Origin of the sequence: Mycobacterium sp. 5-140-3-2, from assembly GCF_035666375.1 — a bacterium.
GTDB classification, from domain to species: Bacteria; Actinomycetota; Actinomycetes; order Mycobacteriales; family Mycobacteriaceae; genus Mycobacterium; species Mycobacterium intracellulare.
This window is the reverse complement of record NZ_CP142025.1, coordinates 3,148,663-3,610,035: the sequence shown is the minus strand read 5'-3', so window position 1 is coordinate 3,610,035 and position 461,373 is coordinate 3,148,663. Positions and strand designations below refer to the sequence as shown.

350 protein-coding genes, 1 tRNA gene, 14 pseudogenes and 1 riboswitch (2 of these 366 cut by a window edge) are annotated in these 461,373 nt (G+C 68.3%); of the genes and pseudogenes, 218 read left to right on the top strand and 147 right to left on the bottom strand.

The genetic code is table 11. The features are described from left to right. Together P6281_RS16435 and P6281_RS16430 are read right to left on the bottom strand one after the other, a co-directional pair. Positions 1-1,319, bottom strand: partial view of a flavin-containing monooxygenase gene (locus tag P6281_RS16435; protein WP_324738975.1) — the 5' portion only. The gene continues 169 nt to the left of window position 1, outside the view; the window shows 1,319 of its 1,488 coding nt (coding positions 1-1,319); the start codon lies at positions 1,317-1,319; the stop codon falls past the left edge of the window. A gap of 46 nt (positions 1,320-1,365) precedes the next feature. Continuing rightward, on the bottom strand, positions 1,366-2,331 hold the full coding sequence (locus P6281_RS16430) for an alpha/beta hydrolase (RefSeq protein WP_008258189.1): 966 nt from the start codon (positions 2,329-2,331) through the stop codon (positions 1,366-1,368). Between P6281_RS16430 and P6281_RS16425 the strand changes: the two genes are divergently transcribed. From P6281_RS16425 to P6281_RS16415, 3 genes are all read left to right on the top strand, one after another. Next, complete coding sequence (locus P6281_RS16425; RefSeq protein ID WP_036429014.1) at positions 2,330-3,100, top strand: lysoplasmalogenase; 771 nt, start codon at positions 2,330-2,332, stop codon at positions 3,098-3,100. The two genes, P6281_RS16430 and P6281_RS16425, sit on opposite strands and share 2 nt — an antisense overlap. A gap of 80 nt (positions 3,101-3,180) precedes the next feature. Next, the gene (locus tag P6281_RS16420) at positions 3,181-5,193 is read left to right on the top strand and encodes a primosomal protein N' (RefSeq protein ID WP_196233672.1); all 2,013 of its coding nucleotides are present in this window, start codon (positions 3,181-3,183) and stop codon (positions 5,191-5,193) included. A 128-nt stretch (positions 5,194-5,321) separates the two neighbouring features. Further along, on the top strand, positions 5,322-5,807 hold the full coding sequence (locus P6281_RS16415) for a MarR family winged helix-turn-helix transcriptional regulator (RefSeq protein ID WP_008258186.1): 486 nt from the start codon (positions 5,322-5,324) through the stop codon (positions 5,805-5,807). A gap of 18 nt (positions 5,808-5,825) precedes the next feature. Here P6281_RS16415 and P6281_RS16410 read toward each other — a convergent pair whose 3' ends face one another. Further along, positions 5,826-6,653 (bottom strand): class I SAM-dependent methyltransferase, encoded by an 828-nt coding sequence (locus P6281_RS16410; RefSeq protein WP_008258185.1) that lies wholly within the window; start codon positions 6,651-6,653, stop codon positions 5,826-5,828. 176 nt (positions 6,654-6,829) lie between these two features. Here P6281_RS16410 and fmt point away from each other — a divergent pair, with 176 nt between their 5' ends. The 4 genes from fmt to ribD all read left to right on the top strand — a co-directional run bounded on the left by fmt (position 6,830) and on the right by ribD (position 11,032). After that, positions 6,830-7,768 carry a methionyl-tRNA formyltransferase gene (gene fmt, locus P6281_RS16405; RefSeq protein WP_014385268.1) on the top strand — a complete coding sequence of 313 codons (939 nt, stop codon included), beginning with the start codon at positions 6,830-6,832 and terminating at the stop codon, positions 7,766-7,768. Continuing rightward, on the top strand, positions 7,765-9,207 hold the full coding sequence (locus P6281_RS16400) for a 16S rRNA m5C967 methyltransferase (RefSeq protein ID WP_008258183.1): 1,443 nt from the start codon (positions 7,765-7,767) through the stop codon (positions 9,205-9,207). The genes fmt and P6281_RS16400 overlap by 4 nt, the downstream gene beginning before the upstream one ends. A 95-nt stretch (positions 9,208-9,302) precedes the next feature. Beyond that, positions 9,303-10,010, top strand: a complete 708-nt coding sequence (rpe, locus tag P6281_RS16395; RefSeq protein ID WP_085976506.1) for a ribulose-phosphate 3-epimerase — start codon at positions 9,303-9,305, stop codon at positions 10,008-10,010. Next, complete coding sequence (ribD, locus tag P6281_RS16390) at positions 10,007-11,032, top strand: bifunctional diaminohydroxyphosphoribosylaminopyrimidine deaminase/5-amino-6-(5-phosphoribosylamino)uracil reductase RibD (RefSeq protein WP_008258181.1); 1,026 nt, start codon at positions 10,007-10,009, stop codon at positions 11,030-11,032. The genes rpe and ribD overlap by 4 nt, the downstream gene beginning before the upstream one ends. On the opposite strand, the gene P6281_RS16385 is transcribed toward ribD, so the two are convergent. Both P6281_RS16385 and P6281_RS16380 read right to left on the bottom strand, forming a co-directional pair. Continuing rightward, a complete protein-coding gene (locus P6281_RS16385; RefSeq protein ID WP_008258179.1) occupies positions 11,029-12,585 on the bottom strand; it encodes an MFS transporter in 1,557 nt (518 codons plus the stop codon). The genes ribD and P6281_RS16385 overlap by 4 nt on opposite strands. Then, positions 12,582-13,289 (bottom strand): LppX_LprAFG lipoprotein, encoded by a 708-nt coding sequence (locus P6281_RS16380; protein WP_008258177.1) that lies wholly within the window; start codon positions 13,287-13,289, stop codon positions 12,582-12,584. Before P6281_RS16380 ends, P6281_RS16385 begins: the two co-directional genes overlap by 4 nt. A gap of 118 nt (positions 13,290-13,407) precedes the next feature. Between P6281_RS16380 and P6281_RS16375 the strand changes: the two genes are divergently transcribed. The 12 genes from P6281_RS16375 (at position 13,408) to P6281_RS16320 (ending at position 20,724) form a co-directional block, all read left to right on the top strand. Continuing rightward, positions 13,408-14,025, top strand: a complete 618-nt coding sequence (locus P6281_RS16375; RefSeq protein ID WP_202284415.1) for a riboflavin synthase — start codon at positions 13,408-13,410, stop codon at positions 14,023-14,025. A 59-nt stretch (positions 14,026-14,084) separates the two neighbouring features. Beyond that, complete coding sequence (locus tag P6281_RS16370) at positions 14,085-14,987, top strand: tyrosine-type recombinase/integrase (protein WP_201408364.1); 903 nt, start codon at positions 14,085-14,087, stop codon at positions 14,985-14,987. Then, complete coding sequence (locus P6281_RS16365; protein WP_201408363.1) at positions 14,984-15,493, top strand: hypothetical protein; 510 nt, start codon at positions 14,984-14,986, stop codon at positions 15,491-15,493. Before P6281_RS16370 ends, P6281_RS16365 begins: the two co-directional genes overlap by 4 nt. 108 nt (positions 15,494-15,601) lie before the next feature. Next, a complete protein-coding gene (locus P6281_RS16360) occupies positions 15,602-15,880 on the top strand; it encodes a hypothetical protein (RefSeq protein WP_236591204.1) in 279 nt (92 codons plus the stop codon). Beyond that, positions 15,877-16,194 carry a hypothetical protein gene (locus P6281_RS16355; RefSeq protein ID WP_202284414.1) on the top strand — a complete coding sequence of 106 codons (318 nt, stop codon included), beginning with the start codon at positions 15,877-15,879 and terminating at the stop codon, positions 16,192-16,194. Before P6281_RS16360 ends, P6281_RS16355 begins: the two co-directional genes overlap by 4 nt. Continuing rightward, complete coding sequence (locus P6281_RS16350; protein WP_201408361.1) at positions 16,194-16,937, top strand: hypothetical protein; 744 nt, start codon at positions 16,194-16,196, stop codon at positions 16,935-16,937. The genes P6281_RS16355 and P6281_RS16350 overlap by 1 nt, the downstream gene beginning before the upstream one ends. A gap of 402 nt (positions 16,938-17,339) precedes the next feature. Then, entirely contained in the window at positions 17,340-17,627 is a 288-nt protein-coding gene (locus P6281_RS16345; protein WP_236591203.1) for a hypothetical protein, read from the top strand. Next, positions 17,620-17,922 (top strand): hypothetical protein, encoded by a 303-nt coding sequence (locus P6281_RS16340; RefSeq protein ID WP_201408360.1) that lies wholly within the window; start codon positions 17,620-17,622, stop codon positions 17,920-17,922. Before P6281_RS16345 ends, P6281_RS16340 begins: the two co-directional genes overlap by 8 nt. A 7-nt stretch (positions 17,923-17,929) precedes the next feature. Next, positions 17,930-18,268, top strand: coding sequence for an amino acid aminotransferase (locus P6281_RS16335; protein WP_201408359.1), 339 nt, complete (start codon positions 17,930-17,932; stop codon positions 18,266-18,268). 291 nt (positions 18,269-18,559) lie between these two features. Next, positions 18,560-19,720 carry a phage major capsid protein gene (locus tag P6281_RS16330; protein ID WP_201408358.1) on the top strand — a complete coding sequence of 387 codons (1,161 nt, stop codon included), beginning with the start codon at positions 18,560-18,562 and terminating at the stop codon, positions 19,718-19,720. Next, a complete protein-coding gene (locus P6281_RS16325; protein WP_201408357.1) occupies positions 19,720-19,911 on the top strand; it encodes a hypothetical protein in 192 nt (63 codons plus the stop codon). The genes P6281_RS16330 and P6281_RS16325 overlap by 1 nt, the downstream gene beginning before the upstream one ends. A gap of 423 nt (positions 19,912-20,334) precedes the next feature. Further along, positions 20,335-20,724, top strand: coding sequence for a hypothetical protein (locus P6281_RS16320; protein WP_201408356.1), 390 nt, complete (start codon positions 20,335-20,337; stop codon positions 20,722-20,724). A gap of 115 nt (positions 20,725-20,839) precedes the next feature. Here the strand turns inward: P6281_RS16320 and P6281_RS16315 are convergent, their stop codons facing one another. From P6281_RS16315 to P6281_RS16300, 4 genes are all read right to left on the bottom strand, one after another. Continuing rightward, a complete protein-coding gene (locus tag P6281_RS16315; protein WP_201408355.1) occupies positions 20,840-21,019 on the bottom strand; it encodes a hypothetical protein in 180 nt (59 codons plus the stop codon). A 34-nt stretch (positions 21,020-21,053) separates the two neighbouring features. Next, positions 21,054-22,112 carry a hypothetical protein gene (locus tag P6281_RS16310; RefSeq protein WP_201408354.1) on the bottom strand — a complete coding sequence of 353 codons (1,059 nt, stop codon included), beginning with the start codon at positions 22,110-22,112 and terminating at the stop codon, positions 21,054-21,056. After that, positions 22,113-22,406: a hypothetical protein gene (locus P6281_RS16305; RefSeq protein WP_201408353.1), complete on the bottom strand. Its 294-nt coding sequence runs from the start codon at positions 22,404-22,406 to the stop codon at positions 22,113-22,115. Positions 22,407-22,503: 97 nt separating this feature from the next. Beyond that, positions 22,504-22,851 carry an amino acid aminotransferase gene (locus P6281_RS16300; protein WP_201408352.1) on the bottom strand — a complete coding sequence of 116 codons (348 nt, stop codon included), beginning with the start codon at positions 22,849-22,851 and terminating at the stop codon, positions 22,504-22,506. A 417-nt stretch (positions 22,852-23,268) separates the two neighbouring features. Here P6281_RS16300 and P6281_RS16295 point away from each other — a divergent pair, with 417 nt between their 5' ends. From P6281_RS16295 to P6281_RS16285, 3 genes are read left to right on the top strand one after another with little or no spacing between them, the layout of a single operon-like run. After that, complete coding sequence (locus tag P6281_RS16295) at positions 23,269-24,546, top strand: bifunctional 3,4-dihydroxy-2-butanone-4-phosphate synthase/GTP cyclohydrolase II (protein WP_008258174.1); 1,278 nt, start codon at positions 23,269-23,271, stop codon at positions 24,544-24,546. Positions 24,547-24,595: 49 nt separating this feature from the next. Next, on the top strand, positions 24,596-25,078 hold the full coding sequence (ribH, locus tag P6281_RS16290) for a 6,7-dimethyl-8-ribityllumazine synthase (protein WP_008258173.1): 483 nt from the start codon (positions 24,596-24,598) through the stop codon (positions 25,076-25,078). Continuing rightward, the gene (locus P6281_RS16285) at positions 25,075-25,545 is read left to right on the top strand and encodes a PH domain-containing protein (RefSeq protein WP_014385263.1); all 471 of its coding nucleotides are present in this window, start codon (positions 25,075-25,077) and stop codon (positions 25,543-25,545) included. The genes ribH and P6281_RS16285 overlap by 4 nt, the downstream gene beginning before the upstream one ends. A 92-nt stretch (positions 25,546-25,637) precedes the next feature. Here P6281_RS16285 and P6281_RS16280 read toward each other — a convergent pair whose 3' ends face one another. The 3 genes from P6281_RS16280 to P6281_RS16270 form a co-directional block, all read right to left on the bottom strand. After that, positions 25,638-25,976 (bottom strand): hemophore-related protein, encoded by a 339-nt coding sequence (locus tag P6281_RS16280; protein WP_008258171.1) that lies wholly within the window; start codon positions 25,974-25,976, stop codon positions 25,638-25,640. A gap of 103 nt (positions 25,977-26,079) precedes the next feature. Then, positions 26,080-27,552 carry a PPE family protein gene (locus tag P6281_RS16275; protein WP_014385262.1) on the bottom strand — a complete coding sequence of 491 codons (1,473 nt, stop codon included), beginning with the start codon at positions 27,550-27,552 and terminating at the stop codon, positions 26,080-26,082. Positions 27,553-27,736: 184 nt separating this feature from the next. Further along, positions 27,737-28,912, bottom strand: coding sequence for a cupin domain-containing protein (locus P6281_RS16270; RefSeq protein ID WP_014942463.1), 1,176 nt, complete (start codon positions 28,910-28,912; stop codon positions 27,737-27,739). 104 nt (positions 28,913-29,016) lie between these two features. On the opposite strand from P6281_RS16270, the gene uvrC reads away from it, so the two are divergent. The 5 genes from uvrC to P6281_RS16245 are packed head-to-tail and all read left to right on the top strand — an operon-like array spanning position 29,017 to position 35,380. After that, the gene (gene uvrC, locus P6281_RS16265; protein WP_036459229.1) at positions 29,017-30,972 is read left to right on the top strand and encodes an excinuclease ABC subunit UvrC; all 1,956 of its coding nucleotides are present in this window, start codon (positions 29,017-29,019) and stop codon (positions 30,970-30,972) included. A 14-nt stretch (positions 30,973-30,986) separates the two neighbouring features. Next, complete coding sequence (rapZ, locus tag P6281_RS16260) at positions 30,987-31,880, top strand: RNase adapter RapZ (protein ID WP_026071327.1); 894 nt, start codon at positions 30,987-30,989, stop codon at positions 31,878-31,880. Next, positions 31,877-32,953, top strand: coding sequence for a YvcK family protein (locus tag P6281_RS16255; RefSeq protein WP_009956168.1), 1,077 nt, complete (start codon positions 31,877-31,879; stop codon positions 32,951-32,953). Before rapZ ends, P6281_RS16255 begins: the two co-directional genes overlap by 4 nt. Then, positions 32,950-33,927 (top strand): DNA-binding protein WhiA, encoded by a 978-nt coding sequence (gene whiA / locus P6281_RS16250; protein WP_026071328.1) that lies wholly within the window; start codon positions 32,950-32,952, stop codon positions 33,925-33,927. Before P6281_RS16255 ends, whiA begins: the two co-directional genes overlap by 4 nt. A 52-nt stretch (positions 33,928-33,979) precedes the next feature. After that, positions 33,980-35,380, top strand: coding sequence for a WS/DGAT/MGAT family O-acyltransferase (locus tag P6281_RS16245; protein ID WP_324738431.1), 1,401 nt, complete (start codon positions 33,980-33,982; stop codon positions 35,378-35,380). 66 nt (positions 35,381-35,446) lie between these two features. On the opposite strand, the gene P6281_RS16240 is transcribed toward P6281_RS16245, so the two are convergent. The 4 genes from P6281_RS16240 to P6281_RS16225 form a co-directional block, all read right to left on the bottom strand. Further along, a complete protein-coding gene (locus tag P6281_RS16240) occupies positions 35,447-36,841 on the bottom strand; it encodes an HNH endonuclease signature motif containing protein (RefSeq protein ID WP_324738430.1) in 1,395 nt (464 codons plus the stop codon). Positions 36,842-37,073: 232 nt separating this feature from the next. Next, positions 37,074-38,345, bottom strand: a complete 1,272-nt coding sequence (locus tag P6281_RS16235) for an alpha/beta hydrolase (RefSeq protein ID WP_014385255.1) — start codon at positions 38,343-38,345, stop codon at positions 37,074-37,076. Beyond that, a complete protein-coding gene (fadD12, locus tag P6281_RS16230) occupies positions 38,345-39,964 on the bottom strand; it encodes an acyl-CoA ligase FadD12 (RefSeq protein WP_041785089.1) in 1,620 nt (539 codons plus the stop codon). Before fadD12 ends, P6281_RS16235 begins: the two co-directional genes overlap by 1 nt. Positions 39,965-39,967: 3 nt before the next feature. Then, positions 39,968-40,777, bottom strand: a complete 810-nt coding sequence (locus P6281_RS16225) for a lysophospholipid acyltransferase family protein (protein ID WP_014380467.1) — start codon at positions 40,775-40,777, stop codon at positions 39,968-39,970. A 179-nt stretch (positions 40,778-40,956) separates the two neighbouring features. On the opposite strand from P6281_RS16225, the pseudogene P6281_RS16220 reads away from it, so the two are divergent. Together P6281_RS16220 and P6281_RS16215 are read left to right on the top strand one after the other, a co-directional pair. Further along, positions 40,957-42,703: pseudogene (locus P6281_RS16220) on the top strand (DUF3556 domain-containing protein). Then, positions 42,696-44,124 (top strand): annotated as a pseudogene (locus P6281_RS16215) (phytoene desaturase family protein). The pseudogenes P6281_RS16220 and P6281_RS16215 overlap by 8 nt, the downstream one beginning before the upstream one ends. Positions 44,125-44,504: 380 nt before the next feature. Here the strand turns inward: P6281_RS16215 and P6281_RS16210 are convergent. The 4 genes from P6281_RS16210 to P6281_RS16195 form a co-directional block, all read right to left on the bottom strand. Beyond that, positions 44,505-44,885 (bottom strand): HPF/RaiA family ribosome-associated protein, encoded by a 381-nt coding sequence (locus tag P6281_RS16210; RefSeq protein ID WP_225332077.1) that lies wholly within the window; start codon positions 44,883-44,885, stop codon positions 44,505-44,507. 258 nt (positions 44,886-45,143) lie between these two features. Next, positions 45,144-46,724 carry a wax ester/triacylglycerol synthase family O-acyltransferase gene (locus P6281_RS16205; protein ID WP_237394370.1) on the bottom strand — a complete coding sequence of 527 codons (1,581 nt, stop codon included), beginning with the start codon at positions 46,722-46,724 and terminating at the stop codon, positions 45,144-45,146. A 322-nt stretch (positions 46,725-47,046) separates the two neighbouring features. Further along, complete coding sequence (locus P6281_RS16200) at positions 47,047-47,229, bottom strand: DUF6307 family protein (protein WP_009951901.1); 183 nt, start codon at positions 47,227-47,229, stop codon at positions 47,047-47,049. A gap of 164 nt (positions 47,230-47,393) precedes the next feature. Further along, positions 47,394-48,185 carry a TetR/AcrR family transcriptional regulator gene (locus tag P6281_RS16195; protein ID WP_014380463.1) on the bottom strand — a complete coding sequence of 264 codons (792 nt, stop codon included), beginning with the start codon at positions 48,183-48,185 and terminating at the stop codon, positions 47,394-47,396. 320 nt (positions 48,186-48,505) lie between these two features. Between P6281_RS16195 and gap the strand changes: the two genes are divergently transcribed. The 6 genes from gap (at position 48,506) to P6281_RS16165 (ending at position 55,785) form a co-directional block, all read left to right on the top strand. Then, a complete protein-coding gene (gene gap / locus P6281_RS16190; RefSeq protein WP_009951905.1) occupies positions 48,506-49,525 on the top strand; it encodes a type I glyceraldehyde-3-phosphate dehydrogenase in 1,020 nt (339 codons plus the stop codon). A gap of 3 nt (positions 49,526-49,528) precedes the next feature. Beyond that, complete coding sequence (locus P6281_RS16185; RefSeq protein ID WP_324738429.1) at positions 49,529-50,764, top strand: phosphoglycerate kinase; 1,236 nt, start codon at positions 49,529-49,531, stop codon at positions 50,762-50,764. Beyond that, positions 50,761-51,546: a triose-phosphate isomerase gene (gene tpiA, locus P6281_RS16180; protein WP_009951908.1), complete on the top strand. Its 786-nt coding sequence runs from the start codon at positions 50,761-50,763 to the stop codon at positions 51,544-51,546. The genes P6281_RS16185 and tpiA overlap by 4 nt, the downstream gene beginning before the upstream one ends. 30 nt (positions 51,547-51,576) lie before the next feature. After that, the gene (secG, locus tag P6281_RS16175; RefSeq protein WP_008258126.1) at positions 51,577-51,810 is read left to right on the top strand and encodes a preprotein translocase subunit SecG; all 234 of its coding nucleotides are present in this window, start codon (positions 51,577-51,579) and stop codon (positions 51,808-51,810) included. Positions 51,811-51,848: 38 nt separating this feature from the next. Then, positions 51,849-54,665, top strand: coding sequence for a phosphoenolpyruvate carboxylase (ppc, locus tag P6281_RS16170; RefSeq protein WP_014385247.1), 2,817 nt, complete (start codon positions 51,849-51,851; stop codon positions 54,663-54,665). 130 nt (positions 54,666-54,795) lie between these two features. Further along, complete coding sequence (locus P6281_RS16165) at positions 54,796-55,785, top strand: aldo/keto reductase (RefSeq protein WP_009951912.1); 990 nt, start codon at positions 54,796-54,798, stop codon at positions 55,783-55,785. A gap of 14 nt (positions 55,786-55,799) precedes the next feature. On the opposite strand, the gene P6281_RS16160 is transcribed toward P6281_RS16165, so the two are convergent. Genes P6281_RS16160 through tkt form a run of 7 tightly spaced genes read right to left on the bottom strand, consistent with a single transcriptional unit; the run spans position 55,800 to position 63,628 of the window. Next, a complete protein-coding gene (locus P6281_RS16160; RefSeq protein WP_014385246.1) occupies positions 55,800-56,729 on the bottom strand; it encodes a histone deacetylase family protein in 930 nt (309 codons plus the stop codon). 13 nt (positions 56,730-56,742) lie between these two features. Then, positions 56,743-57,141: a hypothetical protein gene (locus tag P6281_RS16155; protein WP_009955772.1), complete on the bottom strand. Its 399-nt coding sequence runs from the start codon at positions 57,139-57,141 to the stop codon at positions 56,743-56,745. Positions 57,142-57,186: 45 nt separating this feature from the next. Further along, positions 57,187-57,942, bottom strand: a complete 756-nt coding sequence (gene pgl / locus P6281_RS16150; protein WP_014385245.1) for a 6-phosphogluconolactonase — start codon at positions 57,940-57,942, stop codon at positions 57,187-57,189. After that, entirely contained in the window at positions 57,939-58,850 is a 912-nt protein-coding gene (gene opcA, locus P6281_RS16145; RefSeq protein WP_008258116.1) for a glucose-6-phosphate dehydrogenase assembly protein OpcA, read from the bottom strand. Before opcA ends, pgl begins: the two co-directional genes overlap by 4 nt. Further along, positions 58,850-60,394 carry a glucose-6-phosphate dehydrogenase gene (gene zwf / locus P6281_RS16140; RefSeq protein ID WP_009955768.1) on the bottom strand — a complete coding sequence of 515 codons (1,545 nt, stop codon included), beginning with the start codon at positions 60,392-60,394 and terminating at the stop codon, positions 58,850-58,852. Before zwf ends, opcA begins: the two co-directional genes overlap by 1 nt. Beyond that, positions 60,391-61,512 carry a transaldolase gene (gene tal, locus P6281_RS16135; RefSeq protein WP_014942453.1) on the bottom strand — a complete coding sequence of 374 codons (1,122 nt, stop codon included), beginning with the start codon at positions 61,510-61,512 and terminating at the stop codon, positions 60,391-60,393. Before tal (P6281_RS16135) ends, zwf begins: the two co-directional genes overlap by 4 nt. A gap of 16 nt (positions 61,513-61,528) precedes the next feature. Further along, a complete protein-coding gene (gene tkt, locus P6281_RS16130; protein ID WP_008258107.1) occupies positions 61,529-63,628 on the bottom strand; it encodes a transketolase in 2,100 nt (699 codons plus the stop codon). Positions 63,629-63,883: 255 nt separating this feature from the next. Between tkt and P6281_RS16125 the strand changes: the two genes are divergently transcribed. Then, positions 63,884-64,810 carry a heme o synthase gene (locus P6281_RS16125; protein ID WP_008258105.1) on the top strand — a complete coding sequence of 309 codons (927 nt, stop codon included), beginning with the start codon at positions 63,884-63,886 and terminating at the stop codon, positions 64,808-64,810. Between the two features lie 277 nt (positions 64,811-65,087). On the opposite strand, the gene P6281_RS16120 is transcribed toward P6281_RS16125, so the two are convergent. Beyond that, positions 65,088-66,062: a quinone oxidoreductase family protein gene (locus P6281_RS16120; protein WP_008258103.1), complete on the bottom strand. Its 975-nt coding sequence runs from the start codon at positions 66,060-66,062 to the stop codon at positions 65,088-65,090. Positions 66,063-66,081: 19 nt separating this feature from the next. Between P6281_RS16120 and P6281_RS16115 the strand changes: the two genes are divergently transcribed. Further along, on the top strand, positions 66,082-66,732 hold the full coding sequence (locus tag P6281_RS16115; RefSeq protein ID WP_041785086.1) for a hypothetical protein: 651 nt from the start codon (positions 66,082-66,084) through the stop codon (positions 66,730-66,732). On the opposite strand, the gene P6281_RS16110 is transcribed toward P6281_RS16115, so the two are convergent. The 4 genes from P6281_RS16110 to mptB form a co-directional block, all read right to left on the bottom strand. Next, positions 66,682-67,635: a COX15/CtaA family protein gene (locus tag P6281_RS16110; protein WP_014385242.1), complete on the bottom strand. Its 954-nt coding sequence runs from the start codon at positions 67,633-67,635 to the stop codon at positions 66,682-66,684. The two genes, P6281_RS16115 and P6281_RS16110, sit on opposite strands and share 51 nt — an antisense overlap. A gap of 62 nt (positions 67,636-67,697) precedes the next feature. Beyond that, positions 67,698-68,474 carry an ABC transporter permease gene (locus P6281_RS16105; RefSeq protein WP_014385241.1) on the bottom strand — a complete coding sequence of 259 codons (777 nt, stop codon included), beginning with the start codon at positions 68,472-68,474 and terminating at the stop codon, positions 67,698-67,700. Further along, positions 68,471-69,406, bottom strand: a complete 936-nt coding sequence (locus P6281_RS16100; RefSeq protein ID WP_202284408.1) for an ABC transporter ATP-binding protein — start codon at positions 69,404-69,406, stop codon at positions 68,471-68,473. The genes P6281_RS16105 and P6281_RS16100 overlap by 4 nt, the downstream gene beginning before the upstream one ends. A gap of 61 nt (positions 69,407-69,467) precedes the next feature. Then, on the bottom strand, positions 69,468-71,171 hold the full coding sequence (gene mptB, locus P6281_RS16095) for a polyprenol phosphomannose-dependent alpha 1,6 mannosyltransferase MptB (protein ID WP_014385239.1): 1,704 nt from the start codon (positions 71,169-71,171) through the stop codon (positions 69,468-69,470). A gap of 96 nt (positions 71,172-71,267) precedes the next feature. On the opposite strand from mptB, the gene P6281_RS16090 reads away from it, so the two are divergent. From P6281_RS16090 to P6281_RS16060, 7 genes are read left to right on the top strand one after another with little or no spacing between them, the layout of a single operon-like run. Then, entirely contained in the window at positions 71,268-72,041 is a 774-nt protein-coding gene (locus P6281_RS16090; protein WP_442757107.1) for a helix-turn-helix transcriptional regulator, read from the top strand. Then, on the top strand, positions 72,038-73,486 hold the full coding sequence (gene sufB, locus P6281_RS16085; protein ID WP_009955754.1) for a Fe-S cluster assembly protein SufB: 1,449 nt from the start codon (positions 72,038-72,040) through the stop codon (positions 73,484-73,486). Before P6281_RS16090 ends, sufB begins: the two co-directional genes overlap by 4 nt. After that, positions 73,486-74,670 carry a Fe-S cluster assembly protein SufD gene (sufD, locus tag P6281_RS16080; protein WP_201408909.1) on the top strand — a complete coding sequence of 395 codons (1,185 nt, stop codon included), beginning with the start codon at positions 73,486-73,488 and terminating at the stop codon, positions 74,668-74,670. Before sufB ends, sufD begins: the two co-directional genes overlap by 1 nt. Continuing rightward, positions 74,670-75,443 (top strand): Fe-S cluster assembly ATPase SufC, encoded by a 774-nt coding sequence (sufC, locus tag P6281_RS16075; protein WP_009955752.1) that lies wholly within the window; start codon positions 74,670-74,672, stop codon positions 75,441-75,443. The genes sufD and sufC overlap by 1 nt, the downstream gene beginning before the upstream one ends. A gap of 1 nt (position 75,444) precedes the next feature. Continuing rightward, the gene (locus P6281_RS16070; RefSeq protein WP_014385238.1) at positions 75,445-76,761 is read left to right on the top strand and encodes a cysteine desulfurase; all 1,317 of its coding nucleotides are present in this window, start codon (positions 75,445-75,447) and stop codon (positions 76,759-76,761) included. Then, positions 76,758-77,258, top strand: coding sequence for a Fe-S cluster assembly sulfur transfer protein SufU (sufU, locus tag P6281_RS16065; protein WP_014385237.1), 501 nt, complete (start codon positions 76,758-76,760; stop codon positions 77,256-77,258). Before P6281_RS16070 ends, sufU begins: the two co-directional genes overlap by 4 nt. Next, positions 77,233-77,580 carry a metal-sulfur cluster assembly factor gene (locus P6281_RS16060; RefSeq protein WP_008258091.1) on the top strand — a complete coding sequence of 116 codons (348 nt, stop codon included), beginning with the start codon at positions 77,233-77,235 and terminating at the stop codon, positions 77,578-77,580. The genes sufU and P6281_RS16060 overlap by 26 nt, the downstream gene beginning before the upstream one ends. Here the strand turns inward: P6281_RS16060 and P6281_RS16055 are convergent. Then, entirely contained in the window at positions 77,570-78,103 is a 534-nt protein-coding gene (locus P6281_RS16055) for a DUF421 domain-containing protein (protein WP_014385236.1), read from the bottom strand. The two genes, P6281_RS16060 and P6281_RS16055, sit on opposite strands and share 11 nt — an antisense overlap. Positions 78,104-78,236: 133 nt before the next feature. Here P6281_RS16055 and P6281_RS16050 point away from each other — a divergent pair, with 133 nt between their 5' ends. Further along, positions 78,237-78,662: a hypothetical protein gene (locus P6281_RS16050; protein WP_233425282.1), complete on the top strand. Its 426-nt coding sequence runs from the start codon at positions 78,237-78,239 to the stop codon at positions 78,660-78,662. 15 nt (positions 78,663-78,677) lie between these two features. Here the strand turns inward: P6281_RS16050 and P6281_RS16045 are convergent, their stop codons facing one another. The 19 genes and pseudogenes from P6281_RS16045 to P6281_RS15955 form a co-directional block, all read right to left on the bottom strand. Then, positions 78,678-79,628 (bottom strand): NAD(P)/FAD-dependent oxidoreductase, encoded by a 951-nt coding sequence (locus P6281_RS16045; RefSeq protein WP_014942449.1) that lies wholly within the window; start codon positions 79,626-79,628, stop codon positions 78,678-78,680. Positions 79,629-79,690: 62 nt separating this feature from the next. After that, the gene (ctaD, locus tag P6281_RS16040; protein ID WP_324738427.1) at positions 79,691-81,397 is read right to left on the bottom strand and encodes an aa3-type cytochrome oxidase subunit I; all 1,707 of its coding nucleotides are present in this window, start codon (positions 81,395-81,397) and stop codon (positions 79,691-79,693) included. A 70-nt stretch (positions 81,398-81,467) separates the two neighbouring features. Next, positions 81,468-82,016 (bottom strand): peptide-methionine (S)-S-oxide reductase MsrA, encoded by a 549-nt coding sequence (msrA, locus tag P6281_RS16035; RefSeq protein WP_201359321.1) that lies wholly within the window; start codon positions 82,014-82,016, stop codon positions 81,468-81,470. Next, positions 82,013-82,507 (bottom strand): peptide-methionine (R)-S-oxide reductase MsrB, encoded by a 495-nt coding sequence (msrB, locus tag P6281_RS16030; protein WP_014385232.1) that lies wholly within the window; start codon positions 82,505-82,507, stop codon positions 82,013-82,015. Before msrB ends, msrA begins: the two co-directional genes overlap by 4 nt. Positions 82,508-82,541: 34 nt before the next feature. Further along, entirely contained in the window at positions 82,542-83,312 is a 771-nt protein-coding gene (locus P6281_RS16025; protein WP_014385231.1) for an SDR family NAD(P)-dependent oxidoreductase, read from the bottom strand. A 171-nt stretch (positions 83,313-83,483) separates the two neighbouring features. Then, entirely contained in the window at positions 83,484-83,999 is a 516-nt protein-coding gene (locus P6281_RS16020; RefSeq protein ID WP_014942447.1) for a YkgB family protein, read from the bottom strand. Positions 84,000-84,132: 133 nt separating this feature from the next. Then, a complete protein-coding gene (locus P6281_RS16015; protein WP_014385229.1) occupies positions 84,133-84,723 on the bottom strand; it encodes a GNAT family N-acetyltransferase in 591 nt (196 codons plus the stop codon). 58 nt (positions 84,724-84,781) lie between these two features. Further along, positions 84,782-85,432, bottom strand: a complete 651-nt coding sequence (locus tag P6281_RS16010) for an RraA family protein (protein WP_014942446.1) — start codon at positions 85,430-85,432, stop codon at positions 84,782-84,784. Then, positions 85,432-85,707 carry a DUF6510 family protein gene (locus P6281_RS16005; protein WP_014942445.1) on the bottom strand — a complete coding sequence of 92 codons (276 nt, stop codon included), beginning with the start codon at positions 85,705-85,707 and terminating at the stop codon, positions 85,432-85,434. The genes P6281_RS16010 and P6281_RS16005 overlap by 1 nt, the downstream gene beginning before the upstream one ends. A 14-nt stretch (positions 85,708-85,721) precedes the next feature. After that, on the bottom strand, positions 85,722-86,462 hold the full coding sequence (locus P6281_RS16000; protein ID WP_014942444.1) for a ferredoxin reductase: 741 nt from the start codon (positions 86,460-86,462) through the stop codon (positions 85,722-85,724). Positions 86,463-86,470: 8 nt separating this feature from the next. Continuing rightward, positions 86,471-87,070: a sulfite oxidase-like oxidoreductase gene (locus P6281_RS15995; RefSeq protein WP_008258058.1), complete on the bottom strand. Its 600-nt coding sequence runs from the start codon at positions 87,068-87,070 to the stop codon at positions 86,471-86,473. Then, positions 87,067-88,194 carry a transaldolase gene (gene tal, locus P6281_RS15990; RefSeq protein ID WP_324738426.1) on the bottom strand — a complete coding sequence of 376 codons (1,128 nt, stop codon included), beginning with the start codon at positions 88,192-88,194 and terminating at the stop codon, positions 87,067-87,069. The genes P6281_RS15995 and tal (P6281_RS15990) overlap by 4 nt, the downstream gene beginning before the upstream one ends. Before the next feature lie 780 nt (positions 88,195-88,974). Further along, complete coding sequence (locus P6281_RS15985; RefSeq protein WP_008258053.1) at positions 88,975-90,387, bottom strand: NAD(P)H-quinone dehydrogenase; 1,413 nt, start codon at positions 90,385-90,387, stop codon at positions 88,975-88,977. Positions 90,388-90,423: 36 nt separating this feature from the next. Further along, complete coding sequence (locus P6281_RS15980; protein ID WP_008258051.1) at positions 90,424-90,891, bottom strand: DUF5709 domain-containing protein; 468 nt, start codon at positions 90,889-90,891, stop codon at positions 90,424-90,426. A gap of 58 nt (positions 90,892-90,949) precedes the next feature. Beyond that, positions 90,950-91,338: pseudogene (locus P6281_RS15975) on the bottom strand (four-helix bundle copper-binding protein). A 239-nt stretch (positions 91,339-91,577) separates the two neighbouring features. Further along, positions 91,578-91,892, bottom strand: coding sequence for a hypothetical protein (locus P6281_RS15970; RefSeq protein ID WP_008258049.1), 315 nt, complete (start codon positions 91,890-91,892; stop codon positions 91,578-91,580). Positions 91,893-92,078: 186 nt separating this feature from the next. Next, complete coding sequence (locus tag P6281_RS15965) at positions 92,079-94,349, bottom strand: LuxR C-terminal-related transcriptional regulator (RefSeq protein ID WP_202377478.1); 2,271 nt, start codon at positions 94,347-94,349, stop codon at positions 92,079-92,081. 690 nt (positions 94,350-95,039) lie between these two features. After that, positions 95,040-97,847: a helix-turn-helix transcriptional regulator gene (locus P6281_RS15960; protein ID WP_201359318.1), complete on the bottom strand. Its 2,808-nt coding sequence runs from the start codon at positions 97,845-97,847 to the stop codon at positions 95,040-95,042. A gap of 92 nt (positions 97,848-97,939) precedes the next feature. Beyond that, positions 97,940-100,732, bottom strand: a complete 2,793-nt coding sequence (locus tag P6281_RS15955) for an AAA family ATPase (protein WP_202377477.1) — start codon at positions 100,730-100,732, stop codon at positions 97,940-97,942. Positions 100,733-101,303: 571 nt separating this feature from the next. On the opposite strand from P6281_RS15955, the gene P6281_RS15950 reads away from it, so the two are divergent. The 16 genes from P6281_RS15950 to P6281_RS15875 all read left to right on the top strand — a co-directional run bounded on the left by P6281_RS15950 (position 101,304) and on the right by P6281_RS15875 (position 118,644). Further along, the gene (locus tag P6281_RS15950) at positions 101,304-103,088 is read left to right on the top strand and encodes a sigma-54-dependent Fis family transcriptional regulator (RefSeq protein WP_324738424.1); all 1,785 of its coding nucleotides are present in this window, start codon (positions 101,304-101,306) and stop codon (positions 103,086-103,088) included. Between the two features lie 502 nt (positions 103,089-103,590). After that, positions 103,591-104,079, top strand: coding sequence for a hypothetical protein (locus tag P6281_RS15945; protein ID WP_014942439.1), 489 nt, complete (start codon positions 103,591-103,593; stop codon positions 104,077-104,079). A 447-nt stretch (positions 104,080-104,526) separates the two neighbouring features. Then, a complete protein-coding gene (locus tag P6281_RS15940; protein ID WP_036428998.1) occupies positions 104,527-105,579 on the top strand; it encodes an alpha/beta hydrolase fold domain-containing protein in 1,053 nt (350 codons plus the stop codon). A 25-nt stretch (positions 105,580-105,604) separates the two neighbouring features. Next, on the top strand, positions 105,605-106,840 hold the full coding sequence (locus P6281_RS15935; RefSeq protein WP_008258036.1) for a PPE family protein: 1,236 nt from the start codon (positions 105,605-105,607) through the stop codon (positions 106,838-106,840). A gap of 98 nt (positions 106,841-106,938) precedes the next feature. Then, positions 106,939-107,184: a hypothetical protein gene (locus tag P6281_RS15930; RefSeq protein WP_014942437.1), complete on the top strand. Its 246-nt coding sequence runs from the start codon at positions 106,939-106,941 to the stop codon at positions 107,182-107,184. Continuing rightward, a complete protein-coding gene (locus P6281_RS15925) occupies positions 107,184-108,104 on the top strand; it encodes an NADP-dependent oxidoreductase (protein WP_014942436.1) in 921 nt (306 codons plus the stop codon). Before P6281_RS15930 ends, P6281_RS15925 begins: the two co-directional genes overlap by 1 nt. Before the next feature lie 18 nt (positions 108,105-108,122). Further along, the gene (locus tag P6281_RS15920; RefSeq protein ID WP_014942435.1) at positions 108,123-108,563 is read left to right on the top strand and encodes a cupin domain-containing protein; all 441 of its coding nucleotides are present in this window, start codon (positions 108,123-108,125) and stop codon (positions 108,561-108,563) included. Next, entirely contained in the window at positions 108,550-109,032 is a 483-nt protein-coding gene (locus tag P6281_RS15915) for a hypothetical protein (RefSeq protein WP_043955074.1), read from the top strand. Before P6281_RS15920 ends, P6281_RS15915 begins: the two co-directional genes overlap by 14 nt. Before the next feature lie 5 nt (positions 109,033-109,037). Next, positions 109,038-110,516, top strand: coding sequence for a dihydrolipoyl dehydrogenase family protein (locus P6281_RS15910; protein WP_201359314.1), 1,479 nt, complete (start codon positions 109,038-109,040; stop codon positions 110,514-110,516). A gap of 52 nt (positions 110,517-110,568) precedes the next feature. Next, positions 110,569-111,543 carry an NADP-dependent oxidoreductase gene (locus P6281_RS15905; protein WP_232065665.1) on the top strand — a complete coding sequence of 325 codons (975 nt, stop codon included), beginning with the start codon at positions 110,569-110,571 and terminating at the stop codon, positions 111,541-111,543. Next, complete coding sequence (locus P6281_RS15900; RefSeq protein ID WP_238963815.1) at positions 111,540-111,929, top strand: RidA family protein; 390 nt, start codon at positions 111,540-111,542, stop codon at positions 111,927-111,929. Before P6281_RS15905 ends, P6281_RS15900 begins: the two co-directional genes overlap by 4 nt. Continuing rightward, positions 111,926-112,591, top strand: coding sequence for a nitroreductase family protein (locus P6281_RS15895; RefSeq protein ID WP_201359312.1), 666 nt, complete (start codon positions 111,926-111,928; stop codon positions 112,589-112,591). Before P6281_RS15900 ends, P6281_RS15895 begins: the two co-directional genes overlap by 4 nt. A 71-nt stretch (positions 112,592-112,662) precedes the next feature. After that, complete coding sequence (locus tag P6281_RS15890) at positions 112,663-114,123, top strand: MFS transporter (protein WP_324738423.1); 1,461 nt, start codon at positions 112,663-112,665, stop codon at positions 114,121-114,123. Then, entirely contained in the window at positions 114,120-115,148 is a 1,029-nt protein-coding gene (locus P6281_RS15885; RefSeq protein WP_041297908.1) for a methyltransferase, read from the top strand. Before P6281_RS15890 ends, P6281_RS15885 begins: the two co-directional genes overlap by 4 nt. Before the next feature lie 128 nt (positions 115,149-115,276). After that, positions 115,277-115,702: an MmpS family transport accessory protein gene (locus P6281_RS15880; protein ID WP_008258012.1), complete on the top strand. Its 426-nt coding sequence runs from the start codon at positions 115,277-115,279 to the stop codon at positions 115,700-115,702. Then, positions 115,699-118,644 (top strand): MMPL/RND family transporter, encoded by a 2,946-nt coding sequence (locus tag P6281_RS15875; RefSeq protein ID WP_014385207.1) that lies wholly within the window; start codon positions 115,699-115,701, stop codon positions 118,642-118,644. The genes P6281_RS15880 and P6281_RS15875 overlap by 4 nt, the downstream gene beginning before the upstream one ends. 20 nt (positions 118,645-118,664) lie before the next feature. On the opposite strand, the gene P6281_RS15870 is transcribed toward P6281_RS15875, so the two are convergent. Beyond that, complete coding sequence (locus tag P6281_RS15870; RefSeq protein WP_009955746.1) at positions 118,665-118,883, bottom strand: hypothetical protein; 219 nt, start codon at positions 118,881-118,883, stop codon at positions 118,665-118,667. A gap of 303 nt (positions 118,884-119,186) precedes the next feature. Here P6281_RS15870 and P6281_RS15865 point away from each other — a divergent pair, with 303 nt between their 5' ends. From P6281_RS15865 to P6281_RS15835, 7 genes are all read left to right on the top strand, one after another. Then, a complete protein-coding gene (locus tag P6281_RS15865) occupies positions 119,187-119,957 on the top strand; it encodes an SDR family NAD(P)-dependent oxidoreductase (protein ID WP_014711985.1) in 771 nt (256 codons plus the stop codon). 270 nt (positions 119,958-120,227) lie between these two features. Further along, on the top strand, positions 120,228-121,466 hold the full coding sequence (locus P6281_RS15860; RefSeq protein WP_014711984.1) for a thiolase family protein: 1,239 nt from the start codon (positions 120,228-120,230) through the stop codon (positions 121,464-121,466). A gap of 159 nt (positions 121,467-121,625) precedes the next feature. After that, positions 121,626-122,012, top strand: a complete 387-nt coding sequence (locus P6281_RS15855) for a GNAT family N-acetyltransferase (protein WP_014711983.1) — start codon at positions 121,626-121,628, stop codon at positions 122,010-122,012. Positions 122,013-122,477: 465 nt separating this feature from the next. Then, positions 122,478-123,008 (top strand): cupin domain-containing protein, encoded by a 531-nt coding sequence (locus P6281_RS15850; RefSeq protein WP_232518819.1) that lies wholly within the window; start codon positions 122,478-122,480, stop codon positions 123,006-123,008. A 16-nt stretch (positions 123,009-123,024) separates the two neighbouring features. After that, complete coding sequence (locus P6281_RS15845) at positions 123,025-123,453, top strand: Rid family hydrolase (protein ID WP_202284400.1); 429 nt, start codon at positions 123,025-123,027, stop codon at positions 123,451-123,453. 36 nt (positions 123,454-123,489) lie between these two features. After that, a complete protein-coding gene (locus P6281_RS15840; RefSeq protein WP_202377474.1) occupies positions 123,490-124,242 on the top strand; it encodes an SDR family oxidoreductase in 753 nt (250 codons plus the stop codon). A gap of 19 nt (positions 124,243-124,261) precedes the next feature. After that, positions 124,262-124,672: a cupin domain-containing protein gene (locus tag P6281_RS15835; protein ID WP_324738422.1), complete on the top strand. Its 411-nt coding sequence runs from the start codon at positions 124,262-124,264 to the stop codon at positions 124,670-124,672. Positions 124,673-124,714: 42 nt separating this feature from the next. Here the strand turns inward: P6281_RS15835 and P6281_RS15830 are convergent, their stop codons facing one another. Both P6281_RS15830 and P6281_RS15825 read right to left on the bottom strand, forming a co-directional pair. Continuing rightward, on the bottom strand, positions 124,715-125,452 hold the full coding sequence (locus tag P6281_RS15830) for a DUF5666 domain-containing protein (RefSeq protein WP_324738974.1): 738 nt from the start codon (positions 125,450-125,452) through the stop codon (positions 124,715-124,717). A 125-nt stretch (positions 125,453-125,577) separates the two neighbouring features. Then, positions 125,578-126,156 (bottom strand): DUF5666 domain-containing protein, encoded by a 579-nt coding sequence (locus tag P6281_RS15825; protein ID WP_236595465.1) that lies wholly within the window; start codon positions 126,154-126,156, stop codon positions 125,578-125,580. Between P6281_RS15825 and P6281_RS15820 the strand changes: the two genes are divergently transcribed. Beyond that, positions 126,140-126,418 carry a hypothetical protein gene (locus P6281_RS15820; RefSeq protein WP_014380448.1) on the top strand — a complete coding sequence of 93 codons (279 nt, stop codon included), beginning with the start codon at positions 126,140-126,142 and terminating at the stop codon, positions 126,416-126,418. The two genes, P6281_RS15825 and P6281_RS15820, sit on opposite strands and share 17 nt — an antisense overlap. 21 nt (positions 126,419-126,439) lie before the next feature. Here P6281_RS15820 and P6281_RS15815 read toward each other — a convergent pair whose 3' ends face one another. After that, positions 126,440-128,269 carry an acyl-CoA dehydrogenase gene (locus P6281_RS15815; protein WP_324738421.1) on the bottom strand — a complete coding sequence of 610 codons (1,830 nt, stop codon included), beginning with the start codon at positions 128,267-128,269 and terminating at the stop codon, positions 126,440-126,442. A 145-nt stretch (positions 128,270-128,414) separates the two neighbouring features. Here P6281_RS15815 and trxA point away from each other — a divergent pair, with 145 nt between their 5' ends. The 4 genes from trxA to P6281_RS15795 all read left to right on the top strand — a co-directional run bounded on the left by trxA (position 128,415) and on the right by P6281_RS15795 (position 131,665). Next, the gene (gene trxA / locus P6281_RS15810) at positions 128,415-128,768 is read left to right on the top strand and encodes a thioredoxin (protein ID WP_014382817.1); all 354 of its coding nucleotides are present in this window, start codon (positions 128,415-128,417) and stop codon (positions 128,766-128,768) included. Positions 128,769-128,811: 43 nt separating this feature from the next. Continuing rightward, on the top strand, positions 128,812-129,621 hold the full coding sequence (locus P6281_RS15805) for an enoyl-CoA hydratase (RefSeq protein WP_324738420.1): 810 nt from the start codon (positions 128,812-128,814) through the stop codon (positions 129,619-129,621). Positions 129,622-129,648: 27 nt separating this feature from the next. After that, entirely contained in the window at positions 129,649-131,286 is a 1,638-nt protein-coding gene (locus tag P6281_RS15800; protein ID WP_014385196.1) for an ABC-F family ATP-binding cassette domain-containing protein, read from the top strand. A gap of 181 nt (positions 131,287-131,467) precedes the next feature. After that, positions 131,468-131,665, top strand: a complete 198-nt coding sequence (locus P6281_RS15795; RefSeq protein ID WP_008257988.1) for a helix-turn-helix domain-containing protein — start codon at positions 131,468-131,470, stop codon at positions 131,663-131,665. On the opposite strand, the gene P6281_RS15790 is transcribed toward P6281_RS15795, so the two are convergent. Further along, entirely contained in the window at positions 131,662-132,237 is a 576-nt protein-coding gene (locus P6281_RS15790; protein WP_008257987.1) for a TetR/AcrR family transcriptional regulator, read from the bottom strand. The two genes, P6281_RS15795 and P6281_RS15790, sit on opposite strands and share 4 nt — an antisense overlap. A gap of 22 nt (positions 132,238-132,259) precedes the next feature. After that, positions 132,260-135,082 carry an aconitate hydratase gene (locus P6281_RS15785; RefSeq protein ID WP_324738419.1) on the bottom strand — a complete coding sequence of 941 codons (2,823 nt, stop codon included), beginning with the start codon at positions 135,080-135,082 and terminating at the stop codon, positions 132,260-132,262. 259 nt (positions 135,083-135,341) lie between these two features. Between P6281_RS15785 and P6281_RS15780 the strand changes: the two genes are divergently transcribed. From P6281_RS15780 to P6281_RS15755, 6 genes and pseudogenes are all read left to right on the top strand, one after another. Further along, positions 135,342-135,914 (top strand): Rv1476 family membrane protein, encoded by a 573-nt coding sequence (locus P6281_RS15780; RefSeq protein ID WP_324738418.1) that lies wholly within the window; start codon positions 135,342-135,344, stop codon positions 135,912-135,914. A gap of 202 nt (positions 135,915-136,116) precedes the next feature. Next, positions 136,117-137,554, top strand: a pseudogene (gene ripA / locus P6281_RS15775) (NlpC/P60 family peptidoglycan endopeptidase RipA). A 25-nt stretch (positions 137,555-137,579) separates the two neighbouring features. Beyond that, on the top strand, positions 137,580-138,314 hold the full coding sequence (gene ripB, locus P6281_RS15770) for an NlpC/P60 family peptidoglycan endopeptidase RipB (RefSeq protein WP_008257972.1): 735 nt from the start codon (positions 137,580-137,582) through the stop codon (positions 138,312-138,314). Between the two features lie 122 nt (positions 138,315-138,436). Then, positions 138,437-139,570, top strand: a complete 1,134-nt coding sequence (gene moxR1 / locus P6281_RS15765) for a chaperone MoxR1 (RefSeq protein ID WP_008257970.1) — start codon at positions 138,437-138,439, stop codon at positions 139,568-139,570. 38 nt (positions 139,571-139,608) lie between these two features. Next, complete coding sequence (locus P6281_RS15760) at positions 139,609-140,520, top strand: DUF58 domain-containing protein (protein WP_014380439.1); 912 nt, start codon at positions 139,609-139,611, stop codon at positions 140,518-140,520. A gap of 7 nt (positions 140,521-140,527) precedes the next feature. Next, complete coding sequence (locus P6281_RS15755; protein ID WP_008257965.1) at positions 140,528-141,535, top strand: VWA domain-containing protein; 1,008 nt, start codon at positions 140,528-140,530, stop codon at positions 141,533-141,535. Positions 141,536-141,604: 69 nt separating this feature from the next. On the opposite strand, the gene P6281_RS15750 is transcribed toward P6281_RS15755, so the two are convergent. Next, a complete protein-coding gene (locus P6281_RS15750) occupies positions 141,605-142,444 on the bottom strand; it encodes a hypothetical protein (protein WP_014942430.1) in 840 nt (279 codons plus the stop codon). A gap of 148 nt (positions 142,445-142,592) precedes the next feature. On the opposite strand from P6281_RS15750, the gene fabG1 reads away from it, so the two are divergent. The 3 genes and pseudogenes from fabG1 to P6281_RS15735 form a co-directional block, all read left to right on the top strand. Then, entirely contained in the window at positions 142,593-143,360 is a 768-nt protein-coding gene (fabG1, locus tag P6281_RS15745; protein WP_009953266.1) for a 3-oxoacyl-ACP reductase FabG1, read from the top strand. Positions 143,361-143,394: 34 nt separating this feature from the next. After that, the gene (gene inhA / locus P6281_RS15740) at positions 143,395-144,204 is read left to right on the top strand and encodes an NADH-dependent enoyl-ACP reductase InhA (RefSeq protein ID WP_009953267.1); all 810 of its coding nucleotides are present in this window, start codon (positions 143,395-143,397) and stop codon (positions 144,202-144,204) included. A 6-nt stretch (positions 144,205-144,210) separates the two neighbouring features. Beyond that, positions 144,211-145,258 (top strand): annotated as a pseudogene (locus P6281_RS15735) (ferrochelatase); the annotation flags it as partial. Here P6281_RS15735 and P6281_RS15730 read toward each other — a convergent pair. Beyond that, positions 145,230-146,174, bottom strand: coding sequence for a hypothetical protein (locus P6281_RS15730; protein ID WP_008257954.1), 945 nt, complete (start codon positions 146,172-146,174; stop codon positions 145,230-145,232). The pseudogene P6281_RS15735 and the gene P6281_RS15730 sit on opposite strands and share 29 nt — an antisense overlap. Positions 146,175-146,230: 56 nt before the next feature. Between P6281_RS15730 and P6281_RS15725 the strand changes: the two genes are divergently transcribed. From P6281_RS15725 to P6281_RS15715, 3 genes are read left to right on the top strand one after another with little or no spacing between them, the layout of a single operon-like run. After that, complete coding sequence (locus P6281_RS15725; protein WP_008257952.1) at positions 146,231-146,665, top strand: NfeD family protein; 435 nt, start codon at positions 146,231-146,233, stop codon at positions 146,663-146,665. Between the two features lie 35 nt (positions 146,666-146,700). Then, entirely contained in the window at positions 146,701-147,831 is a 1,131-nt protein-coding gene (locus tag P6281_RS15720) for an SPFH domain-containing protein (protein ID WP_008257951.1), read from the top strand. A 9-nt stretch (positions 147,832-147,840) separates the two neighbouring features. After that, a complete protein-coding gene (locus P6281_RS15715; protein ID WP_201408521.1) occupies positions 147,841-148,197 on the top strand; it encodes a DoxX family protein in 357 nt (118 codons plus the stop codon). Here the strand turns inward: P6281_RS15715 and P6281_RS15710 are convergent. Next, positions 148,194-148,688: a nitroreductase family deazaflavin-dependent oxidoreductase gene (locus P6281_RS15710; RefSeq protein ID WP_038536657.1), complete on the bottom strand. Its 495-nt coding sequence runs from the start codon at positions 148,686-148,688 to the stop codon at positions 148,194-148,196. The genes P6281_RS15715 and P6281_RS15710 overlap by 4 nt on opposite strands. A 7-nt stretch (positions 148,689-148,695) precedes the next feature. Next, positions 148,696-149,112: a hypothetical protein gene (locus P6281_RS15705; RefSeq protein WP_324738417.1), complete on the bottom strand. Its 417-nt coding sequence runs from the start codon at positions 149,110-149,112 to the stop codon at positions 148,696-148,698. 255 nt (positions 149,113-149,367) lie between these two features. Between P6281_RS15705 and P6281_RS15700 the strand changes: the two are divergent. Both P6281_RS15700 and P6281_RS15695 read left to right on the top strand, forming a co-directional pair. Continuing rightward, positions 149,368-150,098, top strand: a pseudogene (locus P6281_RS15700) (response regulator transcription factor). After that, positions 150,095-151,576 carry a HAMP domain-containing sensor histidine kinase gene (locus tag P6281_RS15695; RefSeq protein WP_324738416.1) on the top strand — a complete coding sequence of 494 codons (1,482 nt, stop codon included), beginning with the start codon at positions 150,095-150,097 and terminating at the stop codon, positions 151,574-151,576. Before P6281_RS15700 ends, P6281_RS15695 begins: the two are co-directional and overlap by 4 nt. Before the next feature lie 105 nt (positions 151,577-151,681). On the opposite strand, the gene P6281_RS15690 is transcribed toward P6281_RS15695, so the two are convergent. Together P6281_RS15690 and P6281_RS15685 are read right to left on the bottom strand one after the other, a co-directional pair. Further along, positions 151,682-161,962, bottom strand: coding sequence for a non-ribosomal peptide synthetase (locus P6281_RS15690; protein ID WP_324738973.1), 10,281 nt, complete (start codon positions 161,960-161,962; stop codon positions 151,682-151,684). 33 nt (positions 161,963-161,995) lie between these two features. Continuing rightward, a complete protein-coding gene (locus P6281_RS15685; protein ID WP_009953281.1) occupies positions 161,996-162,193 on the bottom strand; it encodes an MbtH family NRPS accessory protein in 198 nt (65 codons plus the stop codon). Between the two features lie 244 nt (positions 162,194-162,437). Here P6281_RS15685 and P6281_RS15680 point away from each other — a divergent pair, with 244 nt between their 5' ends. Further along, positions 162,438-163,178: a 1-aminocyclopropane-1-carboxylate synthase gene (locus tag P6281_RS15680; RefSeq protein ID WP_202378311.1), complete on the top strand. Its 741-nt coding sequence runs from the start codon at positions 162,438-162,440 to the stop codon at positions 163,176-163,178. 580 nt (positions 163,179-163,758) lie between these two features. Next, a complete protein-coding gene (locus P6281_RS15675; RefSeq protein WP_233425281.1) occupies positions 163,759-164,814 on the top strand; it encodes a fatty acid desaturase in 1,056 nt (351 codons plus the stop codon). A 46-nt stretch (positions 164,815-164,860) separates the two neighbouring features. Here the strand turns inward: P6281_RS15675 and P6281_RS15670 are convergent, their stop codons facing one another. Next, a complete protein-coding gene (locus P6281_RS15670; protein ID WP_043955057.1) occupies positions 164,861-165,844 on the bottom strand; it encodes an endopeptidase in 984 nt (327 codons plus the stop codon). Between the two features lie 49 nt (positions 165,845-165,893). Continuing rightward, complete coding sequence (locus P6281_RS15665) at positions 165,894-166,661, bottom strand: TVP38/TMEM64 family protein (protein WP_008257927.1); 768 nt, start codon at positions 166,659-166,661, stop codon at positions 165,894-165,896. Between the two features lie 180 nt (positions 166,662-166,841). Between P6281_RS15665 and mutA the strand changes: the two genes are divergently transcribed. From mutA to P6281_RS15595, 14 genes and pseudogenes are all read left to right on the top strand, one after another. Further along, positions 166,842-168,719: a methylmalonyl-CoA mutase small subunit gene (gene mutA / locus P6281_RS15660; protein WP_014942418.1), complete on the top strand. Its 1,878-nt coding sequence runs from the start codon at positions 166,842-166,844 to the stop codon at positions 168,717-168,719. 6 nt (positions 168,720-168,725) lie between these two features. After that, positions 168,726-170,975, top strand: coding sequence for a methylmalonyl-CoA mutase (gene scpA, locus P6281_RS15655; RefSeq protein WP_009953287.1), 2,250 nt, complete (start codon positions 168,726-168,728; stop codon positions 170,973-170,975). Between the two features lie 76 nt (positions 170,976-171,051). Beyond that, positions 171,052-172,034, top strand: a pseudogene (meaB, locus tag P6281_RS15650) (methylmalonyl Co-A mutase-associated GTPase MeaB). A gap of 54 nt (positions 172,035-172,088) precedes the next feature. Then, positions 172,089-173,375 (top strand): serine hydrolase domain-containing protein, encoded by a 1,287-nt coding sequence (locus tag P6281_RS15645; protein ID WP_043955051.1) that lies wholly within the window; start codon positions 172,089-172,091, stop codon positions 173,373-173,375. Between the two features lie 366 nt (positions 173,376-173,741). Further along, positions 173,742-174,824 (top strand): acyltransferase family protein, encoded by a 1,083-nt coding sequence (locus tag P6281_RS15640; RefSeq protein WP_201409412.1) that lies wholly within the window; start codon positions 173,742-173,744, stop codon positions 174,822-174,824. Positions 174,825-175,147: 323 nt separating this feature from the next. Beyond that, on the top strand, positions 175,148-176,062 hold the full coding sequence (locus tag P6281_RS15635; protein ID WP_201409416.1) for a sulfotransferase family protein: 915 nt from the start codon (positions 175,148-175,150) through the stop codon (positions 176,060-176,062). 360 nt (positions 176,063-176,422) lie between these two features. Beyond that, positions 176,423-177,415 (top strand): sulfotransferase family protein, encoded by a 993-nt coding sequence (locus P6281_RS15630; protein WP_201409413.1) that lies wholly within the window; start codon positions 176,423-176,425, stop codon positions 177,413-177,415. A gap of 181 nt (positions 177,416-177,596) precedes the next feature. Next, positions 177,597-178,706, top strand: coding sequence for an NAD-dependent epimerase/dehydratase family protein (locus P6281_RS15625; RefSeq protein WP_238964143.1), 1,110 nt, complete (start codon positions 177,597-177,599; stop codon positions 178,704-178,706). Positions 178,707-178,859: 153 nt separating this feature from the next. Continuing rightward, entirely contained in the window at positions 178,860-179,666 is an 807-nt protein-coding gene (locus P6281_RS15620; protein ID WP_026071337.1) for a TylF/MycF/NovP-related O-methyltransferase, read from the top strand. Positions 179,667-179,758: 92 nt separating this feature from the next. Continuing rightward, complete coding sequence (locus P6281_RS15615; protein WP_202377463.1) at positions 179,759-181,027, top strand: glycosyltransferase; 1,269 nt, start codon at positions 179,759-179,761, stop codon at positions 181,025-181,027. A 413-nt stretch (positions 181,028-181,440) separates the two neighbouring features. Then, positions 181,441-182,727, top strand: coding sequence for a glycosyltransferase (locus P6281_RS15610; RefSeq protein WP_324738415.1), 1,287 nt, complete (start codon positions 181,441-181,443; stop codon positions 182,725-182,727). Positions 182,728-182,822: 95 nt separating this feature from the next. Continuing rightward, positions 182,823-183,629, top strand: a complete 807-nt coding sequence (locus P6281_RS15605) for a TylF/MycF/NovP-related O-methyltransferase (RefSeq protein ID WP_009953300.1) — start codon at positions 182,823-182,825, stop codon at positions 183,627-183,629. Positions 183,630-183,744: 115 nt separating this feature from the next. Next, a complete protein-coding gene (locus P6281_RS15600; RefSeq protein ID WP_009953302.1) occupies positions 183,745-184,548 on the top strand; it encodes a class I SAM-dependent methyltransferase in 804 nt (267 codons plus the stop codon). A gap of 96 nt (positions 184,549-184,644) precedes the next feature. After that, a complete protein-coding gene (locus P6281_RS15595; protein WP_014380417.1) occupies positions 184,645-185,424 on the top strand; it encodes an SDR family NAD(P)-dependent oxidoreductase in 780 nt (259 codons plus the stop codon). Positions 185,425-185,431: 7 nt separating this feature from the next. Here P6281_RS15595 and P6281_RS15590 read toward each other — a convergent pair whose 3' ends face one another. From P6281_RS15590 to P6281_RS15580, 3 genes are all read right to left on the bottom strand, one after another. Continuing rightward, positions 185,432-186,688 (bottom strand): glycosyltransferase, encoded by a 1,257-nt coding sequence (locus P6281_RS15590; protein WP_202378308.1) that lies wholly within the window; start codon positions 186,686-186,688, stop codon positions 185,432-185,434. Between the two features lie 258 nt (positions 186,689-186,946). Further along, positions 186,947-188,032, bottom strand: coding sequence for a glycosyltransferase family 4 protein (locus P6281_RS15585; protein ID WP_014382797.1), 1,086 nt, complete (start codon positions 188,030-188,032; stop codon positions 186,947-186,949). Then, positions 188,029-189,081 carry a GDP-mannose 4,6-dehydratase gene (locus P6281_RS15580; protein WP_237394579.1) on the bottom strand — a complete coding sequence of 351 codons (1,053 nt, stop codon included), beginning with the start codon at positions 189,079-189,081 and terminating at the stop codon, positions 188,029-188,031. The genes P6281_RS15585 and P6281_RS15580 overlap by 4 nt, the downstream gene beginning before the upstream one ends. Positions 189,082-189,962: 881 nt before the next feature. Between P6281_RS15580 and P6281_RS15575 the strand changes: the two genes are divergently transcribed. Beyond that, positions 189,963-190,832 carry a glycosyltransferase family 2 protein gene (locus P6281_RS15575; RefSeq protein WP_237394578.1) on the top strand — a complete coding sequence of 290 codons (870 nt, stop codon included), beginning with the start codon at positions 189,963-189,965 and terminating at the stop codon, positions 190,830-190,832. A 125-nt stretch (positions 190,833-190,957) separates the two neighbouring features. Here P6281_RS15575 and P6281_RS15570 read toward each other — a convergent pair whose 3' ends face one another. The 7 genes from P6281_RS15570 to rfbF all read right to left on the bottom strand — a co-directional run bounded on the left by P6281_RS15570 (position 190,958) and on the right by rfbF (position 197,272). After that, on the bottom strand, positions 190,958-191,749 hold the full coding sequence (locus tag P6281_RS15570; RefSeq protein WP_036455997.1) for a cephalosporin hydroxylase family protein: 792 nt from the start codon (positions 191,747-191,749) through the stop codon (positions 190,958-190,960). Between the two features lie 788 nt (positions 191,750-192,537). Next, complete coding sequence (locus P6281_RS15565) at positions 192,538-193,338, bottom strand: NAD-dependent epimerase/dehydratase family protein (RefSeq protein ID WP_036455996.1); 801 nt, start codon at positions 193,336-193,338, stop codon at positions 192,538-192,540. Next, positions 193,335-193,658, bottom strand: coding sequence for a DegT/DnrJ/EryC1/StrS family aminotransferase (locus P6281_RS15560; protein WP_237394577.1), 324 nt, complete (start codon positions 193,656-193,658; stop codon positions 193,335-193,337). Before P6281_RS15560 ends, P6281_RS15565 begins: the two co-directional genes overlap by 4 nt. Further along, positions 193,655-194,878 (bottom strand): class I SAM-dependent methyltransferase, encoded by a 1,224-nt coding sequence (locus tag P6281_RS15555; RefSeq protein WP_269153946.1) that lies wholly within the window; start codon positions 194,876-194,878, stop codon positions 193,655-193,657. Before P6281_RS15555 ends, P6281_RS15560 begins: the two co-directional genes overlap by 4 nt. After that, positions 194,875-195,438: a dTDP-4-dehydrorhamnose 3,5-epimerase family protein gene (locus tag P6281_RS15550; protein ID WP_231119624.1), complete on the bottom strand. Its 564-nt coding sequence runs from the start codon at positions 195,436-195,438 to the stop codon at positions 194,875-194,877. Before P6281_RS15550 ends, P6281_RS15555 begins: the two co-directional genes overlap by 4 nt. Beyond that, positions 195,423-196,511, bottom strand: coding sequence for a CDP-glucose 4,6-dehydratase (gene rfbG / locus P6281_RS15545; RefSeq protein WP_237394617.1), 1,089 nt, complete (start codon positions 196,509-196,511; stop codon positions 195,423-195,425). The genes P6281_RS15550 and rfbG overlap by 16 nt, the downstream gene beginning before the upstream one ends. Beyond that, the gene (gene rfbF / locus P6281_RS15540; protein ID WP_026071340.1) at positions 196,499-197,272 is read right to left on the bottom strand and encodes a glucose-1-phosphate cytidylyltransferase; all 774 of its coding nucleotides are present in this window, start codon (positions 197,270-197,272) and stop codon (positions 196,499-196,501) included. Before rfbF ends, rfbG begins: the two co-directional genes overlap by 13 nt. A gap of 211 nt (positions 197,273-197,483) precedes the next feature. Here rfbF and P6281_RS15535 point away from each other — a divergent pair, with 211 nt between their 5' ends. From P6281_RS15535 to P6281_RS15515, 5 genes and pseudogenes are all read left to right on the top strand, one after another. Beyond that, positions 197,484-198,374 (top strand): hypothetical protein, encoded by an 891-nt coding sequence (locus tag P6281_RS15535; protein ID WP_014380403.1) that lies wholly within the window; start codon positions 197,484-197,486, stop codon positions 198,372-198,374. A gap of 258 nt (positions 198,375-198,632) precedes the next feature. Beyond that, on the top strand, positions 198,633-199,655 hold the full coding sequence (gmd, locus tag P6281_RS15530) for a GDP-mannose 4,6-dehydratase (RefSeq protein WP_014380402.1): 1,023 nt from the start codon (positions 198,633-198,635) through the stop codon (positions 199,653-199,655). A gap of 7 nt (positions 199,656-199,662) precedes the next feature. After that, positions 199,663-200,625, top strand: a complete 963-nt coding sequence (locus tag P6281_RS15525; protein WP_041785054.1) for a GDP-L-fucose synthase family protein — start codon at positions 199,663-199,665, stop codon at positions 200,623-200,625. An 86-nt stretch (positions 200,626-200,711) separates the two neighbouring features. Beyond that, positions 200,712-201,443, top strand: a complete 732-nt coding sequence (locus tag P6281_RS15520) for an FkbM family methyltransferase (protein ID WP_041785052.1) — start codon at positions 200,712-200,714, stop codon at positions 201,441-201,443. Positions 201,444-201,550: 107 nt separating this feature from the next. Next, a pseudogene (locus P6281_RS15515) lies at positions 201,551-202,117 on the top strand (glycosyltransferase family 2 protein); the annotation flags it as partial. 45 nt (positions 202,118-202,162) lie between these two features. Here the strand turns inward: P6281_RS15515 and istB are convergent. Together istB and P6281_RS15505 are read right to left on the bottom strand one after the other, a co-directional pair. Next, a complete protein-coding gene (gene istB / locus P6281_RS15510) occupies positions 202,163-203,014 on the bottom strand; it encodes an IS21-like element helper ATPase IstB (RefSeq protein ID WP_008257435.1) in 852 nt (283 codons plus the stop codon). After that, a complete protein-coding gene (locus P6281_RS15505) occupies positions 203,011-204,372 on the bottom strand; it encodes a Mu transposase domain-containing protein (RefSeq protein ID WP_008257509.1) in 1,362 nt (453 codons plus the stop codon). The genes istB and P6281_RS15505 overlap by 4 nt, the downstream gene beginning before the upstream one ends. Before the next feature lie 134 nt (positions 204,373-204,506). Here P6281_RS15505 and P6281_RS15500 point away from each other — a divergent pair. Beyond that, a pseudogene (locus P6281_RS15500) lies at positions 204,507-204,749 on the top strand (glycosyltransferase); the annotation flags it as partial. A gap of 54 nt (positions 204,750-204,803) precedes the next feature. On the opposite strand, the gene P6281_RS15495 reads toward P6281_RS15500, so the two are convergent. The 6 genes from P6281_RS15495 to P6281_RS15470 all read right to left on the bottom strand — a co-directional run bounded on the left by P6281_RS15495 (position 204,804) and on the right by P6281_RS15470 (position 213,768). Then, positions 204,804-205,595: an ABC transporter permease gene (locus tag P6281_RS15495; protein ID WP_080588026.1), complete on the bottom strand. Its 792-nt coding sequence runs from the start codon at positions 205,593-205,595 to the stop codon at positions 204,804-204,806. After that, entirely contained in the window at positions 205,595-206,335 is a 741-nt protein-coding gene (locus P6281_RS15490; protein ID WP_014385158.1) for an ABC transporter permease, read from the bottom strand. The genes P6281_RS15495 and P6281_RS15490 overlap by 1 nt, the downstream gene beginning before the upstream one ends. Next, on the bottom strand, positions 206,332-207,279 hold the full coding sequence (locus tag P6281_RS15485; RefSeq protein WP_026071342.1) for a daunorubicin resistance protein DrrA family ABC transporter ATP-binding protein: 948 nt from the start codon (positions 207,277-207,279) through the stop codon (positions 206,332-206,334). The genes P6281_RS15490 and P6281_RS15485 overlap by 4 nt, the downstream gene beginning before the upstream one ends. A 173-nt stretch (positions 207,280-207,452) precedes the next feature. Further along, positions 207,453-210,368 (bottom strand): MMPL/RND family transporter, encoded by a 2,916-nt coding sequence (locus P6281_RS15480; RefSeq protein ID WP_009953331.1) that lies wholly within the window; start codon positions 210,366-210,368, stop codon positions 207,453-207,455. Positions 210,369-210,457: 89 nt separating this feature from the next. Beyond that, on the bottom strand, positions 210,458-213,352 hold the full coding sequence (locus P6281_RS15475; protein WP_009953332.1) for an MMPL/RND family transporter: 2,895 nt from the start codon (positions 213,350-213,352) through the stop codon (positions 210,458-210,460). Further along, positions 213,349-213,768 carry an MmpS family protein gene (locus P6281_RS15470; RefSeq protein WP_036390192.1) on the bottom strand — a complete coding sequence of 140 codons (420 nt, stop codon included), beginning with the start codon at positions 213,766-213,768 and terminating at the stop codon, positions 213,349-213,351. Before P6281_RS15470 ends, P6281_RS15475 begins: the two co-directional genes overlap by 4 nt. An 867-nt stretch (positions 213,769-214,635) precedes the next feature. On the opposite strand from P6281_RS15470, the gene P6281_RS15465 reads away from it, so the two are divergent. From P6281_RS15465 to P6281_RS15425, 9 genes are all read left to right on the top strand, one after another. Continuing rightward, entirely contained in the window at positions 214,636-214,866 is a 231-nt protein-coding gene (locus tag P6281_RS15465) for an MbtH family protein (protein ID WP_003877688.1), read from the top strand. A 44-nt stretch (positions 214,867-214,910) separates the two neighbouring features. Beyond that, on the top strand, positions 214,911-225,185 hold the full coding sequence (locus P6281_RS15460) for a non-ribosomal peptide synthetase (RefSeq protein WP_324738414.1): 10,275 nt from the start codon (positions 214,911-214,913) through the stop codon (positions 225,183-225,185). Next, positions 225,182-232,840, top strand: coding sequence for a non-ribosomal peptide synthetase (locus P6281_RS15455; protein WP_324738413.1), 7,659 nt, complete (start codon positions 225,182-225,184; stop codon positions 232,838-232,840). Before P6281_RS15460 ends, P6281_RS15455 begins: the two co-directional genes overlap by 4 nt. 529 nt (positions 232,841-233,369) lie before the next feature. Continuing rightward, complete coding sequence (locus P6281_RS15450; RefSeq protein WP_324738412.1) at positions 233,370-258,143, top strand: non-ribosomal peptide synthase/polyketide synthase; 24,774 nt, start codon at positions 233,370-233,372, stop codon at positions 258,141-258,143. A 120-nt stretch (positions 258,144-258,263) separates the two neighbouring features. Further along, entirely contained in the window at positions 258,264-258,839 is a 576-nt protein-coding gene (locus tag P6281_RS15445; protein ID WP_009957085.1) for a carboxymuconolactone decarboxylase family protein, read from the top strand. A gap of 69 nt (positions 258,840-258,908) precedes the next feature. Then, a complete protein-coding gene (locus tag P6281_RS15440) occupies positions 258,909-260,033 on the top strand; it encodes an NAD(P)H-dependent flavin oxidoreductase (protein ID WP_008257872.1) in 1,125 nt (374 codons plus the stop codon). Positions 260,034-260,115: 82 nt separating this feature from the next. Beyond that, a riboswitch (M-box (ykoK) riboswitch) is annotated at positions 260,116-260,297 on the top strand. Positions 260,298-260,583: 286 nt separating this feature from the next. Next, entirely contained in the window at positions 260,584-260,829 is a 246-nt protein-coding gene (locus P6281_RS15435; RefSeq protein ID WP_008257871.1) for an Rv1535 family protein, read from the top strand. A gap of 206 nt (positions 260,830-261,035) precedes the next feature. After that, the gene (ileS, locus tag P6281_RS15430; protein ID WP_324738411.1) at positions 261,036-264,149 is read left to right on the top strand and encodes an isoleucine--tRNA ligase; all 3,114 of its coding nucleotides are present in this window, start codon (positions 261,036-261,038) and stop codon (positions 264,147-264,149) included. A 193-nt stretch (positions 264,150-264,342) separates the two neighbouring features. Beyond that, complete coding sequence (locus tag P6281_RS15425; RefSeq protein WP_442757106.1) at positions 264,343-265,743, top strand: DNA polymerase IV; 1,401 nt, start codon at positions 264,343-264,345, stop codon at positions 265,741-265,743. Here P6281_RS15425 and P6281_RS15420 read toward each other — a convergent pair. Next, positions 265,708-266,634, bottom strand: coding sequence for an asparaginase (locus tag P6281_RS15420; protein WP_202348870.1), 927 nt, complete (start codon positions 266,632-266,634; stop codon positions 265,708-265,710). The two genes, P6281_RS15425 and P6281_RS15420, sit on opposite strands and share 36 nt — an antisense overlap. A 70-nt stretch (positions 266,635-266,704) precedes the next feature. On the opposite strand from P6281_RS15420, the gene lspA reads away from it, so the two are divergent. Both lspA and P6281_RS15410 read left to right on the top strand, forming a co-directional pair. After that, positions 266,705-267,307: a signal peptidase II gene (lspA, locus tag P6281_RS15415; RefSeq protein WP_080749728.1), complete on the top strand. Its 603-nt coding sequence runs from the start codon at positions 266,705-266,707 to the stop codon at positions 267,305-267,307. After that, positions 267,300-268,226 (top strand): RluA family pseudouridine synthase, encoded by a 927-nt coding sequence (locus P6281_RS15410; protein WP_008257866.1) that lies wholly within the window; start codon positions 267,300-267,302, stop codon positions 268,224-268,226. Before lspA ends, P6281_RS15410 begins: the two co-directional genes overlap by 8 nt. A gap of 44 nt (positions 268,227-268,270) precedes the next feature. Here the strand turns inward: P6281_RS15410 and P6281_RS15405 are convergent, their stop codons facing one another. Together P6281_RS15405 and P6281_RS15400 are read right to left on the bottom strand one after the other, a co-directional pair. Next, positions 268,271-269,029: a class I SAM-dependent methyltransferase gene (locus P6281_RS15405; RefSeq protein ID WP_008257865.1), complete on the bottom strand. Its 759-nt coding sequence runs from the start codon at positions 269,027-269,029 to the stop codon at positions 268,271-268,273. A gap of 42 nt (positions 269,030-269,071) precedes the next feature. Next, positions 269,072-269,479 (bottom strand): group I truncated hemoglobin, encoded by a 408-nt coding sequence (locus P6281_RS15400; RefSeq protein ID WP_009955507.1) that lies wholly within the window; start codon positions 269,477-269,479, stop codon positions 269,072-269,074. A 221-nt stretch (positions 269,480-269,700) separates the two neighbouring features. On the opposite strand from P6281_RS15400, the gene P6281_RS15395 reads away from it, so the two are divergent. The 4 genes from P6281_RS15395 to dnaE all read left to right on the top strand — a co-directional run bounded on the left by P6281_RS15395 (position 269,701) and on the right by dnaE (position 276,033). After that, the gene (locus P6281_RS15395) at positions 269,701-270,741 is read left to right on the top strand and encodes an SDR family NAD(P)-dependent oxidoreductase (RefSeq protein WP_324738410.1); all 1,041 of its coding nucleotides are present in this window, start codon (positions 269,701-269,703) and stop codon (positions 270,739-270,741) included. 3 nt (positions 270,742-270,744) lie between these two features. Further along, complete coding sequence (locus tag P6281_RS15390) at positions 270,745-271,548, top strand: SDR family NAD(P)-dependent oxidoreductase (RefSeq protein ID WP_014711941.1); 804 nt, start codon at positions 270,745-270,747, stop codon at positions 271,546-271,548. Between the two features lie 398 nt (positions 271,549-271,946). Next, on the top strand, positions 271,947-272,378 hold the full coding sequence (locus P6281_RS15385) for a type II toxin-antitoxin system Rv0910 family toxin (protein ID WP_008257858.1): 432 nt from the start codon (positions 271,947-271,949) through the stop codon (positions 272,376-272,378). A gap of 121 nt (positions 272,379-272,499) precedes the next feature. Beyond that, positions 272,500-276,033 carry a DNA polymerase III subunit alpha gene (gene dnaE / locus P6281_RS15380; RefSeq protein ID WP_008257857.1) on the top strand — a complete coding sequence of 1,178 codons (3,534 nt, stop codon included), beginning with the start codon at positions 272,500-272,502 and terminating at the stop codon, positions 276,031-276,033. A 69-nt stretch (positions 276,034-276,102) separates the two neighbouring features. On the opposite strand, the gene P6281_RS15375 is transcribed toward dnaE, so the two are convergent. Next, positions 276,103-276,564, bottom strand: a complete 462-nt coding sequence (locus P6281_RS15375) for a PPOX class F420-dependent oxidoreductase (RefSeq protein WP_008257855.1) — start codon at positions 276,562-276,564, stop codon at positions 276,103-276,105. Between the two features lie 60 nt (positions 276,565-276,624). Here P6281_RS15375 and P6281_RS15370 point away from each other — a divergent pair, with 60 nt between their 5' ends. Further along, on the top strand, positions 276,625-277,014 hold the full coding sequence (locus P6281_RS15370) for a helix-turn-helix domain-containing protein (RefSeq protein WP_020822850.1): 390 nt from the start codon (positions 276,625-276,627) through the stop codon (positions 277,012-277,014). Here the strand turns inward: P6281_RS15370 and P6281_RS15365 are convergent. Then, a pseudogene (locus P6281_RS15365) lies at positions 276,993-277,864 on the bottom strand (class I SAM-dependent methyltransferase). The gene P6281_RS15370 and the pseudogene P6281_RS15365 overlap by 22 nt on opposite strands. Positions 277,865-277,964: 100 nt before the next feature. Here P6281_RS15365 and fadD11 point away from each other — a divergent pair. The 6 genes from fadD11 (at position 277,965) to P6281_RS15335 (ending at position 285,861) form a co-directional block, all read left to right on the top strand. Next, a complete protein-coding gene (gene fadD11, locus P6281_RS15360; RefSeq protein ID WP_324738409.1) occupies positions 277,965-279,791 on the top strand; it encodes a fatty acid--CoA ligase FadD11 in 1,827 nt (608 codons plus the stop codon). Further along, a complete protein-coding gene (locus tag P6281_RS15355; protein WP_324738408.1) occupies positions 279,788-281,692 on the top strand; it encodes a lysophospholipid acyltransferase in 1,905 nt (634 codons plus the stop codon). The genes fadD11 and P6281_RS15355 overlap by 4 nt, the downstream gene beginning before the upstream one ends. Before the next feature lie 87 nt (positions 281,693-281,779). Beyond that, the gene (locus tag P6281_RS15350; RefSeq protein WP_324738407.1) at positions 281,780-282,565 is read left to right on the top strand and encodes a DUF6065 family protein; all 786 of its coding nucleotides are present in this window, start codon (positions 281,780-281,782) and stop codon (positions 282,563-282,565) included. A 613-nt stretch (positions 282,566-283,178) separates the two neighbouring features. Then, the gene (locus P6281_RS15345; protein WP_201358388.1) at positions 283,179-283,616 is read left to right on the top strand and encodes a nitroreductase family deazaflavin-dependent oxidoreductase; all 438 of its coding nucleotides are present in this window, start codon (positions 283,179-283,181) and stop codon (positions 283,614-283,616) included. A 38-nt stretch (positions 283,617-283,654) separates the two neighbouring features. Beyond that, positions 283,655-284,938 (top strand): threonine ammonia-lyase, encoded by a 1,284-nt coding sequence (gene ilvA, locus P6281_RS15340; protein WP_008257839.1) that lies wholly within the window; start codon positions 283,655-283,657, stop codon positions 284,936-284,938. 17 nt (positions 284,939-284,955) lie between these two features. Beyond that, positions 284,956-285,861, top strand: a complete 906-nt coding sequence (locus P6281_RS15335; protein WP_043955017.1) for a phosphatase PAP2 family protein — start codon at positions 284,956-284,958, stop codon at positions 285,859-285,861. Positions 285,862-285,863: 2 nt separating this feature from the next. Here the strand turns inward: P6281_RS15335 and P6281_RS15330 are convergent, their stop codons facing one another. After that, the gene (locus P6281_RS15330; protein ID WP_008257835.1) at positions 285,864-286,547 is read right to left on the bottom strand and encodes a pyridoxamine 5'-phosphate oxidase family protein; all 684 of its coding nucleotides are present in this window, start codon (positions 286,545-286,547) and stop codon (positions 285,864-285,866) included. Positions 286,548-286,575: 28 nt separating this feature from the next. Between P6281_RS15330 and P6281_RS15325 the strand changes: the two genes are divergently transcribed. After that, complete coding sequence (locus P6281_RS15325; protein WP_324738406.1) at positions 286,576-287,904, top strand: aminotransferase class I/II-fold pyridoxal phosphate-dependent enzyme; 1,329 nt, start codon at positions 286,576-286,578, stop codon at positions 287,902-287,904. Between the two features lie 7 nt (positions 287,905-287,911). On the opposite strand, the gene P6281_RS15320 is transcribed toward P6281_RS15325, so the two are convergent. The 7 genes and pseudogenes from P6281_RS15320 to P6281_RS15290 all read right to left on the bottom strand — a co-directional run bounded on the left by P6281_RS15320 (position 287,912) and on the right by P6281_RS15290 (position 298,356). Further along, the gene (locus P6281_RS15320; protein WP_009954057.1) at positions 287,912-288,076 is read right to left on the bottom strand and encodes a hypothetical protein; all 165 of its coding nucleotides are present in this window, start codon (positions 288,074-288,076) and stop codon (positions 287,912-287,914) included. Positions 288,077-288,113: 37 nt separating this feature from the next. Further along, on the bottom strand, positions 288,114-289,856 hold the full coding sequence (gene treZ, locus P6281_RS15315; RefSeq protein ID WP_324738405.1) for a malto-oligosyltrehalose trehalohydrolase: 1,743 nt from the start codon (positions 289,854-289,856) through the stop codon (positions 288,114-288,116). Further along, on the bottom strand, positions 289,849-292,158 hold the full coding sequence (gene treY, locus P6281_RS15310; protein ID WP_324738404.1) for a malto-oligosyltrehalose synthase: 2,310 nt from the start codon (positions 292,156-292,158) through the stop codon (positions 289,849-289,851). Before treY ends, treZ begins: the two co-directional genes overlap by 8 nt. A 3-nt stretch (positions 292,159-292,161) precedes the next feature. Further along, positions 292,162-294,372: a glycogen debranching protein GlgX gene (glgX, locus tag P6281_RS15305; protein WP_324738403.1), complete on the bottom strand. Its 2,211-nt coding sequence runs from the start codon at positions 294,370-294,372 to the stop codon at positions 292,162-292,164. Between the two features lie 59 nt (positions 294,373-294,431). Then, complete coding sequence (locus tag P6281_RS15300; RefSeq protein WP_014385137.1) at positions 294,432-296,618, bottom strand: acyltransferase family protein; 2,187 nt, start codon at positions 296,616-296,618, stop codon at positions 294,432-294,434. Positions 296,619-296,917: 299 nt separating this feature from the next. Further along, positions 296,918-297,586: pseudogene (gene ripD / locus P6281_RS15295) on the bottom strand (NlpC/P60 family peptidoglycan-binding protein RipD); the annotation flags it as partial. A gap of 332 nt (positions 297,587-297,918) precedes the next feature. Beyond that, positions 297,919-298,356, bottom strand: coding sequence for a hypothetical protein (locus tag P6281_RS15290; protein WP_008257820.1), 438 nt, complete (start codon positions 298,354-298,356; stop codon positions 297,919-297,921). A gap of 62 nt (positions 298,357-298,418) precedes the next feature. Here P6281_RS15290 and P6281_RS15285 point away from each other — a divergent pair, with 62 nt between their 5' ends. The 5 genes from P6281_RS15285 (at position 298,419) to P6281_RS15265 (ending at position 303,005) form a co-directional block, all read left to right on the top strand. Further along, positions 298,419-299,723, top strand: a complete 1,305-nt coding sequence (locus tag P6281_RS15285) for an adenosylmethionine--8-amino-7-oxononanoate transaminase (RefSeq protein WP_014385135.1) — start codon at positions 298,419-298,421, stop codon at positions 299,721-299,723. 144 nt (positions 299,724-299,867) lie between these two features. Then, positions 299,868-301,025, top strand: coding sequence for an 8-amino-7-oxononanoate synthase (locus P6281_RS15280; RefSeq protein WP_014385134.1), 1,158 nt, complete (start codon positions 299,868-299,870; stop codon positions 301,023-301,025). 9 nt (positions 301,026-301,034) lie between these two features. Beyond that, the gene (gene bioD, locus P6281_RS15275; protein ID WP_014385133.1) at positions 301,035-301,715 is read left to right on the top strand and encodes a dethiobiotin synthase; all 681 of its coding nucleotides are present in this window, start codon (positions 301,035-301,037) and stop codon (positions 301,713-301,715) included. Continuing rightward, positions 301,715-302,224 carry a 2'-5' RNA ligase family protein gene (locus P6281_RS15270; protein WP_009954660.1) on the top strand — a complete coding sequence of 170 codons (510 nt, stop codon included), beginning with the start codon at positions 301,715-301,717 and terminating at the stop codon, positions 302,222-302,224. Before bioD ends, P6281_RS15270 begins: the two co-directional genes overlap by 1 nt. A 271-nt stretch (positions 302,225-302,495) precedes the next feature. Further along, positions 302,496-303,005 carry a methyltransferase family protein gene (locus tag P6281_RS15265; RefSeq protein WP_009954662.1) on the top strand — a complete coding sequence of 170 codons (510 nt, stop codon included), beginning with the start codon at positions 302,496-302,498 and terminating at the stop codon, positions 303,003-303,005. A gap of 66 nt (positions 303,006-303,071) precedes the next feature. On the opposite strand, the gene P6281_RS15260 is transcribed toward P6281_RS15265, so the two are convergent. From P6281_RS15260 to P6281_RS15235, 6 genes are all read right to left on the bottom strand, one after another. Beyond that, positions 303,072-304,487 carry a mechanosensitive ion channel domain-containing protein gene (locus tag P6281_RS15260; RefSeq protein ID WP_038536589.1) on the bottom strand — a complete coding sequence of 472 codons (1,416 nt, stop codon included), beginning with the start codon at positions 304,485-304,487 and terminating at the stop codon, positions 303,072-303,074. Between the two features lie 11 nt (positions 304,488-304,498). Beyond that, the gene (locus tag P6281_RS15255) at positions 304,499-306,682 is read right to left on the bottom strand and encodes an adenylate/guanylate cyclase domain-containing protein (RefSeq protein ID WP_014385131.1); all 2,184 of its coding nucleotides are present in this window, start codon (positions 306,680-306,682) and stop codon (positions 304,499-304,501) included. A 51-nt stretch (positions 306,683-306,733) separates the two neighbouring features. Continuing rightward, entirely contained in the window at positions 306,734-308,098 is a 1,365-nt protein-coding gene (locus P6281_RS15250; RefSeq protein ID WP_324738402.1) for a hypothetical protein, read from the bottom strand. Further along, entirely contained in the window at positions 308,095-308,457 is a 363-nt protein-coding gene (locus tag P6281_RS15245) for a hypothetical protein (protein ID WP_014385129.1), read from the bottom strand. The genes P6281_RS15250 and P6281_RS15245 overlap by 4 nt, the downstream gene beginning before the upstream one ends. 4 nt (positions 308,458-308,461) lie before the next feature. Next, the gene (locus tag P6281_RS15240) at positions 308,462-310,294 is read right to left on the bottom strand and encodes a hypothetical protein (RefSeq protein ID WP_041785706.1); all 1,833 of its coding nucleotides are present in this window, start codon (positions 310,292-310,294) and stop codon (positions 308,462-308,464) included. A gap of 113 nt (positions 310,295-310,407) precedes the next feature. After that, a complete protein-coding gene (locus P6281_RS15235; protein WP_009954668.1) occupies positions 310,408-310,608 on the bottom strand; it encodes a hypothetical protein in 201 nt (66 codons plus the stop codon). Between the two features lie 134 nt (positions 310,609-310,742). Between P6281_RS15235 and bioB the strand changes: the two genes are divergently transcribed. The 3 genes from bioB to P6281_RS15220 are packed head-to-tail and all read left to right on the top strand — an operon-like array spanning position 310,743 to position 312,700. Further along, a complete protein-coding gene (gene bioB / locus P6281_RS15230) occupies positions 310,743-311,780 on the top strand; it encodes a biotin synthase BioB (RefSeq protein WP_008257795.1) in 1,038 nt (345 codons plus the stop codon). Between the two features lie 30 nt (positions 311,781-311,810). Next, complete coding sequence (gene bsaP / locus P6281_RS15225; RefSeq protein ID WP_008257787.1) at positions 311,811-312,038, top strand: biotin synthase auxiliary protein BsaP; 228 nt, start codon at positions 311,811-311,813, stop codon at positions 312,036-312,038. Next, positions 312,035-312,700 carry a DUF2567 domain-containing protein gene (locus tag P6281_RS15220; RefSeq protein WP_008257786.1) on the top strand — a complete coding sequence of 222 codons (666 nt, stop codon included), beginning with the start codon at positions 312,035-312,037 and terminating at the stop codon, positions 312,698-312,700. Before bsaP ends, P6281_RS15220 begins: the two co-directional genes overlap by 4 nt. On the opposite strand, the gene P6281_RS15215 is transcribed toward P6281_RS15220, so the two are convergent. Both P6281_RS15215 and P6281_RS15210 read right to left on the bottom strand, forming a co-directional pair. Further along, positions 312,695-314,026, bottom strand: a complete 1,332-nt coding sequence (locus tag P6281_RS15215; RefSeq protein ID WP_014380365.1) for a lipase family protein — start codon at positions 314,024-314,026, stop codon at positions 312,695-312,697. The two genes, P6281_RS15220 and P6281_RS15215, sit on opposite strands and share 6 nt — an antisense overlap. A gap of 163 nt (positions 314,027-314,189) precedes the next feature. Then, entirely contained in the window at positions 314,190-314,915 is a 726-nt protein-coding gene (locus P6281_RS15210) for an NUDIX hydrolase (RefSeq protein WP_014942362.1), read from the bottom strand. Between the two features lie 45 nt (positions 314,916-314,960). Here P6281_RS15210 and nadA point away from each other — a divergent pair, with 45 nt between their 5' ends. The 3 genes from nadA to nadC are packed head-to-tail and all read left to right on the top strand — an operon-like array spanning position 314,961 to position 318,444. Continuing rightward, the gene (gene nadA / locus P6281_RS15205) at positions 314,961-316,010 is read left to right on the top strand and encodes a quinolinate synthase NadA (RefSeq protein ID WP_008257783.1); all 1,050 of its coding nucleotides are present in this window, start codon (positions 314,961-314,963) and stop codon (positions 316,008-316,010) included. Beyond that, positions 316,007-317,587 (top strand): L-aspartate oxidase, encoded by a 1,581-nt coding sequence (locus P6281_RS15200; RefSeq protein ID WP_014380363.1) that lies wholly within the window; start codon positions 316,007-316,009, stop codon positions 317,585-317,587. Before nadA ends, P6281_RS15200 begins: the two co-directional genes overlap by 4 nt. After that, positions 317,584-318,444 carry a carboxylating nicotinate-nucleotide diphosphorylase gene (nadC, locus tag P6281_RS15195; RefSeq protein WP_014711917.1) on the top strand — a complete coding sequence of 287 codons (861 nt, stop codon included), beginning with the start codon at positions 317,584-317,586 and terminating at the stop codon, positions 318,442-318,444. Before P6281_RS15200 ends, nadC begins: the two co-directional genes overlap by 4 nt. A gap of 127 nt (positions 318,445-318,571) precedes the next feature. Here the strand turns inward: nadC and P6281_RS15190 are convergent, their stop codons facing one another. After that, positions 318,572-318,985, bottom strand: a complete 414-nt coding sequence (locus P6281_RS15190; protein WP_009954931.1) for a nitroreductase family deazaflavin-dependent oxidoreductase — start codon at positions 318,983-318,985, stop codon at positions 318,572-318,574. Between the two features lie 108 nt (positions 318,986-319,093). Here P6281_RS15190 and hisD point away from each other — a divergent pair, with 108 nt between their 5' ends. The 9 genes from hisD (at position 319,094) to P6281_RS15145 (ending at position 326,809) form a co-directional block, all read left to right on the top strand. Further along, on the top strand, positions 319,094-320,497 hold the full coding sequence (gene hisD, locus P6281_RS15185; RefSeq protein ID WP_008257770.1) for a histidinol dehydrogenase: 1,404 nt from the start codon (positions 319,094-319,096) through the stop codon (positions 320,495-320,497). Then, complete coding sequence (locus P6281_RS15180) at positions 320,494-321,627, top strand: histidinol-phosphate transaminase (protein WP_008257769.1); 1,134 nt, start codon at positions 320,494-320,496, stop codon at positions 321,625-321,627. Before hisD ends, P6281_RS15180 begins: the two co-directional genes overlap by 4 nt. Then, the gene (hisB, locus tag P6281_RS15175; RefSeq protein ID WP_008257768.1) at positions 321,624-322,256 is read left to right on the top strand and encodes an imidazoleglycerol-phosphate dehydratase HisB; all 633 of its coding nucleotides are present in this window, start codon (positions 321,624-321,626) and stop codon (positions 322,254-322,256) included. The genes P6281_RS15180 and hisB overlap by 4 nt, the downstream gene beginning before the upstream one ends. Next, complete coding sequence (gene hisH, locus P6281_RS15170) at positions 322,253-322,873, top strand: imidazole glycerol phosphate synthase subunit HisH (protein WP_008257767.1); 621 nt, start codon at positions 322,253-322,255, stop codon at positions 322,871-322,873. The genes hisB and hisH overlap by 4 nt, the downstream gene beginning before the upstream one ends. A gap of 82 nt (positions 322,874-322,955) precedes the next feature. After that, positions 322,956-323,699 (top strand): bifunctional 1-(5-phosphoribosyl)-5-((5-phosphoribosylamino)methylideneamino)imidazole-4-carboxamide isomerase/phosphoribosylanthranilate isomerase PriA, encoded by a 744-nt coding sequence (gene priA, locus P6281_RS15165; RefSeq protein ID WP_008257766.1) that lies wholly within the window; start codon positions 322,956-322,958, stop codon positions 323,697-323,699. Between the two features lie 7 nt (positions 323,700-323,706). Then, a complete protein-coding gene (locus tag P6281_RS15160) occupies positions 323,707-324,507 on the top strand; it encodes an inositol monophosphatase family protein (protein ID WP_008257765.1) in 801 nt (266 codons plus the stop codon). Position 324,508: 1 nt separating this feature from the next. Further along, complete coding sequence (gene hisF / locus P6281_RS15155; RefSeq protein ID WP_008257764.1) at positions 324,509-325,297, top strand: imidazole glycerol phosphate synthase subunit HisF; 789 nt, start codon at positions 324,509-324,511, stop codon at positions 325,295-325,297. Further along, complete coding sequence (gene hisI / locus P6281_RS15150) at positions 325,294-325,641, top strand: phosphoribosyl-AMP cyclohydrolase (RefSeq protein ID WP_008257763.1); 348 nt, start codon at positions 325,294-325,296, stop codon at positions 325,639-325,641. Before hisF ends, hisI begins: the two co-directional genes overlap by 4 nt. Positions 325,642-325,702: 61 nt before the next feature. Beyond that, the gene (locus tag P6281_RS15145) at positions 325,703-326,809 is read left to right on the top strand and encodes a calcium:proton antiporter (RefSeq protein ID WP_202349225.1); all 1,107 of its coding nucleotides are present in this window, start codon (positions 325,703-325,705) and stop codon (positions 326,807-326,809) included. Positions 326,810-326,818: 9 nt separating this feature from the next. On the opposite strand, the gene P6281_RS15140 is transcribed toward P6281_RS15145, so the two are convergent. Continuing rightward, positions 326,819-327,277, bottom strand: a complete 459-nt coding sequence (locus P6281_RS15140) for a peroxiredoxin (RefSeq protein ID WP_008257761.1) — start codon at positions 327,275-327,277, stop codon at positions 326,819-326,821. A gap of 53 nt (positions 327,278-327,330) precedes the next feature. Here P6281_RS15140 and P6281_RS15135 point away from each other — a divergent pair, with 53 nt between their 5' ends. The 11 genes and pseudogenes from P6281_RS15135 to usfY all read left to right on the top strand — a co-directional run bounded on the left by P6281_RS15135 (position 327,331) and on the right by usfY (position 339,135). Next, entirely contained in the window at positions 327,331-328,869 is a 1,539-nt protein-coding gene (locus tag P6281_RS15135) for an anthranilate synthase component I (RefSeq protein WP_008257760.1), read from the top strand. Continuing rightward, complete coding sequence (locus P6281_RS15130) at positions 328,862-329,542, top strand: TIGR02234 family membrane protein (RefSeq protein WP_008257759.1); 681 nt, start codon at positions 328,862-328,864, stop codon at positions 329,540-329,542. The genes P6281_RS15135 and P6281_RS15130 overlap by 8 nt, the downstream gene beginning before the upstream one ends. 113 nt (positions 329,543-329,655) lie before the next feature. Next, positions 329,656-330,474, top strand: coding sequence for an indole-3-glycerol phosphate synthase TrpC (gene trpC, locus P6281_RS15125; protein ID WP_008257758.1), 819 nt, complete (start codon positions 329,656-329,658; stop codon positions 330,472-330,474). A gap of 70 nt (positions 330,475-330,544) precedes the next feature. Continuing rightward, positions 330,545-331,807, top strand: coding sequence for a tryptophan synthase subunit beta (gene trpB / locus P6281_RS15120; protein ID WP_014380359.1), 1,263 nt, complete (start codon positions 330,545-330,547; stop codon positions 331,805-331,807). Continuing rightward, entirely contained in the window at positions 331,804-332,619 is an 816-nt protein-coding gene (gene trpA, locus P6281_RS15115; RefSeq protein WP_008257755.1) for a tryptophan synthase subunit alpha, read from the top strand. The genes trpB and trpA overlap by 4 nt, the downstream gene beginning before the upstream one ends. Continuing rightward, positions 332,616-334,256 carry a prolipoprotein diacylglyceryl transferase gene (locus tag P6281_RS15110; protein WP_201406971.1) on the top strand — a complete coding sequence of 547 codons (1,641 nt, stop codon included), beginning with the start codon at positions 332,616-332,618 and terminating at the stop codon, positions 334,254-334,256. The genes trpA and P6281_RS15110 overlap by 4 nt, the downstream gene beginning before the upstream one ends. Before the next feature lie 51 nt (positions 334,257-334,307). Next, on the top strand, positions 334,308-334,751 hold the full coding sequence (locus P6281_RS15105) for a DUF2752 domain-containing protein (RefSeq protein WP_014380356.1): 444 nt from the start codon (positions 334,308-334,310) through the stop codon (positions 334,749-334,751). A gap of 66 nt (positions 334,752-334,817) precedes the next feature. Then, positions 334,818-336,236 carry a pyruvate kinase gene (gene pyk / locus P6281_RS15100; RefSeq protein ID WP_008257742.1) on the top strand — a complete coding sequence of 473 codons (1,419 nt, stop codon included), beginning with the start codon at positions 334,818-334,820 and terminating at the stop codon, positions 336,234-336,236. Between the two features lie 26 nt (positions 336,237-336,262). Beyond that, complete coding sequence (locus tag P6281_RS15095; RefSeq protein ID WP_080587934.1) at positions 336,263-337,138, top strand: acyl-CoA thioesterase II; 876 nt, start codon at positions 336,263-336,265, stop codon at positions 337,136-337,138. 143 nt (positions 337,139-337,281) lie between these two features. Then, a complete protein-coding gene (locus tag P6281_RS15090; RefSeq protein WP_014385115.1) occupies positions 337,282-338,679 on the top strand; it encodes a bifunctional lysylphosphatidylglycerol flippase/synthetase MprF in 1,398 nt (465 codons plus the stop codon). A 144-nt stretch (positions 338,680-338,823) separates the two neighbouring features. After that, positions 338,824-339,135: pseudogene (gene usfY, locus P6281_RS26185) on the top strand (protein UsfY). Positions 339,136-339,161: 26 nt separating this feature from the next. Here usfY and cydC read toward each other — a convergent pair. The 6 genes from cydC to P6281_RS15055 all read right to left on the bottom strand — a co-directional run bounded on the left by cydC (position 339,162) and on the right by P6281_RS15055 (position 347,115). Further along, complete coding sequence (cydC, locus tag P6281_RS15080; protein ID WP_044059216.1) at positions 339,162-340,835, bottom strand: thiol reductant ABC exporter subunit CydC; 1,674 nt, start codon at positions 340,833-340,835, stop codon at positions 339,162-339,164. After that, a complete protein-coding gene (gene cydD / locus P6281_RS15075; protein ID WP_044059241.1) occupies positions 340,822-342,435 on the bottom strand; it encodes a thiol reductant ABC exporter subunit CydD in 1,614 nt (537 codons plus the stop codon). The genes cydC and cydD overlap by 14 nt, the downstream gene beginning before the upstream one ends. 62 nt (positions 342,436-342,497) lie before the next feature. Next, positions 342,498-343,538, bottom strand: coding sequence for a cytochrome d ubiquinol oxidase subunit II (cydB, locus tag P6281_RS15070; RefSeq protein WP_008257723.1), 1,041 nt, complete (start codon positions 343,536-343,538; stop codon positions 342,498-342,500). Positions 343,539-343,580: 42 nt separating this feature from the next. Next, positions 343,581-345,053 carry a cytochrome ubiquinol oxidase subunit I gene (locus tag P6281_RS15065; protein WP_008257715.1) on the bottom strand — a complete coding sequence of 491 codons (1,473 nt, stop codon included), beginning with the start codon at positions 345,051-345,053 and terminating at the stop codon, positions 343,581-343,583. Between the two features lie 86 nt (positions 345,054-345,139). Continuing rightward, a complete protein-coding gene (locus P6281_RS15060; RefSeq protein ID WP_026071350.1) occupies positions 345,140-345,745 on the bottom strand; it encodes an HdeD family acid-resistance protein in 606 nt (201 codons plus the stop codon). Between the two features lie 38 nt (positions 345,746-345,783). After that, positions 345,784-347,115, bottom strand: a complete 1,332-nt coding sequence (locus P6281_RS15055; RefSeq protein WP_008257712.1) for an adenylate/guanylate cyclase domain-containing protein — start codon at positions 347,113-347,115, stop codon at positions 345,784-345,786. Positions 347,116-347,312: 197 nt separating this feature from the next. Between P6281_RS15055 and P6281_RS15050 the strand changes: the two genes are divergently transcribed. Further along, on the top strand, positions 347,313-347,507 hold the full coding sequence (locus tag P6281_RS15050) for a hypothetical protein (RefSeq protein ID WP_131810781.1): 195 nt from the start codon (positions 347,313-347,315) through the stop codon (positions 347,505-347,507). A gap of 341 nt (positions 347,508-347,848) precedes the next feature. Here the strand turns inward: P6281_RS15050 and P6281_RS15045 are convergent. Further along, a tRNA-Leu gene (locus P6281_RS15045) sits at positions 347,849-347,925 on the bottom strand. Positions 347,926-348,038: 113 nt separating this feature from the next. Here P6281_RS15045 and P6281_RS15040 point away from each other — a divergent pair. Further along, positions 348,039-348,653, top strand: coding sequence for an ANTAR domain-containing response regulator (locus P6281_RS15040; protein ID WP_008257686.1), 615 nt, complete (start codon positions 348,039-348,041; stop codon positions 348,651-348,653). 171 nt (positions 348,654-348,824) lie between these two features. Here P6281_RS15040 and P6281_RS15035 read toward each other — a convergent pair whose 3' ends face one another. Together P6281_RS15035 and P6281_RS15030 are read right to left on the bottom strand one after the other, a co-directional pair. Continuing rightward, positions 348,825-350,027: a lipid-transfer protein gene (locus tag P6281_RS15035; RefSeq protein ID WP_008257683.1), complete on the bottom strand. Its 1,203-nt coding sequence runs from the start codon at positions 350,025-350,027 to the stop codon at positions 348,825-348,827. A gap of 5 nt (positions 350,028-350,032) precedes the next feature. Continuing rightward, positions 350,033-350,515: a Zn-ribbon domain-containing OB-fold protein gene (locus tag P6281_RS15030; RefSeq protein ID WP_009954952.1), complete on the bottom strand. Its 483-nt coding sequence runs from the start codon at positions 350,513-350,515 to the stop codon at positions 350,033-350,035. Between the two features lie 164 nt (positions 350,516-350,679). Between P6281_RS15030 and polA the strand changes: the two genes are divergently transcribed. The 5 genes and pseudogenes from polA to coaE all read left to right on the top strand — a co-directional run bounded on the left by polA (position 350,680) and on the right by coaE (position 358,315). After that, the gene (gene polA, locus P6281_RS15025) at positions 350,680-353,340 is read left to right on the top strand and encodes a DNA polymerase I (RefSeq protein WP_008257678.1); all 2,661 of its coding nucleotides are present in this window, start codon (positions 350,680-350,682) and stop codon (positions 353,338-353,340) included. Between the two features lie 13 nt (positions 353,341-353,353). Further along, positions 353,354-353,983, top strand: coding sequence for a TetR family transcriptional regulator (locus tag P6281_RS15020; RefSeq protein WP_029384787.1), 630 nt, complete (start codon positions 353,354-353,356; stop codon positions 353,981-353,983). A 17-nt stretch (positions 353,984-354,000) separates the two neighbouring features. After that, positions 354,001-355,536, top strand: a pseudogene (locus tag P6281_RS15015) (carotenoid oxygenase family protein). A gap of 103 nt (positions 355,537-355,639) precedes the next feature. Next, positions 355,640-357,082 (top strand): 30S ribosomal protein S1, encoded by a 1,443-nt coding sequence (gene rpsA, locus P6281_RS15010; RefSeq protein WP_008257673.1) that lies wholly within the window; start codon positions 355,640-355,642, stop codon positions 357,080-357,082. Positions 357,083-357,100: 18 nt separating this feature from the next. Further along, complete coding sequence (gene coaE / locus P6281_RS15005) at positions 357,101-358,315, top strand: dephospho-CoA kinase (protein ID WP_008257672.1); 1,215 nt, start codon at positions 357,101-357,103, stop codon at positions 358,313-358,315. Positions 358,316-358,327: 12 nt separating this feature from the next. Here the strand turns inward: coaE and P6281_RS15000 are convergent, their stop codons facing one another. Genes P6281_RS15000 through P6281_RS14980 form a run of 5 tightly spaced genes read right to left on the bottom strand, consistent with a single transcriptional unit; the run spans position 358,328 to position 362,102 of the window. Further along, positions 358,328-358,741 (bottom strand): hypothetical protein, encoded by a 414-nt coding sequence (locus P6281_RS15000; protein WP_008257671.1) that lies wholly within the window; start codon positions 358,739-358,741, stop codon positions 358,328-358,330. 47 nt (positions 358,742-358,788) lie between these two features. After that, positions 358,789-359,574, bottom strand: a complete 786-nt coding sequence (locus P6281_RS14995) for an Fpg/Nei family DNA glycosylase (RefSeq protein WP_008257669.1) — start codon at positions 359,572-359,574, stop codon at positions 358,789-358,791. Further along, positions 359,567-360,457: a non-homologous end-joining DNA ligase gene (gene ligD / locus P6281_RS14990; protein WP_008257668.1), complete on the bottom strand. Its 891-nt coding sequence runs from the start codon at positions 360,455-360,457 to the stop codon at positions 359,567-359,569. The genes P6281_RS14995 and ligD (P6281_RS14990) overlap by 8 nt, the downstream gene beginning before the upstream one ends. Next, the gene (gene ligD, locus P6281_RS14985) at positions 360,457-361,455 is read right to left on the bottom strand and encodes a non-homologous end-joining DNA ligase (protein WP_324738400.1); all 999 of its coding nucleotides are present in this window, start codon (positions 361,453-361,455) and stop codon (positions 360,457-360,459) included. Before ligD (P6281_RS14985) ends, ligD (P6281_RS14990) begins: the two co-directional genes overlap by 1 nt. Before the next feature lie 5 nt (positions 361,456-361,460). Next, positions 361,461-362,102, bottom strand: coding sequence for a chemotaxis protein CheB (locus P6281_RS14980; protein WP_008257666.1), 642 nt, complete (start codon positions 362,100-362,102; stop codon positions 361,461-361,463). Between the two features lie 86 nt (positions 362,103-362,188). Between P6281_RS14980 and P6281_RS14975 the strand changes: the two genes are divergently transcribed. Further along, positions 362,189-362,350: a hypothetical protein gene (locus tag P6281_RS14975; protein WP_014385108.1), complete on the top strand. Its 162-nt coding sequence runs from the start codon at positions 362,189-362,191 to the stop codon at positions 362,348-362,350. 11 nt (positions 362,351-362,361) lie between these two features. Here P6281_RS14975 and P6281_RS14970 read toward each other — a convergent pair whose 3' ends face one another. Both P6281_RS14970 and P6281_RS14965 read right to left on the bottom strand, forming a co-directional pair. Beyond that, a complete protein-coding gene (locus tag P6281_RS14970) occupies positions 362,362-362,802 on the bottom strand; it encodes a DUF402 domain-containing protein (RefSeq protein ID WP_014711906.1) in 441 nt (146 codons plus the stop codon). A gap of 94 nt (positions 362,803-362,896) precedes the next feature. Beyond that, a complete protein-coding gene (locus P6281_RS14965; protein WP_324738399.1) occupies positions 362,897-365,491 on the bottom strand; it encodes an FHA domain-containing protein in 2,595 nt (864 codons plus the stop codon). 157 nt (positions 365,492-365,648) lie between these two features. Between P6281_RS14965 and P6281_RS14960 the strand changes: the two genes are divergently transcribed. The 3 genes from P6281_RS14960 to P6281_RS14950 all read left to right on the top strand — a co-directional run bounded on the left by P6281_RS14960 (position 365,649) and on the right by P6281_RS14950 (position 371,685). After that, a complete protein-coding gene (locus P6281_RS14960; RefSeq protein ID WP_014380346.1) occupies positions 365,649-367,688 on the top strand; it encodes a serine/threonine-protein kinase in 2,040 nt (679 codons plus the stop codon). Between the two features lie 343 nt (positions 367,689-368,031). Continuing rightward, entirely contained in the window at positions 368,032-370,209 is a 2,178-nt protein-coding gene (gene uvrB / locus P6281_RS14955; RefSeq protein WP_009954231.1) for an excinuclease ABC subunit UvrB, read from the top strand. 57 nt (positions 370,210-370,266) lie between these two features. Then, positions 370,267-371,685: an MFS transporter gene (locus tag P6281_RS14950; protein WP_009954230.1), complete on the top strand. Its 1,419-nt coding sequence runs from the start codon at positions 370,267-370,269 to the stop codon at positions 371,683-371,685. Positions 371,686-371,696: 11 nt separating this feature from the next. On the opposite strand, the gene P6281_RS14945 is transcribed toward P6281_RS14950, so the two are convergent. Then, the gene (locus tag P6281_RS14945) at positions 371,697-373,280 is read right to left on the bottom strand and encodes a glycosyltransferase family 39 protein (RefSeq protein ID WP_009954229.1); all 1,584 of its coding nucleotides are present in this window, start codon (positions 373,278-373,280) and stop codon (positions 371,697-371,699) included. A gap of 284 nt (positions 373,281-373,564) precedes the next feature. On the opposite strand from P6281_RS14945, the gene P6281_RS14940 reads away from it, so the two are divergent. Beyond that, on the top strand, positions 373,565-374,008 hold the full coding sequence (locus P6281_RS14940; RefSeq protein WP_009954226.1) for a universal stress protein: 444 nt from the start codon (positions 373,565-373,567) through the stop codon (positions 374,006-374,008). Between the two features lie 18 nt (positions 374,009-374,026). Here the strand turns inward: P6281_RS14940 and P6281_RS14935 are convergent, their stop codons facing one another. Further along, positions 374,027-374,725 carry an MBL fold metallo-hydrolase gene (locus P6281_RS14935; RefSeq protein WP_041785038.1) on the bottom strand — a complete coding sequence of 233 codons (699 nt, stop codon included), beginning with the start codon at positions 374,723-374,725 and terminating at the stop codon, positions 374,027-374,029. 133 nt (positions 374,726-374,858) lie between these two features. Between P6281_RS14935 and uvrA the strand changes: the two genes are divergently transcribed. Beyond that, entirely contained in the window at positions 374,859-377,777 is a 2,919-nt protein-coding gene (gene uvrA / locus P6281_RS14930; protein ID WP_014382759.1) for an excinuclease ABC subunit UvrA, read from the top strand. 82 nt (positions 377,778-377,859) lie between these two features. Here uvrA and P6281_RS14925 read toward each other — a convergent pair whose 3' ends face one another. After that, entirely contained in the window at positions 377,860-378,105 is a 246-nt protein-coding gene (locus P6281_RS14925; RefSeq protein ID WP_014385102.1) for a hypothetical protein, read from the bottom strand. A 337-nt stretch (positions 378,106-378,442) separates the two neighbouring features. Between P6281_RS14925 and P6281_RS14920 the strand changes: the two genes are divergently transcribed. Next, positions 378,443-379,177 carry a hypothetical protein gene (locus tag P6281_RS14920; protein WP_014385101.1) on the top strand — a complete coding sequence of 245 codons (735 nt, stop codon included), beginning with the start codon at positions 378,443-378,445 and terminating at the stop codon, positions 379,175-379,177. 83 nt (positions 379,178-379,260) lie between these two features. Then, the gene (locus tag P6281_RS14915) at positions 379,261-379,863 is read left to right on the top strand and encodes a class I SAM-dependent methyltransferase (RefSeq protein WP_009954197.1); all 603 of its coding nucleotides are present in this window, start codon (positions 379,261-379,263) and stop codon (positions 379,861-379,863) included. 38 nt (positions 379,864-379,901) lie between these two features. On the opposite strand, the gene P6281_RS14910 is transcribed toward P6281_RS14915, so the two are convergent. Together P6281_RS14910 and P6281_RS14905 are read right to left on the bottom strand one after the other, a co-directional pair. Further along, positions 379,902-381,767, bottom strand: a complete 1,866-nt coding sequence (locus P6281_RS14910) for a putative bifunctional diguanylate cyclase/phosphodiesterase (protein ID WP_009954196.1) — start codon at positions 381,765-381,767, stop codon at positions 379,902-379,904. Between the two features lie 139 nt (positions 381,768-381,906). Beyond that, positions 381,907-383,277, bottom strand: a complete 1,371-nt coding sequence (locus P6281_RS14905) for a cytochrome P450 (protein ID WP_009954195.1) — start codon at positions 383,275-383,277, stop codon at positions 381,907-381,909. A 273-nt stretch (positions 383,278-383,550) separates the two neighbouring features. On the opposite strand from P6281_RS14905, the gene P6281_RS14900 reads away from it, so the two are divergent. Further along, positions 383,551-384,393, top strand: coding sequence for a class I SAM-dependent methyltransferase (locus P6281_RS14900; RefSeq protein WP_225324252.1), 843 nt, complete (start codon positions 383,551-383,553; stop codon positions 384,391-384,393). A gap of 40 nt (positions 384,394-384,433) precedes the next feature. On the opposite strand, the gene P6281_RS14895 is transcribed toward P6281_RS14900, so the two are convergent. From P6281_RS14895 to lysX, 5 genes are all read right to left on the bottom strand, one after another. Next, positions 384,434-386,566, bottom strand: a complete 2,133-nt coding sequence (locus P6281_RS14895; RefSeq protein ID WP_014380337.1) for an Rv1355c family protein — start codon at positions 386,564-386,566, stop codon at positions 384,434-384,436. A gap of 60 nt (positions 386,567-386,626) precedes the next feature. After that, positions 386,627-387,292: a TetR/AcrR family transcriptional regulator gene (locus tag P6281_RS14890; RefSeq protein WP_014380336.1), complete on the bottom strand. Its 666-nt coding sequence runs from the start codon at positions 387,290-387,292 to the stop codon at positions 386,627-386,629. A gap of 135 nt (positions 387,293-387,427) precedes the next feature. Beyond that, positions 387,428-387,847 carry a DUF6653 family protein gene (locus P6281_RS14885; RefSeq protein ID WP_026071355.1) on the bottom strand — a complete coding sequence of 140 codons (420 nt, stop codon included), beginning with the start codon at positions 387,845-387,847 and terminating at the stop codon, positions 387,428-387,430. Positions 387,848-387,851: 4 nt separating this feature from the next. After that, the gene (locus P6281_RS14880; protein ID WP_026071356.1) at positions 387,852-389,330 is read right to left on the bottom strand and encodes an alpha/beta hydrolase; all 1,479 of its coding nucleotides are present in this window, start codon (positions 389,328-389,330) and stop codon (positions 387,852-387,854) included. Positions 389,331-389,407: 77 nt separating this feature from the next. After that, positions 389,408-392,761, bottom strand: a complete 3,354-nt coding sequence (gene lysX / locus P6281_RS14875) for a bifunctional lysylphosphatidylglycerol synthetase/lysine--tRNA ligase LysX (protein WP_372457224.1) — start codon at positions 392,759-392,761, stop codon at positions 389,408-389,410. Between the two features lie 460 nt (positions 392,762-393,221). Here lysX and infC point away from each other — a divergent pair, with 460 nt between their 5' ends. From infC to P6281_RS14855, 4 genes are all read left to right on the top strand, one after another. Next, positions 393,222-393,827, top strand: coding sequence for a translation initiation factor IF-3 (infC, locus tag P6281_RS14870; protein ID WP_026071357.1), 606 nt, complete (start codon positions 393,222-393,224; stop codon positions 393,825-393,827). Between the two features lie 50 nt (positions 393,828-393,877). Then, positions 393,878-394,072 (top strand): 50S ribosomal protein L35, encoded by a 195-nt coding sequence (rpmI, locus tag P6281_RS14865; protein WP_008257635.1) that lies wholly within the window; start codon positions 393,878-393,880, stop codon positions 394,070-394,072. Between the two features lie 88 nt (positions 394,073-394,160). Continuing rightward, a complete protein-coding gene (gene rplT, locus P6281_RS14860; protein ID WP_008257634.1) occupies positions 394,161-394,556 on the top strand; it encodes a 50S ribosomal protein L20 in 396 nt (131 codons plus the stop codon). Between the two features lie 30 nt (positions 394,557-394,586). Further along, positions 394,587-395,378 carry a TrmH family RNA methyltransferase gene (locus tag P6281_RS14855; RefSeq protein ID WP_085978378.1) on the top strand — a complete coding sequence of 264 codons (792 nt, stop codon included), beginning with the start codon at positions 394,587-394,589 and terminating at the stop codon, positions 395,376-395,378. On the opposite strand, the gene P6281_RS14850 is transcribed toward P6281_RS14855, so the two are convergent. After that, positions 395,365-396,432, bottom strand: a complete 1,068-nt coding sequence (locus tag P6281_RS14850) for an oxygenase MpaB family protein (protein WP_008257632.1) — start codon at positions 396,430-396,432, stop codon at positions 395,365-395,367. The genes P6281_RS14855 and P6281_RS14850 overlap by 14 nt on opposite strands. Positions 396,433-396,633: 201 nt before the next feature. Between P6281_RS14850 and P6281_RS14845 the strand changes: the two genes are divergently transcribed. The 18 genes and pseudogenes from P6281_RS14845 to P6281_RS14760 all read left to right on the top strand — a co-directional run bounded on the left by P6281_RS14845 (position 396,634) and on the right by P6281_RS14760 (position 430,245). Beyond that, complete coding sequence (locus P6281_RS14845; RefSeq protein WP_014380329.1) at positions 396,634-397,554, top strand: adenylate/guanylate cyclase domain-containing protein; 921 nt, start codon at positions 396,634-396,636, stop codon at positions 397,552-397,554. A gap of 9 nt (positions 397,555-397,563) precedes the next feature. Beyond that, positions 397,564-398,382, top strand: coding sequence for a rhomboid-like protein (locus tag P6281_RS14840; protein WP_020188598.1), 819 nt, complete (start codon positions 397,564-397,566; stop codon positions 398,380-398,382). A gap of 139 nt (positions 398,383-398,521) precedes the next feature. Beyond that, entirely contained in the window at positions 398,522-399,565 is a 1,044-nt protein-coding gene (pheS, locus tag P6281_RS14835; RefSeq protein ID WP_014380327.1) for a phenylalanine--tRNA ligase subunit alpha, read from the top strand. Further along, positions 399,565-402,051 carry a phenylalanine--tRNA ligase subunit beta gene (pheT, locus tag P6281_RS14830; protein ID WP_014380326.1) on the top strand — a complete coding sequence of 829 codons (2,487 nt, stop codon included), beginning with the start codon at positions 399,565-399,567 and terminating at the stop codon, positions 402,049-402,051. Before pheS ends, pheT begins: the two co-directional genes overlap by 1 nt. A 30-nt stretch (positions 402,052-402,081) precedes the next feature. Then, positions 402,082-403,141 (top strand): annotated as a pseudogene (gene argC, locus P6281_RS14825) (N-acetyl-gamma-glutamyl-phosphate reductase). After that, positions 403,138-404,349, top strand: a complete 1,212-nt coding sequence (gene argJ, locus P6281_RS14820; RefSeq protein ID WP_009954341.1) for a bifunctional glutamate N-acetyltransferase/amino-acid acetyltransferase ArgJ — start codon at positions 403,138-403,140, stop codon at positions 404,347-404,349. The pseudogene argC and the gene argJ overlap by 4 nt, the downstream one beginning before the upstream one ends. Continuing rightward, complete coding sequence (gene argB, locus P6281_RS14815; RefSeq protein ID WP_014385096.1) at positions 404,346-405,230, top strand: acetylglutamate kinase; 885 nt, start codon at positions 404,346-404,348, stop codon at positions 405,228-405,230. The genes argJ and argB overlap by 4 nt, the downstream gene beginning before the upstream one ends. Next, complete coding sequence (locus P6281_RS14810) at positions 405,227-406,420, top strand: acetylornithine transaminase (RefSeq protein WP_014385095.1); 1,194 nt, start codon at positions 405,227-405,229, stop codon at positions 406,418-406,420. Before argB ends, P6281_RS14810 begins: the two co-directional genes overlap by 4 nt. Further along, positions 406,413-407,339: an ornithine carbamoyltransferase gene (gene argF, locus P6281_RS14805; RefSeq protein ID WP_014385094.1), complete on the top strand. Its 927-nt coding sequence runs from the start codon at positions 406,413-406,415 to the stop codon at positions 407,337-407,339. Before P6281_RS14810 ends, argF begins: the two co-directional genes overlap by 8 nt. Further along, entirely contained in the window at positions 407,336-407,830 is a 495-nt protein-coding gene (locus P6281_RS14800) for an arginine repressor (RefSeq protein ID WP_009954337.1), read from the top strand. The genes argF and P6281_RS14800 overlap by 4 nt, the downstream gene beginning before the upstream one ends. 27 nt (positions 407,831-407,857) lie before the next feature. Next, positions 407,858-409,075: an argininosuccinate synthase gene (locus tag P6281_RS14795; protein ID WP_014385093.1), complete on the top strand. Its 1,218-nt coding sequence runs from the start codon at positions 407,858-407,860 to the stop codon at positions 409,073-409,075. Beyond that, entirely contained in the window at positions 409,072-410,502 is a 1,431-nt protein-coding gene (argH, locus tag P6281_RS14790) for an argininosuccinate lyase (RefSeq protein WP_095763347.1), read from the top strand. Before P6281_RS14795 ends, argH begins: the two co-directional genes overlap by 4 nt. Before the next feature lie 111 nt (positions 410,503-410,613). After that, positions 410,614-411,675, top strand: a complete 1,062-nt coding sequence (locus tag P6281_RS14785; RefSeq protein WP_201358413.1) for a type III polyketide synthase — start codon at positions 410,614-410,616, stop codon at positions 411,673-411,675. Between the two features lie 129 nt (positions 411,676-411,804). Further along, the gene (locus P6281_RS14780) at positions 411,805-418,194 is read left to right on the top strand and encodes a type I polyketide synthase (protein WP_202376496.1); all 6,390 of its coding nucleotides are present in this window, start codon (positions 411,805-411,807) and stop codon (positions 418,192-418,194) included. Beyond that, positions 418,175-424,570: a type I polyketide synthase gene (locus P6281_RS14775; protein WP_324738971.1), complete on the top strand. Its 6,396-nt coding sequence runs from the start codon at positions 418,175-418,177 to the stop codon at positions 424,568-424,570. Before P6281_RS14780 ends, P6281_RS14775 begins: the two co-directional genes overlap by 20 nt. A 2-nt stretch (positions 424,571-424,572) precedes the next feature. After that, positions 424,573-427,674 carry a type I polyketide synthase gene (locus P6281_RS14770; RefSeq protein WP_014385090.1) on the top strand — a complete coding sequence of 1,034 codons (3,102 nt, stop codon included), beginning with the start codon at positions 424,573-424,575 and terminating at the stop codon, positions 427,672-427,674. A gap of 160 nt (positions 427,675-427,834) precedes the next feature. Then, on the top strand, positions 427,835-428,896 hold the full coding sequence (locus P6281_RS14765; protein WP_008257608.1) for a type III polyketide synthase: 1,062 nt from the start codon (positions 427,835-427,837) through the stop codon (positions 428,894-428,896). A 56-nt stretch (positions 428,897-428,952) separates the two neighbouring features. Next, on the top strand, positions 428,953-430,245 hold the full coding sequence (locus P6281_RS14760) for an HNH endonuclease signature motif containing protein (protein ID WP_014385089.1): 1,293 nt from the start codon (positions 428,953-428,955) through the stop codon (positions 430,243-430,245). A gap of 104 nt (positions 430,246-430,349) precedes the next feature. Here P6281_RS14760 and P6281_RS14755 read toward each other — a convergent pair whose 3' ends face one another. From P6281_RS14755 to P6281_RS14720, 8 genes are all read right to left on the bottom strand, one after another. Then, positions 430,350-432,167, bottom strand: coding sequence for an ABC-F family ATP-binding cassette domain-containing protein (locus P6281_RS14755; protein ID WP_014385088.1), 1,818 nt, complete (start codon positions 432,165-432,167; stop codon positions 430,350-430,352). Positions 432,168-432,190: 23 nt separating this feature from the next. Further along, positions 432,191-432,877: a PAS and ANTAR domain-containing protein gene (locus tag P6281_RS14750; protein ID WP_179960077.1), complete on the bottom strand. Its 687-nt coding sequence runs from the start codon at positions 432,875-432,877 to the stop codon at positions 432,191-432,193. Positions 432,878-432,967: 90 nt separating this feature from the next. Next, positions 432,968-434,086 (bottom strand): enolase C-terminal domain-like protein, encoded by a 1,119-nt coding sequence (locus P6281_RS14745; protein ID WP_051019787.1) that lies wholly within the window; start codon positions 434,084-434,086, stop codon positions 432,968-432,970. Then, positions 434,083-435,099 (bottom strand): SDR family oxidoreductase, encoded by a 1,017-nt coding sequence (locus P6281_RS14740; RefSeq protein ID WP_014380313.1) that lies wholly within the window; start codon positions 435,097-435,099, stop codon positions 434,083-434,085. The genes P6281_RS14745 and P6281_RS14740 overlap by 4 nt, the downstream gene beginning before the upstream one ends. Before the next feature lie 33 nt (positions 435,100-435,132). Continuing rightward, on the bottom strand, positions 435,133-436,923 hold the full coding sequence (locus P6281_RS14735) for a glycoside hydrolase family 15 protein (protein WP_008257603.1): 1,791 nt from the start codon (positions 436,921-436,923) through the stop codon (positions 435,133-435,135). Then, positions 436,916-438,613, bottom strand: coding sequence for a GMC family oxidoreductase (locus P6281_RS14730; RefSeq protein ID WP_008257601.1), 1,698 nt, complete (start codon positions 438,611-438,613; stop codon positions 436,916-436,918). Before P6281_RS14730 ends, P6281_RS14735 begins: the two co-directional genes overlap by 8 nt. Then, entirely contained in the window at positions 438,613-439,356 is a 744-nt protein-coding gene (locus tag P6281_RS14725) for a gluconate 2-dehydrogenase subunit 3 family protein (protein WP_008257600.1), read from the bottom strand. Before P6281_RS14725 ends, P6281_RS14730 begins: the two co-directional genes overlap by 1 nt. Before the next feature lie 17 nt (positions 439,357-439,373). Next, a complete protein-coding gene (locus P6281_RS14720; protein WP_008257599.1) occupies positions 439,374-439,880 on the bottom strand; it encodes a hypothetical protein in 507 nt (168 codons plus the stop codon). A 467-nt stretch (positions 439,881-440,347) separates the two neighbouring features. On the opposite strand from P6281_RS14720, the gene P6281_RS14715 reads away from it, so the two are divergent. Next, positions 440,348-443,395: an acyl-CoA synthetase gene (locus tag P6281_RS14715; protein ID WP_085977609.1), complete on the top strand. Its 3,048-nt coding sequence runs from the start codon at positions 440,348-440,350 to the stop codon at positions 443,393-443,395. Next, the gene (locus tag P6281_RS14710) at positions 443,392-443,619 is read left to right on the top strand and encodes a Trm112 family protein (RefSeq protein WP_014382737.1); all 228 of its coding nucleotides are present in this window, start codon (positions 443,392-443,394) and stop codon (positions 443,617-443,619) included. The genes P6281_RS14715 and P6281_RS14710 overlap by 4 nt, the downstream gene beginning before the upstream one ends. Here P6281_RS14710 and P6281_RS14705 read toward each other — a convergent pair. The 4 genes from P6281_RS14705 to P6281_RS14690 form a co-directional block, all read right to left on the bottom strand. Next, positions 443,585-444,208, bottom strand: a complete 624-nt coding sequence (locus P6281_RS14705; protein WP_026071361.1) for a TetR/AcrR family transcriptional regulator — start codon at positions 444,206-444,208, stop codon at positions 443,585-443,587. The genes P6281_RS14710 and P6281_RS14705 overlap by 35 nt on opposite strands. A 175-nt stretch (positions 444,209-444,383) precedes the next feature. Then, positions 444,384-445,202: an ABC transporter permease gene (locus P6281_RS14700; RefSeq protein WP_072501338.1), complete on the bottom strand. Its 819-nt coding sequence runs from the start codon at positions 445,200-445,202 to the stop codon at positions 444,384-444,386. Further along, a complete protein-coding gene (locus tag P6281_RS14695; protein WP_014382735.1) occupies positions 445,136-445,900 on the bottom strand; it encodes an ABC transporter ATP-binding protein in 765 nt (254 codons plus the stop codon). Before P6281_RS14695 ends, P6281_RS14700 begins: the two co-directional genes overlap by 67 nt. 75 nt (positions 445,901-445,975) lie before the next feature. Next, positions 445,976-447,256: an ammonium transporter gene (locus tag P6281_RS14690; protein ID WP_020188604.1), complete on the bottom strand. Its 1,281-nt coding sequence runs from the start codon at positions 447,254-447,256 to the stop codon at positions 445,976-445,978. 96 nt (positions 447,257-447,352) lie between these two features. Between P6281_RS14690 and P6281_RS14685 the strand changes: the two genes are divergently transcribed. The 14 genes from P6281_RS14685 to xerD all read left to right on the top strand — a co-directional run bounded on the left by P6281_RS14685 (position 447,353) and on the right by xerD (position 461,203). Next, the gene (locus P6281_RS14685) at positions 447,353-447,997 is read left to right on the top strand and encodes a DNA-3-methyladenine glycosylase (protein ID WP_014380308.1); all 645 of its coding nucleotides are present in this window, start codon (positions 447,353-447,355) and stop codon (positions 447,995-447,997) included. Between the two features lie 92 nt (positions 447,998-448,089). After that, a complete protein-coding gene (gene tyrS, locus P6281_RS14680) occupies positions 448,090-449,352 on the top strand; it encodes a tyrosine--tRNA ligase (protein ID WP_009955608.1) in 1,263 nt (420 codons plus the stop codon). Positions 449,353-449,451: 99 nt separating this feature from the next. Beyond that, positions 449,452-449,826, top strand: coding sequence for a DUF732 domain-containing protein (locus P6281_RS14675; protein WP_009955607.1), 375 nt, complete (start codon positions 449,452-449,454; stop codon positions 449,824-449,826). A 28-nt stretch (positions 449,827-449,854) separates the two neighbouring features. Then, a complete protein-coding gene (locus P6281_RS14670) occupies positions 449,855-450,655 on the top strand; it encodes a tetratricopeptide repeat protein (protein ID WP_225331121.1) in 801 nt (266 codons plus the stop codon). An 18-nt stretch (positions 450,656-450,673) separates the two neighbouring features. After that, complete coding sequence (locus P6281_RS14665) at positions 450,674-451,681, top strand: HAD-IIA family hydrolase (protein ID WP_324738398.1); 1,008 nt, start codon at positions 450,674-450,676, stop codon at positions 451,679-451,681. Between the two features lie 12 nt (positions 451,682-451,693). Further along, on the top strand, positions 451,694-451,879 hold the full coding sequence (locus P6281_RS14660) for a hypothetical protein (protein WP_009955065.1): 186 nt from the start codon (positions 451,694-451,696) through the stop codon (positions 451,877-451,879). Between the two features lie 8 nt (positions 451,880-451,887). After that, positions 451,888-452,697, top strand: coding sequence for a TlyA family RNA methyltransferase (locus P6281_RS14655; RefSeq protein WP_009955066.1), 810 nt, complete (start codon positions 451,888-451,890; stop codon positions 452,695-452,697). Next, entirely contained in the window at positions 452,694-453,620 is a 927-nt protein-coding gene (locus P6281_RS14650) for an NAD kinase (RefSeq protein WP_014385082.1), read from the top strand. Before P6281_RS14655 ends, P6281_RS14650 begins: the two co-directional genes overlap by 4 nt. Positions 453,621-453,645: 25 nt before the next feature. Next, positions 453,646-455,412, top strand: a complete 1,767-nt coding sequence (gene recN / locus P6281_RS14645) for a DNA repair protein RecN (protein ID WP_014385081.1) — start codon at positions 453,646-453,648, stop codon at positions 455,410-455,412. Between the two features lie 234 nt (positions 455,413-455,646). Beyond that, a complete protein-coding gene (gene steA, locus P6281_RS14640; RefSeq protein ID WP_009955069.1) occupies positions 455,647-456,828 on the top strand; it encodes a putative cytokinetic ring protein SteA in 1,182 nt (393 codons plus the stop codon). Next, positions 456,829-457,773 carry a copper transporter gene (locus P6281_RS14635; RefSeq protein ID WP_201408858.1) on the top strand — a complete coding sequence of 315 codons (945 nt, stop codon included), beginning with the start codon at positions 456,829-456,831 and terminating at the stop codon, positions 457,771-457,773. It begins immediately after the preceding gene. Positions 457,774-457,897: 124 nt separating this feature from the next. Next, positions 457,898-459,649 carry a CTP synthase gene (locus P6281_RS14630; protein ID WP_014382727.1) on the top strand — a complete coding sequence of 584 codons (1,752 nt, stop codon included), beginning with the start codon at positions 457,898-457,900 and terminating at the stop codon, positions 459,647-459,649. Next, a complete protein-coding gene (locus P6281_RS14625) occupies positions 459,642-460,265 on the top strand; it encodes an NUDIX domain-containing protein (RefSeq protein ID WP_014382726.1) in 624 nt (207 codons plus the stop codon). The genes P6281_RS14630 and P6281_RS14625 overlap by 8 nt, the downstream gene beginning before the upstream one ends. Continuing rightward, on the top strand, positions 460,262-461,203 hold the full coding sequence (gene xerD / locus P6281_RS14620; RefSeq protein WP_008257558.1) for a site-specific tyrosine recombinase XerD: 942 nt from the start codon (positions 460,262-460,264) through the stop codon (positions 461,201-461,203). Before P6281_RS14625 ends, xerD begins: the two co-directional genes overlap by 4 nt. A 101-nt stretch (positions 461,204-461,304) precedes the next feature. Here the strand turns inward: xerD and P6281_RS14615 are convergent, their stop codons facing one another. After that, positions 461,305-461,373 carry the 3' portion of an O-methyltransferase gene (locus P6281_RS14615; RefSeq protein WP_201359482.1) on the bottom strand. Its footprint extends 681 nt past the window's final position, so only the last 69 of its 750 coding nucleotides appear in the window; its start codon lies off the right edge, out of view — the gene reads right to left on this strand; the stop codon is at positions 461,305-461,307.

Here is a 461,373-nt window from a genome sequence, read left to right as displayed (position 1 = left end):
TCGGCGAAGTAGCGGTCGTTGGCTTCCTCGCTCACCTCGACGCGGGTCGCGCCCAGGCGCTCCGCCCGCTTGAGGCACCGCACGATGTGATGGGTCTGCGCCTCGATGAGCGCGAAATACGAAGAGCCGACGTAACCGTACGGGCCGAACACCGTGAACAGGTTGGGGAAGCCCGGAACGGTGACGCCCTCGTAGGCCTGCAAGCGGTGCTCGTCCCAGAACCGGCTCAACGAGCGACCGCCGCTGCCCGTGACCGCGAACGTGGGGACGCTGTCGGGGTCCATCACCTTGAAGCCGGTCGCCAAGATGAGCACGTCGATCTCGTGGGTTTCGCCGTCGGTGGTCGCCACCGCGTCGGGCGTGATCTTGTCGATCGGTTCGGTGATCAGGCGCACGTTGTCGCGGTTGAACGTGGCCAGGTAGCCGTTGTGGAAGCCGGGGCGCTTGCAGCCGACGGCGTAGCGCGGGGTGAGTTGCTCGCGCACCACCGGGTCGCGGACCTGCCGCCGCAGATAGGCGCGTCCCAGCGTGGCCATCCTCTTGGCCAGCGGGATCACCGTGAAGTAGTGCGCCGAGATCGGGAAGGTCAGTTCCACGTACGCCTGGCTGAGCAGCCGCTGCAGCGCCTTGCCGCCCGGGATGCGCATCGCCCAGCGCGCCGGCGCGGGCAGCGGGACGTCCAGCTTCGGGAAACACCAGATCGGGGTGCGCTCAAACACGGTGAGCGACGAGACAATTGGCGCGATCTCGGGGATCACCTGCACGGCCGACGCGCCGGTGCCGATCACCGCGACGCGCTTGCCGCGCAAATCCTGGCCGTGATCCCACCGCGCGGTGTGCATCGTGACGCCGGCGAACGAGTCCACGCCGTCGATGTCGGGCAGGTTCGGCACCGTCAGCACGCCGCAGGCGCTGATCAAAAACCTCGCCGTGACTTCGCCGCCGGGGTCGGTCTGCACCCGCCACAGCCCGCGCTCGTCGTCGAAGTCGGCCGCCTGCACCTTGGTGTTGAACCGGATCCGCGAGCGGACGCCGTACTTGTCGGCGCAGTGTTCGGCGTAGGCCTTGAGCTCGCGGCCCGGCGCGTAGGTGCGCGACCAGTGCCGGCTCTGCTCGAAGGAGAACTGGTAGGAGAACGACGGAATGTCCACCGCGATACCGGGATAGGTGTTCCAGTGCCAGGTGCCGCCGACCCCGTCGCCGGCCTCGAGCACCAGGTAATCGGGCAGCCCCGCCTTGTCGAGGTTGATGGCGGCGCCGATGCCGGAGAATCCGGCACCGATGATCAGCGTGTGGTAATCGGGGGTTTCCCCGTCCATCCGGGCGAAGGTGCGCTCCGTCATGAACTCACCGTACGCCCCGGGCTCAGCCCCGCAGGGCGGTTCGCAGCGCCGCCAGGCCGCGCTCGAGCGCCGCGGTGGCCGCGGGCACCACACCGGCGTAGCCCAGGTAGCCGTGCACCAGCGTCTCGGCGTTGTGCACCTCGGCGGCGACCCCGGCAGCCGCCAGCAGTTCGCCGTACCGGATGCCGTCGTCGCGCAGCGGGTCATAGCCGGCGACGCCGATGTAGGCCGGCGCCAGGTTGCTCAGGTCCTTCGCGCGCCCCGGCGCCATGTCCGACGGCGGGTCGGACAGGTCGACTTCGCCCGCGTACCAACGGGAGAACTCGGCGACGGCCCTGACGTCGAGGATCGGCGCGGTGGCGTTCTCGGCGAAGGACGGCAGCGTGGCGTCCCACATGGTCGACGGGTACCACAACAACTGGAATTTCAGGGCCGGTCCGCCGTGATCGCGTGCCCGCTGCGCGACCGCGGCGGCGATCGTGCCGCCGGCCGAATCCCCGGCGACGGCCATCCGGCCCGGGTCGCCGTGCAGGTCGGCGGCGTGCCCGGCGACCCAAAGCGTTGCCGCCCACGCGTCTTCGACCGCGCCGGGGTAGGGGTGCTCGGGCGCGAGCCGGTAGTCGACCGACACCACGATCGCGTCGGCGCCGACGGCATGCTGGCGCGCCGTGCCGTCGTGGGTGTCGAGGTCGCCGATCACGAAGCCGCCGCCATGGAAGAACAACACGACGGGCGCCCCGGTTTGACCGTCGGAATGGCTTGGCGGCCAATAGATCCGGATCGCGACCGGCCCGGCGGGGCCGGCAATCGTGCGGTCCTCGACCCGCAGCTCGGGATGCAGCGGCCTGCGCGGCAGGTCGCGGAACCGCTGGCGCGCCGCGGCGATGCCGTCCTCGGTGGATAGCCGGAAGGGAACCGCGTCCAGTACCTTCTGCAGGATGGGGTCGATCGCGGGTTTCTCGTCGGCTGTGTTATCCAAGCTGGGCATGGACGTACCGTACGCACCTCGTCTGGTGGCCGGCGCCTGGGTGGTGGCCGGCTGGGTGGCCCTCGGCTACGGCATCTACCTGACCGTGCTGGCGCTGCGCTCGCCGCCCGGAATGGAGCTGACCGGGCACTGGGTGCTGCAGCCGGCGTTCAAGGCCTCGATGGCGATCCTGCTGATGCTCGCCGCCGCCGGGCACGGATGCGTACGGGAGCGGCGGTGGCTGATGCCGGCCCTGCTGTTGTCGGCCCTGGGCGACTGGGTGCTCGCGATCCCGTGGTGGACGCTGTCCTTCGAGATCGGCCTGGCGGCATTCCTGTTGGCGCACATGTGTTTCATCGGTGCCCTGCTGCCGCTGGTTCCCCCGCTGTCGTGGTCGTCGCAAGCCGAGCGGCCCGCGGCGCTCCGGATCGCCGCGGTGGTCCTGATGTGCCTGGTGTCGATCGCGCTGCTGGTGTGGTTTTGGCCGCACCTGGGCCCGGACAAGCTGACGTTGCCGGTGACGGTCTACATCGTGGTGCTGACCGCGATGGTGTGCACGGCGCTGCTGGCGAAAATGCCGACGATCTGGACGGCGGTGGGGGCGGTGTGTTTCGCGGCCTCGGATTCGATGATCGCGATCAGCCGCTTCATCCTGGGCAACGAGGCGCTCGCCGTGCCGATCTGGTGGTCGTACGCGGCGGCCCAGATCCTGATCACGGCGGGATTCTTCTTCGGCCGCGAGCTTCCCGGCCAGGACGGCGGGGACGCCGCGGCGCCCGCCGAAGGCTGATCTGTCGGTGGTCGCCGGTACGCTGCGGGCCGGACGGTAAAGGCATTGGATAGCACCATGATTCGCGGCCCGAGGGCGCCGTGAGCCCCAGCGCGCGCACGCCGGTCGAAGTGGAACCCATCGCCCGCGTGCTGCCGATGCTGTCCGTGCCGCACCTGGACCGCGAGTTCGACTATCTGGTGTCGGCCGAGCAGTCCGACGATGCCCAGCCCGGGGTGCGGGTCCGGGTGCGTTTCCATGGCCGGCTGGTCGACGGGTTCGTGCTGGAGCGCCGCGCCGACACCGACCACCCGGGCAAGCTGGGCTGGCTGGACCGCGTCGTGTCGGCCGAACCGGTGCTCACCCCCGAGATCCGCCGGCTGGTCGACGCGGTGGCCGCGCGCTACGCGGGCACCCGTCCCGACGTCTTGCGGCTGGCCGTGCCGGCCCGCCACGCCAGGGTGGAGCGGGAGCCCGTCGTGAGCCGGGACCCGCCGGGCCCGGCGATCCCGGACCCCGTCGACCCCGCGGGCTGGGACGGCTACGGGCGGGGCGCTCAATTCCTGGCCGCCCTGGCCGAGTCGCGGGCCGCCCGGGCCGTCTGGCAGGCGCTGCCGGGCGAGCCGTGGACCGACCGATTCGCCGAGGCCGCCGCCCAAACGGTGCGGGCCGGCCGGTCCGCGCTGGCGATCGTTCCCGACCAGCGCGACCTGGACGCCCTGTGGCGGGCGGCGACGACACGGATCGACGAGGGCAGCGTGGTCGCCCTGTCGGCGGGTCTGGGCCCCGCGGCCCGGTATCGCCGCTGGCTGGCGGCGCTGCGGGGCACCGCGCGGCTGGTGATCGGCACCCGCAGCGCGGTGTTCGCGCCGCTGAGCGACCTGGGCCTGGTCATGGTGTGGGCCGACGCCGACGACAGCCTGGCCGAGCCGCGGGCCCCGTATCCGCACGCCCGCGAGGTGGCGATGCTGCGCGCGCACCAGGCCCGGTGCGCGGCCCTGATCGGCGGCTACGCGCGCACCGCGGAGGCCCACGCGCTGGTGCGCAGCGGATGGGCGCACGACATCGTCGCGGCGCGGCCCGTGGTGCGCGCCCGCACCCCGCGGGTGAGCGCGCTCGACGACACCGGCTACGCCGACGAGCGCGACCCGGCGGCCCGCACGGCGCGCATTCCCTCGATCGCGCTGCGCGCGGCCCGCTCGGCGTTGCAGGCCGGGACTCCGGTACTGGTGCAGGTGCCGCGGCGCGGATACGTCCCGTCGCTGGCGTGTGCGCGCTGCCGCACCATCGCCCGGTGCCGGCACTGCACCGGGCCGCTGTCGCTGCAGGAAGGGGGCGCCGCGCTGCTCTGCCGCTGGTGCGGGCGGATCGACCCGACCCGCCGGTGCGCGCGCTGCGGTTCGGACGCGGTGCGCGCCGTGGTCGTCGGGGCCCGCCGCACCGCCGAAGAGCTCGGCCGCGCGTTTCCGGGCACGGCGGTGATCACCTCGTCGGGCGATGGCGTCGTGCCCGAGGTCGCGCCCGGACCGGCCCTGGTGGTCGCCACCCCGGGGGCCGAACCGCGCGCGTCCGGTGGTTACGGGGCGGCGCTGCTGTTGGACACGTGGGCGCTGCTGGGCCGGCAGGATCTGCGCGCCGCCGAGGACGCGTTGTGGCGCTGGATGAGCGCCGCCGCGCTGGTGCGTGCTCGCGGCGACGGCGGCGTGGTGCTGGTGATCGCCGAATCATCGCTTCCCACAGTGCAATCGCTGATCCGCTGGGATCCGGTGGGGCACGCGGAAGCGGAACTGACCGCCCGCGCCGAGGTGGGCCTGCCGCCGAGCGTGCACATGGCGGCCATCGACGGAACGCCCGACGCGGTGACCGCGCTGCTCGGCGAGGTCCGGCTCGCCGAACTGGAAGCCGACCTGCTCGGGCCGGTGGACCTGCCGGCCGGCGTGCGCCGCCCGGCCGGGACCCCGGCGGGCGTGGCGGTGACGAGAATGCTGGTGCGCGTGCCCCGCCGGCAGGGCCTGGCGCTGGCGGCCGCGCTGCGCCGCGGCGTCGGTGTGCTCAGCGCCCGGCAAACCCATGAGCCCGCCCGGGTCCAGATCGATCCGCTGCACATCGGCTAGCGGTCACAAACCGTTACCCTGGGCGACAGTATGTGCATGCAATATTTCCTGTTTACGACATTCGAAGGTTGCTACACTTTCTATTCCTTAGCCGCCGAGAGGCCGGAAACAATCCGGGGAGGGGCGATATGACAGCGGACAACGCGACCGTTGACGAGTCGTTGGATGTCATCACCGACGCTTTGCTGACGGCCTCCCGTTTGCTGATGGCGATCTCGGCCCGTTCGGTCGGGCAGGTCGACGAGACCATCACCATCGCGCAGTTCCGGACGCTGGTGATCCTGTCCAACCGCGGCCCGGTCAATCTGGCCACCCTGGCGGGTCTGTTGGGCGTGCAGCCGTCGGCCACCGGCCGGATGGTGGACCGGCTGGTCGCCGCCGGACTGATCGACCGCCTGCCGCACCCGACCTCGCGCCGTGAGCTGCTCGCCGCGCTGACCACGCGCGGACGCGACGTCGTCCACCAGGTCACCGCGCACCGGCGCACCGAGATCGCGGCCATCGTCGCGAAGATGCCGCCGCCCGAGCGCCACGGGCTGGTGCGGGCGCTGACCGCGTTCACCGCGGCCGGTGGCGAGCCCGACGTGCACCTGGACGCCGATATCGGCCTGTAGCCGCCGGGTCTACCCCGCCTAGTCGGTCCGCTTGGTGGCGGTGAGCAGCAGGTACTCCCACCCCATAGTGCCGTCGGCGAGGTATTGCTGCGCGAGCTCGACGAGTTGGGCGTCGAGCTCGGCGGCCAGCACCCGGTTGTGGCCGATGTTCGCGTAGGCCTCGATCGTCGGGCCGTAGTGCCGCTTGAAGTAGGCGTGGACGTCTTCCGCGCTGGCGAACCGGTCCACCGCCAACATCCCACGCGCCGTGGTGATTTCGCCGACGCGGTCGCCCAGCAGCGCGGTGACGTAGCCGGGCCGTCCCCACAGCGCCGCCGGCGGCACGGGGTGCGACAGGCTCGGGCGATAGGGCCGGATGGTGGCCAGCATCCGCCCGAAGAAGCCCTCCGGGGTCCAGCTGATCACGCCGATCGTGCCGCCGGGCCGGCAGACCCGGACGAGCTCGCCGGCGGCGCGTTGCTGGTCGGGCGCGAACTGCACGCCGATCGCCGACATGACGACGTCGAATTCGCCGTCGCCGAACGGCAGCGCGTGCGCGTTGGCCTCCCGGTAGTCGATCGTCAGGCCCTGCGCCGCGGCCCGGTCCCGCGAGCGCAGGAGCAGCTCGGGGGTGAGGTCGGTGGAGACGACGGCCGCGCCGGCGGCGGCGGCCGGCAGCGAGATGTTGCCCGAGCCGGCGGCGACGTCGAGGACTCGGACGCCGGGCCCGATGCCGGTGGCCTCGACGAGGGCGGGGCCCAGCGGGGCCATCACTTCCTCGGCCATCAGGGCGTAGTCGCCCAGCGCCCAAACCGTGCGGTGTGTGGCGGCGACTCGGGCGTCGCTGATGGTGGAGTCGACGGTCATCAGACCTCCTTGGGGGAACGGAAAGGTTGTCTTCGACGTCGATGTCGACACGCGCGGTTTCACGCCGCTCAGATCATGACTACTAGAAATAGTAGTCATAAGCAATAGTATACGCGCGCAATTCCGGTCTCCTCGGGTGGGTCCGGCCGGCCTCCGGCGCTTTCTAGACTGGGCCGGTGCGCCTTGTCTTCGCCGGTACTCCCGAGCCCGCGCTGCCCGCACTGCGCCGCCTCATCGACTCGCCACGCCACGACGTGATCGCGGTGCTGACCCGGCCCGACGCCGCCGCCGGGCGACGCGGCAAGCCGGAGCCGTCGCCGGTGGCCCGTGAGGCGCTCGACCGGGGCATTCCGGTGCTGCGGCCGTCGCGGCCCAACTCGGCGGAATTCGTCGCGGAGCTGTCGCGGCTGGCGCCGGACTGCTGCGCGGTCGTGGCCTACGGCGCGCTGCTGCGCGACGACCTGCTGGCGGTGCCCCCGCGGGGCTGGATCAACCTGCACTTCTCGCTGCTGCCCGCCTGGCGCGGCGCCGCGCCGGTCCAGGCGGCCATCGCGGCGGGGGACACCATCACGGGGGCCTCGACGTTCCAGATCGAGCCGACCCTGGACTCGGGCCCGATCTACGGGGTGGTGACCGAGACGATCCGCCCGACCGATACCGCCGGGGAATTGCTTGAGCGACTGGCCATTTCGGGCGCGGCGCTGTTGTCGACCACGTTGGACGGCATCGCCGACTCGACGTTGACGCCGCGGCCGCAGCCGGCCGAGGGGGTCAGCGTCGCCCCCAAGATCACCGTGGAGCAGGCCCGGGTGCGCTGGGATCTGCCGGCGCTCGTGGTGGAACGCCGCATTCGCGCCGTCACGCCCAACCCCGGCGCGTGGACCGTGATCGGCGACCTGCGCGTCAAACTCGGGCCGGTCGACGCCGCCGTCGCGCCCGGTTCGCCAGAACCGTTGCCGCCCGGCGCGATTCACGTCGATCGCAAAGGCGTCTGGGTCGGCACCGGTTCGGATCCGGTTCGCCTGGGTCAAATCCAGCCGCCCGGAAAGAAATTCATGAACGCGGTCGACTGGGCGCGCGGCGCCCGGCTCGACCCCGCGGTGCGGGCGACATGAGCGCCGGCCGTGACGGGCGCCAGCGCAACCGGCCGGACCGCCAGCCGGCCCGGCCGCAGCGCCGGCCTGCGCAGCGGGATCGGCGGCCCGCCCGCCGGCCGCTGGACCCGGCCCGGGCAGCGGCGTTCGAGGTGCTACGGGCGGTCAGCGAGCGCGATGCGTACGCGAACCTGGCGCTGCCCGCGCTGCTGCGCGAGCGCGGAATCACCGGCCGCGACGCCGCATTCGCCACCGAGCTGACGTACGGCGCGTGCCGCAGCCGTGGCCTGCTCGACGCGGTCATCGGCGCGGCCGCCGGGCGCGCCCCGCAAGCCATCGACCCCGTCCTGCTCGACCTGCTGCGCCTGGGCGCGTATCAGTTGCTGCGCACCCGGGTCGATGCGCACGCCGCGGTGTCCACCACCGTCGAACAGGCAGGCATCGAATTCGACTCGGCGCGAGCGGGTTTCGTCAACGGGGTGCTGCGCACCATCTCCGGGCGCGACGAACAATCCTGGGTCGCGGAGCTGGCGCCGGACCCGGCGCGGGACCCGATCGGGCACGCCGCGTTCGTGCACGCCCATCCCCGGTGGATCGCCCAGGCCTTCGCCGACGCGCTGGGCGCGGCCGCGGGCGAACTCGACGCGGTGCTCGCCAGCGACGACGAACGGCCCCAGGTGCATCTGGCCGCTCGCGCTGGCACGCTGACCGCCGTCGAGCTGGCGGACGCGGTGGGCGGCACCGTCGGGCGGTATTCGCCGTACGCGGTGTACCTGCCGGGCGGCGATCCCGGGCGGCTGGCGCCGGTGCGCGACGGTGCGGCGCTGGTCCAGGACGAGGGCAGCCAGCTGGTGGCGCGCGCGCTGACCCTGGCGCCGGTCGAGCGCGACGGCGGCCGCTGGCTCGACCTGTGCGCCGGGCCGGGCGGCAAGACGGCGCTGCTGGCGTCGCTGGGCGCGGGATCCGGGGCCCACGTCACCGCGGTGGAGCCGGCCCCGCGCCGCGCCGACCTAGTGACCGAGAACACCCGCGGCCTGCCGGTCGACGTGCTGCGGGTCGACGGCCGGCACACCGACCTCGAGCCGGCGTTCGACCGGGTGCTCGTCGACGTGCCCTGCACCGGGCTGGGGGCCTTGCGCCGCCGGCCCGAGGCCCGGTGGCGCCGTCAACCGTCCGACGTGCCGGCACTGGCCAAGCTGCAGCGCGAGTTGCTGGGCGCCGCGATCGCGCTGACCCGTCCCGGGGGTGTGGTGCTCTACGCCACCTGTTCGCCGCACCTGGCCGAAACCGTCGGGGTGGTCGCCGACGCGCTGCGCCGCCATCCGGTGAGCGCGCTGGACACCCGGCCGTTGTTCGAGCCCGTCGACCACCTGGGCGACGGGCCTTACGTTCAGCTGTGGCCGCACCGGCACGGCACCGACGCGATGTTCGCGGCCGCGCTGCGCCGCGAAGCGGGGTAGCGGGGGCGCGACACGAAGAACCCCGCCGCGGCCGCGCTGCGCCGCGAAGCGGGGTAGCGCCGCCAGATGTGAACCGGCCCGCGCGGCTCAGTAGTCTGGCGCTCATGGCTGGCAACACGGAATCATCGAAGGGGCCCCTGATCGCACCGTCGATCCTTTCCGCTGACTTCTCCCGGCTCGCCGACGAGGCCGCCGCCGTGACCGGCGCCGACTGGCTGCACGTCGACGTGATGGACAACCACTTCGTGCCGAACCTGACCCTCGGGCTGCCGGTGGTGGAGAGCCTGCTGGCGGCCACCACCATCCCGATGGACTGCCATCTGATGATCGAGGACCCCGACCGCTGGGCACCGCCCTACGCCGAGGCGGGGGCCTACAACGTCACCTTCCACGCCGAGGCCACCCAGAATCCGATCGCCGTCGCGCGCGACATCCGCGCCGCCGGCGCCAAAGCGGGGATCAGCGTGAAGCCGGGCACGCCGCTCGAGCCGTACCTGGAGATCCTGCCGCAGTTCGACACCCTGCTCATCATGTCGGTGGAGCCCGGCTTCGGCGGCCAGAGCTTCATTCCCGAGGTCCTGAGCAAGGTGCGCACGGCCCGCAAGCTGATCGACGCGGGGGAGTTGACGATCCTGGTCGAAATCGACGGCGGGATCAACGGGGACACCATTGAGCAGGCCGCCGAGGCGGGCGTCGACTGCTTCGTCGCCGGGTCGGCCGTCTACGGCGCCGCCGACCCGGAGACGGCGATCGACGCGTTGCGCCGTCAGGCCGCCGCCGCGTCCCCGCATTGGCGTCGATGACCGTTTCCCCGGGCGACGGCCTTGACGCCGCGATGCGCTTGGCGATCGAGCAGTCCACTCTCGTCAAGGGAACGACGTATCCGAATCCCCCGGTCGGCGCGGTCATCCTGGACGCCGGCGGGGAGGTGGTCGGCGTGGGCGGCACCGAGCCGGCCGGTGGCGATCATGCCGAGATCCTGGCGCTGCGCCGCGCCGGCGACCTGGCCGCGGGCGGGACCGTCGTGGTCACGCTCGAGCCGTGCAACCACTACGGCAAGACCCCGCCGTGCGTGAACGCGCTGCTGGACGCGAACGTCGCCACCGTGGTCTACGCGGTCGCCGACCCGAACCCGCAGGCCGCCGGGGGCGCGGCGCGGCTCGAGGAGGCGGGCGTCGCGGTGCGCTCCGGAGTGCTGGCCGACGAGGTCGCCCGCGGGCCGCTGCGCGAGTGGCTGCACAAGCAGCGGACCGGGCTGCCGCATCTGACGTGGAAGTACGCCAGCAGCGTCGATGGCCGCAGCGCGGCCGCCGACGGCTCCAGCCAGTGGATTTCCAGCGAGGCCTCACGGCTGGACCTGCACCGCCGCCGCGGGGCATGCGACGCGATCGTGGTGGGCACGGGCACCGTGCTGGCCGACGACCCGGCGCTGACGGCCCGCTTGCCCGACGGCTCGCTGGCCGCGCGACAGCCGCTGCGGGTCGTCGTGGGGATGCGCGAAATACCTTCGGAGGCAAAGGTTCTCAACGACGATTCGCGAACCATGCTGATCCGGACACACGACCCCGCCGAGGTGCTCAAGGCCGTGTCGGACCGCACCGACGTGCTGTTGGAGGGCGGCCCGACCCTGGCGGGCGCCTTCCTGCGGGCCGGGGCGGTGGACCGAATCCTCGCCTACGTCGCGCCGACCCTGTTGGGGGGACCGGTCACCGCGGTCGACGACGTCGGTGTGTCGACGATCGCGCGGGCGTTGCGCTGGCAGTTCGACGGAATCGATCGGGTGGGACCCGACGTGGTACTCAGCCTGGTGCCGCGCAGCGCCTAGCGCTCGCTCAGCGAAACTTCTTGCGGCTCAGGGATTTCCGGTTCCTCGGCGTGTTCATTGCGGCCGCCGATCAGTAGACCCAGCAGCGCGCCCGCGATGCAGATCACGACGGTGGCCGCGAAGATGTCGCCGTACATCATGGCGAACGCCTTGAGGTACATCGTTCCCTGCGCGGCGATCCGCTCCAACAGGGTGGCGTCGGGCGGGATCGCGGCCGTCAGGCCCGCCACGATCTGGTTGAACCGGTACAGGCCCCACGCGCTGAGCGCGGCCACCCCGATCAGCATGCCCGTCATCCGGGCCACCACCACGGCCGCCGAGGCGATGCCGTGCTGGGCCGACGGGACGACGCGCAGCGCGGCCGACGTCAGCGGCCCGATCACCAGTCCGAGGCCGAAGCCCGCCACCAGCAGGTCGGCGTGCAGCACCGGGACGTTGAGCAGCCCCAGGATGTTGTGTTTCTGGCTCATCACGTCCTGGCGCCAGTAATGGATCAGCCAGTACCCGTACGCCGCGATGAGCAGCCCGACGAAGGTCACCGCCCGGTCGCCGACGCGGGTGGCGATCCACCCGCCCAGCACCGCCCCGATCGGCAGCGCGATCAAAAACCACAGCAACAGCCCGGCGGCCTGCGTCTGGGTCTGCCCCAGCACTCCCTGGCCGAACAGCTCGACGTCGACCAGGGTCACCATCAGCGCCGCGCCCGCGAACAACGAGGCGCCCAGCGCGGCCAGGAACGGCCGGAAGCGCACGCCGGCCGGTTCGATCAGCCGGGTCCGGGAGAACCGCTCCCACAGCAGGAACAGCACCCCGACCACGGCCGCGCCGATCACCAGCGGCAACCCGTAGCTGGGCAGGATCTGCTTGCCGTCGGGCTGTGGGTTGTACAGGCCGATCACGGCGAGCCCCAGCGCGACCGCGAGCAGCACGCCACCGACCAGGTCGACCTTCTCGGGCGTTTCGGTGCGTTCGTGCGACGGCAGGCTGAACTGGATCATCACCATCGCGATGAGGGTCAGCGGGACGTTGATCCAGAACACGTAGCGCCAGTCGTGGAACAGGAAGACGATGAAGATCCCGTACAGCGGGCCCAGCACGCTGCCGAGTTCCTGGGCGGCGCCGATGCCGCCGAGCACGCCGGCGCGGTTGCGCTGGGCCCACAGGTCGGCGCCCAGGGCGAGGGTGACCGGCAGCAGCGCGCCGCTGGCCACACCCTGGATCGTGCGGCCGCCGACCAGCAGGTGGAAATCGCCCCAATGACCGGCCAGCGCGGTGACCACCGAGCCGACCATGAACAGCGCCAGGCTGACCTGCAGCACCAGCTTGCGGCCGAACCGGTCGGACGCCCGGCCCAGCAGCGGCATGGCGGCGATGTAGCCCAGCAGGTACATCGTGATGATCCACGTGATGCGCTGCAGCTGATTGATGGGGATGTGAACGTCGCTCATGATGTCGCGCATGATCGTCACGACGACATAGGCGTCCAGGGCGCCCAGCAGAACCGCCAGGCTGCCGGCGCTGATCGCGACGCGGCGCCCGGTTTGTGTGGTCACGAGCTCACCGGGGGCTTGGTGACCTGAACCTGCTCGCCCCACTTCGACAGGGTGACCTCGGCGGAATTGCCCGAACTCTTCTCCAGGTTGGCGCGCACCAGCTGGTGGTCACCGGACTCCTGGATCCACACCGTGCTCGGGACCCGCTGGGTCGCGTTGAACTGCGGCACGATCTTGTTCACCGCGTCGGCCGAGACGTTGCCGCTGACCTTGATGGTGCTCTGCCCGTCGATGGTCTCGCGGCCCTCGGCCTTGGCGTCGCTGAAGTTCGCCAGCGCGTTGCCCAGCCCGCTGTCCGGGTTCAGCAGCACCGACACGTCGTAGATGTCGGACGCCTTGCCAAAATCGCTCCACTTGTTGGGGGTCAGCGTGGCGTACAGGGTCCCGTCGACGACCACGAAGTTGGCGTCGATGTCGGAGCCGCCCAAGGTGATGGTGGCGTTGCCCGACGCGGCGGTGGCCGGTGCCGTGGTGAGGTCACCGTTGAGCGTCTTGATGGGGAGCCCGGGGATCTTGCCCTGGATGCTCAGCGCGATGTGCGCGCTCTGCACCTTCTTGGTGGCGTCGGCCGACTGCTTGACCAAGGTCGTGCCGTCGGGCAGTGGTGCGCCGCTCTGCTTTGAGCCCGACGAGCAGCCGGCGATCAAGGCGGTGGCGAGGGTCAGGGATGCGAGGACGGCCGATAGACGGCGGCGGGTCTGCATACTTCGCATCGTAGAGGGTGCCGGTGACTGCCCTGGTGAACGCGGGGCCCCGGTGTCGCCCGTGCGGTGGTGTTTGCCCTGCTCATCCGCGTACGGGCGGGCCAATTAGCCTTAGGGGATGTTTACCGGAATTGTCGAGGAACTCGGGGAGGTGACGGGTCGCGACGTCCTTTCCGACGCGGCGCGGCTGACGATCCGCGGAGCCGTCGTGACCGCCGACGCGGGCCATGGCGACTCGATCGCCGTCAACGGCGTGTGCCTGACCGTCGCCGAGCTGCTGCCCGGCGGGCTGTTCACCGCCGACGTGATGGGCGAAACGCTGAACCGGTCGAACCTCGGCGCATTGCAGGTCGGCAGCCGGGTGAACCTGGAGCGCGCCGCGGCCGTCAACAGCCGGCTGGGCGGGCACATCGTGCAGGGCCACGTCGACGGGACGGGGCAGATCGTGGCCCGCTCGCCGTCCGAGCACTGGGAGGTCGTGCGCATCGAGATCCCCGCGGAGGTGGCCCGCTACGTCGTGGAGAAGGGGTCGATCACCGTCGACGGGATCTCGTTGACGGTGTCCGGGCTCGGCAGTGACCCGCGCGACTGGTTCGAGGTCTCGTTGATTCCCACCACCCGCGAACTGACCACCCTGGGCCAGGCTCCGATCGGGACGCAGGTGAACCTCGAAGTCGACGTGATCGCGAAATACGTCGAGCGGTTGATGACGCGTAAAAGCGGATCTACCAGCTAAATCGCGGGTATCGAGTCGTTTCTGGCCGCCGCATACCGTATCGGGTTAACATAACGGCTATGACCTCCGTAACGGAGCCAGACCTCGCCGGGCTACTGCCGTCCTGGACGCTGAGCCTGCAGGCCGACCGCAAGTCCCCGCAGACGTTGGACAGCTATACGACGGGCGTCCGCCTGTTCGTGCGCTGGTGCGGCGGCCACGGCCACACCCCGGCATTCGACCGCAACCTGGTGCGCGCCTGGGTCGCCGACCTGCTTGCTGACGGAGCCTCCCCGGCGACAGCGCGGGCGCGGCAGATGGCGCTCAAACGGTTCGCCGCCTGGGCCGTCGAGGAAGGCGAGACCGACCGCGATGAGCTGGCGGCGCTGCGGCCACCCAAGCTCGACGTCAAGGTTGTCGACCGGCTCTCGGACGATCAGTGCGGGGCTCTGGTCAAGGCCTGCGCCGGAAAGGGCTTCGTCGACCGCCGTGACGAAGCGGTGGTCCGCATGATGCTCGAGACCGGCCTCCGCGCCGGGGAGGTCCTTGGTCTCAACGTCGATGACGTGGATGTGGCGCAGGGCCTGGCGCGGGTGCGCCGCGGCAAGGGCGGCAAGGGTCGGATGGTGCCGTTCGGCCCGCAGACCGCGCGGGCGGTCGACCGCTACGTCCGCGCGCGACGAACACACCGGCTCGCGGACGGCCCGGCGCTGTGGCTTGGCGGCGGCGGTCAGCAATTCGGGTACCACGCGCTCGACAAAGCGCTCAAAGTCCGCGCCGCAGCAGCCGGGATTAGCGGCTTCCACCTACACCTGTTGCGCCACACCGCGGCGTCGCGGTGGCTGGCGGCCGGCGGCAGCGAAGGCGGCCTGATGGCCGTGGCCGGGTGGAGCAGCCGCGACATGCTCGACCGCTACACCAAGAGCACCGCGGCCGAGCGGGCCGCCGCCGAGGCCCGCAGCCTCGGGCTGGGGGACTGGTGAACAGGGCCACCGTCACCGTCTACTGTGACGCCGCCTCACACCCGAACAGGATGTGGGAGCGCGACTACTCCCGCGAAGACGACGCCGACCACTGGCGTCCCAGCCCTTTCGATTGGATCGGCGGATTCGGCACACCCAACGCACGCGTCCGCAAGACCAAGCGCAGCGGCGGTTTGGAGCACATCGACGCCGCCGGGCGGCCGGTGCCGATCTGGGATGCCGGCGGTTCGCGGAAGCCGAACGACGACCACAAGGTCCGGCTTCGCCGCTTGACGTATGCGGCCCAGCGGGCCGCCGACTGGAATGCACGGGCACGCGCCGCCGCCAACGTCGGCGAGGAGGACGAACTGCCCCTGGGTCGCCGCTACACGCTGCGGTGTCCCGAGTGCGGCGACGCGCTCGACCGCAATACCGACAGGCTCACCCGTCAGCTCAATTGGGCTGTGGAACAGGGGTTTACGCGCGTAACGCTGGACCTGTTGCGGCGTCTCGACACGCTGTTGTAGCGGGCTTCGCACACCGTAGGCGTACAGTGTGCAACTAGCGCGCCGGATAACCCTCCGGCCGAACCCTCCGCAGAAGGGCTTGCGAAGCATGCCCTTCCGGAGGTTTTCATGTCGAACCAGTTTGGCTCGACGCCTGCAGAACGATCCCTGCAGGCCCGTATCGCGTCCAACATCAGCTGGTCAAGCACGCCCAACCGCAGCGCCCGCACCGCACCGGCGCGCCGGGCGTTCAACGAGCGCTTCGAGCGCCAGGTAGACCCCGACGGGATTCTGCTGCCTGCCGAACGTGCCCGCCGGGCGGAAAACGCACGTAAGGCTCATTTCCAGCTACTCGCACTGAAGTCAGCCCGCGCCCGCCGGGCGCGCAAGGCCGGTGGTACCGCGTGACCGCTACCGGCCCACAGGCGATGCGGCGAAAACTGCTGCGGCGCCGCGGCTGGCGCGCGCCCACCGGTCCGGCTCTAATCGCCGAGGGCGACGCGATGGCCAGAGAGATCGCCACGGCTTTCGCCAAGGGGCACACTCCGACTGCTGACGAGCTTGTGCGCTTGGCTGCCGATGTTCGTATCCGCGCCGATTCGCTGGCCGACCTCATGGAGACCGTGGCGCTGGTGCGTCGCCGAGCTGAGCGCCGAGCTGAGGCTGCGCACAAGCTCCCCCGCACCGACTACGGCGACGGCCGCTGGGAGGTGGAGGTCTGATGGCCCGCGGCGGGGCGCTGTTCCCCAGCGAGCTTTTCCACGACGAGGACTTCCGCGCCGTCCCGGCCCGGGCACAGCGCCTACTGATGTGGCTATGGGTCCACCCGGACCTGACGGGCGCGGGCATCATCGCGATCCAACCCGGCGAGTGGGCCTCTGCCGCTAGTGATCTGACCGAGCACGATGTGCGGGGAGACGCGGCCGACCTGCGTCGGGCCGGATGGGTTGACTACGACGCCGGCCAGCTCTGGGTGCGGCCGTTCATGCGGCTAGACGGCGCGCTGAAGAGCCCGACCTCGTACATCGCAGCGGCCCGGTCGATCAAGACCGTGAAGTCACGGCGATTGCGTGAGGCAGCGTACCGGGTGTTCGCCGCCGAGCCGATGCCGATCAAGCCGGTGGACGGCCTCGACGGCGACAGGGCTTCCCGGCGGGCGGCGCTGAACGCAGCTATCGAGCGGGCGGCCGAGGAGTTGGCGCAACGAGTCACGGCCCCTTCGGTTTTGTCAGCGCTGACCCCATCCGAGGGCCTATCGGATGGGGGATCGGATGGGGGATCGAAGGACCATCGGATGGGGCGAGTTGATGTTGATGATGCTGTTGATGATGGTGATGAGCACCCCGCCCCGTGCTCGCGGTGCAGCAGCGCGCCCGCCACTGGCGGCTCGGTGGCATGGCGGCCCGACCTTTGCCGTCCGTGCGCCGAAGCGGCAAAGCACCCCTCGATGCGCGGTGTGTCGTGAGCAGGGCCGGCCGGCCGATCGAGGCGGCCTACCGGGGTGCGATCGATCAAGGCTGCCCGATGTGTTCGGCTCCGGTCGGGCAGCACTGTAAGGACGAATTCGGCAGGAGCCGCAGGGTTCCTTGCGTGCGGCGGCCCCGAATTGCGGCCCCGTCGGCCGCCGTGGACGCGATCGACCCCCCAGTGGTGTCACGGAGCCGGAGAGCGGATTCCGAACTCGCACAGGCCAAATCAGAGGGCTTTCGCGATAGCGCTTGCGCGCCAATCGACTTCAGTGAGCCGCGCTATAGCACGGAGGAGGACTAGATGGCGGTGCCCCCTGACGCGCGCCGAGCGGAACCGCAGGTACGAAGAACGCAGACGCCGCGGCCTCGTGCAACCACGGGAGCGTGCGCCGCAATCGGTGAAGCCGTCGCCTGCCGTCGAGCAGATCAACCAGCTGATCGCCGCGGTGCGGGCGCCGAAGCTGCCGGGCGCGCTGTGCCGCAACCGCGCCGCGCTGTTCGACGAGGCAGAGCACGGCGAGGACCCGGCCGCCGTCGCCGAGCGGCACGAGCGGGCCGCCGCGGTGTGCCAGCTCTGCCCGGCGCTTGGCCCGTGCTCGCAGTGGGCGGCGTCGCTCCCGCCGCGTCAACGTCCGCCCGGCGTCCTCGCCGGGCAGATCCCCAACCGAGGAGGAAACCATGAATGACCCCGATGACCGCCAGGAGGACGCGGCTTTCGCTGGCGGCCTGGCCGACTGGCTGCAGTTGGTCTCGGCGATTCACCGCCGAGACCAGGGCGCGCTCGATTCCGTCTGCGCCGAGTTACGCGCCGCGCCCACCCACAGCCTGGTCTGGCTGCTGGAGTGCGCCGCCCGGACCTACCTGGCGGCGCTGGCGGCGATGATGCCGGCCCCGGCGATGGTGCAGAAGTTCCTCGACGAGCAGGCGTTCTCGGCGCTGGACCGAGCCAACGGCGACGCCGACAACGACGGTCAGCGGTGAGGATCGAATGAGCACGGTGCCCGCCAATCCCGTCGACGTAGAGCACGCCGCTTTGGACCTGCTCGTCAACGTGCCCGAGCTTGCTGCCGAGACCGACCACTTCCGCACCGCCCTGCAGGACTTTGCCGGATTGCTGCAGTTGGAAAGCGCATTCGTCGGACTTGGGTGGGCGGACGCTCGGCGGGCGGCGGTGATGGTCTGTCGCCTCGCCCTCTTTGAGGACGATCCTGTCGCGGCGTTGCGGGTCGCGGCTGTGCTTGCCGGGTGTGAAGAGCCGGCCTGGCACGACCGGGCCGCGGCCGCGCGCGCCTTCAGCGTCGCTGCCACCGTTTTGGAAACGGTGTGAGCGCGGGTCGCTTCTAGCCTTATGCAGCTCACCGCCACAAATGTGTATAGCGCACTATACCAACGGTTTTCGTGCGTTGCCGTCTGTCGCAACCGGGGTCTATCGTGGGCGGCAGGCAGCAGCGCCCGGTTGTAGCGGCCCTCTGGCCGCCGGCTGGATTACCACCGCCTGGCACTGGACCACCCGGCGGCTGCCGAGCGGACGGCCCTGGCACTGGGCGCGCGAACCGAATTCCTAATTGCGCTGTGCGCGTCAGCGTTTCGCGCACCCCATTTGCCAGGAGGCAAAACCATGACACTCGAAGAACTCCGGCGTCGCCGGGACGGGCTGCTGAGTCAGCGGCAAGCACTTCTGGACGAGGTGCTCGCGGATGACCGCGAAGACCTCACGCCCGAGGAGGACACCGCGTTCAGGTCGGCGTCCGCGGCCATCGAGCAGCTCGGCGAACGCATCGAGCAAGCCCTACGCCGCGGCGAGGGCAATCCGGCCGCGGAGGCGGTAGCGCGGGCACAGGCTCGCGGCGGTGCCGGCAGCCGTGGCGGCGGCTGGGCAGCCCGGGCCGCAACGGCGGTACGCGCGATGGGCGGCGAGTCCCGCGCCGTCGTATCCGGCAGCGTGGACGTGCCGTCCCTGATCCCTGGCGCTGTGACCGCGCTGCCGCACCCGACGCGGATCATCGACCTGCTGGCGAACCGGCAGACCATCACCAGCAATAGCTACGAGGCGTTCGTGCAGTCGGCCCGGGACAACAACGCGGCCCCGGTCGCCGACGGCGGAACCAAGCCCACGAGCACGCTGACCGTCAAGGCGGTATCCGACCGTGCCCGGGTCCACGCGCACCTGTCGGAACCGGCACCGATCCGGCTCTGGCAGGACACCCCGACCATCACGGCCTGGCTGCAGGATGAGATGGTCGCCGGCGTGTTGGACTCGATCGAGAACACCGCAGTCAACGGTGACGGCACAGGCGAGCAGCAGACCGGCATCCTGCACACCACCGGCGTCACTGCCGTCGCCTTCGACACCGACGTGGTCACCTCATTGCGCTCCGCCGTGACCAAGCTGCAAAAGCTCGGCGAGAAGCCGACCGCCTGGGTGCTCTCGCCCGAGGATGCCGCGACCATCGACCTGCTTCGCTTTCAGTGGGGCGGCGCGTCGGCCGCCGACGCCGGGTTCCTGCTCGACGGCTACCAGGCCGGTGTCGCGGGCTCGGGCAATATCTTTGGCCCGGCCACGCGTGTCGTCAGTCCGACGATGCCCGAGGGTACGGCGGTGCTGGCCGACTGGTCGCAGCTCAAGTTATTTGTGCGCGAGGACACGCGGATCGACATCGACGTGGCCGGCGACCTGTTCAGCACGAACCAGTTCGTGATGCGCGCCGAGGCCCGCGTCGGCGTCACCGTGCTACGGCCGCAGGCGTTCGCCGTCATCGCCTTGACTGACGCCGGCTGATGACGGCGCCGGCCCGCTACGACCCGGACCTGCACGGCGACTACCTCGACCTCGACGACTGCGCCCGGCGAATGGGCTTGACGGTTGACCGGGTGCTCGAGCTGTGCCGTCACCGGGTCTTGCGGTCGCTCAACTTGGGCATGGGTGTCGTGCTGGTCGAACCAGCAATCGTGTCTGGCGCGGTCAACTGAGCAGTGAAGGTGTGCGCGCGGGTCGGTTGGGTTTCCCGACCCTCGACGCGCCAGGCGCGACCCGCGGCAGTGCCAAGATCAGCGGCTTGGCGAGCTTTACCCGCTGATCTTGCCGCGACGCGCATGAACGGGCAGGCCCTGGCGGCCCCCACCGAAAAGCCGGCCGGGGGCCTGCCCGTTCACCCAGGCGCCGCACGCAGTTGACCAGGCAATATAGGGGGCCTATGTAAAACTCGACACGCCCGAGCGCGTGGCCGACCGGACCGGCAAGGGTCTCCTCCCCCCGAAAAATGCGGGATTTTTTCACCGGCCAGGCCCCCTACCAGCGGGTTTGCAAAGAGGCTGGTCAAAGGGCCTTTTTGGTGGAGATTCGCGCCGGTTGGGTGTCAAGTTTGACGGTACCTTTCGGCAAACTGTCAAGTCATGACGATCAGCGTTGAGTCACGGCGTGAACGGGACGCTCAGGTGGCGCGGCTGCGCGGGCTGGGCTGGTCGCTCAGGCGCATCGGCCGTGACCCCCGTGTGCGGCTGTCCGCGCAGGCTGTGGCCGACGTGCTGGCCCGGCAGGACAGGGCTGCTCCGCGGTCCGGCGACGACCTGGTGCTGCGCTGGTACCAGCGGGGCGTCGTCGACGACGACCCGACCGCCAAACTGTGGTGGGAGACGTACAGGGCGCGGATGAATCAGCTGATGACGGCCGAAGCGGAGCGGCTCGGCGTAGCCCTCGACGACCTCGACGTCACGGCCCGGGAAGCGCTGCGCCGGGAGGCCGGCAGCCGGGCTGAGGCTGAGCTGGCCAGACTGCGCGAGTAGCCTCATCGTCTAGCTGCAGCCGAGCGTGCCGGTGAGCGCGGGACGTACCTTGAGGTCGCGCCGTTGGCGTCCCGCCGCTGCAGCGCCTTAGGGCGCGCGACGTTGCGTTGTAGGCCTATTGCTGGTTTATGCGGCGCTTGCCGGACCAGGCCCGGTAGCCCATCAACACGGCGAGGCCTCCGGTACTGATCAAGCCCAGCCACGTGCCGTGGATGACGTTTACCACGAACAAGGCCAGGAATAGCGCAGCCATCACTGCGAAGAACACCGGGCTGTATAGGGGGTTCCTCTTCACGCGCGCGTCCTCCAAGTCTGTGCTGTTGGCGGCATCAAGGTAGGCATCTATCGGCGGCGTCGAGGCCGTCAGCGACCGCCGCGGTACCGAGAGCGAGTTGACCGAGCGCGGCGGGAATCCCCGCGAGGGTCAGACCCTCAGGGACTGCGGTCAAGATCCCAATAGTGCCGCCTGCGGGCTCTAGTAGGGCTTTCGTCATGTCGTATGTGCTGCATGGGGCCTTCGCGGGCGCAGCGGCGGCCGGACCGACGGCCGCGGGGTTCGGCAGTGGCGTTACAGAGGGGCTCGGCAGCGGCGATGCCGGCGGACCGGCCTTAGGCGCCGGGGGCGCGGTGATGCTCTGTTCGTACTTAGGAATGAACCCAGGCTGCGGTGCCGGCGGCGGTGCCCCATCTGGGTTATCCCACGGCGCAAAAGGCGGCGGGTTGGGGCCGGACGCGTTGTCTTGGGTGAAGTCAACCAATCGGACGCCGTCGTGGTTGGCGGTCGGAGGTTGCGGCTGCCCCCCGTTGTGGCCGGGCTGTGACTGTCCCCCGCTACCGCTGCCGTTTTGCGCTTGTCCGCCGGGGTTGGTGGTCGAGTTCTGCGCAAACCCACCGCCACCGAGACCGGCTGTAGCGGCGGTGAGTTGGCCTGAGACCTTGGTGTCCGCTCCGTCGAGTTGCTCGGCGCGCAACCGCAGGTCAGCGGCGAACGCTTCGGCCTGAGCTTGGCGCGTCGCGAGTTCGGCCGGGCTGGTGCTGCGGGTATCGGTGACCGACAAGTCTTCCCCGACTGTGAATCCCGCATTCTGCGCGTCCTCGACGCCATACAGGACTCGCCGCTGCGCGGCGCTGATGTCGCTGGCGCCGTTGCGGGCTATTCCGGCCGCCTGGCGTAGCTGGTCGGCTTTGCCGCTAACGACGGATACGTCGGCTCCGGTGCGTTGCCGCAGCGCGTCGCCGCCGGCGCCGTGCCAGGTAATGGCTTGCGCCTGGTTGCGCATCGTCAGAAATGCGTCTTCCCAGCGGTCGGCGGTTTGCGTCCAGTAGGCGGCCGCGTCAATGAGGTGCTCGGTGCTCCACGCCAGGATTTGCGAGAGGGTTGCTGGCATCTAGACCACCGTCACACCTGTGATGGCGGCTATGTCGGCCGCCGATGTGGCCTCTTGGGCGGTGTATCCACCGGCGGCTGTGGTCACCCCACCGACCGTTTCCTGGGTCCGTGCTGCGAAGGATGCGGCGGTGACACCGATCGCCGCGTTGACGGCGTTCACTGCTGCCGTGGTGGTCTGGAATGGTTGCCCCGGCGATGGCGGCGCGCCCACCAGCTGGGAGGTAAGTGCCTCCCACTGGCCGGCAGTAGCTGCTAGCTCGGCGGGGACGACCTGCAGTGCATCTTGCCCCATAATCACATGAGTTTATGCGGCTCACCCGCAGATGGCTATTCATAGGATGGCATGGCATCAGGCCGCTGGCAGCGGCTTCGGTGTTGGGCGCGGCGTATCACAGCCCGGACACCAGGGCGGCGGCCGTGTTGAGTGCTCGTGCCACCGACGCCTGCTCGACAGTAGCGGGCCACTCGTCCAGGATGCGGTTGGTGCGGGTCCGCAGCGACCGGGCGGGCGTGGGCGACATGACGACGTCGAAGGCAATGGCGGCGGCAGCTAGCTTGGCGTCGCGCCAGGTCAGCCCGGCCAGGGCGCCCTCGACCTGCAGGAGGCCGGCAAGCTCCTGCAGGACGGCTCGGAACGCGGCGCTGCCCGTGGCGGCCTCGGCGGCCTCGACGATCAGTTCCAGCGCGGCGGCTTCGGGGTCGGCGGGGTCAGCGGGTGGTGTGTACGTGGTGGTCATGGCCAACAGTTAACTCGCGGTGACACGGAATACCAAGGGGCACACCGGATTTCGAACTTATGCACACTTTCGCCGCGTATGCGCCAGAGTGTGCGTACGCACAGTCCCGCCCGCCGCGACCTGTGACTCAAATCACAACGCGGTTTCCTGGAGAACGGGCTGGTGCCCGCTCTTAGGCAGGTCAAACATATTCGGGCGTTCACCGTTCCGGGCTATGCTGCAAATCCCCATGACCAGGACAGCGCTACCTCGCGGCTACTCGCGAAATATGTCGAGCGGTTGATGTCCCGCTGATCAAGCCGTCGCAATAACGGCGCCGCCGGCGTGGTTCATACTGAATGCAACACGTGGGCTTCTCGTGTGGGCCGTTTTGACAGTGTTCCCCCTCGGAAAAGCGGGGACGGCGAGGTAGCAGGGATGACGAGGTTGGACTCCGTCGAGAGGGCGGTTGCCGACATTGCGGCCGGCAAGGCCGTCATCGTCATTGACGACGAGGACCGCGAGAACGAGGGCGATCTGATCTTCGCCGCCGAGAAGGCGACGCCGGAGATGGTGGCGTTCATGGTGCGCTATACCTCGGGATATCTGTGTGTGCCGCTGGACGGGGCGATCTGCGACCGCCTGGGGCTGCTGCCGATGTACGCCGTGAACCAGGACAAGCACGGCACCGCCTACACCGTCACGGTGGACGCGAAAGATGGTGTGGGAACCGGCATTTCGGCATCCGACCGCGCCACGACGATGCGGCTGCTCGCCAATCCCATCAGCGTCGCCGACGATTTCACCCGCCCCGGTCACGTGGTTCCGTTGCGCGCCAAGGACGGTGGCGTGCTGCGCCGGCCCGGTCACACCGAGGCCGCGGTCGACCTGGCCCGGATGGCCGGCCTGCAGCCCGCGGGCGCCATCTGCGAGATCGTCAGCCAGAAGGACGAAGGTTCGATGGCGCAGACCGACGAGCTGCGGGTGTTCGCCGACGAACACGACCTCGCCATGATCACCATCGCCGACCTGATCGAGTGGCGGCGCAAGCACGAGAAGCACATCGCCCGCATCGCCGAGGCCCGGATCCCGACTCGGCACGGCGAGTTTCGTGCCATCGGCTACGCCAGCATCTACGAGGAAGTCGAACACGTCGCGCTGGTGCGCGGCGAGATCGCCGGGCCGGACTCCGACGGCGACGACGTGCTGGTGCGCGTGCACTCCGAGTGCCTGACCGGTGACGTCTTCGGTTCCCGCCGCTGCGACTGCGGGCCGCAGCTGGACGCCGCCATGGCGATGGTCGCCCGCGAGGGACGCGGCATCGTGCTCTACATGCGCGGCCACGAGGGCCGCGGCATCGGCCTGATGCACAAACTGCAGGCCTATCAGCTGCAGGACGCCGGCGAGGACACCGTCGACGCCAACCTCAAGCTCGGATTGCCCGCCGACGCAAGGGATTACGGGATCGGCGCGCAGATCCTGGTAGACCTCGGCGTGCGCTCGATGCGGCTGTTGACCAACAACCCGGCCAAGCGCGTCGGGCTGGACGGGTACGGTCTGCACATCATCGAGCGGGTGCCGCTTCCCGTGCGCGCCAACGCGGAGAACATCCGTTACCTGATGACCAAGCGGGACAAGATGGGCCACGACCTGGCCGGGCTGGACGACTTTCACGAATCCGTCCACCTGCCAGGTGAATTCGGTGGTGCTTTGTGAGCCACCCCGCCGACGATGCAGAACGAAGTGATGCGCAGGAGCGGCGCCCATGAGCCCCGCCGAGGGGGTGCCGGAGGTTCCCCCGCTCGATGCGTCCGGCCTGCGACTGGCCCTCGTTGCGAGTACCTGGCACAGCGAGATCTGCGACGCACTGCTGGCGGGTGCCAGCAAGGTGGCCTCGGAATCGGGTGTCGACGACCCGACGGTGGTCCGGGTGATCGGCGCGATCGAGATTCCGGTGGTGGCCCAGGAACTTGCCCGCAACCACGACGCCGTCGTCGCGCTGGGCGTCGTGATCCGTGGGCAGACACCGCATTTCGAATACGTCTGCGATGCGGTGACCCAGGGCCTGACCCGGGTGTCGCTGGACACTTCCACACCGGTGGCCAACGGGGTGCTGACCACCGACACCGAGCAGCAGGCACTGGACCGCGCCGGCCTTCCGGAATCGGCCGAGGACAAAGGGGCCCAAGCCACGCTGGCCGCCCTGACCACCGCGCTGACCCTGCGTGAGTTGCGCGCTCGGTCGTGACTGAGCCTCCCGACCGCGAGACCTGGGATGCGGTGTTGCGTCCCCACCGCACGCCGCTATTCGCCTATGGGGCTGCGGTGCTCATCGCCGGCGCGCACATCGTGGTGGGGCTGTTGCTCAAGGCGAGATCGACCGGCGTGGTTTTTCAGACTGCCGACCAGGTGGCGATCGCGGTGCTGGGGCTGGTCATCGCCGGCATCGTGCTGTTGTTCGCCCGCCCCCGGCTGCGGGTCGGGCCGTCGGGCGTATCGGTGCGAAACCTGCTGGGAGACAAGCTGATCGAGTGGCCCGATGTTGTCGACGTCTCGTTTCCGGTGGGCCACCGCTGGGCGCGCATCGATTTGCCGGACGACGAGTACATCCCGGTGATGGCCATCCAGGCCGTCGACAAGGGCCGCGCGGTGGAGGCCATGGACACGGTGCGCGCGTTGCTGACGCGCTATCGGCCGGACCTGCCGGCCTCCTGAGCGCCGTACAGGCCGGCGGGCTCGCTGCGTACCCGCAGCGGCCCGCCGCCTGACTACCTAACGCTTGAGTCGGAGACCCGTATCGGAGGCACTCAGTATCGGGTGCAGTCCGTCATCATCTGCTGGAAAATCGGCAGGGCCTGCTGGGCCCCCTGGTTGTGCTCGATCGCGTGCAGCAGGTTCACGCGCTGATCGGGCGACGACGCCAGGTACTGCTGCAAAAACTGCTGGTTCGGCGGCGACTGGTCGAGGTACTGGGCGGCCATCGGGTTCTCCGCGTGCACGGCCCGCATCGCCTGGTCGTAGCTACAGGTCGTGTTGATCATCGGACCGTAATCGGGGCTGGCCGATGCGACCCCGGCCCCAGCGGTCGACGCCAAAGCCAAGCCGCCGACGGTGACGGCCAGTTTGGCCCACGAGCGCTTCATCATTTACGGACTCCCTCCATTGCTGTGCCCCCACTCTAACGTTGAGTTAGAGGCTTGGTAGCCAGAACCGGCGCCGCCCAAACCGCCGGCAACGCTTACGGGCCGCTCAGGGGGCGTCCGTCTGCCCCGGTTCCGCCCCCTCGCTTTCGGGGCCCCAGCTGCTCGGTAGCAGCGGCATCCGGGGTCCGTCGTCCAAGGAATCGGCGCCGATTGTGGTCAACCCCACTGGGGCCGCATCGGGCCCGCGGGCGGTGCCGGCGAACCCCAGGGGCCCCGCCCCCCGGTCCGACGCCGTCGCCGTGGTTTTGCCGGCGGCATCGGGCTCCGGGTCGGCGTCGAGGTATTCGTGGCGGCGGCCGGGGTCGATCAGGCCGGGCCGCTGGCGGCGCCGGCGGCGGGCCTGTTCCCGCCGGGCCGGGGCGATCGCCGCGGCCGCGGTGCCGGGTTCGGCCGATCTCTGCTGGGACCGCGCGCCGGCCGGGAGGTTCGCACCGGCGCCGATACCCGGCGGGCCGACGACGTAGGGGTAATCGAAGCCGGCGACGGCGGTCGCGGGTGGCGCCGCGGGCGCCGCGGCGGATGCCGGGGTCGCCGCCGGTGCGGGCGCGGGCGCCGCGGCCGGTGTTGCGGCCGGGGCGGGGGCGCTCAGGCCGGGCGCCATCGCGACGGGCGCTCCGGTGTGGGACGGCGCCGGCGCGGCCGCCGCCCCGGGCAGGGTGGGCGCGGGCGGCGCGACGCCGGCCAGCCCGGCCAGCCCCGCCAGGCCGGCCGCCCCGGCGACGGGGAGGAAGGGGACGATCAGCCCGACCGAGAGCTGAGTCAACTGCGGCACTTGGGGAATGAAGGTGTAAAGCGACTCGCCCGCCCAGTGCGGAACCTTGAGGAGTAGCGGGTCAGTCAGCAGGCTGTGGATGGCCGTGGACGGGTTGGACCCAGGCTGGTTCAGGTCCGTGGTGAGTTCTTGGGCGACCATCTGCACGCGATCTACCCACCAGCTCAGCTGATTTGCCCCCCCGCCCGCATCTTGGTTGGGGGGGTTGGCCAGCTGGATCGGCGGGGGTGGCGCGGTGGGCGGGACCCACGTCATCGCGGTCTGGGACACCGCTTCATACATCGCCATCGCGGTGGCTGCCCGCAGCCACATCTGCAAATACTCGAACTCGTTTTGCGCGATCGGAATCGTATTGACACCAAGGAAATTCGTCGCTATCAGGGAGGCGTTCAGGGCTTTGTTGGCTGCTATCTCTGCCAGTGTCGGCATGGCCGCCACCGCGGCGTTGTACGCCGCGATCACGGTGTCGTGCTCGAGGGCCGCCGCCGTGGCGTTGGCGCTGTTCTGTAAAAGCCAGGCCAGGTACGGCACGTGCGCGGCCACGAACTTCTCCGCGGTGGGACCCTGCCACGTCCCGGCCTGCACCTCGGCCAACAACTCGCTGAGTTCGGTAGCCGCCGTGTCGTATTCGGCGCTCAAGTTCAGCCACGCCGTCTCCGAGTTCAACAACGAGGCGGGCCCCGGGCCGGTGGTGAGCGCCGCCGAATTCACTTCCGGTGGAAAGGCCGCCCAGATCGGCATCGTCATCGTTGGCCACCCTCGTCGTTGCGACACTGCGATTCGTTCGAAGGCTGCGGTCGCCGATGTCGCGTGGCAGTGACGAGGGCGGCCGCGGTGCGGACAGCGGTCCGCATGTCATGAAGCTTATCGCCAGAGTGTCCGCAAATACGGATACGATTCCCGACTTTCACCGGAAATGCGAAGGTATTTTTCAGTCAGTGGACAGCCGGGCAAGGAACCCGTTCAACAGGAGCGTCTGAACCAACCCCGTCTGCTGCGGGGCGCTCAGGCCGGGCAGCTCGCCGACCCGGAACGGCTCGGTGCTCGACGCGAGGAACCGCATCGCGGCCTCGTGGTCGAGGCCGGCGGCCACGGACAGCTGAGCGAAGTGCAGGACAACGCGATCGGCGGCGCGGGTCACCCGCGCGTAGAGCGGCTGGTGCTTGCGCACCAGCGTCCGGGCGTCGATTCCGGCCGTGTCGCTCACCCGCCCGACCGGCGGGCATCGGCCGCGCCGGACCAGGACATCCTCCAATGCGCCGAGGCCGTCGGCGACGATGTCGGGGCCCTCGACGGTGCGCAGGGTGTCGTGCACCAGGTCTTCCAGGCCGGCGCGGGCGCCCGCGTCGTCCAGGTGCCGCGGCGACAGGCGGGTGTGCAGCCGGGGGTCGCGCAAGCTCAGCGCGTAGAGCGCGTGCGTGACGAGCGTGAGCACGGTGGGTGCGTGCAGCCCGATCGTCAGATGGACGGATGGCTCCGAGCGCGTTTCGGCCGAATGCACTTGGCCGCGTGGCAGATACAGCACGTCGCCGGCGCGCAGGCACACGTCGGTCGCCGCCGCCGCCGGCCCGTCCGTCCCGACCCCTTTGCGGCTTTCGATCTCGTGCGGCGGCACGGGGGCGCCGGTGGACACATGCCACGTCTTGGATCCCCGGATCTGCAGGACCAGCACGTCGTGCGGGTCGTAGTGCGGGGCAAAGCCGGTGGCGTCGGGCGGCGTGACATAGGCGTTGACCCGCGTCGGGAAGTTCAGCTCGACCTCGAGGGAATGCGACAGCGTGGCGACCGTGCGCAGGTACCGCTCGAGGCCGTTCAGCACGATGGTGTACCCGTCGGCCAGGCCCTCGCGGGCGCGGTCCGGGTCGAGGCTGCCGTCGCCGCGGCGATAGCTCGCCGGATCCCTGTCCTGGCCGCCCTTCACCAGCCGCACGGCCGACGGCTCCGCTCGCATCTGCTCGAGGAGTTCGTCGGCCGCGGGCAGCAGGCCGTCGAAGTAGCCCGGCTCGCCACGCTGGATGTGGTGGTGCCTGATCGCCCAGATCTCGTCGAGGAACGCCTCGACCGAGACCGGCCGCAGCAACCAGGCGAGCGAGGACTCGGCGGCCACTGTTCCTCCCAACCCTTCCCGGCCTCCCCAACGTTCGTGGGCACCACAGTAGACCGGCGCCCCGCCTTTCTCGGCACGTCGTTCCCGGCTACTAGCCTGGATCTGTGCCAGATCCCGCCACGTACCGCCCGGCGCCCGGGTCCATCCCGGTGGAGCCGGGCGTCTACCGATTCCGGGATCCGCACGGCCGGGTCATCTACGTCGGCAAGGCCAAAAGCCTGCGCAGCCGGCTCACGTCCTATTTCGCCGACATCTCCGGCCTGCATCCGCGCACGCGGCAGATGGTCACCACCGCGGCCAAGGTCGAGTGGACGGTGGTCAACACCGAAGTCGAGGCGCTGCAGCTCGAATACAACTGGATCAAGGAATTCGACCCGCGGTTCAACGTCCGCTACCGCGACGACAAGTCGTATCCGGTGCTGGCCGTCACCCTCAACGAGGAATTCCCGCGGTTGATGGTCTATCGCGGCCCGCGCCGCAAAGGCGTCCGGTACTTCGGCCCCTATTCGCACGCGTGGGCCATCCGGGAAACGCTGGACCTGCTCACCCGGGTGTTCCCGGCGCGCACCTGTTCGGCGGGAGTGTTCAAGCGGCACAGGCAGATCGACCGTCCGTGTCTGCTGGGCTACATCGACAAATGCTCGGCGCCGTGCATCGGCAGGGTCAGTGCCGAACAGCATCGTCAAATCGTGGACGATTTCTGCGACTTCCTGTCGGGCAAGACCGACCGGTTCGCCCGCGAGCTCGAACAGCAGATGAACGCGGCGGCCGAGCGTCTCGATTTCGAGCGGGCCGCGCGGCTGCGTGACGACCTCGGCGCGCTGAAGCGGGCGATGGAAAAGCAGGCCGTGGTGCTCGGTGACGGGACCGACGCCGACGTGGTGGCCTTCGCCGACGACGACCTCGAGGCCGCGGTGCAGGTGTTCCACGTGCGCGGCGGCCGGGTCCGCGGTCAGCGCGGCTGGATCGTCGAAAAGTCCGCCGACCCGGGCGATTCCGGCGAGGAGCAGTTGGTCGAGCAGTTTTTGACGCAGTTCTACGGCGAGCAGGCCGAATTGGGCGGCGCCGCAGACGAATCGGTGAACCCGGTGCCTCGGGAGGTGCTGGTGCCCTGCCTGCCGTCCAACGCCGACGAGCTGACGAGCTGGTTGTCCGGCCTGCGCGGGTCCCGGGTCGTCTTGAGGGTGCCGCGGCGCGGTGACAAACGCGCGCTGGCCGAAACCGTGCAGCGCAACGCGAAAGAAGCCCTGCAGCAACACAAGCTGAAGCGGGCCGGTGATTTCAACGCCAGATCCGCTGCGCTGCAGAACATTCAGGAAGCCCTCGGGCTGTCCGAGGCGCCGCTGCGCATCGAATGTGTGGACATCAGCCACGTGCAGGGCACCGACGTGGTGGGCTCGCTGGTGGTGTTCGAGGACGGTCTGCCACGCAAATCGGACTACCGGCACTTCAGCATCCGGGAGGCCGCCGGACAGGGGCGCTCCGACGATGTCGCCTCCATCGCCGAGGTGACCCGGCGCCGCTTCGCGCGCCACCTGAGCGAGCAGAACGACCCGAATATGCTTTCGCCGGAAGGGAAGTCCCGCCGCTTCGCCTACCCGCCGAACCTGTACGTGGTGGACGGCGGCGCGCCGCAGGTCAACGCGGCCAGCGCGGTGCTCGAAGGGCTCGGCATCACCGACGTCGCGGTGATCGGGCTGGCCAAGCGGCTCGAAGAGGTGTGGGTGCCCTCGGAACCCGACCCCGTCATCATGCCGCGCAACAGCGAGGGTCTTTACCTGCTGCAGCGTATCCGCGACGAGGCGCACCGGTTCGCGATCGCCTACCATCGCAGCAAGCGATCCAAGCGAATGACGGCATCGGTGCTGGATTCGGTGCCAGGATTGGGAGAACATCGCCGTAAGGCACTGGTAAGCCATTTCGGATCGATAGCCCGCCTCAAGGAGGCCACCGTCGACCAGATCACCGCCGTTCCCGGCATCGGCGTCGCCACCGCCACCGCCGTCCTGGAGGCGCTGCGACCCGAGCAGGCCCCCGACGAGTCCAGGGCCGCGCAGTGACGGGTCCGGGCGAGTTGGCGGGGAATCACTCGGTGGACGCCCCGGCCGGTATCGACGTCGTTCTCGTGACGGGGTTGTCCGGGGCCGGGCGGGGTACGGCGGCCAAGGTGCTCGAGGATCTCGGCTGGTATGTGGCCGACAACCTGCCCCCGCAGCTGATCACCCGGATGGTCGACCTCGGCATGGACGCGGGGTCGCGCATCACCCAGCTGGCGGTGGTGATGGACGTGCGGTCGCGGGGCTTCACCGGAGATCTGGATTCGGTGCGCACCGAGCTGGCGACCCGAAACATCGCCCCGCGGGTGGTGTTCATGGAAGCATCCGACGACATGTTGGTGCGCCGCTACGAGCAGAATCGGCGCAGCCACCCGCTGCAGGGCGATCAGACGCTGGCCGAGGGCATCGCGGCCGAGCGCCGGATGCTGGCATCGGTGCGCGCCACCGCCGACCTGATCATCGACACGTCGACGCTGTCGGTGCGGGGCCTGCGCGAGACCATCGAGCGGGCGTTCGGCAATGACGCCGGCGCGACCACCAGCGTCACGGTCGAGTCGTTCGGTTTCAAGTACGGCCTGCCGATGGACGCCGACATGGTGATGGACGTGCGATTCCTGCCGAACCCGCACTGGGTCGACGAATTGCGCCCCCGCACCGGGCAGGATCCCGCGGTGCGGGATTACGTGTTGAGCCAGCCCGGCGCGGCCGAGTTTCTCGACGCCTACCATCGACTGCTATCTCTGGTCGTGGACGGCTACCGCAGGGAGGGCAAGCGCTATATGACGGTCGCCATCGGCTGCACGGGGGGGAAGCATCGCAGTGTCGCGATCGCCGAGCAATTGATGCAGTTGCTGAACGCCGATCACCAGCTGTCGGTGCGCGTGCTGCACCGGGATCTGGGCCGCGAATGAGCGAGCCGTTCAACCGGGGCATCGTCGCGCTGGGCGGCGGACACGGCTTGTACGCGACCTTGTCGGCGGCCCGCCGCCTTACCCCCTACGTCACCGCCGTGGTGACCGTCGCCGACGACGGCGGATCCTCGGGCCGGCTGCGCGGCGAACTCGGCGTGGTGCCGCCCGGCGACCTGCGAATGGCGTTGGCGGCCTTGGCTTCTGACAGCCCGCATGGGCGTCTGTGGGCGACCATCCTGCAGCACCGGTTCGGTGGCAGCGGCGCTCTGGCGGGGCATCCGATCGGCAACCTGATGCTGGCCGGCCTGTCGGAGGTGCTGGCCGATCCGGTGGCCGCCCTCGACGAGCTCGGGCGCATCCTGGGCGTCAAGGGCAGGGTGCTGCCGATGTGCCCGATCGCCCTGCAGATCGAGGCCGACGTGTCCGGCCTGGAAGGCGACCCGCGGATGTTCCGGGTGATCCGCGGCCAGGTGGCGATCGCGACCACCCCGGGCAAGGTGCGCCGGGTGCGGCTGCTGCCGGATCACCCCCCGGCCACCCGGCAGGCCGTCGACGCCATCATGGCCGCCGACCTGGTGGTGCTGGGCCCCGGCTCGTGGTTCACCAGCGTGATCCCGCACGTGTTGGTGCCCGAGCTGGCGGCGGCGCTGCGGGCGACGTCCGCGCGGCGCGCCCTGGTGCTCAACCTGGTGGCCGAGCCGGGGGAGACCGCCGGGTTCTCCGTCGAGCGTCATCTGCACGTGCTGGCCCAGCACGCTCCGGGATTCACAGTGCACGACATCATCATCGACGCCGACCGGGTGCCGAGTGAGCGGGAACGCGAGCAACTGCGCCGCACCGCCACCCTGCTGCATGCCGAGGTCCACTTCGCCGACGTGTCCCGACCTGGTACACCTTTACATGATCCAGGCAAGCTCGCGGCGGCCCTGGACGGGGTCCGGGCGGCCCGCAAGGGTCCGGAAGCGGCTCCGGCCACGGCCACCGCGGATATTCGGGTCGACGGTGCAAAACCACCACCAGGTGGGGATGGGCCCGCCGGCAGCGGACCAAGGGGTGACGACTCGTGGCGATGACGACCGAAGTCAAGGACGAACTGAGCCGCCTGGTCGTGAAATCGGTCAGCGCGCGCCGGGCGGAGGTCACGTCCCTGCTGCGGTTCGCCGGAGGGCTGCACATCGTGGGCGGCCGCGTCGTGGTCGAGGCCGAGGTCGATCTCGGCAATGTCGCCCGGCGGCTGCGCAAAGACATTTTCGAACTTTACGGCTACACCGCCGTCGTGCATGTGTTGTCCGCCAGTGGAATTCGCAAAAGCACCCGGTACGTGTTGCGGGTGGCCAACGACGGTGAGGCGCTGGCCCGCCAGACCGGGCTGCTCGACAACCGCGGCCGCCCGGTGCGCGGGCTGCCGGCCCAGGTGGTGGGCGGCAGCGTCGGCGACGCCGAGGCCGCGTGGCGGGGGGCCTTCCTGGCGCACGGGTCGCTGACCGAGCCGGGTCGGTCCTCGGCGCTGGAGGTCAGCTGCCCCGGCCCGGAGGCGGCGCTGGCGTTGGTGGGCGCGGCGCGGCGGCTGGGGGTCAGCGCGAAGGCCCGCGAGGTGCGTGGCGCCGACCGGGTGGTGGTGCGCGACGGCGAGGCGATCGGCGCGTTGCTGACCCGGATGGGCGCCCAGGACACCCGGCTGGTGTGGGAGGAGCGCCGGATGCGCCGCGAGGTGCGGGCCACGGCCAACCGGCTCGCCAACTTCGACGACGCCAACCTGCGCCGCTCGGCGCGCGCGGCGGTCGCGGCGGCCGCCCGGGTGGAGCGGGCGCTGGAGATCCTCGGCGACACCGTCCCCGACCATTTGGCCTCGGCCGGCAAGCTGCGCGTCGAGCACCGACAGGCGTCGCTGGAGGAGCTCGGCCGGCTCGCCGACCCGCCGATGACGAAAGACGCTGTGGCCGGCCGCATTCGGCGGTTGCTGTCGATGGCCGACCGCAAGGCGAAGATCGAGGGCATTCCCGACACCGAGTCGGCGGTGACGCCGGATTTGCTGGAAGACGCCTAACTGGTCGCGCGAATCGCTGTTCGCAAGGGGTGGCGGGGGCTACGGTCGGGGAATGAAACGGCTTTCGAGCGTTGATGCGGCGTTTTGGTCGGCCGAAACCGCGGGCTGGCACATGCACGTGGGGGCGCTGGCGATCTGCGACCCGAAGGAATGCTCCGAGTACAGCTTTGCGCGACTGCGCGAGCTGATCATCGAGCGGCTGCCGGAATTGCCGCAGTTGCGGTGGCGGGTCACCGGGGCGCCATTCGGCCTGGACCGGCCGTGGTTCGTCGAGGACGAGGACCTGGACCCCGACTTCCACATCCGGCGCATCGCGGTTCCGGCGCCCGGCGGTCGGCGCGAACTCGAGGAACTGGTGGGGCGGTTGATGTCCTACAAGCTGGACCGCGCCCGGCCGCTGTGGGAGATGTGGGTGATCGAGGGCGTCGAGGGCGGCCGGATCGCGTCGCTGACCAAGATGCACCACGCCATCGTCGACGGCGTCTCCGGCGCCGGCCTGGGTGAGATCCTGCTGGACGTCACGCCGGAACCGCGACCGCCGCAACAGGAGACGGTCGGATCGCTGGTGGGGTTGAATATTCCGGGCATCGAGCGGCGGGCGGTGGGCGCGCTCATCAACGTCGGCGTCAAGACGCCGTTCCGCGTCGCGCGGCTGGTGGAGCAGACCGTGCGCCAGCAGATCGCCACGCTGGGGGTGCGCAGCAGGCCGCCGCGCTACTTCGAAGCGCCCAAAACCCGCTTCAACGCGCTGGTTTCGCCACACCGGCGCATCACCGGCTGCCGCGTCGAACTAGCCCGCGCCAAGGTCATCAAGGACGCCTATGGTGTGAAGCTCAACGACGTGGTGCTGGCGTTGGTGGCCGGCGCCGCCCGCGACTACCTACTCAAACGCGGTGAGCTGCCTGCCAAACCGCTCATTGCGCAGATCCCCGTGTCGACGCGCACCGACGAGAACAAGGATGACGTCGGCAACAAGGTGAGCTCGATGACCGTCTCGTTGGCCACCCACATCGAAGACCCCGGGGAGCGGCTGCGGTCCATCCACGAAAGCACCCAGAACGCCAAGCTGATGGCCAAGGCGTTGTCTGCGCATCAGATCATGGGGCTGACCGAGACGACGCCGCCGGGGTTGTTGGGGCTGGCCGCGCGGGCCTACACCGCCAGCGGTCTGTCGCGAAACCTGGCCCCTATCAACCTGGTTGTCTCGAATGTGCCCGGCCCGTCGTTCCCGCTGTACATGGCCGGCGCCAAGCTCGATTCGCTGGTGCCGCTGGGGCCGCCGGTGATGGACGTCGCGCTGAACATCACCTGCTTCTCCTACACGGATTACCTCGACTTCGGCTTCGTGACGACGCCCGAGGTGGCCAACGACATCGACGACATGGCCGATCGTATCGAGCCGGCGCTCACCGACCTCGAAAAGGCCGCCGCGCGGGAGAACAGCCCCAACTAGGCCTGCTGCCAGGCGATCTCACGACTATGAGGCGCCGCGATCTGAGCTAGCGGCGATCGTGAAGTGTTATGCGGCGCCGGGATTGTCGGCTTCGTCGTCGTCGTGTTCGTGGTGGAGGAGTTTTTCGGGGTGGTGGTAGGTGTTGGTGCGGGGTTGGCCGCGCTCGAGGTGGGGTGGTGGTTTCCATTCGGTGTCGCCGCGGGTGTTTTTGCGGGTGCTCCAGCCGCCGGGGTTGAGCATGCGGTGATGCGGGCCGCAGGCGAAGGTGAGCTGGTTGATGTCGGTGCTGTGACACTTGCTGTAGTCGGTGGTGTGGTGGACTTCGCAGTAGTAGCCCGAGACGGTGCAGCCCGGGGCGGTGCAGCCGCGGTCCTTGGCGTACAACACGATTCGCTGCCCCGGGGAAGCCAGCCGCTTGGTGTGATAGAGCGCCAGGGCCTTGCCCTTATCGAAGATCGCCAAGTAATGGTGGGCGTGGCGGGCCAGGCGGATCACCTCACTCATCGGCAGGATGGTGCCCCCGCCGGTCAGGGCTCGCCCGGCGGCGGCCTCCAACTCGGCCAGGGTGGTGGTGACGATGATGGAGGCCGGTAACCCGTTGTGCTGACCCAACTCCCCAGAGGCCAACAGCCCGCGCAGCGCCGCCAGCAGCGCGTCGTGGCCGCGCTGAGCAGCCGAGCGGGTATCACCGTCGATGGCCTCTTGGCTGGGCGTCCCCTCCACGCACGGGGTGTCGTCGAGCGGGTTGCACATGCCCGGGGCGCCGAGTTTGGCTTCCACGGCCTCCAGCGTGGCGCGTAGTTCGGGGGTGATCAGGCCCCGCAACTCCGACATGCCGTCGGCTTGTTGGCGGCCCAGGGTCACCCCGCGGCTACGGGCCCGGTCCTCATCGGTGAACAGACCGTCGGGATTGAGGCAATCTTCCAGGACGTGGGCCAGGCCGTCGAGTTCGTCGGGCCGGTGATACGCGGCGTGACCGGCCAGCTCGGCCTCGACCCGCTCGCGGGTGGCCGGGTCGATCCAGCCCGGCAGGCGACGAAAGAACCGGCGGATCACCGCCACATGGGCGGCGCCGAGTTCACCGCGGGCCTGGGCGGCGGCGGTGGCCGCCAACACCGGGGGCAAGGGTTCACCGGTCAGGCCGTGGCGCGGGCCCAGATCGGCGGCGTCTTTGACCCGCCGGGCGGCCTCGGTGTGGCTGATCCGCAGCCGGTCGGCGATCGCCTGATCCAGCGGGCCGCCGAGTTCGTGGATGCTGGCCTGGCGGGCCAGGTGATTGATCAACGCATGCTCAGCCACCGGCAGCCGGCGGCGCGCCCTTTCGCAGCGCTCCAACAGCGCCAGGCACTCCCGAGGAGCCAGCGCATCAAAACTCAGCCCCGCCACGCCCTCGATCGCGGCATCAAGCGCGTCGAAGGCCGCGCTGATCGCGTCCCGATCGATGATGCCGCCCGAACTCACACCGTCAACCTATCGAGGCCCACCGACACAAAACCCCGCATTGTGACCACAGAAACCACAGTGACACAAGGGAATTCAATATCCGTTTCCGATATCCGAAATCGTGTCGGCGGGAGCGCGGGCGGCTCGTGTCGCCGGGAGCGCGGGCGGCTCGGGGCGCGGGAGCGCGCACGGCCCGGGGCGCGGGAGCGCGCACGGCTCGGGGCACCGCCTCGGGCGGCCGAGAGCCGTCCTAGTCGCGCTGGGGCGGACGCGTCGCGTACACCCACGACAAGAACCGCGCCACGGCCTCCGCGGAACGGTGGGCCCGCGGGGAACTGAAGATGTCGAAAGCGTGTTGAGCGTGCGGCAATTCGGCGTAGGCGACCGGTGACTTGGACACCGCGCGCAGCTCCTCGACGAACTCCTGCGCCTCGCCCACCGGGATCAGCGAATCGTCGTGCCCGTGCAGGACGAAGAAGGGTGGCGCGTCGGCGCGCATCCGACGGATCGGTGAGGCGTCGACGTAGATGTCGCGGTGGGTGCTGAATTTCCGCTTGACGACGAACTTTTGGAGCAACTCCACGAATTCGCGCCGGCCCTCGCCCTCGGTGGAAAACCAGTCGTAGCGCCCGTACACCGGGACCGCGGCGACCACCGACGTGTCGGCCTCCTCGAAGCCCGGCTGGAACGCCGGGTCGTTGGGTGTCAGCGCCGCCAGCGAACACAGGTGGCCACCGGCCGAACCGCCCGTGATCGCCACGAAATTCGGATCCCCGCCGTAGCGGGAGATGTTCTCCTTCACCCAGGCCAGCGCGCGCTTGACGTCGACGATGTGGTCGGGCCAGGTGTGCCGCGGCGACACCCGGTAGCCGATGGACACGCACACCCAACCGCGCGCGGCCAGGTGGCTCATCAGCGGATAGGCCTGGGGCCGGCGCATTCCGATCACCCACGCGCCGCCGGGCACCTGCACCAGCACCGGCGCCTTGCCGTCGCGCGGTAGATCGTGGCGGCGCCAGATGTCGGCCAGATTGGCGCGGCCGTGCGGCCCGTAGGACACCACGTTCGTCTTCTCGACGTAGCGGCGCCGCGCCACCGTATTCCCCAGTGGCAGGGTGCGACGCCCGCTGCGGGTGGGCTTGGTCTGCGGCAGCTTGTCGAGCGCCTCTTCGTAGTCGTCGCCGAGTTGCTCGCGCAGCCCCGCCTCCAGCACCGGCCCGGGGGTCGTCACGCCGCGGTACTTGATCACCGCCAGGATGGCCCAGGAGGCCGCCGTCAGCGCCAGCGCCACCTTCCCGCGACGTCCCGCGAAGTCGCCGCGGCGCCCGCGCCGCAGCACGTCCAAAAGCGAAGCGGAGAAGTACACGCCCGGCACCTCGGACGCCGGCCACCCGAACCAGAACACCAGCACCGTGCTGTAGCCCTTGCGGGCCAGCGGCCGTAAACCGTTGGCGGCGTTGGCCAATTCCAGCGTGGCGCGCATCAGTGGCCTGGGCCTTCTGATCATCCGGGTGAACCGCATCAGCCGCCGACCCGTGCTCGCAGCTCCGCGCGCACGATCTTGCCCGTGCTGCTGCGGGGGAGTTCATCCAGGACCGCGATCTCGCGCGGCACCTTGTAGTTGGCGAGGTTGTCCCGCACGTGTTGCTTGAGGGCGTCGGGGGTGGCGCCGGCGCCCGGCTCCAGCACCACGAACGCCGCCAGCCGCTGGCCGTATTGTTCGTCGTCCACGCCGATTACCGCCGCCTCGGCCACGTCGGGATGTGCTGCGAGTGCCTTCTCCACCTCGATCGGGTAGACGTTCTCGCCGCCGGACACGATCATCTCGTCGTCGCGGCCGACGACGAACAGCCGGCCCGCGGAATCCAGATACCCGACGTCGCCCGACGACATGAATCCGGCGTGAAAGTCTTTCGTGCTGCCCGAGGTGTAGCCGTCGAACTGGGTGTTGTTGCGCACGTAGATGCTGCCGACCTCGCCGGCGGGCAGCTCGTTGAATTCCGGGTCCAGGATGCGGATTTCGGTTCCACCGGCGGGCCGGCCCGCGGTGTCGGGCGCCGCGCGCAGGTCGGCCGGCGTGGCGGTGGCGATCATGCCCGCCTCGGTGGCGTTGTAGTTGTTGTAGATCACGTCGCCGAACTCGTCCATGAACGCGGTGACGACGTCGGGGCGCATCCGCGAACCGGATGCCGCGGCGAACCGCAGGGACCGGCCGCTGTAGCGGCGCCGCACCTCGGCCGGCAGATCCATGATCCGGTCGAACATCACCGGCACCACCACCAGGCCGGTCGCCTTGTGCCGGTCGATAAGGTCCAGGGTGGCCTCCGGGTCGAATTTGCGCCGGGTGATCACCGGGCAGGCGAACGACGCCGCGAGCAGCAGCTGGGAAAAGCCCCAGGCGTGGAACATCGGCGCCACGATCACGATGGGCTCCTCCGCCCGCCACGGCGTGCGGTCCAGGATCGCCTTCAGCGTTCCGATTCCCGCGTTGCCGCCAGATTGCTTGGCGCCCTTGGGCGTTCCGGTGGTGCCGGAGGTGAGCAGGATCATCTTGCCCTTGCGCCCGGTGCGCTTGGGTTGAGCGCCTGCCCGGGCCGCGATCAGCCCCTCGACCGTGCGCTCATGCTCGGCATCGGTCCACGCCACGATGCGGGTCGCGTCAGGCGTGCCGGTCAGCGCGCGGTCCACCGTCTCGGTGAACTCCTCGTCGTAGATGACGGCGTCGACGCCCTCGCGGGTCACCACGTCGGCCAGCGCCGGCCCGGCGAACGACGTGTTGAGCAGCAGGATGTCCGAGCCGATCCGGTCGGCGGCCACCAACGCCTCGACGAAACCGCGGTGATTGCGGCACATGATCCCGATGACGCGGGGCTGGCCCGACGGCAACCCCTGCAGCGCCGCGGCGAGCGCGTTGCACCGCTCATCGAGTTCGCGCCAGGTCAGGCTGCCCCGCTCGTCGATCAGCCCGGGCCGATCCGGGCAGCGTTGGGCGGCGCTGGCGAACCCGGACGTCATGCCCATGCCTTCGCGGCGCATGGCCGCGGCGATCCGCACGTAGCGATCCGGGCGCATGGGCGCGATCAGTCCGGCGCGGCGCATGGTGCCGATCAGACCAAGGGTCTCGCTCAAAGGGTTTGGCATGACTCAGCCGAGGATCGGGAACCGGCGCTTGGCGGCGAGCTCGGTCAGCGCCTCCTGCATCACCGAGCGCACGTACTCGTCGACCTCGTCGATGTCGGGGTCCTCGCCGAACTTTCCGGCGATGTCGATCGGCTCCAGCACCCGGGTCACGATCTTGGTCGGCAGCGGCAGGTTGGGCGGGATGACCGCACTCAGGCCGAAGGGGAAACCGAACGAGACCGGCAGAATCGCGCTGCGCAGCAACCGTTTGATGCCCAGCCGCTCGGCCAGCCAGGTGCCGCGCGTCAGGTAGAGCTGCGTCTCCTGCCCGCCGATCGACACCGCGGGCACGATCGGGACGCCGGCGTCGATCGCGGTGCGGACGTAGCCCTTGCGTCCGTTGAAGTCGATGACGTTCTCCGACAGCGTGGGCCGGTAGGCGTCGTAGTCGCCGCCGGGGAACACGATCACGACCCCGCCGGACCGCAGCGCGACGGCCGCGTTCTCCCGATTGGCCCGGATGTATCCGGTACGCCGGAAGAAGTCCGCGGTGGGGCCCGTCATGAGGATGTCGTGGCTCAGCGTGTAGACCGGCCGGTCGTAGCCGAGCTTGTCGTAGAAGTGGGCGCTGAAGATCGGGACGTCCATCGGGAACATGCCGCCCGAGTGGTTACCGACCACCAGCGCGCCGCCGGGCGGGAACGAGTCCAGGCCGTGTACCTCCGACCGGAAGTACGTCTTCAAGACCGGGCGCATCACCGCCATCAGGCGCTGGGTCAAGACGGGGTCGAATTTGCCGATGTCCCCGCCATCGGCGTTGTCGCTGTCGGTCACGTTCCTCCCTTGACGCTCGCGCCGGGCCAGGTGCCGAGTCGAGTCCCTCGATGGTAGCGACCAAGGAAGCGCCGCCGTCATGGTGTTTCGGCATTTTCGCCCGCGTAAGCCGTTGAGTCGGCTGCGGTGCCGATACATTCGATGGGCCAGCTGGTTTTCCGACAGGAACGAGGCCGCCCATGGGATTCATGTCACCGGAGCTTCCGGACGTCGACCGCAGCACCTGGCCCACGTTGCCCCGGGCCACCCGGCTGCAAGTCGTGACCCGGCACTGGGCGGAACACGGCTTCGGCACGCCATACGCGGTGTATTTGCTCTACCTGCTCAAGATCGCCCTCTACGTCGCCGCCCCCGCCGCGATCATCTCGCTAACCCCCGGCCTGGGCGGTCTGGGCCGCATCGGCGACTGGTGGACGCAACCCATCGTCTACCAGAAGGTCGTCATCTTCACGCTGCTGTTCGAGGTCACCGGTCTCGGCTGCGGATCCGGGCCGCTGACCGGGCGGTTCATGCCACCAATCGGCGGCATCCTTTACTGGTTGCGACCCAACACAATTCGGCTCCCGGCCTGGCCCGGCAAGGTTCCGTTCACCCGCGGCGACACGCGCACCGCCTTCGACGTCGCGCTGTATGCCATCGTTCTGATCGGCGGGGTGTGGGCGCTGCTGTCGCCCGGTCACGGCGGGCCGGTCACCACCGCGGGCGATGTCGGCCTGATCGACCCCGTGCGGGTCATCCCGACGATCGTGGCGCTGGCCCTGTTGGGTCTACGCGACAAGACGGTCTTCCTGGCCGCCCGCGGCGAACACTATTGGCTGAAGCTGTTCGTGTTCTTCTTCCCGTTCACCGATCAGATCGCGGCCTGCAAGCTCATCATGCTCTGCTTGTGGTGGGGCGCAGCGGTTTCCAAGCTCAACCACCATTTCCCTTACGTGGTGGCGGTGATGACGAGCAACAACGCGCTGCTGCGAAGCCGGGTGTTCACCCCGCTGAAGCACCTGCTCTACCTCGACCACGTCAACGACCTGCGACCGTCGCTGCTGCCCAAGCTGATGGCCCACGTCGGCGGCACCACAGCGGAATTCGTGGTTCCGACGGTGCTGGTCTTCTTCGCCGCCGATCACCCGTGGCGATGGTTTCTGATCGGGTTCATGGTGCTGTTCCATCTCAACATCATTTCCAACCTCCCAATGGGAGTGCCCTTGGAATGGAACGTGTTCTTCATCTTCTCGCTGTTCTATCTGTTCGGGCATTACGGCGCGGTCCGGGCCACCGATCTTCGCTCGCCCGTGCTGCTCGCCCTCGTGATCCTCGCGGTGGTGGTGGTCATCGTGGGAAACATGTTCCCCGAAAAGATTTCGTTCCTTCCGGCAATGCGGTACTACGCCGGCAACTGGGCCACCAGCGTGTGGTGCTTTCGTGCGGGCGCCGAGGAGAAGATCGACGCCGACATCGTGAAGAGCTCCGCGCTCGTCGTCAATCAGCTGGCGAGGCTCTACGACCCGGAAACCGCCGAAATCTTGGCGGACAAGATCGCCGCCTTCCGCGCGATGCACGTGCATGGCCGGGCGCTCAACGGGCTGCTGCCGCGCGCGATCGACGACGAAGCCGACTACAAGATCCGTGAGGGCGAAATCGTTGCCGGGCCGCTCGTCGGGTGGAACTTCGGCGAGGGCCACCTGCACAACGAGCAACTTGTGGAGGCGGTGCAACGCCGCTGCCGCTTCGAGGACGGCGACCTGCGGGTCATCGTCCTGGAGGGTCAGCCCATCCACGTCCAACGGCAGTCGTATCCGCATCCTCGACGCCAAGACCGGCCTGATCGAGGCGGGCTACGTCGACGTCAAGGACATGCTGACCCGCCAGCCGTGGCCCGAGCCCGGCGATGACTGCCCCGTCCACGTCATTGATGACGCCCATGGCTAGGTCAGTCGTCGTCGGCGCCGGGCCCAACGGGCTGGCCGCCGCGATCCACCTCGCCCGCCACGGTGTCGACGTGCAGGTGCTGGAGGCCGGCGAGACGGTCGGCGGGGGAGCGCGCTCGGCCGAGCTGACGGTGCCCGGGGTGATCCACGACGTCTGCTCGGCTGCGCATCCGATGGCAGTGGGTTCACCGTTCTGGGAGGAGATCGACCTGCCGAGCTACGGGCTGACCTGGAAGTGGCCGGAGGTCGACTGCGCGCATCCGCTCGACGACGGCACCGCCGGGTTGCTGTACCGGTCGATCGACCGAACCGTGGCCGAAATGGGCGCCGACGGACGGCGGTGGCGGCTCGCGGTGGGCGATCTCGCCGCCGGCTTCGACGAGCTGTGCCAAGACCTGATGCGCCCGGTCCTGCATGTTCCGCACCACCCCATCCGGCTTGCTGCCTTCGGGCCGCGCGCGCTGTTGCCGGCGACCGTGCTGGCCCGCTGGTTTCGCACCGAGCGGGTGCGCGCGCTATACGGTGGCCAGGCCGCGCACGCTTACACCCGGCTCGACCGGCCGCTGACGGCCGCAATGGCGCTGATGTTCATGGCCAGCGGGCACCACTACGGCTGGCCGGTGGCTGCGGGCGGATCGGGTTCGATCATCGCGGCGCTAGCAGCCGTCCTGGCCGAACACGGCGCTGCGATCACCACCGGCGTCACAGTGACCAGCCGCAAAGACATTCCCGACGCCGACATCGTCATGCTCGACCTCACCCCGGCCGCGACGCTGCGGCTCTACGGCGACGCCATGCCCGGCCGCATCAAGCGCTCCTACCGGCGCTACCGCCAGGGGTCCTCGGCCTTCAAGGTCGACTACGCCATCGAGGGCCACATTCCCTGGACCAATCCCGACTGCGGTCACGCCGGCACCGTGCACCTGGGCGGGACATTCGCCGAGATCGCACACAGCGAACGCGAGCGGTCGCAAGGTCGGATGTACCGGCGGCCGTTCATCATCCTTGGGCAGCAGTACCTGGCCGACCCGTCGCGCTCGGCGGGCAATATCAACCCGATCTACGCCTTACGCCCACGTGCCGTTCGGCTACACCGGCGATGCCACCGAGATCATCACTGACCAGATCGAGCGCTTCGCGCCCGGATTCCGCGACCGCGTCGTCGCCACCGTCAGCAGGGGCACCGCCGATCTGCAGGCCTACAACCCCAACTTCATCGGCGGCGACATCATCGGCGGCGCCAACGACGGGCTCCAAGTGATCCTGCGGCCCCGCGTCTCCGTCAACCCGTACGCGACCGGTGTGCCGGGGGTATACCTGTGCTCGCAGTCCACCCCGCCCGGGGCCGGCATCCACGGACTGTGCGGCTACCACGCCGCCGAGGCGGCGCTGGGCTGGCTGCGCAAACGCCGCGGCGATTGACGGCGGAGCCCTCTCGACGAGATCGGCGTTCATACCGTGCCGCCGCCGTGTTATCGCGTTGTGCCGCCCAGCGGCACGTCGGCTCTCCACGGCTTGCCTACGCCGCCGTCTGAATCCCAGATCGATTGCCGGGCCATTCCCTTGCGTCTGGCCCTGCGGCGCATGCCCGCGCGGAGTACGTCCTGGACCGTCAACGGGCCATTATGGATCAACGAGATACCAGATCCTGTTGCGGGCGTTACGCGCTCCTCGGCAGAGCTGACGACCGAATGCGTCTCAGTGGCGTGCGTCATGTTCGTGCACCTTCCTGCTCGTGAAAGACAGTTGCTGTTTGGTTGGGGTCCTGCATTGCGTGCCGGGCCACCTCGAACGGTGTGCGGCTAGTCCGGATGGCGGATGGTCGCGCGCTTGAGCCGGCGATTGTTCATCGGATCGTGTGTCGACTTCTGGTGTTCAAGCTGCCGGCTCAATTCGCGCTTTGCATCGCACAGGGCACGGGTGATGTCCGGGTTTTCTGCGACTGCTACGAGCAGTGGATGGCCGGGAAGGGTTGTGCGCAACGTGATGCGCTGTTCCTTGCCGCCGCGGTCCTGCAGGGTGACTTCGATGTCCACATCTTTCGGATGCCATCTGCCTAGCTGCGCCTCAAGCGTGGACAACGTCTGTGTGACGTGTGGACGCTCCTTGGCGAGAAAGCCCGCGCCTACGTGAATCACATTCTCGCGGAAAGTGTTTCGCTTTGCGTGGTCAGAGTTCCTCATGGTGGCCCCATTTCGGGTATTAGGTATCGAGGGTGTTGATTTGAGCTGGTCGACGCGTGGCTGGACGAATGTCATGTTGGCCGGCGACCGAAACAGCCAAGCCCAGGGCGGTCACAATGCCGATCGTGAGAACCAAAGTGCGGTGTGCTGCGGCGAACGCATGAACGCCGATGACCAGTTTCCGGACTAGACCTCCAGTAAACGCCCTGTCAGACGGGTTGTCAACGCTGTTGGCCTACGGCGTGGGCCCTGAGGCCCTCATTCGAGGAAGTGAGCTATGCCGGCATTTCGTGGCGCGAGGCCCCGATCGGGCCAGCCCGCTTCGCCCCCTGCGAATTGCGTTGTGGCAGTGCCATTCATGGTGGGCTCCGGCTCGCTGGGGCGGGATAAACCTGCGCTCTGGCCGGCCTTTTCGTCGGCGGCGATTTTCAGTTCACCGACCACGTCTTCGATGCAGGTCGCGACCGATGCGACGTCATCGACGTTATCGGGGCACGCGACGATGCCAACAGCCAGAGTGGAGCTGTAGGACACGGCGGTGATGTTGAGATTCGAGCCCTCAAACAGCGGGGCCAGAGCGTGAATTCCGAGGACATGCGCCCCGGCGCAATAGATTTCGTCGCTGGGGCCCGGAACGTTGGAGGCGATGACATGAGCGACTGGCGAGTGGAACCGCGACAGTTGCAGACCGGTGTACACACCCATCACCCAGCCGATGACGACCGGTGGAACGAGGTCTATGACGTCGGCGAGATTGACGGGCCGCACTGCCCGTCGCCCGTCCTTGATCCTGGATGTCGCATCGTGAATGCTGGCCAACTGCTGTGCCGGGTCGGCCAGATCCACCGGCAATTTGACGACAACAGGCGACCAACTATTGGACGCGTCGCCGTCGACGCCGCGTGTCGAGATCGGCATCATGGTGCGCAGCGGATGACTGGGCACCGTGTCGTGGCTTGCCAACCATCTGCGCAGCGCCGATGTCGTTGCGGTCAAAAAAACATCGTTCACAGTGACATCGAACGCGGCGGCGATGGCGCGCACATCATCCATGGCCACCCCGGCGAACGCAACGGTCCGTCGCGCGGTGAGGGGGGCGTTCAGCAGCGTTCGCGGCGAACTGTCGTCCTCCTCGGAATCCGAACCGTCGGACCGTTGCGGTCCTGCACCCGGGAGGAGTTGGCGTACCGATCTCAACGCGGTTCCTATCGTCGACTTCACCGCGACGGGGCCCAGCCTGACGGCGATCCGAATGCCCACAGCGGTGTTGGCGGCGATCTCGTCGATCACGTCCCACACCCTGGTGGCCGCACCGGGCATCGTGGCCTCGGCCCGCTCTGGCGCCACCGCGAATTCAGCGTCGGCATCGACAGTCATCAGTTCGGGCAACATCGACGTCACTGCGCCCACACCGTCGGTGATGGCGTGGGAGAACTTGATCAACACCACTAGTCTGCCGTCGGCGAGACCCTGCACGACCCAGGCGTCCCACAGCGGGCGGTCGCGGTTCAACGGCTGCCCATGCAACTCGCCGATAAGGGTGGTCAGCTCTCGCATGGTGCCGGGTTCGGCCAGCCGCACACAATGCAGATGGCTTTGGACATCGAATGCGGGGTCCTCGATCCATGACGGCTGGCCCAACCCGAAGGGTTTGGTGAGCAGACGCTGCCGGAAACCCGGGATTGTCGCAGTGCGCTGAGCCAGCAGCTTGCAAATCGCGTCGGCGGTCACTGCGCCGTGCGCCTCGGGGTCGCAAAACAACACGGCCATGACGTGGGTGGGCATCACTGATGTTTCGCCGTGCAGCGTGACACCGTCAAGGCCGGTCAATCGTTTCATCATGCTGTTCCATCCGTATATCCGAGCTGTCAGCTCAAAGCTTGGCTCGCGGCTTTTGCGCCGCGCTCAGCAGCGACGGCCGAAACGCCTCGCCGCAGGGCAATTCGTGATACCCGGCACCGTCTGCCAATTCGTGCCGGCGGCACTTCGGTCAGCCCGCACTGTGCCCATCACCGTACGTCCACACCATCGACACGCGCTGGCGCACAATATCCCTCGCAACATGCCGCCAAGCCATACCGGGATCAGCAGGACGAAATGGATGCGCACCAACGGGAAGGCGTGCGGTCGCTGCGGTGCTGACGCCCAGCCGGACCGTTACTCAGCGCACCTTTTCGGGGATTGAGTTCAACGCAGCCAGGACATGCACGGCGAGTTTGACCGCCGCATCATTGCCCACCTTGGAGTGCGCGCTTATGGTGTCCGTGACGAGTTGGAGACGAATCTCGTAGGGAGTGCGAAACGTTGTGAGCGCTGCCATCGAATTTCCTTTGTAGTCGAGCATGTTCGCTCGCAACCGAGCTGCTCGATATCGATGAGCGTACGCCGATTCGCGGTCGCCGCGTGCGCGACGAGCACGCGGATCTTGGGTACGCCCGATTTGAAAGAACAAGATCTTCCGTTCCAGCACAGCGGCAGGTGGGGACGAAACGCCTAGCTGATCTCGTGCTACTTCCTCGCGCGTTTGCGGGCCGAGCGCCTTGGCGCTGGCACGGTGGCGGCCAGACCGATGAACAACACATCCAGAGCGCGGTCGAGTTCGGCTGCACCGTCGTAGTCGCCGAGCGCTGGGGCCAGCGCGCGCACCTGAGGGAACTCGGTGATCGCCAGTCGGTGCAACCCGAGGCGCAGCACATCATCGGACTCCTCGGGCCGCTCGACGACCTCCTGCAGCTCGGTGAGGATGTGGCCATATAGATAGCCGAAGAGCACCCGGTAAATATGTAGCGCGTCGACTCCGCTGAAGCCCACCGAAGTGAGCAGCGCGACGACGTCCTCCAGTGGCCGTAGCATGCCCGGGGGTCGCTGCCCCAGCGGCGTGGCTAGTGGCCGAGTCACCAATAGCGGCACCACATTCGGGTGCTCGAGGGCCAGTCGGCGAAAGTCATGCGCCACCGCGCGCAGCTGCTCGGCCCAGTCCGGGTCTGCCGTGTCCACCCGCAATTTGCCCAGCACAATCTCGGCGATGCCGTCGAGCAGCGCCGCCTTGTTCGGCACATGCCGATAAATCACCGTCGGGTCGCGACCCACCGCCTCACTCAGACGCCGCATCGACAATCCATCCACACCGTCACGGTCGACCAATCGCAAGGCGCACTGCAATACCACCGACCGGCTGACCATGCCGTGTTCTGGGCGGTTGGCGGCGGACGCGTCAAGTCCATCGCCGGCAGCTGTGGTTCGCTTCGGCACCGTGGACGTCCCTTCCTCCATGTGTTCTACGCGATTGCGGCGGCCCATCCTAACGCCGCTGGCCAACGTTGTTGACACCCGGCGTGGGGAGCGAGCGGGTGCAGGAGTCCGCGAGGGCTTCCAGCCGGAATTGCAGGCTCGACAGGGCGCGCCGGGCAGGCCGAAGCCGGTCTGGACCCGCAACCGCTCGGGTGATGTTGCGCACACGTTGTGGCGTCTACCGACGACCATCCTGCAAAGGCGATGGTCCACACTCTTACCGGCGCGCCAACCGAGCGTGTCGCTGATCTAGGCTGACCAGAGGCAGTGTCCGCGGACATGGAAAAGACATTGATGAAGACGGCTCAGGAAACACAGAGGAGAGACAAGTGACGGTCCGAGTAGGTATCAACGGCTTCGGTCGAATCGGGCGGAACTTCTACCGGGCCTTGCTGGCTCAACAGGAGCAAGGCACCGCTGACATCGAGGTGGTCGCGGTCAACGACCTCACCGATAACGCCAGCCTGGCGCACCTGCTGAAATTCGACTCCATCCTGGGCCGCCTGCCGCACGACGTCAGCCTCGAGGGTGACGACACCATCGTCGTCGGCAACGCCAAGATCAAGGCGCTGGAGGTCAAGGAGGGCCCGGCGGCGCTGCCCTGGGGCGACCTGGGCGTCGACGTCGTCGTCGAGTCCACCGGCATCTTCACCAACGCCGCCAAGGCCAAGGGCCACCTGGACGCCGGCGCCAAGAAGGTGATCATCTCCGCGCCGGCCACCGACGAGGACATCACCATCGTGCTCGGCGTCAACGACGACAAGTACGACGGCAGCCAGAACATCATCTCCAACGCCTCGTGCACCACGAACTGCCTGGGGCCGCTGGCCAAGGTGCTCAACGACGAGTTCGGCATCGTCAAGGGCCTGATGACCACCATCCACGCCTACACCCAGGACCAGAACCTGCAGGACGGCCCGCACAAGGACCTGCGCCGCGCCCGCGCCGCCGCCCTGAACATCGTGCCGACCTCCACCGGCGCGGCCAAGGCCATCGGCCTGGTGCTGCCCGAGCTGAAGGGCAAGCTCGACGGCTACGCGCTGCGCGTGCCGATCCCCACCGGCTCGGTCACCGACCTGACCGCCGAGCTGAAGAAGTCCGCCACCGCCGAGGAGATCAACGCGGCGATGAAGGCGGCCGCCGAGGGGCCGATGAAGGGCATCCTCAAGTACTACGACGCGCCGATCGTCTCGAGCGACATCGTCACCGACCCGCACAGCTCGATCTTCGATTCCGGGTTGACCAAGGTGATCGACGACCAGGCCAAGGTGGTGTCCTGGTACGACAACGAATGGGGCTACTCCAACCGCCTGGTGGACCTGGTCGCCCTGGTCGGCAAGTCGCTGTAACCCGTGGCCGTCCACACGCTCAAAGACCTTCTCGGCGAGGGGGTTTCGGGCCGAGGCGTGCTGGTGCGCTCGGACCTGAACGTGCCGCTCGATGACGGCAAGATCACCGACCCCGGGCGCATCACCGCCTCGGTGCCGACGCTGAAGGCGCTCGTCGAGGCGGGCGCCAAGGTGGTGGTCACCGCGCACCTCGGGCGTCCCAAGGACGGGCCGGACCCGAAGCTGTCGCTGGCGCCGGTCGCCGCGGCGCTCTCCGAGCAGCTGGGCCGCCACGTGCAGTTGGCCGGGGATGTCGTCGGCACCGACGCGCTGGCCCGCGCCGAGGGGCTGACCGACGGCGACGTCCTGCTACTGGAGAACATCCGCTTCGATGCCCGCGAGACCAGCAAGGACGACGCCGAGCGGCTCGCCCTCGCCCGCCAGCTCGCCGAATTGGTCGGGCCCACAGGCGCTTTCGTCTCCGACGGCTTCGGCGTGGTGCACCGCAAGCAGGCCTCCGTGTACGACATCGCGACCCTGCTGCCGCACTACGCCGGCACGCTGGTGGCCGAGGAGATCCAGGTGCTCCAGCAGCTGACCAGCTCCACCAAACGCCCCTACGCCGTGGTGCTCGGCGGGTCGAAGGTGTCCGACAAGCTCGGGGTCATCGAGTCGTTGGCCACCAAGGCCGACAGCATCGTCATCGGCGGCGGCATGTGCTTCACTTTCCTCGCCGCGCAAGGCTTTTCCGTCGGCAAGTCACTGCTGGAGACCGAGATGGTGGACACCTGCCGGCGGCTGCTGGACACCTACGTCGACGTGCTGCGGCTCCCGGTGGACATCGTGGTGGCCGACAAGTTCGCCGCCGACGCGACACCGCAGACCGTCGCCGCCGACGCCATCCCGGACGACCTGATGGGTCTGGACATCGGGCCCGGATCGGTCAAACGGTTCGCCACCTTGCTGTCCAACGCCGAGACCGTCTTCTGGAACGGGCCGATGGGCGTGTTCGAGTTCCCGGCGTTCGCCGCCGCCACCAAGGGCGTCGCCGAAGCGATCGCCACCGCGACCGGCAAGGGCGCCTTCAGCGTGGTCGGCGGCGGGGACTCGGCGGCGGCCGTGCGCGCGCTGGGCATCCCGGAAGGCGACTTCTCGCACATCTCCACCGGTGGGGGAGCGTCGCTGGAATACCTTGAGGGCAAGACGCTTCCGGGTGTCGAGGTACTGGACCGTCCGCAACCGACTGGAGACGCAGCGTGAGCCGCAAGCCACTGATCGCCGGCAACTGGAAGATGAACCTCAACCACTTCGAGGCGATCGCGCTGGTGCAAAAGATCGCGTTCGCGCTGCCGGACAAGTACTACGACAAGGTCGACGTCACGGTGCTGCCGCCGTTCACCGACCTGCGCAGCGTGCAGACCCTGGTCGACGGCGACAAGCTGCGGCTGACCTACGGCGGGCAGGACCTGTCCCAGCACGACGCCGGCGCCTACACCGGCGAGGTCAGCGGCGCCTTCCTGGCCAAGCTGGGCTGCACGTTCGTCGTCGTCGGGCACTCCGAGCGCAGGACGTACCACCACGAGGACGACACCGTCGTCGCCGCCAAGACCGCCGCGGCGCTCAAGCACGAACTGACCCCGATCGTCTGCATCGGCGAGCACCTCGAGGTGCGCGAGGCCGGAAACCACGTCATCCACTGCGAAGAGCAGCTGCGGGGGTCGCTGGCCGGGCTGTCCACCGAACAGATCGGCAAGGTCGTCATCGCCTACGAGCCGGTGTGGGCGATCGGCACCGGGCGGGTGGCCAGCGCCGCCGACGCCCAGGAGGTGTGCGCGGCGATCCGCAAGGAGTTGGCGTCGCTCGCCTCGCCCCAGGTCGCCGACTCGGTGCGGGTGCTCTACGGCGGCTCGGTCAACGCCAAGAACGTCGGCGAGCTCGTCGCCCAGGACGACATCGACGGCGGCCTGGTCGGCGGCGCGTCGCTGGACGGCGAGCAATTCGCCACGCTGGCGGCCATCGCCGCCGGTGGGCCTCTTCCGTGATGCGGCCAAGGCACCGGTAGGCTGGCCGTCATGCAGTTGGCTTTGCAGATCACCCTGGTCGTCACCAGCATCCTGGTGGTGCTGCTGGTGCTGCTGCACCGCGCCAAGGGTGGCGGCCTGTCCACGCTGTTCGGCGGTGGCGTCCAATCGAGCCTGTCCGGATCCACCGTGGTGGAAAAGAACCTGGACCGCCTGACGCTGTTCATCACCGGCATCTGGCTGGTGTGCATCATCGGCATGGCGCTGCTGATCAAGTACCACTGACGACCTGACCGCCCCGCGGCACGCCGATAGTGGGACGCATGGCTGACGCCTCCGAAGCCCCCGAGGACACCCTGGAACCGATCGGCGCCGTCCAGCGCACCCCGGTGGGGCGCGCGGCGACCGAGCCGATGCGGGCCGACATCCGGCTGCTGGGCGCCATCCTGGGCGACACGGTGCGCGAGCAGAACGGGCGCGAGGTGTTCGAGCTCGTCGAACGCGCCCGAGTGGAATCGTTCCGGGTGCGCCGCTCCGAGATCGACCGGGCGGAGCTGGCCCGGATGTTCTATCGCATCGACATCCACCAGGCCATCCCGGTCATCCGCGCCTTCAGTCACTTCGCGCTGCTGGCCAACGTCGCCGAAGACATCCACCGCGAGCGCCGCCGCGCTGTCCACGTCGCCGCCGGCGAACCACCGCCGGACAGCACCCTGGCCGCGACCTACGCCAAACTCGATGAGGCACAACTCGATTCGGACACGGTTGCCGACGCGTTGAAGGGCGCCGTGGTCGCTCCGGTGATCACCGCCCACCCCACCGAGACCCGCCGGCGCACCGTCTTCGTCACCCAGCACCGGATCAACGAGCTGATGCGGCTGCACGCCGAGGGGCACGCCGAGACCGACGACGGGCGCAACATCGAACTCGAGTTGCGCCGCCAGGTCCTCACGCTGTGGCAGACCGCGCTGATCCGGCTGTCCCGCCTGCAGATCACCGACGAGATCGAGGTGGGTCTGCGCTACTACGCCGCCGCGTTCTTCAAGGTGATCCCGCAGGTCAACGCCGAGGTCCGCGACACCCTGCGCGCCCGCTGGCCCGACGCCGACCTGTTCGACGAGCCGATGCTGCAGCCCGGCTCCTGGATCGGCGGGGACCGCGACGGCAATCCGAACGTGACGGCCGACGTGGTGCGCCAGGCCACCGGCAGCGCCGCGTTCACCGCGCTGGCGCACTACCTGGCCGAACTGACCGCGCTGGAGCAGGAGCTGTCGATGTCGGCGCGCCTGGTCTCGGTCACCCCCGCGCTGACTGAACTCGCCGGGGGCTGCGCGGAGAAGGCCCGCGCCGACGAACCGTACCGGCGGGCGGTGCGGGTGATCCGCGCCCGCCTCAGCGCGACGAGCGCGGCGATCCTGGACCGGACACCGCAGCAGGTGCTGGATCTGGGGCTGCCGCCGTACGAAACCCCGGCCGAACTGGGGGCCGATCTCGACACCATGGACGAGTCGCTGCGCGGCCACGGCAGCGCGCTGCTGGCCGACGACCGCCTGGCGCTGCTGCGAGAAGGCGTGCGGGTCTTCGGGTTCCACCTGTGCGGCCTGGACATGCGGCAGAACTCCGACGCGCACGAAGAGGTGATCTGCGAGCTGCTGGCGTGGGCCGGCGTGCACCCGGACTACCGTTCGCTGCCCGAAGACGAGCGCGTCGAGCTGTTGGCGGCCGAGCTGGGCACCCGCCGCCCGCTGGTGGCCGACGACGCGCAGCTGTCCGACCTGGCCCGCGGCGAGCTGGATGTGGTGCGCGCCGCCGCGCACGCCATCAAGCGCTACGGACCGTCCGCCGTCCCCAACTACGTGATCTCGATGTGCCGTTCGGTCTCCGACGTCCTCGAGGCCGCGATCCTGCTGAAAGAGGCGGGGCTGATCGACGCGTCCGGTCCCGAACCCTACTGCCCCGTGGGCATTTCCCCGCTGTTCGAAACCATCGACGATCTGCACAACGGCGCGACGATCCTGCACGCGATGCTGGAACTTCCGATCTACCGGGCGCTGGTGGCCGCGCGCGGCGAGACCCAGGAAGTGATGCTGGGTTACTCGGACTCCAACAAGGACGGCGGGTATTTGGCGTCCAGCTGGGCGGTGTACCGGGCCGAGCTGGCGCTGGTGGAAGTGGCGCGCAAAACCGGAATCCGGTTGCGGCTCTTCCACGGTCGCGGCGGCACCGTCGGGCGTGGCGGCGGGCCGAGCTACGAGGCGATCCTGGCGCAGCCGCCCGGCGCGGTGAACGGCTCGCTGCGGCTCACCGAGCAGGGCGAGGTGATCGCCGCCAAATACGCCGAACCGCGAGTGGCGCAACGCAATCTGGAAAGCCTGCTGGCCGCCACGCTGGAGTCCACGCTGCTGGACGTCGAGGGCCTGGGCGACGCCGCGGAACCGGCGTACGCGGTGCTCGACGAGGTGGCCGTGCTGGCCCAGCGGGCCTACGCCGAATTGGTGCACGACACACCGGGTTTCGTCGACTACTTCATGGCCTCCACCCCGGTCAGCGAGATCGGGTCGCTGAACATCGGCAGCCGGCCGACGTCCCGCAAACCCACCGAGTCGATCTCGGACCTGCGCGCCATCCCGTGGGTGCTGGCGTGGAGCCAGTCGCGGGTCATGCTGCCCGGCTGGTACGGCACCGGGTCGGCATTCGAGCAGTGGATCGCGGCGGGCCCGCAGAGCGAGGCCGAGCGGGTGAGCATCCTGCACGACTTGTACCAGCGCTGGCCGTTTTTCCGCAGCGTGCTGTCGAATCTGGCTCAGGTGCTGGCCAAAAGCGACCTCGGCCTGGCGGCCCGCTACGCCGAATTGGTCGACGACGAGGAATTACGGCGCCGGGTCTTCGGCAAGATCGTCGACGAGCACGGCCGAACCATCGCCATGCACAAGCTCATCACCGGGCAGGACAACCTGCTCGCGGACAACCCCGCGCTGGCGCGGTCGGTGTTCAATCGCTTCCCGTACCTCGAGCCGCTGAACCACCTCCAGGTGGAGTTGCTGCGCCGGTACCGCTCCGGCGACGACGACGAATTGGTGCAGCGCGGGATATTGCTGACGATGAACGGGCTGGCGAGCGCGTTGCGCAACAGCGGCTGACGACGCGCGTACTTCCCGCGCTGACCACCGGTGTTGCGGCACGCGGTGTCGGCGTCGTTATGGTTGAGTCGTGGCTTGCCTGCGCGGGCCGCGCACGCAGGGACGAACATCCAACGGGGGAGGTTGGCATTTGAAATCCATCACATTCGGTAAGACGGGGCTTGAGGTTTCCCGGTTGGCCTTCGGCACCTGGGCGTTCAGCAGCGACTGGGGCCAAGCCGATGAGGACGCCGCGATCACCATGATCCAACGCGCTCGTGACCTGGGGATCAACTTTTTCGATACCGCCCAGCAATACGGGTTCGGGGAATCCGAGCGCATTCTCGGCAAGGCCCTTCGCGACGATTTCGCGCGGGCCCGCGACGAGTTGGTGATCGCCACCAAAGGCGGGTTGCGCAAAACCGACACGGGACTGGTCCGCGACGCCAGCCGCGAGTACCTGCGCAGCGGTGTCGAGTCCAGCCTCCGCGCGCTGGGCGTGGATTACATCGACCTCTACCTGGTCCACTGGCCGGATCCCACGACTCCGGCGGCCGAGACGGGTGAAGCGCTCGCAGAACTGGTGTCGGAGGGCAAGATTCGGCACGTCGGTGTCTCGAACTACGACACGACCCAGATAGAGGAACTTTCGGCCACGCTTCCGGTGGAAGCGGTGCAGCCGCCGTACCACCTGTTTCGCCGTGACATCGAATCCGACCTGCTGCCCTATTGCCACGCCCACGACATCGGGGTGATGGTGTACGGACCGTTGGCGCACGGCCTGCTCACGGGAACCATGAAGCCAGACACCAGCTTTGCCGACGGCGACTGGCGCGGCAAGAGTCCGATCTTCACCGGCGAGGATTATCTGCGTAACCTCAAAGTCGTTGATGACCTGAGCCATTTGGCCATCGATCTCGGCGTCACGACGAGCCAGCTGGCCATCGCCTGGACGCTCGCGCAACCCGGCGTGCACACCGCCATCATGGGCGCGCAGCACGTCACCTACCTGCAGGACAGCGCCGGTGCGGCCGACGTCACGCTGACCGACGCGGACCTGGCCGCGATCGAGGACATCATGAAGTCGGCGACGCCGGTCGGCGGCCCGGCCCCCGAGATGCACGAGAAAAAGGCGAGCTGACCAGGGGAGGGCGCCTAGCCCTTCACCAGCTCGCCGACGTGCGCGGTCACCGAATCGGCCAGGGCTTGCAGGTCATAACCGCCTTCGAGCACCGCCACCAGCCGGCCGTCGCACAGCATCTCCGCCGATTTCATCAATTCCCTGGTGACCCAGGCGAAGTCGTCGGTCGTCATGGTCAGCGAGCCCAACGGATCGCGCTCGTGCGCGTCGAATCCGGCGGACACGATGATCAGTTCGGGTGAAAAGGCGTGCAGCGCGGGCAGTATCCGGTCGGCGAAGGCGGCGCGCAGTTCGGCGCCGCCGTCGCCGGGCGCCAGCGGCGCGTTGAAGATGTTGCCGACCCCGGTTTCCCGCGCCGCGCCGGTGCCGGGAAACAGCGGCATCTGGTGCGTGGACGCGTAGAGCACGTTCGGGTCGGAGTAGAAGATCTGCTGCGTGCCGTTGCCGTGATGGACGTCGAAATCGACGATGGCGACGCGCATCAGCCCGTGTTTGCGCTGCGCGTGCCGCGCGCCGATGCTGATGTTGTTGAACAGGCAGAAGCCCATCGCGCGCTCGGACTCGGCGTGATGCCCCGGCGGCCGACACGCGACGAACGCGTTCTGCACGTCGCCGGCCAGCACCCGGTCCACCGCCCGCAGCGTGGCGCCCACCCCGCGCAAGGCCGTCTCCCACGTCGAGGGCTCCATCATGGTGTCGCCGCCGTCGAGATAGACGTAGCCGTGCTCGGGGCGCGCCGCCTCGAGCGCGTCCACGTAGCGGTTGGAATGCACGTAGCGCGCGGCGGCAAGCTCGGCCGGCTCAGCCGTCTCGCGCACCAGCGCGTCGAACCGGGGCTGGCGCAGCGCCGCCTCCACCGCGCGATAGCGGTCCGGCCGCTCCGGGTGCCCGGGGGCCGTACGATGCGCGGCGAAGGCGGAGTGGTGCAGCAGCAGCGTGGCCATCAGGGGTCGGGGCCTACTCCGCGGTCCGGTTGCGCAGCCTGTCCAACAGACCGCGCACCGCGTGCTCGGTGATCGCCAGGGGCGACATCATGGTCTCGCCCACCTTCACCATCTCGTCTATCCGCGCGACGATGGCCTCCACGGGTTCGACCAGTACGATTAGCCGCTTGGCCAGATCGTCCAGGCTGGCCATGGTGCCGTCCAGGTGATCGAGGCCGGCTTCCAGGCGTTCCACCGTGGCGTTCAGCGCCGACAAGGAGCTGCTGAGCTCTTTCATGGTGTTGCTCAAACCGTCGAGGACGTCTTCGACCTGCTCCACCGTCTTGTCGGCGTTCAAGGCGGCCTGGGTGAGCGTCTTGATCCGGCTTCGCTCTTGCCCCCCGCGCACGGTTCTGTCTGCCATGACCGCCATTATGACCCGGACGGGCCGGCCGGGGACCCCATGGTGGGAATCGCGTCAGGCCACGCCGGACGGGTCCGACGGCAGCTTCGACGCGGCGTCCTCGTCGAGCAGCCAGAGCGTGATCTCTTGACCGATCGCCCCGGCGGCCGGCACCGACACCGGCGCGGCGCCACCGATGGCCGCGGCCGCCGCGTCGGCCTTCCCGGCGCCCGACACCATCAACCAGACTTCGCGGGAACGCGCAATCGCGGGCAGCGTCAAGGTGATTCGTTGCGGCGGCGGCTTGGGGGAGTCGTCGACCGACACCACCATGCGGGTGGTTTCGAGCACGGCCGGGGTGTCCGGGAACAGCGAGTTGATGTGGCCCTCGGGGCCCATGCCCAGCAGGTGCACGTCGAAGCTCGGCACCGGCTGGCCGGGCGCGGCGTTGGCCGCCAGCAGTTGCTCGTAGGCCAGCGCCGCCGCGGCCAGATCGCCGCCGAATTCGCCGTCGCTGGCCGGCATCGGGTGCACCTGGCTGGACGGGATGTCGACATGATCGAGCAACGCGGCCCGCGCCTGCTTGTCATTGCGCTCGTCATCGTCTTCGGGGACGTAGCGTTCGTCGCCCCAGAACAGGTGCACCTTGGACCACTCGATCGGCCGGTCCACCAGCGACCGCAACAGCCCGATGCCGTTGCCGCCGCCGGTCAGCACGACGAGCGCGCGGCCGCGGGCCGCGACCGCCTTCCCGATGGTGTCGGTCAGTCGCGTCGCGGCGGCGTCGACCAGGGCCTGGCTGTCCGGGAAGATTTCGATGCTGGTGCTCACACGTATTGCACTTTCTCAATGCCTTCCAGCGCGGTTTGGTAAATCTCGTCGGGATCCAGGCGACGCAGGTCTTCGGCGAGGCACTCGCCGGTTTCCCTGCGCGCCAACGGAAGCAGCGCGTCGGGACGCGACGTCCGGCTCAGCGTGGCCGTCCTGCCTTCTTGCGGGCGGCTCAACACGATGGTCTCGCTGCTGCGCGTCAATTCGATCTTGAGCTCGCCGACCGCCCTGCGCACCGGGCCGTCGATCCGGCTGGCCAGCCACCCCGCCAGGACGTCGAGCGCCGGCTCGGTGGCCAGGCCGGACACCAGCGCCGACTCGATGGGCTCGTGCGGCGTCAAGTCGACGGCCGAGGTCAGCAGCGCCCGCCAGTAGGTGATGCGCGCCCAGGCGAGGTCGGTGTCACCGGCGGTGTATCCCGGCAGCCGGCTCTTGATCGCCGCCAGCGGATCGACCCCGTTGGTCGCGTCGGTGATGCGGCGAATCGCCAACCGGCCCAACGGATCCTGCGCGGGCACCGCCGGCGCGACGTCGGGCCACCAGGCCACCACCGGGATGTCGGGGAGCAGGAACGGGGTGACGACGCTGGCCGCGTGGCCCGACAGCGCGCCCGACAGCCGCAGCACCACGACCTCGCTGGCGCCAGTGTCGCCACCGGCGCGCAGCTGCGCGTCCAACCGGGGCTTGTCCGCGTACGGATTTCCCCTCATCGTGACGATGATCCGGCTGGGGTGTTCGTGGCTCGCGTCGTTGGCCGCCTGCAGCGACTCCTCGAGGATCTCCTCGCTGTCGGGCGCGATGATCAGCGTCAGGACCCGGCCCATCGCGACGGCGCCGACCCTCTCGCGGAGTTCGTCGAGTTTCTTGTTGACCGCGGTGGTGGTGGCGTCCGGCATATCGATAATCATCAGGGCCGCCGCCATTCCCGGCCGGTGCGGTGCAGCATCTCGAACGCGGAGTCCGGGCCCCAGGTGCCCGCCTCGTACGGCTCGGGCTTGCCGCCGGCCGCCCAGTTATCCAGCACGGGATCGAGTATCTGCCAAGCCAATTCGACCTCTTCATTGACCGGAAACAGCGACGGCTCACCCAGCAACACGTCGAGGATCAACTGTTCGTAGGCCTCCGGGGATTCCTCGGCGAACGCCGAACCGTAGGAGAAGTCCATGTTGACGTCGCGGACCTCCATCGCGGTGCCGGGCACCTTGGACCCGAACCGCAGCGTGACACCCTCGTCGGGCTGCACGCGGATCACCATGGCGTTGGTGCCCAGCTCGTCGGTCATGGTCGCGTCGAACGGCAGGTGCGGTGCGCGCTTGAAGATCAGGGCGATCTCGGTCACCCTGCGGCCCAACCGTTTTCCGGTTCGCAGGTAGAACGGCACGCCCGCCCAGCGGCGGGTGTCCACCTCGAGGGTGATGGCCGCGAACGTCTCGGTGGTCGAGTCCTTGGCGAACCCTTCTTCGTCGAGCAGCCCGAGGACCTTCTCGCCGCCCTGCCACCCCGCGGCGTACTGGCCGCGGCTGGTGGTCTCGTCGAGCGGCTCGGCGAGCTGCGTCGCCGAGAGCACCTTGATCTTCTCGGCCTGCAACGCCCTGGGGCTGAAGCTGACCGGCTCCTCCATGGCGGTGAGCGCCAGCAGTTGCATCAGATGGTTCTGGATGACGTCGCGGGCGGCGCCGATGCCGTCGTAATAGCCGGCCCGACCGCCCAGGCCGATGTCCTCGGCCATGGTGATCTGCACGTGGTCGACGTAGTGCGCGTTCCAGATCGGGTCGAACAGCTGATTGGCGAACCGCAACGCCAGGATGTTGCGGACCGTCTCCTTGCCCAGGTAGTGGTCGATCCGGAAGACCGACTCCTCGGGGAAGACGGCGTTGACGGACTGGTTCAGCGCTTGCGCGCTCTCCAGGTCGTGGCCGAACGGCTTCTCGATGACCACCCGGCTCCACCGCTCGCCCTGCGGGCGGGCCAGGCCGGACTTGTGCAGCTGATCGCACACGACCGGGAAGGACTTGGGCGGGATGGCCAGGTAGAAGGCGTGGTTGCCACCGGTTCCCCGCTCGGCGTCCAGCTTGTCCAGTGTCTCGGCCAGCCGGGCGAACGCCTCGTCGTCGTCGAAAGCGCCTGGCACGAAACGGAATCCCTCGGCCAGCCGCTCCCAGTTCTCCTCCCGGAAGGGGGTGCGGCAATGTTCCTTGACCGCCTCGTACACCACCTTGCCGAAATCCTGGGTGCTCCAATCCCGGCGGGCGAAGCCCACCAGCGAAAAGCTCGGCGGAAGAAGCCCGCGATTGGCCAGGTCATAGATCGCCGGCATGACCTTTTTGCGCGCCAGGTCGCCGGTGACACCGAAGATGACCATCCCGCACGGCCCGGCGATGCGCGGCAGGCGCTTGTCGCGCTTGTCCCGTAACGGGTTATGCCATTGTTGCGCGGTGCGGGCTGGGCTCATTTGGAGGCGGAACCCAGCTGCTTCTGCGTTTCCTCCAGCAGCTCGGTCCACGAATCCACGAACTTCTCCACCCCCTCGTCTTCGAGCACCACGAAGACGTCGCTCAGATCGATGCCGATCTGGTCCAGCTTGTCGAACACCTGCTGGGCGTCCGCGGCGGTGCCGGTGACGGTGTCGCCCTTGATCACACCGTGATCGGCGACCGCGTCAATTGTCTTCTCCGGCATGGTGTTCACCGTGTTGGGCGCCACCAGTTCGGTGACATAGAGGGTGTCGGAGTAGTCGGGGTTCTTGACCCCGGTCGACGCCCAGAGCGGACGCTGCACCCGGGCCCCGTGGGCCTTGAGCGCCTGGTAACGCTCGCCGCCTTCGAACACCTCCTGGTAGGCCGCGTAGGCCAGCCGGGCGTTGGCCACACCGGCCTGGCCCAGCAGCGCCTTGGCGTCCTCGGACCCGATCTTCTCCAGCCGCTTGTCGACCTCGGTGTCCACCCGGGAGACGAAGAACGAAGCCACCGAATGGATCTTGGACAGGTCGTGTCCGCCTTCGCGGGCCTTCTCCATGCCGGCCAGGTAGGCGTCCATCACGGCCCGGTACCGCTCGACGGAGAAGATCAGCGTGACATTGACCGAAATCCCTTCCGCCAGAACGGCGGTGATGGCCGGAATCCCGGCCTCGGTCGCCGGGATCTTGATGAACAGGTTCGGCCGGTCGACGATCTTCCACAGCTCGACGGCCTGAGCGATGGTCTTGTCGGTGTCGCCCGCCAGCCGGGGGTCGACCTCGATGGACACCCGGCCGTCGACGCCGTCGGAGTTCTCCCACTCGCGCGTCAACACGTCGCACGCGTTGCGCACGTCGTCGGTGGTGACGGTGCGGATGGTGGCGTCGACGTCGGCGCCGCGCTCGGCGAGCTCGGCGATCTGGCTGTCGTAGGCATCGCCCTCGGCGAACGCCTTCTGGAAGATCGACGGGTTGGTGGTCACGCCGACGACGCTCTTGGTGTCGATGAGCTCCTGCAGGTTCCCCGACCGAAGCCGCTCCCGCGACAGGTCGTCGAGCCACACGGAAACGCCCGCGGCGCTCAGCGCCGCGAGGTTAGGGTTCTGAGCGGTCATGTGAATTACCCTTTCCTCAGTTATCCACGACTTGTTCCGCGGCGGCAGCGACGGCTTCGGCAGTGAAGCCGAATTCACGGAATAAGGTCTTGTAGTCGGCGGATTCGCCGTAGTGCTCGATCGAAACGATCTTCCCGGTGTCACCGACCAACTTGTGCCAGCTCTGCGCGACGCCGGCCTCGACGGCCACCCGTGCCGACACCGACGGCGGCAGCACGCTGTCGCGGTAGTCGTCGGGCTGGGACTCGAACCATTCGACGCACGGCATGGAGACCACCCGCGCCACAATGTCCTTGTCCGCCAACAACTTCTGCGCCTTAACGGCGAGCTGAACCTCCGAGCCGGTGGCGATCAGCACCACGTCGGGGTCCTGGCCGGCCTCCTCGCCGTCCGAACCCAGGATGTACCCGCCGCGGGCGACCCCCTCGGCGCTGGTGCCCTCGAGCACCGGCACGCCCTGGCGGGTCAGGATCAGCCCCACCGGGCCGCTGCCGTTGCCACGGGCCAGGATCGTGCGCCAGGCGTGCGCGGTCTCGTTGGCGTCCGCCGGGCGCACCACCGACAGCTTGGGAATGGCGCGCAACGCCGCGAGGTGCTCGATCGGCTGGTGGGTGGGGCCGTCCTCGCCCAGCCCGATGGAGTCGTGCGTCCACACGTAGATGGTGTCGATGTCCATCAGCGAGGCCAGCCGCACCGCGGGCCGCATGTAGTCCGAGAACTGCAGGAACGTGCCGCCGTACGCGCGGGTGGGGCCGTGCAGCACGATGCCGGACAGGATCGCACCCATCGCGTGCTCGCGAACGCCGAAATGCAGCGTGCGACCGTACCAGTCGGCGGTGTAGTCCTTCGTCGAAATGGACGGCGGGCCAAAGGATTTCACGCCATCCATGGTGGTGTTGTTGCTGCCCGCGAGGTCGGCCGAGCCGCCCCACAGCTCGGGCAGTTTCGGTCCCACCGCGGACAGCACCTTGCCCGAGGCCGCCCGGGTGGCCAGCTCCTTGGAACCCGGCTCCCAGTGCGGGATGTCGGCGTCCCAGCCGTCGGGCAGTTCCTCGGCGGTCAACCGGTCCAGCAGCGCCTTGCGGTCGGGCTCGCGCTGCACCCACGCGTCGAAATCCGCCTGCCACTTCTCGTGCGCTTCCTTGCCGCGGTCGACCAGCTTGCGGGTGTGGGCGATCACCTCGTCGCGCACCTCGAAGTTCTTGTCCGGGTCGAAGCCGAGGATCTGCTTGACGGCGGCGACCTCCTCGTCGCCCAGCGCCGCGCCGTGCGCCTTACCGGTGTTCATCAACTTCGGCGCGGGATAGCCGATGATGGTGCGCAGCTCGATGAACGACGGCCGGTCGGTGACGGCCTGGGCGGCCGCGATGGCCTCCTCGATGCCCACGACGTTCTCGCCGCCCTCGACCCTCTGCACGTGCCAGCCGTAGGCCTCGTAGCGCGCGGCGGTGTCCTCACACAGCGCGATGTTGGTGTCGTCCTCGATCGAAATCTGGTTGTGGTCATAGAAAACGATGAGGTTGCCCAGTTGCTGGACGGCCGCCAGCGACGAGGCCTCCGAGGTGACGCCCTCTTCGATGTCCCCGTCGGAGGCGATCACGTAGATGAAGTGATCGAACGGGCTGGTGCCCGGGGCGGCGTCGGGGTCGAACAGGCCGCGCTCGTAGCGGGCGGCCATCGCCATGCCGACGGCGGACGCCAGGCCCTGCCCGAGCGGACCGGTGGTGATCTCAACGCCCTTGGTGTGGCGGAACTCCGGGTGCCCGGGCGTCTTGGATCCCCAGGTGCGCAGCGACTCGATGTCGGAGAGCTCCAGGCCGAAACCGCCCAGGTACAGCTGCAGGTACAGGGTCAGGCTGCTGTGTCCGCACGACAGGACGAACCGGTCGCGGCCCAGCCAGTAGGTGTCGCTGGGGTCGTGGCGCATCGTCCGCTGGAACAGCGTGTACGCCAGCGGGGCCAGGCTCATCGCCGTCCCGGGGTGGCCGTTGCCGACCTTTTGCACCGCGTCGGCCGCCAGCACCCGAATGGTGTCGACGGCGGCCGAGTCGAGCTCGGACCAGTCGTCCGGGAGGTGCGGTTGGGTCAGCGTGGAGATCTCTTCGAGTGTCGTCACAGACTCAGTCCTTGGGTCATCGAGCTGATCAATCCCACCCTAGTGCGGGAGGGCCGGCTCTTGCAGAGCAGGATTTCGGGTACCCGCGGCCGGCAGGTGAGAAAATTACGCGCCCGTCGAAAGCCCTTAACATTCAGTTCGGAAAACTGGGAAAAGTCTGCGGGAACCGACCCACGGGCGGGGCATCGCCGCCACTCGGTCTACCATCGTCTGTAGTAGATGCTGCGCGCCGCTGCGACCCCGAGGAGTTATTGCGTGAGCGTTCGCGGGCGCGCCGCGCCGAGCCGATTGCCAAGCCGGGTGCGAGGCACGGTGCTGGCGTACCTGGCGCTGACCAAGCCGCGGGTCATCGAGCTGCTGCTCGTGACCGCGATCCCGGCGATGCTGCTCGCGCAGCGCGGCACGGTCAACCCGCTGCTGATCGTCAACACCCTGATCGGCGGCATGCTGGCCGCCGGGGGCGCCAACACGCTGAACTGCGTGGCCGACGCGGACATCGACAAGGTGATGAAGCGCACGGCGCGCCGGCCGCTGGCGAGGGCCGCGGTGCCCACCCGCAACGCCCTGGTGCTCGGGCTGGTGCTGACGGTCGGGTCGTTCTTCTGGCTGTGGTGGACGACCAACCTGCTGTCGGGGCTGCTGGCCCTGGCGACGATCGCGTTCTATGTGTTCGTTTACACACTGCTGCTCAAGCGCCGCACCTCGCAGAACGTCGTGTGGGGCGGTGCGGCCGGCTGCATGCCGGTGATGATCGGTTGGTCCGCCGTGACGAACACGATCGGCTGGCCCGCCTTGGTGATGTTCGCCATCATTTTCTTCTGGACGCCGCCGCACACCTGGGCGCTGGCGATGCGCTACAAGGACGACTACAAAGCGGCGGGCGTCCCGATGCTGCCGGCTGTCGCGACCGAGCGCCAGGTGACCAAGCAGATCCTGATCTACACCTGGCTGACGGTGCTGTCCACCCTGGCGCTGGCGCTGGCGACGGGCTGGCTGTACGCGGCGGTCGCCGTGGTGGCCGGGGTGTGGTTCCTGGCGATGGCGCACCAGCTGTACGCGGGGGTGCGCGTCGGTGAGCCGGTCAAGCCGCTGCGGTTGTTCCTGCAGTCGAACAACTACCTGGCGGTGGTGTTCTGCGCGTTGGCGATCGACTCGGCCATCGGGCTGCCGCACCTGTTCTGACGATCTGGGGCCGCCACTCGGGCGCCGCCAGTCACTTGGGCCACTCCAGTCTCTCCGAGAGAGTGGACCGCGAATGCCCACCTCCCCGCGACAATCGTCCGGCCCGAGTTGTCGCAACCCCACCACGGCGGGTAGCGGCAACCCACCACGGCGCGTAAGGGCAACCCCACCGCGCCTAGTAACGGCAACCCCACCGCGATGCGTTGTCGCTCGGAGGTGGGCAAAACGCCCATGCCTTCCGCGGCGAACCAATGTGGCCGCTGTGACTCGACAGCCCTCAGGGCACCAGCACGATCGAGCCCGTGGTCTTGCGGCCCTGCAGGTCCTCGTGGGCGCGGGCGGCATCGGCCAGAGGGTAACGCCCGCCGACCTCGACGGTGATGTCGCCACGGGCGATCGCGGCGAACAATTCCTCTGCGCGCCAGCTGAATTCCTGCCCGGTGCGGACGAAGTGCGCCAGCGACGGCCGGGTCAAAAACACGGAGCCGGCGGCATTGAGCCGCTGCGGATCGAACGGCGGAACGGGCCCGCTGGCCGCGCCGAACAGCGCGAGCGTGCCCCGCACGGCCAGGCTGGCCAGGCTGGCGTCGAAGGTGGTCGCGCCCACGCCGTCGTACACCGCGGCCACCCCGGCACCGTCGGTCAACGCCCGGATCCGCTCGCCGAACTCGTCGGCGTCGTCGGGGTAGGAGAGCACCTCGTCGGCGCCGGCCTTCGCCGACATCCGCGCCTTCTCCGGGGTCGAGACCGTCGTGATCACCCGCGCGCCGAGCAGGTGCGCCCACTGCGTCAGGATCAGTCCGACACCGCCCGCGCCGGCGTGCACCAGCACCGTGTCGCCGGCCTGCACCGGATACACCGACTTCAACAGGTAATGCGCGGTCAGCCCCTTCAGCAGCGCCGAGGCCGCCACGTCGGCGGGAACGCCGTCGGGCACCGACGCGGTGAAAGACGCTGGGGCGGTGGCATATTCGGCATAACCGCCGGAAGCCGTGGCGGTGACCACCCGGTCGCCGGCGGTGAACCCCTCGACGCCCTCGCCGGTGTCCACCACCGTGCCGCTCGTCTCCTGGCCGAGGATGAACGGCAGCTGGCGCGGGTACTGGCCCGAGCGGAAATACGTGTCGATGTAGTTGACGCCGATGGCCTCGGCCTCGATCAGCACCTCGCCCGGGCCGGGGGAGGGTTGCGGCGTATCGACGTAGCGCAGCACCTCGGGGCCGCCGGTTTCGCTGACTTCGATTGCGTGCATGTGCTTATCATGCCCGGGCATGAAGCTCGCTCGTCCGGACGTCTTCCATCCCCGCATCGTGCTGGCGGGGCCCGGCGACGACCCCGACGACGCGGGGCTGGTGCCCGCGCTGCGCCGGCGTGGCCTGCACGCGCGGTGGCTGTCCTGGGACGACCCGGGGGCCGCCCAGGCCGACCTGGTGATCCTGCGGGCCGCCCCGGTCGGGCCGGGCCGGCGCGACGAATTCCTGGCCTGGACCCGCCGGGTGCGCCACCTGCTCAACCCGCCCGACGCCATCGCCTGGAATTTCACTGAGCGCTATCTGCGCGATCTCGCGGACGACGGGATCCCGACGGACCCTGGCGCGACGGCCCGCTCGACGTTGATCTTTCTCGGCGGGGAGCGATCCCACGCCTGGCCGGGCGAGCCGGAGTTCGAGTCCTGGGACCTCGCCTATGCCGCGCTGGCGGCGGCCGCCGAACGCGCCGGGGTCGGCGCGCGGGAGCTCCTCTACGCGCGCGCCGACGTGGCGGGGGACCGGTTGGTGAAGCTGGATCTCGTTGCGCCGCAGCTGGGTTGGCGGCACGTGGACGCCGCCACTCGCGAGCTCGCGCAGCGCCGGTTCGCCGTGGCGGTCGAGTCAGGCTGCGAGCGGCTCGGGCTCGGCCCGTTCTCGCATCGACGCCCATAGCGCCGCGGTGGCGGCGGTGGCCGCGGCGGCCCCCGCCACGTGCAGGGCGACGAGCGCCGCCGGGACGCCGGTGTAGTACTGGGCGGTGCCGACGGCGGCCTGCGCACACAGCAGGACGAGCAGCACCCCGAGCCGCCGCAGCACCGCGCGGGTCGCACGCACCGCCAGCAGCCCGAAGCCCAGGCCCACGACCAGCGCGAGGTAGGCGACCAGCAGCGAGGAGTGCACGTGCACCAAAGTGGCGACTTCGACCTTGAGTCGCGGCACCGTCCGGGTGGCGCTGCGGTCACCCGCGTGGGGGCCGGCGGCCGTCACCAGCGTGCCGGTGATCAGCACCGCGGCCAGGTTCACGCCCGAGAGCGCGGTCAGCGCGCGCAGGGGCGCGGGGATCAGCACGCGCACGGCTCCGTCGTCGGGCTCGCCGATCTTGACGTAGAGCAGCACCGCGAGCCACACCATCGTCATCGACGTCAGCAGGTGGATGGCCACCGTCCACCACAGCAGCCCGGTGCGCACGGTGATGCCGCCGATGACCGCCTGGACGACGGTCGACACCGGCATCAGCCACGCATACACCAGGACCTCGCGCCGTCGGCGGGCCCGCGTCACCGCGAGCACGGCCAACGCCGCGGTGATCACCACGGCGAAGGTGACCATCCGGTTGCCGAACTCGACGGCCTGGTGGATGCGCGGCACCTCGGCGTGGGCCACCGGGACGAAGCTGCCCGGAAAGCATTGCGGCCAGGTGGGGCAGCCCAGCCCCGAGGCGGTGACGCGCACGATCGCGCCGGTGATGGCGATGCCGCCCTGGGTCAGGATGACGGCCGCGGCGATCAGCCGCTGGACGCCCAGACTGGGATTGGGGAGCAGGTCCACCAGTCGCAACAGCGTTCGTCCGAGCACGGCCCGATCCTAAGGCACCGAAAACTACATGCTGTAGTACGCCCTGGGTCGCCGAGCGGTCGTCAGGTGAACCGGAACCAGCGCAGCGCGCTCAGCGCGGCCAGCGTGCCCCAGGCCGCCAGGACGATCACCCCGAACCAGTCCACCGACATGGTCATCGCCTGCGACAGCGCCTCGGTCAGCGCGCCCGACGGGGTCAGCCGGGCCGCCCATTTCACACCCGTCGGGATGATGTCGGTTTCCACGGTCAGCGCGCCCAGGCCGGCGAAGACGAACCACATCAGGTTGGCGACCGCGAGCACGATCTCGGCCCGCAGCGTCCCGCCGAGCAGCAGGCCGAGGGCCGCGAACACCACGGTGCCCAGCGCGATGACCCCCGCGCCCAACGCCAACGCGAGCAACGCGGGTCGCCAACCCAGCGCAAAACCGATGGCGCCCAACAGGATTGCCTGCAAGAACACCACCGTGACGACGGCCAGGGACTTGCCCGCGATGATGCCCCACACCGGCAGCGGGGTGGCCCCGAGCCGCTTGAGCGCGCCGTAGCGGCGATCGAAGGCGACCGCGATCGCCTGCCCGGTGAACGCGGTCGAGATCACCGCCAGCGCCATGATGACCGGGGTGAACGTGGCGGCGCGGTGCTGGCCGAACGAGCCGAGCGGAAGCAGCGTGAGCCCGACCAGCAGCGTGATCGGGATGAACATGGTCAGCAGCAGTTGTTCGCCGTTGCGCAGCAGCAGCTTGAGCTCCAGACCGAACTGCGCGGCCAGCATCTTGGGCACCGCGCTGGGGCGCGGGTCGGGGGCGAAAGTGCCTGCGGGGAAAGGTGATTCGCTCATGGCCGCAACTTCCTGCCGGTGAGGTCGAGGAACACGTCCTCAAGGCTGCGTTGCTCGACGCGCATGTCGGTGGCCAGCACGTCGATCCGGGCACACCACGCCGTGACCGTCGCCAGCACCTGCGGGTCGACCGGGCCCTCGACGAGGTATTCGCCCGGCGTCACCTCGGTGGCCTTGTAGTCCTCGGGCAGCGCCGCGGTCAACAGGGACAGGTCGAGCCGGGGCGGCGCGCTGAACCGCAACTGGTCCTTGGCGCCGCTGCGCATGAGCTCGGTGGGCGTGCCCGAGGCCACCGTCGCCCCGCGGTCGATGATGACGATCCGGTCGGCGAGCTCCTCGGCTTCTTTGAGCTGGTGGGTCGTCAGCACCACCGTCACGCCGTCGCGGCGCAGCGCGTCGATCAGCTCCCACACCAGCAGCCGCGCGTGGGCGTCCATGCCCGCCGTGGGCTCGTCGAGGAACACCAATTCGGGCCGGCCGACCAGCGCGCACGCCAGCGCGAGCCGTTGCTGCTGGCCGCCGGAGAGCCGCCGGTAGGTGGTGCGCGCGGCGTCGGTGAGGCCCAGGATGTCCAGCAGCCAGGCCGGGTCCAGCGGATCGGCCGCGTAGGCGGCCACCAGGTCGAGCATCTCGCCGGCGCGGGCCGCCGGGTAGCCGCCGCCGCCCTGCAGCATCACGCCGATGCGCGCCCGCAGCCGCGCGTCGTCGGCGATCGGGTCCAGGCCGAGCACCTCGATGGTGCCGGCGTCCGGGCGCACGAAGCCCTCGCACATCTCGACCGTCGTGGTCTTACCGGCGCCGTTGGGCCCGAGCAGGGCCAGCACCTCGGCGGCGTGCACTTCCAGGTCGAGGTCGGAGACCGCTGTGGTGGATCCGTAGTGCTTGTTCACGCCGCGCAGTCGCACGACCGTGTCAGGAACGTCGGGACTCACGAGCGCCGCTCCTCCTCATAGGCGCCGCTCATGCGGCGCACGGCTGGGTCGTCGGCGCGGCTCACGTGGAATCAGCGTAGGCGTCATGGGTCGGCGTCGGCCGCGGGGTCGGGGCAGGTTGCGCGGGCGATGACGGGTCGGCGGCCGGTCGACGGTCGGTTTCCCGGGCCTGCACCGGCAGGGGCCGCCAGGGCAACCGGGTGTAGGTCAGCGCGATGAGCAGCACCACGATGACGGTGCTGGCCAGCGTGGCGTCCACGATCTGGAACAGTGCGAACCGGTCGCCGTTGGCGGTCGGGCCGAAGATGCCGACGACGAGGCTGATGACGATCGCCGCCACCCGGAAGCCGGTGCGGGTGGCCCAGCAGGCCAGCGGGATGATCGCCCACAGCAGATACCAGGGCTGCACGACCGGGAACAGCAGCACGCAGATGCCCAGCGCGACGCCGAGGCCGCCGATCGGGTGCAACCGGCCGCGGAAGACGGCCAGCAGCAGCCACGCCACCATGACCGTGATGATCAGCACACCGATCGCACGGGTCAGTCCCAACACCGCGGTGGTGTGATCGCCCAGGCCCAGCAGGATGCCCACCTGCCCGGTGCCGAGCGCCAGCAGCGTCGGGGGCGACATCCAGCTGCGCACCACGTTCGCGGTGCCCAGCGTGTAGATCCAGCCGAAGCCCAGGCCGCTGGCCCAGCCCACGACGGCCATCACCGCCAGCGACAGGGCCGCCATGCCGCCTCCGGTCAACAGCAGGGCGCGCAGGTTTCCTCCCCGCCGGTAGGCCAGGGCCATCGTGACGAAGCCCAGCGCCAGCAGCGACGGCAGCTTCACCTGCGACGACAGCGTGATCAGGACGGCGCCGGCCACCAGCATGCCCAGCGGTTCCCAGTCGGGACCCGGCTTGAGGGAGCGCGGCAGCAGGCGCGGGGTGTCGACACCGCGCAGCGCGAATTCGGCACCCGCCAGCATCAGGCCCAGCATCAACGCCTCGTTGTGCACGCCGGCCACCAGATGCATGATCAGCAGCGGATTGGCCGCGCCCAGCCACAGCGCGCTGACCTCGGCGACGCCGCAGCGCCGGGCCAGCCGGGGCGTCGCCCACACGATCAGTGCGACGCCGAGCAGCTCGACGAGCCGGTGGCACAGCACGGCCGCGACGATGTTCTCCCCGGTGATCGCCGAAATGCCGCGCCCCATCCACAGAAACAGCGGGCCGTAGGGCGCGGGCGTCTCGCGCCACAGCGTCGGCACGGACAGGGTGAAGATGTGGGACAGGCCCAGCCCGGAGGCCGGGCCGACCCGGTACGGGTCGAGTCCCTCCAGGGAGATCTGGCTCTGCGCCAGATAGGAGTAGACGTCCTTGCTGTACATCGGTGGGGCGATCAGCAGCGGCAGCACCCACAGCAGCAGGGTGCGGTCCAGGTCACCGCGCGACATCCGCCGGTTGCCCAGCGCGAACCGGCCGAGCATCAGCCAGGCCAGCGCCATCATGACCGCGCCCGTGGTCGTCATCGTCAACGACACGGTCTGAATGCGCGACGGCAGGTTGAGCAGCCGCACCCCGAACGTCGGGTCCTGCACGACGGGCCGCGCCCCGGCGCCCAGCGCGCCGATCGCCATCAGCATCGTGCCGCTGGCGCCGAACAGGCGGATGCGGCGGAGCGAGGTCAGCTCGGTATCGTTCAGCGGCGTACCCACCGCCTGCTCGTCGCCGTGCAGACTCGCGATCGACGAGCTCAGCGTGTGGTGGCGGGCTGACATCTTCAGCAGCGTAGCCGTCCGGCGGTGTGACCAGCGCAACGCCAGGACAGGGGACCCTTGCTAGACCGATCGTCGGAATTGCGTCACACTGGTGTTGTGAAAATCCGAACCAGCCCCGATGGCGTCGCCGCGCCCGACGTCGGCGCTGCGAGCTCGGATCGTCACACCCGCCGCGCCATCGTGCGCCTGCTGCTGGAATCCGGAACGATCACCGCGGGCGAGATCGGTGACCGGCTGGGCCTGGCGGCCGCCGGTGTGCGCCGGCACCTCGACGCCCTGATCGAGGCCGGCGATGCCGAGGCCACGGCCCCCGCGGCATGGCAGCAGGCGGGGCGCGGGCGTCCCGCGAAGCGCTACCGGTTGACCGCCGGCGGTCGGGCCAAGCTCGACCACGCCTACGACGACCTGGCGGCGGCGGCCATGCGGCAGCTTCGCGAGATCGGCGGCGAAGAGGCGGTTCAGGCGTTCGCCCGGCAACGGATCGACGCCATCTTGACCGAGGTCACCGCGGCTGACAGCGCGGCGGACGACGACGTCGAGGCGGCCGCCGAACGGATCGCCACCGCGCTGACCAAGGCCGGGTATGTCGCCAGCACCACCCAGGTCGGCGGGCCGATTCACGGCGTGCAGATCTGCCAGCACCACTGCCCGGTCTCGCATGTCGCCGAGGAATTCCCCGAGCTGTGCGAGGCCGAACAGCAGGCGATGGCCGAGGTGCTGGGCACTTATGTCCAGCGGTTGGCGACCATCGTCAACGGCGACTGCGCCTGCACCACGCACGTCCCGCTGACGCAGAGCAAGGCTTCAAGTACGGCGCCCAGCCCGCGCCACATGACCGACACCACGAGCATCAAAGGAGCGTCTCGATGACACTCACACCCGAGGCCAGCAAGACGGCTACCGCGCCGCTGACCCAGGAAGAGGCGATCGCCTCCCTGGGGCGGTACGGCTACGGCTGGGCCGACTCCGACGTCGCGGGCGCCAGCGCCCAGCGCGGGCTGTCCGAGGCGGTGGTCCGCGACATCTCCGAGAAGAAGAGCGAGCCCGAGTGGATGCTGCAGGCCCGGCTCAAGGCGCTGCGCATCTTCGAGCGCAAGCCGATGCCGACGTGGGGCTCGAACCTGGAGGGCATCGACTTCGAGAACATCAAGTACTTCGTGCGCTCCACCGAAAAGCAGGCGGCGACCTGGGATGACCTGCCCGAGGACATCCGCAACACCTACGACCGGCTGGGCATCCCCGAGGCGGAGAAGCAGCGCCTGGTCGGTGGCGTGGCGGCGCAGTACGAGTCCGAGGTGGTCTACCACCAGATCCGCGAGGACCTCGAGGCCCAGGGCGTCATCTTCGTCGACACCGACACCGGCCTGCGCGAGCACCCCGAGATCTTCCAGGAGTACTTCGGCACCGTGATCCCGGCGGGGGACAACAAGTTCTCCGCGCTCAACACCGCGGTGTGGAGCGGCGGCTCGTTCATCTACGTCCCACCGGGCGTGCACGTCGACATCCCGCTGCAGGCCTACTTCCGGATCAACACCGAGAACATGGGCCAGTTCGAGCGGACGCTGATCATCGCCGACGAGGGTTCGTACGTGCACTACGTCGAGGGCTGCACCGCGCCGATCTACAAATCGGACTCGCTGCACTCGGCCGTCGTCGAGATCATCGTGAAACCCAATGCGCGCGTTCGCTATACGACGATTCAGAACTGGTCGAACAACGTCTACAACCTGGTCACCAAGCGCGCCCGCGCCGAGGCCGGCGCGACGATGGAGTGGGTCGACGGCAATATCGGATCCAAGGTCACCATGAAGTACCCGGCGGTCTGGATGACCGGCGAGTACGCCAAGGGCGAGGTGCTCTCGGTGGCCTTCGCCGGCGAAGACCAGCACCAGGACACCGGCGCCAAGATGCTGCACCTGGCGCCCAACACGTCGAGCAACATCGTGTCCAAGTCGGTGGCGCGCGGCGGGGGCCGCGCCTCGTATCGCGGCCTGGTGCAGGTGAACAAGGGCGCCCACGGATCACGCTCCAGCGTGAAATGCGATGCGCTGCTGGTCGATACGATCAGCCGCAGCGACACCTATCCGTATGTCGACATCCGCGAGGACGACGTCACGATGGGGCACGAGGCCACCGTGTCCAAGGTCAGCGAGGACCAGCTCTTCTACCTGATGAGCCGCGGCCTGACCGAGGACGAGGCGATGGCGATGGTGGTGCGCGGCTTCGTCGAGCCGATCGCCAAAGAGCTGCCGATGGAGTACGCGCTAGAGCTCAACCGCCTGATCGAGCTCCAGATGGAAGGCGCGGTCGGCTAGTGACGAATCTGACCGAAGCGGTCGAGGGGTCGTCGCTTACCGCGCTGAACAAGGGGGAGCTGTTCTCCTCCTTCGACGTGGACGCGTTCGAGGTCCCGCACGGCCGCGACGAAATCTGGCGCTTCACCCCGTTGCGCCGGCTGCGCGGCCTGCACGACGGTTCGGCGCATGCCACCGGCAAGGCGCAGATCACCGTCACCGAACAGCCGGGTGTGCGCACCGAAGTCGTCCGCCGGGGCGACGAGCGGCTGGGCCAGGGCGGCGTTCCCGCCGATCGCGTTGCGGCTCAGGCTTTCTCGTCGTTCAACTCCGCGACGGTGGTGACCGTGGCGCGTGACAGCGAGGTCGCCAAGCCCATCGAGATCGTGGTGGACGGGCCGGGCGAGGGCGCGGTCGCCTACGGGCATCTGCAGATCCGCGTCGAGGAACTCGCGCGGGCCATCGTGGTCGTCGACCTGCGCGGCAGCGGAACGTACGCCGACAACGTCGAGATCATTGTTTCAGACTCGGCGGCGCTCGGGGTGATCTGGATCGCCGACTGGGCGGACGACATGGTCAACGTCAGCGCGCATCACGCACGGCTGGGCAAGGATTCGGTGCTCGGCCACGTCAACGTGACGCTCGGGGGAGACCTGGTGCGCACCTCGACGACGGTGCGGTTCACCGCCGCCGGCGGCGACGCTCAACTGCTCGGCACCTACTTCGCCGATGACGGCCAGCACATCGAATCCCGGCTGCTCGTCGACCACGCTCACCCCAATTGCCGCTCGGACGTGCTGTACAAGGGTGCGCTGCAAGCGGATCCGGAATCCGACCGTCCGGACGCACACGCCGTCTGGGTCGGCGACGTGCTGATCCGCGCCGAGGCGACCGGCACCGACACCTTCGAAACCAACCGCAATCTGATCCTCACCGACGGTGCCCGCGCCGATTCGGTGCCCAACCTCGAGATCGAGACCGGTGAGATCGTCGGCGCCGGACACGCGAGTGCCACAGGGCGATTCGACGACGAGCAGGTGTTCTACCTACGGGCCCGCGGCATCCCCGAAGACCAGGCCCGCCGATTGATCGTGCGCGGCTTCTTCGCCGAGATCATCCAGAAGATCGCCGTGCCCGCCGTGCGCGAGCGTCTGACCGAGGCCATCGAACACGAGCTTGAGCTGACCGAAGGAAACAAGAACTGATGACCACGCTCGAAATCAAGGACTTACACGTCAGCGTCGCGCGCACCAACGAGGCCGACGCCATCGGAATCCTCAAGGGCGTCGACCTCACGGTGTCCTCGGGGGAGACGCACGCGCTGATGGGTCCCAACGGATCCGGCAAGTCCACCCTGTCCTACGCCATCGCCGGGCACCCGAAGTACGAGGTGACGTCCGGATCGATCACGCTGGACGGCCAGGACGTGCTGGCGATGAGCGTCGACGAACGCGCCCGGGCCGGCCTGTTCCTCGCGATGCAGTACCCGATCGAGGTCACCGGGGTGTCCATGTCGAACTTCCTGCGCTCGGCCGCCACCGCCGTGCGCGGTGAGGCGCCGAAGCTGCGGCACTGGGTCAAGGAAGTCAAGGCCGCGATGGACGACCTGGGGATCGACCCGGCGTTCTCCGAACGCAGTGTGAACGAAGGCTTTTCCGGCGGCGAGAAGAAGCGCCACGAGATTCTTCAGCTGTCGCTGCTCAAGCCCAAGATCGCCATCCTGGACGAGACCGACTCCGGCCTGGACGTCGACGCGCTGCGGGTGGTCAGTGAGGGTGTGAATCGCTACGCCGAAGCCGAGCATGGCGGCGTTCTGCTGATCACGCACTACACCCGCATCCTGCGCTACATCCAGCCGCAGTTCGTCCACGTGTTCGTCGGCGGGCGCATCGTCGAAGCCGGCGGCCCGGAATTGGCCGACCAGCTCGAGGAGCACGGCTACGAGCGCTTCGTGCAGGCGGCGTCTGCGAAGGCCTGACATGACTCGGCGTGATGCGGCGGCTTCCGCTCTCGATCTCGCGGCGATCCGCGCCGACTTCCCGATCCTCAAGCGCGTCATGCGCGGCGGAAACCAGTTGGCGTATCTGGACTCCGGGGCGACGGCCCAGCGTCCGCTGCAGGTGCTCGACGCCGAGCGCGAGTTTCTGCTGACGTCCAACGGGGGCGTGCATCGTGGTGCGCACCAGCTGATGGAGGAGGCCACCGACGCCTACGAGCAGGGCCGCGCCGACATCGCGGCGTTCGTCGGCGCCGACGCGCAGGAGCTGATCTTCACCAAGAACGCCACCGAGGCGCTCAACCTGGTCTCCTATGTGCTGGGCGACAACCGGTTCGAGCGTGCCGTCGGCCCCGGCGACGTCATCGTCACCACCGAGCTCGAGCACCACGCCAACCTGGTCCCCTGGCAGGAGCTGGCCCGCCGCACCGGTGCCACGCTGCGCTGGTACGGCATCTCCGACGAGGGCCGCATCGACCTGGACTCGCTGGAGCTCGACGAGCGGGTCAAAGTCGTTGCCTTCAGCCACCATTCCAATGTCACCGGCGCGCTCGCGCCGGTGGGCGAACTGGTCTCCCGCGCCAAAGCCGTCGGCGCGCTCACCGTGCTGGACTCCTGCCAGTCGGTGCCGCACCGCCCGGTCGACTTCCACGCGCTCGACGTCGACTTCGCCGCCTTTTCCGGCCATAAAATGCTGGGTCCCAACGGGATCGGCGTGCTGTACGGACGCGGGGAGTTGTTGTCGGCGATGCCGCCATTCCTCACGGGCGGCTCCATGATCGAGAACGTCGCCATGGACGCCTCCACCTACGCCGCGCCCCCGCAGCGTTTCGAGGCCGGCACCCCGATGACGTCCCAGGTGGTCGGGCTGGCCGCGGCCGCGCGCTATCTCGACGGCATCGGCATGGACGCCGTCGAGGCGCACGAACGCGGGCTGGTCGCCGCCGCCCTCGAGGGCCTGTCCGGGATCGAGGGCGTGCGGATCATAGGGCCCACCGCACTGGAAAACCGCGGCTCTCCGGTGTCATTCGTCGTCGAAGGCGTGCACGCGCACGACGTCGGGCAGGTCCTCGACGACGACGGCGTCGCGGTGCGCGTGGGGCACCACTGCGCGCTGCCGCTGCATCGCCGGTTCGGGCTGGCGGCCACGGCCCGGGCGTCCTTCGCGGTGTACAACACCGCCGAAGAGGTCGAGCGGTTGGTCGCGGGCGTGCGCCGCGCGCTGGATTTCTTCGTCGGCGATCGCAAGCGCGGCGAAGCCGGGCGCAGCGGGTCGTCGCCATGGGTTGGGAGACAATGACCTTGCGCCTCGAACAGATGTATCAGGACGTGATCCTTGATCACTACAAGCACCCGCAGCACCGCGGGCTGCGGGAGCCGTTCGGCGCCGAGGTGTTCCACGTCAACCCGGTCTGCGGTGACGAGGTCACCCTGCGCGTCGCGCTGTCCGACGACGGCGAAACCGTCGCCGACGTGTCGTACGACGGGCAGGGCTGCTCGATCAGCCAGGCGGCCACCTCGGTCCTCACCCAGCAGGTGATCGGTCAAAGTGTCGGCGATGCCCTCAAGACCATCACCGCGTTCACCGAGATGGTGTCCTCCCGCGGTACCATCGATGGCGACGAGGACGTGCTCGGCGACGGAGTCGCGTTCGCCGGGGTGGCCAAATACCCCGCCAGGGTGAAATGCGCGCTGCTGGGGTGGATGGCGTGCAAAGACGCGCTGGCACAGGCTTACTCACGACAAGAACCAGCCCTCGAGGAGGTTACAGATGAGCGAGACCACCACACCACATGACGAGTTGCTCGCCGACGTCGAGGAAGCGATGCATGACGTCGTCGACCCCGAACTCGGCATCAACGTCATGGATTTGGGCCTGGTGTACGGCTTGGAGGTCGAGCACGGCGAGATGGGCCCGGTGGCATTGATCGACATGACGCTCACCTCGGCGGCCTGCCCGTTGCAGGACGTCATCGAGGACCAGTCGCGCAGCGCGCTCGTCGGCGCCGGCTTGGTCGACGAGCTGAAGATCAACTGGGTGTGGAACCCGCCATGGGGCCCGGACAAGATCACCGACGACGGGCGCGAGCAACTGCGCGCCCTTGGCTTCACGGTCTAGAACTTCGGTATCGACTCGAATCTCGCGCCGCTCTGCAGTCATCGTCTTTGCGCAGAACGGAAATGGCGCCTTTGGCCTCGAAGATCGCAAGATTGATGCAGTCGGCGTTGGGGTGGCCGTGCAGGCGTAACACGGCCTCCAGGTCGGCTGCGGTCAACCCGCATTGGCGCAGATTGCGTCGGTCTATCTTCCCGTCGCGGATCAGCACTTTCAGCGGTGGATCGATGAACCGTCGAACCCCCGGAATGAAGCGCAATCGTGCCAACACCGCGTGGGTGACCAGGAGGCAGATCAGCGCCGTGGTTGCGCTGAGCCACGACGCGTCACTGGCGGTGGCGGCCCTGCCGACGATGGCGCCCGCGGCGACCGCGGCGATCCAGTCGAAGGGCGCGAATTCGGCGAGGGTGCGCCGCTCCGTGAAGCGAAACAGGACCGCGGCGGTGAGGAACAGCGTCGAGGATTTGATGGCGGCACCGGTTACACCGGCCGAGTCGCCGATCAGGGCATGAAATATTCGGTCCACGCGTGCCTCCGTTCCCGGTAGTGAGCCTGGCCCCAACCGTTGTGAACTGTCATCACCCTTCACCGCCAATCACCCGGGTGAATGAACGGCAGGGGTGATGACGGTTAACCCCGCCGCGCGTCACGCTCACTGTATGAGCAGACCTGCGGAGGCCCAGGATGTCGCGCCGAGATCCACCGCCGCTATCACAAACTCCCCGGTTCGGACGCACAGCCCGATCGCCACTCCCTGCGGCATCGAACATCTCGATTTCTCGCCACAGTGTCAGCTGGCGTTCCTCGACAACGGTTTTCGGTGTGCGCGCCCGGCGGCGGCGTATGTGGAGTTTCACATGGTCGGTTACTGCAAACGCGACGATTGTGACGAGGATGGCAATGCCTGCGGTTTCGTGTGCGCGGACCATCTCGATGCGTTGGAGTACACGGCCGAGTGCACCGCACGGGAGCTACACCCCGCGAGTCTCGCGCGGCGGCTGTCCCGGCGCGTCGCTCGATGCCCGTCCTGCGATAGACCGATCCGATCTGCCGCCGATATTCTGCAGGTCGTGGTGATGCTCTAGCCAGGCCGACGGTGGTCATCGGCCCTGTCTCAGAGCAGATTTCGCTAACCAGCGTTCGGCGTCGAGGGAGCATGCGCAACCGCTGGCGGCCGCGGTGATGGCCTGCCGGTAGCGGCGGTCAACCAGGTCGCCGGCGGCGAATACGCCGTCGACCGAGGTGTGGCTGGTCCCTTCTCGCGTGAGGACATACCCGTGGGGATCGAGATCGACGATGCCCGCGAGCAGCTCCGAGCGGGGGCCGTGCCCGACGGCCACGATCACCGCGGAAACCGGCAGATCGCGCTCGGCGCCGCCTACGTGCTGTCGCAGCCGCAGGCCGGTCACCCACCGCCGCCCTCGGACGGCGAGGACCGAGGTGTTGGTGAGAACGGTGACCTTGTCGTGTGCGCGCACCCGGGCGGTGGTGAGCGGCGATGCGCGGAAGGTATCGCGGTGATGAACGATGGTGATGCTGCGCGCGATCCCCGTCAGGAAGAGCGCCTCCTCCATGGCGGCGTCCCCTCCGCCGACGACGGCGACATCCTTGTCGCGCAACATCAACCCCGCACCCTTGGCGGTGGTACTGACGCCTCGGCCCCGTAGCCTCTTCTCGCCGGGGATGCCAAGCGCCCGCGGGACCGAACCCATGGCGAGGATGACGGCGCGGGAACGCCAGACCCTTCCGGCTGCCGCCACGGTCTTGACGTCACCGTCTAGCCGGAAATCATCGACGTCGTCGGGGTGCAGCTGGGCGCCGAACCGTTTGGCCTGGGCACACATGTCCCCTACGAGAAGTGGCCCGCTGGTGCCCTCGCGGAAGCCGGGATAGTTCTCGACGACCGTGGTGGTCATCAGCGCCCCGCCACGCGAAGTCCCTTCGATCAGCACCGTGTCGAGCTGCGCTCGCGCCGCATAGATGCCTGCGGTGTACCCCGCCGGGCCCGATCCGACGATGACGACGTCATGGATGCGGGCCGGCGCCGGCACTGCGGGAGCGGACGGGACAAACGTGCTAAACGGTTTGAGCGACAACGACTCCGGCGTCGCGCTCACCGCGCATCCGCACTCCCGTATCGCACGTGGGATTCAGCGCGCAATCGGTCGACCATGTGCGGGTAGTGAAGTTCGAAGGCGGGCCGCTCGGAGCGGATCCGGGGGAGTTCGGTGAAGTTGTGTCGTGGCGGCGGGCTCGAGGTGGCCCATTCCAGCGAGTTGCCGTGTCCCCATGGATCGTCGACGGTGACCGGTTCGCCGTACCGCCAGCTCTTGAACACATTCCACACGAACGGCAGCATCGAGAAGCCGAGGATGAACGCCCCGATCGTCGAGACGATGTTGAGCGGCTGGAAGCCGTCGGTGGGCAGATAGTCGGAGTACCGGCGCGGCATGCCCATGCTGCCCAGCCAGTGCTGCACCAGGAACGTCGTATGAAAGCCGATCAGCGTCAGCCAGAAATGAAGCTTGCCGAACCGCTCGTCGAGCAGCCGTCCGGTCATCTTCGGGAACCAGAAGTACACCCCGGCATAGGTGGCGAACACGATCGTGCCGAACAACACGTAGTGGAAGTGGGCGACCACGAAATACGTGTCGGTGACGTGGAAGTCGATCGGAGGGCTGGCCAGCAGCACCCCGGACAACCCGCCCAGCAGGAACGTGACCAGGAAGCCCATCGCGAACAGCATCGGGGTCTCGAAGGTCAGCTGGCCCCTCCACATGGTGCCGATCCAGTTGACGAACTTGATCCCGGTGGGGACCGCGATCAAGAACGTCGTGAACGAGAAGAACGGCAGCAGCACCGCACCGGTGGCGTAGAGATGATGCGCCCACACCGCGATCGACAGCGCCCCGATGCTGATGGTGGCGTACACCATCGTGGAGTAGCCGAACAGGGGCTTGCGGGAAAACACCGGCACGACCTCGGTGATGATGCCGAAGAACGGCAGCGCGATGATGTAGACCTCGGGGTGGCCGAAGAACCAGAACAGGTGCTGCCACAGCAGGACTCCGCCGTTGGACGCGTCGAAGATGCGCGCGCCGAGGTGGCGGTCGGCGGCGGCGCCGAACAGCGCGGCCGTCAGCAACGGGAAAGCGACTATCACCATGATGCTCGTGACAAGGATGTTCCAGGTGAATACCGGCAAGCGGAACATCGTCATACCCGGTGCGCGCAGGCAGACCACCGTGGTGATCATGTTCACCCCGCCCAGGATGGTGCCCAGGCCGCCGACAATCAGCCCCAGGATCCACAGGTCGCCTCCGGCGCCCGGGGAATGGACCTCGTTGGAAAGCGGCGTGTAAGCCGTCCAGCCGAAATCCGCTGCGCCGCCCGGGGTGATGAATCCCGCCAGCGCGATGAGAGCACCAAACATGAAGAGCCAGAACGACAATGCGTTGAGCCGTGGGAAGGCGACATCGGGGGCGCCGATCTGCAAGGGCAGCACGAGGTTGGCGAACCCGAACACGATCGGAGTGGCATAAAACAGCAGCATCACCGTGCCGTGCATGGTGAACAGCTGGTTGTACTGCTCGTTCGACAAGAACTGCAGCCCCGGTGCGGCCAGCTCGGTACGGATGAACAGCGCCATCAGCCCGCCGACGAAGAAGAAGGCGAAGCAGGCGACGATGTACATGATCCCGATCAGCTTGTGATCGGTCGTGGTGATCAGGCGGTAGATCAGGTTGCCCTTGGGCCCGACGCGCGCCGGAAAGGCCCGGTGGGCGCGCAGCTCACCCACCGGGGGTGCGTAGGCGGACATCAGATTGGTCTCCTAATGCTGGATCCGTCTCCCGCCGGCGGTCAACGGCGTCGGCGCCGGACGACCGCGATCACCCGTCGCGGTTCGCGTGCGCCGACGGCGACTTGGCATCGCGAAAGCCGCTGCGGTGGGGCAGCTTCCATCCTGGCCGGACGTAGTGGCACGTATAGCCCGACGGATACCGCTCGAGGTAGTCCTGGTGCTCGGGCTCCGCCTCCCAGAACTCGCCGGCCGGAGCCACTTCCGTGACCACCGTGCCGGGCCACAGTCCCGACTCGTCGACGTCGGCGATGGTGTCGAGCGCGATCCGCTTCTGTTCGTCGTCCAGATAGAAGATCGCTGAGCGGTAGCTGGTCCCGACGTCGTTGCCCTGGCGGTTCTTGGTGGTCGGGTCGTGGATCTGGAAGAAGAACTCCAGCAGCGTCCGATAATCGGTCCGGTCGGGGTCGTAGGTGATCTCGATCGCTTCGGCGTGCCCGGGATGGTTGCGATAGGTGGGGTGCGCGTTCTGGCCGCCGGTGTAGCCGACCCGCGTGGACACCACACCGGGCTGCTTGCGGATCAGATCCTGCATGCCCCAAAAGCATCCACCCGCCAGGACGGCAACCTTGTGTGTCATGACCGCTGCTCGCTCACGGGTGCGCCGCCGCGTCGCTCCGCAGCCGCGTCGGAGAACAGGCTCAGGTATCGCCCGTAACCTTCGGCCTCGAGGTTGTCGCGGTGAATGAAACGCAGCGACGCCGAGTTGATGCAGTAGCGCAGGCCGCCTTTATCCCGGGGGCCGTCGCTGAAGACGTGCCCGAGGTGGCTGTCGCCGTGCGCCGAACGAACCTCGGTGCGTTCCATGAAGTGGCTGCGGTCGCTCTTCTCGACGACGTTGTCCGCGTCGATCGGCTGGGTGAAGCTGGGCCAGCCGGTGCCGCTCTCAAATTTGTCGACCGATGCGAACAGCGGCTCACCGGAGACGATGTCGACGTAGATACCGGGTTCCTTGTTGGCCCAGTATTCGCCGGAGAATGGACGCTCGGTCCCGCTCTCCTGGGTAACGTGGTACTGCTCGGGACTCAGCGCGTCGACCGCCGCCGGGTTCTTGGTGTATTCGTGTGACACGGATGCTCCTTGGTGAGTGTGCTCGGTTGTCCGATTAGTTGCGGCCGGCCATGATGCCGCCGTCGACGTTGAGGATCGCGCCGGTGACCCAGCTGGCCTGTTCGGAAAGCAGATAGGTGACGGCGTTGGCGACGTCGACGGGGGTGCCGACTCGTCCCAGCGGGTGAAGCGGCGCGAAAGTGTCTAGCGTGGCGTCGATTTCGTCCTTCGGGATAAAGCCTTCATACAGCGGGGTCTTGACAACCGCCGGCGCCACCGCGTTGACGCGAATCTTGTGCTCCGCAAGCTCGATGGCCAGATTGTGGGTAAGGGCGTGCAGGCCGGCCTTTTGCATCGAATACGCAGACGATGGTGTCAAACCGATGGCCTGATGTGCCCACATGCTGCCGATGTTGACGATGGAACCGCCCTCGCCATTGGCGATCATGCCCGCAACGACGGTCTGTGTCAGGAAGAACAGCGCGTAGTTGAGCTCCATGTAGGAGTCGTAGAACTGCTGGTCGTACTCGAGAAACGGCCTGGGGATGAAGAATCCCGCCGCGTTGACCAGCAAGGTCGCGTCGTCGTGCTGCTCGGACAGCGCACGCTGTACATCCGCGACGGCAGCGCGATCAGTCAGTTCGGCGGCGATGCCCCAGGCGTGGCGACGCCGGTTCGTCAGCTCAGCGACGGTGTCATCGACACGGTCCTTCGAACGTCCGATGATCACCGCGCTGCCGCCATGGTCGACGACATCGAGAGCGACCTGCCGACCCATGCCGGCACTGCCGCCGACAACGATGACCTTCTTGCCGTCAAAATGCATGTTCGGTCCCCTTCGTGGTTGTCTTTGACGGCTCCCCGCTGGGCCGCCGTCTAACGAGACTGCAACGTCGCGGACTGAGCCGGCATCACCCCAGCCGTCTGTTCACCCGGGTGATTTGATGCGGAGTTGGGCGCGAGTCCTCGTCCCGGGCAACTTCGTCGGCGGGGAGAGTCACTGCGATTTGGCGACGACCGGCTGTTCGCGGGTTGCGTCGATAGCGTCCACCAACAGCCAGAGCGCTAAGCCGATGAGCGCGATGTCCTTCATCAAGAATTCGCCGTCGGCGGACAGAATGGGAAACCCACCCGCAGACGCCTCGCCGACCCCGGGCGTCGTGATCATGAAACTCAGCGTGGTGACGAAGAACAGAGAGGCGACTATCCCGCCCACCACGGCAGCTTTCGGAGACCAGGGCTTGAGGGCCAAGAGCGCCGCCGTGACCAATTCTACCGTTCCGTTCAATCGGCCAAAGGCGTCGATGGACATGATTTCGTAGACCCAACTCAAGAAGGGGCTGTTGGCCACCCAATGCGAAATGCCGTGGGACTCATAGTAAGTGAATTTCATGGCGCCGAACCAGGCCAGGACTACAGCCAAACCGTAACGTGCGACGAGGGGCGCGATGACGTTTATTCGAGACTTTCCTGGCCCAGCAGTCATCATGGCGGTGGCCTCACTCTGCGACATGCGGTCTCCGTTCTGTGTGTCGGTCGCGGCTCAGATCAGCGACCACTATCTACGCGCATGGGGTGAGTTGTCCTCATCCCTGGGTGCAATTCACCCGGGTGAGACGACGGTAAGCCGTTGCGGGGCATGCCGTTCAGTGCGCACAAGCCGGCTCCGGCAGGTCGAGATCGGCCTTCGTCAAACGGTAGACCTGTAGCGTGAGGTTGTAGTACTTGTCGGTCTCGCCGACCCACTCCATCCCCACTCGCCGGGCGGTAGCCACACCACGGCGATTCTCCGGTCGCACGACTGCGAAGACCTCACTGATACCGGGGTTTTCGAATGCCTGATGGGCAACCGCGTGACCGGCTTCCGCGCCGTAACCGTAGCCCCAAGCGTTCGGAGACAGCTGCCACCCGATTTCCAGATCCGTGCCGCCCGGCGGCAGCGGAAGCAGGGCAACGCCCCCGATTACGTCTCCCGCGGTGTTGTCGGTGATCGCCCACCGGCCCAGCGGCAGCCCGGTCGGGTCGCTTTCGGCGATCCATGCCGCCAGGACGTGTCGCATCACCATCGCGTCGGGGATGGGGGGCAAGGCCGGGCACAGCCAACGCGCCACTTCGGGCGCACCGTAGATCGCATATGCGGCGAGAGCGTCATCGAGTTCCCACGGCCGCAACACCAGCCGGGGTGTCTCGATGCGCCGCGTGTCCGCGTCCCAGTCGACGTGATGATGCTCAACCATTCCCGCCCCTAGCGTTGTCGTGTGTAGTGCCCAAACGTTGTGGGCGCGGTCCGATCCGTCAGTTCTCGTTGGTTCCCAGTGTGTTTGGCGTCTCGGCCCTGATGGCCACGATGGTCTCCGCGTCCTCCAGTGCGACCTTTTTGGCGGCGCGCATCACCGCGCGCACGTCGCCGGCGGGTATGACCGCGGCGCCCGAGGCGTCGGCGAAGACGTAGTCGCCGGGACGGACCGCCACCCCCGCGATCACCACCGGACGGTTCGCCTCGTACGGGGTGACGATGTCGCCGCCCGACCGCGTTGTCTCGCCGCGGCAATAGACGGCGAGGTCGTAGTGCGCCAGCTCGGCGAAGTCGCGCAGCTTCCCGTCCGCGAGAATGCCGGCGAGCCGATGGTTATGGACACGCGACAGCTTTGTCCCGCCGCCCAGCGACGCGTCGCTGCAGCCATTGCTGGCCAGGACGAGCACGCGCCCGTCGGCGCCGCTTTCGATGGCGTCGTAGAACAACCTCTTGAAGTTGTAGCGCTCGGGAGGGAGGGCGACCCGGCACGTCGGGAAGTAGGAGATGGTCACGGCGGGACCGAAGAGACGGCGGCCGGGTGTCGGGCTCACCAGGTCGAGGAGGTGACAACGGTGTCGGTGCCGGCGCCCCATGGCGTCCACGATGTCGGCGGTGCGCACGCGACCGGCGAGTACGTCGAGGGATTGCATCAGCGGTCCGGGGTCGCGATACGCCAGGACTGGGCGCCACGGAAGTCGAGCCAGGTGTCCGTGCTCGTTTGCACGAGTCGGGCCAGGACGTCGTCGCAGCCCGGGCAGCGCACCACGATGCCGGGGCCGCGGTGGTAGACGTGGCTCTCGGCGAAGGCGGTGTTACGACAACATTTCCCGCAGGTCAGCGTTGCGGTGGTGACGTCGAATCCCAGCACTTCCGCGAAGGCGCCCGCGGCCGCGTTGCCGTCGACGTGTGTCGGTTCGGTCATCATTCCTCGCTTCTGGATTAGTTGCTCGGCCCAAACCGCTCGGTCCGGATGGCTGACGGCTGATGTCCCTGCTCGATCAGCATTGCGGTCACCGATTCCACGAATCCCGTTGGGCCGCACACATAGATGCGCAACTCGTTGCGGGGTGCCCAGCGGGTCGGCGCGAAGTCAGCGGCACGCACCCGGCCGGACGGCCGCGTGGTGTGTGGCGCGGCCGAGCGGGTGTAGACCCGTGTGACCTCAAGCCAATCACATTCACGCTCGAGCCGCGCCAACTCTTGGGCGTAGTACACATCGGTAGGACTGCGCACCGAATAGATCAGCCGAAAGTGGGCGCTGCCCACCACTAGCCGCTGTCGCAGCATCGCCATCAACGGCACGATTCCCGATCCGCCGCCGACGAGTAGAACCTGACCCTCCTCGTCGGGGCGCCAGACGAACCAGCCACCGATGGGGCCGCGCAATTCGATCTCGTCGCCGGCAGCGAGTCCGAGGAGATACGGCGAGACCTCTCCGTCGGAGATCCGCTGCACGGTGAGTTCGATGTGCTCACCGTCGGCCGGTCTGCTCAGTGAGTAGCTGCGTTGCGCGCTGTACCCGTCCTCGGCGGTCAATTTGAGATCGATGTGCTGGCCGGCCAGGTGGCCGCCCCAGCCGGGCACGGTCAGCCGGATCGTGCGCGCCGAATCGGTCTCGGGGTGAGAATTCACGACACGCGCGACCCGCCACCGTAGCGCCGGTTTCACGTCGACATCCACAGTCGCCGTCAATCCCCGGCGTAGCGTTGTTCTCGCCACGGGTCCCCGTAGTTGTGGTAGCCCAACCCTTCCCAGAAGCCCGGTATGTCGCTGTCGCGCAACTCAATGGATCTCACCCACTTCGCGGACTTCCAGAAATACAGGTGCGGCACCAGCAGCCGTGCCGGGCCGCCGTGCACCGGGCTGAGCGGTGCGCCGTCGTAGGCGTAGACGATCCACGCCCTGCCGCCGAGAAGGTCGCGCAGCGGGAGGTTGGTGGTATAACCGCCGTAGCAACCGACCAGTGCGAATTCGGCGGCCGTGTCGATCCCTTCGAAAAGAGTGTCTACAGCTACGCCCTCCCACATGGTGTTCAGCTTGGACCACGTGGTGACGCAGTGGATGTCGACGGTGGGCCGCTCGCTGGGCAATTGCCTCAACTGGGCCCAGGTCCACACGCGTTCGGTGCCATGCTCGTCGCGGATTGTGAACCGCCAGCGATCGAGGTCGATGCGCGGAGTCGGTCCCGCCTGCAGCACGGGGAAGTCCGCGGTCAGATGCTGACCGGGCGGCAACTCGACGACCGACTCGGCGCGACGCCCGCGAAAGCCCTTGTTGACGACAGTCATTGGTGTCCTTTCGGCAGCAGATTTGGGGGAGCGGGATAGGACCCGAGCAGTTGCCGCCAGGATGCTACGAATTTGGCGACGCCGTCATCTTCGAGCGTCCTCACAACGTCCTTGAGTTCCACGCCGGCTGCGCTGATGTTGTCGAGCACGGCTCGGGCGTCGGCGGCCGTCCCGGTGATGGAGTCGCCGCTGATCACGCCGTGATCGGCGAGTGCCTCCAGGGTTTTTTCCGGGATGGTGCTGACAGTGTGTGGCGCGACCAGCTCGGTGATGTACATGGTGTCGGGATAGGCGGGGTTCTTCACCCCGGTGGAGGCCCACAGCGGGCGCTGCACATGGGCGCCGTCGTAGCCGAGCGCGGCGTAGCGGTGTCCGGCTTGGAACACCTCCTGGTATGCGGCATAAGCGAGCCGGGCGGTGGCGATTCCGGCACGTCCGCGCAGTTCCATGGCTGCCTCGGTGCCGATCGTCTCCAGCCGCTGGTCGATCTCGGTGTCGATGCGGGAGACGAACAGGGATGCCACGGAATGGATTTGGGTGAGGTCTTTGCCGGCGCGCTGCGCCGCCTCCAGCCCGGCCAGGTAGGCGTTCATCACCGCACGATGGCGCTCGACCGAGAAGATGAGGGTCACGTTGACTGAAATGCCCTCGGCCACAGTGGCGGTGATCGCGGACATACCGGCCGACGTCGCGGGGATCTTGATGAACAGATTCGGCCGATCGACGATCTTCCACAACTCGACGGCTTGACTGACCGTCTTGTCGGCGTCGTGGGCTGCCCTCGGGTCCACCTCGATGGATACCCGTCCGTCGACGCCACCGGAGGCTTCCCACTGCGGGCGCAGGACGTCGCACGCTTGCCGGACGTCGTCGGTGATGACGGTGCGGATCGCCGATTCGGCGTCGGCGCCGCCTTCGGCCAGTTCGGTGATCTGCCGATCGTAGGCATGGCCATGTGAGATCGCCCGCTGGAGATTCGAGGGATTGGTGGTGACGCCGACTACGCTTCTGGTGTCGATCAGCCTCTGCAGGTTGCCGGATACCAGACGGTCGCGCGACAGGTCGTCCAACCAAACCGAGACCCCCGCCGCCGAAAGCGCGGTCAGGGTTGGGTCTTGCGTCATGTGTCTGCGGCCTCCTGCCGATGTCGGCGGCTACGCGCTGTTCGTGCGGTGAGGAGCGCGGCGGCGAACGCGACGACCGGCCAGTACGCGCCGGCCAGCATCCGCCGGTCCCGCGTCGTCAAGCTAATGCGGCGCGCTGTTTGCGTCACAGATCCTCCGTTACCAGGCCTTCATAGAGCGTTGTTGCACGACTGCGCGTGCAAGCCCGTTGCTGCGGAACTCATTCCCGCCCGGTCGATGGCCAGGTTGTGTATGGGCACCTGCCGGGTGGTGTTCTGAGCGTGGCCCGGACCCGGCCAAGCCGTCATCACCCTCCAGCACCATTCACCCGGGTGATAATGCTCAAGCTGGACGGACGGTTAGACCCCTCAAGGGTGTGTCCAGTGATTGCGGCACGAATCGCAGCTCCGCGGCGCCAAAGGACACACCGAAGCGGGCGCACCACAGAATGACGCTGCCGACTCCGGCGGTGTCGACATGGCTACTCGTGTGTCACTCAGCCAGACGCGCAGCTGCGGACCCAACGTGGCATGGAGATTGTCCAGCCGCAGTATCCGTGACCCGTCGGGCAAGGTCGCCAGCCGCGCAGCACCGCTGGTTGGGTGGATGTGGCTGGTGAATTCTCCTAACTGGGTGGTCTGAGCTCCTGGCGGCGGCATCTCATCGATTGTGGTCTTGATCAACAACTTCCACGGTGCCAGCCACCACACGGCGGCAGGCAGTGCGCCCAGGACAAGGGTCGCCCGGGCCACGGGCCGCGGCGCCAACCACTGTGCGGCGTCAGTCCAGATCATCGTGCGCTATCAGCCGCCTGGCCGCCTCGGTGATCGAGCCGGACAGCGACGGGTAGATCGCGAGCGTCTGCGCCAGCCCGTCGACCGTGATGCGATTCTGCACGGCCACGGCGATCGGCAGGATCAGCTCCGAGGCGATCGGGGAGACCACCACACCGCCGATCACGACGCCGGTGGCCTGTTGGCAGAAGAGTTTGACGAAGCCATGACGCAGCTCCGACATCTTGGCGCGCGCATTGGTTTCGAGTGGCAGCATGATGGTCCGGGCCGGCACCGAGCCGTCGTCGATCGCCGTCTGCGGCACGCCGACCGCGGCGATCTCGGGACGCGTGAATACCGTGGCCGCGACGGTGCGCAGCCGGATCGGACTAACCGCCTCGCCCAGCGCGTGATACATCGCGATCCGGCCCTGCATCGCGGCGACCGAGGCCAACGGCAACAGGCCGGTGCAATCCCCGGCGGCATAGATCCCGGGAACCGACGTCCGTGACACCCGGTCTACGGTCAGGTGGTTGCCGCGCCCCAGCTCGATGCCCACCCGCTCCAGGCCCAGGCCGTCGGTGTTGGGGGTCGATCCGATCGTCATCAGGGCGTGGCTGCCCTCAACGGTGCGGCCGTCGGTCATCGTCACCACGACTCCGCCCTCGGTGCGGACAACCGATTGCGCGCGTGCGTTTTTGACGAGTTTGACGCCGCGTTCGGCAAACGATTCCTCCAGTACCCATGCGGCGTCGGCATCCTCGTAGGGCAGCACCCGGTCCCGGCTGGCCACGACGGTCACCGCGGCACCGAGTTCGGCGTACGCGTTGGCGAACTCGGCGCCGGTGACGCCCGAGCCGACGACGATGAGGTGCTCGGGGAGCGCGGTCAGGTCGTAAAGCTGGCGCCAGGTCACGATGCGCTCGTCGTCGGGCTGCGCCGAGGGCAGGATTCGCGGGCTGGCGCCGGTCGCAACCAATACGACGTCGGCATCTCGCACCATCGCGGTGCCGTCGGGCTTGGTCACCTTGACGCAGTGGCGCGCCAGCCCGGGAGTCGCGTCGATCAGCTCACCGCGACCGGCGATCAGCTCGACGCCCATGCTGAGCAGGTCGGCGGTGATGTCGGCGGACTGGGCGGCCGCCAATGTCTTGACCCGCTGGTGGATTTCGGGCAACGAGATCTCCGCGTCGGCGATACCGATGTCCAAGCTCAGAGGCGCCCGGCGCAGTTCGGTGCGCAGCCCGGTGGAGGCGATGAACGTCTTTGACGGCACGCAGTCGCACAGCACGGCCGCACCGCCGATACCGTCGGCGTCCACGATGCTCACCCGTGCCACCTCAGGCCCTCGGGCGGCGGCGACCAGTGCCGCCTCGTAACCGGCCGGGCCCCCGCCGAGGATCACAATGCGGGTCGGCACAGCTCGAACCTCACCATCCGGCCGGACGACAGGTCATCAAAAACGCCATCCACCACCGGCGTTCGTGTCTTCATCGCCGATGATATGGATGGCGGCTTCCTCAGCCGACGCGGCGCCACCGTCAATGCCGACGTCGTAGGCAAGGTAATCCGTAGCCGGATCCGTAGGGTCTACGTCGAAGGCGACGAGCCGGCCCGCGCGCATGCCGCCGACCTGATCGTCGATCGGCTCGCCATCGCTGTCAGCGCTATCACCGATTCCGTCGCCGTCCCACTGGTCGGTCACGTCCGGCAGCTCACGGGCCAGCCGGCGCGCCAGACTTTCGTGGGTGCGCGCTTCCCTCGCGGTGAGACCCCACGCCCGCAATTCCCGCGGGCTTTCCGGGGGTGAGTAGCCCTCGTCCAGGTCGATGCCCGTCTGTTCAGAGTCCACGCTTTCTTCCGGCTCGAGCAGGTGGGCCCCGACGTCGTCGAATTCAGAAATCCCCATCAGCGCCGTCTCCATTCCTTATCTGCAAGGTCGCACTCGCGAAGCGAAGCCGTGCGCCCGCCCGGTGGTTGCCTCAACCGAGCGCCTCGACAAGATCGCGGCAGGCTCGTTCACAGCGACGGCATACCTCGGCGCACACGCGGCAATGCTCGTGTTTCGCCGCGTGCTTGTCGCACTCGTCCCCGCTTGTCTTACAGGCGACGGCGCACGTTTGGAGCACCGTCCTGGTCAAGTTGGCGTCATAGCCCGTGTGCCGGGACAGCACGCGCCCGGTTGTCGCGCAGACATCCGCGCAGTCAAGGCAGGTACGGATGCATTTGGTCAAGTGGTTGACGTCGTCTTCACTGAGGCAGGCGTCTGCACACGCTGTGCACGCCTGGTCGCATTCAAAACACGCGTCGATACATGCGACCAGCTGTCTCGATCGATCCGGCCTAGATCGCGGGGATAGGTCTCCAGCATTCTCCTGGCGGCGTTCACTACGTCCTCCTTGTCAGGTTCCTCCTTGTTGGAGGCTGTCTCACACAACAGAACACGGCTGCGTAGCTGTAGACATCAAAAGCATGGCGTGCAAACGGGTGAACTGTCCTCGCCCACCTGAGTGCCTCACCCGGGTGATAAAACGACGTGACGAATCCGCCGAACCCACTACCCAAGATCACCACTGACGGGGCGCGACCGGTCTGGCGGGTCAGGCGCTCCTAAACCGCCTCGGGCTGCCGCGGGCGAATGATGGCCAGCATCCTGCGCAGCTGCGGCTCCTCTGGGCTGCCGGCGTAGCCATTCAGCCATCCGGTCAACTTCGAGTGTATCGCCACCGGCAACGCCGTACGGGTTGCCAGGAGGGAGGTGAGGATGCGTTTGATCACGAGATACCCTTCGCCGCAGCCTAATTCGACGAAGACAACCGTGCGCTCATAGCCGGTCAGACACGAATTCACCGCGTCGACCAGTAACCACGCCATGTCCTCGTCGGAGATGCTCGACGGCTCAACCGTGGGGCGCGGTTGCGCCACCGAACCACGACTCGGGAACCTCCGTGTCTTCGACGACACCAATCGGGCCTGGGGCCTGATAGCGGCAGTAAGCATGTCCTGGTCCCTTTCCGGTTTCCTGGCGGCGGCTGGGCGTGGTTCATTAACGGCTTTGTCAGACAAGGTGATTCGTGACCGGGCACATCTGGTGCGGTGCCCGCGGATGGGCTAAAACAGTCCGAGTTCTCGCGCCCGGCTGACCGCCGCGCCGCGGTGCTCAACGCCGAGCTTGCGGTAAATGGCGCGCTGGTGGGTCTTCACGGTATTGAGCGAGACGTAGAGCCGCTCACCGATCTCGCGTCGCGATAGCCGGGTGGCGAGCAGGCGAAGAACCTCAACCTCTTTGGGGGTCAGTTCCTCGGCGACCACGCTCCGTTCGTTGCGCGGACTCACCGCGACTCCCGCGTTGCGCTCGGCCGAGGCGAGCAGCGTCGGGGCGATGCCGGCATCGGCGCAACCACGCACCAGGGTGCCGGCCTCTTCGAGGCTCGCCTTGGCGGTCTGGTGGTCGCCGAGCCGCTCGGAGATCTCCGCCCTCACCAACTGCGCCTTGGCCACCTCGAGGATCGCACCACTTTGGCGGGCCGACATGACGGCCATGTCCGCGGCGGCCACCGCCGCAAGCGCGTCACCGCTTTTGGCGAGGAGTTCGGCCGTGGCCAGCGACACCATCACGTCCACCAGATGTTCCGCATCGGCCAGGTCTCGGGGGCTGCCCGAAGCCTCCCGGATCTGATGCTCGGCATCCGCGAGCTCACCCCGTTCGGCCGAGATCAGCGCCAGATAGCCCAACGAGGAACTGCGGGCGCGACGATCGCCCACCTTCTCGGCAAGCTGCACGGCCCGCCGGAAGGCGGCTTGCGCCTCGGGGACATCGCCCGAAAAGTACAGCGCGGCACCATAAATGCAATAGGCGCTCGGTCGGCCCAGCGGTGCTTCGCCGAAATCGAGGGTGGTCGCCCGGCGAGCCCCCTCGAGCGCGGCAGCAACGTCAGCCGTCTTGAATGAGTGAACCGCGCGCAACACGGCGGCTTGCGCGCTGATGGCGCGACCATCCGCGGTATCGTCCGCGGATCGCGCCTCGACCGCCTCGATCCACTCGGCGGCGTCATCGAGTTGACCGACGCTGAGGGCGATCCACGCGCGGGCGACGCTCAGGCGCGGATCCTCTAAGACGGTTTCCTCGGGAAGTAGATCCAGGTAGCCGGAGATGGTCGACAGGCCGCCGCCGTTGAATTCGTCGACCCAGTCCGCGGCGATCAGGTCAGCGCTGCGCGCGGTGTCGCCGGCGGCGAGCAGGTGGCGCACCGCCTCATCGATGAGTCCCTCGGCCTCGAACCACGTCGCGGCTCGCCGGTGCAGATCGGCGACGAGATCAGGCTCGGTGCGGCGCAGCTCGGTGCGCAGCAGCTCACCGAACAGCTGGTGATAGCGATACCAGTGACGCGACGTGTCCAGTGGCACCACGAACAGGTTTTCGCGCTCGATCTTTTGCAGGACCGCGGCCGAGCCAGACGTTTGCAGCACCGCGTCGCACAGCGCACCGCTGAGTCGTCCCAGGACCGACGTGCGGAGCAAAAAACTACGCAGGTTCGGTGGCTGCCCGTCGAGCACCTCGGCCATCAAGTAGTCGACGATATGACGGTTGTCGCCTGCGAACGTCTTGATGAACGTTGCGGTGTCAGCACGCCCGGCAAGCGAGAGGGCGGCAAGATAGAGGCCGGCAGCCCATCCTTCGGTGCGGCGGTGCAACAGTTGAATATCCGTGGGCGCCAAGCCCAGCCCGAGGACATCGTTCAGCAGGTGGTCCGCCTCGGTCGGCCCGAAACGTAAGTCGTCCGTTCGCACCTCGGCGAGCTCGCCGCTGGCCCTCAGCCGAGCCAGCGGCAACATCGGATCGGCTCGGGTGGCCAACACCAGGTGAAGATTCGCCGGCATCCGGCTGATGAAGAAGGCAAGCTGCTCATGCATCGCTCGGCCTACCACCAGATGGTAGTCATCGAGAATGAGCACGACGGGGCTAGCGATCGTGTCCAGATCGTTGAGCAGGGTAGGCAGCACGATTTGCACTGGATCGGCACCCATCGCCAGGAGTTCGACCGCGCGAATCCCCAGCCCGGGACTGACTTTCTGCAGCGCGGCGACCACGTACATCCAAAACCACACCGGGTCGTTGTCGGAGGAATCGAGCGACAGCCAGGCGAACCGCCCATCCCCACCCATCGCCCACTGCGCCAGCAATGTCGTCTTGCCCCAACCCGCCGGCGCACTCAACAGGGTCAGCTTGCGGGTACGCCCCGCCGACAATGCGTCCAGCAGGGCCGCCCGGTGAACCAGCTGCGCCCCCATGGCCGGGACGTGCAGCTTGGTGGCGAGCAGGACTGCGCGCGCACCGGCTTGTCCGACGCCGTTGTCGCTGCGCCCTGCTGAGCCGCTCATGTCCGCACTCCGCGAATCCGTCGAATCCTGCAGCCGGGCGGGGAAACTCGGCGGTGACGCGTCCTGGGTGGCCGCCCTGTCGGCATCCCAGTTTGTCCTTGCGGGGCCGCCCGGGCTCGTTCTGCTCGGTAATCGCGGCGACTCTATTGAATCAGATGCGCCGTCCGGAAATGCCGCGGGCGCACGCCGGCGGTGCCCGTTTGGGCCGGCGGACCCGCGTCCCGCCAAGGGCTCAATGGTTGTCTCATGAGCCGCGCTCATGCTGTGCCCGCTCACCGCACTTCTCCTGATTTCACCGAAGCCTCTACTCCTGCAACCCACTGCACCGCCGCGCCCGGATGCTGAACCTCTCAAGGGAGGTGACTGAGCGTCTCAACGCGAGACTTCGGGGCACGCGGGCCGGCGGCCCGCCATCGTCTGCGCCGTGCTCATGGACGTCGGGACACCAACACGTAGCCACCCACGCCGAAGACCACCGGCATCATCATCAACATTCCCAACAGTGTGCTCATCATCGTCTTCTCGACCCTCTGCGCGTTTGCCCTCCGGCGCCGGGCCCTGGTTGGGTCGCGGCGATCCAAAGCGCAATGACTACGTTGGCACCGCGGGAACCGCGCCACCATCGCCCGGCGGGTGATGTTTAGGGCCGGGTCGGTGTATGCCTAGTGGCCTTGGGCTTTGACGGATTGGTCAATCCGGGCGGCGCATGAGTTGCGTCAGTTGAGCGCGGGACGTGATCCCGAGTTTGGCGAAGGCATTGTGAAGATGCGTTTTCACCGTGTGAGGGGAGAGGTGCAGTTGCTGCGCGACCGCGCGGTTGGTCGCGCCGTCGGCGATCAGATGGACGACGGTGAGTTCGGAGTCGGTGAGGCTGTCCAAGCCCGTTTTCGCCCGCGGGTGTGTGACGATGCGCCGTTCCACGCCCAACCCGCGCAGCGCGCGACCGACCCGGCGGGCATCGGCGGTCGCCCCGCACTCGATGTAGGTGTCGAACGCGGCGTTCAGTTGTTCGAGCGCCTCGGCATTGCGCTGCGCGCGAGCCAGTTCGCCGCCGGCATCCTCGGCGGCGCTGGCGTACAGAAGCGGCCGCGGCGACGCGTGCAGCAACTCTGCGGCAGCCACCAATGCCTGGGCATCGTGTTCGAGGATCCCGCGGGCGTACCCGGCCACCGCCGCGAACAGCGGCACCGCGGGCCGGTCACGCTCGAGCACCTCGGTGGCCTGCAGGACCCGCGCGCGTAAACCGGCATCACCGGCGGCCGAGGCCACCCGCGCACCCAAGATCAGGCGAGCCAACGCGTGGGGGAAAAACGGTGTCGCCAGCAGGATGACGTCGCCGAGCCAGCGCATCGCGTCATGAATGTCGTCGCGCTGCCACGCCGCCCGCGCGAGCACATACGCCGATCCGCGACGAATGCCGGCGGAGCCAGTGGAATGGGCGTCGCGCGCGTCATTGACCATCTGTTGCAACAAGTTCCGGTCATCGGTGTGGGCCGCCACCTCGGCGAGAATCACCGTGCGGAGTACGTCGTGCTCGGTCGCCCCCGTCCGCTGCGGTGGCGGAAGGCATTCCGTCGCATCGCGAGCGGCCGACAGCCGGCCCGCAGCGAGGTGGACGAGCCCACTGAAGACGGCCCACAAGGCGAGCGCCATCGCGTTGCCTTCCCGACCGGCTTGCCCGATGCCCTGCGCAACCTGGGCCGTCGCGTCGTCCAACCGGCCGACCACTGCCAGCAGGTTTGCGTTGTACATTCCGGCATAGGCATGCGCCAACGCCGTTTCATTCGTGTGGGCGAGCGGGCAAAGCTCTTCGAAACGGCGCAGTGCGCGGGCCGTATACCCCTCACCGGCATCGAGCAAAGCGTGGGTGACGCCGGCCATGATCGTGGCCTCGAGATCACCGGTGGCGGCCGCGGCCGCGGCCGCCTCGTCGGCGGCCTCGCGCCGTTGCCCACCTTCGTCGAACACCAGGTTGTACGCCAGCCACGCTAGATGCCGCGCCCGGGTGATCTCGCTGAGTCCGCTCAACTCGAGCGCCCGCCGATTCTCCTCCACACGCCGCTGGTCAGTGTGCTTGGTGTGCACGGGAAGTCGCAGCCGGATCTCGGCCTCTACTTCGGGCGACGCCGCGCCCGAGAGCGCCGCGACGGCCAATTCTTCGGCCTCGCCGTGGCGGCCGGCCCGGTTGAGCCACCCCACCGTTTCCGCGACCAGGGATCCATGCTCGGCGTCGTCGGCGGGCAACAGCCCCAGTGCGCGCTTGCTCAGGTCCGCGGCCGCGCTCGCGTCGCCGCGGCCAACCGATTGGGCGGCGTGGCGCAGAGCGTCGATCGCCTCCCGGTCTCCCGGCTCGGCGCTGCGCGCCAGCTGGGTGGCTACCTCGGCCGGCGCCGCGCCCATCCCCAGCATGACCGACGCCGACTGGCGCTCCATCGCCCGGCGCAGCGACTGCGGCAAGGACTGTCGGGTGGCCTCGCGCAGCAAGTCGTGCCGAAACCTCAGCTGCTCACCGTCTTCGATGAAAAGATCCGCGCGCACCGCCTCCTCGAGCGCCGAGAGCAACGACGTCGGCGAACGTTCCAGCATCGCGGCCAGCAAGCCGGCCGAGAACCGGTCCGGCAGCACCGCGGCCACCCGGACCACTTCTGATGCACCTTCGGAGAGCAGGTCCAGCCGTTGCTGCATACTGGCGCCCAGCCGTCGCGGCAGCTCATGTCCGGTGGCCACCGCGTGCCCGCCGGTAACGCTCAGTCGGTCCTCCTCGCCGAGCCCCCTGACGAGCTCGCTGACCAAAAACGGATTTCCGTGCGCCTTGGCGGCCAGATTCAACAGTGACACATCGGCTTTCGCCCGCACGGCGTCACAAACCATGTCGGCGACCGCATCCGGCGCGATGGCCCCCAGTCGCAGGAATGTGGCATGCGCGCGGTGCAGCACCGACAACGTCTCTTGCACCGCTGGCCCGCCGGCCCCGGTGCGGGCGGTCAATATCCACAACACCGCCGCATCCGGCCGCGCGGTGGCCAGCGAACGCAGCGCCAGCAGCGTGCCGTTATCGGCCCAGTGAATGTCCTCCAACACAATCACCAGCGGGGTCTGTGCGGCCGCGGCGTGAATCGCGTCGGCCAAATCGTGCACCACCCAGTAGCGCAGGTCGGCCGATCCGCCCAGGCGGCGCAACGCCTCGGCGTCTCCCACCGGGGGATCGGCGTTGAGCGTGGCCATGAACAGCGAGAAAAACGGCACCGTCTGCTGGTACTCGAACGCCTCACCGAACAAGGTGCGCACCCCGCTGTGGTCGGCCAGCGCCAACACTTCGGTGAGCAACCGACTCTTCCCGATGCCGGGCGGGCCCTCGATGACCAGCACGCCCCCGCGGCCCCGCGGCAGCGCGGTAACCAGTGCGCCGATCATTTTCAGCTCGTCTGCCCGCCCTCGAAGCGGCGGAGTGACCAGCCTTGGGCCGCCGACATCGAATAGGCCGGTGGAAGGCCCCATCGGGTGTGTGTCCTATCTACCGTTTACCGGACTGCCATTGGAGTGCACGTCATTGTAGGCCCGCGCACGCCATCTATCCGATTTGCTGCCGGTCAATCAGCGCCGCGCATGAGCTGCGCCAATTGGGCGCGGGAACTGACGCCGAGCTTGGCAAATGCGTTGTGGACGTGGGTCTTCACCGTGTGGGGGGAGAGGTGCAGCTCGGTAGCGACGTCGCGGTTGGTCGCGCCCTGTGCGATGAGGTTGACGACAGTGAGTTCGGAGTCGGTGAGGCTGCCCCAGCCCGATTTTGCTCGCGGGCTGACGATCCGCCGCTCCACGCCCAATCCACGCAGCGCGCGGCCGACCCGGCGGGCATCGGCAATCGCTTCACACGCGATGTAGGTGTCGAATGCCGCGTTCAGCTCGTCGAGCGCCTCGGTGTTGCGCTGTGCGCGACTCAGCTCGCCGCCGGCGTCCTCGGCGGCGCCAGCGTAGAGAAGCGGCCGCGACGACGAGTGGAGCGCACTCGCCACCGCCACCAACGCATCGGCATCGCGCTCGAGGATCCCGCGGATGTGCTGCGCGACTATGCAGAACAACCCAACGCCGGGCCGCTCGCGTTCGAGCACGTCAACGGCGGCCAGGAGGCGCGCTCGCAGGCCGGCATCACCGGCGGCTGACGCTACCCGCGCGGTCAAGGTCAGCTGATCCAAGACGGTTGGCAAGACGGGTGTCACGAGCAGCGGGATATCGCCGCCGAGCCACCGCACAGCTTCATGGACGTCGTCGCGCTGCCACGCCGCCAGCCCCAGCGCGGCCGCGGCCCCGCGACGTACGGCAGGTGTACCGCTGGAGTAGGCATCGCGTGCCTCACTCATCGTCTCTAGCAACAACATTCGGTCGTCGGTGCGGGCCGCCACCTCCGCCAGGGTGAACATGCGCATCGCGGTTACGAAGGTCGACCCCGTTCGCTCCGGCGTGGGCAGCCACTCGATGGCGGCGCGGGCAGCCGACAATCTGCCCGCGGCCGCCTGTACGACTCCCGCCGTCAGGGCCCAGATGTGAAGCGCCATGCCGTCGCGTTCTTGCTTGGATTTCTCTGTGCACTTGTCGACGAGCGCCGCAGCATCGTTCAACCGTCCGACCACCGCGAGCAGGTTTGCTAGGTGGCATGCGGCGAGATTGTGAGCGGTCATGTCGCCCGCGGGGGTCAGGGCTTGCAGTTGCTCAACCCGGTAAAGGGCGCGGCCGGCGTACCCGTCCGCGCAGTCGAGGCAGGCAAGTGCTACTCCGGATAGGATGCTCGACTCGAGATCGCCGGTGGATGCGGCGGCGGCCGCCGCCTCGTTGGCTGCCGCGCTGTCCTGTCCCTGTTGGCCGTACATCGCCATGTTGTACGCCAGCCACGCCTGATGTCGTGCCCGGGTCACGTCGCTGAGGTGAGGCAGTTGAAGAGCGCGGCGGTTGTCTTCGATGTGTCGCGTTGTCGTATCGGTGATCGGTGTCCGGAGCCGGAGAAGAATCTTGGCCTCTTCTTCGGGCGCCAGCGCGGCAGACAGGGTGGTGTCGGCCAATCTTTCCGCCTCTTCGTAGCGGGTGGCCCGATTGAGCAGCACGATCGTCTCTGTGACGAGTGACGCGCGTCCTGAGTCTTGGGCGGGTTGGAGTTCCAACGCGCGCTTGCTCAAGTCCGACGCGGCGCCCGGATCGCTATAGGCCAGAGACTGTGCGGCTTCGCGGAGTGCGGCGATCGCCGCCTGATCGCCCACCTCCGCGCTGCGGGCGAGCTGGGTGGCGACCTCCTGCGGCGCCGCGCCCATGTCCAGCATGACGCTCGCCGATTGCCGCTCCATCGCTCGGCGCAGCGACCGGGGCAACGATTGGCGCGTCGCTTCGCGCAGCAGATCATGACGGAACCTCATCTGATCACCGTCTTCGATGAGCAGGTCGGCGCGGACCGCCTCTTCGACCGCCGACACCAGGGCGGCCGGGCGGCGTTCCAGCATGGCGGCGAGCAGCCGGGCCGAGAATCGGTCAGGCAGTACTGCCGCGACCCGCACGACTTGGCTGGCGGCGGGGGAGAGTTGATCGAGTCGTTGCTGCATGGTGTGGCTGAGCCGTCGCGGCAACGAATCTCCCGTGGCGAGCGCGCGGCCATCGCTGACGTCGAGCCGGCCCTCCTCGTCCAGTCCGCGCAGCAGCTCCGTCAGCAGGAAGGGGTTGCCGTGCGCCTTATCGGCCAGATTCAGCAGCGACGCATCCGCGTTGGCTCGCACGGCGTCTTGCACGATGTCTGCGACCGCGCTCGGTGTCATGGCAGTCAACCGCAGAAAGGTGGCATCCTCGCGTTCCAGCGCGGTCAGCGTCTCGCGAACGGCCGGACCGCCGGCCCCGGTTCGCGTGGCAAGGATCCACAGCACCGGGGCGTCGGGTCGCGTTGCGGCCAGCGACCGCAGCGCCAGCAGGGTGGCGTTGTCGGCCCAATGGATGTCCTCGAGGAGGATCGCCAGGGGCGTTCGGGACGCGGTGGCATGGATGGCCGCTTGCAGATCGCGCACCACCCAGTAGCTGAGATCGGCCGATGTGCCCAAGCGGCGCAACGCCTCCGCATCCCCGACGGGGGGATCCGCGCGCAGTGTCGCCATGAACAGCGGGAAAAACGGCACCGTCTGCTGGTACTCGAACGCCTCGCCGAAGAGTGCACGGACGGTTGCCTTCTCGGCGCGCGCCAAGACCTCGGTCAACAAGCGGCTCTTGCCGATGCCCGGTGGTCCCTCGATGACCAGTACGCCCCCACGCCCCTGAGCGAGCGCCGCGATCAGCGCATCGATCGCCCTCAGCTCGCTCGCCCGCCCGCGGATCGGCGGCGTGCGCAGCTGCCCCGACGCATTCGCGGCACTCACGCGAACCGCCACCCGCCGACGTGTTGTGGGCGGGCGGGAGACGTCCAAGTTGTGTAATCCACTGTTCTCGCCACCGTTAGCGCTGGCAGTCAGTGTAGGCATGTTCTTCGGCCCCACCTGCTGTGTTTCGCGTTCGATTGAATCAACGCACTCAGCAATCACACCCGGTGCACGTCCCCTTTTGCTGGCGGGCGCTAGCCCCAAGGACCTCATCATTTTCTCGTGATCCGCGCTCATGCTGTGCCCGCTCACCGTATTTCTCCTCTCGGGATCGATGTATCGGCTCCTGCCAACTCATGACATCGCTGCGCGCGGATGGTGAGCGTCTCAACATGAGGTGAATGGGTGTCTCAAATTGAGACGACGGCGGACGGTCCGTCATGGTCTTTCCGCTTGGCTTCGGACGGGTGTATCGGTTCATCCGAGCAACGCACCCGTCGCGCGCGTAGGGTAATCGCCGAAGTCGATAAAAGTTTGCTGTCTGCAGCGAAGGGACACCCAGTCTCCGGCCGCGGTCGGCGGGTGTCAGCCGCCGCTCCGCGACGGTGACCCGGAGTCGAGGTAGTTGGGGATGGGTTCACAGGCGCGCCGCACGGCCGAACTCGAGCAGGCCAAGGAAACGTTCCTGCCCGTGGAGTCCCTTGACGTGATTCGCTCAGTCGATGAGGACATTCTGCGCCCCGGTGTCCTCGATTCGTGGCGTCGGTCCCGGGCCCTGCAAGTCCACCCCGACCGGGTCGAGCTGCCCTTTGTGCGCGAACCCAACAGGGGTTCGCGCCTGGTGCGCGCGGCTGCGCCGGTGCTGGAGCGGGTCACCTTTGACCTGGCCGCGCAGGATGTCAGCGTCGTCCTGACGTCGGCTGACGGTGTGGTCGTCGATCGGACCGCTGCGGCAGTCCCCATCCTCGACGCGTTGGACACGGTGAGCCTCGCACCGGGCTATAGCTTGGCCGAAGAGGTGGCGGGCACCAACGGGATCGGCACGGCTCTGGAAACCGGACAGCCCACATTCATCGGTGGCAGCGAGCACTACGTGGCTATGTTCACCGGTTTTGCGTGCGCGGGGTCACCGATCCGTGATCCCGTAACGGGCAGAGTCATCGGAGCCGTCAATCTGAGCTGTCTCGCAGACCGATCCGATCCACTGCTGCTCGCGCTGGCTACCAGCGCCAGTCGCCACATCGAGGATCGCTTGCGCGTGGTGGCTCATGAGAGCGAGACGGCACTTCTGGAAGCCTATCTGCAGCAGGCACGGCGATGTTCGGCCGGCGTGTTGGCGATCGGTGGCGATGTCGTGTTGATGAACCCCTACCTGCGTCGCACGCTCGACGGGGACGAGCAGACCGCGCTGCTTGAACACGCCTCGGATCTGCTCACGTCCACCCTGTCGGGCACGGCGCTGGTTGTGCTGCCGCGGGGACACATCGCCAAAATCACCGCCGCCGACCGGTCGACGACACGCGCCGGCCGCCTCAACGTCGTTTTCCGCGTTGATCTTTCCGGCGAGACCGGCTCGCAATCGCGTCGAACGGGCCGCCTTGCGCCCACGTACATCCCCGGCTTGGTCGGTCGCAATAGCGCCTGGCTGCATTGCTGCCAGCAGGTCCGGCAGTGCTGCCGCGACCGAGAATGGGTGATGATCGAGGGTGAGAAGGGATCCGGCCGGGCAAAGCTGGCGCAGGCGGTGGGGCAGCATGTGAAGCCGGACCGAACGATTCGCGTGATGCGCAGCGAAAGCTTCGGGAGCGCGGCATCTTTCGTCGCCGAGCTGGCGACACTGGCCGCCGATGACGACTTCGCGGTGGTGATCGCCGACGTGGATGACATCGACGAGGACATACTCGAAGCGATCGTGCCGATGCTGGCCGCGCGCGCAGGTCGGGGGTGGATCGCGGCCACCACAAGTTCCGCGGCTCCTGCTGCACCGATCAAACAGTTACTGCCGCTGTTCACCCATACCGTCACCGTGCCCGCGTTGCGACACAGGATTGACGACCTCGAGGAACTCGTGCCCCTGCTGCTGCGCGAGATCACCCGGGGCGCCGATGTGACGCTGGCGCCCGAGGCCATGCGGCAGCTGAGCAGGTTGCCGTGGCCGGGCAACGTCTCGCAGCTGCGCCGGGTCCTGACCGACACCGTTGCCCGCCAACGATCCGGCATTATCGGCGTCGACAAGTTGCCGCCGGAGTGCCGGTCCGTCACACGACGCAAGCTGACTCGGATGGAGGCTCTGGAGCGCGATGCGATTGTCCGCAGCCTTCAGGACAGCGGCGGCAACAAACAAGAGGCCGCACGCGCCCTGGGAATGTCACGTGCGACCATCTACCGCAAGATCAACGATTACGGCATCGCGTAACGGCCTTGCGCTTGTCGGCCGAAAAGCATTGGCCCGCAGTCATCATCAGGAAGCGCCGCGTCCCTCGGCCGTTGCTGGCCAAGTTCCGGGTCGCCAAAGCGCCGGGCGCGTCGCGGGCGCCCCGCCCGGCTGCGGCAACGCGATGAGCCGCTGACCGCCTCTTCGATTCGCACCGCGCATCCTCTCGGCAAATGGGTGGCTCACCCACGTGCGGGGGATGACGTCGCGAATACACCACCTTGAGCGACGTTCGCTGACAGCTCGTGACGCTCCCAATGCCAGGCAAATCACCCGGGTGAATCAGTTCGCCGGGCGATGACCACTCATCCCACGTCGGTTAATGCTGACTTAACAACTGGCGAGCGGACGGTACGTGGAGTCCACCACGTTTCGGGGATCGGCATTCAGGCCGCATGAGCGAGCAACGGGTCGGGGTGAAGGTGGACAACCTCGCTGTGTCGATCACCGCGGAACCGCCACCGCCACGAAGTGGAGAAAACACATGAAGCCCCGCCAATTTCAACGACCGCCAACCGAATACGGCTCCGGCGCCACGCGAACACCATGGCTGCTGCATCGATTACGGGGCGCCGCCGCATCTGCCCGGCATTGGGCGCGCCGCAATGGAGAGGCCGGGACGGGCGCCATCCCGGCGATCGAGGACCAACTTCACGCGCTGCAGCCCATCTGCAGTGCCCAGGGGCTGGCGACCGGCACCACATGCGGTGCGCCGGCGGTGGCGGTCGCCGAGATACACGCCATCGACGGATGCGACCAAATGGGGCTCAGCCCGGACGGTGACCTCGTCGAAACGCTCTGCCAACACTGCCTGGCCACTGTGCGATGGGCGATGGCGACCTACGTAGGTGACAAACGCGAGATGGCGTCGCGCTGCGGCACCCGCCCGGTGTGTGCGACCTGCGGGCGTTCCACCGGATACCTGCGCAGCGTCTTCGCTGTGCGCCCGATCGGGTCCGAGGGAGTGTCATGATGACCCGGGTACGCGTTGCCTCCGTGTTGGTGGCTGTGGTGGCCGGTGATTATGCGCTTCTCACATTGGTCAATGGTCGACTCACCGATTTCGGCGTCACCGCCGGCATCTGGGTGGGGTGCTCGACCGCGGCGGGGCTGATCGCCTACGCCAGCAAGCGACGCCGCCAAGCGATGGCCCGGGGACGTGCGGCTGTTTGGCAGCGCCGTGATCGGCAGGCGGCGACCGCTGGCGGACAACAGTGCCCGTCATGCGGAGACGCGCGCCAACTCCCAAGCGAATCACCCAGATTCGCTGACCGGCAGCGTACGCGCTTGTGCGGGGTATGCGCGCCTGGTTCTCACCCCAGAGTCGACACGACGAGCCCAGGCCGCTCGCGGCGCAATCACCACGTGAAATCCGTTGGGGGCGTGGGGCAACCGATTTCCCGAGCGCGGAAGCGTTGACATGACCGCGCCCGCCGCCGTACCCGGTTCACCGCGCCCCGGTCTAGGAGCGCCCAGGGCGCGTAAAGCCCGACGGTCCCCGTTCCGCGCGGACGTCGTCGTCGATGTGATCCAGGACGGTCCGAGCATGGCTGGGCGCATTGCCTCGCTGAGTGCCCGACTGATGATCCGGCCCGCACTGAGCGTGGGCAGCCACCTGCCCTCGGCGCCCTGGCCATGGGGCGCCGTTGAGATCGCCGCTCGCGCCATCGCCCCGCCACCGGGCACGGTACGCACGGGTGTCGGGCTGGCGCACTGCAGTGCGCAGCTAGTCCGCGCCGCCGGAGTGCTACCGGCCGACGGCTCCCACCGGGCCGTCCTGTACCTGCACGGCGGAGCCTTCCTCACCTGCGGCGCCCACTCGCACGGTCGGCTGGTCAGCATGCTGTCCGGCTTCGCCGACAGCCCCGTACTGGTGCCCAACTACCGCAAGATCCCCAAACATGCGATCGGCGAGGCGATCGAGGACTGCTACGACGGGTACCGCTGGTTGCGACGACAGGGTTACCAGCCCGACCAGATCGTGTTGGCCGGCGATTCCGCCGGCGGCTATCTGGCACTAGCGCTGGCCCAACGCCTGCTCGAGTGCGGTGAGCAGCCGGCAGCGATGGCGGCCATGTCACCGCTGCTGCAACTGGCCACGCAACCCAAAACGACTCATCCCAACGTCGGCTCGGACGCGATGTTTCCGCCCAGAGCGTTCGACGCCTTCCACGCCTTGATCACTCGCGCCGCAGGGCGCACCGCCGCCTACGGGCATTCCGACGCGCTCTACGAGCCGCTCGACCACATCCGACCCGGCCTGCCGCCCATGCTGATCCATGTGTCCGGTTGCGAGGTGTTGCTTCACGACGCGCAGCTGGCGGCTCAACGACTGGCCGCCGCCGGGGTGCCGGTCGAAGTGCAGGTATGGCCGGGCCAAATCCACGTGTTCCAGCTCGCCGCGCCGATGATCCCCGAAGCCATCCGCTCGTTGCGTCAGATCGGCCGCTACATCCGCGAGGCGACCGGATAGCCGGAGGAACCTGGGGATTTCGAAGATGGATTTCGGGGCGCTGCCGCCTGAGATCAACTCCGGCCGAATGTATTCCGGTCCCGGCTGCGGGTCGATGCTGGCCGCCTCGGCGGCCTGGGACGGGCTGGCCGCCGACCTGTATTGCGCCGCCGGCTCCTATGGGTCGGTGATCTCGGACCTCACCAGCGCAGCATGGCTGGGTCCCGGGTCGGTGGCGATGGCGGCCGCCGCCGCACCCTACGTCTCCTGGCTGACGACGACGGCGGCCCTGTGCGAGCAGGCCGCTGCCGAGGCCAGGGTCGCCGCGGCCGCCTACGAGGCCGCTTTCGCGATGACGGTGCCTCCACCGGTGGTCGCGGCCAACCGTGCGCAGCTGATGTTGCTGATCGCGACGAACTTCTTCGGCCAAAACACCCCGGCGATCGCGGCCACCGAAGCCGAGTACGGCGAAATGTGGGCCCAAGACGCCGGGGCGATGTACGGGTATGCGGGCGCATCCGCTGCGGCTTCGGCGTTACCGCCGTTTACCTCGCCCCTTCCCACCACCGATCCAGCAGGGGTCGCCGAACAGGGCGCCGCGGCTGCCCACGCCGGCACCACGACAGCCGGCACGGCCACCCAGGCCATCCTGTCGGCGGGCTCGCAGCTGCTCTCCGCGGTACCCAATGCGCTTCAGGGACTTGCGCTTCCTCTACCGGCCGCGGCAGGACTTCCCTCGTTCTTGGAATTGCTGAGCTTACTGAGCCCGGTGAACCTGGCCGTCTCATCGGCGGCGACAGCCATCACGTCCACGGGGACGGCCGGGTCGTATGCGGGCTTGGGCTACGCGGCGCACTACGACCCGGACGGTGCCAGCAAGATGGACGCCGTATTGGAACGTTTGGGGGCGCTTTCGGGAGGTCCGGGAGCGAGCGCAGCAGCGTCATTGGGTTCGGCGGAGAGGGCGGGCAGCGGTGCGGCGCCCGTGCTGTCGGCGGGGGTGGGCCGAGCCTCCTCAATCGGCGCGCTGTCGGTGCCGCCGGGCTGGGCCGCGGCCACGCCGACCATCAGGGCCGTCGCGGTGACATGGCCGAACTCCCTCCCCGGCCCCATCCCCCCGACCGTCCTGGCGACGAATCCGGAAAACATGCTCAACGAAATGGCTTTGGCGAGTATGGCGATGCGCGGCATCCGCGGTGCTCCGCCCCAAAGCCGGTCCACGATCACCATCACCGTGACGCCACGCCCGCCGGATGACGGCGGGGCGCGCATCACGATGTGAACCGGTTCGCGCTCACCCGGGTGATTTGGCTCGCCGGGTGATGACGACTCACCCCGCACCGGTGAATGCTGACTCGACAGCCGGCGAGCGGAGGGCAAGTGCAGTCGACGATGTACCAGATCTGCATTCGAGGCCGCGTGACCGAGCGGCTCGGGTCCGCATTAGAAGGGATGCGCCTCGAGGCCGGTGCGACCGAAACCGTGTTCACCGGTGAAATCCGCGACCAGTCACAGCTTTACGGACTTCTCGACCGGGTCCGTGATCTCGGCCTCGAGCTCGTCAGCGTACAACCGCAGCCCGCGGCTGACCCGACGACAACCACCCATATCAGGAGGGACCTGTAATGCGAGCCATCACTGTTTCAGATCGTGACGCCGGTGTCGCCGGCCTGTCGCTGACGGACCTGCCCTACCCCCAGGCGGCCGACAACGACGTCGTCGTGCGGGTACACGCCGCCGGTTTCACACCCGGCGAGCTTGACTGGCCGCACACGTGGATCGACCGCTCGGGTCACGACCGGACGCCGAGCGTGCCCGGCCACGAGCTGTCGGGCGTCGTGGTTGAGTTGGGTTACGGCACCACACTTTTGACTGTCGGCCAGCGAGTGTTCGGAATCGCCGACTGGGCCCGCAACGGCTCGCTGGCGGAGTACGCCGCGGTGGAAGCCCGCAATCTCGCACCGCTGCCGATGGATATCGACCACACCGTGGCCGCGGCGCTGCCGATCTCTGGATTGGCCGCCTGCCAGGGCCTGTTCGACCACGGCCGCCTCGCCGCCGGGCAAACGGTTCTGATCCACGGTGCCGCGGGTGGGGTCGGGTCGATCGCGGTGCAGCTCGCCCGCGAGGTCGGTGCGCGCGTCATCGGCACCGGCCGGACCGCAGACCGCGACCGGGCGGAGGAGCTCGGCGTGCACGCCTTCCTCGACTTGGAGACCGAAAAGCTCGAGGACGCAGGCGAAGTCGATGTGGTGTTTGACGTGATCGGCGGGGAGGTCCTCGCCCGATCGGCCGCACTGGTGCGGGCGGGCGGGACGCTCGTCACCATCGCGGAGCCGCCGAAGACCCAGCCGCACGACGGACGGGCAGTTTTCTTCCTTGTCGAAGCCGACCGCGCCCAGCTCGCAGACCTCGCCGCGCGCGTGCGGGACGGACGCCTCAAGCCGGTCGTGGGCGCGGTCCTGCCGCTCGCCGACGCCGCCACCGCGTTCGCTCCCGGCAAGCGCATCCCCGGCAAGACAATCCTGCGGGTCGTCGAGGACTGAAAAGGGAAGGCGGCCAAAATGGCCCTAAAACCGCTCGCCGCGCTGACCGTGGCGGTGATGCTCGCGCCTGCCGCGCACGCCGAGCCGGCGCCAGAGAATCCGGAGCAAAAGCCGGTGGTCCGCCCGGTTTTCAATCAACCCACCAATGTGCCGGGCAAATCACTTGAGGCAGTGAGCGTCAGCTATCCGCCCGGAGCCAAAAGCGAAGCCCACCACCACGCGAAATCGGCGTTCATCGTGGCGTACGTGATCTCGGGTGCGATCCGCAGTCAGGTCGAAGGTGAGCCGGCACGCGTCTATCACGCCGGCGAGACATGGAGTGAAGCGCCCGGCGCCCACCACACCATCAGTGAAAATGCCAGCGCCACCGAACCCGCCGAATTGCTGGCGGTGTTCCTCCTGGACACCGGAGACGGACCGCTCACCACGGACGACAACGCGAGCCATGCGCACGCCTGATCCGATCCGAGTTGTCCGGATGGCACTACGAGTCTCACTCGCGGCGGCCTTTCTGTCCGCCGTTGCGGACCGATTCGGGTGGTGGGAACCGTTTGGGCAGGGTAGCTGGGGGAGTATGGACCGCTTCGCCGACTATGCCCATTGGCTTGTTCCGTTTGCTTCTGGATGGTCGTTGACCGTCATCGTGTGGGCCGCCACCGCCACCGAAGCGAGCCTGGCGATCCTGCTCCTGGCCGGCTGGTGGCCGAAACTCGTCGGGGCGGCGACCTGCCTGGTGCTCACTGTATTTGGGACCGCGATGGCCGTAGCCCTCGGTATCGAGTCACCGCTTAGCTACAGCGTCTTCTCCGCGGCAAGCGCCGCCGCGGCCTACGCCATACTCGGCGCGACATCGCCGGCACCCGCCGCTGGCGCCTCATGCAGTCCGGAAACTTCCAACCGTCGCAACCCGGCTCGTTGTAACGGGTGAGCCTGATGAAAGCGAGCAAGGACTTCGACGTGATCGTCATAGGCGGCGGGGTGGCCGGTGTGGCCGCCGTGCGCAAGCTCGCGTCCGTGGGCCTGTCGGCAGCGCTCATCGACGATCGTCTGGTCGGCGGGGAGTGCCATTATTGGGGCTGCAACCCCAGCAAAACACTGCTGCGCCCGATCGAGGTGTTCAACCTCGCGAGGTCGGTTCCAGGTGTGCGAGAAGCTATGTCGGACCGAAAGATCGACGTGGCCGCCGTCTTCGCGAAGCGCGATGCGATCATCGAGCACCTTTCGGACGACGACCGAAGAGCATCGCTACGGCAAGCCGGGGTCGCGGTGTTTCACGGCTTCGGCCGGCTGAGCGGAGAACGAACAGTGCGCGTGGCCTACGCCCCGGGAGATACCACCGAAGTCGTCCTGACGGCACACCATGCGGTCGTCGTGGCGACCGGCACTCGTCCCAACGTGCCGGAGGTACCCGGGTTGGCGCAAGCACGCCCGTGGACCAATCGGGACCTGACGACCATGGCACAAGTGCCACCGCGTGCGCTGGTGGTGGGCGGCGGTCCGGTCGGTGTCGAGTTCGCGACCATCCTCACCGGATTGGGCTCCGCGGTAACACTTCTGGTGCGTGGTAACACCCTGCTTCCCAACTGCGAACCCGAAGCCCGCGAGTTGGTCGCGCAATCACTGCGCAGCCAAGGCGTCACGATTCACTTCGAGACAGAGTTGTCGTCGGCCGCCCGCCCCGTGGCGGGCGGGCCCGTCGCCGCAACGTTCCACCGCCAGACCGTCGAGGTGGACGAGATCGTCCTGGCCGCCGGACGGCGCACTAACACCGACAACATCGGACTGGAAACCCTTGGCCTGCCACGCGGCGAGACCGTCGCTGTGAACGACCATCTCCAAGCGGTCGGCGTCACGGGCGACTGGCTCTACGCGCTGGGAGACACCACCGGGCGTGCCCGGCTGTCTCATATCTCCACCTACCACGGCCGCGTCGTGGCCGACATCATCGCGGCCCGGGCCGCGGGACGGGAACTGTCCGAGAACGAGTTGACTGCCCATGATGCCGGCAACCTGGCGCAGGTTATCCACACTGACCCTCAAGTGGCGTGGGCGGGGCGCACCGAAAGTCAGGCCCGAGCAGAAGGATTCGCGGTGCGGACGCGGACCGCCCGTTACCCCGGCGCAGTGTCATTCCTCGCCCTATACCGGGATGGCTTCCAAGGATGGGCGAAACTGGTCATCAACGACGAGACCGACACGTTGCTCGGAGCGACCTTCGTCGGCCCGCAGTTCTCGGAACTGGTTCAAGCGGCCACCCTGGCCATCGTCGCGAAGGTCCCGGTCAGTTTCCTACGCCATGCGGTCGCGCCGCATCCGACGGTCAATCAGGTCTGGGATCCGCTGCTGGCCGAGGAGTCCGAACTCGCCCGGTTACTGAAAGACGAGACGCAGAAAGCACAGAAGAGCGCTTGAGCCTTGAAGGAACCACCATGACCTACGACCGGCCGCCCGTCTCGCCGTGACCATGCTTGTGGCGGGAATCCGCACGCTCGGCGGAAACGTGGAGACATTCGACGTGGACGACCCCCGACCCTTGGCGGCCGACGAGGTCCTCATCGACGTTCGCGGCGCCGGTGTCGGCAACTGGGACAACATCATTCGGTACGGGGGTTGGGACGTTGGCACGGGGCCGCCGCTGGCGCTCGGTGTCGAGGCCGCCGGGGTCATCAAAGCCGTCGGCAACAGCCCGGGCGGATTCGGTGTGGGCGATGAGGTGCTGTGTCACCCCGTGCCGCTGCGCGACCACGGCGCGTGGGCGCCGCTTCTGATCGCACCCGTCGGATCGCTGGCGCGCAAACCACCCGAGATCCCTTGGGAGACCGCGGCGATCTTTCCGGTGCCGGCGTTGACCGCCGAGCAGGTGGTCGGCGAGGCGTTGGCGCTTCGCGGGGGAGAGACGTTGCTCGTTCATGGCGCGGGTGGGATCACCGGCGGGCTCATTGTCCAGCTGGCCGCCCTGCGCGGGGTCGACGTCCTCGCCACGGCCGGTCCGCGCAGCGCCGTCCGGGTCCGCGAGCATGGGGCCCGCGAAGTGATCGACTACCGCGATCCGCTGTGGCCGCAACACGCGAGGGCGTTGGCGAGGGGCTCTGTCGACGCCGTCGCCAACGCGGCCCCGGGGGGTGCAGGTGCGGCCATGACCGCGCTTGCCGACGGCGGCCGGCTGGCCACCATCACCCCCGACCCGCCCGCACCCACCCGCGGGATCGGCGTGACGTCGGTTTACGTCCGTTCCGACGGGGCGCAACTCGGCCGCCTCGCCGCGCTACTCGCCTCCCGTCGATTGAGCATGCCGACCCCGCGTTCCTGCGGCCTGGATCAGGCCGCCGCCGCCCTCGCGCACGTGGTCGCGGGCCACGAGGCCAGCGGAGTCGCCATCACGACAGACAGCTCACAAAGTCAGCCGAAAAGCACACACCGCCAAGGAGTCTCGCGATGACCACCATTACCCCGATCCGCACCGGAGTGGCCGATCACATCGGGCACTACGCCGACGCCGTCGCCGTATCCGGGGGCAGCACACAGATTTTCGTCTCCGGAACACCCGGGGTGCGCGAAGACGGCACGCTGCCCGAGGACTTCACCGACGAGGCCCGGCAGTGCTGGGCCAACGTCGAAAAGGCACTCGGCAAGGCCGGCGCGACGCTCACCGACATCGTCTACATGCGCCAATGGGTCACCGGCCGTGACAATGCGTCCGCCTACCTGGCGGTAAGCAAAGAAATCATCCGCCACCGGCCCGCCGCCATGTTCAGCATCATCGACGGGCTGGTGTGGCCCAACATCCGCGTGGAGGTCGAAGTCATCGCCATCCTGCCGGCATGAGCGACTACGCAAGAGTCGAGTTGTCCACCGACGAACTGTTGACCACGACCCGCTCGGTGCGCAAGCGCCTCGATTTGACCAAACCCGTTCCCATCGGCCTGATCCGGGAATGCCTGGAGATCGCGGTGCAGGCACCGACGTCGGCGAACGTGCAGAACTGGAGCTTCATCGTCGTCACCGATGCCGAACAGCGTCGGGCGATCGCCGAGGTGTACCGGCGCACCTGGGACTCGATCGCCGCGTCGCCGTACGCGGTCGCCGATCGGTTCAAAGACGATCCCGCGCGCAATCGCGAGCAGCGCAAAGTCTCCAACAGCGCGGCGTACCTCGCCGAGCACCTCGGCGAGGTCCCGGTCTTGATGATCCCGTGCGTCGAGGTCATCGACGGTGACGGCACGCTGACGGGCGAAAACGCCAACCGGTATTGGAGTTCGGTCATGCCGGCCGCGTGGAGCTACATGCTCGCCGCGCGCTCCCGGGGCTTGGGGACCACGTGGACCGGGGTGACGATCATGGCCGACGACGAGATGCGGGCCATACTCGGGTTGCCCGACAACGTCTATCACGCCACGACCATCCCCACCGCCTACTACACCGGCACGACCTTCCGCCGTGCCAAACGGATTCCGCTCGACGACGTGCTGCATTTCGACCGGTGGTGAGAACCGATGATGACCAGCTCACGCAACGGGTCTGGCGCCCAGCCACGGCCATACGACGAACGGGCCCCGCAATGACGTTGCGCGACGCGGCACCGACCCGCCGGGCGATGGTGGTCGCGGTGACGGTGTCGATGGTCGCGTTCTTCGATTCCACCGTGATCAATCTGGCTTTGCCGGCCACCGAGCACGATCTCGGCGGTGGTCTGGCGTTGCAGCAGTGGGTCATTGACGGCTACCTGTTGGCGATGGCGGCCGCGATCTTGCCCGGCGGCTCCGTCTCGGACCTGTTCGGGCGCGTTCCGGTGATGCGCTTCGGGCTGTTGACCTTCGGCGCGGGCTCGGTCCTGGCGGCGGCCGCCACCTCGCCCGCGATGCTGATCGCCGCGCGCCTCGTCCAAGGCCTGGGTGCCGCGTTCCTGGTGCCGGGCTCGCTGGCGTTGATCAACACGGTCTTCGACAAGGCGCAGCGGTCCGCGGCGATCGGCGTCTGGACCGGGTGGACGGGAACCGCCTTCGCTGCGGGCCCCCTGCTGGGCGGAATGTGCGTCGACTTTCTGGGCTGGCGTTGGATTTTCGTGCTGTCGGCGATCCCTATGGCGGTCGGGTATGCCCTGACGTTCTGGCTGTGCCCGGTATCGGGGCGGGTCGAAGGCGCCCGTGTCGATACCGCGGGGGTGGTCCTGTCGGCGGTGGGGCTGGGCGCGACCGTATACGCGTTGATCGAATCCCAACGCGATGGCTGGACCGACCCGGCTGTCCTCGCACCATTGGTGGTCGGGGTCGCCGCCCTGGCCGGCTTCGTGAGGTGGCAGCACCGCAGCAAGTGCCCGATGCTTCCGTTGTCGCTGTTCACCTTTCGTAACTTCGCTGCCGCCAACCTCGTCACCGCCTTCGTCTACGGCGCATTGACGCTGGGATCGCTGGCCGTCGCCCTCTACACCCAGGAAATCGGCCGGTACTCCGCCACGGCGGCCGGACTCGCCACCCTGCCGATCCCGGCGCTGTCGTTCGTGTTCGCCCGCCATGTCGGTCGCATCGCCGCGCGGGTGGGACCACGCGCGTTCCTGATCGGGGGCCCCGCCGTGGCGGGATTGGGACTGCTGCTGATCCGTCCGAAACCCAGTGGATTCCACGCGATCAGCGACCTTATCCCCTGGATGACCGTGCTGGGCATCGGGCTGGTCGCGACGATCACACCGCTGACGTCGGTGATGCTGGCCTCGGTGCCGACCGAACACAGCGGCCTGGCGTCGGCGATCAACAACGCGGTGTCGCGGCTGGCCGCGCTGATGTCGATCGGGTCCATGGGCCTCATCACCGTCGGCGCGGCGAGCGCCGCCGGATTCGCCCGCGTGTTGGAGGTGAGTGCCGCGCTATTCGCCCTAGGCGCGTTGTGCGCCGCACTGTTGATAACCAATCCGCCTGGCGGGTGCCGACCCGTCCCGTGCGACATCGCGGCGTTGTGCCGTGACCGGCCCGGCGTGCAACCGGCCGTGGCCTCGAGTCCGTCTGCCGCGATGGAGGAGACATGACAGCACATTCCGCACCGTCCGGGGCGCAAGATTACGAGCGCATGATGACCATGCTGACCGGTTTCTGGGTCACGCAGATCGTTCGTGCTGCAGCGACTTTCAACGTGGCGGATCATCTCGCCGCGGGTACCGACACGGCTGAAGCGATCGCGGCGGAAGAGTCCATCGATCCGGCCGCCACCCGGCGGCTTATCCGTGCCTGCGCCTCCCTGGGTCTTGTCACGTCGGACGATGGTGTGCGGCTCACCGGGACGCCCTTGCTCAGCACGCTGCTGCGCGACGACCCGAACTCGTTGCGTGGCATGGTCCTTGCCCAAGCCGCGCCTGGTCATTGGCTGACCTGGGGCCGCTTCCCGGATGCTGTTCGCAGCGGCACCGGCCAGATGAAGGCTGCACACGGCGCACCCGGCACGATCTTCGACTATCTGGCCGCGCATCCCGACGAGGCGAGTCATTTCACCGAAGCCATGTCGAATCTCAGTGCGGCCGCTGCGATCGAGATCGCAAAGGTGGTCGACACCCGAGGCGTCAGATACGCGCTGGACGTTGGGGGAGCAAACGGCGAGGTCCTTCGGGCGATGATGCGGGCCAACCCCCACCTGCGCGGTGGCGTCTTCGACTTGCCGCACATCGTGCCCGACGCCGCGACGGCGGCGCGCAAAGATGGTCTGCACGAACGTCTTACCGCGGTGGGAGGCGATTTTTTCGAGACGGTACCGCCCTCGGATCTCTATGTGCTCAAATACATCCTGCACGACTGGGACGACCAGAACTGCATACGGATCTTGAGAAACTGCCGTGCCGCCCTGCAAGAGAACGGGCGCCTCGTCGTCATCGACTATCTTGTGGGAGAATTCGGGCTTCCCGGGCTGCCGGCGATGATGGACATGAACATGTTGGTCATGAATGGTGGCAAGGAACGCGACATCGCCGAGTTCGACGCGCTCTTCGCCTCCGCCGGATTTCGCCGCACGACCGTCGGCCAGGCTGGGCAGTTCGCGGTCATCGAAACCGTAGGGATCTGAACATGGCATCCGAGCGAATGCGCCCACCGCGGGAATCAACTCGACCGCTGTTGCGTTCGGCTAGCCGTGGCGCACGCGAAGAGATGTCTTAATATCAGCCGGTCGAGCATTCCTGATCGGGGGGCACGGTGTTAACGCTTCTCAAGCGGGCATGGGTTCCGCTGGTCGTGGCTGTGGCGCTGGTCATCGGTGGCGTCGCAGTGATCCGACTCAACGGCGTTTTCCCAGGACCCGGGCTGCCCAAGCCCGATCCCCGGGACGCGACCCCGCCGTATGCGGCCAAGACCGCCATCTACGAAATCCTGGGACCGCCCGGGACGACCGGCGTCGTCAACTGGATGGATGCGGAGTCACTGCCGCAGAAGGCCAACTTCACCACCTTGCCATGGTCGAAGACGATCGTCGCCGAGATGCCCGGCATCTTCGCCTACGTCGTCGCCCAAGGTGACAGTCCCTTCATCGGCTGCCGCATCACCGTCGACGGCAAGTTGGTCGATCAACAACAGGCCACCAACCGGAACGCGCAGGTTTCCTGCTTGGACAAGTCCGCGTGAGCAGCGATAGCAGCGACGCTGACGACACGGCCGAAATCCCCGTCGTGCAGCGCACCGAGGTTGAGCGGAAACCGCGGATCGCCCGCACCATCCGCGTCCTGGCGCTGCCGATCATCGTGGTCTGGCTGCTGATCGCGATCGGCGTCAACGTCTTCGTCCCACAGCTGGAAAAGGTTGCCGAGGAAGTCTCGGTGCCGCTCTCGCCGTCCGACGCGCCTTCGGTGACCGGGATGAAGCACATCGGGGAGAAATTCAAGGAGTACGACTCCGACAACCTTGTCCTGGTGACCCTGGTCGGTGACAAACCCCTCGGCGAGGATGCTCACCGGTTTTACGACGATCTGGTCAAGAAGCTGCAGCAGGACCACGAACACGTCGAGCATGCGCTGAATTTCTGGGGACAGCGATTCACGTCTTCCGGTGTCGAGAGCTACGACCACAAGGCGGCCTATGTTCAGGTCAACCTGCGGGGTGACCAAGGCGGGGCCGTCGGCGACAAATCGGTTGCGGCGGTTCGCAAAATCGTCGCGGACTCGAAACCGCCGGCCGGGGTGAAGGCCTACGTCGCCGGTCAGGGAGCCCTGACCGCCGACACGATCGTCGTCGGCGACGCGAGCCTGGCCAAGATGACGATCATCACCATCATCATCATCGCGATCATGCTGATGTTCGTCTATCGATCCATCGGCACGGTGTTGCTGACGATGGTCATCCTGTTCGTCGGACTGGCCACCGGTCGCGGCGTCGTTGCGCTGCTGGGCGAAACCGGCATCATGGGGCTGTCGACCTTCGCCGTCAACTTGTTGACGGCACTGGCCATCGCCGCCGGCACCGACTACGCCATATTCATGGTCGGCCGCTACCAGGAGGGCCGCGAACGGGGGCTGGATCGCGAAGCCGCCTATTACGACACGTTCGCCGGTGTCACCAAGGTGGTGCTGGGCTCGGGTTTGACGATTGTCGGGGCGCTGGCCTGTCTGAAATTCACCCGGCTGCCGTACTTCAGTTCGCTGGCGTTTCCGTGTGCGGTCGGTCTGCTGGTGGTGGTGGCCGCGGGCGTCACGCTGACGCCCGCGCTGATCGCCTTCGCAAGCGGCTTCGGTCTTTTCGACCCGAAGCGCGAGTTCAACTACACGCGGTGGCGCCGCTTGGCGACGGCCATCGTGCGGTGGCCGGCGCCCATCCTCGCTACGTCGGTCATCCTGGCGATCGTCGGCGCAATTGGCTTGATGGGCTTCACTCCTCGTTACAACGACCTGTACTACCTGCCGCCGAGCGCTTCGTCGGTGCAGGCGTACACCGCGGCCGATCAACACTTCACCCAGGCCCGGTTGAACCCGGACCTGCTGATGATCGAATCGGACCACGATCTGCGCAATCCGAGGGACATGCTGGTCCTGGACAAGATCGCCGGTGCCATTTTCCGGGTGCCGGGCATCGAACGTGTGCAGAGCATCACCAGGCCTCTGGGCCCGCCGATTCAAGACGGATCGATTCCGTTCCAGCTCAGTGTGCAAAGCGCGCCGATCCGCAGCAACCTGAACTACCTGAAGGATCGCGTCGCCGACATCAAGAAGATCACCGGTTTCCTCGACACCCAGATCGCGCTGTTGGAGCGTCAGTACGCGGTCACACAGAAGCTCGCGAACGCCGCCGACGACAGCTCGAAAACCACGGGGGAGACGGCGGCCATCACGGACGAAATCCGGGATCACATCGCGGATTTCGACGACTTCTGGAGACCGATTCGCAGCTACTTCTACTGGGAGAAGCACTGCTACGACATCCCGATCTGCTGGTCGCTACGGAGCCTGTTCGACGCGCTGGACGGGTTCGATCTGCTGGCCGAAAAGTTCCACGCCCTCACGAGCGACCTCACCAACACGGCCAAGGCCACGCGCGAACTGCTGGCGATCATCCCCGAGAACATCGCCGTCTCGAAGTCGATCCGGGATACGACGCTGACCATCTACAGCTCGTTCGACAGCCTGATCGATCAGTTCGACCGGTTGACCGACACGAACGCCGTGATGGGCAAGTCCTTCAACGACGCCCAGGTGGAGAGCCTGTTCTACCTGCCACCCGAGATCTTCCAGAACTCGGACTTCCAGCTGGGGTTGAGCCTGATGGTGTCGCCGGACGGCAAGGCCGCGCGCTTCATCATCACTCACTCCGTGGATCCGGCGACGTCGAAGGGAATCGCGTCCGTCGATCAGGAGCGCCAAGCGGCCAAGGAGGCGCTGAAACTCACCTCGCTGGAGAACGCGGACATCTACCTCGGCGGCACGGCCGCAACGTTTTACGACATCGCCAACGGCGCCAAGTACGACCTGATGATCGCCGGGGTGGCCTCGATCGTGCTCATCTTCATCATCATGGTGATCGTGACCCGCGCGCTGGTCGCGGCGGGCGTCATCGTCGGCACCATCGTGATGTCGCTAGGGGCCGCCTTCGGGTTCTCGACACTGATCTGGCAGCACCTTGGTGATTTCCAGTTGCACTGGGTGGCAACCGAATTCGCGTTGATCGTGCTCCTGGCGGTGGGGTCCGACTACAACCTGATGCTGGTGTCCCGCATCGAGGAGGAGATCGGAGCGGGGCTGAAAACGGGACTCATCCGCGGCATGGGTGTGACCGGGCCGGTGGTGACGGCCGCCGGCGTGGTGTTCGCCGTCACCATGGGCACGATGATCACCAGCGATCTCCGGGCGATCGGCCAATTCGGCACGACGATCGGCATCGGCCTGTTGTTCGACACGTTCGTCGTCCGATCGCTCATCACGCCGTCGATCATGACGGTGATGGGACGCTGGTTCTGGTGGCCGAAGCGGGTACGGGTCCGCCCGGCCAGTCAGATGCTCCGGTCGGTCGGACCCCGCCCGCTTGTTCGTGCACTGCTGTACCACCCGCAACGCGGGGTGCCGTCGGATGCGCAGACATAGCAGCCGGCGGGACAATCGGTCTACGTTTCGCGATGCGCCGCCATGGCGGCTTCGCGCTGAGCCTTCTCTTTGACGTGGGTCGAGCAGCAATGCACGATCTCGCAATGGTAGCGGTCACTGCACTCGTGCGAACAATAGACCGATGCGGCCGGGAGCCACTCCGGATCGGATAGGTCACGCCGCCGGGCATCCGGGTCGAACGTGTGGCCGCAATGCACGCAGGTCTTGGTCTTGACCATACTGGTCAGAATACGCGCGGCTGCCCTGAATCGGTGCTGGTTTCTTATCGCTAGCGGACAATTTCCGTTTCGAAAACAGGTGGCGGCCATTTCAAAATAATTTCGTTGCGCTTGCAAATTAACTATCTTCTGAAAACCGAGCCGTCGTCGTCGATTCTCACTGCAAAGTCGGTTCACTCACCCGGGTGAATACGGTGCCGGGGTGATGACAGCTCACCCCGCCTGGCCGCAGTCTCACTACAGATCGGACGGGATTGCTACCCCGGTTGGGGGCTCGTCAGGAGACCGGGAAGGGACCCGAGCATGCATTTTGACGGCAAGAAGGTCATCGTTGTCGGGGGCAGTGCGGGCATGGGCCGGCAGGTCGCTCTCGATGTCGTCGACCATGGCGGCAGCGCGGTGATCGTGGGACGCTCGAAAGCCCGTGTCGACGACACCGTCGCCGACCTGACGGGCCGGCGTGGCCACGCCTGGGGCATCGCCGCCGAGCTGACCGACCGCGCTGCGATCGCCGATGTGCGGCGCGCGCTTGCCGAACAGCACAGCGATGCGACCCTTTTGGTCAACGCGGCCGGATTCTTCATCCCCAGGCCGTTTCTCGATTACGACGCGCAGTTCTACGACTCCTACATGGAGCTCAACCACGCACTGTTCTTCCTGACTCAGACCGTCGTTGCGGGGATGGTCGCCAGGGGCGAGGGCGGGGCCATCGTCAACATCGGCAGCATGTGGGCGCATCAAGCCATCGGCCGGACCCCATCGGCGGGGCATTCCATGCAAAAGGCCGGGCTGCATGCGCTCACCCACAACTTGGCCATCGAGCTTGCCGGGCACAAGATCCGCGTCAACGCGGTGGCACCGGCCGCGGTGAAGACCCCTGCCCTCGAGCGATGGGTCCCGAAGGACGAGATCGACGCCACGCTAGAGACGTTCGCGCCGTTTCATCCCTTGGGACGGGTCGGCACCGCCGCCGACGTCGCCAACGCCGTGACGTATCTGCTGTCGGACGAGGCCAGTTGGGTCACCGGCGCAATCCTCAACGTTGACGGCGGCGTCATGGCCGGCCGCAACTGATCGAACACGCGCTACCGAGAAGCCCATCCGGTGTTGGTCTATCGCTTCGGGCCGCAGACCGAACTTTCGCCCGACTCAGTCGATGAGCGCAACCGGGGAAGGGTAATCACGAATGCCGACGTTGCTTGATCTTGGGCGAGCGCCAATATCGTTGGGGCCGTGCTTGTTACCGCGTGATCGTCGTGACCGGATCGTACTGACGGAACGGGTGGACCGCATGTCGCGGCGCTCCACGTCGTGTGGGCTTGGCCGCGACGAGGAGGGACCCCGATGAGCGACGCCTATGTCCTCGGCGGAGTGCGCACGCCGTTTGCCCGCTACGGGGGTGCGCTATCGGCGATCCGTGCCGACGACCTGTTGGGCATGACGCTCAAGGGCGCATGCGAACGGGCGGGCGTTCCCCTGGATGCCGTCGAAGATGTCCACGCCGGATGCGTGAACCCCGCCCATGAGGGGATGGGTGATATCGCACGATGGGCCGCACTTGCCGCTGGGTTTCCCGACAGCGTCGCGGGCTTGACGGTGAATCGGTTCTGCGGCTCGTCGTTGAGTGCGGCGGTGAGTATCAGCCATGCCATCAAGGCCGGCGATCTGGGCCTGGGCATCGCGTGCGGGGTCGAATCGATGTCGCGCTCGGGTTGGGCGCTGATGAAGGGGGACGCGGCCTTCAACCCCCGCGGTCCGGTGTTGATGCTCGACACGATGTGGAGTGGTGCGGGCGGTCCGCCGAATCCAGTGTTGCTGGCGCGCAACGCCTACCTCAGCATGATCGAGACGGCGCAGAATGTCGCGGATCGCTATTCGCTGAGCCGTCGGGAGATTGACGCGTTTGCGCTGCGCTCGCAGCGCCACGCCAAAGCCGCTCGCGATCGGGGGAGGCTGGCCAAAGAGATCATGGCAGTGTCGATCCCGGCTACCAAGAAGACGGCGGCGCGCGTGGTTGAGCATGACGAGTTCATCCGTGATGACACCACGGCGGAGGCGCTGGCGGCACTTCCGGCCCAGCCGGGCACCACGCAGATGACGGCGGCGAACTCCTCGCCCCTGAGCGACGGCGCGAGCGCGGTACTCATCGGTTCGAAGGAGCGCGCGGCCGACTTGGGCCTGCAGCCGTTGGCCAAGATGGTGTCGAGCGCCGTCCATGGGATCGATCCGCTGATCATGGGGATAGCTCCAGCGTGGGCGATGCCGGCGGCGATCCGGCGTGCCGGCCTGACCCCGCAACAGATCGATGTCTGGGAGATCCACGAGGCGTTCAGCGCGCAAGCCTTGGGGGTGCTGCGGGAGTTGCCCAACCAACTCGACGGCTTTGTCGTGCCCGATGACAAGCTCACGCCCAACGGTGGCGCGGTCGCGATCGGGCATCCGTTTGGCGCGACCGGAGCGCGGTATTTGTTGACATTGTCCATTGAGCTACGGGAACGTGGCGCACGCTATGGCGTGATCGGGGTGTGCATCGGCTCGGGCCAAGGGGTGGCGGTAGTGGTGGAAAACCCTGATGCCGTGTAGCTTTCGGCCCCCTGGCGCAGCGCAGTCCGGCTTCATCGAGGCGAATCACCCGGACGATCGGAATTCGGATGATGACACCCCGGCGACTCTCACCGAGCATGAGGTCATCGCCCATGACCTCAGCTGCCACCCGTGACGATGCGGAAGGGATAGTGGATCGTGAGCGAATCGGCAACATCGATGGGCAGTATCGAACGCAGTGCCCACCATGGATTACAGACGATCATCACCGACAACGCCCAAGACAGTCGGTTCGAGGCCGCCGTCGACGGCCAGGTGATCGGTCGGCAGCCGTACCGCCGCTACCGCGCGCACATCGTTTTGATGGCCACCGAGGTCGATGCGCAATGGCGTGATCGGGGGGTCTCCTCGGCGATGATCAGTGGTGTGCTCACTCTGATCCGGAGGGCCGGACATACCGTCATCCCACGGTGCAAGGTCACGGCCGACTACATCCTGCGCCACCCCGAATATCGGGACCTGGTCGCCGACCAGTATCAAGGATTGCTCCGCCCGGTGTCGCGGCCGGCTCGCGACAGCCCCTAATCGCCCGCGCTTGTTCCGTGGCCGGCCGCCCGTCAGCGACGACGTAGTCGCCGCTCTGGTGAGCGTATTCTGCTGTGTGCGTTCAGTTTCGGAAGATGCGATTCCCTGATGGGAGGCAAGTCCACTCATAATGCGGACGCGTTCGATCTATCCCGCGAACAGCGGGCTTCCGCGAGCGCAGGCTCATCCGTCCACGCTCGGGTTCACTGCGGCGCACCACTCACCCGGGTGAATTGGTGGTTGGGGTGATGACAGCTCACCCGGCGTGGTTGCAGGTTCACTAAGAGCAGGACCGCGCAGGATTGCCCCCCGTTGTGCGGCGGCCGAGCTGAGCTGTTCAAGAGCCGTCGATACCGGGGACGGCGATGAACCGTCACGGAAAACCTAAAGGAGACCTCGATCATGCAGTGTGAGGCCAGATGGTTGTTTCGGTGACGACAGAAGAGTTGGGAAGGTGGAATTGACGTGGCAACTGACATCTTGAGGCCGGGCGGGCCGCCCGCTAGGTCTGTCGGGCGCACCGAAGGCAAGTCGGTGTTCCAAGGCACGATCGGTGTCCGCCACATCCTCGACAAGCTTGATGCGGAGGGGCGCTTCTCGGTCCTCGAGCATCCGATGTCGCCACGAGCGCTGGCCGCACCGCTTCATCGCCACCACAACGAAGATGAGTACAGCTGGATCATCGAGGGACGCGTCGGAGCTTTGCTCGGCGATGAAGTGCTCTATGGCGGGCCCGCCGACTTCATCTTCAAGCCGCGGGGCCAATGGCATACGTTCTGGAATGCGGGTGACGAACCCGCCCGCATCCTCGAGATCATTTCCCCCGCAGGATTTGAGCAGTTCTTCGACGAGCTCACCGACCTTGGCGGTGTGGACAAGATCTCGACGGAGAGCCTAGACGAACTCTGTGCACGCTACGAGCTGGAGATGGACGTCGACAGCGTGCCCGAACTCTGCAAACGCTTCGGCGTGAGATTCCCCGGTGAGCCCATTTGATGAAAGGAACCCCCGCATGTCCAAGCCCGAATTCTTCGATACGCCCGGGTACGGCGAGATTGCCCGCACCCGCAACCACTACCGCCAAGCTCTGCGCATCGGCGATCGCATCGAGATCTCCGGGCAGGGCGGCTGGGACGCGAATTTCGCCTTGTCGGTCACATCCTTAGAGGACGAGATCGACAAGGCGTGTGACAACATCGAGAAAACCCTCGCCGAGGCGGGCGCCACCTGGGGCGACGTGGTGAACGTACACTCCTACCATGTCCCCACCGCCGACGATTCCATTGGCAGTCAACACATGTCGTTGATGGTGGACCAGTTCCGCAAGCGGCTCGGTGAACGGCAGCCGCTGTGGACCGCACTGGGCGTCGAGGCGCTCGCACTGGCCGGCCAGCGCGTCGAGATCGAGGTCGTCGCCATCGCCGGATTTGGCAGCAAGTAGACCGGTTCGGTCAAGAACAACTCGGAAAGGTCCATCATGAAGATCGTGGTCATCGGCGGTCGTGGGCTTATCGGCTCGAAGGTGGCGAGCCAGCTCTTCGCGCAAGGACACGACGTGCTCGTCGCCTCCCGCCGATCCGGTGTCGATTCACTCACCGGTGAAGGCCTGGCCGACGCCGTCGCCGGTGCGGACGTCCTGGTCGACGTCGCCGATTCGCCGGTGTTCGACGATGAACCCGTGATGCACTTCTTCACGACCGCGACCGCGAATCTTCTCGCTGCCGAACGGGAAGCGGGGGTCAAACACCACGTCGCGTTGTCCGTGGTGGGCGCGCAGAGCATGCCGGACAGCGGCTACAACACCGCGAAAGCGGCTCAGGAGAAGCTGATCAAGGATTCGGGCGTGCCTTATTCGATCGTGCGAGCAACTCCGTTCTACGAATTCGCGGTCAGCTTGGCCGATTCCGCCACGGACGGAGACATTGTCAGATTGCCGCCCGCGCTGTTCCGTCCCATCGCCGCCGACGACGTCGCCACCGCCGTGGCCCGCGCGGCGGTCGAGCCCCCGAGCAACGGCGTGACGGAGATCGCCGGACCCGAAGCGATGGGAATGGACGACTTTGTCCGCACGGGCCTCGCCGCCGGCGGTGATCATCGACGGGTCGTGACCGACGCCCAGGCCCCGTACTTCGGCGCGGTGATCGACGATCACACCCTCGCGCCCGACGACAACGCCACGATCTTCACCACTCGATACTCCGACTGGATCGATGCGCACCGCGCGTCGTAACCCCAGGTTGAGGCAGCGAATGTTGTTGGATGCGAACGACTTCGAACCGAAATCAACGTTCACCGTGCCGCAGGAAGTGCGGTCGCCGTCGATTCCGGCCGACGCCCACGTGCTGACCGTCCTCATCAACCATCCACCCGGCGCCCCCGGAAACCCGCCGCATCGGCTTCCCGGCGGACCGGGATTCGGGTACATGATCGACGGGGAGATGCTGTTCGAGATCGAAGGTGAAGCGCCCCGCGTCCTTCGCGCGGGAGACGCGTTCTGGGGGGCCGGCGGCGACGTGATCCACTACCGGGACGCGAACAACCGAGCTGACATTCCTTGTAGCTTCGTCCTCACGTTGCTGTGTGTGCCGGGGCGACCGTTGCGCGAATGGGTTACCCAAGAGGAGCTCGAGGCGCGAAAGGGTTTGCGGGTCAACGGCTGAACGGCCGGCGGCCCGCTGCGCCCGGCTTCGCGCCGCCGCAGGCTAAAGGTGGAACGGCAGGTGGGGCAGATGCAGGTGGTGGTGGTGCGGGTGGCCCATGGGCGGGCACGTCTCCAAGCTGATCATCGCCGCATGCAGCACACCGCCGTCTTGAGTTCCGTTAGCGCCCAGGCATTTACCGTTGGTGATCGCCTGGGCGTCCGACGGTGTCTGCCGTTGATATGAGGTCGATTCGGTGACGGTCACGGTGGTAGGCGCGCCCGGGCCGCCGGGGCCCAGCCCGGTGACGGTGATGGTGTTGCCCGACACCGACGCAACCGTCCCGTAGAACCCGGCCGGCGGCGGGCACTTGCCGTCCGCGGACGCGGTGACCGTCACCGCTTGCGCGGTGACCGCCCCGGGGGTCGGCGCGCTCTGCGGGGTGGCGCGGACGTTCACGCAGCTGCCGGGGGTCACGTCGGCCAGCTTGGCCGGGGTGACCTGGACAACCCTCGTCTCGGGCGTGTAATCCACACTCGCGGAGCCGGTTCGCGTCCGCAGCGCGATCGTGCCAGCCGACACCGACTGGACCATGCCCTCGACGTAATCCTTGCCGACCGGCGGGGCAGGGGGCGGCGCCGGCGGTGGCGCCGCGCTCGGTGCGGCGCTGGGCGGGACGGCCATGACGGCGGGCGGCGCGTTACTGCTCGACGTGTCGCGCGGGGAGTCGCACATGGCCACGCACAACGCGATGAAAACGATCACCGCGGCGATCGCGATGTGCGTCGGCCGGGGTTTCAACGAAGCGGCACGCACAGACTCTTCTCCATCACATGTTCGCCGTCGTGGCCAATCACCCCCGGCGGGCGCGGTTTTCGCTCGCGCCCGCCGGCGGTGACGGCAATCTCAGCTAGCTCGAGCCTGGGTCATCCACCCTGGCCGGGCTGCTTGGGCTTGCCGCATTTGCCGTCGACGGCCTGTCGTAGCTTGATGCTCGTCGCCTGCAGCGCGCCGCCGCTGTCCGTGGTTCCGCGCGCGGACAGGCACTTGCCCGGCGCGATCGCTTCGGTGTTCGCGGTGGTCTGCTTGGTGTATTTGGTCTTGTCGTCGACCGTGACCGTCGTCTGCGTAGTGTTTCCGCTGGCATCCGTGCCGGTCAGGTTGATGGTGTCGCCCGACACCGACGCAACCGAACCCCGCACCCAGGCCGGCTTGGCGGGGGCCGGCGACGGCGAGCCGGACGGCGGTGTGCTGCTGGCCCCGCCGGGGGTGGACTCGTGCGGTTTGGGGCAGGTGCCGTTGACGGACTCGCTGATCTTGACCTTCGCGGCCGTCACCGGCTGCCCGGGCGCCGATCCCTCGGTGGGCTTCACGATGAGGCAGCTGCCCTGGGTCACGTCGGGCAGGCCGGCCGGAACGGCCTCGGTGATCTTGGTGGTCGAGGTGAAGTTCACCGCGGCGGTCGCGTTGTCTTCCTTGGTGACCTGGATGGAGTTGCCGGCCACCGACGCGATAAGGCCGCTGACCTTAGCTTCGGCGTTCGGGGTGGACGAGGGGGCCGCCGAGGTCACGGTGGACGTCGACGTCGAGGTCGAGGTGGAGGTGGAGCTGGATTTGTTCGACGAGCCGCAGGCGGACAGGGACAGGGCGGTGGCCCCCGCGACCGCGAATACCGCGAAGCGCGTGAGCCGGGGCACGGCACAGCTGGCAGACATCAACGTTTCTCCATTCGTCGGTGAGAGCGAACGTCATGGTTTACCCATTTGAGCTGTGCGTAACCTGTGACCGTCAGAAGGCCTCTTCGGGCACCCTCATGATCTCGTCGTCGATGGCCTCGATGACCGTGCGCAGGGAGGTCAGCTTCGGCAACATGTTCTTGGCGAAGAACGTCGCGGTCGCGACCTTGCCCTGATAGAACGGTTCGTCAGCGCCCGCCGCGCCGTCGGTCAGCGCGCGGTGTGCGACGCCGGCCTGCACCAGCAATCGCCAGCCGATCAGCAGATCGCCGACGGCGAGCAGAAACCGCACCGAGGCCAGCCCCACCTTGTAGATATCGGTGGGCTGTTGGGCCGCGGACATCAGATACCCGGTCAGTGCGCCCGTCATCGCCGTCACGTCGTCGTACGCGGTCTGCAGGAATTGGGCGACCGGCTTGAGGGCCTCGTCGCAGTCGTCGATGGTCGCGGTGATCTGAGTCGTCAGGAACTGCAGGGCCTGGCCGCGATCGCGCACGATCTTGCGGAAGAAGAAGTCGAGCGCCTGGATGGCGGTGGTGCCCTCGTAGAGCGAGTCGATCTTGGAATCGCGGATGTACTGCTCGAGCGGGTAGTCGGCCAAAAAGCCGGAACCGCCCAGTGTCTGCAGCGATTCGGTCAGCACCTCGTAGGCCCGCTCCGAGCTCACGCCCTTGACGATGGGTAGCAGCAGATCGTCGATCCGGTGCGCCATGTCGTGATCGGCGCCCGAAACACGTTGGGCCACTGCGTCATCCTGGTGTGCGGCGGCGTACATGTAGAGCGCCCGCAGGCCTTCGGCGTAGGCCTTCTGGGTCATCAGGCTGCGGCGCACGTCGGGGTGGTGGATGATGGTGACCCGCGGCGCGGTCTTGTCGGACATCTGCGTCAGGTCCGCACCCTGCACCCGCTCCTTGGCGAAAGCCAGCGCGTTCAGATAACCGGTGGACAGCGTGCCGGCGGCCTTGACGCCAATCGTCATGCGCGCGTGCTCGATCACGGTGAACATCTGCGCGATACCCCGGTGCACGTCGCCGACCAAGTAGCCGACGGCGGGCACATCGGTTGCGCCAAAGGTCAATTCGCACGTGGGTGAGGACTTGATGCCCATCTTGTGTTCCAAGCCGGTGACGAAAACCCCGTTGCGCGAACCGAGTTCGAATGTGTCCGGGTCGAACAGATAGTTGGGCACATAGAACAGGCTCAGGCCTTTGGTGCCCGGACCCGCGCCCTCGGGGCGGGCCAGCACCAGGTGGAAGATGTTCTCGGCGGTGTCGCCCACGTCGCCGCCGGAGATGAAGCGCTTGACGCCCTCGATGTGCCAGGTGCCGTCGGGCTGTTCGAAGGCCTTGGCGCGTCCGGCGCCGACGTCAGAACCGGCGTCGGGTTCGGTGAGCACCATGGTGGCCGCCCAGCCGCGCTCGACGCCCTCGGCGGCCCAGTGCCGCTGCTGCTCGTTGCCCTCGATGTACAGGGCCTGGGCCATCAACGGGCCGAGGCAGAAGAAGTTCGCCGACGGGTTGGCGCAGATGATCATCTCGTTGACCCCCCACGCCAGCGGCGGGGGTGCGGCCATGCCGCCGATCTCCTCGGCCAGCATCAACCGCCACCAGCCAGCCTCCTTGATCGCCTGCACCGTCTTGGCCAGCTCGTCGGGCACGCTGATGGTGTGCTCGGCCGGATCGAACACCGGCGGGTTGCGGTCGGCGAAGGCGAAGGATTCGGCCACCGGGCCCTCGGCCAGGCGGGCGGCCTCGGCCAATATCGTGCGGACCGTCTCCTCGTCGAGTTCCCTGTAGCCCCCGGTGCCCAGGAAGGCGCCGATGTCGAGGACATCGAAGAGGTTGAACTCGAGATCACGGACGTTAGCGATGTAGTGGCCCAACGCGATTCCCTCACTGGTCCTTTGAGGCGGCGGATGGTCAGGCCCAGTCTGTCGGACGCGGGAAAACGTACGCAACCGTAACCAGCGCCGGGCGCGGCGCCGGCGGAGCGGGAACACCGTGTCGGCGCCGGGCGTTACCGAAAATGTGACAACACTCGATCTCACCGCTGAGAAGTTCAACGAAACCATCGAGGGCAACGACATCGTGCTCGTCGACTTCTGGGCGTCCTGGTGTGGTCCATGCCGCCAGTTCGGCCCCACGTTCCAGGCCTCCTCGGAGAAACACCCCGACATCGTGCACGCCAAGGTCGACACCGAGGCCGAACAGCAGCTGGCCGCGGCCGCCCAGATCCGGTCCATCCCCACGCTGATGGCCTTCAAGAAGGGCAAACTGCTGTTCAACCAGCCGGGTGCGCTGCCTCCCGCGGCCCTGGAGGACCTGGTCCAGCAGGTCCGGGCGTTCGACATCGACGCGGCCGAAGCCGGCCCGGCCGAGTAAGCGCGGCACCGCGCCGGCGTCGGCCACGCGCTAGGTTGCATGGGTGAGTTTGGTACTGGTAGACCACCCGCGGCCCGGCGTCGCGCTGATAACCCTCAACCGGCCCGAGCGGATGAACTCCATGGCGTTCGACGTCATGGTCCCGCTCAAGGAGGCCCTGGAAAAGGTCAGGTACGACAACGCGGTGCGCGTCGTCGTCCTCACCGGGGCCGGCCGGGGCTTTTCCTCGGGGGCTGATCACAAGTCCGCGGGCTCGGTGCCCCACGTCGAGGGGCTGACCCGCCCCACCTATGCGCTGCGCTCCATGGAGATTCTCGACGAAGTCATCCTGGGTTTGCGCCGGTTGCACCAGCCGGTGATCGCCGCGGTCAACGGCCCCGCCATCGGCGGCGGCCTGTGCCTGGCGCTGGCCGCCGACATCCGCGTGGCCTCCACCACCGCGTACTTCCGCGCCGCCGGCATCAACAACGGGCTGACGGCCAGCGAACTGGGGTTGTCCTACCTGCTGCCGCGGGCCATCGGGTCGTCGCGGGCGTTCGAGATCATGCTGACCGGGCGCGACATCACCGCCGAGGAGGCCGAGCGCATCGGGCTCGTGTCCTGCCAAGTGCCCGATAAGCAGTTGCTGGACACCTGCTACGCCATCGCCGCGCGGATCGCGGCGTTCTCGCGGCCGGGCGTCGAGTTGACCAAGTGCACGCTGTGGAGTGGACTGGACGCCGGTAGCCTGGAAGGGCACATGCAAGCCGAAGGCTTGGGACAGCTTTTCGTCCGCCTGCTCACCGCCAACTTCGAAGAAGCGGTTGCCGCACGCGCAGAACGACGACCAGCGGTATTCACCGACGACAAATAGGCGTCTTTTCAACTCGGGAGAGCGATCGTGATCACGGCCACGGACCTGGAGGTCCGCGCTGGCGCGCGCATCCTGCTCTCGCCCGACGGCCCCGATCTGCGGGTCCAGCCCGGCGACCGCATCGGCCTGGTCGGCCGCAACGGCGCCGGCAAGACCACCACCCTGCGCATCCTGGCGGGGGAGACCGAGCCGTACGCCGGGTCGATCACCCGCACCGGCGAAATCGGTTATCTGCCACAGGATCCCAAAGAGGGCGACCTCGACGTGCTGGCCCGCGACCGGGTCCTGTCGGCCCGCGGGTTGGACGTGTTGCTCACCGACCTGGAAAAGCAGCAGGCGTTGATGGCCGAGGTCGCCGACGACGACGCCCGCGACCGCGCGATCCGTCGGTACGGGCAGCTAGAGGAGCGTTTCGTGGCCCTGGGCGGCTACGGCGCGGAGAGCGAAGCCAGCCGCATCTGCGCCAGTCTCGGCCTGCCGGAACGGGTGCTGACCCAGCAGCTGCGCACCCTGTCCGGGGGGCAGCGCCGCCGGGTGGAATTGGCGCGCATCCTGTTCGCCGCCTCCGAGGGCGGAGCGGGAACCTCGGGCTCGGAGACCACGCTGTTGCTCGACGAGCCCACCAACCACCTGGATGCCGATTCGATCGGCTGGTTGCGCGATTTCCTGCGGGCCCACACCGGCGGGCTGGTGATCATCAGCCACAACGTCGAATTGCTCGCCGACGTCGTCAACCGGGTGTGGTTTCTGGATGCCGTGCGCGGCGAGGCCGACGTCTACAACATGGGCTGGCAGAAGTACCTCGACGCGCGCGCGACCGACGAGCAGCGCCGCCGCCGGGAGCGCGCCAACGCCGAACGCAAGGCCGCCGCGCTGCGCACCCAGGCCGCGAAGCTCGGTGCCAAGGCCACCAAAGCCGTTGCGGCCCAGAACATGTTGCGCCGCGCCGACCGGATGATGGCCGCGCTCGACGAGGAGCGCGTCGCCGACAAGGTGGCCCGCATCAAGTTCCCGACGCCGGCCGCGTGCGGGCGCACGCCGCTGGTCGCCAAGGGGCTGAGCAAGTCCTACGGGTCGCTGGAGGTGTTCACCGGCGTCGATCTGGCGATCGACCGCGGCTCGCGGGTGGTGGTGCTGGGGCTCAACGGCGCCGGCAAGACCACACTGCTGAGGCTGCTGGCCGGCACCGAGACCCCCGACACCGGGGGGCTCGAGCCCGGGCACGGCCTGCGGATCGGCTACTTCGCGCAGGAGCACGACACCCTCGACAACGACGCGAGCGTGTGGGACAACATCCGCCACGCCGCACCGGATTCGGGCGAGCAGGACCTGCGCGGCCTGCTGGGCGCGTTCATGTTCAGCGGTCCGCAGCTCGACCAATTGGCGGGCACCCTGTCCGGCGGTGAGAAAACGCGGCTCGCGCTGGCCGGTTTGGTGGCGTCGACCGCCAACGTCTTGTTGCTCGATGAACCGACGAACAACCTCGACCCGGCGTCGCGCGAGCAGGTGCTCGACGCGCTGCGCAGTTACCAGGGCGCGGTGGTGCTGGTGACGCACGACCCCGGCGCCGCCGAGGCCCTCGACCCGCAACGGGTGGTGCTGCTACCGGACGGCACCGAGGACTACTGGTCCGACGAATACCGGGATCTCATCGAGCTCGCCTGACTTGGCCTGATGGTGGCGACCCGCTGCGCCCGGCTTGGACTCTGCGGCGGTCGCGCTTGCGATCGCCACTGGCGGCAAGCGCCCAAGGCGATTTGGCGAAATTCCCCGCCGTCGACGACGGCTTCTTACTCTAGGTTTCTTGCGGTCGTGTCCCGGTGTCGGAGGAGCCATGAGAAGAGCAATGCACAGGTCGGCCAAGGCGCGCGACCAGTTGTTGGACGAACTGCGCCACGCCTACGAAGGCGGGGCCAGCATCCGCAGCCTGGTTGCCACGACCGGTAGGTCGTACGGGTCCATCCACAGCCTGCTGCGGGAGTCGGGTACCACGATGCGCAGCCGCGGCGGCCCCAACCGGACCGCGAAGGCGGCGCGGGCCTAACCTCGAGAACCGTTGCGCCGCATCGAGTTCTCGACCAGGTCGAGCACCGAGGCCAGGCGTTGCGGGTCCTCGCCGGACGCCAGCCGGGCGACCAGGCCGTCGAGCACCAACTCCAGATAGCACTGCAGTACGTCGCCGGGCACGTCGTCGCGCACCCGGTGTGCCTCCGTCTGCCGGCGTAACCGATCGGTGGTCGCCGCCGCCAGCTCGGCCGAACGCTCCGCCCAGCCGCGGCTGAACGCGGGATCGTTGCGCAGCTTGCGGGCGATCTCCAATCTGGTGGCCAGCCAGTCGAACTGGTCGGGCGCGGCCAGCATGTCCCGCATCACCTGGATCAGTCCCGCGCGGGAGGCGACATCGGCCATCCGCTCGGCGTCCTCGTGGGCGAGTGCGAAAAACAGCGCGTCCTTGTCCCGGAAATGGTGGAAGATCGCGCCGCGCGACATCCCGATCGCCTTCTCCAGGCGGCGCACCGTCGCCTTGTCGTAGCCGAATTCGGCAAAGCAGCGGCGGGCGCCGTCGAGGATCTGGCGGCGGCGAGCCGCCAGATGGTCCTCGCTGACTTTGGGCACGAGTGGCTGGGCCGGTCTCGCGCTAGTCCGACTTCTGGCCCGACTTCAGCATGTTGCGCAGCACGTACTGCAGGATGCCGCCGTTGCGGTAGTAGTCGGCCTCGCCGGGGGTGTCGATGCGCACCACGGCGTCGAACTCCACTGCGTCCGAACCGTCCTTGCTTGCCTTGACCTTCACCGTCTTCGGCGTCTTGCCGTCGTTGAGCGCCTCGATACCGGTGATGTCGAACACCTCGGTGCCGTCCAGCCCCAGGTCCTTGGCGGACTTGCCGTCGGGGAACTGCAACGGGATCACGCCCATACCGATCAGGTTGGACCGGTGGATGCGCTCGAAGGACTCGGCGATCACCGCGCGCACCCCGAGCAGCCGCGTTCCCTTGGCCGCCCAGTCACGCGACGAGCCCGACCCGTACTCCTTGCCGCCCAGCACCACCAGCGGAATGTCTTGCGCCGCATAGTTTTGCGCCGCGTCGTAGATGAACGCCTGCGGCGCGTCATCCTGGGTGAAGTCGCGGGTGTAACCGCCGGACACGTCGTCGAGCAGCAGGTTGCGCAGCCTGATGTTGGCGAACGTGCCACGGATCATCACCTCGTGGTTGCCGCGCCGCGAGCCGAAGGAGTTGTAGTCCTTGCGCTCCACGCCGTGCTCGTCGAGATACTGCGCCGCCGGGGTGCCCGGCTTGATGCTGCTGGCGGGGGAGATGTGGTCGGTGGTCACCGAATCACCGAGCAGCGCCAGCACCCGCGCGCCGGTGATGTCGGCGACCGGCTCGGGCTCGGCGGGCATCCCGTCGAAGTACGGGGGCTTGCGCACGTACGTCGAATCCGGGTTCCACTCAAAGGTGTTGCCGCTCGGCGTGGGCAGGTTGCGCCAGCGCTCGTCGCCCTTGAAGACGTCGGCGTAGTTTTTGGTGAACATCTCCTGGTTGATCGCCGAGGCGATGGTGTCGGAGACGTCCTTCTGCGACGGCCAGATGTCTTTGAGGAAGACGTCATTGCCGTCCTTGTCCTTGCCGAGCGGCTGCTCGTCGAAGTCGAAGTCCATGGTGCCGGCGAGCGCATAGGCGATCACCAGCGGCGGCGACGCCAGGTAATTCATCTTCACGTCGGGGTTGATGCGGCCCTCGAAGTTGCGGTTGCCCGACAGCACGGCGGCCACCGAAAGGTCGTTGTCGTTGATCGCCTTCGAAATGTCCTCGGGCAGCGGGCCGGAGTTACCGATGCACGTGGTGCAGCCGTAGCCGACCAGATAGAAGCCCAACTTCTCCAGATACGGCCACAGGCCGGCCTTGTCGTAATAGTCGTGGACCACCTGGGAGCCCGGGGCCATGGTGGTTTTCACCCATGGCTTGGAGACCAAGCCCTTTTCGACGGCGTTGCGCGCCAGCAGCGCGGCGCCCAGCATCACCTCGGGGTTGGAGGTGTTGGTGCACGACGTGACGGCGGCGATCACCACCGCGCCGTGGTCGAGCACGAACTCGCCGAGCTCGTCGGACTTGACCGTCACCGGGCTGCTCACGCGGCCCTTGGAGTGCGCGGCGGCCGATTGCACCTTGTGGTCGTCGGCGTGGCCGTTGGTTGCCTGCCCCGGGTCACTGGCCGGGAACGACTCATCGACAACCTCGTCGAGCTTGGAGTATTCCTTCTTGTCGGGGTCGTCACCGACGTAGTCGCAAATCTGCTCGCGGAACGTGGATTTCGCGTCGGCCAGCGCGATCCGGTCCTGCGGACGCTTGGGGCCGGCGATGGACGGCACCACGTCGGACAGGTCGAGTTCGATGTATTCGGAGTACTCGGGCTCGTGCTTCGGGTTGTGCCACATGCCCTGTTCCTTGGCGTAGGCCTCGACCAGCGCCAGCTGCTCGTCGTTGCGGCCGGTGAACTTCAGATAAGAGATCGTCTCCTCGTCGACCGGGAAAATCGCTGCGGTGGAACCGAATTCGGGGCTCATGTTGCCCAGGGTGGCTCGGTTGGCCAGCGGCACCTCGGCCACGCCCTCGCCGTAGAATTCGACGAACTTGCCGACCACGCCGTGGTGGCGCAGCATTTCGGTCACGGTCAGCACGACGTCGGTAGCCGTCACGCCGGGCTGTATCTCGCCGGTCAACTTGAAGCCGACCACGCGGGGGATCAGCATCGACACCGGCTGGCCGAGCATCGCGGCCTCGGCCTCGATGCCGCCCACGCCCCATCCGAGCACGCCGAGGCCGTTGACCATCGTGGTGTGCGAGTCGGTCCCCACGCAGGTGTCGGGGTAGGCCACCCCGTCGCGCTCCATCACGACGCTGGCGAGGTATTCGATGTTGACCTGGTGCACGATGCCGGTGCCCGGGGGCACCACCTTGAAGTCCTGGAACGCCCCCTGGCCCCAGCGCAGGAACTGGTAGCGCTCCCCGTTGCGCTGGTACTCGATCTCGACGTTGCGCTCGAACGAGTCGGCGGTGCCGAACAGGTCGGCGATCACGGAGTGGTCGATCACCAGGTCGGCCGGCGCGAGCGGGTTGACCTTCTCCGGGTCGCCGCCGAGGTCGCCGATCGCCTCGCGCATGGTGGCCAAGTCGACGATGCACGGCACGCCGGTGAAGTCCTGCATCACGACGCGCGCCGGGGTGTATTGGATCTCAATGCTGGGCTCCGCCTTGGGATCCCAGTTCGCGATGGCCTCGATGTGGTCCTTGGTGATGTTGCTGCCGTCCTCGTTGCGCAGCAGGTTCTCGGCCAGGACTTTGAGGCTGTAGGGGAGCTTCTCGGTATTGGGGACGGCATCGAGGCGATAGATCTGGTAACTCTTGTCGCCGACCTCGAGGGTGTTGCGGGCTCCGAATGAGTTCACAGAATCAGTCACTTCAACTCCCAAGGATTTAGTTCTAGCGCCGACGGGCTGAGTGTCGGCGGATCGTCCAAAACGATCATGCAACTTTAACAGTACGCTTGTCCTGCATTACTACGGCAGTCCTGATTGCAGTCTTATCGCGGTGGCCGCCGGTTAAACCTTCGTGTGCGCCCGAATCTCGCCGGGATGAACGCGGCGCGATCGGCGCCGGGCGCGATGCGGCGCCCGCGCGTCGCGTACGGTGCCTCTAGCACTACCGCAGGAGGCGCAGATGACCGGGCACGTTTCTTTCGGACCGCCGCCGCAAACGGTTCCGGTCCTTCCCGCCTACATTCCGGTGGACGTCGACATGACGATGATCAAGGCCCAGGTCGCCGCCACCGGGGTCAGCGCGCCACCGGCGGTCATGCCCGGTTTGCTCGAGGTGGTCAACCAGGCGCACGCCGACGGCATCAACCTCAAGATCGTGCTGCTCGACCACAACCCCCCGAACGACACCCCGCTGCGCGACATCTCGACCGTGGTCGGCGCCGACTACCACGACGCCACCGTCCTGACGCTGAGCCCGAGTTACGTCGGCAGCTACAGCACGCAGTTCCCGCGCGTCACCCTCGAGGCCGGCGAGGACATCGCGAAGACGGGCAACCCTGTGGTCTCGGCGCAACATTTCCTGCACGAGCTCGACACGCCCGAGTTTCCCTGGACCGGCCTGACGATCTTCCTGTTGATCGCGGTCTTCGCCGCGGCCGTCGGCACCCGATTGCTGCAGGTGCGCGGCGAGCGCTCAGCAACCTCGGACGGGTCGGCGACCGCTGAGGACGCCGAGGCCAACACCGGGTCCTGACGACTCGCGGCTAATTCGGCAAACGGGCCAGGTCACCGTTCGGTCACATTAAACGCACGTAGAGAGTGCGATTTCGGTGGAGCGTTTGCACGCCCACCTGTGTGACGTACGGTGCAAATGATGCTGGTGTTGTCTTTGGCGCCTTACGAGAATGCTGTGGCCGGCGCCGCCCGTCGCGTCGAGCCGTAGGAGACCTAGTCGAATGAGACGCACACGCTGGGGGTCTTCCGCGCGACCGACCGCAAGATTGCTCCGGCCCGTCGTGCCATCGGTGTTGAGCGTGGCCCTCTTGGTGTGCACCCCGGGACTGGCGGAGGCTGACCCCGCCGCCGACAATCTCGCGGCACTGATCGCCGAACGTCGCCAAGGCCAACCAGCGCCTGCAGAACCTGAGCGCCGAAATTCAGACCGAACAGGAAAGCGTCAACAAGGCCCTCGTCGATGTGGAGACCGCCCGGGACAACGTGGCCACCGCCCAACACGATCTGGAGACCAGCCAGCAGGCGGTCAAGGACGCCAACGCGGCGATCGCCGGCGCGCAGCAGCGCTTCAACACGTTCGCCGCGGCCGCCTATATGAACGGACCGTCGAGCAGCTACCTGACCGCCAGCAGCCCCGACGACATCATCGCCACCGAGGCCGCCGCCAAGAGCCTGACCGCCAGTTCGCAGACCGTGATGGCCAAGCTGCAGCAGGCCCGCACCGAGCAGCTGAACAAGGAATCGGCGGCGCGGCTGGCCAAGCAGAACGCCGACAAGGCCGCCGCCGACGCCAAGTCCAGCCAGGATGCCGCCGTGGCGGCGCTGACCAATTCCCGGCAGAAGTTCGACGAGCAGCGCGAGGACATGATCCGGCTGGCCGCCGAGCGGAACCAGGCGCAGGCCAAGCTCGAGGCGGCCAAGCGGGAGGCCGCCGCCCGGCAAGGGTCGGGCGGCTCCCCGGCGTCGGGCGATCGCTGGGAGACGGGAACGCCCGGCGGGGCGGCGCCGTCGTCCGGGGCCCGCCAGTGGGACGGCGCCTGGGACCCCACGCTGCCGATGGTCCCGAGCGCCAACATCCCCGGCGACCCGATCGCGGTGATCAACCAGGTGCTGGGCATCTCGGCCACCTCGACACAGGTCACCGCCGGTCTCGGCCGCAACTTCCTGCAGCAGCTGGGCATCCTCAAGCCCGACGACACCGGCATCACCAACGCGGCGCCGGGCGGGGTCGGGGGGCGCATTCCCCGGGTGTACGGCCGGCAGGCCACCGAGTACGTGATCCGGCGCGGCATGTCGCAGATCGGTGTGCCCTACTCCTGGGGCGGCGGCAACGCGGCCGGCCCGAGCAAGGGGATCGACTCCGGGGCCGGCATCACCGGTTTCGACTGTTCGGGCCTGGTCCTGTACTCGTTCGCCGGGGTGGGCATCAAGCTGCCCCACTACTCGGGCTCGCAGTACAACCTCGGCCGCAAGATCCCGTCCTCGCAGATGCGCCGCGGCGACGTCATCTTCTACGGCCCGGGCGGCAGCCAGCACGTGACGATCTACCTCGGTGACGGGCAGATGCTCGAGGCTCCCGACATCGGGTTGAAGGTTCGCGTCGCCCCGGTGCGCACCAGCGGCATGACCCCCTACGTGGTCCGATACATCGAATGGTGATCCAGTGAGAACTGAACGGGAAGTCATGCGCCGCAAGCGATTCCGTCTCATCAACTTCGCCTGGATCACCACCGTGGTGACCGGGCTGATGCTTTCTGTGGCCGGTCCGGCTCCGGTGGCCGCGGCCGATCCGGGCGCGTGGGATCCCACCCTGCCGGCCCAGATCAGCGCCGGCGCCCCGGGCGATCCGCTCGCCGTCGCCAATGCCTCGCTGCAGGCCACCGCCCAGGCCACCCAGACCACGTTCAATTTGGGCAAGCAGTTTTTGGGCGGGCTCGGCATCAACATCGGCGGCGATCCCGCTCCCAGCGCGGCCACCCCCTCCAACCCCGGCGGCAAGATCCCGCGGGTCTACGGGCGGCAGGCCATCGAGTACGTGATCAAGCGCATGGGGTCGCAGATGGGCGTGCCCTACTCCTGGGGCGGCGGCTCGCTGGACGGCCCCAGCAAGGGCGTCGGCGACGGGGCCAACATCACCGGCTTCGACTGCTCGGGGTTGATGCGCTACGGCTTCGCCGGGGTCGGCGTGCTGATCCCGCGGTTCTCGGGTGACCAGTACAACGCCGGGCGCCACATCCCGCCGGATCAGGCCAGGCGCGGCGACCTGATCTTCTACGGCCCGAACGGCGGCCAGCACGTCACCATGTACCTGGGCAACGGCCAGATGCTGGAGGCCTCCGGCAGCGCCGGGAAGGTTACGGTCAGTCCGGTTCGTAAGCCGGGGATGACGCCGTTCCTGACCAGGATCATCGAGTACTGATCGCGGGGGCCGGCGACCCATCGGCCGGGCGAGCGTCGACGGGGACCGGCAGGCCTGGAATAGTTGGACGAGGGCACGTCGCTGCCCGGCAGTCGTGTCCGATTGAGCGTGGAGGGTTCTTGATGACAGCAGCAGGTGGGCCGCCGCCAGGCGCCAGTGGTTACTCGGGCCCGGGCGGGCAAGCAGGTTCGCCGGCTCACGAAGCGCCGACGGGTGGGGGCAACGGACTGGCCGCCGAGGTCCAGACCCTCGAGCGCGCCATCTTCGAAGTCAAACGCATCATCGTCGGCCAGGACCAGCTGGTGGAGCGGATGCTGGTCGGCCTGCTGTCCAGGGGCCACGTGCTGCTCGAGGGTGTGCCGGGCGTCGCCAAGACGCTGGCCGTCGAGACGTTCGCGCGGGTGGTCGGCGGGACGTTCGCGCGCATCCAGTTCACCCCCGACCTGGTGCCCACCGACATCATCGGTACCCGCATCTACCGGCAGGGCAAGGAGGAGTTCGACACCGAGCTCGGCCCGGTGGTGGTCAACTTCCTGCTCGCCGACGAGATCAACCGCGCGCCCGCCAAGGTGCAGTCGGCGCTGCTGGAGGTCATGCAGGAACGCCACGTCTCGATCGGCGGCAAGACCTTCCCGCTGCCCAACCCGTTCCTGGTGATGGCCACCCAGAACCCGATCGAGCACGAGGGTGTGTATCCGCTGCCCGAGGCGCAGCGCGACCGCTTCCTGTTCAAGATCAACGTCGGCTATCCGTCGCCGGAAGAGGAGCGCGAGATCATCTACCGGATGGGCGTGCGCCCGCCGGAGCCCAAGCAGATCCTCAACACCGGCGACCTGTTGCGACTGCAGGACATCGCCGCCAACGTCTTCGTGCACCACGCGCTGGTGGACTATGTGGTGCGCGTCGTGACCGCCACCCGTCATCCGGAACAGCTCGGCATGAACGACGTCAAGACGTGGATCTCGTTCGGTGCGTCGCCGCGCGCCTCGCTGGGCATCATCGCCGCCTCCCGGTCGCTGGCGCTGGTCCGCGGCCGCGACTACGTGATTCCGCAAGATGTCGTGGACGTCATTCCCGACGTCCTGCGGCACCGGCTCGTGCTCACCTACGACGCGCTGGCCGACGAGATCTCGCCGGAGATCGTCATCAACCGGGTGCTGCAGACGGTCGCCCTGCCTCAGGTGAATGCCGTTCCGCAGCAAGGGCATTCGGTGGCCCCGGTGATGCAACCCGCCGGCGCGGCCAGCGGTCGGTGACCGGGCCCAAGGGGCGGTCGGCTGTCCATCCCCCGTCGATGCAGCGCGGGCAGATCGATGACCCGAAGCTGTCGGCGGCGCTGCGCACCCTCGAGCTCACCGTCAAACGCAAGCTCGACGGTGTGCTGCACGGTGATCACCTCGGGCTGATCCCGGGCCCGGGCTCCGAGCCGGGGGAGTCGCGCGAGTATCAGCCCGGTGACGACGTCCGCCGCATGGACTGGGCCGTCACCGCGCGCACCACCCACCCCCACGTTCGGCAGATGATCGCCGACCGCGAGCTGGAAACCTGGTTGGTGGTGGACATGTCGGCCAGCCTGGACTTCGGCACCACGGTGTGCGAGAAGCGCGACCTGGCGGTGGCGGCCGCGGCCGCGATCACCTTCCTCAACAGCGGCGGCGGCAACCGGCTCGGCGCGATCGTGTCCACCGGCGCGAACATCACCCGGGTGCCCGCCCGCTCCGGCCGCCAGCATGAGCAGACGCTGTTGCGCACCATCGCCACCACGCCGCGCGCGCCGGTCGGGGTACGCGGCGACCTGGCGACGGCGATCGACGCGCTGCGCCGCCCGGAACGCCGGCGCGGTATGGCGGTGATCATCAGCGACTTCCTCGGGCCGATCAACTGGATGCGCCCGCTGCGCGCGGTCGCCGCCCGGCACGAGGTGCTGGCCATCGAGGTGCTCGACCCCCGCGACGTCGAACTGCCCGACATCGGCGACGTGGTACTGCAGGACGCCGAGTCCGGGGTCACCCGCGAGTTCACCATCGACGCGCAGCTGCGCGACGACTTCGCCAAGGCCGCCGCGGCGCACCGCGCCGACGTGGCGCGCACCATCCGCAGTTGCGGGGCCCCGGTCCTGACGCTGCGTACCGACCGCGACTGGATCGCCGACATCGTGCGGTTCGTGGAATCCCGCCGGCGCGGGGCATTGGCGGGGCGCCAGTGACTCGCATATGAGCCTGCCGCTCCTGGGCCCGATGTCGTTGTCGGGCTTCGAACATTCGTGGTTCTTCCTGTTCCTGTTGGTCGTCTTCGGCCTGGCCGCGCTCTACATCCTGATGCAGTTGGCGCGGCAGCGGCGCATGCTGCGGTTCGCCAACATGGAGCTGCTGGAAAGCGTTGCGCCCAAACGGCCTTCGACGTGGCGGCATGTGCCGGCCATCCTGCTGGTCGCGTCGCTGGTGCTGTTCACGATCGCGATGGCGGGCCCGACGAACGACGTCCGCATTCCCCGCAACCGCGCGGTGGTGATGCTGGTGATCGACGTGTCGCAGTCGATGCGCGCCACCGACGTGCAACCCAACCGGATGGCGGCGGCCCAGGAGGCGGCCAAGCAGTTCGCCGACGAGCTCACCCCGGGCATCAACCTGGGACTGATCGCGTATGCGGGGACCGCGACGGTGTTGGTGTCGCCGACGACCAATCGGGACTCGACCAAGGCCGCGCTGGACAAGCTGCAGTTTGCCGACCGCACCGCCACCGGGGAGGGCATCTTCACCGCCCTGCAGGCCATCGCGACGGTCGGCGCGGTGATCGGCGGCGGCGACAAGCCGCCGCCGGCGCGCATCGTGTTGTTCTCCGACGGCAAGGAGACGATGCCGACCAACCCCGACAACCCGAAGGGCGCCTTCACCGCCGCGCGCACCGCCAAGGACCAGGGCGTGCCGATCTCGACGATCTCGTTCGGCACCCCCTATGGTTTCGTCGAGATCAACGACCAGCGCCAGCCGGTGCCGGTCGACGACGAGACCCTCAAGAAGGTGGCCCAGCTCTCGGGCGGAAACGCTTACAACGCAGCGTCTTTGCAGGAGCTGAAGGCCGTCTACGCGACCCTGCAACAGCAGATCGGCTACGAGACGATCAAGGGCGACGCGAGCGTGGGCTGGGTGCGGCTGGGCGCGCTGGTGTTGGCGTTAGCGGCGCTGGCGGCGCTGCTGATCAACCGCCGCCTGCCGACTTGAGTCTTCGCCGTCCCCCTGAGCCCGCTTGTAACGCCACGGCGGGATTCCGCGCGATTTTTCGCCCTGGCGTTACAAGCGGCGGCTTCGGGCGTCGCGCACCCGGCGAATGATGTCGGAGGGATGGTGCTCGGCGATGACGCGGACGACGATCCAGCCGTAACGCTCGAGCATCTCGAGTCGGCCGATGTCCTTGGCGTATTGGGTGCGCAGGGACCGATGGTGGTCGCCGTCATACTCGACCGCGACCTTGATGTCCTCCCACCCCATGTCCAAATACGCCTCGGCCCAACCCCATTCGTTGCGTATGGCGATCTGTGTCTGCGGCCGCGGGAAGCCGGCATCGATCAACAACAGACGCAGCCACGTTTCCTTCGGGGACTGAGCCCCGCCGTCGACCAGTTCGAGAACCGCCCTGGCGGCCCTCACGCCGTGGCGGCTGCGGTAGCGGTCCGTGAGCACCTCGACGTCGGCCATCTTCAGCTCCGTCGCTTGCACCAGCGCATCGATCGCGGCGACCGCGATGTCTCTGGGATGACGACGTGCCAAGTCAAGCGCGGTGCGCGCCGGCGTGGTGACGCGCATCTGCTCGACGACGGTGATCTCGTGCGGTTCGATGCGTTCCTCCCAGACGTGTACTCCCGGGGCCGGACGTCGATTGGTATCGATGATCTCGGCGGGTCGGGACGGGTCGATCCACCGAGCCCCATGCATGGCGGAGGCCGAGAAGCCCGCCAGGACGCCCCTTCGGCGCGATCGCAGCCAGCACGCCTTGGCCCGCAGCATCGCCGTCAGTTCGGCATCCCTCGGCAGGTACACATCGCGATGCAGGGCGACGTAACGACTCCGCAGCTCATGCCGCGACATCAGTCGCGCGGCCAGGGCTTCGCTGCCCAGGAACGGGTCGGTCATGACGAGAGTGTGCTGAGTCACACCGACACCGGATCGCGCTCGTAACGCCACGGCGGGATTCCGCGCGATTTTTCGCCCTGGCGTTACGGCCGCGTGGTGAAACGGGGGAGGTTTCGGCCAGCGTGAGCCGAGGCGATAGGTTGACGGGGTGACTGACACGGCCACCGAGAACACCACCGAAAGTGCTGCCGACTACGGCAGACCCGCATTCGTAGCCCGCTCGGTCCTGGTTACCGGAGGAAACCGGGGGATCGGTCTGGCGATCGCGCAGCGGCTGGCCGCCGACGGCCACAAGGTGGCGGTCACGCACCGGGGATCCGGGGCGCCCGAGGGGTTGTTCGGCGTCGTGTGCGACGTCACCGACAACGAGGCCATCGACCGCGCGTTCAAGGAGGTCGAGGAGCACCAGGGCCCGGTTGAGGTGCTGGTGTCCAATGCCGGCATATCCAAGGACGCATTCCTCATCCGGATGACTGAGGAGCGGTTCGAGGAGGTCATCAACGCCAACCTCACCGGGGCGTTCCGGGTGACCCAGCGCGCCGCGCGCAGCATGCAGAAAAAGCGGTTCGGCCGCATCATCTACATCGGCTCGGTCTCCGGCAGCTGGGGCATCGGCAACCAGTCCAACTACGCGGCCGCCAAGGCCGGCCTGATCGGCATGGCCCGCTCGATCTCCCGCGAGCTGTCCAAGGCCAACGTGACCGCGAATGTGGTGGCGCCGGGCTACATCGACACCGAGATGACCCGTGCCCTCGACGAGCGGATCCAGGCGGGTGCGCTGGACTTCATCCCGGCCAAGCGGGTCGGCACCGCCGCCGAGGTCGCCGGGGTGGTCAGCTTCCTGGCATCCGAGGACGCCAGCTACATCGCCGGCGCGGTCATCCCGGTGGACGGCGGCATGGGCATGGGCCACTGAGTTCAAATACGACATACGGACACTAAGGACGGACATGGCTGGACTGCTCGACGGCAAACGGATCCTGATCTCGGGGATCATCACCGATTCGTCGATCGCGTTTCACATCGCCAAAGCGGCCCAGGAGGCCGGGGCGCAGTTGGTGCTGACCGGTTTTGACCGGTTGCGCCTGATTCAGCGCATCGCCGACCGGCTTCCGGAGAAGGCGCCGCTGATCGAGCTCGACGTGCAGAACGAGGAGCACCTGAACTCGCTGGCCGAGCGGGTGACGGCCGAGATCGGCGACGGCAACAAGCTCGACGGCGTGGTGCACTCGATCGGGTTCATGCCGCAGACGGGGATGGGCATCAACCCGTTCTTCGACGCGCCGTACGAGGACGTCTCGAAAGGCATTCACATCTCGGCGTATTCGTACGCCTCGCTGGCCAAGGCGACGCTGCCGATCATGAACCCCGGCGGTTCGATCGTCGGCATGGACTTCGACCCGAGCCGCGCGATGCCGGCGTACAACTGGATGACGGTCGCCAAGAGCGCGCTGGAATCGGTCAACCGGTTCGTAGCGCGCGAGGCGGGTAAGTTCGGCGTCCGCTCCAATCTCGTTGCCGCGGGCCCGATCCGGACCCTGGCGATGAGCGCGATCGTCGGCGGTGCGCTGGGCGAAGAGGCCGGCGCCCAGATGCAGCTGCTCGAGGAGGGTTGGGACCAGCGCGCCCCGATCGGCTGGAACATGAAAGACCCGACACCGGTCGCCAAGACGGTGTGCGCGCTGCTGTCGGACTGGCTGCCGGCGACGACGGGGACCATCATCTACGCCGACGGTGGCGCCAGCACGCAATTGCTTTAGAGCCTAATGGAATTCGACGCCGTCCTGCTGCTGTCCTTCGGTGGGCCGGAAGGCCCCGAGCAGGTGCGGCCGTTCTTGGAGAACGTCACCCGGGGTCGCAACGTGCCGCCGGAACGCCTCGACCACGTCGCCGAGCACTACCTGCATTTCGGCGGGGTGTCACCGATCAACCGGATCAACCTGGCGCTGATCGAGCAGTTGCGCGCCGAACTGACCGACCGCGGCCTGGACATCCCGGTCTATTTCGGCAACCGCAACTGGGAGCCCTACGTCGAAGACACCGTCGCAACCATGCGCGACAACGGGATTCGCCGAGCGGCGGTGTTCACCACCTCGGCGTGGAGCGGCTATTCCAGCTGCACCCAATACGTCGAGGACATCGCTCGGGCGCGACGCGCCGCCGGGCCGGACGCACCCGAATTGGTCAAGCTGCGGCCGTATTTCGACCACCCGCTTTTTGTCGAGATGTTCGCCAGGGCAATCACAGACGCGGCCGAAAAGGTTCCCGGCGCGCGCCTGGTGTTCACCGCGCATTCGATCCCGGTGGCCGCCGACGAGCGGCTGGGCCCGCGGCTGTACAGCCGGCAAGTCGCCTACGCCGCAAGCCTTGTGGCGGCCGCCGCCGGATACGCCGACTACGACCTGGTATGGCAGTCGCGGTCGGGGCCGCCCCAGGTTCCGTGGCTTGAGCCCGACGTCGCCGACCACCTGGCGGCCCTGGCGGAGGCGGGCACGACGGCCGTCGTCGTTTGCCCGATCGGTTTTGTGGCCGACCACATCGAGGTGGTGTGGGACCTCGACCACGAGTTGGCGGGACAGGCCGAGGCCGCGGGGATCGTCATGGTGCGGGCGTCAACGCCCAACGCCCACCCGCGTTTTGCGCAACTGGCCGTCGACCTGATCGACGAATTGCGCCACGGCCGGGCGCCCGAACGCGTGACCGGTCCCGACCCGGTGCCCGGCTGCCTCGCCAGCGTCGACGGCGCGCCCTGCGAGCCGCCGCACTGTGCGGCCCGCTATCAGGACTAGTCCGCCCAGGCCGAATGCAGGATCGCGGTCACGGCGGCCATCCGCGCCGAACGCACCACGGCGGTCAGCGGTCGCAGCGCGTCGCTGGCGATGCGGGCCTCCGACGACGACTGCGTGCCGAGCGGTTCGAGGCCGGCGGCGATGGGCGCGGCGAAACGGTCCGGTGAGTCGGACCGGCTCAGCCCCGCGCTGACCGCGATGATGGCGTCGACGTGCGCGGCGTTCTCCAGCACCCGCAGCGCGCGTGACGGCGCGTGATCCGGAATGCGGTGTTGCCGTGCGGATTCCAGCAATTGTTCGACCAGTCCCCGCGGATCGTCGACGTCGGCCGCGGCCGATCCCAGCCCGATGGTGCCCAGCGCGTCGGCGGCCGAGCGCACGGCGGACCGCAGGGTGTATTCGGCGTCGCCCAGCTCGTAGTGGTCGAGTATCGGGGCGCCGGGCAGCGAGTACACGGTCCACGTCAGCGTGCACAGTTCGGCCAGGCCGGTCTCGTAGTCGTCGGGCGTGTCGTCGTCGTCCTGATAGGAGAATTCGGGGACCAGGCCGACGGCGGTAGCGGGGCTGTGGGGGTTGGCGATGATGATCGCCTCGCCGGCGGACAGCGCGTCCCGCTCGAACTGCGTTCCCGGGGCCAGGCCGCGCACATCGCCGGGTACCGGCAAAACCACGTTGATGGTCCCGCGCATCAGGGGCGGCGCCCCCCGCGTCGACGTGGGGCGGCCCACCGCGGCGCGCAGAGTCTGCAGCAGCGTGACCGTCCCGGCGTCGTTGACATCGGGCCACGGCAGCCCGGTATGACCCGCCGCCACGGCATCATACGCGGTCACCGATTGCTTTGGCGCCCAAACGGATAACGCGTCCAGGACGTCATCGGGCGCAGCCTTGCCCGCGAGCCAGGCATTGGCCCACAGGGACAGCGAAACACTGGGACACCACACCAGACGCAGTGTAGTTGTTTTGCCCCGCACAGGCGGATCACGCGTATCCTTGCCGCATGCACGCCGCGCTGCTATGGCTAATATTCGCGCTGGTGCTGGCCGGTGCGGAGGCGCTCACCGGCCATATGTTTTTGGTGATGCTCGGCGGGGGCGCGCTGGCCGCGGCCCTCACGAGTTGGTTGCTGGATTCACCGGTGTGGGTGGACGGCGCGGTGTTCCTGGTCGTCTCGGTGCTGCTGCTGGTGGTGGTGCGTCCGCCGCTGCGGCGCCGGCTGACGCCGAACGTGCCGCGCTTGGGAATCGAAGCGCTGGAGGGCAAAACCGCGCTGGTGCTCGAGCGCGTGGCCCGCGACAACGGTCAGGTGAAGCTCGACGGCCAGGTGTGGACCGCGCGTCCGCTCGACGAGAACGACGTCTACGAACCCGGCGAGCCGGTGACCGTGATGCAGATCGACGGCGCCACCGCGGTGGTCTTCAAGGCCGGCCTGTAGGGCCGCGAGAACGGCTGCGAAAGAAAGGAACTCCGATGCAAGGTGCGGTTGCTGGTCTGGTGCTGCTGGCGGTGCTGGTGATTTTCGCCATCGTCGTGGTGGCCAAGTCGGTGGCGCTGATACCGCAGGCCGAGGCCGCGGTGATCGAACGGCTGGGCCGCTACAGTCGCACCGTCAGCGGACAACTCACACTGCTGGTGCCGTTCATCGACCGCATCCGGGCCCGGGTGGACCTGCGTGAGCGGGTGGTGTCGTTCCCGCCGCAGCCGGTGATCACCGAGGACAACCTGACCCTCAACATCGACACCGTCGTCTATTTCCAGGTCACGGTTCCCCAGGCGGCCGTCTACGAGATCAGCAACTACATCGTCGGCGTCGAGCAGCTCACCACCACCACGCTGCGCAACGTGGTCGGCGGGATGACGCTGGAGCAGACGCTGACATCGCGCGACCAGATCAACGGGCAGCTGCGCGGCGTGCTCGACGAGGCCACCAACCGCTGGGGCCTGCGGGTCGCACGGGTCGAGTTGCGCAGCATCGACCCGCCGCCGTCGATCCAGGCGTCGATGGAAAAGCAGATGAAGGCCGACCGCGAGAAGCGGGCGATGATCCTCACCGCCGAAGGTATGCGCGAGGCGGCCATCAAGGAGGCCGAGGGTCAGAAGCAGGCGCAGATCCTGGCCGCCGAGGGCGCCAAGCAGGCGGCGATCCTGGGCGCCGAGGCCGAGCGGCAGTCCCGGATGCTGCGCGCCCAGGGTGAGCGCGCCGCCGCCTACCTGCAGGCGCAGGGGCAGGCCAAGGCCATCGAGAAGACCTTCGCCGCGATCAAGGCGGGCCGGCCCACCCCTGAGATGCTCGCCTACCAGTACCTGCAGACGCTGCCGGAGATGGCCCGCGGCGACGCCAACAAGGTGTGGGTGGTGCCCAGCGACTTCAGCGCGGCGCTGCAGGGATTCACCAAACTCCTGGGCACCCCGGGCCAGGACGGGGTGTTCCGCTTCCAGCCCTCGCCGGTCGAGGACGCGCCCAAGCACAGCGCCGACGACGACGCCGACGTCGCGGACTGGTTCTCCACCGAAACCGACCCCGCGATCGCCCAGGCGGTGGCCAAGGCGGAGGCGATCGCCCGTCAGCCGGCCGAAGGCCCGGGCGAGCTGACTCAATAGGATTGCGGGATGAGTGCGTTGACCTCCCCCATGACCTATGCGGCGCTTGGCGCCTTCCACGCCGTCGACGCGGTACTGTGCGGCGTCCAGGTGGCCCCAATCAAGAAGGTGCTGGATGACGTGGGCCTGCCGGAGAACGTGCGGCCCGTGTTGCCGGTGGTGAAGGCGGCCGCCGCGGTCGGCCTGCTGTCGGTCACCCGTTTCCCCGTCCTGGCGAGGGTGACGACGGCGATGCTGACGCTGTACTTCGTGGTGGCGGTCGGCGCGCACGTCCGGGTGCGCGACAAGGTCGTCAACGGCCTTCCGGCCGCGCTGTTTTTGGCCCTGTTCGCCGCGATGACGGTCAAGGGCCCGGATCGGGGTTAGTCCAGCTTGAACTCGACCAGCGGCAGCGGGGTATTCGTGTCGGTGATCGGCGCGCCGAGCGTGTCCTCGAGCACCGGGCGCATCCGCTCCCACGTTTTGGGGTGGCGGGTTCGGTAGTCGGCCAGCGTGCGGTCGGCCTCGTGTTGGTCGAGGACGCGCGCGGCGGCGGGCCTGGGCGCGTGGCTGCCGGCGTAGACGCGTACTTGAGGGTTGGCCGCAATGTTGCGGAACCACTGGGCTTTTCGGCCAAATCCGGAGGCCACGACGTAGGTGTCGGGGGACGGGTGGTCGATGACCTCCAGCACCGCGTGGCGCGGCGCTCCGGATTTGCGGCCGATGTGTTCGAGCAACAGGATGCGCGAACCGAACAGCGCGCCCGCACGGGCCTTGTAGATCCAGATCGGTGCGCGCATCAGGTGGCGCGACCGTAGCAGCCGTGCGGCGAGCTTGGCGGGGAGCGGAGACGATTGATCTCGTGGCACGCTCCCCATCCTGCACTCAGGGGCGCGGCGCGGGGGACGGTGGCGGCGGGGGCGGCGTCGGGACACCCTGGTGCGGCGGTCCCGGCCAGGCGCCATGCGGCGGTTCCAGCGGGCCCGGCGGGCCGGGCGGGCCGGGCGGGCCGGGCGGGCTGGGCGGCGGCGCAAATCCGAACCCTCCCGGACCGGCCATCGGCGGCGGGGGCGCATGGAACAGCATCGGCGGGGGCCCGGGTGGTGGCGGCGGGCCGGGCGGACCGACGCTGACGATCCAGGCGAAGGCGATGGCCGCGACGGTGCCGACCGCGCCCACCAGCGCTCCCGCCACCCCGGCGGCGATCACCACACCGGTGGGGTGACGGCGTCGCTCGGGCGGACGGTGGGCGGGCGGCGGATTGCTCGGCGGATTGGTGTCGATGTCGTCGTTCGTGGTCATGTCACGGACGGTAGGAGCCGGATCTGAAGTGGATCTGAAGAAACTGCGCCGAGTCCCATCCGCCACTGCCGTCACGAGCGGAAGGAAGCAGTGTTGTGCCCACCTCCGAGCGACAACGGCCGCGACGCCGCGCCGGCAGCGAGATTGTCGCTCGGAGGTGGGCACCGAACACATCGCCGACCTCTTGTGACCAACGAGGCTGCCGTGGCGGGAGAGACCGGCGTCTTCAGGTTCGTTTCAGCACCGGCGCCGACAATGGTGGTCATGACTGATTGCGTCCGCACGGCCGCGGGTCGCGGCGGTCACTTCAGCGTGGGCACACCGCGGGTGCTGGTCGTCGAAGACTCAGAGACCATCCGGGAGATGGTCAGCGAGGCGCTCGCCGATGTCGGCTATCACACCGACGCCCGCTGCGACGGCGACGGGCTGGAAGAGGTGCTCGACGGCATGCGGCCCGATCTCGTGGTGCTCGACGTGATGCTGCCGGGCCGCGACGGGTTCGCGCTCATCGATGTCATCCGCGAATGGGGCGACATCGGAATCGTCTTGATCACCGCTCGCGACGGGCTGCCGGACCGGTTGCGCGGCCTCGACGGCGGAGCCGACGACTACGTCATCAAGCCGTTCGAGTTGGCCGAGCTGGTGTCGCGGGTCGGCGCGGTGTTGCGCCGGCGCGGACGGCTGCCGCAGGTGGTTCAGGTGGGCGAAGTTGCGCTGGACCTCGGCGCCGGGGTCGCCGCGCGCGACGGCCACCGGCTCGACCTGACCGCCACCGAGCTGCGCGTGCTGGCCTTCCTCGTGGAGCAGCGGGCCGGATCGTCTCCGCCGCCCAGATCCTGAACGGGGTGTGGGGCTACGACGCGTACGACCCCAACCTGGTGCAGGTGCACGTCAGCGGATTGCGGCGCAAGCTCGAGGCCCACGGCCCCCGGATCCTGCACACCGTTCGCGGCATCGGCTACCGGCTGCAACCCGAGCGGCCATGACGGGCGCATCGACGACGCCGACTCCGTCGCTGCAACGGCGCGTGACGCTGGTGGTGTTGGCGCTGCTGGCCGTCCTGCTAATGGTGCTCGGGGTGACCATCGACGTCACGATGGGCGTCCTCACCCGCCACAATCTGCACGACCGGCTGCTCGCCGAGACATCGCGCGCCGACGCGCTCAGCGCCGCGCACACCTCGCCCGATCGGATCGCGGCCGAACTCAACGGCGGCGGGATTCGCGGGCTCGTCGTCACCGCCGACGGCGCCGCCTACGGAGACCGCGGGATCAGCCCCGACCTGACCGCCGGACCGGTGCAGCCGCCACCGCCGCCCGTTCCGCCACCTCCGCCACCGCCGTATCCGCCTGCGCCCTATGCGTTTCCGCCGCCACCGCCGCCGCGACCGCCAAGGCCCGGCCCTCCGCCGGATGCCACCGCGACGGCCGTGGTGCATCCGTTGCCCGACGGCTCCCGGGTGATCCTGGTCGCCGACACCACGCAGACGACGCAGGTCACTCGCCAGCTGCGTGGGCTGCTGATCGCGGCGGGCCTGGTGACCTTGCTGATCGCGGCGCTGTTGCTGATCGCGGTTAGCCGGGCGGCGCTGCGGCCGCTGGATCGGCTCACGGCGCTGGCCAACGCCATCACCACCGGGGACCGCGGCTGCCGCCTGCATCCCGAGCGCACCGACACCGAACTCGGCCGCGCCGCAAGCGCTTTCGACGGCATGCTGGACGCCTTGGAAACGTCCGAGCGCCGCGCCCGGCGCGCCGCCGACACCGCACAGCGCGCGGAGACGGCAACCCGGCGATTCCTCGTCGACGCCGCCCACGAGCTGCGCACCCCGATCGCCGGCATCCAGGTCGCCGCCGAGCAACTCGCCAACAGCGCCTCCGAACACCACGACGGAAGCCAATATCGCCGGGCGGCGCTGCTGTTCTCCGATGCGCGCCGGGCCGGACGGCTCGTGTCCGACATGCTGGACCTGAGCCGCATCGACGCCGGGCTGGCGCTCGAGCGCGATGACGTCGACGTGGCCGCCGTGCTCGATGGCGAAGTCGACCGAGCCGCCATGCTGGCACCGCAGATCACGGTGCGCCGCACCGGATTACCGTCGCTGACGCTACAGGCCGACCCGACCCGGTTGTCGCAGATCGTGTCCAACCTGCTCGACAACGCTCGCCGGTACACCCCGGCCGGCGGCGCCATCACCGTCGACCTGCGCGCCGGCGACGACGTCGCGGAGGTCACCGTGACCGACACCGGGCCGGGCATCCCGGAGCAGGAGCGGGATCGCGTCTTCGAGCGGCTGGTGCGCCTGGACACCGGGCGCGCCCGCGACCACGGCGGCGCCGGGCTGGGACTGGCGATCGCGCGGGCGCTGGCCCGCGCCCACGGCGGCGACCTGGAGTGCCTGCCCCACGAGGGCGGCGCTCAGTTCCGGCTCGTCCTGCCGATCAACGCCCGGCGATCGGGATAGCTGAGTCGGACCGGGCGCGGAACGAGGCCAGGTCAGACAGCGGCATCTACGCTGGATCCGCTTCTGACCCAAGCTGTTTGGCGGCCCGCCGTCCCGCACGGACGCTCATGATTGCTCCGTCACGTCCGCGGTCATGGCTACCAGCACGCGCTTGAAACGTTCGACCAGCTTCTCGATTCTGTCCGCCGTGAACACGTCGGTATCGAATTCGACGCGGAGACCCAGTTCGTGGCCCGGCGCGACTTGCACCGAAAGCGGGTAGTGGTTGTATTCGCGGTTCGCAAAGCCGGTTATCTTCAACTCGTCGATTGCCGACAGCGCGGCGGTGTCGATCGGATAGTTCTCGTACACGAACATCGTGTCGAACAACTGGTCGTGTCCCGTTATGCGGTGTATCTCACTCAGAGCCAGGTGCTGGTGGTCAAGCGTCTTGGTGTAGGCGATCTGCAGCTGCTCAAGCAGGTCGGCGGTGGTCGTCTCCGCGCCGATGGTCGCCCGGACCGGGACCGTGTTGATCAACAGACCGACCATCGATTCCGCGCCGGCCAGGTCGGTCGGCCGCCCGGACACCGCGGTGCCGAACACCACGTCGTCCTGTCCGGTCAGCCACGTCAGCAGCAGCGCCCACGCGGCCTGCAGGACGGTGCTGACCGTGGTGTGGTACGAGCGCGCCAGCTCGCCCAACGCCTTCGTGGTCTCCGCGGACACTCGGAACGACTCCGCACCGCGCAGACCGAGCGCTAGGCCCCCCGGGGGTCCCACCAGGCTGGGAGCGCCGAACCCGTCGAGGACCTCACGCCATGCCGTCTGAGCCGCGCCTCGGTCTTGTTCGGACAGCCAGGTGACAAAGCTGCGATACGACGGGGCGGCGGGCAACCGCACACCGTAATAGCTGGCGAAGATTTCCTGCAGCAGGATCGGCTTCGACCAACCGTCGAGCACGATGTGGTGGTTGGTGAGCACGAACCTATACAGATCGTCTGCGGTGCGGATCAAGGCAGCCCGGAACGGCGGCCGGCCCGCCAGATCGCAGACCGCGACGCGTTCGGCGGTGCACAGCTGCTGTACCTGTTCCTCGAGATCGGCGTCTGCCGAGCTGAGCTCGACGTACTGCCAGGCCAGCGCCGGATCGGCGGGCATGACCTGCACCGGTTCGCCGAAGTCTTCGCAGAAACCGGCCACCAGGTTCGGGTGGCGGGTGACGACGGCGTGCACCGCCTCGCGCAAGCGTTGCGGATCAAGGGCACCACTCACGGTGATATCGAGCTGCACCGCATACAAGTCGTCACCGCCGCGCCCGCTGCCGGCGTAGTACAGCAGGCCCTGCTGCAGCGGCGTTAGCGGCAACACATCGCCGATCCGGTACTGCTGCGCCAGCCTGTCGATGTCGCGCTGGGCGAGACGGGCCGGCGCGATGTCGGACGGGGTCAAGCCGCCCCCACCGCCGCGCACGTGCGCGCAGATGCCGGCCAGCGCGTCGAACCACAGCTCGGCGAGCCGGCTGATCTGCTTGTCGTGCAACGCCGAACGCGCCCAGGTCCAGTTGGCCTGCAGCTGCGGGCCGGCCTCGGTGTCCATCGTGCCGGCATTGAGCTCCACGGTATGCGCCAGCGGCATCTCCACGGCGCCCGCGGCGCCGCCCAGCGAGAAACTGTTCTCGCTGAGCCGCCATAGCTCACTGGAGAGCTCGGCCGCACCCCCCAGACGACCTAGGTAGTTGAAGCCGATCACGGGGTCGGACCCACCCAGATCGACCTCGGGGGTGAGGTAGCGCAGCAGCCCGTAGGTCAGCGGATCGGGCAGGGCGCGCAGCTGTTCCTTGGCGTCCTTGATCGCAGTGCCCAGTGCATCCTCACCCGCTATCACCTGTCCCCAGGACAGGCCGCCGGCCGGGCCCCCGAAGTTCAGCGCCACCGGGTACTTGGTGGTGAACCAGCCCACCGTGCGCGACAAGTCGATATGCGGGGCCAGCTCCTCCTGGCGGCCGTGGCCCTCCACATTGATGCCGATCGGGGCGCTGACGCTCAAGAATTGGGTCCACGCCAGCCCGAACGCGATCAGCAGGATGTCCTGCACCCCGGCATGAAACGCCGCCGGGACCGCACCGAGCAGCAGGCGGGTCGTCTCGACATCCAGGGACACCGACAATTGGCCGGCGCTGACGTAGGTGTCCTCCGCCTGTACCGGCGGCAGCACGGCCGGGATCGCCGCCACCTGACGCCACGCCTCGGCCTGGGCCATCACCTCCGCGGTCTGCGCGTACTCGGCCAACAACGACGACCACCGCGCAAACGACGTCCCGGTTGCCGGCAGCGCCACCGGCTGGCCACTGCGATGCTGGGCCCATGCAATGTTGATGTCTTCCAACAGGATTCGCCACGACACGCCATCGACGGCCAGGTGGTGAATGATCAACGCCAACTGGTTGGTCGACTCGGCCCACACCGCGCGCAGCAATGCCCCGGTCCCCGGGTGCAGGCGTGACCGGGCCGCCACCAACGCCTCGGCCGACAGCGCGTCGACGGTGTCCGCGCAGCCGCCGGCATCTACCGTCCCGGCTTCGGGCACCCACAACGACCAGCCGCCGGCGCCGTCGTCGTCGACGCGCAGCCGCAACGCGGCATGCCGGTCAAGCAACGCCTGCAGCACCACCATCGCGTCGCCCTGTGCGACACCGGCAGGAGCTTGCAACACCATCGTCTGGTTGAACTGCTCGACCGGACCCTCGACGCTGTGCAGCCAGCGCATGATCGGGGTAGCCACCACCGGCCCGGTGCCCTCGTCGACCACGCCGCCCTCGCCGTCGGCGACCACCGTGGCGACCTGTGCGAGGCGCGCCGCGGTCTGTTCGACGAAAACGTCACGCGGACGGCACATTACGCCGGCCGCGCGGGCGCGGGCCACGACCTGCATCGACAGGATGCTGTCGCCGCCCAGATCGAAGAACGAATCATCGACACCGACCCGCTGCACACCCAGTACCTGGGCATAGATGCCGGCCAGGATTTCCTCGACCGCGCTCGATGGAGCCCGGTAACGGTCGACATCGGAGTATTCGGGTGCCGGCAGGGCGCCGACATCGAGCTTGCCGTTGACCGTCAAGGGCAGCGCCTCGAGCACGACGATCGCGGTCGGCACCATGTAGGCCGGCAACCGTTCACCCAACTGCGTACGGATCTCGGCCGGGTCGGCGGCCCCTGTGATGTAGCCCACCAGCCGCTTGTCGCCGGGGCGGTCCTCGCGTGCGATCACCGCCACATGATCGACCCCGTCCAAATCGGCGAGGGCCGCCCGGATCTCACCGAGCTCGATGCGATACCCGCGGATCTTGACCTGCTCGTCAGCGCGGCCGACGTAACGCAGCTGTCCGTCGGCGCCCCACGACACCAAATCCCCGGTGCGATACATGCGGGCCCCCGGCTCCCCGAACGGGCACGCCACAAACCGCGTCGAGCTCAATCCCGGCCTGCCCACATACCCCGCGGCCAACCCGGCACCGGCCACGTACAGCTCGCCGACCACCCCGGCGGGGACCTGACGCATCCACCCGTCGAGTACGAAGAAGGCAAGGTGGGTCAACGGCACGCCGATGGGGCTGGCATTGCTGTCGACGTCGCCGTCGAGGATCTCGCGGAACGAAGCGTGCACGGTCGTCTCGGTGATGCCATACAGATTGATCAGACGTGGCAGTCCGGGATGGCGGTTCAGCCACGTCTGCAGACGCTGGGGTTCGAGCGCCTCGCCCCCGAACACCACCGCCTGCAACTTCAGCTGCTGACCCAGCTCCGAGGCGAGCCCATCAGCGGTCTGCAGCGCATAAAACGCGGACGGCGTCTGGCTCAACACGTTGACCTGTTCACGAACCAGTAAGGCGTGCAACTCTTCTGGCGAACGCACCACCGAATCGGGCACCATCACCAACCGCCCGCCGTACAGCAGCGAACCGAAGATCTCCCACACCGCGAAGTCGAACGCCAACGAATGACACTGTGTCCACACCTGTCCCAGCGTCAACTGGGTGTCCAGCGAGTCCAGCAATTGGGTGACGTTGCGATGAGGCACCGCAACACCTTTGGGTGCCCCGGTCGTGCCCGAGGTGTAAATGACGTAGGCGATATCGTCCGCGGCCGGCGGCGCCAACGGCGTCTCGGGCTGGGCCGTCACCGCAGGGTCGTCGATGTCGATGAGCGGCAGGCCCGACCCCTCCAGTCGTGACCGCATGTCCGCGTTGGTGACCATCGCGATAGGCGCAGAATCGCCCAACACGAACTCGATCCGCGCCGCGGGCACCGTCGGATCGATCGGCACATACGCGGCACCGGTTTTGAGCACCGCCAGCATTGCCACCACCGCCTCGGGCGTACGCGGAAGCAACAGGGCCACACGCGTACCCGGGCCCGCACCCTGAGAAATCAGCAAGTGCGCCAACCGATTAGCGGACCCCTCGACCTGACGGTAAGTCCATGACCGATCCCCATAGCTGATCGCCACCGCCTCCGGGTCGCGGACCGTCGCCTGAACGGCGAACAATTCGGGGATCGAGACCGCGGACGCCTCCGGCTCGGCCAGCGCCGGCCGGTTGCCCCACTCGTCGAGGCGGTCGTGCTCGCAGCGGTCGAGCAGATCGATCGACGACAACCGCCGGGCGGGATCGGCGGCCATTGCCACCAGCGCCCGCCGCAAACGGTCGATCAGCGTGTCGATGGCCGCACGGTCAAATGCGTCCGTGTCGAATTCGACGCGAACACTGAGTTCGTGGCCCGGCGTCGCCACCACCGAAAGCGGATAGTGGTTGAATTCGCGGCTGTCGAACGCGGTAACGGCCAGCTCATCGGCGCCCGACAGGGCACCGGCGTCGATCGGATAGTTCTCGTACAGGAACAGCGTGTCGAACAGTTGATCGTGGCCGGTGGCGCGGTGAATCTCAGGGAGAGCCAGATACTCGTACTCGAGGGTTTCGTTGTGGACGCGCTGCAGCTGCTCCAACAGATCGGCGACTGTCGTCCGGGTGGTGGCGTTGGCCCGCACCGGCACCGTGTTGATCATCAGCCCCACAATGGATTCCGAGCCGCGCAGCTCGGTCGGCCTACCGGAGACCGCGGTGCCGAACGCCACATCATGCTGACCGGTCAGCCACATCAGCAGCTGCGCCCACGCGCCCTGCAGCACGGTGCTCACGGTGGTGTGGCACAAGCGGGCCAACTCGGTCAGGGACGCCGTGGTTTCGGCGGACATCCGGAAGGACGCGACGTCGTGGCGCCCTACCTGGCCAGACGTGCCCACCAATGTCGGCGCGTCGAAGCCCGCCATCACGTCGCGCCAAACCGCCTGTGCAGCATTGCGATCCTGCCGATCCAGCCAGCTGACAAAGCTGCGGTACGACGGGGCCGCGGGCAGCCGCTCGCCGTAGTAACTGCCGAACACCTCCCGCATCAGGATCGGCAGCGACCAGCCGTCCGCCACGATGTGGTGAATGGTGAGCACCAACCGGTATTGGTCTTCTGCGACGCGGATCAACGCCGCACGGAACGTCGGCTTGTCAGCCAGGCCGCAGACCGCGGCGCGCTCAGCGGCACACAGGCGTTCCACCTGCTGATCGGCGTCCGCGCCCGCGGGGTCCAACTCGACGTCCTGCCACCCGATCACCGGCTTCGCCGGGATGACCTGCACCGGCTCGCCGAAGTCTTCGCGGAAGCGGGCCAAAAGGTTGGGATGGCGGTTGACCACCGCCTGCACGGCCTCGCGCAGGCGCTGCGCATCGAGGGGGCCGTGGACGGTGATACCGAGCTGCACGGTGTACAGGTCGTCCAGACCCGGCACGAAGCTGGTGTGGAACAGCAGACCCTGCTGCACCGGGGTCAGCGGCAGCACGTCCACGACGTCGCCCTGCGAGCAGAGTTCGTCGATCTGCTGCTGGCTGAGTCGGGCGGGAGCGATATCGGATGGGGTAAGCCCGCCGCCGCCGGCTTTGACGTGCGCGCCGATACCGGCCAGAGCCTCAAACCACAACTGGCTCAGGCGGCCGACCTGCTCGTCGTTCAGCGCCGAGCGCGCCCACGTCCAGTTCGCCTGCAGCTGCGGCCCGGCGTCGGTGTCGATGGTGCCGGCATTGAGCTCCACCGTGTGCGCCAACGGCAGGGGCACCGCCGCAGCCATGCCCGCAAACGACAGGCTGTCCACGTTGATCCGCCACAAATCGCCGGGCAGGTCGGCACCCGCACCGAGACGGCCCAGGTAGTTGAACCCGATCGTCGGGTCAGACCCACCGAGATCAACCTCTGGGTTCAGGTAGCGCAGCAGACCATAGGTCAGCGGATCGGGCAGGGCGCGCAGCTGTTCCTTGGCGTCCTTGATCAGTGCGCCGAGTGCGGCCCCACCGGTGACCACCTGTGCCCACGACAGGCCACCGACCGTCACCGCGACCGGATATTTGGTGGTGAACCAGCCCACCGTGCGAGACAGGTCCACGCAGGGAGCCAGCTCCTCGTGGCGCCCGTGACCCTCGACGTCGATACCGATCGGCACAGCCGCGCCGGCGCCGAGAAACTCCGCGAACGCCAGGCCGAAAGCGATCAGCAAGATATCGCCGACCCCGGCGTGGAACGCCGCGGGCACCTCACCCAGCAGCAGGCGGGTTGTCTCGACATCCAGCGACGCCGACAGCTGGCCCGCGGACTCGTAGGTGTCCGCCTCGGGTTGCACCGTCGGCAACGCGGCCGGTATTGCTGCCACCTGTCGCCACGCCTCGGCCTGCGCCACTACCTCGGCGCGGCGCGCATGGTCGGCAAGCAGCGCCGACCACCGCGCAAACGATGTCCCGCCGGCGGGCAACGCCACGGGCCGGCCACCGTGATGCTGTGCCCAGGCGATGTTGAGGTCCTCCAACAGGATTCGCCACGACACCCCGTCCACGGCCAGGTGATGAATGATCAATGCCAGCTCGCCGGTGGACGTCGCCCACACCGCGCTGACCATCACTCCCGCCCCAGGGTTCAACCGCGAGCGGGCCTGTGCCAGCGCCTCATTCGACAACACATCGACGGTATGCAGGCATCCGCGCGCGTCCACCGACCCAGCTTCGGGTGCCTCCAGCGACCAGTCGCCGGCGCCGTCATCGTCGATGCGCAGCCGCAACATCGCATGCCGATCGAGTAGCGCCTGAAGGACAACCGCCACGTCGGCTGCCGTCACACCCGCCGGGGCGGCGACCACCATGGTCTGGTTGAACTCGTCGATCGGGCCCTCGACGTCGCGCAGGCAGCGCATGATCGGAGTGGCCACCACCGGGCCGATTCCCTCGTCGACGACGCCGCCTTCGGCACTGGACACCGTCGCGACCCGCGCCAGTCGCGCCACCGTCTGTTCGACGAAAACGTCACGCGGGCGGCACATCACCCCGGCTGCGCGCGCGCGGGCCACGACCTGCATCGACAGGATGCTGTCGCCGCCGAGGTCGAAGAACGAGTCATCGACCCCTACCCGCCGCATCCCGAGGACTTGGGCGTAGATCTCGGCCAGGATTTGTTCGACCGCGCCGGCCGGGGCCCGGTACTCACCGGCGGTGAATTCGGGTGCGGGCAAGGCACGCTTGTCGAGTTTGCCGTTGGCCGTCAATGGGATTGCCGGCAACACGACCACTGCGGCGGGGACCATGTAGGCGGGGAGCCGATCAGCCAGTGCCGCGCGGATCTCGGCCGGGTCGGCGGTGCCGGTGATGTAACCCACCAGCTGCCTGTTGCCCGGGCGGTCCTCGCGGGCGATGACCGCCGCCTGGTCCACCCCGTCGAGAGCAGCCAGGGCTACCTGGATTTCACCGACTTCGATCCGGTACCCGCGGATCTTGACCTGCTCGTCGGCGCGGCCCAGGTGTCGCAGCTGCCCGTCCGCGCCCCAGGAGACCAGGTCGCCGGTGCGATACATCCGTGTTCCGGGGGCCCCGAACGGGCACGCCACAAAGCGCGACGCGGTCAAACCAGCACGCCGCACATACCCGACGCCCACGCCACGACCGGCCAGGTACAGCTCACCGACCACCCCGGCCGGCACCGGCTGCAACCACTTGTCGAGCACGAACATTGCCGCCCCGGGTATCGGCGACCCGATCGGCACCAGGCCCGGTCCCGGCGTCAGCGGCGTACTCATCGATGCACACACTGTCGCCTCGGTCGGGCCGTAGGCATTGATCATCACCCGCCCGGGTGTCGCCCAACGATCCACGACGTCGGTCGGGCAGGCCTCACCGCCCACCACCAACGCCGTCGACTCCAGCCCTTCCGGTGACAGCATCGCCACCGACGACGGAATCTGAGTCAGGACGCTGACGTGTTCCGCGACCAGCAATGCGTGGAGATCTTCCGGGGACCCGGCGACTGCCTCCGGCACCACCAGCAGCCGCCTACCCCGCAGCAGCGCACCCCAGATATCCCACACCGATAGGTCGAAGGCCGAGGAGTAGCACTGCGCCCACACCCCGCCCGGCGGCAGGAGTTCGTCGAGCGCCTCGATCAGCCACGTGACGTTGTGGTGCGTGATGGCTACGCCCTTGGGTGTTCCGGTGGTACCGGAGGTGTAGATGATGTAGGCGACATTTTCGGGGGCGGGATACGGAAGTGGGGTGCCGGGTTGGGCCTCGATGGAGGGATCGTGGACATCGATGACCGGCAGGTCGGATTTGTCCAGCCGTGAGCGCAGTTCGGCCGTGGTGATCACGGCGGTCGGTGCGGCATCGGCAAGCACGAACTCCATCCGCGCCGACGCATGCGCCGGGTCGATCGGCAGATACGCCGCCCCGGTCTTGAGCACGGCCAGCATCGCCACGATCGCCTCCGCGCTCCGGGGGAAAAGCAGCGCTACACACTGCCCTGGGCCAACCCCACGGCCGGCCAGAAGATGGGCCAACCGGTTCGCGGCCTCATCGAGCCCCCGATACGTCATGGCGCGGCCGTCGAACGTCACCGCTATTGCCTCGGGGGTGCGCTCGGCGTGCTCGGCGAACACCGCCGGAATCGACGCCGACGCGGTTACCGGCCGGGCTGACGCCGCGCGATGCGACCACCTATCGAGCCGGTCGTTCTCTTCCGCATCGAGGATTTCGATCGAGGAGATCGGCCGTTGTGGATCGGCGGTCATTTCCATCAGCACCTGCTGCAGGCGTGCCGCCAGATAGGGAACGCCAAAGCTCGCAAAGGGTTGTCCGACCCCCGCCGTGCTGAGAAACAGCTGATCGGCGGCCCCGATGAAGAACAGGCCGAAGTGCCCGGCCGGGCCGTTGTTGGTGTACGTCGCGGTTGCCGGAGCGCCTCCGAGCTCCAGGGTCAATCGAGATGGGATGAAATTGACACCTACCCGGTTCGATGGCTCTCTGAGGCTGCGGGAGCCGACTTCACCGTCGAGCTGGTGCACCGGAAACCGTTGATGCTTCAGCAATTGTCGTATCTGGACGTCAACGTGCTGACAAAAATCGGCGACCGTTGTCTGCGGTGACGTCTGCAGGACCAGCGGCACAACTCCGGCGAGCATCCCTGGGAGCGTCTTCGACTCGGGACGTACGCGCCGGCTGACCGGGAAATCCAGTGCCACCTCCGAACCGCTTCCCGACCATGCATGCACCACGAGTGCGGACGCCGCGGTGATGACCGAATAGCGACGGATGCGCAGCTTCTTTGCCAACGCTTGCATCCGGGCGACGGCGGTCGCGTCCAATTGGACTGAGGCCGAAGGCGAACACGGGTCCCCGCTGGCGTTGGTCTGGGGGAGCTGATAGTCGTGTCCGCCCTCCGGCGGAAGGTTCTTGCGCCAGTACGCCTCGTCTTCCAGATAGTCGGTGGATGCTTCGTATCCCGACTCGAGGTCAATCAAATCCTGCGCCGAGCCGAAATAGGCGTCGGGAACGGGCGATCCAGCCACCATTGCCGAATAGATGGTGGCAACCCGACGGGACACCAGCGCCATGCCCAACCCGTCCAAAACGATGTGGTGGCAGCAGCCGAACAAGTAAAACTCCTCGGCCTGCGTCTGGAACAGGACGAATCTGAATAGCTGGCCGTTCAACGCCATCGGCGTGCGCTGGATGGAGGAAGCACTCCGACGGACGTCCTGCAGGGGATCGAGCGAGCCGGTCAGGTCGTGAAACTCGACCTCGACGTGCGGGCAATCGATCGGCCGTTGGAGCACCTGCCCGTTGATCTCGAAGAATGAAACCCGGAGCGGCTCGGCTTCCGATACCGCTTGGCGGATCGCCCGCTCGAGGACATCCCGGCGTATCGAGCCTTCGATCTTTATCAACAGGCCGAGTTGCCAATCCGTGCCGGCATAGCCCGATTCCTGCGAGAGCCAGATGTCCAGTTGTCCGCGTGTCAGCGGTAACGCCAGGCCATCACGCCCCATCGACTCCCCCAGAGCTCCACCCACTCGCCCCGCTTACCTCGAGTGGTTACTGGTCAAAATCCTGCCCGTCGCCTGCCGGTCGCGCAGAGATTTCGGCCGAATGTCCGGCCAATTCTTCTCGATGCGAATGCAGGAACGCCGCGCGTCCGCTCCCGTAGCGATCATCCGCCATCCAGTTGGGACATCGGCGGAGGCCGGCCACAGGCCGTGTCGCTCTTGATCGTTCGCCACATCACCCCGGAAGCCCGGCGCACGTCGTGTCTCCGGATCGGTGTGACGGTTGCCAACCGTGCTCGGGAGGCAACATTGTCGCCGCGTATCGGCGATTTTCCGAACGTGCGGGGCGGACCACGGTTACACTCCGTTTCGATTCGGGGGATTTACCGCCGGCGACGCACCTGATCTCGGGCGATCAACGTGAGCGCAGGCACCGGTAGGACGTGGGTGTTGAGTTTCGCCATTGGGAGGGGCGTCAATGAACCGACGATCGGATTATGTCTTCACTGAACTCAGCCATCACACGGACGACTGCGTGCCGGTAATACAACAATATCTTGATTTTCTTGTCCGTGGTGACGGTCGAAAAGCTCATTGTCCATTCACCGAGACGATGCTCGGAAAGCGCCAATTCTACTACGATACGAGCGATTTTCTCCTGGATGAGGAAGAATTTTTCCGGGCTATCGCGGAGATGCGTGAATTTCACGCTAGACATTCTGATCGTTATTTGGTTGTCGGGGTGGCGTATCAGAATGTCGATAATTTCCTGCAAGCGGTCGCTGCCCAAGGCGAAGTGTGGCGACAGAAAATGAGGCTCGAGCTTATAGCCGCTGGCCTGACGATTGCCTGGACTCATCCGAAAAATCCACTCGGCACCCATACGGATCGCGATAAGCCTGTCGAGCCTCTTTGGGTGAGCGATATTCCACTTCTTATGCTCAGGAATCTCGACAAGGGCGATGAACCGTTCATGGTGAGCGCCGATTCCAAGACCGCGTTCGTGCTGGGCATGAAATATCGCGAATCAATACCAATCGCGATACGTCCTGGCGCGATGAGTCCGCAGCTGGAATCGCACTATAAGTTGAACGCTCTGGCGGATCTCATGAATCATGTTCGACTTTCCTCCGTCAGATCGGTAACAGCCGATTTGGCCGGAGAACTCACGGTGCTTTTGAAAAGCGGAAAAACCTGCGCGCATGCGTGGAGTCCCTAGCCCGCGATATCGGAGGTAATGCAAAATGCTTGAGCTTCCGTGCACCCGGATTGCCGAAAGGCGGGAACGCCCCGTCGATCTGAAGTGACCAACTTCGGGGCAGGAAAGCTTAGCAACTTCGACCTGAGGGGAGCGCCAGGCGACGACATCTGGAAATCAACCATGAACGCCGCTTTCCGGCAGTAACAACGTTGCTTTTTAGCGACTAGGTCACAAACGTTTGCCCTGGTGAACGCCCCGGTTTAATCCGGGCCGAACATCCTGCGTCATCGCAATCCCCATGGACAGAGAAAGACTCGATTGGTTCTGCGCGGCAAGGAGGACGTGAATGTACTTTCGCTCAACCGCGTGGACCGTGCGCAAAGGCTTACGTATAGCCGCGCATTTATTGTGTTCACCCGCATGTCGAAATCGGCAAATAATTTATTGCGCGAAGAAGTATGACTAGCAAAGTCGGAACAAGGTGGTGCCACATGGTCTTCTATGCAGTGCATCGGCGGCGTATTCCTCGTCGGGCGCCGTGGTGACGGGGGTCGAAATGCTTGCCGCCACAGAGCTAAGGTCACGGAGCGCCGGTGATGTGGCCGCAATTCCGCGGGGCTTCCCAGCTCCCAGGTTCGTGCGGCCGACCATTGCGGTGCCGACCGTGCTGGTCTGGCTTGGGTCGCTCGTTGCGTGGTTGGGGGCGACGGCGGCGGTTCTGTGCGGAGTGAGTCGTTGGTGGTTGGCGGTCACCATCGTCGTTCAGGGTCTCGTAACGTTTTCCATGTTCTCGGTGCTGCACGAAGCGATTCACCACACCGTCGGCCGACCAAAGTGGATCAACCAGGTATTCGGTCGCTTGTCGATACCGTTCGTCTCGCTGTTCGCAACATTCCCACTGCTCGCGTATACGCATCTGGCGCACCACCGCAACACCAACGAAGGTATCCATGAGGATCCGGACGCGTGGAGTCTCACGGGTCCGCGTTGGCAGCTGCCGTTGCGCTGGTTGACGATCGATGCCTGGTATTGCCGCTTTTACCTCGCGCGCCTGCGCCGGCGCCCCCGTAAGGAAGCCTTGGGCTTTGCCCTACACCTCACTCTGACCCTTGCCTTCGTAACCACCATCCTGATTCTCGGCTACTGGCGAGAGCTGGTGCTTATCTATTTCATCCCACAGCGGATCGGCATGGTCATCCTCGCGTGGTGGTTTGACTGGCTGCCTCATCACGGTCTTGTTCCGATAAAGACCAATCGATTCCAGGTCACCCGCGCTCGGGTTGGCTGGGAGCGTGTTCTGTGTTTGTTATTGATGTATCAGAACTACCACGTAGTTCATCACCTCCATACTGCGATTCCTTTCTACCTGTACGTAAAGGCATGGCGGGCCGCAGAATCGGAGTATCTGGACCGAAACGTGCCGATCAGCACCGCGTGGGGCCAGGACATGACGCCTTCGGAGTACCGCAGATGGCGGGGGGTCAGTAGCGGCATCGTCGAAGCGGATCGCGGAGATCGGTGGGTAGCGGTTCGACCACACCTCGACGCGGCTGGCGCACCCCCGCCCTCATCATCCCGGCGGCGCAACGGACCGCCCGGCCCCTGTCCCGGCGGCGCGAAATCGTCCTTCTCGCACCGCGTGCCGCTACGTTAGGAAGTCAGCGTGAAGCTGGCCTGAAGAAGGACGGGACCGAGAGTGCTCAGCGTGGGGACGACGGCGCGGTGATCGCGGTCAGGTTCCACTTGTCCAGCCACGGCCGCACCAACTCGGCGACGGAGAATTTGGCGCGGGCGGCGCACCCGGCCTTGGGCGTGTAAGGATCACCGCCGCGGATGAGGATGCCGACGGCGCTGACGGTGCCGTCGCGTTCGTAGTGGTACACCGGCCCACCCGAATCGCCGCACTGGCCGCTCGCCAGGAACACGACCTTGCTGGCGGTGATCTCCACGATCTGCCCGCAGGCGTCCGCGCCCGAACCCATGCCGAACTTGCACAACTGTTGTCCGACTTGAAGGTTGGTGGCGACGCCGGTGACCGGTAGCGACGCGGCGACCGCCGCGGACCGGGGAACGTTGTCACCGTCGAGCATGATCAGGCCGATGTCGTGCTGTTCGTCGTGGACCCCCTCGCTGATCGTCTCGGTGAACGTGCCCAGCGTGGTGTAGGGAAGGACCCCGCCCAGGTTCATCGTCACCTTGCTCCGCTGACCGGGACGATTGCAATGACCGGCGGTGAGGATCCCGGCCCGGGCGCCACCTGTATGCACCAAAAATCCTGCGGTGCAACCCATTCCACCGGATCCGTCGGCATACTCGACGTAAATGCCGGCACCCGGACCGATGGCGCTGGCCGCCGGCAGATCGATCGGCGCCAGGGTCGGCGGCGCCGGGAGGGGAGGCTGCCGCGCCGGGGTGGTGGCCCTGGGGTACAGGCAGACGGCCGCCACCAGGGCGGCGGTGCTGCACACCGCCGCCAGGATGAGCAGTGTGGTGTGCAGTTTGGCGCGCTGCGGCACACCCGAGAAACGGCTCTTCGGCGTGCGTCGGCGCTGGTCCCGGCTGGGCAGAAAACCCAACACGGCCAGCACCGCCAACACCAGGGCACTGAGCGGCAGCGCGACGGTACGAGCCGGCGAATAAGGCGACCCCCAGCTGGCGAACTCCAGCGCGTACACGCCCCCCATTAGATCGGTCTTTGCCGCCTCGCGCGGCGCTCTCGACAGAGTTGGTGGATCAGCCGACGGTGGCCGGCTCGGGGGAGGGTTCGTCGTCGACGCGACGGTGTGCGCGGCGGTGGTGCCGGCGGAAGTGGCGGACCTCGATGATCAAGCCCGCCAGGCCCAGCGCGCTGGTGATCGCCGACACCAGGTACAGCAGCGAGCTCGGGTGACCGGCCAGCGCGTCGCCGAGGACGACGACGGCGGTGGTGCCGGGCAGCAGGCCGGCCAGCGTCGCCAGGCCGTACGGCAGCACCCGCACGCTCGACGCGCCGGCGGCGTAGTTCAGCGCCGAGAACGGCACCGCCGGAATCAATCGCAGCGACACGATCGCCAACCAGCCCCGCCGCCGCAGCCGTTCTTCCACCGTGTCGATCGATCGGTGGCGCACCAGGCGGTTCAACCGCCACCCGAGCGCCCGCACCAACAGCAGGGCGATCATCGCGCTCGCCGTGCTGGCGACCACCGCGATGGCGACGCCCAGCAGCGGGCCGAAGAGCAACCCGGCCGCCAGCGTGAACGCGGTCCGCGGGATGGGCACCACCGTCACGACGATGTGGGCGACCAAGAACGCCAGCGGGAACCACGGTCCGAGGGACTGCGCCCAATCGCGCATCTGCACCGGCGAGGGCAGCGGAAGCCACGACGCCAGCACCAGCAGCGCTGTGATGCCCACCACTGTCCAGACGATCCGCGACCGAGACACACTTCGCGCCGCCGCGCCGATGGCGCAGCCGAGATCGCGAAGCGTCGCGGTGATTTTGCTGGTGGCGGAACCCGTCACGGCATCCAAGGTTACGGGGCGCAGATGAATTGGGCGTTGCCCGCGGCTGGCGTTTCGTCCAGAACCCGGTCGGGTGGCGGCGCCTGGCGGTTTTTAGCGGAGAGCTCCCATCAATTAGCCTCAGTAGCTAAGTGGTATCCCCAAAGCTGTAGCCCAAATGCTGGGAAAAGGGAGCAATCGGTGTCCATTGATGTACCCGAGCTCGCCGGCCTAGAACAGGTTCGCGGGCGTTGGCGCAGTGCGGTCGCCGGAGTGCTGGCCAAGAGCACCCGGAAGGACCCCGAGCAGTTGGGGGACGCGCCGGAGCGCCTGCTGGAGACCCCGACGTACGACGGGATCGCGATCCGCGCGCTCTACACCGCGCTCGACGAGCTTCCCGAACCGCCGCTGCCGGGCGAGTGGCCCTACGTGCGAGGCGGCGACGCGCTGCGCGACGTCAAGACCGGCTGGCGGGTCGCCGAGGCGTTCCCGGCCACCCCGGTGCCCGGCGTCGCGGCGGCCGACGTCAACTCCGCGGTCCTCGACGCGCTCGGCAACGGGGCCAGCGCCCTGGTGCTGCGGATCGGGGAGTCGGGCGTGGCGCCCGGCCAGCTGGCCGACGCGCTGCAGGGCGTCTACCTGAGCATGGCGCCGCTGATCCTCGAAGCCGGCGCCGACTACGCGGCGGCCAGCGACGTGGCGCTGGCGCTGGCCGACGGGGTGGAACCCGACCAGCGCGCCACCGTGTCGATCGACCTCGGCGGCGACCCGCTGACCGCGGCGCTCAGTGAGCGTGCCGCCCCGAAGATCGAGGACGTGGTCGCCGTCGCCAAGCGGGCCGCCGAGCACACCGGCGTGCGGGCGATCACCGTCGACGGACCCGCGTTCCACAATCTGGGCGCCAACGCGACCTGGGAGCTGGCCGCCGGCGTCGCGGCCGCGGTGAGTTACCTGCGGGTGCTCACCGAGGCGGGGATGCCGATCGGCCGGGCGTTGCGCCAGATCAGCTTCCGGTTCGCCGCCGACGACGACCAGTTCATGACGATCGCCAAGTTCCGCGCGGCGCGCAACCTGTGGGCGCGGGTCGCCGAGGTCGTCGGCGATCCCGATGCCGGTGCGGCCGTCATCCACGCCGAGACGTCGCTGCCGATGATGACGCAGCGCGACCCCTGGGTGAACATGCTGCGCTGCACCCTGGCCGCCTTCGGTGCCGGCGTCGGCGGCGCCGACTCGCTGCTGGTGTTCCCCTTCGACGTGGCGATCGACGGCGGATTCCCGGACACCGCAACCAGTTTCGCGCGGCGAATCGCCCGCAACACCCAGCTGCTGCTGCTCGAGGAGTCGCACGTGGGTCGCGTGCTGGACCCGGCCGGCGGGTCATGGTTCGTCGAGGACCTCACCGCCCGGCTGGCCGAACAGGCCTGGCAGCACTTCCAGGCCATCGAGGCGCACGGCGGATTCACCGAGGCCGTCGATTTCATCGCCGCCCAGATCGGCGAGATCGCGGCCCGCCGCAGCGACGACATCGCGCACCGCCGCACGGCGATCACGGGTGTCAACGAGTTCCCGAACCTCACCGAACCGCCGCTGCCGCAAAGCGACTCGTCGTATTCGCCGCTCGCCGCCGGGAAGCTGGTGCGTTACGCCGCGGAGTTCGAAGCGCTGCGCGACCGCTCCGACGCCTTCGTGGCCCGCACCGGCTCGCGCCCCCGAGTGCTGTTGCTGCCGCTGGGCCCGTTGGCCGAGAACAACATTCGGGCAACCTTCGCGTCGAACCTGTTGGCCTCCGGGGGCATCGAGGCGGTCAACCCCGGAACCGTCGACGCCGCCGGCGTCGCGGCGGCCGTGGCCGAGGCGGGGGCGCCGACGGTGGCGGTCATCTGCGGCACCGACAAGCGCTACCAGGACGAGGCGTCCGGCGTCGTGCAGGCGGCGCGCGCCGCCGGCATCGACCGGGTGTATCTGGCCGGGCCCGAAAAGGCCGTGGCCGACGCCGAGAACCAACCGGACCAATTCCTGACCGCGAAAATCAATGCGGTCGAAGCACTGTCGGATCTGCTCACGAGGCTGGGGGCGTAGCCAGTTATGACGACCACTGCACCTGCTGTCGGCAGCTTCGCCGATGTGCCGCTGCACAGCGAACGGACCATAAAACCGGCGACCGAAGCCGCCGTCGAAGAACACGTCGCCGCGGCCGCGGCCGCGCACTGGTACACGCCCGACCAACTGCAATGGCACACACCGGAAGACATCGACGTCAAACCGGTCTACATCGCCGCCGACCGCGCCGCGGTCGAGGCCGACGGCTATCCACTGCACAGCTTCCCCGGCGAACCGCCGTTCGTGCGCGGACCGTACCCGACGATGTATGTCAACCAGCCGTGGACGATTCGGCAGTACGCCGGGTTCTCCACCGCCGCCGAATCCAACGCCTTCTACCGACGCAACCTGGCGGCCGGGCAGAAGGGCCTGTCGGTGGCGTTCGACCTGGCCACCCACCGCGGGTACGACTCCGACCACCCGCGCGTGCAGGGTGACGTCGGAATGGCCGGTGTGGCAATCGATTCCATCCTCGACATGCGGCAGCTGTTCGACGGCATCGACCTGTCGACGGTGTCGGTGTCGATGACCATGAACGGCGCGGTGCTGCCGATCCTGGCGCTGTACGTGGTGGCCGCCGAGGAGCAGGGTGTTCCGCCGGAGAAGCTGGCCGGCACCATCCAGAACGACATCCTCAAAGAGTTCATGGTGCGCAACACCTACATCTATCCGCCCAAGCCGTCGATGCGCATCATCTCCGACATCTTTGCCTACACCAGCGCCAAGATGCCGAAGTTCAACTCCATCTCGATCTCCGGGTACCACATCCAGGAGGCCGGTGCCACAGCGGATTTGGAGCTGGCCTACACCCTGGCCGACGGGGTGGACTACATCAAGGCCGGCCTGGACGCCGAGCTCGACATCGACAAGTTCGCGCCGCGGCTGTCCTTCTTCTGGGGCATCGGGATGAACTTCTTCATGGAGGTCGCCAAGCTGCGGGCGGGCCGGCTGTTGTGGAGCGAGCTGGTCTCCCAGTTCGACCCGAAGAGCGCCAAATCGCTGTCGCTGCGCACACATTCGCAGACCTCGGGCTGGTCGCTGACCGCGCAGGACGCCTTCAACAACGTCGCCCGCACCTGCATCGAGGCGATGGCCGCCACCCAGGGGCACACGCAGTCGCTGCACACCAACGCGCTGGACGAGGCGCTGGCGTTGCCCACCGACTTCTCCGCCCGCATCGCCCGCAACACCCAGCTGGTGCTGCAGCAGGAGTCGGGCACCACGCGGCCCATCGACCCGTGGGCGGGCTCGTATTACGTGGAATGGCTGACCCATCAGCTCGCGCAGAAGGCCCGCGCCCACATCGCCGAGGTCGCCGAGCACGGCGGCATGGCCCAGGCCATCAGCGACGGGATCCCCAAGCTGCGCATCGAGGAGGCGGCCGCGCGCACGCAGGCCCGCATCGACTCCGGGATCCAGCCGGTGATCGGGATCAACAAGTACCAGGTCGAGGAGGACCAGGAGGTCGAGGTCCTCAAGGTCGAGAACAGCCGGGTGCGCGCCGAGCAGCTGGCCAAGCTCAAGGAGCTGCGGGAAAGCCGCGACCAGCAGGCCGTCGACGCCGCGCTCGCCGAGTTGTCACGCGCCGCGGCCGCGCACGGTCGTGCGGGTGAGGACGGGCTGGGCAACAACCTGCTGGCGCTGGCCATCGACGCGGCCCGCGCCAAGGCCACCGTCGGCGAGATCTCCGACGCGCTGGAGAAGGTCTATGGCCGTCACCAGGCGGAGATCCGTACCATCGCCGGCGTTTACCGCGACGAAGCTGGAAAGGCCGGAAACATGGCCAGCGCAACCGAACTGGTCGAGAAGTTCGCCGAGGCCGACGGCCGCCGCCCCAGGATCCTGGTGGCCAAGATGGGGCAGGACGGCCACGACCGGGGCCAGAAGGTGATCGCGACGGCGTTCGCCGACATCGGCTTCGACGTGGACGTCGGATCGCTGTTCTCCACGCCCGAGGAGGTGGCCCGCCAGGCCGCCGACAACGACGTGCACGTGGTGGGGGTGTCCTCGCTGGCCGCCGGTCACCTGACGCTGGTGCCGGCGCTGCGCGACGCGCTCAAAGAGGTGGGGCGGCCCGACATCATGGTGGTGGTGGGCGGCGTCATCCCGCCCGGCGATTTCGACGAGCTTTACGAGGCCGGGGCCGCCGCCATCTTCCCGCCCGGCACGGTGATCGCCGACGCCGCAATCGGCTTGCTGCACAAGCTCGCCGAGCGGCTGGGTTACGACCTCTAATGATGCGCGCGAGACGGCAACTACCGACGGGGTTACTCGGGAAATGCGTCGCCAGTTGCGATCTCGCGGTGTGGAAATGAACCCAGAGCAGCTGGCCAAGGCGGTCCGCGGCGGTGACCGCGCGGCGCTGCCGCGCGCCATCACCCTGCTGGAGTCCACCCGCAAGGACCATCAGGAGAAGGCGCAGCGGCTGCTGTTGGAGCTGACGCCGGACTCGGGCAAGGCGCACCGGGTGGGGATCACCGGGATTCCCGGGGTGGGCAAGTCCACCACCATCGAGGCCCTCGGCATGCACCTGATCGAACTGGGCCATCGCGTGGCGGTGTTGGCCGTCGACCCGTCGTCGACGCGCACCGGCGGCTCGATCCTCGGTGACAAAACCCGGATGGCGCGCCTGGCGATGCACCCGGATGCATACATTCGGCCGTCGCCCACGTCGGGCACCCTGGGCGGGGTGGCCAAGGCCACCCGCGAGACGTCGGTGCTGCTGGAGGCCGCCGGGTTCGACGTGGTCCTGATCGAGACCGTCGGCGTCGGGCAGTCCGAGGTGGCCGTGGCCAACATGGTCGACACCTTCGTGTTGCTGACCCTGGCGCGCGGGGGCGACCAGCTGCAGGGCATCAAAAAGGGCGTGCTGGAGCTGGCCGACATCGTGGTGGTGAACAAGGCCGATGGGAATCACCTGCCCGAGGCGCGGTCGGCCGCCCGCGAGCTGTCCGGGGCGATCAGGCTGATATATCCGCGCGAAACCCTTTGGCGCCCGCCCGTTCTCACGATGAGCGCCGCGGAGGGAACCGGCCTCGACGAACTGTGGGAGACCGTCGAACGCCATCGTCAGGTGCTCAGCGAGGCGGGGGAGTTCGAGGCGCGCCGCCGCGGCCAGTTGGTCGACTGGACCTGGCAGATGGTGCGCGACAGGGTGCTGGACCGGCTGGCCTCCAACCCGGCGGTGCGCAAGATCCGGGCCGACGTCGAGCGGAAGGTCAAGGCGGGGGAGCTAACCCCGGCGCTGGCCGCCCAGCAAATATTGACGGCCGCGTCTGGCTAACGGATAGGTAAATAATCGGGGGGTTTCGCTCCTGCCCGGTGTGTAATCCAAGTAAATTCAAAAGTGTGACGGTGGATAGCCGAGTCAATCGCCGCGCGGTCCGTGTCCACGATGACCTTGACGCAGGTCACCGTGTGTCCGGCGCGGCGGACTCACACTTCGGGTGCGTCGTTCGTAGCTTTTCCAGCATGTTTCCCGCCCGCCGGTTCGGTGGCGGGGCGTTGGCCGTCTATGTGGACGGCCAGCCCGTCGTGGACGTCTGGACGGGGTTTGCCGACCGGGCCGGGCAGCGGCCGTGGTCGGAGAACACCGCCCCGATGGTGTTCTCCGCGACCAAGGGAATGGCCGCCACCGTCATCCACCGACTCGCTGACCGGGGGCTGATCGACTACGACGCCCCGGTCGCCGAGTATTGGCGCGAGTTCGCCGCCAACGGCAAGGCCGACATGACCGTGCGCCAGGTAATGAGCCACCAGGCCGGCCTCTCGGGGCTGCGCGGCGCCACCAAGGAAGACCTCCTCGATCACGTGGTGATGGAGGAGCGGCTGGCGGCGGCGGCGCCCGGGCGGCTGTTCGGCAAATCCGCATACCACGCGCTGACCTTCGGCTGGCTAATGTCGGGTCTGGGCCGGGCGGTGACCGGTAAAGGGATGCGCACGCTGATTCGCGAGGAACTGGCCGAGCCGCTGGGCGTCGACGGCCTGTACCTGGGCCGGCCGCCGGCCGGATGCCCGACGCGGGTCGCCGAGATCGTCGCGCCGCAGAACCTGCTGGGCAGTTCGCTCGTCAACTACGTCTCCCGCAAGGTCGCCAACGAGCTCTCCGGCGGCTTCCGGTCCATCTATTTCCCGGGCATGGTCGCCGCGGTGCAGGGCGACACCCCGCTGCTCGACGCCGAGATCCCCGCGGCCAACGGTGTGGCCACGGCGCGCGGCCTGGCGCGGATGTACGGCGCCATCGCCAACGGTGGCGAGGTCGACGGCATCCGATTCCTCTCCCGCGACCTGACGGCAGGCCTGACGGGCGAGCGCAGCCTGCGGCCGGACCGAAACATCTACGTGCCGTTGGCATTCCACCTCGGCTATCACAGTCTGCCGATCGGCGGCGTGATGCCCGGCTTCGGTCACGTCGGGATGGGCGGTTCGGTCGGATGGGCCGACCCGGCCTCGGGGGTGGCGTTCGCGCTGGTGCACAACCGTCTGTTGACGCCGCTCGTGATGAGTGACCACGCGGCGTTCGTCGGGATCTATGCGCTGATCCGCAGGGCCGCGGACAAGGCCCGCAAACGCGGATTCCGCCCGGTCACCGAGTTCGGGGCGCCGTTCTGCGAGCCGGGGGCCGTCGCGGGCTGAAAGCGCGCGGACAGTGAGTTCCGGCGATGCAAATGACCGCGTAATTTACACGGGGCGCTTAAATCGACTCGCCGGTTCGAATGACGGTGGTCGAATGCCCATGTGCGGTTGTTCGCATGCGATGTAATCTGTGCTGGATGTTTGCTCAGTTCATTCCCGCAAATTGCCGGGGCGTTGCTCGAAAGCAATGCCCGCCGGTAATCCCGCTTTTGCGGGTGTGCTGATGCCTCGACCGCGATTTTGGCACCCGGGCGCCGGGCAGCGAGAATCGTTCAGGTGAGCGCGCACCCGACAGTCTCTGGCCCCGATGCAACCGTCAACCGCCGGCCAAAGCGGCGAGGGTCGGCGGGCTCGACGCTCGCCGAGGTGTTCGACACCCGAAACAACGCGCTCAACGTTTGGCGCCTGGTGCTGGCGTCTGGCGTCATCCTGCAACACTCCTGGGCCCTCACCGGCCGCAAGATCTACCCGCCGGTGGAACAGCTGCTCACCCAAGTGTGGGTGGACGGATTCTTCGCGATATCGGGGTTCCTCATCACGGCGAGCTGGGTGCGCAACCCGCGGCTTCGCGAGTACTTCGTCGCCCGTGTTCTTCGCATCTTCCCCGGGCTGTGGGTCTGCGTGGCCGTGGTGGCGTTTGTCATCGCCCCGCTCAGCGTGGCGATCCAAGGAGGCTCGCCCGCCAAGTTGCTGCTGTCTCCCGCGCCGTTCGCGTACGTGCTGAACAACGCCGTGCTGAACGTCTATCACACCGGTATCGACGGAACACCCCGAAACGTCCCCTTCCCGGGCGTGTGGGACGGCGTGCTGTGGACCCTCGTATTCGAATTCCTCTGCTACATCGCGATCGCTGTTGCCGGTGTGGCGGGACTTCTCAAACGCCGCTGGCCCGCTCCGGTGGTGTTCGCACTGTTCTTGGTGGGTGCGGCGCTCGTGTCTTACCCGGTGGGCGCGGTGGAGACGATCCCGCAGATGATCACGCGTTTCGCCCTCGTCTTCGCCGCGGGAGCGGTTCTGCATCAATTCCAAGACATGATTCCCGCCCGGTGGTCACTTGTTGCCGTGAGCGCGGCCATCGTGGTGGTGGCCGGCTTGCTGGTGCCGAACTATCGGGTAATCGCGGCCATCCCACTGGCCTATGCCGTCATCGTTTCGGGAGCGCTGATCCACAACCAGCGCATGCGTTTACGCACGGACCTGTCCTATGGCGTGTACATCTACGCGTGGCCCATTCAGCAGCTGTTGGTGATCTGCGGACTGGGTGTCCTCCCTCCAGTCGCGTTCGCCGTTCTTGCCGCCGTCGCCACCCTGCCACTGGCCGCACTGAGCTGGTTCCTGGTGGAAAAGCGTGCGCTTGCGCTCAAATCCCGCTTCAAGCGCAAAGCGCGTGAACGGGACGGCGTGGTCGCTGACGCGCAACCGTCCGCGCAGATCGTCACCGGCGACTAGGTCCCTTGCGGATTCCGCGCCGCATTAGCCTCAATCTCACCTTTACCTAGAGACGAAAAGTCGTCCAGACCGAATGATTAATGCGCGTTGCTGAACGCGCCTCGTGGTCGGCGACGGCGTTGCCGGAAGCGCGTAATTGAACTTTGCCCCACAAATTGCAAACTCATGGATAATGACCCGTGATCCCGGGGGCCACATGACGCGCAACTGAAAGGTGTGGGCCACCGATGACAGCTCCCCGGACGAGCCAACCCGCCGATCTCCCAGAGTCATCCGCCCGCCAAGCAACCGCCGTCCGTCCGGTTGCGCTGTTCGTGTTGGGAATGGCGCGGTCCGGAACGTCGGCGCTGACCCGGGTTTTGTCGCTGTGCGGCAGCACGCTCCCGGCCGGAATGTGCGGCGCCGACGGGAACAACCCGCGCGGATATTGGGAGCCGCGGGCGGCGATCATGCTCAACGAGACGATCATGCGCCGCCACGGCAGCAATTGGTACGACCCGACGCTGCGCCTGCAGGAGGAGTGCGCGTTCGGCGCCGACGAGAAGGCGGCCTGGATCGCGGCGATCGCGGCGTATCTGGGCACACTGCCGGCGGCGCCGCTGGTGGTCATCAAGGAGCCGAGGATCACGGCGCTGTCGGGCCTGTGGTTCGAGGCGGCGCGCCAGGTCGGCTTCGACATCGCCGCCGTGATTGCGGTGCGTCATCCGCAAGAGGTTGTCGCCTCGGCGGCGAAGTACGTGGACACCTCGCGGGAGCTGTCCAGCGCATTGTGGCTGAAGTACAACCTGCTCGCCGAGCGGCACACCCGCGGGATCCCGCGCGTGTTCGTCGACTACGGCAACCTCCTCGACGACTGGCATCGAGAGGTGAAGCGCGTCGCCGCCGCGCTGGAAATCGATCTGGACACCGTCGACGAGAGCGCCGTCGAGGAATTTCTCACCCCCGAGCTTCGACGCCAGCGATACGGCGGCCCGGTGGCGGACCATTTCGGTGCGGACTGGGTCTCCTCCGTCTACGAGGCGCTGCACGAGGCCGCGCTCGACAACCCCCTGCACGCAGCGACTTTGGACCGGGTTTTCGAGTCGTATCAGGCCGGCGAGCGTGATTTCCGCATGGCCTTCACGGAATTCCACGCCCGCACCAACAGCCTGCTTCGCCGGGTGTTTCGCCCGTTCATCGTGAAGCGGATCCTCGAGGTCGCCGCGGTGGTGCACCGGCACCGCGGGGCCTGGGCGTAGGTCACGCCGTCAAAGATTAAGTAAGAAAAACAGGTTCGTAAAAAGGCCGCCTTGGTCCATCGCACGGGGCTATAGTCCTTAGCGGGCGAAATGATTCGAAGGTTCTCACCGGGGGGCAGAAGTTGCCGGTCACAAGTCAGCCGTGACTCGTGTGAGGAGCGGGGTATATCGCTTCCTCTTTGCCAAAGTTGTTGAGCAGGCTGCGATCTAGCTCTCTGACACCGTAGTGTGCGCGACGGTGTCGATTCCAAACGGTTGCTACGCGCATGGATCGCGCGCGCACCAAGTCGGAAACCCCTGGATATCAACCGAACTCCGAAAGTCGTTCAGGCGCACGGCCAGTGAAAGGTTGGATTCGCGATGAGATTGGCCCGGATGACCAAGCCCGTCGATCGCCCCGTTGGCTCCGGGAACCGCCCGGTTGCCCTCTTCGTGCTGGGACCGCAACGGTCGGGAACGTCGGCGCTCACTCGGGTGCTCTCGCTGTGCGGTGGCACCCTCCCGGCTGCGATGCTGGGCGCGGACGCCAACAACCCGCTCGGGTATTGGGAACCGCGAGCGGCCATTTCACTCAACGAAACGATCCTGCGCCGTCTCGGGACCAATTGGTACGACCCCTCGCTTCGCTTCCTGGACGACGTTTCACCCACCAAAGAAAAGAAGGCCTGCGTCGCCAAGGTCGGGGAGTACCTCTCCACGCTGCCGGCGGCGCCGCTCGTGGTGATCAAGGAACCCAGAATCACGACACTGTCCGACCTGTGGTTCGAGGCGGCACGCGTGGCCGGATTCGACGTCGCCTCGGTGATCGCGGTACGTCATCCGCAGGAGGTCATTTCGTCTATCGCGAAGTCCTGGCACGTCTCTCCCGCGCTAGCGAGCGCCTTGTGGTTGAAATGCAACGTCCTCGCCGAACGAAATTCGCGTGGCGTACCGCGGGTATTCGTCGACTACGCGAACCTTCTCGACGACTGGCGCCGGGAAATGAAGCGCATCTCCGCGGAGTTGCCGGTCGAACTGCACGCCGAGGACGAGGACGCCATCGAGGGGTTCCTCACGCCAGGCTTGCATCGGCAGCGGCACTGTGGCGCGGTGACGGATCTGTTCGGCGCCGATTGGATTTCCACGGTCTATGAAGCGCTTCGCGATGCCGCGCAGGACGATCCGATCGACATGTCAGCGTTGGACCGCGTTTTCGAGTCCTACCGGTCCAGCGAGCGTGATTTCCGTAAGGCGTACGAGGACTTTCACGGCTTGTCCAACAGCATGCTCTTCCGGCTTCTCCGGCCGGCCATCGCGAGGCCGGTGATGGAGGTCGTCGCGATGGCCCACCGGCACAGGGGGACTTGGGCGTAGCGCCTTTCGTCCATGTGGCGTGGCCTCGTGCCGCCCCCGATGCGCCGCCTATCCGCAAGGAATCCCCTGATGCGGCGGTAAGTCCCCGTTATGATCGACCGGACCGCGATCTCGGCGAGCGTGCCGATCGCATGTTTTCTTCAGCATCGCAAACGGGAGGCGTCGATTCGTGTCAGCGTCCGTGCTCATCACCGGTGGGGCGGGATTCATCGGGTCGGCGCTCGCGCGTCGTCTCATCGAGGCCGGTTACGACGTCGCCGTGATGGACGTGCTGCATCCGCAGGTGCACGGGGGAGATCGGCCGATCGAACTGCCGCCGTCGGTGCGGTTGTTCACCGGCGACGTCACCCACGCGCCCGACTTCGACGCGGTGCTGCGGTTGTCCCGCCCGTCCCAAGTCGTCCACCTGGCCGCCGAGACGGGAACCGCGCAATCGCTGTCCGAGGCGACGCGGCACGGCTCGGTGAACGTCGTCGGCACCACCCAACTCCTGGACGCCTTGAGCCGCTCGGGACACGTGCCCGACCAACTCGTCCTGGCGTCATCGCGAGCGGTGTACGGCGAGGGCTCATGGCAGTCCGGCGCGCACATCTTCTACCCGCCACCTCGCAGCCACGCGCAGCTCGTCGCGGGCCGCTGGGATCCGCAAGGCCCCCCGGATGAACAGGCGGTGCCGCTGCCGAGCCGCGCCGACCGCACCGAACCCCGGCCCACCAACGTGTACGCGGCGACCAAGCTCGCCCAGGAACACCTGCTGGCCGCCTGGACGTCCGCGCACGACACCAACCTCAGCGTGCTGCGTCTGCAGAACGTCTACGGCCCCGGGCAGTCGCTGACCAACTCGTACACCGGGATCGTCGCCCTCTTCGCGCGGTTGGCGCGCCAGGGGCTCGCGTTGGAGGTCTACGAGGACGGCCGCATCGTGCGCGATTTCGTCTACATCGACGCTGTCGTCGACGCCCTGTTCGCGGCGGTCCAGCGCCCGGCGACCCAGCCGCGCTGCCTCGACATCGGGTCCGGCCAGGCCACCACCATCCACGAGCTGGCCAACAAGATCGCCGCCATGTGTGGCGCGCCCGAACCGACCGTCGTCCCGAAATTCCGCGACGGCGACGTGCGCGCAGCGAGCTGCGACATCGAGCCGGCGATCAACGAGCTCGGTTGGCGCCCCGAGCGTTCGCTCGATGACGGTTTGCGCGCGCTGCTCGACTGGATCGCCGAGCGGCCCGAAGCCGCCGCCGGATCGAACGAATCGGGCCGCCCCGCCGTTGAACAGGCGGGACGCCGCTGAGAACTGCGGTCTGGAGTGACTGCTGGAAGCGGGGGCAGTGCTTATTAACGCCTATGATGGTTGCTACTCCCCGGTAGGGGCAGGGACGGGACCACCCACGCCAGTCCTTTCATTTTGAACCAGGGGGCAGCTTTGACCGTGGCCGATCGTGACATGCGATCTCCGTTCCTCGACACCAGATCCGCCTACCTTGACCTGCTGCGACGTAACCTCACCCGGTACGGCAGCGACGAGTTGGTGCCGGTGGGCTGGGACCGTCTGGGGCGCCCTCTTTTCAGCACCCGCAACCTGATGCTGGTCCGCAAGCGTCCGTTCAACGAGCATGCGCGAAAGTTGGGCCTGGACTGGCCGGCGGATGCCTTGACGATGATCGGCATGCAGCGGTTGACCAGCCTGCAGCGCTGCGTGGAAACGGTTCTGACGGAAGACGTCCCCGGTGACCTGGTCGAGTGCGGTGTGTGGCGCGGTGGGGCGTCGATTCTGATGCGCGCCGTGTTGTCCGCCTACGGGGACGAGAAGCGATCCGTGTGGCTATGCGATTCGTTCGAAGGGGTGCCGCCACCGGACGCCGCGCACTACGAAGCCGACAAAGGCATCAATTTGCATCGCGCCGCCGGAGTGCTCGCGGTGTCCGAAGCGCAGGTCAGGGCGAATTTCGAACACTACGGGTTACTCGATGACCGGGTTCGTTTCGTACCGGGCTGGTTCAAAGACACCCTGCAGGACGCCCCGATCGAAAGCATCTCCGTGTTGCGGCTCGATGGTGACCTTTACGAGTCGACGATCCAGGCCCTCGACGCCCTCTACCCGCGGCTCTCATCCGGCGGGTACTGCATCATCGACGATTACCACGCCATCGACGCATGCCGGCAGGCCGTGGCCGATTACCGCACGGCGCACGGCGTGACCGCAGAGATCGAGGAAATCGACGGCACCGGCGTGCTGTGGCGCAAGCCGTGACGATCGCGCAAACCGGTGCAGTGGGGATTCGGCGCTATCTAAAGTGATCGGTGCATCACCGTGATGGCGCAACCGAAGGGCTTTGATCCGCGATGAAATGTGTGCTGGCCAGCTACGGAACGCGCGGCGACATCGAGCCCTCCGTGGTGGTCGCCCGCGAACTGCAGCGCAGGGGCCATGACATGGTCATGGCCGTCCCGCCCGACTCGGTGAGCTTCACCGAAGCGGCCGGGCTGACCGCGGTCCCTTACGGGCTGGACTCGCAGACCTGGCTGGACGTCTACCGCAACTTCTGGACCTCGTTCTTCCGCGGATTCTGGAAGATCCAGGAGATGCGCAGCATGTGGCGCGAGATGTGGGATCTCAGCGACCAGTGCTGGGCGCAGATGAACACGACGCTAATGTCGCTCGCGGACGGCGCCGACCTGCTGTTCGCCGGCCAGAGCTACCAGGAGACCGCCGCCAACGTCGCGGAGTTTTACGACCTCCCGCTAGCCACCTTGCATCACGTCCCCATGCGGCCCAACGGCCAGGTCGTTGCGATCCTGCCGCCGCCGTTGGCGCGCTCGGCGATGACGGCGTTCGACTGGTACTGCTGGCGCCTGAACAAGAAGGTCGAGGACACCCAGCGCCGGCAACTCGGGCTGCCGAAGGCGACGGCGTCGTCACCGCGGCGGATCGCCGAGCGCGGATCACTCGAAATCCAGGCCTATGACGAGGCCTGCTTCCCCGGGCTGGCCGATGAATGGGCGAAATGGGACGGCCTGCGACCCTTCGTCGGAACGTTGACGATGGAGTTGACCACCGAGGCCGACGACGACGTGATGTCCTGGATTCACGCGGGGACACCGCCGATTTGCTTCGGCTTCGGCAGCATGCCGGTGGAATCTCCGGCCGATACCGTCGACATGATCAGCTCCGCCTGCACGCAGCTCGGCGAGCGAGCGTTGATCTGCGCCGGGAGGAGCGACTTCAGCGGCGTCCCGCTCGCCGATCACATCAAGGTCGTGGGGCCGGTGAATTACGCGACGATCTTTCCCGCCTGCCGCGCCGTCGTTCACCACGGCGGCTCGGGAACCACGGCCGCCAGCCTGCGCGCCGGGGTGCCGACGCTGATTCTGTCGATGGATGCCAATCAAACCATCTGGGGAGCTCAGCTCAAGCGGCTGAAAGTTGGTACCACGCGGCGGTTTTCGGCCACCGATCGCAAAACATTGGTGGAGGATCTGAGGCGGATCCTCGCCCCGGATTACGCACGGCGCGCTCGCGAGATCGCCGCCCGGATGACCAAGCCGGCAGACAGCGTCATCAAGGCCGCCGACGTGGTGGAAAAGTTTGCCAGCTCGCGGAGTCGCGCCTGACGCAGCAAACAGGTTCAGGGCCGTTGTGCTGGGGGAATAGTCGATTTTGCTATCGGTTTCGGTGCGCGGATGGATCCGGGTCGACTTCCCGTTTTCGCGGACACGATGTCGATAGTCTGGCAGACTACGGAAGGATCAGGCGACGACACCTGGGCTTCAGCCACACTGCCCACGGGTCGTCATAGTTCTACGGTCGGGGGGAAAGGCCGATGAGGTTGGCTTTGTCGCACTCGGCTACTCCGGTGCGCCGTTACCATCCCGCGTGGCCGCGGGGTGCCAAATCCGTTGCGGAACAACGACAACCAATGACGCCGACCGCGCCCCAGGGTAAATGGCGGGCCGCAGATTACCGAGCGGAAACGCCGCAGTCAAAGTTGCCCGCGCCGTCGGAGATTGACTAAGGTAAAGTCGCGATGAAATTTGCTGTGGCAAGTTATGGAACGCGTGGCGATATCGAGCCTTGCCTCACCATCGGTCGTGAACTGATGCGCAGAGGCCACTCGGTACGCATGGCCGTGCCGCCCAACCTTGTCGATCTGGCCGAGGAGGCCGGTGTGCCGGCGATTCCGTACGGGCCGGACATGCATGACTTTTGGAGCGACGAGTTCATCCGCGACTTCTTCAAAAACTTCATCCGCGGCCCGGTCAAGTTGATACGGGAAGCCTGGGAACCGGTACTGAAAAACTGGCAGGAAATGAGCGCGGCGCTGATGTCGGTGGGTGCCGGAGCCGATTTGCTGTTCACCGGGCAGCTTTACCAGGATTTGGCGATCAACGTCGCCGACTACTACGGCATTCCGATGGCCACACTGCACTACATCCCGATGCGGCCCAACGGCAGGGTAGTACCGGGGGTGCCCGCGCCCATGGTCCGCACCGGAATGGCCGTGTACGACTGGATGTGCTGGCGGATGAACAAGAAGGCCGAGGATCGTCAGCGGCGCGAGCTCGGCCTTCCCACTGCAACGGTGGCCTCGCCGCGCCGGATCGCCGAGCGGGGTTCGCTGGAAATCCAGGCCTACGACGACGTGTGCTTCCCCGGGCTGGCCGACGAATGGGCGAAGTGGGGTGGTCAGCGGCCGTTTGTGGGCTCGTTGACCATGGAACTGACGACCGATTGCGATGACGAGGTGTTGGCGTGGATCGCCAAGGGCACGCCTCCGATCTGCTTCGGTTTCGGCAGCATGCCGGTCGCCGAATCACCGGCCGACACGGTGAGAATGATCGGCGCCGCCTGCACGGAGTTGGGGGAGCGGGCGTTGGTCTGCTCCGGTTGGAGCGACTTCAGCAATGTCCCCCAGTTGGACCACGTCAAGGTGGTCGGCGTGGTCAACTACACGAAAATCTTCCCCGCCTGTCGCGCGGTCGTCCATCATGGCGGCTCGGGCACCACGGCCGCCGGCCTGCGCGCGGGGATCCCTTCGCTGATCCTCTGGACGGCCGGCGACCAGCCGATGTGGGGGTCGCGTGTCAAGCAACTGAAGGTAGGCACATCCCGGCGGTTCTCGAGCGCCACCCCTGAAACTCTGATTGCCGATCTGCGGACGATCCTTGCCCCGGAGTACACCACCCGCGCCCGTGAGCTGGCGACCCGGATGAGTAAGCCCGCCGAGAGCGCAGGGCGCGCCGTCGATCTGTTGGAAGAATTCGCTCGTTCGGGGCGCTGTGTTCCCGGGGTATCCACCGAGCGAAGTCGCTGAGCAACCGGTGACGGGTACAGCGAAACGCATTGATGGCGTGGAGGGGCGTCTAGGCTCTCTACCGGTATTACTGGCACGCGGAGTTAGGGGCAGTTATGGCGGTGACTGATCACGACACGCGGTTTGCATACCTCGATCTGCTCCGGCGTGACCTCACCAGGTATGGCAGCGACGAGTTGGTGCCGGTGGGGTTGTACCGCTTGGGACGTCCCCTCTTCAGCACGCGTAACTTGCTGCTGGTGCGCAAGCGGCCATTCAACAAGGATGCCCGCGACTTGGGCCTGGACTGGCCGGCGGACGCCTTGACGATGATCGGCATGCAGCGGTTGACCAGCCTGCAGCACTGCGTCGAGACGGTTCTGGAAGACGACGTGCCCGGCGATCTGGTCGAGTGCGGTGTGTGGCGCGGCGGCGCCTCGATCTTGATGCGCGCCGTATTGGCCGCCTATGGAGACGAGAAGCGAACCGTGTGGTTGTGCGATTCGTTCGCCGGAGTGCCGCCACCCGATACCGTCAATTACAAGGCGGATAAAGGAATCCGGCTGCATCGCCACGCGCGCATCCTGGGTGTGCCGCAAGAGCACGTCAAGGCCAATTTCGAGCGCTACGGTTTGTTGGACGACCAGGTGCGTTTTCTTCCGGGCTGGTTCAAGGACACCCTGCAGGACGCCCCGATCGACCGGATTTCGGTGTTGCGGCTTGACGGCGACCTTTACGAGTCGACGATTCAGGCGCTCGACGCGCTCTACCCGCGGCTGTCGCCCGGAGGCTTTTGCATCGTCGACGACTACCACGCGATCAAGGCGTGCGCGCAGGCGGTGACGGACTACCGCGACAAGCACGGCGTGACCGACGAGATCGTCGAGATCGACGGCACCGGCGTGCTATGGCGTAAGTCCTAAAGAGATCGCTGAAACTCTAGGTGTACGAGACGATTTGCCCTTCGGTGCGGGATGGGCGGAACACGATCATGATGAACCGATTCCGTTTGCACCGGACGGGGTACGTGCCGATGCTATGGTTGCCGCCGTGGCACCAGGGCTGACAACCGGCACCCGCCTGCGGATGTGGTGGGTGCGCACCGAATACTGGCTCGCGCGCACACTGTTGCCCGACGTCTACGCCAACGACGCGTTGATCACGTTCAACAACTTTCACGCGTTTCTGGATGATCCCGAATTCCAGCGCGCTTACCAGCGTGGCGCCCGCTCCCTGGGCAACGAGGATTGGTACCAGTGGCAATGGCGCGTGCACGTGGGGCTGTGGGCGGCGGCCAGCGCCAGCAAGCTCGAGGGCGATTTCGTCGAGTGCGGCGTCAGTTACGGGTTCTTGAGCAGCGCCATCATGGAGTACCTCGACTGGGATCGGCTGGGCAAGACGTTCTATTTGCTTGACACCTTCGCCGGTCTCGATCCGCGGTTCGTCACCGAGAACGAACGGCGGGCCGGGGCGCTGGAGACTAGCAAAGGGCATCTGCGCAACGGGATGTACGTGAACGGCGTTGACAGCGTCCGCGCCAATTTCGCGCAATGGAAAAACCAGCGCATCATCGTCGGCGCGGTTCCCGAGACACTGGAGCAGGTCGATGCGCCGTCGGTGGCGTATCTGCACATCGACATGAACTGCGCTCCCCCCGAAGTCGCTGCGCTCCGGTTCTTTTGGCCGCGGCTCACCCCGGGTGCGTTCGTGCTGCTGGATGACTACGCCAACCGGGGACGCGACGAGCAGCGCGCCGCCATGGACGAAGTTGCCGGCGAGCTGGGTGTGAAAATCTGCACATTGCCCACGGGCCAGGGCCTGCTCATCAAGCCTGCACGCTAGGCGAACCAGGCCTTCTCCCAAGGGTTTTAGCGCGCCGAACCTCGAGTTGCCCGCGCGATCTGGTTTCACGTTCTTTCACACGGGTAGGCCTCTGCTATGGCATTAGCATTGATCACCGGCGCGTCCAGTGGAATTGGTCTCGAGCTAGCGGAGCTGTTTGCCGAGCGGGGATATGACCTGGTGGTGGCGGCCGAAAACGACGGCATCTACCCAGCGTCCACCACGTTATCCCGGTGGGGCGTCGATGTCCGGCCGGTACAGGTTGACCTACGCACCCCGGAAGGCGTCGAAAAGCTCTATCGGCAGGCCACAGAGGGTGATCGTCCGATCGATGCAGCCGCGCTGAACGCCGGCATCGGCGGCGGGGGAAGCTTCGTCGAGGGCGACCTGGCGCACGATATGTCCATCATCGACCTCAACGTGCGCTCGACCGTGCACCTGGCCAAGCTGGTGCTGCGCAACATGACCCGGAGCGGCGCGGGGAGGGTGCTGCTCACGTCGTCGCTGGCGTCGATGGCGCCCGGGCCTTTCGAGGCGGTTTATCACGCCTCCAAGTCGTTCGTTCAGTCCTTCGCCGGGGCCTTGCAGGACGAATTGCGTGATACCGGAATCACTATCACCTCCCTGCTGCCCGGCACCATCGAGACCAACTTCTTCAACCGCGCGGGTATGGACGAGACGCGTGCGGGGCAAAAGCCGAAGGATGACCCGGCCGAGGTTGCCAGGCAGGGTTTCGAGGCGATGATGCGCGGCGACCGCAAGGTCGTCGGCGGATCTCTGACCACCAAGACCGTGGGTGTGGCCCTGCGTTTCCTGCCCGATTCGCTCAAGGCGGTCGCCAGTCGGATAAATTCCACCCCCGCCGGGCGGCGATAAGGCGGCCTCAGCCAACCACTTTCCGGCGGACGGCCTCCTCCAAGAGGTCGGCGGTGGTCCCGATGCTCTCGGCGGGCTTGCTCATCCGGGCGGAGAGTTCCCGGGCTCTGGTCGCGTAGTCCGGGGCGAGGATGGTACGCAGGTCCGCCACCAGCGAGCGTGGGGTGGTGGCCGAAAAGCGTCGGGCGGCACCTACTTTCAAGCGTTTGATCTGGGCCGCCCAATACGGCTGATCGGCCGAACTCCACAGGGCCAAGGTGGGGATTCCCGCGCGCAGGCTCGCGGCCGTGGTGCCCGAACCACCGTGATGAACGACGGCACGGCAGGCGGGGAAGATGGACGAGTAGTTGACCGGGCCGACGACTTTGACGTGGTCGAAATGCGGCACGTCGCTGAACTCTGTGCCGCCGAAGCAAATGAGCGCCCGCTCGCCCAGCTGTGCGCAGGCCGCACCGATCATTTCGACGGTGGCGGTGGGGGATTCGACCGGTATGCTCCCGGACCCGAAGCAGATGGGTGGTGTTCCCGAGGCGATCCACGAGGCGACATCGTCGTCGGCGTCGGTCGCCAACTCCATGGTGAGTGCGCCGACGAACGGACGGCGGCTACCCCATTTCGCCCATTCGGCGGCCAGGCCGGGAAAAAACACGTCGTCGTAGGTTTGGATTTCCAGCCAACCGTGGTCGGCGATTCGTCGCTGCGAACGATGTGTCGCCTTGGGCAGTCCGAGTTCTTGGCGCTGCGCGTTGTCGACCTTCTTCGTCGAGCGCCAAAACAGCCACTCGATCGCCGTCATCGTCGAGCGGACCAAAGGGGCCGGCATGCTGGGCACCAGGCGGCCGTTGGCGCGCATGGGGAAGTGATGCAACGAGGCCAACGGAATGTCGTAGTACTCAGCCACATTGGCGGCGGCCTGCTCGAAATTCAGGCCGGTGGTGAGCAAGTCGGCCCCATCCGCGAGCGACTTCAGCGTCGTGCTCACGTCCGGCCAATACTTGATGATCGGGTCCCAAACTTTGGGCAGCTGCCTGATCGGATTGCGGAAGAAATCCGCCCACATGTTCCGCAGGAATTCCTCGTCGAGGAACTCCTGCACTTTGGGGCCGTAAGGAACGGCTACCAGCCCGGTCGATTCGACGAAGGCAACCAGTTCCGGGGGGACGGCCAGTCGTACGTCGTGCCCTCGGCGCACCAGTTCGCGACCCACGGCGGCGGAAGGCTCGATGTCGCCGCGAGTTCCGTAACTCGCCAGGGCAAACTTCATTGTGGGTCCCAGCCTTGTGTTCCTTGACTTCGAATCGGTCTGGTCGTTGTGCTGAGACTAGCTAATCAGCGCATCTCCAGCGTGAAGAAGACTGTGAAATCAGCGGGCAGCTTACCGCGTGAGCGATGTCGCCCCTGTGTCGTCGACACTGTCCGCGACGGTGGCGCCGATTACTGATGGTGCTCGGAAGTGGTTGACCGCGGAGAATGGGCCAAGTCAACAGGTTGCCCAGGCATCGGGTGTCGCACGGCCCTTCAGTCAGACGATTTCGCGATAGATTCGTGCCGTGTCTGCGGCGCACTTGTCCCAGGAGAAGGCGGCGAGGCGTTCATATCCACGCGCTCGCAGGTCTGCTTGCAGGGCCTCGTCGGTTGCGACGCGCTCAAGAGTAGTGCGTAATTCCTCGGGGCTATTGGGATCGAAATATGCGCCTGCGTCTGCGACTACTTCGGGGATCGATCCTGCGTTGCTGCACACAACCGGGCACCCGTGGCTCATGGCTTCGAGGGGTGGAATCCCGAATCCTTCGTATTTTGAGGGGCAGATGAACGCGGCGGCCGCCTGGTAATGTGCCGCGAGTTCGCGGTCGGTGCCTGACTCGAAACGCACCTGGTCGCCGATCCCCAGCCGATTGATTTCTTCCTGCTCGTCGCGGCGCAACGGGGGTCCGCCGAAGGCTATCAATTCGAATTCTCGCAGTACCGGAGAGCTGCTATACGCCTGCAGCAACGTGCTGAAATTCTTATATCCCCCTCGCAGTCCGACGTACAAGAGCGTCGGTCTTTGTCCGCGTAAACCGTCCTGTGCCGAGTCAGCTTCGGCAGTCAGCGAATAGCCAAGGTGCACGACACTGGTGCGCGCTGGGTCGATATCGTGAAGACGTACCAGGTCTTGCCTGGTGTTCTCGGAGATGCAGATGATGTGGTCGGCGCGTTTGACCGCCGCGCGCTTGGCGGCGATCGCAAGTTTGGCGTTAGGCATGAAGAGCTCGTGGATCATGTCGTAGACCGTGACGACGCGGCGCCGTGCCTTACCCAATGGTTTGGCGGAGAAATAGGTTTCGTGCACGATGTCGGGATTGGCTCCCCTCCATGCTAGGGGCGCAGCCAACCGGTTTGTCAGTCCGAGCGCAAGGGGGATGCCTGCGAATTCGGAGCGCACGTACTTGCCCCGCGTGAGGCCGCGGGCGGAGTCGTTCGCCAGGTAGTTGTTGATGTGCAGTGGGGCGATGACCGATGCCTCCACGCCGTGGGCGGGAAGGCGGCTTGCCAGTTCGACGAAATAGCGTGAAACACCACCGTATCGCTGGTAAGCGAAGATGTGATGGTCGAATGCGACTTTCATAGGGGCTGGACTCCCGTGTGTTCGGCCTCAACCATGGCTTTGACGACGTCGTGCATTCGGTAGGTCGGCGACCAGCCGAGCACGTCTCGTGCTCGGGACGCATCGCCGAGCCCTCCGGTGAGATCGGAAGGGCGCCTAAGCGCCTCGGAAAGATCGGTATGTTCTCGCCAGTCAAGACCGAGGTGATTAAAGGCGGTCTGTGCGAATTCTTCGAGAGTGTGGCTTTGTCCGGTGGCGATCACGAAGTCTGAGCCGCTGGGTTGCTGCAACATGCGCCACATCGCGTCGACATATTCAGGTGCCCATCCCCAGTCTCGTTTGATGGCAATGTTGCCCAGCGTCAAACGTGAGCGCTCGCCTTTGGCGATGCGGACCGCGGCGGCCACAATCTTCTTGGTCACGAAACGCTCGGGGCGCAACGGCGATTCATGGTTGAACAATATGCCGGTGCTGGCGTGCAGCCCGTATGCCTCCCGGTAGTTGGCGACCAGCCAGTGTGCTGTGCTTTTCGCTACGGCGTAGGGGCTGCGGGGGCGGAAGGGGGTTTGCTCATTTGCCGGCTGGCCTTCGGTGTCTCCGAAGCATTCACTGGAGCCGGCGCTGTAAAAGCGGACGGGCTCATCCAGAAAACGTATCGCTTCGAGCAGATTGATCGTGCCGACGGCCATGCTGTCCAGGGTTTCCACCGGCTGTTCAAACGATAGCCCGACTGAGCTTTGGCCGGCTAGGTTGTAAATCTCTTGGGGTTCGGTTTCCCGCAGTACGTTGAGCACGCTGCGGAAGTCATTGGCCGCCATGGATTCCAGGCGAACATGATCCCGGACTCCGAGCCGCACCAGGTTGGGGAAGCCACCGATCTGAGCGTCTCGCGACGTGCCGATTACCTCGTAACCTTTGTCGAGCAGCAGGCGCGCCAGATAAGCGCCATCTTGGCCTGAAATGCCGCAGACAAGCGCTCGCAATAAACCCTCCTGGGGATCGCCCGCACCACCAAAAGTACCGAAGGAAAGAACAGTCCGAACGTACGCCACGGTTGGACCGATGAGCAATCCAACCTCCGTCGGTGCGCTGGCGAAAGATCGTGATCGTGCACCTGTCGTTGCCGCAGGTGAAGCCGGGTAGGCGCACCCGCAACCGGGTCGATGGCCCACCACCGGCAGATTGGCACTCGTTCGACATGATCATGCAGTTGGCCGGTCTCACCGCAGTCGATCCAGGTCAGCTCCTGGGCGATCGCCGCACCAGTGATCGTCACCAAACTCAATCGTGCGCATGATCGTGTCGGCAACAACGTTGAGCGGGCAGGCACTGGCCTCAGACACGGGCAACCTCGGTGGTGTGGCGGTCGAGTGTAGGAACCCGAATCGTCACGCACCGAGGTCCCACCTCAACTCAGCGACACGCATTCACCGTGATCAACCAACCAACCACGCACTCTCATTTCGGAAGAGCCGTTAAACTCGTGGGGTCATTGCGCATCGCCAACCCGGCTCTGGTGATCTACATGGCGGCGCAGGCGTTTGTACGGCGAAGTTATGCTGAGCCGTTCGAGGATGTTGGTTTCGGGATAGGGAGCAGTACGGAGTGCGAATTGAGATAGGAAAGCGCCCGTGAACGAGCAGGAAAAAGTTGGCGCTGTATGTGGGCTTACCCTCCTCTCTTCTCAATGGATTTCCGCGTCCACTAGTGCTCGATACTCATACCATTTCGCCGCGCTTGGGGGCCCCGCAGGATATTGCGGCGACGATTGTCGAAGCCCTGCCGGGTCGGTGCCCATCCGGATCGTCCCTGGGGGCACCGTGACAACCCGAAAACCGTCGTTTTGGAAGTACCTTGAGAACCGTGTGGAGTTCGAGATCGATGACTCCCTGGACAATAAGCTGCTGATGTCAGTGGCGCCGCGCGGGTTCCTGCGCAGAAAGATGTGAACGTGAATGGCCAAGTTCGAATAAGTGTCGGCATTCCCGTCTACAATGGCGGGGCGTCTCTTGAGCAGGCCCTCAGATCTATAAATTCTCAGTCGTTCCGCGACTACGAGGTGATCATCTCCGACAATGCGTCCACAGATAATACAGCTCAAATCTGTCGAGAAATGGCTGCAATTAATCCCCGAATAAAGTACTTTCGCCAGGAAAACAATATTGGCGCCGCTGCCAATTTCAAGTTCGTTTTGGATAAAGCAGTCGGTGAATATTTTCATTGGCTTGCCGCAGACGATACGCGGTCAGACAATTTCTTGGAGTTGAATATCAACTTCCTGGAGGAAAATGTCGACTATGTAGCGTCAACCTGCCCGAACAGGTTCATGGGGCAGGCTGAAGCGGACAATGTCACCTTCTCGCTTGTCGGCACTCCGGGCGAACGCTTTGCGGGCTTTATGGACCATTGCTGGCAATCTCAAGCTGTGTACTACTCTGTGGTTCGGACCGCGATCCTGCGCCAATGTGATGTCATCGGTCAGTCATTCTGGGCGGCAGATTGGGCGATCGATCTGTTCCTTGCCTCGCGTGGAAACATAAATCGAACCGATGGCGGCTGGTTGGAACTCGGTGTGTCGGGAGCCAGCAGCCGCGCGGACGCATACCGTGTTCTCCGAGGTCGCCGCATCGAAGCTGTACTGCCGTTCTTCACTTTCTCGGCCTACGCGCTCAAATTGGCTAAGTCTTTCCCCCTGACCGACAGGGTGTCGCTATTGTCTCGGCTCGTAGTACTCAACTGGCGCGTGGCCTATGGGAGAGTATTCACCGCGTTGTATCAGCGGTACAAGGCCGGTATGCGCCCAATGCTGAGGGGCGACTGAATGCTGCGCAGTACCAAGTAAGTCACTATTTTGTTATCGCCTGGGTATCAAAGCGGTTAGATCAGCTGCCCACGGCTCTGTACAGAGCTTGCCGGGCTGTCGCAGCCTTGCTAAGAAGCCGCACGTCACCGGATCCTGCGGAGATACCCGTCCGGCGCCATGGTTAGTTGTAATTTTTGCGGAATTTTGCGGTCAATCTCGAACTCGGAATGCGACTTGAGAAATTCCCAGACTGCCGTCTTCGGGTTGTTGCCTGGGCCCCACGGCCGGTCGGGGTATTTGTCCGCGCCCAAGTCCTCGATTACGGTATCGAATACCACGCAATAGCTATTCGGAGTCACAAGAGGTGCGTAGGCCGACAATTCGGCAAGGACGTGCTCATGCGTGTGGTTGCTGTCGAGACAAACGAGCACGGGGCCATCGCTGCGCGCCAGACCGTGAACCTGTTGAATTATGTCCGGGTCAACGCTGGACCCTTCGATCATCGTAATGTATTTATACATTGGGTGGGCTTCTATCGCAGCACGATTATGAGCCCGTATGTCGATATCGACGCTGATTACGCGTCGGCTGGGAGCCCGCACGTCAAGAGGTGTGTCATTGGTGATCGCGTCACACATGTCAAGCAGTGCGAGCATCGAAGCGCTGAGGATCAATGACCCCCCATGCGCGATCCCCGTCTCGACAATCACACTAGGCTTAACCTTCCAAATCAACTCCTGTAGACAGACGATGTCCTGCGGGTATTGGATGATCGGCCGGCCGAGCCACTCGAAATTGTACGAGTAGCGATGCGTAACGCTTCGATCGGTCCATTCGGAAGATAGGCGAGCGATTTCGTGGTCTTTCGCGAGAGCCTCTACATTCTCGATCACGCTCCGCTGATGGTCTGTCAGACTTTGGTCGGCCACGTTCATTCTCCTAAGGTGATTGACGGCCCCAGCTCAAGCGGAGTCGAGAGTCGAGCCCGCCGGAGAGGATGATACTTGTGTCGATTTTCGGTGTCTCCTTGTCTGAGACGCCGGTGGTTGGAGTCCGCACTTGGAAGTTGCGATTTGGGGGACCGGCCGTGGCCGTCGTCGCTGTTCATTCGACGGCAACGCGCCCGGAGATCCCCTCACACAGTACCGATCACTATCGTGCCGAATCCGCAACTGAAGCTACCCAAGGCGGGCCCGGTGTCTCACCACCCCCGCACCGTTTAGCGCAATCAGCGGCATGGCGGTCCTGTGTTTCAAGCAGCGGAGCAACACGAAAACGCTCGGTGCAGTGAAACGCCAAGTCAACCACGGCACCAAACCAACCTGCACGACGATGTCACCGGAGGTTTGCAACTCATGACACTGCTGCGTCGATCATGTGTGGTTATTGCCCACTAGCGACGCCTCAAGCGGATGGACGACTCTTGGTAAAATTTTGACAAAAAACGTAAAGCAGCCCGGGTGTGCGCAACCGCATGACATGGCATACGAAAGGGGTAAGGCTGCCCCTTTTATCGTTGTGCTGTATGCGTGCACCGACTGATCAAATCAGATCAATTTTCCGTAAGTCGTCAGAATAGCCCGGGTGTTTACGACGCACATACCTGACGAACAGAAGACGCGAGATGCTGGAGTTGCTGTATATGGGTACACCTGGGTGCGGTACTGCCATGGACAATGTGTGCAGATGTATCAGTGTAAGGCCATTCCCATATCGTCATCTCTCATTGCACACCAACAACTTTCGGAGGGTCAAACGCATTGTCAGGTTTGGCGCCAAAACGTAGCAAATCGTTACGGCCATACTCGTCGGCTATGTTTTCCACGAGTTTGCGTACTGTAATTCCTTGTCCTGAACAGATGTTGACAGCGCCTTTGCGATCACTTAGCGCGGTGTCCACAATCATGCTGGCTGCGTCTTTCACGTCCATGAAGTCCCTGACCTGATCCCCACGCGATAGCAGCACCTCTTCACCCGCTGTGAGTTGCCGGCGCACATAGGGAATCAGGCGACGCTCGTCCTCGCCCTCGCCATACAGGTAGAAGATCCGGCACCACGCAAAGCTGTCGGCATCGAAGTAGCGGCTCAGCGTCATGTAGGCCGACGCCTTACACGCCGCGTACAGCGTAGTGGGTGCCAGCGGGGTGGTAGTGGTCAGTACGCCTGCTGCGGTGTCGTATTCAGCGCAGGTACCGATACCGACGAATCTCTTACCCCCCGCTTCGTGAAAGGCTTTGGCCAGTTTCAATGTGCCGGTGAGGCATTCCATGTTCTGTGGGGATTGCAGATACTTGCCGGGCTCGGCGTACCAGGCCAGATGGATGAGTGTGTCGGAGCCGGCCAACAGTTCAGATAGGTTGGAGATGTCCGTCGTGAACAGGTCGTTCACCGTGGCCACATCGACCGACGTTGGTAGATCGCCGCCGTCGCGAACCACAGCCCGTACGCGCTGACCGCGCTCGAGCAGCTCCCTGAGCACCTGCCGGCCGACAAAGCCGGTAGCTCCGGTCACGACGACAGTCATGACCAGACGAGGATGTCGACGAAGACGGGCTTGGCCCCCAGGTGGACGATCGGCGCCGCCGAGGCGATCCAGTTGGTGTCAGCCATGATGACCTCGTCGCCGGGCCCGATTCCGAGCGCAGCCATGCCCATGTGCAGTGCGCCCGTGCAACTCGACGTGGCGATCGCGTGCTTGACGCCGAGGTGCTCCTTATACGAGTTCTCGAACCTCCCGATGTACGCATAACACTGCTCACCCCAGCCGTTCGCGGCGGCATCGGTGGCGTAGCCCACCTCGAGGTCGGTGATCGACGGCTTGGTGTACGCGATACGGGGCTTCACAGGAAGCTCAATTCAGGAACCGCCGTCACGAAAATCGCACCTGCCTCGGCAAGATCTTTCAGCTGCGTCCGCACTTCCTGAGCGATGTTCCTGGGCAGGATCACCACGTAGTCTGGCGAATTTTCCCACAGCGCCTGCGGCGCGCGGATTGGAATGTGGCTTCCCGGCAGGAATTTCCCTTGCTTGGATGGTGCGGCGTCACAGACGTAGGGCAACAGGTCGGGCCTGATACCGGCGTAGTTCAGCAAGGTGTTGCCTTTGGCGGCCGCTCCGTAGGCGGCCACTCGTCGGCCGGCACGCTTCTGTTCGATCAGAAAGGCCACCAGATCGTCCTTCACCCGGTCGGTTCGCTTCTGGAATTCGGTGTAGGTCTCCAGCCGAGTCACCCCGAACTCGGCCTCGCGCGCGAGCAGCGCGGCGACGCGGTCCCTTGTGACGATCGCTGCGTCGGTGTGGCAGCCATATACCCGTAGGCTACTGCCGTGAGTTGGCAGCTCCTCGACATCCCACACGCGCAGGCCGGCTTCGGCGAAGATGCGGACCACCGCGGTGAGTGACAGGTAAGAGAAATGCTCGTGGTAGATCGTGTCGAACTGGGTCTGCTCGATCAATGGGACAAGGTGCGGAAATTCCAGTGTGACAGTGCCTTCCGGCTTGAGCGCTGCAGCCAATCCCCGGGTGAAGTCGTTGATATCGGGCACGTGTGCGTACACATTATTGCCGGCGATCAGATCCGCCGACCGTCCTTCATCTGCCAGCCCGCGACCTAGGGCTTCACCGAAGAATTCCCGCATGACTGGGATGCCCAGCGCCTCAGCTGCCGCCGCCGTGCTTGCCGTCGGCTCGATTCCCAGGCAGGGGATCCCCGCTGCCACAAAGTTTTTCAGAAGATAGCCGTCGTTAGAGGCGACCTCGATGACGAAACTCTCGGGCCCAAGCTGCAACCGGTCGGTGATCATGCGCGCGTAGTCGGCGGCGTGATCGAGCCAACTGCTCGAAGTGCTGGAGAAGTAGGCGTAGTCGGCGCTGAACAATTCCTCAGCCTGGGCGTAGTCCTCGGTCTGCACCAACCAACACCGGTGACACACCCTCACGCGCAGCGGGTAGTGCACCTCGGGATCGGACAGCTGCTCGGCGTAGACATAGGCGTTGGAGGGGGGTGCAAAGCCCAGGTCCACAAAGCTGTGTTCCAACGCCATGTCGCAGTGTCGGCAGTTCATAAGGCGACTCCGGTGAAATCGGCACTCAATAGCGGATGGGAAAGGTCACGGGGCGAAAGGTCTTGTGGCGGCAATGGCCACGTAATGGCGAGCCGCGGATCGTCGTGCCGTAGACCGCCCTCGGAGGCCGGGTTATAGAACGCGGTGTGCAGGTAGAGCAACTCGCTGTGGGGCTCCAACACCTGGAAGCCGTGGGCGAAACCCTCAGGAATGACTAGCATTTGCGCGTCGTCCTGGGTCAGTTCCACGGCGTGCCACTGCAAGAAGGTCGCGGATCCGGCGCGCAGGTCGACCGCGACGTCCACGACCCGACCGCGAAGGCACCGGATCATCTTCATCTCCGCGTGCGGCGGGTGTTGGAAATGCATGCCGCGCACGGCGCCGACGCTGCTGGTACGGGAGTGATTGATCTGCACGATCTGGCGCTGGCCCAGCACGGGCTGCAGTTCCTCGGCACAGAAGAGGCGGGTGAAGGCGCCGCGGGCATCCCGGTGCGGTACCGATTGCGCAATCTTGACGCCGGCCAGCGGCGTGTCAAGGATTTTCATGTTGTCGCCCAACCTAATCCCGCGCTGGCCGCATCGGCGACGTAGGTCTCCAGTTCCTCGGCGCTCGGCAGTGCACCCGATTCCATCAGAAGGCGATACCAGATGGCTGTGTGATGGATTGCCTGGTCCAGCTTCCACACGGGACGCCACCCCAACTGTATCCGCGCCTTGGAGCTGTCGAGTTGCAGTAGGCCTGCCTCGTGCGGCTGGGGATCAGATGTCACTTGCCAGCGCAGCTGCGGCCAGGTGTGCGCAAGTTCGTGGAGTACCTGCTCGACGGTCCGGTTTCCTTCGCCGTCCGGCCCAAAGTTCCACGCGTCGGCGCAGGCAGTGTCGCCCGCCACGAGTCGCTGACCCAGCACCAGATAACCACTGAGGCAATCTAATACGTGCTGCCACGGTCGCGTCGCGTGCGGCGAGCGAATGACGAGGGGCTCGCGGGCGGCAACCGAACGCACCAGGTCTGGAATCAGTCGGTCCTCGGACCAGTCGCCACCGCCAATCACATTGCCGCCGCGGGCCGTTGCGAGCAGCGGTGCCGACGGCTGTTGCAGAAACGCGGTCCGATAGCTCGCAGCCACCAACTCGGCGCCGGCTTTGGACGCGCTGTAGGGATCGTGACCTCCCAGGCGGTCTCGTTCACGGTACGCCCAGGGCCATTCGCGGTTTTCGTAACACTTGTCGGTCGTGACGACGACGATGGCACGCACGTCCGGTGTGCGGCGGGCGGCCTCGAGCACGTGCGCAGTGCCCATCACATTGGTGGCCCAGGTGGCGATCGGCTCGCGGTAGGAGCGACGGACCAAGGGCTGTGCTGCCAAATGGAATACGATCTCGGGTTTTGCAGTGTCGAATACCCGACGGACTTCCGCTTCGTCGCGGACGTCGATGCGGTGATCCTGGATCGCTAGTTGCAGTAGGTTCCAATGGCTCGGCTCGGACGTCGGATCTAGTGCGATGCCAGTGACTTCGGCGCCCAGGGATTGCAGCCACAGACACAACCAGCTGCCTTTGAAGCCGGTATGACCGGTAACCAACACGCGGCGCCCGCGATACGCCGATCCGAAAGCGTTCAATTCCAGCATTTCCACGGCGCTTCGCCGCTACTCCAGAGTTCTTCGAGCATGTTCTTGTCCCGCAGCGTGTCCATGGGCTGCCAGAAGCCGGAATGCTCGAAGGCCATCATTTCGCCATCGGCAGCGAGACGGGTCAAGGGTGGGCCTTCCCACGAGGTCTGGTCGCCCTCAATGTAATCGAGTACCGAGGGCGACAGGACGAAAAATCCGCCATTGATGAGGCCGCCATCACCTCGCGGCTTCTCGACAAAGCCCGTTACTTGTTCACCGGCGCACTCCAGGGCCCCATAACGTCCCGGCGGGAGCACCGCGGTAACCGTGGCGCGGCGGCCGTGTTGGCGGTGGAATTCGACGCTCGCGCCGATGTTCACGTCGCTCAGCCCGTCACCATAGGTAAAGCAAAACGCTTCGTCATCCCGGATGTAGGCTTCCACTCGCTTGAGGCGCCCGCCCGTAAGGGTGTTCTCACCCGTATCCACCAGCGTCACTCGCCAGGGCTCCGCATGGTGCCGGTGGACTTCCATCTTGTTGGCGGACATATCAAAAGTGACGTCCGACATGTGGAGGAAATAATTGGCGAAATATTCCTTGATCACATACCCCTTGTAACCGCAACACACAATAAAATCGTGGATACCGTGGTGGGAGTAGAGCTTCATGATGTGCCATAGGATTGGCCGTCCGCCGATCTCCACCATGGGTTTGGGGCGGATCGTGGTTTCTTCGCTCAGGCGAGTACCAAACCCGCCGGCCAACAATACGGCTTTCATCGGCATCCCTTTCGACAGCTCCGTCGGCTACTTCCGGATCTAACGCGCCGCACCAGGCCCACTGTGCCACGAGACATCTGACTGACTACCTAGATCCAGTGTGCGGGCGCGGCGCGCCCCCTTGGGCCGACGCTTTGCTAAGAATAAAGTTGCTGACCGAGAGATCGCGGATCGGCCCGCGACGGGTGTGGGCAGCGGGAATAGGACTCACGTGGAACTCAATCTCAATCCGCTGGCCCTCCTCGCGCAAGCCCTGACGGCGGGCGAAGCTAGGCAGCGCACTCTGGTTGGCCGCGGGCTCGCGTGGCAGGTGCGCGAACGGGAAGTCGTCAACGGCCTAGCCGACGTGGAATTCTCGGTGTTCAGTCAATTCGGCGACGACGGCATCATTCAGTGGCTCATCCATCGGCTTTCGGGATTGAGCGAGACCTTCGTAGAATTCGGCGTCGGGGACTACCGAGAGTCCAACACCCGGTTCCTGCTGCTGAACGACAACTGGCGCGGACTGGTGATGGATAGCTCCGATCGAAACGTCGCCGTCATCAAGCGCGACGAGATTTCGTGGCGCCATGATCTCCAGAGCGCATGCGCCTTCGTGACGGTAGAAAATATCAACCAGTTGATGCTGGATCATGGGTTCGAAGGCGAGATCGGACTTCTTCATATCGACATTGACGGCAACGACTACTGGATCTGGCGTGGCCTCACTGCCGTACGACCCGCGATCGCGATCATGGAGTACAACAGCGTGTTCGGCGCCGAACGCGCGATCACGATCCCCTACGACCCGAATTTCAGTAGAGAACGCATCAACAATCTGTACTTCGGCGCCTCTCTGCCGGCTATGTGCGACCTCGCTACTTCCAAGGGATATGACTTCGTCGGTAGCAACAGTGCAGGGAACAACGCTTATTTTGTTCGCTCCGACCTGCAGCACGGACTGAAGGTCCTGACCGCTGCGGAGGGCTACGTGACGTCCAAGTTCGCCGAGTCCAGGGACAGCAAGGGCCGGCTGACCTATCTGCGCGGCGAGCGGCGGCTGGCTTCCCTGAAAGGATTGCCCGTGGTCAATACCCGGACGGGCGCCGAAGAGGAGCTCTGAGTGTTGATCGACCCCTCGCCGTGTGACTGTGCTGGGCGATTACGACCCAGAAGGTTTTACCTGCGCGACCGGTAAACAGCCTGGAACAGAAGCGTGAAGGGAGCCTAAGCAACGCGGGCAGGGACGTGACCCACCTAAGAGAATCGTGCATTCAAGCTCGGGCTCGTACCATGACCTCTTGACGTAGCAGGGACGACTTCGATGATGGGATGCCAGACGTTTGGGTGACGAGCATGCATCGACAGAAGTAAGGATCTTATGAAGCGAGCGCTCATAACCGGAATCACCGGACAGGACGGCTCGTATCTTGCCGAGCTGCTGCTAGGTAAGGGATACGAGGTCCACGGGCTCATCCGTCGAGCTTCGACGTTCAATACCTCCCGGATCGATCATCTCTACATCGATCCACATGAATCGGGTGCGCGACTGCTCTTGCACTACGGCGACCTCACCGACGGCACCCGATTGGTCACTTTGCTCAGCACCATCGATCCCGACGAGGTTTACAACCTTGCTGCGCAGTCGCACGTGCGTGTCAGCTTTGACGAACCGGTGCACACCGGCGATACCACGGGCATGGGATCGATCCGACTGCTCGAGGCCGTTCGCCTCTCTCGAATCGACTGCCGCTTTTACCAGGCATCCTCGTCGGAGATGTTCGGTGCGTCGCCACCACCGCAGAACGAGCAGACACCATTTTATCCGCGCTCACCATACGGCGCGGCAAAAGTCTTCTCTTACTGGGCGACACGCAACTACCGAGAAGCGTACGGTTTGTTCGCGGTGAACGGCATCTTGTTCAATCACGAATCGCCCAGGCGCGGCGAAACATTCGTGACCCGAAAGATCACGCGAGCAGTTGCGCGCATCAAAGCCGGCGACCAGTCAGATGTCTATCTAGGCAACCTCGATGCCGTTCGTGACTGGGGGTACGCGCCAGAATATGTCGAGGGTATGTGGCGGATGCTGCAGGCTCCTGAGCCCGATGACTTCGTCCTGGCGACAGGTCGTGGTTACAGCGTGCGCGAATTTGCCCAGACCGCATTCGAACATGCCGGCCTCGACTGGCAAAAGTATGTGAAATTTGACGACCGCTATCTGCGTCCCACCGAAGTCGATTCACTGATCGGCGATGCCACCAAAGCCGCCCAGTCGCTCGGATGGAAGGCTTCCGTGCACAGTGGCGAATTGGCGCGGATCATGGTCGAGGCGGACATCGCCGCTTTGGAATGCGACGGAAAGCCATGGATCGACAAGCCGGTCCTCGCCGGCTGGAAATGACCCGAGTATGAACTCTGCACCGGGCGTCCTTGACCGCACTTCGCCGGTATACATCGCAGGGCACCGCGGCTTGGTCGGCTCCGCCCTGGTCCGCAGATTTCAGTCCGAAGGGTTCACGAATCTTCTTGTGCGGTCGCACAGCGAGCTCGACTTGATGGACCGGGCCGCAACGTTTGACTTCGTTCTCGAGTCAAGGCCGCAGATCGTCATCGATGCCGCGGCCAGGGTCGGTGGCATCATGGCCAATGACACCTATCCCGCCGATTTCCTGTCCGAAAACCTGCAGATCCAGGTCAACCTGCTCGACGCCGCGGTGGCGGCGAGGGTGCCACGGTTGCTGTTCCTCGGCTCCTCCTGCATCTACCCGAAATTCGCTCCTCAGCCGATCCAGGAGAGCGCGCTGCTCACCGGCCCCCTGGAGCCGACAAACGACGCCTATGCGATTGCAAAGATCGCGGGAATCCTTCAGGTGCAAGCGGTTCGGCGTCAATATGGCTTGTCGTGGATTTCGGCGATGCCAACCAATCTCTATGGACCCGACGACAATTTTTCTCCTTCGGGTTCGCACCTGCTGCCGGCGCTCATCCGCAGATACGAGGAGGCGAAGGCAAGCGGAGCCCCAAGCGTGACGAACTGGGGCACCGGCACCCCACAGCGAGAGTTGTTGCATGTCGATGACTTAGCCAACGCGTGCCTGTACCTTCTCGAACATTTTGACGGCCCAGATCACGTCAACGTGGGTACCGGTGTCGATCACAGCATCAGCGAGATTGCCGAGATGGTTGCCACCGCGGTTGGCTATGCGGGCGAAACGCGCTGGGACCAAACGAAACCGGACGGAACGCCGCGCAAGCTGCTGGACGTCTCAGCGTTACGAGGCCTGGGATGGCAGCCCAAAATCTCCCTGCGCGACGGCATTGAGGCAACGGTGGCGTGGTACCGTGCGAACGCAGCTGCGGCCCGGCAATAGAGCAGAGCGCGTACTAGACGCATATCTGGACGTCGGTTCCCCCGAAGGGGCATTCTCCTCGGCCATTCGCATGTTAGTGTTATGCGATGCAATTGCTGGATCAGGTTCGTTTGATCGCGCGTGCCGCGCCTTCCGAATTGTTGCGCTACGTCTCCGAACGCAATTGGAAACGCAAGTTCGTCAAACAACTCGAATCGCTTAATGTGAATGTAGTTTTCGACATAGGCTCAAACACGGGGCAATACGCTGCCGGCCTCCGCAAAGCGGGCTACCCGGGTCGCATGATCTCGTTCGAACCCCTCTCGCAGCCTTTTGCGACGTTGGAAAGAAGGGCGTCAAAGGATCCACTTTGGGATTGCCGGAGGCACGCACTGGGGGACGCCGACGGCACGGTGTCGGTGAATATCGCAGGCAATGCTGCTCAGAGTAGTTCCGTGTTGCCGATGCTGAAAAGCCACCAAGATGCCTTTCCGCCAGCGAATTACGTTGGCGTCGAAGACGTCGCCGTGTATCGGCTTGACTCTGTGGCGTCAGAAATTTTGCGGCCAACCGATGTGACTTTCCTGAAGATCGACGTCCAAGGTTTCGAGAAGCAAGTGCTCGCCGGTAGTGAAACGACGCTCGCCAACAGTTGTGTGGGCATGCAACTCGAACTTTCTTTTCTGCCCTTGTATGAAGGGAGCATGCTTATCCCGGAAGCGCTCGAGTGGGCCTATTCCATGGGTTTTACGCTAACCGGATTACTACCCTGTTTTATCGATCCGCGGGACGGCCGGATGCTGCAGGCAGACGGTGTATTCTTGCGTGAGAAGGATTGACTTGACAATGCATTTGTTCTGTCGCCTGAATCGAATCCAGATAAAGTGTCTATGGCTCCGACCGACGGCCAATTCGAAAGCCGTGAAGTAGCGTCATGAGTGCACCAATGTTTTCGATCATCGTCCCCACGTTCAACTCGGCCGCGACTCTACAGGCGTGCATCGAAAGCATTGCCCGCCAGACGTACACCGACTACGAACTGGTACTCGTAGACGGCGCTTCGACAGATGGAACCGTCGACATCGCGAATGGTTTTGGCGCTGACCTTGGTGAACGCCTGGTCATCCACAGCGGCCCAGACCAAGGCCCCTACGACGCCATGAATCGTGGCGTCGGAATGGCCACCGGGGAATGGGTGCTCTTCCTGGGATCCGATGACACCCTGCTGGAGTCGGCCACTCTGGAGCTTGTGGCCGCCTTCATTCGCAGGCATGAGCCCAGCGACCTGGTCTATGGCGATGTCGTCATGCGCTCAACCGGAGCCCGACACGCCGGCGCCTTCGATCTCGATCGTCTGCTGTTTGAGACGAACCTGTGCCACCAGTCAATCTTTTACCGCCGCAAGCTCTTTGACGGCATCGGTCCCTACAACTTGCGCTATCCGGTTTGGGCTGATTGGGATTTCAACATCCGCTGCTTCTCCAACCCGGCGCTGGTGACGGCGCTCATCGAAAGTCCCCAGGTGTGCTCGCCGAAATTCCTCACCTGTGAGCAGCGGTCAGTGTAGTGGTTGGCGGGTGCCGGTGGTGGTCCGGCGCAGGGTTTCCGCGGCGTCGTGGTGGTCGCGTAGCCGGTAGGACTCGCCGTCGAGGTTGATGACCACGGAGCGGTGCAGCAGGCGGTCGAGCATGGCGGCGGCCACGGTGGTGTCGCCGAGGATTTCTCCCCAAGCACCCACCCCGCGGTTGGTGGTGATGACGATGCTGGTCTTCAAATAGCGTTGGGAGACAACCTGAAACAGCGCCGAAGCGGCTTCGGCGGGCAGCGGCAGGTATCCGAGTTCATCGATTACGAGCAGGGTCGGTCCGGCGTAGAACCGCATGGTGGTGGCCCAGCGTCCCTCGATCGCGGCACGGTGACACCGTGCGGCCAGATCGGCGGCGGTGGTGAAGTAGGTCCGGTAGCCGGTATGGGCGGCAGCGCGGGCCAACCCGACGGACAGGTGCGTTTTTCCGGTCCCGGGTGGGCCGATGAGCAGAATGTTGGTCGCGGTTTCCAGGTAACGGCAGGTGCCCAGTTCGTCGATCAGCTTGCGGTCGATCCCGGCGGCAGCATCGACATCGAAATCGGCCAGGGTGGCCGGGGTGGGCAGGCAGGCGAACCGCAACCGGCCGGCCAACCGTCGGGCAGTGCTGGCCTCGACCTCCACGGCCAGCAGTCGCTCCAACGCCACGGTCAGTGACAGCCCCTCGGCGGTGGCCTGATCCAGCACCGCCGGTAGGGCTTCAGCGGCCGCGGCCAGTTTGAGCTCGGCCAGGTGCGAGCGCAGCTGCTGATAGCGGCTCGCCGCAGCCGATGGCGATTCCTCGGTCCTGGTGGGGGCCTTGTTGGTGCGTGGAGTAGGGGTCATTGGATGGTCCTGTTCTGCGCGGCCCGCTCGTAGGCGGACAGATCGATGACGGTGGAATCGGTTGACGGAGTGGACGTTTCACTTGAGGTGTTGGATGGCTGCTTGAGTGCAAGCAGTTGTGCGGCAGCGGCTTTGGCTGCCGGACCGGGTGGGATGCGTTCCTTGCGGCGGTGCGGGCGTCCGGTCGCCGCGGTGGCCATTGCCACGGCGTCCAGGGCGATGACATGGCCGCTGTCACGCACCATGACGCCGAGCCCGTCGGCGGCCAGTCGGTGTCGGGCGATCACGATCCCGCTCATGGTGGCGATGTCGCAGAACTGCCCGCCGACCGGATGTGACACCACCACATTGGCGGCGGCCAGTTCCGGCGGCACCGAGTAGCGGTTACCGCGGTAGGACACCATCGCTTGGCGCGAGGCGGTGCGGATCTCGGCCACGATCACCGGATACGCCTGCGCCGGTACCGGTTGCAGTGGTTCGGTTTTGGCCACCACGGCGACCGAGGAGCGGCCGTCGGCGGTGGAGCGCAGGCGTGTGTCGCCTCGCACCCGGGCGAAGCGATCCAGGCTCGCTTGCGCCTGCTCGACGGTGAGGTCGTCGGCCAGGGTGCGCCACCAGCGTTGCGCGGCGGTGTGGTTGACCTTCTCCACCACCCCCTTGCGGTTACCGCGCCGGGCCGGGCAGATCGCCACCGAGACGCCGTAGTGCTTGGCCACCCCGGCGAACGAGGCGGTCACCCGCCCGCTGCCCGGATCGCAGACCGTGGCCATCCGGTCAAAGCGCCACACCCGCGTGCACCCTCCCAGGCCACGGGTCACGCGGTCCAGACCGGCGACCAGGTGCGGCTGGTCCTCGCTCGGGGCCAGATAGCCGCGCCACTTGCCCGAGTGCGACAGCGAGCCGACCAGCAGGTGCGCGGCCTTGCCCCAACCCCACGATGCCGGTGGATCGGGCAAGTCCAGCCAGTCCCATTGGGTTTCATCACCCGGCGCATGTGGGATTACCGCGTTGGGGCGTTGCGTGGCGGTCCGGCACGCCTCACAGACAGGTCGCAGACCCCGGATGCGGATGTTGCGCGTCAGGCTCTGATACGACAGGACGAACCCGAGATCCTCGAGTTCGTCGTAGAGGGTGCGGGCCCACAGGTGCGGGTCCTCGGTCAGCCTCGCGGTGACGTAGTCGACGTAAGGATCGAACGGATCAGGGTCAGGCCGGGCACGCACCCCCGGCTTGCCGTCGCCGGCCAGGTACTTGCGGACCGTCTTGCGGTCGAAGCCGGTGTGTCGGGCGATCGCCGAGATCGTCCAACCACGTTTGCGTAGGGCATGTACTTCCACATCGTCCTCCCATGTGAGCATGAGAAAGCGGGCCTCCTTCGATGGAGCAACTGGCGTCAGACACCAGAAGCTTCGAAGGGGGCCCGCCCTTCTCGGCGGAGCCACACGAGTGGGGATTTTCGATGAGCGTCAGTGGGGAATTTCAGTGAGCGCGGTCACTGGTGACCCGATACATGGACATCGTCATCGCGGAATACAACGACATGACCGGGCTCAGTATGAGGCAGAGCACCGATAGGGAATTTAGAAAGAGGCTGCCGATGTATTTTTGGGTGGCCGCCTGGGAGACGTGCGGCCGGATGCTGGTCTTCTTCCGGAAAAAAGAGAACCGTCGACTGGCGTTGCGCGCCTTGCTGATCAGGTCCAGAGCCGCATCGAAGGCGCGGGCACAGCAGTAGCGCACGCTTGTTGCCATGCCCGTTCGTCGGGCGGCGATCGTGTGTCCCGGACGTCTAAGCGCTGGCTTCGGCGGCCAGCCGATAGCCGCGCACGGCTACCGGAATGAACACCGCGAGCAGCACGACTGCCCAGGCAACGGTTATCGCGAACGGCAACGCGATCGGCCCCCCGTAAGCCAAGGCTCGCATCGTCTCAATGGGTGGCGAGATTGGTTGCATGCGGATCAAAGGACGGACCCAGCCCGGGAATGTGCTGATTGGAGTCGCGCCCGGGTTGACGAACGCCATGGTGAATGTGAGTCCCAACAACCACGTCATTGCGGTCCGACCGTTGTTGCGGACAGCCAGTGCCATCACCAACGCAGTGAACCCGCTCACCACGACCGACGGGATCAGAATAAAAAGCAGTGCCGCATGCCAGCCCTGATTAAAGCGGAGCCCTAACCCGAGCCCGATCACGGTAATGAGGATCGTGCCGATGAATGCCCGCACGACCTCGGCGGTTAACCACCCGATGAGCGCGCTCGCCCGATGTATCGGCAGAATCCACATCCGGCTGATCAGCCGCGACTGGCGGTCCATGGTGATGCCGACGGAATTGCCAAGCGAGCCGAACAAAGCGGATATCACCGCGCACATGGGGACCACGCCGTAAACGCTGTCGACGCCGGTGACTTTGTGCACCTGCTCGCCTAGCACGATTTGGTAGCAGAACAAGAGGAAGACTGGGAGCAACAGCGACCCCATTAGGACCGCTTGGTCGCGCCGCCACCTGAGAAGGAGCCGAGCGGCCTGCACCCAACTCTCGGTCACCAACGACCCCTGGGTCTCGAGTCGATGCGTCACTAGCCACGCCTCTGCATCCGCAACGTAAGCGTCCCAAAGACCAGCACCATGCCCAAACACCACGCCAGAGTGGCTGCCATATTGCTAAATATCACATGCCCGCTCGCCAGGCCACGCAATGTTTCGGCGAACTGTGACACCGGCTGGTTGCGAACATAGGGGCGCAACCAGCCGGGGAAGGTTTTCTCGGGGGCGATCCCGGTGGACAGCATGAACAACAACAGTTGGGGCACGAAGAGGAGGTGACTGGCGCCTTGGACAGTTTGTGCGCGCGATCCCAGCGCGTCGGCGCCGAGCGTTACGGCTAAGCACAGCAGCAGCGCAATGATCAGGAAAGCTATCGCGTTGCCCAATCCACCGGTTAAGCGGAAACCGAACGCATAGCCGGCCACCATCGCCACTACGAGGCAGAGCGTGCCCCGCATCAGAGTGGCTGCTACGCGGGCGGTCACCGTGGCTGCCGCTGCGACCGGCAGGGTCCGTATTCGCTCACCGAGCCCATACAGACGGTCACGCGCAGCACGATCCGCCGTCATCAACCCTACGAAAATCATCGACTGGGCGACCACCGCGGGCAGAAAGTACTGCGTATAACTGACGGGCCCAGTGTCGATCAGGCCGTGTAGCGCCACACTGAACCCCGCCAAATACGCTGCGGGGGAAAGGACTTCAAAGATCATCTCACCGTCGCGTGCCGCCGACATCAGCGACCGTTCGGTGAGGGCGGCAAGGGCGCTCATGGCCGGATTGCGGTCTGCTCGGTGAGGTGCAGGAATGCTTCGTCGAGCGAGGGCTTACGCAGCGAGATATCCGCGAGTTCGAGCCCGAGCGCGTCGACCCGACGGAATACTTCGACCAGCGTCGCCACGCCGTCGGGCGCGAACACCGACACCGAACTCGAGTCGGTGTCGATATCGACGCCGTCGAGGCCGGTAAGCGCTTCGGCGACGCGGGGCAGATCGGCGGGATTGGCTGGCGTCACCTGGCAGTAGCTGGCACCCACTGCGCGCTTGAGTTCCTCGGCGGTGCCGCTGGCGATCACCTGCCCGTGGTCGATGACGACGATCGAGTCGCTCAACACGTCGGCCTCTTCCAGGTACTGCGTGGTCAGCAGCACCGTGATGCCCTCCACAGTCAGCGAACTCACCAAGGCCCATACATCACGGCGGCTGCGTGGGTCCAGCCCGGTGGTCGGTTCGTCCAGGAAGAGCACCTGCGGCGGCACCACCAACGCACTGGCCAAATCGACGCGCCGAAACATGCCGCCGGAGTAGGTCGACATCCGACGGTCGGCGGCGGCAGTCAGGTCGAACTGCTCAAGCAGTTCGTCGGCGCGCGCCTTCGCCTGTCGCCGATTCAATCCGCGCAGCCGGCCAAACAACACCAGGTTCTCCCGGCCCGTCAGCATGGGATCCATTCCGGTGAACTGTCCAGCCATTCCGATGCTGGCCCGCACCTCGGCGGGCTGGCGCGCGAGGTCATACCCGGCAACGCTGGCGCGACCCGAACTGGGGCGAATCAACGTGGACAGGATGTTGATCGTGGTGGTCTTGCCGGCGCCATTATGGCCCAGCAGCCCGCATACCGTCCCGGCCTGAACCGAGAAGTCCACGCCATTGAGCGCGATCGTGTCTCGCCCGAATGTCTTTGTGAGGCCTACAACCTCAATAGCAAGTGGGCTCACGGTAGGAGTATTTCACGGTGCGTAACGGCGTGCTGACGGTATCGACAGATGACGATGTGGGGGAGGGGATGGGCTTGAAGCAAACTCATTGGCGTCCAATCTTTCTCGCCGCGCTATTGCGCGGAGGACATCGACCGCCTCGCTATCCGGGACAGCGAAACGACTAGGAACACCTAGACGGTCGGCCTGGCAATCGGGATCTCGGCCGTGGGGGCGTCCGCGTCGTCGTCCTCGCGCAGCAGGGTGCGCACGGAGGGGCGCGTGCCCACCGAGCGAAGCAGCAGGCTTGCCGGCCGCGGCCGAACCAACAGCGGCCACCAGAACCACCGCCCGAGCAGCGCCGCGATGGTGGGCGTCATGAACGAGCGCACGATTAAGGTGTCGAACATCAGGCCCAGGCCGATCGTGGTACCCACCTGACCGATGATGCGCAAGTCGCTGACCACCATCGATGCCATGGTGAATGCGAACACCAGGCCCGCGTTCGTCACGACCTTTCCGGTGCCGCCCATCGCCCGAATGATGCCCGTGTTGATGCCGGCGGCTATTTCCTCTTTCATGCGGGACACCAGCAGCAGGTTGTAGTCCGAGCCGACCGCCAGCAAGACGATGACCGACATCGGCAGCACCATCCAATACAGCTCGATGCCGAAGATGTACTGCCAGATCAGCACCGACAACCCGAACGAGGCGCCCAACGAAAGGGTCACCGTGCCCACGATGACAAGGGCGGCGATAAAACTTCGGGTGATGATGAGCATGATGATGAAGATCAGACACAGCGCGCCAACGCCGGCGATCAAGAGGTCGTAGGTCGAACCGTCCCGGAAGTCTTTGAAGGTCGACGCGGTACCCGCGATATTGATCTTGGCGTTTTCCAGCGGCGTGTTCTTGAGCGCCTCTTCGGCCGCCTGCCTGATCTTGTCGATGCGGGCCACGCTCTCGGACGTTGCCGGGTCGCCGCGGTGGGAAATGATGAAGCGGGCGGCCTTTCCATCGGGCGACAAGAATTGGCTCATCGCTTTCTTGAAGTCCGCATTCTCGAAGATGTCCGGCGGCAGGTAGAACGAGTCATCATTCTTGGAGGCGTCGAACGCCTCGCCCATGGCAACGGCGTCCTTGTTATTGCTGTCCATCTGGCCGATGATCCCGGACATGGTGCTGTGATTGGTCAGCATCATCTGTCGCATGTCCTCCGACATGGCGATCATCGGCGGGTACTGCTCGAGCAGCTGCGGCATCAGCTTGTCCATATTGTCGAGATCTTTGAGAAGATCCGTCAGTTTGTCGCTGAGTGTATCGATGCCGTCGAGCGTGTCGAATATGCTTCTCAATGACCAGCATATCGGGATGTCATAGCAATGCTTTTCCCAATAGAAGTAGTTGCGCAGCGGCCGGAAAAAATCCTCGAAGTCGGACACATGGCCTCGTAGGTCATAAATGACTTCGGCCATTTCCTTGGTCTTCTCGATGGTATCGTGCGTGATGTCGGTCATGCGCGATTGCAATTCGTAGATGCGCTTCATGATCTCGATTTGTTTCGCCATCATGTCCGCCTGGACGAGCATGTCATCCATACGCAGCTGCATGTACTTGATGTCCTGGCTCATCATCGCCTGTTGCATGCTGAGCAAAAACGGAATCGACGTGTGCTGGATCGGCGTTCCCTCCGGCCGCGTGATGCCCTGCACCCGAGAAATACCGTGAACCCCGAAGACTGCCTTGGCAAGCCTGTGCAGCACCAGGAAGTCCGCCGAATTCCGCATGTCGTGATCGGCCTCGATCATCACGATTTCGGGCATCATCCGCGATTGATTGAAATGACGATCGGCGGCCGCGTACCCGACGTTGGCGGGAACGCTGTTGGGCATGTACAACCGGTTGTTGTAGCTCGTCTTGTATCCGGGCAAAGTGGCCAGGCCGACAATGGCGATCGCTATCGTCGCGCACAGGATAGGTGCGGGCCAGCGGACGATTGCCGTGCCGATGCGGCGCCAGCGGCCGAACCCGATCGTGCGCTTCGGGTCGAATAACCCGACACCACCGCCGACGGTCAGAACCGCCGGAACCAGCGTCAAAGCGATCAGGACCGAAATCAGCATGCCCAAAGAGCAAGGCAGACCCATGGTTTGGAAGATGGGCATGCGGGTGAAGCTCAGGCACAACATCGCCCCGGCGATCGTCAGACCCGAACCCAGGACCACGGGGGAGACGCTGCGATAGGTGGTGAAAAACGCGGTTTCCCGGTCCTCGCCGGCCTGGCGCGCCTCTTGATAGCGGCCGAAGAAGAAAATGGCGTAGTCGGTCCCGGCGGCCATCGCCAGCGCGACCAGCAAGTTCACGGCAAACGTCGACAGGGCAATGAAGTTGTGATCGGCGATAAAGGCGATGACACCCCGCGCGGCAAAAACTTCGATGCCCACCGTCAGCAACAAAAGAATGACGGTAATGACCGAGCGGTACACGAAAAGCAGCACGATGAAAATGATCAAGGCGCCGATCATCGTCATTTTCAGAATGGATCGGTCACCGGCGAGCTGCATATCGGAAAAAAGCGCCGCCGGGCCGGTGACATAGGCCTGAATGCCGGGAGGCGGTGGCGTCCGCGCGATGATGTCGCGGATCGCCGCCACGGATTCCTGACCCTGCGTGGTGCCTTGATTACCCGCCAGGTTCAACTGCACATAGACGGCCTTGCCGTCGGGACTCTGGGCACCCGCCGCGGTGAGGCGGTCTCCCCACAAATCCTGCACGTGCTCGATGTGCTTGGTGTCGCTCTTGAGTTCGCGAACCAACTTGTCGTAGTAGGCGTGTGCCGAGTCGCCGAGCTGCTGCTGCCCCTCGATCACCAGCATCGCGAAGCTGTCGGAGTCCGATTCCTTGAAGTCCCGGCCCATGCGCTGCATGGCCTGGACGGCCGGGGCGTCCTGTGGGGCCAGCGGCACCGAATGCTGTTGGCCCACGATCTCGAGCCGCGGGACGCCGAAGGTCACCAGCAGGGTCAGCGCTACCCACCCGATGATGATGAGCGCCGAAAAGCGACGGATGTTCCGCGCGATGCGGGGAGGCCGAGTTCCTTGGGTCGTCATGCGGCCCCCAGCGTGTCTGCGGCGCTATCGCCCTGCGTCACGATGTTCCCCACGGTTGCTGTTCCCATCCTGAAGTGGAAAGCCGCCACTTACTGCGACTGCTTCAGCAGCAACGAACGCACCAACGGACGAGGCCCCGTGGGCCGCAGCATCGTGCTGGCGGGGCGGGGACGCACCAGCTGTGGCCACCAGAACCAACGCCCCAGCAACGCAGCCACAGAGGGCGTCATGAACGCACGCACCACCAACGTGTCGAACAACAGTCCCAAACCGATCGTGGTGCCCAATTGGGCGATGCTGCGCAGGTCGCTGACCACCATTGAGGCCATGGTGAACGCGAACACCAGGCCGGCGTTCGTCACGACCTTGCCGGTGCCGCCCATGGCGCGAATGATGCCGGTGTGGATCCCGGCGGACAATTCCTCCTTCATACGGGAGACCAGTAGCAGGTTGTAGTCGGAGCCGACCGCCAACAGCACGATCACCGAGGTGGACAGCACCGTCCAGTGCAACTGCATGCCCAGGAGGTACTGCCAGACCAATACGGATAGCCCGAAGGACGCGCCGAGGGACAGCAAAACCGTGCCGACGATCACCATGGCGGCGATAAAACTTCGCGTCATGATCAGCATGATGATGAAAATGAGGCAGAGCGCGGAGACGCCGGCGATCAGGAGGTCGAACTTGGACCCGTCCACCAAATCTTTGGTGATCGCCGCCGTGCCGGTGAGGTAGATCTTGGCGTTTTCGAGGGGGGTCCCCTTGAGCGATTCTTCGGCCGCCGTCTTGATCTGTTCCACCCGCGAGAGGCCCTCGGGTGTCGCCGGGTCACCCCGCTGCGAGATGAGCAGACGGAAGTCCTTCCCGTCCGGCGACATGAACACCTTCTCGACCCGTTTGAAGGCGTCGGAGCCGTTGATGATCCCCGGCGGGAGGTAGAAGGAATCGTCGTTTCTGGAGGCATCGAATGCCTGGCCCATGACACTCGGATCCTTGGCGCTCGAATCCATCTGACCCATGACCCCGGACATGGTGCTGTGCATGGTCAGCATCATGCTGCGCATGCCGGACATGGTTTCGATCATCGGCGGGATCTGCATGACCAGCTGCGGCAGGATCGCGTCGAGCTGATCGAGGTTTTTCACCATCTCCTGCAGCTTGTCGCTGATCAAGTCCACGCCGTCGAGCGTGTCGAAAATCGACCTCAGCGAGAAGCAGATCGGAATGTCGTAGCAGTGTTTTTCCCAATAGAAGTAGTTGCGTAGGGGCCGCCAGAAATCCTCGAAATCCGAAATATGATCGCGTAGCTCCGACGTGATGTCCTGCATTTCATGCGTCGTCTGGACCATGTGGTGAGTGGTGGCGACGAGCTCTTTCATCAGACCCAGCATGTGCTGCATGATGCCGATCATTTTTCCCAGCTCGTTGGCCTGGACGAGCATGTCGTTCATGCGGTCTTTTTGAAAGGCCATGTTCTGCATCTGGCTGGCCTGACCCATGCTGATGATCCACGGAATCGTGGTGTGTTGCAGGGGCACACCTTCGGGGCGGGTGACGGTCTGCACTGTGGCAATACCCGGGACAGCAAGCACGGCCTTGGCGAGTTTGTTGATCACCAACATATCGGTCGGATTGCGCAAATCGTGATCGGTCTCGACCAACAGAATCTCGGGCATCTGCATTCGCTGGCCCGGAAAGTGCCGCGCCGCCGCGGCGTACCCCACATTGGCGGGAATGCTTTGCGGAATGAATTTCTGGTCGTCGTAGCTCGGGTGGTAATTCGGCAAGGCCAACAGGCCGATCAGCGCAACGGCCAACGACGCAACCAGAATGGGCGCCGGCCACCGGACGATGGCCGTGCCGATCCGTCGCCACCGGCGGGCCGAGACCGCCCGCCGAGGCTCGAACAGGCCGAACCGGGCTCCGGCGGCCAGCAGCGCCGGCCCCAGCGTCAGCGCAATTAGCACCGCAACCGCTATGCCGACCGCGCACGGTATACCGAGCGGTTGGAAAAAGGGCAGACGGGTGAAGCTGAGGCAGAGCACCGCGCCGGCGATGGTCAAGCCGGAGGCCAACACAACCTTCGCGACCCCGGCGAATGTGGTGTAGAAGGCGTCTTCGCGACTTTCGCCGGCCTGCCGAGCCTCTTGATATCGGCCGACGAAGAAAATGCCGTAGTCGGTTCCCGTCGCGATGACCGCCGCGACCAGCAAGTTGACGGCAAAGGTGGTAAGGCCGACCAGCCCGAGATGGCCGAGAAGCGCGACCATACCGCGCGCGATCTGCAATTCCAGGCCGACGATGAGCAACAGAAGGATGACGGTGACAATCGATCGATAAACGATCAGCAACGTCAGGAAAATCACGCAAAGGCTGGCCAAAGTCACCAGCGCGACCGTCTTCGCGCCGGCGGCGTTCATGTCCGCGACGATGGCCGCGGGACCGGTGACATAGACCTTGAGCCCGGGCGGGGGAGAAGCCTCCTGCACGATCTTTCTGACTGCGGCCACAGATTCGTCGCCCGCGGCCGCGCCCGCGTTGCCGTTCAGGTTCACCTGAACGTATGCGGCCTTGCCGTCCTGGCTTTGCGCGGCGCCGCGGGTAAGCGGGTCGCCCCAGAAATCCTGGACATGCTGCACGTGCGTGTGATCGGCCTCTAACTGGCGAACCAAACGCGTGTAATACGTGTGCGCGTCGTCGCCCAGTTGCTGTTGACCCTCCAACAGGACCATGGCCATGGCGCCGGTATTGGTCTCCTTGAAATCCTCGCCCAGCCGCTCCATCGCCTTGAACGACGGTGCGCCCAAAGGACTTAGCGATACCGCATGCTCAGCCGAAACCTGCTCCAGTGAGGGGACGGCGACGCTGATGAGGACCGCGATGCCAAGCCAACCCAAGATGATGGGCACCGACAACCGGTGGATGATCCGCGCCACCCGTGATCGCGCGGCGGGCTGCTGGGTCTCCAATTGCTCGGTACTCATGTGGCAGTCAACACGCAGTAGGTGAATGCGTTCAATTGGTGCGAGATCCTCTCGGTCTTGACAACGCCGTCCACCACGATGCGGCAGCCAAGAGTGTCGCTATTGCCCTGCGCCACTACGTTTCCCACGATTGACGGCAACGTGGTCGAGATGTCGAACGTCCACGGCAGCACGATGCCGGTGATGTGGTTCGGCTCGCCGTTGGCGTCAAAGTAGCTGATGTCGGCCATCGTCCCCGCCGGGCCGAAGACCTCGTATTTCACGTGCTTGGGGTTGAACGGTTTAGTGTCCTGCTGCCGCGATTCGGCGTACGACGGGCGGTGCTCGGAACCGAATACGCCGTGCAACCGCGAAACGGTCATGCCCCCGGCAATAACCACCGCCACGATCACCAACGGGATCCACAGCCGCTTCAGCAGGCTGAGAACTGCGGCACTCTTTTGGGATCGATTCGTTTGACGGCCAGTTTGCTGTGTGGGTTCAGGCGAAGATCGGCGAGCAAAGCCCAAGAAACCGCGTCTCCGGCCAGACGGTTGGCTAATTTCTCGTCCTTCCGCGATGGTGTTGTCGGGCCGGGCCCGCACGTCGGATTCGACCACTGCACCCCCTTCAGCCGTCTTCATGTCCGCGCGGGCTCCGCCACCCGAACATGCAACTACAGACCGGTAGCAACACGCCAGACTGCGGCGCCTTGATGCGGTGTACGTCGCCGACCAGTCGTGTCTCCGTTACCTCATGCGAGCCCCGCCCCCGGGGAACGCGACCAGGTCTTGATGAGTAAACCACGCCCGTCGCTTCCGTATCAGTGCTTTGGCAACGCGATACGGGATCGTGACCGATTCCACCTGCGTAAACGGCGTTTTGCTGACCCCTCCGCCCCGGGCAGCGGTCGCCAACGCCGCGCAACCACCTAAGCACAGCAGTCGTCACGTGTCACCGGCCGGGAGGGTTCAACATGCCCTGCCGGGAGGCGGCAGCTTCGCCTCCGGGTGATTTTCGCGGCCGTCACGCGGTCGGCTAGGATGTGTGTCGACGAGCACAAAAACTTCATCGGCCTGAAGGACGTGCCTGCCCCAATAGCGATATTTCGCACCAACCGCCATTGATGCAGGTCACTGGAGCGAATTCAGGGGCATCGGGGCCCCTTCGCACACCAATCATTCGGTGGCGCCAAGACCTTCTCGGCCACACCAGGAACTTTCCCCAAACCGCCGACGGGCAGTGTTGCCCTCCACTATGGTTTGGACCTGTTCCACTCATGTCCACTATCTATCTGGAGAATTGTGAGCATCAATCCATTCGACGACGACAACGGCAGCTTTTTCGTCCTGGTGAACGACGAGGAGCAACACAGCTTGTGGCCGGCCTTCGCCGATGTTCCAGCGGGTTGGCGAGTGGTACACGGGGAAGCCGACCGAGCTGCGTGTTTGGAGTACATCGAGCAACATTGGCCCGACATCAGGCCGAAGAGCCTGCGGGACAAGCTCGCAACGGGTCGGGGTTTTGACCAGTAACCAGCCGGGGTACGGGGCGGGTGGGTGGAGACTTGGGGGAGTCGATGGCGAGGGATGATCGAACGCTGCCACTGACACGGGGTCAGCTCGACATCTGGCTATCCCAAGAAGCCGGCTTCGCCGGCACCCAGTGGCAGCTCGGCCTCCTGGTCAAAATCGACGGCCCGGTCCATCGCGATCAGTTTCAGCAGGCACTCACCCAGACGGTCGGCGAGGCCGAATCGGGCCGGGTCTCGTTCTTCGAGGTCGACGGCCAGGTGGTCCAGAAGCCGATCGACTACCCCCACGTCGAGCTCGAGTTCCATGACCTGAGGGGCGCGGCGGATCCGGTGCAGGAAGCCCGCGAGATGTCATCCGCCATTCAGCGCACGCCGATGCCGTTGAACGGCCAGATGTTCAAATTCGTGCTCTTTCAAACGGGGCACGAGGAATTCTATTTGTTTGGTTGCTGCCACCACATTGCGATCGACGGTTTGGGCATGGCCCTGGTCTGCCGCCGGGTCGCAACCATTTATTCCGCGATGGTGGCGGGAAAGCCAATTCCCGACGCCTATTTCGGTTCGGCGCAGGACCTGGTCGACCTCGAGTCCGAGTACGAGGCTTCCGAGGATTACCTCGAAGACAAGGCCTATTGGAGCGAGCACCTTCCGCCGGAGAGCGGACCGGTCGACCGGCTGCCCGATGCGGGCACCGAGCAAGACCATTACTCGCCGTCCGCGTCGGTCCAGTTGGACCCCTCGGTCGTCAACCGGATCAAGGAGTTGTCCAAGAAGCTGGCCATCCGCCGGTTTTCGGTCACCACCGCCGCGTGCGCGCTGTTGGTGCGCGGATGGTCGGGCAGCGGCTCCGAGGTGGCGCTGGACTTCCCGGTCAGCAGGCGGGTGACTCCCGAGTCGAAGACGCTCCCGGCAATGCTGGCCGGTGTCGTGCCGCTGGTCCTGTCGACGGAACCGCAGACGACGGTTGCCGACTTCTGCAAGCACGTCGACAAGCGGATCCGCGAACTGCTGAAGCATCAACGTTTTCCCGCGCACACCCTCGAGGGCGACGGCCTGCGGCAGGCGCCGAACCGGGTGGGCATCAATTTCCTACCGATGAGGCTGACCCTGGACCTGGCCGGCTCGCCGGCGACGGCGTCGTACACCAACCACGGGCCGGTCGGGCACTTCGGGTTGTTCTTCCTCGGCGCCGGTGACCAGCTCTTCCTCAGCACCGCGGGCCCGGGCCAACCGTTCGCCGGCTTCGGCGTCGCCGACCTGGCGGGACGGCTGCAGCAGATCCTGGCGGCCATGACCGCCGACCCCGAGCGGCCGCTGTCGTCGATCGAGCTGCTGACCCCCGACGAGCCCGCACTCATCGACCGGTGGAGCAACCGGCCGGCATTGGCCGAGCCCGCACCGGCCCCGGTGTCGATTCCGGCCGCGTTCGCCGAGCACGTGCAGCGCACCCCGGAGGCGCCGGCCGTGACATTCGGCGACCATTCGCTGACCTACGCCGAGCTCGACGAGGCGTCGAACCGCTTGGGGCACCTGCTCGCCGGCCACGGCGTCGGACCGGGTGACTGCGTGGCGGTGCTGTTCCCCCGCTGCGCGGACGCCATCGTTTCGATGCTGGCGGTGCTCAAGACCGGGGCGGCCTACGTGCCGATCGACCCCGCGCACGCGTCGTCGCGGATGGACTTCGTGCTCTCCGATGCCGCGCCCAGCGCGGTGATCACCACGGCGGAACTGCGCCCGCGGCTGGAGGGGCATGACGTTTTCGTCGTCGATGTGCACGACCCCGCCGTCGACAGCCAGCCCAGCACCGCGCTGCCGAACCCGGCCCCCGAGAACGTCGCCTACATCATCTATACGTCCGGAACGACGGGGACCCCCAAAGGCGTCGCCATCCCTCATCTGAACGTCACATGGCTGACCGAGTCGCTCGACGCCGCCCTGCCGCCCGGAAATGTCTGGACGCAAAGCCATTCCTCGTCTTTCGACTTCTCGGTGTGGGAGATCTTCGGCGCGCTGCTGCGCGGCCGGCGGCTGCTGGTGGTGCCCGAATCGGTGGCGTCCTCCCCGCAGGATTTCCACGACCTGCTGGTCGCGGAGAAAGTCAGCGTGCTGACCCAGACGCCATCCGCGGTCGCGATGCTGCCTGCCGAGGGCCTGGAGTCCACGGCGCTGGTGGTGGCCGGCGAGGCCTGCCCGACCGACGTCGTCGACCGGTGGGCGGCCCCCGGCCGGGTCATGATTGATGCCTACGGCCCGACCGAGACCACGGTCTGCGCGTCGATCAGCACGCCGCTGACGCCCGGCTCGCCGGTGGTGCCGATCGGCTCCCCCATAGCCGGGGCGGCGATGTTCGTGCTCGACAAGTGGCTGCAGCCGGTGCCCGCCGGTGTGGTCGGCGAGTTGTACCTGGCGGGTCGCGGCGTCGGGCACGGCTACGTGCGCCGGCCAGGGCTGACCGCGTCGCGGTTCGTGGCCAACCCCTTCGGCGGCCCCGGGGCACGCATGTACCGCACCGGGGACCTGGTGTGCTGGGGTCCCGACGGGCAGCTGCAGTACCTGGGCCGCGCCGACGAGCAGGTCAAGATTCGCGGCTACCGCATCGAACTCGGCGAAATCCAGGCGGTCTTGGCCGGGCTCGACGGCGTGGACCAGGCGGCGGTGATCGCCCGCGAGGACCGCCCCGGCGACAAGCGCCTCGTCGGCTACGTCACCGGCACCGCCGACCCCGCGGCGCTGCGCGCCCAACTGGCCGAAAAGCTTCCGCCGTACATGGTGCCGACCGCGGTGATGGTGCTCGACGCGCTGCCGCTGACCGGCAACGGCAAGCTCGACAAGCGCGCCCTGCCCTCGCCGGAATACACCGCGAGCGAATACCGGGCCCCGGCCGACGCGATCGAGGAGATCCTGGCCGACATCTACGCCCAGGTGCTGGGCGTGGAGCGCGTCGGCGTGGACGACTCGTTCTTCGACCTGGGCGGCGACAGCATCCTGTCGATGCAGGTGGTGTCCCGCGCGCGGGCGGCCGGCGTCATCTGCCGCCCCCGGGACGTCTTCGTCGAGCAGACCGTGGCGCGGCTGGCGCGGGTGTCCGAGGTGGCGGTCGACGGCGACCTCGGTGCGGCCGACGAGGGGATCGGCCCCGTGGTGGCCACCCCCATCATGCGGTGGCTGCAGACCATCGACGGCCCGATCGACGAGTTCAACCAGACCATGGTGCTGGCGGCGCCCGCGGGTGTGAGCGCCGACGACGTGGCGGTGGTGCTGCAGGCCCTGCTCGATCGCCATCCCATGCTGCGGCTGCGCGTGCAGGACGACGGCGCCGGCGGCTGGTCGCTCGAGGCGCCCGAGGCCGGGTCGGTGCAGGCCGGTGACTGCCTGCGCACGGTCGACACGCTCTCCGACGCGGACCTGGTCGAGGCCCGTTCCCGGCTCAACGTGGCCGACGGGGTCATGGTGAGCGCGGTATGGGCAAGTGCGACAAGCCAATTGGCGTTGATCATCCACCACCTGGCCGTCGACGGTGTGTCGTGGCGGACCCTGATCGAGGACCTCAACATCGCCTGGGTCCAGCATCACAACGCCCAACCGGTGGCGTTGCAGGCGCCCGGGACCTCGTTCGCCCGGTGGTCGTCGCTGCTGGCCGAGCACGCGAAGGACCCGGCCGTCCTCGAACAGGCCGGCGCGTGGCAGGAGGTGGTCGCCACCCCACCGGCGCTGCCGGCCGCCGGGCCGGAGGACACCTACGCGAACGCCGGACAGTTGTCGGCGTCGCTGGACGTCGAGACGACCCGCCTGTTGCTGGGGGAGGTGCCGGCGGCGTTTCACGCCGGCGTGCAGGACATCCTGTTGATCGCGTTCGGGTTGGCGTTCACCGAGTTCCTGGGGTCCGTGGGGACCGCGACGCCGATCGGCATCGACATCGAAGGGCACGGGCGCAACGAAGAGATCGCTTCCCGCGTGGATCTGTCCCGCACGGTGGGCTGGTTCACCACCAAATACCCTGCGGCGCTGTCGATCACCGGCGGGTTGAACTGGTCGAAGGTGGCCGCGGGTGACGCCGCGCTGGGGGCGGTGATCAAGGACGCCAAGGAGCAGCTGCGCGCCCTGCCCGACGGCCTGACCTATGGGCTGTTGCGCTACCTGAACACCGAGGTCGGCCTGCAGGGGCCGGACCCCGTGATCGGGTTCAACTACCTGGGCCGGCTGGCCGCGGGGGCCGACCTCTCCGAGGACTTGTGGCGCGTCAGCGAGGACAGCCTGTCGTCGGCCGCGGTCGCGACGGCGGTGGCGATGCCCTTGGCGCACACCGTGGAACTCAACGCCGGCACCATGGACACCGAGGACGGCCCGCTGCTGCACGCCAACTGGCGGTGGGCGACCTCGGCGCTGACCGACGAACAAGTAAACCGGTTGAGCCAGTTGTGGTTTGAGGCCCTGGCCGGCATCTGCGCCCACGTGCGTGCCGGCGGCGGCGGGCTGACCCCGTCCGACATCGCGCCGGCGCGCCTGAACCAGCAGCAGATCGACGAGCTGTGCCGGCAACACCAGATCGCCGACGTGCTGCCGCTGAGCCCCGTGCAGCAGGGTTTGTTGTTCCACACCAGCTTCGCGGCCGAGCTCGAAGACCTCTACGCGGTGCAGCTGGGCATCACCGTGAGCGGCAGCCTCGATCAGCACCGGCTGCGCGAGGCCGTGCAGACCGCCGTCAACCGCCACCCCAACCTGGTGGCGCGCTTCTTCGATGAATTCGGCGAGCCGGTGCAGATCATCCCCGCCGAGCCGGTAATGGCTTGGCGCTACGTCGAATTGGACGGCGGCTCGGACCCAGTGGACCAACAGCTCGAGCAGTTGGCCGCCGACGAACGCACCGCCGTGTGCGACCTGGCGGGCCAACCCGCCTTCCGGACCGCGCTGATCCGCATCGCCGACGACCGGCATCGGCTGCTGTTCACCATCCACCACATCGTGATCGACGGCTGGTCGCTGCCGGTCCTGCTGCGGGAGGTCTTCGCCGGCTACTACGGACAGCGGCTGCCCGCGCCGCCGTCGTACCGCAGCTACCTGATGTGGCTGGCCGCCCAGGACCACGCCGCCGCCCAAGCGGCCTGGCGTGAGGCGCTCGACGGGTTCGAGGCCCCCACCCTGGTGGCCCCGCCCGGCAAGATCGGGCGGCGCGCCGTTGCCACCTATGCGGTTTCGGCCGACACGACGCGGGCGCTCGGCGAGCTGGCCCGCTCCAGCCGCACCACCATCAGCACCGTGCTGCAGGGCGCCTGGGCGCAGCTGCTGACGTGGCTGACCGGCCAGCACGACGTCGCCTTCGGCACCGCGGTCTCGGGCCGGCCCACCGAGCTGGCCGGCGCCGACGCCATGGTCGGGCTGCTGATCAACACCGTGCCGGTTCGGGCCAACATCGCCGCCGCGACCACCGTCGTCGACCTGCTCGAGCAGCTGCAACGCGCCCACGCCGAGACCCTCGAGCATGAACACTTGGCGCTGGGCGAGATTCACCGCGTCACCGGGCACGACCAGCTGTTCGACACCCTGTTCCTCTACGAGAACTACCCGATCGACGCCGGCGCGATGATGGGCGCCCAAGAGCTGGCCGTCACCGAATTCAGCAGCCGCGAATTCAACCACTACCCGCTGTCGGTCGTGGCCACGCCGGGCCACGAACTGAGCCTGCGCGTCGAGTACGACACCGAGGTCTTCGACGCGGCCGCCATCGAAACGCTGATCGAGCGGCTGCGCCAGGTGATGGCGGCCATGACCGCCGATCCCGCGCAACGGCTTTCATCGATCGATCTGCTCGACCCCGCCGAACACGAACGGCTGGACGAGTGGGGCAACCGGGCCGTCCTGGCCCAGCGGCCCACCGGGCAGGAGTCGATTCCGGCGTTGTTCGCCGGCCAGGTCGCCCGCGCCGCCGACGCCGTCGCGATCACCTGCGGCGACCGGACGTTCACCTACCGCGAGGTCGAAGAGTCGGCAAACCGGTTGGCGCACTTGCTCGTTGGGCAGGGCGCGGGCCCTGGCCAGCGGGTGGCGGTGGTGATCCCGCGGTCGGCCGAAGCGGTGATCGCGATCTTCGCCGTCCTCAAGACCGGGGCCGCCTACGTGCCGATCGACCCGAGCGTGCCCGCGGCGCGCCTCGAATTCGTGCTCGGTGACGCCGCGCCGATCGCGGCGGTGACCACCGCCGAGGTGCGGCCGCAGTTGGGCGGGTTCGCCGGGCAGATCATCGACATCGACGACCCGATAGTGGCCGACCAGCCCACGACCGGCCTGCCGGTGCCGGCGCCGGACAACATCGCCTACATCATCTACACCTCGGGCACGACGGGAACGCCCAAGGGCGTGGCGATCCCGCACCGCAACGTCACGTTGCTGCTGGAGACACTGGATGCTCAGCTGGGGTTGGGCCAGGTGTGGACGCAATGTCACTCGCTGGCGTTTGACTTCTCGGTGTGGGAGGTCTTCGGGTCGCTGCTGTACGGCGGGCGCCTCGTGATGGTGCCCGACGCGGTGGTGCGCTCCGCGGAAGACCTGCACGCCTTGCTGGTTCGCGAGCAGGTCAGCGTGCTCAGCCAGACCCCGTCGGCGTTCTACGCGTTGCAGAGTGCCGACGCGTTGGCCCCGGAGCTGGGTGAGCAGCTGAAGTTGCAGACGGTCGTGTTCGGTGGGGAGGCGTTGGAGCCGCGCCGGCTGTCGACGTGGCTGCATCACCATCCCGGCCTGCCGCGGATGATCAACATGTACGGCATCACCGAGACCACGGTGCACGCGTCGTTCCGCGAGATCCTTCGCGGCGACGTCGACAACAACGTCAGCCCCATCGGGGTGCCGCTGGGCAACCTCGCCTTCTTCGTCCTCGATGGGTGGCTGCGCCCGGTGCCGGTCGGGGTGGTCGGCGAGTTGTACGTCGCCGGTGGGGGATTGGCCACCGGCTACGTGGGCCGCCCGGGGCTGTCGGCCACCCGATTCGTGGCCTGCCCGTACGTCGGCGCGGAAGCGCCCGGACAGAGGATGTATCGCACCGGTGACCTCGTCCGCTGGAGCGCCGACGGGCAGCTCGAGTACATCGGCCGCGCCGACGAGCAGGTCAAGATCCGCGGCTACCGCATCGAACTCGGCGAAATCCAGGCCGCCCTCGCCTCGCTCGACGGCGTCGAGCACGCCGCGGTGATCGCCCGCGAGGACCGTCCCGGCGACAAGCGTCTGGTCGGCTATGTGACCGGCACCGCCGACCCGGCGGAGGCCCGGGCCCAACTCAGCGAACGGCTGCCCGGCTACATGGTCCCGTCCGCGGTGGTGGTGCTCGACGTGCTGCCGTTGACCGTCAACGGCAAGCTCGACACCCGCGCCCTGCCCGCCCCGGAATACTCCGACGTCGACCGCTACCGGGCGCCGGCGAGCGCCATCGAGGAGATCCTGGCCGGCATCTACGCCCAGGTGCTGGGCGTGGAGCGCGTCGGCGTGGACGACTCGTTCTTCGACCTGGGCGGCGACAGCATCCTGTCCATGCAGGTGGTGGCCCGCGCCCGCGCCGCCGGCGTGGTGTGCCGCCCCCGCGACGTCTTCACCGAGCAGACGGTCGCGCGCCTGGCGCGCGTCGCCACGATCGCCAGCCCCGAGGACGACGTGGTCGACGAGGGCATCGGGCCGGTGGTGGCCACCCCGATCATGCGCTGGCTGCAGAACATGGACGGCCCCGTCGAACAGTTCAACCAGACGATGGTGCTGGCGGTCCCCGCCGACGTCACCGCCGACGACGTGCCGGTGGTGCTGCAGGCGTTGCTGGATCGGCACGCGATGCTGCGGGTGCGCGTCGAGGACGACGGCGTGGGCGGCTGGTCGTTCGAGGTGCCCGAGCCCGGCTCGGTGCAGGCCGGCGACGTCCTCGAGACCGTCGACGAGTTGTCCGAGGCGGCCCTGGTCGAGGCCCGGTCGCGGCTGAACCTGGCCGACGGCCTCCTGGTGAGCGCCGTATGGGCAAGCGCGACAAGCCAATTGGCGTTGATCATCCACCACCTGGCCGTCGACGGTGTGTCGTGGCGGACCCTGATCGAGGACCTCAACATCGCCTGGGCGCAGCACCACAGCGGCCAGCCGGTGGCCCTGCCGGCCGGCGGGACGTCGTTCGCCCGGTGGTCGTCGCTGCTGGACGAGCACGCGCGCCGCCCCGAGGTGGTCGAGCGGGCCGAGGAGTGGCGGCGGGTGGCCGCGATCCCGGCGGTGTTGCCGGCCGCGCAGCCCGAGGACACCTACGCGACGGCCGGGCAGCTGTCGGCGTCGCTGGACGTCGAGACGACCCGCCTGTTGCTGGGGGAGGTGCCCGCGGCGTTTCACGCTGGGGTGCAAGACATTTTGCTGATCGCGTTCGGGCTGGCGTGGACGCAGTTCATGGGCACCGGCGCGCCGATCGCCATCGACGTGGAGGGCCACGGGCGCAGCGAGGAGCTCGGCCCGCAGGTGGACCTGTCGCGCACGGTCGGGTGGTTCACCGCCAAGTACCCGGTGTCGCTGCGCGTCGGCGGCCTGTCGTGGGGCCAGGTGATCGGCGGAGACGCGGCGCTGGGCCCGGTGATCAAGGACGCCAAGGAACAGCTGCGCGGCCTGCCCGACGGCCTCACCTATGGGTTGCTGCGTTACCTGAATCCCGATGTGGACCTTGGTGATTCGGATCCCGCCATCAGCTTCAACTACCTGGGCCGGCTCGGCGGCGGGGCCGCCGACTTGTCGCCCGACCTGTGGCAGCTCAGCGAGGACAGCTTCGCGTTGGCCGGTGCGGCCGGGGCGGTGGCCTTGCCGCTGCCGCACACGGTGGAGCTCAACGCCGGCACCATGGACACCGCGGACGGTCCCCACCTGCAGGCCAACTGGACGTGGGCGCGCTCGGCGCTGGACGAAAAGCAGATCGGCAAGCTCAGCGAGTTGTGGTTCGACGCGCTGGCCGGCATCTGCGCGCACGTCCGCGACGGCGGCGGCGGGTTGACCCCGTCCGACATCGCGCCCGCCCGGCTGACCCAGCGGGACATCGACGAACTGCAGCAGCAGCACCGCGTCGCCGACGTGCTGCCGCTGACCCCGCTGCAGCAGGGCCTGCTGTTCCACACCGGCACGGCGCAGGGCGCCCAAGGCTCCGAGGACCTCTACGCCGTGCAGCTCGACATCTCGGTCAGCGGCGCCATTGACCCGGAGCGGCTGCGCGACGCCGTGCAGACCGTCGTCACCCGCCACCCCAACGTGGTGGCCCACTTCAGCGAGGACTTCGGCGAGCCGGTGCAGGTCTTGTCGGCCGATCCGGAACTGGCCTGGCAGTACGTCGAGCTGGACGCCGGCGGCGACCAAGACCACCGGATCGAGGAGCTGTCGGCCGCCGAACGCGTCGCCGTCTGCGACCTGGCGGGCAAGCCGCCGTTCCGGGGCACGCTGATCCGCACCGGGGACGACACCTACCGGTTCGTGCTCACCAACCACCACATCGTGCTCGACGGCTGGTCCAAGCCCGTCCTGCTGCAGGAGATCTTCGCCAGCTACTTCGGGGTGCGGCTGCCCGCGCCGGTGCCCTACCGCAGCTTCATCACCTGGCTGTCCGAGCAGGACCGCGCCGCCGCCCAGGCGGCGTGGCGCGAGGTGCTCGCCGGATTCGACACCCCCACGCTGGTGGGCCCGTCGGGCCGGATGGGACTCGGTCCGCGCGGCGTCGCCGAATTCCACGTGTCCGCGGAGACCAGCCGCCTGCTCGGCGAATTGGCCCGCTCGTGCCGCACCACCGTCAGCACCGTGCTGCAGGCGGCCTGGGCGCAGCTGCTGATGTGGCTGACCGGCCAGCACGATGTGGTCTTCGGCACAGCGGTTTCGGGCCGGCCCACCGATTTGGCCGGTTCGGAGTCCATGGTGGGCCTGCTGATCAACACCGTGCCGGTGCGGGCGACGATCGGCGCCGAAACCACCATCGCCGACCTACTTGACCAGCTACAACAGGCCTACACCAGGACCCTGGACCACCAGCACCTGGCGCTGAACGAAATTCATCGTGTAACGGGACACGATCAAATTTTCGACACAATGTTCGTGTACGAGAACTATCCCATCGATACCGCCGCGCTATCGGCCGTGGACGAGTTAACTATTAGGGGATTCACGAATCGGGAATACAACCATTACCCGCTTTCGGTTCAAGCCGTGCCGGGCCACGAAATTGGCCTCCGCGTCGAGTTCGATACCGACGTGTTCGGCGAGGCGAGGATCGAGAAGCTGGTCGAGCGTTTCAAGCGGGTGCTGGAAGCCATGACCGTGGACTTGGAGGAGCAGTCATGACCGTCGGTGCGGGACGGCGATTGTTGTCGATTGATCTACTGGATGGCGGCGAGCACGACCGACTCGACGAGTGGGGCAACCGAGCGATATTGACCAAGCCGGTCAAGGCGCCCACGTCCATTCCCGAAATGTTCGCGACCCAGGTGGCGCGCGCCCCCCAGGCGGCGGCGCTCAGTTTCGAGGGTCGCTCGATGACGTACCTGGAGCTCGACGAGGCCGCCAACCGGCTGGCGCACCTACTGGCCGAGCAGGGCGCCGCCCCGGGCGAGTGCGTGGCGCTGCTGTTCTCCCGCTCGGCCGAAGCCATCATCTCGATCCTCGCGGTCTTGAAGACCGGGGCGGCCTACCTGCCGATCGACCCCGCCCTGCCCGCCGCCCGCATGGAGTTCATGCTCGGCGACGCCACCCCGATCGCCGCGGTCACCACCGCCAGCCTGCGCACCCGGCTGGACGGCTTCGACCTGCCCGTGATCGACGTCGACGAGGCCGCCGCCGACAGCCAGCCCAGCAGCGCGCTGCCCGGACCGGCGCCCGACGACATCGCCTACATGATCTACACCTCGGGGACCACCGGCGTCCCCAAGGGTGTCGCGGTCACGCACCGCAACGTGACCGAATTCCTGAAGACCCTGCACGCCAAGCTGCCGTCCGGCGCGGGCCAGGTGTGGTCGCAGTGGCACTCCCTGGTGTTCGACGTCTCCGTGTGGGAGATCTGGGGTGCGCTGCTGCACGGTGGGCGCCTGGTCGTGGTCCCCGAATCGGTCGCGGGCTCGCCCGACGACCTGCACGACCTACTTGTCGCCGAGAAGGTCAACGTGCTGAGCCAGACCCCGTCCGCGGTGGGGATGCTCTCGCCCGAGGGCCTGGAGTCCACGGCGCTGGTGGTGGCCGGCGAGGCCTGCCCCGCCGAGGTCGTCGACCGGTGGGCGCCCGGACGCGTGATGATCAACGCCTACGGCCCGACCGAGGCCACCGTCTACGCCGCGATGAGCGCGCCGCTGACGGGCGACTCGGGCGCACCGCCGATCGGCTCGCCGGTGCCCGGCGCCGCGCTGTTCGTCTTGGATAAGTGGTTGCGGCCCGCGCCCGAGGGCGTGGTCGGTGAGCTGTACGTGGCCGGCCGCGGCGTGGCCACCGGGTACGCGCGACGGTCCGGCCTGACGGCGTCGCGGTTCGTGGCCTGCCCGTTCGGCGGCCCGGGCGCGCGGATGTACCGCACCGGCGACCTGGTGCGCTGGGGCACCGACGGTCAGCTGCAGTACCTGGGCCGCGCCGACGAGCAGGTCAAGATCCGCGGCTACCGCATCGAACTCGGCGAGATCCAGTCGGCCCTCGCCGCCCTCGACGGCGTGGACCAGGCCGCGGTCATCGCCCGCGAGGACCGCCCCGGCGACAAGCGCCTCGTCGGCTACATCACCGGCACCGCCGACCCGGCCGAGCTGCGCACCCAGCTCGGCAAGCGGTTGCCCGCCTACATGGTCCCCGCCGCCGTGGTGGTGCTCGAGGCGCTGCCGCTGACGGTCAACGGCAAGCTCGACAAGCGCGCCCTGCCCGCGCCGGAGTACCACAAGCGCGCCGGTGAGTACCGCGCCCCGTCCAACCACACCGAGGAGATCCTGGCCGGCATCTACGCCCAGGTGCTGGGTGTGGAGCGCGTCGGCGTGGACGACTCGTTCTTCGACCTGGGCGGCGACAGCATCCTGTCCATGCAGGTCGTGGCCCGTGCCCGCGCCGCCGGCGTGGTGTGCCGCCCCCGCGACGTGTTCGTCGAGCAGACCGTGGCCCGGCTGGCCCGCGTGGCCACCGACCGCGACGACGAGGAGGACGTGGTCGACGAGGGGATCGGCCCCGTCGTGGCCACCCCGATCATGCGCTGGCTGCAGACCGTTGACGGCCCGATCGACGACTTCAACCAGACCATGGTGCTGGCGGCCCCCGCGGGCGTCACCGCCGACGAGGTCGTCGTCGTGCTGCAGGCCCTGCTGGACCGCCACCCGATGCTGCGGCTGCGCGTCGAAGACGACGGCGAGGGCGGCTGGAAGTTGCACGCGCCCGACCCGGGCACGGTGCAGGCCGGCGACTGCCTGCAGACCGTCGACACCCTGACCGACGCCACGCTCGTGGAGGCGCGGTCACGGCTGAACCCGGGTGCCGGCGCGATGGTGAGCGCCGTATGGGCAAGCGAGACAAGCCAATTGGCGTTGATCATCCACCACGTGGCCGTCGACGGTGTGTCGTGGCGGACCCTGATCGAGGACCTCAACATCGCCTGGGCGCAGCACCACAGCGGTCAGCCGGTGGCCCTGCCGGTCGGCGGGACCTCGTTCGCCCGGTGGTCGTCGCTGCTGGCCGAGCACGCGCAGAGCCCGGCGGTCGTCGAGCAGGCCGACGCCTGGCGCGAGGTGGTGTCCACCCCGGCCCTGCTGCCGGCGGTGCGTCCGGAGGAGGACACCTACCAGACGGCCGAGCAGCTGTCGGTGTCGCTGGACGTCGAGACCACCCGGCTGCTGCTGGGTGAGGTGCCCGCGGCGTTCCACGCCGGGGTGCAAGACATTTTGCTGATCGCGTTCGGGATGGCCTGGACGGAATTCCTCGGTTCCAAGGCCGCTGGCGCGCCGATCGGCATCGACGTCGAGGGTCACGGGCGCCAGGAAGAGCTGGGACCGCACGTCGACCTGTCGCGCACCGTGGGGTGGTTCACCACCAAGTACCCGGTGGCCCTGACCATCGACGGGCTGGACTGGGCCAGCGTGGTGGGCGGTGACGACGCGCTGGGCGCCGCCGTCAAGGCCACCAAGGAGCAGCTGCGCGCCCTGCCCGACGGGCTGACCTACGGCCTGCTGCGCTACCTGAACCCCGACGTCGATCTGGGTGGGTCCGACCCGGTGATCGGCTTCAACTACCTGGGACGGCTCGGCGCGGCCGCCGACCTGCCCGGCGAGTTGTGGCGGTTGAGCCCCGACAGCCTGTCGCTGAGCGGCGCGGCCGCCGCGGTGGCGATGCCGCTCATGCACACCGTCGACCTCAACGCCGGCACCATGGACACCGAAGAGGGCCCGCACCTGCACGCCAACTGGACGTGGGCGGCCTCGGCGATGGACCGCGAGCAGATCAGCCAGCTCAGCCGGCTGTGGTTCGAGGCCCTGGCCGGCATCTGCGCCCACGTGCAAGCTGGCGGCGGCGGGCTGACCCCGTCCGACATCGCGCCGGCGCGCCTGAACCAGCGGCAGATCGACGAGCTGAGCAAGCAGCACCAGGTCGCCGACATCCTGCCGCTGACCCCGCTGCAGCAGGGCCTGCTCTTCCACGCCAGCTTCGCCCAAGACCCGGGCGACGACGTCTACGCGGTGCAGCTGGGCATCACCGTGACCGGCGCCCTGGACTCGCACCGGCTGCACGAGGCGGTGCACACCGTGGTGAACCGCCACCCCAACCTGGCGGCCCGGTTCTGCCCGCAATTCGGCGAACCCGTCCAGGTGATCCCGGCCGACCCGGTCATGGCGTGGCGCTACATTCAGCTCGGCCCCGAAGACCCCGACCCCGAACAGCGGGTCGAGGAGCTGTGCGCCGCCGAGCGCGCCGCGGTGAGCGACCTGGCCAACCGGCCGGCGTTCCGGGCCGCGCTGATCCGCACCGCGGACAACCGGTACCGGTTCGTGCTCACCAACCACCACATCGTGATGGACGGCTGGTCGCTGCCCATCCTGCTGCGCGAGATCCTGGCCAACTACTACGGCGACCAGCTGCCCGCGCCCGCGACCTACCGCAGCTACCTGACCTGGCTGGCCGGCCAGGACCGCGCCGCCGCGCAGGCGGCGTGGCGCGAGGTGCTCGACGGATTCGACGCCCCCACCCTGGTGGGCCCGGCCGGCCGGATGCGGCTCGGCCGGCGGGCCGTGGAGTCCTACCGGCTCTCCGCGGAAACCACGCGCGCCCTGGGCGAGCTGGCCCGCTCGTGCCACACGACCGTCAACACCGTGCTGCAGGCCGGGTGGGCGCAGCTGCTGATGCGGCTCACCGGCCACCACGACGTGGCGTTCGGCACCGCCGTCTCCGGTCGGCCCGCCGACCTGGCCGGCGCCGAATCGATGGTGGGCCTGCTGATCAACACCGTCCCGGTGCGCGCCAACATCGACGCGGAGACCACCGTCGCCGACGTGCTGGACCAGCTGCAGCAGCACCACAACGACACCCTCGAACACGAGCACCTGGCGCTGAGCGAGATCCACCGCGTGACCGGCCACGACGCCCTGTTCGACACCCTGTTCCTGTACGAGAACTACCCGATCGACACCAGCGTCCCGTTGGGCTTCCACGAGTTGGCCATCACCGATGTCACCAACCGCGAGTACAACCACTACCCGCTGTCGGTGATGGCGCTCCCGGGCCGCGAACTGGGCCTGCGCGTCGAATACGACACCGACGTGTTCGACGCCGCCGGCATCGAGAAGATGACCGAGCGGTTCCAGCGCGTGCTCTCCGAGATGACCGTCGACCCCACCCGACGGCTGATGGCGCTCGACGTCGTCGACGAGGCCGAGCACGAGCTGCTCGACTCCTGGGGCAACCGGTCGGTGCTGAGCCAGCCGGCGACCGGCACGTCGATCCCGGGGTTGTTCGCCGCGCAGGTGGCCCGCACCCCGGACGCGGCGGCGCTCAGTTTCGACGGACGCTCGATGACCTATCGGGAACTCGACGAGGCCGCAAACCGGTTGGCGCACTTGCTGATCGAGGAGGGCGCGGGCCCGGGCGAGCGGGTCGCGCTGCTGTTCTCCCGCTCGGCCGACGCGATCGTCTCGATCCTCGCCGTCCTCAAGACGGGCGCGGCGTATCTGCCGATCGACCCGGCGCTGCCGACCGCCCGGATCGAGTTCCTGCTCGGCGACGCCGAGCCGGTCGCCGTGGTCACCACGACGGGCCTGCGGTCGCGGCTGGAGGGCTGCCGCCCGACGGTCATCGACGTCGACGACCCGGCGCTGGACGCCCAGCCCAGCGACCCGCTGCCGATCCCGTCGTCGGACAACATCGCCTACCTCATCTACACGTCGGGCACCACCGGCGTCCCCAAGGGCGTGGCCGTCACCCACGACAACGTCACCCAGCTGGTGGAGTCCCTGCACGCCGACCTGCCGGAGGCGGGGGTGTGGGCGCAGTGGCACTCCCTGGTCTTCGACGTGTCGGTGCACGAGATCTGGGGCGCGCTGCTGCACGGTGGCCGCCTGGTCGTGGTGCCCGAATCGGTCGCGGCCTCCCCGGATGAGTTGCACGCGCTGCTGGTCTCCGAAGGCGTCACCGTGCTGAGCCAGACCCCGTCGGCGGTGGGCATGCTCTCGCCGGAGGGCCTGGACTCGACGGCGCTGGTGGTGGCCGGCGAGGCCTGCCCGGTCGAGGTCGTCGACCGGTGGGCGCCGGGGCGCGTGATGATCAACGCCTACGGCCCGACCGAGGCCACCGTCTACGCGGCGATGAGCGCGCCGCTGCAGGCCGCGGCAGCGTCGGCGCCGATCGGTTCACCGGTGCCGCGGGCCGCGTTGTTCGTGCTCGACCGGTGGCTGCGCCCGGCACCCGAGGGTGTCGTGGGCGAGCTGTACATCGCCGGCCACGGTGTGGCGACGGGATATTCGCGACGGTCCGGTCTGACGGCGTCGCGGTTCGTTGCCTGCCCGTTCGGCGGCCCGGGCGCGCGGATGTACCGCACCGGCGACCTGGTCCGGTGGGGCCACGACGGTCAGCTCGAGTACCTCGGCCGCGCCGACGAGCAGGTCAAGATCCGCGGGTATCGCATCGAACTCGGCGAAGTGCAGGCGGCGCTGGCCGGGCTGGACGGGGTCGAGCAGGCGGCGGTGATCGCCCGCGAGGACCGTCCCGGCGACAAGCGGCTGGTCGGTTACATCACCGGCACCGCCGACCCGGTCGGCATCCGCATCCAGCTGGCCGACCGGCTGCCGGCCTACATGGTGCCGGCCGCGGTGGTGGTGCTCGACGCGCTGCCGCTGACGGTCAACGGCAAGCTCGACAAGCGCGCCCTGCCCGCGCCGGAGTACCAGAAGCGCGGCGGCGAATACGTCGCCCCGTCCAACCCGACCGAGGAGACCATCGCCGGCATCTTCGCCCGGGTCCTCGGGATGGAGCGGGTCTCGGTCGACGACTCCTTCTTCGAGCTCGGCGGCGACTCGCTGTCGGCGATGCGGGTGATCGCCGAGATCAACACCGCCCTGGACGGCGCTTTGTCGGTGCGCACCCTGTTCGACTCGCAGTCCATCCGGGCTCTGAGTCAGCGGATCGCCAGCGGCGCCGACACCGAGAACGCCGCGGGGCCCGGCTTCGCGGCGGTGCACGGCGCCGACGCCACCGAGGTGTACGCCCGCGACCTCACGCTGGACAAGTTCATCGACGCGACGACGCTGGCGGCCGTGCCGTCGCTGCGCGCTCCCAGCTCCGAGGTCCGGACGGTCCTGCTGACCGGCGCGACCGGATTCCTGGGTCGATACCTGGTGCTGGAATGGCTCGAGCAGCTGGAACAGGTCGAGGGCAAGCTGATCTGCCTGGTGCGGGCCCGCTCCGACGAGGACGCCTGGCGCCGGCTGGAGAAGACCTTCGACAGCGGCGACCCCGAGCTGCTGCGGCACTTCCGGGAACTGGCCGAAGATCACCTGCAGGTGGTCGCCGGCGACAAGGGCCAGGCCAACCTGGGCCTGGACGACCAGACCTGGCGGCAGCTGGCCGACACCGTCGACCTCATCGTGGACTCCGCGGCCGTCGTCAACGGGGTGCTGCCCTACAACGAGCTGTTCACGCCCAACGTCGGCGGCACCGCCGAGCTGATCCGCTTGGCGCTCACCACGAAGATGAAGCCGTACGCCTACGTGTCGACGTCGGACGTGGGGCGCCAGATCGAGCCGTCGGCGTTCACCGAGGACGCCGACATCCGGGTCATCAGCGCCACCCGCGTCGTCGACGGCAGCTACGCCAACGGCTACGGCAACAGCAAGTGGGCGGGCGAGGTGCTGCTGCGCGAGGCCCACGACCTGTGCGGCCTGCCGGTCTCGGTGTTCCGCTCCGACATGATCCTGGCCGACACCAGCTACGCGGGCCAGCTCAACGTGGCGGACATCTTCACCCGGATGATCCTGAGCGTCGTGGCCACCGGCTGCGCGCCCAAGTCGTTCTATCAGCTCGACGCCGAGGGCAACCGGCAGAGCGCGCACTTCGACGGCCTGCCCGTCGAGTTCGTCGCCGAGGCGATCGCCAAGCTGGGCGCCCAGGTGATGGAGGGGTTCGAGACCTATCACGTGATGAACCCGCACGACGACGGCATCGGGCTCGACGAATACGTCGACTGGCTGATCGAGGCCGGCTACCCGATCGAGCGCGTCGGCGACTTCGGGGAGTGGCTGCAGCGCTTCGAGACCGGCCTGCGCGGCCTGCCGGAACGGCAGCGCCAGAACTCGGTCCTGCAGATGCTCCTGTTGCTGCTGCGCGATCCGAAGAACCTGCAGCCCGCCGAGCCGGCCCGCGGCGCGTTCGCGCCGACCGACCGGTTCCGCGCCGCCGTGCAGGAAGCGAAAGTCGGTCCGGACAACGACATCCCGCACGTCAGCGCGCCGGTGATCGTCAAGTACGTCACCGACCTGCAACTGCTCGGCCTGCTCTAACCGATCGCGGAACTTCAGCGCGGCGTGGCCCCTACGGACCGCGCCGCGCTGCTGCATGGGCAATTCCCGTTTGTGATTGAGTGACGCCCGACCAGCGCCCGCCGCCAATCACGCGGCAATAACGGTCACCTCCGCGAAAGGCGTCGGCGAAACCGTCAAACCCCCTGATCCAATCAATACTGTATGTAGCTACACTATCCACGATCAGTACCTCAGGTATCTGAAGTACGGGATTAGCAGGTGCAGTCTACGGTTTTGGGTAATTCACAGGACATTAAGTTTGGATAACCCTGGACTACCGGGGTTCGCGTCTACTAGCCTTCCCAACTGTTGCACTCGTGTTGAAGACGAGATTTCCGGAGTCGGTGAGCGTCGGCCGTTCGATAGCGACACCCGCCAGCCTGGTCGTCTCGGTCAACGACGAACTGCGACGCCGGGGCTACATCGAACGGAAGCGGACCGGGCTTCTGCGCGAGCGGTATCAGACAACCGGGGGGTTGAAAGGAAGACCCTGTGGTTGGGGCGTGGGATGCAGCTTGATCGTCAAGCACTTCCGCTGACGCGCGGACAGCTGGACATCTGGCTGGCGCGCGAGACAGGTCACTCCAACACCGAGTGGCAGCTCGGTCTGTTCGTACGGATCGACGGCGTGGTCCAGCGCGATGCCCTGCAGTGGGCGATCCGGCAGGCGGTGCGGGAGGCCGAGCCGGCCAGGGCGGCCTTCTTCGAGGTGGACGGCCAGGTCTTCCAGCGGGCGATCGATTACCCCGACGTCGAGCTGGCCTTTGACGACCTGACCGACGCGCCCGATCCCGTGCGGGAAGCGCGCCGGCGGGCGCTGGCGATCCAGCGCACGCCCATGCCGCTCACCGGGCCGCTGTTCCGGTTCGTCCTATTTGCGACCCGGCGCGACGAGTTCTTCTTGTTCGCCTGCTGCCACCACATCGTCATCGATGGGACCGGCGTCGCGCTGGTCGGTCACCGCATCGCCTCGATCTACTCCGCGATCGTGTCCGCCGGACCCATTCCCACGGCCGTCTTCGGCTCCTTGCAGGAGCTGATCGACTGCGAATCGCAGTACGAGCGCTCCGGTGATTACCGGGACGACGAGGCGTATTGGACGGCGAACCTGCCCCCCGCCGGCCAGGGCCACCATCGGCCGCCCGACGGCGCCACGGAGCGCGACCCGTGGCCGTCCGCCCCGACGGCCCTGGACCCCGCGGTGCTGCGCCGCGTCAATCGGTTCTGCGAGGCGTGGGCGGTGTCCCAGACATCGGTCATCACCGCGGCCTGCGCGCTGCTGGTGCGCGGGTGGTCCGCCGACGGCTCGGACGTGGTGCTCGATTTCCCCGTCAGCCGGCGCGTACGTCCGGAGCAGAAGACGCTGCCCGGGATGGTCGCCGGCGTGGTGCCGCTGGTGTTGAGCGCCTCGCCGCAGTCCACCGTCGCCGCCTTCTGCAAACACGTCGAGACGCGAATCGACGAAGCGATCCAGCACCAGCGCTTTCCGGTGCACGCGCTGGAGCGCAAGGTCCGCGGCCTGACGCAACCGCCCGAACGGGTCAGCGTCAACTTCATCCCGTCGGCGTTCACGCTGCCCTTCGGCGGCGTCATGGCCTCGGCGTCGTACACGAACTCCGGTCAGGCGGACGGCTTCGGGCTGATCTTCTCCGGCGACGGCGACGACCTCTTCCTCAGCACGGCGGGCGCGTGGGAACCGTGGGCCCACCTCGACGCCGCCGGCCTGGCGGACCGACTCGAACAGCTCTTGGTCGCGATGACGGCCGATCCGACCCGGCGGCTGCTGTCCCTCGACGCCGTCGACGCCGACGAGCGCGCCCGGCTCGACGAATGGGGCAACGCGTCCGCGTTGCGCCGGCCGGCGGCGCCCGTGACCGTGGTCGAGCTGCTCGCCGCGCAGGCGGCGCGCACCCCGGATGCGGTGGCGCTGACGTTCGAAGACCGGTCCATGACCTACCGCGAGCTCGACGAGGCCGCCAACCGGCTGGCGCACGTGCTGGTCGACCGCGGCGCCGGCCCGGGTGCGTTTGTGGCGCTGCTGTTTTCGCGGTCGGCCGAGGCGATCGTGGCGATCCTGGCGGTGCTCAAGTCCGGCGCGGCGTATCTGCCGATCGATCCCGCCCTGCCGGCGGCCCGGGTGGAGTTCATGCTCACCGACGCCGCCCCGGTGGCCGCGGTCACCACCGCCGACCTGGCCGACAGGTTCGACGGCTTCGACCTGATCGTCGTCGACGTGGCCGACCCGGCCGTGGCGGGCGCGCCGTGCACCGCTTTGCGGGCGCCGGATCCGACGGATTTGGCCCATTTGATCTACACCTCGGGCACCACCGGTGTGCCCAAAGGCGTTGCGGTGACTCAACACAACGTCGCGCAGTTGTTCGACGACCTGCGGCTCGGTTTCGCCTTGTCGGCCGAGCAGGTGTGGACCCAATTCCACTCCTATGCGTTCGACTTCTCGGTGTGGGAGATCTGGGGCGCGCTGCTGCATGGCGGGCGCCTGGTCGTCGTGCCGGATGCGGTGGCCCGCTCACCCGAGGAGTTCCACGCCCTGCTGGTGCGCGAGGGCGTCACGGTGTTGACCCAGACCCCCTCGGCGGTGGGGCTGCTGCCCACCGACGGCCTGGACTCCACGGCGTTGGTGATCGGCGCCGAGCCCTGCCCGCCGGAGCTGGTGGACCGCTGGGCGCCGGGTCGGGTGATGGTCAACGTGTACGGCCCGACCGAGACCACGATGTGGGCGTGCAAGAGCGCGCCCTTGACGGCGGGGTCGGGCTTCCCGCCGATCGGCTCCCCGGTGAGCTGGGCGGCGTTCTTCGTGCTCGACGAGTGGTTGCGCCCGGTGCCCGCCGGGGTGGTCGGGGAGCTGTACCTGGCCGGCGAAGGTGTCGGTGTCGGCTATTGGCGGCGTCCCGGGCTGACCGCGTCGCGGTTCATGGCCTGCCCGTTCGGCGAACCCGGCACCCGCATGTACCGCACCGGCGACCTGGTCTGCTGGGGCCGCTCCGGATCCGGGGAGGGGCAGCTGCAGTATCTGGGCCGCGCCGATGAACAGGTTAAGGTGCGTGGGTATCGCATCGAATTGGGCGAGATCCGCGCCGCGCTGCTCGAGGTGGAGGGCGTTGAACACGCGGCGGTGCTCGTCCGTGAAGATCGTGCCGGCGAGAAGCGTCTCGTCGGCTATGTGACAGGAGCCGCTGACCCGACCGATATTCGGGCCCGGTTGGGTCGGCGGCTCCCCACGTACATGGTCCCGTCGGCGGTCGTGGCGCTCGACGCGCTGCCGATGACGGTCAACGGCAAGCTCGACACCCGCGCCCTGCCCGCCCCGGACTACCAGGGCGGCAACGGATATCGCGCCCCGGAAAGCGCCATCGAGGAAATCCTGGCCGGCATCTTCGCCCGGGTCCTCGGCGTCGAACGCGTCGGGATCGACGACTCCTTCTTCCACCTCGGCGGCGACTCGCTGTCCGCGATGCGGCTGGTCTCCGCGGTCAACACCGGCCTCGACGCCCACCTCGGGGTGCGGACCTTGTTCGAGTCGCCCACGGTCGCCGAGCTGGCGCCGCGGGTGTGCGGCGGGGGAAGCACGCTCGCGCGGGTCGTCGCGGCCGAGCGGCCGGCCGTGGTGCCGCTGTCGTTCGCGCAATCCCGCCTGTGGTTCCTCGACCAGCTGCACGGTCCGTCGCCGGTGCACAACATGTCCGTCGCCCTGCGGCTGCGCGGGCCGCTGGACCCCGACGCCATGGGCACCGCGCTGGGCGACGTGGTGGCACGCCATGAAAGCTTGCGCACGGTGTTCGTCGCGTCCGAGGGGACGCCCCGGCAGGTGGTGGTCCCGGTCGAGCGCGCCCGGGTCGGCTGGCAGGTCATCGACGCCGGCGGATGGCCGATCGGCCGGCTGAGCCAGGCCATCGAGACCGAGGCGTGCCACCGATTCGACCTTTCCAACGAAATCCCTTTGCGGGCAAAGCTTTTCCGGCTCGCCGAGGACGACCACGTGTTGGTGGCGGTGGCCCACCACATCGCCGCGGACGGATGGTCGCTGACCCCGCTGGCGCGCGACCTCGGCGCGGCCTACGTGCGCAGGTCCCGCGGGCAGGCCCCGGATTGGGCGCCGCTGCCGGTGCAATACGTCGACTACACGCTATGGCAACGCGCCCAATTCGGTGACCTCGACGATCCGGGCAGCCCCATCGCCGCGCAGCTGAGGTACTGGCAGGACGCGCTGGCCGGGATGCCCGAACGCCTCGAACTGCCGACCGATCGCCCCTACCCGCCGGTCGCCGACCACCGCGGCGCGCGCATCGACGTCGAGTGGCCGGCCGAACTGCAGCAGCGGGTCGCGCAGGTGGCGCGGGCCCACAACGCGACCACCTTCATGGTCGTGCAGGCGGCCCTGGCCGTGCTGCTGTCGAAGGTCAGCGCGAGTTCCGATGTGGCGGTGGGCTTCCCGATCGCCGGCCGCGGCGATCCGGCGCTCGACGATGTCGTCGGCTTTTTCGTCAACACCCTGATTTTGCGGGTCGACCTGAGCGGCGACCCCAGCGTCGCCGAGCTGGTGGCCCGGGTGCGCCAGCGCAGCCTGGCGGCCTACGAACACCAGGACGTACCCTTCGAAGTCCTGGTGGACCGGCTCCATCCCACCCGCGACCTGGCGCATCATCCGCTCGTCCAGGTGGTGTTGGCCTGGCAGAACCTGCCCTGGCAGCACGACGGCCCCGCCGCCGGGCTGGAGCTGGGCGACGTTCGGGTCACCCCGCTGCCGGTCGACACCCAGGTCGCCCGCATGGACCTGGTGTTCTCCCTGGCCGAACGGTGGGACGAGGAGGGCGCGCCCGCCGGCATCGGCGGCATGGTGGAGTTCCGCACCGACGTGTTCGACGCGGACAGCATCGAGACGCTGATCGAGCGGCTGCGCCGGATGCTCGCGGCCATGACCGCCGACCCCGACCGCCCGCTGTCGGCGATCGACCTGCTCGACGCCGCCGAGCGCGAACGGCTCGACGACATCGGCAACCGCGCGGTGTTGACCATGCCGTCCATGGCCGCCCTGGTGTCGATCCCGGCGCTGTTCGCCGCGCAGGTGGCCCGCGGCCCGGGGGCGGTGGCGATCACCTGCGGCGGGCGGTCGTTCACCTACCGCCACCTGTACGAGGCCACAAATCGGTTGGCGCACTTGCTCGTTGAGCGGGGCGCGGGCCCGGGCCAGCGGGTCGCGGTCGCGGTGCCGCGGTCGGCCGAGGCGATCGTGGCGATCCTGGCGGTGCTCAAGACGGGCGCCGCCTACGTGCCGATCGACCCGAGCGTGCCGGCGGCGCGGGTGCAGTTCGTGCTCGGTGACGCCGCGCCGATCGCGGCGGTGACCACCGCCGAGGTGCGGCCGCAGTTGGGTGGCTTCGCCGGGCAGATCATCGACATCGACGACCCCGCCGTCGCCGGCCAGCCCGCCACGGGCCTGCCGGTGCCGTCGGCGGACAGCATCGCCTACCTCATCTACACCTCGGGGTCCACCGGCGTTCCCAAGGGGGTGGCGGTCACCCACAGCAACGTCACCCAGCTGCTGGAGTCCATCGACGCTCAACTCGACGTCGGGCAGGTCTGGACCCAGTGCCATTCCCTGGCTTTCGACTTCTCGGTGTGGGAGGTCTTCGGCGCTCTCCTGCACGGAGGTCGCCTGGTCGTCGTGCCCGACGATGTCGTGCGATCACCAGATGACTTGCGCGCCTTGCTGGTTCGCGAGCAGGTCAGCGTGCTCAGCCAGACGCCGTCGGCGTTCTATGCGCTGCAGAGTGCCGACGCGTTGGCCCCGGAGCTGGGTGAGCAGCTGAAGTTGCAGACGGTGGTGTTCGGTGGGGAGGCGTTGGAGCCGCGCCGGCTGTCGACGTGGCTGCATCACCATCCCGGCCTGCCGCGGATGATCAACATGTACGGCATCACCGAGACCACGGTGCACGCGTCGTTTCGCGAGATCCTTCGCGGCGACGTCGACAACAACGTGAGCCCGATCGGGGTGCCGTTGGGCAACCTCGCCTTCTTCGTGTTCGATGGGTGGCTCCGCCCCGTGCCGGTCGGGGTGGTCGGCGAGTTGTACGTCGCCGGTGGGGGATTGGCCACCGGCTATGTGGGCCGCCCGGGGCTGTCGGCGTCACGATTCGTGGCCTGCCCCTTCGGTGGGCCCGGCGCGCGGATGTATCGCACCGGTGACCTCGTCCGGTGGAGCGCCGACGGGCAGCTGCAGTACATCGGCCGCGCCGACGAGCAGGTCAAGATCCGCGGTTACCGCATCGAGTTGGGCGAGATCCGTGCCGCGCTGGCCGACGTCGAGGGCGTCGAGCAGGCGGCGGTGCTCGTTCGTGAGGATCGTGCCGGCGACAAGCGTCTCGTCGGTTATGTGACCGGAGCCGCCGACCCTTCCGAGATTCGGGCCCGGTTGGGTCGGCGGCTCCCCACCTACATGGTGCCGGCGGCGGTGGTGGTGCTCGACGTGCTGCCGCTGACGGTCAACGGCAAGCTCGACACCCGCGCCCTGCCCGCCCCGGAATACTCCGACGTCGACCGCTACCGGGCGCCGGCGAGCGCCATCGAGGAGATCCTGGCCGGCATCTACGCCCAGGTGCTGGGGGTGGAGCGCGTCGGTGTGGACGACTCCTTCTTCGACCTCGGCGGGGACTCGCTGTCGGCGATGCGCCTGATCGCGGCCGTGAATGCCGCTCTGGATGCCGGGGTTTCGGTGCGCGCGTTGTTCGAGGTGCCCACGGTGGCCCAATTGGCTCCGCGCCTCGACGAGGGTGCGGAACGGCTCTCGCGGGTCGCGGCGGCCGACCGGCCGGCGGTGGTGCCGTTGTCGTTCGCGCAGTCCCGGCTGTGGTTCATCGATCAGCTGCAGGGGCCCTCGCCGATGTACAACATGGCAGCAGCGTTGCGGCTGCGCGGGCCGCTGCAGGTGGAGGCGCTGCGGGCCGCGCTCGTCGACGTGGTGGGCCGCCACGAGAGTTTGCGCACGGTGTTCGCCGTGTCCGACGGGACGCCACAACAGGTGGTGTTGCCCGCCGAGGGGGTCGATATCGGGTGGGAAGTAATAGATGCCGCCGGCTGGTCGCCGGCACGGATAAAGGAGGGCGTTGATGCCGCAGCCGATTATGCATTTGATCTGTCAGCCGAAATACCCTTGCAGGCCAAGCTTTTCCGTGCCTCCGACGACGAGCATGTGCTGGTGGCGGTGGTCCATCATATTGCTGCGGATGGTTGGTCGCTGAATCCTCTGGTGCACGACCTGGGGGTCGCCTATGCCGGCCGCTGCGCCGGACGGGCCCCACAATGGTCTCCGCTGGCGGTGCAGTACGTGGATTACACCCTCTGGCAGCGAGCCCAATTCGGAGACCTCGACGACCCGGAGAGCCCGATCGTCGAGCAGCTCGCGTATTGGGAGCGCACGCTGGCGGGCCTGCCCGAAAGGGTCGAGCTGCCGACGGATCGACCGTACCCGGCGGTGGCCGACTACCGCGGCGCCAACGTGGACATCGACTGGCCGGCCGAGTTGCAGCAACACATCCGCGCGGTGGCGCGGGCGCACAACGCCACCAGTTTCATGGTGGTGCAGGCCGCCCTGGCGGTGCTGCTCGGCAAGATCGCCGCGACTTCCGATGTGGCCGTGGGCTTTCCGATCGCCGGGCGGCGCGATCCCGCCCTGGACGAACTGGTGGGCTTCTTCGTCAACACGTTGGTGCTGCGGGTCGACTTGGCCGGCGATCCCAGCGTTGCCGACGTGTTGGCCCGGGTCCGCCGGAGCAGCCTGGCGGCCTACGAAAATCAGGACGTGCCGTTCGAGTTCCTGGTGGAGCGACTCAACCCCACCCGTTCCCTGGCGCATCATCCGCTGACGCAGGTGATGTTGGCCTGGCAGGGCAACGATCCCGCCGAGCTGAGCCTGGGTGAACTGCGGATCACCGCGGTTCCGGTGCAGACCCGCACCGCGCGTACCGATTTGACGTTCTCCTTGTTCGAACGCCGCAGCGGCGACGGCCGGCCCGCGGGAATCGGCGGCACCGTCGAGTTCCGCACCGACCTGTTCGACGCGGACACCATCCGTGTGCTCACCGAACGGTTGCGGCGGGTGCTGGTCGCCATGGCCGCCGACCCCGGTCGCAGACTCTCGTCGATCGACGTACTGGACGACGACGAGCACGCCCGCCTTGACCAGTGCGCCAATCGTTCGGCATTGCGCCGGCCGAGCGCGGGGGCGTCGGTCCCGGCGCTGTTCGGCGCGTGGGTGCAGCGCGCGCCGCACGCGGTGGCGATCAGGTGCGCTGGGCGATCGTGGACCTACGAGCAAGTGGAGTCGGACGCGAATCGGCTGGCGCACCTGCTGGTTGGCCGCGGTGTGGGCCGCGGCCAGCGCGTGGGCCTGCTGCTCGAGCGCTCGGCCGAGGCCGTGATCGCGATTCTGGGGGTGCTGAAAACGGGGGCGGCCTATGTGCCGATGGACCCGGCGGTGCCGGCGGCGCGGATCGGCTTCATGGTCGCCGACGCCGGCATGCGGGCCGTGGTGACCAGCGCCGAGTTGCGTTCGCGGCTAGGAGAATTCGGCGGGCCGATCGTCGAGGTCGACGACCCGGCCCTGGCGGCGCATCCGGCGACGCCGGTGGCGGCGGGGCCGGCGGCCGACGACGTCGCGCACGTCATTTACACGTCGGGCACCACGGGTACGCCCAAGGGGGTGGCGGTCACCCACGCGAACGTGACGCAGCTGTTCGGTGCGCTGGACGCCGGGGTGGAACTGGGGCCCGATCAGGTGTGGAGCCAGTGCCATTCGCTGGCATTCGATTTCTCGGTGTGGGAGATCTGGGGTGCGCTGCTGCACGGCGGGCGGCTGGTGGTGGTGCCCGATACGGCGGCCCGGTCGCCGGAAGAGTTGCGCGCCAAACTCATTGGCGAGCGCGTCACCGTGTTGACCCAGACGCCGTCGGCGCTGGGGATGCTGTCGCCGCGGGGCTTGGAGACGGTCACGGTGGTGGTGGGCGCCGAACCGTGTCCGGGTGAGCTGGTGGATCGGTGGGCGCCCGGCCGGGTGATGGTCAACGTGTACGGCCCGACGGAGACCACCATGTGGGTGTCGCACAGCCCACCTTTGACAGCGGGGCGGGCGCGGTCCGGGCCACCGGCAATCGGGTCGCCGGTGGCCGGAGCCGCGCTCTTCGTGCTGGACGGGTGCCTGCGCCCGGTGCCCGCCGGGGTGGTGGGGGAGTTGTACGTCGCCGGTGCCGGGGTGGGCGTGGGCTATCTGGGGCGGGCGGGGCTGACGGCGTCGCGATTTGTGGCGTGCCCGTTCGGTGGGGCCGGCGCACGGATGTATCGCACCGGCGACCTCGCCCGATGGGACCGCGACGGACAGTTGCACTATGTCGGCCGCGCCGACGAGCAGGTCAAGATTCGCGGCTATCGCATCGAGTTGGGCGAAATCCGCTCCGCCCTGGCCGAATTGGAGGGTATCGAGCAAGCCGCGGTGCTCGCCCGCGAAGATCGTGCCGGCGAGAGGCGTCTCGTCGGCTATGTGACCGGAGCCGCTGACTCCGCCGACATTCGGGCCCGGTTGGGTCAGCGGCTCCCCACCTACATGGTGCCGGCGGCGGTGGTGGTGCTCGACGCGATGCCGTTGACGGTCAACGGCAAGCTCGACACCGCCGCCCTGCCGGCCCCGGACTACCGGGACGCCGGCCGGTATCGGGCCCCGGACAACGCGGTCGAGGAGACTCTGGTGGGCGTCTACGCCCGGGTGCTCGGCGTCGAACGGGTCGGCGTCGACGATTCCTTCTTCGACCTCGGCGGCGACTCCCTCTCGGCGATGCGTTTGATCACCGCGATCAACGCCGACCTGGACGCCGGGCTGACCGTCCGATCCGTGTTCGAGGCCCCCACGGTCGCGCAGCTGGCGCTCCGGGTCGAGGCCGGCGCCGGCCGCGCCGGACGATTGGTGGCCGGCGAGCGCCCGGCGCTGCTTCCGTTGTCGTTCGCCCAGACCCGCCTGTGGTTCATCGATCAGCTGCAGGGGCCCTCGCCGATGTACAACATGGCGGTCGCCCTGCGCCTTTCCGGCCGCCTGGATGCCGACGCGATGGGGGCCGCCCTGGACGACGTGGTGGCCCGCCACGAAAGCCTGCGGACGATCTTCCTCGCCCCCGAGGGCGCCCCCCAACAGGTCGTGCTGCCCGCCGAACGGGCCGACGTCCACTGGCAGGTCGTCGACGCGACGCGGTGGCCGGCGTCCTGGCTGGCGGAGGCCACCCAGGACGCGGCGCGCTACACCTTCGACCTCGCCACCGAAATCCCGTTGCGGGTATGGCTTTTCCACACCGGCGAGGACGAACACGTGTTGGTGGCGGTCGTCCACCACATCGCCGCCGACGGATGGTCGGTGACCCCGCTGGTGCGCGATCTGGGGGAGGCCTACGCGGCCCGCCGCGGCGGGCGGGCGCCGGATTGGGCGCCGCTGCCGGTGCAATACGTCGACTACACCCTGTGGCAACGGGGCCGATTCGGCGACCTCGACGACCCCGACAGCCCCATCGCGGCGCAACTGGACTATTGGGAGCGCGCCCTGGCCGGGCTGCCGGAACACGTTGAGCTGCCCACGGATCGGCCCTACCCGCTGGTGGCCGACCATCGCGGGTCCAGCGTGGACGTGCACTGGCCGGCCGCCCTGCAGCACCAAGTCGCCGAGCTGGCGCGGGCACACAACGCAACGAGCTTCATGGTCGTCCAGGCGGCCCTGGCGGTGCTGCTGTCCGCGTTGAGCGCGAGTCCCGATGTGGCCGTGGGGTTCCCGATCGCCGGGCGGAGCGACCCCGCCCTGGATGAGGTGGTCGGGTTCTTCGTCAACACCCTGGTTCTGCGGGTCGACCTCAGTGGCGACCCCACCGTCGCCGAACTGCTGGGCCGGGTGCGCCGGCGCAGCCTGGCGGCCTACGAACACCAGGATGTGCCGTTCGAGGTGCTGGTGGAACGGCTCAACCCGGCCCGCGACATGGCGCATCATCCGCTGGTCCAGGTCATGCTGGCCTGGCAGAACAACGACCCCGTCGACATGAGCCTCGGCGACGTGCGGGTGACGCCGCTGCCGCTCGAAACCCAGGTCGCCCGCATGGATCTGGTGTGGTCGCTGGCCGAACGGTGGGACGAGGACGGGGAGCCCGCCGGCATCGCCGGGGCGGTGGAGTTCCGCACCGACGTCTTCGATGCGGCCAGCATCGAGTCACTCGTCACGCGCTTGCAACGCGTGCTGGCCGCCATGACCGCCGACCCCGCCCGGCCGCTGTCCGCGATCGACGTCCTCGACGAATCCGAGCGCGCCCACCTCGACGCCATCGGCAACCGCGCCGTGCTGACCCGGCCCGCGACCGCACGCGCGTCCATCCCGGCCTTGTTCGCCGCGCAGGTGGCACGGGACCCCGAGGCAGTCGCGATCACCTGCGGCGAGCGGGCGTGGACCTACCGTGAAGTGTACGAGATCACAAACCGGTTGGCGCACAGGCTGATTGGTTGCGGCGCCGCGCCGGGCCAGCGGGTCGCGGTGGCGATGCCACGGTCGGCCGAAGCGATCGTGGCGATCCTGGCGGTCCTCAAGACCGGGGCCGCGTATGTGCCGATCGACCCGGCGCTGCCGACCGCCCGCATCGAGTTCATGCTCACCGACGCCGAACCGATCGCGGCGGTGACCACCGCCGAGGTGCGGCCACGGTTGGGCGCATTCGCCGGGCACATCATCGACGTCGACGACCCCGCCCTGGCCACGCAGCCCGCCACCGGGCTGCCGGACCCGTCGCCCGACGACATTGCGTACGTCATCTACACCTCCGGGACCACCGGCGTGCCCAAGGGTGTGGCGGTCACGCACCACAACGTCACCCAGCTGTTGCGGTCGGTGGACGCCCAACTGGACCTGGGGCGGGTGTGGGGCCACTGCCACTCGCCGGCCTTCGACTTCTCGGTCTGGGAGATCTTCGGCGCGCTGCTGCGCGGGGGACGCCTCGTCGTCGTCCCCGACGACATCGTCGGCTCGCCGGAAGACCTGCACGCCTTGCTGATTGCCGAACGCGTCACCGTGCTGAGCCAGACCCCGTCGGCGGTGGCGGCGCTCTCGCCGCACGGGCTGGACTCGGTGGCGCTGGTCGTCGGCGGCGAGCCGTGCCCGGTCGAGGTCATGGACCGGTGGGCCCCCGGACGGGTGATGGTCAATCAATACGGCCCCACCGAGACCACGATGTACGCGGCCATGACGGCGCCGCTGACGGCGGGCTCCGCTCCGGTGCCGATCGGGTCGCCGGTGCCCGGGGCCGCCCTGTTCGTGCTGGACCGATGGTTGCGCGCGGTGCCGCCCGGCGTGGTCGGCGAGCTGTACATCGCCGGACGCGGCGTCGCCGCGGGCTACCTGGGCCGGGCGGCGCTGACGGCCTCGCGGTTCGTGGCGTGCCCGTTCGGCGGTAACGGAACGCGGATGTATCGCACCGGGGACGTGGTGCGCTGGGGCCGCGACGGTCAGCTGGAGTACCTCGGTCGCGCCGACGAGCAGGTCAAGATCCGCGGCCACCGCATCGAACTGGGCGAAATCCGCTCCGCCCTCGCCGAATTGGACGGCGTCGAGCAGGCCGCGGTGATCGCCCGGAACGACCCTGCCGCCGCGCGGCTGGTGGGCTACGTGACCGGGACCGCCGACCCGTCCGAGACCCGGGCGCGGCTCGCCGAGCGGCTGCCGTCCTACATGGTGCCGTCGGCGGTGGTGGTGCTGGACGCGTTGCCGTTGACGGCCAACGGCAAGCTCGACACCCGCGCCCTGCCGGCACCGGACTACCAGGGCGGCAACGGATATCGCGCTCCGGAAAACGCCATCGAGCAGATCTTGGCCGGCATCTACGCCCAGGTGCTGGGCGTCCAACGGGTCGGGGTGGACGACTCGTTCTTCGACTTGGGCGGCGACAGCATCCTGTCGATGCAGGTGGTGGCCCGGGCTCGCGCGGCCGGCGTAATGTGCCGGCCCCGCGATGTTTTCGTCGAGCAGTCGGTGGCCCGGCTGGCGCGGGTCGTCACGCTGGCCACCGGCGAGGACGACGTGGTCGACGAGGGGATCGGGCCGGTGGTGGCCACCCCGATCATGCGTTGGCTGCGCGACATGGACGGCCCCATCGAGCAGTTCAACCAGACCATGGTGCTGGCGGCGCCCGCCGGGGTGGGCCAGGCTGACGTGGCGGTCGTGCTGCAGGCGCTGCTGGACCGCCATCCCACGCTGCGGCTCTGCGTCGACGACGACGGGGCCGGCGGCTGGGACATACACGTTCCCGAAGCGGGCTCGGTGGACGCCCGGGCCTGCCTGCGCACCGTCGACGCGCTCTCGGAGGAGGCGCTGATGCGGGCCCGCGCGCGGCTGAACCCCGGCGCCGGCGTGCTGGTGTGCGCGGTATGGGCAAGCGCGACAAACCAATTGGCATTGATCGTCCACCACCTGGCCGTCGACGGTGTGTCCTGGCGGACCCTGATCGAGGACCTCAACATCGCCTGGGCCCAACATCACCGCGGCCAACCGATCGAGCTGCCCGCCCCCGGCACCTCGTTCGCCCGCTGGTCGTCGCTACTGGCCCAGCACGCGAAGGATCCGGCGGTGACCGAGCTGGCGGAGGTGTGGCGGCGAATCACCGAGACGCCGCCGGCGTTGCCGCCCGCCCAGCCGTGGGACACCTATGAGACGGCCGGGCAGTTGTCGGCGGCGCTGGACGCCGAGACGACCCGCCAGCTGCTGGGCGAGGTGCCCGCCGCGTTTCACGCCGGGGTGCAAGACATCCTGCTGATCGCCTTCGGGCTGGCATTCACCGAATTCCTGGGAACGGCGAGGCCGATCGGCATCGACGTCGAGGGCCACGGGCGCAACGAGGAACTGGCCCCCCACGTGCACCTGTCCCGCACCGTCGGGTGGTTCACCGCCAAGTACCCGGTGGCCCTCGACGTCGGCGGGCTGGACTGGGCTCGCGTGGTCGCGGGTGAGGCCGCGCTGGGGGCGGTGATCAAGGACGCCAAGGAGCAGTTGCGCGGGCTGCCCGACGGCCTGACCTACGGGCTGTTGCGCTACCTGAATCCCGAAGCGGACCTGGGCGGTCCGGACCCGGCCATCGGCTTCAACTACCTGGGCCGCCTCGGGGGAGCGCCCGCCGAATCGTCCGACGGGCTATGGCAACTCAGCCCGAACAGCCACGCGCTGGGCGCCGCGGCGGCGGCGGCGGCCCTGCCGTTGCCGCACACGGTGGAACTCAACGCCGGCACCATGGACACCGAGGACGGCCCGCACCTGCACGCCAGCTGGACGTGGGCGTCCTCGGCGCTCACCCACGATCAGGTAAACCGGTTGAGCCGGTTGTGGTTTGACGCCCTGGCCGGCATCTGCGCACACGTGCGCCGCGACGGCGGCGGGCTGACGCCGTCGGACATCGCACCGGCCCGCCTGGACCAGCAGCAGATCGACGAACTCGAGCGGCGATACGACGTCGCCGATATCCTGCCGTTGACCCCGCTGCAGCAGGGGCTGCTCTTTCATTCGACGACGCAACCCGACGGCGACGTGTACGCGGTGCAGCTGACCATCACGCTGCGCGGCGGCCTCGACCCCCAGCGGCTCCACCACGCCGTGCAGAACGCCGTCGCCCGCCACCCCAACCTCGCCGCCCGATTCTGCTCCGGCTTCGGCGACCCGGTGCAGATCATCCCGGTCACCCCCGAAATCGCCTACCGCCACGTCGAACTCGACGGCGACGCCGACGACATCGACGACCAGGTCCGGCGGATGTCCGCCGCAGAACGCGCCGCGGTGCGAGACCTCGACGACCAGCCACCCCTGCGGGCCACGCTGATTCGCACCGCGGACCAGGAATTCCGGTTCGTGCTCACCGTCCACCACATCGTGATGGACGGCTGGTCACTACCGATCCTGCTGCAGGAGATCTTCGCCTGCTACTACGGGTCGCGGCTACCGGCTGCGCCGCCCTACCGCCGCTTCGTCACCTGGCTGGCGGCCCGCGACGCTCCGGCCGCCCGCGCCGCGTGGCGCGACGCGCTCGACGGTTTCGACACCCCCGCCCTGGTGGGCCCGGCGGGTCGGGCGGAGCTCGGGCCGCGGGGAGCCGCCGCTGTCCGGCTCTCCGCCGAAACCACCGGTGCGCTCGGCGAACTCGCCCGCTCCTGCCGCACCACCCTCAACACCGTGCTGCAGGCCGCCTGGGCGCAACTGCTGATGTCGCTGACCGGCCGGCACGACGTCGCCTTCGGCACCGCGGTGTCCGGCCGGCCGGCGGAATTGCCCGGCGCCGAATCCATGGTGGGCCTGCTGATCAACACCGTGCCGGTGCGCGCCCAGGCCACCGCGACGACGACCGTCGCCGAATTTCTGGACCGGCTGCAACGCGCCCACAACGACACCGTCGAGCACCAGCACCTGGCGCTGAACGAAATCCACCGCGTCACCGGACACGACCAACTGTTCGACACGTTGCTGGTGTACGAGAACTATCCGATCGACGCCGCCGCGCTATCGGCGGCCGACGACCTGACCGCCACCGAATTCACCAGCCACGACTACAACCACTACCCGCTGTCGCTGCAAGCCGTGCCGGGCGACGAACTGCGCCTGCGCATCGAATTCGACACCGACGTCTTCGAACCCGCCGCCGTCGACGCCCTGGCCGACCGCCTGCGCCGGCTCCTGACGGCCATGCCCGCCGATCCGGATCGGCCGTTGCGATCACTGGATGCGCTCGACGCGCCGGAGCGCGCCCAGCTGCAACTGTGGGGAAACCAAGCAGTGCTGGCCGCCGAGTCGAGCGCCGCCCTATCGCTCCCGGCGCTGTTCGCCGCGCAGGTCTCCCGCGTCCCCGACGCGGGAGCGGTCACTTTCGAGGGCCGTTCGATGACCTACCGCGAACTCGACGAGGCATCGAACCGATTGGCGCACAGGCTGATCGAGCGCGGCGCGGGGCCCGGGGAGTGCGTGGCGCTGCTGTTCCCGCGTTCGGCCGAGGCGATCGTGGCGATCCTCGCGACGCTCAAGGCGGGGGCCGCCTACCTGCCGATCGACCCCGCGCTGCCCGCGGCGCGCCTCGAGTTCATGCTCGGCGACGCCACCCCGGTCGCCGCGGTCGCCGCCGCCGGCCTGCGGGCCCGGCTGGACGGATTCGAGCTGCCGGTCCTCGACGCCGGCGAGGCCGACGCCGGGCCCACCGGGCCGTTGCCGGCGCCCGCGCCCGAGAACATCGCCTACGTCATCTACACCTCGGGGACGACCGGCGTCCCCAAAGGTGTTGCGGTGACCCACCGCAACGTCACCCAGCTGCTGGAATCGCTGCACGCGACGCTGCCCGAGGCGGGGGTATGGTCACAATGCCACTCGTACGGCTTCGACGTCTCGGTGCAGGAGATCTGGGGCGCGCTGGCCTGCGGCGGTCGGCTGGTGGTGGTGCCCGAGTCGGTGACACGCTCACCGGACGAGCTGCACGCCCTGCTGGCCGCCGAGCGGGTGAGCGTGCTGAGCCACACCCCGTCGGCGCTGACCGCTCTGTCACCGCGAAAGCTGCGCTCGGCGTTGATCATCGGCGGCGAGCCCTGCCCGGCCGCGCTCGCGGACCAATGGGCGCCGGGCCGCGTGATGATCAACGCCTACGGCCCGACGGAAACCACCGTGGACGCGACGCTCAGTGCGCCGCTGACCGCGGGCGCCGGAGCGCCGCCCCTGGGGTCGCCGGTGCCCGGGGCGGCGCTGTTCGTGCTGGACGACTGGCTGCGGCCGGTGCCCGCCGGTGCGGTCGGTGAGCTGTACGTGGCGGGGCACGGGGTCGCCGTCGGGTATCCGCGCCGTCCCGGTTTGACGGCGTCGCGGTTCGTCGCCTGTCCGTTCGGCGCGGCCGGTGCGCGCATGTACCGCACCGGGGACCTGGTGCGGTGGGCGCCGGACGGGCGGCTGCACTACGTCGGCCGCGCCGACCACCAGGTCAAGATCCGCGGCCACCGCATCGAGCTGGGCGAAATCCAGTCCGCGCTCGCCGAATTGGACGGCGTCGGGCGGGTCGCGGTGATCGCCCGCGAGGACACGCCCGGCGACAAGCGGCTCGTCGGCTACATCACCGGCACCGCCGACCCGGTCGAGCTGCGCGCCCGGCTGGCCGACCGGCTGCCGGCCTACCTGGTGCCGGCCGCGGTGGTGGCGATCGAGGCATTGCCCCTGACACCGAACGGCAAACTCGACACCGGGGCCCTGCCGGCGCCCGAATACACCGGCGGCCGGTATCGGGCGCCGGCCACGCCCACCGAGGAGATCTTGGCCGGCATCTACGCCCAGGTGCTCGGGCTCGAGCGCGTCGGCGCGGACGACTCCTTCTTCGACCTGGGCGGGGATTCGCTGTCGGCCATGCGGGTGATCGCCGCGATCAACTCCGGTCTCGACGCGCACCTCGGCGTGCGAACGCTGTTCGAAGCGCCCACAATCGGCGAGCTGGCGGCGCGCGTCAGCGCGAACGGCGGGCTCCTGGCCGGCGTGGAGCGTCGCGAGCGGCCGGCGGTGGTGCCGTTGTCGTTCGCCCAATCGCGGCTGTGGTTCATCGATCAGCTGCACGGCCCGTCGCCGGTGTACAACATGGCGGCGGCACTGCGCCTCGCCGGGCGCCTGGACGCCGGTGCGCTGGGTGCCGCGTTCGCCGACGTGGTGGCGCGGCACGAGAGTTTGCGGACGGTGTTCGCCGCCACCGAGGGCATACCGCAGCAGGTGGTGCTGTCGCCCGATCGGGCCGACGTCACATGGCAGACCATCGACGCCACCGGCTGGTCACCGGCCCGGCTGGAGGGCGCCATCCGCGACGCGGCCCGGCACACCTTCGACCTGGCGACCGAAATCCCGCTGCGGGCAATGCTTTTCCGGGTGAGCGACGAGGAACACGTGCTGGTGGCCGTGGTGCACCACATCGCGGCCGACGGGTGGTCGCTGACTCCGCTGGTGCGCGACCTGGCGCTCGCCTATGCCAGCCGGTCGGTCGGGGATGCGCCGGGCTGGGCGCCGCTGCCGGTGCAGTACGTCGACTACACGCTCTGGCAGCGCGCCCAGTTCGGTGACCTGGAAGACCCGGGCAGCCCGATCGCCGCGCAGCTCGCGTACTGGGAGGAGGCGCTGGCCGGCCTGCCGGAACGGCTGGAACTGCCCACCGATCGTCCGTATCCGTTGGTGGCCGATTTCCGCGGGGCCAGCGTGGCCGTCGACTGGCCCGCGGAGTTGCAGCAGCGGGTGCGCGCGGTGGCGGGCGCGCATAACGCGACGAGCTTCATGGTGGTGCAGGCCGCGCTGGCGGTGCTGTTGGCCAAGATCAGCGCGAGTTCGGATGTGGCGGTGGGCTTCCCGATCGCCGGGCGGCGCGATCCGGCCCTCGACGATGTGGTGGGCTTCTTCGTCAACACCTTGGTGCTGCGCGTCGATCTCGGCGGCGACCCCACGATTGCCGAACTACTGGCGCGGGTGCGCCAACGCAGCCTGGCCGCCTACGAGCATCAGGACGTGCCGTTCGAGGTCCTCGTCGAACGGCTCAACCCGGCCCGCAGCCTCGCGCACCATCCGCTGGTGCAGGTCATGCTGGCCTGGCAGAACGACGAACCCACCGACGTGAGCCTGGGCGACGTGCGCGTCACCGCGCTGCCGGTCGACACCCGCACCGCCCGCACGGATCTCGCGTGGTCGCTGGCCGAACGCTGGAGCGTCGACGGCCGGCCCGCCGGCATCGGCGGTGCCGTGGAGTTCCGCACCGACGTGTTCGACACCGCCACCATCGAGGCGCTGATCACCCGGCTGCATCGCGTACTGGAAGCCATGACCGCCGACCCCGCCCGGCGGCTGTCGTCGATCGACGTGCTCGGCCCCGACGAGCACGCCCGCCTCGACGCGATCGGCAACCGCGCGGCGCTGACCCGGCCACCGCACGCATCGGCCTCGACCCGGGCCTCGATCCCGGCGCTGTTCGCCGCCCACGTCGCGCGCACCCCCGAAGCGGTGGCGCTGAGCGACCGGGACCGTTCGATGACCTACCGCGAATTCGATGAGTCCACAAACCGGTTGGCGCACTTGCTCGTTGAGCGGGGAGCGCGGCCGGGGCGGTGCGTCGCCGTCCTGATGGAGCGCTCGGCGCCCGCGATCGTCGCGATCGTGGCGGTGCTGAAGACGGGGGCCGCCTACCTGCCGATCGACCCGGCGATGCCGGACACCCGGGTCGCATTCATGCTGACCGACGCCGCACCGATCGTCGCCCTCACCACCGCGGAACTGCGAGACCGGCTCGACGGTTTCGACGGAGCTGTCATCGACGCCGACGACCCCGCCGTGCACACCCGGCCCGCCACCGCCCTGCCGCCGCCGGCCGACGACAACATCGCCTACGTCATCTACACCTCCGGCACCACCGGCACCCCCAAGGGCGTGGCGGTCACCCACCACAACGTCACCCACCTGCTCGCCTCGCTGCACGACCGGCCGGCGCCGGCGGGGGTGTGGAGCCAGTGCCATTCGCTGGCCTTCGACTTCTCGGTGTGGGAGATCTTCGGCGCCCTGCTGGGCGGCGGACGCCTGCTGGTCGTGCCCGACGAGGTGGTGCGCTCGCCGGAAGACCTGCACGCCTTGCTGATCGCCGAGAACGTCAGCGTGCTGAGCCAAACCCCGTCGGCGTTCTCGGCGCTGCAGAGCCTGGACGGCGCGCGGTCGGGCCCGCGGCTCAACGTCCGGGCCCTCGTGTTCGGGGGCGAAGCGCTGAGCCCGCAACGGCTGGCGAAGTGGCTCGACAGCCATCCCCACCGGCCGCGCGTGATCAACATGTACGGCATCACCGAGACGACGGTGCACGCCTCCTACCGGGAGATCGTCGACAACGACATCGACACCAACGCCAGCCCCATCGGAATGCCATTGGCGCATCTGGGATTTTTCGTGCTCGACGCGTGGCTGCGGCCGGTGCCCGAGGGTGTGACGGGCGAGCTGTACATCGCCGGTTCCGGCGTCGCGGCCGGTTACGTCGGCCGGGCCGGCCTGACGGCGTCCCGGTTCGTCGCCTGCCCGTTCGGCGAGGACGGCGCGCGCATGTACCGCACCGGGGATCTGGTGCGGTGGGGCCCGGGCGGACAGCTGCACTATCTCGGCCGCGCCGACGAGCAGGTCAAGATCCGCGGCTACCGCATCGAGCTCGGCGAGATCCAGTCCGCGCTCACCGAATTGGACGGCATCGAACAGGCCGCGGTCGTCGCCCGCGAGGACCGGCCCGGCGACAAACGGCTCGTCGGCTACATCACCGGGACCGCCGATCCGGTCGAGGTCCGCGCCCGGCTGGCCGAGCATCTGCCGGCCTACATGGTCCCGGCCACGGTGCTCGCCGTCGACGCAATGCCGCTGACCGCCAACGGAAAACTCGACACCCGCGCGCTGCCCGCACCCGACCACTCGCACCGGTCGCAGGGCTCCGATCACTACCGCGCCCCGACCACCGCCGTCGAGCGGGCCCTGGCCGACATCTACACCCACGTCCTGGGCGTCGAGAACGTCGGGATCGACGACTCCTTCTTCGACCTCGGCGGGGACTCGCTGTCGGCCATGCGCCTGGTCGCGGAGGTCAACGCCGGCCTCGACGTCCACCTCGGCGTGCGGGCCCTGTTCGAGGCGCCCACCATTCGCCGGCTGGCGGCGCGCCTGGGCACCGACGGCGGAGCGCGCGCGCCGCTGGTGGCCGCCGAGCGGCCGGAGATGGTGCCGTTGTCGTTCGCCCAGTCGCGGCTGTGGTTCATGGGCCAATTGCACGGGACCTCACCGGTGCACAACATGGCGATCGCGTTGCAGCTGCACGGGCGCCTGGACGCCGAGGCCTTCGGCGCGGCGCTGGCCGACGTGATGGCCCGCCACGAGAGCCTGCGGACGAGGTTCCCGGCGCGGGAGGGGATACCGCGGCAGCTGGTCGTCGATGTGGACGACGCCGACTGCGGCTGGCAGATCAGCGACGCGCGCGGGTGGTCGACCACCCGGCTGGGCAACGCGGTCGAGACCCTGGTGGGTCACCGGTTCGACCTGGCCACCGAAATCCCGCTGCGGGCAATGCTTTTCCGGGTGAGCGACGACGAACACCTGCTGGTGGCCGTGGTGCACCACATCGCCGCCGACGGGTGGTCGCTCACCCCGCTGGTGCGCGACCTGGGGGAGGCCTACGCCAGCCGCTCGGCCGGCTGCGCCCCGGACTGGGCGCCGCTGCCGGTGCAGTACGTCGACTACACGCTCTGGCAGCGCGCCCAATTCGGCGAACTGCAGGATCCGCACAGCCTGATCGCCGGACAGCTGCGGTATTGGGAACACACCCTGGCCGGAATGCCCGAGCAGCTCGAATTGCCCACGGACCGTCCGTATCCGTTGGTGGCCGATTTCCGCGGCGCGAGCGTGGCCGTCGACTGGCCGGCGGAGTTGCAGCAGCGGGTGCGCGCGGTGGCGGGCGCGCATAACGCGACGAGCTTCATGGTGGTGCAGGCCGCGCTGGCGGTGCTGTTGGCCAAGGTCAGCGCGAGTTCTGATGTGGCGGTGGGCTTCCCGATCGCCGGGCGGCGCGACCCGGCCCTCGACGATGTGGTGGGCTTCTTCGTCAACACCTTGGTGCTGCGCGTCGATCTCGGCGGCGACCCCACGATGGCCGAACTACTGGCGCGGGTGCGCCAACGCAGCCTGGCCGCCTACGAGCATCAGGACGTGCCGTTCGAGGTCCTCGTCGAACGGCTCAACCCGGCCCGCAGCCTCGCGCACCATCCGCTGGTGCAGGTCATGCTGGCCTGGCAGAACACCGACTCAGCGGAGCTGAGCCTGGGCGACGTGCGCGTCACCCCGCTGCCGGTCGACACCCGCACCGCGCGTATGGATCTCGCGTGGTCGCTGGCCGAACGCTGGAGCGCCGACGGCCGGCCCGAGGGCATCGGCGGGGCCGTGGAGTTCCGCACCGACGTGTTCGACACCGCCACCATCCAACGTCTGATCGAACGATTGCAGCGGGTGCTGGAGGCCATGACCGCTGACCCCGCCCGGCGGCTGTCGTCGATCGACGTGCTCGGCCCCGACGAGCACGCCCGCCTCGACGCGATCGGCAACCGCGCGGTGCTGGACGGCCCGTCGCGCCCGCCGATGTCGATCCCCGAGGTGTTCGCCGACCACGTCGCGCGCACCCCGCAAGCGGTGGCCGTCACCCATGGGGCGGACTCGTGGACATACCGCGAACTCGACCAGTCATCAAACCGACTGGCGCACTTGCTCGTTGACCACGGTTGCGGGCCGGGGCAGTGCGTGGCGCTGCTCACCGAGCGCTCGGCGCGGGCCGTCGTCGCCATCCTGGCGGTGCTCAAAACCGGGGGCGCGTACGTCCCGATCGACCCAGGCCTGCCCGCCGCCCGAATCGACTTCATGCTCGCCGACGCCGCACCGGCGGCGGTGCTCACCACCGCCGAACACCGCTCGCGCCTCGACGATTTCGACGTGCTCGTCATCGATATCGATGACCCGGCGATCCAGCACCGGCCCACCACGGCGTTGCCGGCGCCGGCGCCGCACCACATCGCGTACACGATCTACACCTCGGGCACCACCGGAGTTCCCAAGGGCGTGGCGGTCACCCACCACAACGCCACCCAATTGTTCGCCTCCCTGGGGGCCGCCGGTCTGCCCGCGGCACCGGCACGGGTGTGGAGCCACTGCCATTCCCTGGCGTTCGACTTCTCGGTGTGGGAGATCTTCGGCGCGCTGCTGCACGGCGGGCGGGTGCTCGTCGTACCGGACGAGGTCGTGCGTTCCCCGAAAGACCTGCACGCCTTGCTCGTTGCCGAACGCGTCGACATGCTGACCCAGACACCGTCCGAGGTGACGATGCTCTCGACCGAGGGCCTGGAGTCCGCGGTGCTGGCGGTCGCGGGCGAAGCGTGCCCGGCCGAAATCGTGCAGCGGTGGGCGTCCGGGCGGGTGATGGTCAACGTCTACGGCCCCACCGAGATCACGATCGTCGCGGCCGTCAGCGCGCCGCTGACACCGGGACCCGAAGCGCCGCCGATCGGTTCGCCGGTATCCGGGGCCGCGCTGTTCGTGCTCGACGGATGCCTGCAGCCGGTGCCCGCGGGCGTGGTCGGCGAGCTGTACGTGGCCGGCGGCGGCGTGTCGACCGGTTACCTGGGCCGGCCCGGTCTGACCGCGTCCCGGTTCGTGGCGTGCCCCTTCGGCGGGGAGGGCGCGCGCATGTATCGCACCGGCGACCTGGCGTCGTGGGGTTCCGACGGGCAGCTGCGCTACGTCGGGCGCGCCGACGAACAGGTCAAGATCCGCGGGTATCGCATCGAACTCGGCGAAATCCAATCCGCGCTGGCCGCGCTGGACGGTGTGGAGCAGGCGCTGGTGATCGCCCGCGAGGACCGCCCGGGCGACAAGCGTCTGGTCGGCTACATCACCGGGACGGCCAACCCGGCCGAACTCCGCACCCTGCTGGCCGACCGGCTGCCCGCCTACATGGTGCCGGCCGCGGTGGTGGTGCTCGACAGGCTGCCGCTGACACCCGCCGGCAAACTCGACGTCCGCGCCCTGCCCGCCCCCGATTACCAGGGCGGCGACGACTACCTCGCCCCGGCCACCGCGGTCGAGGAGATCCTGGCCTGGCTCTACGCCCAGGTGCTGGGCCTCGAGCGGGTCGGGGTGCAGGAGTCGTTCTTCGACCTGGGCGGGGATTCCCTGTCGGCCATGCGCCTGGTCGCCGCGATCTACAACGCCCTCGACATCCACCTGCCCGTGCGCGCCGTCTTCGAGGCGCCGTCGGTGCGCAGCCTGAGCCAGCAGCTCAACCGCGATCACGATGCCGGGGAAGGCCACCAGGGCGACTTCGCGTCGGTGCACGGCCGCGACGCCACCGAGGTGTACGCCTGCGACCTCACGCTGGACAAGTTCATCGACGCCCCGACGCTGGCCGCCGCGCCGTCGCTGCCGGGGCCGAGCGCCGAGGTGCGCACGGTGCTACTGACCGGGGCCACCGGCTTTTTGGGTCGCTACCTGGTGCTGCAATGGCTGGAACGGTTGGAACTGGCCGACGGCAAGCTGATCTGCCTGGTGCGGGCCACCTCCGACGAGGATGCGCGGCGCCGGCTGCAGAGGACCTTCGACCCCCCCGGGTTTGCAGGGGACCCCGCTTTGCGGCGGTATTTCGACGAGCTCGCCGCCGACCACCTCGAGGTCATCGCCGGCGACAAGGGCCGCACCAATCTCGGCCTGGACGAACAGACCTGGCAGCGGCTGGCCGACACCGTCGACCTCATCGTCGACTCCGCGGCGGTGGTCAACGGCGTGCTGCCCTACAGCGAGCTGTTCGCCCCCAACGTCGCCGGCACCGCCGAGCTGATCCGGCTCGCGCTGACCACCAAACTCAAGCCGTACACGTATGTCTCGACCGCCAACGTCGGCGACCAGATCGAGCCGGCCGCGTTCACCGAGGACGCCGACGTCCGCGTCGCCGGCCCGATCCGCACGATCGACGGCAGCTACGGCAACGGCTACGGCAACAGCAAGTGGGCCGGCGAGGTGCTGCTGCGCGAGGCCCACGACCTGTGCGCGCTGCCCGTCGGCGTGTTCCGCTGCGACATGATCCTGGCCGACACCACCTACGCCGGCCAGCTCAACCTGTCCGACATGTTCACCCGGTTGCTGTTCAGCGTCGTGGCCAGCGGCGTCGCGCCGCGCTCGTTCTACCAGCTCGACGCCCGCGGCAACCGGCAACGCGCGCACTTCGACGCCCTGCCGGTCGAGTTCGTCGCCGAGTCGATCACCACGCTGGGCGCCCAGGTGGGCCGCGATTCGGCCGCAGGGTTCGAGACCTATCACGTGATGAACCCGCACGACGACGGCATCGGGCTCGACGAGTACGTCGACTGGGTCATCGAGGCCGGCTATCCGATCGAGCGGGTCGACGACTTCGGGGAGTGGCTGCACCGGATGGAGACCGCGCTGCACGCCCTGCCGGAACGCCAGCGCCACCAGTCGGTGCTGCAGCTGCTGCAGTTGCGCAACGCCCAACACGTGCCGCCGGCGGACCCGGCGCGCGGCTGCCTGGGACCGACCGAACGGTTCCGCGCCGCGGTGCAGGAAGCCAAAATCGGCCCCGATAACGACATCCCGCACATCACCGCGGCGGTGATCGTCAAATACGTGACCGACCTGCGGCTGCTCGGTCTGCTCTGAAATATTTTGGCCTGCAGCGTATTTCGCCGCCGTGTCCGAAGTCGTCGTCGCCACGCCTCCCGCTGACTACCATGACCGTAGAACGCGACGGTCCCGCCGCCGGAGAGGAGTGCTCATCCGATGACAACAGCGCGCCTGCCCAAACTGCCACTGGACGAAGCCAAAGCCGCCGCCGACGAAGCGGCCGTCCCCAACTACATGGCCGAACTGAGCATCTTCCAAGTGCTGCTCAACCATCCGCCGCTGGCGCGCGCCATCAACGACCTGCTCGCCACCATGCTCTGGCACGGCGCCCTCGACGCGCGGTTGCGCGAGTTGGCGATCATGCGGATCGGCTGGCTGACCGCGTGCGACTACGAGTGGACGCAGCATTGGCGCGTCGCGTCCCGGCTCGGCGTCCCGGGTGACGACCTGCTCGGCGTGCGAGATTGGCGGAACTACGCCGGGTTTGGGCCCGCCGAGCGGGCGGTGCTGGCGGCGACCGACGACGTGGTGCGCGACGGCGCGGTCAGCGCCGCGAGCTGGGCGGCCTGCGAGCGCGAATTCGACGGCGACACAACGGTTCTCGTCGAGCTGGTCACGGTCATCGGCGCGTGGCGCATGGTCTCCTCCATCCTGCAGAGCCTTGAGGTGCCGCTTGAGGACGGCGTATCGAGCTGGCCTCCGGACGGCCGGCCGCCCGGGCCCAAGGGTTGAGCCGGCGGCGCGAATTGCACAGGGCCGTAAGCGATTGACTTCTCAAGCGGGAACTCTTAGCGTCGGGCAATGAGAACCAGGGTCGCCGAGATGCTCGGTGTCGAATTCCCGATCTGCGCCTTCAGCCATTGCCGCGACGTGGTGGCCGCGGTGACCAACGCGGGCGGATTCGGCATCCTGGGCGCCACCGCGCACAGCCCGGCGCGACTGCGCAGCGAGCTGACCTGGATCGAGCAGCAGACCGGCGGCAAGCCCTACGGGGTCGACCTGCTGCTGCCGCCCAAATACGTCGGCGCCGAGCAGGGCGGGATCGACACCAACCAGGCCCGGACCCTGCTGCCCGAGGAGCATCGCGCGTTCGTCGACGACCTGCTGGCCCGCTACGGCGTGACGGCGCCCGCCGGGGACGCCCGCCCGTCCGTGGGCGGTTTGAACATCTCGCCCAAGAGCTACCAGCCGCTGCTCGACGTGGCCTTCGACCACGACATCCGGCTGATCGCCAGCGCGCTCGGCCCACCCCCGGCGGACCTCGTCGAACGCGCCCACGACGCCGGCGTGCTGGTGGCCGCGCTGGCCGGCACCACCCGCCACGCCCAGCGGCACGCCGCCGCCGGCGTCGACCTGATCGTCGCGCAGGGCACCGAGGCGGGCGGCCACACCGGCGAGGTGGCGACGATGGTGCTGGTGCCGGAGGTCGTCGACGCCGTGGCCCCGGTGCCGGTGCTCGCCGCCGGGGGGATCGCCCGCGGCCGCCAGATCGCGGCGGCGCTGGCGCTGGGCGCCGAGGGCGTGTGGTGCGGGTCGGTGTGGCTGACCACCGAGGAAGCCGAGACGGTGCCCGTGGTCAAGGAGAAGTTCCTGGCCGCCACGTCCTCGGACACGGTGCGGTCCCGCTCGATGACCGGCAAGCCGGCGCGCATGCTGCGGACCGCCTGGACCGAGGAGTGGGACCGGCCGGAGAACCCCGACCCGCTGGGCATGCCGTTGCAGACCGCGCTGATCACCGAGCCGCAGCTGCGCATCAATTCCGCCGCCGCCCACGACGGCGCCAGGGCGCGTGAGCTGGCGACTTACTTCGTCGGGCAGGTGGTGGGCTCGCTCGATCGGGTCCGGCCGACGCGCTCGGTGGTGCTGGACATGGTCGAGGAATTCATCGACACGATCGGCCGGCTCGACGGCCTGGTCGAGAAGTGATCGCGGCCCGGTCGGTAACGAATCGCGGACACGCTGTCCAGGGATTTGACCGCGTCAGACCGCTCGTGCATTATCGGTCGGGTAAGCACCTCGTTAGGTGAGGCGTCTACACGAATACAGGCCACTGACCCCGAACGTCGAAAGACGCCCCGGGTCAGGACAGCTCCTCCCGGCTTAAGGGTTGAGCCCAGGTGGCTTCCGGTTTGGTTTTTCCAGGCCAGGACACGTCGTGTGGTGCCGAAGCTCTGACGAGAGGGGTGCGGATCTCCGGCGGTCGTCGGATTCTGCTCCTTTTGCTGCGCCTAGATCGCATGCGACCCCGCATGCGTCGCGACCGCGAGGAGGTGAGGGACACATGAGTTCTTGCGATAGTCCGGATCGAAGTCCGAACCCTGTTTCGTCCCGATCCGTTCTCCGGCGCGACCTCCTCGGCTGAGGCGTCGCACACGCTAAGTGCTTATCCGCCAAGCGTTCTGAGATCGGACCCACCCGGGACGGGACACTTCAGTCCTTTTTGGTCCCCGTTGGAATTCTCCTCTAGGAGTCGATCATGACCGCAGCTCTCTACGACGACGTCGTCACCGTCGCGCCCGCCCGCACCCTGAGGGTGGTACGCGACGTCCCCGAGATCCACGTCCCCGAGCCCGTGGAAGAGCCGCGCCGCAGCGACTTCCCGCTCTTCGGCCCGGGCGGCGACCCGCTGATCCACGGGGCCTGCCGGTTGCTCAGCATTCCGCTGCGCCACGTGTACGCGGCGCTGTGGCGGGTGGGTGTGCTCGAGGTTCGGGGCCAGTAGAATCGTTTCATTGGCGTCGATCCGGCCATCACCGGGGAGCTTTCGGAAGAACAGCCGTTCCGGCTCAGTAGAACCGAACGGGTAGGCCCGTCACAGCCTTCAATGAGCGGTCGCGCGTGAGCGCGGCAAGCGGGGTGGTACCGCGGCGCTCGCGCAGCCGGCGCGTCGTCGTCCCCAGGCCTGGAGACTGGCACAGGAGACGACGTTTGACCGAGCACACATACCCAAAGCCGGCGGGCGGGGCGCCCGACTTCCCGGCCCTCGAGGTCGAGGTGCTGGACTACTGGGCCCGAGACGACACCTTCCGCGCCAGCATCGCCCGCCGCGACGGCTCGCCGGAGTACGTGTTCTACGACGGGCCGCCGTTCGCCAACGGCCTGCCGCACTACGGGCACCTGCTCACCGGCTACGTCAAGGACATCGTCCCGCGCTACCGCACCATGCGCGGCTACAAGGTGGAGCGCCGATTCGGCTGGGACACCCACGGGCTGCCGGCCGAACTCGAGGTCGAGCGCCAGTTGGGCATCACCGATAAGTCCCAGATCGACGACATGGGCATCGCCGCCTTCAACGACGCCTGCCGCGCCTCGGTGCTGCGCTACACCGACGAGTGGCAGGCCTACGTCACCCGCCAGGCGCGCTGGGTCGATTTCGACAACGACTACAAGACGCTGGACCTGCCCTACATGGAGTCGGTGATCTGGGCGTTCAAACAGCTGTGGGACAAGGGCCTGGCGTATGAGGGCTACCGGGTGTTGCCCTATTGCTGGCGCGACGAAACCCCGTTGTCCAACCACGAATTGCGGATGGACGACGACGTCTACCAGAGCCGCCAGGACCCCGCTCTCACCGTCGGATTCCGGGTGGTGGGCGGTTCGCTTGATGGCGCGCATCTGCTGGTGTGGACGACGACGCCCTGGACGCTGCCGTCCAACCTCGCCGTCGCCGTCAACCCCGATGTGACCTACGTGCAGGTGCGGGTGGGCGAGCGTCGTTTCGTGCTGGCGGAGGCGCGGCTGGCCGCCTACGCCCGCGAGCTGGGCGAAGAGCCCGAGGTGCTGGGCACCTACCGGGGCGCGGACCTGCTCGGCACCCGATACCTGCCGCCGTTCCCGTATTTCGTGGACACCCCTAACGCGTTTCGGGTCCTGCCGGGCGAGTTCGTCACCACCGAGGACGGCACCGGCATCGTGCACATGGCGCCGGCCTACGGCGAGGACGACATGGCGGTCGGCGAGGCGGCCGGCATCGCGCCGGTCACGCCGGTCGACTCCAAGGGCCGATTCGACGCCAGCATCCCGGATTACCAGGGGCAGCACGTCTTTGACGCCAACCCGCACATCATCCGCGACCTGAAGAACGGCACCGGCCCCGCCGCGGCCAACGGGGCGGTGCTGGTGCGCCACGAAACCTACGAGCACCCCTACCCGCACTGCTGGCGGTGCCGCAATCCGCTGATCTACCGGGCGGTCTCGTCGTGGTTCGTCGCGGTCACCGAATTCCGGGACCGCATGGTGGAGCTCAACCAGCAGATCACCTGGTACCCCGAACACGTCAAGGACGGCCAGTTCGGCAAGTGGTTGCAGGGGGCCCGCGATTGGTCGATCTCGCGAAACCGCTACTGGGGCACCCCGATTCCGGTGTGGAAGTCCGACGATCCGGACTACCCGCGCATCGACGTGTACGGCAGCCTCGACGAGTTGGAGCGCGATTTCGGGGTGCGGCCGACCAACCTGCACCGTCCCTTCATCGACGAGCTGACCCGGCCCAATCCGGACGATCCGACCGGGCGTTCGGTGATGCGGCGCATCCCGGACGTGCTCGACGTGTGGTTCGACTCCGGGTCGATGCCCTATGCCCAGGTGCACTACCCGTTCGAGAACTCCGACTGGTTCGACACGCACTACCCGGGCGACTTCATCGTCGAGTACATCGGCCAGACCCGCGGCTGGTTCTACACGCTGCACGTGCTGGCCACCGCGCTGTTCGACCGGCCCTCCTTCAAAACCTGTGTGGCCCATGGCATCGTGCTGGGCTCCGACGGCCAGAAGATGAGCAAGTCGCTGCGCAACTATCCCGACGTGTCCGAGGTGTTCGACCGCGACGGCTCCGACGCCATGCGGTGGTTCCTGATGGCCTCGCCGATCCTGCGCGGCGGCAACCTCATCGTCACCGAGCAGGGCATCCGCGAGGGCGTGCGCCAGGTGCTGCTGCCGTTCTGGAACGCCTACAGCTTCCTGGCCCTCTACGCGCCGAAAGTCGGTAGCTGGCGCACCGATTCGGCTCAGGTGCTGGATCGCTACATCCTGGCCAAGCTCGCCCAACTGCGCGACGACCTGACCCGCGAGATGGACAGCTGTGACATCTCGCGGGCCTGCGAGCAGCTGCGCCTGTTCACCGAGGCGTTGACGAACTGGTATGTGCGACGGTCGCGTTCGCGGTTCTGGGCCGAGGACGTCGACGCCATCGACACCCTGCACACCGTGCTCGAGGTGACCGCGCGGCTGGCCGCGCCGCTGCTCCCGTCGGTGACCGAGGTCGTCTGGCGCGGCCTGACTTCTCAGCGCTCGGTGCACCTGACCGATTGGCCGGCACCCGGTGCCGTGCCCGCCGACCCCGAGCTGGTCGCCGCGATGGATCAGGTTCGCGAGGTGTGCTCGGCCGCCTCGTCGCTGCGCAAGGCCAAAAAGCTGCGGGTGCGGTTGCCGTTGCCGAAACTCACTGTGGCCGTGGAGAACCCGCACCTCCTGGAGCCGTTCGTCGACCTGATCGCCGACGAGCTCAACGTCAAGACCGTCGAGCTGACCGACGCGATCGACACCTACGGCTCCTTCGAGCTCACCGTCAACGCGCGGGTGGCCGGCCCGCGGCTGGGCAAGGACGTCCAGGCGGCGATCAAGGCGGTCAAGGCGGGGGAGGGCGTCGTCAACGACGACGGCACCCTGACCGCCGGGCCCGCGGTGCTGCAGCCCGGTGAGTACAGCTCGCGGCTGGTGGTCGCCGACCCGGAATTCACCGCGGCCCTGCCCGGCGGCGCGGGCCTGGTGGTGCTGGACGGCACCGTCACACCAGAACTCGAAGCCGAGGGCTGGGCCAAGGACCGCATCCGCGAACTGCAGGAGCTGCGCAAGTCGAGCGGGCTGGACGTGTCCGATCGCATCAGCGTGGTGATGTCGGTGCCCACCGAGCGCGCCGACTGGGCGCGGGCGCACCGCGACCTCATCGCCGGCGAAATCCTGGCCACCAGCTTCGAATTCGGCGACCCGGCCGACGGCGCGGACATCGGCGACGGCGTGCGGGTGAGCATCGCCAAGGCCTGAGCCGTCACATCCGCCACTTTCGTCTCCCCGCGAGGCGACACGTCTTGTGCCCACCTCCGAGCGACAATCGCCACCGCAGCGTGTCGGCGTGACCAACTGTCGCTGTGAGGCGGGCACAACACCATATGGTCGGACGCGGCTTTCGGCGGCCAAGCGAGCCGGGCGCGCGTCCGGAGGGCCCTAGCATCAATCTGTGGAGTCGCGTTGGGTGCTGCACCTGGACATGGACGCGTTCTTCGCTTCCGTCGAGCAGCTCACCCGGCCGACCCTGCGCGGTCGGCCGGTGCTGGTCGGCGGTTTGGGTGGGCGCGGAGTGGTGGCCGGCGCCAGCTACGAGGCCCGGGTGTTCGGCGCCCGGTCGGCCATGCCCATGCATCAGGCCCGCCGGCTGGTCGGCGTGAGCGCGGTGGTGTTGCCGCCGCGCGGCGTGGTGTACGGGGTGGCCAGCCGGCGGGTGTTCGACACCATCCGCGCCGTCGTCCCCGTCGTCGAGCAGCTCTCCTTCGACGAGGGATTCGGCGAACCCGCGCAGCTGGCCGGCGCGTCCGCCGCCGACGTCGCAACCTTCTGCGAGGACCTGCGCCGACGGGTCCGCGACCAGACCGGGCTGATCGCCTCGGTCGGCGCGGGCTCGGGCAAACAGATCGCCAAGATCGCCTCCGGTCTGGCCAAGCCCGACGGGATCCGCGTCGTCCGCCGCGACGAAGAACGGTCGCTGCTCGGCGGGTTGCCGGTGCGCCGCCTGTGGGGAATCGGTCCGGTCGCCGAGGAGAAGCTGCATCGCCTCGGCATCGAGACCGTCGGCGAGCTGGCCGCGCTGAGCGACGCCGAGGCGGCCAACATCCTGGGCGCGACGATCGGGCCGGCGCTGCACCGGCTGGCCCGCGGCGTCGACGACCGCCCCGTCGCCGAGCGCGCCGAGGCCAAACAGATCAGCTCCGAGTCGACCTTCGCCGTCGACCTGACCAGCCTCGAGCAGCTGCGGGAGGCGATCGAACCGATCGCCGAGCACGCCCATCACCGGCTGCTGCGCGATGGCCGCGGCGCGCGCACGGTCACGGTCAAGCTGAAGAAGTCCGACATGAGCACGCTGACCCGGTCCGCGACGCTGCCCTACGCCACCACCGAGGTCGCCGCGCTGGTCGGCGTGGCCCGCCGGCTGTTGCTCGATCCGCGCGAGATCGGGCCCATTCGCCTTCTCGGCGTGGGGTTTTCGGGGTTGAGCGACGTGCGCCAGGAGTCGCTGTTCCCCGATTTGGAATTGCCGCAGCCGCAATCGGATTCGCCGTCGGTCGAAACCGCGACCGAGGTGATGTTCACCAAGGGGCCGGAAGAGGCTGGGTGGCGGGTGGGCGACGACGTCGTGCACCGCGAGCTCGGGCACGGCTGGGTGCAGGGCGCGGGCCACGGCGTGGTGACCGCGCGGTTCGAAACCCGCACCTCCGGGCCGGGCCCGGCCCGCACGTTTCCCGCCGACAGCGGAGAGCTCGCCCGCGCCAACCCGGTCGATTCGCTGGACTGGCCGGACTATGTGGGCGATCTGCAGACCGACGCCGCGTCAGCCCCACCGGCCGACGACGTCGGCGACCGGTAACCCGGCGGCCAGCGCGGCGATCAGCAAAACCCGCGCCTGGGGCGGGCGCAGCCCGGGCACCATGATCGCCCCGGCCGCCGCCATGTCATGGCCGGGGCCGTAGCTCGCGCCGACCCGCCCGCCGGGGACCCGGGTGGACACCGCGACGACGACCCCGGCGCCGCAGTGCCGGCGCACCGCGTCGACCACCGCGGGACCGGCGTTCCCCGAGCCCAGCGCCTCGAGCACCACGCCGCGCGCCCCGGCAGCCACGCAGGCGTCGAGCGCGACCGCGTCGCTGCCCAGGTAGGCCGCGACGATGTCCACCCGCGGCGCCGAGCCCGCCCGCACCTCGCCCACGTACGGCCTCGTCTTCGACCCGGTCAACGCCACCTCGCCGGCGACGGTGCCCAGCAGCCGGCCGGTGAAGCCGCTCAGGTCCTCGGTGGCCACCTTGTACATGCCCAGCGGCTGCAGCACCCGGCCCGCGAAACACATCACCACGCCCAGGCCGCGGGCGGCGGGGCTGGCCGCCACGGCCAGGGCGTCGCGCACGTTCGCCGGACCGTCCGCGTCGGGCGCGTCGGCGCTGCGCATGGCGCCGGTCAACACGACCGGCGCGTCGCCGCCGTAGGTCAGGTCGAGCCACAGGGCGCTTTCCTCCATCGTGTCGGTGCCATGCAGGACGACCACCCCGTCGGCGCCGGCGTCGAGCGCGGCCGCCACCGCGTCGCGGATCCGGTCCCAATCGGCCAGCGTCAGCTCCGAGCTGTCGACCGCCAGCAGGTCCACGACGTCGACGTCGAGACCGGACGTCAGCTCCGCCGCGCCGTAGGCCGGCCGATGCACCCCGTCGGCGCCGGTGGCGGTCGATATCGTGCCCCCGGTGGCGATCACGGTGAGGCGGGCCATGTTCGAATCATTGCGCATCGCCGTCGCGGACGTCGCTCGCCCGCGCGGGGCGGTAGGGGATGATGGGAGAGTGCCTGAAGAACCAAGCGGATCGACTGAGCCGGTGACCTCGGCCGACAAGCCCGAGGACGCCGCGGCGACCGACCCGCAGCGGCCCCCGCGCCGACTGCGCCTGCTGCTGTCGGTCGCGGCCATCGTCCTGGCCCTCGACATCGTCACCAAGGTGCTCGCCGTCAAGCTGTTGCCGCCCGGCCAGCCGGTGCCGATCATCGGCGACACGATCACATGGACCCTGGTGCGCAATTCGGGTGCCGCGTTCTCGATGGCCACCGGATACACGTGGATGCTGACCTTGATCGCGACCGGCGTGGTGGTCGGCATCTTCTGGATGGGCCGGCGGCTGGTATCCCCCTGGTGGGCGGTCGGTCTGGGGTTGATCCTCGGCGGCGCCATGGGCAACCTGGTCGACCGCTTCTTCCGGGCCCCCGGACCGCTGCGCGGCCACGTCGTCGACTTCCTCTCCGTCGGTTGGTGGCCGGTGTTCAACGTCGCCGACCCCTCGGTGGTCGGTGGAGCCATCCTGCTGGTGGTGCTGTCGATCTTCGGCTTCGACTTCGACTCGGCCGGTCGGCGTCGCAAGGACGACGACACCGGGGACAGCGCGGGTGAGTGACCGCTCGATGCCGGTCCCCGAGGGACTGGCGGGCATGCGCGTCGACGCCGGGCTGGCCCGCCTGCTGGGGCTGTCGCGCAGCGCGGCGGCGGCGCTGGCCGAAGACGGCGGCGTCGAGCTGGACGGGGTGCAGGCCGGCAAGTCCGATCGTCTGACCGGCGGGGCGTGGCTGCAGGTGCGCCTGCCCGAGCCGCCGGCGCCGTTGCAGAACACGCCGGTCGACATCGAGGGCATGACGATCCTGTATTCCGACGACGACATCGTCGCGGTCGACAAACCGGCCGCGGTGGCCGCGCACGCGTCGGTGGGCTGGAGCGGGCCGACGGTGCTCGGCGGCCTGGCGGCCGCCGGTTACCGGATCACCACCTCCGGCGTGCCCGAGCGGCAGGGCATCGTGCATCGCCTCGACGTCGGCACCTCCGGGGTGATGGTGGTGGCGCTCTCCGAGCGCGCCTACACGTTGCTCAAGCGGGCGTTCAAGCAACGCACCGTCGACAAGCGCTATCACGCGCTGGTGCAGGGACACCCGGATCCGTCCAGCGGCACCATCGACGCGCCGATCGGGCGCCACCGCGGCGGCGAGTGGAAGTTCGCGATCACCAAGGACGGCCGGCACAGCCTCACCCACTACGACACCGTGGAGGCCTTCGTCGCCGCCAGCCTGCTCGACGTGCACCTGGAAACCGGGCGCACCCACCAGATCCGGGTGCATTTCTCCGCGTTGCACCACCCGTGCTGCGGAGACCTGGTCTACGGCGCCGACCCAAAGCTCGCGAAAAGGCTTGGGCTGGAACGTCAATGGCTGCACGCCCGCTCGCTGTCGTTCGCCCACCCGGCCGACGGCCGGCGGATGGAGATCGTCAGCCCCTATCCGCCCGACCTGCAGCACGCGCTGGACGTGCTGCGCGACGAGGGCTGACTCAGTCTGATGGTCGCGCCCGGCTTCGCCGCGCTTGCGATCGCTCAGCTGGGCTTACGGGCCTCGACGAGCAGCCGCACGGAGTCGGTGACGAACGGCCCCTCGGACTCGATGCGCTCGTGCAGTTCGGCCAGCCGGTCGCGGTAGCGCTGGACGGTGAAGTCGGGCACCGACCAGATCACCTTGCGTAGGAAGTAGACGATGGCGCCGATGTCGAAGAACTCCGCGCGCATCCGCTCCATGCGCAGATCGACGATCTGCAGCCCGGCCGCCTCGGCCTGCGCGCGCACGGCGTCGGGGTGAAACTCGGTCCCTTTCTCCGGTTGGGGCCCGATGAAGTACTCGACCAACTCGGCCATCGTGGCGGGGCCGATGTGCTGCGCGAAGTAGCTGCCGCCGGGGCGGAGCACCCGAAAGATCTCGGTCCACCAGACGGAGATCGGATGGCGCGTGGTCACCAGGTCGAACGCGTCATCGGCGAACGGCAGTGGCGGCTCGTCCCGCGTCGCGACGACCACCGCGCCCAGCGGATGCAGGCGTTGCGTGGCCAGGGCGGCGTTGGGAGGCCACGTCTCGATGGCCGCCATGGTGGGCGGGAAGGGGGCGGCGCCGGCGAGCACCTCGCCGCCTCCGGTGTGAATGTCCAGCGCGGCCGACACGCTCGCCAACCGTTGCCGCAGCAGGCGCTGGTAGCCCCACGACGGGCGTTCCTCGGTCGCCCGGCCGTCCAGCCACGAGAAATCCCAGCCGTCGACCGGGGCGGCCTCCGCCTCCGCGATCAGGTCGTCAAATGTGCGCCGCATGTCAGCATGCTAGGCACCGTTCGAGACGGATAGCACGCGCGCTCAGACCGTCGCCTTGGCGTCGCCCGTCGCGATCTCGGGCGCCAACGGCGCGATCGCACCGAGGATCTCGGTCACCGTCTCGGGCGGCACCCCGGCGGCTGCCAGCGCATCGGCAAGATGCGCGGCCACCAAACCGAAGTGGTGCATGGTGATTCCGCGGCCCTGATGCACCTGCTTCATCGGTGCGCCGGTGTAAGGCTCCGGGCCGCCCAGCGCCGCGGCGAAGAACTCGACCTGTTTGCCCTTGAGGCGGTTCATGTTCGTGCCGGCGAAGAAGCCGGCGAGTTCGTCGTCCGCAAGCACTCGGACGTAGAAGTCGTCGACGGCGACCTCGATCGCCTCGTGCCCGCCGATCCGGTCGTAGATGGTGCCCGGTTCAGGCTTGCGGAAGCGCGCCAGAATTTTCATAAGGCCGATTGGAACATCCGGGCGTTGCCCGTCGGTTAGTGCGCGATCACGTCCGGATTGCTGTGTGTAACAAGCGGATTGCCTATCGGTGGCGATCGTGATGGGTGGACCGTGAGAGGGCGTGGCGGGCCACATGAGTGCAATCCGCATCGGGGCGGGGGCCTGATGACCTAGGTTGGCGGTATGACCCGCGTCACATCACTGTCCAGGAGCGAACGCCGATGAACCTTGGCGACTTGACGAACTTGGTGGAGAGCTCGCTGGGGAGCTTGGTGGAAAAGCCGCTGGCGACGGTGTCTCACCTCGTCAACACCCCGAACTCGGCGGGCCGGTATCGGCCGTTCTATCTGAGGAATCTGCTCGACGCGGTGCAGGGCCGCACGCTCGAGGAAGCCGTCCGCGACAAGACCATCCTGATCACCGGGGGATCGTCGGGCATCGGCGAGGCCGCGGCGAAGAAGATCGCCGAGGCCGGGGGGACCGTGGCGCTGGTCGCCCGCACCCGGGAAAACCTCGAGAAGGTCGCGGACGAAATCAGCGGTGCTGGCGGGGCCGCCCACGTCTACCCCTGCGACCTGTCCGACATGGACGCCATCGCGGCCATGGCCGATCAGGTGCTCGACGAGCTCGGCGGCGTCGACGTCTTGATCAACAACGCCGGACGGTCGATTCGCCGATCGCTGGAGCTGTCCTACGACCGCATCCACGACTATCAGCGGACCATGCAGCTGAACTACCTGGGCGCGGTCCAGCTGATTCTCAAGTTCATCCCCGGGATGCGCGAGCGGGGGTATGGGCACATCGTCAACGTCTCCTCGGTGGGTGTGCAGACGCGGGCACCCCGCTTCGGGGCGTACATCGCCAGCAAGGCCGCGCTGGACAGCCTGTGCGACTCGCTGCAGGCCGAGACCGTCAACGACGGCGTCAAGTTCACCACGGTGCACATGGCTTTGGTGCGCACGCCGATGATCAGCCCGACCACGCTGTACGACAAGTTCCCGGCGCTGACGCCCGAGCAGGCGGCCGGGGTGATCGCGGACGCGATCGTGCACCGGCCGCGCCGGGCCAGCTCGCCGTTCGGGCAGTTCGCCGCCGTCGCCGATGCGGTCAACCCGGCGGTGATGGACCGGGTGCGCAACCGGGCGTTCACCATGTTCGCTGACTCCAGCGCCGCGAAGGGTGTTCAATCGACAAGCGACACAACGGAATTCGACAGACGAAGCGAAACGTTTGTGCGGGCGACCCGCGGGATACATTGGTGAGACATGAGCCTTCCGAAACCTGACATCCAGACCACCGTCGTCATCACCGGGGCCTCCTCGGGCATCGGCGCCGAACTGGCTCGCGGCCTGGCCCGCCGAGGATTCCCGCTGCTGCTGGTGGCGCGGCGCCGCGAGCGCCTCGACGAGCTGGCCAACGAGGTCGGCCAGGAGTACTCGGTGGCCGTCGAGGTGCTGCCGCTGGACCTGGCCGACGAGCAGGAGCGCGCCAAGCTCGCGAGCCGGCTGCGCGCGGAGCCGATCGCCGGGCTGTGCAACAGCGCCGGCTTCGGCACCAGCGGCGTCTTCCACGAATTGCCGGTGGAACGCGAGAGCGAGGAGGTCACCCTCAACGCGCTGGCGCTGATGGAACTCACCCACGCGGCCTTGCCCGGCATGGTCGAGCGCGGCGCCGGCGCGGTGATGAACATCGCCTCGATCGCCGGCTTTCAGCCGGTTCCCTACATGGCCGTCTATTCGGCCACCAAGGCCTTCGTGCAGACGTTCTCCGAAGCCGTGCACGAGGAGCTGCACGACACCGGGGTGTCGGTGACCTGCCTGTGCCCGGGCCCGGTGCCGACCGAGTGGGCGGAGATCGCCAACGCCGAGCGGTTCAGCATTCCGCTCGCGCAGGTCTCGCCGCGCGACGTGGCCGAGGCGGCGATCGGCGGCATGCTGTCCGGCCGCCGCACGGTGGTGCCCGGCGTGGTGCCCAAGGTGGTCAGCACGGGCGGGCGGTTTGCGCCGCGCAGCCTGCTGCTGCCGGGAATCCGGATCGGCAACCGATTTCGCGGCGGGCCCAAACACTGAGCTATATGGCGCGCGTTCGTCTCACGCGCTGTTTCGTCTCACGCGCCACACCCGTCCCTCCGTCGGGAGACTGACGAATTGCCCACCTCCGAGCGACAAATGTGATGGCGCGCGTCGCAGCCCGTTGTCGCCCGCGCGTCGCCTCTCGTTGTCGCCCCGCGTCGCCTCTCGTTGTCGCCCCGTGCCGCCTCCTGTTGCCGGCCGCGCGTCGCCTCTCGTTGTCGCCCCGCGTCGCCTCCTGTTGCCGGCCGCGCGTCGCCTCCCGTTGTCGCGCGGAGGTGGGCACAAGACCACATCCCTCCCCGGCGCGACCCAATTGACGGATGTGAGGCGCGACCCGAGTGAAGATGTGAGCCGCGACCCAAGTGACGGATGTGACGCCGGGCTAAGCTCAGTCGGTGGCCGCCGTGGAGATGACCGCCGACGTACCGATGAGCCCCCAGCAGATGTGGGACCGGGTCTCCGATCTGTCGGACCTGGGCGACTGGCTGGTCATGCACGAGGGCTGGCGCAGCGAGCTGCCCGACGAGCTCGGCGAAGGCAGCCAGGTCGTCGGCGTGGCCCGCGCCAAGGGCTTCCGCAACCGGGTGACCTGGACGGTGACCAAGTGGGACCCGCCGCACGAGGTCGCGATGGCGGGCTCGGGCAAGGGCGGCACCAAATACGCCGTTTCACTCACCGTGCGACCCACCGGCGAGGGCTCGACGCTCGGCCTGCGCCTGGAACTGGGTGGGCGCCCGCTGTTCGGTCCGGTGGGCGCGGCGGCGGCCCGCGCCGTCAAAGGCGACGTGCAGAAGTCGTTGAAAAACTTCGTCGAGCTGTACGGATAAACCCTGTGGCGATCGCAAGCGCGGCGAAGCCCGGCGCGGCGGGTCGCCTCCGAAATCATCCGTGACACACGCGGCGACACGCCCAACTCGTGTCGGTCCGCGGTCATAGACTGGCGTCCCTATGAACCACTCGTCCTTCGTGCACCTGCATAACCACACCGAGTACTCGATGTTGGACGGTGCCGCGAAGATCGCGCCGATGCTCGCCGAGGTGGACCGGCTGCAAATGCCCGCGGTCGGGATGACCGACCACGGAAACATGTTCGGCGCCAGCGAGTTCTACAACGCGGCGACCAAGGCCGGGATCAAGCCGATCATCGGCGTCGAGGCCTACATCGCGCCCGCGTCGCGGTTCGACACCCGGCGGATCCTGTGGGGTGACCCCGGCCAGAAGTCCGACGACGTCTCGGGCAGCGGCTCCTACACGCACATGACGATGGTGGCCGAGACGCCCACCGGCCTGCGCAACCTGTTCAAGCTGTCCTCGCTGGCGTCGTTCGAGGGCCAGCTCGGCAAGTGGTCGCGGATGGACGCCGAGATCATCGCCGAACACGCCGAGGGCATCATCGCCACCACGGGCTGCCCCTCGGGGGAGGTGCAGACCCGGCTGCGCCTGGGTCACGACCGCGAGGCGCTGGAGTCGGCGGCCAAGTGGCGCGAGATCTTCGGCGCCGACAACTACTTCCTCGAGCTGATGGACCACGGGCTGTCCATCGAGCAGCGGGTCCGCGACGGGCTGCTCGAGATCGGCCGCAAGCTGGGCATTCCGCCGCTGGCCACCAACGACTGCCACTACGTCACCCGCGACGCCGCCCACAACCACGAGGCGCTGTTGTGCGTGCAGACCGGCAAGACGCTCTCGGACCCCAACCGGTTCAAGTTCGACGGCGACGGCTATTACCTGAAGTCGGCCGCCGAGATGCGCCGCATCTGGGACGACGAGGTCCCCGGCGCCTGCGACTCCACCCTGTTGATCGCCGAGCGGGTGCAGCCCTACGACGAGGTCTGGGCGCCGCGCGACCGGATGCCGATCTTCCCGGTGCCCGAGGGGCACGACCAGGCGAGCTGGCTGCACCACGAGGTGATGGCGGGGCTGGCGCGCCGCTTCCCGTCCGGCGTCGGCCAGGACTACATCGACCGGGCCGAGTACGAGATCAAGGTCATCTGCGACAAGGGTTTCCCGTCGTACTTTTTGATCGTCGCCGACCTGATCAACTACGCCCGGTCGGTCGACATCCGGGTGGGGCCGGGGCGCGGTTCGGCGGCGGGCTCGCTGGTGGCCTACGCGCTGGGCATCACCAACATCGATCCCATCCCGCACGGCCTGCTGTTCGAGCGGTTCCTCAACCCGGAACGCCCGTCCGCGCCCGACATCGACATCGACTTCGACGACCGCCGTCGCGGCGAAATGGTGCGCTACGCCGCCGACAAGTGGGGCTCCGACCGCGTCGCCCAGGTCATCACCTTCGGCACCATCAAAACCAAAGCGGCCCTGAAGGACTCGGCACGCATCCACTACGGCCAGCCCGGCTTCGCCATCGCCGACCGGATCACCAAGGCGCTGCCGCCGCCGATCATGGCCAAGGACATCCCGCTGTCGGGGATCACCGATCCGGCCCACGAGCGGTACAAGGAGGCCGCCGAGGTCCGCGGCCTGATCGAAACCGACCCCGACGTCCGCACCATCTACCAGACCGCGCGCGGCCTGGAAGGCCTGATCCGCAACGCCGGGGTGCACGCGTGCGCGGTGATCATGAGCAGCGAGCCGCTGACCGAGGCCATTCCGCTGTGGAAGCGGCCGCAGGACGGCGCCATCATCACCGGCTGGGACTACCCGTCGTGTGAGGCCATCGGCCTGCTGAAGATGGACTTCCTGGGCCTGCGCAACCTGACGATCATCGGTGACGCCCTGGATAACATCAAGGCCAACAGGGGAATTGACCTCGACCTGGAATCCGTCCCGCTGGACGACGGACCCACCTACGAGCTGCTGGGCCGCGGCGACACCCTGGGCGTGTTCCAGCTCGACGGCGGGCCGATGCGCGACCTGCTGCGCCGCATGCAGCCCACCGAGTTCAACGACATCGTCGCGGTGCTGGCGCTGTACCGCCCCGGCCCGATGGGCATGAACGCCCACAACGACTACGCCGACCGCAAGAACGGCCGCCAGCCGATCAAGCCGATTCACCCGGAGCTCGAGGAGCCGCTGCGCGAAATCCTCTCCGAGACTTACGGTTTGATCGTCTACCAAGAGCAGATCATGTTCATCGCCCAGAAGGTCGCCTCCTACACCATGGGCAAGGCCGACGCCCTGCGCAAGGCCATGGGCAAGAAAAAGCTCGAGGTGCTCGAGGCCGAGTACAAGGGCTTCTACGAGGGCATGACCGCCAACGGCTTCTCCGAAAAAGCGGTGAAGGCGTTGTGGGACACCATCCTTCCGTTCGCCGGGTACGCGTTCAACAAATCACACGCGGCCGGCTATGGCCTGGTCTCGTACTGGACCGCCTACCTGAAGGCCAACTATCCGGCCGAGTACATGGCCGGGCTGCTGACCTCGGTGGGTGACGACAAGGACAAGGCCGCCGTCTACCTGGCCGACTGCCGCAAGCTGGGCATCACGGTGTTGCCGCCCGACGTCAACGAATCGCTGGTGAACTTCGCCTCGGTCGGAACGGACATCCGCTTCGGGCTGGGTGCGGTGCGCAACGTCGGCGCCAACGTGGTGGGTTCGCTGATCAGCACCCGCAACGGCAAGGGCAAGTTCACCGACTTCTCGGACTACCTGAACAAGATCGACATCGCCGCCTGCAACAAGAAGGTCACCGAGTCGCTGATCAAGGCCGGCGCGTTCGACTCGCTCGGTCATGCCCGCAAGGGCTTGTTCCTGGTGCACACCGACGCCGTCGATTCGGTGCTGGGCACCAAGAAGGCCGAGGCGATCGGCCAGTTCGACCTGTTCGGCGGCGACGACGGGTGCACCGAAGCGGTGTTCACCATCAAGGTGCCCGACGACGAGTGGGAGGACAAGCACAAGCTCGCGCTGGAGCGGGAGATGCTGGGCCTCTACGTGTCCGGGCATCCGCTCAACGGGGTGGCGCACCTGCTCGCCGCGCAGGTGGACACCCAGATCCCGGCCATCCTCGACGGCGACGTGCCCAACGAGACCCAGGTGCGCGTCGGCGGCATCCTCGCGTCGGTCAACCGGCGGGTCAACAAGAACGGGATGCCTTGGGCGTCAGCGCAATTGGAGGACCTCACCGGTGGCATCGAGGTGATGTTCTTCCCGCACGCGTATTCCACCTATGGCGCCGACATCGCCGATGACACCGTCGTGCTGATCAACGCCAAGGTGGCCATCCGCGACGACCGGATCAGCCTGATCGCCAACGAACTTGTGGTACCGGACTTTTCCAGCGCCCAGGTGAACCGGCCGATCGCCGTCAGCCTGCCGACGCGGCAGTGCACCATCGACAAGGTCAGCGCGCTCAAGCAGGTGCTGGCCCGGCACCCGGGGACCTCGCAGGTGCATCTGCGGCTGATCAGTGGGGACCGGATCACCACCCTGGAACTCGATGCCTCGCTTCGGGTGACGCCGTCGCCGGCGTTGATGGGTGACCTCAAGGAGCTGCTCGGCCCGGGCTGCCTGGGCGGCTAGCGGCGCCGAGTGTGCAGCCGGCCGCGCACTCGCCGACGAGTGTGAAGCTGGGCGCACGCTCGCAAACGCTCAGGCGAGCTGCACCCGCACGATGACGCTGTCCGGCCACACCCCGCGGTCACGGGCGCGCCGCACCTTCTCACGCAGACACAGATCCCGGTGCACGTTGGTCACGCCCGGCACCTTGAGCAGCGGCACGATGTTCCACTGCCAGCCATAACGGCGGTGCAGCACGCGGTTCGCCCGCTCGGCGTCGGCGCCAGACAGGACCGTGGCGCGGCCGGGCACCCACGGCGCCCGATCACCCGGACGCACCCGGCCCCGGTAATCGCAGGCCACCAGTTCGACGTCGCCGCGCGCGGCCAGCCGCCGGGTCTTGGGGCCCACCTTCGTTCGGAACACCAACCCGTCGCCGTCGAACGCGAACCAGATCGGGGTGTCGACGGCGGTGCCGTCGCGGCGAAAGGACCGGAGCAGGGCGTAGCGGGATCCGTCCAGTTCCGCTCGTGAGGGGCGTGAGGGGATAGCCATCACCACAGTCAAGGACTTAGAGTTGGCTCTAAGTCAAGCATCGAATCGTCGGGAGGCGCCATGGCCGGTGGCCGCACCATCGGGGAGATATCCCGCCAAACCGGGGTCGCCGCGACGACGCTGCGCTACTACGAGCAGATCGGCCTGGTGCCCGAGCCGACGCGGCGAGGCGGCCAGCGTCGCTACGACGACTCGATTCTGTCCCGGCTCGAGGTGATCGCGCTGTGCAAGTCCGCGGGGTTCTCGCTCGACGAGATCCAGCTGCTGTTCGCCGACGACGCGCCAGGACGGCCGGCCAGCCGCGCCCTCGCCGAGGCGAAACTCGCCGAGATCGACGCCCAGCTGGAATCGCTGGCCCGCGCCCGCGCGGTCATCGAGTGGGGGATGCGCTGCACGTGTCCGTCAATTGACGCCTGTACGTGCGGCATTCACACCGCACCGCCGGTCTGAGCCGGCTCGAACCGGTAACGGAGTATCCGCGCTTTACGGGCAGACGCCTTGAACTTTCCGGACATCTTGGTAGCCAACCGAATCCAGCCCGGAAACAACTCGACCTCAGGAGCGTGCGCCAGGCTGGATTCTTCGACCAACCTCAACCGCGGATTCCACGTCTGCGGCACCCGCGCGTCTTTGAAGCCCGAATAGCCCCACTGCGCACCAACCTGGCTGAACATCTGCTGCGGGGCCAGCCTGACCGCAAGCCGGCTGAACCAACCGATGTGCCCGTAGTCGTTGAACGCCAGCTCCCCGGATTTGAAGTGCTCGGTGATGCGACGGAAGACGCCGACGATCACCTGCTCGGACAAAAACGCGAACAGCCCGTCCGCGATCACCATGGTCGGCCGATCGCTGGGGATGGTCTGGGCCAGCTCTCGTCGGCCACCGATGCGACGACCGAGTGGGCTTGCCGGCTCGTCGGCAGCAGCTGGTCGCGCAACGCGATGACACCCGGCAGGTCGACGCTGTACCAGTCCACCGTGGCGGGCGGGGCGACTCGAAACAGGCCCGTGTCCAAACCGGCGCCGAGGTCCACCACGACCGCATCGGGGTGGACGGCGGTGAAACCCCGGACCCGGTCATCGAGCATCTTGGCGCGCAGGGCCGACTGGCACACCACGCTCCTGGGGATGCCGAGCGCGCCGAAGTCGTAGTCGATTTTGCGGACGGTGTCGTCGGCGAGCGTGTCGCCCAGGATGGGCCGTGGCCAACGGCTGTCGAGCGCTCGCGCGTATTGGGTCAGCAACGCGGTCTGCTCAAGTGGGGAAAGATCGTGTACGTCAAAACCCGGTTCGGACCGCATAATCGCCAACGTACTCGGTGACCCGAGCGGCGTCGTTGCCGCACCGAAGAATTCGATCAATGTATTCCGTGCTCGCTGACCACCGACGTACGCTACGGAAATGACGACTGCCGCGCATCCGGCCACCCTGTGCGAGGCGTTCCAGCGCACCGCCGCGATCGACCCGAATGCCGTCGCGCTCCGCACGCCCGGCGACACCCAGACGTTGACGTGGCGAGAGCTCGCGACCCAGGTGCGCAAGGTCGCCGCCGGGCTGGCGGGCCTGGGGGTACGGCGGTGCGACACGGTGTCGCTGATGATGGCCAACCGGATCGAGTTCTACCCCTTCGAAATCGGCGCCCAACACCTCGGCGCCACATCGTTTTCCGTGTACAGCACGCTGCCGGCCGAGCAGCTGACGTATCTGTTCGACAACGCCGGCACCAAGGTCGCCATCTGCGAGGCGCAGTACGTGGACCGCATCCGCGCCAGCGGCGCACCCATCGAGCACATCGTCTGCATCGACGGCTCGCCGCCCGGCACCCTCTCCGTGGATGACCTGTATGCCGCCGCGCAGGAGGATTTCGACTTCGAATCCACCTGGCGGGCAGTGCAACCCGGCGACGTCGCCACGCTCATCTACACCTCCGGGACCACCGGAAACCCCAAGGGCGTGGAGATGACCCACGCCAACCTGCTTTTCGAGATGTATGCCTTCGACGCCGTGCTGCCCAGCCGGTACGCCGACCGCGTCACGTCGTTTCTGCCCACGGCGCACATCGCGGACCGGGTGATGGGCCTGTACAGCCTGGAGGTGTTCGGCGCCCAGGTGACGGTGGTCTCCGACCCACGCGCCATCGCCGCCGCGCTGCCCGACGCGCGGCCCACCGTGTGGGGAGCGGTGCCCCGGGTCTGGGAAAAGCTCAAGGCGGGAATCGAATTCGCGATCGCCAACGAGGCGGACGAGGCCACCCGGCAGGCGTTGCAGTGGGCGATGGCGGTGGCCGCCAAGCGCGCCGCCGCACTGGTGGCCTCAGAGCCGATGCCGGATGACCTGGCCGCCGAATGGGCCACGGCCGACGAGCTGGTGCTGTCGAAGCTGCGCGAGCGCCTCGGCTTCGGCGACCTGCGCTGGGCGGTCTCCGGGGCGGCGCCCATCCCCAAGGAGACGCTGGCCTTCTTCGCCGGCATCGGCATTCCGATCGCCGAGGTCTGGGGGATGTCGGAGCTGAGCTGCGTCGCCACCGTCAGCCACCCCCGCGAGGCGCGGCTCGGCTCCGTCGGCAAGCTGCTCCCCGGGCTCGAGGGCAAGATCGCCGACGACGGCGAGTTTCTGGTGCGCGGCCCGCTGGTGATGAAGGGCTACCGCAAGGAGCCGGCGAAGACGGCCGAGGCGATCGACGCCGACGGGTGGCTGCACACCGGCGACATTCTCGAGGCCGACGCGCAGGGCTACCTGCGGGTGGTGGACCGGAAGAAGGAGCTGATCATCAATGCGGCCGGAAAGAACATGTCGCCGGCCAACATTGAGAACTCCATCCTGGCCGCGTGCCCGATGGTCGGGGTGATGATCACCATCGGCGACGGACGGCCCTACAACACCGCGCTCATGGTCTTCGACGCCGACTCGGTCGGCCCCTATGCCGCCCAACGCGGGCTGTCCGACGCGTCGCCCGCCGCGCTGGCGGCCGACCCGGAGGTCGTCGCCCAGATCGCCGCCGGGGTGGCCGCCGGCAATGCGAAACTCTCGCGGGTGGAACAGATCAAACGCTTCCGCATCCTGCCGACGCTGTGGGAGCCCGGCGGCGACGAGATCACGCTGACGATGAAACTAAAGCGCAAGCCGATCATGACCAAGTACGCCGAGGAGATCGAAGAGCTCTACGCGCTCGACCCGCCGCCCGGGGTGCACGAGCCCTCCGGCGCCGCAACGGTGCAGCCGGCATGATCGGCGGGCCGGCGGGCACCGCCCGTGAGCTCGGTCGCGTCGGAGCGCGAAAGCTGTTGCAGCGCACCGGCCTCATCGAGGAGTCGACGACGCCCCTGGCGACCGACCCGGCCGAGGTCGCCCGATTGCTGCGCGCGCCATGGTATGACGAGCGGCTGAGCAAGCTGGCCGACGACCTCGGCCGCGATCCTTCCGCCGTGCGCGCCGAGGCCGCGTCCTACCTGCGGGAGATGGCGCCCTCGCTGGACGAGCGGGCGGTGCGGGCCTGGCGCAGCTTCAGTTGCTGGCTGATGCGAGCCTACGACGTGCTGGTCGACGAGGACCAGATTGCCCAGCTGCGCAGGCTGGATCGCAAAGCCACTCTGGCGTTTGCCTTTTCGCATCGCTCGTATCTGGACGGGCTGCTGCTGCCCGAGGTGATCCAGGCCAACCGGCTCTCGCCGGCGCTCACGTTCGGCGGCGCCAACTTGAACTTCTTCCCGATGGGCGCCTGGGCCAAGCGAACCGGGACGATCTTCATCCGGCGTCAGACGAAAGACCTTCCCGTCTACCGCTTCGTCTTGCGGGCGTACGCCGCGCAGCTGGTGCAAGACCACGCCAACATGACGTGGTCCATCGAAGGGGGCCGAACCAGGACGGGCAAACTGCGGCCCCCGGTGTTCGGGATCTTGCGGTACATCGCCGACGCGGTCGACGAAATCGACGGTCCCGAAGTGTATTTGGTGCCGACGTCGATCGTGTACGACCAGCTGCACGAGGTGGAGGCCATGACCACCGAGGCCTACGGCGCGACGAAGCGGCCGGAAGACTTCCGCTTCCTGATCCGGCTGGCGCGCCAGCAGGGTGAGCGGCTGGGCCGCGCCTACCTCGACTTCGGTGAACCGCTGCCGCTGCGCAAGCGCCTCGAGGAGCTGCGCGCCTTGCAAAAAACATCAGAGTCCGGCGCCAGCACCGAGATCGAACGCATCGCGCTGGACGTCGAGCACCGGATCAACCGCGCCACGCCCGTCACCCCGACCGCGGTGGTGAGCCTCGCGCTGCTGGGCGCCGACCGCTCGCTGTCGATCAGCGAGGTGCTGGCCACCGTGCGGCCGCTGGCGAGCTACATCGCGGCGCGCAACTGGACGGTGGCCGGCGCCGCCGACCTGACGAATCGCTCCACCATCCGCTGGACCCTGCACCAGCTGGTCGCCTCCGGCGTCGTGAGCGTGTACGACGCCGGCACCGAACCGGTCTGGGGCATCGGGGCGGAGCAGCACCTGGTCGCCGCGTTCTACCGCAACGCCGCCATTCACATCGTGGTCGACCGCGCGATCGCCGAGACGGCGCTGCTGGCCGCCGTCGAAGACGCCGAGGCCTCGGTTGAGGGCCTGGTCCAGCCGACGGCCGTGCGCGATGAGGCGCTGCGCCTGCGCGAGTTGCTGAAGTTCGAGTTCCTGTTCTCGGCGCGCGCGCAGTTCGAGAAGGAGCTCACCGACGAGGTGCGCCTGATCGGACGGGTGGACGACACCCGCAAGGCCGCCCACGCGGCCGACGTACGCGGCCTCCTGGAAAAGGCCGACGTGCTGCTGGCGCACCTTGTGCTGCGCCCCTTCCTCGACGCCTACCACATCGTCGCCGACCGGCTCGCCGCCTACGACGACGAATCGTTCGACGAGGACGCGTTTCTCACCGAGTGCCTCGAGGTGGGCAAGCAATGGGAGTTGCAGCGCAGGATCGCCAGCGCCGAGTCGCGGTCGATGGAGTTGTTCAAGACGGCGCTGCGACTGGCCCGGCATCGCGAGTTGGTCGACGGCGTCGACGGGCCGGACATCGCCCGACGCCGGCGTGAGTTCGCCGACGAGATCGCCACCGCGGTCCGGCGGGTCAACGCCATCGCGGAGCTGGCCAGGACCTGCTGATCACTCGTCCACCGGGCGCGCGGGTTCACGGACCATTAACGTGTGGTCGCGATAGTGCGTTGGCCCTATCGGTGAAGCGAGGATCTGATGAGTGACGAGTCGACCGGGCGGGCCCGCCCGCTGATCGGGTACATCACCCATGAGATCGCACCGCAGATCACCCCCGCGCCGATCGGGCGGACGTGGATGTCGGAGATGCGTCAGGGCTGGCCCCACCGGTGTCTGCCGATGCTGATCGCCAATCAGAGCGGCTGGGAGGTGCGCAACCGCAACGCGTTCACGGCGACGTGGATGGGCGGGGACGACCGCACCAGCCTGATGATCGCGCCCGACACCCGCGAGAGCGGCCAGTTCCTGCCCTCCAGCCACTTCGGCTACGGCATCTTGACCTGGCATTTGCCGATGCTGTTTCGCACCCCGCCGGGCTACAACCTGTTGGTGCGGGGTCCGGCGAACCATCCCAAGGACGCCATCTCCGCGTTGGAAGGCGTCGTCGAAACCGATTGGTCCAGTTCGAGTTTCAGCATGAACTGGAAATTCACCCGCGAGTTCATGCCGGTGCGCTTCGAGGTCGACGAGCCGATCTGCATGATCGTCCCGCAGCGCCGCGCCGAACTGGAGGAGTTCGCCCCCGAACTTCGGCCCATCGAGTCCGACGAGGAACTGCATCGCAAGCACGAGTTCTTCCTGGGTTCACGCGGCGCGCTGGGACGCGAGCAGGAGACGGCCGACGGCGCCCCCGGCGAGCGGGTGCCGTGGCAGGGCGACTACACCCGGGGCCGCCACGCCGACGGCGAGTCCGGGGCCGACGACCACCAGACGAAGCGCCGCCTGCGTCCCTTCGCCGCGCACGAACCCGAGCACCGGGACTAGCGCGATTGCCCGCCTCCTAGCGACAGCGGTGTGGACGAGCCGTAACCAACCTGGGGGTCCTAGCCGGACCTACACTTTCTAGTTATGAACAAGGTTACGAGGGTCTTGTTTGCGCTGTTGCTCGCCTTCGCGGTCTCAACTACCTCGGTGAGCTGCGTACCTCCCTACTGCCCCCTCACCGGCGGCCCGGCCGTCATCTGCTAGTCACCGCGGCCACTGAGGGGTGAAACGCTCGACGCACGGATAAGCCAACCGCGTGGCTGGCCTTCGGCGGCGCAGCCGTTGGAATCGTATTGGCGAATCAGGCTGGGCGGTCAGAGATCTGGGACCTCGAGCGCGAAGCGCATGTTTTGAGTGTGGCAGGGCGCGCCGCGGTTCACAGCCGTCGATGGTTTGCGTCTTGGTGTGCTTGACCGAGTCGCGTGACGGCCGCAGCGCCACGAGGGGGAGAAACGAAGAGATCGCCATGTGCCACGAACAATGAGAACCGGCCGCTGTCGCTCGGAGGTGGGCATTGGCACTATGTCCGTCGAGCCGTGACCCGTGGGGCCGGTGCGGCCCCTGTGGCGAACTCAGTCAGCGCAGACCGGGCGCCGTGCTTAAAGTTGGTGGCATGCCGCTTTCTGGAGAGTACGAGCCGTCGCCCTGGGACTGGTCTCGCGAGCAAGCCGAAAAGTACGCCGCGTCGGGGGGCGCCGAGGCCGCCGACATGAAGGGCAAGCCGATCATCCTGCTGACCACGGTCGGCGCCAAGACCGGCAAACTCCGCAAGACGCCGCTGATGCGGGTCGAGCACGACGGCCAGTACGCCGTCGTCGCCTCGCTCGGCGGGGCGCCGAAAAACCCGGTCTGGTACCACAACATCAAGAAGAACCCCCGGGTGGAGTTGCAGGACGGCTCCGTCACCCGCGACTACGACGCCCGCGAGGTGTTCGGCGACGAGAAGGCCGTCTGGTGGGAGCGGGCCGTCGAGGCCTGGCCGGAGTACGCCGAGTATCAGACCAAGACCGACCGGCAGATCCCGGTGTTCGTGCTGACCCCGGTCGGCTGAATTCCGGAGTTGGCCAGCTGGCATGGCACCATTAATCAGTGTCCGCTGAATTGAGCCGCCCTCCGAGCGTCGCGCCGCTGACCGCGGCGGACATCGACACCGCGGCCAAGCGGATCGCGGCCGTCGTGACGCCGACCCCGTTGCAGTTCAGCGACCGGTTGTCGGCCATCACCGGCGCGCGGGTCTACCTCAAGCGCGAAGACCTGCAGATCGTGCGCTCCTACAAACTGCGGGGCGCCTACAACCTGCTGGTTCAGCTCTCCGAGACGGAGTTGGCCGCCGGCGTGGTGTGTTCGTCGGCGGGCAACCACGCCCAGGGCTTCGCCTACGCGTGCCGGATGTTGCAGGTGCACGGCCGCGTCTACGTGCCCGCCAAGACGCCCATGCAAAAGCGTGACCGCATCCGCTACCACGGCGGGGACTTCATCGAGCTGATCGTCGGTGGAACGACCTACGACCTTGCCGCCGAGGCCGCGCTGGCCGACGTGGAAAGCACCGGCGCCACCCTGGTCCCGCCCTACGACGACCCGCGCACCATGGCGGGCCAGGGCACCATCGCCGTCGAACTGCTCGACCAACTGGAGACCGAGCCGGACCTGGTGGTGGTCCCGGTGGGCGGCGGCGGCTGCATCGCCGGCATCACCAGCTACCTCGCCGAGCGGACCGAGAACACGTCGGTCCTCGGCGTCGAACCGGCCGGCGCCGCGGCGATGATGGCCGCCCTGTCCGCCGGCGAGCCGGTGACCCTGGATCACGTCGACCAGTTCGTCGACGGCGCCGCGGTGCGCCGCGCCGGCGACCTGACCTACGCCGCGCTGGCGGCCGCCGGCGACATGGTGTCGATCACCGCGGTCGACGAGGGAGCGGTGTGCACCACGATGCTCGACCTCTACCAGAACGAGGGCATCATCGCCGAACCCGCGGGCGCCCTGTCGGTGACGGGATTGCTGGATGCCGATATCGAGCCCGGCTCGACGGTGGTGTGCCTGATTTCGGGCGGCAACAACGACGTCTCGCGCTACGGCGAAGTGCTGGAGCGTTCGCTGGTCCACCTCGGCCTCAAGCACTACTTCCTGGTCGACTTCCCGCAGGAGCCCGGCGCCCTGCGCCGGTTCCTCGACGAGGTGCTCGGACCCAACGACGACATCACGCTCTTCGAGTACGTCAAGCGCAACAACCGGGAGACCGGCGAGGCGCTCGTGGGCATCCAGTTGGGATCCTCGGCCGACCTCGACGGCCTGCTGTCGAGGATGCGCGCGACGGAGCTGCACGTCGAAACCCTGAAACCCGGGTCGCCCGCCTACCGCTACCTGCTGCTCTAGTCGTCGGGCCGCATTACATGCACGAGCCGTATGGACCCGGGACTCCCGGTTTCGGGGTGGTCAGCGCCGCCACCATCGCCTTGCTCGTGCTGCTCGCGTGGGCGGCCATCTGGGTCGCCCGGCGCGGGCGCCTGCTGCGGGGCCTGCGGGAGAGGGTGTCGGGCGTCGCCGTGATCGGCGAGACGCTGGCGTGGGCGCGCGAGCGGATCAGCGACCGCTGGCGGGCGCTGGCCGGCCGGCTGCCGATCAGCGAGGTCGCCGCCGTGGCGCTGCTGCTCGGGCTGGCCGTGGTCGTGACGCTGGCGGTCGGCTTCACCGAAGTGCTCGACGACGTGCTCGAGGGCGACGGCATCGCCGTGATCGACCACCCGGTGACCCGGTGGCTTGCGACCCATCGTGACCTGTGGCTGACCACCGTCCTGCGGACGATCACCGTCGCGGGCGGCCCCCTGTTCCTGGCCGCGTTCGCCCTGCCGATTGCCATGGTGGCCGGTTGGCGGTGCGGGTCGTGGCGCCCGGTGGTGCTCGCCCTGGCGTGCGGCGCCGGGGTCCCGTTGATGCTCTTCACCGCCAAGGCCTTGGTGGGGCGGAATCGCCCGGCCCTGCCGTTCGCCCTCGTCGACGCGGACGGGTACTCGTTTCCCTCCGGACACGCCACCGGCACGGCGGCGATCATGGTCATCTCCGCGTGGATATTGACCCGCTGGCTGATCCGGGGGTGGACCGGGCGCGTGACGGTGTGGGCCGTCACGATCGGCGCGGGGTTCCTGATCGGGTTCTCGCGCGTCTACCTGGGCGTCCATTACCTCAGCGACGTGCTCGCGGGCTGGCTGCTGGGCATGGCCTGGGCGGGCGCGGTCATGGTCGTCGGAACCTGGTGGGACAACACCCGACGGGCCCGCGACCGGCAACCGGGGGCGTGAGCTCAGCCCCGGCGCCGGCCGAGGTATGGCGGCGCGGGAATGGCGGGATCGAGGTCGTCGGCCGGCACCGGCGTCCCGGCCGTCAGGGTCAGCGGCACCACGCCGGCCCAGTGGGGCAGCGGAAGGTCCTGCGGGTCGTCGGCCGGGGGACCGCCGCGCACCTTGGCCGACACCTCGACGAGGTCGAGCGCGAGCACCCCGGTCGCGGCGAGCTCGCGGGCGTCGGGGGCCCGGCAGTCGGCGGCGCGCCCGGGCGCGATGTGGTCGAGCAGGCAGCCCAGCGCCCGCGACTTCTCTCCCGGGTCGTCGACCACGCGCGCCTCACCCACCGCGACCACCGAGCGGAAGTTCACCGAGTGGTGCATCGCCGAGCGCGCCAGCACCAGCCCGTCGACCAGGGTGACGGTGACGCACACCGGCAGGCCCGAACCCGCTGCCTCGGCCGCCCGCGCCGCCAGGAGCGGGCCGCTGCCGGTCGAACCGTGCAAATAGAGCGTCTCGTCCAGCCGGGCGTGCGTGGTCGGCAGGACCACCGGGCGGCCGGCGCTCAGGTATCCCAGATGGCAGACCAGCGCCTCGTCGAGGATGTCGTGGACGGTGCGACGGTCGTAGCGGGCGCGTTCCCGGTAGCGGGTCGGGGTGGTGCGTGAGGTCGGCGGGTATGCGGTGTCCGCGGAATTGCCCATTGATTTGTCCTAGTACATAATGTAATGCGTGCCAGTACAAAACAGCATAACCGGAACCGGCGCGGATTCCATAGCCGCGAGCATCGAAGCGGCGATCTCGGCCGGCTCCCTGACCCCCGGCGACGCGCTGCCGCCCGTCCGCGAGCTGGCCACGCAGCTCGGCGTGAACGCCAACACCGCCGCCGCGGCCTACCGCCTGCTGCGCGATCGCGGCGCCGTCGAGACCGCCGGCCGCCGGGGCACCCGGGTGCGGCACCGGCCGGCGACCAGCCCGCGTTCGCTGCTCGGGCTCGAGGTGCCCGCGGGCGTGCGCGACCTGTCGACCGGCAACCCGAACCCGCACCTGCTGCCCATCGCGGGCACCGCCCCGCCCGCCCCGGCGCCCGCCGCGCCCGTGCTCTACGGTGGGCCGGCGATCTCGCCGGCGCTGGAGGAGTTCGCCCGCCACGCGCTGATCGCAGACGGGGTGCCCGCCGAACACCTGGCGGTGACCAGCGGCGCGCTGGACGGCATCGAGCGCGCGCTCACCGCGCATCTGCGCCCCGGCGATCGGGTCGCCATCGAGGATCCGGGGTGGGCGAACCTGCTCGATCTTCTTGCCGCCCTGGGGCTTTCGGCCGAGCCGGTGCGCGTGGACGACGACGGGCCGTTGACCGCCGACCTGGCCCGGGCCCTCGGGCGCGGGGTACGCGCGCTGGTCCTGACCAACCGCGCGCAGAACCCGACGGGTGCCGCGCTATCGGCGCAACGCGCCGAGGGCCTGCGTGAGGTGTTGGCCCGCCGCGCCGAGGACCTGCTGGTGGTCGAGGACGATCACTGCGCGGGCATCGCCGGCGTACCGCTGCGCACCCTGGCCGGCTGCACCGCCCACTGGGCGTTCGTCCGCTCGGCGTCCAAGGCCTACGGCCCGGACCTGCGCGTGGCCGTGCTGGCCGGTGACCACCGGACCGTCGAGCGCGTGCATGGCCGCCTGCGGCTCGGGCCGGGCTGGGTCAGCCACCTGTTGCAACGGCTGGCCGTCGGGCTGTGGTCCGACGGCGCGGCAGCCGAGCTGGTCGCCGACGCCGAGCGGCACTACGCCGACCGCCGGTCGCGGCTGTGCGACGCCCTGGCCGGCCGCGGTCTCGACGCGCACGGACGGTCCGGGCTCAACGTGTGGGTGCCGGTTCCCGACGAGGCGGTCGCGATCTCACGGCTGCTCGGCGCGGGCTGGGCGGCGGCGCCGGGCGCCCGATTCCGCATGCGGACGCCGGCGGGGATCCGGCTGACGATCTCGGACCTGGCGCCCGACGAGATCGATCCACTCGCCGACGCGGTCGCCCAAGCGGTGCGCCCCGACGGCCGGCCCATCGTGTAGCCGCAGGTCAAGCGGTCTCGTCGTCACCCGGGCCGGGGCCGGTCCATAACAGCTCGATGGTGGGGTTGGGCGGCGCGTCGCGGCGCACGGTGCGCCGGGTGTTCAGGCCGCGGCGGGTCGGATTGTGCGAGCAGATCCGCCGCAGTTTGTGACCGAATTCAGAATGATTCATGGCCGCATCATCGGGGTCGACGCCCCGCGGCCGCCACTCAGTTATCCACAGCCCGCGCGGGTGCGGCGAGGATGGCGAACGAATGGCCTTGCAGCACAGCGCCGTCGGCGTCGACGGCCGGCTCCTCCCAGGCCAGCACCACGTCGCCGCCGACCGGCACCCGCACGGGCTCGGCGCCCAGGTTGCACACGATGCGCAGCCGCCCGCGCGATACGGCGATCCAGCCCTGGTCCTCGTCGTAGTCGACCGCGAGGTGCTCGAGCCAGGGATCGGCGAGGTCGGGGTCGGTGCGCCGCAACGCGATCAGGTCGCGATACAGCCGGCGCAGGCGGGCGTGTTCGCCGGTGTCGACCTCGTCCCAGTTCAGCTTGGAGCGCGCGAACGTCTCGGGGTCCTGCGGGTCGGGGATCTCGTCGGCGTCCCAGCCGTGCTCGGCGAACTCGGCCTTGCGTCCCTCGGCGGTTGCCCTCGCCAGCTCCGGTTCGGGATGGGAGCTGAAGAACTGGAACGGCGTGGACGCCGCGTATTCCTCACCCATGAAAAGCATTGCGGTGTAGGGGGATCCGAGCGCCAGGGCCGCCTTGATGGCCAGCTGGCCGCCGGTCAGGTTCTGTGAGGGGCGATCCCCCAGGGCGCGGTTGCCGACCTGATCGTGGGTGCAGGTGTAGGCGACCAGGCGGGTCGCCGGAATGGCTCCGGTGTCCAGCGGGCGGCCGTGGCGGCGACGCCGGAACGACGAATAGGTCGCGGCGTGAAAGAAGCCCTGGCGCAACGTGTGCGCCAGGGTGGCCAGGCTGCCGAAGTCGCCGTAGTAGCCCTGACGCTCGCCGGACACCGCGGTGTGGATGGCGTGATGAACGTCGTCGGCCCATTGCGCGGTCAGACCGTAGCCGCCGCGATCGCGCGGGGTGATCAGCCGCGGGTCGTTCAGGTCGCTCTCGGCGATCAGCGACAACGGGCGCCCCAACTGCTGTGCCAGCCAGTCGGTTTCGGTGGCAAGTTCTTCGAGGATATGGATGGCGGTGGTGTCCACCAGTGCGTGGACGGCGTCCAGCCGCAGACCGTCGGCATGAAAATCGCGCATCCAGCGCAACGCGCAGCCGATGATGTAGCGGCGGACCTCGTCGGAGTCGGCGTCGGCGATGTTGATGCCCTCGCCCCACGGGTTGCTCGCCGAGGACAGGTAGGGGCCGAACCGCGGCAGGTAGTTGCCCGACGGGCCCAGGTGGTTGAACACCGCGTCGATCAGCACGCCCAGCCCCTTCGCGTGGCAGGCGTCGACGAAGCGCACCAGCGCGTCGGGGCCGCCATAGGGCTCGTGCACGCTGTACCACAACACCCCGTCGTATCCCCAACCGTGGCTGCCGGCAAAGGAATTCACCGGCATCAGCTCGACGAAGTCCACGCCGAGGTCCACCAGATAGTCCAGCTTGTCGATGGCGGCGTCGAGGGTCCCGGCACCGGTGAACGTCCCCAGGTGCAGCTCGTAGATCACCGCGCCTTCGACCGACCGGCCGGCCCACCCGGTGTCGGTCCACGTCGCGCCGGCCGGGTCCCACAGCTGGGAGCGGGCGTGCACGCCCTCGGGCTGGCGCGGGGAGCGCGGGTCGGGCAGCACGGTGGGGTCGTCGTCGAGCAGGTATCCGTAGCGGGCGTCCGGGGCGGTGTCCACGCTCGCATGCCACCAGCCGTCCCGCGAGCGCGTCATGGGGTGCACCTGGCCCTCGACGTCGAGCCGGACCCGTTCGGGTTTGGGCGCCCACACCCGGAAGTCAGTCATGGTGTCGCTCCAGCAGCACGACCGGCAGGTCGGCGAACAACTGGGCCGCCGAGGTCGGTCCGTCCGCGACGGCCCCGGTGAGCGCGTCTTTCCAGGTGCCGTCGGGCAGCGGCAACACGGTGTTGCCCCAGCCGCTTTCGGCCAGCCGCACCGTCCAGCGGGTCACCGCGACCACGATGTCTCCGCCATTTGAGCCCCGGCGGAAGGCCACCACGTGGTCGGCGGCGTCGCCGTCGGCCAGCACCGGGACGTAGTCGCCCCGCAAAAAGCTGTCCGGGTGGGCGCGGCGCACGCGCAGCGCGGTGGTGACGACCCGGATCTTCGGGTGCTGCAACTCGTGCAGGGCGGCGCGCCGGGCCGCGTAGTCGACCGGGCGGCGATTGTCCGGATCGACCAGGCTGTCGTCCCACAGCTCGGTGCCCTGATAGACGTCCGGAATCCCCGGCACGGTCAGCGCCAGCAGCTTCTGCCCCAGCGCGTCACTGGCGGCGTGCGGATTGAGTTGCGCGACAAGCTCGGTCAGTTGCCCGGCCACCGGGCCGTCGAGCACGCTGTCCAGCCAGCGGTGGATCGCGTCCTCGAAGTCGGTGTCGGGGTCGTTCCACGAGGTGTGCCAGGCCGCTTCCCGGATGGCCTTCTCGGCGTAGCCGTGCAGCCGGTCGCGCAGCTCGCGGGTGACCTGCCCGCTGACCGGCCACACGCCGAAGATGTTCTGCCACAGGAACTGTCCGGTCGCCGGGTCGGGGGAGGGGGCGCGGGTCTCCCAGCGGGCGACGAACTCGGCCCACAGCGACGGCACCTGCGACAGCACCCCGATCCGGGCGCGCACGTCCTCTCCGCGTTTGGTGTCGTGGGTGGTCAGCGTCGTCATGGCCTGCGGCCACATCCGGGCGCGGCTGGCGGCGCTGTGATGGAACTCGGCCGCGCCGACCCCGAAGCGGTGCGGCTCGCCGCCCACCTCGTTCAGCGATACCAACCGGGCGTCGCGATAGAACAGGCAGTCCTCGACCGACTTTGCGGTGACGGCCCCGCACAGCTGCTGTAGCCGGGTGGCCGGCTCGCCGCCGCGGGCCAGCGCCGCGGCCAGCACCTGCAGCGCCGGGCCCAATTCCGGTGCGGCCGCCTCGGTTTCGGCCAGTGCGGTGGGCAACAGCGCGACCAGGCCGGGGTAGTCGCTGCGGTAGACGCCGAGGTGGGTGAGCAACGCCGCCACCGCCGCGGGCAGCTGCGGGTGGTCGGCGCCGGCGGCGGCCGCGATGCTGCGGCGCAGCCGGGACAGCTCGCTGCCCAACGTGTCGGTGGCCGAACGGATCTTGAGGTCGGCCAGCATGTCCGGTAGCGCCCGGTGGTCCACGCCGGAGGACTCCACCAGCGCGGTCAGCGCCGGGGCGCCCTGCGGATCCACGAAGAGGCCGCCGACCTCACGCAGCACGTCGTAACCGGTGGTGCCGCCGACCGGCAGGGTGGGCTCGAGCGCCTCGTCGACCGCCAGGATCTTCTCGATCACGATCCAGGCCGAGGGGCCGACCAATTCGCGTAACCACGCCAGGTAGCCGCACGGATCGGAGAGGCCGTCGGGGTGATCGATGCGCACACCGTCGACGAGCCCCTCGGCGAACCACCGCCCGACTTCGGCGTGCGTGGCGTCGAAGACCGCGCGGTCTTCCTGGCGCAGCCCCGCCAGCGAGGTGATCGAGAAGAACCGGCGGTAGCCGCACACGCCGTTGCGCCAGCCCACCAGGCGGTAGTGCTGGCGATCGTGCACCTCGGGTCCGGTGCCGCCGGCGGTGCCGGGCGCGATCGGCAGCGCCAGATCGCCCAGGCGCAGCACGTCCCCGTCGACGGTCAGGTCGGCGGCGTCCTCGTCGGAGCCCAGCACCGGCAGCACGATGCGCCCATCCTGGTCGAGGTCCCAGTCGATGTCGAAAAACGTTGCGTAGGGCGAAGAACGGCCGTTCCGCAGGACGTCCCACCACCAGGGGTTCTGCCGGGGCTGGTCGATTCCGACGTGGTTGGGCACGATGTCGACGACCAGTCCCAGGCCACGCGCCCGCGCCGCCGCCGACAGCCGCGCCAGGCCGTCACGGCCGCCGAGCTCGGGGGACACCGTCGTGGGGTCGGTGACGTCGTAGCCGTGGCTCGACCCGGTGGTCGCGGTCATGATCGGGGACAGATACAGGTGCGTCACCCCGAGGTCGTCCAGGTAGTCCAGCAGGTCTTCCGCGTCGGCGAAGGTGAACGCGGACCCGCTCGACTCACCACGCAGCTGCAGCCGATAGGTGGACAGGATGGGTAAATCCATGCGTCACAGAGTCTTACGCAAGATGAGCAACGAGCGTGAGGGCAGCGACACCTTCTCCTCGGCGGTCACCACCTGGTCGGCGCCCTCTTTGCTGCCCGTCGGTTCGTTGGTGTCCAGTTCCACCGTCCACTCCTGCGCATAGTCGTCGGGCGGCATCGAGAACTCCACCGGATCGTCGCCGGCGTTGAAGCACAACAGGAATGAGTCGTCGACCACCCGCTCCCCGCGGGCGTTCGGCGCGGTGATGGCGTCACCGTTGAGGAAGACGGCCACGCACTTGTGAAAGCTCTCGCCCCAATCCTCGTGCGTCATCTCGCGGCTGCTCGGATTCAGCCAGGCGATGTCACGCACCTCGTCGCCGCTGCGGATCGGCTCGCCCTCGAAGAACCGGCGCCGGCGAAACACCGGGTGCTGCTTGCGCAGGGCGGTCACCTTGCGCGCGAACGCCAGCAGGTCGGAGTTCTTGTCGACCAAAGACCAGTCCATCCAAGACAATTCGGAGTCCTGGCAGTAAACGTTGTTGTTGCCGTTCTGGGTACGCCCGAGCTCGTCGCCATGGGCGATCATCGGCGTGCCCTGGCTGACCATCAGCGTCGCCCAGAAGTTGCGCATCTGTCGGTAGCGCAGCTCGGTGATGTCGGGGTCGTCGGTGGGACCCTCGACGCCACAGTTCCACGAGCGGTTGTGGCTTTCGCCGTCCCGGTTGTCCTCGCCGTTGGCCATGTTGTGCTTTTCGTTGTAGGACACCAGGTCATTGAGCGTGAAGCCGTCGTGCGCGGTGACGAAGTTGATGCTGGCGCTGGGGCGCCGGCCGGTCGCCTCGTACAGGTCCGACGACCCGGTCAGCCGGGAGGCGAACTCACCCAGGGTTGCGGGCTCACCCCGCCAGTAATCGCGCACAGTATCGCGATACTTCCCGTTCCACTCGGTCCACAAACCCGGGAAGTTTCCGACTTGATAGCCGCCCTCGCCGACGTCCCACGGCTCGGCGATCAGTTTGACCTGGCTGACGATCGGATCCTGCTGCACCAGATCGAAAAACGCGCTCAACCGGTCGACGTCGTGCAGTTCGCGGGCCAGCGTGGCGGCCAGGTCGAAGCGGAATCCGTCGACGTGCATCTCGGTCACCCAGTAGCGCAGCGAGTCCATGATCAGCTGCAGCACGTGCGGGTGGCGCGGGTTGAGGCTGTTACCGGTGCCGGTGTAGTCCTTGTACAACCGCAGGTCGCCGTCGACGAGCCGGTAGTACGCGGCGTTGTCGATGCCCCGGAAATTGATGGTCGGGCCCAGGTGATTGCCCTCGGCGGTGTGGTTGTAGACCACGTCGAGGATCACCTCGATGCCCGCCTCGTGGAAGCTGCGCACCATGGACTTGAACTCGGCGACGCTGGAGTTGCGGTTGGCGGCGTATTGGTTGTGCGGGGCGAAGAACCCGAACGTGTTGTAGCCCCAGTAGTTTCGCAATCCCAGGTCGAGCAGTCGCGAGTCGTGCATGAACTGGTGCACCGGCATCAGTTCGATGGCGGTGACGTTGAGCGACTTGAGGTGGTCGATGATCGCCGGGTGGGCCAGGCCGGCGTAGGTGCCCCGCAGCTCCTCCGGGACGCTGGGGTGGTTCTGCGTCATGCCCTTGACATGCGCCTCGTAGATGACGGTTTCGTGGTACGGGGTCAGCGGGGCTCGGTCGGATCCCCAGTCGAAGAACGGGTTGCTCACCACGCTGGTCATGGTGTGGCCCAGCGAGTCGACCATGGGGGGAGTTCCCGGGTCGGCGCCGTCGGCGTTGGGTCCGTCGGGGTCCCTTTCCCGGTAGGCCTTCAGGTCGTAGGAGAACAGCGCCTGGCCGAACGTGAAATCGCCGTGAAAAGCCTTGCCGTACGGGTCGAGCAACAGCTTGCTGGGGTCGCACCGGTGACCCGCCGCCGGGGCGAAGGGGCCGTAGACGCGAAACCCGTAGCGCTGGCCCGGGTTGATGTTGGGCAGATAGGCGTGCCAGACGTATCCGTCCACCTCCTCCAGCGGAATCCGCGATTCGCCGCCCCCGTGGTCGATCAGGCACAGCTCGACCTTCTCGGCGATTTCGGAGAACAGGGAGAAGTTGGTCCCGGCGCCGTCGTAGGACGCCCCGAGCGGATATGGGTTTCCCGGCCAGACGGTGGCGAGTTTGGGTTGTTGGTGACCGCCTGGTTCTGAAGCGGAATTGTTGGTGGACACCTATCGACCTTATCCGCGGCGCGGGATCCTCACGAACGTACGGCGGTCCGCGAGGCGGTTCACCACCAGCCGGTGTTCTCGGCGATCTGGCGGCCCAGTTCCGGCGCCATGGTCCGCATGTAGGTGGGGGACAGGTGGTGGGCGCCGTGGTAGACCAGGATGTTGCCCTCGACCGGGCGGCACACGTCGGCGCGGCAGATCGCGTCGGACATGTCGAGCACCTTGAGCTGCGGGAATTGGCTGACGAAGTCGAGGGTCTGGTTGCGGTCGGAGAGCAGGTCGGACCGCTTGATCGCGCATGACTGCGCGGTCGCGCCCCGTTTGGCCAGGCAGTCCGCCGGGTCGAACGGCTGGCCGTTCTTCACCAGCCACGGGGTGTCTCGCATCCCGAGGATGGGAATGTTGTTGTCGGACAACGTTTGCCAAATACCGATGTAGGTGGCGGGCATCACGTCGCCGGACTTGATGTTCCACGGCCGGGTGGTCGTGGTGAAGACGTAGTCGGGCCGGTCGGTGACCAGTTTGGTCATCGTCTGTTGCACCCACTCGCGGCACTGCGGGTAGGGGGCGTTGTTGCCCATGATCAGCGGGACCTGCTCGGTCGATAGCGGGCAGCCCATCTTGAGATACGTCACGACCTTGAAGTGGTGCAGCTTGCCCAGGATGTCCAGCGCGGGCAGCCAGTGCTCGGCGTGCGACCCGCCCGCCAGCGCGATCGTGCGCTCGGCGGCGGCATCGCCGTAGGTGCAGTTGACCACCGCGGGGTTGACGAAGTCGCTGATGCACCCGTCCTTGGTCGAGGCGGGCAGGTCCTGTTTCACCTCCAAGACCGTGGGCCGCATCGGCAGTTTCGGTACGCGCACGCGTTCGGTCAGGGCCCGTGCGCCGGGGTAGTCCTGCGGGTTGAGGACGCTGAGCTCCTTACCGGCCGACCGCAGCACCGTGACGTGTTGCCGCCACGTGAACGACGTCGCCGTCAGCGTGACGCCCAGCAGCACGACCGCCGATCCCAGTACCAGCGTCGGTCGCCGGAGGCGGGCCAGCCACCGGGTGGTCGGCGCGGCCGGACGGGGTGCCGGCTTCGAGGCGGCCCGGTAGCGCAGGGGGTCCTCGACGAGCCGGTTGGTCAGGTACGCCAGCACGCCCGACACCACCAGCAACACCGCGCCTTCGAGGAACGTGGCGTGCTTGTGACCGGTATAGGACAGCCAGAAGATGAGCAGCGGCCAATGCCAGAGGTAGAGCGAATACGCCATGGCGCCCAGCTCGACCAGCGGACGCGTCGCCAGCAGCCGATTGGGCAGCGGCAGCCGGCGCTCGGCGCCGCGCTCGCCCGTCGAGCCGGCTCCGACGAGGATCAGCAGCATGGCGGCGCCGACGGGCACCAGGGCCCACGGGCCGGGGAACTCGCGCACGCCGTCGATGAGCGCCCCGCATGACAGCACCGCGCCCAGCGCGACCGTCGCCAGCGCGGTGCGCAACCACATGGGCCAACGGATGCGGGTCACCAGAGCTCCGACCAGCGCCCCCAGCAGCAACTCCCAGCCGCGGGCGAAGCTGTCGTAATAGGCGGCCGTCTGGTTGTCCTGGTGCGCGATGATCGCGTAGACGAACGAGGCCAGCGTCAGCGCGCTCAGCACCACCAGGAACACGTTCTTCAGCCGGGCGCCCGGCCGACGCCCGCACAGGTACGCCAGGCCGGCGATCAAGACGAGGAAGCTGACGTAGAACTGGCCCTGCACCGACATCGACCAGATGTGTTGCAGGGGGCTGACGGCCTCGCCGGCGCGCAGGTAGTCGGAGGCGGTGTTGGCCAACTCCCAGTTCTGGTAGTAGCCGAGGCTGGCGAGGCTCTGGTCGGCGAAGGCCTCCCAGCGGGTTTCCGGCTGAACCAGGATGGTGAGCACCGCGCATCCGGCCAGCACGACGACGAGGGCCGGAACGAGGCGACGGACGAGCCGGATCACCTCGGCCACCGGCGACAGGGTGACCGCCGGGTTCAACGCGGCGCGGATCACCTTGCCGCCGAAGAAGAATCCGGACAGCGCCAGGAAGACGTCGACACCGCCGGAGACGCGGCCGAACCAGATGTGGAACACGGCGACGAGCGCGATCGCAATGCCGCGCAAGCCGTCGAGGTCGTCGCGATAGAACCCCTGCGATCCCCAGGATTCCGCGGTGGGCGCCCCCGAGTCCCCCGGATCGGCGGCGGCGATCGGTGCGGAAGGACGTGTCGGGGTCTGCATGATCGACCGCTAATTTACCCAAAACCCGCCACCCGTTCCCGACCGCGCGCGGCGGGGGAGCGAGTGGCGGGCGTCGGAAGGCAGCGGACGACCCGTGGGAATTACCGGGTCAGACCGGCGCCCGCCGGCTGCAACGGGGCCTGCTGGGTGGGCAGCTGCTGCACGGGCGCCTGCTGTAACGGCGACTGTTGTGTCGGTGCCAGCTGCAACGGCGCGCGCTGGGTCGGCACCTGCTGCGCCGGCGCCTGTTGCGTGGGGACCTGCTGCAGCGGCGCCTGTTGCGTCGGGACCTGCTGCAGCGGCGCCTGCTGGGTGGGCAGTTGCTGCTGCGGCGCTTGCGTGAACGGCGACTGCTGCACCGGCGCCTGCTGCAACGGTGCCTGTTGTGTCGGCGCCTGCTGAGCCGGAGCCTGCTGCAATGGGGCCTGCTGGGTGGGCAGCTGCTGAGCCGGGGCCTGTGGCGTCGGCGCGGAAGCGCCGAGGATGCGGACCATGTAGGGCGTCATGCCGTTGGCGCGCACCGGCGAGACCTGCACGACGTCGCCGACCTCGAGCATCTGGTTGTTGCCCAGGTACATCGCGACGCTCTGCGTGCCCTCGGGTCCGTAGAAGATCAGGTCACCCTTGCGGGCCTGCTGCGGCAGGATCTTCTGGCCGACGCGGTAGATCGCCCCGGAGGAACGCGGCAGCTTCACGCCGGCACCGGCGTACGCGTACTGCATCAGCCCCGAGGCGTCGAAACCGACGGTGTTGGCGCCGGTACCGGTGCCGCGGGTGGGGCCGTTGATGCCGCCCCCGGCCCAGGAGAACGGCACGCCGCGCTGCGACAGACCGCGGGCGATCACCACGTCGGTGGCCTGCTGATAGTCCATCGACCTGGCGCCCGGGTCGGCGGTCGCGACGGTGGGAACCACCATCGGCGCCCCGAGCAGGGCCAAACCGATCGCGAGGGCGTAGATGCGTTTCATGTTTCTGGCCTCTCAGGCGCTCGTGGGGCCTCGACGCGGTGACCTCGCGCGTCCGCCCCCGGTTCATGGATCGCGCGACGGCCCCCACGCTGGGGCCGCGCCGTCCATGGCACTTGCGTAGTGAACCGGCCCGTCAGGCGGCCGTATTCACATCAGTCACAACCGCCACTTTGACAACAGATGGTGTTAGCCGCCAGGTCCCCAGGGGATTATTTGTCGTACCGTGACCGGACGGTGACTGGCGCGGCCCAATCCCGTATGCGCAGTTGTGATTTCGGTCTCAGCCGGCTACGACGTAGCCATCCCGTCACGGGGCGGAGACGCCGGCCCGATCAGAGCCAATAGCGTTCGCTGAACAAGGTCAGCATCGTTCCCGCCGCCGAGCTCACCATGACCAGCGCCAGAGCCAGAACCGGCCAGAAAGACATGTACCAGCCCTTCAGGATGGACACCACCGGGCCGATGACGGCGGCGGTGAGGGCCGCCCCGATCCCGCCCCACACCACCGGGTGGATGTACAGATCCAGCCCGAAGGGAACCGGCCCGCAGGTCTCGTCCGCGCAGACATGCGCCAGGAAGCCGAAAAGCCGCGACGGCCAGGTCGTCGCCGTGGCCAGCACGGCGAGCAGGACCAGCAGGGTGACGGTGCAGACGACGTCCCACACCGCCAGCCGCACCCGGATCACCCGCGGCGCCCCGGGGGCCTCGGCGTCGTAATCCACCAGGTCGGGTGCGGGCCCTGCGCTGTCGGGCTGCTGCGGCGTGGCCATGATGTCCCATGCTTCCCGACGGCCCGGGTTTGCGCGAATCGGCTGCTTTACCCTCGATCACTATGCCCGCGGCCAAGGCCGGGCTGACGCCCGAGCAGATCAGCGCGATCGACGCCGCGCACCTGTGGCATCCGTACAGCACGATCGGCGCCGAATCCATCGCACCCGTCGTCGCGGTCGCGGCGCACGGCGCCCGGCTGACCCTGATCCGCGACGGCGAACCCGTCGAGGCGCTCGACGCCATGAGCTCCTGGTGGACCGCGATCCACGGGCACGGCCACCCGGTCCTGGACGCGGCCCTGTCCGCCCAGCTCGGCGCCATGAACCACGTCATGTTCGGCGGACTGACCCACGAGCCCGCGGCCCGGCTGGCCCAGCTGCTGGTCGAGATCACCCCGGCCGGCCTGGAGACGGTGTTCTTCAGCGACTCCGGATCCGTGTCGGTGGAGGTGGCGGTGAAGATGGCGCTGCAGTACTGGCGCAGCCTCGACCGGCCCGGCAAGCACCGGCTGATGACCTGGCGCGGCGGCTACCACGGCGACACCTTCACCCCGATGAGCGTCTGCGACCCCGACGGCGGCATGCATTCGCTGTGGACCGACATCCTGGCCCGGCAGGTGTTCGCCCCGCAGGTGCCCCGGGACTACGACGCCGCCTACAGCGCGGCGTTCGAGGCGCAACTGGCCCGCCACGCCGACGAACTGGCCGCGGTCATCGTCGAACCCGTCGTGCAGGGCGCCGGCGGCATGCGCTTCCACGACCCGCGGTACCTGCGCGACCTGCGCGAGATCTGCCGACGGCACGACGTGCTGCTGATCTTCGACGAGATCGCCACCGGCTTCGGCCGCACCGGCGAGCTCTTCGCCGCCGACCACGCCGGCGTCAGCCCCGACATCATGTGCGTCGGCAAGGCGCTGACCGGCGGCTACCTGAGCCTGGCCGCCACTCTGTGCACCACCGAGATCGCCCACACCATCAGCGCCGGCGAGGCCGGCGCGCTGATGCACGGGCCCACGTTCATGGCCAACGCGCTGGCCTGCGCGGTCTCGGTGGCCAGCGTCGAGCTGCTGCTCGGGCAGGACTGGCGGTCGCGGGTCGCCGAGATCGGCACCGGGCTGGCGGCCGGGCTCGAACCCGCCCGCGCATTGCCCGGCGTGACCGACGTCCGGGTGCGCGGGGCCATCGGCGTCATCGAATGCGCGCGCCCCGTTGACCTCGCCGTCGCCACGCCGGCGGCGCTGGACCACGGCGTCTGGCTGCGGCCGTTTCGCAACCTGGTCTACGCGATGCCGCCCTACATCTGCACGCCCGACGAGATCTCCCGGATCGCCTCGGCGATGGTGCAGGTCGCCCGCCTCGTCGGCTAGCGGTGGCGACCCGCTGCGCCCGGCGTGGACTATGCGGCGACCCGCTGCGCCCGGCGTGGACTATGCGGCGACCCGCTGCGCCCGGCGTCGCCGCGCTGGCGGTCGCCGCGGCCGCGCTGGCGATCGCCACTAGGCTGAGCCCCTATGAACGCCTCCCCGCAGGCACCGATCGACGTCTCCCCGCTGGCCTGGCTGGAGGCGGTGGAACGGCAGCGCCGCGAGGCCGGGCTGCGCCGCTCGCTGCGGCCGCGCCCCGCCGTCGCCACCGAGCTGGACCTGGCATCCAACGACTACCTGGGGTTGTCCCAACACCCCGACGTGATCGACGGTGGGGTCGCTGCGCTGCGCCTGTGGGGCGCCGGGGCGACCGGGTCCCGCCTGGTCACCGGCGACACCGAACTGCACGAGGAATTCGAGACCGAGCTCGCCGACTACGCCGGGGCGGCCGCGGGCTTGCTGTTCTCCTCGGGCTACGCGGCCAACCTGGGCGCCGTCGTCGGGCTGTCCGGCCGGGGTTCGCTGGTGGTGTCCGACGAGCTTTCGCACGCCTCGCTCGTCGACGCCTGCCGGCTGTCGCGGGCCCGGGTGGCGGTGACGCCGCATCGCGACGTCGGTGCCGTGGAGGCGGCGCTGCGATCGCGCGACGAGGAACGCGCGGTCGTCCTCACCGAAGCGGTGTTTTCCACCGACGGCGCCCTGGCGCCGCTTCGCGAACTGCACGACGTGTGCCGTCGGCATCGCGCCCTGCTCATCGTCGACGAGGCGCACGGCCTCGGGGTGCGCGGCGGCGGGCGCGGGCTGCTGCACGAGGTCGGGCTGGCCGGTGCGCCGGACGTGGTCATGACCACCACGCTGTCCAAGGCGCTGGGCAGCCAGGGCGGCGCGGTGCTCGGGCCGGCGTCGGTGCGCGCCCATCTGATCGATTCGGCGCGCACGTTCATCTTCGACACCGGACTGGCCCCGGCGGCGGTGGGTGCCGCGCGCGCCGCGCTGCGGGTGCTGCGGGCCGAACCGTGGCGCGCGGACGCCGTGCTGCGCCATGCCGGCATCCTCGCCGAGGCCTGCGGGGTACGCGAGCTACCGCAGTCGGCGGTGGTGTCGGTGATCCTCGGCGACCCCGACGTGGCGGTGGCCGCCGCGACCGCCTGCCTGGACGCCGGCGTGCGGGTCGGATGCTTCCGGCCCCCGACCGTGCCCGCCGGCACCTCGCGGCTGCGGCTGACCGCGCGCGCGTCGCTGGACGACGCCGAGCTGGACCTCGCGCGCCGGGTGCTCACCGACGTGCTCGCCGGGCTTGGCTAGGGCACCCCGGTGACGGTCCTGGTCGTCACCGGCACCGACACGGGGGTCGGCAAGACGGTCGTCACCGCGGCGCTGGCCTGCCACGCCCGCCGGGCCGGCCTCGACGTGGCGGTGTGCAAACCGGTCCAGACCGGCACCGATGACGGCGACGACGACCTCGCGGAGGTGGGCCGGCTGTCCGGGGTGACCGAGCTGGCCGGGTTCGCCCGGTACCCGCAGCCGCTGGCGCCGGTGGCCGCGGCCGAGCAGGCCGGGATGCCGCTGCCCACCCGCGAGCAGCTACTGGGGCTCATCGGGGAGTTGGACCGGCCGGGGCGGCTGACGCTGGTCGAGGGCGCCGGGGGCCTACTGGTCGAACTCGGCGAAAACGGTGTCACCGCACGCGATCTCGCCGTCGCGCTCGGCGCCCCGGCGCTGGTGGTGGTCAGCCCGTCGCTGGGCACCCTCAACCACACCGCGCTCACGCTGGAATCACTTGCCGCACACAATGTTTCGTGCGCCGGGCTGGTGATCGGGGCGTGGCCCCGGTGCCCCGGGGTGGTGGAGGCGTCCAACCGGTCCGCGCTGGCCCGGTTGGCCGCGCTGCGCGCCGCGCTGCCCGCGGGGGCGGCGTCGCTGGACGCGGCCGACTTCGCGGCGCTGTGCGCAGGCGCATTCGACCGCGACTGGGTCGCCACGCTGGCCGGTTGATGGTCCACTCCATCGAGCTGACCTTCGACCGCGACACCGAGGCCGCGATCCGAAACATCTGGGAAGCGTTGGCGGCGGCGGGAATTCCCAGCCAGGCGCCGGCCAGCCGCCCGCACGTGACGCTGGCGGTGGCCGAGGGCATCGCCGCCGACGTCGACCCGTTGCTGGCCCCGCTGAGCAACCGGCTGCCGCTGGGCTGCCTCGTCGGCGCGCCGGTGTTGTTCGGCCGCGGCAGCGCCGTTTTCGCGCGGCTCGTGGTGCCGACGGGCGAGCTGCTGGCCCTGCACGCCCGGGTGCACGAGTTGTGCGCCCCGCATCTGGTGCCCGGCCCGATGCCCAACAGCCTGCCCGGTCAATGGACCGCGCACGTCACGATCGCCCGCCGGGTCGGCGGCGCCCAACTCGGCCGCGCGTTGCGCATCGCGGGCCGGCCCGCCCAGATCGACGGCAGCTTCGCGGGTTTGCGCCGCTGGGACGGCAACAAGAAGGTCGAGCACCTGATCGGTTAGTGGCGACCGCAAACGCGGTATGGCGGGGCGCGGGGGCCACCCATCGGCGCATCGCACAGAAATTCTACGGTCGTTGACTTATCTCCGCCGATGTCGTTAGCTTGGACGCGGAGAAACTCCGCAGTCGGGGAGTTATGCGGTGCCAGGTTTCACGACGGGTCGTGCGCCGGGTCATCAAGGTGCCCGACTTCCCGCGGCGGGACGCCGTCGCCGTACCTGGCGTGAAAACCATTGGGAACGCGCGAGTTACAGGCTCTGAGCGAAGGGGAGCATGATGCGTACAACGACTGCGGCGCTAGGCAGCGCGGCGTTTTTTCTCGTCGCCCCGGGGACCGTCGCCGGACTGATCCCCTGGCTGATCACCGGCTGGCATTGCCATCAACCGCTGCCACACTGGGTGATTGCCCAGATCGTCGGGGTGCTGCTGATCTGTGTGGGCCTGGTACCGGTGGTGTCGGCGTTTGCGGAGTTCGCCAAGGCGGGCGGCACCCCAGCACCCGTCGCGGCGCCCCGACGACTCGTCGTCAGTGCATTCAACCGGTATGTCCGCAATCCGATGTACGTCGGCCTCCTGGTGGTCATCGTCGGCCAGGCCCTGCTGTTCGGCAGCCTCGGCACGGCCATCTACGCCGCGGTGATGTGGGCGGTGACGGCCTCGTTCGTGCGCTGGTACGAAGAACCCACCCTGCAGCGCCAATTCGGGACCGACTACGAGGCCTATCGGCAGGCGGTGCCCGCGTGGTTTCCGCGACTGCGCCCGTGGACGCCCGGCCCAAGATGACATCGCCCGCTGGGCCCGGCGCTCCGGCCGCACATCAGCGTTCGTCGCGCTGCGGCGCCGCCCGGCTCATGGGGTGGCCGACAGTGCGAACTCCTGCCCCATGGCCTCGTGCACCCTGGCGCGCCGCTCGTCGATGGCGCGGCCCAGGTCTTGCAGCAGCAGCGGCTTACTGGTCACCAATTCGACGAGGTGGTCGCGATCGATTTCCAGCGCGGTGATTTCGTCGATCGCCTGCGCGTCGGACAGGTTGGGCTGCCGGGTCAGCGCGGTCACCCCCAGGAACGAGCCCTCGTCCAGCCCCCCGACCGCGACCGCCGTTCCGTCCCTGGCGGTGGCGGTCAATCGCACACCGCCCGCGAGCAGAAACGTCATCTTGTCGGGAACCCGGCCGGCGTGCTCGACGATCTCGTTCGCACCGTAGCGAACGATCCTGGCGTGCGACGTCAGCGCCTGCTGATCCGGTTGGCTCAGCCGCAACGCCGGGGCCACCACGGTCCGCAAGGCCTTCTCGATGCGCTCGGGCGTCGAGATGTCGTCCTCGGCGCCGTCGAGGCGCAGGCCTTCGCGCCGCGCGGCGTACCAGAGCCAACGCAGAAACGTCGCCTGCGCGGCGGAATCGTCTGCGGGCGACCTCAACCCGACGGTGAGGAGGTACTCGGCGGCCCCGGCGGGCGTCGCGGCTGCCACGGCGTTGGGCCTGCGCTGCGGCAGCGCGTTGGCCACCCGTTCCAGCAATGCGCACACTCGGTCGGGCGGGTCGACCTCGGAAAACGTTGTGGTGATTGCCAATTGGTGGCCCCCGGGCGGGCGGCTGAGGTTGGTGAACGAGGTGGTGGCCAGCACCGAGTTCGGGGTGATCTGTAGCCCACGGCCGGTCTGGATGTGGACGGAGCGCCAGTTCGCCTCCACGATGCGGCCCCGGGCCGCGGGGGTGTCCAGCCAGTCGCCGATCCGGAATGGCTGTTCGAACAACATGAACAGCCCCGACACGATCTGGCCGACGGAGTTCTGCAGCATCAGCCCGATCACCACCGAGGTCACGCCCAGCGCGGTGAAAAGGCCGCCGACGCGGACACCCCACACGTAGGAGAAAATGACCGCCAGCCCGACTCCGATCAGCACGAACCGGGTCACGTCGAGGAAGATGCCCGGAATGCGCTGGCGCCACGTCCCTTGCGGCGCGCCCTCGAACACGGTCGCGTTGAGCCCGGACAACAGCAGCACCAACACCACGAAGCCGAACACCGTCGCGAGGACCCGAACCGAGGTGAACTGCGCCGGCATCCGCGCGACGTTGACCAGCAACACCAGCAGGGCGCCCAGTGGGATCAGGTAGCTGCGCAACAGGAACGCCGGCCGGGCCAGCGGGCTGTCCCTGCGGACCAGGCTCTGATGCCATTCGGTGAGGGCGATCAGCAGCAGCGGCAGCCCGATGACCACACCGGCGGCCCAGTACAGCGACGACGAGTCCAAGGATGTCACGGCCCTGCCCCTTACCCTTCCGACAACTTCCAGATCTGCTGCTCGACGCCGCCGACCGTGATGGTGCCCGCGGGCGTGAACTGACGGATGTCGTGCATCACCTCGTACACCTTCGAGGTGACGTAAATCCCCGTTTGCGTTGTGCTGCTGCGTGTTTGATGCGCGAGGTTGACGGCAGCGCCCCACATGTCGTAGACGATGCTGGATCGCCCGACCAGTCCGCTGATGACGTTTCCGGTGTTGATGCCGGCCCGCAGCGCCAGGTGGTAGCCCGTCCTGGCGTTGAAGCGCGCGATGATGTCTTTCATCTCGACAGCGAATTCGACGGTGCGGTGGACGCTGTCCAGGCGGGGAAAGTTCAGGCCGCAGCTGGCGAGGTAGCCGTTGTGGAGCGTGCGAATCGGCTCGATACCAAGGGATTCGGCCGCCGAGTCGAGTTCGCGGATCAGCTCGTCGACGATGCCCACCAATTCGCGCCCGGAAAGCCTGCCCGAGATCTCGTCGAGGCCGACGAGGTCGGCGAAGATGACGGTGACGTCCTGGTGCTCCTGGGCGATCGTGTGTTCGCCCTCGCGGTATCGCCGCGCCACCGGCTCGGGCATCAACGACCCGAGCAGCCGGTCGTTTTCCTTGCGTTGTTCGCCCAGCAGCTCTTCCTTGATCTGCAGGTTTCGGCTCATCTCGTTGAAAGCGGCCGTGAGTTCCCCGATTTCATCGTGGGAGGTGACCGGGATCGCGACGTCGTAGTTTCCGGCGCCGATCTCCTGGGCGCCGGCCTGCAACCTGCGGATGGGTCGCACGAAGATCTGCGCGACCAGCAGCGCCGCCACACAGATAACGAAAACCATTGCGGTGGTGGTGATCACGAGGGTCTGGGTGAGCGACATGACGCGGGCGTTGGCCTCGGCGGTTTCCCTGGTCGCGACGATCGACCAGTGCAGGTCGGAATTGGGCACGGACAGCGGGGCGTAGGCGGCGAGTTCGCGCCGGCCCAGATAGCTGGTGTCGGTGAGGGTTCCCGACTCTCCGCGGTCGGCGGCGCGCACCGCCGCGGTGGCCACGGGCTGAACCAGCGTGGTGCCGCCCCACCTGATCGCCGTGTCGACGGCGGCCGGCCGGGTTCCGGCCGCGACCGCATCCCGTTTGTATCGCTGGGGGTCCTCGAGGAACAGCCGCGAATCCGAGCGCATCAGGTGGTCCGGACCGGCGAGATACGTTTCGGCGGTGTCGCCCATGCCCGCGGCCTTCCACTGCTTGTCGGCGGTCATGATCCGATTCACCTTGGCGATCGGCAGGGGCAGCGCCAGCACCCCGGCCGCGTTGCCGGGTGGACCGATCGGTGCCGTCAACCACGCGATGGGCTGACCGAGTTGAGCCTGATAGGGCGCGAAGTCGGTGATCCACACGAAGTCCACCGAGTTGGCGGCCATCGCCTTCTCGTAGGCGTCGCGCAGGTTGGATTGGCGATACGGGCCGGTGCGGACGTTGGTACCGAGGGACGCGGATTTCTTCACGCTGTAGACGACGTTGCCGCGGGTGTCGAGCAGCAGCGCGTCCCGGTACTCGAATCGGGTTGCGATCTCGCGAAAGTAGTCGTTGAACCGCGCATTGGCGGCCGACCATGCGCTGCCGTCGCCGGCGTCGTCGGGCGCCGAGCCCGTCTGATTGGAGGACCGATTCGCCGCCACGGTGTAGTGCGCCTGCAGGTACTTCTGTGCGTTGTTGCTCGGCAGCACGGCGTCGAGTGCCAGCTTCTTGCCGGTGTCGCGCTCGATCGGTTCGATCAGCTTTTTGGTGTAGAAGTCCACCAGCGCGCGTTGCTGCCCGGGGTCGACGGGAGCGTTGGCCAGTTGGTCGAAGCCGGCGGTGAACTCGCGCACCGCGTCCAACGCGGTGGTTCCGTGGCTGTAGACGACCAGCGAATCCGACAGATCCGAGAACAGGGTCTCGATGGCCCGTTTCTGCGCCGCGCGCATCTGGGTCATCCGCTCGGAGGCCGCGGGCAACAGCGCGTTGCGCGCCGCGACGTATTCGACTGTTCCGATCACTCCCAGCGACGCCAGGCTGGCCACCAGCAGCATCAGCATCACCTTGGACTGAATGCTGAATCGGGACAGCGCTCGTAGGCGACGCCACGTCGTCCGGGCCGGGTTCTGCTCGTCCGGGGGGACCGGCTCGGTCGAGCGCCCCGCCATCAATCGAGTTCGGTCAGGGTTCGCGTTACGGAGGAGCGCACGCCGCAACGCCTACCCACCGAAGAGCAGATACAAACCGGTGAAGGTGTAGCCGACCATCAACAGCATCATGGTCAGCTGTCCGGTGAGCTGATGCCCGGCGGGCAGCAGTCGCAGGGCTTTGTCGTGGGCGGCGATCACCGCGACGATGTGCCCGGTGACCACGCAAATCACCTTGATCGCCGCCAGCAGCGGCGGATGCATGGACAACACGTAGGCCACGTGTAAGTGCGCCAGGCCGAACAGGTTCCAGCCGCGGCCGAACGGGTCGGCCAGCGCGAACACCGCCTGCTGTCCGCGCTCCACCAGATACGACAGGTAGTGCGCGAAGATGTAGCCCACCACGATCGGGATCAGCGAATGCGCCATCTGGCCGGGCAGCGCGCGGCGCCGCTCGCGGTCCACGCCGCCGGTGGCCCGCGCGGCCAACGAAAACGTCACCGCCACAACGGAAATGAAGACGATCAGCCCGGCGGTGCGTAGCGCCGACGACGCTAAAGTGGGGGACACGCCGACGTCTCGCGTGAGCCGATCGGCGAAGCCGCGCCAGGTCGGCGACGACGAGAAGCTGTCGAAGGCGGTGGACCCGAGCAGCACCGCCAGCAGCACGACGACGCCCGGACGCACCGGCAGTGACGGCAGATGGTCGAGCGGGTTGCCGACGACGATCCGCCCGGTCTCCCGATTGCGGCGAAACGGTGAGAGCCGGGAGACGGCCATGCTGTACACGCCGAACGGGTCGGCGCGCGCCAGCCAGCGCTGCCCGCACAGCCAGGCCCCGGCGAGCATCAGCACGGCGTAGGCGGCGATCCACGTCCTGATCCAGGGCAGCGACGCCGAGTTCGGGCTGGCCAGTTCCATCCAGACGAACGCGAACAGGCCGACCGCGGCGGGACGGTAGCCCCAGCCTTCCGGGTAGGACCGCCGCGGCCGGCCGATCCGCCGCGGCGTGACGCGGCGCAGCAGCAGGTACACCGTGCGCATGGGCGAAATCACCCGCCACACCGGCCCGAAGGCCAGCGACAGGGCCACCAGCCCGACCCACAGCAGCACGTAGAACGCGCCGAGCAGCGCGTTGGTCTCCGACTGGGGGCCCCAGATCCCGGCCGACACCGCCCACAGCGCGAACACCAGCGCCAGCGCCGCGGCCGCCCAGCGGCTCGCCCGGGCGTCGACGAACGCCGTCAGCGCCGCCGGCAAGGGCCTGCCCGGCTTCAGCGGATCGAACCGCGGTTGTCGCCAGGCGAAAGCGACCAGGGCGAAGGTGAACGTCAGCGCCCATGCCGCCCCGACCATCGCGTAGGCGTACGGCACCGGAAGGTCGCCCGACCCGCCGAGCCCATGCGCGAGCACCACCGCCGCGTGGGCGGAGGTCACGGCTGCACTTGGATGGTGGCGATGGTCCGGTCGAGGTGGTGCAGTTCCACCGCGACGTTGCCGGGCACCTCGACGGCGAAGTCAAACGTCTGGTGGGGCGCCGCCGCGACCTGGAACTTGTGATCGGGCGTCGAGTGCACGTGCAGCTCGTCGGTGGCGTCGCTGGTCACGTGCAGGGTGATCTGCTGGCGCACCTTGGCCTGCAGTGTGGCGTTGGTCGGGGTCACCTGACCGTGGGCGATGGTCACGTCGATCACCAGGGGAGCCGCCGGCGACTTGTCGGTGGAACCGCCGCAGGCGACCAGCCCGCAGACCAGCGCCGTCACCCACGCCGCGAGGAGAGTGCCGCGAATCGTCATCGCCCTACGCCGCCCGGGGAGCGGGCTGCTTGTCCTCGACGGGCTCCGGCTCGGTGACGGCGTTGCCGAGCCGCCCCGCACCCCACGTTAGGCCGGCGATGACCATCAGCGTCATGAACAGCACCACGATCGAGCCGGCGGTGAACAGCCACACCGGCGCGTTCTGGTCGCGTTCGCGCTGCAGGATCGTGATCTCCTGCACGAACGGGCGGTTCATCGCCGGCAACGCCGGAACCTCGGGCGCCGGGATCGCCTCGTCGGCCGGTTCGTAGATCGGCACCGCGGTCATCGTGTAGCCGTCCTGAACCCGCAACAGCGTCTTCCACGTGCCCCACACCGGAAGCGGGCGCGTCGACCTGTAGTGCCCGGGACCCACCTGCTCGAGCTCGTCGATCTGTAGACCGCGATTGTTCTCCATCCGGCCCTGCCAGGACAGGATCGTCACCCACTCCGGATGCCGGCCGACCATGTCGGACGGTTGCAGTTGGACGTCGGCCGAGACCATGCGCTGCCCGGGCGCCGCGGGCAGATCGGTCAGCGCGATGGCGGCGTTGTTCTGGCGCGGCACGACGATGTGCAGGCCGTTGGCCACCGCGCCGCCGATCACCAGCACCGTGACCACCACCACCGAGATGCCGGCGGCGCGGCCGGGGAGCCGCTGGCCGGTGAGCACCATGCCGAACAGCGCGCCGCACATGCCCATCAGCACCGCGACCGGCACCGCCATGGCCAGCGCCTCGCCCCACATGCCGACCGGCCACGGGTAGTGGTAGACCGCCGCGATCCACAGCGACTCCAGCCACAGCCCGACGGTCCCCACACCGAGGCCCGCGACGGCGCCAAATGCGATGGGGCGCTTGATCAGCGGAGTCAGCGCGATCAACTCGACCGCGAGCGCGGGGCCGAGATACAGGGGGAACCAGTTGATCGGGGCCCCCAGGATCGGCCCGACCAGCAATGCCACACCACCGCGCAGCGCGATGGCGAAGACGGCCGCGATCAGGGCCGCGCCCCGTCCCATGGTGATGCGGGCGGCCACCGCCGCCAGCGCCGCCGCGGCGGCGATCATCATGGGCTGCAGGACGAGGCGGAATTGCTCGACGCCGAAGTCGTATTCGATCTGATAGACCGACAAGCCGATGAACATGCCGCCGAACGACAGGTAGCGCAGGAACGTGATGAACGCGCCGTGCAGGACGTCGGCGCCCAGTTGGGCCTCACCCTCGCGCTCGAGCATCAGCACCGCGAACAGCGAGAAGCAGGCGCCGCCGATCATCATCAAATGCGTTGGGCCCCAAAGTGTTACGTCCTGGCCGAAGATGCGGTGCCAGATGTCGTCGAGGGGGAACCCGATCAGTGCGTACAGGCCGCAGCCGGCCATCAGCACACCGCCGACGGGGGCCTGCCAGTTCCGGGTGATGCGCACCGCCGCCGGGCCGGGCTGCTCGAAGGGCAGCACGACCGCCGTCATCCCGCCGAGGAAGATGCCGAACAGCCCGATGATGATGAAGTAGTGCGCCGGGTTGGCCAGCGGGCCGGGGTCGCGGCCGTTGCCGATATGCCAGCTGACGTCCCAGATGAAGCCGAACAGCGCGCAGATGATCGATGTGGTGAACACCAGCACCGGCAGGGCGACCCAGCTCGGTCGGTGGAATTTTTCGCCCACCTTGTCCGCGAGGCGGGCCAACCAGGTGATGCGGTGCGTGCGGTGGGCGTGGCCCACCCACAGCATCAGCAACGTGATCACCACCGCGGCGATCGAGAGCCCGATCACCTGGTCCAACCCCGCACCGCGCGCCGGTGCCTCAGCAACAATCGTCAGTTCATTCGGCCGCATCGTCGTGCCTCCCACTCGCGCCGGGCTGCCCCGGAAGATCCGATTGAAGTCAACCGCTTATTACTGTCAAGTAGGTTCGTGATTGTTTGTTTAATGCCCAGATCCGGCGCCCGTCAATCACGCTCTTGATCGGGCGTGTCGGGTTTCGACGCGTCGGAGGTGGCCTTGGTGGCGCCCGTGACGTTGCGGCCTTCGCGGCGGTCGCGCAGCGCGATGTACAGGATGACGGCGACGACGATCACCGCAGGCAGGAATGCCGGCGCCGCCAACAGCAGGTAGTGGTGCGCCAGGTATTCGACGTGCGGGGTCACCATGGTCGTATACCCAGGGATAGGCGGAGTTCTTCGGCCGTTACCCTACTTTGAACACCTTTTCATTCCGGCTGCCACCACCACGGGGCAGATGTGTCCCCACGCGCGGACACGAGAAAGAGGCAAGGGAGTACCTGGTGACCCAAGCGGCAACCCGACCGACGGCCGAAACCGGCAACGGCGAGGACATCCTGGCGGTGGCCCGGCAGCAGGTGCTGGAGGACGGCCAGGGCCTGAGCCGCGACCAGGTCCTGCAGGTGTTGCGGCTGCCCGACGACCGGCTCGACGAACTGCTGGCGCTGGCCCACGAGGTGCGGATGCGCTGGTGTGGCCCCGAGGTCGAGGTCGAGGGCATCATCAGCCTCAAGACCGGCGGCTGCCCCGAAGACTGTCACTTCTGCGCGCAGTCCGGCCTGTTCGAATCGCCGGTGCGCAGCGCCCGGCTCGACATCCCCAGCCTGGTCGAGGCGGCCAAGCAGACCGCGAAGTCCGGCGCCACCGAGTTCTGCATCGTGGCCGCGGTTCGCGGTCCCGACGAGCGGTTGATGGCCCAGGTCGCGGCGGGCATCGAGGCGATCCGCAACGAGGTCGAGATCAACATCGCCTGCTCGCTGGGCATGCTGACCGCCGAGCAGGTGGAGCAGCTGGCGGCCATGGGTGTGCACCGCTACAACCACAACCTCGAGACCGCGCGCTCGTACTTCACCAACGTCGTGACCACCCACCTCTGGGAGGAGCGCTGGGAGACGCTGTCGATGGTGCGCGACGCCGGCATGGAGGTGTGCTGCGGCGGGATCCTGGGCATGGGCGAATCCCTTGAGCAGCGCGCCGAATTCGCCGCCGAACTCGCCGAACTCGGCCCCGACGAGGTCCCGCTGAACTTCTTCAACCCCCGGCCGGGCACGCCGTTCGGCGACCTGGAGGTGCTGCCGGCCAGCGAGGCGTTGAAGTCCGTCGGCGCGTTCCGGCTGGCGCTGCCGCGCGTCATGCTGCGCTTCGCCGGCGGCCGCGAGATCACCCTGGGCGACCTCGGCGCCAAGAAGGGCATGCTGGGCGGCATCAACGCCGTGATCGTCGGCAACTACCTGACCACGCTGGGCCGCCCGGCCGAATCCGACCTGGAATTGCTCGGCGACCTGCAGATGCCCCTCAAGGGGCTCAACGCCAGTTTGTAAGCGACTCGCCGCGGCTAGGGTTGGACACTTGTGGTTGGCGATCTGGGTGCTGCGGTCAGCGCCGGCGTCTACAACGTCTACACCGGCGAGTTAGGGGGCACCGCCGTGCCGACAGCGGCTCAGCTGGGCCTCGAGCCGCCCCGGTTCTGCGCGGCGTGCGGGCGCCGGATGGTGGTGCAGGTCCGCCCCGACGGGTGGCGGGCGCGCTGCTCGCGCCACGGTGAGGTCGACTCCGCCGACCTGGAGGCGCAACGGTGAGCGAGCAGGCCACCCCGGACGTCCCGGCCCCGCCCGTCGCCGTAACCCGCCGGGCGCGGGTGCGCGCGCTCGTGCTCGTCGCGGCTGGCTCGGCGGTGACCGGTCTGCTGATCGGCGCGCTGTGGGCGTGGATCGCGCCGCCGATCCGCGCCGTGGTGGCGCTCACCCGCTCCGGCGAGCGGGTGCATGACTATCTGGGCAACGAGTCCGAGCATTTCTTCGTCGCCCCCGCCCTGATGCTGGGCCTGTTGACCGTGCTGGCGGTGGTCGCGTCCGTGTGGGCGTGGCAATGGCAACAGCACCGCGGCCCGGGAATGGTCGTCGCCCTGTCGGTCGGCATGCTGACCGCCGCCGCCGCGGCCGCCGCGGTCGGGGCGGGGCTGGTGCGGGTCGCCTACGGCGCCTTGGACTTCGACGCGGTGCCGCTGAGCAAGAGCCCGTCCGTCGCCTACGTCACCCAGGCGCCGCCGGTGTTCTTCTCCGACCGTCCCCTGCAGATCGCGGTCAGCCTGATGTGGCCGGTGGGCGTCGCCGCGCTGGTGTACGCCGTGCGGGTGGCTGCGGACGCCCGTGACGACCTGGGGGCGCTGCCCCCGGAGCGCCGGGCCTCCGCCGCGCTGCCCGTGGGACGGGGCGGCGCGGCGGAAGCGGCCGTGTCATAGCGGACGGCGGCGAATCCTGCGGCCCGTGACCACCTTGGCCGCGATTTTGAACAGCCGGGCCATGCCGATGTAGGTCATCGGGTTGAACATCGTCGGCCAGGTGGTTCGCACCAGGTGCTCGGTCAGCGGGCGACCCTCGAAGCGGTCCGTCAGCCAGCGCAAGGTCATCGGCGCCGACAGCGGGTGCAGCATCATGTGTTCGTTGAACGCGTCGCGGTGGTAGGTGACCCGCGCACCGCCCGCCGAATAGGCGTCGGCCAGCACGTCGATGTCGTGGACGTCGATCAGGTAGTCGTGCACGGCCTGCACGATCAGCACCGGTGGCGTCGGGACCGCGGCGCCCAGCTTGATGTGGTCGAAGACGTACGAGACTTCCGGGGTGGACAGGATCTTCTCGAGCGGCTCGTCGAGATAGTCGCCCATGTTCTTGCCGGCCATGCGGACGACGGCCCCGACGGTCGTCATCTTCTCCAGCGAGTCGAGCAGGGCGCGCCCCTCCTCGTTGGCGTGCTCCTTGATCACCCGGTCCAGATCGGGATAGATGTGCGCGAGCGCGGCCACCACCAGCGCGGGCAAGCCCGACAGGAAGCTGCCGTTGAGCCGCCGGAAGGTGTTGCCCAGGTCCCCGACGGGCGAGCCGAGCACCGCGCCCACGATGTCGAGTTCCGGCGCGTATTCGGCGCACACCTCGGCGGCCCATGCGCTGGCCAGGCCGCCCCCGGAGTACCCCCACAGCCCGATCGGGGCCGACTTGGACAGCCCGAGCCGCTCGGAGCCCAGCGCGGCCCGGATGCCGTCCAGGACCCGGTAGCCGGGCTCATACGGCGCCCCCCACAAGCCGCGCAGGCCTTCGTGGTCGGGCACGGAGACGGCCCAGCCCTCGGCGACGGCGGCGGCGATCAGGAAGAGCTCGAACTGGCCGATCGCCCCGAACGCCTTCGCCCGGCGGCGCAGCGCATAGGACGGGAAGCAGCGCGACGACACGGCGTCGATCGCGCACTGGTACGACAGCACCGGGCAGGGGGCGAGGTCGGTCGGGACGATCACCGTCGTCGCGGTCGCCTCCGGCTGACCGTGCATGTCCATGGTCCGGTAGAGCAGCTGGACGGCCTTGATGGGCTGCGGGATCAGGCCGAGGAAGGCCAACTCGACGTCGCGCGAGCGCAGCACCGTCCCGGGCTCGGCGTGCTGGAATCCCAGCGGCGGCTGGTAGAACGGGTCGTCCGAGGGCAGCAGCGGACGCACCTTGGGCTGCAGTTCCTCGTGGGGCGGCCGGGCGATCCATTCCGCGCCATGCGTGCCTGCCAGGTTGCCGAGCTCAGCCATTGAGGCTCCCTTCGTGGCCACCCGGCATTCTCGCGTACGAACGGCAGGTAACCAAAACGTCATCGCCGCGCTGTGAGCGACTTCTCGTCACCTGCGGGCGGGCCAGACACGTCACGGGTGCCGACCGGATGGCGCGTCGCTACAACGACGCGTTCGGGTAAGCCTAGCCGGGGACCCCGGGCGGCCTCAGCGCGGCGAATTCGTCGGTGACCCGCAACGCGGCGTCGGTGAACCGGTACAGCGCGGCCGGGCGCCCGCCGCTGCGGCCGGATTGCGCGATGGTGCCGGTCGCGGTGATGACGCCGCGCCGCGCCAGCACCCGCTGCAGGTTCGTCGCGTCGACCTGATACCCCAGCGCCGCTCCGTAGATGTCGCGCAGCGTGGAGAGCGCGAATTCCCTTGGCGCCAAAGCGAACCCGATGTTGGTGTAGGACAGTTTGGCGTTCAGCCGGGTGCGGGCGTGATCCACCATCGGGGCGTGGTCGAAGGCCATCGGTGGCAGGCGGTTCACCGGGTGCCAGCGGGTGTCCGGCGGGAGCTCGGGGCTGGCGGGGGAGGGCACCAGGCCCAGGAAGGTGGACGCGATCACCCGGGCGCCCGGCACCCGGTGCGGGTCGGAGAACACCGCGAGCTGTTCCAGATGCGCCAGTTCCTTGAGGTCGACCTTCTCGGCGAGCTGGCGGCGCACCGAGGTGATCATGTCCTCGTCGTTGCGGACCTGCCCGCCCGGCAGCGACCACGCGCCGCGTTGCGGGTCCTTGGCGCGCTGCCATAACAGCACGTTCAGCTGCGGTTTCGCCGTCGGTCGCCCCTTGGCAACCCCGTCGGTGACTTCGCGAACCTGGAACACGACCGCGAGCACTTCGTGGGCGGTGCTACGATGGGCCATGTTTTCGATTATAAGTCGAAAACCTCCTGGCTGAAAGGAGCCCCCATGACGGTGATCAATCGCATGGACACGCTCGCCGAAGACATGGTTGCCGACATCACGAATTCGCCCACCGGCTACGCCGGCGTGGTCGCCGATGCGCAGTGGGCCGCCGAGATTCGCCGACTGGCTAAGTTGCGCGGCGCCACCGTGCTCGCGCACAACTACCAGCTGCCCGAGATCCAGGACGTCGCCGACCACGTGGGCGACTCGCTGGCTCTGTCGCGGATCGCCGCCGAGGCGGCCGAGGACACCATCGTGTTCTGCGGCGTGCACTTCATGGCCGAGACGGCCAAGATGCTCAGCCCCGACAAGACGGTGCTCATCCCTGATCAGCGCGCCGGCTGCTCGCTGGCCGATTCGATCACCGCCGACGAGTTACGCGCGTGGAAGGACGAGCACCCCGGCGCGGTCGTCGTCTCCTACGTCAACACGACGGCGGCGGTCAAGGCGCTCACCGACATCTGCTGCACATCGTCCAACGCGGTCGACGTGGTCGAGTCCATCGACCCCGACCGCGAGGTGCTGTTCTGCCCGGATCAGTTCCTCGGCGCCCACGTGCGCCGGGTCACCGGCCGCAAGAATTTGCACGTGTGGGCCGGCGAATGCCACGTGCACGCGGGGATCAACGGCGACGAACTGGGCGACCAGGCCCGCGCGAATCCCGACGCCGAGCTGTTCGTGCATCCCGAATGTGGTTGTGCCACATCGGCCCTCTACCTCGCCGGCGAAGGCGCGTTCCCCCCGGACCGGGTGAAGATCTTGTCCACCGGCGGCATGCTCGACGCCGCGACCCAGACCAACGCGCGAAAAGTGTTGGTGGCCACCGAGGTCGGCATGCTCTATCAGCTGCGGCGGGCCGCGCCGCAGGTCGACTTCCGCGCCGTCAACGACCGCGCCTCCTGCAAGTTCATGAAGATGATCACCCCGGCGGCCCTGCTGCGCTGCCTCGTCGAGGGGGCCGACGAAGTCGACGTCGACCCCGACATCGCGGCCGCCGGCCGCCGCAGCGTGCAGCGCATGATCGAGATCGGGCAGCCGGGCGGTGGCGAATGACCGCCCGTCCCCAGTGGACTGACAGCGCCGACGTCGTCGTGATCGGCACCGGTGTCGCGGGATTGGCCGCCGCGCTGGCCGCCCACCGCGCCGGGCGCCGCGTCGTCGTGCTGAGCAAGGCCGATCAGGCGCGCGGCGCGACGGCGACCCACTACGCGCAGGGCGGCATCGCGGTCGTCCTGCCCGACAACGACGACTCGGTCGAGGCGCACGTCGCCGACACCGTGGTCGCCGGGGCGGGCCTGTGCGATCCGCAGGCGGTCTACTCGATCGTCGCCGACGGGTACGCGGCCGTGACCGAATTGGTCGGCGACGGAGCACGATTCGACGAATCCGCGCCCGGCCAGTGGGCGCTGACGCGCGAAGGCGGGCACTCGCGGCGGCGCATCGTGCATGCCGGGGGTGACGCCACCGGCGCCGAGGTGCAGCGCGCACTCGACCACGCCGCGCGCACGCTGGACATCCGCACCGGGCACGTGGCCCTGCGCGTGCTGCACGACGGCGCGGCCGTGACCGGCGTCCTGGTGGGCAACCCGCAGGGATACGGAATCATCGGCGCGCCCTCGGTGATCATTGCCAGCGGCGGGCTCGGGCATCTGTACGGCGCGACCACCAACCCGGAGGGATCCACCGGCGACGGAATCGCGTTGGGCCTGTGGGCCGGCGTCGCGGTCAGCGATCTCGAGTTCATCCAGTTCCACCCCACGATGCTCTTCGCGCCCGGGGCCGCCGGCGGGCGGCGCCCGCTGGTCACCGAGGCCATCCGCGGCGAGGGCGCCAGACTGATTGACCGGCAAGGGGATTCGGTAACCGCCGGTGTTCATCCGATGGGCGACCTGGCCCCCCGCGATGTCGTCGCCGCGGCCATCGACGCGCGGATGAAGGCCACCGGTGACCCGTGCGTCTTCCTCGACGCCCGCCACATCGGGGACTTCGCAAACCGGTTCCCGACGGTGACGGCCGCCTGCCGGGCCGCCGGCGTCGACCCCGTCCGTCAACCCATTCCCGTTGTGCCCGGGGCGCATTACAGCTGCGGGGGCATCGTCACCGACGTGTGCGGCCAAACCGAGCTGCCCGGGTTGTTCGCCGCCGGTGAGGTCGCCCGTACCGGCCTGCACGGCGCCAACCGGTTGGCGTCCAACAGCCTGTTGGAAGGTTTGGTGGTGGGCGGCCGCGCCGGCAGGGCGGCGGCCGCGCACGCCGCGGCGGCCGGGCCCGCCCGGGCGGTCGCACCCGAGCCCGTCGCGCACACCGCGCCCGAGCGCGCCGAGCTGCAGCGCGCGATGAGCCGCGACGCGTCGGTGGTGCGCGACGCCGCCGGGCTGACCCGGTTGTCCACCACGCTGTCGCGGGCCAAGGTGCGCGCCGTCGCGGGTCGTCGCGACTTCGAGGACGTCGCGCTGGCCGTCACCGCCCGCGCGGTGACGGCCGCGGCCCTGGCCCGCACCGAAACCCGGGGCTGCCACCACCGCGAGGAACACCCGCAGACCGTGGCCGAGCAGGCGCGCAGCAACGTGCTGCGACTGGCCGACGACCAGAACTCGGTGCTGGTGGAGGCCTTGGCGGCGGTCGTATGACCTCGATGTCCGACTGCGAACTCACCGCCGCGCGCGAAACCATCCGGCGCGGCCTGGTCGAGGACCTGCGCTACGGGCCCGACGTCACCACGCTGGCGACGGTGCCCGCCGACGCGGTGGCCACCGCGTCCATGGTGCCCCGGCAGCCCGGCGTGATCGCCGGCATCGACATCGCGCTGCTGGTGCTCGACGAGGTGCTCGGCGCGCGCGGCTACGAGGTCATCGACCGCGTCGAGGACGGCGCCCAGCTGCAGGCGGGCCAGCCCGTGCTGACGGTGCGGGCCGAAACCCGCGGCCTGCTGACCGCCGAGCGGACCATGCTGAACCTCATCTGCCACCTGTCGGGGATCGCCACCACCACCGCGCACTGGGTGGCCGCCGTGGACGGCACCAAGGCCAAGGTCCGCGACACCCGCAAAACCCTGCCGGGCCTGCGGGTGTTGCAGAAATATGCGGTGCGCGTCGGCGGGGGCGTCAACCACCGCCTCGGGCTCGGCGATGCCGCGCTGATCAAAGACAACCACGTGGTGGCGGCGGGTTCGGTGGTCGAGGCGCTGCGCGCGGTCCGCGACGCGGCGCCGGACCTGCCGTGTGAGGTGGAAGTGGATTCACTCGAGCAGCTCGACGAGGTGCTGCCCGAAAAGCCCGAGCTGATCTTGCTGGACAACTTCCCGGTGTGGCAGACGCAGATGGCGGTGCAACGCCGGGATGCGCGCGCGCCGGCCGTCCTGCTCGAGTCCTCCGGCGGCCTCAGCCTGGAAAACGCCGCCGCCTACGCCGCGACCGGCGTGGACTATCTGGCCGTCGGCGCGCTGACGCATTCGGTGCGGGTGCTCGACATCGGCTTGGATATGTAGCGCGGCTGCATCGGGTGTGAAACCTGGGCGTTGAGTGTGAATCGTCGGCGCGATTCTTCGGCGTGTCGGCGCCGTGGCCGCACACTGAAAGCCACTGGCGCACACTCAAAGTCGGCGCGCCCCGGTCTCAGGCGATGTCGGCGACGAAAACCCCGATCCGGCGCAGCTGCATGCGCGCCAACGCCGGCAGCCCGTCGCCGTCGGAGCCGGCGGGCAGGATCCGCGGGTTGATGAGGTGCAGCACGCGGTTGCGGCTCAACTCCACGTCCGCCTCGCCCGCGGCCAGCACGTTCTTCACCCAGTTCGTCTTGCCGTGGCCCAGCGCGATCGCCAGGGTGTTGCCCTTGCGGTACGTGGTCACGATGGTCTCGTAGGGCTTGCCGGAGGTACGGCCACGGTGCTTGATCGTCGCGGTGCCGGGCAGGTAGCGCACGATCGGCTTGACCGCCGGGTTGAAGTACTTGATCTGGAAGCGCTCGAACCAGGGCGGGAAGACCATCGGGACGCCGGGGGCGTTGTTGGGGTGATCCTTGGCGGACATGGCGGCTCCCTGGGTCGGCTCTATCGTCTCAGCGTCATTTCAGCGCGGGGCATGGCCTCTTCACCGGCACACTACCGGTCGGATATCGATTTGAGTTCCTCTGGGACAATGGACACCGTGAGCACCATCCGACCGTCGCCGATGGCCCGTATCGACCTGCGGGGCGCGGAATTGACGGCTGCCCGTTTGCGGGCGGCGCTGCCGCGTGGCGGTGCCGACGTGGAGGCGGTGCTGCCCAAGGTGCGCCCGATCGTGCAGGCCGTCGCGGAGCGCGGCGCCGAGGCCGCCCTCGAATTCGGGGAGTCCTTCGACGGGGTGCGGCCCCCGGCCGTCCGGGTGCCCGCGGAGGCGCTCGAGAAAGCCCTGGCCGAACTGGACGCGGCGGTCGCCGAGGCCCTGCGCGTGATGATCGAGCGCACCCGCGCGGTGCACGCCGACCAGCGCCGCACCGACGTGACGACGACGCTCGGCCCGGGCGCGACGGTCACCGAGCGGTGGGTACCGGTCGAGCGGGTGGGCCTCTACGTGCCCGGCGGCAACGCCGTCTACCCGTCCAGCGTCGTGATGAACGTGGTGCCGGCGCAGGCCGCCGGCGTCGCCTCGCTGGTGGTGGCCAGCCCGCCGCAGGCCCAGTTCGGCGGCCTGCCGCACCCGACCATCCTGGCAGCGGCCCGGCTGCTGGGCGTCGACGAGGTGTGGGCCGTCGGCGGCGCGCAGGCCGTCGCGCTGCTGGCCTACGGCGGCACCGATACCGGGGCCGAATGGCCCGGCTTCTCCTCGGATCGCGCACGATCCGCATCGTCGCCGGGGGCAGACGCCGAGTTGGCGCCCGTCGACATGATCACCGGGCCGGGCAACATCTACGTCACCGCCGCCAAGCGGCTGTGCCGTTCGCGGGTCGGCATCGACGCCGAGGCCGGGCCGACGGAGATCGCGATCCTGGCCGATAACACCGCCGACCCCGCGCACGTGGCCGCCGACATGATCAGCCAGGCCGAACACGACGAAATGGCCGGGAGCGTGCTGGTGACCCCCAGCGAGGACCTGGCCGCGGCCACCGACAAGGAACTGGCCGCCCAGTTGCGGACGACCGTGCACCGCGAGCGGGTGACCGCCGCCCTGGGCGGGCGCCAGTCGGCGATCATCCTCGTCGACGACGTGGACGCCGGCGTCAAGGTCGTCAACGCCTACGCCGCCGAACACCTGGAGATCCAGACCGCCGACGCGGCGAGCGTGGCCGGGCGAATACGCGCGGCGGGAGCCATTTTCGTCGGCCCGTATGCGCCGGTGAGCCTCGGGGACTACTGCGCCGGATCCAATCACGTCCTGCCGACCGCCGGCTGCGCGCGGCATTCCAGCGGCCTGTCCGTGCAGACCTTCCTGCGCGGCATCCACGTCGTCGACTACACCGAGGCGGCGCTCAAAGACGTGTCCGGGCACGTGATCACGCTCGCCGAGGCCGAGGACCTGCCGGCGCACGGCGAGGCGGTACGGCGGAGGTTCGAGCGATGACCGGGCCGCGGCAACCGACACTGGACGACCTGCCGCTGCGCGACGACCTGCGTGGCAAGTCGCCCTATGGCGCACCGCAATTGGCGGTCCCGGTGCGGCTGAACACCAACGAGAACCCGCACCCGCCCAGCAAGGCGCTGGTGGACGACGTGGTGCGCTCGGTCGCCGACGCCGCCGCCGACCTGCACCGCTACCCCGACCGCGACGCGGTCGCCCTGCGGACCGATCTGGCCGAATACCTCAGCGCCCAGACCGGCGTTGCACTCGGGGTCGAAAACCTCTGGGCGGCAAACGGTTCCAACGAGATCCTGCAGCAACTGCTGCAGGCGTTCGGCGGCCCGGGGCGCACGGCGATCGGGTTCGTTCCCTCCTACTCGATGCACCCGATCATCTCCGACGGCACCCGCACCGAATGGTTGCAGGCCGCCCGGGCCGACGACTTCAGCCTGGACGTCGAGGCCGCCGTCGCCGCCATCACCGACCGCCAACCCGACGTGGTGTTCGTCGCCAGCCCGAACAACCCGTCCGGGCAGAGTGTTTCGCTGCCGGATCTGCGGCGGCTGCTCGACGTGGTGCCCGGCATCCTGATCGTCGACGAGGCCTACGGCGAATTCTCGTCGGAGCCCAGCGCGGTGGCGCTGGTGGGGGAGTATCCGACCAAGCTCATCGTCTCGCGCACCATGAGCAAGGCGTTCGCCTTCGCCGGGGGACGGCTCGGCTATCTGATCGCCACGCCGGCGGTGATCGACGCGATGCTGCTGGTGCGGCTGCCGTATCACCTGTCGTCGGTCACCCAAGCCGCCGCGCGCGCCGCGCTGCGGCACGCCGACGACACGCTGGGCAGCGTCGCGGCGCTCATCGCCGAGCGCGAACGCGTGGGGGCGGCGTTGACCCGCCTGGGTTTTCGGGTGATCCCCAGCGACGCCAACTTCGTGCTGTTCGGGGAGTTCGCCGACGCGCCGGCCACCTGGCAGCGCTATCTGGATGCCGGCGTCCTGATCCGCGATGTCGGAATCCCCGGCTATCTACGGGTCACCACCGGCCTGGTCGAGGAGAACGACGCCTTCCTGCGGGCCAGCGCCCAGATCGCCGCCACCGAGCCGGCCCCCGTCAACGTAGGAGCGCCATGACCGCCGTCAACACCGACAAAGCCGCCCGCCGTGCGCGCGTCGAGCGCCGCACCAAGGAATCCGACATCGTCATCGACCTCGACCTCGACGGCACCGGCCAGGTCGACGTCGACACCGGGGTGCCGTTCTACGACCACATGCTTACCGCGCTGGGCAGTCACGCCAGCTTCGACCTGACGGTGCGCACCAAGGGTGACGTCGAGATCGAGGGCCATCACACCATCGAGGACACCGCCATCGCGCTGGGGCAGGCGCTCGGCCAGGCCCTGGGCGACAAGCGGGGCATCCGCCGGTTCGGGGACGCCTTCATCCCGATGGACGAGACGCTGGCCCACGCGGCGGTCGACGTGTCCGGCCGGCCCTACTGTGTGCACAGCGGGGAGCCGGATCACCTGCAGCACACCACGATCGCCGGCAATTCGGTGCCCTATCACACCGTCATCAACCGGCACGTGTTCGAGTCGCTCGCCATGAACGCGCGCATCGCGCTGCACGTCCGCGTTCTGTATGGGCGCGACCCGCACCACATCACCGAGGCCGAGTACAAGGCCGTGGCCCGCGCGCTGCGCCAGGCGGTGGAGCCCGACCCCCGGGTGTCGGGCGTGCCGTCCACCAAAGGTGTTCTGTGACAAAGAAATCGGTTGTTGTCCTCGATTACGGCTCGGGCAACCTGCGGTCGGCTCAGCGCGCCCTCGAGCGGGTCGGTGCGTCGGTCGAGGTGACCGCCGACGCCGGAGCCGCGGCCGCGGCCGACGGCCTGGTGGTGCCCGGCGTCGGCGCGTACGAGGCCTGCATGACGGGGCTGCGCACGATCAACGGGGACCGCATCATCGCCGATCGGGTCGCGGCCGGGCGTCCGGTGCTGGGCGTGTGCGTCGGGATGCAGATCCTGTTCGCCCGCGGCGTCGAGTTCAGCGTGGAGACCGAAGGGTGCGGGCAGTGGCCGGGATACGTGACGCGGCTGCAGGCGCCGGTGATCCCGCACATGGGTTGGAACGTCGTCGATTCCGGGCCCGGCAGCGTCCTGTTCAAGGGGCTCGACGCGGACACCCGGTTCTACTTCGTGCACTCCTACGCCGCCCAGCAGTGGGAGGGATCGCCCGATGCGGTGCTGACCTGGGCCACCCACGAGGGGCCTTTCCTGGCCGCGGTCGAGGAAGGGCCGTTGTCGGCCACCCAGTTTCACCCGGAGAAAAGCGGAGATGCCGGCGCGGCCGTCTTGAGCAATTGGGTCCAGGCACTGTGATGGCTTCCGCGAAACTGTATTCCACGACACAAACGCCGAGGGGACCCGCAGCCAGTTGCAGTCTCGGCGTGAAGGAGAAAGCGTGTTGATCTTGTTGCCCGCGGTCGACGTGGTCGACGGCCGCGCCGTGCGTCTGGTGCAGGGCAAGGCGGGCAGTGAAACCGAATACGGCTCGGCGCTCGACGCCGCTCTGACTTGGCAACGCGACGGCGCCGAATGGATCCATCTGGTCGATCTGGACGCGGCGTTCGGGCGCGGCTCCAACCGTGAACTGCTCGCCGAGGTGGTCGGCAAGCTCGACGTGCAGGTGGAGCTCTCCGGGGGGATCCGCGACGACGACTCGCTGGCGGCGGCGTTGGCCACCGGCTGCGCCCGGGTCAACCTGGGCACGGCGGCGCTGGAGAACCCGCAGTGGTGCGCGCGGGCGATCGGCGAGCACGGGGACAAGGTCGCCGTGGGGCTCGACGTCCAGATCGACAAAACCCATCCGGGCGGCACCCACCGGCTGCGGGGACGCGGCTGGGAGACCGATGGCGGTGACCTGTGGGAGGTGCTGGAACGCCTTGACCGCGAAGGGTGTTCGCGGTTCGTGGTCACCGACGTCACCAAGGACGGCACGCTGGGCGGCCCCAACCTGGAGCTGCTGGCGGCCGTCGCCGACCGCACCGACGTCCCGGTGATCGCGTCGGGCGGGGTGTCCAGCCTGGACGACCTGCGCGCCATCGCCACCCTGACCGGCCGCGGCGTCGAGGGCGCCATCGTCGGCAAGGCCCTCTACGCCGGGCGATTCACGCTGCCGCAGGCGCTGGCCGCGGTCGGAGAGTAACAGCGGCATGGACTTGGACGCGTTGGTCGAGACGGCATCGGCAATCCTCGACGACGCCACCGAACCCTTCCTCGCCGGTCACCGAGCCGACTCCGCGGTGCGCAAGAAGGGCAACGACTTCGCCACCGACGTGGACCTCGCGATCGAGCGTCAGGTGGTCGCCGCGCTGACCGAAGCGACCGGAATCGGCGTCCACGGCGAGGAATTCGGCGGCTCGGCCGTCGATTCACCCTGGGTATGGGTGCTCGACCCCGTCGACGGCACCTTCAACTATGCGGCCGGGTCACCGATGGCCGGGATCCTGCTCGGGCTGCTGCACCACGGCGACCCGGTGGCCGGGCTGACCTGGTTGCCGTTCATGGACCAGCGCTACACCGCGGTGTCGGGTGGACCGTTGCGCAAGAACGGGATCCCGCAGCCGCCACTGGCGGCCATCGACCTGTCCGACGCCCTCGTCGGCGCGGGATCGTTCAGCGCGGACGCCCGGGGCCGGTTCCCGGGCCGCTACCGGATCGCGGTGCTGGAGAATCTCAGCCGGGTCTCGTCGCGGTTGCGCATGCACGGTTCCACCGGCCTCGACCTCGCCTACGTTGCCGACGGAATCCTGGGCGCGGCAATCAGTTTCGGCGGCCACGTGTGGGACCACGCCGCCGGGGTCGCGTTGGTGCGGGCCGCCGGCGGTGTCGTCACCGACCTGGCCGGCGAGCCCTGGAGCCCCGCGTCGGATTCCGCGCTGGCGGCGGGCCCCGCCGCGCACGCCGAGATCCTCGACCTTTTGCGCAGCACCGGCCGACCGGAGGACTACTGACATGCACGCCAACCACAGCGGCCTCGCGGTCCGGGTGATCCCGTGCCTGGACGTCGACGGCGGGCGCGTGGTCAAGGGGGTCAACTTCGAAAACCTCCGGGACGCAGGCGATCCCGTGGAACTCGCGGCCGCCTATGACGCCGAGGGCGCCGACGAGCTCACCTTTCTCGACGTGACCGCGTCGTCGTCGGGACGAACCACGATGCTGGACGTGGTACGGCGCACGGCCGAGCAGGTCTTCATCCCGCTGACCGTCGGCGGCGGGGTGCGCACCGTGGCCGACGTCGACGTGTTGTTGCGCGCCGGGGCGGACAAGGTCTCGATCAACACCGCCGCGATCGCCCGGCCCGAGCTGCTGGCCGAGATGGCGCGGCAGTTCGGATCCCAATGCATCGTGCTCTCCGTCGATGCGCGCACGGTGCCGCCGGGCTCGGTGCCCACCCCGTCGGGCTGGGAGGTCACCACCCACGGCGGGCGCCGCGGTACCGGGCTCGACGCCGTCGAATGGGCTTCCCGCGGAGCCGATTTGGGGGTGGGGGAGATCCTGCTGAACTCGATGGACGCCGACGGCACCAAGGCGGGGTTCGACCTCGAGATGCTGCAGGCGGTGCGCTCGGCGGTCACCGTGCCCGTCATCGCCAGCGGCGGAGCCGGGGCGGCCGAGCACTTCGCACCCGCGATCGCGGCCGGCGCCGATGCGGTGTTGGCGGCCAGCGTGTTCCACTTCCGGGAGCTGACCATCGGGCAGGTGAAGGCGGCCATGGCCAAAGAGGGGATCACCGTTCGATGACGCTCGACCCGCGGATCGCCGCGCGCCTGAAGCGCAACGCCGACGGCCTGATCGCCGCCGTCGTGCAGGAGCGCGGGAGCGGCGACGTGCTGATGGTCGCGTGGATGGACGACGCGGCCCTGGCCCGCACCCTGGAAACCCGTGAGGCGACGTACTATTCGCGGTCGCGGCGCGAACAGTGGGTGAAGGGCGCGACCTCCGGCCACACCCAATACGTCCACTCGGTGCGATTGGACTGCGACGGGGACACCGTGCTGCTGACCGTCGACCAGGTCGGCGGCGCCTGCCACACCGGCGATCACAGCTGCTTCGACGCCGACGCGCTGCTGCAACCGGAGCGCTAGCGCGTGGCCCGCGTCACTTTCGGCGGGCGCGGGCGCGTGACTTCGACAAGAATGGCGGGCAATGTCGAAATGGGTGTCCCGGGACGTCTTGTCCTGGAACGTGGTGGTTCCGGTGCTTGCCGTCGTCGTGCTGGCAGTGATCTGGGGCGAGAAGCTGGGACCGGTGCTGGTCGCGGTGGCCGCGCTGTTTCTCGTCGGTGCCGTGGTCGCCGCGGTGCATCACGCGGAGGTGGTCGCGCACCGGGTCGGCGAGCCGTTCGGGTCGCTGATCCTCGCGGCCGCGGTCACCATCATCGAAGTGGCCCTCATCGTCGCCCTGATGACCTCCGGCGGCAACGAGGCCGCGACGCTGGCCAGGGACACCGCGTTCGCCGCGCTGATGATCACCACCAACGGGATCGCCGGTTTGTCGCTGCTGCTCGGGTCGCGGCGCTACGGCGTGACGCTGTTCAACGCCGAGGGCGCCGGGGCCGCGCTGGCCATAGTCACCACGGTGGCCACGCTGAGCCTGGTCCTGCCGGCCTTCACCACCGGGCATCCGGGCAAGGAGTTCACCTCGAGCCAGCTCGCCTTCGCCGCGATCGCCACGCTCTTGGTGTACCTGCTGTTCGTGTTCACCCAGACCGTGCGGCACCGCGACTTCTTCCTGCCGATCGCGCAGCGGGGCCAAAAGCGCGTGTTCGAGGACGAGAGCCACGCGGATCCGCCCAGCAGGCGGCAGGCGCTGAGCAGCCTGGTGCTGCTGCTCTGCGCCCTGGTGGCGGTGGTCGGCCTGGCCGAGGAGGAGTCGCCGGCCGTGGAACACGCTGTCATGGTGGCGGGTCTGCCGCAGTCGTTCGTGGGTGTGATCATCGCGGCGCTGGTGCTGCTGCCCGAGACGCTCGCGGCCGCCCGGTCGGCGCGAAAGGGCCGCATCCAGATCAGCCTGAACCTGGCGTACGGCTCGGCGATGGCCAGCATCGGGCTCACCATCCCGACGATCGCGCTGGCGTCGATCTGGCTCAAAGGGCCGCTGGTGCTCGGCCTCGGCCCCATCCAGCTGGTGCTGCTCGCGCTGACCGTGGTGATCAGCATGCTGACCGTGGTACCCGGGCGGGCCACCCGGCTGCAGGGCGAGGTGCATCTGGTGCTGCTGGCCGCCTACGTCTTCCTGGCGATCAGCCCCTGAGGGCCGCCGCTAGGACCGGGCGCGCAGCGTCGCCAGCGCCTTGTCGGCGTGGGTGTCCATGTTGAACTCGCTGGAGATCACGTCGAGCACCGTGCGGTCGGTGTCGATGACGAACGTGGTGCGCTTGACCGGCATCAGCTTGCCCAGCAGGCCGCGCTTGACGCCGAATTGGGCGGCGACGGTGCCGTCGGTGTCCGACAGCAGCGGGTAGTCGAACTTCCGCAGGTCGGCGAACTTGGCCTGCTTGTCCACCGGGTCGGCGCTGATCCCCACCCGGTTGGCCCCGACCGCGGCGAATTCGGCGGCCAGGTCGCGGAAATGGCACGCTTCCTTGGTGCAGCCGGGCGTCATCGCCGCGGGGTAGAAGAACAGCACGACGGGCCCGCTGGACAGCAATTCGCTGAGCTTGCGCGGCGTGCCCGTCTGGTCGGGCAGTTCGAAGTCGGCGACGGTCTCACCAGGTTTCATGGCGGACACGCTACGCGCGCGAGCCGTCCGCCCGCGTCTGGGAGGATGGGTCGGTGCACGCCCACCTCGCCGCGACGACCTCACGAGAGGATTTCCGCCAGCTGGCCGCCGAGCACCGCGTGGTCCCGGTGACCCGCAAGGTGTTGGCCGACAGCGAGACGCCGCTGTCGGCCTACCGCAAACTCGCCGCCAACCGCCCGGGCACCTTTCTGCTGGAGTCGGCCGAGCACGGCCGCTCCTGGTCGCGGTGGTCGTTCATCGGCGCCGGAGCGCCCTCGGCGCTGACCGTGCGCGACGGCGAGGCGATCTGGCTCGGCGTGGTGCCGCAGGACGCGCCCACCGGAGGCGACCCGCTGCGGGCCCTGCGGGCCACCCTCGAGCTGCTGGCCACCGGGCCGCTGGCGGGTCTGCCGCCGCTGTCGGGCGGCATGGTCGGGTTCTTCGCCTACGACCTGGTGCGGCGCCTGGAGCGGCTGCCCGAGCTGGCCGTCGACGACCTGGGCCTGCCGGACATGTTGTTGCTGCTGGCCACCGATGTGGCGGCGGTGGATCACCACGAGGGCACCATCACGCTGATCGCCAACGCCGTGAACTGGAACGGGACCGACGAGCGGGTCGACGAGGCCTACGACGACGCGGTCGCCCGGCTGGACGTGATGACCGCGGCGCTGGGCCAGCCGCTGTCGTCGACCGTCGCCACGTTCGACCGGCCCGAGCCGCGCTACCGCGCGCAGCGCAGCGTCGAGGAGTACGGGAAGATCGTCGACTACCTCGTCGAGCAGATCGCCGCGGGTGAGGCCTTTCAGGTGGTGCCCTCGCAGCGGTTCGAAATGGACACCGCCGTCGACCCGATCGACGTGTACCGGATGCTGCGGGTGACCAACCCGAGCCCCTACATGTACCTGCTGCACGTGCCGAATGACGCTGGGGGAACGGACTTTTCGATCGTCGGGTCGAGCCCGGAGGCGCTGGTCACCGTCGCCGACGGCGTCGCGACCACCCATCCGATCGCCGGAACCCGCTGGCGCGGGGACACCGACGAAGAGGATCAGCTGCTGGAAAAGGAGCTGCTGGCCGACGAGAAGGAACGCGCCGAGCATTTGATGCTGGTCGATCTGGGCCGCAACGATCTCGGCCGGGTGTGCGCGCCGGGCACCGTCCGCGTCGAGGACTACAGCCACATCGAACGCTATAGCCACGTCATGCATTTGGTGTCGACGGTGACCGGGCTGCTCGGCGAGGGCCGGACCGCCCTGGACGCGGTCACGGCCTGCTTCCCGGCCGGCACGCTGTCGGGCGCGCCGAAGGTGCGGGCCATGGAGCTGATCGAGGAGGTGGAGAAGACGCGCCGCGGCCTGTACGGCGGCGTGGTCGGCTACCTGGACTTCGCCGGCAACGCCGACTTCGCGATCGCCATCCGCACCGCCCTGATGCGCGCCGGCACCGCCTACGTGCAGTCCGGGGGCGGGGTGGTCGCCGACTCCAACGGCCCCTACGAATACACCGAGGCGACCAACAAGGCGCGCGCGGTGCTCAGCGCGATCGCAGCGGCCGAGACGCTGACCGAGCCGGGGGCCGGCCGCGATGGCTGACGCCTCGGGGCGCCCCCTGAACAGTCCCTGGTTGATCCGCATCGCCCAGGCGACGCTGGTGGTGGCCGCGGGCGCGCTGTGGGCGGCCTCGCGCCTGCCCTGGGTGGTGATCCGGTCGTTCGACGGGCTGGGGCCACCCAAGGAGGTGACGTTGTCCGGCGGGGCGTGGTCGACGGCGCTGCTGCCGTTGGCGATGCTGCTGCTGGCCGCGGCCGTCGCCGCCATCGCCGTGCGGGGCTGGCCGCTGCGCGCGCTGGCGGGGTTGCTGGCGCTGGCCAGCCTGGCGGTCGGTTACCTGGGCGTCAGCCTGTGGGTGCTGCCCGACGTGGCGGTCCGCGGCGCCGAGCTGGCGCACGTCTCGGTGATGTCGCTGGTAGGGAGCGAGCGACGGTACTGGGGCGCCGGGGTCACGGTGGCCGCCGCCGCGTGCGCCCTGATCGCGGCCGTCCTGCTGATGCGGTCCGCGTCGGACTCCGGGTCGGCCCGATCCAGCGCCATCAAGTACACGACGCCGGCGACGCGCCGCTCGATTGCCCGACGCGACGACGCCTCCGGGGCGATGCTGGAGGGGCGACAGACGCCGGAAATGTCGGAGCGGATGATCTGGGACGCGCTTGACGAGGGGCGTGACCCAACCGATGCGCCGAGCGAGTCTGACACCGAGGGTCGGTGACGGGCCGCAAGCCGCGGGCCGCTACCCTTCATTGACGTCGTCGCAATCGGCCGGGGACAACCGAGTGGCCGTGGGATGACAGCGGGGCGACAGGGCGAAGGGAAACGACAGGCATGAGTCCGGCAACCGTGCTTGACTCCATCCTCGAGGGAGTCCGGGCCGACGTTGCCGCGCGCGAAGCCCTCATCAGCCTGTCCGAGATCAAGGCCGCCGCGGCGGCCGCGCCGCCGCCCCGCGACGTGATGGCCGCCCTGCGCGAGCCCGGAATCGGCGTCATCGCCGAAGTCAAGCGCGCCAGCCCGTCGGCGGGTTCCCTGGCGACCATTGCCGATCCGGCCAAACTGGCCAGGGCGTACGAGGACGGCGGCGCGCGCATCATCAGCGTCTTGACCGAGGAGCGCCGCTTTCACGGTTCGCTCGACGATCTCGACGCGGTTCGGGCGGCGGTCTCGATACCGATTTTGCGCAAAGACTTTGTGGTGCAGCCCTATCAGATCCACGAAGCGCGTGCGCACGGCGCCGACATGTTGTTGCTCATCGTCGCCGCGCTGGAGCAGTCGGCGTTGGTGTCGATGCTGGACCGCACCGAATCGCTGGGCATGACGGCACTCGTCGAGGTGCACACCGAAGAGGAGGCCGACCGCGCGCTCAAGGCCGGGGCCAACGTAATCGGCGTCAACGCCCGCGATCTGGCCACGCTGGCGGTGGACCGGGATTGCTTCGCGCGCATCGCTCCCGGGCTGCCCAGCAACGTGATCAGGATCGCCGAATCCGGTGTGCGCGGTACCGCAGACCTGCTGGCGTACGCCGGTGCGGGTGCCGACGCCGTGTTGGTGGGCGAAGGTCTGGTCAAAAGTGGTGACCCGCGCGCCGCGGTCGCCGATCTGGTCACCGCGGGCACCCATCCGTCCTGTCCGAAACCTTCTCGCTAGTCGCTGCGTCACTGAAGAGCCCCTTCGCTGTAACGTTGAACCCCATGAGCCATCCCCGCGTAGAGCCTTGGTGATGGTGGATCTGTCCCGCCCGGACCTTCCGCTTCCGAGCGCAGCCATCGCCGAACCCACCCGCCACGAACCCGATGCGGGTGGCCATTTCGGTGTGTACGGCGGCCGCTACGTCGCCGAGGCGTTGATGGCCGTGATCGAAGAGGTCACCGCGGCCTACGAGAAGGAGCGCGTCAACCAGGATTTCCTGGACACGCTGGACTATCTGCAGGCGCATTACGCGGGGCGGCCGTCACCGCTGTATGAGGCGCCGCGGCTGTCCGAGCAGGCCGGCGCCCGCATCTTCCTCAAGCGAGAAGACCTGAACCACACCGGTTCTCACAAGATCAACAACGTGCTCGGCCAGGCGCTGCTCGCTCAGCGGATGGGCAAGAAGCGGGTGATCGCCGAGACCGGGGCCGGTCAGCACGGCGTGGCGACCGCCACCGCGTGCGCCCTGCTCGGCCTGGAGTGTGTGATCTACATGGGCGCCGTCGACACCGAACGCCAGGCGCTCAACGTGGCCCGGATGCGCTTGCTGGGAGCCACGGTCGTCTCGGTCCAGAGCGGTTCGAGGACGCTCAAGGACGCCATCAATGAAGCGTTCCGGGATTGGGTTACCAATGCCGACAACACCTTCTACTGCTTCGGCACGGCGGCGGGGCCCCATCCCTTTCCCGCCATGGTGCGCGACTTTCAGCGCATCATCGGCCTCGAGGCGCGCGCCCAGATCCAGGCGCAGGCGGGCCGGCTGCCCGACGCGGTGCTGGCCTGCATCGGTGGCGGATCGAACGCCATCGGCATCTTCCACCCGTTCATCGACGATCCCGGCGTGCGGCTGATCGGCTTCGAGGCGGCCGGCGACGGCGTCGAAACCGGAAGGCACGCCGCGACCTTCAGCGGCGGTTCCCCCGGGGCGTTCCAGGGATCGTTCTCCTACCTGCTGCAGGACGAGGACGGGCAGACCATCGAATCCCATTCCATCTCAGCGGGTCTCGACTACCCGGGGGTGGGTCCGGAACACGCGTGGCTGCGCGAGAGCGGACGCGCCGAGTACCGGCCCATCACCGACTCCGAAGCGATGGAGGCATTCCGCACCCTGTGCCGCACCGAGGGGATCATCCCCGCCATCGAATCCGCGCACGCGGTGGCCGGGGCCCTGAAGGTGGCCCCCGAATTGGGGAAGGCCGCGATCATCGTGGTGAACCTGTCCGGGCGTGGAGACAAGGACGTCGAGACGGCCGCGCAGTGGTTCGGGCTGTTGGGATCCAGCGACCGATGACCGTCAAGCAGAGCGAGGCCAGCAGGCTCGGGCCGATCTTCGACGTGTGCCGCGACGACGGTCGCGCCGCGCTGATCGGCTATCTGCCCACCGGGTACCCGGATGTGACGACGTCCGTGCACGCGATGGTCGCCCTGGTCGAATCCGGTTGCGACATCGTCGAGGTCGGGGTGCCCTATTCGGATCCCGGCATGGACGGCCCGACCATCGCCAAGGCCACCGAGGCCGCGCTGCACGGGGGAGTGCGCGTCCGCGACACCCTGGCCGCGGTCGAGGCGATCAGCGCCGCCGGGGGCCACGCCGTGGTGATGACCTACTGGAACCCCGTGTTGCGCTACGGAATTGACGCCTTCGCCCGCGACCTGGCATCGGCCGGCGGGTACGGCCTGATCACTCCGGACCTCATCCCCGACGAAGCCGGGCAGTGGTTGGCGGCGTCCGAGGAGCATCGGTTGGACCGGATATTTCTGGTGGCGCCCTCCTCGACGCCGCAGCGCTTGGCGATGACGGTCGAGGCGTCCCGCGGATTTGTCTACGCGGCGTCGACGATGGGCGTCACGGGAGCACGCGACGTGGTGTCCAATGCCGCGCCCGAATTGGTGGGCAGGGTCAAGGAGATATCGGACATCCCCGTCGGTGTCGGGCTGGGGGTGCGGTCGGGTGAGCAAGCCGCCCAGATCGGCGGCTACGCCGACGGTGTCATTGTCGGTTCCGCGCTGGTGTCGGCGCTGGGGGACGGGGGTTTGACCGCATTGCGCGCACTCACTGAGGAACTCGCCGCCGGTGTACGTCAAAGGGCGGCCGCGTCGTGACGAAGTTGCTCGCCTATTTTCCGAGTCCGGCGCAGGGCGTCTGGCACGTCGGGCCGCTGCCCATCCGGGCCTATGCCCTGTTCATCATCGCCGGCATCGTGGCCGCCCTGCTGATCGGCGACCGGCGCTGGGAGGCGCGCGGCGGTGAACGTGGGGTGATCTACGACATCGCGCTGTGGACCGTGCCGTTCGGGTTGATCGGTGGTCGGCTCTACCACCTGGCCACCGACTGGCGAACCTATTGGGGCCCGGGCGGAGCCGGGCTCGGGGCGGCGATCCGGATCTGGGACGGCGGACTGGGCATCTGGGGTGCGGTGGCGCTCGGGGGTGTGGGCGCCTGGATCGGCTGCCGCCGGCACGGCATTCCGCTGCCGGCCTTCGCCGACGCGATCGCCCCGGGAATCATTCTGGCGCAGGCCATCGGTCGGCTCGGGAACTACTTCAACCAGGAACTCTATGGCCGCGAGACCACGCTGCCGTGGGGGCTGGAGATCTTCTACCGCCGGGACCCCTCGGGATACATCGACCCGCATTCGCTGGACGGGATCTCCACCGGGCAGGTGGCACTCGTCGTGCAACCGACGTTCCTCTACGAATTGCTGTGGAACCTGCTGATTTTCGCCGTGCTGATCTATGCGGACCGGCGATTCACGCTGGGACATGGCCGGCTGTTCGCGCTCTATGTGGCCGGCTATTGCGTGGGCCGGTTCTGTGTCGAGCTGCTGCGCGACGACACCGCCACCCACATCGCCGGCATCCGGATCAATTCGTTCACATCGACTTTCGTGTTCATCGGGGCCGTGGTGTACATCATGGCGGCGCCCAGGGGCCGCGAAGATCCCGAGAGCCTGCGCGGAAACCAATACGTTGACGAGGAATCCGCCGAACTGGAGCCGGCGACCGTTGCGGCGACGGCGGGTGCGGCGGGTACGACGGCCGCGGCGGGTGGCGGTGACGACGACGTGCCGACCGAATCCGCGGTGGGGACCGCGGCCGTCGCCGACGCCGACGAGGCACAAGCCGAAGAGCCGCAGTCCGAGGCGGTGGCCGAGGAGGCCGAGGCGGAGCAATCCGAGGCCGAGGCGGAGGAATCCGAGGCCGAAGAGCTCGAGCTTGACGAGCCGGAGGCCGCCGCGGAAGCCGAAGCGCCGCAAGGGGAAGAGGCCGACGCGGCGGTAGCCGACACGGCGGTAGCCGAAGGATCCGAGGGCGACGCGGACGAGCCGGAGGCCGAGGCGGTGGCCGATGAGGCCGAGGCGGAGGAATCCGAGGCCGAAGAGCTCGAGCTTGACGAGCCGGAGGTCGCGACGGAAGTCGAAGCGCCGCAAGCGGAAGCCGACGAGGCGGTAGCCGAAGGATCCGAGGGCGACGCGGACGAGCCGGAGGCCGAGGCGGTGGCCGATGAGGCCGAGGCGGAGGAATCCGAGGCCGAAGAGCTCGAGCTCGACGAGCCGGAATCCGAGGCGGAAGCCGAAGCGCCGCAACCGGAACCCGCCGACGAGGCGGAAGACGAGGAACCGGAAGCCGAAAGCGCAGAAGCCACTACGGAAGAGCCCGTCGCCGAAAAGATTTCGGATCAACCGGAAACCCGGCGGCGATGGGGCTCGCGTCTGCGGAACCGACTGTCGGGCCGCTGACCACCCGCTCATGACGTCGGGGCGCGGTGCATCTGGCATGCTGGAAGCACTGTGACCAACGCGAGGCCCGCCCTGCCACCCACGCATGCCGATGCGCACGGTCTGCGTCATCATCTCGGCTACGTCGGGGCCGCGACCGGCCTCGCGCTGGGCGGCGCGCTCGGCTACGTCGCGCTGGCCGACCCGCACAATCCCGCGTCGATCTATCCGCCGTGTCCCTTCAGGTGGCTCACCGGCTGGAACTGCCCGTTTTGCGGCGGGCTGCGGATGACGTATGACGTGGTGCACGGTGACCTGGCGGCCGCGCTCCACGACAACGTTTTCGTCCTGGTCGCAATCCCGATGCTGGCCGCGTGGCTGGTGGTTCGCCGCGCGCGCGGCGCATCGCCGCTGTCACGGCCGGTGCTGCTGACCGTCGTGGTCGCGACGGCCGTTTGGACGGTTGCGCGTAACTTGCCCGCCTTCCCGTTGATTCCGACCGTTCTTGGTGGGTAAAAGCACACTGTCCCGGCGGCGTTATGTGCACGCCCCGGGGGTCACACGCGACTATGCTGGGTCGGCGTGAGTAGACGCGGGAAGATCGTCTGCACCCTTGGGCCTGCGACCAATTCGGACGAGTTGATCTTGGCGCTGGTTGAGGCGGGAATGGACGTCGCCCGGTTGAACTTCAGCCACGGTGATTACGCCGATCACAAAGCGGCCTACGAACGGGTCCGGGTGGCCTCCGACGCCACCGGCCGTGCCGTCGGCGTGCTCGCCGATTTGCAGGGCCCCAAGATCAGGCTGGGACGCTTCGCGACCGGCCCAACCTACTGGGCCGACGGTGAGACCGTCCGGATCACCGTCGCCGACTGCGAGGGCAGCCACGACCGGGTGTCGACCACCTACAAGAAACTGGCCGAGGACGCCGCCGTCGGTGACCGGGTTCTGGTCGACGACGGCAAGGTCTGCCTGGTGGTCGATGGCATCGAGGGCGACGACGTCATCTGCACGGTCGTCGAGGGCGGCCCGGTCAGCAACAACAAGGGAATCTCGTTGCCGGGCATGAACGTGTCGGCACCGGCCTTGTCGGAGAAGGACATCGAGGACCTCACCTTCGCCCTGGACCTCGGCGTCGACCTGGTCGCCCTGTCCTTCGTGCGCTCGCCGGCCGACGTCGAGCTGGTGCACGAGGTGATGGACCGGGTCGGGCGACGGGTTCCGGTGATCGCCAAGCTGGAAAAGCCCGAAGCCGTCGACAATCTGGAAGCCATCGTGCTGGCCTTCGACGCCATCATGGTGGCCCGCGGCGACCTCGGCGTCGAGCTGCCACTGGAAGAGGTTCCGCTGGTGCAGAAGCGGGCCATCCAGATGGCCCGGGAGAACGCGAAACCGGTCATCGTGGCCACCCAGATGCTCGATTCCATGATCGAGAACTCACGCCCGACCCGCGCCGAGGCCTCCGACGTCGCCAACGCCGTCCTCGACGGCGCCGACGCGGTGATGCTGTCCGGGGAGACGTCGGTGGGCAAGTATCCGATGGCTGCCGTGCGGACCATGTCGCGCATCATCTGCGCGGTCGAGGACAATTCCACGGCCGCCCCGCCGCTGACCCACGTGCCGCGCACCAAACGCGGCGTGATCTCCTATGCGGCCCGCGACATCGGCGAGCGGCTCGACGCCAAAGCCCTGGTCGCCTTCACCCAATCCGGCGACACGGTCAAGCGGCTCGCGCGCCTGCACACCCCGCTGCCGCTGCTGGCCTTCACCGCCTGGCCCGAGGTGCGCAGCCAGCTCGCCATGACCTGGGGCACCGAAACGTTCATCGTCCCGATGATGACCTCCACGGACGGCATGATCCGCCAGGTCGACAAGTCGCTGCTCGAACTCGGTCGCTACAAGCGCGGCGACCTGGTGGTCATCGTCGCCGGCGCGCCACCTGGCACAGTAGGGTCGACCAACCTGATCCACGTGCACCGGATCGGGGAGGACGACGTCTAACGCCCGGACCCGAAGGAGAGGCCGCCATCAGCACCGATTCTGATTTCCAGGAACTGCTGGCGACACTCGACCTCGATCGTCTCGATGATGACCTGTTCATCGGCTCGCATCCCAGCAAGAACCCGATGCGGACGTTCGGTGGTCAGCTCATGTCGCAAGCGTTCGTCGCGGCCAGCCGGAGCCTGGTTCGCGGCGACCTGCCGCCGAGCGCGCTCTCGGTGCACTTCATCAACGGTGGCGACACCGGCAAGGACATCGAATACCGCGTGACCCGGCTGCGCGACGAGCGGCGGTTCGCCAACCGGCGCGTCGACGCGACGCAAGACGGCACGTTGCTGTGCTCGGCCATGGTCTCCTACATGGCCGGCGGCCGGGGCCTCGAGCACGGCATCGAGCCGCCGCAGGTCGCCGAACCGCACACGCAACCCACGATCGGCGAGCTGTTGCGCGGGTACGAGGAGACGGTCCCGCACTTCGTCAACGCCCTGCAGCCCATCGAGTGGCGCTACACCAATGACCCGGCGTGGGTGATGCGGACGAAGGGGGACCGGCTGCCCCACAACCGGGTTTGGGTCAAGGCACTGGGCGAGGTTCCCGAGGACCCGGTATTGCACACGGCGACAATGGTGTACTCCTCGGACACCACGGTGCTGGACTCGGTCATCACCACGCACGGCCTCTCCTGGGGCTTCGACCGCATCTTCGCCGCGTCTGCCAACCATTCCATCTGGTTTCACCGGCAGGTCAACTTCAACGACTGGGTGTTGTACTCGACGTCGTCGCCCGTGGCCGCGGATTCGCGTGGCCTGGGCACCGGGCACTTCTTCGACCGGTCCGGGCAGACGCTCGCCACGGTGGTGCAGGAGGGCGTGCTGAAGTACTTTCCGTCTTCTCCCCGATAAACCGTTACCCAATAGCTGCAGGATATCCGCACGAATCTCTCCCGAATGGGCCGTGATCGGGCGTAGCTTTGACGTAGCCGGGTATTCGGTGCAGAGGCGGCAGACATGCCGCCCAGCTGTTGTCAGCGCATCGGGAGGTGAGTGTGAACGGGCCGGTGGTGGACGTCACAGCACGACCTCGCGTGCGCGAACGTGTTGTCGTTTCGGCCGATTCGCGGGCGGCCCGGCTGATCGGCGCCCTGGCGCTGCTGTGCGCGGCGTGCTGGCTCATCGAGATACTCGCCCGCCACCACAGCCAACCCAACTGGCATTTCGCCGACCGGTTGGCGTGGTCGTTGACGGTCCTGGTCGCGGTGGCGTGGATCGCGCGCGGCGTCTTCCTGGGCCGCCCGGTGACGACGATGCACGCCATTGCGGCCGCGTTTTTCGTGCTGGCGGGGCTGGGCATGCACGTGCTGTCCTTCGATCTGCTCGGTGACGTCGTGATCGCCAGCTCGGGCCTGGTGTTGATGTGGCCGATGACCTCACACCCGCGGCCCGCCGACCTGCCGCGCGTGTGGGAATTGATCAAGGTGACCCGCGATGACGCGTTGGCGCCGTTCACCATGCAGACCGGCAAGAGCTACCACTTCACCGCCGACGGCTCCGCGGCGCTGGCCTACCGGACGCGGATGGGAATCGCCGTGGTGAGCGGCGATCCCATCGGCGACGAGAAGCGTTTCGGCGAACTGGTGGCCGATTTCGCCGCCACCTGTCATGCCCACGGATGGCGCATCGCGGTCGTGGGGTGCGGCGAGCGGCGGCGTGAACTGTGGACCGACCCGGCCACCCTGGGACAAACGTTGCGGGCCATACCGATTGGGCGCGACGTCGTTGTCGACGTGTCGGGCTTCGACATGGTGGGCCGCAGGTTCCGCAACCTGCGTCAGGCGGTTAAGCGCACCCATAACTGCGGTGTCACAACCGAAATCGTCGCCGAGCAGGAGCTCGACCACACGTTGCTGGCCGAGCTGACCGAGGTGGTGCGGGAATCGTCCAAGGGGGCGCGCGCCGACCGCGGATTCCACATGAATCTCGACGGCGTCCTGGAAGGCCGTTTCCCGGGGATACAGCTGATCATCGCCAGGGACGCCACCGGCAAGGTGCAGGCCTTTCACCGATACGCCACGGCCGGCGGCGGCAGCGACATCACCCTCGACGTCCCGTGGCGACGCCGCGGCGCCCCCAACGGGCTCGACGAGCGACTCAGCGTCGACATGATCATGGCCGGCAAAGACAATGGGGCACAGCGGGTTTCGCTCGCCTTCGCCGCTTTCCCCGAGATATTCGACGACAAGAACCGCGGCTGGACCCAGCGCGTGTTCTACCGGCTGATCCACATCCTCGACCCGCTGATCGCGCTCGAGTCGTTATACCGATACGTGCGCAAGTGGCACGCGCTCGACGCGCGGCGCTACGCGCTGATCTCCATGACACAGATCGTCCCGCTACTGTTCGTGCTGCTGTCGCTGGAGTTCATGCCGCGCCGCCGACACCTCTGAGCGTGCCGCCGGCCATGGGGGACAGCCTGATTGGCAGCGGCCGTCCAGTTACCCGACAGCACATTCTCACCCTTCGTCGCTACCGTTGAAGAGGTAGGCACCCCCCGGATACCGCGGTGGACACACGGGGAAAGGCACTTTGTCATGGGTGACACGTTTCGCGACCCCATCGACCATGCGAGGACGACCAGGCCGCATGCGGGTGAGTCGCTGATCGACGTGATGAGCTGGCCGGGCTACCTGTTCATGCTGGTGGGCGTGATCGCCGTCTTTCGGTGCCTCGTCGCCCTCGGCACCGGCCACGAGACCGCAGCCTGATCGGCGGCGCGATCGCGATCGCGGCGATCACGGTCGGGTTTGGTGTGGCTCAAGGTCGAACGCGGGCGGGTCCGCAAGCTCGAGAACCGCTGGTATGACGAGCACCCGGACGCCCATCGGCAGCGCCCGGCCAGCTGACCGCTGCCCGTCGGACACGCGGTAGTTCAGGCTCTGTGATCGACGCGCAGCTCGTCGCAGCCAATTCCCTTGGGCAGGTGGTGAGTGGCCACCACCACGGTGCGCTCGCGGGACAGCAGCCGGGAATCCTGGGCCAACAGGTCGCGCAGGACCTGGTCGGCGTCGGTGACGTCGAGGTGTTCGGTGGGTTCGTCGAGCAGCACGATCCGCGCGGGCGATAGGACCGCCCTGGCCAGCAACAGCCGCCGGCGCTGGCCCGCCGAAAGGGATTGCGCGCCACCGATCAACACCGTGGCCAAGCCCTCGGGCAAGCCGGCGAGCCACCCGCCCAGCCCGACGGCGCCCAGGGCCGCGGTGAGTTCGTCGTCGCGGCAGTCGCCGCGGGCGACCAGCAGGTTGTCCCGGATCGTGGTGGCGAAAATGTGCGCGTCCTCCGCGAAAAAGCCGATGGCGCAGCGCAAATCGGCTTCGTCGAACCGAGTCACGGCGACGCCGTCGAGCAGCACCTGCCCTTCGCGCGGCGGCAGCAACCCGGCGAGCGTCATCAGCAGCGTCGTCTTCCCCGAGCCGCTGGCGCCGGTCACCGCCAACCGCGCGCCCGGGGGCAGGTCCAGCGCGACGCGGATCGAGCCTGCCGCGCTGTGACCCGAACGCACGTCCGCGGACAACCGGCAGGTGCCGACCGGCCTCGGTGTCGTCTGCGTGGCGTCGACGGTCTCGCGCGGGCCCTCGGCCGCCAACTCGAGCAACCGCCGCGCGGCGATCCGCGACCGGGTCAGCTGCACGGCCGCCGCCGGCAGCGGCGTCATCGCCTCGAACGCGGACAGCGGCAGCAACATCAGCACGGCGAGCGTGGTGGGCGCGACCGCGGATGCCAACCCGATCCCGGCCACCACCGCACCCAGCACGCTGGCCCCGACGGCCGCCGTGGGCATCGCCTCGGCAATGGCGGCCGGTTTGGCCGCGGTGTCCAGGGCGTCACCCCAGGCGCGGTGCCGGCGTTGCGATTCGGCGATGACGCCGGGGAGCAGGCCGGCGACGCGAAGCTCGGGCGCGTGTTCGAGCGCGACGAGCGCCGAGGTGTCGCGCTCGGAATGCTGCTGCCGCGCGATCTCCTCCTGGGTCGCGGCGGCCCGCCCGGCGAGGCGAGGGGCGACGAAACCGGCGATGAGCAGGCAGATGGCGAGCACGACGGCCGCCGCCGGCGAAATGGCGGCGACGACCGCGGTGGCCGCGAGCGCCAGCACCGCCGCGACGCCGATCGGAACCAGGGCGCGCACCAAGACGTTGGCCAGCTCGTCGACGTCGGCCCCCACCCGGGACACCAGCTCACCGCTGTGCAGCCGGACGGCGGCCGCCGCGGGCCCACGCGCCAGCCGCTGATAGACCTGCACCCGGGCGGTGCCGGCGGCGCGCAGGGCCGTGTCGTGGGTGACCAGGCGCTCGCAGTAATGCAGCACGGCCCGCGAGATCGCGAACAGGCGCACCGCGACCGCGGCGACCGAGAGGTCGAGCACGGGCGGCATCTGCCAGGCGCGGGTGATCAGCCACGCCGCAACACCGGCCAGCGCCAGCGCGCTGCCCAGCGAGAGCACCCCGAGCGTGATCGCGGCCAGCACGCGCGGCAACCGGGGCCGCAGCAGCACCGCGGCGGCAAGTAGGGGTTCAGGGCGAGTCGCCGCCGAATCAGACCGGGGCATAGTGCACCCCACGGTCGGCGATCACCTCGACGACCCGATCGCCGATGGCCAGCACCGGCTCGCGGTGCCCGACCACGATCACGGTCGCACCGGCGCGCGCCCGCGCCGCGATGGCCCGCAAGACCCGTTCCTCGGTGCGCGCGTCCAGGTGCGCGGTCGGCTCGTCGAGCAACAGCACGTCGGCCGTCGATCCGAGGGCCCGCGCGAGACCCAGCCGTTGCCGCTGTCCCAAAGAAAGCCCGACGCCGCCGCGCCCCAGCACGGTGTCGCCCCCTTCGGGAAGTTCGGCCAACACGGCGTCGAATCCGGATACCGCACAGGCGGTTTCGCGGTCCTCGAGCTCTCCGAGCAGCGCCAGGTTGTCATCGACGGTGCCGGGAACGAGCACCGGGCGTTGGGGCAGCCAGGACAGCTGAGCCCACCACCGGGCCGGCTCGAGATCCGCGACATCGACCCCGGCGACGGTGACCCGGCCCGACGAGGCCTCGGTGATGCCGGCGATCGCCTGCAGCGTGGTGCTTTTCCCGGCACCGTTGCGCCCGGTCAGCACGGTCACGGCGCCGGGCTCGATCACCGCGTCCAGATCCCACGGTGCCCGACCGTCGCGGCCGGCGACGGTGAGACGTTCGAGGCGGATCGGCGCGCCGCGCGCGGTCACCGCCCGGGTGCGGCCCTTGGCCGGGGCGTGCTCGCCGATGAGGGCGAACGCCGCATCGGCCGCGGCCCTTCCGTCTTGAGCGGCATGGAACTCCACGCCGATGCGGCGCAGCGGCCAGTACACGTCCGGCGCCAGCAACAGCACCGTCAAACCCGTGGTGAGGGTCATCTCGCCGAACACCAGGCGGAGCCCGATTCCGACGGCGATCAGCGCCACCCCCAGGGTGGCCAGCAATTCCAGCACCAGAGCCGACAGGAAGGCGATCCGCAGCGTCGCCATGGCCGAACGCCGGTGCGCGGCAGCGAGTTCGGCGATGCGCTGTTCGGGGCCCGCGCCGCGTCCCAACGCCCGCAGGGTGGGGATCCCGGCGATCAGGTCCAGCAGCCGCGCCTGCAGGGTGGTCATCGCGGCCAGGGCGGCCGCCGAGCGGTCCCGGGTCGCCAGCCCGATCAGCACCATGAAGACCGGTATCAGCGGCAGCGTGATCGCCACGATCGCCGTCGATTTCAGGTCGTAGGCCGCGATCACGGCGACGGTGGCCGGCGTCAGGATCGCGGCGAGCAGCAACGTCGGCAGGTATCCGGTGAGGTAGGGCCGCAGGCCGTCGAGTCCGCGGGTGACCACCACCGCGGCGGCGTCGCGTTGCGCCGCGAGCTCGCCGGGCTGCCTGGCGGTCACCGCATCGAGCACCCGGCCGGACAGGTCCGCGATGACGGCGCTGGCCCCCCGCTGCCCCAACCGGCCCTGAAACCAATGCGCTATCGCGCGAATCACCCACAGCGCCAACAGGAGTGACAGCGGACCCCACCAGGCGTGCAGGCCGCGCGCGGGGGGATCGGCGACGACGCGTGCGACGATGCGCGCCAACACGATCGCCGAGCCGATCGCGCAGCCGGAGATCAAAACCCCGCAACCCACCGCGGCGACCAGATAGCGGCGCAGCGCCGCCGATGCCCGCCACAGTCTCGGGTCCAGTGGCGCCCGGCTCGCGCGGTCGTTACCGCTCAGGACGGGCGCCTTGCCAGACCGATGGGTGCGGGTATCCGCTCGGCCGAGATCCGTTGCCGGAACACCCAGTACGTCCATGCCTGGTACACCACCGTCAACGGCGCCATGAAGGCGGTCACCCACGTCATGACCTTGAGCGTGTAGTGCGTCGACGACGCGTTGTAGATGGTGAGACTCCACTGCCTGTTCAAGGTCGAGGGCACCAGGTTCGGATACAGCGAGCCGAACAACAGGATCACCACGGCCGCCACGACCAGCGCGACGCACGTGAACGCCCAGCCGTCGGAGGCCCGCCGCCACACCAGCAGCACCGCGGCCAGTTGCGCGACCACCGCGGCGGCCAGCACCGCCCAGGTCCAGTCTTTGCCGTACGCCAGTTGCGTCCAAAGTCCAAAGCCCGCAACCAGTCCGGTCACCGGAAGCGAGAGCCACACGGCGAACCGGTGGGCGTCCTCACGGATGGCGCCGGACGTCTTCAACGCGACGAACACCGCTCCGTACAGCAAGAACAGACCGGCGGTCGCCAAGCCGCCCAACACCGTATAGGGGTTCAGCACGTCGGCGACCGACAGGTGAATGTGGCCCGCGGCGTCCACCGGAAGCCCGCGGACCAGGACGGCGAACGCGACACCCCACAAGACTGCCGGCAGCCACGAACCGGCGGCGATGCCGAAATCCGCCCAGCCGCGCCACTTTGTGTCGTCGATCTTGCCGCGCCACTCGATCGCCACGGCACGCACGATCATGCCGAACAGGATCGCCAGTAACGGCAGGTACAGCGTCGAGAACACGGTGGCGTACCACCCGGGAAAGGCGGCGAACATCGCCGCGCCGCCGACGATCAGCCACACCTCGTTGCCATCCCAGACCGGGCCGATGGTGTTGAGCGCCGTGCGCCGCAACGGTTCGGCTTCACCGATGCCCACGCGCGCGAACGGCTCCATCAACATGCCCACGCCGAAGTCGAAGCCCTCGAGGATGAAGAACCCCAGGAACAGCATCCCGATGATGCCGAACCACACTTCTTGCAGTCCCACTGCGATCAGCTCCTTTCGGCGTCGATAAGCCCCATCACGCCCTTAGTAGGCGAACGACAGGGGCGCCACCTCGTCAGCGTCGGGCGCCTGCGGGGGAGCGGGTTCCGCGTCGTGTTCCAGCGGCCCTTCGACGGTGTAGCGCTTGAGCAGAAAGAACCACACGACCGCCAGCACCGCGTAGACGACGGTGAAGGTCACCAGCGACGTGATGACCATGCCCGGCACGTGGTTCGACACGCCTTCGCGGACGGTCATCCGGACCAGCGGGTCACCGGTCGGGTTCGGCGCCACCACCCATGGCTGCCGACCCATCTCGGTGAACACCCAACCCGAGATGTTGGCCAGAAACGGCGTGGGGATGGTGAGCAGCGCGAACCAGGAAACCCAGCGGCCCTTGGGGGTTCGCCCGGCGCGGGTCAACCACAGCACGGCCAGGGCGAACGCCACGGGGAACACCAGGAACCCGATCATCAATCGGAACGACCAGTAGGTGACGAACAGGTTCGGCCGGTAGTCGTCGGGTCCGAAGCGGTGCTGGTACTGCTGCTGCAGCTCGTTCACTCCCTGCAGCGTCACGCCGCTGAGCTTGCCCTCGGCCAGGAACGGCAGCACGTAGTGCACCTTGATCACTTCCGTGACGCTGCCGCAGTTGTTGTGGGTGCCGATGGTCAGCACCGAGAAGTCGGGGTCGGTTTGTGTGCGGCACAACGCTTCTGCCGACGCCATCTTCATCGGCTGCTGAACGAACATCAGCTTGCCCTGGCGATCGCCGGTGAAGAACAGGCCGACCGCGGCGAGCAGCACTACGCCGCAGCCCAGGATTGCCGCGGGGCGAAACATGGTGCGGGCCTCGGTTTCCGCTGTGGGGGCGGTGGATTCGGTCCTGCGTGAGCGCACCATCCACCACGTGCTGACGGCGGCGACGAAGGTGCCGGCGGTCAGCAGCGCTCCCGCCACGGTGTGTGAAAACGCCGCTTGCGCAGTGTTATTGGACAGCAGGGCGAAAATGCTGTCCAGCTCGGCGCGCCGTGTCGCCGGGTTGTAGTGCGCGCCGACCGGGTGCTGCATGAACGAGTTCGCCGCGATGATGAAGAACGCCGAGGCGTTGACACCGATCGCGACGATCCAGATGCAGGCCAGGTGGAGCAGCTTCGGCAGCCGGCTCCAGCCGAAGATCCACAAGCCGATGAACGTGGATTCGAAGAAGAAGGCGAACAGCCCTTCCATCGCCAGCGGTGCACCGAAGATGTCGCCGACGAACCGCGAGTACTCGCTCCAGTTCATCCCGAACTGAAATTCCTGGACGATGCCGGTCGCCACACCGATGGCGAAGTTGATCAAAAACAGCTTGCCGAAGAACTTGGTCAGCCGGTACCACGCGGTGTTCCCGGTAGCCACCCACACCGTCTGCATGATGGCGATCAGTGGGGCCAAACCGATCGTGAGCGGCACAAAGATGAAGTGGTAGACGGTAACAATACCGAACTGCCACCGCGAAATATCGACGACATTCATCTGTCATCTCCCGACTGCGGAGGCCCGATCAACGGCTACGACAGAGTGTAGTAGATGGGTCGGCGCCTGCGCCACCGGCGCCCGCGTCAGCTGCCGAGGGAGTTGGACGCCTTGCGGATGCCGAAGGCCGAAATGACCTCGAAGATCCCGATGACCACGAACCACGCGCCGACCACGATCGCCAGGGTGACAATCGATTCGAACGGCGACGCCACGACCACGATGCCGGCGAGGAGGCTGAGCACGCCGAGGAAGATGTTCCAGCCCCGGCCCGGCAGGTGCGGGTCGCTGACGGCCGAAATCGTCGTGGCGACACCACGGAAGATGAAGCCGATGCCAATCCAGATGGCCAGCAGCAGAATTGCGTAGCCCTGACCGAAGTGGCGGAACGCGAGCAACGCCAGAATCAGCGACGCGGCCCCGCTGATGAACAACAGAACTCGGCTCCCCGCCGAGACGTGCAGTGAGAACGCGAACACGACCTGCGCGATACCGGTGATGAGCAGGTACACGCCGAAGGCGACGGCGGCCACCAGGATGGAAATTCCCGGCCACGCCAATACCAGGACACCGAGGACGATCGACAGAATTCCCGACAGCAGAGCGGATTTCCACAGATGCGGCAGCAAGCTTGGAACGGGGTGGGTTCCAGGAGAGCCAGGGGAGATAGTCATGGCCGCAGTCTGACACAAACGCGGGCCCTGGTACAGGGACCGTACAGGGGCTTTGATCAGACGTGGACGGTGTGTGGTCGCCCGGTGAGCAGGTCGGCGGGCTCTTCGTCCGCCTTACGGCCGATGAGGTACCAGGTGCGCATAACGCCCTTGCCCTTGACTTCGATGCGGCCGCGCTCCTGCAGGACGAACTCGTTCTTGAGTCGCTCGTACATCGCCTCGGGCACCTGGATTCGGCCCACCGAATCGGTGGATTCCATCCGCGACGCGACATTGACCGCGTCGCCCCAGACGTCATAGAAGAAGCGGCGCGAGCCAACGACGCCCGCGACCACGGGCCCGCAGGCCATGCCCATCCGCAGCGCGACCGGATCGCCGTGCGGATCCTTCAGTGCGGCAGCGACATTGGCCATGTCGAGCGCGAAATCGGCAAGAGCGAAGGCGTGATCCGGCCGAGCCCGCGGGACCCCGCTGACCACCATGTAGGAGTCGCCGCTGACCTTGATCTTCTCGAGGCCGTGTTTGTCGACCAGTTCGTCGAAGGCGCCGTACAGCCGGTTCAAGAACCGCACCAGGTCGGCCGGGGTGGTGGTGCTGGCGCGTTCGGTGAACCCGACGATGTCGGCGAACAGGACGGAGACCTCGTCGTACTTGTCGGCGATGACGCTGCGCGACGAGCTCTTGAGACGCTCGGCGATGCTGCCCGGCAACATGTTGGCCAGCAGCGCTTCCGAGCGCTCGTACTCGGCCTCCATCACCGCCTCGGCGCGCTGCGTGTCGCGCAGCGCGAACCACACCGCCACGAACACCATCACGCAGGCCGAGACGATGGTGACCACGAAGGTCATGGATTGCGCCCACGCCGGCTGTAATCCGGTATCGCGGGGGACCAGGAACTCCAGGGCGATCACCAGCCCGGCCCCGACCGCCGTCAGGCCGGCCGCCAGCACGGTGTGTTCGATGCCCAGCAACAGCACCACCAGGCACGCCCCGACCAAAAAGAAGAACTGCGCGCCCGTACCCGTGCCGGCGTCCCAGGTGCTGACGAAGACCGTGACGTAGGCGGCGCCGATGAAGGTGAGCGGCGCGATGAGGTCACCGAAACGGTGCAGCCACGGCACCGCGGCGAAGATCATCGCGGCGAGGGCGTTGAGCGAGATGATCTGCCACGTCCAGACTCCGGTGATCAACTGCAAAGCGACGAAGTCGACGCAGACCAGCACGGCCAGCCACGCGGCGATCGCGAGCACCCGGTATTGGCGCGCGGCGCTGTCGGCGTAGTGCTGGTTGCGTGCGCGCGACTGGGCCCGCGCCGCGGCTACACAGTCCGGGCGCTTCGACGAGCCGTCTGGCCATCGCGGTGGGCCACCACAATCCTTGGCCGCCACGCAGCAAGCCTAACCGCTGAGCAGGGTATTTGTCGGCTGTCTAATGAATATCACCGTTTTCGCCCCCGTAAGTTTCCGGATCTGATAACCATCTAGTTATCGGGTTTTTGTCGGGTTTACGAGTCATTTGGTTCGGTTATTCAACACGTGTTGGACGCTCTGCGTGACGCGTGTTCGCCTCGACTAAGGGGTGCCTGATGGCGGTTCTCAGAAGAATCGTTCTTGCGTCGCTCATTGCCCTTACCGCCATGCTGATGGACGGCTGCAGCGTCGCCTGTAGTGATCCGAGTTGGCTGCTACGGGTGGCCGGCGATTCCATCGGCAATTACACCGCGGGGCCGGAGGTTTCGGCATCCGGCCAGGTGTGTGTCACGCGATCATTCGGCGACTGACGGTTCCGAACCCGCCCGGGGTTCCCGCGGATCGCCGGGACCGCTAGCGGGGCCGACGGTGGACGTCACCGATTCGATTCGGGATCGTCGCCACCGAAATCGCGATCGGCCGCGTCCTGCCCGCGCCGAATTATGAATTCAAGTGATCTTTTGCGCGCCATATTCTTGCCTGCAATACGAAGAGCTATAAATGCGCAGAGTTTATAAATGCGGCCGAATTCATACCATTGGAAGGTATTGGACTCGATATGGAAACTTGTGAACCGGTTGCGTCGGCCGGAACCGCTACTTCGGTACCGAAGAAAGCCGGCCGAGCCGATGGCGCCACCGACCGCGGTCGCTGGTGCCCTCGGTGAGATTCGAACTCACACTGGACGGGTTTTGAATCCGTTTCCTCTGCCAGTTGGGATACGAGGGCGTGCCGGCCTCTTACCTTAGAGGCAGCCTCCCACCATAGAGGATTTGGTGTCCTCACCTGCCACACCGCCCCCGCGCACGCTGGTCTGAGGCGTTCGCGACACAATATTCGTCATGACAGGCCCCACGACCGACACCGACGCCGCTGTGCCGCGCCGGGTCCTGATCGCTGAAGACGAAGCGCTCATCCGACTGGATCTCGCCGAGATGCTCCGAGAGGAGGGTTACGAGATCGTCGGCGAGGCCGGCGACGGGCAGGAAGCCGTCGAGCTGGCCGAGCGCCATCGGCCGGACCTGGTGATCATGGATGTGAAGATGCCGCGCCGTGATGGCATCGACGCGGCCTCGGAGATCGCCAGCAAGCGCATCGCACCGATCGTCGTGTTGACCGCGTTCAGTCAGCGCGACCTGGTCGAGCGGGCCCGGGATGCGGGGGCGATGGCCTACCTGGTGAAGCCGTTCACCATCAGCGACCTGATCCCGGCCATCGAATTGGCCGTCAGCCGATTCGGTGAGATCGCCGAGCTGGAACGCGAGGTGGCGTCACTGTCCGATCGGCTGGAGACCCGCAAGCTCGTGGAGCGCGCCAAGGGGCTGCTGCAGACCGAACAGGGGATGACCGAGCCCGAGGCGTTCAAGTGGATTCAGCGGGCAGCCATGGACCGGCGAACCACGATGAAGAGGGTGGCCGAGGTCGTCTTGGAGACCCTGGACCCGCCCAAGGAATAGCTCTCGGAGTACCCCGAGGAGCACCCGATCCGTCGAGTGTGAATCGTTGGCTTTGGATGTGAACCCCCGGCGGCGACACGCCGACAATCCGCGCCCACGCTTCACACTGAAAGCCGTGGCTTCACACTCAAAACCGTGGCCGCACAACGCAAGCCAACGCGGCGGCAATCCCTAGCGGGCGACGATCACCGACGAACCGTGCCCGAACAGCCCCTGGTTGGCGGTGATGCCGACCGTGGCGTTTTCCACCTGCCGGCCCGTGGCCCGACCGCGCAGCTGCCACGTCAGCTCGCAGACCTGAGCGATCGCCTGCGCGGGGATGGCCTCGCCGAAGCAGGCCAGCCCGCCGGACGCGTTGACGGGCACCCGGCCGCCGATCGTGGTGGCGCCGCTGCGCAGCAGCGCCTCGGCCTCGCCCTTGGGGCACAGGCCCAGGTGTTCGTACCAGTCGAGCTCGAGCGCGGTGGACAGGTCGTAGACCTCGGCCAGGCTCACGTCCTCGGGCCCGATGCCCGCCTCGGCATAGGCCGCGTCGAGGATATGGTCCTTGAACGCCCGATCGGGTGCGGGCACCGCGGCGGTGGAATCCGTTGCGATGTCCGGCAATTCGGGCAGATGCTGCGGATAGTTCGGGGTGACCGTGCTGACCGCCCGCACCGACGGCACACCGGCCAGCGAGCCGAGGTGTTCGCGGGCGAACTTCGCGCTGGCCACGATCAGCGCGGCCGCGCCGTCGGAGGTGGCGCAGATGTCCAGCAGCCGCAACGGGTCGGCCACCACCGCGCTGGCCAGCACGTCCTCGACCGACACCTCCTTGCGGTACCGGGCGTTCGGGTTCTGCAGGCCATGCCGCGAGTTCTTGACCTTGACCTGGGCGAAATCCTCGAGCGTGGCGCCGTAGAGGTCCATCCGCCGCCGCGCCAACAGCGCGAAGTACACCGGGTTGGTGGCGCCGATCAGGTGGAACCGCTGCCAGTCGGGATCGTTCTTGCGCTCACCGCCGACCGGGGCGAAAAAGCCCTTCGGCGTGGTGTCGGCGCCGATGACGAGGGCGACGTCGCAAAAGCCGGCCAGGATCTGGGCGCGGGCGCTCTGCAGCGCCTGCGAACCGCTGGCGCACGCGGCGTAGCTCGAGCTGACCGGCACGCCGTTCCACCCGAGCTTCTGGGCGAACGTCGCGCCCGCGACGAACCCGGGGTAGCCGTTGCGGATGGTGTCCGCGCCGGCCACCAACTGGATCTGTCGCCAGTCCAGGCCCGCTTCGTTCAGCGCGGCCCGGGCCGCGGCCACCCCGTATTCGGTGAAGTCGTTGCCCCACTTGCCCCAGGGGTGCATCCCGGCGCCCAGGATGTACAGCGGTTCGGGAGCGCTCATGGTCGTCATTTGCGCCGCTCCTTCTCATCGCTTCGCTCTGCATCGTCGCCGGCGCGCTTCCACGCGTGCACGATGCGCTGCACGCCGTCGTCGTCGGTGTAGAGCGGCATGGTGGTCAGTTCCATCTCCATGCCGACCTTCAGGTCGGCGGCCAGCGTGCCCTCGACCACCTTGCCCAGCACGATCAGGCCCTCCTCGGCCAGCTCCACGGCGGCGACGGCGAACGGCTCAAAGGGGTCCGGCGACGGGTAGGGCGGCGGTGGCGCGTACCGGTTCTCGGTGTAGCTCCACAACTTTCCCCGCGTCGACAGCGCGACCGATTCCAGCGTGTCGCTGGCGCAACCCGGATTGGGGCAGTTGTTCGCCCGCGGCGGGAAGACGTAGGTGCCGCACTCGGGGCACTTGCTGCCGATCAGATGCGGGACACCGGCGTCGTCGGTGGCGAACCATCCATCGACCGCCGGTTCTTGTCGGATGACTTCTGGCACCGGGCCAGCGTACCCAGCCCGCGCACAAAACTGAAACGTGTTGCAGTTCTGCGGACGGCGCGGTCGGGGCGCGCAACTCGTCACACCGGGTGCCTAAAGTGAAAGCCGTGCCCGCCACGAAAACCGCTACGAAGGCCAGCGAGGAACAGACCAGGCCGACGCTCATGCTGCTGGACGGCAACTCCCTGGCGTTCCGGGCGTTCTATGCGCTGCCCGCCGAGAACTTCAAGACCCGCGGGGGGCTGACCACCAACGCGGTCTACGGCTTCACCGCCATGCTGATCAACCTCCTGCGCGACGAAGCCCCCACCCACATCGCCGCGGCCTTCGACGTGTCGCGGCAGACCTTCCGCTCCGAGCGCTATCCGGAGTACAAGGCCAATCGGTCGGCGACGCCCGACGAGTTCCACGGCCAGATCGACATCACCAAGGAGGTCCTGGCCGCCCTGGGCATCACGGTGCTCGCCGAGCCGGGCTTCGAGGCCGACGACCTGATCGCCACCCTGGCCACCCAGGCCGAAAACGAGGGCTACCGCGTGCTGGTGGTCACCGGCGACCGCGATTCGTTGCAGTTGGTCAGCGAGAACGTGACGGTCCTCTACCCCCGCAAGGGGGTGAGCGAATTGACCCGCTTCACCCCGGACGCGGTCGTCGAGAAGTACGGACTGACGCCCACGCAGTACCCCGACTTCGCCGCGCTGCGCGGCGACCCCAGCGACAACCTGCCCGGCATCCCCGGTGTGGGGGAGAAGACCGCCTCCAAGTGGATCGGCGAGTACGGGTCGCTGCAGGCGCTGGTCGACAACGTCGATTCGGTGCGCGGCAAGGTGGGCGACGCGCTGCGCGAACATCTGGCCAGCGTGATCCGCAACCGCGAGCTCACCGATCTGGTCAAAGACGTGCCGCTGGCCCAGACTCCCGACACGCTGCGGCTGCAACCGTGGGACCGCGACCAGATCCACCGGCTCTTCGACGACCTGGAGTTCCGGGTGCTGCGCGACCGGCTGTTCGAAACCCTGGCCGCGGTGGAGCCCGAGGTCGACGAGGGCTTCGACGTGCGCGGCGGCGCGCTGGAAGCCGGCGAGCTGGCGGTGTGGCTGGCCGAGCACAGCTCGGGGAAGCGCTTCGGGCTGGCCGTCGTCGGCACCCACCTGGCCTACGACGCCGACGCCACCGCGCTGGCCATCGTCTCCGCCGACGGCGAGGGCCGCTACATCGACACCGCGACGCTGGATCCCGAAGACGAGGCGGCGCTGGCGTCCTGGCTGGCCGACCCCGGGCCGCCCAAGGCGCTGCACGAAGCCAAGCTGGCCATGCACGACCTGGCCGGGCGGGGCTGGACGCTGGCCGGCGTCACCTCCGACACCGCGCTGGCGGCCTACCTGGTGCGCCCCGGGCAGCGCAGCTTCTCCCTCGACGACCTGTCGCTGCGCTACCTGCGTCGCGAGTTGCGGGCCGAAAACCCTGAGCAGCAACAGCTTTCGCTGCTCGACGACACCGACGGCACCGACGACCAGGCGGTGCAGACGCTGCTTTTGCGTGCCGTGGCGGTGCTGGATCTGGCCGACGCGCTCGACGAGGAGCTGGCCCGCATCAACTCCACCTCGTTGCTCAGCGGCATGGAGCTGCCGGTGCAGCGGGTGCTGGCGGGGATGGAAAACGCCGGCATCGCCGTCGATTTGGAGTTGCTGACCGAACTGCAGAGCGACTTCGCCCACCTGATCCGCGACGCGGCCGAAGCGGCGTACGCGGTGATCGGCAAGCAGATCAACCTGGGCTCGCCGAAACAGTTGCAGGCGGTGCTCTTCGACGAGCTGGAGATGCCGAAGACCAAGCGCACCAAGACCGGATACACCACCGACGCGGACGCGCTGCAGTCGCTGTTCGACAAGACCGGTCACCCGTTCCTGCAACATCTGCTGGCCCACCGCGACGCCACCAGGCTCAAGGTCACCGTCGACGGGCTGCTGAATTCGGTGGCCTCCGACGGGCGCATCCACACCACGTTCAACCAGACCATCGCGGCCACCGGCAGGTTGTCCTCGACCGAGCCGAACCTGCAGAACATTCCGATCCGCACCGAGGCCGGCCGGCGGATCCGCGACGCGTTCGTGGTCGGCGACGGCTACAGCGAGCTGATGACCGCCGACTACAGCCAGATCGAGATGCGGATCATGGCCCACCTGTCCAAGGACGAGGGACTCATCGAGGCGTTCAACACCGGGGAGGACCTGCACTCGTTCGTCGCCTCCCGCGCCTTCGGCGTGCCGATCGAGGAGGTCACCGCCGAACTGCGCCGCCGGGTCAAGGCCATGTCCTACGGGCTGGCCTATGGATTGAGCGCCTACGGGCTGTCCGCCCAGCTCAAGATCTCCACCGAAGAGGCCAAAGACCAGATGGAGCAGTACTTCGCCCGGTTCGGCGGAGTCCGCGACTACCTGATGGCCGTGGTGGAACAGGCCCGCAAGGACGGCTACACGTCGACGGTGTTCGGCCGCCGCCGCTATCTGCCCGAACTCGACAGCAGTAACCGCCAGGTGCGCGAGGCCGCCGAGCGGGCGGCGCTCAACGCGCCCATTCAGGGCAGCGCCGCCGACATCATCAAGGTGGCGATGATCGAAACCGACAAGGCGATCAAGGACGCCGGGCTGTCCTCCCGGATCCTGCTGCAGGTGCACGACGAGCTGCTGTTCGAGGTCGCGGCGGGGGAGCGCGAGCAGCTCGAAGCGTTGGCCCGCGACAAGATGGGCGGCGCCTACCCGTTGGACGTCCCGCTCGAGGTTTCGGTGGGCTACGGCCGCAGCTGGGACGCTGCGGCGCACTGACAGGCCACCGTCGATGCCCCCGGCAAAGCGCAGTCGTGGTCGCCCGGCGGGCTCGCGGGTGGATCCCGGCGCGCGGCGCTCGGAGCTTCTCGACGCCGCCGAGCGGGTGATCCGCGCCAAGGGGCCGTCCGCCGGACTGGTCGACATCGCGGGCGAGGCCGGCTTCGTCCGCTCGGCGGTCTATGCCATGTACCCCGGCCGTGACGCGCTGCTGGCCGAGCTGAGCAAACGCACCTCGCAGCGGCTGCTCGCCGAAATCACCACTCGGGCAGCCGGTTCCACCGACCTCAGGGAGCGGATGGCGTTGTTCTTCGACGTGATCAGCGCGTGGATGGAAGCCGAGCCGAATCTCTACCGGGCCCTCACCGGTGACCCGTCGACCAGTGTCTTCGAGCAGCTGGCCGGCGCGGTCGAATGGATGCTGGCGTCGTCGTCGGGCTCCGAGGCCGCGCGCATGGCGGCGGCGCCCTGGTCGCGGGCCATCGTCGGGTCGGCGGTGGCGGCCGCGGAGTGGTGGTGCCGGACGGGAACCATGCCGCGGGAGGCGCTCGTCGAACACCTCACCGCGCTGTGCTGGGACGGCGGGGCGGCCCTGCCGTTCAACGCCGACGACATCAAGACCATTGACAACGCCCAGCGATAATAGACACACTGTCTTTTATGGTTCTGGCAGACGTTCAAGCTCCGTCGCGCTACTGGGAAAACATCGTCGGCGAAACCGACGTCGACGTCACCGAAATCACCGGAACGATCCCCGACGGGCTCCTCGGCACCCTGTACCGGAACGGGTCGGGCCGCTGGACGCTCGGATCGACGCAGGTCGAGAGCATTTTTGATGCCGACGGGATGGTCAGCGCGTTCGTGCTCGACGGGTCGGGGGTGCGTTTCCGCAACCGCTTCGTCCGCACCAAGCACTACCTGAAGTCGACGGCGGCCGGACAGCTGGTGGACCGCGGCTTCGCCTACCAGCGCGACGGCGGCACGTTGGCGAACGCGCTGCGGCTTCCGGCCAACACCGCCAACACCAGCGTCATGGTCAACCGCAACCAGCTGCTGGCGCTCTGGGAGGGCGGACCGCCGCACGAACTCGATCTCGACACCCTGGACACCATCGGGCCGTCAAACCTCGGCGGGGCGCTCAAGGGTGCGGTCCGGGCCTATTCGGCGCACTACACCTACGACCCGGCCACCAACACCAAAATCAACTTCGGGTTCGACCCGTACTTCCCGCGGATCGACCTGCGCCACGCGCTGCGCGGGGCCCGCGGTCGCGAGCGGTGGCGCCGGCTGCGGGAGCTGGCGGGCGAGGCGGTGCCGCGGATGCGCCTGCGGCTCTACGAGACCGGCGCCAACGGTGTGACCCGCTACCTGCGGGCGGTGCCGCTGCCGGGGATGGGCGTGGTGCACGACATGGCGTTGACCCGGCGCTACGCGATCTTCGTGGTGTCGCCGCTGCGGATCAACCCGTGGGCGCTCGTCGGCCACCAATCCTATTGAGACTCCATATTTTTCAAGCGGGATGCGCCGTCGTACTTCGTTCTCGCGCCGCGCGACGGGGGCCGGGTGCGGGTGGCCGAGACCGATCCGTTCTATCACTGGCATTTCACCAACGCATATGACGACGGCGACGATGTCGTCGTCGAGCTGCCACGGTTTGTGCCGCAGACCTACGCGGGCATGAAGAAATACACCGCCCACATCCGCTCCGACATCGCCCAGCTCGACGACTACGGGGCCATCGACGACGCCGTGGTGCTGACGCGGTTCCGGATCGCCCCGTCGGGGCGCGTGTCCCGCGAGCCGTTGGCCGATTTCGGGTGCGAGTTCCCCCAGATCGACCAGCGGCGTTCCGCGACCCGGCACGACGTCTCCTACGTGACCGTCCAGGACCCGGCCAGGTTTGCAGGCCAGGGAATCGCCCGCATCGATCACAGCACCGGCGCGGTCCAGACCTATTGTCCGCCCGGGGACGTGCTGGTGGAGCCGACGTTTGTGCCGCGACCCGGCGGAACGGCCGAGGACGACGGCTGGCTACTCACCGTCGGATACCACGAATCGCAGCATCGCAGCAGGTTAATGGTGGTCGACGCGGCCCACGTGGCCGACGGCCCGATCGCCGAGGCGTGGCTGCCGTTCCACGTGCCGATGAGCTACCACGGCGCCTTCACCAACCGGGTGGCCCATCGAACCGGGTGAGCCGCCGGGACTGGGTTTGGCCAGCGTGTGCACAGTCGAGTAGCCTCGATGGGTAAATCCCAATTGTCCCTACGACCAAACCTGTCCGGAGCACCCCAACAATATGCCGAGTCCCGCCGTCACCTCGCCCCAAGTAGCCGTCAACGACATTGGCTCCAGCGAGGACTTTCTCGCCGCAATAGACAAAACGATCAAGTACTTCAACGATGGCGACATCGTCGAGGGCACGATCGTCAAAGTGGACCGGGACGAGGTGCTCCTCGACATCGGCTACAAGACCGAGGGGGTCATCCCCGCCCGCGAGCTCTCGATCAAGCACGACGTCGACCCCAACGAGGTCGTTTCCGTGGGCGACGAGGTCGAGGCCCTGGTTCTCACCAAGGAGGACAAAGAGGGCCGCCTGATCCTGTCCAAGAAGCGCGCGCAGTACGAGCGCGCCTGGGGCACCATCGAGGCGCTCAAGGAGAAGGACGAGGCCGTCAAGGGCACCGTCATCGAGGTGGTCAAGGGTGGCCTGATCCTCGACATCGGGTTGCGCGGCTTCCTGCCCGCCTCGCTGGTCGAGATGCGCCGGGTGCGCGATCTGCAGCCGTACATCGGCAAGGAGATCGAGGCCAAGATCATCGAGCTGGACAAGAACCGCAACAACGTGGTGCTGTCGCGCCGGGCGTGGCTGGAGCAGACGCAGTCCGAGGTGCGCAGCGAGTTCCTCAACCAGCTGCAGAAGGGCGCCATCCGCAAGGGTGTCGTCTCCTCCATCGTCAACTTCGGTGCGTTCGTCGACCTCGGCGGCGTCGACGGTCTGGTGCACGTCTCCGAGCTGAGCTGGAAGCACATCGACCACCCGTCCGAGGTGGTCCAGGTCGGCGACGAGGTCACCGTCGAGGTGCTCGATGTCGACATGGACCGCGAGCGGGTTTCGTTGTCGCTCAAGGCGACTCAGGAAGACCCGTGGCGCCACTTCGCCCGCACCCACGCCATCGGCCAGATCGTGCCCGGCAAGGTCACCAAGCTGGTTCCGTTCGGCGCGTTCGTCCGCGTCGAGGAGGGCATCGAGGGCCTGGTGCACATTTCGGAGCTGGCCGAGCGCCACGTCGAGGTCCCCGACCAGGTGGTTGCCGTCGGCGACGACGCGATGGTCAAGGTCATCGACATCGACCTGGAGCGCCGCCGGATCTCGTTGTCGCTCAAGCAGGCCAACGAGGACTACACCGACGAGTTCGACCCGGCGAAGTACGGCATGGCTGACAGCTACGACGAGCAGGGCAACTACATCTTCCCCGAGGGCTTCGACTCCGAGACCAACGAATGGCTCGAGGGATTCGACAAGCAGCGCACCGAGTGGGAGGCCCGCTACGCCGAGGCCGAGCGCCGGCACAAGATGCACACCGCGCAGATGGAGAAGTTCGCGGCGGCCGAGGCGGCCGGCCACACGGCCGGCGAGCAGTCGCCGGGCAACGGTGCGCCCGCCGAGAAGGCGGGCGGATCGCTGGCCAGCGATGCCCAATTGGCCGCGCTGCGGGAGAAACTCGCCGGCAACGCGTGATCCTGACCTGAGGACGCCATGCTGCGTATCGGGTTGACCGGTGGCATCGGCGCCGGCAAGTCGGCGCTGTCGTCCACGTTCGAGCGATGCGGCGCCGTCATCGTCGACGGGGACGTCATCGCGCGTGAGGTGGTCCAGCCGGGCACCGAAGGGCTGGCGGCGCTGGTCGAGGCGTTCGGTGCCGACATCCTGCTGCCGGATGGATCGCTGGATCGACCGGCGTTGGCCGCCAAGGCCTTTCGCGACGACCAGGCCCGCCAGACGCTGAACGGAATCGTCCACCCGCTGGTGGGCCGGCGCCGCGCGGAGATCATCGCCTCGGTGCCCGAGGATTCGGTTGTGGTCGAGGACATTCCGCTGCTGGTGGAGTCCGGGATGGCGCCGCTGTTCCCGCTCGTGGTCATCGTGTACGCCGACGTCGAGGTGCGGCTGCGGCGACTGGTCGACCAGCGCGGCATGGCCGAAGACGACGCCCGCGCCAGGATCGCCGCGCAGGCCAGCGACGAGCAGCGCCGCGCGGTCGCCGACATCTGGGTGGACAACTCGGGCAGCCCGGAAGACCTGGTGCAACGCGCCCAACAGGTGTGGGACAACCGCATCGTGCCGTTTGCTCACAACCTGAGCACGCGTCAGATCGCCCCGGCGCCGGTCCAATTGGCGCCGCCCGACCCGACCTGGCCGGACCAGGCGCAGCGAATCCTCAACCGCCTGAGGACGACCTGCGGGCAGCGGGCGTTGCGCGTCGACCACATCGGGTCGACGGCCGTGCCGGATTTCCCCGCCAAGGACCTCATCGACATCCAGATCACCGTCGAATCCCTGGCCGTCGCCGACGAACTCGCCGAACCCTTGTTGTCCGCCGGGTACCCGCGCATCGAGCGCATCGTCGGCGATGTCGCCAAGAGCGACGCGCGCAGCACCGTCGGCCGCTACGACCGCGATGACGATCCGGCGTTGTGGTCCAAGCGGATTCACGCCTCGGCGGATCCCGGCCGGCCCACCAATGTGCACATCCGGGTGGAGGGGTGGCCCAATCAGCAGTTCGCCCTGCTGTTCCCCGACTGGCTGACCGCCGATCCCGATGCGCGGGCGGAGTACCTGAGCGTCAAGCGCACCGCCGAAACCGACGGCGGGGGAGACATTGCGGCCTATGTTGCCGTCAAGGAGCCGTGGTTTCTCGACGCCTACCGGCGGGCCTGGGAGTGGGCCGACGCGACGGGCTGGCGTCCCTAGCCACTACGCCACTCACGGCAGGGGCGCCCCGCACTGCAGCGCGCCGTTGTTGGGATCGGCGTTCCCCGCCACCGGCCGGACCATTTGGTCGGCCTGGACGAAAACGTTGTCGTCCACGTCGATCTCGCAGTGCACGTTCGCCGAGTACGGGAAGTGCAGCACGATGCGCATGCCGGCCTGCTGCGGATCGGACAATACGGTGTCGGCCTCGAATGCGTTGCCGGGCATCGAGCTCAGCCCGGCCGTGTTCGTCTGGCCGCCGTTGATGACGAACGTGGCCTGACTGCCGGTCGTGACGCCGTCGATCCTGGCCCGATAGGTGATGTTGTGCAGGTCCGCGCTCGCCGTCGCCGGATACAACTGGGCCCCGGCGGCGATCACCGTCACCGCGGCGACCGGCAGGAACCTGTGGCCTTTGCAGCTCATAGCCGGTGACATTACAACCCGCGTGATTTCCGAGCCAGATCGTTTGGCTACGGCTGGCAGCGCGGACACCACAGCGTCGCCCGTCCGCCCACCCGGGCGCGCTCGAGCCGCGTCCCACAGCGGGGGCAGCGCGGGTCGGGCTCGTCACGCACCCTGGTGAGCCAGCGCGGCAGGCCGGGCACCCGGCCGTGGCGCACCGCGGTGCGCAGCACCCGGGTCATCGCGGCGTGCAAGGCCTTTACGTCGTCGTCGCCCAAGTCCGCGACCGCCACGGTCGGTCGGGTTTTGGCCCGCCAACAGATCTCGTCGACCAGCAGGTTGCCGAGGCCGGCGAGCACCGACTGGTCCATCAGCGTGGGTTTGAGCTGCCGCGAGCGGGCCGACCGCGAGGCCAGCACCGCGCGGAACTCGCGCAGGCCGAGACCCAACGCGTCGGGTCCCTGCGGGCCGGTGATGTGCCCGATGTCGTCGGCATCGTCGGCCAGCCACACCCCGCGCAATTTGCGGAGGTCGGCGTAGCGCAGCTCGCCCCCGTCCAGCGACACCACCAGCCGCTCGTAGGGGTCGTGGGCGGCCCCGTCGGGGGCATAGTAGGGCCGGCCGGTCATGCCGCTGTGGATCAGCAGCGCCGGGCCGTCGGTGGGGAGCACCAACCACTTGCCGTGCCGGCGTGGGTCCGCGAAGCGGTGACCGGTCAACCGGCGCGCCAGCGCTTGTCCGGTGGTGTTGCGCAGGATCCCGGGATCGTGCACCTGCACGTGCCGGATTCGCCGCCGCGGCAGGGACGCGGCCAGTTGCCGCCGAAACCCTTCCACGTCGGGCAGCTCAGGCACGTAGCCTCGCCAATCGGCGCAGCGGGCCGGCCAGTGAGCGGGCGTGCCGCGACATGTGCGCCCACGGATCCGGTTGTCCGGCAAGCCGTTTGGGTACGTCGCGGATGGTGAACCGGTCGGCCCGCAACCGCCCGGCGTCCAGCTCGTCCCATTCCAGCGGTGTGGCTACCGGTGCGCCGTTGCGGGCCCGAACCGAATACGGCGCAACCGCCGTCTGCGCGTAGGCGTTTCGCATGATGTCGAGGTATACCCGCCCGTCGCGCTTGTCCTTGCGAGCCTCGACGGTGCGATGCGCGGGATCGTCCGCGGCGACCACTTCGCTGACGTCACGGGCGAACTGCCGGGCGGTGTCGAAATCGGTGTCGGCGCGCAAGGGGGCGACCACGTGCAGCCCCCGCGAGCCGGTGGTCTGGACGTAGCACGCCAGGCCCAGGTCCCCGAGCACCCCGGCGGTGGCGCGTGCGGTCGCTCGCACCACGGCGAAGTCGCCGTCGGACGGGTCGAGATCGAAGACGAGTCGGTCCGGGTGGTCCAGCCGGGCCCGGCGCGACTGCCACATGTGCAGGGTGATGCAGCTTTGATTGGCCAGCCAGCGCAGCGCCTCCGGCCGTTCGACGACCGGATGCTCTACGGTGCCGCCCTCCTTGGCCACCCGGACACTGCTCATCCAGTCTGGTAGCGAATCGGCGAAATCCTGCTGGATGAACCCTGTTTCGGCGATGCCGCGGGGATAGCGCTGCACGTTGAGGGCCCGGCCCCGCAGGTGCGTCAACATGGTGTCGGCCACCTGGTCGTAATAGGCGGCGAGATCGCGTTTCGTGATCCCGTCGGCGGGAAACAGGACGCGGTCCGGGTGGGTGATCTCGACGTCGACGCGGGCCATCAGTGCGTCTCCCGCACCACTTCGCCGGGCTCCTTGTCGGTGCGCATGCCGAGGTAGCGCGGATGGCGCAACTTGCCATCACGCGTCCACTCGCTGAATCCGATCTGAACCACCATCTCGGGGGATACCCAGTTCGCGCCGGCCTCGCGCACCAAACCGCGGGCGAACGGCGGCCTGTCCCGGGTGATCGGCGACAGGCGCGCGTGCAGCCGGCGCAGCGTGGCGTCGTCGAAACCGGTGCCGACCTTGCCCGCGTAGACCAGGTCCCCGCCGTCGTAGTAGCCGAGCATCAGGGCGCCCAACTCGACTCGACTGCCCTTGGGACTGGTGTAGCCCCCCACCACGAACTCCTGATCGCGCACGCATTTGAACTTCAGCCAGTTTTTCGAGCGACCGCCCTGGTAGGTGGAGTCGGCCCGCTTGGCGATCACTCCCTCGTCCCCGCGCTCACATGCGCGCCGGTAGGCGGCGATCCCGTCCCCGACGCGGTGCGGTGCACAGCGCAGCGGGTCGGCAAAGTCGATCGCTTTGCGCAGCAACCTCTTTCGCCAGAGGAGCGGCACCTCGACGGTGGACATGCCGTCGAGATGCAGCAGATCGAATACGTAGTAGAAGACACGCACCGGCGACGCCCGGGCCACGTCGGGGTCGGTGAGGCTCAGCCGACCCTGCAGCCGGGCGAAGCTGGTCCGCCGGCCGTCGAAGGCCACCACCTCTCCGTCCACGACGAACCGCGTGACCGGTTGCGCGGCAAGCGCATCCACCAATTCGGGATAGGTTCCATTGAGCGGCTGACGATTACGCGACAACAGCCGGACCCGATCGCCGTCGCGGAACGCCAGGCAGCGCATGCCGTCGAACTTGCGCTCGAAGATCCAGCCCGGATCGGAGAACCGGTCGTCGGTGAGGGTTGCCAGGGTGGGCGAGCGCCAGTCGGGCACGGGTTCGTCGTACAGCGCTTCGCGCACCGCACCGGGCAGGCTCGCGAAGTCCGTCATGCCGACTAGTTAAGACATGCCCACGGCGGCACGGGAACCGTCAGCAGTTCGGCGCCCCCGGGTGCGGTGGTCAGGGCGAGCACCGCCGCCGCGAGGCGATCGGGCGGCAGCACGAAATCCACGCAGCCGGTGGCGATCGCGTGCGCCGGCATGCTCGACGCCTCGGCGGTCGCCGGGTCTTGGACGAGCACGCGCCCGCCGTTGCGCTTGACCGCGCGACATCCGTTGGCGCCGTCGGCCAGCCGCCCGGTCAGGATCACGGCGACCGTCGGCACCAGCGCGGCGGAGCTGGTCAGGACGGCGTCCCCGACGCTGGCCTTGGCCGCTTCCTCGGCGAGCATCCAGGCGCCGTCCGCATCGATGGTTGCCGTCTTTCCGGCGGGCACGATGGTGATGCCCGGTTTGTCCGCCGGCGCCCCCGGCTCGGCGACTCGAATCGGCAGAGAGCTCGCGCGGGACAAAATCTGGGCCAGCGGATCGTCGCCGCTGAGCGTGGGGCGGCGATGCTGGGCGACGACGACGGGTACCGCAAAATCACCCGGCAGACCCGCGAGCACGGTGCCCAGGGCTTTCATGCCGCCCAGCGACGCCACCAGCACCACTCGCCCAAACGCCGCCTGGACGGGCTTGTGTTGGGTCGCGGACATAGCGCCAGGGTAATCCTTGTGTCGGGGCGCCGACATAGTTCCTGGAACCGTGGGTCGCCGTCGAACGTGCCGCATCCCGAGCCACCGTGTCCCAGACGGCACAACGCATCCAGGCCCAGCACCTGACCCGCTACAGCCGCGGCATCGTGACCATCACCGACCGTCAGGGGCTGGAACGACTAGCCTGCGGCTGCTACCGCATCGTCAAAGACGAGTTCGACAGCATCACCAACCACCGGCCAGGGTAGTGCGGTCGCGCTCAGCGGCCGCGCCAGGTGAGCTCCATGCCGCCGGCGGCCAGCCACCGCGACAGGTCATAGCCGTTGCGGGCCAACCCATCCACGGCGGCCACGGCGCGTCGCACCGCCAGCTCCGCGACCTCGGGGGTCAGCAGGCCGTGGCGGACCGCATCGAGCAACTCGTCGATATCGCACAGTTCCGCGCGGGCGCCGCTGCGGACCTCGATGTCGAGGTAATGATCCTCGGCGCGCCACACCTCGGGCCCAGGCGTGTATTCGCCCACATCCAGGTAGTAGTCGTGGTCGCGTTCGTGGCCGGGGTTGAAGTGAAAGACCGTGGCGCGCAGGCCCAACGACGGCAGCAGCCACGATTCGAGGTAGTGAAACTGGGCGCGGCCGGGGGTGGGGCGGGCGACGTAGAGACCCCACGGGTGCACCGCATACTCGTCCACGGCCCGCACGATTCCCTTGGGATCGGTGTTGGTGCGGCCCACTAAGTCGAACGTCTCGTGTTTCGGTGGGTGAATCTCGCTGTTCCTCCTGAATGATCACACCCTACCGGCGCAACCGGATCTTCCACCGCACAAACCCGCCATACAACAGTGACAGCGCGGCCAGCATGGCCATGTCCAGCAGCCAGGTCTTCGGCGCGTGCTGCCAGAACCGGTCCTGGGACAGCAGCGAATCGGGCACCAGGTGCCGCAGGTCCACCGTCGACGAGGCGGCGGCGTAGCCCCAGCGCGCCGGCATCGCCCACGACAACTGGTTCAGGCCGAGCCGGCCGGTCACGGGCACCATGCCGCCGCACAGCACCAGCTGCGCCATCACCGTCACCACGAACAGCGGCATGATTTGCTCGCTCGAGCGCACCAGCGACGAGATGGCCAGGCCCAGGATGGCCGAGGCGACGCACGTCGCGGCCACCGTCGCGAACAGCTCGACCGTGGCCCCAATCGTGGAGTGGCCGAACAGATTTGCGCCGCGCGTCGGTGCGCCCTTGCCGGCCACCACGATCGCCGTGACGATCGCCGACTGCAAAATGGCGAACGCGCAGAACACCGCGGACTTGGCGAGCAGGTATGCGGTGGTCGACAGGCCGACCGCCTGCTCCCGCTGGAAGATGGCCCGTTCGCCGACCAGATCGCGAATTGTCAAGGCGGTGCCCATGAATGCCGCGGCCGGCATCAGCAGGGCCAGTATCTGTGCGGCCTCGTCGGGCGTTCCCGCATTGGGCCCCGGCGCATGAAATCCGTTGCTGCCCGGGACGGTCAGGGACAGCGAACCCAATACGAAGGGCAGTAGCGCCAGGAAGACGAAGTAGGCGCGGTCGGCGACGACGAGGCGGAACTGCCGCCGGGCGATGGTCGAGATCTGGCGTCGCACGCTGGTGTGCACCGGCTCACCCAGGCCGCTCGGCTCATCGGCCTTGTCCGGCATGCGCTTTTGGGCCTCGCTGCGTTCCACGAAGCGGCGATTGGCTTCGTCCGGGTCGGCGCCGACCTGGGTGAAGATCTTGGCCCAGTTGGTGGTGCCCATCGCGTCGCCGATCTGCTCGGGCGAGCCGCGGTAGGCCGTCTTGCCGCCGGGGGCCATCAGCAACACCTGGTCGCAGACGTCCAGGTAGGACAGCGAGTGCGTCACCACCAGCACCACACGACCGGCGTCGGCCAACTGGCGCAGCATCGTCATGACCTGCAGGTCGAGCGCGGGGTCCAGGCCGGACGTGGGCTCGTCGAGGATCAGCAATGACGGGCCGGTCAGCAGTTCCAGCGCCACCGACGCGCGTTTGCGCTGCCCGCCGGACAGCTTGTCGACGCGGGTGTCGGCGTGTTTGGTCAGGTCGAGCTCCTCGAGCACCTGGGCGACGACCCCGGCGCGGTCGGCCTTTCCGGTGTCGGGCGGCAGCCGCAGCTCGGCGGCGTAGCCCAGCGCCTGGTTGACGGTCAGCTGGCGATGCACGACGTCGTCTTGGGGGACCATGCCGATCCTGCTGCGCAGGGAGGCGTACTCGGCGTGAATGTTGTGTCCCTCGAACGTAACTGAGCCCGAGCTGGGTGTGGTGTAGCCGGCGATGAGCCTGGCCAGGGTGCTCTTTCCGGCGCCCGACCCGCCGATCACCGCGGTGAGCGTTCCGGGACGTGCGACCAGCGAGATGTCGTCGAGCAGTTGTTTGCCGTTGTCGACGACGTACTTGACGTTGCGCACCTCGAGCCCGCCGCTCCGCGACGCGGCTTCGCTGCGCTTGGTGAGCGTGCCGCCACGGAACACCAGGTCGACGTTGCCGATGGTGACGACGTCGTCCTCGGACAGGATCGCCGACCCGACCCGGGTGCCGTTGACGAACGTGCCGTTGACGCTGTTGTCCCGGATCTCGGTGCCCAGCGGTGTGGGCACCAAGGTCGCGTGCCGGCGCGACGCCAATACGTCGGGGACGACGATGTCGTTTTCGGGGGCGCGCCCGATGGTCAGGGCGCCGGTCGTGCCCGCGGCGGACGACGCGCGCGGCGAGAGCAATCTCACAAAGCGCGTCGCCAGGTTCGACACGTCGGCCGTCTTTGCGTCGATCACCGTGAATTCCGTTGCCGGCGCGGCCCGCAACCTGGCGGGCGAGCCGGGATCGATGACGGTCAGCTCCTCCGGTGGTGCGCCGCGCACTGGCGAAGGCGCCGCGAGCGGCAGCGGGGGCGCGGGGCGAGGCAGCGGACCTCGGGGAACGCCGCGGCGCGGCGGGGGCCGATGATGCGTCGGATTCGTTTGCTCGCCAACCGCGGACCACGTCAGGGTCGGTGGCCCGGAATCGTGGCTGGGCCGGGTGCGGGCCGGGCGGGTCGCCTGGCCCTGCCGGGGCCCGATCGCGAAGGTCAGGTGCGGGCCGCGCGGGTTTCCGACGTGAATGCTCTGGCCGTCGTGGATATCGATGACCGGCATCCGGTAACCGTTGAGATAGGTCCCGTTCAGCGAACCGTTATCGATTGCCAGCCAGCGGCCTTGATCGAAACGCAGGATCAGATGCGCGCGCGAGATGCGCGGATCGGCGATCTGCACGTCGGCCTGCGCGTCGCGTCCGACGACCACTTCGTGTCCGGCCGCGAAGGATCGTTGGGACAGGTCGTGCCGAATGGTCAGCAGAGGCGGGGCGGGTCGAGTCACCACTCAAGTATCGGGTCGCGCCGGCCGTGCTTCTATGGGATCCGGCTGTGACTTCCCTTTGTTTCGGCACGGCTATTCATAGCTGTTTCATAGTCGGCGGAGTCGAATCGCCTACGGCCGTGCGGCATTATTCGATCGGAGGGGGACCAACGCATTGATGGATGAGCACAAGCGAACGACCCGGCGCATCGGCACCGGGCGACGACTGCTGACCAACCCGCGCCAGGCCCGCGACGCCCTGCGCGCGGGTTTTCACTCGTTACCCGCGATGCCGATCGGGCAGCTGTTTCGCCGGATACCACCGGTGAGTTCCCTGCCGAACGCGGAACCCCAAGCGGCGCAACCACACAGCGATTCCGGTGCGGTGGGGAATGGTGCGTCGTTTGCCGGCTACACGATCTTGCGGCAACTGGGCGCCGGTGGCATGGCCGAGGTCTACCTGGCATTGCATCCCCGGCTGCCGCGCCGCGACGTGATCAAAGTCCTCGCCGAGGCGGTGACGGCCGATCCCGAGTTTCGCGAAAGGTTCAATCGGGAGGCCGATCTCGCGGCGACGCTGTGGCATCCCCACATCGTCGGCGTCCACGACCGCGGCGCTTTCAACGGGCATCTGTGGATCTCGATGGACTATGTCGAGGGCACCGATGCGTCGCGGTTGGTCAAGCAGAGCCACCCCGAGGGCATGCCGATCCACGAGGTGTGTGCCATCGTGCAAGCGGTCGCGGGTGCGCTGGACTACGCGCACGACCGTGGCCTGCTGCACCGCGACGTCAAGCCCGCCAACATCCTGCTCACCCACCCGGAAGACGGGGAACGCCGAATCCTGTTGGCGGACTTCGGTGTCGCGCGCCACCTGGGCGACGTGAGCGGGATCACCGAAACCAACGTCGCGGTGGGAACCGTGGCCTACGCCGCGCCCGAGCAGCTTGCCGGCGCTCCGATCGACGGGAGGGCCGACCAATACGCGTTGGCCGCAACGGCTTTCCATCTGCTGACCGGTGCGCCACCGTTTCAGCATTCCAACCCGATCGCGGTGATCAGCCGGCACCTGCACGAGACGCCTCCCCGCCTCAGCGACTTTCGGCCGGAGCTGGCGGAGCTCGACGACGTGTTCTCGACGGCGCTCGCCAAACGGCCCGAGGACAGGTTCGCGCGGTGCCGGGAGTTCGCCACCGCCGTCAGCGCGCGGGTTTCCGAAGCCCGCCGCCCGCCGCCGCGCACCGCCCCGTTGGCGCCGCACCGCCGGCGCGGGCTCGCCGCCTTGAACCACCGGTTCTCGTCGAAAACCCGGTGGGCCGCGGCGTTGGTGTGCGCGGTGCTCGTCGCCGTCGCGGCGACCTGGTCGATCCTGTACTCGTTTGAGCCCACCACGCCGCCGCCCAGCCCCGCGCTCGCCTCCAAACCGTCCCTGCCCGCTCCCAGCGCCGCACCCGCCGCCGGGGGACCGGCGCTGAATGGGACCTATCGGCTGGACTATGACCAGACCAAGCGGACCACCAACGGCATCGGCATCCGGCACGGCGGAGCCACCACCGACTGGTGGGCGTTCCGGTCGGCCTGCACGACCAACGGATGCGCGGCCACCGGGACCCAGCTGGACGATGCCACCCACCAACTGGCCAGCACCACCGGCGGCGGCCAGGCCGACACGTTGCGCTACGTGGGTGGCTACTGGCAAGGCGCGCCCGAGCAGCTGCGAGTGGGCTGCGCCCAGCCGAACGGACACGCGCCTGCCACCCAGCAGGAAACCGTCGCGTGGTCGCTGGCGCCGCAGGCCGACGGCACGCTGCGGGGCACGCAGACCGAGACCGTGCTCAGCAACGAGTGCGGCGCTCAGGGGGCGGTGGTCCGGGTGCCCGTGGTGGCCACCCGGGCCGGCGCCGCGCCGGCCGGCGTGGCGTTGGGCGACCCCACCCAGGTCATCAACGCCTCGACCACCGCGTCCGCCCCGGCGCCGCCCGTGCTGGGCGGGTTGTGCGCCGATGTCGGCAAGGTCGCCTACGACCCGACCAACAACGAGCAGATCGTGTGCGAGGGCAGCAGCTGGGCCAAGGCCCCGATCACGATGGGCGTGCACGCGGCCGGTAGCTCGTGCGACCGGCCGGGCACCTCGGTGTTCGCCATGAGCACCTCCAGCGACGGCTACCTGCTGCAATGCGACCCGGTCACCCGGACGTGGACGCGTCCCGCGGGTTAGCCGAGGACGGCCGCGGGGGCCGTCCTGTACTACTTTCTGGTCGACTTCGAGGAAAACCAGCCGTCCTCGTCCTCCCGCCAACCGGGAGAGCCAGACACTATTTGGTGGTTCGGCTATCCGCGCGAGAACCTCCCTGACCGGACGTCGAGCATCTCTGAGGCGTATCGGTATACGCCGTCGACCGGAGCGCCCCCGTCTAGCGCCAGCCAAAACCAAGCTCGACCAAAGACGCAGCCTCGTCTTTACCAAGATCCTCCATGAGCGAATCCCTCAACCGTCAGGACGACGACCTGCAAAGACCAGCTCCAAGGCACTTGTCGGTGATCGCCTCTACCCTGGTGGCATGGCATTCGCCACGGAACATCCGGTAGTCGCTCATTCGGAATATCGCCCGGCCGAAGAGGCCGTGGCGGGGCTGGTGCGCGCCGGCGGCCGCTTCGAGGTCGTCAGCCCGCACGACCCCGCCGGGGACCAGCCGGCGGCCATCGACGAGCTGGAGCGCAGGATCAGGGCGGGGGAGCGCGATGTGGTGCTGCTCGGCGCCACCGGCACCGGGAAGTCGGCCACCACCGCTTGGCTCATCGAGCGCCTGCAGCGGCCCACCCTGGTGATGGCACCCAACAAGACGCTGGCCGCCCAGCTGGCCAACGAGCTGCGGGAGATGTTGCCGCACAACGCCGTTGAGTACTTCGTGTCGTACTACGACTACTACCAGCCCGAGGCCTACATCGCGCAGACCGACACCTACATCGAAAAGGACAGCTCGATCAACGACGACGTCGAGCGCTTGCGGCACTCCGCGACGTCGTCGCTGCTGTCGCGGCGCGATGTGGTCGTGGTGGCGTCGGTGTCGTGCATCTACGGCCTGGGCACCCCGCAGTCGTACCTGGATCGCTCGGTGGAACTGCGGGTCGGCAACGAGGTGCCCCGGGACGGGTTGCTGCGGCTACTGGTCGACGTCCAGTACACCCGCAACGACCTGTCCTTCACCCGCGGCTCGTTCCGGGTGCGCGGCGACACCGTGGAGATCATCCCGTCCTACGAAGAACTGGCGGTGCGCATCGAGTTCTTCGGCGACGAGATCGAGGCGCTGTATTACCTGCACCCGCTGACGGGCGACGTGATCCGCCAGGTCGACTCGCTGCGCATCTTCCCGGCCACCCACTACGTGGCCGGCCCCGAGCGGATGGCCCACGCCATCTCGACGATCGAAGAGGAACTGGCCGCCCGGCTGGCCGAACTCGAGGGCCAGGGCAAGCTGCTCGAGGCGCAGCGCCTGAGGATGCGCACCAACTACGACATCGAGATGATGCGCCAGGTCGGATTCTGTTCGGGCATCGAGAACTACTCCCGCCACATCGACGCCCGGGGGCCGGGCTCGCCGCCGGCGACCCTGCTCGACTACTTTCCGGAAGACTTTTTGATGGTCATCGACGAGTCGCACGTCACCGTGCCGCAGATCGGCGGCATGTACGAGGGCGACATGTCGCGCAAGCGCAACCTGGTCGAATACGGGTTCCGGTTGCCGTCGGCGTGCGATAACCGCCCGCTGACGTGGGAGGAGTTCGCCGACCGGGTCGGGCAGACGGTGTATCTGTCGGCCACCCCGGGCCCCTATGAGCTCAGTCAGTCCGGCGGCGAGTTCGTCGAGCAGGTCATCCGGCCCACCGGCCTGGTGGACCCGAAGGTGGTGGTCAAACCGACCAAGGGGCAGATCGACGACCTGATCGGCGAGATCCGCAAGCGCACCGACGCCGACCAGCGGGTGCTGGTCACCACGCTCACCAAGAAGATGGCCGAGGACCTCACCGACTACCTGCTCGAGATGGGCATCCGGGTGCGCTATCTGCACTCGGAGGTCGACACGCTGCGCCGGGTGGAATTGCTGCGCCAGCTGCGGCTCGGCGAGTACGACGTGCTGGTCGGCATCAACCTGCTGCGCGAGGGCCTGGACCTGCCGGAGGTGTCGCTCGTCGCCATCCTGGATGCCGACAAAGAGGGCTTCCTGCGGTCATCGCGCAGCCTGATCCAAACCATCGGCCGCGCCGCCCGCAACGTCTCCGGCGAAGTGCACATGTACGCCGACACGATCACCGACTCGATGAAGGAAGCCATCGACGAGACCGAACGGCGCCGGGCGAAGCAGATCGCCTACAACGAGGCCAACGGGATCGACCCGCAACCGCTGCGCAAGAAGATCGCCGACATCCTCGACCAGGTCTATCGCGAGGCGTCTGATACAGAAGCCAGCGTGGTGGAGATCGGCGGGTCAGGGCGCAATGCGTCCCGCGGTCGGCGCGCACAGGGCGAGCCGGGCCGCGCGGTCAGCGCCGGGGTGTTCGAGGGCCGCGACACGACCAGCATGCCCCGCGCCGAACTGGCCGACCTGATCAAGGACCTGACCGCGCAGATGATGGCCGCCGCCCGGGACTTGCAATTCGAGCTGGCCGCGCGGTTCCGGGACGAGATCGCCGACCTGAAGAAGGAACTGCGCGGGATGGACGCCGCCGGCCTGAAATGAGTTTGCTGGCAACCGATCTGCGCCGGGTAACCCCGCGGCACCCCATACGGTAGAGGGGTGACCGACGCGGCGACTATCACCGGCGGCTGGCGAGAGCTGCTGGGCGCCCGGTATCTGAGGACGTCAATCCTGCTAGCCGGTGGGGTAGCGCTGTACGCCACCAACGAGTTCCTGACCACCAGCTTGTTGCCCAACACGATCGCCGAGATCGGCGGAAGCCGGCTCTACGCGTGGGTGACGACGCTGTACCTGGTCGGGTCGGTGGTCGCGGCGACGATGGTCAATCCGATGCTGCTGCGCGTCGGGGCGCGGTCGTCGTATCTGTTCGGACTCGCCGTGTTCGGCATCGCCAGCATGGTTTGCGCGGCCGCGCCGACCATGCATGTTCTGATTGCTGGCCGCGCGATGCAGGGGGTGGCCGGGGGCTTGCTGGCCGGCCTGGGCTACGCGGTGATCAACTCCGCGCTGCCCCGCTGGCTGTGGACGCGGGGCTCGGCGCTGGTGTCAGCGATGTGGGGCGTCGCGACGGTGGTCGGGCCCACGACGGGCGGCCTGTTCGCGCAGCTCGGGATCTGGCGGTGGGCGTTCGTCACGATGGCCGTCCTCACCGTCTTGATGGCCCTGCTGGTGCCGGTCGCGCTGGCCAGCGTCGACCCGACGAACGGCATCCCGCGGATGAAGGTGCCGGTGTGGTCGCTGCTGATCATCGGTGTGGCCGCGCTGGCCGTGAGCGGCGCGCAGATTCCCCGCAACACCGTCGCGACCTACGGCCTGCTTGCGGCCGGCATCATGCTGGTCGGCCTGTTCGTGATCGTCGACTGGCGCATGCACGCGGCCATCCTGCCGCCCAGCGTGTTCTCTCCCGGCCCGTTGAAGTGGATCTACCTCACCATGGGTGTCCTGATGGGCGCGGCGATGGTGAACACCTATGTGCCGCTGTTCGGGCAGCGGTTGGCCCACCTCACGCCGATCGCGGCCGGCTTCCTGGGCGCGGCCCTCGCCCTCGGCTGGACCGTCAGCGAAATCGTCAGCGCCTCGCTGGAAAATCCGCGCACGATCGGGCGGGTGGTCATGGTGGCGCCGCTGGTGGCCGCGTCCGGCCTGGCGCTGGGCGCGGTCGCCCGGCACGGCGACGGGTCAAACTGGACCGCCGCCCTGTGGGCGGTGGCCCTGCTGGTCGCCGGCATCGGCATCGGGATGGCCTGGCCGCACCTCTCGGCCCGCGCGATGGCCTGCGTCAACGATCCGGCCGAGGGCGGCGCCGCCTCCGCGGCGATCAACACCGTCCAGCTGACCTCCGCGGCGATCGGCGCCGGACTGGCCGGAGTGGTCGTCAACACCGCCACCGGTGGCGAGGCGGTCGCGGCCCATTTGTTGTTCACGGTCTTCACCGCGGTGAGCGCCGCGGGTGTGGCGGTGTCGTACGCCGCGACCCGGGCCACGCGCCAGGCGCGGCCGGTCGCCAGCGTGGGCTGACCCGTCGGGGATTACCGGGTGGATTTCACCACCTGCGAGTAATGGAATTGCCAACGCTCGACGATGTGGAAGCCCAGGTAGCCCGGGAATCGGTATGCCGGGGCGCGCCCGAATGCGCTTCCGGGCGGGAGCGATTGTCCCGCTTGGTGATCCGGCAGCGAGGCGTCTTTATTGGTAATGGTCCAGATGGTGGGGCATTTGTCGATTTTGGCCGTGGTCAGCCAGACGGCCACATGGCCGTCCCACAGCGAGCCGACCTTCGGGCCGTACACGCCGCGCTCGACGTCGATCAGCGACCGGAAGGCCGCCGGCCGGGTGGCCAGCAGCGCCCGGATCGGGCCGGGCCGCCACGGCACGGTGTTGTCCACCATCAGGCAGTCGCCGGGGGCGGCGTGTGCGGCGATCAGGTCGGCGACCTGGCTGTAGTCCCAGCCCTCCTTGGCGTACGGCCAACGCTGGACGAACAGGTAATTGGGCACCGCGGCGATGACGAACAGCAGCACCGCGCCGACCATCGGCCAGGGCCGGCGGGCCAGCGTGACGATGCAGACGGCCAGGACGATGGCCATCGCGGGCGCGGTGAAGATCAGGTAGCGCGGGTAGTAGATCGGCTCGCTGACGGCGGAATAGATGACGACCAGCGCGGTCGGAATGACCATCCACACCACACAGAAGGTCAACAACCGGCGCAGGTCACCGGCCGGGGCCGGCGCGCCGGCCAACCGGGCCAGCGCCGCCGCGACGATCACGACCGCGCTCAGCACCGCGAAGGCGACGCTGTGGTCGAAATACTGCCGCAGGATGATGTCGAACGCGTAATGCCAGCTCACCGGGTAGATCCAGCCGACCTGCCACACCTGGCCATGGGCGAACAGCGCGAACGGGATCATCGCCCCGACCGCGACGGCAGAGCTGGTGGCCCACCACACGACCGGGGACCTGCGGGACCCTCCGGGAAGCAACAGCGGCAGGATCGCGCCGTACACCGGCACCAGCAGCACCAGGTTGACGTTGAGCAGGATCGACAGCGCCAATGCCAGCGCGTAGCAAATCCACCAGCGGGGCCGATTGCGCCGGACGGCGGCCACGAACAACACCGTCAGCCATACGGACGCGGCCGCGACGAAGCCATAGGAACGCGCCTCCATGCCGGCCCACGTCGTGCGGGGCAGGATGGCGAAGACGACGCCCGCGCACACCGCCGTCGGGCGCGTCGCGAACTTCTTGGTGAACACCGTGACCCCGGCGGCCGCGGCGCCCACGGCAAGGGCGCTGGGCAGGCGCGAGAAGAACTCGGTGGGCGGAAACAGGGCGAACCAACCGTGCATCACCAGGTAGTACGCACCGTGGACGGCGTCGATGTGGCCCAGCAGCCGCCACAGCTCGGGCAGCGTCCGGCTCGCCGCGGCCGAAATCGTGGCCCCCTCGTCGAACCACAGCGAAGGCCGGCAGGCCCAGGCGGCGCTGACGGCCGTGGCGAACAGGGCGATCGCCCACGGATCGAGCAACCTGCCGCGGGGGCCCGCTGCGACGGTTTTATCGACAACATCCCCGGCGCGCGGCTCGAAAATCGGCTCGAGGGTGGGCATGGACATGATGCTTGTTACTGTAGGGCGCGGTCGGTCGAACCGGTCACCAACAGCACCCGCCGCATTTGCAGTTCGCGCCCGTATTCACGAAAAGCGGCGTCATGCAATGCTTTCCGTCGCCGAATCGCGCATTCGATTGTTTTGCCATTTCCGATATTGTCCGTTGGCCCAGCCAGGCGCCGCAAATTGCGGGGGCGCCACGCCACACTGTGTCGCAAATCTTTCTCCTCTGCGCCGAGCAAACGCGATACTGTCTTGGGTTGGCTGACCAACCGAAACTGGGAGGGTAAATGGGCGCCTATCGGACTGTGGTGGTAGGAACCGATGGCTCGGACTCGTCGATGCGTGCGGTAGAGAAGGCGGCGCAGATCGCCGGACCGGACGCCAAGCTGATCGTCGCCTCGGCGTACTTGCCGCAACACGAGGACGCCCGGGCCGCCGACGCCCTCCGGGACGAAAGCTACAAGGTTTCGGGCACCGCGCCGATTTACGCGATCCTGCGCGACGCCAAGGACCGCGCCCAGGCGGCGGGTGCGCAGAACATCGACGAACGCCCAATCGTGGGGGCGCCGGTCGATGCGCTCGTGCACCTCGCCGAGGAAGAGCAGGCAGATCTGCTCGTGGTCGGCAACGTCGGTCTGAGCACCATCGCCGGCCGGCTGCTGGGATCGGTGCCGGCCAACGTCTCGCGGCGGGCCAAGACCGACGTGTTGATCGTGCACACCACGACGTAACCGCCCGGCCGGCTGGGGCTACCAGCCCCGCGCGCGCCATTCGCTCAGATGGGGGCGTTCGGCGCCCAACACCGTGTCGTCGCCGTGGCCGGGGTAGATGACCGTCGCGTCGTCATACACGTCGAACACCCGGGTGGTGACGTCGTCGAGCAGCTGGTCGAAATCGCCGGGCTGCCACGTCTTGCCGACGCCGCCCGGGAACAGGCAGTCGCCGGTGAACAGCTGCGTGACCCCACCGGTCGCGGGTCCGTCCAGGGCCAGCGCGATCGATCCGGGGGTGTGCCCCCGCAGGTGGATGACGTCGAAGTTCAGCTCGCCGATCCGCACGGTGTCGCCGCCCGCCAGCAAACGGTCGGGTTTGACCGGCAGCGCCTCGGCGTCGATCTCGTTCGCGGCGGTCGGCGCGCCGGTCGCCTTCGCCACGGCGTCGAGCGCCTGCCAGTGATCGAAGTGCTGATGGCTGGTCACGATCAGCGACACCTTCGGTGCGTGCTGCCGGATCAGGCCGATCAGGTCGTCGGCGTCGTTGGCGGCATCGATGAGCAGGGTTTCGCCCGTGGCGGAACACGTCACCAGATACGCGTTGTTGTCCATGGGGCCCACCGACGCCTTTATGATCGTGGCGCCGGGTAGGGTCCGGCGGGCCGCGGTACCAGGGTCGACGTGTCCCGTGTAGGTGTCGACAAGCTTGTCAGTGGGGCCGTCCTGGGCAGTCATAGCGGCCACGTTACTGGTCACAGACTGCTTGTCGGTATGGGCACATAGCATGGAATGCGCCGTGCGCAACTCCGATCCGGGATCGGCATTGTGGCTGCGGAAAAGTAGCAGATAGTTCCTGAGAGGGGCGGCGTTGGCTGACCGTCTGATCATCAAGGGCGCCCGCGAGCACAACCTGCGCGGCGTCGACCTCGACCTGCCCCGCGACGCGCTGATCGTCTTCACCGGGCTGTCGGGTTCGGGCAAATCGTCGCTGGCCTTCGACACGATCTTCGCCGAGGGGCAGCGGCGTTACGTGGAGTCCCTGTCGGCCTACGCCCGCCAGTTCCTCGGGCAGATGGACAAGCCGGACGTCGACTTCATCGAGGGCCTGTCCCCGGCGGTGTCGATCGACCAGAAGTCCACCAACCGCAACCCGCGATCGACGGTCGGCACCATCACCGAGGTCTACGACTACCTGCGGCTGCTGTACGCCCGCGCCGGCACCCCGCACTGCCCGGTGTGTGGCGAGCGCATCGCCCGCCAGACGCCCCAGCAAATCGTCGACCAGGTGCTGGCGATGCCGGAGGGCACCCGGTTTCAGGTGCTCGCGCCGGTGGTGCGCACCCGCAAGGGCGAGTTCGCCGACCTCTTCGAAAAGCTCAACGCCCAGGGCTACAGCCGGGTCCGGGTCGACGGCGTCGTGCATCCGCTGACCGATCCGCCGAAGCTGAAGAAGCAGGAGAAGCACGACATCGAGGTCGTGGTGGACCGGCTCACCGTGAAGGCCAGCGCCAAGCAGCGGCTCACCGACTCGGTGGAGACCGCGCTGAACCTGGCCGACGGCATCGTGGTGCTGGAGTTCGTCGATCACGAGCACGACGCCCACAACCGCGAGCAGCGGTTCTCCGAGAAGCTGGCCTGCCCGAACGGGCACGCGCTGGCCGTCGACGACCTGGAGCCGCGGTCGTTCTCGTTCAACTCGCCGTACGGCGCCTGCCCGGAATGCAGCGGCCTGGGCATCCGCAAGGAGGTCGACCCCGACCTGGTGGTGCCCGACCCCGAGCGCACCCTGGCCGAGGGCGCGGTGGCGCCGTGGTCGACGGGCCACACCGCGGAGTACTTCACCCGGATGATGGCCGGGCTGGGGGACGAGCTGGGCTTCGACGTCGACACCCCGTGGCGCAAACTGCCCGCCAAGGCCCGCAAGGCGATCCTCGAGGGCTCCGACCACCAGGTGCACGTGCGCTACCGCAACCGGTACGGCCGGACCCGCTCCTATTACGCCGATTTCGAGGGCGTGCTGGCGTTTTTGCAGCGCAAGATGGCGCAGACCGAATCCGAGCAGATGAAGGAGCGCTACGAGGGCTTCATGCGTGACGTGCCCTGCCCGGTCTGCGAGGGGACCCGGCTCAAGCCGGAGATCCTGGCGGTGTCGCTGAGCGCGGGCAATCGCGGCAAGAAGTCCATCGCCGAGGTCTGTGAGCTGTCGATCTCCGATTGCGCAGACTTCCTCAACACCCTCACCCTGGGGCCGCGCGAGCAGGCGATCGCCGGGCAGGTGCTCAAGGAAATCCAGTCGCGGCTGGGATTTTTGCTCGACGTCGGTCTCGAATACCTGTCGCTGTCCCGCGCGGCCGCCACGCTGTCCGGTGGTGAGGCGCAACGCATTCGGCTGGCCACCCAGATCGGGTCCGGGCTGGTGGGCGTGCTGTACGTGCTCGACGAGCCATCCATCGGGCTGCATCAGCGCGACAATCGTCGTCTCATCGAAACCCTCACTCGGCTAAGGGGTTTGGGCAACACGCTGATCGTCGTCGAGCATGACGAGGACACCATCGCGCACGCCGACTGGATCGTCGACATCGGCCCGCGGGCCGGTGAGCACGGCGGCCAGATCGTGCACAGCGGCACCTACAGCGAGCTGCTGGCCAACAAGGAGTCGATCACGGGCGCCTACCTGTCGGGCAAGGAAAGCATCGAGATGCCGGCGATCCGGCGTCCCGTCGACCGGCGCCGTCAGCTCACCGTCGTCGGCGCCCGCGAGCACAACCTGCGCGGCATCGACGTCTCGTTCCCGCTCGGCGTGCTCACGTCGGTGACCGGCGTGTCCGGTTCCGGCAAGTCGACTCTGGTCAACGACATCCTCGCGGCGGTGCTGGCCAACCGGCTCAACGGCGCAAGGCTGGTCCCCGGCCGCCACACCCGGGTCACCGGGCTGGACCACCTGGACAAGCTGGTGCGGGTGGATCAGTCGCCGATCGGCCGCACGCCGCGGTCGAACCCGGCCACCTACACCGGCGTGTTCGACAAGATCCGCACCCTGTTCGCGGCGACCACCGAGGCCAAAGTCCGTGGCTACCAACCGGGCCGGTTCTCGTTCAACGTCAAGGGCGGCCGCTGCGAAGCGTGCACCGGTGACGGCACCATCAAGATCGAGATGAACTTCCTGCCCGACGTGTATGTGCCGTGCGAGGTGTGTCAGGGGGCCCGCTACAACCGGGAAACCCTCGAGGTGCACTACAAGGGCAAGACCATCTCCGAGGTGCTGGACATGTCCATCGAGGAGGCGGCGGAGTTCTTCGAGCCGATCACCGGCATCCACCGCTATCTGCGCACCCTGGTCGACGTCGGTCTCGGTTATGTGCGGCTCGGCCAGCCGGCGCCGACGCTGTCCGGCGGCGAGGCGCAGCGCGTGAAACTGGCCGCCGAACTGCAAAAGCGATCCACCGGGCGCACCGTGTACATCCTCGACGAGCCGACCACGGGTCTGCATTTCGACGACATCCGCAAGTTGCTCAAGGTCATCAACGGCCTTGTCGACAAAGGCAATACGGTCATCGTCATCGAACACAACCTGGACGTCATCAAGACCTCGGACTGGATCGTCGACATGGGGCCGGAAGGCGGCGCCGAGGGCGGAACCGTTGTCGCGGAAGGCACTCCGGAGGACGTCGCGGCGGTGCCGGAGAGTTACACCGGGAAGTTCCTCGCCGAGGTCATCGGGCGCAGCGCGCCGCCGGCCAGCGCTCCGACGCGCCGGCCGGCCCGCCGCCGTAAAGCCACCGCCTGAGCCCGCTTTCGCGACAAGGCCCGAATGACGTTGTCGGGCAGGGCATCTGGCGAGCACTGAGGGGACACACGCCCGGCGTCGCTCACGGCTGGTCGTCGCGCCGCATCGACTCGCGGATCTGGGCCAGCCGCTCGGCCGCCGCGCGACGGCGCTCGTCGTACTCGGCCTCGACCGATCGTCCCTCGGGTGACTCCGCGTCGAGTTCGGCCGAGCCCTGTGCCGTCGCGTACCGGGCCTCGATCTTGTCGCGCACGGACTCGAACGTCGGCGTACCGGCGTCGTCGTATCCGGCGTCGGCGGCACCTTCAGTGCTGGGTTCGTCGGGCATGCCGCCACGGTACTGCGCGCCGCGGTCGAAATCGGCAACATCCGTTGTCAGTTCTTGGAGTCGCTGCGGTTCGCATTTCCCGTGCTCTAGCCCCGACCGGCGTTAACCATAATTCGGCCGCGGTCGCGTGTTACTGAACAGTAGCTGACGTTTTCGCCAAATCCCGTGCGGCGCCTAACAAGCCCGCGTTGATATTTTCCGCCCGCGCTGCACAGCCGCCATTAGCTTGTTATGTCACAATCTCCTTGGTTATTTGTCGCGAGTCGAATTGAGAAACGATTCAAGACGCGTTCACGAAATAGTTCAGTTCGCACGGTTAATAGGTGGAGGCAAACCCATGGAAGCGGCTCAGCTCGAAGCAAGAGTGTTTGATGCCCCGCGGTCGGACGTTCGGTCCGGCTGGCGCGATCACGCGACGGGATGTTGGGTCGTCGCGTCCACGCCGAGGGGGGAGCCCGATCTGTGGAATCAATACCTGGAAGGCGCAGCGCACAGCTATCGCAGGCACGGCTTGGATTGGGTGCTCGACGTGGACGCGATTTCGGACGGCGCGGACACGGCGCTGTTCTTCGCGGCCCTTGACCCGGAGGGGCGCGTGGTCGGGGGCACGCGCGTCGTGGGGCCGTTGCGCTCGCCCGAGGACTCCCACGCTCTGGTGGAGTGGAAAGGCAATCCCGGCCTTTCCCTGCTGCGTCATATGATCGCCAACCGGCTTCCGTTCGGCGTCGTGGAGGTGAAAAGCGCCTGGGCCAATTCCCGCGAATATGGCAATCAGTCGCTTTCCCGAGTATTGGCCCGCACGGCCCTGCCGACGATGACGCTGCTGGGTGCTCAATTTGTGATGGCTACCGCGGCGGCCCATGTGCTGGAGCAGTGGCAATCCTCCGGGGGCGTCGTGGCCGCACGCGTTCCGGCGGCCGCCTATCCGAATGAAAACTATCGAACCAAAGTGATGTGGTGGGACCGTCGCACCCTTTCCGCTCATGCCGAGCCGGCGCAATTCAAGCTGATGTGCGCCGAGAACGCCGAAATCCTCAGCCGCTTTTCGGCATTGGAAGAAATCACGTGTTGATGGCACGGTCCCGGTTGGCCGCGAAAGTGGTAAACCGGGAAGGTGGTGTCGGGCCGGTTGCCGCGGATGCCATCATTGCGGCTATGGCATCTCGACACACGCGATTTCGGTTCTTCTACCGCGTCGGCTTCACGCCGTGGGAAGGACACCCGATCGGGCAGGGGCTGCGGGATCTGGTCGAGGGAACTGGTGACACGCCGGCGCTGCCCAAGGGGCGGGCTCTCGACGTGGGATGCGGCACCGGGGACTGCGCCATCTATCTCGCCCAGCAGGGCTGGCAGGTCACCGGGGTCGATTACGTCGCGAAACCGCTTGAAAAGGCGCGGGCGAAAGCGGGCAAAGCCGATGTCTCCATCAATTTTGTTCGTGCCGATGTGACGCAGCTGAGTCAGTCCGGGATCGGGACTGGCTTCCAGTTGATCGTCGACAACGGTTGCATCCACAACATGAGTGGCGGCGACCGTGAGGCGTACGTCCGGGAAGTCAGCGCCGTGGCGGCGCCCGACGCGCGGCTGTTCATCGCCGCGTTCCCTCCCGGCGGCCGGTTCGGCGTGCCGGGGATCGATCACCCCGAGATCGAACGACGTTTCACTCCCGGCTGGACACTGTTATTCAGCGGCGACGAGCAGGAACTCGACGACAGGAAGACCCCGGCGTATTACTACCTGTTCCAACGTCGCGCCTGAGTGCCCGACCGTCTCCCGTGCTGCACTTTCTGGCGGATCTAAACCGCGTTTCCCGTTCCAGGAAACCGCGTGCTGGAGAAGTTCATCGGGATGACGCGTTTGGCCAGGAGTGATTCCATCGCCGCGCTGTCGATGGGGCGGGACAGCAAAAAGCCTTGCGCGCGATGGCAGCCCAGGCTGAGCAGCCTTTCGGCCGCGGCCACGGTTTCCACCCCTTCGGCCACGACATCGAGCCCGAAGGCGTCGGCCAGGGCCATCGTCGAGCGCACGATCGCCAGATCTCCGGCGTTGGTGTCGAGATTCTGGACGAAACCCTTGTCGATCTTGAGTGAATCGACGGGAAGAGATTTCAGATATGTCAACACGCTGTAGCCGGTGCCGAAGTCATCGATCGCGATCTGTACGCCAACATCCTTCAACCCGAACAACGTCTGACGTGTCGCGTCGATGTCTTGGACCACAACGCTTTCGGTGATCTCCAGACATACGGTGCTGGGATCAAGACCGAACTCGTCGAGGGTGGCGGCGACCGTGTCAACGATACCGGCCGTGACGAGCTGCACGGGAGATACGTTGATTCGCAGCACCGTGCCCTTGCCGACACCGTGCGAGCGCCATAGTCCGAATTGCGCACACGCGGAGCGCATGACGAGGCGGCCGAGCTTGGCGCCGAGGTTGATCGATTCCACGACCTGGATGAACGAATCAGGCATCAACAGGCCCAGAGTTGGGTGTTGCCAACGGATTAGCGCCTCGGTGCCGAGAATCTCGCCGGTACGCATGTCGAATTCCGGAAGGTAGTGGAGGACCAGCGCACCGCCACCGCCCTCGATCATCCCTTCCAGATGCAGCTCGATGTCGTTGCGGATCATGTCCGTTGTAGACATCTCCGGGCGGAAGGTTGCGACGTTGTTGCCGCCGGAGGCCTTGGCCGACCGGGTGGCCTGGTCGACCCGCCGTAGCAGGTCTGACGTGGTCTCGTCCCCGGGTAGGCCTGCCGCGACGCCGATACTTACGGTGCGACTGAGCATTTCGCCGTCGATGGGGATCTGTTGGTGAACCCGACCGTGCAATGAGTGTGCGAACGCTTCGGCGGCCTCGACGTCCATGGCCGCGGACGGCACGACGCCGAACTCGTCGCCGCCGAAGCGGGCGATGACGGAGGGAACGCGGGTGGCCTCACGTAGTAGCGCGGCGAAGGACTCGATGAATCGGTCGCCGGCGTCTTGGCCGAGGCGACTGTTGATGACCTTGAAGCGGTCGATGGCGAGGAACACGACCGACACCGGGCCGGGCTGTCCCTTCGCCAGCCGGTCGTCGAGGTGTGCGATGAGCGCCCTTCGGTTCAGCAGCCCGGTGAGTTCATCGTGCTCGGCGAGGTAGTGAATTTGCTGTTCGGCGACGACGCGGGCTTGCAGCTGCGCAAAAAGCGCGGCGATCGCCTGTAGCGCATTGAGTTCTTCGGGTAGCCATTCGCGGTCTCCGAGTTTGCCGAAGGCGAGTGTGCCGGTGGTGACGTCGCCGGACAGCAGCGGAACGGCGGCCAGCGAGACGGCGGGAACTCCGGTGCCCGCTTCGATGCGGTTCTGATAGTCGGCGTTCTCCGGCTCGGGGCGGACCACCTCGGGCACCTTGAGGTGTTCGGTGCGCGCGAAGATGGAGTCGGCGTCGGCGAAATACACCAACCCGATCGGGTCGGGGTCGGCGTTACGCGGCGGGAATTCGGCGATGAGGATGGTCGCGCGGATGGTGTGATCGTTGTGGCGCAGGAAGCTGAAGTCCACCCCCAGGTCGCGAACCAGGTTGCCGAGCACGCGTTCGCTGATTGAGGCGGAGTCCGCCGCGGTGGCCGCCATCAACTCGGCGGCGGCAGCGGTGACCAGGTGGTCCAGTGTGCCCGACATTGCCCTAACGGTAGCGGTAACCGGTGCGCCGCGTTTGGCATTGCCTAGTGCGTCTAGCAATGATTCGCTCACGTTGACGCCCGAGTGTGATCGGGGTCGCGTGGACTCGGTAGCGACGGGGAAGGCGCGGCGGGCTGGGTTAGCGGCGCGGTCGGACGCGCGCGCGGATCGGACCGCCGGCGATCATGGTGAAGTGCAACGCGAGCGGAAATTCGTCGTCGAGTGAGCGAATTTCGACTCCCCGGATGAGTGTCGCCAAGGCGAGTGTGACTTCGAGCATGGCGAAATGGTCGCCGATGCACGAGCGGGGGCCGCCGCCGAAGGGCACGTATTGCCACCGATCGAGAGCCTTGAAGTTCTCCGGGCTGAATCGTTCCGGGTCGAATCGAAGCGGGTCGTCCCAAAGCTGCGGGTCGCGTTGTACGGCCATTCGCCCCACGATGAGCATCGTGCCCTTGGGCACCCGGTAGCCGCCGACTTGGACGTCGCGGGATGCCATGCGTGTCCCCGTAGGCGCCGGGGGGCACAGGCGCAACGATTCCCGTATGACCTGCACCGTGTAGCCGAGCTGTGGAATGTCGTCGGACGTCAGCGGCCGATCCGGCAGGGCCGCGACTTCCGCGGCCACGCGGTTCTGGCAATCGGTGTGGTGTCCCAGAGACCACAGCGCATACGTCAACGCGGTCGTCGTGGTGTCGTGGCCGGCGAAGAGGAACATGACGAGCTCGTCGCAAATCTCGTCATCGGACAACCGTTTTCCGGTTTCTGGATCCTCGGCGGCGAGCAGGGCATGGACCAGGGGCGCGACTCGTGTCGGATCGGCGCGACAGTCCCGCAGGATCTCCCGTGTCAGCGCGTGAAGTTTGGCGCTCGCCGCTCGCGCGCGATGACGCGCGGGTGTGGGCAACCAGCGCGGCGCACGGAGTGGGCGCGTCGCGCGCCTGACCGCGTAGGCCAACGCGATTCGCAGTGGCTCGACGACCTCGTCGGCCCGTTGTTCCAGGTCGAGCCCGAGCACCGATCGGCCCAGCGCGCGCAACGTGATCGTGCGGCATTCGGCGTCCAAATCGATCAGGGCGTCCTCGTGCCAGCTTTCGCTCACCGATTGCGCCGCCTGCTCCATGTGGCCGCCGAACTCGCTCACCCGCTGCTTGGTGAACACCGGCTGTAGGGTGCGCCGGCGTGGCTTCCATTGCTCGAAGGGAAGATCGGTGAGGCTGGCGCCGATGACGCGGCGCACTTGGTCGAAGACCGGGGTGGTCTTGTCCACGGAATCGTCTTTGGTGCTGAGGATGTCGCGGATGGCCTCCGGAGACGTCGCCAACACCATCGGGGGCATCAGCCATCGCGGCCCTAACTTGAACGACGTCACCCGCCCGCCGGCGTCACGCAGCCGTTCGGTTCCCGTGCTGAATTCCCGTACCGCCGCGAGGCGCTGACGGTAAGGCATCGGATTCACCGGCGGCAGGGGCAGGCATTCGATGCCGTCACTTGCAAGGGCCTGAACCACGCCTACCTCCTGCGGAAATGCTGTTGCCTACGCCGGTCGAACGACCGCGCAGGCCGAAAGCTTGCCGGCCCCCGCTGACCGGACAAGTATTCCAGGACGTCCGTTTCGACGCAGCGAAATTCAACGGGACGCCGGTGCAGACTGCGCGGACAGGTTAATAATCATTTGCGACACTTCGGCCGGGTAGCTGACTGCCGCCAGAGCCTGACGAGAAATCGATCATGCGGACCCCATGAAAGGTTGAGGGTGAAGAGAATTCGGCCGCTGTGGCGAATGCCTGGGATCGTTTTGCGTGAGCGGTCGCATCCGCCGGGGCGGGAGCGCATTCCTGAGCCGATGGTGGTGGACGATCCGGAGTCCGTCGCACAGTTCCACACCGGTGGCGCATCCAACCCCGGCATGTGCGCGGTGTACGACTTGTGCGCTCGCGCGCTTGATGCGCTGCTGCCTCCAGGCGGCCGCCTGCTGGATCTCGGCGTCGGCTCCGGTCGTGCGTTGAGCGCCGTCCTGCGCCGACGACCCGACGTTCGGGCCACAGCCGTCGATCTCGCCCCCAACATGCTGTCCACGGCGCGGGCGCTGTTCGACGCCGAAGGGATCGGAGAACGTGTCGAACTGCGTCGGGAGGACATCACCGCGTTGCCGGAGCGGGTTTCAACGGCCCCGTGGGACGCCGTCTCGTGCATGTGGACCTTGCATCAGCTACCCGATTTCGACACCTTGCGCGGCGCCCTTCGACAGATCGAAGCGATCCAACGCCGCAGTGGGGCCGCAGTGTGGATTTCCGATTTTCAGCGACTCCGGGACCCGGCGGCCGCCCCCAGCATGCTGGCGATCGCCGACCCCGACTCGCCGGCCGTCCTGCGCCAAGACGCCATTGCGAGCGAGGCGGCGGCGTTCACCATCGCGGAACTGTCGAATGAGCTTGCCGCAGCGGGTCTGCAAGCAATGCACCGCGGTCATTCGACACCGGTGCCCTACCTGCAGGCGTACTGGATGTACGGGGCGCGCGGCGGACCGAGCGCGCTGACCGGCGCGCGGGACCCTCGGCTGAGTCGTCAAGCCCGCCGCGAGTCGGCTTTGTTGCGATGGGGATTCACGGCGAAACCGTTCTGAGGTCCGATGGCCCCGGCGCGCTCGTCGCACGACGGGCGCATCACGGGCGCCCCGAACGGACCCGGCTCGGGCTGCGGCGACTGGACACCGACGGTGGCGGCGCGGAGGCCAAGCGCAAGACCAGCACGATCGATTCCTCGGGATCGGTCGCGATCAGGCGCGCAAATCCGTCTTGTAATCGGGCTAATTCGTCGCCGAAAGCGGCCGATAACTCATTGAGATCAGCAGCATTCCGCGCATGCAGAAAGACCGGCGACAGCGGCCTGACGGCGAGGCCTTCGCGCTGGGCAACGATCCATACCGCCTCGACCGCCGACCCGCCGCGGGCGTAGTCACGGAGGCGCCCCCCGGTCACGGTGAGCACGGCCAGGGCGGAGCCGGCGAGGACTTCGTCGCGCATCCCGTCGCCCAGCGCGCTGCCGGCGTCCCATTCCGCAAGATAAGCCATGACGTCGGCCCGGCGCACGATATCCATCAGCGCCAAGTCGCTGGCGTCGAGTTCGAGCGAGCGCACGTCGATACCGGTGTCGGGGTCGGGGTCTCCGGGCCAGCGCAGTTCCGAGACCATCTCCGCGTGCAGATGCGGCGTCAAGTACCGGATGCGGTCGGCCGCGCCGAAAATCGTTGCGGCCCGCGAAAGCTCGTCTCGCCCGGTGAGCAGGTGCAGGCGTGCGCCCTCCCGCTCGGCCGTGACGGTGAGTAACTTGGTCGTCTGATCGTCGAGCGGTTGAGGTGTGCCGCGATGCCGGTTGGTCTCCCGCACGATCATCGGTTCATAGAGATCGGCCAGGGCCGGGTCGCTGCCGGTTCCAAAGTGCATGGTGGCCCGCAGCGGAGACCCGGCGCCGTCTTCGGATACGGTCACCGGGCCGAGCACCCCGCGGGCGGCGGCGGCGATTCTGACGTTGTACAGCGCCGCGCCCACCGCGACGGCGCTGCCGCGGAAGCCCACGTCCATCGTCGAAGTATGTTCTGTGGCAATGCTTATGGTGAGCTCGGTCGGTTGCGCGTCGATGCGCCACGGCTGACTGTTTCCGCCCGAGGGGGCGCGCATGGCGGCGGCGACAATCGTGTCGTCGACCGCGGGGGCCGCCGGGTCGTCTCCCTGGTCGTTGTCACGCGCAGGGCGATGCTGGGCCGCGTCGACCTCGCGCAGCTGGTCGAGCGCCCAGCCTGTGTCGATGCGGCACCGGCCGGATCGAAGCTGTTCGCCCAGTCCGATTCTGCGGACGGCCTCGGCCAGGGCCGAGGCGCCCACAATGACATCGGATGCCAGCTGCGGCCACGTCGACAGCGACCGGTCGATCTCGATGAGCGATGCGGCGGTGCGCGGCGAGATGTGCTCGGCTTCGTCGTAACGCAGCATGTGAGGGAGCTTGTCCCGGGTACTCATGCCTGCCACCAGCTCGACGTCGAGCCCGTCCAGCAATCCGTGCATGATCGGGCGTTCGGGATGTTGATCGAAGCGTTCAACATCGACCCGCCCCCGGTCGCTGGTCGCCATCAACACGGGGATACGCCTGTCACGGGCCGCCAGCCGCAAGGCGACCTTCATGTCGAGCGAATCGCATTCTTCGACGGCGATGTCCAGTCCATCCAAGAACGCATCGATGGTGTCTGCGGTGATTCCGGTGTCGAGCACATCCACCGCCAGGTAGGGATCGAGCTCGGCGATCCTGCGCGCCGCCACCTGAGCTTTGTTCAACCCGAGGTCGAACACAGTGGCCGGCACCCGATTCAGATTCGATAGTTCCAAATGATCGAAATCCGCCAGGCGAAGCCGGCCACACAATCCCTGGACCGCCAGGGTGTGCGCGATGACATGCCCGACGCTCAGGCCGGCGACGCCAATGGTCAGCGAGCTGAGCCTGGCCTGTTCCGCAATGGTGATGTTGTTCCTGTTGCGATCAAGTCGTAACGCCCGAAACCCCCGCGGCCCCAACACCGCAACGACGGCGCGCCGCCACGGGTAGTACGCCCACCGGGTTCCCTCGCCGAGGAGGGTCGAATCCGGTGGCGGGTGGAGGCCGCGCAGATTGGCCAGCTGCGCGTCGAGCCGGTCGACGACCTCGACGGTGGGATCGGTTCGAAGTCGGTCCAGTACCAGACGATCGCCGGGCTCTTCGGGGTCGAGAATTTGTGCGCTATGCGCGGTTACCGTGCGCTCGTCCATGGTGTTTCGTGTATAGCACCTGACCGGCGTGCCGGCCGTCTTAACGCTGCGTTTGGCCGCTCACCGGGCGATGACGTCCTTGTCCTGCAGCTCGGTTTCCTCGGCGAATTGCCCGCGCCGTATCAGGCTCGTGACCGCGGCGTCCCACCGTCGCAGCTGTGGCGCGCTGAAGAACGACTCACCCAGGTAAAGCTCGATGTAGGGATGCAGAATGATGGCGCCAATGCGCAGGATGAGCGGGTTGAGCACCCCCCAATCGGGATCGAGGTCGGGCCGAAGCTTGCCCTGTTGCCCGAACTGATCACCCTGCCCCGCGCTGATACCCACCAGACCGGTGAAGATGACCGAACCCAATGCGCCACCCTCGGCGAGCGCACGCCCGAGGTAGGACATCACATCGGGACGTTCGACCATCAGCGCGGTCAGCCGCCGCCCTGCCTCGTTGAGATTGTCGGACGGCGGTTCGGGCAGCGTAGCGGGTTCCAATGCCTCACTCACCGTTTGCAGGACGTATTGATCGACGGCGGCGCTCAGCGCGGCCTTGGTGCGAAAGTGGTGCTGTACCAGCCCAATCGAAACGTCCGCGGTCTCGGCGACCGCGCGCAACGTCGTGGCGGCGATGCCGCGAACGGCAAAGCAGCTCAGCGCGGCGTCGCGAATCCGCTCCTTGGGCGAAGGGTCTGCTGGAGGGGGCGGGTCGTACGGAAACAGCCGGGTGGGTCCCACGGCCGGACAATACACCCGCATCGCCTCACGATACGGAGGTATCGGATAACCATACCTGCGTATCGTCACCGCGCTTACGTGGCGGCTGCCGTCCTCGGCGACGAACGGTGTTCTCGCCCACAAGGTCCCGTGAGGCTACCGCGCCCGCCGCTCGAGATACCGGACCATCTGCTGCCAGTACACCAGGGTCAGCGCCATCTGCACGGCGACCGCGATCAGCGCCGGCCGCAGCCGGTGGCGGCGGGCGGCGAGCACCGCGCCCAACGCGGCGGCCGACGTCGCCGCGCTGACCAACGCCGCCGCATCGCGGGGGCGACGACTGATCCACAGCTCCTCGCCCAGCATCGCCCGCGTCGACCATGCGCGGTGATGGGCGGGCTTGCCGAAAACGAACGGGTTCGCGGCCAGCCACAGCGCGATCCACGCCGCGTGGCTCCACCGCCGCGTCCACGGCGGCACCAGGATCAACGGCGTGCTCGCCCACCGGCTCCACGCGCTCCACGGATGGCAGTGCCGCGCGAAGACCGCACGCCGAACGCGCGCAACGGATACCACCGAGCTACCGCATCGCGGTCTTGGAACGTTCGGCCGGAACGACGACCGGGGCGCCGGCGGCCGGGGCGGAGGGCAACGGCGTCCGCGAAATGCCCGGGGTGCCCAGCGCTCCGGCCAGCCAGGGCAGCGCGGCGGCGAACACGCGGTCCGCGAACGGCCAATCGTGCCGGCCGGGCTGCGGAACGACGGCGCAGTCGATTCCGTTGGCGCGGCCGAGCGCGCACAGCGAATAGGCGGCCGCGGTCTGATTGGCGGGGTTGGCGGCCGCCTCGCGTCCGGCCAGACGGATGGCGCCGCTGTCGGTCAATGTGATGTCCCGGCGCGCCGTCGGCGGACCGTCCGACGAAATCGCGAACCAGCCGGCGACGTCGCGGTACGGCCCATGCCGGGTGATCACCGTGGACGGATCGAAAGCCGCCCAGGCATCGGCGTTTCCGCCGAACAGCCGGGTGATGGTCTGGGCCTTGTTGCCGGCATTGGGGAAGAAGTCGCCGGCGACGTCGACGAACGCGCTGAACATATCGGGATGCATGACGGTCAAGTCCACGGCGCAGGTCCCGCCCATGGACCAGCCCGCCACACCCCAGTTGGACCGCAGCGGGCTGACACCGAACGCCGAAACCATATAGGGCACGACGTCTTTGGTGAGGTGGTCGGCGGCGTTGCCCCGAACCCCGTTGACGCATTCGGTGTCGTTGTTGAAGGCGCCGCCGGAGTCCACGAACACGAATACCGGCGCCTTGCCGTCGTGCGCGGCCGCGAAGTCATCGATCGTCTTGACCGCGTTGCCCGCACGGGTCCAGTCCGCCGGCGTGTTGAACTGCCCGCCGATCATCATCACGGTCGGCAACGGCGGCGGCGGGGACGTGGCGAACCATTCGGGCGGCAGGTACACGAGCTCGCCACGGTGTTTGAAGTGCGACCCGTCCGAGGGGATCGCGACGGGCACCACGGTGCCGTGCGGTGGCCGGGTTCCCTTGGCGGCCATGGCGGTAACGGTCGCCTGGTCGGTCTGATCGGGCAGCGGGCCCGACGTCAGCTGGCTCCACGCGGACTGGACGGTGGGGAAGTAGCCCACCCACAGGTTGAGCACCAGCGCCGCGCTCAGCAAGCACAACGGCACGGCCAGCATCCCCGCGCCGCGCCGCCAGCGGCGCGCGCTGCCCCAGCCCAGCACCAGCACCGCCGCCGCCACGCCCGTCAGCGCGATCCACACCCACAGCGCCGTCGGCGCCGGCTCCTCGGAGAGTCCATGGTCGACGACGTACCAGTGGGTCAGGTAGGCGGCGGCGCCGCCGCTCAGCGCCGCCACCGGCATCCGCACCGCGCGCCAGCGACGCGACCGCCACCCGACCGCCAACGTCAGCACGACGGCGGCCAGCACCTGGATCGTCGTCGGCACCCAGCCATGCATCAGCGAGGTGTGACTAAGGGCCAGGAACTGCGCGGGCGCACCGTTCGTCGAGGCTGTCACGTGAGTCATTGTGATCTATTGTTTACCGGCCCGGAACCTGTTTGCCTAATGTTCGCCCACTACGAGCGCAGTGTTGCTGACCTCGATCAATGGGGTTTGGCCAGCGGGAACGGCAGCGTCTCCCGGATGCTGCGACCCGTTATGAGCATGACGAGGCGATCGACGCCCATCCCGAGTCCGCCGGTGGGCGGCATCGCGTATTCCATCGCCTGCAGGAAGTCTTCGTCGAGCTCCATCGCCTCGGGATCCCCACCCGCGGCCAACAGCGACTGCTCCTGCAGGCGGCGACGCTGTTCCACCGGATCGGTGAGCTCGCTGTAGGCGGTGGCCAGCTCGACACCCCACGCCACCAGGTCCCACCGCTCGGCGACGCCGGGCTCGCTGCGATGCGGGCGGGTCAGTGGCGACACCGACGTCGGGAAGTCGATATAGAACGTCGGCTCCTCGGTCCGGTCCTCGACCAGATGCTCGTACAGCTCCAGCACCACCGCCCCGGCGTCCCAGTGCGCCCGATACGGAATGTGCGCGGCATCCGACAGCTTGCGCAGCGCGGGCAGCGGCGTGGCGGGGTCGATGTGCTCGCCGAGTGCTTCGGAGACGGCGTCGTACACGGTCTTGACCGCCCACACGCCGGAGATGTCGACCGGCTTGAGGCCGCCACCGGTGCCTTGGTCGCGGGGGCGCATGACGGCCTGCTCGCCGTGGGCGGCCTCGGCGGCGTTCTGGATCAGCTCGCGGCACCCGTCGATCCAGACCTTGTAGTCGGCGTGCGCCTGATACGCCTCCAGGAGGGTGAACTCCGGGTTGTGGCTGAAGTCCACGCCCTCGTTGCGGAAGGCCCGGCCCAGCTCGAAGACCCGCTCGACGCCGCCGACGCATAACCGCTTGAGGTAGAGCTCCGGCGCGATCCGCAGGAACAGGTCCATGTCGTAGGTGTTGATGTGCGTGACGAACGGCCGGGCGGTGGCTCCGCCGTGGATCTGCTGCAGGATCGGGGTCTCGACTTCGATGAACCCCTTGTCGAACAGCGTCTGCCGGACCGAGCGCAACACCTCGCTGCGTGCCGTGATCAATTCGCGAGACTCGGGATTGACCGCCAGGTCGACGTAGCGGGTCCGCACCCGGGCCTCCGGATCGGTGAGCCCCTTCCACTTGTTGGGCAACGGCCGCAAGCACTTACCGATCATCCGCCAGTCGCCGACGATCAGCGAGCGGGTTCCCTTCTTGGAAAAGCCCATGTGGCCGGAGACCTCGACCAAGTCGCCAAGATCGATGGCCGCCGTGAAGTCGGCCGTTCGCCCGCGCTGCAACTGCGAATTGTCCAGCAGCACTTGCATTTCCCCCGACCAGTCACGAAGGTGGGCGAATAGCACCCCGCCGTAGTCGCGTATTCGCAGTATCCGGCCGGAGACGGTGATCGTCTCCCGGTCGTCCGTGTCGAGCGCCGCGGCGACGGTGTGACTGGGCGGATGGCCCACCGGATACGCGTCGATGCCCTTGCGCCGCAACACCTTCAACTTGGCCAGGCGCACCCGAACCTGCTCGGGCAGCCGGGATCTCGCCTCTTCCTCGTCGGCCGACTCCTGGCGCCTCTGCAGCCCGCTGACGTCCGGCGCGCTCCCGTCGTGGTGCAGCAGCCCGGACGCGGCCAGCCGGGCGGGGACGGCCGGGTGGTGACCCGTGTGCGGCTTGCGCCGGCCGAACGGCAGGACGAGGAAGCCCTCGGCCAGCGCCGAGGCGACCCCGACCCGCGGGATCAGGCGGGCGTCCTCGTAGCAGGCATACCGCGGCACCCATTCGGGCTGGTACTTCATGTTGGAGCGATACAGCGTCTCCAGCTGCCACCACCGCGAGAAGAACAGCAAAAACCCGCGCCACAGCCGCGCGACGGGGCCGGCGCCCAGTTGGGCACCCTGTTCGAAAGCCGAGCGGAACATCGCGAAGTTCAGTGAAATGCGGGTGATGCCAAGGTTTTCCGCGTTGAGTGCGAGGTCGCTGACCATCAGCTCGATGGTGCCGTTGGGGGACTGGGGCGATCGGCGCATCAGGTCCAGGGAGACGCCGGTGGTTCCCCACGGGACCAGCGACAGCATCGCGACGACGGCGCCGTCCCGGTCCAGGGCCTCGACCAGCAGGCAGTCCCCGTCGGCGGGGTCGCCGAGGCGGCCCAGCGCCATGGAAAACCCGCGCTCGGTTTGGGTGTCGCGCCACGCGTCGGCGCGGGTGATGGTGTCGGCCATCTCGTCGGCGCCGATGTCGCGGTGCCGCCGGATCCGCACGGTCAGGCCGGCCCGGCGGGCGCGGGTCACGGCCTGTCGGACTCCGCGCATGTCGGGGCCGGACAGCTTGAAGTCGGCGGTCCGCAGGATGGCCTCGTCGCCGAGCTCCAGCGCGTTCAGGCCGGCTTCGCGATATGTCCGCGCCCCCTGGGTGCTGGCGCCCATGACGCCGGGCGCCCAGCCGTAGGTTTGGCACAGACCCAGCCAGGCGTCGGCGGCCTGGGACCACGCCCGGGGATCGCCGATCGGGTCGCCGCTGGCCAGGCAGACGCCGACCTCGACCCGGTAGGTGATGGCGGCGCGCCCGCTCTGGGCGAAAACCACCGACTTGTCGCGGCGGGTGGCGAAGTAGCCCAGGGAGTCGTTCTTGCCGTACAGCTCGAGCAGCCCGCGGATGGCCGATTCGTCCTCGCCGGTGAGCGCGTTCTCCGCGCGCTGAGATTGAAAGAGCACGATCGTCGCCATGATCAGCGCGAGCGCGCCGAACAGACCGAAGATCGCGTTGAGGAACACGTGCGGCCGGCCGGTGAACAGGTCCGGATCGGCGAGCGCGAATCCGACCACCCGGTTGGCCACGTAGGGCAGGCGATCCGGGCGGGCCAGCGTTCCGGGGAACAACTCGACCAGGCCCCAGGACACCAAGATCCCCACCACATCGCCGGCCACCAGCACGCCGGCCGCCTTGACCAGCGCGCCCCGGCGGACCTTGGCCCAGAACTCCCGATAGGCCAACACCAGCAGGACGATCGCGACGATGTGCAGGGCGAACCCGAGATTCTCGCCCAAGATCTCGGCGGCGGTGTTGTCCCCGGCGGCGATATCGGCGGCGTTCAGGCCGGCGGCGAGAATCATGTTGCCCAGCAACAGCAGCCAGGCGATCCGCTTGCGCGCGGTCAGGGCCGCGGCCAACAAGGCCAACACGAACGACCACGCGATGCTGGTGTCGGGGAAGTTGAACAGATAGTCGTTGATGAACTCGCGCGGAACCTTGATCAGGTAACGGATCAGGGGGGACACACTGCCCAGCAGCGACACGGTGGCGATGACACCCACGGTCCATCCGGCCGCCGCGGGCACCCAGCGATACCGCGAGTTCGATCGGCTACGGGGCCCCAAGTGCGGCCCCGAACGGGGGCCTGAACGAGGAGAAGCGAGTGTCACAGACCGCGAGGATATGCCCTCAATCCGTGAAAAGCTTGCCGAAGCGCTAAGAGTGGCGGGCGCGAGTTTGCACGCGTTTTTCGGGGCCGGTCGGTGGCCGGCGCGGCGCCGCCGACCGGCCGAAGTGCTAAAAGGCACCTCAAGGCTGCTAAACTGACGCCTGCGACCATCCCGGCGAACGCCAGGAACAGTTAAGTGGAGTCCCACTCCCACCGCGAACCGACGAGATCCCTGTGCGGATCTGCGGAAGGTTCGACGGTCCGGTCACAGGCAGCGCGTATGCCTGTTCCGCGTCCAGCGCGGGCGGCCCGAGTAGCCCTCGGCCGCGATCGGTCGGCATTGGGCCCTGCTTGTGCAGGGCTTTTTTGCTCGTGGTGTGGTGTTTCCGCCGCTGCTTCCCGACGAACCCAGGCAACGGTCGTCACCGCAGGACATAGAGAAGCCCAACAAGGGAGGCCCCATCAGCACTGAGACCCGCGTCAACGAGCGCATCCGCGTACCTGAAGTCCGATTGATTGGCCCAGGGGGAGAGCAGGTAGGCATAGTGCGCATCGAAGACGCACTGCGCGTCGCTGCGGACGCCGATCTGGACCTTGTCGAAGTTGCCCCGAACGCCAGGCCGCCGGTCTGCAAGATCATGGACTACGGCAAGTTCAAATACGAAGCGGCGCAAAAGGCGCGCGAATCCCGCCGCAACCAGCAGCAGACCGTCGTCAAGGAACAAAAGCTGCGACCCAAGATCGACGATCACGACTACGAGACCAAAAAGGGCCACGTCATCCGCTTCCTGGAGGCGGGATCGAAGGTGAAGGTCACGATCATGTTCCGCGGACGTGAGCAGTCGCGGCCCGAGCTGGGCTATCGGTTGCTGCAGCGCCTGGGCGCGGACGTCGCCGAATACGGTTTCGTGGAGACGTCGGCCAAGCAGGACGGCCGCAACATGACGATGGTGCTGGCGCCGCACCGCGGCGCGAAGACCCGCGCCAGGGCGCGGCACCCCGAAGAGGTGGGGGGCGCAGCGGCACCGGATTCCGACGCCGCCGACGCCGAACCGTCGTCGAACTGACCTAGTCGAACTGACCTAATAACGAGAACCGAGCGAGAACCAGAGGAAACATGCCCAAAGCCAAGACCCATAGCGGGGCGTCAAAGCGCTTCCGGCGCACCGGAACCGGCAAGATCGTCCGGCAGAAGGCCAACCGCCGGCACCTGCTCGAGCACAAGCCGACGAAACGGACCCGGCGGCTCGACGGCCGCACCGTGGTGGCCGCCAACGACGCCCAGCGGATCAATCGGCTGCTGAACGGCTGATCACCACGCCGGCCAGACCCGCATCGCGAGCTGGCACGGCGAACCCATTTATCGACCCACTACGCATGAACGAGAGTAGGAACATCCAATGGCACGCGTGAAGCGGGCGGTCAACGCCCACAAGAAGAGGCGCAGCATTCTCAAGGCCTCGAAGGGCTATCGCGGCCAGCGATCCCGGCTCTACCGCAAAGCCAAAGAGCAGCAGCTGCATTCGCTGCAGTACGCCTATCGCGACCGCCGCGCGCGCAAGGGCGAGTTCCGCAAGCTGTGGATCTCGCGGATCAACGCGGCGGCGCGCGCCAACGACATCACCTACAACCGGCTGATCCAGGGCCTCAAGGCCGCCGGCGTGGAGGTGGACCGCAAGAACCTGGCCGACATCGCGGTCGCGGACCCGGCCGCCTTCACCGCGCTGGTCGACATCGCCCGCGCGGCGCTGCCCGAGGACGTCAACGCCCCCTCGGATTCGGGAGAAGCCGCCTAACCGGCCCGACCGAAGATGCCCGACCGGCAGGTGCTGACCGAACGTTCGGCCAGGGTCGCCGCGGCGGTCAAACTGCATCGCCACGTCGGGCGCCGTCGGGCGGGGCGTTTCCTCGCCGAAGGCCCGAACCTGGTCGAGGCGGCCTCGCGTCGCGGCCTGGTCCGCGACGTCTTTGTCACCGAGGTCGCCGAGCAGCGCCATGCGTCGTTGCTGGCGGGGCTGGACTGCCCGGTCCACCCGGTCACCGAGCGCGCCGCGAAGGCGCTCTCCGACACGGTCACCCCGGCGGGGCTGGTCGCGGTGTGCGACATGCCGGCGACCCGCCTCGACGACGTGCTGGCGGGCGCGCCGCAGCTGCTCGCGGTGGCCGTCGAGATCGGCGAGCCCGGCAATGCCGGCACCCTGATCCGCCTCGCGGACGCGATGGGCGCGGCGGGCGTGATCCTCGGCGGCCACAGCGTCGATCCGTACAACGGCAAATGCCTGCGCGCCTCGGCCGGCAGCATCTTCTGCGTCCCTGTCGTCGTCGCGCCGGACGCCCTCGCCGCCGTGGACGCGGTGCGTGCCGCGGGTCTGCAGGCGCTCGCCACCACCGTGGACGGTGAGCGACGGCTGGACGAGGCCGGCGAACTGCTGGGCAGGCCGACGGCGTGGCTGTTCGGGCCCGAATCCCACGGCCTGCCAAGCGAAATCGCGTCGGCGGCCGACCACCGGCTGCGCATCCCGATGTCCGGCGGCGCCGAGAGCCTGAATGTGGCGTCGGCCGCGGCCATCTGTCTGTACCAGAGCGCGCGGGCCCTGAAGCTGCCTACGCGGCCTTGACCGCGCGCTTCGGGCGGCCCCGCCCGGCGCGCAGGCCGGCCAGCGACAACGTCGTGTGCACCAGCGATCCGGCCCGCTCCAGCAGCGCCCGGGCGGGTTGCAGGGCGGGGTCGAACGGCAACTTGGGCGGCGGCGGGAAGTAGTGCATCGGCAGCCCGCGGCGGTCGCGCGGCGGCGCCATGAACGGCGGGGCCTCGACCAGCGGCGCGTCGCTGGGCAGCCGTCCCTCGGCGCGGCGGTAGGCGGCCAGCGCGCGCGGGTGCAGCCGGATCTCGTCGGGCACCGCCAGGAACGCGAGTTCGACGATCTTGCCGAACAATCGCAGCAACACCTCGTCACCCGGAGTCCAACGCATACCGGCTTTTTCGCGGACCGCGGGCTCGAACAGCCCGGCCGCGATCCAGCGCTGCCCGGCCACCAGCGGTTTGAAGATCTGGTCCCAGATCGGTGTCGGCATCAGCACGAACCTGGGTTTGGGAATGCGGATGTCGAAGATGTCGAGGACCGCCTGGTTGATCTCCAGCTCCTCGCGACCGACCCGCTCCCAGTACTCCTGGAATTCGTCCCACGACCCGGGCACCGGCCGCATGCTCATCCCGTACATCCGGTACCACTGCACGTGCTCGTCGAACAGCTGCCGCTTCTCGGCCTCGGTCAGGCCGCCGCAGAAGTACTCGGCCACCTTGACGATCAGCATGAAAAACGTGGCGTGCGCCCAGTAGAAGGTGTCGGGGTCGAGCGCGTGATAGCGGCGGCCCTCGGCGTCGACGCCCTTGATCGTGCGGTGGTAGCCCTTGATCTGCTGCCCGGTCTGGGCCGCGCGGTCGCCGTCGTAGACCACGCCCATGATCGGGTAGACCGACCGGGCCACCCGCTGCAGCGGCTCGCGCAGCAGGATCGAATGCTCCTCGACGGCGGCGCCCAGTTCGGGGTACATGTTCTGGATCGCACCGATCCACACGCCCATCATTCCGGTGCGCAGATCGCCAAAATACTTCCAGGTCAAAGAATCTGGTCCGAGCGGATCAGCGGGGGTAGTCGATCTGGCAGTCATCGCGGCCTCCTGCACCGATTGGCCTCACGATAACTTTTGACAACGAGTGTTGTCTACGATTTCGGTGATGTGTCCCCGCAGCTGTTATCGAGGTTCCACACCGGTGTGCCGCCACCGTGATCAGGCGGTGAGGTGCGACTTGTGACACACCCGCCGGGGCCGTCGTTGCCTGCCTCTGACGAAACCAAATAACCTGGCCAGGTGGAACTCGCGCGTCGCGATCTGAAGCCGGGCGAGCCCGACGAATCCCGCGCGGCGCACTCCGCTTCGCGGCGCACGCCGCTGTCGGTGCACAACGCGACCCAATGGCTGCACGGCCGCAATCACAGCCCCGGGGCGGTCGCCCTGGTCCGGCGGGCACGCCGGCTGTTGCCGGGGGACCCCGAGTTCGGCGATCCGTTGTCCACGGCCGGCGACGGCGGTCCGCGCGCCGCGGCGCGCGCGGCCGACCGGCTGCTGGGGGACCGCGACGCGGTGTCGCGTGAGGTCAGCCTCGGGGTGCTGCAGGTGTGGCAGGCGCTGACCGAAGGCGTTTCCCGCCGGCCGGCCAATCCGGAGGTGACGTTGGTCTTCACCGACCTGGTCGGGTTTTCGACGTGGTCCCTGCGGGCCGGCGACGACGCGGCGCTGGCGCTGTTGCGTCAGGTGGCGCGGGCCCTCGAGCCGCCGCTGCTCGACGCCGGCGGGCACATCGTCAAACGCATGGGTGACGGACTCATGGCCGTGTTCGGCGATCCGACGGTCGCCGTGCGGGCCGTGTTGGCCGCCAAGGAGGCGGTCGGATCGGTCGAGGTGGAGGGCTACACACCGCGGATGCGCGTGGGGATCCACACCGGACGACCGCAGCGGCTGGCCTCGGATTGGCTCGGCGTGGATGTGAATATCGCCGCACGAGTTATGGAACGGGCCACCAAAGGTGGAATCATGGTGTCGAGTTCAACGTTGGATCTCATACCGCAAAGCGAGTTGGACGCATTGGGCGTCGAGGCCAAGCGGACCCGCAAACCGGTTTTCGGGCCGAAGCCCGCCGGCCTGCCCGCCGATTTGGCGATATATCGCCTCAAGACTTTTAGGGAGTTGTCAGGCTCTGATGACACAGCCGAAACAAAACCGCAGCCATAATGGGTGCCAATGCTAGGGGGCATCGTGTCCCGGCTCGCCCGGGTCCAATTCACCGTGGGGTATGCGGCGCTGCTGCTTGCCATCAGCTGCGCCATCCTGGTGCTCGGCCCGGACGCACATGACGTCATCGTCGCCCGCGCCAGCACCAACCTGCACAACCTGGCCCACGGGCACCTCGGCACGCTGCTGGGCAGCGCGCTGGTCGTCGACGCCGGGCCGCTCTACTTCTGGCTGCCCTTCCTGACCTGCCTGCTGGCGCTGGCGGAGCTGCATTTGCGCACCATCCGGCTGGTGGTGGCGTTTCTCGTCGGCCACATCGGCGCGACGCTGCTGGTGGCCGCCGCCCTGGCCGGGGCGGTCGAATTCGGCTGGCTGCCCGTGTCGATCACCCGGGCGAGCGACGTCGGGATGAGCTACGGCGCGCTGGCGGTGCTCGGCGCGATGACGGCGGTGATCCCGTCGCGCTGGCGGGCCGCCTGGGTCGGCTGGTGGGTGGCGGCGGGCATCGCTTCGGCGATCGTCGGCGGCGACTTCACCGACGCCGGTCACACCGTCGCGGTGATCCTGGGCGTGCTCGTGTCGGCGCGGTTCCGGCAGCCGATCCACTGGACACCGGCGCGGTACCTGATGCTGGCGGCTTCCTCGGGCTTCGGTTTCCTGATGCTGGCCCACCACTGGGGGACCATGGCGGCGACCCCGGTGTTCGGTCTCCTCGGCGCCGTGGTCGCCTACGCGGGGGCGAAGTACGTCACCGGCCGGGGCCTGCCGGTCGCGCCGCTGGACGGCGACGACACGCTGCCCGGTCCGGCGCCGGCCGTCGCCGGCTGAGTCCCGCCGCGCAGTTGCCCAGCGCCCGCCGGGCGCCGCGGATCCGATCACTATGATCAGCAGTCGTCCCGTGCCGCGCGGAATGCACCATCGATGCGGGCAGCCCTAACAGCCTCGTCAGCAAGGAGAGTGTCGCCGCGTGGGTGAGCAACCCGTCGACCTGTCGCCCGAAGCGTTGACCGCGGCGGTCAACGCCGCGCGGCAGGCCTTCACCCGGGCCGACGACCTCGACGCGCTGGCGCGCGCCAAGACCGAGCACCTCGGCGACCGCTCACCGCTGGCGCTCGCGCGCCAGGCGCTGGGGAGCGTTGCCAAAGACCAACGCGCCGATGCCGGCAAGCGGGTCAACGCCGCGCGGGGCGAGGCCCAGCAGGGGTACGACGAACGCCTCGCGGCCCTGCGCGCCGAACGCGACGCCGCCGTGCTCGTCGCCGAGCGCATCGACGTCACGTTGCCGTCGACGCGGCAGCCGACCGGGGCGCGGCACCCGATCACGATCCTCGCCGAACACGTCGCCGACACCTTCATCGCCATGGGTTGGGAAGTGGCCGACGGCCCCGAGGTCGAGAGCGAACAGTTCAACTTCGACGCGCTCAACTTTCCCGCCGACCACCCCGCGCGCAGCGAGCAGGACACCTTCTACATCGCGCCCGAGGATTCTCGGCAGCTGCTGCGCACCCACACCTCGCCGGTGCAGGTGCGCACGCTGCTGGCCCGCGAGTTGCCCGTCTACATCGTCTCGATCGGCCGCACGTTCCGCACCGACGAGCTCGACGCCACTCATACCCCGGTCTTCCACCAGGTCGAGGGCCTGGCGGTGGACCGCGGCCTGTCCATGGCGCACCTGCGGGGCACGCTCGACGCGTTCGCGCGCGCCGAGTTCGGCCCCGAGGCGCGGACCCGCATCCGCCCGCACTTCTTTCCGTTCACCGAGCCCTCCGCGGAGGTCGACGTGTGGTTCGTCGGCAAGAAGGGCGGCCCGGGCTGGGTGGAGTGGGGCGGCTGCGGGATGGTGCATCCAAACGTGTTGCGGGCGGCCGGAATTGACCCCGAGGAATACTCCGGCTTCGCGTTCGGCATGGGCCTGGAACGAACGCTGCAGTTCCGCAACGGGATTCCGGACATGCGCGACATGGTCGAGGGCGACGTCCGGTTCTCGCTGCCGTTCGGGGTGGGTGCCTGATGCGCGTTCCGTACAGCTGGCTGCGCGAGGTCGTGAACGCCGGCGCGCCGGGCTGGGACGTGGCCCCCGCCGAGCTGGAGCAGGCGCTGGTGGACATCGGCCACGAGGTCGAAGAGGTTCTCACCCTCGGCCCGGTCGAGGGCCCGCTTACGGTGGGCCGCGTCACCGACATCGAGGAACTCACCGGTTTCAAGAAGCCGATCCGGTTCTGCCACGTCGACGTGGGCGAGGATAAAGACCGCGAGATCGTCTGCGGCGCAACCAACTTCGTGGCCGGTGACCTCGTGGTGGCGGCGCTGCCGGGCACCACGCTGCCCGGCGGATTCGCCATCGCCGCGCGTAAGACCTACGGCCGCACCTCGGAGGGAATGATCTGCTCGGCGGCCGAACTCGGTTTGGGCGCCGACCATTCCGGGATTCTGGTGCTGCCGCCGGGCACCGCCGAACCCGGCGCCGACGGCCACGCCGTGCTGGGCCTCGACGACGTGATCTTCCACCTGGCCATCACCCCCGACCGCGGTTACGGCATGTCGCTGCGGGGCCTGGCGCGCGAGGTCGCCTGCGCCTACGACCTGGACTTCGTCGACCCCGCGGACGTCAAGCCGTTGCCGGCCAACGGGGAGGCCTGGCCGCTGACGGTGCAGCCCGACACCGGCGTGCGGCGGTTCGCGCTGCGCCCGGTCACCGGCATCGAGCCGGCTGCCGTGTCACCGTGGTGGCTGCAGCGCCGCCTGCTGCTCTCGGGCATCCGCCCCACCTCCCCGGCGGTCGACGTCACGAACTACGTGATGCTCGAGCTGGGCCACCCCCTGCACGCCCACGACCGCAACCGCATCACCGGCGGCTTCGGCGTGCGCTTCGCCCGTCCCGGCGAGACCGTCGTCACCCTCGACGACATCGAACGCAAACTGGAACCGGCCGACGTCCTGATCGTCGACGACACGGCGACCACGGCGATCGGCGGCGTGATGGGCGCGGCGAGCACCGAGGTGCGCGCCGATTCCACCGACGTGCTGCTCGAGGCCGCGGTCTGGGATCCCGCCGCGGTGTCGCGCACCCAGCGCAGATTGCACCTGCCCAGCGAGGCCGCCCGCCGCTACGAGCGGGGCGTGGATCCGGCCATTTCCGTTGCCGCGCTGGACCGCTGCGCCACGCTGCTCGCCGAGATCGCCGGCGGCGCGGTGTCCGACACGCTGACCGATTGGCGGGGCGACCCGCCCCGCGACGAGTGGGCCGGGTCGCCGATCGACATCGCCGCCGACCTGCCCGGCCGCATCGCCGGTGTGGCCTACGCTTCGGGCACGGCCGCCAAGCGGCTGTCCCAAATCGGTGCCGGCGTCGCCGAACGCGGCGACACGCTGACGGTCACCCCACCCAGCTGGCGACCCGACCTGCTGCAGCCCGCCGACCTCGTCGAGGAGGTGCTGCGGCTCGAGGGCCTGGAGGTCATCCCGTCGGTGCTGCCGTCGGCGCCGGCCGGCCGCGGGCTGTCCGCCGTGCAACAGCGCCGCCGCGCCATCGGCAGGTCGCTGGCCCAGTCCGGGTACGTCGAGATCCTGCCGACGCCTTTTCTGCCCGCCGGGGCGTTCGACCTGTGGGGGCTGCCGCCCGACGATCCGCGGCGCGTCACGACCGACGTGCTCAACCCGCTGGAGGCCGACCGCCCGCACCTGGCCACCACCCTGCTGCCGGCGCTGCTGGAAGCCTTGGTGCGCAACGTATCCCGCGGTTTGGTCGACGTTTCGCTCTATGCCCTTGCGCAGGTGGTGCAGCCGACAGCAGAGACCCGCGGCGTGACGCCGATCCCCGTCGACCGCCGGCCCACCGACGCCGAGATCGCCGCGCTCGACGCGTCGTTGCCGCGCCAACCCCAGCACGTCGCCGCGGTGCTGACCGGCCTGCGGGAAGCGCGCGGCCCCTGGGGGCCGGGCCGGCGCGCCGAGGCCGCCGACGCGTTCGAGGCGGTGCGCATCATCGCCCGCGCCGCCGGCATCGACGTCCGGTTGCGGGCGGCGCAGCAGCTGCCGTGGCACCCGGGCCGCTGCGCCGAGGTGCTCGTGGGCGACACGACGGTCGGGTACGCGGGCCAGCTGCACCCGGCCGTGACCGAGCGCTCCGGGCTGCCCAAGGGCACCTGCGCCCTCGAGCTCGATCTCGACGCCGTGCCCCTCGCCGCGGCGCTGCCCGCGCCCCGGGTGTCTCCGTTCCCGGCCGTCTTCCAGGACGTCAGCCTGGTGGTGCCGGCGGACGTACCGGCTCAGGCGGTGGCCGACGCCGTGCGCGAAGGCGCGGGCGAGCTGCTGGAAGACCTGCAGCTGTTCGACGTTTTCACCGGCCCGCAGATCGGGGAGGACCGCAAGTCGCTGACCTTCGCGCTGCGGTTCCGGGCGCCGGACCGCACGCTGACCGAGGACGACGCCACCGCGGCCCGCGAGGCCGCCGTGCGCCGGGCCGCCGAGTCGGTCGGCGCCGAGCTCCGCGCCTGATGGAATGGATTTGCAAACTACTGCATAACCATGCAAAATCGTCGAAATGGCCGACGTGATCAAGGTGGCAGTTGCCGGTGCCAGCGGCTATGCGGGCGGTGAAATCCTCCGCCTGCTGCTCGGGCACCCGGCCTACGCCCAGGGGCGCCTGTCGATCGGCGCGCTGACCGCCGCTGCCAGCGCCGGCAGCACGCTCGCCGAGCACCATCCGCACCTGACGCCGCTGGCCCAGCGCGTCGTCGAGCCGACCGAGCCCGCCGTGCTCGCGGGCCACGACGTGGTGTTCCTGGGCTTGCCGCACGGCCATTCGGCCGCGCTGGCCTCTCAGCTCGGCCCCGACACCGTGATCATCGACTGCGGCGCGGACTTCCGGCTCACCGACGCCGCCGCGTGGGAGCGGTTCTACGGCACCCCGCACGCCGGCAGCTGGCCCTACGGGCTGCCGGAGCTCCCGGGCGCGCGCGAGCGGCTGCGCGGCGCGCGCCGCATCGCGGTTCCCGGCTGCTACCCGACCGCGGCGCTGCTGGCGTTGCTGCCCGCGCTGGCCGAGGACCTCGTCGAGCCCGCCGTCACGGTCGTCGCCGTCAGCGGCACCTCCGGGGCCGGGCGGGCGGCCAAGACCGACCTGCTGGGCGCCGAGGTCATCGGGTCGGCGCGCGCCTACAACATCGCCGGGGCGCACCGGCACACCCCGGAGATCGCCCAGGGGCTGGGGGCCGTCACCGGCCGCGACGTGACGGTGTCATTCACCCCGGTGCTGATCCCGACGTCGCGCGGGATCCTGGCCACGTGCACCGCCCGCACCCGTGCGTCGTTGCCGCAGCTGCGGGAGGCCTACGAAAAGGCTTACGACGCAGAGCCTTTCATCTACCTGATGCCCGACGGTCAGCTGCCCCGCACGGGTGCGGTGATCGGCAGCAACGCGGCGCACATCGCCGTCGCGGTGGACGAGGCGGCCCAGACATTCGTGGCGATCGCCGCGATCGACAACCTGGTCAAGGGCACGGCCGGGGCCGCCGTGCAGTCGATGAACCTGGCACTGGGTTGGCCGGAGACGGAAGGCCTTTCGGTGATCGGGGTGGCGCCGTGACGCGCACCGAGACGCCGCGGTTGCTGCGCGAGCAGGGCGTCACCGCGCCGGCCGGATTCCGGGCGGCGGGCATCGCCGCCGGCATCAAGGCCTCGGGCAAGCGCGACCTGGCCCTGGTCTTCAACGAGGGGCCCGATTACGCGGCCGCCGGCGTGTTCACCCGCAACAGGGTCAAGGCCGCGCCGGTGCTGTGGAGCCAGCAGGTGCTGAGCACGGGCGCGCTGCGCGCGGTGATCCTCAACTCCGGCGGCGCCAACGCCTGCACCGGGCCGGGCGGGTTCCAGGACACCCACGCCACGGCCGAGGCCGTCGCGGCCGCGCTGTCGGACTGGGGCACCGAGACCGGGGCCATCGAGGTCGCGGTGTGCTCCACCGGGCTGATCGGCGACCGGCTGCCGATGGACAAGGTGCTGTCCGGCGTGCGCGCGATCGTGCAGGACATGGCCGGCGGCCTGTCCGGAGGCGACGATGCGGCCCAGGCCATCATGACCACCGACACCGTGCCCAAACAGGTTGCGCTGCACCACCCGGACAGCTGGACGATCGGCGGGATGGCCAAGGGCGCGGGCATGCTCGCGCCGTCGCTGGCGACCATGCTCTGCGTGCTGACCACCGACGCGGCCGTCGACGCCGCCGCACTGGACTCCGCGCTGCGCCACGCCACCGCGCGCACCTTCGACCGGCTCGACATCGACGGCGCGTGCTCGACCAACGACACGGTGCTGCTGCTGGCCTCCGGGGCCAGCGGGATCGCCCCGGACCAGCGCGACCTCGACGACGCCGTGCTGCGTGTCTGCGACGACCTGTGCGCGCAGTTGCAGGCCGACGCCGAGGGCGTCACCAAGCGCGTCAACGTCACCGTCACCGGCGCCGCCTCCGAGGACGACGCCCTGGTCGCCGCGCGGACCATCGCCCGCGACAGCCTGGTCAAGACGGCGGTGTTCGGTTCGGACCCCAACTGGGGCCGGGTGCTCGCCGCCGTCGGCATCGCGCCCATCGCCCTGGATCCCGATCGGATCACGGTGTCGTTCAACGGCTCCACGGTCTTCGCCGACGGGGTGGGGGCGCCGGGGGCGCGCGAGGTGGATCTCTCGGGAGCCGACATCGACATCGCCGTCGATCTGCGGCTCGGCGACGGACGGGCCACCATCCGGACCACCGACCTGTCCCATGGTTACGTCGAAGAGAATTCGGCCTACAGCTCATGACCCGCGCCAGCGACTTATCCACCGCGGTCAAGGCGCAGGTGCTCGCCGAGGCGCTGCCCTGGCTCAAGCAGTTGCACGGCAAGGTCGTCGTCATCAAGTACGGCGGCAACGCCATGACCGACGACACGCTGCGGCACGCATTCGCCGCCGACATGGCGTTCCTGCGCAACTGCGGCGTGCACCCCGTCGTCGTGCACGGCGGCGGCCCGCAGATCAGCGCGATGCTGCGCCGGCTCGGCATCCAGGGTGACTTCAAGGGCGGATTCCGGGTCACCACACCGGAAGTGCTCGACGTGGCGCGGATGGTGTTGTTCGGCCAGGTCGGCCGCGAGCTGGTCAACTTGATCAACGCGCACGGACCGTACGCGGTCGGCATCACCGGCGAGGACGCCCAGCTGTTCACCGCCGTGCGGCGCAGCGTCACCGTCGACGGCGTGGCCACCGACATCGGCCTGGTGGGAGACGTCGAGCGGGTCAATACCGCCGCGGTGCTGGATCTTATTGCCGCACGGCGCATTCCGGTGGTGTCGACGCTGGCGCCGGACGCCGAAGGTGTGGTGCACAACATCAACGCCGACACCGCCGCGGCGGCGCTGGCCGACGCGCTGCACGCCGAGAAGCTGTTGATGCTCACCGACGTCGAAGGCCTGTACACGAGTTGGCCCGACCGCGATTCGCTGGTCAGCGAAATCGACACGGCCACACTGTCGCAACTGCTACCCACGCTGGAGGCGGGCATGATTCCCAAGGTCGAGGCGTGTCTGCGGGCCGTGACCGCGGGCGTGCCGAGTGCGCACGTCATCGACGGCCGGGTCGAACATTGTGTGCTGGTGGAGCTTTTCACCGACGCGGGCACGGGCACCAAGGTGGTACCGGCATGAGTAATACCGACGCCCTGAAGCGGCGCTGGGAAGCCGTGATGATGAACAACTACGGCACCCCCGCGATGGCCCTGGCCAGTGGCGACGGGGCCGTGGTCACCGACGTCGACGGCAAGAGCTACCTCGACCTGCTGGGCGGCATCGCGGTCAACATCCTGGGCCACCGCCACCCCGCGATCATCGAGGCCGTCACCCGGCAGATGGCGACGCTGGGCCACACGTCCAACCTGTACGCGACCGAACCCGGCATCGCGCTGGCCGAGGAACTGGTGGCCCTGCTGGGCGCGCCCGAGGAAACGCCGGCGCGGGTGTTCTTCTGCAACTCCGGCACCGAGGCCAACGAGGTGGCCTTCAAAATGTCCCGGCTCACGGGCCGCACGAAACTGGTTGCCGCGCACGAGGCTTTCCACGGCCGGACGATGGGATCGCTGGCGCTGACCGGGCAGCCGAGCAAGCGGGCGCCGTTCGCCCCGCTGCCCGGCGACGTCACCTACGTGCCGTACGGCGACGCCGCGGCGCTGGCCGCGGCGGTCGACGACGACACCGCGGCGGTGTTTCTGGAGCCGATCATGGGGGAGAGCGGCGTCGTCGTCCCGCCCGAGGGATACCTGGCCGCCGCGCGCGATGTCACCGCGCGGCACGGCGCCCTGCTGGTGCTCGACGAGGTGCAGACCGGGATGGGCCGCACCGGAACGTTTTTCGCCCACCAGCATGACGGCATCACCCCTGACGTGGTCACGCTGGCCAAGGGGCTCGGCGGCGGCCTGCCCATCGGGGCGTGCCTGGCCGTCGGGCGCGCCGCCGAGCTGATGACGCCGGGCCTGCACGGCAGCACCTTCGGCGGCAATCCGGTCTGCACCGCGGCGGCGCTGGCGGTGCTGCGGGTGCTGGCGTCCGACAACCTGGTCCGCCACGCCGAGGTGCTGGGCAAGTCGTTGCGGCACGGCATCGAGGGGCTCGGTCACCCGCTCGTCGACCACGTGCGCGGGCGCGGACTGCTGTGCGGGGTGGTGCTCACCGCGGCGCGGGCCAAGGACGCCGAGGCGGCCGCGCGCGAGGCCGGGTTCCTGGTGAACGCCGCCGCGCCCGACGTCATCCGGCTGGCGCCGCCGCTGATCATCACCGAAGACCAGCTCGACGGGTTCATTTCCGCGCTGCCGGGAATTCTCGAGGGGGCCGCACGTGGTTAGGCATTTCCTGCGCGACGACGACCTGTCGCCCACCGAGCAGTCCGAAGTGCTGCAGCTGGCCGCCGAGCTGAAGAAGGACCCGTTCAGCGCCCGCCCGCTGGAGGGGCCGCGCGGGGTCGCGGTCCTGTTCGACAAGAACTCCACCCGCACCCGGTTCTCGTTCGAGGTGGGCATCGCCCAGCTCGGCGGGCACGCCGTCGTCGTCGACGCCCGCAGCACCCAGCTGGGCCGCGACGAGACCCTGGAGGACACCGCGCGGGTGCTGTCCCGCTACGTCGAGGCCATCGTCTGGCGCACGTTCGCCCACGAGCGACTCGAGGCGATGGCCGGGGCCGCGACGGTGCCGGTGGTCAACGCGCTGTCCGACGAGTTCCACCCCTGCCAGGTGCTCGCCGACCTGCAGACCATCGCCGAACGCAAGGGAGCGCTGCGTGGCCTGCGGATGACCTACCTCGGCGACGGCGCCAACAACATGGCGCACTCGTTGATGCTCGGCGGGGTCACCGCCGGCATCCACGTCACGATCGCCGCCCCGGACGGCTTCGCCCCCGATCCGGCGTTCGTGGCCGCGGCCCGCCGGCGCGCCGAGGACACCGACGCCTCGGTCACCGTCACCGCCGACGCCGGGGCGGCCGCGCGCGGCGCCGACGTCCTGGTCACCGACACGTGGACGTCGATGGGACAGGAGGGCGACGGCCTGGACCGGGTCAAACCGTTCCGGCCGTATCAGATCAACGCCGACCTGCTGTCGCTGGCCGACCCGGAAGCCGTTGTGCTGCACTGCCTTCCGGCTCATCGCGGCGACGAGATCACCGACGAGGTGATGGACGGCCCGGCCAGCGTGGTCTTCGACGAGGCCGAGAACCGGTTGCACGCCCAAAAGGCGCTGCTGACATGGCTTTTGGAGCGGCGGTCATGACCCGCTCGAAAACCACGCCCGAAACCACCCGGGCCGGGCGCCAGGACCGCATCGTGGCGATCCTGTCGTCGGCGTCGATCAGCAGCCAAAGCGAACTGGCGGCCCGGCTGGCCGGCGAGGGCATCGAGGTCACCCAGGCCACCCTGTCGCGCGACCTGGAGGAGCTGGGCGCGGTGAAGCTGCGCGGCGCCGACGGCGGCGTCGGCGTCTACATCGTTCCCGAGGACGGCAGCCCGGTGCGCGGCGTGTCGGGCGGCACCGCCCGGCTGTCCCGGTTGCTCGGCGAGCTGTTGGTGTCGGCCGACTCCAGCGCGAACCTCGCGGTGCTGCGCACCCCGCCCGGCGGTGCCAACTATTTGGCCAGCGCGATCGATCGCGCGGCGCTACCGTACGTCGTCGGCACCATCGCCGGCGATGACACCGTCTTCGTGGCCGCCCGAGAGCCGATGACCGGCGCCGAACTGGCCACCACATTGGAAAAACTCACGTAAGCGATTTCAACCTAAGGAGATTGGTTCATGTCAGAACGCGTCATCCTGGCGTATTCCGGCGGTCTGGACACCTCGGTGGCCATCAGCTGGATCGGCAAGGAGACCGGCCGTGAGGTCGTAGCGGTGGCGATCGACCTCGGCCAGGGCGGCGAAGACATGGAGGTCATCCGCCAGCGGGCCCTGGACTGCGGGGCGGTGGAGGCCGTCGTCGTCGACGCCCGCGACGAATTCGCCGAGGGTTACTGCCTTCCCACCATCCTGTCCAACGCCCTCTATATGGATCGCTACCCGCTGGTGTCGGCGATCAGCCGGCCGTTGATCGTCAAGCACCTGGTGGCGGCGGCGCGCGAGCACGGCGGCAGCATCGTCGCGCACGGCTGCACCGGCAAGGGCAACGACCAGGTCCGGTTCGAGGTCGGATTCGGTTCGCTGGCACCCGATCTCGAGGTGCTGGCGCCGGTCCGCGACTACGCCTGGACGCGCGAGAAGGCGATCGCGTTCGCCGAGGAGAACGCCATCCCGATCAACGTCACCAAGCGCTCGCCGTTCTCGATCGACCAGAACGTGTGGGGCCGCGCGGTGGAAACCGGCTTCCTGGAACACCTTTGGAACGCGCCCACCAAGGACGTCTACGCCTACACCGAAGACCCCACGCTGAACTGGAGCACCCCAGACGAGGTGATCGTCGGGTTCGAGCGCGGCGTGCCGGTGACGATCGACGGCAAGCGGGTGTCGGTGCTGGACGCCATCGAGGAGCTCAACACCCGCGCCGGCGCGCAGGGCGTCGGCCGCCTCGACGTCGTCGAGGACCGGCTGGTGGGCATCAAGAGCCGCGAGATCTACGAGGCGCCCGGCGCCATGGTGCTCATCACCGCGCACACCGAACTCGAACACGTCACGCTCGAGCGCGAGCTGGGCCGGTTCAAGCGGCACACCGATCAGCGTTGGGCCGAGCTGGTGTACGACGGGCTGTGGTACTCCCCGCTCAAGGAGGCGCTGGAGAGCTTCGTCGCCAAGACCCAGGAGCACGTGACGGGCGAGGTGCGAATGGTGTTGCACGGCGGCCACATCGCGGTCAACGGGCGGCGCAGCGCCGAATCGCTGTACGACTTCAACCTGGCCACCTACGACGAGGGCGACAGCTTCGACCAGTCGGCCGCGAAGGGTTTCGTCTACGTGCACGGCCTGTCGTCGAAGATCGCGTCCCGCCGGGACCAGACGGTGACGGGCCCGGCCGAAGCGTGAGCACGCGCGAGGGGTCGCTGTGGGGCGGGCGGTTCGCCGACGGCCCGTCGGATGCGCTGGCCGCGCTGAGCAAGTCCACCCATTTCGACTGGGTGCTCGCCCCTTACGACATCGTCGCCTCGCGGGCCCACGCCGTGATCCTGTTCCGGGCCGGGCTGCTGACCGAAGAGCAGCGCGACGGGCTGCTGGCCGGCCTGGACCAGCTCGCCTCCGACGTCGCCGACGGCAGCTTTTCGCCGCTGGTCACCGACGAGGACGTGCACGCGGCGCTGGAACGCGGGCTGATCGACCGCGTCGGGCCCGAGCTGGGCGGGCGGCTGCGGGCCGGCCGGTCGCGCAACGACCAGGTGGCCACCCTGTTCCGGATGTGGCTGCGCGACGCGGTGCGCCGGGTCGCCGCCGGGGCGCTGGACGTCGTCGGCGCGCTGGCCGCCCAGGCCGCCGCCCACCCCGACGCCATCATGCCCGGCAAAACCCACCTGCAGTCCGCCCAGCCGGTGCTGCTGGCCCACCACCTGCTCGCGCACGCCCACCCGCTGCTGCGCGACGTCGACCGCCTCGTCGACTTCGACAAGCGGGCCGCGATCTCCCCGTACGGCTCCGGGGCGCTGGCCGGGTCGTCGCTGGGCCTGGACCCCGGCGCGATCGCCGCTGAGCTCGGCTTCACGGCCCCCGCCGACAACTCCATCGACGCCACCGCGTCCCGAGATTTCGCCGCGGAGGCGGCGTTCGTCCTCGCCATGATCGGCGTCGACCTGTCCCGGCTGGCCGAGGACGTCATCCTGTGGAGCTCGACCGAATTCGGCTACGTCACCCTGCACGACTCGTGGTCCACCGGCAGCTCGATCATGCCGCAGAAGAAGAACCCGGACATCGCCGAGCTGGCCCGCGGCAAGTCGGGTCGGCTGATCGGAAACCTGGCCGGCCTGCTGGCCACGCTGAAGGCCCAGCCGCTCGCCTACAACCGTGACCTGCAGGAAGACAAGGAACCGGTGTTCGATTCGGTGGCCCAGCTGGAGCTGGTGCTGCCCGCGATGGCGGGGCTGGTGGGAAGCCTGACGTTCGACGTCGACCGGATGGCCGCCCTCGCGCCGGCCGGCTACACGCTGGCGACCGACATCGCCGAATGGCTGGTGCGCCAGGGGGTGCCGTTCCGCTCCGCGCACGAGGCCGCCGGTGCGGCCGTGCGCGCCGCCGAGCAGCGCGGCGTCGGGCTCGACGAGCTGACCGACGACGAGCTGGCCGCCATCAGCGGCGACCTGACACCGCAGGTTCGCGAGGTCTTGACGATCGAGGGCTCGGTGGCGTCGCGCGACGCGTGGGGCGGCACCGCGCCGGTCCGGGTCGCCGAGCAGATCGAAAACGTCCTGGCCAGCGCCGGAACGCTCAAAGAGCGGCTCGAGGACCGGGCGCGCGGGAGCCGTTGAGATGACGTCGGTTTCCGTGCCCCGCGCTGTCTCGCCGACTAGACTGCGGGCTCAAAGCGATCCGGATGAACGTTTCGGGCCGGATCCCCGTGACCAAGGGGTGGGAAACCAATGAGCGTCGTCGCCGGCGTCTTCGGTGCGCTACCGCCGCACCGTTATTCGCAGCGCGAGCTCACCGACTTCTTCGTCAGCATCCCCGAGTTCGCGGACTACGAAGACATCGTCCGGCAGCTGCACGCCAGCGCCAAAATCGACAGCCGCCACCTGGTGCTGCCGCTCGAGCAATACCCCACGCTGACCGACTTCGGCATGGCCAACCGGATCTTCACCGAGCACGCCGTGAACCTCGGCTGCGAGGCGCTGTCCGGCGCGCTCGACGAGGCGGGACTGCGGGCGCAGGACGTCGACGTGCTGATCACGACGACCGTCACCGGACTGACGGTGCCGTCGGTGGACGCCCGGATCGCCGCGCGGCTCGGCCTGCGCGACGACGTGCGCCGCGTGCCGCTGTTCGGCCTCGGCTGCGTGGCCGGCGCGGCCGGTGTCGCCCGAGCGAACGACTACCTGCGTGGCGCGCCCGACGCCGTCGCCGCCCTGGTCTCGGTCGAGCTGTGCTCGCTGACCTACCCCGGATACAAGCCGTCGCTGGCGGGGATGGTCGGCAGCGCCCTGTTCGCCGACGGCGCCGCGGCGGTGGTGGCCGTGGGCGACCGGCGCGCTGAACAGCTCGCCGCCGCCGGGCCCAGCGTGCTGGATTCGCGCAGCCACTTGTATCCCGATTCGCTGCGCACCATGGGCTTCGACGTGCGTTCGGGCGGATTCGAGCTCGTGCTGTCGAAGGACGTCGCGGCGGTCGTGGAGCAATACATCGAGGACGACGTCACCCAGTTTCTCGGCGCCCATGGCCTGACGCCGACCGACATCGGCGCGTTCGTCAGCCACCCCGGCGGACCCAAGGTCATCGAGGCGATCAACGCGGCGCTCAGCCTGCCGCCGGAGGCCCTCGAACTCACCTGGCGTTCGCTCGGCGAGATCGGCAATCTTTCGTCGGCGTCGGTGTTGCACGTGCTGCGCGACACCCTCGCCAAGCCGCCGCCGAGCGGAAGTCCCGGCCTGATGCTCGCGATGGGGCCGGGATTCTGTTCCGAATTGGTGTTGTTGCGTTGGCACTGATGGTCGCTCGTGTACCTCCGTTCCTGCCCTGAGGCGCCCTCTTGGGGCGGCGGGGAGGTTGTGACGGTGGGTCGACCGACGGCCCGTTGGAGGAGCCGGCGCTGTGAGTGACACGAAAGGCCGCGTTCGATGAACGGCAACACCGAAGAGCTCGTCCGGGCCCTTCGCCAATCGCTGAAGGAAAACGAGCGGCTCAAGCGCGAGAACCGCCAATACCTCGCCGCCACCACCGAACCGGTGGCGGTGGTGGGCATGGGATGCCGCTATCCCGGTGGGGTGGACTCGCCAGAGGCGTTGTGGGAGATGGTGGTTGAGGGCCGCGACGTCGTCTCGGAGTTCCCGTCGGACCGCGGCTGGAGCCTGGCCGGGCTCTTCGATGCGGATCCGGACGCGGTCGGAAAGTCCTACGCGCGCTGCGGCGGGTTCCTCTCGGACGTCGGGGATTTCGACGCCGCCTTCTTCGGGATCGCGCCCAGCGAGGCGCTGGCGATGGACCCGCAGCAACGCCTGTTGCTCGAGGTGTCGTGGGAGGCGTTGGAGCGGGCCGGAATCGATCCCGTCACCCTGCGCGGTTCCTCGACCGGCGTGTTCGCCGGGATCTTTCACGGCTCCTACGGGGGACAGGGCCGGGTGCCGGGACACTTGGAGCGATACGGCCTGCGCGGCTCGACGCTCAGTGTGGCATCCGGGCGGGTGGCGTACTCGTTGGGGCTCGAGGGCCCGGCGGTCTCCGTCGACACGGCGTGTTCGTCGTCGCTGGTGGCCCTCCATTTGGCGGCGCAGTCGTTGCGTTCCGGTGAATGCGATCTGGCGCTGGCCGGCGGCGTGACGGTGATGGCCACGCCGGCGATGTTCATCGAATTCAGTCGCCAGCGGGCGCTGGCCGCCGACGGCCGCTGCAAGGCCTACGCGGGCGCGGCCGACGGCACCGGGTTTTCCGAGGGCGTCGGCGTGCTCGTGCTGGAGCGGCTGGCCGACGCGCGCCGGCTCGGGCATCCGGTGCTGGCCGTGATACGCGGGTCCGCGGTGAACCAGGACGGCGCGTCCAACGGGCTGGCGACGCCCAACGGGCCCTCGCAGCAACGGGTGATCCGGGCGGCGCTGGCCAACGCGCGGCTGGGCACCGCGGACGTGGACCTGGTGGAGGGCCATGGGACCGGCACCACGCTCGGGGATCCGATTGAGGCGCAAGCGCTTCTGGCCACCTACGGGCAGGACCGGCCCGCGGACCGGCCGCTGTGGCTGGGGTCGATCAAATCCAACATGGGTCACACGTCGGCCGCGGCCGGCGCCGGCGGAGTGATCAAGATGGTGCAGGCGATCCGCCACGGCGTGATGCCCAAGACGCTGCACGTGGATGAGCCGACGCCGCACGTGGATTGGTCGGCCGGCGCGGTATCGCTGCTGACCGAATCGCGCCCCTGGTCCACGCCCGACCGGCCGCGCCGCGCGGGCGTCTCGTCGTTCGGCATCAGCGGCACCAACGCGCACGTCATCGTCGAGCAGTATGCGCCGGAGCCCGAAAGCGACTCGCCCCCAGGCGATGACGTGGTGGCGCCGTGGGTCCTCTCGGCCCGGTCGGCCGAGGCGCTTGCGAACCAGGCGGCGCGGCTGCTGGCGCACGTGAAGGCCCACCCCGCGCTGCGGGTGGTCGACGTGGGCTGGTCGCTGGTCGCGACGCGGTCGCGCTTCGAGCACCGCGCGGTGGTCGTGGGCGCCACCGGCGCGCAGCTGCTGCGGGGGCTGGCCGAGTTGGCGGCCGGCGAGCAGGGGGCCGGCGTCGCGGTGGGCCGGGCGCACGCGCCCGGCAAGACGGTGTTCGTGTTTCCCGGCCAGGGCTCGCAATGGGCCGGCATGGGCGCCCAATTGCTGGACGGCTCAACGGTGTTCGCCGAGCAGCTGCACCGGTGCGCGGGGGCGCTCGCCGATCACGTCGACTGGTCGCTGATCGACGTCATCCGCGGCGCGCCGGGCGCGCCCGGACTGGACCGGGTGGACGTGGTGCAGCCGGCGCTGTGGGCGGTCATGGTGTCGCTCGCGGAGTTGTGGCGTTCGGTGGGCGTGGTGCCCGATGCGGTGATCGGCCATTCCCAGGGCGAAATCGCTGCGGCCTGCGTGGCGGGGGCGCTGTCGCTGGAAGACGCCGCCCGGGTGGTGGCGCTGCGCAGCAGGCTGCTGGTGGGGCTGTCGGGCCGGGGCGGCATGGTCTCGCTGGCCTGCGCCCTGCCGCGCGCCGAGCAGCTCATCGCGCCGTGGGGTGAGCGATTGAATATCGCCACGGTCAACGGTGTTTCGGCGGTGGTGGTCTCCGGCGAGGTGGGCGCGCTGACCGAATTGATGCGGCGGTGCGAAGCCGACAACATCCGCGCCCGCCGCATCGATGTCGACTACGCCTCGCATTCCGCCGCGGTGGACGCGATCCGCGAGCCCCTCGCCGCGGCGCTGGACGGCATTGCACCGCGGTCGTCCTCGGTCGCGTTCTTCTCCACCGTGACCGGTGAGCTCATGGACACCGCGGGACTGGACGCCGACTACTGGTTCCGCAGCATCCGGCAGACGGTGCAGTTCGAGCGGGCGGTCCGCGGCGCCTGCGACGCGGGCTATCGGGCGTTCATCGAATCCAGCCCGCACCCCGTGCTGATGGCCGCCATCGAAGAGACCATGCCCGACGACGAACAGGGCTGCGTCATCCCGTCGTTGGGCCGCGACGACGGCGGCCCGGACCGCTTCTGGCTCTCGGCCGGGCAGGCGTTCGTAGCGGGCGTGGGTGTGGACTGGCGCGCCGCGTTCGACGGCCTGGGCGGCCGGCGTGTCGACCTGCCCACGTACGGGTTTGTGCGGCAACACTTTTGGCTTCCGGGCGGATCGACGGGCTCGTCTGACGCCGCCACCCTGGGGGTTAGCGGTGCCGAGCACGGGCTGCTCGGCGCGGTGGTGCCCCGGCCCGACTCCGGCGGTGTGGCGCTCACGGGCCGGGTGTCGACGGCCGCCCACCCCTGGTTGGCCGATCACGCGGTGGGCCAGACCGTCTTGTTCCCCGGCGCGGGATTCGTCGAGCTGGCCATCCGCGCGGGTGACGAGGTCGGCTGCGGCGTGCTCGACGAGCTGACGCTGTCGGCGCCCTTGGTGCTGCCCGCCGGCGACGGAGTGCAGGTGCAACTCGTGGTCGGGGCGGCCGACGAGTCGGGTCGGCGTCGGCTGTCGGTGTATTCGGATGCCGCGCAGCCGGGTTCGGAGTGGGTGTTGCACGCCGAGGGACTGTTGCGGCCGGGGGCGGTGACGCCGGCCGCGGACCTCTCGGTGTGGCCGCCCATCGGGGCGACCGCGGTCGAGGTCTCGGGCGCCTACGCCGCGCTCGCCCGGCGCGGCTACGAATACGGCCGCGCATTCCAGGGATTGCGGGCGATGTGGCAGCGCGGGGACGAGCTCTTCGCCGAGGTCGCCGTGCCCGACGCCGCCGCGGCCGACGGCGGCTTCGGAATCCATCCCGTGCTGTTGGACGCCGCGCTGCACGCGATCGGGGCCGCCGGCGAGCAGGACATGACCGTGTTGCCGTTCTCCTGGCAGGGCGTGTCGTTGCACGCGTCGGGCGCGGCGCGGGCGCGGGTACGGATCGCGCCCGCCGGCGCCGGGGCGGTCTCGGTGGAATTGGCGGACGGAGCGGGGCTGCCGGTGCTGTCGGTGGGCGCGTTGGCCATGCGCCCGGTCTCCGCCGAGCAATTGGCCACCGCGGCGGTTCCCGCGCAGCGCCCGCTCGCCCAGGGAGTGCTCGACGTGACCTGGTCACCGATCACGCTGGGCGGCGAGGACGACGGCGCGAAGGCCACGGTGTGGGAGCTGGCCGATCACGGCGGCGACGTGGTGAAGTCGGTGCACGCGGCGGCCGCCGAGGCCTTGGAGGTGCTGCAATCGTGGTTGCGCGCCGACGGCGACGGGGTGCTGGCCGTGCGGACCCGCGGCGCGGTCGCGCTTGCCGGCGAAGACGTTTCGGACCTTTCCGGCGCCGCGGTGTGGGGCCTGGTGCGCTCGGCGCAGGCCGAGCACCCCGGCCGCATGGTGCTGATCGACTCCGACGGGTCGCTGGATGCCCACGCGGTAATCGGTTGCGGTGAGCCGCAAGTGGTGGTCCGCCGGGGTGTCGCCTATGCGGCCCGGCTGCGGCCGGTGCGGGCGGACTCCGCGATCGGCCTGCCGGCCGGCGGCTGGCGGTTGGACGCCGGCGGCGAGGGCACCCTGGAGGACCTCGTCGTAAGCCCTTGCCCGCGAACCGAATTGACTGCCGGGCAGGTGCGGGTGGCGGTGGCCGCGGTCGGGGTCAACTTCCGCGATGTGCTGGTGGCGCTGGGGATGTATCCCGGCGGCGGCCAGCTGGGGGCCGAGGGCGCCGGTGTGGTCGTCGAGGTCGCCCCCGACGTGACCGGGTTGGCCGTCGGTGATCCGGTCATGGGGTTGTTGGGGGTCGTCGGCTCCGAGGCGGTGGTCGACCAGCGATTGGTGACACCGGTGCCCGACGGGCTGTCGCTGGTCGCGGCCGCCGGCGTGCCGGTGGTGTTCCTCACCGCGCTGTACGGGTTGTCGGTGCTGGCGGGGCTGCGCTGCGGGGAGCGCGTGTTGGTGCACACCGCCACCGGGGGAGTGGGCATGGCCGCGGTGCAACTGGCGCGGCACTGGGGTGCGGAGGTGTTCGTCACCGCAAGCCGCGGCAAGTGGGATACCTTGCGCGCGATGGGATTCGACGACGACCACATCGGGGATTCCCGCACGCTCGAGTTCGAGGAGAAGTTCCGCGCGGTGGCGGGTGACCGCGGCTTCGATGTCGTGCTCAATTCCCTGGCCGGCGATTTCACCGACGCCTCGCTGCGGCTGTTGGCGCCCGGTGGGCGATTCATCGAGATGGGCAAGACCGACGTCCGCGACCCGCGCGTCGTCGCCGAACAATATGGGGGCGCCCAGTACCGGGCCTTCGACCTGTTGGAGGCCGGCCCGGACCGGACGGCGGCCATGCTGGCCGAGATCGTCGGATTGTTGACCCGCGGGGTCTTGACACCGTTGCCGCAGAGGACATTCGACGTCCGCTGCGCCGCGGCGGCCTACCGGTACGTCAGCCAGGCCCGCCACGTCGGCAAGGTCGCGCTCACCGTGCCGTCGGGGCCCGGCGAGGTGCTCAGCGGCTGCGGCGGCGGGCTGGCCGGGGGCAGTGTGGTGATCACCGGCGGCACCGGGATGGCCGGTTCGGCGCTGGCCCGCCACCTCGTCGACCGCTACGGGGTGGCCCACGTGGTGCTGGTCAGTCGGGCCGGCGCGGAGGCCCCCGGTGTCGCGGAACTGGTGGACGGGCTGAGGCGGGCCGGCGCCGACGTGTCGGTGGAGGCCTGCGACGTCGCCGATCCCGACGCGGTGGGGGCGATGCTTTCCCGGATACCGGCGCACTATCCGCTGCGCGGCGTCGTTCACGCCGCCGGGATCCTCGACGACGGGTTGATCTCGTCGCTGACCCCGGACCGGGTGGACGCGGTGCTGCGGGCCAAGGTCGACGGTGCCTGGAACCTGCACCAGCTCACCCGCGATCTGGATTTGTCGGCGTTCGTGGTGTTTTCGTCGATGGCCGGGATCGTGGGGACCCCGGGACAGGCCAACTACGCGGCAGCCAACAGCTTCCTCGACGGGCTGGCCGCCTACCGGCGCGCCCACGGCCTCGCGGGCCTGTCACTGGCCTGGGGCCTGTGGGAACAGGCCTCGGCGATGACGGCGCACCTCGGCGACCGGGACAAGGCCCGGATGAGCAGGATCGGCCTGGCGCCGCTGCCCACCGGGCAGGCCTTGGCGGCCTTCGACGCCGCCATGCTGGTCGACCGTCCGGTGCTGGTGGCCGCCGCCGTGGACCGGGCCGCCCTGTCGGACAACGTCGCCGCGCTGCCGCCGTTGCTGCGCGAACTCGCCGCCGGCCCGGCCCGGCGCGTGGTCGACGACACCGGCGCCGCCGCGTCGAGCACGGGTCTGAGCGCACGCCTGAACGGCCTGAGCCCCGAGGCCCGGCAGCGCGAATTGATCGACCTGGTTCGCGGCAACGCGGCGATGGTGCTGGGCGTGCCGAACCCGGCCGACATCAACGTCGGCCGCGCGTTCCAGGAGCTCGGCTTCGACTCGCTCACCGCGGTCGAGCTGCGTAACCGGCTCAAAAACGCGACGGGCCTTACCCTTTCGCCAACACTCATCTTCGACTACCCCACGCCGACCGTGCTGGCCGGGCACCTGGACACACAACTGGCGGGGGCCGGCACCGACGTGCAGCCGAACCTGATGGCCCGGGTCAACGACATCACCCGCGAACTGCAGGCGCTGCTGGGCGCGCCCGACTGGAATGCCGACGACCGCTCGGTGCTGCGGGCGCGCATCCACACCCTGCTCGGCGCCATTGCGCCCGCCGATCCGGCCGACTCCGAACACCTCGACGATGACCTCGATGCCGCCACCGAAAGCCAACTCTTTGCGATCCTCGATGAAGAACTCGGCCGCTGACACCCCGCCAGGAGCGGCAACGCCCGGCACCGCGCAGCACGTCGACTACCTGAAGCGCCTCACGGCGGATCTCAGGCGGACCCGGCGGCGCGTCGCCGAGCTGGAAGGCCAACTGTCCGAACCGGTCGCGGTGGTGGGCATGGCCTGCCGCTACGCCGGCGGCGTGGACACCCCGGACGCCCTCTGGGAGCTGGTCGCCGAGGGGCGGGACACGGTGTCGGACTTCCCGCTCGATCGCGGCTGGGACGTCGAGGGCCTCTACGACCCGGACCCGGACGCGAAAGGCAAGATGTACACCCGCCACGGCAGCTTCCTGCAGCACGCGGGGGACTTCGACGCCGGGTTCTTCGGCATCGGGCCCAGCGAGGCGCTGGCCATGGACCCCCAGCAGCGGATGATGCTGGAGATCTGCTGGGAGGCGTTGGAGCGCGCGGGAATTGACCCCTTCGCGCTGCGCGGCACGGCGACCGGAGTCTTCGCGGGGGTCATTCACGCCGGGTATGGCGGCGAGGTGAAAGGCGAGCTGGAGGGCTACGGGCTCACGGGCTCGACCTTGAGCGTCACCTCGGGCCGGGTGTCGTACGTGTTGGGGCTGGAAGGCCCGGCGGTCTCGGTGGACACCGCGTGCTCGTCCTCGTTGGTCTCCATGCACCTGGCCGCGCAGTCGTTGCGGTCCGGGGAATGCGACCTGGCGCTGGCCGGGGGAGTGACCGTCATGGCGACCCCGGCGGCGTTCGTCGAATTCAGCCGGCAGCGGGCGCTGGCGCCCGACGGTCGCTGCAAGGTGTACGCCGGGGCGGCGGACGGGACTTCGTGGTCGGAGGGCGCCGGTGTGCTGGTGCTGGAGCGGCTGGCCGACGCCCGGCGCCTGGGACACCCGGTCCTGGCGCTGCTGCGGGGCACCGCGGTGAACCAGGACGGCGCGTCCAACGGCTTGACCGCACCCAACGGGCCGTCGCAGCAGCGGGTCATCCGGGCCGCGTTGGCCAACGCCGGACTGACGGCGGCGGACGTGGATGCCGTGGAGGGCCACGGGACCGGGACCGTGCTCGGGGACCCCATCGAGGCGCAGGCGCTGCTCGCGACGTACGGACAGGACCGCCCGGCGGACCGCCCGCTGTGGCTGGGATCGATCAAATCCAACATCGGCCACACCTCGGCCGCGGCGGGCGTGGCCGGGGTGATCAAGATGGTGCAGGCGATGCGGCACGGGGTGTTGCCCAGGACGCTGCACGTGGATGTCCCGTCGCCCCACGTGGATTGGTCGGCCGGGGCGGTGTCGCTGCTGACCGACCCGCGGCCCTGGCCGGATCACGGCGGGCCGCGGCGGGCAGGCGTCTCCTCCTTCGGGATCAGCGGCACCAACGCCCACGTGATCGTCGAGCAGGCACCCGCCGAACCCAACGACGTGCCCGCGGCGCACGACGGCTCGAATCCCATTGTCCCGTGGGTGGTTTCGGCACGCTCGACCGACGCGCTGGCCGGTCAGGCCCAACGCCTGCTGGACCACCTGGGCGCCACACCGGATGTGCCCGCGGTGGACGTGGGCTGGTCGTTGGCGACCACCCGGGCGGCGTTCGAGCACCGCGCGGTGCTGATCGGCGCCGACCGTGCGGGCCTGTCAGCCGGCCTGGCGGGGTTGGCCGCGGGGGCGCCGGTCCCGGGCGCGATCACCGGGCGCACCCGCGCGGCGGGCAAGCGCGTGTTCGTGTTTCCCGGTCAGGGTTCGCAGTGGCTGGGCATGGGCGCGGCCTTGTACGAACGCTTTCCCGCGTTCGCCCAGGCTTTTGACGAGACGGTGACCGCGGTGGACGCCCACTGCCGGCTGCCGTTGCGCGAGGTGATGTGGGGCTCCGACGCGGAGTTGTTGCAGAGCACCGAATTCGCCCAGCCGGCGCTGTTCGCGCTGGAGATCGCGATGGCCGCGCTGTGGGAATCCCTGGGCGTCACACCGGATGTGGTGATCGGCCACTCCGTGGGGGAGATCGCCGCGGCCTGCGTCGCGGGCGCGCTCTCGCTGTCCGACGCGGCGCGATTGGTCGCGAGCCGGGGCCGGTTGATGGCGCAGTTGCCGCCCGGTGGGGTGATGATGGCCGTGACCGCGACCGAGGCCGACGTGGCGCCGCTGCTGAACGGCGACGTCGGCATCGCGGCGGTCAACGGCCCGCAATCGCTGGTGCTTTCGGGCTCGGAGTCGGCGGTGAAGGTGGTCGCGGACCGGCTGGCGGCCGGGGACGCCCGGGTGCGGCAGCTGGCGGTCTCGCACGCGTTCCACTCGCCGCTGATGGAACCCATGATGGGGGACTTCGCCGCGGTGGTGGCCGGCGTGTCGGCCCGCGAGCCGCGGATCGCGTTGGTGTCCAACCTGACCGGGCAACTGGCCGGGCCCGACTATGGGACGGTCGCGTACTGGGTTGACCATGTGCGCAAGCCGGTGCGGTTCGTCGACGGCGTGCAGCTGGCCGAATCGCTGGGCGCCGGTGTGTTTTTAGAGGTCGGCCCCGGGGCGGCGTTGACGGCCGCGGTCGACCAATGCCTGACGACCGACCGCGCGATCTCGGTGGTGTCGATGGCCAAGGGCCGCCCCGAGGTCGACTCGCTGCTGTCGGCGGCCGGACAGCTGTTCGCGACGGGTTCGGACCTGGACTGGTCGGCGGCGTTCACCGGGCTGAGCGCGCGGCGCATCCCGTTGCCGACGTATGCCTTTGTGCGGCGCCGGTTTTGGCTGTCGAGCGATTCGGTGGGATCGGCGAACATCGCCAGCCTGGGTCTGACCGAGGCCGAGCACGCGTTGCTGGGGGCGGTGGTGGACCGGCCGGATTCCGGCGGTGTGGTGTTGACGGGCCGGCTGTCGACGGCCGCCCAACCGTGGCTGGGCGACCACGCCGTGGCCGGCACGGTGCTGTTCCCCGGGGCGGGCTTCGTGGAGCTGGCGTTGCGGGCGGGTGACGAGGTCGGCTGCTCGGTGATCGAGGAACTGACGCTGTCGGCACCGCTAGCGGTCCCGGTGGGCGGGGTCGTGCAGCTGCAGGTGGTGGTGGAGGCGGCCGACGGCACCGGAGCGCGGGCCGTCTCCGTGTATTCGCGTGCGGCGCAAACGGATTGGATTTTGCACGCCGAGGGCTTGTTGCGCGACGGCGCGACCACCCCGGTGACGGATCTGTCGGTGTGGCCCCCCGTCGGCGCCGAGGCGGTGGACGTGGCCGGCGCGTACGACGGCCTGGCGGACCGCGGCTACGGGTACGGCCCGGCCTTTCAGGGGTTGCGGGCCGTGTGGCGGCGGGGGGCCGAAACGTTCGCCGAGGTCGAGCTCCCGCAGCACGCCGGTGTCGCGACCGGCGGCTTCGGCATCCACCCGGTGCTGCTGGACGCGGCGTTGCACGCGCTCGGGGTGGCCGACGAGCGGATCGAGACCGTGTTGCCGTTCTCCTGGCAGGGCGTGAGCCTCTACGCCGCCGGTGCATCGCGGGTCCGGGTGCGGCTGGCACCGGCGGGCACCGGCGCCGTGTCGGTCGACCTGGCCGACGCGTCGGGCCTGCCGGTGCTCTCGGTGCGGGAGTTGGTGACGCGCGCCGTGTCGGCCGACCAATTGAGGGCGGCGCTGGCGGCCCGCGCCGGGAGCGGCGAGCTCCTCGACGTGGTGTGGTCGCCGATCTCGCTCCCGGGCAACGGGGTTGGCCAGGGCGTGACCGTATGGGAGCCGCCCCCCGGCGCTTCGATCACCGCGGTCTACACCGCGGCGCACGAGGCCCTCGGCGTCTTGCAGTCCTGGCTGTCCGGCGACGCGGCCGGGACGTTGGTGGTGCAGACCCGTGGTGCGGTGACCCTGTCCGCTGACGACGTCTCCGACCTGGCCGGCGCGGCCGTCTGGGGGCTGGTGCGCTCGGCGCAGGCCGAGCATCCGGGCCGCATCGTGTTGGTCGACACCGACGGCTCGTTGGACGTCGCGACGGTGATCGGTTGCGGCGAACCGCAATTGGTGGTGCGCGACGGCATCGCCCACAGTGCCCGGCTGAAGCCGGCCGGCCAGCGGGCGCTGTTGTCGCTGCCCGAGCCGCCGTCGGTGTGGCGGCTGGCCGCCGGCGACGCCGGGACGCTGGAGGATCTGGCGGTCCAGGAGTACCCGCCGGCGGAGCTGGAAGCCGGACAGGTGCGGGTGGCGGTGGCCGCGGCCGGGGTGAATTTCCGGGACGTGCTGGTGGCGCTGGGCATGTATCCCGGTGCCGCGCAGTTGGGTGCCGAGGGCGCCGGCATCGTGACCGAAGTCGGTTCCGGCGTCACCGATGTGGCCGTCGGCGACGCGGTGATGGGGATCTTCGGGCTGGCGGGTTCGGAGGCGACCGTCGATCGGCGGCTGGTCACGCGGGTGCCGCGGGGCTGGTCGATGGCTCAGGCCGCCGGCGTGCCGGTGGTGTTCCTGACCGCGTACTACGGGCTCTCGGTGTTGGCCGGACTGCGGGCGGGCCAACGGGTGCTGGTGCACGCGGCCACCGGCGGGGTCGGCATGGCCGCGGTGCAGCTGGCCCGGCATTGGGGCGCGGAGGTGTTCGCGACGGCCAGTCGCGGCAAATGGGACACGCTGCGCGCCATGGGTTTCGACGACGCCCACATCGCGGATTCGCGGACGCTGGAGTTCGAGCACAAGTTCCGCGCGGCGGTGGGCGCCGGGGGCTTCGGCGTGGTGCTCAACTCCCTGGCCGGTGAATTCAACGATGCGTCCCTGCGGCTCTTGGGCCGGGGTGGTCGTTTCATCGAGATGGGCAAGACCGACCTGCGTGATCCGGATATCGTCGCGCACGCCCACCCCGGGGTGGGGTACCGCGCCTTCGACCTGATGGAGGCCGGCCCGGATCGAATCGCGGAGATGCTGGCCGAATTGATGACATTGTTCGCCGGCGGGGCCCTGGCGCCGTTGCCGGTCAAGGCTTTCGACGCGCGGAGCGCCGCCGACGCCTACCGCTTTGTCAGCCAGGCCCGTCACATCGGGAAGGTCGTGCTCACCATGCCGGACGGCCCCGCGGGGCTGGCGGGCGGGACCGCGCTCATCACCGGCGGCACCGGCATGGCGGGGTCGGCGGTGGCCCGCCACCTCGTCGAGCGGCACCGGGTGCCCCACGTGATGCTGGTCAGTCGCGGCGGGGAGCAGGCCGCCGGAATCGCCGAGCTGGCAGGCGAATTGCGCGACCTGGGCGCCTCGGTGTCGGTGGCTGCCTGCGATGTCGGCGACCGGGACGCGGTCGCGGCCCTGCTGGCGCGGGTGCCCTCGCACTACCCGCTGCGGTCGGTGTTCCACGCCGCGGGGGTGATCGACGACGCGATGGTCGCGTCATTGACTCCCGCGCGTATCGACGCGGTGTTGCGCGCCAAGGTCGACGGCGCGTGGCACCTGCACGAGCTGACCAAAGAACTGGACCTGGCCGCGTTCGTGGTCTTTTCGTCCATGGCCGGCATCGTGGGTGCGCCGGGTCAGGGCAACTATGCAGCGGCCAACAGCTTCCTCGACGCGCTGGCGGCCCATCGCCACGCCCGGGGACTGCCGGGATTGTCGGTGGCGTGGGGGATGTGGGAAGAGCCGTCGGCGATGACGCACCACCTCGGCGAGGCCGATCGGGCCAGGATGAGCCGGGCCGGGCTGAGCGCGTTGTCCACCCGGCAAGCGCTGGACCTGTTGGACGCCGCGCTGCTCGGCGACCGGCCCATGGTGGTGGGCACCCGCCTCGACCGGGGCGCGCTGGCGCACCACAGCGCCACGCTGCCGCCGCTGCTGAGCCAGCTGGCCACCCGCCCCGCCCGGCGGGTCCTCGAGCACACCGACATGGTGTCCCTGACGGGCCTGCGGGCGCGCCTGGACGGCCTGAGTCCCGAACAGCGACAAGCCGAATTGGTGGAACTGGTCTGCGGCAACGCGGCCACGGTACTGGGGCACACCACCGCCGACGTCAACGCCGACGACGCGTTCGGTGACCTCGGTTTCGACTCGCTGACCGCCGTCGAACTGCGAAACCGGCTCAAAATCGCTACCGGGCTTACCCTTTCACCCACGCTGATCTTCGATTACCCCACGCCGGCCGCCTTGGCCGAACACCTCGGAACCGAACTGGCCACCGGCTCCGTCGCCGCCCCGGCCACCGAGCCCGATCGCATCGCCCGGTTCGACGACATCGCGCGGGAACTGCAGGCACTGCTGGGCCGGCCCGGGCTGAGCCCCGCCGACCGGGCACAGCTCGTCGCCCGGCTCGAGGGTCTGCTGGCGACGGCGACCGGTCCGACACCGTCCGCGCTGCCGGATCAGCCTGAGGACGCGTTCGACGACGACCTCGCCACCGCCACCGAGAGTCAGCTCTTTGCCATCCTCGACGACGAAGTCGGCCCCTGACCTTGGCCTCGACAGACGTAGCGATCATCGGGCTGGCGTGCAAGTTCCCCGGAGCGGCCGGCCCCGAGGCCTTGTGGCGGCTCATCCGCGACGGGCGGGAGAACACCCAATTCGCCGGGGAAGCACAGCAATTCGATGCCGACTTCTTCAACCTGTCGCCGCGCGAGGCGTGCGCGATGGACCCGAGGCAACGGCTGGCCCTCGAACTGACCTGGGAGCTGTTCGAGAACGCATTCATCGTTCCCGACACACTGCGGACAGAACCGGTTTCGGTGTACCTCGGGGTGATGACGGATGACTACGCCGCGCTGACCCTGCGCGACCTCGCCGACAACCTCGACCACCACACGTTCACCGGCATCAGCCGGGCGATGATCGCCAACCGGATCTCGTATGCCTTCGGGCTGCAGGGGCCCAGCATGACCGTCGACTCCGGCCAGTCCTCGTCCCTGGTGGCGGTGCACCTCGGATGCGAAAGCGTGCGGACCGGGCAGTCGTCGCTGGCCATCGCGGGCGGGGTTCACCTCAACCTGGCCGACGAAATCGCCATGCTGGAACGGGAATTCGGCGCCGTGTCGGTGTCCGGCCACACCTACGCTTTCGATCGGCGCGCCGACGGTTACGTGCGCGGTGAGGGCGCGGGGCTGGTGCTGCTGAAGCCCCTGCCGGCCGCGCTCGACGACGGCGATCGCATCCACGCCGTCATTCGCGGCAGCGCCGTCGCCAACGCCGGGCACAGCCCGGCCGGCCAGACCGTGCCGTCGGCGCGTGGCGAGGCCGACGTGATCCGCCGCGCGCTCGCCGACGCCGGCCTCGAGGCGGCGGACATCGACTACGTCGAGGCCCACGGCACGGGAACCAAAGTGGGTGACGCGATCGAAGCCCAAGCGCTGGGTGAGGTTTTCGGCGTGCGCGCACACGATCCGGTTCGGGTGGGATCGGTGAAGACCAACATCGGCCACGCCGGCGGCGCCGCCGGGGTGGCGGGTCTGCTCAAGGCCGTCCTGTCGATCCACCATTCGACGATTCCGCCGAGCCTCAACCATGCCGGCCCAGATCCCGAGGTGGATCTGAATCGCCTTGGACTGCAAGTCAATACCGTGGCGGTGCCCTGGCCGTCCACGCGCCACCCGCGGCGGGCCGGGGTGTCCTCGTTCGGCATGGGCGGGACGAACGCGCACCTCGTCGTGGAACAGCCTCCCGCCCAACCCGATGCGGCGCAATCGAACTCAGGCTTCACGGTGCCGTGGGTGCTCTCGGCCCGATCCGAACGCGCGCTCACCAACCAGGTGCGGCGGCTGTCGGACCACCTGGCCGAGCGGGAGGATCTCACCCCCCTCGACGTGGCCTGGTCATTGGTCAGCACCCGGGCGTCTTTCGAGCATCGCGCGGTCGTGGTGGGTGGCGATCGTGGGGAGTTGGCAACGGGATTGGCGGCGCTGGCGGCGGGGCAGCCACATTCGGGTGTGTCGGTGGGCCGGGGCATGCCGCCGGGCAAAACGGTGTTCGTCTTTCCCGGCCAGGGTTCGCAGTGGCTCGGGATGGGGCGCCAACTCTACGACCGCTTCGAGGTGTTCGCCCGCGCCTTCGACGAGGCCGTCGAAGTGGTGGACGGGCATGTGCGGCTGCCCTTGCGCGAGGTGATGTGGGGCGCGGGCCCGGAGTTGTTGCAGAGCACGGAGTTTGCCCAGCCGGCATTGTTCGCGTTGGGGATCGCGCTGGCGGCGTTGTGGCAATCCTTCGGTGTCGCACCGGATGTGGTGATGGGACATTCGGTGGGGGAGATCACCGCGGCGTGCGTGGCCGGGGCGCTGTCGCTGCCCGATGCGGCCCGGCTGGTGGCGGCCCGCGGCCGGCTGATGGGACGGCTGCCGGCCGGTGGGGTGATGGTGGCGGTCGGCGCCGGCGAGGCCGAGGTGGCCGCGTTGATGGACGGTGGGGTGAGCATCGCGGCGGTCAACGGCCCGCAGTCGGTGGTGCTCTCCGGCGAACAGACACCGGTCGCGGCGCTGGCCGATCGGCTGGCGCAAACCGGTCGGCGCGTACACCGGTTGGCGGTCTCCCACGCGTTTCATTCGCCAATGATGGAGCCCATGCTGGGCGAGTTTTCCGCGGTGGCGGCCGGCATCGAACCGCGGCGCCCCCGAGTCGAGTTGGTCTCGAACCTGACCGGGCGGCCGGCCGATGCCGAGTACGGATCGGCGCAGTACTGGGTGGAACACGTGCGCCGGCCGGTGCGCTTCTTCGAGGGGGTGCGCGCCGCCGAGGCGGGCGGCGCCGCGATTTTCCTCGAGCTGGGACCGGGCGCGGCGCTGACGGCCGCCGTGGACCAATCGCTGAGCGCCGAGCGGGCGGCGTCGCTGGCCACCATGCCCAAGGACCGCCCCGAGACGGAATCGACGCTGGCCGCCGCCGGGCAGCTGTTCACCCGCGGACTCGACCTCGACTGGGCGGGCGTCTTCGCCGGCCTGAACGCGCGGCGGGTCGAATTGCCGACGTATGGCTTTGCGCGAGAGAGGTTTTGGCTCGGCGACGGGCGCGGGCCGGGGGGATCGGGGGCCGCGCCCGCCGCCGTGACGCGCTCGCCCGACTTGGCCCAGCGGTTGCACGGCCTGCCGCGCGACGAACAGCAGCGTGTGCTGCTCGGGTTGGTGTGCGAGCACGCGGCGGCCGTGCTGGGATATCCGGGCGGACAGGCCATCGACCACGACCGCGCCTTCGGCGACCTCGGGTTCGACTCACTGACCGGGGTCGAATTGCGCAATCGCCTCACCACACATGCCGGGACGGCGTTGTCACGCACGGTGATCTTCGACTACCCGACCCCGGCCGCGCTGGCCGATCATCTTCGCCGGCAACTACTCCATGACGATCGCGAGGAATCCGACGACGAAAAACTATGGTCCGCGCTGAGGAGGATTCCTGTGCGTGAACTTCGCAGAACGGGATTGCTCGACAAACTCCTATTACTCGCCGGTGTGCCGGAAACACCCGAAGGCGACGCAAATGAACCCGGTCCCAGCGGTGACGATATCGATTCTTTGAGCCCCGACGATTTAATCGCCATGGCGCTCAATGCGGCGGAAGACGACGAAATCGAATGACGAATTCCCCGCTGGCGGACATGATTACGCGTACACCACGCGCAGTCAATCTGACATGTGTTGAATACCAGAAACTTTTGCAAGACCACAGCCAACCGAATAAACTTCCGGCATTACGCGGAATCGTGTTCACGTTGGTTGGCAATCAAGAGAGTAGAGCATGAGCGTCATCGCGGGTGTGTTCGGCGCTTTGCCGCCGCATCGGTACAGCCAACGCGAAATCACCGACCACATCGTCGAGTTCCCCGCGTTGAAGGAACACGAAGAGATCGTCCGGCGTCTGCACGCCGCCGCCAAGGTCAACAGCCGCCACTTCGTCCTGCCGCTCGAGCGGTACCACGCGCTGACCGACTTCGGTGATGCCAATGAGGTCTTCATCGACAAGGCCGTGGAACTTGGCTGCGACGCGCTGCTCGGCGCCCTCGACGAGGCGGGGCTCGTCCCGCAAGACATCGACACGATCGTCACCACGACCGTCACCGGCGTCGCGGTGCCGTCGCTCGACGCCCGGATCGTGGGGCGCCTCGGCCTGCGCCCGGACGTGCGCCGCGTGCCGCTGTTCGGGCTGGGCTGCGCCGGCGGGGCGGCGGGGGTCGGCAGGCTGCACGACTACCTGCGTGGCGCCCCCGACGGCGTCGCCGCCCTGGTGTCGGTCGAGCTGTGCTCGCTGACCTTCCCCGCGGTCGGCCCGACGGTGTCGGGGCTGGTCGGGACCGCGATGTTCGGCGATGGTGCCGCCGCGGTGGTCGCCGTCGGCGACCGTCGCGCCGAGCAGCTGAGCGCGGCCGGGCCCGACATCCTCGATTCGCGCAGCCGCCTGTACCCCGAATCGCTGCACATCATGGGCTGGAACGTCGGCTCGGCCGGCATTCAGCTGGTGATGTCGCCGGAACTGCCCGCCGTCATCGACCGGTACCTGGCCGACGACGTGAGCCGGTTCCTCGCCGCGCACCAGCTGACCAAGGACGACGTCGGCGCCTGGGTGACGCACCCCGGCGGCCCCAAAGTCATCAATACCATCGCCAAGTGCCTCGAGCTGCCGCCGGAGGCGCACGAGCTGACCTGGCGCTCGCTCGGCGAAATCGCGAACCTGTCGTCCGCGTCGGTGCTGCACATCCTGCGGGACACCATCGCCAAGCCACCGCCCGGCGGAAGCCCCGGGCTGATGATCGCGACGGGACCCGGCTTCGGGTCCGAACTGGTGCTGCTGCGCTGGCACTGAGCGGGTCGCTTCCGTAGGCGGCCGGTGTTGTCGGTGGTGGCTGTGATGATGACAGCATGTCGTCGATCGCGTCCGCTGAGGCCGTGGTGGTCACTGCGAGTGACCGTCTTGAGGTGCTGTTCGGGGAGTTGGCGGAGTTGGCGGGTCAGCGCAATGCGATTGATGGGCGCATTGTGGAGATCGTCGCCGAGATTGATCGTGACCAATTGTGTGGTGTGACCGGGGCGCGCTCGGTGCCGGCGTTGGTGGCCTGGAAGCTGGGCTGCTCGTCGGCCAACGCGCACACGATCGCCACCATCGCGGGCAGGCTCGAGGAGTTCCCGCGCTGCACCGCCGGCCTGCGGGAGGGTCGGCTGTCGGCCGATCAGGTCGGGGTGATCGCGGCGCGCGCCGGGCAGGGATCCGATGAGCATTACGCGCAGCTGGCCGCGGTCGCGACGGTCAATCAGCTGCGTACCGCGGTCAAGCTGGAACCGCGACCCGAACCTGAACCTCGGTCCGAGTCAGAGTCCGAGTCCGAGCTCGAACCTCGGCCCGAGATCGAGCCTGAGCGTTCGATCACTACGACCGCCACTGAGTGGGGCGCCTGTTATCGGATCACGCTGGGCCACTTGGATGCCGCGAAGTTCGACGCCGCTTTGGCGTCTCATCGTGAGGCGCTGATCGCCGAGTGGAAACACGACCACGCAAACGGCGCGGGCGTTTCCGATCAGCGGCCCCCGTTGCCCAGCACCGTCGATGCGTTCATGCGGCTGGTCGAGGCGGGTTGGGACGCCGAGGCCGCCCGTCGCCCGCATGGGCAGCACACCACCGTGGTGGCCCACCTCGACGTCGGGCAGCGCGTGGCAACCCTGCATCTGGGTCCGCTGCTCTCGGATGCCGAACGCCGCTTGTTGACCTGCGATGCCACCTGTGAGGTCTGGTTCGAACGCGACGGGCAGGTTATTGGGGCCGGGCGGGTGACGCGGGTGATCAATCGGCGGCTTCGCCGCGCGCTGGAATATCGCGACCGCACGTGCGCGGTGCCCGGCTGCGGGGCCACCCGGGGCCTGCACGCGCATCACCTGTGGCACTGGGAGGACGGTGGCCCCACGGAGTTGGCCAACCTGGTGCTGGTCTGCCCCTATCACCACCGGTTGCATCACCGGGGCGTTATCACCCTCACCGGACCCGCAGACGCCCTGACCGTGACCGACGACGCCGGCCGGGTACTGAGCCCGGGCTCACTGGCACACCCACCCACCCGACCCCCGCCCGCGGTGCCGCCGTGTCCGGGACCTACCGGGGAACGCGCCGACTGGTGGTGGTATGACCCCTTCCAACCCCAACCACCACCGACAAACAACTAGCCCGGCCAGTGCTAGCGATCAAACACGTTGGTGCATAACGAAATTCGTTCGCACCACCAGGTCGCACACCTACACCGCATCACGAAAGCTGTAGCCGCTCACCGCTATTCGAGCAATTCCGAAAGCTCCAGCCAACGGCTCTCGGTCGCGGCGACCTCGTCTTCGAGCGCGCGCAGCTCCTGCGTGAGCCGGGTGATGCCGACATGGTCGGACTGGTCGTGGGCGGCGAGTTCGTGGTGTTTGTCCTCGATCCGGTCCGCCAGCCGCGCGAGCTGGCGGTCGAGGGAGGCTACTTCTTTCTCGGCGGCGCGGCGCTGGGCGCCCGACATCGCGGGCCGCGACGCCTGCGACGGCTGCGACTCCTGCGCCGACCGCGAAGCCTGCGCCGGCCGCGCCTCTTCGGTGCCCGCCCCGTCCTGCCGCCGCTCGGCCAGCCGCAGGTACTCGTCGACGCCGCCGGGCAGGTGCCGCAACCGGCCGTCGAGCACCGCGTACTGCTGATCGGTGACCCGCTCCAGCAGATAGCGGTCGTGCGAGACGACGATCAGCGTTCCCGCCCAGGAGTCGAGCAGATCCTCCATTGCCGCCAGCGTGTCGGTGTCCACGTCGTTGGTCGGCTCGTCGAGCAGCAACACGTTGGGCTCGGACAGCAACGTGAGCATCAGCTGCAGCCGCCGACGCTCGCCGCCGGAGAGATCCGCCACGCGGGCGGACAGCTGGCCGCGTCCGAAGCCGAGCCGCTCGAGCAGCTGGGCCGGGGTCACCTCACGGCCGTCGACCTGGTAGGCGCCGGGCAGCCGGCCCAGCACGTCGGCGATCCGGTCGTCGTCGACCGCGCCCAGCGCGTCGCCCTGTTGGTCGAGGACCGCCAGCCGCACCGTCTTGCCGCGTTTGACGCGGCCGGCATCGGGCGCGATCGTGCCGTCGATCAACCCCAGCAGCGTGGACTTCCCGGCGCCGTTGGCCCCGACGATGCCGGTGCGCTCGCCCGGGGCGATCCGCCACTCGACGTCGCGCAGCACCGGCCGGCCGCCAAACGAGACCGACACGTCGAGCAGATCGATCACGTCCTTGCCGAGCCGGGCGCTCGCCAACTTGGCCAACTCGACGGTGTCACGCAGCGGCGGCACGTCGGCGATCAGCTGGTTGGCGGCCTCGATCCGGAACTTGGGCTTGGAGGTCCGCGCCGGGGCGCCGCGACGCAGCCACGCCAGCTCCTTGCGCATCAGGTTCTGCCGCTTGGCTTCGGCGGCGGCGGCCATCCGGTCTCGCTCGACGCGCTGCAGCACGTAGGCCGCGTACCCGCCGTCGAACGGCTCGACGATCCCGTCGTGCACCTCCCACGTCGTGGTGGCGACCTCATCGAGGAACCAGCGGTCGTGGGTGACGAGCAGCAGCCCGCCGGTGTTGCGCGCCCAGCGCCCCTTCAGGTGGCCGGCCAGCCAGGTGATCCCCTCGATGTCCAGGTGGTTGGTGGGCTCGTCGAGCGCGATGACGTCCCATTCGCCCACCAGCAACCTGGCCAGCTGCACCCGCCGGCGCTGCCCACCGGAGAGCGTGGCAACCGTTGCGTCCCAAGCGATGTCGGAGACCAGCCCGGTGACCACGTCGCGGACCCGCGGGTCGCCGGCCCACTGGTGTTCGGCGGCGTCGCCGACCAGGGTCCACCCCACGGTGTGGTCGGGGTCCAGGGTGTCGGCCTGGCTTAGCGCGCCGACCCGCAGCCCGCTGCGCCGGGTGACCCGGCCGGAGTCGGGCTGTTGCTGGCCGGTGAGCAGCCGCAGCAGGCTGGACTTGCCGTCGCCGTTGCGCCCGACGATGCCGATTCGCGCGCCGTCGTTGACCCCGAGCGTGATCGACCCGAACACCACCCGGGTCGGGTATTCGAGGTGTACGGCCTCGGCTCCGAGTAGGTGCGCCACCGGCCCGACCCTACTGGCGCGTGCTATTCCAGCGTCAGCAGCGCCTGGTCCACATGGCTTTGCGTTTCCGCTGACGCCTTGCTGGCCACGGCGTCCAGGAAGCGGCCGGCGACGTCGCGCACCTTGAGGTTGGACTCCTGGGAACGCCACACCAGGATGTCGAACGCCCGCTCGGCGGAAATGCCGTAGGTGACCATCAGCACGCCCTTGGCCTGCTCGATGCGGGCTCGGGCGTCGGCGACCGCCGACAGCACGTTGGTGATGTCGGTGTGCAGCGAGTCGGTGACGTCGACGTAGAAGCCGGACGTGCCGGCCAGCGCACCGGCGTCGTCGACCATCCGATCCCCGGCGACGACGACGCAGTGGGTGCGCCCGGCGGTGTCGATGATGCGGTGTCGGCTGCTGAACGGCTTCCCCTTAATCACCCGCTCCAGCACGGCGGCCACCCGTTCGCGGTCCTCGGGATGCTTGTGTTGCAGCAACAGTTCCGTGGTGGGCTGCACCTGTCCGGGCTTGTAGCCGTGCATGCGCGCCACCGCGTCCGACCATTCCCAGCGATGGCCGTCCAGAAAGAACCGGAACCGGCCGACGCGCTGCGGATCGCCGAGACCGAGCACCGAGTCGACCGCGCTGAGGTCGCGCTCCTCGACGACGTCACGCATGAGCGCCTCGTGGCGCTCCACGGTTTCGTCGTCCGAGTTCACTTTCATCGCGCCTTGCTCCATTTCCGTTTGTGAAAACCCTGGCGTATCGGTTCCCGTTTTTTGCCCCGTCCATGCCTGCCGGCAGCGGCGGGGTTCTCAGGCCACCCGGTACCGCTCGGCGTCGCTGTGCTTGAACTCCAGGCCGAACCCGGGCCGGTGTTGATCCGGCCGCAGGGCGCCGCCCTCGGGGGCGAGCGCGCCCTCGAAGAGCATGTGCTCGATGCGGTGGTGATCGTGGAAGTACTCCAGGTGCCGCAGATTCGGGATGGCGGTGGCGACGTGGGCGTGCAGGTTGGGGGCGCAGTGCCCGGAGACGTCCACGTTGCGGGCGGCGGCCACGGCGGCGGCGCGCACCCAGTCGGTGATGCCCCCGCAGCGGGTGACGTCGATCTGCAGGCAGTCGACCGCGCCGGCGGCCAGCATTCGGTGGAAATAGGCCAGGTCATAGCCGTATTCGCCGGCGGTGACGTCCGGGGTCACCTGGTCGCGCACCTCGCGGAGCCCGGCCAGGTCGTCCGAGGAGACGGGTTCTTCGAACCACGTGACGTCATGATCGGCCATGGCGTGGGCCACCCGGATCGCCTGCTTGCGTTGGTAGGCTCCGTTGGCGTCGACGTAGAGTTCGGTGCCGGGCCCTATCACCTTGCGTGCCAAGGCTATTCGATCAAGATCGCGACGCTCGTCGGAGCCCCATGACTCGCCGATCTTGATTTTGACGCGCGGGATCTGCCACTCGTCGACCCAGCGTTCGAGCTGGGCGCGGGTGGTGCGTTCGTCATACGTGGTGAAGCCGCCGCTGCCGTAGATCGGCACCGCGGGATGCGCCATGCCGAGCAGTCGGCACACCGGCAGCGCCAGCAGCTTGCCCTTGAGGTCCCACAGCGCGGTGTCGATCGCCGAAATCGCGCACGACACCAACCCCGGCCGCCCGTTGTTGCGCATCGCCTTGACCATCGACTCCCACCGGGCGGGGATGTCGACGGCGTTGTGCCCGGTGAGCGTGCCGGCCAGCGGCCCGGTGATCAGCTTGCCGCAGGCGCCGTCGCCATAGGTGTAGCCGATTCCGCGCTCGCCTCCGGCCGACACCTCGGCCAGCACCAGCGTGGTCGACGACCAGGCCAGGGTCCCGTCGGCTTCCGGTGCGTCGGTGGGGATCTTGTAGACCTGCGCGCTGACCTCGTCGATGGTCGTGTCGAGCCGGGCGGCGGTCGTCATCGCGCCCACCGGCGGCCGGCGCGCGCCGCGAGCCACGCGCCCACACCCGCGGCGCCCAGCGCGCCGGTGCCGCTGACGACCGGGTGCTGCGACGCCCACAGCTGCGGGCTGTGGGTGTGCGACTCGTCGTCGAATTCGCCGCGGGCGCCGTGATCGCTGCCGGGTTGCGAGTCGAGCGGTTCCCAGAGGTTGTGGGGCCGGCCGGCGCTGACGTGCTCCTCGGTCTGCTGCGAGTCGTATCCGGTGCGGCCGAGGTAGCGGTCCAGCAGCGGCGCGACGAACTTCTGCGCCAGCAGCGTCACCATGGTGGAGTCGCCGACCCAATACTGTTTGCGCCCTGGGTGATCCGCGGCGTACAGCACGCCGCGGGCGGCGACCTCGGGCTGATAGATCGGCGGCACCGGTTGGGGGTGGCGGGGCAGCCGGGACAGCACCCACGAGAACTGCGGGGTGTTGACCGCGGGCATCTGCACCACGGTGATCCGCACCTTCGAGCCCTCGTGAAGCAGCTCGCAGCGCACCGACTCGGTGAACCCGTTGATGGCGTGTTTGGCTCCGCAGTAGGCCGATTGGAGCGGGATGGATCGTTGCCCGAGCGCGGAGCCGACCTGCACGATGGTGCCGCGGTCGCGGGGGCGCATCTTGGCCAGCGCGGCCATGGTGCCGTGCACGTAGCCGAGGTAGGACACCTCGGTCACGCGTTTGAACTCCTCGGGGCTGATCTCGGTGAACGGCGCGAACACCGAGGTGAACGCGACGTTGACCCACACGTCGATGGGACCGAATGCGGCTTCGGCCTCGTCGGCGGCGGCGACGACGGCCGCGTGGTCGGCCACGTCGGTCGGGATGGCCAGGGCTTTGCCGCCGCCGTTCTCGACGTCACGGGCCGCGCCTTCCAGCCCGGCGGCGCCGCGGGCGAGCAGGGCGACGTTCGCGCCGCGCTGCCCGAACTCCTTCGCGGTGGCGCGCCCGATGCCGGCGCTGGCTCCCGTGATCACCACTGTCTGAGTCATCGCAATCCCTTTCGCTCGGTGTCGGGCACCCGATCAGTCATGGTGGGCGGCGTCGTCGGTGAGGGTGGCGGTGCATTCCAGCATCAGCGCGTGCGCGAATGCCTGTGGGAGGTTGCCGCGGAGCTGGCGCTGCTGCACGTCGTATTCCTCGCAGAACAGGCCCGGCGGCCCGCAGGCGGTGCGGTTGCGCTCGAACCACCGCATCGCGCAATGGGCATGGCCCTGTTGGTGTTCGGCCAGCGCCATCATGAACCCGCAGAGCAGGAACGCTCCCTCGGCGTCGCCGAGGTCGCGTTCGTCGTGCCGGAAGCGGTAGACGAACCCGTCGTCGGCGAGTTCCCGGCGAACGGCGTCCAGCGTGGCGATGGTCCGCGGGTCGTCGGCGGGCACGGCCCCGCGCACCGGCGGCAGCAGCAGCGATGCGTCGACCCCCTTCTGCCCGGGGCTGCGTTGCCAATACCCGTGCGGGTGCAGGCTTTCCGATGCGGTCTCGGCGAGGATCGCGTCGGCCAGCGGAGCGCACGCAGCCACCTCGGGTCCGGCGCCGGCCAGTTTCGCGACGGCGCGTAACCCCCCCACGCAGGCCAGACGTGACTGCGTCCAGCGCTCGTTGTCGATCTCCCAGACGCCCGCATCCGGTTCGCGCCAACGCTTTTCGATGGCCTTAATCGCGGTCTGCGCCGCGCGCCAGCCGTCGGCATCGAGTCGGTCGGCGGCGCCCGCCTTGGCCAGCAGCTGGAGTGCCTCGCCGAAGGCATCCAGCTGGAATTGCTGATTGACCCAGTTGCCGATCTTGTCGGCGCCGCCGGGATAGCCGGGCAGGTCGAGCGTTTCCTCCCCGGGCACGGCGCCGCCGGTGATGGTGTAGGCGGGCTTGAGGTTCGGGCCGTCCTCGAGCAGCCGGGCGCTGATGAACTCCACCGCCCGGTCGAGCAGCTCGGTCGTGCCGACGGCGGCGGCGGCCATGCCCGCGTACACCTGGTCGCGGATCCAGGAATAGCGGTAGTCGTAATTCTGGTTGGAGTGCGCGCGTTCGGGCAGGCTCATGGTGGCGGCGGCGACCATGCCGCCGCCGCTGCTGGTCAGTCCCCGCAGCACGGCGTAGGAGCTGCGCCCGTCGCGGGGAGCGATGGTGCAGCTCAGCTCGGGCACACTGCGCTGCCAGGCCGCGGGGGTGGCCTCCCAGGCCAGGTCGGGGTCCGGGGGCTGGTCGGGCAGTGCGTGTTCCGACAGTTCGAGCACCAGGTCGTGGTGCTGGCCCTCCTCGAGTGTGATCTCACAGGTGAGCAACTCGCCCTTCTCCTGGGCGGCCCGGACGGGGCGCGCGTCGCAACCGGCCTGCCAGCGCCAGCGCAGCGGCCCCGAGCGGGCGCTCCACACCCGGTCATGAACGGTCGCCTTGCCGGGGCCGTGCCGGCCGAATCCCGCACTCGGCGCCAGCAGCACCCGCACCCGCGCCGTCCCGCGGCAGCCGGTGAGCCGCCGCAGCAGCACCGCCCGGTCCGGGTCGCCCGGAAAGGCCAGCGCGTCACGGCATTCCACGATGCCGTCGCGGGTGGTCCACCGGTTGCGCCAGATCAGGCTGCCCGGTTCGTAGTAGCCGCCCCAGACGTGCCGCACGTCGGTCGGGGTGACGGCGTAAACCCCGCCGCCGCCAATGAGATTGGAGAAGACGGCGTCGGAATCCCAGTGCGGCGCGCACATCCACGCCACGTCGCCCTGCGGTCCGATCAGCGCGCCCCGCTCGCCGTCTGCGAGCAGCGCGTACTCGCGCAGCACGCGGGGGGCGAAGGTGGTCGCGGTGTCGATCTTCAGGTCAGCCACGGGCTCCAGCCTTCGACCCCCGCCCCACGCCGGTATCGATCTTTCCGGTGGCCATTCGTTCGGCGAGCCGCGAGGCCAACGCCATGATCGTCAGCGCGGGATTGGCGGAACCCTGGGTGGGGCACACCGAGCCGTCGGCGAGAAACAGGTTCGGCATGCCCCAGACCCGGTGATCGGAGTCGACCACCGAATTCTGTGGCCCGGTGCCCATGCGGGCGCCGCCGATCAGGTGGGCGAAGCGCTCGATGGTCAGCACGTCCTGGGCGTCGGCGGCGTGCAGGATGTCGCCGATCACCTTGGTGGAGTAGGCCATGTTGGCCTTGTCGTTGTCGCAGAGCGTGTAGTCGAACCGGGCGACCGGGATGCCGTACGGGTCCTTCTCTTCGGCCAGCGTCACCCGATTGTCCGGCAGCGGTAACAACTCGTTGAGCACGCCGACGGTCGCCCAGTGGTTGTAGTCGCGCATGTACTCGCGCAGGGCGCGGCCCCAGTGCCCGTCCGCCATCACGTGTTCGGCCCAGCCGATGGGCATGGGCGACACCGTCTGGATGGAGAACCCGCGGGCGAACCCGCGAGAGAGGTCGGTCTCGTAGAACTGTTCGGAGGTCACCTCCGGGGGAGGCGCCTTGTACATCCGGACCTCCTCGGACCAGCGGCCCGCGGACTGGGTGGCGCCCTGCACCATCACGTAGCGCCCGACCTGATCGTCGTTGTTGCCCAACCCGTTCGGAAAGCGCTCGCTCACCGAGTTCAACAACAGGCGCGGTGTTTCGATCGAATACCCAGCTACGGCAACAACTTTGGCGCGCTGCAACCGTTCTTTGCCGCCCACCTCGTCGTAGTAGACCACACCCCGCGCCGCGCCCGTCTCGTCGAGTTCGACGCGCGAGGCCATGCAGTTGGCGCGGATCTCCACGTCGTGGGCCAGCGCGTCGGGAAGGTGCGTGACGTACGGGCTGGCCTTGGCGTTGACCTTGCAGCCCTGCAGGCAGTAGCCGCGGTAGATGCAGTGCGGGCGGTTGCCGAACGTGCCGTTGACGATGCCCACAGGCCCCACCCGCATCTCAATACCGAGCTTGAGCGCGCCCCGCCAGATTTTGGCTGCCGCCCCCGAAATGGGATGCGGGGCAAAGGGATAGCGATGCGGGTCGCCCCACGGCCAATTCTGGCCGGCCACCGGCAACTCGAGCTCGACCTGCTCGTAGTGGGGTCGGATGTCCTCGTAGCGCAGGGGCCAGTCGGCGCCCACCCCGTCGAGGGTGCGGGTCGCGAAATCGCTGGGGTGGAACCGCGGGGTGTAGCCGGCGTAGTGCACCATGGAGCCGCCCACCCCGCGCCCGGAGTTGTTCTTGCCCAGCTCAATTGGGTCGTCACCGCCGATGATGCGCTTCTGGGTCCAGTACAGCGCGTGGGAGCCGGCCTCGTCGGACACCCAGTCCTCGTCGGGGTGCCAGAAAGGGCCGGCCTCGAGGATCACGACCCGCCAGCCGGCGCGCGCCAGCCGCTGCGCCAGCACCGAGCCGCCGGCGCCGGCCCCGACGACCACCAGGTCGACCTCGTCGTCGTCGCGGTAGCGGCGCATGGTCTTTTCGCCGGGCAGGTCGCGCGAGTGCACGTCGAGCAGGAACCGCGACTCGTTGTCCTTCGGGCCGACGGCCCCCTTGAGCAGGCCCCGCCAGAAGTCGCCCATCACAACTCACCGTTCTGCACGACCTGCACGGGGTCTTCGTCGGTGGCGCCGGGCATCTCGTACGGTTCGCGCGCGGCGTCGGGCCCGGTGGCGCCGCCCAGGCGCATGAATCCGCGCGGGTAGGCGGGGCCGCCGAACCCGATCTCGTTCCAGGCCCACGGGTGGGAGTAGAAGCCGGACAGCGTCATTCGCATGCACACCGACCAGGCGCGCTTGACGTTCAGGTTCTCCCAGGCGCCGCCCTCCAGCTCGCCCTGCGAGAACTGCCCGACGATCTGTTCGCGGGTTTCGGTCCCGGCGGCGGCGAAGGAGGATGCGCCGTATCTGGCGGCGGTCTCGTCGAGCCCGCGCAGCACCAACCGCCACGTGTCGCGGTCGTCGGGCATGTCCGCGTACTGGTAGCCGTCGAGGCGCCCGTCGGCGAGCTTGGAGTCGACCGATTCGGCCGCCGGGACGCGCGGCTCGGCGTCCTGCGCGAGCACCGTGTCGCAGAACGCGCGCAGGCACGGCTCCTCCTCTGCGGTGAAAAACCGCAGGGGGCCGGGAGGTTCGAGCCGGGCCAGCACGACTTTCCTGGTGGCCTCGTCCCAGGTGCCGGCGGTTTCCAGCACGTCGAAATCGGGGTAGCGCCCGATCATCTGGGGTGTGGTGCCGCGGCGCTGCTTGGGCAGCCAGGACGGGTGCGGCGGCTTGCCGTGGGGGCGCAGGTTGGGCAGGTGGTCGGGGCGTGAGGTGTCAGCCATCTCAGTGATCCCGATGCCTAACCCCGGAACCGTTCGCGGCGCAGGATCGACGCCAGCAGCCCCATTCCGCCGACCATGCACATCAATCCCGGCGCCGCGATCGGCGGGCCCATGGGCACGTTGTAGGACGCGTGCTTCCATCCGCCCGGCTTGCGGGCGACGCCGCGCGCGTGCAGGTATTCGCCCATCAGACCGTTGGCCGTGTAGATGCCGGCGGTGATCGGGAGCCACAGCTTGGCCCAGCGCCGCGAGAACACGCCCCCGACGCCGGCGACGACCACCGGCGGCGTCACCACGATCGGGCTCCACATCCACTTGTTGCCGAAGCTCGCCTTGTAGTGCTCGAAGTAGATTTCGGCCGTCGTGACGAGCGCCGCAACGGCGGTCAGCCCGGACAGCGAGCGTTCGAAACGACCGTGTGCGACGTCGTACAGCGCCCGCTCGGCCAGGTGCGAGACCTCGCCCAGTCCGTCACTTCCGGCGGTGCGGCCTTTGCGCCGTCCGCCGCTGCCGAGCAACAACATGTGAAGTCCCTTCTGCGCTTGCGTCGTGCCGGATCACCGGCCCGGGCTGGTTTCCTGGGTGAGTCGTGGGGGGCGCAGCGGCACTGCGCTGGGGTGTGCCGTGACCGTGCCGGCCGAGTACGTCCATCGCGTCATGCAGTGACCTCTCCTTCGGGCTGGAAGGAACGCGGTCCGGCGGTCTCATAGCGCCCAGCTGTGGATTTCAACCGAAACGGTCGCGACGACGCGTCGTGACCGAAGCGCATCGACTGCGTACCCCGTGCCCTGCCGCACAAACTGGCGCGCAGGTGATTCACAGCGAGCCACCAGGCGGGGCGCCGGTGGCTAACGACCTACCGCCGCGGCACACGCCGAGTCGTCGGCCGAAGCCGACGGCGAGCCACCGCCTTCCCAGCGGAGCCCGGGTCTGTTCGCACGGCGCCCGCCGCCGCCGGATCGGTGTAACCACCGCCCTTCTAGCTGCCCAGATGTGCCATGATGTCCAAGCTGTCAAGACTCAGGGAGCAGCAGTGGATGTCAATCTTTCGATGGTCACACGACCGGTCGCGCGGCTGATCGCTACCGCGCAGAACGGGCTGGAAGTCTTGCGACTGGGGGGCTTGGAAACCGGCACGGTGCCGTCGCCGTCCCAGATCGTCGAGAGCGTGCCGATGTACAAGCTCCGGCGGTACTTCCCGCCGGACAGTCGGCCCGGCCAATCGCCCGTCGGGCCGCCGGTGCTGATGGTGCATCCGATGATGATGTCCGCCGACATGTGGGACGTCACCCGCGACGAAGGCGCGGTGGGGATCCTGCACAGCCGGGGGCTCGATCCCTGGGTCATCGACTTCGGCGAACCCGACAAGGTCGAAGGCGGCATGCGCCGCACGCTGGCCGATCACATCGTCGCGCTCAGTCAGGCCATCGACACGGTCCGGGACACCACGGGCAGCGACATCCATCTGGTCGGCTATTCGCAGGGCGGCATGTGGTGTTACCAGGTCGCCGCCTACCGGCGTTCGAAGAGCCTGGCCAGCATCGTCACCTTCGGCTCCCCGGTCGACACCCTGGCCGCCTTGCCGATGGGCATCCCGGCAAACTTCGCCGCGCCCGCCGCCAACTTCATGGCCGACCACGTCTTCAGCCGGCTGGCCATCCCCAGCTGGATGGCGCGCACCGGCTTCCAGATGCTCGACCCCCTCAAGACCGCCAAGGCGCGGGTCGACTTCGTCCGCCAGCTGCACGACCGCGAGGCGCTGCTGCCGCGCGAGCAGCAGCGGCGCTTCCTCGAACGCGAAGGCTGGATCGCGTGGTCCGGTCCCGCGATCTCCGAGCTGCTCAAGCAGTTCATCGCCCACAACCGGATGATGACCGGGGGTTTCGCCGTCAACGGACAGATGGTCACCCTGACCGACATCACCTGCCCGGTGCTGGCCTTCGTCGGCGAGGTCGACGACATCGGCCAGCCGGCCTCGGTGCGCGGCATCCGGCGCGCGGCACCGGACGCCGACGTCTACGAATCCACCATCCGCACGGGCCATTTCGGCCTGGTCGTCGGGTCCAAGGCGGCCCAACAAAGCTGGCCGACCGTCGCGGAATGGGTGCGATGGCTGTCCGCCGGCGGCGATAAGCCCACCAGCATCGCGCCGATGGCCGACCAGCCCGCCGAGCACACCGACAGCGGCGTGGCGCTGAGCTCCCGGCTCGCGCACGGCATCGGGGAGGCCTCCGAGGCGGCGCTGGGCATGGTCCGCGGCGCGGCCAACACCGTCGTCGCGGCCAACAAATCCGTGCGCACCCTGGCCGTCGAAACGGCCCGCACGCTGCCACGACTGGTCCGGCTGGGGCAGATCAACGACCACACCAGGATCTCGCTGGGCCGCATCATCGAGGAGCAGGCGCACGACGCCCCGCAGGGCGAATTCCTGTTGTTCGACGGGCGGGTGCATACCTACGAGGCGGTGAACCGGCGCATCAACAACGTCGTCCGCGGCCTCATCGAGGTCGGGGTGCGCCAGGGCGACCGGGTCGGCGTGCTGATGGAGACCCGGCCCAGCGCGCTGGTGGCCATCGCCGCGCTGTCCCGCCTGGGCGCCATCGCGGTGGTGATGCGGCCCGACGCCGACCTGGCCGCCTCGGTGCGGCTCGGGGGAGTGACCGAGATCCTCACCGACCCCACTAACCTCGACGCGGTGCTGGAGTCGGACGGGCAACTGCTGCGGCAGGTGCTGGTGCTCGGCGGCGGCGAGACGCGGGACCTGCACCTGCCCGAGGACTCCGACGAGCAGCCCCAGGTCATCGACATGGAACAGATCGACCCGGACGCCGTCGAGCTGCCCGGCTGGTATCGGCCCAACCCGGGGCTGGCCCGGGACCTGGCGTTCATCGCGTTCAGCTCGGCCGGCGGCGAGCTGGTGGCCAAGCAGATCACCAACTACCGCTGGGCGGTCTCGGCGTTCGGTACGGCCTCGACGGCCGCCCTCGACCGCCGCGACACCGTGTACTGCCTGACACCGCTGCACCACGAGTCCGCGCTGCTGGTCAGCCTGGGCGGCGCGGTGGTCGGCGGCACCCGCATCGCGCTGTCGCGCGGCCTGGACCGGACCCGATTCATCCAGGAGGTGCGCCAGTACGGCGTCACCGTGGTGTCCTACACCTGGGCCATGCTCGGCGAGATCCTCGACAACCCGGCCGATCCGCCCTTCGTCCTGCACGGCAACCACCCGGTGCGCCTGTTCATCGGCTCCGGCATGCCGACCGGGCTGTGGGGGCGTGTCGTCGAGGCGTTCGCGCCCGCTCACGTCGTCGAGTTCTTCGCCACCACCGACGGTCAGGCGGTGCTGGCCAACGTGTCCGGCGCCAAAATCGGCAGCAAGGGCCGCCCGCTGCCGGGTGCCGGGCGCATCGAGTTGGGCGCCTACGACACCGAACACGACCTGATCCTGGAAAACGAGCGGGGCTTCGTGCAGATCGCCGAACCCAAACAGGTCGGGGTTCTGCTCGCCGCGTCCAACGGCCCGATCGATCCGAGCGCCTCCGTCAAGCGCGGGGTGTTCGCCGCCGGCGACACCTGGATCTCGACCGAGTACCTCTTCTACCGCGACGACGACGGCGACTACTGGCTGGCGGGCCGGCGCGGCTCGGTGGTGCGGACCCCGCGGGGGCTGGTCTACGCCGAGCCGGTCACCGACGCGCTGGGTTGCATCAACGGCGTCGACCTCGCGGTGACCTACAACGTGCCCGTGCGCGACCACGAGGTGGCGGTGTCGGCGGTGACGCTGTTGCCGGGCGCCTCCATCACGGCGGCCGACCTGACCGAGGCCTTCGCCAAGATCCCGATCGGGCTCGGGCCCGACATCGTCTGCGTGGTCCCGGAGATGACGCTGAGCGCGACCTACCGCCCGACCGTCAGTGCGCTGCGGGCCGCCGGGATTCCCAAGGCGGGACGGCACGTCTGGTATTTCGATGCGGAGACCGAACACTACCGCCGGCTGACTCCCGGGGTGCGTTCCGAGCTGAGCGGGGCCCGGTCATGATCGACGACGCGCTGCTGAACATCCTGGTGTGCCCGGCCGACCGCGGCCCACTGGTGTTGGTATCCCGAACGGGCGGTGGGGAAGTGCTCTACAACCCCCGGTTGCGCCGCGCCTACCGGATCGAGGACGGCATCCCGGTGCTGCTGATCGACGAGGCCCGCGACGTCGACGACGACGAGCACGCCCGGCTCATGGCGCAAGGCCCTCCGGCAGATCCCCAGTGAGGTAGCGCTGCAGGTTGGGCGCGATGATTCGCGCGACCTGCTCGGCCGGCAGCGACGCGAACGGCTCCAGTTGCAGGATGTAGCGCGCCATCACCACACCCACCAGTTGCGACGCCACGAATTGGATGCGAATAATTCCACTTCCCGGTGGATCGTCCACGCGGGCACCGACTTCGACGGCGATCACGTCCTGAATGAACGCGCGAAACAGGTTGATCTCCGACCCCGCCAGGATCGAGCGCAGCGTCGCGATGAACGCCGCGCCGATCTCGGAATCCCACAGCGGCAACAACATCGACGGAATCTGGTAGCCGAGCTCCTCGACGGGCACCTCGCGCAGCGGGCCGATGACGTCCATCGGATCGACCGGGATGTGGACGGCCGCGGCGAACAGCTGCTCCTTGGTGCCGAAGTAATGGTGCACCAACGCCGAATCCACCCCCGCCGACGCGGCCACCGCACGTATCGACGTGTTACGAATACCGTTGCGCGCGAACAATTCCCGGGCGCTAGCCAGTATCCGCTCCCGGGTATCGGAGTTCCCGGAGGGCCGGCCCCGTCGCCGGCGGCCGGTGTTGGTAGTCGTCACTGGTCGCTCGCCACAATCTCATGGTGGCGACCCGCTGCGCCCGGCTGCGTCGCGCTTGCGATCGCCACTATCTCATGGTGGCGACCCGCTGCGCCCGGCTGCGCCGCGCTTGCGATCGCCACTATCTCATGGTGGCGACCCGCTGCGCCCGGCTGCGCCGCGCTTGCGATCGCCACTAGCCGGTCCGTCGCCGCAGCGTCGCCGCCGCCAGGCACAGCGCCGCCAGGGCGAAGGCCAACACCACGATGATGTCGCGCACCGCGATGAAGGTCAGCTCCGGGTGCGCGCCCACCTGTTGCAGGGCCTCGAGCGCGTAGCTGGCCGGCAGCACATTGCTGATCCATTGCAGCCAGTGTGGCATCACCGCCCGCGGCACGATGATGCCGGCCAGCAGCAGCTGCGGCACCATCACCAGCGGGATGAACTGCACGGCCTGAAACTCGGTGCGCGCGAACGCGCTACACAACAGGCCGAGTCCGACTCCCAGCACGGCGTTGACGATCGCGATCACGAACACCCACAACGGGCTGCCCGCCGTGTCGAAGCCGAGCAGCCAGAACGACACGATGCACGCCAGAACGGCTTGCGCCGCAGCGGCCGTCGAGAAGGCGGTGCCGTAGGCGATCAGCAGGTCGAGCCGGCGCAGCGGAGTGGTCAGGATGCGCTCCAGCGTTCCCGAGGCCCGTTCGCGTTGCATGGTGATCGCCGTGATGATGAACATCACGAACAGCGGGAACAGGCCGAGCAGGATCAGGCAGGCGTTGTTGAACGGGGTCGGGCCGCCCGGGCGGTGCGGGGCGTTTTCGAACATGAAGTACATCAGGGTGATCACCAGGACCGGCACCAACAGGATCATCGCGACGCTGCGGTGATCGGCGGCCAACTGGCGCAGGATCCGCGTCGTGGTCGCCGTATACCCGTTGAGCCCTAACCGGCTTCGCGCATGGTGCTGCGCTTGATGATGGACAGAAACGCGTCCTCCAGTGACGTGCATCCGGTGTCCTCTCGCAGTTGGGACGGGGTGGTGTGGGCGACCAGCCGGCCTTCGCGCATCAGCAGCAGGTCCCCGCAGTGGTCGGCCTCGTCCATGACGTGGCTGGAAACCAGCAATGTGGTCCCCGCGCGGGCCAATTCGGCGAACTGGTCCCACAGGTCCGCGCGCAGCACCGGATCGAGTCCCACGGTGGGCTCGTCGAGCACCAGCAGATCGGGCTGGCAGACCAGCGCGCAGGCCAGCGACACCCGGGTGCGTTGGCCACCGGACAGGTTGCCGCACAAGGCCGTTCGGTGATCGCTGAGCCCGACTCGTTCGATGGCGGCGTCGGCGGCCCGGCCGTCGAACCCGTACAGCGTGGCGAAGTAGCGAACGTTGTCGATGATGCGAAGGTCGTTGTAGATGGTCGGGTCCTGCGGCAGGTAGCCGACGCGACGGCGCAGTTCGGCGCTGCCGGCAGGCTTGCCGAGCACGAAGACGCGGCCCGAGGTCACGATCTGGGTGCCGACGATGCATCGGATCAGCGTGGTCTTGCCGCAGCCGGACGGGCCGAGCAGGCCGGTGATGCTGCCCGCCGCGATCTGCACGGAGAAGTCGTGCAGGGCCGGGCGTTTACCGCGGATCACGCGCAGGTGATCGATCTCTACCGCCGGCTCGGCCCGGTCCGGGATTAATTCATCACGGGATGAACTCATCATGTGATGAATATTCGTCGCGCGTGGCCGCGCTGTCAAGGGGTCGCAGCATCCGGGCCTTCGCAGCCCCGGGCGGGCCTAGTTGAAGCGCTCGCCGATCGCCGGGCGTCGCTGCGGCAGGTGCCCGTGCACGCCTTCGGCGTAGGCGGTTTCGGCGTGCTGGGTGAGGTCGGCGCCGGTGGTTTCGTCTTCGGTACTGAGCCGGAAACCCACCACCCGATCGATCACCTTGGCGAGCACGAACGACACGGTGAACGCGTAGAACGCGACGACCGCGATCGCCAGCGTCTGCTTGCCCAGCTGGCCGACGCCGCCGCCGTAGAACAGGCCGCGCGGGCCCGCCGTCATGACCGCCGTGGCGAGCAGCCCGATCAGGAACACACCGACCACGCCGCCGACGAAGTGCACGCCCACCACGTCGAGCGAATCGTCATAGTTGAAGCGCAACTTCGCGCCCACCGCGAACGAGCACACGACACCCGCCGCCAGGCCGACGATCGTCGCGCCGAGGGTGTTGACGGTCCCGCACGATGGGGTGATGGCCACCAGGCCGGCGACCACGCCCGACGCCGCACCGAACGTGGTGGGCCTGCCGTCGCGAATCTGTTCGACCGCAAGCCAACCCAGCATGCCCAGACATCCCGCGACCAAGGTGTTGAGGAAGATGGCCGCGGCGGTTCCGTTGGCGGCCAGGGCGGAGCCGGCGTTGAACCCGAACCAGCCGAACCACAGCAGCCCGACACCGACGAACAGCAGCGGCAGGTTGTGCGGCCGCATGGCGTCCTTCTTGAAACCGATGCGCGGCCCGAGCACCAGCGCCAGCGCCAGCGCGGAGGAACCCGAGACGATCTCGACGACCAGCCCGCCCGCATAGTCGAGGACGCCCAACTTGGCCAGCCAGCCGCCCGGCCCCCAGACCCAGTGGGCGACAATCGAATACACGGCGATCGTCCAGACCGGGACGAAAACCATCCAGGCGGCGAACTTCGCGCGGTCGGCGATCGCGCCACTGACCAGCGCGGCCGTGATGATCGCGAACGTCAATTGGAACGTGGCATACAGCAACTCGGGCACCGCCGTGCCGTGCACCGTGTCGGGGGTGATGCCGAGCATCCCGAAATGCCTGAGGTTGCCGACGAACCCGCTGGCCCCGTCTTCGGAGAACGCGAGGGTGTAGCCGATCAGCAGCCACGCCACGGTCACCAGCGGGATGGAGATGAAGCTCATCATCATCATGTTGAGCACCCCGGTGGTGCGGACCATGCCGCCGTAGAAGATCGCCAGGCCGGGCGTCATCAGCAAGACCAGCGCGGTGCTGGCCAGCAGCCACGCCGTGGCGGCCGGGTCTATCGCGTGCATGTCGGCCTCCTTCGGGTCCCGGACACCGGGATACTGCCATGTTCGGGCCGCCGGTAGGTTCGTTGGGTTACTGAAAAGAGGATTCAGGATCTTCAATTGGTCGAGGCTGGACGACGATCTCGCGCAAGCACGGCGGCGGCGCAGCTGTTGGTCGACCCGGTCGAGGCCGCGCGCCGGTTACTGGGCGCCACCCTCACCGCGCGGGGTGTGAGCGGGATAGTCGTCGAGGTCGAGGCCTACGGGGGAGTGCCCGACGGTCCGTGGCCGGACGCCGCGGCGCACTCTTACAAGGGCCTGCGCGCCCGCAATTTCGTGATGTTCGGGCCGCCGGGGCGGCTCTACACCTACCGCAGCCACGGCATCCATGTCTGCGCGAACGTCTCGTGCGGTCCCGACGGCACCGCGGCCGCGGTGTTGCTGCGGGCGGCCGCGATCGAGGACGGCACCGACGCCGCCCGGGCCCGCCGCGGCGAGCTGGTGCACACCGCCGCGCTGGCGCGCGGGCCGGGGAACCTGTGCGCTGCCATGGGAATCACCATGGACGACAACGGAATCGACCTGTTCGACGGCAACAGCCCGGTGACGCTCGAGCTGCACGAACCGCTGAGCTCGATGTCCGGCCCGCGGGTCGGTGTCAGCCAGGCCGCCGACCGGCCCTGGCGGTTGTGGCTTCCCGGGCGCCCGGAGGTGTCGGCGTATCGCCGCAGCCCGCGCGCGCCGGCCCCGGGTGCCAGCGACTAACCCGCGGCGAACGTCGGGTCGCTGGGGGAAGCGCCCCGAATCCGCGCCACAAGTCGACGCCCGCCGTCGGCGCTCTGGAAGACTCGTACACCATGATCCTCGACGAGCTGGGCTGGCGCGGCCTGATCGCGCAGTCCACCGACCTCGATGCGCTGGCGGCCGAAGCCCGGCGCGGGCCGATGACGGTGTACGCCGGCTTCGACCCCACCGCGCCGAGCCTGCACGCCGGCCACCTGGTGCCCCTGCTGGCACTGCGCCGCTTCCAGCGCGCCGGCCACCGCCCCATCGTGCTCGCCGGCGGCGCCACCGGGATGATCGGCGACCCCCGCGACGTTGGTGAGCGCACCCTCAACGAGGCCGACACCGTCGCCGAGTGGACCGAACGGATCGGCGGACAGTTGCAACGCTTCGTCGACTTCGACGATTCACCGACCGGCGCCGTCGTCGTCAACAACCTGGACTGGACGCGCCCGCTGTCGGCGATCGAGTTCCTGCGCGACATCGGCAAGCACTTCTCGGTCAACGTCATGCTGGACCGCGACACCGTGCGGCGCCGCCTGGACGGCGACGGCATCTCCTACACCGAATTCAGCTACATGCTCCTTCAGGCCAACGACTACGTCGAACTGCACCGCCGCTACGGCTGTCGCCTGCAGATCGGCGGCTCCGACCAGTGGGGCAACATCATCGCCGGGGTCCGGCTGGTCCGCCAGCAGCTCGGCGCCTCGGTCCACGCGCTGACCGTGCCCCTGGTGACCGCCGCCGACGGCACCAAGTTCGGCAAGTCCACCGGTGGCGGCAGCCTGTGGCTGGACCCCGCGCTGACCACCCCGTATGCCTGGTACCAGTACTTCTTCAACACCGCCGACGCCGACGTGATCCGCTACTTGCGCTGGTTCACCTTCCTGTCGGCCGACGAGCTGGGCGAGCTGGAGCAGGCCACGGCCGAGCGCCCCCAACAACGCGCCGCGCAGCGGCGGCTGGCGCGCGAACTGACCGTGCTGGTGCACGGCGAGGCGGCCACCGAGGCCGTCGAGCACGCCAGCCGGGCGCTCTTCGGGCAGGGCGAGCTGGGCCGGCTGGACGAGGCCACGCTGTCCGCGGCGCTGCGCGAGACGTCGGTCGCCGAGCTCAAACCCGGTGGCCCCGACGGGATCGTCGACCTGCTGGTGGCCAGCGGGCTGTCCGAGAGCCGCAAGGCCGCGCGGCGCACCATCGGCGAGGGCGGCGTCTCGGTCAACAACGTCCGCATCGAAAGCGAGGAGTGGGCCCCGCAGCCGGCGGACTTCCTGCACGGCCGGTGGCTGGTGCTGCGCCGCGGCAAGCGCACCGTCGCGGGGGTCGAAAAAGTCTAGACCGCCCGGGCGCCGTAGAGCCTCCGCGAAACACGCGCGTGCACAGATCTTTACCTCACCGTGTCGTCGGCGTGACCCGAAAGGACCACTGTTGTCACGGTGATTTTCGCGACGCGTGTGCGGTCGACCGTCCTGCGGAGCCTGGGGGTGATCACGGGCCTGGTGGCGCTGGCCGCGGCTCTGTCGGGGGCGATGTCGGCGCCGATCCGCGCGGACATGCTCAGCAATGCGTTCCTGTCGGCGCTGACGAACGCCGGGATCGCCTATAGCCAGCCGACCGGCACCACCGCGATGGGACAGTCGGTGTGCCCGATGCTGTTCGAGCCCGGCGGGTCCTTCGACGCGGTGACGTCCAAGATGGCCGAGGGCAACGGCATGTCGTACGAGACGGCCGGCAGGTTCACCATCGTGGCGATCGCGACCTACTGCCCGGCGCTGATCGCGCCGCTCCTGGGCAACCGGCTGCCGAGTTAGGTGTGGCGCTGCCCGTATTCTCGGCAGCGTGGTCGACGACAGGCAGAGGCACCGCGGCGAGCGGAGGGCGCGGCCGGCATCCGGCAACTGGTCCGGTCCGGGCCGTGCGCGGCCGGCTCAGCCGCAGAGCGGCCCGCGCCGCGACGCCCAGGCCGATCGCGCCCCGCAGGACGGGCCGCCGATCCCGCCCGGCGTGGAAGCCAAGCAGCTGGCACCCGACGTTCGCCGCGAACTGAGCACCCTGGACCGGGCCACCGCCGACGCGGTGGCCCGCCACCTCGTCGCCGCGGGCGAGCTGCTCGACGAGGACCCGGAGGCGGCGTTGCGTCACGCCCGCGCGGCGCGGGCCCGGTCCAGCCGCATCGCCACCATCCGGGAGGCGGTCGGCATCGCCGCCTACCACTGCGGCGACTGGTCGCAGGCGCTGGCGGAGTTCCGCGCCGCACGCCGCATGGGCAGCAAGTCCGCGTTGCTCCCGCTGATCGCCGATTGCGAACGCGGACTTGGCCGTCCGGAGCGCGCCATCGAGCTCGCGCGCGGACCGGAGGCCGCCGAGCTGTCCGGGGACGACGCCGACGAGCTCCGCATCGTCGCCGCCGGGGCGCGCGCGGACCTCGGGCAGCTGGAGCAGGCGCTGACCGTATTGTCCACGCCGCAACTGGATCCCAGCCGCACCGGCTCCACGGCCGCGCGGCTCTTTTACGCCTACGCGGACACGCTGCTCGCGCTCGACCGCACCGACGATGCGCTGCAATGGTTCCTGCGTTCGGCCGCCGCCGACGTCGACGGAGTCACCGACGCCGAAGACCGGGTCAGTGAACTCGGCTGACACGACGGAACCGACGACGTGAAAAGCCTTGCGCAGGAATACGATTGCCTACTGATCGACCTCGACGGGACGGCATTTCGCGGCCGCCAGCCCACCGAGGGCGCCGTTGAGGCGCTGGCCGAGGTGCGCAGTCGCGCGTATTTCGTCACCAACAACGCCTCCCGCAGCGCCGACGAGGTCGCCGCGCACCTGACCGAACTCGGCTTCACCGCCACCGCCGACGACGTCGCCACCAGCGCCCAGAGCGCGGCCCGGCTGCTCGCCGACCAGCTGCCCCCGGACTCGCCGGTGCTGATCGTGGGCACCGAGGCCCTGGCCGGCGAGATCACCGCCGTCGGGCTGCGCCCAGTGCGCAGCAACGACGACGACCCGGCCGCCGTCGTGCAGGGCCTGTCCCTGACCATCGGCTGGCCCGAGCTCGCCGAGGCGGCGCTGGCGATCCGGGCCGGCGCGCGATGGGTGGCGGCCAACGTCGACCTCACCCTGCCCACCGAGCGCGGGTTGCTGCCCGGCAACGGCTCGTTGGTGGCCGCGCTGCGGGCGGCCACCGGCGCCGAACCCCAGGTGGCGGGCAAGCCGGCGCCCGCCCTGCTGCGCGACGCGGCGGCCCGGGGCGACTTCCGCGCGCCCCTGGTGATCGGCGACCGGCTCGACACCGACATCGAGGGCGCCAACGCCGCCGAGCTGCCCAGCCTGATGGTGCTCACCGGGGTCAACTCCGCGCGGGACGCGGTGTACGCCAAGCCCGCCCAGCGCCCCACCTACATCGGCCACGATCTGCGCTCGCTGCACGCCGACGCCGGGCGCCTCGCGGTCGGCCCGCAACCGGGCTGGCGGGTCGACGTCGCGGACGGGGCGGTCACGGTCCGCGGGGACGGGCCGGACGACGGGGACGTCCTGTCGATCGTGCGCGCGGTCGCCGGCGCGGTGTGGGGCGCCCCGGGGTCTGGCGCCGTGCGCATCGAGGCCGGCGACGACCGGGCGCGCGCCGCGCTGCAGCGCTGGTCTTTGGTGCGCACCGACTAACGTAGGAACGCGATGAGTATCGACCCCGATCAGATTCGCGCCGAGATCGACGCCCTGCTGGCCCGGCTGCCCCGACCCGGCGACCAGGAGGACCCCGAGAAGGCGCCCTCGCTCGACGAGCTCGAAGAGATCGCGCGCCGGCTCTCCGAGGCCCACGACGTCCTGTTGGCCGCGCTGGAGTCGGCGGAGAAGGGCTGAGTGCGCGCATGTCTCGACGCGCCCGCGTTGACGCCGAGCTGGTGCGGCGCGGCCTGGCCCGGTCGCGTCAGCAGGCCGCGGAGTTGATCGGCGCCGGCAAGGTGAGCATCGACGGGATGCCGGCGCGCAAGCCCGGCACCGCCGTCGCCGTCACCGCCGCCCTGACCGTGGCCACCGACGGCGAACGCGGCTGGGTCTCGCGCGGCGCGCACAAACTCATCGGCGCGCTGGACGCCTTCGGGATCTCCGTCGCGGGCCGCCGCTGCCTGGACGCCGGCGCGTCGACGGGCGGCTTCACCGAAGTCCTGCTGGACCGCGGGGCCGCCGAAGTGGTGGCCGTGGACGTGGGATACGGCCAGCTGGCGTGGTCGCTGCGCAGCGATGCGCGGGTCGTCGTCGTCGAGCGGACCAACGTTCGTGACCTGACGCCCGAGGCGATCGGCGGGCCGGCCGACCTCGTCGTGGCCGACCTGTCGTTCATCTCGTTGGCCACAGTGTTGCCGGCGCTGGCTGGATGCGCCGCACCGAACGCGGATATCGTTCCCATGGTGAAGCCACAGTTTGAGGTGGGGAAGGGCCAGGTCGGCGCGGGCGGTGTGGTGCACGACCCCGGCCTGCGCGCCGACGCCGTGACGTCGGTCGCGCGCCGCGCCGCCGAGCTGGGTTGGCACACCGTCGACGTCACCGCGAGCCCGCTGCCGGGGCCGTCGGGCAACGTCGAATATTTCCTTCGGCTGCGCGCCCAGGCCGATCGTCCGCTCGCCGGCGACGCCCTGGTGGCGGCGGTGCGGCACGCGGTGGAAAGCGGGCCGCAGTGACTCCAGCCGAACGCACCGTCTTGATGGTCGTCCACACCGGCCGCGAAGAAGCCACCGAGACGGCCCGCCGTGTACAGAAAACGCTGGGCGACAACGGAATCGGGCTTCGGGTGCTGTCCGCCGAGGCTGTCGACCGGGGACCGTTGCACCTGGCCCCCGACGACATGCGGGCGATGGGCGTCGAGATCGAGGTCGTCGACGCCGACCCCCGGGCCGCCGAAGGCTGCGAACTGGTGCTGGTACTCGGCGGCGACGGGACGTTCCTGCGGGCCGCCGAGCTCGCGCGCAACGCCGGCATCCCGGTGCTGGGCGTGAACCTCGGGCGGATCGGCTTTCTGGCCGAGGCCGAGGCCGAGGCCATCGACCGGGTGCTGGACCACGTTGTCGCACAGGACTACCGGGTGGAGAACCGCCTGACGCTCGACGTGGTCGTGCGCCAGGGCGGCCGGGTCTCCGCGCACGGCTGGGCCCTCAACGAGGTCAGCCTGGAAAAGGGCCCCCGGCTCGGCGTACTCGGGGTGGTGGTCGAAATCGACGGGCGGCCGGTGTCCGCCTTCGGCTGCGACGGCGTCCTGGTGTCGACCCCGACGGGTTCCACCGCCTACGCGTTCTCCGCGGGCGGCCCGGTGCTCTGGCCCGACCTGGAGGCAATCCTGGTGGTACCCAACAACGCTCACGCGCTGTTCGGTCGCCCCATGGTCACCAGCCCGAACGCCACCATCGCGATCGAGGTGGAGGCGGACGGCCACGACGCCCTGGTGTTCTGCGACGGCCGCCGCGAGATGCTCATCCCGGCCGGCAGCCGCATCGAGGTGAAACGTTGTGACACGGCGGTGAAATGGGCCCGGCTGGACAGCGCCCCGTTCACGGACCGGTTGGTGCGCAAGTTCCGGCTGCCGGTGACCGGGTGGCGCGGAAACTGACGGCACAGCACGGGATCCTGACTGAATGCTGACTGAAATCCGGATCGAGTCGCTCGGGGCGATCAGCTCGGCGGTCGGCGAGTTCGACCGCGGCCTGACCGTGCTGACGGGGGAGACCGGCACTGGAAAGACCATGGTGGTCACCGGCTTGCATCTGCTCGGCGGCGCCCGCGCCGACGCCACCCGGGTCCGGTCGGGGGCCGAGCGGGCCCTCGTCGAAGGGCGGTTCAGCACAACGGATCTCGACGAGGCCATGGTCGTGCGGCTCGACGAGATGCTCGACGCGTCGGGCGCCGAACGCGACGAGGACGGCAGCGTCATCGCGCTGCGCTCGGTCAGCCGTGACGGGCCGTCGCGGGCCTACCTCGGCGGCCGCAGCGTGCCCGCCAAATCGCTGGGCGACTTCACCGCCGGGCTGCTGACCCTGCACGGGCAGAACGACCAGCTGCGCCTCATCCGGCCCGAGGAGCAGTGCGCGGCGCTGGACCGCTTCGCCAAGGCCGGACCCGCGCTCGAGCGGTACTGCAAACTGCGCGACGCCTGGCTGTCGGCGCGGCGCGACCTGCTCGACCGCCGCAACCGCATGCGCGAGCTCGCACTGGAGGCCGACCGGCTGACGTTCGCCCTCAACGAGATCGACGCCGTCGACCCGCAACCGGGCGAGGACGACGCCCTGGTCGCCGAGATCGTGCGGCTCTCCGAACTGGACACCCTGCGCGAGGCCGCCGCCACCGCCCGCGCGGCGCTGTCCTCCGAGGAGACCGACGGCCTCAGTGCCACCGACAGCCTGGGAAAGGCAAGGGCCGCACTGGAATCCACCGGCGACGCCAAGCTGACGGCGCTGGCCGGCCAGATCGGCGAGGTGCTGACCGTGCTCGTCGACGCGGCCGGCGAACTGGGCGGCTTCCTCGAGGAGCTGCCGGTCGACGCCAGCGCCCTGGAATCCAAGCTGGCCCGTCAGGCCGAACTGCGCACCCTGACCCGCAAGTACGCCGCGGACATCGACGGCGTGATCGGGTGGGCCCAGGAGTCGCGGCAACGGCTGGCCCAGCTCGACGTCTCCGAGGAGGGTTTGGCGGCGCTGGCAGCCCGGGTCGACGAGCTCGGCCGCGAATTGGCCCAGGCCGCGGTCGATCTCAGCGCCACGCGGCGCAAGGCCGCCAAGCGGCTCGCCAAGGAGGTCACCGCCGAGCTGTCCGGGCTGGCGATGGCCGACGCCCAATTCACCATCGACGTGACCCTGGATGCCGCGCCGGACACCGCGTCGGACCCCGACGATTCGGCCGCGCTGCGGCTGCCGTCGGGCGAGCTCGTCCACGCCGGCGCCGACGGCGTCGACCAGGTCGAGTTCGGTTTCGCCGCGCACCGGGGCATGGACCAGCTGCCGCTGGCCAAGAGCGCCTCCGGTGGCGAGCTGTCCCGGGTGATGCTCGCCCTGGAGGTGGTGCTGGCCACGTCCCGCAAAGAGGCCGCGGGCACCACCATGGTGTTCGACGAGGTCGACGCCGGGGTGGGCGGCCGCGCGGCGGTGCAGATCGGGCGCCGGCTGGCGCGATTGGCGCGCACCCACCAGGTCATCGTGGTCACGCACCTGCCGCAGGTTGCGGCGTACGCCGACGTGCACCTGGTGGTGCACGCCGCGGGGCCCAAGGGGACCAGCGTGGTACGGCGCCTGGGCGGCGACGAGCGGGTCGCCGAGCTGGCGCGGATGCTGGCCGGGCTGGGCGAATCCGACAGCGGCCGCGCGCACGCCCGCGAGCTGCTCGAGGCGGCGCAAAAGGACGAGATCTAGGCCCGTGTTGCGGCCGCGGCCGTCTCCGCCCCTGTGTCCGCGCCCCTGTCTCGGGCCCCTGTCTCCGCGAGCGTCGACTTGTGGCGGCCAACCCCGGCGTGTCGCCGCATCAAGTCGACGTTCGAGACCAGTTCGGCACAGAGCTGTTACTAATGGGACTCTAGATAACTTCTGGGGCTAATGTTACGGCGCGCCTCCCCGCGTCGTCCGCGCATCACCGACAGAATCGCCCCCATGAAGATGTCAGGCCTGCTTTCCCGTAATCCCGCCCGGCCGGGCCTCGTCGGCACTGCCCGCGTTGACCGCAACATCGACCGATTGCTGCGCAGGGTCTGCCCCGGCGACATCGTCGTGCTCGACATCCTCGATCTGGATCGCATCACGGCGGACGCCCTGGTGGAGGCCGACATCGCCGCCGTCGTCAACGCCTCGCCGTCGGTGTCGGGCCGCTACCCCAACCTGGGGCCCGAGGTCCTGGTCAACAACGGGGTCACGCTGATCGACGAGGCCGGACCCGACGTCTTCAAGAAGGTCAAAGACGGCGCCAAGATCCGCCTGCACGAGGGCGGGGTGTACGCCGGCGACCGGCGGCTGGTCCGCGGCACCGAGCGCACCGACCACGACATCGCCGATTTGATGCGGGAGGCCAAGAGCGGCCTGTCCGCCCATCTGGAGGCGTTCGCCGGCAACACCATCGAGTTCATCAAGAGCGAGAGCCCGCTGCTGATCGACGGCATCGGCATCCCCGACGTCGACGTCGACCTGCGCCGCCGGCACGTGGTGATCGTCGCCGACGAGCCCAGCGCCGAGGACGACCTCAAGTCGCTCAAGCCGTTCATCAAGGAGTATCAGCCGGCGCTGATCGGGGTGGGCAGCGGCGCGGACGTGTTGCGCAAGGCGGGGTATCGCCCGCAGGTGATCGTTGGCGACCCCGACCAGATCAGCACCGACGCCCTGAAGTGCGGGGCCCAGGTCGTGCTGCCCGCTGACGCCGACGGGCACGCGCCGGGGCTCGAACGCATCCAGGACCTGGGCGTCGGCGCGATGACGTTCCCGGCCGCGGGGTCGGCGATCGATTTGGCCCTGCTGCTGGCCGACCACCACGGCGCCGCGCTGCTGGTGACCGCCGGCCACACCGCCAACATCGAGACGTTCTTCGACCGCACCCGCGCCCACAGCAACCCGTCCACGTTCCTGACCCGGCTGCGGGTGGGGGAGAAGGTGGTGGACGCCAAGGCCGTGGCCACCCTGTACCGCAACCACATCTCGGCGGGGGCCATCGCGCTGCTGGCGCTGACGATGCTGATCGCCGTCATCGTCGCGCTGTGGGTGTCTCGCACCGACGGTGTGGTGCTGCACTGGGTCACCGACTACTGGAACCACTTCTGCCTGATGGTGCAGAAGTGGGTCACCTAGATGATCTCGCTGCGCCAACACGCCCTGTCGCTGGCCGCCGTGTTCCTGGCGCTGGCCGTGGGCGTCGTGCTGGGTTCCGGCTTCCTGTCGGACACGTTGCTGTCCAGCCTGCGTGACGAGAAGAAGGAGCTCAACACCCAGATCAGCGGGCTCAACGACCAGAAGAACGTGCTGAACGAAAAGCTCAGCGCGGCAAACAATTTCGACACCCAGCTGGCCGGCCGGATCGTGCACGACGCGCTGGCCGGCAAGTCGGTGGTAGTGTTCCGCACCCCGGACGCCAAGGACGACGACGTGGCCGCGGTGTCGAAGTTCATCGGTCAGGCCGGCGGGACGGTGACCGGGACGGTGTCGTTGACGCAGGAGTTCGTCGAGGCCAACTCGGCGGAGAAGCTGCAGACGGTGGTGAACTCGTCGGTGCTGCCCGCCGGACAGCAGCTGAGCACCAAGCTCGTCGACCAGGGTTCGCAGGCGGGTGACCTGATGGGCATCGCCCTGCTGGCCAATCCCGACCCCGCGGTGCCCCCGGTGGACGACACCCAGCGCAACACCGTGCTGGCGGCGCTGCGCGACACCGGCTTCATCACCTATCAGGCGAGCGATCACATGGGCGCGGCCAACGCCGCGCTCGTCGTCACTGGTGGCGCGCTACCGCAGGACGCCGGGAACCAGGGGGCGAGCGTGGCGCGGTTCTCCGCCGCGCTGGCCCCGCACGGCTCGGGCACGCTGCTCGCCGGGCGCGACGGTTCGGCGACCGGCGGCGCCGCCGTCGCGGTGGCCCGCGCCGACGCCGGCCTGAACTCCGCGATCAGCACGGTCGACGACGTGGACGCCGCGCCGGGACGCATCACCGCGGTGCTCGGCCTGCACGACCTGCTGGGCGGCGGTCACGCGGGCCAGTACGGCACCGGTCACGGGGCGACGTCGATCACGGTGCCTCAGTAGCGGGCGTGTTCACCGCGGCTCGGCGCCGTGGATGTTAGGGTGGGTTTCCGTGGGTCGGCAGGCCCATCTAGTTGTTCGCTAGAAACATTTTTCAAGCCCTGCCCGTCTTCACGGAGGTCGCCTGTTGCGAAAGCACCCGCAAACCGCCACCAAGCACCTCTTCGTCAGCGGGGGCGTCGCATCCTCGTTGGGTAAGGGATTGACCGCCAGCAGCCTCGGTCAGCTCCTGACGGCGCGCGGGCTGTACGTGACGATGCAAAAGCTCGATCCGTACCTCAACGTCGACCCGGGCACCATGAACCCGTTCCAGCACGGCGAGGTCTTCGTCACCGAGGACGGCGCCGAGACCGACCTCGACGTCGGCCACTACGAGCGCTTCCTGGATCGCGATCTGTCCGGCTCGGCGAATGTCACTACGGGGCAGGTGTATTCGAGCGTCATCGCCAAGGAACGCCGCGGTGAGTACCTCGGCGACACCGTCCAGGTGATCCCACACATCACCGACGAGATCAAAGGGCGCATCATGGCGATGGCCCAGCCCGACGCGCAGGGCAACCGCCCCGACGTGGTCATCACCGAAATCGGCGGCACCGTCGGTGACATCGAGTCGCAGCCCTTTCTGGAGGCGGCCCGCCAGGTGCGCCACGACCTGGGTCGCGAGAACGTCTTCTTCCTACACGTCTCGCTGGTGCCCTACCTGGCCCCGTCGGGTGAACTCAAGACCAAACCCACGCAGCACTCCGTGGCCGCGCTGCGCAGCATCGGTATCACCCCGGACGCGCTGATCCTGCGCTGCGACCGCGACGTTCCCGAGGCGCTGAAGAACAAGATCGCGCTGATGTGCGACGTCGACATCGACGGCGTCATCTCCACCCCGGACGCGCCGTCGATCTATGACATTCCGAAGGTGCTGCACCGCGAAGAACTCGACGCCTATGTGGTGCGCCGGCTCAACCTGCCGTTCCGCGATGTCGACTGGACCGAATGGGACGACCTGCTGCGCCGGGTGCATGAGCCGCATGAAACGGTGCGAATCGCCTTGGTGGGCAAGTACGTTGAACTCTCCGATGCCTACCTGTCGGTCACCGAGGCGCTGCGCGCCGGCGGTTTCAAGCACCACGCCAAGGTCGAGTTGCTCTGGGTGGCGTCCGACGACTGCGAGACCGGGCCCGGTGCGGCGGCGGCGCTGGCCGACGTGCAGGGTGTGCTGATTCCCGGCGGGTTCGGCATCCGCGGCATCGAGGGCAAGCTCGGTGCCATCCACTACGCGCGCGCCCGGGGCCTGCCGGTGCTGGGCCTGTGCCTCGGGCTGCAATGCATCGTGATCGAGGCCGCCCGCTCGGCCGGCCTGACCGAGGCCAACTCGGCCGAATTCGACCCAGACACACCGGATCCCGTCATCTCCACGATGGCCGACCAGGTCGACATCGTCGCCGGCGAGGCCGACCTCGGCGGCACCATGCGGCTGGGCGCCTATCCCGCCGTGCTGGAACCGGATTCGATTGTGGCCCAGGCGTATGGCGCCACGGAGGTGTCCGAACGCCACCGGCACCGCTACGAGGTCAATAACGCCTACCGCGACAAGATCGCGGAAAGCGGCCTCAGGTTTTCCGGCACCTCACCCGACGGTCACCTGGTCGAGTTCGTCGAGTACCCGCCGGACGTGCACCCCTTCATCGTCGGCACGCAGGCTCATCCGGAGCTCAAGAGCCGGCCCACCCGGCCGCACCCGTTGTTCGTCGCGTTCGTCGGGGCGGCCCTCGAATACAAGGCCGGCGAACGGTTGCCGGTGGAAATCCCCGAGCAGTCGTCCAACGGCATCCAGCATCGGGACAGCGCCGCGCGGCCCATACCTGAGCCCGCGTCCCGTGGCTGAACACGTCTTCTCCACGGCGTCCTCCGAAACGCTGTACACCGGAAAGATTTTCGCGCTGCGCAGCGACCGGGTGCGGATGCCGGGCGACACCACCGCGGTGCGCGAGGTCGTCGAGCACTACGGCGCCGTGGCCGTCGCGGCGCTGGACGCCGACAACAACATCCCGCTGGTCTACCAGTACCGGCACGCGTTCGGGCGGCGGCTCTGGGAGTTGCCCGCCGGGCTGCTCGACGTCGCGGGGGAGCCGCCGCAGCAGACGGCCGCCCGCGAACTCCACGAGGAGGTCGGCCTGCGGGCGGACACCTGGCGGGTGCTGGTCGACCTCAACTCCGCGCCGGGCTTCAGCGACGAATCCGTACGGATTTATCTGGCCACCGGGCTGACCGAGGTGGGCAGGCCCGAGGCGCACCACGAGGAAGCCGACATGACGATGACCTGGGTTCCCATCGCGGAGGCCGCCCGTCGGGTGTTCAGCGGCGACATCGTGAACTCGATTGCCATCGCGGGGATCTTGGCGGCCCACGCCGTCACCGAGGGGTTCGCGCAGCCGCGGCCGGTGGACAGTCCCTGGATCGACCGGCCGACGGCGTTCGCGGCCCGAAAGGCCGGGCCATGACGACGGTGGCGCTGGATTCCCAACTCCAGGGTTACCTCGACCACCTCACGATCGAGCGCGGCGTCGCGGCGAACACCCTGAGCTCGTATCGCCGCGATTTGCGCCGCTACACAAAACACTTGTCGGACCGTGGAATTCACGATCTGGCCAAGGTGGGCGAGGACGACGTCAGCGAGTTCCTGGTGGCGCTGCGCCGCGGCGACCCCGAGACCGGGGCGGCGGCGCTGTCGGCGGTGTCGGCGGCGCGGGCCCTGATTGCGGTGCGCGGCCTGCACCGCTTCGCCGCCGCCGAGGGGCTGGCCGAACTCGACGTGGCCCGCGCGGTCCGCCCGCCCACGCCCGGCCGCCGGCTGCCCAAGAGCCTGACCGTCGACCAGGTCTTGGCGCTGCTGGAGGGCGCGGGGGGCGACAGCCCGGCCGACGGCCCGCTGACCCTGCGCAACCGCGCGCTGCTGGAGCTGCTGTATTCGACCGGCGCGCGGATCTCCGAGGCCGTCGGCCTCGATGTGGACGACGTCGACACGCAGGCCCGCTCAGTGTTGTTGCGCGGCAAGGGCGCTAAGCAGCGGCTGGTGCCGATCGGGCGCCCCGCCGTGGCCGCGCTGGACGCCTATCTGGTGCGCGGACGTTCGGATCTGGCGCGCCGGGGGCGCGGGACGCCGGCCATCTTCCTCAACGTCCGCGGCGGGCGACTGTCGCGTCAGAGCGCGTGGCAGGTCCTGCAGGACGCGGCCGAGCGCTCCGGCATCACCTCGGGGGTGTCGCCGCACATGCTGCGGCACTCGTTCGCCACGCATCTGCTCGAGGGCGGCGCCGACGTGCGGGTCGTGCAGGAGTTGCTCGGGCACGCCTCGGTGACGACGACGCAGATCTACACCATGGTGACCGTGCACGCGTTGCGCGAAGTGTGGGCCGAGGCCCACCCGCGGGCGCGATAATCCGCGCTCGGGCGCGCTCCCTTTGCGTCCCCCGCCGAACGTGGAGTTGTTGCGCGAAAACGGCGAAATCGTCGACAACAAGTCGACGCTCGAGCGTCAGTTCAGCCCAGGAATTCGGACTCCAGCACCAGGTCGGACACCAACGATTGGTACTCGAGGTGGGTCTTGTG

What these genes read in the sequence shown, in the direction of transcription:
- P6281_RS15555 (WP_269153946.1), bottom strand. Translation starts at nt 194,878, where the DNA reads ATGAACTGCCGACACTGCGACATGGCGTTGGAACACAGCTTTGTGGAC.
- P6281_RS14960 (WP_014380346.1), top strand. Translation starts at nt 365,649, where the DNA reads ATGGATGAGCACAAGCGAACGACCCGGCGCATCGGCACCGGGCGACGA.
- P6281_RS14720 (WP_008257599.1), bottom strand. Translation starts at nt 439,880, where the DNA reads ATGTTGTTGCTCGGCAGCGGCGGACGGCGCAAAGGCCGCACCGCCGGA.
- P6281_RS16010 (WP_014942446.1), bottom strand. Translation starts at nt 85,432, where the DNA reads ATGCAATCCCTCGACGTACTCGCCGGTCGCGTGCGCACCGCCGACATC.
- rpmI (WP_008257635.1), top strand. Translation starts at nt 393,878, where the DNA reads ATGCCCAAAGCCAAGACCCATAGCGGGGCGTCAAAGCGCTTCCGGCGC.
- P6281_RS15405 (WP_008257865.1), bottom strand. Translation starts at nt 269,029, where the DNA reads ATGCGGCGCACATTTGACGACCTGATCGCGGAGGCGGAGGCCGCCCCG.
- P6281_RS15420 (WP_202348870.1), bottom strand. Translation starts at nt 266,634, where the DNA reads ATGGCCCGCCTCACCGTGATCGCCACCGGGGGCACGATATCGACCGCC.
- P6281_RS15355 (WP_324738408.1), top strand. Translation starts at nt 279,788, where the DNA reads ATGATCGGCGGGCCGGCGGGCACCGCCCGTGAGCTCGGTCGCGTCGGA.
- P6281_RS16375 (WP_202284415.1), top strand. Translation starts at nt 13,408, where the DNA reads ATGTTTACCGGAATTGTCGAGGAACTCGGGGAGGTGACGGGTCGCGAC.
- P6281_RS15395 (WP_324738410.1), top strand. Translation starts at nt 269,701, where the DNA reads ATGAACCTTGGCGACTTGACGAACTTGGTGGAGAGCTCGCTGGGGAGC.
- rpsA (WP_008257673.1), top strand. Translation starts at nt 355,640, where the DNA reads ATGCCGAGTCCCGCCGTCACCTCGCCCCAAGTAGCCGTCAACGACATT.
- P6281_RS15755 (WP_008257965.1), top strand. Translation starts at nt 140,528, where the DNA reads ATGAGCCTGCCGCTCCTGGGCCCGATGTCGTTGTCGGGCTTCGAACAT.
- P6281_RS15795 (WP_008257988.1), top strand. Translation starts at nt 131,468, where the DNA reads ATGCACAGGTCGGCCAAGGCGCGCGACCAGTTGTTGGACGAACTGCGC.
- P6281_RS16340 (WP_201408360.1), top strand. Translation starts at nt 17,620, where the DNA reads ATGAATGACCCCGATGACCGCCAGGAGGACGCGGCTTTCGCTGGCGGC.
- P6281_RS16105 (WP_014385241.1), bottom strand. Translation starts at nt 68,474, where the DNA reads ATGAGCGAATCACCTTTCCCCGCAGGCACTTTCGCCCCCGACCCGCGC.
- scpA (WP_009953287.1), top strand. Translation starts at nt 168,726, where the DNA reads ATGACGACCACTGCACCTGCTGTCGGCAGCTTCGCCGATGTGCCGCTG.
- mptB (WP_014385239.1), bottom strand. Translation starts at nt 71,171, where the DNA reads ATGTCAGCCCGCCACCACACGCTGAGCTCGTCGATCGCGAGTCTGCAC.
- P6281_RS15635 (WP_201409416.1), top strand. Translation starts at nt 175,148, where the DNA reads ATGGCGCGGTCCGGAACGTCGGCGCTGACCCGGGTTTTGTCGCTGTGC.
- tal (WP_324738426.1), bottom strand. Translation starts at nt 88,194, where the DNA reads ATGACGCAAGACCCAACCCTGACCGCGCTTTCGGCGGCGGGGGTCTCG.
- P6281_RS15245 (WP_014385129.1), bottom strand. Translation starts at nt 308,457, where the DNA reads ATGACGATTCGCGGCACTCTCCTCGCGGCGTGGGTGACGGCGCTGGTC.
- inhA (WP_009953267.1), top strand. Translation starts at nt 143,395, where the DNA reads ATGGCTGGACTGCTCGACGGCAAACGGATCCTGATCTCGGGGATCATC.
- P6281_RS16370 (WP_201408364.1), top strand. Translation starts at nt 14,085, where the DNA reads ATGACCTCCGTAACGGAGCCAGACCTCGCCGGGCTACTGCCGTCCTGG.
- P6281_RS14920 (WP_014385101.1), top strand. Translation starts at nt 378,443, where the DNA reads ATGGAAGCGGCTCAGCTCGAAGCAAGAGTGTTTGATGCCCCGCGGTCG.
- nadA (WP_008257783.1), top strand. Translation starts at nt 314,961, where the DNA reads ATGACGGTGATCAATCGCATGGACACGCTCGCCGAAGACATGGTTGCC.
- P6281_RS15270 (WP_009954660.1), top strand. Translation starts at nt 301,715, where the DNA reads ATGGTCCACTCCATCGAGCTGACCTTCGACCGCGACACCGAGGCCGCG.
- P6281_RS16155 (WP_009955772.1), bottom strand. Translation starts at nt 57,141, where the DNA reads ATGGCGGTCATGGCAGACAGAACCGTGCGCGGGGGGCAAGAGCGAAGC.
- P6281_RS16330 (WP_201408358.1), top strand. Translation starts at nt 18,560, where the DNA reads ATGACACTCGAAGAACTCCGGCGTCGCCGGGACGGGCTGCTGAGTCAG.
- P6281_RS15050 (WP_131810781.1), top strand. Translation starts at nt 347,313, where the DNA reads ATGGCGGTTCTCAGAAGAATCGTTCTTGCGTCGCTCATTGCCCTTACC.
- P6281_RS14795 (WP_014385093.1), top strand. Translation starts at nt 407,858, where the DNA reads ATGTCAGAACGCGTCATCCTGGCGTATTCCGGCGGTCTGGACACCTCG.
- P6281_RS15320 (WP_009954057.1), bottom strand. Translation starts at nt 288,076, where the DNA reads ATGAATCATTCTGAATTCGGTCACAAACTGCGGCGGATCTGCTCGCAC.
- P6281_RS15960 (WP_201359318.1), bottom strand. Translation starts at nt 97,847, where the DNA reads ATGGGGCCTTCCACCGGCCTATTCGATGTCGGCGGCCCAAGGCTGGTC.
- P6281_RS15935 (WP_008258036.1), top strand. Translation starts at nt 105,605, where the DNA reads ATGGATTTCGGGGCGCTGCCGCCTGAGATCAACTCCGGCCGAATGTAT.
- P6281_RS16070 (WP_014385238.1), top strand. Translation starts at nt 75,445, where the DNA reads ATGACTCGGCGTGATGCGGCGGCTTCCGCTCTCGATCTCGCGGCGATC.
- hisF (WP_008257764.1), top strand. Translation starts at nt 324,509, where the DNA reads ATGCACGCCAACCACAGCGGCCTCGCGGTCCGGGTGATCCCGTGCCTG.
- P6281_RS15520 (WP_041785052.1), top strand. Translation starts at nt 200,712, where the DNA reads ATGCAATTGCTGGATCAGGTTCGTTTGATCGCGCGTGCCGCGCCTTCC.
- P6281_RS15870 (WP_009955746.1), bottom strand. Translation starts at nt 118,883, where the DNA reads ATGGTCAAGACCAAGACCTGCGTGCATTGCGGCCACACGTTCGACCCG.
- P6281_RS14785 (WP_201358413.1), top strand. Translation starts at nt 410,614, where the DNA reads ATGAGCGTCGTCGCCGGCGTCTTCGGTGCGCTACCGCCGCACCGTTAT.
- P6281_RS14690 (WP_020188604.1), bottom strand. Translation starts at nt 447,256, where the DNA reads ATGCACGCGATAGACCCGGCCGCCACGGCGTGGCTGCTGGCCAGCACC.
- whiA (WP_026071328.1), top strand. Translation starts at nt 32,950, where the DNA reads ATGACGACCGAAGTCAAGGACGAACTGAGCCGCCTGGTCGTGAAATCG.
- P6281_RS15345 (WP_201358388.1), top strand. Translation starts at nt 283,179, where the DNA reads ATGCCGCTTTCTGGAGAGTACGAGCCGTCGCCCTGGGACTGGTCTCGC.
- ribH (WP_008258173.1), top strand. Translation starts at nt 24,596, where the DNA reads ATGAGCCCCGCCGAGGGGGTGCCGGAGGTTCCCCCGCTCGATGCGTCC.
- argB (WP_014385096.1), top strand. Translation starts at nt 404,346, where the DNA reads ATGACCCGCGCCAGCGACTTATCCACCGCGGTCAAGGCGCAGGTGCTC.
- P6281_RS14760 (WP_014385089.1), top strand. Translation starts at nt 428,953, where the DNA reads ATGTCGTCGATCGCGTCCGCTGAGGCCGTGGTGGTCACTGCGAGTGAC.
- P6281_RS15690 (WP_324738973.1), bottom strand. Translation starts at nt 161,962, where the DNA reads ATGGGGCGTGATGGCCTGGCGTTACCGCTGACACGCGGACAACTGGAC.
- P6281_RS15330 (WP_008257835.1), bottom strand. Translation starts at nt 286,547, where the DNA reads ATGGGCAATTCCGCGGACACCGCATACCCGCCGACCTCACGCACCACC.
- P6281_RS14660 (WP_009955065.1), top strand. Translation starts at nt 451,694, where the DNA reads ATGAGTATCGACCCCGATCAGATTCGCGCCGAGATCGACGCCCTGCTG.
- P6281_RS14980 (WP_008257666.1), bottom strand. Translation starts at nt 362,102, where the DNA reads ATGTCCGCGACCCAACACAAGCCCGTCCAGGCGGCGTTTGGGCGAGTG.
- P6281_RS15255 (WP_014385131.1), bottom strand. Translation starts at nt 306,682, where the DNA reads ATGGCGGGGCGCTCGACCGAGCCGGTCCCCCCGGACGAGCAGAACCCG.
- P6281_RS15995 (WP_008258058.1), bottom strand. Translation starts at nt 87,070, where the DNA reads ATGACTGTCGTCAACAAGGGCTTTCGCGGGCGTCGCGCCGAGTCGGTC.
- P6281_RS15725 (WP_008257952.1), top strand. Translation starts at nt 146,231, where the DNA reads ATGCACGCCGCGCTGCTATGGCTAATATTCGCGCTGGTGCTGGCCGGT.
- P6281_RS16005 (WP_014942445.1), bottom strand. Translation starts at nt 85,707, where the DNA reads ATGATGACCGAACCGACACACGTCGACGGCAACGCGGCCGCGGGCGCC.
- secG (WP_008258126.1), top strand. Translation starts at nt 51,577, where the DNA reads ATGCAGTTGGCTTTGCAGATCACCCTGGTCGTCACCAGCATCCTGGTG.
- P6281_RS16305 (WP_201408353.1), bottom strand. Translation starts at nt 22,406, where the DNA reads ATGGGGCAAGATGCACTGCAGGTCGTCCCCGCCGAGCTAGCAGCTACT.
- P6281_RS15475 (WP_009953332.1), bottom strand. Translation starts at nt 213,352, where the DNA reads ATGAGTACCGAGCAATTGGAGACCCAGCAGCCCGCCGCGCGATCACGG.
- uvrB (WP_009954231.1), top strand. Translation starts at nt 368,032, where the DNA reads ATGGCATTCGCCACGGAACATCCGGTAGTCGCTCATTCGGAATATCGC.
- P6281_RS15450 (WP_324738412.1), top strand. Translation starts at nt 233,370, where the DNA reads ATGCAGCTTGATCGTCAAGCACTTCCGCTGACGCGCGGACAGCTGGAC.
- dnaE (WP_008257857.1), top strand. Translation starts at nt 272,500, where the DNA reads ATGAACCACTCGTCCTTCGTGCACCTGCATAACCACACCGAGTACTCG.
- P6281_RS16360 (WP_236591204.1), top strand. Translation starts at nt 15,602, where the DNA reads ATGTCGAACCAGTTTGGCTCGACGCCTGCAGAACGATCCCTGCAGGCC.
- P6281_RS14840 (WP_020188598.1), top strand. Translation starts at nt 397,564, where the DNA reads ATGCTAGGGGGCATCGTGTCCCGGCTCGCCCGGGTCCAATTCACCGTG.
- P6281_RS15065 (WP_008257715.1), bottom strand. Translation starts at nt 345,053, where the DNA reads ATGAATGTCGTCGATATTTCGCGGTGGCAGTTCGGTATTGTTACCGTC.
- P6281_RS15610 (WP_324738415.1), top strand. Translation starts at nt 181,441, where the DNA reads ATGAAATTTGCTGTGGCAAGTTATGGAACGCGTGGCGATATCGAGCCT.
- P6281_RS16425 (WP_036429014.1), top strand. Translation starts at nt 2,330, where the DNA reads ATGGACGTACCGTACGCACCTCGTCTGGTGGCCGGCGCCTGGGTGGTG.
- P6281_RS15630 (WP_201409413.1), top strand. Translation starts at nt 176,423, where the DNA reads ATGAGATTGGCCCGGATGACCAAGCCCGTCGATCGCCCCGTTGGCTCC.
- P6281_RS15280 (WP_014385134.1), top strand. Translation starts at nt 299,868, where the DNA reads ATGAACGCCTCCCCGCAGGCACCGATCGACGTCTCCCCGCTGGCCTGG.
- istB (WP_008257435.1), bottom strand. Translation starts at nt 203,014, where the DNA reads ATGACCCCTACTCCACGCACCAACAAGGCCCCCACCAGGACCGAGGAA.
- P6281_RS16195 (WP_014380463.1), bottom strand. Translation starts at nt 48,185, where the DNA reads ATGGGCCGCCGCAATCGCGTAGAACACATGGAGGAAGGGACGTCCACG.
- P6281_RS15865 (WP_014711985.1), top strand. Translation starts at nt 119,187, where the DNA reads ATGCATTTTGACGGCAAGAAGGTCATCGTTGTCGGGGGCAGTGCGGGC.
- P6281_RS15480 (WP_009953331.1), bottom strand. Translation starts at nt 210,368, where the DNA reads ATGACGACCCAAGGAACTCGGCCTCCCCGCATCGCGCGGAACATCCGT.
- P6281_RS15525 (WP_041785054.1), top strand. Translation starts at nt 199,663, where the DNA reads ATGAACTCTGCACCGGGCGTCCTTGACCGCACTTCGCCGGTATACATC.
- P6281_RS15915 (WP_043955074.1), top strand. Translation starts at nt 108,550, where the DNA reads ATGCGCACGCCTGATCCGATCCGAGTTGTCCGGATGGCACTACGAGTC.
- P6281_RS16050 (WP_233425282.1), top strand. Translation starts at nt 78,237, where the DNA reads ATGAGCAGACCTGCGGAGGCCCAGGATGTCGCGCCGAGATCCACCGCC.
- P6281_RS15620 (WP_026071337.1), top strand. Translation starts at nt 178,860, where the DNA reads ATGCGATCTCCGTTCCTCGACACCAGATCCGCCTACCTTGACCTGCTG.
- treZ (WP_324738405.1), bottom strand. Translation starts at nt 289,856, where the DNA reads ATGACTGACTTCCGGGTGTGGGCGCCCAAACCCGAACGGGTCCGGCTC.
- P6281_RS15910 (WP_201359314.1), top strand. Translation starts at nt 109,038, where the DNA reads ATGAAAGCGAGCAAGGACTTCGACGTGATCGTCATAGGCGGCGGGGTG.
- P6281_RS15180 (WP_008257769.1), top strand. Translation starts at nt 320,494, where the DNA reads ATGACCGGGCCGCGGCAACCGACACTGGACGACCTGCCGCTGCGCGAC.
- P6281_RS15845 (WP_202284400.1), top strand. Translation starts at nt 123,025, where the DNA reads ATGTCCAAGCCCGAATTCTTCGATACGCCCGGGTACGGCGAGATTGCC.
- P6281_RS15585 (WP_014382797.1), bottom strand. Translation starts at nt 188,032, where the DNA reads ATGAAAGTCGCATTCGACCATCACATCTTCGCTTACCAGCGATACGGT.
- P6281_RS16320 (WP_201408356.1), top strand. Translation starts at nt 20,335, where the DNA reads ATGACGATCAGCGTTGAGTCACGGCGTGAACGGGACGCTCAGGTGGCG.
- tyrS (WP_009955608.1), top strand. Translation starts at nt 448,090, where the DNA reads ATGATCCTCGACGAGCTGGGCTGGCGCGGCCTGATCGCGCAGTCCACC.
- P6281_RS15680 (WP_202378311.1), top strand. Translation starts at nt 162,438, where the DNA reads ATGAACCGACGATCGGATTATGTCTTCACTGAACTCAGCCATCACACG.
- P6281_RS14700 (WP_072501338.1), bottom strand. Translation starts at nt 445,202, where the DNA reads ATGCACGTCACTGGAGGACGCGTTTCTGTCCATCATCAAGCGCAGCAC.
- P6281_RS14780 (WP_202376496.1), top strand. Translation starts at nt 411,805, where the DNA reads ATGAACGGCAACACCGAAGAGCTCGTCCGGGCCCTTCGCCAATCGCTG.
- P6281_RS16325 (WP_201408357.1), top strand. Translation starts at nt 19,720, where the DNA reads ATGACGGCGCCGGCCCGCTACGACCCGGACCTGCACGGCGACTACCTC.
- P6281_RS15590 (WP_202378308.1), bottom strand. Translation starts at nt 186,688, where the DNA reads ATGAAGTTTGCCCTGGCGAGTTACGGAACTCGCGGCGACATCGAGCCT.
- ppc (WP_014385247.1), top strand. Translation starts at nt 51,849, where the DNA reads ATGGCTGACGCCTCCGAAGCCCCCGAGGACACCCTGGAACCGATCGGC.
- P6281_RS15860 (WP_014711984.1), top strand. Translation starts at nt 120,228, where the DNA reads ATGAGCGACGCCTATGTCCTCGGCGGAGTGCGCACGCCGTTTGCCCGC.
- P6281_RS15840 (WP_202377474.1), top strand. Translation starts at nt 123,490, where the DNA reads ATGAAGATCGTGGTCATCGGCGGTCGTGGGCTTATCGGCTCGAAGGTG.
- P6281_RS16380 (WP_008258177.1), bottom strand. Translation starts at nt 13,289, where the DNA reads ATGCAGACCCGCCGCCGTCTATCGGCCGTCCTCGCATCCCTGACCCTC.
- P6281_RS14895 (WP_014380337.1), bottom strand. Translation starts at nt 386,566, where the DNA reads ATGGACGAGCGCACGGTAACCGCGCATAGCGCACAAATTCTCGACCCC.
- ligD (WP_008257668.1), bottom strand. Translation starts at nt 360,457, where the DNA reads ATGGCCCGCGTCGACGTCGAGATCACCCACCCGGACCGCGTCCTGTTT.
- P6281_RS16310 (WP_201408354.1), bottom strand. Translation starts at nt 22,112, where the DNA reads ATGCCAGCAACCCTCTCGCAAATCCTGGCGTGGAGCACCGAGCACCTC.
- P6281_RS15890 (WP_324738423.1), top strand. Translation starts at nt 112,663, where the DNA reads ATGACGTTGCGCGACGCGGCACCGACCCGCCGGGCGATGGTGGTCGCG.
- sufB (WP_009955754.1), top strand. Translation starts at nt 72,038, where the DNA reads ATGACACTCACACCCGAGGCCAGCAAGACGGCTACCGCGCCGCTGACC.
- sufU (WP_014385237.1), top strand. Translation starts at nt 76,758, where the DNA reads ATGACCTTGCGCCTCGAACAGATGTATCAGGACGTGATCCTTGATCAC.
- fadD12 (WP_041785089.1), bottom strand. Translation starts at nt 39,964, where the DNA reads ATGCCAAACCCTTTGAGCGAGACCCTTGGTCTGATCGGCACCATGCGC.
- pheT (WP_014380326.1), top strand. Translation starts at nt 399,565, where the DNA reads ATGCGCGTTCCGTACAGCTGGCTGCGCGAGGTCGTGAACGCCGGCGCG.
- P6281_RS14695 (WP_014382735.1), bottom strand. Translation starts at nt 445,900, where the DNA reads ATGATGAGTTCATCCCGTGATGAATTAATCCCGGACCGGGCCGAGCCG.
- P6281_RS14945 (WP_009954229.1), bottom strand. Translation starts at nt 373,280, where the DNA reads ATGTCCATGCCCACCCTCGAGCCGATTTTCGAGCCGCGCGCCGGGGAT.
- hisB (WP_008257768.1), top strand. Translation starts at nt 321,624, where the DNA reads ATGACCGCCGTCAACACCGACAAAGCCGCCCGCCGTGCGCGCGTCGAG.
- P6281_RS15905 (WP_232065665.1), top strand. Translation starts at nt 110,569, where the DNA reads ATGCTTGTGGCGGGAATCCGCACGCTCGGCGGAAACGTGGAGACATTC.
- P6281_RS14910 (WP_009954196.1), bottom strand. Translation starts at nt 381,767, where the DNA reads ATGTCGGGCACACTGGACCACCTGGTCACCGCTGCCGCCGCCGAGTTG.
- P6281_RS15160 (WP_008257765.1), top strand. Translation starts at nt 323,707, where the DNA reads ATGGACTTGGACGCGTTGGTCGAGACGGCATCGGCAATCCTCGACGAC.
- P6281_RS15140 (WP_008257761.1), bottom strand. Translation starts at nt 327,277, where the DNA reads ATGAAACCTGGTGAGACCGTCGCCGACTTCGAACTGCCCGACCAGACG.
- P6281_RS16060 (WP_008258091.1), top strand. Translation starts at nt 77,233, where the DNA reads ATGAGCGAGACCACCACACCACATGACGAGTTGCTCGCCGACGTCGAG.
- P6281_RS16400 (WP_008258183.1), top strand. Translation starts at nt 7,765, where the DNA reads ATGAGCGCCGGCCGTGACGGGCGCCAGCGCAACCGGCCGGACCGCCAG.
- tal (WP_014942453.1), bottom strand. Translation starts at nt 61,512, where the DNA reads ATGACCGCTCAGAACCCTAACCTCGCGGCGCTGAGCGCCGCGGGCGTT.
- P6281_RS15715 (WP_201408521.1), top strand. Translation starts at nt 147,841, where the DNA reads ATGAGTGCGTTGACCTCCCCCATGACCTATGCGGCGCTTGGCGCCTTC.
- steA (WP_009955069.1), top strand. Translation starts at nt 455,647, where the DNA reads ATGAAGATGTCAGGCCTGCTTTCCCGTAATCCCGCCCGGCCGGGCCTC.
- P6281_RS16430 (WP_008258189.1), bottom strand. Translation starts at nt 2,331, where the DNA reads ATGCCCAGCTTGGATAACACAGCCGACGAGAAACCCGCGATCGACCCC.
- P6281_RS15335 (WP_043955017.1), top strand. Translation starts at nt 284,956, where the DNA reads ATGCACGAGCCGTATGGACCCGGGACTCCCGGTTTCGGGGTGGTCAGC.
- P6281_RS15940 (WP_036428998.1), top strand. Translation starts at nt 104,527, where the DNA reads ATGACCGCGCCCGCCGCCGTACCCGGTTCACCGCGCCCCGGTCTAGGA.
- P6281_RS16300 (WP_201408352.1), bottom strand. Translation starts at nt 22,851, where the DNA reads ATGACCACCACGTACACACCACCCGCTGACCCCGCCGACCCCGAAGCC.
- rfbF (WP_026071340.1), bottom strand. Translation starts at nt 197,272, where the DNA reads ATGAAAGCCGTATTGTTGGCCGGCGGGTTTGGTACTCGCCTGAGCGAA.
- P6281_RS16205 (WP_237394370.1), bottom strand. Translation starts at nt 46,724, where the DNA reads ATGAAACGATTGACCGGCCTTGACGGTGTCACGCTGCACGGCGAAACA.
- P6281_RS15400 (WP_009955507.1), bottom strand. Translation starts at nt 269,479, where the DNA reads ATGAAAATTCTGGCGCGCTTCCGCAAGCCTGAACCGGGCACCATCTAC.
- P6281_RS14775 (WP_324738971.1), top strand. Translation starts at nt 418,175, where the DNA reads ATGAAGAACTCGGCCGCTGACACCCCGCCAGGAGCGGCAACGCCCGGC.
- gmd (WP_014380402.1), top strand. Translation starts at nt 198,633, where the DNA reads ATGAAGCGAGCGCTCATAACCGGAATCACCGGACAGGACGGCTCGTAT.
- P6281_RS14765 (WP_008257608.1), top strand. Translation starts at nt 427,835, where the DNA reads ATGAGCGTCATCGCGGGTGTGTTCGGCGCTTTGCCGCCGCATCGGTAC.
- P6281_RS16295 (WP_008258174.1), top strand. Translation starts at nt 23,269, where the DNA reads ATGACGAGGTTGGACTCCGTCGAGAGGGCGGTTGCCGACATTGCGGCC.
- P6281_RS16255 (WP_009956168.1), top strand. Translation starts at nt 31,877, where the DNA reads ATGAGCGAGCCGTTCAACCGGGGCATCGTCGCGCTGGGCGGCGGACAC.
- P6281_RS15285 (WP_014385135.1), top strand. Translation starts at nt 298,419, where the DNA reads ATGCCCGCGGCCAAGGCCGGGCTGACGCCCGAGCAGATCAGCGCGATC.
- P6281_RS15020 (WP_029384787.1), top strand. Translation starts at nt 353,354, where the DNA reads ATGCCCCCGGCAAAGCGCAGTCGTGGTCGCCCGGCGGGCTCGCGGGTG.
- nadC (WP_014711917.1), top strand. Translation starts at nt 317,584, where the DNA reads ATGACCTCGATGTCCGACTGCGAACTCACCGCCGCGCGCGAAACCATC.
- P6281_RS14900 (WP_225324252.1), top strand. Translation starts at nt 383,551, where the DNA reads ATGCCTGGGATCGTTTTGCGTGAGCGGTCGCATCCGCCGGGGCGGGAG.
- P6281_RS16245 (WP_324738431.1), top strand. Translation starts at nt 33,980, where the DNA reads ATGAAACGGCTTTCGAGCGTTGATGCGGCGTTTTGGTCGGCCGAAACC.
- P6281_RS15750 (WP_014942430.1), bottom strand. Translation starts at nt 142,444, where the DNA reads ATGACCGACCCGTTCCTGGGCAGCGAAGCCCTGGCCGCGCGACTGATG.
- zwf (WP_009955768.1), bottom strand. Translation starts at nt 60,394, where the DNA reads ATGAGCCCAGCCCGCACCGCGCAACAATGGCATAACCCGTTACGGGAC.
- P6281_RS15965 (WP_202377478.1), bottom strand. Translation starts at nt 94,349, where the DNA reads ATGAGCGGCTCAGCAGGGCGCAGCGACAACGGCGTCGGACAAGCCGGT.
- P6281_RS15490 (WP_014385158.1), bottom strand. Translation starts at nt 206,335, where the DNA reads ATGAGCGCCCTTGCCGCCCTCACCGAACGGTCGCTGATGTCGGCGGCA.
- P6281_RS15240 (WP_041785706.1), bottom strand. Translation starts at nt 310,294, where the DNA reads ATGCGGCCGAATGAACTGACGATTGTTGCTGAGGCACCGGCGCGCGGT.
- P6281_RS15670 (WP_043955057.1), bottom strand. Translation starts at nt 165,844, where the DNA reads ATGGGGGGCGTGTACGCGCTGGAGTTCGCCAGCTGGGGGTCGCCTTAT.
- P6281_RS15440 (WP_008257872.1), top strand. Translation starts at nt 258,909, where the DNA reads ATGAGAACCAGGGTCGCCGAGATGCTCGGTGTCGAATTCCCGATCTGC.
- P6281_RS14800 (WP_009954337.1), top strand. Translation starts at nt 407,336, where the DNA reads ATGACCCGCTCGAAAACCACGCCCGAAACCACCCGGGCCGGGCGCCAG.
- P6281_RS15705 (WP_324738417.1), bottom strand. Translation starts at nt 149,112, where the DNA reads ATGACCACGAACGACGACATCGACACCAATCCGCCGAGCAATCCGCCG.
- P6281_RS15215 (WP_014380365.1), bottom strand. Translation starts at nt 314,026, where the DNA reads ATGGCTGAGCTCGGCAACCTGGCAGGCACGCATGGCGCGGAATGGATC.
- P6281_RS15235 (WP_009954668.1), bottom strand. Translation starts at nt 310,608, where the DNA reads ATGGTGACCCCGCACGTCGAATACCTGGCGCACCACTACCTGCTGTTG.
- P6281_RS15145 (WP_202349225.1), top strand. Translation starts at nt 325,703, where the DNA reads ATGTCGAAATGGGTGTCCCGGGACGTCTTGTCCTGGAACGTGGTGGTT.
- P6281_RS15980 (WP_008258051.1), bottom strand. Translation starts at nt 90,891, where the DNA reads ATGGAGACGGCGCTGATGGGGATTTCTGAATTCGACGACGTCGGGGCC.
- P6281_RS14880 (WP_026071356.1), bottom strand. Translation starts at nt 389,330, where the DNA reads ATGACTCACGTGACAGCCTCGACGAACGGTGCGCCCGCGCAGTTCCTG.
- P6281_RS16350 (WP_201408361.1), top strand. Translation starts at nt 16,194, where the DNA reads ATGGCCCGCGGCGGGGCGCTGTTCCCCAGCGAGCTTTTCCACGACGAG.
- P6281_RS15035 (WP_008257683.1), bottom strand. Translation starts at nt 350,027, where the DNA reads ATGAGCGCTCCCGAACCGCTGTACATCCTGGGCGCCGGGATGCACCCC.
- P6281_RS15570 (WP_036455997.1), bottom strand. Translation starts at nt 191,749, where the DNA reads ATGAACGTGGCCGACCAAAGTCTGACAGACCATCAGCGGAGCGTGATC.
- coaE (WP_008257672.1), top strand. Translation starts at nt 357,101, where the DNA reads ATGCTGCGTATCGGGTTGACCGGTGGCATCGGCGCCGGCAAGTCGGCG.
- P6281_RS15780 (WP_324738418.1), top strand. Translation starts at nt 135,342, where the DNA reads ATGACCGGGCACGTTTCTTTCGGACCGCCGCCGCAAACGGTTCCGGTC.
- P6281_RS15375 (WP_008257855.1), bottom strand. Translation starts at nt 276,564, where the DNA reads ATGGCTATCCCCTCACGCCCCTCACGAGCGGAACTGGACGGATCCCGC.
- P6281_RS16410 (WP_008258185.1), bottom strand. Translation starts at nt 6,653, where the DNA reads ATGACCGTCGACTCCACCATCAGCGACGCCCGAGTCGCCGCCACACAC.
- P6281_RS16015 (WP_014385229.1), bottom strand. Translation starts at nt 84,723, where the DNA reads ATGGTTGAGCATCATCACGTCGACTGGGACGCGGACACGCGGCGCATC.
- ligD (WP_324738400.1), bottom strand. Translation starts at nt 361,455, where the DNA reads ATGACGGACTTCGCGAGCCTGCCCGGTGCGGTGCGCGAAGCGCTGTAC.
- P6281_RS14810 (WP_014385095.1), top strand. Translation starts at nt 405,227, where the DNA reads ATGAGTAATACCGACGCCCTGAAGCGGCGCTGGGAAGCCGTGATGATG.
- P6281_RS14715 (WP_085977609.1), top strand. Translation starts at nt 440,348, where the DNA reads ATGTGCCATGATGTCCAAGCTGTCAAGACTCAGGGAGCAGCAGTGGAT.
- P6281_RS15900 (WP_238963815.1), top strand. Translation starts at nt 111,540, where the DNA reads ATGACCACCATTACCCCGATCCGCACCGGAGTGGCCGATCACATCGGG.
- hisI (WP_008257763.1), top strand. Translation starts at nt 325,294, where the DNA reads ATGACGCTCGACCCGCGGATCGCCGCGCGCCTGAAGCGCAACGCCGAC.
- fadD11 (WP_324738409.1), top strand. Translation starts at nt 277,965, where the DNA reads ATGACGACTGCCGCGCATCCGGCCACCCTGTGCGAGGCGTTCCAGCGC.
- P6281_RS15595 (WP_014380417.1), top strand. Translation starts at nt 184,645, where the DNA reads ATGGCATTAGCATTGATCACCGGCGCGTCCAGTGGAATTGGTCTCGAG.
- P6281_RS15505 (WP_008257509.1), bottom strand. Translation starts at nt 204,372, where the DNA reads ATGCTCACATGGGAGGACGATGTGGAAGTACATGCCCTACGCAAACGT.
- P6281_RS15435 (WP_008257871.1), top strand. Translation starts at nt 260,584, where the DNA reads ATGACCGCAGCTCTCTACGACGACGTCGTCACCGTCGCGCCCGCCCGC.
- P6281_RS14710 (WP_014382737.1), top strand. Translation starts at nt 443,392, where the DNA reads ATGATCGACGACGCGCTGCTGAACATCCTGGTGTGCCCGGCCGACCGC.
- P6281_RS14940 (WP_009954226.1), top strand. Translation starts at nt 373,565, where the DNA reads ATGGGCGCCTATCGGACTGTGGTGGTAGGAACCGATGGCTCGGACTCG.
- P6281_RS14740 (WP_014380313.1), bottom strand. Translation starts at nt 435,099, where the DNA reads ATGACTCAGACAGTGGTGATCACGGGAGCCAGCGCCGGCATCGGGCGC.
- P6281_RS15370 (WP_020822850.1), top strand. Translation starts at nt 276,625, where the DNA reads ATGGCCGGTGGCCGCACCATCGGGGAGATATCCCGCCAAACCGGGGTC.
- P6281_RS15290 (WP_008257820.1), bottom strand. Translation starts at nt 298,356, where the DNA reads ATGGCCACGCCGCAGCAGCCCGACAGCGCAGGGCCCGCACCCGACCTG.
- P6281_RS14935 (WP_041785038.1), bottom strand. Translation starts at nt 374,725, where the DNA reads ATGACTGCCCAGGACGGCCCCACTGACAAGCTTGTCGACACCTACACG.
- P6281_RS15835 (WP_324738422.1), top strand. Translation starts at nt 124,262, where the DNA reads ATGTTGTTGGATGCGAACGACTTCGAACCGAAATCAACGTTCACCGTG.
- cydC (WP_044059216.1), bottom strand. Translation starts at nt 340,835, where the DNA reads ATGCCCCGGTCTGATTCGGCGGCGACTCGCCCTGAACCCCTACTTGCC.
- moxR1 (WP_008257970.1), top strand. Translation starts at nt 138,437, where the DNA reads ATGACAGCAGCAGGTGGGCCGCCGCCAGGCGCCAGTGGTTACTCGGGC.
- ribD (WP_008258181.1), top strand. Translation starts at nt 10,007, where the DNA reads ATGACCGTTTCCCCGGGCGACGGCCTTGACGCCGCGATGCGCTTGGCG.
- P6281_RS16210 (WP_225332077.1), bottom strand. Translation starts at nt 44,885, where the DNA reads ATGAGGAACTCTGACCACGCAAAGCGAAACACTTTCCGCGAGAATGTG.
- P6281_RS15950 (WP_324738424.1), top strand. Translation starts at nt 101,304, where the DNA reads ATGGGTTCACAGGCGCGCCGCACGGCCGAACTCGAGCAGGCCAAGGAA.
- P6281_RS16200 (WP_009951901.1), bottom strand. Translation starts at nt 47,229, where the DNA reads ATGCTCGACTACAAAGGAAATTCGATGGCAGCGCTCACAACGTTTCGC.
- P6281_RS16280 (WP_008258171.1), bottom strand. Translation starts at nt 25,976, where the DNA reads ATGATGAAGCGCTCGTGGGCCAAACTGGCCGTCACCGTCGGCGGCTTG.
- P6281_RS14850 (WP_008257632.1), bottom strand. Translation starts at nt 396,432, where the DNA reads ATGACTGCCAGATCGACTACCCCCGCTGATCCGCTCGGACCAGATTCT.
- P6281_RS15885 (WP_041297908.1), top strand. Translation starts at nt 114,120, where the DNA reads ATGACAGCACATTCCGCACCGTCCGGGGCGCAAGATTACGAGCGCATG.
- P6281_RS15460 (WP_324738414.1), top strand. Translation starts at nt 214,911, where the DNA reads ATGGCGAGGGATGATCGAACGCTGCCACTGACACGGGGTCAGCTCGAC.
- P6281_RS15390 (WP_014711941.1), top strand. Translation starts at nt 270,745, where the DNA reads ATGAGCCTTCCGAAACCTGACATCCAGACCACCGTCGTCATCACCGGG.
- P6281_RS14750 (WP_179960077.1), bottom strand. Translation starts at nt 432,877, where the DNA reads ATGAAAGTGAACTCGGACGACGAAACCGTGGAGCGCCACGAGGCGCTC.
- P6281_RS15760 (WP_014380439.1), top strand. Translation starts at nt 139,609, where the DNA reads ATGCAGCGCGGGCAGATCGATGACCCGAAGCTGTCGGCGGCGCTGCGC.
- P6281_RS15200 (WP_014380363.1), top strand. Translation starts at nt 316,007, where the DNA reads ATGACCGCCCGTCCCCAGTGGACTGACAGCGCCGACGTCGTCGTGATC.
- P6281_RS15300 (WP_014385137.1), bottom strand. Translation starts at nt 296,618, where the DNA reads ATGCAGACCCCGACACGTCCTTCCGCACCGATCGCCGCCGCCGATCCG.
- P6281_RS15210 (WP_014942362.1), bottom strand. Translation starts at nt 314,915, where the DNA reads ATGGCCCATCGTAGCACCGCCCACGAAGTGCTCGCGGTCGTGTTCCAG.
- P6281_RS15040 (WP_008257686.1), top strand. Translation starts at nt 348,039, where the DNA reads ATGACAGGCCCCACGACCGACACCGACGCCGCTGTGCCGCGCCGGGTC.
- P6281_RS16020 (WP_014942447.1), bottom strand. Translation starts at nt 83,999, where the DNA reads ATGTCGCAGAGTGAGGCCACCGCCATGATGACTGCTGGGCCAGGAAAG.
- P6281_RS16275 (WP_014385262.1), bottom strand. Translation starts at nt 27,552, where the DNA reads ATGACGATGCCGATCTGGGCGGCCTTTCCACCGGAAGTGAATTCGGCG.
- P6281_RS15895 (WP_201359312.1), top strand. Translation starts at nt 111,926, where the DNA reads ATGAGCGACTACGCAAGAGTCGAGTTGTCCACCGACGAACTGTTGACC.
- P6281_RS14745 (WP_051019787.1), bottom strand. Translation starts at nt 434,086, where the DNA reads ATGACGACCGCCGCCCGGCTCGACACGACCATCGACGAGGTCAGCGCG.
- P6281_RS15820 (WP_014380448.1), top strand. Translation starts at nt 126,140, where the DNA reads ATGGAGTTGCCGGCCACCGACGCGATAAGGCCGCTGACCTTAGCTTCG.
- rplT (WP_008257634.1), top strand. Translation starts at nt 394,161, where the DNA reads ATGGCACGCGTGAAGCGGGCGGTCAACGCCCACAAGAAGAGGCGCAGC.
- P6281_RS14915 (WP_009954197.1), top strand. Translation starts at nt 379,261, where the DNA reads ATGGCATCTCGACACACGCGATTTCGGTTCTTCTACCGCGTCGGCTTC.
- P6281_RS14925 (WP_014385102.1), bottom strand. Translation starts at nt 378,105, where the DNA reads ATGCCCGACGAACCCAGCACTGAAGGTGCCGCCGACGCCGGATACGAC.
- P6281_RS16335 (WP_201408359.1), top strand. Translation starts at nt 17,930, where the DNA reads ATGAGCACGGTGCCCGCCAATCCCGTCGACGTAGAGCACGCCGCTTTG.
- ctaD (WP_324738427.1), bottom strand. Translation starts at nt 81,397, where the DNA reads ATGTCCGCCTACGCACCCCCGGTGGGTGAGCTGCGCGCCCACCGGGCC.
- P6281_RS15920 (WP_014942435.1), top strand. Translation starts at nt 108,123, where the DNA reads ATGGCCCTAAAACCGCTCGCCGCGCTGACCGTGGCGGTGATGCTCGCG.
- P6281_RS14655 (WP_009955066.1), top strand. Translation starts at nt 451,888, where the DNA reads ATGTCTCGACGCGCCCGCGTTGACGCCGAGCTGGTGCGGCGCGGCCTG.
- recN (WP_014385081.1), top strand. Translation starts at nt 453,646, where the DNA reads ATGCTGACTGAAATCCGGATCGAGTCGCTCGGGGCGATCAGCTCGGCG.
- sufC (WP_009955752.1), top strand. Translation starts at nt 74,670, where the DNA reads ATGACCACGCTCGAAATCAAGGACTTACACGTCAGCGTCGCGCGCACC.
- P6281_RS15605 (WP_009953300.1), top strand. Translation starts at nt 182,823, where the DNA reads ATGGCGGTGACTGATCACGACACGCGGTTTGCATACCTCGATCTGCTC.
- P6281_RS15720 (WP_008257951.1), top strand. Translation starts at nt 146,701, where the DNA reads ATGCAAGGTGCGGTTGCTGGTCTGGTGCTGCTGGCGGTGCTGGTGATT.
- P6281_RS15265 (WP_009954662.1), top strand. Translation starts at nt 302,496, where the DNA reads ATGATGCGTACAACGACTGCGGCGCTAGGCAGCGCGGCGTTTTTTCTC.
- P6281_RS15600 (WP_009953302.1), top strand. Translation starts at nt 183,745, where the DNA reads ATGGTTGCCGCCGTGGCACCAGGGCTGACAACCGGCACCCGCCTGCGG.
- xerD (WP_008257558.1), top strand. Translation starts at nt 460,262, where the DNA reads ATGACGACGGTGGCGCTGGATTCCCAACTCCAGGGTTACCTCGACCAC.
- hisD (WP_008257770.1), top strand. Translation starts at nt 319,094, where the DNA reads ATGGACACCGTGAGCACCATCCGACCGTCGCCGATGGCCCGTATCGAC.
- P6281_RS15000 (WP_008257671.1), bottom strand. Translation starts at nt 358,741, where the DNA reads ATGAGCTGCAAAGGCCACAGGTTCCTGCCGGTCGCCGCGGTGACGGTG.
- P6281_RS15945 (WP_014942439.1), top strand. Translation starts at nt 103,591, where the DNA reads ATGAAGCCCCGCCAATTTCAACGACCGCCAACCGAATACGGCTCCGGC.
- P6281_RS15190 (WP_009954931.1), bottom strand. Translation starts at nt 318,985, where the DNA reads ATGTCCGCCAAGGATCACCCCAACAACGCCCCCGGCGTCCCGATGGTC.
- P6281_RS14725 (WP_008257600.1), bottom strand. Translation starts at nt 439,356, where the DNA reads ATGGCTGACACCTCACGCCCCGACCACCTGCCCAACCTGCGCCCCCAC.
- P6281_RS14730 (WP_008257601.1), bottom strand. Translation starts at nt 438,613, where the DNA reads ATGGGCGACTTCTGGCGGGGCCTGCTCAAGGGGGCCGTCGGCCCGAAG.
- opcA (WP_008258116.1), bottom strand. Translation starts at nt 58,850, where the DNA reads ATGATTATCGATATGCCGGACGCCACCACCACCGCGGTCAACAAGAAA.
- P6281_RS15455 (WP_324738413.1), top strand. Translation starts at nt 225,182, where the DNA reads ATGACCGTCGGTGCGGGACGGCGATTGTTGTCGATTGATCTACTGGAT.
- P6281_RS14635 (WP_201408858.1), top strand. Translation starts at nt 456,829, where the DNA reads ATGATCTCGCTGCGCCAACACGCCCTGTCGCTGGCCGCCGTGTTCCTG.
- polA (WP_008257678.1), top strand. Translation starts at nt 350,680, where the DNA reads ATGCTGCTGGACGGCAACTCCCTGGCGTTCCGGGCGTTCTATGCGCTG.
- P6281_RS15350 (WP_324738407.1), top strand. Translation starts at nt 281,780, where the DNA reads ATGAGTGACGAGTCGACCGGGCGGGCCCGCCCGCTGATCGGGTACATC.
- P6281_RS15130 (WP_008257759.1), top strand. Translation starts at nt 328,862, where the DNA reads ATGGCTGACGCCTCGGGGCGCCCCCTGAACAGTCCCTGGTTGATCCGC.
- msrA (WP_201359321.1), bottom strand. Translation starts at nt 82,016, where the DNA reads ATGACACACAAGGTTGCCGTCCTGGCGGGTGGATGCTTTTGGGGCATG.
- ripB (WP_008257972.1), top strand. Translation starts at nt 137,580, where the DNA reads ATGCGCCGCAAGCGATTCCGTCTCATCAACTTCGCCTGGATCACCACC.
- trpC (WP_008257758.1), top strand. Translation starts at nt 329,656, where the DNA reads ATGAGTCCGGCAACCGTGCTTGACTCCATCCTCGAGGGAGTCCGGGCC.
- P6281_RS16160 (WP_014385246.1), bottom strand. Translation starts at nt 56,729, where the DNA reads ATGGCCACGCTGCTGCTGCACCACTCCGCCTTCGCCGCGCATCGTACG.
- P6281_RS16115 (WP_041785086.1), top strand. Translation starts at nt 66,082, where the DNA reads ATGAAGCTCGCTCGTCCGGACGTCTTCCATCCCCGCATCGTGCTGGCG.
- trpA (WP_008257755.1), top strand. Translation starts at nt 331,804, where the DNA reads ATGACCGTCAAGCAGAGCGAGGCCAGCAGGCTCGGGCCGATCTTCGAC.
- P6281_RS16235 (WP_014385255.1), bottom strand. Translation starts at nt 38,345, where the DNA reads ATGCGGTTCACCCGGATGATCAGAAGGCCCAGGCCACTGATGCGCGCC.
- P6281_RS16120 (WP_008258103.1), bottom strand. Translation starts at nt 66,062, where the DNA reads ATGCACGCAATCGAAGTCAGCGAAACCGGCGGCCCCGAGGTGCTGCGC.
- treY (WP_324738404.1), bottom strand. Translation starts at nt 292,158, where the DNA reads ATGGATTTACCCATCCTGTCCACCTATCGGCTGCAGCTGCGTGGTGAG.
- rfbG (WP_237394617.1), bottom strand. Translation starts at nt 196,511, where the DNA reads ATGCTGGAATTGAACGCTTTCGGATCGGCGTATCGCGGGCGCCGCGTG.
- P6281_RS15695 (WP_324738416.1), top strand. Translation starts at nt 150,095, where the DNA reads ATGACGGGCGCATCGACGACGCCGACTCCGTCGCTGCAACGGCGCGTG.
- P6281_RS15925 (WP_014942436.1), top strand. Translation starts at nt 107,184, where the DNA reads ATGCGAGCCATCACTGTTTCAGATCGTGACGCCGGTGTCGCCGGCCTG.
- P6281_RS15710 (WP_038536657.1), bottom strand. Translation starts at nt 148,688, where the DNA reads ATGGGGAGCGTGCCACGAGATCAATCGTCTCCGCTCCCCGCCAAGCTC.
- P6281_RS16415 (WP_008258186.1), top strand. Translation starts at nt 5,322, where the DNA reads ATGACAGCGGACAACGCGACCGTTGACGAGTCGTTGGATGTCATCACC.
- P6281_RS15445 (WP_009957085.1), top strand. Translation starts at nt 258,264, where the DNA reads ATGACAACAGCGCGCCTGCCCAAACTGCCACTGGACGAAGCCAAAGCC.
- P6281_RS15615 (WP_202377463.1), top strand. Translation starts at nt 179,759, where the DNA reads ATGAAATGTGTGCTGGCCAGCTACGGAACGCGCGGCGACATCGAGCCC.
- P6281_RS16025 (WP_014385231.1), bottom strand. Translation starts at nt 83,312, where the DNA reads ATGCATTTTGACGGCAAGAAGGTCATCGTTGTCGGCGGCAGTGCCGGC.
- P6281_RS15565 (WP_036455996.1), bottom strand. Translation starts at nt 193,338, where the DNA reads ATGACTGTCGTCGTGACCGGAGCTACCGGCTTTGTCGGCCGGCAGGTG.